Origin of the sequence: Pseudorhodobacter wandonensis (assembly GCF_001202035.1) — a bacterium.
GTDB classification, from domain to species: Bacteria; Pseudomonadota; Alphaproteobacteria; order Rhodobacterales; family Rhodobacteraceae; genus Pseudorhodobacter; species Pseudorhodobacter wandonensis.
The window spans coordinates 1-337,230 of the sequence record NZ_LGHT01000026.1 but is presented as its reverse complement, the minus strand read 5'-3'; the positions used below and the strand labels follow the sequence as shown (position 1 = coordinate 337,230).

The window sequence follows — 337,230 nt, the reverse complement described above, 5'->3', positions numbered from 1 at the left end:
TCCGTGAAGCCTTAGTCAGACAACTCCATCGTTGTGAGTTCATGGACGCGGCCGAGAATGTGGTGCTGATCGGAGGTCCGGGAACAGGGAAATCGCATGTTGCAACCGCCCTTGGCATTCAGGCCATCGAGCATCACCGTAAGCGCGTCCGCTTCTTCTCGACGGTTGAACTGGTCAACGCACTGGAGCAGGAAAAGGCCCAAGGCAAGGCCGGGAAGATCGCTGAGGCGCTGGTCAAAACCGACTTGGTGATCCTGGATGAGCTGGGATATCTGCCGTTCAGCGCCTCCGGCGGCGCGTTGCTCTTCCATCTTCTGAGCAAGCTGTATGAACGCACCAGCGTCATCATCACCACCAACCTGAGCTTCAGTGAATGGGCCAGCGTCTTTGGCGATGCCAAAATGACCACAGCACTGCTCGATCGTCTCACACATCGCTGCCACATCCTCGAGACCGGCAATGACAGCTACCGCTTCAAGGCCAGCTCCGAAACAGCGAAGAAAAAGCGAAAGGAGGCAACAGCATTGACGCCATCATAACCAGCAGATCATAACGGCTGGGTGGGTCAGATCTCGATGAAAATGCCGGGTCAGTTCTCAATGACAATCAACATTCTGAATACATGAGAGGGATATCTATAAGTTATTGTTAATAGAGCGCCGAAGACAGCTTGGCCTGAATTTGCTCAGGAAGCCTGTAATTGCTGCTCTATCTGGCTGGTTCGGAAACAAGACCCCCGCCAAACCTTCATGTTTCTTACCAGAAATTTATGTAGAATGCTCAAGACTTCAGGACAATTATTTAAGCATACGGGCGAGAAGGGCAACGGCTGCGCGCCCTTCTCAACGGCGTCGTTTTGGCAGCGTTTGGTGGAGCAGACCTGAAACTCAAAACGGATCTATGCGGAGGTCGACAGGCTAACGTCGCAGCGAATGTGCGCAGCTATCCATAGATGAACACGCAGCCGCCCATGTCACCGCGTGGAGAGCTTGCGTACGAACACGGCGAGGCAACCAAACCAGATCGGCGCATCAAGCCTCCACACCTACGTTCGCAGCGCATGCCCGCGCGCAGTCAAGCCATCAATGCCCGCGCACAGTTACCGTCAGCGGCATCAGCGTCGTTCATATCACACCCAGCGACTCTGCCTGACTCACTGGCGTGACCGCCAGAGCACGTTCTCTCTTCAGAATGACCAACGGTAGCTGTCAGGTCGCCGAGCGCGTGCAGAGCGCGCCCCACGCGCTGCTGTCTGATACGAGCAATTTTGCGCAGCCGATGTTGCTATATAGCAAACCTATCAGTGAGATGGACCATCATACGACGGAGGCCGATTGGTATTTCTAAGTCGACTGTTCGACTGATCCGAAAGATATACCGCTGAGGTTACCAGTCGTGCAAAACGAAAAATGTGCGTTGCAACCGATGCCGGTCTTCTCAGATTTCGATCGGCGTTGAGACAATTTCGTTCTTTTGCATTCCGGATATGAAGTCCATTCAAAGGGCAGAGTTTACAAAAAAGGCCTTTACGCGGAAATCTGTCAACCTAGTTTTCGGTGAAAGTGCGTTTCGACCAATGAATTAAGGGGATTTGTGCAGCGGCGCGTTTACAGAGTGTCAACTTTGCAGCTTGAAGCGCAACAAGATTTAGGCGTTTTGCACATTCAACGTTGACAGAAAGGAGGCTGATGTTGACAGAATGAGGCTCCGATGTTGACAAAAGCGATCTGGCGCAACATGCAATCTGCCTTTTACACGAAGGGCGGACTTTCGCTACGACAGCGATGAATGTCCGTTCTGTGGGCACCAGCTGCAAGGCAACTTCCGTCTAACCTTTCGAGCGGTGAAATGGGAGTAACTGACAGGCCGTGCAACGATGAAATCGGCGGTCGCCGTCAGCCCCGGTGTTTAGCGACAGAGCTTCTTCAGCCGTTTAAAGTGGTTTGCATCGACTTTCTCAATCGTGTGAAAGAGCGAGGCCGCCGCTCCTCTCGTTTCCTCCAGCGTCATGGTAGAGAAGGACACCAAGTCGTCAATGTTGTCAGAGTGAGATTCGACTTGGGCGAGCCGTTCTAGGGCGGTCAGATGCTCCCGGTCAAGTTCGGGGTAGTCGGCGCACAGCGTATCGAGCTGTCCGGGCAGCCCGCCGCCGCCTGGACACTTAAAGGCTAGGAACACGTCGAGCACCCGTCGGATCACGTTAGGCATCATGTAACCATGGTCGTCGTAAGCGTCAGGGTGCTCCACGAACCTTAGCACGTGGCTGAAGAGGAAGTGGTATTCGGAATCGTATTCGCGGAGCAACTTCGACATCTCGATGATCGTCGAGGACCGACGGGGCTGCCCTTCCGGGATCGTTACGTCGATGAAGAGGAACGTCGCCGTCGGCTTTTTGCCGTCCGAGGGACGGGCCTTGCCTTTCCAAGCCTTCCTGAACTCATTCATGCATTGGAGGTTGTGGGTGAGGATGAATACCTGCGCAGCCTTTTCGAGGCGGCTCCTCACGAGGGAACACGCGAAATTCAGCGCCTTCGTGTCTAGGCTCGACACTGGATCATCGACGACCACGATAAGGTCCTTCACTTTCCGGTTGTCTGCCTCAATGGACGACAAAAAGTAGCATATCGCTATTGCAGTCTTTTCGCCTTCGCTCGGGATGCCGGTGATCGGCGTTCCGTGCCGTTGGAGTTCGTAGCCGTCATCGATGGGATTGATCGTGAGCTCGGCATGCCCGAGATAAGCCGCGATCAGCTTATTGATTACCCCTGCAGCGGGTCCATGTGTCCTTATCTGCTGGCGGAGCTCGTCCGCCCTCTTCTGCAACACCGTAGCATTCTTGACCGCGACATTCAGCTTGAAGGTGGCCTCATCAAAATCCTTTGCCGACTTCGCGTATTCTTCGCGGCCGTCGACGATGAAGTGTCGTCGTATCGATGTCTCGGCGTTTCCTTTGCGCTTTGTGAAATCTGAGACCGCTTGGTTGTGAGCCGTTATGACCTCGTTGACGGTCGCTATGCCAGCGGCAAGTCGCTCAGCCGTGGCGATCACATCGGCCTCCGCTGCGACGTCCTTCATCTCGGCGGGCGTCGCTGGACTCTCTCGCTTTGCTGAGAGGACGGTCTGCAACGAGCCCAGTTGCAACGCGAGCAGCCGCACGTCCTTCGACACATCTTCCCGAACAGCGCTGAAACCGGCCCGCAGCTCCACTGCCAGTTGGTCTAGGGCGGGTATTTGAGTGCCAACTTGAGTCGACGAAACGATGAGACCACTCAGTCGCTCGGCAGTCTTGTTGAGACGTGTGATGAATTGATCGACTCTTTCGTCAAGGGCGGCGGCGAGTAGCGTGCGGCGCTCGGCCGAGATTGCGTTACCGCAGAAGAGGCAGTCGGTGATCGCGTGAGCCTCGTGGTACTCATGCCCGTGCTTCAGCCAAAGCAGTATGTCGGGATATTGCTGCACCTCGTCGAGCGCCACGGTCGCTAGCGACTGGCCGCAGACGTCGACGATGAAACGATAAGCCCTCTCAATGGCCGCATTGTCGAACGACACCGTCTCGAGGCTCTCCATCGGCTCATCAAGCCTACACATTTCCTCGGCCGCTTTCAGTTCGTTGTCCGTGAGTGCTGGCCGATCATCATCCTTCCAGGCGTCGTAGTCCCTGGCGAGGGCTGGTGCCTCGTACTTGCGGTTGCCAAGGTGGAGGCGGGATGCAACTGATTTCGCGCGCTCTCTCTTGTAGTTGGCGAACGTTTTCTCCGCGGCTTTTTCCGCAACGGATGCAACTTCCTTTTTTGCAGCCGCTTGGATAATGCTCTCCTCAACCTTCGTCAGCTCGTTCGCAGCTTCAGCCTGACCCGCGCCGATGTAGAACACAGGGTTCGCGCGCTTTGCGTCCCATTGCAGGTTCATTTCAATGTAGTCCGAATTGAAGACAAGCAGCCGCCGTTCGAGACCGACGGGTTTGCGCGGGCACCCGAATGCAGAGCCATCGCCCAGCTCTACCTCGAATGACCCGCCTGTCGGAAGCTTGGTGTGCGGCTTGCCTGCCTCCAGGCTCGCAAAAAGGCGCGACAAAGTGCTCTTCCCCGAACCATTGAAACCATATACGAGGTTGTATCGGCGGAACTGGAGATGGGGCGAGCCCGCGCCGCGATCAGCGTATATCCCCATCCCCTCCAGCAATTTGATATTTTTTATGATCTCCATCGCTGCAGATCATGTTACAGCTTGCTCGTTGTCAACTTCAAATTTCGCAGATCCGACGTAGGGATGGCGCATACCTCTCTGATCAAGATTAGAATGTAGTTGCGCGCCCTGGAGGGTTTGTTTCAAAAAACATTTGAGGCAGCCCGAGGCACCCCCATCAGAGACACAACCCCTTCTAGGACTTCGACCTTTTGTCAAAGTCCCTTCGTCCCTCCACGTGCGTCAGTCACTTTGCGATCTATAAGATTGATATAAAGAAACAAAGTGAGAGCACCAATGAAACACCCACACGCAAATACCGCAGCTACACTCTTCATCAACGCGCGCGTTGACGCCATCAGCCATCGCAAATCGCAGCAAGAAATGGCACAAGAGGCCGGCTTCAAGAACTCGAACATGATCACGCAACTCAAGCAGGGCTCTACCAAACTCGCACTGGACCGTGTTCCAGGCTTAGCAAAGGCGCTTGAGGTTGATCCGGCCCTTCTGATGCGGCTTACGCTGGAGCAGTCGGTCGGCACAACAGCAGCAGCGGCGTTGATCACCTGCTTCGGCTCACCAGTGACCGCAAACGAACAAGGCTGGCTCCAAGAGCTGCGTGATGCGTCCGACGGCAGCGACCCTCGATTGACAGGCCGAGCACGAACCACCTTGCGCGGGGTCTTCGGCAAATGACCGACACCCCCTTCACCACGCCGCGGCACATGGTCTCTGACTGGGAGCACCTGACCGAAAATGAGAAAGGCTGGATCGAGTTCATTCGTATCGTCGCAAACGGTCACGATCCACGCATCAACCTTGAGCGCGTACAGGCGTTGAGGGAGGCTCTAGAGTAGCGGTGGAGTTGGTAGACGAGGATGTGTGGCGGCTGGTCCCGCAGGGGCTGTGTACAGGGCGGTACAGCCATTCCCCCTCGGAAGGGCTTGCTGCGCAAATGGCAAAAGGCGATTCAAGCCTCTGACGCCACTTGCAAAGCTTTGTGTGTGTTCGGTGCGCAATCTCGAATAGCTAACAGGCAATCTGGAAGTCGTAGCAATCGACGAAGCAAGCTTGTAGCGTGCTTTCATGCGCTTCGATGTCCGAGAGCCGCCAGCGTGTGGAGCCTTTACTCAATCTATAAGCTTTTGGAAACTTATCGTTTCTGCACCAGCGCCAAATAGTTGCTTCGGACATCCCGAAGCGAAGCGCCACTTGTGCGACGCTTAAGTAGGTGGAAACCGTTTGTACTGTTTGTGTCATGCTACACCATCAAAACTGGCTGTCCGAGAAGTTCGGTAACCTTGTGCTTACTTATAGTGCCTTGAGTGTCGGCTGTCGTACTGAAGACACAGATTTATTTGGCAAACTGCCAAGAACCGAGGAGTAGAATGGAATCGCGGAGGTGCAGTTTCTTGATGATGGTATTGATGATGGGAGCAGGATCTTCTGTCGTTTATCTCTATAAAAAACAACAGCTTAGAGGGTGTATTGGCGGAGGCGGTGGGATTCGAACCCACGGTACGGTTCCCCGTACGCTCAGTTAGCAACCGAGTGCTTTCGGCCTCTCAGCCACGCCTCCAACATCCCCCATTTAGCAACGCTGGCGGATGCGGGCAAGGGTGAAAACACGGGGCGAGCGGGAAAACTCGGTGTGCATTGTGGCTGCAACGCAAGAGCACGCCCAACAGCACATAGCGCTGGCTGTGGGCGGTCCGCTTGGTAGTTTCAGGCTGCGATGGGGTGGCCGCATGTTATTCGGGCCCTGATCTGCGGCCAATGCTCTGAGGGGCGATCAAATTTTGTCAGCGGTCCTTGTCGGCAAGGCTATCGGTTGTCCATTGGCCGAACAGCAAAAAGCAGCCAAGTGCGGCCTTTGGGCTGTGGCCGTAGTGGGCCGATTAGGGGCCGGGTGCACGATTGAAACATTGGCGGTTTCCAACATGAAAGCGACGCAAACCTGCTGTGTTCGCAACGGCGGTCGGTTAAGTTTAGGGGCTATTTAAAAACCTGAAATCATGGCATTAGGCGCTACGGGTTGGGCTGCCTTTGGGGGGATAGGATGACGAATCGTAGAACTGTTCTGGCGGCAATGGGTGGTGCGTTTGCTGCAGTGATGGCTACGGGCGCCCTTGCCCAAGAGGTGACGCTGAGGCTGCACCAGTTTTTGCCTGCGCAAGCCAATGTGCCAAAGCTGATTCTGGATGTATGGGCCGATAATATCGAAAAAGACAGCGGCGGGCGGATCAGGATTGACCGCTTTCCTTCGATGCAGCTGGGCGGCACCCCACCCGAGCTGATTGACCAGGCAATTGACGGTGTGGCCGATGTGATATGGACTGTTGTCGGCTATACGCCGGGGCGCTTTCCATCGACCGAGGTGTTGGAACTGCCGTTTATGGTGACCGATGCCTGCGCCGCGTCCTATGCCTATTGGAAGCTGTTTGACGCGCATATGAAAGACACCGAATTCAAAGACGTGCATGTGCTGGGCACTTGGGTACACGGGCCGGGCGTGATCCACACTGCCGATCCGGTCGAAACACCTGCCGATTTGCAAGGGATGAAAATTCGCGGCGCCTCGCGCATGGTGAACCTGCTGTTGGAAAAGCTCGGGGCCGAGCCGGTGGGCATGCCTGTGCCCGCAATTCCCGAGGCGCTGTCGAAAGGCGTGATCGACGGTGCCACCATCCCTTGGGAGGTGACAGGTTCGTTGAAAGTGCCGGAATTGGTGCATAACCACACCGAGTTTGCAGGTGCTGCGCTTTATAACATCACATTCGTTTTGGCGATGAACAAAGCAGTGTATGATGGGCTGCCGGATGACTTGAAAACGGTAATCGACAGTAATTCAGGGCTGGAATTCTCGGCTTGGGCGGGCGGCGTGCAAGCGGATGCCGACGCACCTGCGCGTCAAGTTGCGGTAGATATGGGCAACCGGATCGTAACCATTTCCAAGGCCGATGCCGAAGCAAATTGGTTGCCGCTTGTCGCGCCGATTTATGCAGATTGGGTGGCGGATATGCAGACCAAAGGCATTGACGGTCAGGCGCTGATTGATGAGGCGCGGGCGTTGATGGCCGAATACGCAGCCGCCCACTAACTTGGTATGTATCGGTTTTTCCTTGTTTTATCTAAGGTGTTTGCCTATTTGGGCGGGCTGATGCTGACAGGTTTGATTGTGATGACCTGCGCTTCGATCCTAGGACGCAAGGCGAATGAACTGATGCATATGATGCAGGCCAAAGGCATTTTGGCCGAACCTGCGCAGTGGTTTTTGGACGCGGGTGTTGGTGTGATCAAAGGCGATTATGAGCTTATAGAAGCCGGTATCGCCTTTGCTATTTTTGCCTTTCTGCCGCTGTGCCAGATGACGGGCGGGCATGCCTCGGTTGGTATTTTCACCGATAGGCTGCCTGCACGGTTCAATCTGGTTTTACGTGCGTTGATTGAGGTGATCTTTGCCGCGGTGTTGGTTGTGATCGCGGTCCAGCTTGCCTCAGGCATGTTCAGCAAGCTGCATACCGGGCAGACGACGTTTTTGCTGCAATTTCCGCTTTGGTGGGCCTATGCATTGTCGTTGACTGCGGCTGCAGTGGCGGCTGTCGTTGGCGTCTTTATGGCGGGGCTGCGGGTGGCCGAGGCAGTTCAGGGCCGCGCAATGATCGGGGCTGAACAGTGAGCGATCTGGCGATCGGCCTGTGGTCCTTTCCCGCATTGCTGGGGCTGATCTTTTTGCGCGTGCCAATTGGGCTGGCGATGTTTCTGGCCGGATTTGTCGGGCTGTCGCTGGTTGGCGGCGGGCCGAGTATGCCGCTCGCGCGGCTGAAATCAGAAAGCTACACCACTTTTTCCAGCTATTCGCTTTCCATTGTGCCGATGTTTCTGTTGATGGGGCAATTGGCCACCCTTGGCGGCATGTCACAGGCACTGTTCAAAGCGGCTGAAAGCTGGCTGGGCCATCGGCGCGGTGGTGTGGCGATGGCGGCAGTTGGCGCTTGCGCGGGGTTTGGTGCGATTTGCGGCTCTTCGCTGGCCACAGCCGCCACGATGGGGCGCGTGGCCTTGCCAGAACTGCGGGCGCATGGCTATGCCGGCGGGTTATCAACGGCTGTTTTGGCGGCAGGTGGGACGTTAGGCATCCTTATTCCGCCTTCGATCGTCTTGGTAATCTTCGCGATTCTGACCGAACAAAACATCGCCAAACTGTTTCTCGCCGCCTTTGTTCCGGGCCTGTTGGCGGCGCTGGGTTATGTGCTGGTCATCTCTATCTACGTCCGGGTTTATCCTGCCGCAGCGGGGGTAGGGCCACGTTTGGGCTATGCCGCGCGGTGGAAGGCTCTGCTGGATGTTTGGCCGGTTTTGCTGGTGTTTACCGCAGTGGTTGGCGGAATATATGGGGGTATCTTTACCCCGACAGAAGGCGCCGCCGTTGGCGCATTTGGCACAGCGTTAATCGCGTGGCGCACAGGTGGGCTGACGCGCGCGACGCTGGCCGAGAGCTTTTTTGCCACTGCGAAATCCACCGCAATGATCTTTTTCATCGTTTTGGGTGCAGCGTTCTACAACGGCTTTCTGGCATTGACCCAAGTGCCGCAAGAAGCCGCGATCTGGGTGGTTGAGCAAGGGTTTAACCCTTGGTTGGTGTTGACCCTGATCTTGGTGTTTTACTTACTGCTCGGCTGTGTGATGGACAGCCTGTCGATGATTCTGCTGACCATCCCGATTTTCTGGCCAGTGGTGCAAGGCCTTGATTTCGCGTTCGTTTCTATGGCTGACTTGCATGCCGCCCGCGCGTTGGAGGCACTGGCCAAGGGCATTGATCTGGCACCAGAAATGTTGAAATCGGTGCAGGCCACGCTGGCGCAGGGCGCCGAGCTGTCGCGCGATCAGGTCTCTGCGCTGGGTTTGCGCGGGGTGAATGCGGGTGCGCTGGCACGGATCAACGCCGAGCAAGTGGCGATCTGGTTTGGTATTTTGGTGCTGATCGTGGTCGAAGTGGGATTGATAACGCCGCCGGTAGGAATGAACCTTTTTATCATCAATACGATGGACCGCGATACACCCGTGGCCGAAACCTATAAGGCAGTGTTGTTTTTTGTGGCATCCGATTTGGTGCGCGTTGCGGTTCTGGTGGCATTTCCGGCGATTACACTGTTTTTGATCGGCTGGTAGGGCCAGTAAAACTGGCTCTAAATCTACACCTAAACTGGCCCTACGCGGGGGCTTGGCAAAGCACGATGATTGGGATCAGAATACTTGATCAATCTCTGCTGGGTGGCAGTAGGCCTGCCCGCTTTTCGCATAAGGTGTAACTATGGAAACCATGACCCGTGGCAATGATATGTCGGGCGTAATCGAGGCCGATCGCGCCCATATGTGGCATCATCTGGTGCAGCATAAGCCATTTGAAACCAACGACCCGCGCATCATCGTCGAGGGTAAGGGCCTGCGGGTTTGGGATGCCAAAGGCAAAGAATATATCGACGCCGTTTCGGGTGGCGTGTGGACGGTGAACGTGGGCTACGGCCGCGAGAGCATCGCCAAAGCGATGTATGAACAAGTGCTCAAGATGAACTTTTATGGCGGTGCGACAGGCACCGTGCCAAGCGCGCTTTTTGCCGAACGGCTGATTGAAAAGATGCCGGGGATGAGCCGCGTCTATTATGCGTCGTCCGGATCCGAGGCGAATGAGAAGGCGTTCAAAATGATCCGCCAAATCTCGGCGCGTCATCATGGTGGTAAGAAATATAAGATCCTGTACCGTAACCGTGATTACCATGGTTCGACCTTGGCAACCATGTCAGCGGGCGGGCAGGTTGAGCGTAACGCCCAGTATGGCCCCTTTGCGCCTGGGTTTGTCGAGGTGCCGCATTGCTTGGAATATCGCAAGCAGTGGGATGTGGAAAACTATGGCGAGCTGGCGGCAAATGCGATTGAAGAGGTAATTTTGCGCGAAGGGCCCGATACGGTGGGGGGGCTGTGCCTTGAGCCGATGACTGCGGGTGGGGGCGTCATTGTCCCACCGGCGGGGTATTGGGAGCGGGTACAAGAGATCTGCAAGAAATACAACATTCTGCTGCATATTGATGAGGTCGTCTGCGGCATGGGGCGTACGGGAACATGGTTTGGCTATCAGAACTTCGGGATCAAGCCGGACTTCGTAACCTTGGCGAAAGGTGTGGCCTCGGGTTATGCGGCGATTTCTTGCATGGTCACGACCGAGGCGGTTTTTGACCAGTTCAAGGACGACCCAAACGATCATATGAGCTATTTCCGCGATATTTCGACCTTTGGCGGCTGTACTGCCGGGCCAGCGGCGGCCTTGGAAAACCTGCGGATTTTGGAAGATGAAGACCTGTTGGGCAACACGCTGCGGATGGAAAAGCGTCTGATGGGCAACCTTCAAAACCTGATGGACAAGCACCGTGTGATTGGTGATGTGCGGGGCAAGGGGCTGTTTTGCGGGGCCGAGCTGGTTGCTGATCGCGACACGAAAGAGCCGGCCGAGGAAAAGCGGATCGCGGCGGTGGTTGCCGATTGTGCCGCGCAGGGGGTCATCATCGGGATGACCGCGCGGAGCCTGCCGGGGCTGAACAATACGCTGTGTATGGCGCCGGCTTTGATTGCGACGGCTGACGATATTGATGCGATCACGGATGCGATTGACAAGGCCCTGACGCGCGAGTTTTCCTAACCCAAAATCTGCCCCGAAAGGGGCGGGCAAACAGAAAGCAAGCCCGAATGTCCGCGTGCGGTCATTCGGGCTTGTTATTGAAATAAAACGGTTTTCTCTTTTCCGTTAACCAAATTTTAACCCGCGTTTGCGCGGGCTTTGCGGCGCCAGTTAAGCGCGCAATTCGGGTGAAAAGGCCGCGATCCGCCGGCTTGAGACACCGCGGCCAGAAATCATGCCCAGCCCCGACATTTTCGCAAGGATGGTCCAGTAATCTTCGACCTTGGCGCGTGTCTGCGCTTCGGGTGCGGTGGCGTTTTGCGGCAATGAGGGCAAGAACAGACTGTCATCGATATGGCCCACGCGCTCGGACACCGAAGGTGGCAGCGTGCTGTCACTGCCAAGACGATCGATAAAGACCATCGCCAGTCGCCCGCGCAGATGGGCGATGCTGGGCAGGGCGGTGATGCGGTCATAGACCTCTTGTACGGCGCTGCTATCACCTGTCACCATCAGGGTCGGCCCAGGGTGCAGGCTGTCTACCATTACGCCGACCGATGAAAACGCATTTGTTCCGTCGATCAGGGTTAGGGGTTGAATGGCTTTGTGCATGCTGTCCTCAGAGTTATCCATGTACTGGTTAGCAAATGCGATGAGGCAAGAAAAACGAATATGAAATGATGATAAGGCAAGAAATATTTATGTATGGCGCGGCGCGGGGGCTTGACGGCCCAGAGGAAAGCTGGCGCTATAGGTCCAGTTTGTCGGTTATATGAGGCCAGAATGGCGATCCCCCCCGAGGCATTCTTTTTACACGGCAATTTGCAGGGCACGTTGCAGCAACGCATCCGGCAATTGGTCGCCGAGGGAATCGTGGCGGGGCGGTTTCGGGCCGGTGACAAGATGCCATCAAGTCGGGGTTTAGCGGCGCATCTGGGGCTCAGCCGGATTACGGTCACGCTGGCCTATGCCGATCTTGTTGCGTCGGACTATCTGACATCGCAGGGCAGGTCGGGCTATTATGTGTCAGAGAACGCGCCGGTGCAGCCCGAGTTTGAAAAGGGGCCGCGCGCACCGGTGGATGCCTTGGATTATGGCGCCCTGACGGGGCGGCGGTTTTCAAAGGCCGAGCACCTGAAGCGGCCCGAAGACTGGGCCAAGTTTCGCTATCCGTTCATTTATGGCCAAGCCGATGCCAGCCTGTTTGACCACCAAAACTGGCGGCAATGTGCCTTGCGGGCGCTGGGCAAGCGCGACTTTGAGGCGCTGACCTCGGATTACTATGACCGCGATGACCCGATGCTGATCGAGTATATCTTGCGCAATATTTTGCCCCGACGCGGCATCGAGGCGAGCGGCAGTGAGGTGTTGCTGACGATGGGGGCGCAGAATGCGCTGTGGTTGGCGGGGCAGGTGCTGACGCGGCCGGGGGTGCGGGTGGTGCTGGAAAACCCCTGTTATCCCAGCATGCGGGGCATTCTGGCGCAAACCGGTGCGGCGATTGACTGGGTGGATGTGGATGCCGATGGCCTGCCGCCCGAGGCGCTGCCGCAAGGGGTTAACGTGGTGTTTACCACGGCCAGCCACCATTGCCCGACCAACGCGACGATGCCGATGGCGCGGCGGCGTGCCTTGCTGGATGCGGCCTCGGCGCAGGACTTTGTGATTGTCGAGGATGATTACGAGTTCGAGATGTCGTTTCTAAAGGCGGTGTCGCCTGCGCTAAAGTCGATGGACCGAGAGGGGCGGGTGATCTATGTCGGCTCGTTTTCCAAGTCGATTTTTCCGGGGTTGCGGTTGGGATATATCGTGGCGCCAGAGGGGTTTATCCGCGAGGCGCGGGCCTTGCGGGCGCTGACCCTGCGCCACCCGCCGGGGCACATTCAGCGCACGGCGGCCTATTTTTTGTCGCTTGGGCATTATGATGCTTTGGTCAACCGCATGAAGCAGGCGTTCAAGCGGCGGCGGCAAGCAATGTCTGAGGCGATTGAGGCGACAGGTTTGCAGGTTGCGGGGCAAGGCGGGGTTGGTGGGTCCAGTTTCTGGATGCGCACGCCCGAGGGGGTGGATACCGAGGTTCTGGCGCAAGAGCTGCACGGGCAAGGCGTGTTGATTGAACCGGGGCGGGTGTTTTTTGACCCCGAGCGCGCGCCGCGCAATTACTATCGTTTGGCCTATTCGACCATTCCGGTGGGGCGGATTGCCGAAGGGGTGGGGTTGATTGCTGCAGAAATTGCCAAATCTGGACTTAAGCAGGTGTAGGAACTGGCCCTATTCCGGTTGTGGCCTGCAAGCGTATTCTTGCGCCAACGCGGCGCATGTGCTGCCCCTGCAACGGAGATTCCATTATGAAGATGACCACCGAAGAAGCGTTTGTCAAAGTTTTGCAAATGCATGGGATCGAAGATGCTTTTGGCATTATCGGATCGGCGATGATGCCGATTTCCGACTTGTTTCCGCAGGCGGGGATTAACTTTTGGGATTGCGCGCATGAATATACCGCCGGCATGATGGCCGACGGTTATGCGCGTGCGACTGGCAAGATGAGCATGATGGTGGCGCAGAATGGCCCCGGCATCACCAACTTTGTGACGCCGGTAAAGACGGCCTATTGGAACCACACGCCGTTGTTGTTGGTTACACCGCAGGCCGCGAACAAGACGATCGGGATGGGCGGCTTTCAGGAAGTCGAGCAGATGGCGCTGTTCAAGGATATGGTTGCCTATCAGGAAGAAGTGCGCGACCCGAGCCGGATTGCCGAGGTGCTGAACCGTGTGATCCTGAAGGCCAAGCGGGCGTCGGCGCCGGCGCAGATCAACATTCCGCGCGATTTCTGGACGCAGGTGATTGATATTGATCTGCCGCGCGTGGTGGAGTTTGAGCGCCCTGCAGGCGGCGAGGATGCGATTGCGCGGGCGGCCGAGCTGTTGTCCAAGGCCAAGTTTCCGGTGATTTTGAACGGCGCGGGTGTGGTGTTGGCGGGCGCAATCCCTGCGTCGATGGCGCTGGCGGAGCGTCTGGATGCGCCGGTGTGCTGTGGCTATCAGCATAACGACGCGTTTCCGGGCAGCCATCCGCTGTTTGCGGGGCCGCTGGGGTATAACGGGTCCAAGGCGGGGATGGAGCTGATCTCGCGCGCGGATGTTGTTTTGGCGCTGGGCACGCGGTTGAACCCGTTTTCGACGCTGCCGGGTTACGGGATTGATTACTGGCCCAAAGGGGCGGCAATTATTCAGGTTGATCTGAACCCCGACCGCATTGGCCTGACCAAGCCGGTGACGGTAGGGATTGTCGGCGATGCCAAGAAGGTTGCCACGGCGATTTTGGGCAAGCTGTCGGCAACTGCCGGTGATGCAGGGCGTGCAGACCGCAAAGCTGCGATTGCCCAGACCAAATCGGCATGGATGCAGCAGCTTTCCAGCATGGACCACGAAGAAGACGATGTGGGCACCACCTGGAATGAGCGTGCGCGGGCGGCAAAACCTGATTGGCTTTCCCCGCGTATGGCGTGGCGGGCGATTCAGTCGGCGCTGCCCAAGGATGCGATTATTTCCAGTGATATTGGCAATAACTGCGCAATCGGCAACGCCTATCCTACCTTTGAGGAAGGCCGGAAATACCTTGCGCCGGGGCTGTTTGGCCCTTGCGGCTATGGCTTTCCGGCGATCATGGGTGCGAAAATCGGGCGGCCGGATGTGCCGGTGGTGGGCTTTGCCGGTGACGGCGCGTTCGGCATTTCGATGAACGATATGACAGCGATCGGGCGCGACGAATGGCCCGCGATGACGATGGTTATCTTCCGCAACTATCAGTGGGGCGCGGAAAAGCGCAACACGACGCTGTGGTATTCCGACAACTTTGTCGGCACCGAGCTGGACCAGAAGGTATCTTATGCTGGCATCGCGCAGGCCTGCGGGTTGCAAGGTGTTGTGGTGCGCACGATGGAGGAATTGACTGCCGCCCTGCACAAGGCAATGGCCGATCAAAAAGCCGGAAAAACCACCTTCATCGAGGCGATGATCAACCAGGAACTGGGCGAGCCCTTCCGCCGCGACGCGATGAAAGCGCCGGTGGCGGTGGCCGGAATTTCCAAGGATGATATGCGCCGGCAGCCGATGGCGTGATAACCCTTCCGTTTGATCTGAGCGGGCCGGGGGCCGCCTATATGGCGGTGGTTCTGTTCGGGGCCGCGTTTGTGCGTGGCTATAGCGGGTTCGGGCTGTCGGCCCTTGTGATAGCGGGGGCGGCCTTGGTGACCGACCCGCTGCATTTCGTGCCGGTGGTGCTGATGGCCGATGTTGTGCTGACCTTGGCGCAGGCGCGGGGCATCTGGCCGCATGTCGATTGGCGGCGGGTGGTGACAATGTTTGCAGGCGCGCTGGTGGGTGTGCCTGCGGGGTTGACGGTGCTGGCCGCTATTGGTGCAGATGGCACGCGACTGGCGATTTCGCTGTTCATTCTGGTGATGTGTGCCTTGCTGTGGTGGGGCTGGGCGCTTCGGCGGCCGGTTGGAACGGGCGGGCATGTTGGCGCGGGGTTGGTTTCGGGCTTTGCCAATGCCGCGGGGGTTGGCGGCTTGCCGGTTGCCGCGTTCTTTGCCGCGCAGAATCTGCCCGCGGCGGCCTTTCGCGCCACGCTGATCGTTTACTTTACAGTGATGGATTTGTGGACATTGCCCCTGATGGGCAGCCACGGGATTATCACCAAAGACAGTTTTATCGCTGTGGCCTATGGTATGCCGTTGTTTTTGCTGGGTATCCATCTGGGTGGACGGCATTTTCTGGCGACCCAACCGCAAGAGTTCCGCCGCTTTGCCATTGTTCTTTTGGCGGTTCTGGCCATTTTGGGGCTGCTGAAGGCTGTGATTTAGGGGGGCGAATGCGCAAGTTTTTGGTGGTGAATGCGGGGTCATCCTCGGTCAAATTTGCGGTTTTTGCGGATGGCGCCGAGCTGGCTGCGGGGGCCGTTTCGGAAATTGGCGGCGCGGCGCAGCTAAGTGTTAATGGGCAAAAGCAGGTGGTTGCAGCCCCTGATCACCGTGCCGCCGTTGCCGCATGCCTGAAGGTTTTGGCGCAGGCGGGGCATGACCTGCCCAGCCTGACCGCCGCCGCGCATCGCGTGGTGCATGGGGGCGCCGCCTTTGTGGCGCCTTGCCGGATTGATGCGGCGGTTCTGGCGGGGATAGAGGGCTGTGTGCCGCTGGCGCCTTTGCACAATCCGGCCAATCTGGCAGCCATTCGGGCCTTGGCAGATCTGGCCCCCGACCTGCCGCAATTTGCCAGTTTCGATACGGCCTTTCACGCAGGCCAGCCAGAGGTTGCCGCCCGCTATGCCGTGCCGGATGCGGTGCAGGCCTTGGGCATCCGGCGATACGGGTTTCACGGGATTTCCTTTGCCAGTCTGACGCGGGCGATTGCGGCCAAGGGCGCTTTGCCGCGCCGCCTGCTAGCGCTGCATCTGGGCAATGGCGCGTCGCTATGTGCCATTCTGGACGGCAAGTCGGTGGCAACCACGATGGGCTATTCGCCCTTGGAAGGGCTGACGATGGGCACGCGGTCGGGCGGGATTGATGGCAATGCCGTGCTGCGCTTGGCCGAGGTGCACGGAATTGAAGGCGCGGGCCGGATTTTGAACAAGCAAAGCGGTTTGCTGGGCCTTGGCGGGGCATCGGATATGCGCGCGCTGCAGTTGGCCGGCACGCCCGAGGCCCGCTTTGCCCGCGCCCATTTTGCCTATTGGGCGGTGCGCCATGCAGGCAGCATGATTGCGGCCATGGGGGGGATTGATGCACTGGCTTTCACCGGCGGCATCGGTGAAAATGACGCAGAGATGCGGGGGGAGATTATGGCGGGTTTGGGCTTTGTCGGGCTGGCTGCAGATGCGGCGGCGAATGCTGCTGGCGCGGAAAAAATACATGATATCAAGTCTTTGGTTTCGGCATGGGTGATACCTGCGGCCGAGGAAGCATGGATTGCAGCCGAGGCGCTGGCTGTTATGGATGGGACTGTTTGATATGGCGCAGCCAAAGATTGATACATCGCCAAAAGTCTCGGATGAGGTGCGCCAGACCACTTGCTATATGTGTGCCTGTCGCTGCGGGATCAATGTGCATCTGAAGTCGGGCAAGGTTTCCTATATTGAGGGCAACCGTGCGCATCCGGTGAATAAGGGCGTGCTATGTGCCAAAGGTGCCAGCGGCATCCGGCAGGTAAATGCGCCATCGCGGTTGCGGGCGCCGTTGCGGCGGGTCGGGCCGCGCGGGTCGGGCGCGTTTGAGGAGATTTCGTGGGACGAGGCGCTGGGGCTGGCCGTTGAGTGGCTGGGGCCATTGCGCGACACGGCGCCCGAGAAGCTGGCGTTTTTCACAGGGCGCGACCAAAGCCAGAGTTTGACCAGCTTTTGGGCGCAGAACTATGGCACGCCGAACTATGCCGCGCATGGCGGCTTTTGTTCGGTGAACATGGCGGCGGGCGGGATTTACACTGTCGGCGGCGCGTTTTGGGAATTTGGCCAGCCCGATTGGGAACGCACAAAGATGTTTGTGCTGTTTGGTGTGGCCGAGGACCATGACAGCAACCCTATCAAGATGGGGTTGGGGCGGCTAAAGGCGCGGGGCGCCAAAGTGGTGGGGGTGAACCCTATCCGCAGCGGATATAACGCCGTTGCCGATGACTGGTTCGGGGTGACGCCCGGTGCGGATGGTTTGCTGATATTGTCGTTGATCCATTGTTTGCTGGCAGCGGGTAAGGTTGATCTCGATTACCTTGCGCGGTTCACCAATGCGCCCTTGTTGGTGCGGTCGGATGAGGGCGCGGAAAAGGGTTTGTTCTTGCGCGATGCTGATGGCAAGGCGCTGGTCATGTCGGGCGGGGCCTTGGTGCCGTTTGATCGGGCCGGTGTGCGGCCTGATTTGGGGGCCGTGTATGAAGGCCACCGCACGGTGTTTCAGCACATGGCGGAACGCTATTTGTCACCCGACTATGCGCCCGAGGCTGTGGCCGCGCGAGTGGGGATTGATGCGTCGCGCATTCGCGCATTGGCGGCCGATCTGGCGCGGGTGGCCTTTGACGAGGCGATTGAGATTGCCCAGCCTTGGGTGGATTTTCGGGGTGATCGCCATGACAAAATGATCGGGCGGCCGGTGTCTTTCCACGCGATGCGGGGGATTTCTGCGCATTCCAACGGGTTTCAGACCGCGCGCGCGCTGCATCTGTTGCAGGTGGTTTTGGGCACGGTGGAAACGCCCGGCGGCTATCGGTTCAAGCCGCCATACCCCAAACCCGCCGAGGCGCATCCCGCGCCGCATTGCAAGGTGACACCGGGCAAGCCGCTGGACGGGCCGCATCTGGGCTATCCGCGCGGGCCCGAGCATTTGTGCCTTGATGCCAGTGGCAACCCTGCGCGGATTGATAAGGCGTTTTCATGGGAAAACCCGCTGTCGGCGCATGGCGTGATGCATATGGTCATCGCCAATGCGCATGCGGGCGACCCGTATAAGATCGACACGTTGTTTTTATATATGGCCAATATGGCGTGGAATTCGTCGATGAATACGGCCCAAGTGATGGAGATGCTGACCGATAAAGGCGAGGATGGCGAATATGTCATTCCGCGTATCATCTATTCCGATGCTTATGCCAGCGAGATGGTGGCCTATGCCGATCTGATCTTGCCCGATACGACCTATCTGGAACGCCATGATTGTATCAGCCTTTTGGACCGGCCTATCAGTGAACCGGATGCGGCGGGGGATAGTATCCGCTGGCCGGTGATTGAGCCGGACCGAGATGTAAGGGGCTTTCAATCGGTGCTGATCGATCTTGGCGCAAGGTTGGGCCTGCCGGGGTTTGTGACACCCGAGGGCGCGCCTTTGTACCGCGATTACGGCGATTACATCACCAACCACCAGCGCCGCCCCGGTGTTGGGCCTTTGATGGGCTTTCGCGGCGATGGCAGTGAGGAGGGGCGGGGCGCGCCGAACCCTGACCAGTTGCAACGCTATATCGACAATGGCGCGTTTTATCAGGCGCATGTGCCTGAGGGGGCTGATTTTTATAAACCGTGGAATAAGGCCTATCAGGATTGGGCGGTGAAAATCGGGCTCTATGATGCGCCGCAACCCTATCTGTTTTCGATTTATTCCGAGCCGATGCGCAAATTCCAGCTGGCCGCCGAAGGGTTCGGCACCCGCCAACCGCCCGAGGCTGCGCGTGCGCGGCTGAAACAGGCGATGGACCCGCTGCCCGTTTGGTACGCGCCCTTTGGCGATGATGCGGCCAGCTATCCGGTGCATGCGCTGACGCAGCGGCCTATGGCGATGTACCATTCCTGGGGGTCGCAAAACGCGTGGTTGCGGCAGATCCACGGCTATAACCCGCTGTATGTGCCGACTAAGATTTGGCAGGCGAACGGGTTTGCCGAGGGCGATTGGGCAAAGGTGACCTCGCCCAACGGCGAAATTGTGGTGCCAGTGGCCCATATGGCTGCGCTGAACGAACACACGGTTTGGACGTGGAATGCGATTGGCAAACGCAAAGGGACGTGGGGGCTGGACCCGGACGCGCCCGAGGCGACCAAGGGGTTTTTGTTGAACCATCTGATTTCAGAGCTGCTGCCCGCCAAAGGCGATGGCATGCGCTGGAGCAATTCGGACCCTGTGACGGGCCAAGCTGCGTGGTTTGACCTGCGCGTGCGGATTGAAAAGGTAGACGCGCCAACGCAGGCGCAGCCGGTCTTTCCGGCGCTGGATTTGAAAGGGGTGCAGGTATGACATGCCTTCCGGGACATACCGAGAAAAAGCTGGGGCTGGCGATTGACCTTGATACCTGCGTCGGCTGCCATGCCTGTGTGACGGCTTGTAAGGGCTGGAACGATCAGGGCTATGGCGTGCCTTTGACCGATCAGGATGCTTACGGCGCGGACCCTTCGGGCGTGTTTTTGAACCGCGTGCATTCCTATCAGGTGCAGCCTGAAACGGGTGCGGCGCAGGTGATAAACTTTCCACGTTCCTGCCTGCATTGCGAGGATGCGCCTTGTGTCACCGTTTGCCCAACGGGGGCGAGCTATAAGCGGGTTGAGGATGGCATCGTTCTGGTGAACGAGAGCGATTGCATCGGCTGCGGGCTGTGCGCCTGGGCCTGCCCCTATGGCGCGCGCGAGATGGATGCCGAGGCGGGCGTGATGAAGAAATGCACGCTGTGTGTTGACCGGATTTACAACGAAAACCTGCCCGAGGAGGACCGCGAGCCTGCCTGTGTGCGCACCTGCCCGACCGGCGCGCGGCATTTTGGTGATTTTGCCGACCCTGACAGCAAGGTCAGCCAGCTGGCAGCCAAGCGTGGCGGGTTTGATTTGATGCCGGATATGGGCACCAAACCGACCAATAAATACCTGGCCCCGCGCCCCAAGGACCGGCGCAATGAGGCGTCCCTGTTGGCGCCGCTTTTGGATATTGAGGCCACGGGCTTTGCCGGCTGGCTTGACCGCGTTTTGGGGAAGATCTGATGCATCCGGCACCGTCTGTTATTATATTCTCGGTCCTGTCGGGCCTCGGGTTTGGCTTTATGGCGTTTATGGCGCTGGGGTTTTTGCCGCTGACAGGTATGTGGGCGTTTTGGGCATGGGGTGTGGGATATGCCTTGGCGGTGGGGGGGCTGATTGCATCGACCACGCATCTGGGCAACCCGCAGCGCGCGCTGAAAGCGTTTAGCCAGTGGCGCAGCAGTTGGCTCTCGCGCGAAGGTTGGGCGGCCGTGCTGGCGTTGTTTGCGCTGGCGCCGATTGCGCTGGGCGATTGGCTGGGCTTTGGCGTGCCGTTTGTCTGGCGCGGGTTGGCGGCGGCTTTGGCGCTGATAACCGTGTTCTGCACAGCGATGATTTACACGCAAATCAAGGCGGTTCCGCGGTGGCACCATTGGTTGACGCCGGTGATGTTTATGGCGTTTGCGCTGGCTGGTGGGGCGCTGCTGGCGATGCAGGCCGCGCTGGCCTTTGTGTTGCTGCTGGCGTTGGCGGTGGTGATGTTGGTGCTGTTTTACACTGGCGACCGGCAGTTCGCGCGGGCGGGACAGACGATGGGCACAGCCACCGGTCTTGGCCTGCGGGGTGAGGTTTCGGTGTTTGAGCAACCGCATACCGGCGGGAACTACCTGCTGCGCGAGATGATCTTTGTCGTCGCGCGCAAACATGCGCAAAAGCTGCGGGTGATTGCGGTGCTGTTTGCGGCTGTGTTGCCTGCGCTGATGGCGGCGGTGGGTGGTCTTGGCCTGATGCTGGCGGCGGTGCCAGTGCATCTGGTTGGCGCGTTCGCCGCGCGCTGGTTGTTTTTTGCCGAGGCCGAGCATGTTGTCGGGCTGTATTACGGCAAACGCCAGGGCGTTTTGCGTTAGATCAAAGCGGGGGTGGGCGCCATATTCTAGTCTATGCATGTAAAGATGTATGGAGGCCGAAATGACCCGCTTGATGATGATTCTGTTTTCGATGATTTCCACCACGCTGATGGGGGTCGGCATGGTTGTGGCGCTTGTGCTGGGCTATGATACGCTGAACCCGCTTCTGGTGGCGATTGCGATCGGTTTTGTCGCCTCGATCCCGGCAAGCTGGTTCGTGGCCAAACAAATTACAGGGTAAAACGACGGAAATGCGCCGCTGCGGCGTTAATGATTTGAACCAACTTGTGAGAGTTTGCGATGCGCCCTTATTCCAAGACCCAGATTATCCTGCATTGGGCTGTGGCCCTGTTAATCGTCGCGCAATTTGTGCTGCATGATGGCATTGCGGCGGCGTGGCGTGCGTTTCGACGCGGGCAAGAGGTGGCGTTTGACCCGCTGGTTGCGGCGCATGTCTTTGGCGGGATTGCGATTTTGGCGCTGGTGGCGTGGCGGTTGGCTATCCGCGCGCGGCAAGGGGCGGTTGCGCCTGTGGCAGGGACAAGCCCGCTGATGGCCAAGGCAATGCATTTGGGGCATTTGGCGCTGTATGCAGCGGTGGCATTGGCCGGTGTTTCGGGGCTGGCGGCGTGGTTTGGCGAGGTAGAGCTTGCGGGCGAGCTGCATGAAACGCTGAAGCCGGTTATTCTGGTGCTGGTTGGCGGCCATGTTGCGGCGGCGCTGTATCACCAGTTTTACCTGAAAGACGGGCTGATGCAGCGGATGTCTTTGCGGCAACGGTGATTGGGCGCCTGGGGGTTAGTTTAGGGCTTTCGCAGGTGGGAATGGTTTAGCGGGCCAGAAATATCCGCATCGTTTCTTCGAACTCGCGCGGCTTTTCGGCGTGGAGCCAGTGGCCTGCGCCCGGTAGTTTGGCAAAGCGGGCGACCGGAAATTGTGCGCGGATCGCGGCGCGGTATTCGGGTTTGACATAGGTGCTTTCGGCCCCCGACAAAAACAGCGTCGGTTTGTCGAATATGCCTTTGGTTCCGGGCCAGCCCACGATTTTCGGCATTTCAGCCTCAAGCACATCAAGGTTCAGGCGCCACTGGGGTGGGTTTGCTTTCAGGTCCAGCGATTGCAGGAAAAAGGCCCGCAATGCCGGGTCATCCATCAGTTTTGCCAGCCGTTTTTCGGCATCGGAGCGCGCGGTCAGGCCGGTTAGATCGAGTGCGCGCATGGCGTGAATATGGCGGCTTTGATCGTGTGAATAGGCGACAGGCGCAATGTCAGCCACGATCAAACGATCGACTTTTTCAGGGTGGGTCAGCGCCAGTTGCATCGCCGCTTTGCCGCCCATCGAATGGCCGACAACATCCATTTGCCCGCCATTGGCCGCGATCACCTCGGCCAGATCTGCGGCCATGTCGGGGTAGGACTGGCTGGCGAATCGCGGGCTTTCGCCGTGGTTACGCATATCGACGGCAAGCACATCGCGGTCGGCCGACATGCGCCGCGCGATTACGCCCCAATTTCGGGCAGAGCCGAACAAACCGTGCACAATCAGCAAAGGCGGCAAGGAAGCGGGGTTTTCGGCGGGATATGAAACACTGTTCAGCATGGCCAAGGCTTATCGCAAGTGGCGCGGCAGTTCCAGAGTGGTTGTGCAGTGGTCACGGCAAGGTTAAGCTGTGGGAAACCAAAAGGATGTGTCGCATGGGTGCGGTTTCAATTCAACAAATGGCTGAACGTGTTTCCATCTTGCTTACCGAAAGAATGCACATCAAGGGCCGCGATCTGGGTGACAAGCTGCGCCGTGGTGGCAGGGTTTTGCCGCGCAATGTGCGCCAAGCCGCGCAAGAGCTGGCAACCGCGATGGAGCATTCGCATAATCCCAAACTGTTGCTGCAGATCAATGAACTGAAAGTTGCCGAAAACTACGACATTTGCGTCAAGCATTTGAACGAGAAGCACAAGAACGAAAAGCTGCGGGTGACGCTTTTGGGGATTTCGGTCTCGATCTTGTTCAGCCTTTTGGTCGTTGTGGCGATGGTTGTAGGTGTGTTGGTCTGGCGCGGATATCTGTAGCCGGTAAGGCCGGGGCAGAGAGCGCGGCCCGGCTGACCACGGTGACGGTGACAAAGGCAACGTAAAGCAGCAAGTACCAAGACCCGAGCTTGGCCAGACTGACAGTCTTGCCGGGCAATTGGCCGGAATAGAGCCATGTTCCTGTGGCCGTGCCGATATTTTCCGCAACCCACAGTGCCACGCTGGATAGCAGCGCCGCCAGAGGCATCGGCATCCAGCGCGGGTGCTCGGTGTTGACAAACCAGACACGGGTGCGGGCGTAAAGGATCAGCGTGGCCGCGAACAGGCCCATCCGGATGTCGGGCAAGAAGTGGTGGGCAAAGAAGTTGACGTAAATCGCAACCGCCAGCAGCAGTGTCATCCAGAACGGTGGGTAAGGGGCAAAGCGCATCGAAAAAATGCGGATGACGCGGGCGATATAGCTGCCAACGCTGGCATACATAAAGCCTGAAAACAGCGGCACCCCCATCAGTTTGAACAGCCCCGGTTCAGGGTAGCCCCAAGACCCCGCATGCACCTTGAACCATTCCATCGCTGTGCCGGTCAGGTGGAACAGCAGGATCACCCGTGCCTCTTCCCATGTTTCCAGTTTAAAGCGCAGGAACAGTGCTTGGGTGGCGATGGCGAATAGAAACAGGAAATCATAGCGTTGCAGCGCCCAGTCGGGGTTCCAGACCAGCTTGGTCGCGATGATCATGGCCAGCAGCAGCCCGCCGAACAGGCAGGCCCATGCTTGTTTAAAGATGAACATGAGGAGTTCACCAAATACCCCCGGCAAACGGGCGCGGACGGCATCGCCTAGGCGGCGTTCAATGGACAGGTTGTGTTTGTGTAGCTGGCGCATGGGGGTGTGGATAGCGGGGCTTGCCGCGATTGGCAACTTGTGGCCATGCTCGGGTCTGGAAAAAGGAGAGTGCGATGGAACTGACCCAGATCACGCCATTTGTGCCCTGCACGTCGCTTGCTGTGCAGATCGGGTTTTACCGTGATGTTTTGGGCTTTGTTCTTGGTTATCAGGCCGAGGGCTATGCGTTTTTGCATCGCGATAAGGTGGCGGTGCGATTGGTGCAGGTGTCTGACAGTGTCGATCTGCAAAACCCGGAACGGCAGGGATCATTTTATATCGATGTGAAAGCGCTGGATGCGCTGTATGACAGCCTGAAACCCGCGCTGGACGCATTGCCAAGTGGCCGCGTGCGTGCGCCGTTTGACCAGCCATACGGACAGCGGGAATTTCATGTTGCCGACGAGGATTGCACGCTGGTGTTTTTTGGCGAGACGGTTCGGGCATGAAAAAACCGCGCCAAGCGGGGCTGGCGCGGTTTGGTATGTGTGAGCGCGTGGTTTACAGGCCCGGATAGATCGGGAATTGTTTGCACAGCGCCTCGACCTTGGCTTTTACGGCCTCTTCAACGGCTGCGTTGCCGTCTTCGCCTTTGGCGGCGAGGCCATCAACCACTTCGACAATCCAGTCACCAATCTGGCGGAACTCGGTCTCGGTAAAGCCGCGGGTGGTGCCTGCGGGTGTGCCAAGGCGGATGCCGGAGGTGATGGTTGGCTTTTCGGTATCAAAGGGGATGCCGTTTTTGTTGCAAGTGATATGGGCGCGGCCCAGTGCCTTTTCGGTCGCATTGCCTTTGACGCCTTTGGGGCGCAGATCGACCAGCATCAGGTGCGTATCGGTGCCGCCGGTCACGGTGCCAAGGCCGCCTTTCATCAACTGATCCGCCAAAGCTTGGGCGTTTTTGATGACTTGGGCTTGGTAGGTTTTGAACTCGGGGCGCAGGGCCTCGCCAAAAGCCACTGCTTTGGCGGCGATCACATGCATCAATGGGCCGCCCTGGATGCCGGGGAAAATGGCCGAGTTGACCTTTTTGCTGATCGCTTCGTCATTGGTCAGGATCATGCCGCCGCGTGGGCCGCGCAGGGTTTTATGCGTGGTCGTGGTGGCAACATGGGCGTGCGGGAAGGGCGAAGGGTACAGACCCGCTGCAACAAGGCCTGCAAAATGCGCCATATCAACGAGGAAATAGGCGCCAACCTTATCGGCAATCGCGCGGAAACGGGCAAGATCGAGGATGCGCGGTATAGCCGAGCCGCCGGCGATGATAAGGGCGGGTTTATGCTCTAGCGCCAGCGCCTCGATCTGGTCGTAATCGGGCAGCAGGGTGTCTTTGACAACGCCGTATTGCACAGCGTTGAACCATTTGCCCGACTGGTTTGGCGCAGCGCCGTGGGTCAGGTGGCCGCCTGCATCCAAAGACATGCCCAAAATGGTGTCACCGGGTTTTACCAGCGCCTGAAACACGCCTTGGTTGGCTTGGGAACCCGAGTTCGGCTGAACGTTGGCGAAATCGCAGCCAAACAGTTCCTTGGCGCGGTCAATCGCCAGATTTTCAGCGATGTCGACATATTGGCAACCGCCGTAATAGCGGCGGCCCGGATAGCCCTCGGCGTATTTGTTGGTCATGACCGAGCCTTGCGCCTCCATCACAGCGCGCGACACGATGTTTTCAGAGGCGATCAGCTCGATCTCATCGCGCTGACGGCCGAGTTCGAGCGTCATCGCGCCAAAGACTTCGGCGTCACGAGAAGCGAGGCTTTCGGAAAAGAAACCGGCGTCGCGATGGGTGGTCTTGGGGGCGTTCATGGGCGTCTCCTTGGTCAGATCAGAGGGCGATGGTTTGGGGCTATTTAGTCTAGCTTGGCGGATTGAGAAAGGTAAGAATCCGCCACGATGCCCCGTTTGGGCGACATTGCTGTTTCGCATGGGAAACTTTTAACGCGATTGGGCTGCAAAGCGCCCACGAGGGGTTGAGTTTGGCAGGGGCGATGGCCAAGACTGTGCGAGAGGCAGCGGGGGGAACGTAGTGACGCAACGGATCGCATTTTTGGCAAGCGGGGCAGATGCAGCGCAAAACGCGCTGGTCACGCTGACGGCGCGCTATGGCAACCATACGCCCGAGACTGCGAGCCATATTGTGGCACTGGGGGGGGATGGGTTCATGTTGCAAACGCTGCACCAGACCCAGAGTTTGAACATCCCCGTTTATGGCATGAATTGCGGCACCATCGGGTTTTTGATGAATGCCTATAGCGACGAGGATTTGCCCAAGCGGTTGACCGAGGCCGGCGAAGAGGTGTTGAACCCCTTGGCCATGCGGGCGGGAAGGACCAAGGGGCCAGTGGCGAAGGGGCTGGCGATCAACGAGGTAAGCCTGCTGCGGGCCGGACCGCAGGCGGCCAAGTTGCGGATAACGGTGGACGGGCGGGTGCGGATGGACGAGCTGGTGTGTGACGGGGCGCTGGTCGCAACGCCTGCGGGGTCAACCGCCTATAACTATTCGGCGCATGGGCCGATTGTACCGATCGGGGCCGAGGTGCTGGCGCTGACCGCGATTGCGGCGTTCCGGCCAAGGCGGTGGCGCGGGGCGCTGTTGCCCAAGGGCGCTGTGGTGCGGTTTGATGTGTTGGAGCCGGACAAGCGGCCGGTGCGTGCGGATGCGGACAGTATGTCGGTGCCGGATGTGCTGTGGGTTGAGATCCGGAGCGAGCCGGGCATTCGCCACAGGATTTTGTTTGATGAGGGTCACGGGCTGGAAGAGCGCCTGCTGCGCGAGCAGTTTGCATGATTGAGCAGGCCTGAGGGGGCGTTGCCCCCGCCTTGATTGGGGGCCAATCAAGGCCCCCCAGGATATTTCGGGATAGATGATGGGGAAGCTGTCGGGCGCACGGGGCCGGTTTCGGGCGGCAGGGAGGCGCCTTAGAGTTTAGGGATTTTGGCCCAGGTTTCGAGTTTGCGGTAAATCGTTGACGGGGAAACATCGAGCACCCTTGCCGCGCGCGGTACCGAACCTTCGTACATTTCGATCGTTGCCTCGATGATTTCACGTTCGACTTCGGCCAGAGGGCGGCCGAGCAGGCCGTCGAGCGTTGAGGCGACATGCCCCAGGTTTGCGCTGGGTTGGGGCGGCTGATCGATCGGGGTATGTGTGGCCAGATCTTCGGGCAGCATGTGGCGTTGGACTTTGTCGCCATCATATAGCACCGCGACGTTGCGGATGACGTTCAGCAACTGGCGCACATTTCCCGGCCATGGCAGATCTTGAAACAGGTGGCGGACCTCATCGGACAAGGCGGTAAAGCGGCGGCCCTCTTCCTGTGCAAAGCGGTGGAGCGCGGCCTCGGCGATTTCGATCACATCATCACCGCGGTCGCGCAGAGGCGGCATATGGATCGGGATGACGTAGAGCCGGTAATACAGGTCTTCGCGGAACTGGCCAAGGCGGACGGCTTCGGCCGGATCGCGATTGGTGGCGCAGATGATGCGCACGTTCACCTTGTGCGGGCGGTTTGCGCCGACAGGTTGGACGCTGGAGGTTTGCAGGAAGCGCAGCAGTTTGGTTTGCAAAGCGGGCAGCATTTCGCAGACTTCATCCAGAAACAAGGTGCCGCCATCGGCCGCCGCCGCTGCGCCGATTTTATCAGAGATTGCGCCGGTGAACGAGCCTTTCATATGGCCGAACACCTCGGATTCCAGCAACTCGGCCGGGATCGCGCCGCAGTTCAGCGCGATGAACGGGCCGTTGTTGCGTGGGGATTGTTTATGTACGGCGAGGGCGCAAAGCTCTTTGCCGGTGCCGCTTTCGCCGGTGATAAAGACGGTTGCCATGCTTTGTGCGACCGAGGCAATTTTCTCTTGCACGCGGTTCATTGCCTGAGACGAGCCGATGAACGCGCCTTCGGGTGGGGGGGGCGTTTGGCGTGCGATGCTGCGGGGGCGGGGGGCCTGGGCCTTGGGCGCGTTCAGGGCGTTGTCGATAGACGACAGGAAGCGCAGCTCATCAAAGGGTTTTACCAGAAATTCATGGGCGCCGGCGCGCATCGCCTCGACCGCCTTGTTGATCGAGCCGTTGGCCGTAATGACGATAACATGGGTTGCAGGATCATGGGCCAGAATATCTTGCATCAGGTCAAGACCGTCACGATCAGGCAAAGTGAGATCAAGCAAGACGATACCCGGCGCGCCTTGGAGGAACAGTGCGAAACCTTCGGCGGCGGTGGTTGCAGTGACAACCTTGTGGCCGGCATTTACCAGCGTGGCGCGGTACACCATTTGCAGAGACAGCGTGTCTTCGATCAGCAAAATCGCGGGTGGTCCTGCGGTTTTGGGTTGGCGGCGAGCAGGGGTCATGGCTGGCTGTGTCGTTCCTGTGCAATTCGCGCGATAAACTCTAGCAATTCGGCAAGCCCGCCCAATAGGGCCTTTTGGTGCAAGTCTAAGGTTATACCGTCACGGGCATTCGCCGCAAGGTTGAAGGCGCGGGCACTGGATTCAAGTTTAGGCATCCCGGCGGTGCCTGCCAAAGCGATGAGCACATGCGAAGCCCTGTCGAGCACTGGCCAGTCTAGCACAGGAAGTGCTGCAAGTAATTGGGTTTGCACGGAAATGAGGTCATTTTTGAAATGCATTGCCAGCTCGGTTCCGACAACCGGTCCGGCCATGTCGAGTAGGCGGGAAAATGCTGTCGGGTCAAAGTCTGTTCCGGTTTCGGGCCGAGGGGCGCAAATGGCGCGAAGCAAATCGCTGGCAGAGGTGATGGGTTTGACCAAAACCTGATCTGCGCCGGCAGCTTTTGCGGTTTTCTCGAACTCTGGCAGGTATTGCGCTGCAAGCATGATGACCCGTGCGGGGGAACCCTGTGGGATCGGGTGATCGCGCAGGGCACGGCAGATTTCAAGCCCGCTGCGGCCCGGCAAATCAACGCTGATCAGGGCCAAATCGAAAGCGCCATTCAGCAACGCGGCCCCGGCGGTTGGGCCATCATGCGCAAGTGTGATGTTTGCGCCAGCTTCGCGCAAATAGCGTTGCAGAATGATTAATTGCGGCATGCTTTCATCGGCAATCAATATGCTTTTGCCCAGCAGGAAATTGGTATCGATGGGCCCTGTGGTATCTGCGGAAGGTGTAGAGAGCGGCAAGACCAGCTCGGCCAAGGCGCCGCCGTTTTGCAGGTTTTGCAGATGCAACGTGGCATTCATGCGTTGCGCCAGACTGTGCGCGATGCGCAGGCCCAGCTCGTGGCCCGCAATATCCTGCCATGCGGGCATTGTTGGGGTGTTTGCTTGGGCCGTTGCATGGCGATTGGCATCGGGAAAATCTGGGCCAACATCAGAGATGGTGATGCGTAATTCGCTGGGCGTCGGGCATGTGGCCGTAAGGACGACGGGTTGCCCACCGGAATGGGCCAAGGCATTGCCGAGCAGGTTTGCCAGCAAGCGTTCAACCGCCGTGCGGTTGCACATTACCGTTGCGGGCAGATTGCTGGCCGAAATCTGGACGCAATTCGGGTGCTGCCCCTTTGAGTGCGCCCAGCGACGCTGCAAGTCGCGCAGCAGGTCGGCAAGATTGGTTGGAGCGAAGTCGAGCGTTGGCAGGGCCTGAACGAGGAGCGTGTTGAGCCCTTCGTCCAGCAGACGTGACAGGCTGTCGTTTGCCGCCTTGATGTCATCCAGCTGCGTCAGGTTTTGGGCGGTGAACGTGTTGGCATCAATCCGCGCGAGGCTTGCCGACATATCGGCAATTGCGGAACGCATATCATACGCCAAAAGCGCCAGTTCTTCGTACATTTCGCCTGTCGTCGGGGCTATGGGCGATTTCATTGACAAGGGTGACCCGAGGCAAAGGCGCAGCTTCCGGCGATGGCAAAGATATGGATCAACATAAAAATAAAACCTGCATCCAAGTTACGAATGCAGGTTACGCCTGTGGCGACGGTTGTCTAGCGGGTAAACATGGTTAACTTTCCCCCTAATGACGCAAGTTTGCGTGATAGGTTTTACATTGGGGCCGGTTAACCCTGCGCGAGGCCAAGTGTTTGAAGCGCTGTGCGGATCTCATCGAGGACTGCGGGGTCTTCGATTGTGGCCGGTGCTTTGAAGTCCTGGTTGTCAGCGATTTTGACCATGGTCGAGCGCAAGATTTTGCCGGAACGGGTTTTCGGCAGGCGCGCAACCACCACAGCGCGTTTGAAATCTGCCACGGGGCCGATTTTGTCGCGCATCAGCTTGACGCATTCCTTGATCACATCGGCCTCGTCCCGGTTGCAGCCGGAATTGAGGCAAAGAAACCCGAGCGGCGACTGGCCTTTCAATGCGTCGGCCACACCAATCACGGCGCATTCGGCCACATCGGGGTGGCTTGCCAGCACCTCTTCCATCGCGCCGGTAGACAGGCGATGGCCGGCGACGTTGATCACGTCATCCGTGCGAGCCATGATGTAGAGGTAGCCGTCTTCGTCAATATAGCCGGCATCGCCGGTTTCGTAAAAGCCGGGGAAATGGGTGAGATAGGCCTTTTTGAACCGCTCTTCGGCGTTCCAAAGTGTGGGCAGGGTGCCGGGGGGCAGGGGCAGTTTGACCGCAATCGCGCCGAGGGTGCCAGCGGGCACGGGGTGGCCGCCTTCGTCGAGCACTTGCACGTCATAGCCGGGCATTGGCACCGAAGGCGAGCCGACTTTGATCGGCAGTTCTTCGATACCCAGCGGGCAAGCGGCGATGGCCCAGCCGGTTTCGGTTTGCCACCAGTGGTCGATTACGGGGATGTTCAGCGCGGTCTTGGCCCAGTTGATCGTATCGGGGTCGGCGCGTTCGCCTGCAAGGAACAGGGCCTGCAGGTGTTTGAGGTTATATTCGGACACCAATTTGGCCTGAGGGTCTTCGCGCTTGATCGCGCGCAGGGCGGTGGGGGCGGTAAAGAAGCTTTTTACCTTATGTTCGGCGATGACCCGCCAGAAGGTACCTGCATCAGGGGTGCCAATGGGTTTGCCTTCGAACACCACGGTTGTGCAGCCGGCGATCAGCGGACCATAGCAGATGTAAGAGTGGCCAACGACCCAACCGACATCGGACGCAGCCCAGAACACATCACCCGCCTCGACGTTATAGACGTTTTTCATAGTCCAGTTGAGCGCGACCAAATGGCCGGCGGTGGCACGTACAACGCCTTTGGGTGCGCCGGTGGTGCCGGATGTGTAGAGGATATAGGCGGGGTGGTTGCCCTCGACAGGGACGCAATCGGCGGGGGTGACGCCGTATTGAAAGCCGTGCCAGTTGACATCGCGGCCCTCGACCAGTTTCGCAACCTCTTGTTCGCGCTGAAAGATCACGCAGAAGTCGGGTTTGTGTTTTGCCATATCAATGGCGCCGTCGAGCAGCGGTTTGTAGTGGATAACGCGGGAGGGTTCGATACCGCAAGAGGCTGCGATGATCGCCTTGGGTTTGCAATCGTCGATGCGCACGGCAAGTTCATTGGCGGCAAAGCCACCAAAGACCACAGAGTGGACTGCACCAAGACGGGCGCAGGCCAGCATTGCCTCTAGCGCCTCGGGGACCATCGGCATGTAGATGAGGACGCGGTCGCCCTTTTCGACGCCTTTGGCACGCAATGCGCCGGCGAGGGTGGCGACGCGGTTGCGCAGTTCCTCATAGGTGATGGAATGTTTGGTGCGGGTGACGGGGCTGTCATGGATGATGGCAAGCTGGGCACCGCGGCCGGCCTCGACATGGCGGTCAACGGCGTTCCAACAGGCGTTGACCATGCCATCGGAAAACCAGTCGTAAAGCGGTGCGCGGCTGTCATCCAAAGCGCGGCTTGGGGGTTTGTCCCAGTCGATTTTCCCGGCCGCTTCCATCCAGAATGCTTCGGGGTCGGCTTTCCAGCCAGCGTAAACCTCTGCGTATGCCATCGTATACCTCCTCCAGTTCACCTTTGTTACGCCGCGTCAAATTACATGGCAAGATTGTTGCGCGGGCTTTACTGCGCTTATTGGTCACGTTTAGCGCAAACAGCGCGAGAGGCTGATAAGGGGAGGGGACGCTCGCGCCCCCTCGGGGCGATGCCCCTCACCCCCTGAGGATATTTGGGCCGAACAGAAAGCGGATTTGGTTCGCGTTGCAGGTAGATGTGATCATCATGCCGCGCGGCAGCCTTGGAAGCGGATTTTGGGGTGCGAGAGGGCGAGGGGGGGGCGGGGATGTGCGGCTCGATCCGGATTTTGCCGCTGCGCGGGTGCGGGGCGCATTGAGTTGTCAATCGGGCAGGGCTGCGTTGAGTGTGGTCATATCCCAGCGCAGATCGGCCCAGCGGTTCGGGCATTGGCTCGGGCCGTTGGCATAGCCCCAATAGCCGACGGGGGATAGGCTTTGCCCCGTTTGGTATTGACCCTTTGCCTGCCAGTACAACGCCAGATCTGGCTTTCGCCATCATCATGGCTGAGGTGCGGCAGCAGCGGCATCGTGCCAATTGGAAAGCCCGCATCCGAGGTTTGCGTGTGGTGCCGGGGGGGCCATATTCTGCGCAAGGGGTCATCGCCCCAGCACGGCAAAGCGGTGCGGCCAAAGGCGGGGGCGATGACATGGGGTGCGGCCCAAAGCGCCGTAAAGGCCAGCGCAAGGGTAGGCCCGAACGGCAAGCGGTCTTTGGCAAAGGCCAGCGCGGCAAGCCATGCCGACCGCCGGTTTGGGTGAATATGGTTTCGGGCCGGCAATGGCAGCCCGAAACCAGAGATATTAGCCGTAATGCGCGACCGGCGTGCCTGCCAGTGCCGACATATTCAGCAAGCCCCGCGCGGTGATCGAGGGTGTGACGATATGGGCTTTGTTGCCCATGCCCATCAGAATCGGGCCGACCTCTAGCCCGCCTGCGCGCATTTTCAGGATGTTGCGCACGCCGCCTGCGGCATCGGTATTGGCATAGACCAGCACGTTTGCGGCCCCTTCGTAACGGCCGCCGGGAAAGAGGCGGTCGCGCAGGGATTGGTCGAGCGCCGCATCGGTGTGCATTTCGCCCTCGTACAGAAAATCGCGCGGAGCGGAATCCAGAATTGCCAACGCAGCGCGCATCCGCCGCCCTGTGTCGCTGTCGAGGTTGCCGAACTGCGACCCCGAACAGAGTGCGATTTTCGGCATCATGCCAAAGCGTTTGACGTGCCGCGCCGCGCCGATGATGGTTTCGGCAAGTTGGTCGGGCGTCGGTTCTTGGTGGACATGCGTGTCGGCGATAAACAGAGGGCCGTCCTCGAGGATCATCAGCGACAGGGCGCCGACAGGGTGTAGCCCGTCGGTTGCCAAGATCTGCTGCACATAGTTCAGGTGCCACAGATATTGGCCAAAGGTGCCGCAGATCATGCTGTCAGCCTCATCCCGGTGCACCATGACTGCGGCAATTGCAGTGCTATTGGTGCGCATCACGGCGCGGGCGATATCGGGTGAAACGCCCTTGCGGGCCATCAGGTGGTGGTAGGTTTCCCAATAATCGCGGTAGCGCGGGTCGTTTTCGGGGTTCACGAGGTCGAAATCGCGGCCGGGGCGGATGGGCAGGCCTGCGCGTTCGCAGCGGCTTTCAACCACCTCGGGGCGGCCGATCAGAATCGGCTTATCGGTGGTTTCCTCGATCATCGCGTTGGCGGCGCGCAGCACGCGCTCATCCTCGCCCTCGGCAAAGACGATGCGGCGGGTGACGGTGGCGGCGGCTTGGAATACCGGCCGCATGATCAGGGCGGAACGGAATACCGAACCGTCAAGCTTTTGCTTGTAGGCGTCGAAATCATCGATCTGTTTGGTGGCAACGCCGGTTGCGATGGCGGCTTTGGCCACGGCGCTGGCGACAACGCCAATCAGGCGCGGGTCAAAGGGCTTGGGGATCAGATATTCGGCACCAAAGGTCAGCTGCTCGCCTTTATAGGCGGCGGCAGCCTCGGCGCTGGTGGTGGCGCGGGCGAGGGCGGCGATGCCTTCGATACAGGCCAGCTCCATCTCGTCATTGATCGTGGTGGCGCCGACATCGAGCGCCCCGCGGAAAATGAACGGAAAGCACAGCACGTTGTTAACCTGGTTCGGGAAATCCGAACGACCCGTTGCCATGATCACATCGGGGGCCACGGCGCGGGCCTCATCAGGCGTGATTTCGGGGGTGGGGTTGGCAAGCGCAAACACGATCGGGCGTTTGGACATGCGGGCAACCATTTCGGGTTTCAACACGCCGGGGCCGGACAGGCCGAGGAACAGATCGGCGCCGTCGATCACCTCGCCCAGCGTCCGCTTGTCGGATTTCTGGGCAAATTCGGCCTTTTGCGGGGTCATATCTTCGGTGCGGCCCTCATAGACCAACCCTTTGATGTCGCAGAGCCAGACGTTTTCGCGTTTGACGCCCAGTTTCAAAAGCATGTTCAAACAGGCAATGCCTGCAGCACCGCCGCCGGTTGATACGATCTTGATGTCTTCGAATTTCTTGCCCGCCACATGCAGCGCGTTGGTGGCAGCAGCGCCTACGACGATCGCGGTGCCGTGCTGGTCATCGTGGAACACCGGAATGCCCATACGCTCGCGGCAAATAGATTCGACGATAAAGCAGTCGGGGGCTTTGATATCTTCGAGGTTGATTGCGCCAAAGGTGGGCTCCAGCGCGCAAACGATATCGGCCAGCTTGTAGGGGTCGGGTTCATTCACCTCGATGTCAAAGCAATCGATATTGGCAAATTTCTTGAACAGAACGGCCTTGCCTTCCATCACCGGCTTGGAGGCCAGCGCGCCGATATTGCCAAGGCCCAAAACGGCAGTGCCGTTGGATACCACGGCGACCAGATTGCCCTTGGAGGTATAGCGCGTCGCGGTGGCAGGATCGGCTTTGATTTCAAGGCAGGCTTCGGCCACGCCGGGGCTATAGGCCAGTGACAGGTCGCGGCCGTTTGCAAGCGGCTTGGTGGCCCTGATTTCCAGCTTTCCGGGCTTCGGATGCTCGTGATAATAAAGCGCCGCTTGCCGCGTGGTGTCGTGCCGAGTGTCGTCCATTCTATGCCTCCCGATAGGTGGTTTAACCCTAAACCATTCTGCGCCTGCTGCAAGCCTGCGGCGCGAAAAGGGACAATCAGGATTAACTTGATAATAGGGTCGCGGTTTAGCGATTGAAATTGCGCTGCAGGGTTTGCATGCTGCGCGGGAAAATCGCAAAGCCCGAGGATGATATGGCCGAGATCCGCGCCGAAATACGCCTGCCGACCCAAGAATTGCGCGACGACCTGCCGTTTTTCACCAAAGTGCTGGGGATGCGGTTGGATATGATTTACCCCGCTGACAACCCCGAAGTGGCAGTGTTTTCCGGCCACGGCTTACGAATCCGCATTGAGAAAGGCGCGGCTGAGGCGCCGGGTACGATCCGTCTGCTGACCGATGATCCCGGTGCTTTTCCGGCGCGCCACATGACCGCGCCGAATGGCACCAGGGTTGAGATTGAAGAGCTTGACCCGCCTTTGGTCTTGCCCGCCACCCAGCACGCCTTTGTGGTGCGCCGTTTGGCCGATCAGGCCCCTTGGGTGATCGGCCGAGCAGGTATGCAATACCGCGATCTGGTGCCCAGCCGTCTTGGCGGCGCGATCATCGCCAGCCATATCCGCATCCCCGATGGCGGCCCGGTGCCCGATATGGTGCATTTCCACAAAGTCGGTTTTCAGCTGATCTTTTGCGTCAAGGGTTGGGTTGATGTGGTGTACGAAGACCAAGGCCCCAAAATCCGGCTGACAGCCGGTGATTGTTTTATCCAACCGCCAGAAATCCGGCATCGTGTGCTAGAAGCATCGGACGGGATAGAGGTGATCGAAATCGGCGTTCCGGCAGAGCATGTGACCGAAATTGACCATGACATGCAGCTGCCAACCCCGCATCTGCGCCCAAACCGCGAATGGCAAGGCCAGCGCTTTGTCCATAATATCGGCGCGCAATCCCCCTTCAAACCGTTCCGCATTCCGGGATTTGAGGCGCGCGATACCACCATTAACGCCGGCACAAAAGGCATGGCCAGCGTTATGGTTGCGCGCCCAACTGGCCCAGCGCCCGCCACCAAACACGATACCGATATCCTTTTTACCTATGTGATGTCAGGCGAAATGACGCTGCGAGGGGAAGGCAAAGACCCCTACCGCCTCTGCGCAGGCGATGCCTTTGTCATCCCGCCCGGATTTCAAACACATTATACCGACACAACGGCCGATCTGGAGCTGCTCGAAGTCACGCTGCCGGGGACATTCACCACAACCCTTCTTTAACCCTATCATCTATCCAAAAAATATCCCCGGGGAAGGGGTCTGGGGAGGGGGCAGGCAGCCCCCTCCCCAGCGCTTGCCACCACGTCACTGCTTGCAAGTTGCGCACGGCAGTTCCACAGTTGACCAACCCCAATGACGGAGCCCGAACATGTCCTTGCTCAAAGCTGCTACCAATGTGCGCGAAAATGCCTATGCGCCTTATTCCAAATTCAAGGTCGGCGCGGCCCTGCGCAGCACGGCGGGCAATGTTTATCTTGGCGTGAACGTTGAAAACGTTGCCTATCCCGAAGGCACCTGTGCCGAGGCCGGTGCGATTGCCGCGATGTGTGCGGCCGGCGATTATCAAATAGCCGAGCTTTTGGTCATTTCCGACAGCCCGACCCCTGTTACCCCTTGTGGCGGGTGCCGCCAGAAAATCGCTGAATTTGCCGGGCCAGAGGTTGCTATCACCATGGTTAATCTGCAAGGCGTGACCAGCGTTGTCACCGTGGCGGATTTGCTGCCGGGGTCGTTTAATGCAGGCCATATGGCCAATGTCGATGCCGGCTGAGTCTGCCCCCGCGTTTGAGGCCCGCGCGATAATCGCCGATCTTCGCGCGGGCGTGCCCCCCAAACCGGGCGCGCTGGACTGGTTTGCGCGCGGGCTTGCCTCGGGTGAGGTGTCGGATGCACAGGCCGGCGCCTTTGCCATGGCGATTTGCCTGAACGGTTTGGCCGATACGGGGCGGCTGGCGCTGACCCGCGCCATGCAAAACAGCGGGATGCAGCTGGAATGGGATTTGCCGGGGCCGGTGCTGGACAAACACTCGACCGGCGGTATTGGCGACTGCGTGTCGCTGCTGCTTGCGCCGGCCTTGGCGGCGTGTGGGGCCTATGTGCCGATGATATCGGGGCGGGGCTTGGGCTTTACCGGCGGCACGTTGGATAAGCTGGAATCCATTCCAGGCTTGCGCACGGATGTCACGCCGGGCCAGTTGCGCGATCAGCTTGCCCGGACACGCTGCGCGATTATTGCCGCATCAAAGCAAATAGCCCCGGCCGATCGCCGTCTCTATGCCATTCGTGATGTGACCAGCACTGTCGATAGCATTGACCTTATCACCGCATCTATCCTGTCGAAAAAGCTGGCGGCGGGGCTGGAGGGGTTGGTTCTGGATGTCAAATGCGGCTCTGGCGCCTTTATGAAAACCGAGGCAGAGGCGCGGGTTTTGGCGCAGGCTTTGGTTGCAACTGCGCAAGGTGCGGGGTGCATGACAACCGCACTGATCACCGACATGTCGCAGCCTTTGGCCAATGCGGCGGGCAATGCGCTAGAGGTGATTGCGGTGATGGAAACCCTGACGGGGATGTCGGTTGATCCATCGCTCTGGGATCTGACGGCGGCGCTGGGGGGCGAGGCGCTGGCGCTTGGCGGGCTGGCCTCGGATGCAGCGGATGGCGCGGCGCGGATTGAACAGGCACTGGAAAGTGGCGCTGCGGCAGAATATTTTGGCCGGATGATCGCCGCCCAAGGGGGGCCTGCCGACTTTGTTGACCGCTGGCCTGACCGCTTGCCTGCCGCGCCGGTGATGATTGATTTTCCCAGCCCGCTGAATGGGTTTATTACGGCTATCGATACCGAGGCACTGGGCAATATTGTGGTGCATCTGGGGGGCGGTCGGTTGCGTGAAACTGATCGTATCAACCCCTCGGTCGGTTTGTCCGACCTTGTCGGGCTGGGGCAGGCGGTAGAGCCGGGGCAACCGCTTGCGCGGGTTCATGCCGCCACGCAGGCGCAGGCCGACGCCGCGTTGAAACAACTTGCCGCAGCCTATACGATTGGAGAAAGCGCGGCAGAGGAGCCGCCCCTTATTCTTGGAAAGATCACATGACACAGAACCGCGCCTTTTTGATTGTGATGGATTCGGTGGGGTGTGGTGGCGCCCCGGATGCCGCCGATTTTGGCGATGAGGGTGCGAATACTTTGGGCCATATTGCCGCGGAATGTGCCGCCGGCCGTGCCGATGTGGGCCGTGAAGGGCCGCTCTTGCTGCCAGTATTGGGGCGGTTGGGGGTGGCCAATGCGATGGAACTTTCTGTCCCCGGATCATCCGAGGCGCTGGGCACGGCGCAATCGCTGGCCCGCAGCACCGCGTCTGGCCTTTGGGGGGCCGCGACCGAGGTGTCGCGCGGCAAGGATACGCCTTCAGGGCATTGGGAACTGGCAGGCGTGCCGGTGCCGTGGGATTGGGCCTATTTCCCCGATACGGTTCCTGCCTTTCCCGACGATGTCGTGGCCGAGGTTTGCCGCCTTGCAGGGACCGAGGGTATTTTGGGCAACTGCCATTCGTCTGGTGTGCCGATCATCAACGCGCATTGCGAGGAACATCTGCGCACGGGTTGGCCGATATGCTATACATCTGCCGATAGCGTGTTCCAGATTGCCGCGCATGAAGAGGCGTTTGGATTGGAGCGTTTGCTGAAACTCTGTGCTGACCTTGCGCCGTTTTTGCATGCCCGCAAAATTGGCCGCGTCATTGCACGGCCCTTTACCGGCACGCCTGACAATTTCAAGCGCACGCCAAACCGCCATGACTTTGCGATAGATCCGCCCAGCCCGACCTTGCTGAACTGGGTGCAGGATGCGGGCCGCGCCACCCATGCGGTGGGTAAGATCGGCGATATTTTCTCGCAAAGCGGGGTTGGCAAGTTGCACAAGGGTAAATCCGATGCTGACCTTTTCGAACAACTTTTGGCGTTGCAAGAGGTGGCCGAGCCCGGTTCTTTGACCTTTGCGAACTTTGTCGAATTTGACAGCCTTTATGGCCACCCGCGCGATGTGGCAGGCTATGCCCGCGCGCTGGAATGGTTTGACGCGCGGGTGGGGGCGTTTATGGCCCGTATGCGCCCCGGTGATCTGGCGATTTTCACCGCCGATCATGGCAATGACCCTACGTGGCGCGGCACCGAACATACCCGCGAGCGGGTGCCGGTGTTATGCGCAGGCGTGCCGCGGGGCGAGATTGGAATTTGCGCCTTTGTCGATGTTGCGGCATCGGTCGCGGCGCATTTGGGAATTGAAAATAAAGGGCCGGGGAAGAGTTTTCTATGAATTATGTATCAGCCACCAACCCTGCCAAAATCGAACTTCATTTGCATCTTGAGGGCGGCGCGCCACCTGCGTTTATTCGGGGATTGGCAAAGGAAAAACATATAGATGTCGGCGGTATCTTTGATGAGCACGGCAATTACAAATATACAGATTTCTGGGATTTTCTGCGCGTCTATGAGGCGGCAACCCAGCCTTTGCAAAGCCCGCAGGATTTTCATCGGCTGACCTTGGCGGTGCTAGAGGAAAGCGCCAAATCGGGGGTGATTTATACCGAGGCTTTCTTGTCGCCCGATTTTTGCGGCGGGCGTGATGTCGGCGCATGGCGTGAGTATTTGCATGCCATCCGTGAAGCTGCGGATATTGCCGAGAAAACCATGGGCATCACCCTGCGCGGTATCATTACGCCGATCCGGCATTTCGGGCCGGAAAAGGCGCGTGAAACCGCAGTTTGCGCTGCCGAAACAGCGGGCGATTGGATTGTTGGCTTTGGCATCGGGGGGGATGAAAAATCCGGCCATCTGTCTGATTTTAAATGGTCGTTCGATTGCGCGCGTGAGGCGGGTCTGCGCATCACCGCCCATGCGGGCGAGTGGGGTGGGCCGGAAAGCGTGCGCTCGGCTGTAGCTGACCTGAATGTGGAACGCATTGGCCACGGCGTACGCGCGATTGAAGATCTGGCGCTGGTGGATGAATTGGCCGAAAAAGGTGTGGTGCTAGAGGTTTGCCCCGGGTCGAACGTGGCGCTGGGGCTTTACCCGAGCATTCGAAAGCACCCGATAAACGAGCTGTATAAACGTGGCGTGAAGGTGACGGTTTCCACCGATGACCCGCCATTTTTCCACAGCACCATGCAAAAGGAATACCAAAACCTGCATGAGGCGTTTGACTGGGATGATGCGTTTTTTGACCAATTGGCCAAAGCATCGCTTGACGCGGCCTTTTGTGACGCCGATACAAAAACCCGTCTGCACAAGAAACTGGAGCAAGCCAATGCATGATCATTTGACAATCGTCAGCCACCCGTTGGTGCAGCATAAACTGAGCCTGATGCGCGACAAGGAAACCTCGACCGCCAGTTTCCGGCGGCTGCTGCGCGAGATCAGCCTGCTGCTGGCCTATGAGATCACGCGCAATCTGGACATGACGACCAAGCGGATTGAGACCCCGATCGAGCCGATGGATGCGCCGATTTTGGAAGGCAAGAAACTGGCGCTGATTTCGATTTTGCGGGCTGGCAACGGATTGCTGGACGGTATTCTGGAATTGGTGCCCGCGGCGCGGGTGGGCTTTGTCGGGCTTTACCGCGACCCTGAAACGCTGAAACCGGTGCAGTACTACTGCAAAGTGCCGGATGCATTGGAAAGCCGGATGACGATTGTGGTCGATCCGATGCTGGCCACAGGTAATTCCTCGGTAGCGGCGATTGATTTGCTAAAGGCGCAAGGCGCTGTAAATATTCGGTTTCTATGCCTTTTGGCGGCACCCGAGGGCGTGGCGCGCATGAAAGAGGCACATCCCGATGTGCCCGTTGTGACAGCCGCACTGGACAGCCATCTGAACGATCACGGCTATATCGTTCCCGGGCTAGGGGATGCGGGCGATCGCATGTTTGGCACCAAATAGCGGGTTTTTAGGCTTTACTCGGACAGCATGATGACTCATTATCCCCTAGTGCTACATGGGGGTAGTCATGCTGTTCAAATTTATAGCGGTCGCCGGTTTGGCGGCGGTTTTCGCCGTATCATCTGCGCAGGCCCAATCACTATCCGGGCCAGCCGAAAACCCACCAGCCAGCTTTAAGGGCTCGCAATATGTTGATAGCCGCGGCTGCGTATTTTTGCGCGCGGGTATTGGCGGACGGGTGACCTGGGTTCCAAGAATTTCGCGTGATCGCAAGGCGTTGTGCGGCCAGACGCCCGCCGCCGCCGCCAGAGAGGTGGCCGCTGTTCAGGCGCCGATGCCTGCTGCGCCTGCTGTAGCTGCACCAGTTGTGGCGGCGGCCCCGCAAGCCACGGCCCCAAAACGCACGAGCGGTTCTGTTGGCAAGCCGATGGAAACCGTTGCAAGCAAGTATTATGCGCCAAGAGCTGTTGCCGCCGCGCCAAAGCCGCAGCGCAGCGCAGCGGCCACGGTACAACGGCATAACGCTTGTCCGGCCTCTTCACCCTATGGTGCGAAGGTTACTTTGACCGACGGTCGGCGCTCGGTGCTGTGTTCTTCGGATCCCGGGTTTGACGTGCGCGCTGCCGCAAACCGCGTTCAGACGGCGGGCAATGCCCCGCAACCGCAAATGCAGCCGCGTATCCAAGCGGGCACCCAGCAGGCGGCATTGACGTCTGGCACAGGTTACACGCCGAAAAGGGCCTATCTGCCCGAGGTGAATTATTCGGGCAATGGCTATCAATGCCCCGCTTCGGCGCCTGTTGCACGGCGCTTTGCCGTGCGGGGGGGCGGCACGACGGTGCGGTGTACGGCGCTAGGTGCTGCCGGCTCTGTGCCGGTTTTGGCGGCTGGCACGGATATTGTGGTGCCCGAAGGCTATCGCAAGGCCTGGAAAGACGACCGGTTGAACCCCAATCGCGGGGTAGGAACGGCGCAAGGCCAAGCGCAGCAAGACCAGATTTGGACGCGGGATGTGCCTGCGAAGGCGGTGACCACGACAACCAAGCGCAAGGTTTATGCGACGTCGTCCAGCAATATGCCCCGCCAAAGCACGGGTGGCAAAGCCAAGGGCGTAACAGGCCGCTATTTTGTGCAGGTCGGTACCTTTGGCGAAGCGGCCAATGCCGCGCGGACGGCTTTGCGGTTGCAAGGGCTTGGCCTGCCGGTCGCAAAATCGCGCATCACCAGCAATGGGCGCCAATTGCAAATCGTTATGGCCGGACCTTTTGGGGATGCTAGTGCGGCCAATGCGGCACTGTCTGCAGCCCGCCGCTCGGGGTTTGGTGACGCTTTTATTCGGTAACTACAGGTATCCACGCCCCATTCGGGGGCGCGGCAAGAAGTCGGGCAGAATAAACCTTACCCCCCTTTGGCACCGTCCAAAGGGGGTTTTTCTTTTCGCGGCGCAGGGGGATAGGCGATGAACGCCGGCTTGGTGCGGTTTGCCATGTCTGGCAGGCGCGAAATCTATCGGTTTGGGCGCAACTAACCTCTTTCACAGCTTTATGAGACAGGCTATATGGCCAACATGACCGATCTTGATCTCATCCGCAATTTTTCCATCGTGGCGCATATCGACCACGGCAAATCCACCCTAGCGGATCGCCTGATCCAGCTGACAGGGACGGTGGCCGAACGCGATATGAAGGCACAGATGCTCGACTCAATGGATATTGAGCGCGAGCGTGGCATCACGATCAAGGCCAACTCGGTCCGGATTGAATATCCGGCAAAGGATGGCAAACGCTATATCCTGAACCTGATCGACACCCCCGGCCATGTCGACTTTGCCTATGAAGTGTCGCGGTCGATGCGGGCGGTTGAAGGCTCTTTGCTGGTGGTTGACGCCAGCCAAGGGGTTGAGGCACAGACGCTGGCCAACGTGTATCATGCGCTGGACGCGGGGCATGAAATCGTGCCTGTGCTGAACAAGATCGACTTGCCTGCCGCCGAACCTGCGCGGGTCAAGCAGCAGATCGAGGACGTGATCGGGCTTGATGCCTCGGATGCGGTTGAAATCTCGGCCAAATCCGGCCTCGGTATTCCCGATGTCCTAGAGGCGATTGTGACCCGCTTGCCGGCGCCCAAAGGCGACCGCAACGCACCGCTAAAGGCGATGCTGGTCGATAGTTGGTATGACAGCTACCTTGGCGTGGTCGTTATGATTCGCGTGATTGATGGCGTGATCCGCAAAGGTGACCGCATCAAGATGATGCAGACCAATGCGGTGTATGGCGTTGATAAGCTGGCGGTTTTAAAGCCCCAGATGGTTGATATTGCCGAGCTGGGGCCGGGCGAGATTGGCATTTGGACAGGCTCGATCAAGCAGGTGCGGGATACCCGCGTAGGCGATACGATTACGTCGGAAAAGAAAGGCTGCGAGACGCCGCTGCCGGGCTTTAAGCCTGCGCAACCTGTTGTTTTCTGTGGCCTGTTCCCTGTCGATGCCAATGATTTTGACGCCCTGCGCGATGCGATTGAAAAGCTGCAACTGAATGATGCGTCTTTCAGTTCCGAGATGGAAACCTCGGCCGCGCTTGGCTTTGGCTTTCGTTGTGGCTTCCTTGGGCTACTGCACCTTGAGGTTATCCGCGACCGCTTGGAACGCGAATATGACCTTGATCTGATTACAACCGCGCCATCTGTGGTCTTTCACCTGCATATGCGGGACGGTGAAGTGCGTGATTTGCACAACCCTGCCGACATGCCCGACCTGACGCTGGTGGATCATATTGACGAGCCACGGATCAAGGCGACCATTCTGGTGCCGGATGAGTATCTGGGTGATGTGTTAAAACTTTGCCAAGATCGCCGCGGGATTCAGATGGATTTGTCTTATGCCGGCCCGCGCGCGATGGTGGTCTATGACTTGCCTTTGGCCGAAGTGGTGTTTGATTTCTATGACCGGCTGAAGTCGGTTTCCAAGGGCTATGCCAGCTTTGACTATGTGATCTCGGAATATCGCGAGGATCATCTGGTTAAAATGTCGATTCTGGTGAATGACGAACCGGTCGATGCCTTGTCGATGATGGTTCACCGTGACCGCGCCGAAATGCGCGGCCGCGCGATGGTGGAAAAGCTGAAAGACCTGATTCCGCGCCATATGTTCAAGATCCCGATCCAAGCGGCGATTGGTGGCCGTGTGATTGCCCGTGAAACACTGTCGGCAATGCGCAAAGACGTGACGGCGAAATGCTATGGCGGCGATGCGAGCCGGAAGAAGAAGCTGCTTGAAAAGCAGAAAGCCGGTAAAAAGCGGATGCGCCAGTTCGGTAAAGTGGAAATCCCGCAAGAGGCCTTTATCAGCGCCTTGAAAATGGACAGCTAAGGACAGGCAATACGCCGATGATTTTGCCGCAGCCATTCAACGGCTGCGGCGCTTTGTCGGGTCGCGAAAGCCGCAATCTCGGCTGTGTTGGGGAAACACGGCGGAAAGTGCTGGCCTGCCCAATCACAAGCTCTTTTGTATCTGACGCGAGCTGTCGGTGATGACCTCGCCCGTGGTTTTTACGTCGCGGCCGACGCCTTTCATGGTTTCACAGCCGGTTAGCAGCACCAGCGCGAGCGCGGCAAAAACGAACATTGGATTGCGCATTAGGGTTTCCTTTCAGTTGGTTCCCCATGTCTTACCATGTTCGACAACGTCGGCGCTACGGGATTTCTGCGCGCATTTTCGCGCTGTTTGGTGCATTGGCGGGTGGTCCCAACTGATGGTCACTTTGTCGCTTAATGATCTGTTAACCAAGTGGTGCTAGATCGGTGATATGAGAGCCCTGATTTTAGCCTTTTCACTTGCAGCATGCGGTGCCCAGCCGACGCCCACAATGTGGGGGGCCGTGCGCAGCGATGTTACCCGCGATGGCAGGCATTACGCGGTTTTTCAAAAAGGCAATCAAGTCGAGATTATCCGCCTCGGCTATGCCAAACGCGGCGAGCATCAGGCCATTCGCGCCACGATGATTACGTTGGTTCAAGAGGTTACGGGGTGCCGGCTGGCCGAAACCACCCTGCAAGGCGATAGCGGAGAGATGCGGGGGCGCGTTTCCTGCCCGCGTAAATAGGCCACATGCATTTCCCCGCGCCCTGTGCTACGCTGCGGTGCAGAAAAGGGGGAATCATATGGCCCACATCATCACAATCGCCCAGCAAAAAGGCGGCGCAGGCAAAACCACGCTTGCGGTCAACCTCGCGATTGCATTCGCACGGCAGGATATGCGGGTCGCGATTTTGGATACGGACCCTCAGGGGTCGCTTGGCCGTTGGTTCATGGCCCGCCGCGAGCTGCTAGAGGAACCGGATTTGGAATTTGGCACGTCCTCGGCCTGGGGCGTAAGCTATGAGTGCGAGAAGCTTGGCAAAACCAATGACATCGTGATTATCGACACGCCGCCGAAAGTTGACAGCGACCTGAAACCCGCCTTGCGCGAGGCAGATTTGATCCTCGTTCCGGTTGGGTCATCGCATGTCGATTTGTGGGCGACGGATGGCGTGGTGGATTTGGCGGTCAGGGTTGGGAAACGCTGTGTTATTGTGCTGAACAGGGTAAAGTCCGGGACACGTCTGGCCGATGAGGTTGCCGCTGCGGCGGCCGAGATTTCTGCGGATGTAGCCACCACAAGCCTTGGGCAACGTGTTGTTTATGCAGAAACTTTGGGGCAGGGCCGCGCGGCGCAAGAGGCCGGAAAGTCGGCAGCCTCGGCAGAGGTGACAGCCCTTGCCGCCGAAGTGCTTTCGCTGCTGGCCGCAAAGGAATAAGGCCGCCCGAGGGCGGCCAATTCTGTATTCTATTCGCGCCGCCCTTAGCGGCGACGATCACGACGCGCCGACATCGGCTGAAACGCCACGCCCACATGCGCCTCACAATAGGGTTTGCCAGCCGTTGAAGGCAAGCCGCAGAACCAGAATTCTTCGGTCGCGGGGTCGCCGATTGGCCATTTGCAGGTCCGCTCGGTCAATTCCATCAGGCTGATTTTCTTGGCGTGTTTTTCAACTTCGCGGACCGAGGCAAGCGCCTCCGGGCTGATTTCATTGGCCGAAGGCTGTGGCGGCAAAGGCTGGCCTGCAGGCACGATCGATTTACGCAGTGGCAAAGGGGTGACATTGTTCACGACCTGCGCCACGGTTGGGTTGATCGCTGTCGTCGAAGGACGTGGCGGCGGCGCGGCGGGCTTTGGCTCGGCAGCGCTGGGGGCCTCGGCGGCCCGAGCGGCGGGTTCGACCTTTGGGGCAACGGGTGCCTCGGCTTCTTCTTTGCCCGCTGTGCCACTGGTGCGGTTGGACAATCCAAGGCGATGCACTTTGCCGATCACGGCATTACGGGTAACGCCGCCAAGTTCCTTGGCGATCTGGCTGGCGCTCTGGCCCTCAGCCCACATTTTCTTAAGCGTTTCAACACGCTCATCTGTCCAGGACATGCCGATCTCCGGTGTTATGGGCGGCCCACGGTTGCCCGTAGGGGGCGCTGTATCGCCCGTTTAGCTGTGACAGATGTATTTACTACCCCAAGGCTTTAGATACAAGGGTCTGATAGTGCCTCTGTAAAATCCGGCTTTACAGGCGTGGCGCTTTGGCCTAGCAAAGCCGCATGATCGCACAGGTTCGTCATATCCAGCTGCCCCGACGCCGACGCTAATTCACGCGTTTTCGGCCGATCACCCTTGCCTTTTTGGCACCCGCCCTCTCTCATATATCCGTTGACTTGGTCGTTTGCCTTTGGCACGGCTAGGCCTTGTATAAAAGGACCGTGAAATGATCCCTTCTGTATTGCCGACCTATAATCGCGCCCCGCTGGCCTTTGCAAAGGGCGAAGGCTCTTGGCTGACGACTGTTTCGGGCCAACGCTATCTTGATCTGGGTGCTGGCATTGCGGTGAACGCATTGGGCCATGCCAACCCTGAATTGGTGGCGGCCCTGACCGCGCAGGCAGGGCAGTTGTGGCATGTCTCCAACCTTTATCAAATTCCGCAGCAGCAGGAATTGGCGGATATGCTGGTTGATCAAACCTTTGCCGATACGGTGTTTTTCACCAACTCGGGCACCGAGGCGGCAGAGCTGGCCATTAAAATGGCGCGCAAATACTGGTATGAAAAGAATGAGCCTGACCGGACCGAGATCCTGACCTTTGACGGCGCATTCCACGGCCGGTCCACCGGCGCAATTGCCGCCGCAGGCTCGGAAAAGATGACCAAAGGTTTTGGCCCCTTGATGCCCGGCTTCAAAACCCTGCCTTTTGGTGATCATGAGGCATTGCGCGCGGCGATCACCAATAAGACGGCAGCTGTGATGGTTGAACCGATCCAAGGCGAAGGCGGCATTCGCGTGCTGCCCGATGCCTGCCTGAAAGGGCTGCGGGATCTGTGCGATGAAACCGGCGCGCTGATGATTTTGGATGAGGTCCAGTGCGGCATTGGCCGGTCAGGCAAGCTGTTCGCACATGAATGGGCAGGGGTCACGCCTGACATCATGATGGTTGCCAAAGGTATCGGGGGCGGCTTCCCGCTTGGGGCAGTGCTGGCCACGGAAAATGCGGCCTCGGGTATGGTTGCAGGTACGCATGGTTCCACCTATGGCGGTAACCCTCTGGGCTGTGCGGTTGGCGCAAAGGTTATGCAGATCATCTCGGATCCGGCGTTTCTGGCCGAGGTAAACCGCAAATCAGCCCTGTTCCGCCAAGGGCTCGAAGGCCTTGTCGCCAGCCACCCCGATGTGTTTGAGGGCGTTCGCGGTGCGGGCCTTATTCTGGGCCTGAAATGCAAAGCCACCAATACCGACGTGGTCAAGGCCAACTACGCAGAACACCTGCTCACGGTTCCGGCGGCCGACAATGTGATCCGGCTTTTGCCAGCCCTTAACATCCCAGATGCCGATATCGCCGAGGCCCTGTCGCGCCTTGATAAAGCTGCCACCGCCGTCGAAAGCACAAGTCACTAATCCCTTTCTTTTCGGTCCAAATATCCCGGGGGGTCCGGGGGGCTGGCCCCCCGGCGCCTTGCCAGAAAGCAAAACCATGAAGCATTTTCTTGATATCCACACCACCGACGCCGCCGATTTGCGGGGCATGATCGACCTTGCGCATGCCATGAAATCCGCGCGCGACGGCCGCCCCAAAGGCACCCCTGATGATGATCAGCCGTTGGCCGGCCAAATGGTTGCGCTGATCTTTGAAAAGCCCTCGACCCGGACACGGGTGTCGTTTGACGTGGGCGTGCGCCAGTTGGGCGGCCAGACGATGGTGCTTTCGGGCAAGGAAATGCAGCTGGGGCATGGCGAAACCATTGCCGATACCGCACGCGTTTTGTCACGCTATGTCGATCTGATCATGATCCGCACCTTTGAAGAGGCCACCCTGCAAGAGATGGCCGAGCATGCCACGGTGCCAGTCATCAACGGCCTGACCAACCGCACCCATCCCTGCCAGATCATGGCCGATGTCATGACCTATGAGGAAAAGCGTGGCCCGATTGCGGGTAAAAAGGTGGTCTGGTGTGGCGATGGCAACAATGTTGCCGCCAGCTTTCTGCACGCGGCCGGCCAGTTCGGTTTTGACTTCACCTTTACCGGCCCTGACACGCTGGATCCCGAAGCTGTCTGGCTCGATTTCGCGCGTTCCAAAGGGGTGAATGTGGCGGTCGAGCGTGATCCGGCCAAGGCGGTTGCGGGCGCAGATCTGGTCGTCACAGACACTTGGGTGTCGATGCACGACCCCGAATCTGCCAAAGAGCGCCGCCATAACCAGTTGCGCGGCTATCAGGTGAATGAACGTCTGATGGCGATGGCCAAGCCTGATGCCTTGTTCATGCATTGCTTGCCCGCCCACCGCAATGATGAGGCGACAAGTGCCGTGATGGACGGCCCGCATTCGGTTATTTTTGACGAGGCCGAAAATCGGCTTCACGCGCAAAAGGCGGTGATGCGCTGGTGTCTTGGGGTCTAAGCCTTGACCACCGCGCTGTTGGTGATTGATTGCCAGATGGAGTTTGCCCGTCGGACGGCGGCGGGCATTCCGCGCTCTAACCCCGATGCCGAAACCGCTATTGCCAAGGTGATAGCCGCATTTCGGGCCAGGGGGCTGCCGATATTGCATATCCACCATGATGACCCAAACCCGAAATCGGGTTTTCGGTTGGGCACGCCGGGCGGCGAGGTGATGCCCTGTGCGCAGAATTTGCCGGGCGAAGCGGTCTTTGTAAAACAGGGCTCATCGGCCTTTGCGGGAACCGGGCTTGCGGGGCATTTGCAAGGCGCCGGCCTGACGCGGCTGGTGATCATTGGTGCGGCAGTGAATTACTGTGTGGCAAGCACGGTGCGCATGGCCGCTGACTTGGGGTTTTCTGTCGTCGTGGTGCAAGAGGCCGTGTTCGGGTTTGGCGTGACCGGTCCGGATGGTGCCGTGCATGGGCCGGAAACCGTGCTGTCAGTCACGCTTGGCACCTTGTCCGAATTTGCGACAATTGTTTCTGTAACGGCAATGACGGAGGTTCTGGCGGCTGGTTAGCGTTACCGTGCCGCCACACTGCGTTGCAATAATGCACAGTCTTGCCGGTTTGCGTCCAATTAAGGCAGAATTGTGGCGCTGATTGTTTCCGGCACCATGGAATTGCCACATTTCCCAATCAGTCAGGCCGTAAGGCCCATCAAAAATAGGGCCAGAGCAGTCTAAGACATGTGAGGCCAGAATGGCGACGATCAACACCGGTTTCGGTGGCCCGCAGGGCGTGGGCGAGGCAAGCTTTCTGGCTTTGCAAGACGGAGCCGGAGGCTATGGCGAAGGCGGGTCTTGCAGGCTGGATATAACGTCCGTTTTCGGGCAAGGCGGCATCCGCTATTTTGGCGCGAACTACAAACATCTATACATTCACAACAATGGCTTGGTGAGTTTTACGGCGCCGGCCAGAGGCCATAAACCTGCCGCACTGGACAGGTTGGGTTATCCTGCGATTGCGGTGTTTTATGCGCCACTTGATCTTGGCTCTGGTTCGGCAAGTGGCAATAACAATATCTATTGGGATATTGACCCCGCAAAGGGCCGCGTGACCATTACATGGCTGAATGTGCAGGCCCATTCAGGCAGCGCCAAAAGCAATACGTTTCAATTGGTGCTAGAGCATTCCGGGGGCGGCCATTTCGAGGCCGAATTCATTTATGAAAAAGTGCAGTGGGCCATGGGACATGCAGGCGTTGCCCAGATTGGCATGACCGATGGAGATGCTAAAACCTGCTTCCTCGACGCTTCGGGCGATGTGCCTGCCATTTTGGCGCTGCCCAAGACCCGTTTCAATGCAGATCAGGCAAAAGGGGTTTGGTCTACGCGGTGTTTGAATGACAAGCCGGGTAGCTTTGTCGCGGGTACGATGATTGCCACGCCAGACGGCCCGCGCGCGATTGATGCGCTCTGTGCGGGTGATTGGGTTGATACGCTTGATGACGGCCCGCAGCGCCTGTTGTGGGTTGGGGGCGGGGCGGTTGTCGCGCAAGATCAGGCCTTGCCCCTGTGCATTTCGGCAGGCGTTTTGAACAATGACCGCGACCTCTGGATCTCGGACCAGCATTTGTTGATGCTGTCGGGGCTGGATTGTCAAATTCTGTTCGGTGAGGCCGAGGTTTTGGTTGCGGCCCAGCACTTGCTGGGGTTGCCCGGCGTGTTTCGGGCGGTGGGTGTTGGCAAGGTCAGATATTACCACATGCTGCTGGACCAGCATCAGATTGTCATTGCCGAGGGAACCGAAGCCGAAACCTTGCGCCACCCAGAGGTTGCGAGCGGGCGTTACGGGGCGGCGGTGCAGGGGCTTGGCCCGTTTGGCACCATACCCGCGACGCGGCGGGTGTTGCAGCCGCATGAGGCCAAGACTTGGGTAGGGCGCCGAATTGCGCAGCATCGTATCCTGCGGCCAGCCGATCGATGTGAATTGGGAATTAGAGTAGCCTAAAGCCGTGGTCTATGGGCTTTGCGGGCGGTACTTCAGGTTCCGCGCGGTTTGGCTCGCAGTGTCGGGTCAGCCTCGCGCGGGTCTTCGGGCCAAGGGTGGCGCGGGTATCGGCCGCGCATATCTTTGCGCACATCGGCGTAGGAGTTGGTCCAGAACCCCGGTAAATCCATCGTCACTTGCACCGGTTTGCTGGCTGGCGACAGCAGGGTTATTCGCAGTGGCAGTGCCTTTGGGCCGACGCAGGGGTGGGTGGTGACGCCAAACATTTCTTGCAGGCGCAGTTCTATCCCCGGTGCCTCGCCATCGTAATCAATCGGGATGCGGCGGCCCAAGGGCGTTTCAAAATGCGATGGCGTTAGCCGGTCAAGCAGTTGCATCGCGTCCCAGCCGATATAGGCGCGCAAGGGTTCGGTCAGGTCAAGATTTCGCAGCTGGCCCTCGGTGCGGCAATTGGTCAGATAGGGCAGCAGCCAATCGGCGCTTTGCAGCAAAGCGGCATCTGACAGGTCGGGCAGGTCCGACCCATCGGCGCGGCACAGGTTGACACGGGCGCGCAGGCGTTGGGCGGCGGGTGTCCATGGTAGGCCGATTGCGCGCAGCCCGTCAAAGGCCGCGACGGCCATTGCCTCGGGCGGGGCATCGGGCCAGGCGCGGTCATCCAGCACCAGCGCACCAAAGCGTTCTTGTTTGCGGGCGGTAATTTTGCCGTCGCGGCGCGACCATTCGCAGACATCGACCCAGGCAATCTGCCCCGCGAACAGGGCACGCAGATCGGCATCATGCAGCGGGGCAGCTTGGCGGATTTTGGCCTCACGCGTGTCGCCGTCAAGGTCGGTGGCGACAATCAGGCGGTGGGCAGCAAGGGGGGTGCCTGCCTCCATCACAGCGCCTTTGCCGCCAGATAGGATGTAGCGCGGCGCATCGCCTTTGCGGCGTTGCCCGATACGATCGGGGTAGGCAAGCGCGGCAAGCTGGCCGGGGCTAAGGTCGCTGGGGCTGTTGGATTGCGCAAGTCGTTTGGATTCGGATTTGATACGTTCAATCACGCCGCGATCGGCGGCATAGGGGTGGGTTTCTTCGAACCGGCGCGGGTTGGCGATGGCGGCAAGGCGCAAGGCCAGATCAGGCGGGGCGCCACGAACGGGGTCGCGCTCGGCCAAAAGCGCGGCCAATGTGGCGGCATCGGGTCCGGCCCCTGCGGTTTGCAGCATATGCCCGAGGCGGGGGTGCAAGGGCAGTGCAGTCAAGGCGCGGCCATGGTCGGTGATGCGGCCGTTGTGCAGCGCGCCAAGGGCTGTCAGCAGCGCGTGGGCCTCGGCCATGACGCCCGGATTGGGGGGCGTCAGAAAGGAAAGCCCTTCGGCGCTGCCCCAAAGCGCCAGTTCCAGCGCCAGCGGGGTCAGGTCGGCGGCCTCGATTTCTGCGGGGGGGAAGGGGGCCATGCCGCCTTCTTCGCCGCGTGTCCACAGGCGGTAGCAGGTGCCGGGGGCGACACGGCCAGCGCGGCCTCGGCGTTGTTCGGCCTCGGCCTTTGAGACGCGTTCTGTCACCAGCCGCGACATGCCGGAATTGGGGTCAAACCGAGCGCGACGCGAGCGGCCGGCATCGACGACCACCCGAATGTCGGGCAGCGTTAACGAGGTTTCGGCAATGGCAGTGGCCAGCACGATTTTGCGGCCCGTAGATTGCGGGGCGAGGGCAAGGCGCTGATCGGCAAATGACATATTGCCGAACAGTGGGCGGAGCGTGCAGCCATCAGGCAGGCGACCTTTTAACGCGGCCTCGACGCGGCGAATTTCGCCTTCGCCGGGCAGAAAGGCAAGCAAGCCGCCTTCGGGGCATTCATCCAAAGCCTGCAGGATCAGCGCGGCGGTTTCCGTTTCCAGCCGGGCGCGAGGGGGCAGGGGGTGCGAAAGCCAGCGGGTTTCAACAGGAAAGGCGCGGCCCTCAGACGTGATGAGTGGCGCATCGCCCATCAAGGCGGCGACGGGGGCGGCATCAAGCGTGGCTGACATCACCAACAAGATGAGGTCATCGCGCAAGGCGCCGCGTAGTTCCAACGTCAAGGCAAGGCCAAGATCGGCGTTCAGGCTGCGTTCGTGAAACTCGTCAAAGATCACGGCGCCGATACCGTCGAGGGCGGGATCAGACTGGATCATGCGGGTCAGGATGCCTTCGGTCACGACTTCGATCCGCGTGCTGCGGCTGACTTTGGACTCGCCGCGCACGCGGTAGCCCACGGTTTGGCCCACCGGTTCGCCCAGCGTCTCGGCCATACGTTCAGCCGAGGAGCGCGCGGCAAGACGGCGGGGTTCCAGCATCAAAATCCGGCCATTGCAAAGCCCTGCATCCAGCATCGCCAAAGGCACGCGGGTGGTTTTGCCCGCGCCGGGGGGCGCCTGCAGCACCGCCATGCCGCGCGCAGTCAGGGCGGCGATCAGACGGGGCAATGCCTCGTCAATGGGAAGGGGTTGAGCAGCGGTTTTCACGCGGCCCTTATCGGCGTTTCATCGCGGCTTTACCATAGATAGACTCCATCGCCACCTCGGTTACGCGCATGCGGTCATTGCCAGTGGGGTGGTAGGTGAGGGTAAAGGGAAAGGTGGTGCGTTCGGCCATATCTTCGGGTTTAAAGCCGGCGATGCGGCGGTATTGGCCCGAGCAGACCACTGCTTTGCCCTTGGCCTGGGGTTTTGATGTGGCGATCGAACTGACATAGCGGCCATCATACATTTTCAGGCTGACCTGACATTCCTGCCCTGCGTCTACATCGCGCAAGATGGCGTAAAGTGCGGTCAGCGTATCGACCGTGCCGCCCTGACTGGCGGGGCTGACCTCTTTTTCGCGGGCTTCACGGGCGGGGGTGTATTGCACAGCGCTGGGCACGCCACGCGCATAGGTCATCTTGCTGGTTGATTGTTTCTTGCCATTGTCAGATTTTTCAACATAGCTGAATGGGGTGTAGCGGGTGCCAGAGACTGCGCCTTTGGCGGTGCCGGTATAGCTGATCTTGCGCAACAGTGCCGCAATGCCTGCACTTTTCAGCACGCCGGAAACGGCATAGCGGTCATTCTCTTCGACCCCTGCAAAAGCGAGGGTGGCAGCGCTGAAGCCGTGTATGACGACATCAAAGGTGGCTTTATCCTCGACCCGTTCGGCCATGGCGGGGGCGGACAAGGTGGCAAAAAGCGAAAGGCCCAGAGCGGCAATGTGAAGCGGATTGGTCATGCTTACCTCGGTTCTTTTATTTGTTTTGGCCATTTTGGGCATAATTTTAGCTGTTCCCTCTGGAATATAGCGCATCAGCGGGGCAAAAAACCCCAAAGCGTGTGGGGAAGTGATGACAAAGCTGTCACTTTGCGCCAAATCCCGCACACGTTAAGCGAAACCTTGCCGGAGCCGCCGATGGATATTTCAGTTATTGCAGAAAAAATCACTGCGGGCGACCGGCGGGCACTGGCGCGGGCGATTACGTTGGTCGAATCGACGCGGCCCGAGCATCGGGAACAGGCGCTTGAATTGGCCGAGCGGCTGCGCGGGGGCGGGCGGCAAGCGCTGCGCATCGGGTTGTCGGGGACGCCGGGGGTGGGGAAATCGACGTTTATCGAAAGCTTTGGGCTGATGCTGGTGGCGCAAGGGTTGCGGGTGGCGGTGCTGGCGGTGGACCCGTCTTCGGCGCGGTCAGGTGGGTCTATTCTGGGCGACAAGACGCGGATGGAACGGTTAAGCCGCGAGCCGTTGGCGTTTATCCGGCCTTCGCCAAGCCAAACCCATTTGGGCGGCGTGGCGCGGCGCACGCGTGAAGCGGTTGGCCTTTGCGAGGCGGCGGGTTTTGACGTGGTGCTGATTGAAACCGTAGGGGTTGGCCAATCGGAAACCGTGGTCGCCGAGTTAAGCGACTTGTTCATTCTGTTGTTGGCCCCTGCGGGCGGGGATGAGCTGCAAGGCGTGAAGCGCGGCATCATGGAGATGGCCGATATTATCTTGGTCAACAAAGCCGACGGAGATTTGAAAGCGACGGCGATGCGGACCTGTGCCGATTATGCCGGTGCCCTGCGTCTGCTGCGCCGCCGCCCGCAAGACCCCGAGGGCTTTCCCAAGGCGATGACGGTGTCAGCGTTGGAGCTGGCAGGGTTGGAAACCGCATGGGCAGAAATGAAAGCCCTGCGCGATTGGCGGCAAAACCAAGGGCATTGGGCCACACGCCGCGCCACCCAAGCCCGCCATTGGTTTGAGGATGAAGTGCGACAGGGGTTGTTGCGGGCGCTGACCGAAAAGCCGCAAACCCGCGCCGCAATGGGCGCAATGGGCGAGGCCGTGGCGCGGGGCGAAATGACGCCCGACAGTGCTGCCGCACAGATGTTGCACAGGCTTTCGGCCCAGGCATGACCTGTTGCACGCGGGTTAAGGGCTGCGAACGCTGCTCTTAGCCTGAATTAACCGAACCTTACTAATCCTGTTCGCAGTCACGGTAGGCCGCCAAGGGCTTGTCTTGCGAAATGCGCACAAAACGTGAGGGTTTAGATCAATGAATAAAGTGATTACTGACGGGCTGGTCTTGATGCCCCCGCCGTTTTCGGCAGGGCTCAATCTGTGGTCGCGTGAAAATGGTACGGTTGGATCGGGCAGCTATGCCAGCCAGCCCAATGCGGCCTATGTGCCGGCCGATGCCGATTTCGGCGGCTGCCTTGAACTGCTTAAGATATCATCCACACAAAAGCTGCGGTCTTATGGGGAAACCCCGATTATTCCGGGGATGTATTTGCGGGTAACGGCGCGCGTCAAGGCGATTTCGGGCAGTTTGCCCTCGGTGCGCATTGCGGGCTGGGCGGGTACGTCAACCAATACCAACGCGATCAACATCACACAGGTCGGGCCATCGGTTGCGTTGACCACTTATGGTCAGGTTGTGACGGTTTCAGCGATTGTTGCCACATCAAACCGTTCGGGCGTGAACATGGCATGGGGTACAACCCCAGTTTACGGGCATTTCGGCCTTGATCTGACAGGATCAAACGGCGGCATTGTGCGGATCGATGATATTGAGATTGAAGATATTACCTCGGCCTTTCTGCGCGATTTGATGGATTGGGTGGATGTGCGGGATTTTGGCGCAAGGGGTGATGGCACGACCGATGACTCGGCCGCCTTTGCTGCAGCCGATACCTATGCGCGCGACAATGAGGTTGCGGTTCTGGTGTCAAAGGGCACGTATTTCTTGAACACCAACGTTACACTGACCAGCAAAGTGCGGTTTGAAGGCACGGTGTCAATGCCAGCGCAATACCGCCTTGCCTGCACGCGCGATTACAATCTCGATACCTATGAAGCGGCCTTTGGCGATGAGGAAGAAGGCTTTCGCCGCGGGCTTCAGGTGTTGTTTTACTATACCGATCACGCGGTTTTTGATTTGGGCGGGCGAAGGGTTATCCTGAAATCGCCGGTAGATGTGGGCGCGGTTTCGGGGTTGGATACTTTGGTTCAACGCCGCGTTCTGGCGAATGGGATGATCGAGGCGGGTATCTCGACCGATTGGGATGACCAGGTTGCCACCTCGGTTGCCACCTATACCCCGACGACGAACGCATTTCGCCTGACGGCGGTGGCGAATGTGGCCAATATCATCGTGGGATCGCGGGTGACGGGCACAGGGGTTGGCCGTGAAATCTATGTTTTGTCCAAAGATGTGGGCGCGGGCACGGTTACGCTTAGCCGCCCTTTGTGGGGGGCTGCGGGAACGCGAACCTATACCTTTACGCGCTATAAATACCTGTTGGATTTCAGCAGCTTTGCGAAACTGGGCCGGTTTGAAATCAAGGATATGGAATTTCAGTGCAACGGGCGGGCCAGCGCGATCATGCTGCCGCCAGCGGGCATCGGGTTCATCATTTCCGACAGTACATTCAACAAGCCAAAAGACCGGGGCATTACCTCGATCGGTGAGGGCTGTCAGGGCCTGCATGTCGATCAATGTCAGTTTTTGTCAAACGAGCAGCCGACCCGCGTGCAAGACCGCACAACTATTGCGATGAACGTCAATTCGAATGACCCGAAAATTCGCAACAACCGTATTGTGCGTTTTGCGCATTTCGCGATTTTGGGTGGCTCGGGGAATATGCTGGTCGGCAATCACTTTTTCCAAGGGGATGATGAAACAGCCGGTGTGCGGCGGGCCGGGGTGGTTTTCACCTCGACTAACGTAAAAACGCTGCTGACCGGCAATTATATCGACAACTGCTATATCGAATGGGGGAACGAGCATGACTCGGAACCCGAGTTCAACGCAGAGTATTCCTTTGGCGGGTTAACGATTACGGGCAATATCTTTACCAGCAGCGATACGGCGGCGTCGGCCAGCTTTATCGTAATCAAACCTTACGGGCCCGGCCATTTCATCAACGGGTTTTCGATGAATGACAATGCGTTTCGCACCGTGAACACAAATATCGACAGGGTAGATACGGTTGATACGACTTATGCTGCCTTGGATTATGCGCGGTTTCGCAATGTGATAGTATCAGCGAATGCCTTTAACGGCGTAAACCAGATCACGCAAAGTCCGGTCACGATTCAGCACGATCAGAACACTGAGTCCAACACTTGGGTTGTTGATACGGCTGGCTATCTGCCCTTTGGCGCGCGGGCGCGAAATCTGGCAGGCCTGACGACCGAGAACGCCATCCGAAACGCAGCAAATGCCAATGACTATTCTATGCCGTTTGCAGAAACGGAAAAGGGTACGAATGGGCGCATGATCAATTTGCGTTGGCCGCAGGCGGTGCGAGGGCGTGTGCAAGCCACGATCCGATGTGACAATCCGAACTAAATTTTCGGGGTGAAATAATCATAAGGCGGGCTGGAAACGGCCCGCCTTTGGTGCGGGGTTATTGTGGTTTGACCAGCAAATCCTGCGCCTCAATGATACGGGCCTTGCCAAAGCCGCCGTTCAGCAAAGCGCCAAGCGGGACCAGCCGCACAAAGGCGAAATCAGTGAAATCGACATAGAGTTTGGCTTTGGGGTGGGTTGCCAGCCACAGATCGCGCAATACGGGTCGATCGGCGGCATCGGCAAAACTGGCGCGCGCGCGCAGCATCAGGCGCGGATGGGTAAGCGGGTCGCCTTTTGGCCCCGGCTCGCCCAACATCAAGGCGCAGTTCGGTTGCGCCTTGAGCGCGGCAAAATGCGGGGCAAGCGAAGAGATTAGCGTTAACGGCACACCAGCCGCATCACGCCCGAGCGCTATGCGGCTGATCCCCGGAAACCCGTCCTGCCCGATATAGGCAAGTGCCGCGTGGGGCAGCGCCAGAAATTCCTGCGCTGTGGCGCGCTCCAATGCATCTGCTGGCGGCGTTGGATCTTGTTTCACGCGGGGCCTTTCTGCTGACAACAGCTTGACAGGGTTTTGTGCAAGGGATCAGGCTGCATCTATTCGATATAGGTGTGCCATGCCCAATTCAAGCCAGCCTGAACCACCAGAGTTTTTGCCAAAACTCATCACAGTTCTGCGCGAAGGGTATAGCACGAAGAACCTGCAGGCCGATGCATTGGCCGGGTTAACCGTGGCAATTGTAGCACTGCCTTTGTCTATGGCGATTGCCATCGCCAGCGGCGTTGGCCCCGAGCGCGGACTTTACACGGCGATTGTCGGCGGGTTTCTGGTCTCGGCACTGGGGGGCTCTCGGTTTCAGATTGGCGGGCCTGCGGGGGCGTTTATCGTGTTGGTTTCGGCCTGCGTGGCCGCGACCGGTGTTGAGGGCATGTTGCTGGCGACTTTGCTGTCGGGGGTTATGCTGATTGCAGTGGGTGCGCTGCGGCTTGGCAGCTATATTCGGTTTATTCCTTATCCGGTTACGGTGGGCTTTACGGCAGGCATTGCGGTTATCATCTTTGCCAGCCAGTTGCGTGATTTGGCAGGGCTGCACCTGAACGGGCCAGAGCCGGGCGCGTTTTTGGAAAAGATACCCGCACTTTGGCATGCCCGCGAAACCGCCAGTTTGGCTGCCATTGCCGTGGCGGTGGTGACAATCGCCATAATCGTCGCTGTGAAACGGCTGCGCCCGTCATGGCCGGGGATGCTGATCGCGATTGCCGCGGCTTCGGTTTGTGCCTTGGTGCTGGGGTTGCAGGTGGAAACCATCGGTAACCGTTTTGGTGGTTTGCCAAGGGGTTTGCCTGCACCTTCCTTGCCCGACATAAACCGTGCCACAGTTGCGGCGGCGATGCCTTGGGCTGTCAGTTTTGCCTTGCTGGGGGCGATTGAATCGCTGCTTTCGGCTGTGGTGGCTGATGGAATGACAGGGCGACGGCATCGGTCAAATGCCGAGCTCGTCGCGCAAGGCGTGGCAAATATCGGCGCGGCGCTGTTTGGGGGCATGTGTGTTACCGGTACGATTGCGCGCACGGCAACCAATGTTCGCGCAGGTTCGCACGGGCCAGTTTCGGGTATGTTGCACGCGCTGTTCGTACTGGCGTTCATGCTGGTTGCCGCGCCGTTGGCTGCCTATATTCCCTTGGCCGCGCTGGCCGGCGTTTTGGCGATTGTCGCCTGGAATATGGCCGAGAAAGAAGAGCTGTGGTCGCTGATCCGTGCCAGCCGTGGCGATGCGATGGTGGTTCTTGTCACCTTGGCGCTGGTCGTTTTCCGCGATTTGACGACAGGAATTGTGGTTGGGGTGGCCCTTGGGGGCGCGGTGTTTATTCGCCGCATGTCAGACGCGGCCGCCTTGGGCAAGCACGAGGCCGGCCCGCATGCGATGTCAGACTATACAAGCGCCTCCGGGCTGGTGGTGTGCCATTTGCGCGGCCCCTATTTCTTTGGTGCAGCGGCGCGGCTGGGCTCGGTGCTTGACCGTATCGCGGACACACCGCAGGGCTTTGCTGTGGATTTCACGGATGTACCTTTTATCGACAGTTCTGGTGCGCGCTCGCTTGATCTTTTGGCGCATAAGACCGCACGCAAAGGCGGTCAGATGTTTTTTACGGCGACAAACAGGGATGTTCGCGCGATGCTTGAAGGCTATGGCCTTCGTGCGCCACGGGTACAGTACTTGCCCGATATTGCAGCGGTAGCGGCGATTTTTGACGCGCCGCCTGAAGGCGAATCATCCGAATCACTGGCGTGATACGCCGCGCTGCAAAGCTGTGACAAAAAACTGTTGTTAATCTTGGAACGCTGGGTAATCTGACTTGGCAGGCGAATACCGCCGCGGATAGCGTAATTTCTCACCGTTTTGTGAACGGCTATCAGTTTGAAAAACAATGCCAAAAATCTGCCACAATTTTTCAAATTTACAAACACCCCCTCGTTTTCGTAAATAATTTTACAAGAAAATCATTGTTTCAAAAAGGTTTACGCAAAAATTGACTATTATGTTACAGTGCGTTTGAGAGAATAGGTGATCGTCGCAAATTGTGGCGGGGCATCGAAGGGCAAGGCACTGCCCGTTATGAGGAGGAACAATCATGTCGCAACCCGTTCAGGCCGGTAAGGTCTATCCAGCTTCAGAAGAATTTATCGCCAATGCTCATGTCAAAGCCGCCGATTATGAGGCGATGTATGCTGCATCCATGGCCGATCCGACCGCCTTTTGGGCCGAGCAAGGCAAGCGGATAGATTGGATCAAACCTTACACCAAGGTCAAAGATACCAACTTCAATCTGGGTCAGGTTTCGATCAAATGGTACGAGGATGGCAATCTGAACGTGTCCGCCAACTGCGTTGACCGTCACATGACCACCCGCGCCAACCAAACCGCTATCATCTGGGAACCCGATCACCCCGATACGCCTGCGCAGCACATCACCTATACGCAGCTGTTGGAAAACACCTGCCGCATGGCCAATGTGCTAAAAGCACAGGGCGTAAAAAAGGGTGACCGCGTTGTCATCTATCTGCCGATGATCCCCGAGGCGGCCTATGCCATGCTGGCCTGTGCCCGTATCGGCGCGATCCATTCAATCGTTTTTGCAGGCTTTTCGCCCGATGCGCTGGCCAACCGGATCAATGATTCCGAGGCAAAATGCGTGATTACCGCCGATTTCGCGCCCCGTGGTGGCCGCAAAACCGCGCTAAAGGCCAACACCGATGCGGCGCTATTGCATTGCGATGACCGCGTGAAATGCCTTGTGGTCAAACATACCGGCGATCAGACCACGTGGGTTTCCGGCCGTGATGTGGACGTTAAGGCCGAGATGGCCGCCGTTGCGCCGTATTGTTCCTATGTGGAAATGAACGCCGAAGATCCGCTGTTCATTCTTTACACCTCGGGGTCCACGGGCAAGCCAAAGGGTGTTGTTCATACGTCGGGCGGCTATCTGGTTTACGCGGCGATGACGCATCAGATGACGTTCGACTACCATGACGGCGATGTGTTCTGGTGCACCGCCGATGTGGGCTGGGTCACTGGCCACAGCTATATCATCTATGGCCCGCTGGCGAATGGCGCGACGACGATCATGTTTGAAGGCGTGCCAACCTATCCCGATGCTGGCCGTTTCTGGGAAGTCTGCGCCAAGCATAAGGTCAACCAGTTCTACACCGCCCCCACCGCCATTCGTGCACTGATGGGCCAAGGGGCGGAATGGGTTGAAAAGCATGATCTTTCCAGCCTCAAGCTGTTGGGTTCGGTGGGTGAACCGATCAACCCCGAGGCGTGGAACTGGTACAACACCCATGTTGGCAAGGGCAAATGCCCGATCGTTGATACCTTCTGGCAAACCGAAACCGGCGGCCACCTTGTCACCCCGCTGCCGGGGGCTATTCCGCAAAAACCGGGCTCGGCGACCAAGCCGTTCTTTGGCGTCGCGCCAATTGTGTTGGACCCTGCGAATGCTGCGATCCAGTCGGAAACCGTGGCCGAGGGCGTGCTGTGTGTTGCTGACAGCTGGCCGGGCCAGATGCGCACGCTTTGGGGTGATCATGCGCGGTTTGAAGAGGCCTATTTCAGCCAGTATCCCGGCTATTATTTCACCGGTGACGGCTGCCGCCGCGATGCGGATGGTTACTACTGGATCACCGGCCGCGTCGATGACGTGATCAACGTATCGGGCCACCGCATGGGCACGGCCGAGGTTGAATCGGCGCTGGTTGCGCATTCACTGGTCGCTGAGGCTGCGGTGGTTGGGTATCCGCATGAGATCAAGGGCCAGGGCATCTATGCCTATGTCACCTTGATGAACGATGTCGAACCTACGGATGAGCTGCGCAAAGAGCTGGTGAAATGGGTCCGCACCGAGATTGGCCCGATTGCCAGCCCCGACCTTATCCAATGGGCGCCGGGCCTGCCGAAAACCCGCTCGGGCAAGATCATGCGCCGCATTTTGCGCAAGATCGCCGAAAACGATTATGGCGCGCTGGGTGATACCTCGACCCTTGCAGACCCGTCGGTGGTTGAAGAGCTGATCGACAACCGCATGAACCGGAGCTGACGCATGGCTGACGCAACTACCAACCCGGCAGTTCTTATTTTGCTTGGCCCCCCGGGGGCCGGCAAAGGCACCCAAGCCAGAATGCTGGAGGAAACCTTTGGCTTTGTGCAGCTGTCTACGGGCGACCTGCTGCGTGCCGCAGTGGCCGCGGGCACCGAGGCGGGCAAGCAAGCCAAAGCAGTGATGTCGGCGGGCGGTCTTGTTTCGGATGACATCGTGCTGGCGATCCTGAAGGACCGCATGGCCGACCCTGATACCCGTAAAGGTGTGATTTTGGACGGCTTTCCCCGCACCGCAGGGCAGGCCGAGGCGCTTGATGGTTTGCTGAAAAGCACCGGTCAGCGCGTGAATTCGGTGATCTCGATGGAAGTCGAGGACGCACCGATGATTGCCCGCGTTGCGGGCCGCTATACCTGCGCCACCTGTGGCGAAGGCTATCATGATGCATTCAAACAGCCGGCCAAAGCCGGGGTTTGCGACAAATGCGGCGGCACGGATTTCAAACGCCGTGCCGACGACAATGCCGAAACGGCGGGGGCGCGGCTTGCTGCGTATCACGCCCAGACGGCACCGCTTATCACCTATTACAAAGGCCTTGGTGTTTTGGAGACGGTCGATGCGATGGCGAATATCGCAGAGGTCGCAACCGCAATGCAGGCCGCCGTGGCGCGGGTGATGGCGTAAGGGGAAGGGCTGCCTCTCTGTGCTGGAGTGGCGGTTGAGGGAACAAAAAAGGGAGTTACGCAAATGGCGGACAAATCATCGTCCAACGCCTATTGGGCTGCAAACATCCGGATCATCAGCATCAGCTTGGTCATCTGGTTCATGTGCTCATTCGGCTTTGGTATTCTTCTGCGTCCAATGCTTTCGGGTATCGCAATCGGGGGCACGGACCTCGGTTTCTGGTTTGCACAGCAAGGGTCCATTCTGGTCTTTCTCGTGCTGATTTTCTTCTACGCTTGGAAGATGGGTAAAATCGACGCCGAATACGGCGTGGAAGAATAAGGGAAAGCAGAGAACATGGATCAGTTTACTCTTAACCTTATCGTGGTCGGTGCGTCTTTCGCGCTGTACTTCGGTATCGCGATCTGGGCCCGTGCGGGTTCGACCGCTGAATTCTATGCGGCTGGCGGCGGTGTTCACCCCGTTCTGAACGGTATGGCCACAGGCGCTGACTGGATGTCGGCCGCGTCTTTCATCTCGATGGCGGGTCTTATCTCGTTCGGCGGCTACGATTCTTCGGCCTATCTGATGGGCTGGACCGGCGGCTATGTTCTGCTGGCGATGTTGCTGGCACCTTACCTGCGTAAATTCGGCAAGTTCACTGTGCCGGAATTTATCGGCGACCGTTTCTACAGCCCTTCGGCACGTATGGTTGCTGTTATCTGCCTGATCATCGCTTCGGTAACCTATGTTATCGGCCAGATGACCGGCGTTGGCGTTGCCTTCTCGCGCTTTTTGGGCGTGTCAAGCTCGACCGGTTTGCTGATCGGTGCGGCGGTTGTGTTCTTCTACGCTGTTCTTGGCGGCATGAAAGGCATTACCTATACGCAGGTTGCACAATATGTTGTTTTGATCCTGGCCTATACAATTCCGGCCGTTTTCATCTCTCTGCAACTGACTGGGCAGATCTTGCCGCCGGTTGGCCTGTTCTCCGAGCATACTGCTTCGGGCATGCCTTTGTTGCAAAAGCTGAATGAGATCATTCAGGAGTTGGGCTTTGCCAGCTATACCGAAGCGCATGACACAACCCTGAACATGTTCTTGTTCACCGTGTCGCTGATGATCGGTACTGCGGGTCTGCCCCACGTTATCGTTCGCTTCTTTACCGTGCCAAAAGTGGCTGACGCCCGTTCGTCGGCTGGCTGGGCGCTGGTGTTCATTGCGTTGCTTTACACTGTTGCCCCAGCTGTTGGCGCAATGGGCCGTCTGAACCTGACCACAACTATGTGGCCAAACGGGACATCCGGCGAAGCAGTTGCTTTGGAAGACATTGCAAACAAGCCTGAATTGCAGTGGATGGAAAACTGGGAACAAACCGGCCTGTTGAAGTTCGAAGACAAAAACGGCGACGGCAAGATCCAGTACTATAACGATAAGTCCAAAGACGAGGCGTTCAACGCTGCAGCAGCGGCGAAAGGCTGGACCGGCAACGAGTTGACCGTGAACAACGACATCATGGTTCTGGCCAATCCTGAAATCGCCAACTTGCCAGGTTGGGTTATCGCCCTGGTGGCTGCCGGTGGTCTTGCGGCTGCTTTGTCTACCGCTGCGGGCCTGCTGCTTGCGATCTCGTCGGCGATCAGCCATGACTTGATCAAAGGTCAGTTGAACCCGAGCATCTCGGAAAAAGGCGAGCTGTTGGCTGCGCGTATCTCGATGGGCGTCGCCATCTGTGTGGCGACATACCTTGGCCTTAACCCTCCGGGCTTTGCGGCACAAACCGTGGCACTTGCCTTTGGTCTGGCAGCATCGTCGATCTTCCCGGCGCTGATGATGGGCATCTTCTCGAAGCGCATCAACAACACGGGTGCTGTGGCAGGTATGTTGTCTGGTTTGACGATCACCATTGTGTACATCTTCTTGCACAAAGGCTGGTTCTTTATTCCGGATACCAACAGCTTTACTGACGCCAACCCACTGTTGCTGTCGATCAAATCGACATCCTTCGGTGCAATCGGTGCTTTGGTGAACTTTGGGGTGGCTTACCTTGTGTCTGGCGCGACCAAAGCACCGCCGGCACATATCCAGGACTTGGTAGAAAGCATCCGCATCCCTAAAGGTGCAGGCGCTGCAACCGGTCACTAAAACCACTTTGCCCTCCGGTGTTGCACCGGGGGGCATTCCTTTTCTGTGAAGGACGACCGAAAAATGACTTTGCCCAACGCGGCTATCATCAGCTTTCTGGAAACCGTCCACCCTTATGACACGTTGTCAAAGGATGATCTGGCGCAGGTTGCGGGCGTGTTTGAACGCCGCGAATATGCTGCTGGAGATGAGATTTACCACACCGGCCATCCCCTGAACGGCATCTTTCTGGTCAAGCGCGGCTCGGTTGAGGTGCTGGAACCTTCGGGTGGGCTTGTATCGCTGCTCGGTCCTCGGAATTCGTTTGGCGAGCGTGGCCTGTTGCGCGACGGTTTGGCCGTCACCACTGCAAAGGCGACCGAAGAGACCGTTGCGCTGATGCTGCCAACGCCGGATTTCAAACGTCTGATCGCCAATTCCCCAGCCTTTGCCCGCTTTTTTAGCCGTGGCCGCTCGTCAGAGGCGCGTACAGCCGATCTGACCACCCAAAAAGTTGCCGACCTGATGGCGCGCAAGCCGGTTACCATCGGGCCGGATGAGCCGATCCGCACGGCCGCCGCCAAAATGCGCGATGCCCATGTCTCCAGCCTTGGCGTGGTTGAGGATGGGGTTTTTCAAGGCATCGTCACCACCCGCGACATGACCAACAAAGTGCTGGCCATCGGTCTGGACCCTGGCAGCCCTGTGGCGGGCATTATGACGCGCGAACCGGTCACGCTGACCCCCGAAGATCTGGGCTCGGACATCCTGCATATCATGCTGGAACGCCGTATTGGCCATTTGCCGGTCGTCGAGGGCACGCGTTTGGTTGGCATGGTCACGCAGACCGACCTGACCCGCTTTGCCGCCGTTTCTTCGGCCAGCCTTGTGCGCGATGCAGCAACTGCCGAGACCGTGGCCGAAATGGCCGCCGTCACCGCCCGCATTCCGGCGCTTTTGGTGCAGCTGGTCGGCAGCCATAACGCGCATGAGGTGGTGACACGCCTTATCACCGACATCGCCGACACCGTTACCCGCCGCCTGCTAAAACTGGCCGAGGCCGAGCTTGGCGCGCCGCCAGTGCCCTACCTGTGGCTGGCTTGCGGCAGCCAAGGTCGGCAGGAACAAACCGGCGTGTCAGATCAGGACAATTGCCTGATGCTGGATGACAGCGTGACCGGGGCTGATATGCCCTATTTTGCGGCACTGGCCAAATTTGTCAGCGATGGGCTGGATGCGGTCGGTTATTTCTATTGCCCCGGCGATATGATGGCGACCAACCCGACCTGGTGCCAACCTGTGCGGGTCTGGCGCGAATATTTCCGCAAATGGGTGGCGACGCCCGACCCAACGGCACAAATGCTGGCAAGCGTGATGTTTGACTTGCGCCCCATCGGCGGGGCGGCCAGCCTGTTCCGTGATTTGCAGGATGAAACGCTGCAAATGGCGTCGAAAAACTCGATTTTTGTCGCACATATGATTTCGAACAGTCTGACGCATTCGCCGCCGCTTGGCCTGTTGCGCGGCTTTGCCACCATCCGTTCTGGCGAGCATAAGAACCATATCGACCTGAAACACAGTGGTGTGGTGCCCGTAACCGACCTTGGCCGCGTTTATGCGCTGATCGGCAAACTGACCGCCGTCAACACCCGCGCGCGCCTGCTGGCGGCCGAGGATGCGGGCGTGATTTCAGTTTCCGGCGCACGTGATCTGATTGAGGCCTATGATATGATCGCCGAAATCCGGCTGGAAAACCAAGCGCGGTTGGTCCGGTCTGGCCGTAAACCTGATAACTTTATGGCACCCTCTGACTTGTCCGATTTTGAACGCTCGCACCTGCGTGATGCGTTTGTGGTGGTACGCACCATGCAATCGGCTGTTGGCTCGGCACGGGGTGCCCGCTCATGAAAGCAAATGTCTTATGTTGATGGATCTGATCGGAACACTTGGCGCAGGGGCGGGGCTTTTCGGCCTTGTGGTCATCGCGCGGCATCTGTCTGGCGGGCGCTTGCCAAAATGGATGCTTCCGGCGGCAGTTGGCGCAGGCATGCTGCTGTTTTCGATCTGGAACGAGTATACATGGTACGACCGCGCAACAGGTGCGCTGCCGTCGGATGTGGTGATACTGTCCTCGCCGACTGACAAAGTGCTGTATCGTCCGTGGACCTATGTTTTCCCGGTTTCGACCCGTTTTGCGGCGCTAGACCGGACTGGCATGGTCAAAAGCATGGAAAACAGCGCGTTTCGCCGCGCCGATGTGATGCTGGTGCAGCGTTGGGTCGCCACGCAGCGGGTGCCGATAGCATTCGATTGCGCCAATGGCCGCCGCGCCGATCTGGTTGATGGTACAGTCTTTGCACCTGATGGGACGCTGACGGGCGGCACTTGGGCAGAGGCAGGCAAAGAGGACGAATTGCAACGCGCCGCATGTCAGGAAGGGTAAAACCATGCCGACCGATCAAGGACCCAAGCCAAAAATCATGGTGGTCGAAGATGAGGATAACATTGCGCTCGCGCTTGACTATCTGCTGACCCGCGAAGGCTATTCCCATGATCGCGTTGCCAATGGCGGCGAAGCGCTGGCCCGCATTCGTGCAATGCGCCCCGATTTGGTGCTGTTGGATGTGATGCTGCCCGAAATGTCGGGGTATGAGATTTGCCAGGCCATGCAGCTTGATCCCGACTTGGCCAGTATCAAAATCCTGATGATGACCGCCCGAGGCTCGGCGATTGAGCGCAAAAAGGGCCTTGCGCTGGGGGCAGACGGGTTCATTTCAAAACCGTTCGAGCTGGCCGAATTAAGATCGGAAGTGCGCCGCCTGATTGAGGGCTGAAGGCATTGAATAGCGGAGGGGCTGCAGGATGCAAAGAAAACCGCCAGAACCCAAAGCGCAAAGGGGGCTGATATGAGCTTGTCCCTTGAAAGCCTGAGCCTGCGGGTGCGCGTGTTTTTATTCTTTGCCGCCTTGGCCCTTGGTGCGGTCGTGTTGCTGTGTCTTGGGTTGATGATGGGGTATCAGCGTCTTGGCGCGCCTGAAAGCCTGAACGCCTTTGTTCAGGGCGGTGTGATCGGCAGCTTTGGCGTGCTGGGGCTGACGGCGGGTATTTGGTATTTGTTCGATGTGAACGTCTCCAAACCGATTGACCTGTTGGCCGGCGCCTTGCGGGCCCGCGCCCATGCCGATGTCGGCGTCGAGGTCGATCCCAAAATCGCGCGCTATCTGGGTGATCTGGCCCCCGCAGCCCGCGCCACTGCGCACAGCCTGTCAGAAACCCGCAATGCGCTGGCCGAGGCTGTGGCGCGCGAAACCACCCGCCTTTCAGCCGAGAAGAACAAGCTGGCCGCGTTACTGTCGGATGTACCTGTGGGGGTGCTCTTGTGTACGGCAGATCATCAACTGGTGTTTTACAATGGCATGGCGGTTGATCTGATCGGTCAGGCCTCCAAGGGCGTGGCGCCGGGGTTGGACCGCAAGCTGTTCGATTATTTGCGCGAAGGGCCGATCCGCCATGCGCACACCCGCTTGACCGAGGCCAAAGATCCTGATGCCGCCTCGGATCTGCTATGCGCCACCCGCGATGGCGGTCAGATTTTGGCCGCCCGTATGCGGTTGCTGCCCAATGAAACTGGGGTAGCCGGTTATGTGCTAACCTTGCGCGACGTTACCGCCGATTTGGCCGCCCATACCAAGCGCGAGGCACTATTGGCCGAGGTGCTTGACCGTGTGCGACGCCCGGCTGCCAACCTGCGGGCGTTGCTGGCTGTGCTGCCCGAAGGCAGCAGCACACCGCCCGCGATGGATGCGGCCCTGCGCCAAGAAGCAGACGGGCTAAGCAAGGCCATCGCCGAGCTTGCCAAGCGCAAGGATGAAGGGCAGGCCGAACTGGTGCCACGATCGCCCTTGCGCATCACCGACCTGACCGATGGTTTGCGCGCCAGATTTGAGGCAGGCGGGCTGGAACTGGCCGCCCAAGATGTGCCGCTTTTGCTGCGCTGCGACGGGTTCGAAATGGTGTCACTTCTGGCCTTTGTCGGGATGCGCGCTGCCAAGCTGCTGAATATCAACAAATTTGAGTTGACGGTCGAAGAAGACAGTACGGATGCCCTGTTGCGCCTTTGCTGGCAAGGCGCGCCCCTTCGGGTTGGCGATCTTGAACAATGGATGGAGGCGGGGCTGGATGACGATGTGCCGGGGGTGACGGGCCACAGCGTGCTGACCAGCCATGCGACCGACATATGGCCCGAAGATTTGCCTGATGGTCGCCAAGCCATTTGCTTGCCCGTCCGCATAGCGCGGCGAAGTGGTCCAAGGCCGATACCCATCGCCCGTGCTGTGGTTTATGACTTCGATCTGCTGGGCAAGGAGCGCAATGCCGCAGTTGCCGAACAAGCCCTGGCCGATCTGACCTATGTTGTTTTCGATACCGAAACGACAGGGCTGTTGCCCGGTCAGGGGGATGAAATCGTCCAAATTGCAGCTGTGCGCATCGTCAACGGCAAACGTGTCGAGGCCGAAGTGTTTGACAGTTTGGTCAATCCGGGCCGCCCTATTCCGGCTGCGTCCACTGTGGTGCATGGGATTACCGAAGCCATGGTCGCAGACGCCCCCGATATTGCAATCGTTGGCCGTGCTTTCCACAAGTTTGCCGAAGGGGCAGTGCTGATCGCCCATAACGCCCCCTTTGACATGGAATTCCTGCGCCGCCATGAACCCGCGATCGGCGCGCGCTTTGACAATCCAATCCTTGATACCGTCCTGCTCTCGGCTGTGATCTTTGGCCAGCACGAAGAGCACAGCCTCGACGCGCTAACCCACCGTCTGTCGATTACCATCCCCGAAGAGGCGCGCCACACTGCGATTGGCGATAGCGTGGCCACCGCGGACGCATTCTTAAAGCTGTTGCCGATGCTTGAGGGACGTGGGCTACGTAGTTTTGGTGCGGTTTTGACAGAAATCCGCCGCCACGGCCGTTTGCTAAAAGATTTGAATTAGGTTCGGGTAAAAAGCAAAGTAGGGGGCATTCTGCCCCCTCTTGGCCTTAAGGCCAATTCACCCCCTGAGGATATTTTTGCCGAAAAGAAAGCGGTTTAGAAAGATTTAACCAATCCAAGTCATATTGGTAACTGCGGTACAGGCTGGGAAGCCGATGACCGCCCGGAGAGAAAGCGCCCCGTCGCTGGAGAAATCCCCGATGGGGTGCTGGACTCTTTGGCTTTCTTTTCGGCAAAAATATCCTCGGGGGGAATTCGCCGTCAGGCGAAGGGGGGCAGACAGCCCCCGCAACCGTTGCCGCTGGGTGCAAAGCTCACAAGAATGGATCTTGCGGGTAGGATACGCCGCTTAGATATAACCCTTGCGGTGGGCAAACTGGTCCGCAAGCCGCGCGGTCTTTTGCGGCCAAAGCCTCGGCCACTTTCACAGCGGGCCACGCGCCCGCGCCCACGCGCTCAAGCGTTCCGACAAACGATCTGACTTGGTTGTGCAAAAACGACCGTGCGCGCAGATGAAAGCAGTATTCACGGCCTTCCGGGTAATCCTGCTCGGCAATCATAATCTCATCGACAGTTTTGACGGGTGAGGCCGATTGGCACATGCTTGATCGAAAGGTGGTAAAATCATGCAGCCCGATCAAATGGGCGGCCCCTTCACGCATGGCTTGCACATCCAGCGGATGGTTGACTTGCCACACCAACCCGCGGTCATGGGTCACAGGTGCGCGGCGGGTGACCAAACGGAAAAGATAGCGCCGCTCTTGTGCCGAAAACCGTGCGTGAAACGCGTCCGCGACCATCGCGCAAGCCACGACTGAAACGGGCAGAGGGCGCAGGTGGGCGTTCAGCGCGCCGGTCAGCCGGAACGGATCCCAATCTTTGGTCAAGTCGCAATGCGCGACTTGCCCCAGCCCGTGTACGCCTGCATCGGTGCGGCCTGCTGCGGCAATGGTGTGCGGGCCGGGTTCCAGCCGTGCCAGTGCAGCCTCAATCGCGCCCTGAACCGTGAGCTGCCCTTCGGATTGGCGTTGCCAGCCATTGAATGGCCCGCCCTCGTATTCAATTTTCAAAGCATATCTCGGCATCGTTTCCGGTTATCGCGCGCGCTTTGTACTGGCAAGGGGCTGAAAGCAGTGTGATGCAGCTTTGCGCGGCTTTCCCCTTTGATCCTGCAGGTAGAGCGCCTATCTTGAACCGGTAAGGCAAGAAAAAGGGCGATTTGTGCTGGGTGGGATTACAGATGGCCTGAGCCGCGGTATCGATGCCGCGATGTCGGGGGTATCCGAGGCGTTGTTTGAGCCGGTGATCCGGTTGGGCGTGACAGGTTTGTCACGCGCGGGCAAGACGGTGTTCATTACCAGCCTTGTTGCCAACCTTTTGGATCGCGGGCGGATGCCGCAGTTCACTGCCGCGTCGCGCATCGAAACTGCTTTCTTGCAACCCCAGCCCGATGATACTTTGCCGAGGTTTGACTATGAGAGCCATCTTGCCGCACTGACGGGGGCGGCGCCGCATTGGCCTGCCTCGACCCGCGCGATATCCGAGCTGCGGCTGTCGCTGCGGGTGCACCCTTCGGGTTTTTTGGGGGGGATGCTGGGTGGGCTGACGGGGCCGCGTACCATTCATCTGGATATTATCGACTACCCTGGCGAGTGGTTGTTGGATCTGTCACTGATGGGCAAAACCTATGCCGATTGGTCCGAGGCGACGCTGTCGCGCATCGCACATCGCACAGAGGCTACCGATTTCATGGCACGGGCGCGGGCCGAGGATGCCAGCCTGAAGCTGGACGAACCGCGCGCCCAAGCCCTCGCCGCCAGTTTTACCGGTTATTTGCAGGCCGCGCGCAGGGCCGGTTGGTCTGATTGCACGCCGGGGCGGTTTTTGCTGCCCGGTGATTTGGCGGGCAGCCCGGTGCTTACTTTTGCGCCTTTGCCAAAGCCCGGTGATGCCCCGCGCGGTAGTCTTTGGCGCGAAATGGATCGGCGGTTCGAGGCATATAAATCCCGCGTCGTTCGGCCGTTTTTCCGCGATCATTTTGCGCGGATTGACCGGCAGGTTGTGTTGATGGATGTGTTGGGCGCCATTCACGCCGGGCCAATGGCGCTGGAAGATATGCGCCGCACGATGGCCGAGATTCTGGGTGCGTTTCGGCCGGGACAGAATGGGTTTCTGAGCGCGATCTTGCTGGGCAAACGGGTTGACAAGATCTTGTTTGCGGCGACCAAGGCCGATCACTTGCACCACACGCAACACCCGCGCCTGACCGCGATTACCGAGGCGTTGTTGCGTGAGGCGCGGGACCGCGCGGCCTTTAGCGGGGCGGAAACCAGTGCGATGTCACTGGCAGCCCTGCGCGCGACAATCGAGGAAACGCGCAACCACGGCGGGCAACGCCTCGATCTGGTGCGTGGGACATTGCTGGAAACCGGCAAGCAAGCCGCGATGTTTGCGGGCGTGCTGCCTGAGGACCCGAACCACCTGCTTGGCCCCGCGCGCAAGGGCGAGGCGGCGTGGTTGGACAATGATTACTCGGTAATGTCCTTTGCGCCAGCGCGGCTGACATTGCGTCCGGGTGACGGGCCGCCGCATATCCGGTTGGACCGCGCCGCCGAGTTTCTGTTGACGGACCGTTTGGGATAGCCTGCAAGCCTTTGAAAAGGAGCCGATATGGCCAAGCCTGTGCTGATTGATCTTGATGAGGCGCCAAGCCAAACGCCGTCGGATGCGCCGCCGGTGCCTGATTTGGGCTTGCCTGCAGGGCGGGTGATGCAGGCGGCGGCATCAGTGGCAGGTGCGCAACCTTCGGGGCTGATGCGTTTTGCCGTTTGGGTGTTGGGCAGTTTGTTCAGCTTTATGATCTCGGTCGCGGTCTATGATTTCGTAACCGGCTTGCTGGCGCGCAATTCTGTGCTGGGTTGGGTTGCCTTTGGGCTGACGGCTGTGGCGCTTGCGGTATTGCTGGCTTTGGCGCTGCGCGAGGCGTTGGGGTTTTACCGCTTGGGGCGACTGGATCATTTACGGGCCGAGGTCGAGGCCGCGCGGCAGGCAGATCTGCTGAAACCTGCCGCGAAGGTGGTGGATCACTTGCTGTCGCTGTATAAAAACCGCCCCGATCTGCGCTGGGGTGCAGCGCGGCTGGCCGAGCGGCGTGGCGATGTAATGGACGGAGACGGGTTGTTGAATCTGGCTGAAGTTGAGCTGTTGGGGCCAATCGATTTGGCCGCGCGGGCCGAGATTGAGGCCGCGGCGCGGCGCGTGGCCACCGTAACGGCATTGGTGCCATTGGCGCTGGCCGATGTGGTGGTGGCGTTGTTTTCCAACCTGTCGATGATCCGCAAGATCGCGGCACTCTATGGTGGGCGGTCGGGGACGCTGGGCAGCCTAAAGCTGTTGCGGCGGGTGTTTTCGCATCTTTTGGCGACGGGGGCACTGGCATTGGGCGATGATCTGATCGGATCTGTTGCGGGCGGCGGACTATTGGGCAAATTGTCGCGGCGCTTTGGCGAAGGTGTGGTCAATGGCGCGCTGACTGCCCGCGTCGGTGTGGCCGCAATGGAACTGTGCCGCCCTATGCCCTTTGCCGCGCTGCCAAAGCCCAAGGTAACGAACCTAATGAGCCGCGCGCTGACAGGGGCATTTGAGGGGTTTACCAGTTCTGATGCCCAGGGCGAATGACCAGGCCTGAATTTAGGTATTTATGCCAAGATGAAATGAACGGGTCGTGCACGCCAAGCCACGGCTTTGCATGTATCGGCGATAGCGGATAGCAATTCATGCGGCTTTTGCCGCGGGCTGCATTGCATGGCTGGACCACGCGCCAAACCCCGCGTATAACCCGCCCTATGCGACAGATATACGCGAAAACCATACGAATTAGCCGCCCGGCGCTCTGACCCTGTTCAGGTGCCGGGATGAATAGCGCAGCGATTTTGCGCGCGGCCTTGTTTTCTTCTGTCCCCCCCATTTTTGATCCGTAAGGAAATCCGCCCATGTGCGCCGATACCCCCAACACAACGCCCGATTACAAAGACACCGTGTTTCTGCCGGAAACCGATTTTCCGATGCGCGCAGGACTGCCCGCGCGCGAGCCAGAGTGGTTGGCGCGGTGGGAAAGCATTGGCATCTATGACCGCTTGCGCGAGAAAAAGGGCCGGACGCCGTTTACCCTGCATGATGGCCCCCCCTATGCCAACGGCAACCTGCATATCGGCCACGCGCTGAACAAGACCATCAAGGATATCATTGTGCGCAGCCATCAAATGATGGGTTTTGATGCGCGCTATGTGCCGGGTTGGGATTGCCACGGCCTGCCGATCGAATGGAAGATCGAAGAGCAATACCGCAAGAAGGGTCTGGATAAGGACGCGGTAGATATTGTCGATTTCCGTCAGGAATGCCGCAAGTTTGCCGAGGGCTGGGTGGATATCCAGCGCGAGGAATTCAAGCGTTTGGGCGTGACCGGAAACTGGGCCGACCCGTATTTGACGATGGATTTCCACGCCGAAACCGTGATCGCCCGCGATTTCATGGCGTTTTTGATGAATGGCAGCCTGTATCAGGGGTCAAAACCTGTGATGTGGTCGCCGGTTGAGAAAACCGCGCTGGCCGAGGCGGAAGTGGAGTATCACGACCATACAAGCCATACCATTTGGGTGCGGTTCCCAATCGTAGATGTGAAGGAGGATTCATTCCTTCGCGCGATGCAAGTCCAGTTTAATGGCGAAGAACCAATTAGCGGTAACCAGAATGCCTCTCGGTGGGAGGATGTCGATATGGTGAAGTTGCGGGAAGGCTGGAAGGGTGTAAAAGTGGTGATCTGGACCACGACGCCTTGGACCATTCCGCAAAACCGTGGCGTGTGCTTTGGGCCAGAGATTGCCTATGGCCTCTATGAGGTGACAGGCGCGCCGGAAAATTCGCAAGCGGTTGTGGGCGAGAAGATCATTCTTGCCGATGCGCTGGCGGCGCAGATGTTTGCGGCGGCCAAGCTGGAAGACGGCATGACCACGCGTTTGCGCGATGTGTCGGCTGATGAGCTGGCGGGGCTGACGTTGGCCCACCCTTTCCGCGGGGTTGAAGGTGCCGAGGGCGAGTGGGACTTTGACGTGCCGATGTTGCCGGGCGACCATGTGACCGATGAGGCAGGGACAGGCTTTGTGCATACCGCGCCGAGCCACGGGGATGACGACTATCAAGTAGGGCTGAAATTCGGCCTGCCGATGACCTATAACGTCGAACCCGATGGCAGCTATCGCAAGGACTTGCCGATCTTTGGCGGGCAGTCGATCATCAATGCCGATGGCAAGGATGGCCCTGCGAATGTCGAGGTGATCAAGCAGCTTGCCTATGCGGGCGGCTTGTTGGCCAAGGGCAAGATTAAGCACAGCTATCCGCATTCGTGGCGGTCGAAAGCGCCGGTGATCTATCGCAACACGCCGCAGTGGTTTGTGGCGATTGATGCCAAGCTGGATGACGGCAAAGGCGCGCAGGGTGACACAATCCGCACGCGCGCGCTGTCGTCGATTGACCAGTTGGTGAAGTGGTGGCCGCAATCGGGGCGCAACCGTATCCATTCAATGGTCGAAAGCCGGCCTGACTGGGTGCTGTCACGCCAGCGTGCGTGGGGTGTGCCGCTGACCTGCTTTGTGAAAAAGGGCGTGCGGCCGACTGACCCTGATTTCCTGCTGCGCGATGCGGCGGTGAACCAGCGCATCTTGGCTGAATTTGAGGCGCATGGCGCGGATATCTGGTACTCGGCTGGTTTCAAAGAGAAAATGCTGGACGGGCTGCATGACGCCGATGCCTATGACCAGATCTTTGACGTGCTGGATGTGTGGTTCGATTCAGGTTCAACCCATTCCTTCGTGCTGCAAGACCGCGCGGATGGCACGGCCGATGGCATCGCCGATGTCTATATGGAAGGCACCGACCAGCATCGTGGCTGGTTCCAGTCTTCGCTGTTGCAGGCTTGTGGCACCAAGGGCCGCGCGCCCTATCATAACGTGGTGACGCACGGGTTTACGCTGGATGAAAAGGGCATGAAGATGTCTAAATCCATCGGCAACATCATCGCGCCGCAAGCGATCATTGATGAATATGGCGCGGATATTCTGCGGCTGTGGGTGGCGCAAACCGACTATACGGTTGACCAGCGCATCGGTAAGGAAATCCTGAAAGGCGTGGCTGACAGCTATCGCCGCCTGCGCAACACTATGCGGTTTATGTTGGGCAACCTGTCAGGGTTTGACGATGCCGAGCGGGTGGATGTGAAGGACATGCCCGAGCTGGAGCAATGGGTGCTGCACCGTCTGGCCGAGTTGGATATTGAGGTCCGCAAAGGCTATGCCAAGTTCGACTTCCAGGGTGTGTTCCAAAAGCTGTTTACGTTTGCGACCACTGATCTGTCGGCGGTGTTCTTTGACGTGCGCAAAGACGCGCTCTATTGCGATGCGGTCGATAGCCTGCGCCGCCGTGCTGCACGTACCGTTCTGGACCTGCTGTTCCAGCGTCTGACCACATGGCTTGCGCCGATTCTGGTGTTCACGATGGAAGATGTATGGCTGTCGCGCTATCCGGATGATGGGTCTTCGGTTCACCTGCAAGATATGCCGGAAACGCCCGAAGGTTGGCTGAACCCTGCATTGGCCGCGAAATGGGTAGGCATTCGTGCTGCCCGCCGCGCCACTGTGGCCGCATTGGAGGTGCAGCGCAGTTCCAAGGTGATTGGTGCCAGCCTAGAAGCGGCCCCTGTGGTGCATGTTGAAGATGCGGACCTGTTGGCGGCGCTGAAATCGGTGAATTTCGCCGAGCTGACCATCACCTCATCGCTGCAACTGACTGGTGATGCAGCGCCCGCCGAGGCGTTCCGCCTGCCCGAAGTACCGGGCGTGGCGGTGGTGTTTGAAATGGCGCCGGGCGAAAAATGCGTGCGCTGCTGGCAGATTTTGCCCGATGTCGGCACGCATAAACACGCCTGCACCTGCGCGCGCTGTAATGCGGCACTGGGTTAACGCTCCATCGCGCCCTTACCCGCAAGGATGGGGGCGCGATATTTGGCTATGCGCGCGATGCGGGTCTCGGGCTTTTTGGCCGAGGACAGCGCAATCACATAGCTGCGCTGGCGACCCGGCGTCAGGGCCTCAAAGGCCTCGGCAAGTTCGGGGTCGAAATCCAGCGCATCAGTCAATTCCTCGGGCAGTTCCAGTGTCAGCACTGTTTTCGGTGGCATCGTTCCAGTTTCTGCGTGCTGCATTGCCTCGCGCAAATAGGCAAGGATCATGGCTTTTTGCGCAGCAACCTCATGCGCCGCAGCAAAGCGGATTACGCTGGCGGTTTGGCTGTTTGGCCCCGGTTTTTCCAGCAATTTTGCCGTATCGGCCAACAAAGCCGCATTGAAAAAACTTAACCGGAAATCCCCGCGGAATGCCCCGATCAGCGCAATATTGCGCCCTGCATGTTGGTAACACGGGTGGCCCCAACGCAGGGTTTCCTCTAATCCAGCCGCAAGGCACAGCTTTCGCAGCTGGGCCAGACCATCGGCCCATATCCGTGCCGAGCATTCGGCCGTGGCAAACCGGGCGCAGCGTCCGCAGCCATCGCTGAAAAATGGTTCAACCTCGGTGATCATATCGCCGCCTTTTGCTGCGTTGTCGGGCTTTCGCTTTGGACGCTCTGCGCATAGTATCACAGCCGACCTTTCAAGAAAGCCCCCGATGCCCCAAGCCGTTTTCCATTCGCCCTTTGGCCTGTTTTCCGTGGTCGAGGAAAATGGCCTGATCACGCGGCTCGATTGGGCCTCGCGCAGGTCTGACCCGACGGCGTTGTTGCGTGAGGCCTGTCGGCAGTTGGATGAATATTTTGCGGGCGAACGCACGGCGTTTGACCTGCCGCTTGATTTTGGCACGGGGTTTCAGGAACAGATGCGCCGCGCCATGTTTGCGATTCCGTTTGGCCAAACACGCACCTATGGCGAGCTTGCCAAAACGCTTGGCCGCCCCGCGCAGGCGATCGGGCAAGCCTGTGGTGCGAACCCGATCCCGATTTTTATCCCCTGCCACCGCGTCTTGGCGGCCAGCGGCTTGGGCGGGTTTTCGGCGCCGGGCGGGGTTGAAACCAAAATCGCGCTGCTGAAACTGGAAGGTGCGGGCGGGTTTTTGCTTTAGCTGCGTTCGGGGATGATTTGCTGGGCGATACCTGCAAAACAGAGGTAGAGCGAGGTGATGATCAGCCCCCAATGCGCCAAGCTGTGCGGGTGAAAATCAACCCAAGTGGCCCAGCCCGCAAAGACCGTCCACGCCAGTGCCATTGGCAAAGAAACCCAATTCCAGCGCACGGTGCGGGTGGGGTGGATGAATTTCAGGTTGGTAAACATCGCCACAGTCAGCGCCACGACAAAGGCCAGAATGGTCCAATACCCCGGCTGCAAGGCAAACATCACCAGCACAAACATATTCCAGCACGCAGGAAAGCCTGCAAAGGAATTGTCTTTGGTTTTCATGCGGCTATCAACAAAATAGATCACTGACCCATAGGTGATAATGATGATGATAATCCACCCCGTCCAATCAGGCAGCAACCCCGATTTGAACAGCGCAAAGGCAGGGATGAATACATACGTCAGGTAATCGATAATCAAATCCAGCAGCACGCCATCATAGGTGGGAAAATTGGTTTTCACGTCATAGCGGCGGGCAAGCGGGCCGTCGATGCCATCAACCACCAGTGCCACGACCAGCCACCAAAACATCTGGCTCCAGTTGCCCTCAACCGCGGCAAGCATGGCAAGCATAGCCAGAACAGCCCCTGTCGCTGTAAGCAGGTGAACCAAAAGAGCTTTAATTTTCAATGTCATAGTCGGATAAACCTTACGATGGCACTTTCACGCGCGCGGATGTGCCTTTGCGTATACTTCCATTAAGCGGGCAGTATCAACCGCCGTATAGGTTTGCGTCGTGGAAAGCGAGGCATGGCCAAGCAGTTCCTGTATCGCGCGCAAATCGCCGCCCGCATTTAGCAAATGCGTCGCAAAGGAATGGCGCAAGGCATGGGGCGTTGCCGAGGCGGGCAGGCCAAGCTGGGCGCGCACCCGCTCCATCGCGGCGGAAATCAGGCGCGGGTTCAACGCCCCACCACGTGCGCCGAAAAATAGCGGCGTGGTGGCCGAGATGTCATAAGGGCAAAGGCGCAAATAGCGTGCCACCGCATCCTTGGCGGCGGGCAAAACCGGCACCAGACGTTCTTTTCCACCCTTGCCCTTGATCCGCAAAACATCGGGCAGGGGCACGGCTGCACCGGTCAGGCCCAAGGCCTCGGATATCCGCAAGCCGCAGCCGTAGAGCAGGGTCACAACGGCGGTATCCCGCGCCGACACCCATTCCTCACGGGCTTTATCGCCCACAGTATCAAGCACTTGCATGGCGGCTTCTTCAGTCAGCGGTCGTGGTAACTTGCGCCGGAATTTCGGCGCGCGGGTAGATAGGGCCGCCGTGGCATCCACTCCCTCACGGTCTGCCAGCCAAGCGGTAAAGCCTTTGACCGCCGATAAAGCCCGCGCCAATGACCGCGCCCCAACGCCGCGCCCGCGTTCATGTGCCATCCACGCCCGCATATCGGATTGCGGCACGGTGACCAGCCCGCGCAACCCCTCGGTCCCGCCCCGATGCTGGGCAAGAAATGCGAGATAACCTGAAATATCCGTAGAATAGGCTTTCAACGTGTTGTCGGCGGCCCCATCGAGGGCGCGCAAATGGGCCAGCCATTCCGCCAGCGCCGCACGGGCAGCGGGCGAAATGGCCAGGCTCATGACAGCCAGCGGCGCATGGTCCGCTCAAACACACCGGCGAAAAATGCCAAAAGATCTGTGCCTTGGGTTGGTTTGAATTGGTGTGGGTCTTCGGCACCCATGACCAACATGCCCGGCAGACGGCCCTTGCCGAAATCCAACCGCATCAGAGCCTCAGACCGGATCCAGCCAGCGCGCTCGCCGTAAAGGGCGTCCGATTGCGGCACGACCTGGCGCAGCGTCACCGGGCGCAACGACACATTCCGCCCGCCCGCGATATACTCGGCGATAAAGCCCGGCTCGGCGACATAAAGCACCTCGCCCAGTTTACGTAGCGCAGGGTCATCGGCGCTTTGCACCGATTCCAGCACCAAACGCACGCAATCCACACGCAAGGTTTGCATCACATCCGTGCTCAGGCTTCGCAGAAAATCCTCAAAATTCAGCGGGTCAAGCATTTGCAAAATCGCGCGATGCACCTGATTGGTGCCGGCCAAATTCTCATAAGCTGCCGCGATGACCGAGCGATGCGTATCTTCCAGCCGGTCAAGCCGTGTTTCCAGCCGTTCCATCGCAATGCCGCGCAGATCGACGATGTTTGAACCCATCGCGCGTTCATTCGCCGCAATCAGCGCCCGCATCACGTCTTGGTCTCCTAGAATTTTCTCGGGCTCCGAAATCAGCCGGTCCCGCAAGTCCTGTTCAATCATGTAACTGCCTTGTTCTTTTGGGGCAGTGTATAGCAGGGCTCGGGCGCTAATTCCTCAAGTTTCTTGGCAAAGGCGGCATTTCCTGTGGTCATAGGGGCAAATCTGCCATGAAACGCAATGGGCCGGGGAAACCAATCCCCGGCCCAAGACAGTGTTTCACATTAAATTAAAGGATTTTCTGACCGGTTTTCGCCCAGTCTTTCATGAACTGGTCAAGACCTTTGTCGGTCAGTACATGGCCTGCCAAGCCTTTGATAACGCTTGGCGGTGCGGTCATTACGTCTGCACCGATCAGCGCGCATTGCGCCACATGGTTGGCCGTGCGGATGGATGCCGCAAGGATCTGGGTTTCAAAGCCGTAGTTGTCATAGATCGTGCGGATGTCGGCGATCAGGTCAAGGCCATCAAGGTTGATGTCATCCATGCGGCCGATGAACGGGCTGATGAATGTGGCGCCGGCTTTGGCAGCCAGCAGCGCTTGGTTGGCCGAAAAGCACAGGGTCACGTTAACCATATGGCCTTCGCCCGACAGCACTTTGCAGGTTTTCAAACCGTCCCAGGTCAGCGGCACTTTCACCGCGATGTTTGGCGCGATTTTCGCCAGTTTGCGGCCTTCGGCGATCATTTCATCTGCGGTCAGGGCCACCACTTCGGCCGAAACAGGGCCGGAAACGATGTCACAGATTTCTTTGGTCACTTCCAGAATGTCACGGCCCGATTTCAAAATCAGCGAAGGGTTTGTTGTAACCCCGTCAACCATGCCAAGGTCGTTCAATTCGCGGATTGCATCCACATCGGCGGTATCAACAAAGAATTTCATGGCACGGGTCCTTTGGGTGTTGTTGCGGTGTCTGTCGGTGTATTAGCGCAAGTTAAAGGCCAGCGAAAGAGAAGGGTTTCTGGGTGACCAAGGCATTTTGGCAAGCAGGAGAAGTGATCGGCGTGGCCGTAACCGAAAGCTTTGGCCGCAGTCTCGGCCCGCTGTTGGATTACAAAGCGCCCGAGGGCGGCTGTGGTTTGGGCGATTTTCTGGAATTGCCTTTGGGCCCGCGTAAGATTTTGGGCGTGGTATGGGGTGCGGGTGTTGGCGGCGTTGACCCTGCCAAGCTGCGTGCAGCCTACCGCGTGCTGGATGTGCCACCGATGCGCGATGAAATGCGCAGTTTTCTGGCCCGCGCTGCCGATTATACGCTGACCCCCCTGCAAGCGATGCTGCGCCTTGCCACCCGTGCACCTGGGCTGGATAGCCCGCCCTCTACCCGCCGCGTGTACCGGCTGGGCGCGGGCGAACCTGCCCGTTCCACCGATGCCCGCGCCAAGGTGCTAGAGGTGCTGCGCTATTATGGCGGCCTGTCGTTCACCCTGTCGGAACTGGCGGCGCAGGCGGGCGTGACACCCTCGGTTATCAAAGGTTTGGTCAAATCGGGTGTGGTGCTGGAAGAGGATGCGCCGCGTGATCTGCCCTACCCAAGGCTGGACCCCGATGCGATGGTGGTGCGGTTGGCCGGCGATCAGATTGCGGCGGGTGATGCTTTGGTCGCAAGCGTGGCGATGGGTGGCTATTCGGCGACATTGCTGAAAGGCGTGACCGGCTCGGGCAAGACAGAGGTCTACCTTGAGGCCGTGGCCGAATGTCTGCGCCAAGGGCGGCAGGCGTTGGTATTGCTGCCCGAAATCGCGCTTACCTCGGAATTCATCAACCGCGTGGAAACCCGTTTTGGAGCGCGGCCGGCCGAGTGGCACTCGGGCGTGACGATGACCGAGCGCCGCCGTTTATGGCGGATGGCGGCGAATGGCGGCGCGCAATTTGTGGCGGGCGCACGCTCGGCGCTGTTCCTGCCGTTTCAGGATTTGGGTCTGATCGTTGTCGATGAGGAACACGACACCTCCTACAAGCAAGAAGAAGGCGTGCTGTATAACGCCCGCGATATGGCAGTGCTGCGGGCGGCGATTTGCGGTTCGGCGATCGTGCTGGCCTCGGCCACGCCATCGCTGGAAAGCTGGGTAAACGCGGCCTCGGGGAAATACGGGCGGCTGGATTTGGGCGCGCGCTTTGGTGTGGCGGAGATGCCGGATATGCGGGCGATCGACATGCGGGCCGAGAAACTGCCCAGCAATCGCTGGATATCGCCCACGCTGGAAAAGGCCGTGAAGGCGCGGGTGGCAGCGGGTGAGCAATCGTTGATCTTCCTGAACCGGCGGGGCTATGCGCCGGTAACGCTGTGCCGGGCCTGTGGAGAGCAGGTTGGCTGTGATGAATGTGACGCGCGGATGGTCGAGCACCGGTTTTTGAACCGGCTGATGTGCCATCAATGCGGGGCGACGAAACCGATGCCCGAGGTTTGCCCAAGCTGTGGCGTGGCGGGCAAAATGGCCCCCGTCGGGCCGGGTGTGGAACGGCTGGCCGAGGAGGTGGTGGCGTTGTTCCCCGAGGCCCGCGTGGCGGTGCTGTCGTCGGATTTGTTCGGCTCGGCCCGCGCGCTGAAAGAGCAGATCGAGGCCATTGCGGCAGGGGCGGCGGATATTATCATCGGCACGCAAATCGTGGCCAAGGGGCATAACTTTCCGCTGCTGACGCTGGTGGGCGTGATTGATGCCGATCTGGGGCTGACGGGGTCGGATTTGCGGGCGGCCGAGAGGACGTTTCAATTGATGCGGCAGGTGGCGGGGCGGGCGGGGCGTGCCGATAAGCCGGGCGTCGCGATGATGCAGACCTTTCAGCCCGAACACCCCGTTATCCGCGCGATTCTGGGCGGGGATGAGGAAGCGTTTTGGGAGGCCGAGGCAGGCGAGCGCAGGCAGGCAGGTGTGCCGCCCTATGGCCGGATGGCGGGGATAATTCTTTCGGGGCCAGAGGTGGGGCCGGTGTTTGATGTGGGCGCGGAATTGGCCCGCAAGGATGGCCCGTTGCGGCGGATCGGGGCGCAGGTTTTCGGGCCGGCCCCGGCCCCGATTGCCCGCGTGAGGGGGCGGCATCGGGTAAGATTGCTGGTAAAAGCCGACAAAGGGGCGGCGATTCAGGCAGCGATTTCGGATTGGATTTCGCAGGTGAGATTGCCGAATAATGTGAGGCTGGCCGTCGATATTGACCCGCAGAGCTTTTTGTAATGGCAAATGACCGCGCGCGGACATGTTTTTAACGGTTTGATTTGCAACGGTAAAGTTGTTTTTGTTAACTGAATTTTAATGTGGACGCGGGCGGGCGGTGCGCTAAAGCGCACCCTACTTTGTTGCCTCGGGCAGTTCTTTGGATGTGAAGGCGACGGGGCCCAGGTTTGTGTTGAGGCCCAGATTGCGGAATTTCAGATTTCCATCAGCGATATAGAGTTTGCGCAAAAGATAGGTTTTGGTTTTATCCCCGACCATTAACGCCATTGCGTCACCATCATCCGTTGCGACAATGGACACGGCGTCATCATGCTCGGCAATGCTTTCTATGATTTTGCGAACCTCATACGGGTCGGTGATGCGTTTGACCTGCAAGTAGCAGTAGCCCTCAAACGAGCCGACGCCGACGACGGCGATGCCGCCGATCACAAGGGTCGCGGGGGCCATGACGATAGTGCTGACTGTACCCAAAAGGCCGCTGGCACTGCCTGCCAATGATGCCCCGGCAGAGGTGGTGCCCAGAAATGTGAGACCAGACCCCGCATGCGCCAAAGTGTAATACCCCGCCGATTGCAAGGCGGCGCCTGCATTGGTGCCTTTTACAGCGGCCAGAGTTTTTCCGGCCAGCTTTGATATGGTGTAATCGCAGGCCGCGGCTGTTGCCTGCGTGGCGGCCAGAACGGTCATTGCGGCAAGAACAGCCGTTATCCTAAGCGCCATGCGTATTCCCCAATCTTTGAAAGCCGGACGAATGCACCTTATACATGCGCCAAGACGATTGGGCAAAGCCCCCCTTTACGCATACCGCTCTGCGGTTAGCCCATCGAAGGATATTTCCGGCGTCTTGCCCAGTACCACATCGGCGACTGCGCGGCCTGATCCGCAGGCCATTGTCCAGCCCAATGTGCCGTGACCGGTGTTCAGGAACAGGTTGGGATAGCGAGAGCCGCCCAGAACGGGGGTGCCGTCGGGGGTCATGGGGCGCAGGCCGGTCCAGCCCTCGGCCTTTGACAGGTCGCCGCCTTTGGGGAACAGGTCGCTGATGACATGGCGCACCGTGTCGGTGGCATGGGGGCCAAGGCGGTTGGAATAGCCGGCGATTTCGGCAGTGCCGGCCACGCGGATACGGTCGCCAAGGCGGGTAATCGCGACTTTATGGGTTTCGTCCATGATGGTCGATTGCGGGGCAAAGGCATCATCGGTGACAGGCAGCGTGACCGAGTAGCCCTTGACCGGATAAACCGGCAGGCGGATGCCGATGGGGTTAAGGACGCGGGGACCAAAGCTGCCGAGGGCGCAGACATAGGCGTCACCTGTAATGCGCCCCGCGATTTCGGTTTCAATACCCGCGACGCGGCCATTTTCGACGACGATTTCGCGGATGGATTGGCCGTATTGGAATTCGACGCCCATCTCGGCGCATTTCTCGGCCAGTTTGGTGGTAAAGATACGGCAATCGCCGGTGCGGTCGGCTGTAAGGCGCAGACCGCCGACAAATTTGTTGCGAACCTCGGCCAGCGCGGGTTCGACGGCGATGCAGGCGTCGCGGCCCAGCACCTCGTAAGGGCTGTCATATTCGGCCAGAATCTCTTGGTCGGCTTTGGAGCCTTTCATCTGTTTGGCGGTGCGAAACAGTTGCAGGGTGCCTTGGGCGCGGCCATCGTATTCGATGCCGGTTTCTGCGATCAGGTCGGGCATGACATCGCGGGAATAGTTGGAAATGCGCACCATGCGGCCTTTGTTGGTGCGGTAGCTTTCCTCATTACAGTTGCGGATCATGTCATAGCCCCATTTCCACATGGTCGGGCTGATAAGCGGCCAGATGAACAGAGGGCGGCGTTTCATGAACAGCCATTTGACGGCTTTCATCGGGATGCCGGGGGCGGCCCAAGGTGAGGTCATGCCGTAGGAAAGTTCGCCCGCGTTGGCGTAAGAGGTTTCAAGGCCGGGGCCAAGCTGGCGGTCGAGCACGACGACGTCGGCGCCTTGTTTGGCGAGGTAATAGGCGGTGGTGACCCCGATAACGCCCGCGCCCATAACGATAACTTTCATGCCCTGTCCCCCTTTTTTGGTTATGGGCAGCATGCGGTGGGATTAAGGGGGGCGTCAAGCCGGCGCGCGTTGGCCGGCCTGGTCGACAATGAAATCGGTTAGCATTGCGCCGATCCACATGCAAAAGAGCGCGAGCCAAGCCGTGCCTGCAAAGATTGACCCGCCGGTGACGCCTGCGCCGATGGCACAGCCCCCCGCCAGCATTGCGCCAAAGCCCATCAGTACGGCGCCAATCATGGCGCGGCGCATGTTACCGGCGTTGTCGAAGCCTTCGAATCTGAACTCACGCCCCCAGAGCGAGGCGGCGAAGGCCCCGATCACCACGCCGGGAACAAGGCCGATGTCAAATTCCAGCACCGGATTGGGGGTAAGGAAGAACATCAGCGTATTGGCCGAAGGGCCGGAAAAGGTGGCCGAGGTGATCGAGACGGGTTCAAACGCCACTTGGGTGAGGGAATAGGTGAGCACCCAGCCCGTGGCGACTGCAAAGCCGACGCCAGAGGCAAAGACCAGCGTGCGGGCCGAGATTTTGTTCTTATACGAGATGGTAAGGGCGAGGGCGGCAAGCGCGAGGCCAAGCAGGAGGCCCGAGACTTCTGGCAGGTGCAGCATGGCCAAAAGGTCGACGTTACGCCCGTTGGGGGTGACCCAAAGTCGGGCGAGGTAATCGCGCAAAGGCGCAAGCATGCCATGCAGTGACATTTGCGCGACGACGGCAAAGATCAGCCCCGAGACGATAGAGCGCAGGTTGCCCGTGGCGGCAAGTACCAGAAGGCGGCCCGAGCAGCCGCGTGCCAGCACCATGCCCACGCCAAAGACCAGCCCGCCGATAACCGCGCCCGACCAAGAGCCTGCGACGGCCATCATCCGTGCATCATCGCTGTTAAAGAGGCCGAACTGCCGTGCGCCCTGCACCCAGACCAGCGCGGTGGAAAAGGTCAGCAACCACACTGCCACCCGTGGCCCCATCTGCCCGCGGGCAAATTCGACGGTGGCCGCACGCAGGCAAAACTTGCTGCGCTGGGCGGCGATGCCGAAAATCAACCCCGTGATCAGGCCAAAAAGCGCAGCGGTGGGGGATTCGCCGATGCGGTCAATCAGGGGGATCAGGTCCATGCTATGCTCCATCAAGATGGGGTCATATGGCAGGATTTGAATATATACGCCTTGATGCAGATCAGATTGGGGCCAAAGGGCGTGAAGGGCTGCTGTGGGGTGGCAGCCCTTCAGGGCGTTTGGCTATTTGCCTTGCGGTGAAATCACCAGATGCGGCGTTCCGTCCGAGGTTTTGCTGGGCGAACGACCGTCGGGGCCGATAACGCCGCGGATATGCCGGCGCATGTTCGAGAAGCTTTCGAACTGCACGGTATCAACTGGTTCGTTCAACTGAAGCGAGACTTGGGTGTTTTGACCAAGTTTTGCGATGGCCACGATCCGCCCGACAAAGGGTTGCCCCAGATAGTGGCCACGAACCTCGTCATGCAGCTTGAAGGGCTGAGGCTCGGCCAAAGACAGTCTGGCTTGCAGGGTGTTCCAGTCTTTGGCCCCGTTTTGGTGGGCGACGAGTTCCAGCGCCTGCGCATGCGAGATGGCCTTGCCCTGCGCGGCAAGTGCGTGTCGCAAGGCTTTGGCCTGTGTCTTGGCATCTTTTACAAATTGTAGTGTCATGTTGCTTGCCCCCAATGTGACAGCGTTACGTCGTTGGTGTTTTTGCGGATTTTATGGCACCTGAATACGATGCAGAGGGTGATAACCACCACGATTGCATCTGCGATTGGAAAGGCAAACCAGATTGCCTGTGTGCCGTAAACGATGCCCAAATTGGGGATGGCAATCGGGCTGATCACAAAGGGCTTTATCAGGGTAAGGGCGGCGGTGTGTCCGGGCCGGCCAATGGCCTGAAAATACAGGGCCAGCACAAGAACCGGACCTGCAAAAAGATACAGTGATGCCATTGCCCGCAGGATGGTGCCGACCTGTCGGATCACAGCCGGATCGCTAACAAAACCACGGCCAATCCAGCCATTTGCGGCCAGCAAAACCGTTTCCACCAATGCGCAATAGAGTACCGACACAATAAGCGCGAGCCGCAGCACAGCGTTCGAGCGTTGGTAGAGCTTTGCGCCGATGTTGTTGCCGGTGATGCTTTGGGTTGCCAGAGCAATGGCCATGAGCGGCAGGAAGGTGAAACTGAAAATCCGCGTCACGATACCGTAAGCGGCCATGTCAGTGGCATAACCGGTGTCGGCGGTCAGCCGCAGGGTTGTGATGACGGTTGCGCTGACCAGTGCAATCCCGATGAAGCTGAGGCTGAGAGGGGCGCCGAGCGTCACAATCGCCCGCCACGCGCCAACCCAGCGTGCCTTTCGCAGGGCTGCAAGCGGCAGTGCGCCCAAGCCGCGCGCGCGCAACCCGATCAGCAATGCCAGACCCAAACCCTGAGCGATTGCCGTTCCCCAAGCAGACCCCGCAACGCCCATATTAAAGTGCAGGATCAACAGGTAATTCAGCCCGATATTGGCAAGCGTGACGCCGACCGACATCAAGGCCATAAGGCCGGCCCGCCCTTCGTTGCGCCACGCATCGGCATGGACGCCCAACAGCAGTTGAACGGGGGCGGCGCAGATCAGAATGGCAAGATAGGTATAGGCCATGCGCGCAATGCCCGCTTGGCCGTTGGCCAAAGCGTCGATTGCAGACTGTCCGCAGCTTGCAAAGGCCAGCATGACCAAAAGCGCCAGAAAAAGCGCCAAGCCGTGTGCCTGCGCGAATACGGCCGCCGCGTCGCGGTGGTTTCCCGCACCCAGATGACGCGCCAAAAGGCTGGACATACCACCACCAACAAGGGTGGAAAGTGCGATCAGAATCATTGTGGCCGGAAATACCACGCTGACCGCAGCAAGGGCATCGGCCCCGACAAAATGCCCCAGAAACGCGGCGTCGGTTACGGTTAAAAGCCCGCTCATCAGCATGAGCAATAGCATGGGCAGCGCATTGGCAACAAGAAGCCGCCCCGGCGCAGCGGTTAAAAATCGGTTCTCGGATGCGTTTTGAGACGACATCATTCACTCCTCAGATGAGGCATTTCGAGTGGGATGGGCGCCTGCGTTGCCACCTGCGAAATGCATCGAGGGTGGGTGTCGTATTCAAATTGGGCTTCACCGTGACATATGTCTGCAGGCGGCAGGTGCCCAATACCTGTGCGGTTGGTAGGCTTTGCGATCAGGCCTGTCAAGTCTGGTGCGGCGGCCTGTATAGCGGCGGATTGTGGCAAGCCGGGCCTTGATGTCAGGGGTACAATTTCGCGCTGGATCGGTTGCGGGAACAGGATTATGGGAGAGGGATGCGCACCCTTACTCCCCTTTCTGCGACTGTTGACCTGCCGTTTTGGCGGCGGCCGGTGTTTTTGCTATGTCTGATGGCAGCGGCGATGCCGATTTCATTTGCCACATGGTCGGCGCTGTTGAACAATTTTGTCATTGAGGCGGCGGGCTTTACCGGTGTTGAAATTGGCTGGCTGCATACGGTGCGCGAAATTCCGGGGCTGCTGGCCGTTGGGGTGATTGCCGTGCTGCTGGTGCTGCGCGAGCAGATTCTGGCCGTGCTGATGCTGATATTATTGGGCGTGGCGACGGCGATTACGGCCTATTTTCCCAGTTTTGGCGGGTTGTTGGTGGTGACGATGCTGTCATCTATCGGCTTTCACTATTATGAAACGGTGAACCAAAGCCTGCAATTGCAGTGGATTGAGAAAAAAGTTGCGCCGCAAGTGATCGGCAAAATCTCGGCCGTGGGGGCGGGGGCATCGCTGGCGGCTTATGGGCTGATCGTGGTGACATGGCATTGGTTAGAGCTGTCGTATAACACGGTGTTCATGACGGCGGGGTTGGTGACGATTGCGATTGCGCTGTATTGTGCGTTTGCATTTGCGCAATTTGCAGCACCCAATCCGCAAAACCGGACGATGGTGCTGCGGCGGCGCTATTGGCTGTATTACGTGATGCAGTTCATGTCGGGCGCGCGGCGGCAGATTTTCGTGGTATTCGCGGCGTTCATGATGGTTGAACGCTATGGCATGGATGTGCGGGCGCTGACGGCGCTGTTTATGGTGACCTATCTGGTCAATATGTTGATTGCGCCGACGATTGGCCGCTGGATCGCGCGGTTTGGTGAACGGCGGATGCTGATCGTGGAATATGCGGGCCTGACGGTGGTGTTTATCAGCTATGGCATGCTGTATGTGTATGAGTGGGATTGGCATGTGGCGGCGGCGCTTTATGTGCTGAACCATCTGTTTTTCTCGATGGCCTTTGCGATCAAGACCTATTTTCAGAAAATTGCCGACCCTGCCGATATTGCGCCTACGGCGGCGGTGGCCTTTACCATCAACCATATTGCGGCGGTGTTTTTGCCGGCGGGGTTGGGGTATTTGTGGATACTCTCGCCCAAGGCGGTGTTTGCCTTGGCGGCGGCGATGGCTTTGGTGTCGATGCTGCTGGCGCTATTGGTGCCGGATGAGCCGGATGACGGCAATGAGACGATTTTCTCAAAGCGGGACTTGGCCAAAGCGCAGGCTGCCTTGCGCGGGGTCTAAGCCAAGGCTTGACGGGCGGCAGTGGCGGGGCTAGGCCCGTGCGCAAGTTTATATGAGGTTTTACCATGCCCACCTATACCGCCCTGACCACCCTGATTGGCCAAGATGCCGCCGAGGCGCTTGCCGAAGCGATGGAGCGGATGGAGCCCGAGCCAACCGGCGTAGGCGTGTTTGAGATAGAGGATGACAGTGGGCTGTGGGAAGTCGGTGCCTATTTCCTTGAGGCGCCGGATGCGGTGACGCTGGAACTGCTGGCCGTGGCATTCGAGGCCAAGCCTTTTGTCGTATCAGAACTGCCCGAGGTGGATTGGGTTGCGCATGTGCGGCGCGAGTTGGCGCCTGTCGAGGCGGGGCGGTTTTTCGTTTTCGGCAGCCATGATCTGGACAAGGTGCCAACAGATTCAAGCCGCGTGCCTTTGCAGATTGAGGCCACGGTGGCCTTTGGTACGGGCCATCACGGCACGACTTTGGGGTGTTTGCGGGCGTTTGACCGGCTGATCGACCAAGGCTTTGCGCCGGCGCGCGTGGCCGATATCGGGTGCGGAACCGCTGTTTTGGCCTTGGCGGCGGCGCGGGTGCTGCCCGATGCGTTGATCATTGCGTCGGATATTGATCAGGTGGCTGTGGATGTGGCGCGGGCCAATATGGCGATCAACAAGCTGGACGGGCGGGTTGAATGCCTTGAAGCCGCTGGTTTTGAGCACCCCCGCCTGCGCGAGGCGGCGCCCTATGATCTGGTGTTTGCCAATATCTTGAAGGGTCCGTTGGTCGAACTGGCACCGCATATGGCCAAGCATATCGCCGAAGACGGGCTGTGCATTTTGTCAGGCCTGCTGGTGGTGCAGGCCGAGTCGATTGAAGCGGCCTATCATGCCGTGGGGTTCGAGTCTGTTGCGCGCGAAGATCTGGGCGAATGGTCGGCATTGGTTTTGCGCCGCAAGTAGGCGCCCCATCAAGACATCAAAAAGGCCGCTTTCCAATATGGAAGCGGCCTTTTCTTTTGGGCGTCGCAGGGACGCGAGATTGATTGGGCATAGTCGCCAGAAATCAAAAACGGTTCTGCATAGCGATGTCTGCGATGTCGCTGCGCGACAGGCCGATATCGTCCAGTTCACGGTCAGTCAGTTTGCCCAAAGCGTTGCGGGTTACGCGGGCGTCATTCCAAGCGATGATGTTGCTTGCGATATCGCCAAAGAAGCGAACTACGTTGTAAGTTGCGATTGCACCAAATGGTGCGGTGCGGGTTGTTTCAAAAGCGGCCATTGCCGTCATCCTTTTATTAAACTGCCTATTTGTGCAGCAGCATGTGTCGTTGAGTGGCAAATAGGCCTGCTGCGCCTGCAAAGCAATCAGCAGAATTGCATGGCCGAAATGCAGTTTGCGCATGGCTGGAAGACTTAAAAACGCCTTAATTTATTGGCGATTGCTAAAACTGTCGCTTTTTGACGGTAAAGCGTCGAATGTTGTGCGGGTGCAGCATTTTCATCCAACCTAACGGCGGGCTTGACGGGAACGCGGAAACCACTTTGCGGATGTTCCCTATTCGTGCTATTTGCATTTTAACGAATAAGAAGGGGCGAGCATGCGGGTATTGGGCATTGATCCGGGGTTGCGAAACCTTGGTTGGGGGGTGATTGACGTTGCCGGATCACGGTTGACGCATGTTGCCAACGGAATTTGCCACTCTGCGCCCGGTTCCAAGGCAAGCGATTCGGGTGATCTTGCGGCGCGGCTTTTGTCTTTGCATGGCCAGTTGACCGAGGTGTTGCGCGAATTTGCCCCCGACGCGGCGGCGGTGGAAAATACGTTTGTGAACAAGGATGCGGTGGCCACGCTAAAGCTGGGGCAGGCGCGGGGGATTGCGCTGCTCGTGCCGGCGCAATTCGGGATAACCGTAGGGGAATATGCGCCCAATGCGGTGAAAAAGACCGTGGTCGGCGTGGGACATGCGGCCAAAGCGCAGATTGACCATATGGTGCGCATCCATTTGCCCGGTGTGGTGATTGCAGGTGCCGATGCAGCCGATGCCTTGGCGATTGCGATTTGTCATGCGCATCATGTGCAAAGTTCGGGCCGGTTGCAGGCCGCGTTGAAAAGGGCAGCGGGATGATTGGTAAGATTGCGGGGCGGCTGGACTATCGCGGGGCCGACCATGTGTTGGTCGATGTGCGGGGCGTGGGGTATATTGTTTATGTATCCGACCGTACCTTGGCCGCGATGCCGCGCGTGGGCGAGGCGGTGGCGCTGTTTACCGAGCTGCTGGTGCGTGAGGATTTGCTGCAACTGTTCGGTTTTCCGACGATGCTTGAAAAGGAATGGCACAAGCTGTTGGTGACGGTGCAAGGCGTGGGGGCCAAAGCGGCAATGGCGGTTCTGGGCACGTTGGGGCCGGAAGGTGTGGCGCGGGCGATTGCGCTAGGCGATGCCAAAGCCATTCAGGCCGCGCCCGGTGTGGGGCCGAAAATCGCGCAGCGGGTGGTGCTTGAACTGAAATCCAAGGCGCCGGCGGTTATGGCGATGGGGGCAAACCCTGCCAGCATGGCGGGCGCGATTGAGGATGATGTGATAGAGCCGATGGCGGCGCCAAAAAAGGCGGCAAAGCCGGACTCCGCTGCGGGTGCACAGGCGGCGGGGCGGGCTGCGGCCAGTGCCGAGGCGCTTTCGGCGTTGATAAACCTTGGCTATCAGCATGGCGATGCGGCGCAAGCTGTGGCGCAGGCGGCGGGTGAGGATGCGCAGGCGGGAACGGGGGCGTTGATCAAGGCGGCGCTGAAATTGCTGGCACCGAAGGGATAAGAGATGGAACCTGATCCCACGTTGCGCCCTGAAGGGCTGCCCGAAGATGCCGACCGCGCGCTGCGCCCGCAGGTTTTAGAGGAATTTGTTGGCCAAGCCGAGGCGCGGGCCAATTTGCGGGTGTTTATTGAAAGCGCGAAAATCCGTGGCGAGGCGATGGACCACACGCTGTTTCATGGCCCGCCCGGTTTGGGGAAGACCACGCTGGCGCAGATTATGGCGCGGGAATTGGGGGTGGGGTTTCGCATAACCTCGGGGCCGGTTCTGGCCAAGGCGGGCGATTTGGCGGCGATTTTGACCAATCTGGAACCCAATGACGTGCTGTTCATTGACGAGATTCACCGGCTTTCGCCTGTGGTCGAGGAAGTGCTGTACCCCGCGATGGAGGATTTCGCGCTGGATCTGGTGATTGGCGAGGGGCCTGCGGCGCGCACGGTGCGGATTGATTTGCAGCCGTTTACGCTGGTCGGGGCGACGACGCGGCTGGGGCTGCTGACGACGCCTTTGCGCGACCGGTTCGGCATTCCGACGCGTTTGGTGTTTTACACCGAGGATGAGCTGGACCTGATTGTGACCCGTGGTGCGCGGCTGTTGGGCATTCCGTCCGACCCCGACGGCACGCGCGAGATTGCCAAGCGCGCACGCGGCACGCCGCGGATTGCGGGGCGGTTGCTGCGGCGCGTGGTGGATTTTGTGCTGGTCGAAGGCGACGGCCGCCTGACGCGCGAGATTGCCGACCGCGCGCTGACGCGTTTGGGGGTGGATCATCTGGGGCTGGACGGTGCCGACCGCCGCTATATGTTGTTGTTGGCCGAGCATTACGGCGGCGGGCCGGTGGGGGTTGAGACGATTTCGGCCGCGCTGTCGGAGGCGCGGGATGCGCTGGAAGAGGTGATCGAGCCTTATTTGCTGCAACAAGGGCTTATTCAGCGCACGCCGCGTGGGCGGATGTTGGCGGCGCGGGCGTGGCGGCATCTGGGCTTGGATGCGCCGAGGCCGCCGGGGCAATCGGATTTGTTCGAGGCGAAGTGAGGTGCCGTGGCAGCCACCTGCCGTTTTGGTGGGATAGGGCGGAATTAGGTATTTGTGCCAAGATGAAAGCCGAGGGCGCTGCTTGTTTTCAAAGGGTGCTTTGCGCTAGGACGGGCGCAAAGCGATAGGAGGCCCGGATGGATGTGAGCAAGATTGAGGCGCTGTTTACGCGCGGCGACGGGGCCTATTTGTTTGCCCGTTGGGGGCGGCCGATTGTGCCGGTGGTCTTTGGCGTTACGGATGAAACGCTTTCGGTGGTGAAAGGGGCTGTCGAGGCGGTTGTGGCCTTGGCGGGGCATAAGATGGCCGAGACCGACCCCGAGTTGGGCGCGAATCTGATGCTGTTCTTTTTTACCGATTGGGCCGAGTTGCGGGCTGTGCCGCGCCTGGGCGAGATGATCCCTGATCTGGATGCGCTGACGCATCGGTTGGAGGATGCCGGCGCGAACCAGTACCGCAGTTTCCGGTTTGATGCGGAGGGCGCGATAAAGGCGGCGTTTGTGTTTGTGCGGATGGATGCCGAACTGGCCGAGGTGCCTGCCGAGGTTTTGGCGCTGAATCTGGCCGCGCAAGTGATTTTGCTGTGGTCGGATGTTGCGTTTCAGGCGCAATCACCGCTGGCCAAAGCCGGTGAGAAGGTGATTTTGCGGCCCGAAATCAGTGCGGTGATTTGTGCGGGCTATGACAAGACGATGCCTGTGGTGGCGCATGATGCCAGCCATGCTTTGCGTTTATGGGCGCGAATGGGGGGCGCGAATGCGGGCTGAGGTGCATTGTTTTGATCTGCGTGTTTACTATGAGGATACCGACCTTGCGGGCATCGTCTATTACGCGAATTACCTGAAGTTTATTGAACGGGCGCGCAGCGAGTGGGTGCGCGGCCTTGGCGTGGACCAAGCGGCGCTGAAGGCGCGGGAGGGCGTGGTGTTTGCGGTGCGACGGGTTGAGGCGGATTATCTGCAACCAGCTGTTTTTGATGATATTTTGCAGGTGAAAACCCGTTTGATTGAGGTGACTGCTGCGCGGCTGGTGCTGGAACAAAGCGTTTATCGGGGCGCGCTGTGCCTGTTTGCGGCCAAGGTTGTGCTGGTGTGTCTGGCGGCGACGGGGCGGCCTGTGCGGTTGCCGCGCGATTTGCGGGAGAGGCTGAACGAGTCGTGATCGCTATTTTGGCGGGTTTTTGCCCGCCCTTGCGATGATCTATTGGCAATCCCCTTAAAAAACGGGTAGAATCAGCAAATACAAGGGTCGGCAAACGGCCCGCATAATAAAGAGCAGGCGATATGAATACTGAAACCCTTGCGGCGGCGCAGGAGATTGACTTCTCGCTTTTGGCGCTTTTTGCGCGTGCGACTCTGACTGTTAAGATGGTCATGTTGATGCTTTTGGCCATGTCTTTCTGGTCTTGGGCAATCACAATCAAGAAACATATCGCCTTTCGGTTGGCGCGGCGCGAGGCTGCGATTTTTGATCAGGCCTTTTGGTCGGGCGAGCCGCTGGATGAGTTGTTTGAGCGCATCGGGTCTGAACCTGTCGGTGCGTCGGAAAAGATTTTTGCCAGCGGTATGCTGGAGTGGCGGCGCAGCCACCGCGATGATGGTCGGCTGATTGCCGGTGCGCAGGCGCGGATTGATCGCAGCATGGATGTGGCGATTGCCAAGCAGAGCGAGCGGCTGAATGCCGGGTTGTCGTTTTTGGCGACCACGGGGTCTACGGCGCCGTTTATCGGGCTGTTCGGTACGGTTTGGGGTATCAAACACGCGTTTGAACAAATTGCGATCAGCCAGAACACCAACCTTGCAGTTGTGGCCCCCGGTATTGCCGAGGCGCTGTTGGCCACAGGGATTGGCCTGATGGCCGCTATTCCGGCGGTGGTTTTTTACAACAAGCTGAATGCCGATAGCGAGCATATCATCGGCGGCTATGAAGCCTTTGCGGATGAGTTTTCGACGATTCTGTCGCGCCAGTTGGACGCCTAGGCCATGGGCGCAGGTGTCATGCAAAAATCGGGCGGAGGCGGGCGGCGCGGACGGCGGCGCGGCAAATCGGCTGCGATGTCAGAGATCAACGTCACGCCGTTTGTCGACGTTATGTTGGTGCTGATGATTATCTTTATGGTGGCCGCGCCTATGCTGACCGTGGGCGTGCCGATCGAGTTGCCGAAAACCGCTGCGACCGCCTTGCCGACCGAGCAGGAAGAGCCGCTGACGATTACGATGACGGCCGATGGCCAGTTGATGATTCAGACGCAAGAAGTGGCCGAAGGGGATTTGATCCCGAAATTGCAGGCAGTTGCAGCCGAGCGGACCAGCGACAAGATTTTCCTGCGCGCCGATGGTGCGATTTCCTATGGCCGTGTGGCGCAGGTGATGGGCGCGCTGAATGCCGGCGGGTTTCGCAATATCGGACTTGTGACCGACACGGACGGGCCTTCTTTTGGCGCGAGCGGCGGCTAGGCTGACGGGATGGACAAGGGCGTTCTTTATTCAGGTATCGGACATATCGGCCTGATCTTGTGGGTGTTTATTGGCGGGTTTTTTATCCGCCATGATGATGCCCCCGAGATTGCAGTGACCGAAGTGTCTATGATGACCAGCGCCGAATTTGAGGCGATGCTGGCGGCTGCGCCGACTGCGCCCGCACCCGAGGCCGCGCAAACCGATATTGCGACGCCAACCCCGCCAACACCGATTGAAGAGCCGCCGGCGCCTGTCGAAGAAGTGGTGCCGCCCCAGCCCGACCCTGTGCCCGCCAAGGCGCCCGAGCCGGCAGCGTCGCCCGATGTAACCGATGTTGGGCCAACGCCTGTGCCGCAAGCGCCCGATGAGCCTGCGCCGCCTGCGCCTGTCGCAATTGAAGAGCCGCCGGTTTTGGCGCCCAATGTCAGCGAGCGGCCCCGGCCCAAGCCTGCGCAGCGTGTGGCCCCCGTGCCGACCGAGGCACCGGCCCCGGATGCCGTGACCGATGCCGCCCCCACGCCTGCCGTGACGCCCGAAGCCGCGCCCGAAGCCGTTGTGGTGGAAGAGGCCAAGCCCGAAGCTGCGCCGCAAGAGGCGGGAACCGAGCTTGCAACCGAGGCGAATAAGGCCGAGCCTTTGGCGCCATCGGCCTCGTCGCGCCCCAAGCCCAAACCGGCGCGCCGGACCGAGGCCCCTGTAAGTGACAACCCGGCGCCGCCCGAGACGACCGATGCCACGCAGGCCGCGATTGATGCGGCGATTGCTGCCGCTGCCGGTGCCGCATCGGGTGCCGAGGCAACGCCGGCCCCTGCGACGGCGCCAAGTGGCCCGCCGATGACTGCGGGCGAAAAGGATGGTTTGCGTGTGGCCGTGCAGGCGTGCTGGAACGTCGGCTCGCTGTCGTCCGAGGCCTTGTTGGTAACGGTGACTGTCGGGGCCGAGCTGGGCCAGGATGGCAAACCGGACGCGACATCGATAAAAATGCTAAGCTTTGAAGGCGGATCTGAAGGTGCTGCGCGGCAAGCCTATGAGGCTGCGCGGCGTGCGATTATCCGTTGCGGTGCAAATGGTTTCAAACTTCCTGCTGAGAAATATGACCAGTGGCGGAGTTTGGAATTGGTATTCAACCCGGAGAGAATGAGGATCAAATGACCTATCAGAGCCCCTTCGGCCTATTACTTGCTATTGGATTGATGTTTGGCGGCCTGAATGCGGCCCCTGCAGTGGCGCAAAACGGCCCGCTGCGCATTGAAATTACCGAGGGCGTGATTGAGCCGCTGCCCATTGCGGTGCCGAATTTCGTCGCGGAAAACGGTGCGGCGGGCGAATATGCGCAAAACCTGTCGCGGGTGATTGCGGCTGATTTGGCGGGCACAGGCCTGTTCCGCGAAATTCCGTCCAGTGCCTTTGTTGGCCGGGTCGATAGTTTTGACGCACCGATTGCCTATGCCGATTGGAAAGCGATCAACGCACAAGCGCTGGTGACGGGTGCGGTAAGCGCCTCGGGCGACCGCATTGTGGTCAAGTTCCGGCTGTTCGATATTTTCTCGGGTCAGCAGATGGGCGAAGGCCTGCAGTTTGCAGGCACCGCGCAAAGCTGGCGCCGCATGGCGCATAAAGTGGCTGATGCTGTTTACAGCCGGATTACCGGCGAGGGCGGGTATTTTGACAGCCGCGTCGTTTATGTTTCGGAATCCGGGCCAAAGAATGACCGTGCCAAGCGCTTGGCGGTGATGGATTATGATGGTGCGAATGTGCAATATCTGACCGACAGCCGGTCAATCGTGATTGCGCCACGGTTCAGCCCTTCGGGCGACCGGATTTTGTATACATCGTATATTTCGGGCTTTCCCAAAATCTATTTGATGGACGTGGCAAGCGTGCAGGCGCGTGCGCTGGCCGACCAGCCCGGCACGATGACCTTTGCGCCGCGCTTTGCGCCTGACGGGCGGACGGTGGTGTTCAGCCTTGAGCAGGGCGGCAACAGTGATCTGTACCGTGTTGACGTGGCAAGTGGGGCATCTTCGCGCCTGACCAACGCGCCGTCGATTGAAACCGCGCCCGATTTCAGCCCCGATGGCAGCCAGATCGTGTTCGAGTCTGACCGATCGGGTACGCAGCAGATTTATGTGATGTCGGCAGGTGGCGGCGAGCCACGGCGGATTTCGAACGGGGCAGGCCGCTATTCGACCCCTGTGTGGAGCCCGCGCGGCGATTACATTGCCTTTACCAAGCAAAATCAGGGCCGGTTCCATATTGGCGTGATGCGCACGGATGGGTCGGAAGAGCGTTTGCTGACCGCATCTTTCCTTGACGAAGGTCCGACCTGGTCGCCGAATGGCCGTGTCATCATGTTCGCGCGTGAAACGGCCGGGGCTGCGGGGCAATCGTCGCTGTATTCGGTCGATATCTCGGGGCGGAACCTGCGGGCTGTCGGGGCCAATGGCGGTGCGTCTGACCCGTCATGGTCACCCTTGCTGCCATAAAAAAATGTGATAAATGCCCGATTCACAGGGCAGAGAAAACCTGCTAGGCTGGCCTGAACCTGCTGTAAGCCAAAGCTATTAACCAAAGGACGAACGGATGTCATATTTACCAAAGGCGATATTGCTGATCGCTGTGCTGGGCCTTGCGGCCTGTAACAACCCTGACCGCTTTGGCGCGGGTGGCGCAGGCGGTGATGGCATGAATGGTGCCGGTGCTGGCGGCATTGATAGTTCGGGCCTTGGTGATGCAAGCGATCCGCGTTCGGTCGCTTATTTCCAGCAAACGCTGGGCGACCGCGTTTTCTTTGCCGTGGACCAGAACACGCTTTCGGACGAAGCCCGCGCGACACTGACCGGTCAGGCGCAGTGGTTGAACACCAACACCGACTATGCGGTGATTGTTGAAGGCCACGCCGATGAGCAGGGCACACGCCAGTACAACCTTGCACTGGGTGCGCGTCGCGCCTCGGCTGCGCAGAACTTCCTTGTATCGCAAGGGGTTGCAGCAAGCCGCATTCGCACCGTTTCATACGGCAAAGAGCGTCCGGTAGAGGTGTGCTCGACCGAGGATTGTTATAGCCGCAACCGCCGTGCCGTGACTGTATTGTCGCTGGGCGCAGGTAGCTGATCCATGATGCGCGCGGGCTTTATGGCGATCATTCTGGCGGTGGTACCGCTGGCAGGGTTTGCGCAAGACCGCGCGCAATCTTTGGCCGATATTCGGCAGGAATTGACGGTTTTGAACCAGTCGGTGCAGGGTTTGCGCGCAGAGCTGGCGACGACGGGGGCGGCGGGTACTGCGGGCCTTGGCGGGTCGCTGCTGGACCGGGTGGACGCGATCGAGGCGGCCTTGGCGCAGTTGACGGCCAAAACCGAAAACCTTGATTTTCGCATCAATCAGGTGGTTTCCGACGGCACCAACCGGATTGGCGATCTGGAATTTCGTCTGACCGAGCTGGAGGGCGGCGATTTGGGCGCGGTTGGCACAACTCCGCCTTTGGGTGGTGGCTCTACGGGGGCGGCAGCTGTGCCGACCTTGGCGCCAACAGCCCCTACGGGCGGGGCATCGCTTGCAACCAATGAGCAGACAGATTTTGACCGGGCCAAGGAGGTGCTCGGTCAAGGTGACTTTCGCGCCGCCGCGGACCTCTTTGCGACCTTTGCCCAGACCTACACGGGTGGTCCACTAACTGCGCAGGCGCATTATTATCGGGGCGAGGCACTGTCAAACCTTGGCGAGACATCCGATGCCGCGCGTGCCTGGCTTGAGGCGTTTTCGGGCGATATGACCGGGCCGCTTGCGCCAAGTGCTTTGCTGAAAGTGGGGCAGGCGCTGGCGACTTTGGGGCAGGGACCCGAGGCTTGCGTGACCTTGCAAGAGGTCGGTGTGCGCTTTCCGGCCGATCCTGCGGCCGCCGAGGCAACGCTTGCCGCGTCGGGGCTGGGGTGCCAGTAGGCAGCGATTTGGCGCCGGGCTTTGGCGGGGATGCGGATCTGCTGCGCACGGCCCAAGCGGCGTTTCTTACAGAAAAAATTACAGGGATCGCTGTCGCCGTATCGGGCGGCAGCGATTCCATTGCCAGCCTGCACTTGATGGTGCGGGCTGCGGCGCAAGCGGGCTGGTCGGTGCAGGCGGTCACGGTTGACCATGCTTTGCGCCCCGAATCCGCGGATGAGGCGGCGCAGGTCGCAAAGGTTTGCGCTGGCTTGGCGGTGCCGCATACCACCCTGACATGGGCGCATGGCGCGGTGGCGGGCAATTTGATGGATGCCGCGCGGCAGGCCCGCTATGGGCTGATGGCCGAATGGGCGGGGCGTGAGGGAATTTCCCATATTATTCTGGGGCATACAGCCGACGATCAGGCCGAGACCTTTTTGATGGGGCTGGGGCGGAGTGCCGGACTCGACGGGTTGATCGGGATGAACGCAGGGTTCGATCACGGGCAGGTGCGGTTTGTGCGACCGTTTTTAGCCGTCGCGCGGGCGCAATTGCGCGGCTATTTGCAGCGCCACGGGCTGGGCTGGATTGACGATCCGAGCAATGACAATGCGCGATTTACCCGTGTGAAGGCACGGCAGGCGTTAGCAGCTTTGAAACCTTTGGGGATTACTATCGAAACCTTGGCGGCGGTTATGGATAACCTTAGGCAGGCGCAAACTGCGGTTTTGGCGGGAACGGCAGAGGCGGCGCAGCGGGTATGCCGAACGCAAGCAGGAGAAGTGGTGTTTGACGGCACGCTGTGGCGCGGGGAAGGGCGCGAGGTGCAGCGCCGGTTGCTGATTGCGGCTTTGCGCTGGATTTCCGGTGCGGGCTATGCGCCGCGCGGGTCGGGTGTGGCGCGGGTTATGGCCGCGATTGACGCGGGGCAGGATGCGACCTTGGCGGGCTGTCGCATTCGTGTTTCGGATGCGGTGTTTCGTGTGGTGCGCGAACCGCACGCAGTTGGCGGGCCTTGTATGGCGGGTCATCTTTGGGATGGCCGATGGCAGGTTTCGGGGCCGTTTGCGGCGGGGCAAGAGGTGCGGGCCTTGGGCGCGGATGGGCTGCGCCAGTGCAAAGGCTGGAAAAGCACAGGTTTTAGCCGCGACTCACTACTCGTGTCGCCGGCGGTGTGGTATAATGAGGTGTTGATTGCGGCCCCAATGGCGGGATTTGGTACGGAATTTAGCGCGCGCATTGTCGCGCCTTTCAATCAATTTGTACTATCGCATTGAACAGTTGAAACTTATGTCTATTTTAAGCGCAAAGCTGTGGCCCGTTCCGGCCCGGCGTGTGAAGGAGAAGCTTCGTGGGAAATGCACGAAATATCGCATTCTGGGTCGTCCTGCTGGTCTTGATCCTGGCCTTGTTCAACCTGTTCAGCGGTGGGCAAACGTCGATGACATCGCGCGCGGTGTCGTATTCCGATTTTATTGAGCGGGTGAATGCCGGCGATGTGGCCAGCGTGACGCTTGACGGTGAGACGATTACCGCACGTGGCAAAGACGGCAAGGATTTCTCGGTTATCAAGCCGCAAGGCGAGAATGTGACCGACAAGTTGATGGCGGCCGAGGTCGAGGTTGTGGCCAAGCCGCAAGAGCAATCGGGCTTTTTCAGCCTGCTGTCGCTCTGGCTGCCGTTCCTGGTACTGATCGGGATCTGGATTTTCTTTATGAACCGCATGCAAGGCGGCGGCAAAGGCGGGGCGATGGGCTTTGGCAAATCCAAGGCCAAGCTGTTGACCGAAAAGAATGGTCGCGTAACGTTTGATGACGTGGCGGGCATTGATGAGGCCAAGGAAGAGCTGGAAGAAATCGTTGAATTCCTGCGCAATCCGCAGAAATACAGCCGTTTGGGTGGTAAAATTCCGAAAGGCGCGCTGCTGGTTGGCCCGCCCGGTACCGGTAAAACCCTGCTGGCCCGCGCGATTGCGGGCGAGGCGGGCGTGCCGTTCTTTACCATCTCGGGGTCGGATTTCGTGGAAATGTTCGTGGGCGTCGGCGCAAGCCGTGTGCGCGACATGTTTGAACAAGCGAAAAAGAATGCGCCTTGCATCGTGTTCATCGACGAAATTGACGCTGTAGGCCGCGCGCGTGGCGTTGGCATGGGCGGTGGCAATGACGAGCGCGAGCAGACGTTGAACCAGTTGCTGGTGGAAATGGACGGGTTTGAGGCGAATGAAGGCGTTATTATCGTCGCCGCGACCAACCGCAAAGACGTGCTGGACCCAGCGCTGCTGCGCCCCGGCCGTTTTGACCGCCAGATCCATGTTCCAAACCCCGATATCAAGGGCCGTGAGAAAATCTTGACCGTGCATGCGCGCAAGGTGCCTGTTGGTCCGGATGTCGATTTGCGGATTATTGCCCGCGGCACACCCGGTTTCTCGGGTGCCGATTTGGCAAACCTTGTGAATGAAGCCGCGTTGATGGCTGCCCGCGTGGGCCGCCGCTTTGTGACGATGGTGGATTTTGAGCAAGCCAAAGACAAGGTGATGATGGGGGCCGAGCGCCGGAGCATGGTGCTGACCGCCGAGCAAAAAGAGCATACCGCCTATCATGAGGCTGGCCACGCGATTGTGGGCATGGCGCTGCCGAAATGCGACCCGGTGTACAAGGCCACGATCATCCCGCGCGGCGCTGCCTTGGGTATGGTGATGAGCTTGCCCGAAATGGACCAGCTGAGCATGCACAAGGACCAGTGCAAGCAGCGGATCGCCATGACCATGGCCGGCAAAGCCGCCGAAATCATCAAATGGGGTGAAGAAGGCGTGTCGAATGGCCCGTCGGGTGACATCATGCAGGCCAGCAGCCTTGCCCGCGCGATGGTTATGCGCTGGGGCATGTCGGATAAAATCGGGAATATCGATTACGCCGAGGCGCATCAGGGCTATCAGGGGCAAACCGGTGGATTCTCGGTTTCGGCCGAAACCAAAAACCTGATCGAGGAAGAGGTGAAGGCGCTTATCGATCAAGGCTATGATCTTGCGTATAAAATTCTGACCGAAAAATCCGAGGAATTTGAGCGCTTGGCCCAAGGTCTGTTGGAATATGAAACGCTGACCGGAGATGAGATCAAGAAAGTCGTGGCCGGTGAAAAGCTGGGCGGCGATGATGATCAGGACAAGCCCTCGGGCGGGGAAACGGCCTCGGTTGTGGCTATTCCCAAGACCAAGCCAAAGACGCCCAAGGGCGGATTGGAGCCAGAGCCTTCGGCCTAAGCGCTGATGCAAGAATTTGAAATGCCGCGGGGAAGCCTGCGGCATTTTGCTATTCGGCATTGGGGTAGGATAAAGCCCGCGCATTCGGCTGGTGTTTGAGGGAAAGCATTTGCTTTGGCCGCAGGGGCGCGGGATAACGTGAAAGCAGTTTGCAGTGGAGCGCCTTGGATGAGTGGAAACGATTGGAACCCGGAACACTACTCTCGTTTCAGGGGTTTGCGGCTGCGCCCGGCGATGGACTTGCTGGCGCAAGTGCCCGAATTGCCCGATGGCGCGGTGATCGATCTGTGCTGCGGCAATGGCGCTGTCGGGGCGGCGCTTGCCCAGCGGTTCAAAGGGCGGGACGTGATCGGGGTGGATAATTCGCCCGCCATGCTGGATGAGGCGCGCAAAACCGGGGCCTATAGCGGGCTGGTCGAGGCGGATATCAATGATTGGCAACCCGAGGGGAAGCCCGCGCTGATTTTTTCCAATGCGGCGCTGCATTGGCTGGGTGATCATGCGCAGTTGATGCCACGCCTTGCGGCGATGCTGGCGCCCGGCGGGGTTTTGGCGGTGCAGATGCCCCGGCAATGGGGGGCTGCCTCACATCGGTTTATCCGTGATATTGCGGCGTCCTTATTTGCCGACCGTTTTGCGGATTTGCCGGAAACACCGGTATTAAGCGCGGTGAAATATTGGGAAATGCTGGCGCCGCTTGGCAGGGTAAGCGCATGGGAAAGCGAATATGTGCAGCGGTTGGAGCCAAAGGGCGAAGGGCATCCGGTGCGCTTGTTCACGCAAAGCACAGCGTTGCGGCCAGTTTTGGCCAAGCTGGATGGCGCAGAGACCCGCGCGTTTCTGAATGCGTATGATACGGCCTTGGGCTCGGCCTATCCGATTTTGCCCGAAGGGGCCGCATTGCTGCCGTTCCGGCGGGTGTTTTTTACCCTGACAGTGTGACGGTTGCGGGGAATGGCAAGGTGGGCGCCGGCGCGATTCAACCACTTTGACCAGCCCTAATCCGCAACAGGCGTGGTTATGTTACAAAAGCGCAAGCACGCCTGCCGAGAGCAGCATTCCGATGCCGAGCGAGGCATTGAAGAGAATGGCGACATTTGACGTTCGCATAGCGGTCTCCTTGGCTATAGACAGTGTAGTAACGTCCAGAAACACTTATGGTTTCACTAACGTGGCAATTTTCAGGCCCGCGTATGGCGCTAAAACGCGTAAACCTTGAAGGATGCGAAAATTTTTGCGCCAGAAGGCAAGGACTGGCGAATTTGGTGTGGGATACGTCGGAAATGCCTGTTCTTGGTGCTGGGCGACTGGCTAAACCATTCCCTAAGCCCGAAAGGGGCGATTTACCCAGGGAGAGGGATGTCATGGCATTTAAGACCGATATTGAGATTGCACGCGAAGCGAAAAAGCGGCCGATCATGGAGATTGGCGACAAGCTGGGCATCCCGTCGGAGCATCTGCTGCCCTATGGCCATGACAAGGCGAAGGTAAGCCAGGATTTCATCGCATCCCTGAGCAATCGCAAGAACGGCAAGCTTGTGCTGGTGACGGCGATCAACCCGACACCAGCCGGTGAGGGTAAGACGACGACAACGGTCGGCTTGGGCGATGGTCTGAACCGGATCGGCAAAAAAGCAGTGATCTGTATTCGTGAGGCCAGCCTTGGCCCGAACTTTGGCATGAAAGGCGGGGCCGCTGGTGGTGGTTTTGCCCAAGTCGTGCCGATGGAAGAAATGAACCTGCATTTCACCGGCGACTTTCATGCGATTACCTCGGCGCATAACCTGTTGGCGGCGATGATCGATAACCATGTTTATTGGGGCAATGAACTGGATATCGACGCGCGGCGCGTGGTGTGGCGGCGTGTGATGGATATGAACGACCGGGCGCTGCGCGATGTGGTGGTCAACCTGGGCGGCGTGGCAAACGGGTTCCCGCGCCAGACGGGTTTTGACATCACTGTTGCCTCTGAAGTGATGGCGATTTTGTGCCTTGCCAATGACTTGGCCGATTTGGAAAAGCGTTTGGGTGATATTGTTGTGGCGTATCGTCGTGACAAAACGCCAGTGTATTGCCGCGATATCAAGGCCGATGGCGCGATGACCGTGTTGCTGAAGGATGCGATGCAGCCGAACCTGGTGCAGACGCTGGAAAACAACCCGGCCTTTGTGCATGGGGGCCCGTTTGCCAATATCGCGCATGGCTGCAACTCGGTTATCGCGACGAAGACCGCGCTAAAGCTGGGTGACTATGTGGTGACCGAGGCAGGCTTTGGTGCCGATCTTGGCGCGGAAAAGTTTATGAACATCAAGTGCCGCAAAGCAGGGCTTGCGCCTGACGCGGTGGTGCTGGTGGCCACTGTGCGCGCGATGAAGATGAACGGCGGTGTGGCCAAGGCTGATTTGGGCGCGGAAAATGTGGAGGCCGTGAAAAAGGGCTGCCCGAACCTTGGGCGCCATATTGGCAACCTGAAAAGCTTTGGCGTGCCGGTGGTTGTGGCGATCAACCATTTCGTTTCGGATACCGATGCCGAGGTGCAGGCGGTTAAGGATTATGTGAAATCGCAGGGATCCGAGGCGATTTTGTGCAAGCATTGGGCGCAAGGCTCGGCCGGAATTGAGGACTTGGCGCATAAGGTTGTGCAGCTGGCCGAAAGCGGTGCCGCCAATTTCGCACCGTTGTACCCGGACGAGATGCCGTTGATGCAAAAGATCGAAACCATTGCCAAGCGGATTTACCATGCCGATGCCGTGCTGGCCGACAAATCGGTGCGTGCGCAGTTGAAGGCCTGGGAAGAGGCTGGCTATGGCAATTTGCCGGTATGCATGGCGAAAACGCAGTATTCGTTCAGCACCGACCCCAACCTGCGCGGCGCGCCTACGGGCCATTCGGTTCCTGTGCGCGAGGTGCGCCTGAGCGCGGGGGCAGGGTTTATCGTGGCGATTTGCGGTGAGATCATGACGATGCCGGGCCTGCCACGGATTCCAAGCGCCGAGGTGATCCGTTTGAACGCGGATGGGAATGTGGAAGGTTTGTTCTAAGCCCCTTCCCGTACGCAATTGTCTTTTGCAGGCATGGGCTTGACCGCGTAAGCGCATCGGTTCACATCGGGTAGAAAACCAATGTGAGGACGCGATGAAACGCCCTGAAGAGTGTGAAACGATGCAAGATGTCCGGGCCGAGATTGACCGGCTGGATGCGGCATTGGTTGGACTTTTGGTTGAGCGGTCTGCCTATATTGACCGCGCGGCGGCTGTAAAAACGGGCATCGGCTGGCCCGCGCGGATTGAGGCGCGGGTCGAGCAGGTGGTGGCCAATGTGCGGGCGCAGGCGGCGGCGCAGGGGCTTGCGCCGGATTTGGCAGAAGGGCTGTGGCGGCAGTTGATAGACTGGTCGATCGCACGGGAAGAAACAGTGTTGGGGGCTGCTGGCCCGAAGGAGACGAAATGAGCGCAGTGGTGATTGACGGCAAGGCCTTTGCGGCCAAGGTGCGGGGCCAAGTGGCCGGGCATGTGGCGCAGCTGGTGCGTGACCACGGTATCACGCCGGGTCTGGCTGTGGTGCTGGTTGGCAGCGACCCCGCGTCCGAGGTTTATGTGAAATCCAAGGGCAAGATGACGGTCGAGGTTGGCATGCTGTCGGTCGAGCATAAGCTGCCAGTCGATACCGCCGAGGCCGATTTGCTGGCGCTGATTGCCAAGTTGAACGCCGACCCGAAAATTCACGGCATTCTGGTGCAACTGCCGTTGCCGGGGCATTTGAATTCCGAGCTGGTGATCAACAGCATTGATCCGGCCAAGGATGTAGACGGGTTTCATATCTCTAACGTCGGTCTATTGGGGACGGGGCAGAAAAGCATGGTGCCATGCACGCCGCTGGGCTGTTTGATGATGCTGCGCGACCATCACGGCAGTCTGTCGGGGCTGAACGCGGTTGTGGTTGGCCGTAGCAATATCGTTGGCAAGCCGATGGCGCAGTTGTTGCTGGGTGATAGCTGCACGGTGACAATAGCGCACAGCCGGACCAAGGATTTGGCCGCCGTGTGCCGTGGTGCCGATATTCTGGTGGCGGCAGTCGGGCGGCCCGAAATGATTACGGGCGACTATGTAAAGTCGGGTGCGACTGTAATTGACGTGGGTATCAACCGGATTGAGCGCGACGGGAAAACCAAGCTGGTCGGCGATGCCGAATTTGCCAGCTGCGCGGCCGTGGCGGGTGCGATTACGCCTGTACCGGGGGGTGTGGGGCCGATGACGATTGCCTGTTTGCTGGCCAATACCCTGACCGCCTGCTGCCGCGCCAATGGTTTGGCCGAGCCGGAAGGTTTGACGGCCTAATATCTGCGGCCAGTGGTTAGAACCATTGGCCGGGTTCCATCAGGCCCATATCCATAAGCTGTTGGCTGCTCCACTGAAATCTGGTGGAGTTGTGCCATTTGAATTCATGGATGTCATAGCGCGAACCGGGGTTGGTTTTCAGGGCCTTGGCCGTGCGAAATGACACCACTGCCGTGGTGATGTTGTGGTGCCACGGGCAGGCGTAGGTGTTATATTCCTCGTCCGAGAAGGTGAAATTGGGGCGCAGTTGCAGGCCGGGTTTGGCGCGAAACAGCGCAATGCGGTCAATCTTGCGGCGGGCCTCGGGGATATGCTCTTCAAACCGCCAGCGCAGGCCGCCAAAGAAATCAAGCTGGCGTTCGCGCGGGTGGTTGTGGTTTGCAGGGTCGGGGCGGGCCAAGGCGTAATAGCCAGATTTATCCAGCATCGCGTTTTCAAGCGATACAGCGTTGGGGTAAGCGTTCAGATCATCGGCATACAGGTCGATGACATAGGACAGCAGCGCCGCGCCACGCTCTTCGGTGTGAAAGGCCAGCATTTCCCGCACGTTGCGCGTTTCGCAAAATGGAAAGAACAGATATTCGCTGTTATAGCCATAGTAGAACCATGTGCCGGGGGCGGCCTCGATCAATTGGTTCACGGCGGTTTGTAGGGCATTGGGTTGGTAGATATCAAAATCAATGCGCGTAACCTTGGCGGCAAGTGCCTGTTCAAGGGCGATTTCGGGGTTGGTCAGCAGCAAAACCGTGCGAAAGCCGAGTTCAAGGTGGTGGCGCAGCGTGCTTTCCAGTTCCACCTTATCTTCGGCAAGGATGATCGCCACGGGGCCATGGGTTAGGCTGTCGCGCCCTTTGTCCAGAAAACCGGATAAACTTGTATACTGCATACCGCCCCTAGGTGATTGGCCTGCCATACGGGCCAATACGCGCCGCCAATGGTTATGCGCTAGCCTACAAAACTGCGAGGGCGAAAGGCAAGGCCGCAGGTTTTGCGGGGCGTTGCGGGTTTGGGCCGCAGGGTGTAGAGAGGCGGGCGATCTGCAAAGGGTGCTGCCATGACCGAGCCAAAGAAACTGTTTATCAAGACCTACGGTTGCCAGATGAACGTTTACGATAGTGAACGGATGGCGGAAAGCCTTGGGGCGGCGGGCTATGTGCAAACCGACACGGCCGAGGGTGCCGATATGGTGATGATAAACACCTGCCATATTCGCGAAAAGGCATCGGAAAAGCTGTTTTCGGATTTGGGACGACTGCGCCCCGCCAAAGAGGCCAACCCTGATCTGAAGGTTGCTGTTGCAGGCTGTGTCGCGCAGGCCGAAGGGGCCGAGATCATGCGGCGGATGCCCTTGGTCGATTTGGTCGTTGGCCCGCAAAGCTATCACCGCCTGCCCGAGATGGAGGCGAAAATCCAAAAGGGCGAGCGGGCGATCGATACCGATTTTCCGATTGAGGATAAGTTTGACCATTTGCCCGAGCGCAAGGCGATGCGCGGGCCTGCTGCGTTTTTGACCGTGCAGGAAGGTTGCGACAAGTTCTGCGCCTTTTGCGTGGTGCCCTATACGCGCGGCGCCGAGGTAAGCCGCCCGCCGGAACGCCTGTTGGCCGAGGCGCGCAATCTGGCCAGCCGTGGCGTGCGCGAGCTGACGCTGCTGGGGCAGAATGTGAATGCCTATAAAGCGGGGGGGTACGGCCTTGCGCGGCTGATCCGCGAATTGGCGGGGGTCGAGGGGATTGACCGGTTGCGCTATATGACCAGCCACCCGAATGACATGGAAGATGATCTGATCGCGGCGCATGGCGATTGCCCCGAATTGATGCCCTATTTGCATTTGCCGGTACAATCCGGATCGGACCGGATTTTGAAGGCGATGAACCGCAAGCATACGGTTGAGGACTATTTGCGCGTGCTGGACCGCGTGCGCGCGGCGCGGCCCGATATTCTGCTGACCTCGGATTTTATCGTCGGCTTTCCCGGTGAGACGGATGAGGATTTTGAAGGCACGATGAACCTTGTACGCAAGGTTGGCTATGGCATGGCCTATTCGTTCAAATACTCGGCCCGGCCGGGCACGCCAGCGGCGGAAAAGCCTGATGTGGACTCGGCGGTGGCAGATGCGCGCTTGCAGGCGTTGCAGGCGCTGCTCGGCAGTCAGCAGCGCGCGGCGCAAGATGCGATGGTTGGCCGCGAAGTCGATGTTCTGTATGAAAAAGCGGGCAGGCAAGCAGGCCAGATGGTCGGCAAGTCGCAGCATTTGCATGCAGTGCATGTCGATGACCCTACGGGGCGGGTTGGCGAATTGGTGCGGGTGCGGGTGACAGAGTCGAAATCCAATTCGCTTGCCGGTGTGCCGCTGCGCTAGTGCCGTTTGCGGGGGCAGCTGTCGGGCCAGTCATCGGGCCAGGATGCGCCGGTAACGGGCGGTAAACCCAAAACTATTCGTGTGGTGATGGCGGCTTGGGGCCAGTTTTAGCTTTACAATCGGGTGCCTTGACTGCAAATCTTTGTGAATATGGTAAAGTTTGCGTAATGCCCGGGGGGGTTACCACTGTGAAGCGACAAATCAGTTTAGCAATGAAGATGATGATTGGCGGGGCCGCGCTTGCGCTGGGCCTGACCGGGCCTGCCGCCGTTTTGGCGCAGCCAAAGGTGACGGGCCAGATTGAATGGGGCCTATGGGTCGATGATGACGGCTGTATGCACTGGTGGGCCGATGGCGGCCTTGAAGGCTATATGGTGCCGCGCCGCAACCCGCAAACCGGCAAGCCGGTTTGCCTGAAAAAGAACACCTGTCTGGTCGAGAATACCGACACCTTGTTCCAGACCGACAGTGCGAATTTAACCGCCAGCGGCCGTGACCGGTTGCGGCAGTTCTTTCAAAGCACCGATGCCTTCGGCTATGCCATTTACGGCCATACCGATAGCCGCGCGTCGCAATCCTATAACCAGCGCTTGTCCGAACGTCGTGCCGCCTCGGTTGGCGCGGTTGCCCGTTCGGTAGGCGCCGTGGTCGAACGTCAGATCGGCTTTGGTGAAACCCGTCCCGTCGCGTCGAATTCTTCTGCATCTGGTATGCAGCAGAACCGCCGTGTCGAAGTTGTTTGCTACAGGTGGTAACAGATATGATCAATGCAATGAAAATCGGCGCAGGTCTGGTTGCTGCTTTGGTGCTGTCCGGCTGTGTCGGCGGTGAAAGCTTTGAAGGTACCGAAGCCTATCGTGGTGCCGGCTCTGTTATCGCAACGGGCCAAGACCAAGGACATGACACGGGCGTGTTGAACAATGGCCGTGCCGCGATTGCCTATGACCCTGACGGGTGCCAGAATTGGATCATCGATGATGGTTTGGAAGGCTATTCCTCGCCGCGCTATGACCCGGTTTCGGGTTTGCCGATCTGTAACGATGATTACCCGCCGGGCACGGTGATCCGTGATTACCAATCCAGCACCGAAGGTATTCAAGACCGCGTTTCCGGCCATGGCCGCAGAACAGTGGTTATTCGCCGCTAATGCCGGAATTGCCTAAAATAAAGGCCGCAGCGCAAGCTGCGGCCTTTATTGTTTCTGCGCAGTCACATAAAGCTGCATGTTTTCCATCTGTTATAAAAAAGTCACTTGTCAGAAAGCCGGTTACGCCCCACTCTTTAGGTATAACCGTTGCAAAAAGGAGATCTCCTTGGCCACCAGCGCATTGCCCCCCGCCACTGCACAACAAGACCATGAAACCCTGTTGGAATTTCCCGACAACCGTCTGTTGATTGATCTTTGTGGGCAATTTGATCGTAACCTTGCACAGATTGAAAAGCAGGCGGGTGTGAATATTCTGCGACGGGGCAACCGTTTGGCCATTCTCGGGGAAAAGGGTGCACGTGACGCGGCCTCGGCGGTTGTATCGGCGCTTTATGCCCGGCTAGAGGCTGGCAAGGGGATTGAGGCGGGTGATATTGACGGTGCTATCCGTATGGGCCGCCCTATGCCGGACCGCGCGCTGCCAGCGGTGGAGCAGATCGAGATGTTTTCCGGCGAACGGTATGAACTGCGCACCCGCAAAAAGCCGGTAGAGCCACGGACCGAAGCGCAAAAAGCCTATGTCGGCAATTTGTTTGACAATGATCTTGGCTTTGGCATTGGGCCTGCGGGGACGGGCAAAACCTATCTGGCTGTGGCCGTCGGTGTGACAATGCTGCTGGCAGGGGCAGTGGACAAGATTATCCTGTCGCGTCCGGCAGTTGAGGCGGGTGAGCGGCTTGGCTTTCTGCCCGGTGACATGAAGGATAAAATTGATCCCTACATGCAGCCGCTCTATGACGCGTTGAACGATTTTCTGCCACAGAAACAGTTGGCTAAACTGGTCGAGGATAAGCGGATCGAAATTGCGCCATTGGCCTTTATGCGCGGCCGCACATTGTCGAATGCGTTTGTTGTATTGGACGAGGCGCAGAATGCCACGACCATGCAGATGAAAATGTTTCTGACCCGTTTGGGCGAAGGGTCGCGCATGGTGATTACCGGCGACCGCACACAAGTTGACCTGCCGCGCGGCACTGCCAGCGGCTTGGCCGATGCCGAGCGGATCTTGAAAGGTGTCAAAGGCGTCAGCTTTAATTACTTTACGGCCAAAGATGTTGTGCGCCACCCGCTTGTCGCCCGCATCATCGAGGCGTATGAAGCGCATGATGGAGCCATTGGTTGACACAGTAATCGAAGACCCGCGCTGGGAAGGCTTTGGCCTGCCCGATGTGGCCACGCGCGCCTGCACGGCGGCCTTGGTGGAATTGGGGCTGCCGGCGCAAGGGTTTACGCTGTGCCTGATGGGCTGTGATGATGCGCATATCGCCCAGCTGAACGCCGATTTCAGGGGCAAGCCTGTGCCGACCAATGTGCTGTCCTGGCCTTCCGAGGAACGCGCGGCGGAATTTGCGGGCGAGGTGCCAGACTTGCCCGAAGCGGGCCCGGCGGATGACCCGGAGCATCTTGGTGATATTGCGATTGCCTGGGAAACATGTGCGGCCGAGGCCGAAGCGGCGGGCAAGAAAATGGATGCGCATGTGACGCATTTGGTCGTTCACGGTCTGTTACATCTTTTGGGCTATGACCATATTGACGACATGGATGCCACATTGATGGAAACGACCGAGGCGCGCATACTTGAAACTATGGGGGTTTCGGACCCATATAGCTAATGATTGCCCCGTTTCGGGGTATTATTTTTTGGAAAAGGACAGATGGGTAGTACGAACAGCGAGTCAGTTGCCACGCTTGAGGCACAAGGCTCTTCGGAACAAGGCAGTGATGAACCTTTGCAACGCGGGTTCTTTGGCCGCATTTTGGACGCTCTTAGCCCGTCAGATTCCAGCGCGGAAAGTGAAGACAAGCCGGTTCAAGGCCCGCAGCGTTTTGTCTCGGGCACGGTCCGGCATGGCATTGCCAATTTGCGCAAATTGCGGGTTGATGATGTTGCTGTTCCCAAGGTTGAGATAACCGCCGTTCCGATCACGATTGGCAAAGAAGAGCTGGTCGAGGTGTTTCGCGAGAATGGGCTAAGCCGTGTGCCGGTTTATAAAGGCACGCTAGATCACCCCTTGGGCCTTGTTCTGTTGAAAGATCTGGCGCTGCAATACGGGTTTGCCGGCGCGTCGGGCAGGTTTTCACTGCGCAAGCTGTTGCGACCCATCCTTTATGCGCCGCCTTCGATGCCGGTCGGTGTCTTGCTGCAAAAGATGCAGAAAGAGCGGGTTCATATGGCCTTGGTGATTGATGAATACGGCGGTGTTGACGGGCTTGTGACCATCGAAGACCTGATTGAAACGGTTATCGGTGAGATTGAGGACGAGCATGACGAGGTCGAAGGCCTGCTGTGGAAAGAAGACCCGCAAGGTGTGTTTCTGGCCCAAGCCAACGCGCCGATGGATGAATTCGAGCAAGCGCTTGGCCTAAGCCTGCGCAACGGCGAAGAAGACGATGATGTCGATACGCTTGGCGGCTTGGTGTTTCTGCGTTTGGGCCGGATTCCTGCCCGCGGCGAAATTATTCCACATGAAAGCGGGGCCGAGTTTGAAGTGGTCGATGCCGATCCGCGCCGTATCAAACGGTTGCGCGTGCGGTTGCCTGCAGCTGTAGCGCGGCGCGCCGCCGCCGCAGCCGTCAGTGCGGACGCCAAAGCCGCAAAAGCATGATCCGCAGGCAACTGGCGCGGATGTCCGGCAGTTGGCCGGGTTGGGCGCAGGCTGGCGCGGCCTTTGGGCTGGGGGCGGTTATGGCCTCGGGGCAGGCGCCTTTGGGGTTGTGGTTTCTGACGTTGCCGGGGCTGTTTGTGGCAATGGTTCTGGTTGCGCGTGCGCAGTCTGCGGGGGCGGCGGGGTGGCTTGGCCTGTTTTTGGGCGGCGGCTATTTCATGCTGTCCTTGTCCTGGATCGTCGAGCCGTTCTTGATTGAGCCCGAAATCTATGCCTGGATGATACCTTTCGTCCTGGTGTTGCTGCCTTTTGGTTTGGGGCTGTTTTGGGCGTTGGCAGCCTGGGCCAGCCATCGTTTTGGCCGCGGATTTGCCTTGCGCGTGCTGTGGTTCGCTCTGGTGCTTGCTTTGGCAGAAATGGCGCGGGGGTATGTTTTCACCGGATTTCCTTGGGCGTTGATTGGCCATATCTGGATCGATACGCCCATCGCGCAGGCGGCGGCCTTTGTGGGGGCCGACGGGTTGACGGCGCTGACGCTGGCTGTGGTTGCTGTGCCCGCCGCGTTTGGCTGGCGTTGGGCGGGTGTATCGGTGGCGGTTCTGGCCGCGCTTGGTGTTTACGGCCATGGTTTGCCCAGCCCGACTTACGCCGACAAGCCGGCGATCGTGCGGCTGGTCCAACCCAATGCCGAGCAGCATTTGAAATGGGACCCCACGCGCGCGAGGGGGTATTTTGACCGTTTGCTGGCACTGTCTGCGGCACAGGGCCAAGACCGGCCGGATTTGATTGTGTGGCCCGAAACCTCGGTGCCGTATTTGCTGAATGATAGTGATGCTTTGCTGAAAGCGATTTCTGCGAAAGGCCAAGGTGCGCAGGTCGCTGTGGGCATTCAGCGGGTCGAGGATGATCCAGCCACCGGTGCTGTTCGCGGCTATAACACGCTTGCGGTGATCGCGCCGCCGGGGCGGATAGCGCAGACCTATGACAAGCATCATTTGGTGCCGTTTGGCGAGTATATTCCCTTTGGCGATTTGGCTTATCGGCTGTTTGGCCTTGCGGCTTTCGCATCGCAGCAAGGGGCGGGATATTCGGCAGGCGTGGGGGCAGCGGTGCTGGATCTGGGGCCAAAACTTGGCCATGTCTTGCCGCTGATCTGCTATGAGGCGGTGTTTCCGCAAGATTTGCGGGCGGCACCGATGCGGGCGGATTGGATTGTGCAAATCACCAATGATGCATGGTTTGGCAAGCTGACTGGCCCGTGGCAACACCTTGCCCAAGCGCGCCTGCGGGCGATCGAGCAAGGGCTGCCGCTGTTGCGGGCAGCCAATACCGGCGTTTCAGCGGTGATCGACGCGCGCGGTCACGTGGTGGCGGCGCTGCCTTTGGGCGTTGCCGATTATATCGATGCCGCCTTGCCGCCGCCCTTGCCGCCGACGGTTTATGCACGGCTTGGCGATTTGCCGCTGCTGGTGTTGCTGCTGGTGCTAGCTGCGGGTTTGTTGGTCGGGGCGGGGCCGAGAAAGGCTTGACTTGGGTTTCGCGCGGGCATAGGCGCATGGCATAAACCGTCACAACGGCTTCCTGGCGTGACTGGTAAAACCAAACGGAGCACTTCCCCATGTCAAGAAATAACTATGTTTTTACCTCTGAGTCTGTGTCAGAGGGGCACCCCGATAAAGTTTGCGACCGGATTTCCGATGCGATCCTTGATGCGTTTATTGCGGTTGAGCCAAATGCCCGCGTCGCCTGTGAAACATTTGCCACGACCAAGCGCGTTGTCGTCGGGGGCGAGGTAGGGCTGTCTGACCCCAAGAAGTTGAAAGAAATGATGGGCAATGTCGAAAGCATCGTGCGCGATTGCATTCGTGACATCGGCTATGAGCAAAAGAAATTCCACTGGGAAAACGTCAAGATTCACAACTATTTGCACGAGCAATCGGCCCATATCGCGCAAGGCGTTGATAAGGACGGTGCCGGCGATCAGGGGATCATGTTCGGCTATGCCTGCAATGAAACCGACGCCTTGATGCCCGCGCCGATTCAGTACAGCCACGCGATTTTGCGCCGCTTGGCCGAGGTACGTAAATCGGGGCAGGAAAGCACCCTGCGCCCTGACGCCAAAAGCCAGATTTCCCTGCGTTATGAAAATGGCAAGCCGGTTGAGGTAACCTCGATCGTTTTGTCGACGCAGCATGAGCATAAAAAGCAGACCAGCCAAGACATCCGCGCGATTGTCGAGCCCTATATCCGCGAGGTTCTGCCCGAGTCCTGGATTACCCCGAACACCGAATGGTGGGTGAACCCGACGGGAACCTTTGTGATTGGCGGGCCGGATGGTGACGCGGGCCTGACAGGTCGCAAGATTATCGTGGATACCTATGGTGGTGCGGCCCCGCATGGTGGCGGCGCGTTTTCGGGCAAAGATCCGACCAAGGTTGACCGTTCGGCCGCCTATGCCGCGCGGTATCTGGCGAAAAACGTGGTCGCAGCTGGTTTGGCTGATCGCTGCACCATTCAGGTGTCTTATGCGATTGGCGTGGCCAAGCCGATGTCGATCTATGTTGATACCCATGGCACAGGCAATGTTCCGGATGCCGAGTTGGAAAAGGTGATCTGGTCCGCCATGGATCTGACACCGCGCGGTATTCGCACGCATCTGGATCTGAACAAACCGATCTATGCGCGCACCTCGGCCTACGGCCACTTTGGCCGCGCGCCCGAAAGCGATGGCGGCTTTAGCTGGGAAAAGACCGATCTGGTCGATTTGCTGAAAAAACCGTTCTGATCTGATTTCACTCTGTCAAAAGCCCCGCGATTGCGGGGCTTTTTGCATATTGAGCCGCGCGTGCGCTGGTGATTTTGCTTGCTCTTGGCAGCAGCGCCGCCTATGCAAAACCCTATGAAAATACTTTTTCTTGGCGATGTTATGGGGCGTTCAGGCCGGGCCGCGATTACCGAGCGGTTGCCGAAGCTGCGTGACGAATGGAAGCTCGATTTCGTCGTGGTAAACGGCGAAAACGCCAGTGGCGGTATGGGGCTGACCGGAGCCCATGCCAAGGGCATTCTGGATGCTGGCGCCGATTGTGTGACGCTGGGCGACCATGCGTTCGATCAAAAAGACATGCTGCAATATATTGAATCCGAGCCGCGGATTATCCGCCCCTTGAACTATGCCAAAGGCGCGCCGGGCAAGGGCGCACGGGTGTTTGAGGCGCGGGGCGGTCGTAAGGTTTTGGTTGTGCAGGCACTGGGCCAAGTGTTTATGAAACGCCCCTTTGATGACCCGTTCTCGGCGGTGGAGGCGGTGCTAAAGGCACATCCTTTGGGCGGCATGGTCAGTGCGGCTATTGTCGATATGCATTGCGAGGCCACGTCCGAAAAAATGGCGATGGGCCATTGGTGCGACGGCCGCGCCAGCCTTTGTGTCGGTACCCATACCCATGTGCCAACCGGTGACGCGCAAATCTTGCAGCAAGGCTGCGCCTATCTGACCGACGCCGGCATGTGCGGCGATTATGACAGCGTGATCGGCATGGAAAAGCTGGAGCCAATGCGCCGGTTTATCACCGGTATGCCCAAGGCGCGGTTTGAACCGGCAAGCGGCGATGCCACTTTGTCGGGTATTTATGTGGAAACCGATGATAAAACAGGCAAGGCGACACGCGCAGCAATGATCCGCATCGGCGGACGTTTGCAAGAAGCGCGACCATAGGCGCCTGCGGGGTAATAGGGCTGTTTACGCCGCCTTACCCTAGGTTAGAGTTAGCTGGAAATCTCAAAAGGTGAATACGCGATCATGTTTGGCTTGGACCTTTCTGAAACGATGCAAGCTTGGTTGGCGATAGCCATTCTGTTTGGCATGTTGGTGCTGTTTGTCCGCGAGACCTTTCCGGTTGAGGTGACGGCGCTGGCGGGCGCGGCTACGATGTTGGTCTTGGGTATTTTGCCGCAAGACGATGCATTGGCCGTGCTGTCGAACCATGCGCCTTGGACGATTGCTGCGATGTTTGTGCTTGTGGGGGCTTTGGTGCGCACGGGCGGGCTTGATTGGGTGACGCAACTGGCTGTGCGCAATGTCGAGACGCGCCCGGCGGTGACCTTGGCCGCGCTGACCATGGCGATTGTCGCGATGTCGGCGTTTTTGAACAATACGCCGATTGTGGTTGTGATGATCCCTGTCTTTATGCAGCTGGCCAAGCAGCTAAAGATGTCTGCCAGCAAGGTGATGATTCCGCTGTCTTATCTGGCGATTTTTGGCGGTACGATCACGCTGATCGGCACCTCGACCAACCTGTTGGTGGATGGTGTTGCTCGGCAGATGGGCATGGCGCCGTTTGGCATTTTTGATGTGACGCCTTTGGGGATTGTGATGGCGTCGGTCGGGGTTTTGTATCTGTTTTTGTTTGCCCGCAAGCTGCTGCCAACGCGCGAAAGCATGGGGATGCTGTTGGGCGACCGGTCCAAGATGAAGTTTTTTACCGAGGTCGCCTTGCCCGAGGGGTCGGGGTTGATCGGGCAAAAGGTGATGGATGTTGATCTGTTCAAACGCGACTCTATGCGGGTGGTGGATGTGCTGCGGGGCGATGCCAGTTTGCGCCGTGCGCTTGCCGGCGTAGAGCTGGAGGCGGGCGACCGTGTGGTGTTGCGCACACCGATGTCCGAGGTGCTGGCCCTGCAAAGCAGCAAGGATTTGCGGCAGGTTGACAAGCTGTCTTCGGTGCAGACCGAAACGGTTGAGGTGCTGATAACGCCGGGGTGCCAGATGGTTGGGCGCTCGCTCGGGTCATTGCGGTTGCGGCGGCGCTATGGGGTTTATACGCTGGCGGTGCATCGCAGAAACCAGAATATCGGGCGGCAGCTGGATGATCTGGTGGTGCAGGTTGGCGATACCTTGCTGTTGGAAGGGTCCTCGGCCGATATTTCGCGCCTTGCCCAGGATATGGAGTTGGTTGACATCGCACAGCCATCGGTTCGGGCCTATCGCAGGAAACACGCGCCGATTGTGATTGCGGTTTTGATGGCTGTGGTGGGGCTTTCGGCCTTTGACGTGGCGCCGATTGTGATTTTGTCGCTGATCGGGGTAGCGATTGTCTTGGTGACGCGGTGCATTGATGCGGATGAGGCGTTCGGCTTTATCGAAGGACGATTGCTCGCGCTGATCTTTGCGATGCTGGCGGTGGGTCTGGGGTTGGACCATTCGGGGGCGGTCAAGCTGATGGTGGGGGCGGTATCGCCATTCATGCTGGATTTGCCACCTTATATGCTGGTGTTTGCGGTCTATGGCTTGTCTTCGGTGCTGACCGAGATGGTATCAAACAACGCGGTGGCGGTGATTTTGACACCGATCGCAATCGGGCTTGCGGCGTCGCTGGGTGTGGACCCGCGGCCATTGGTGGTGGCGGTGATGTTTGGGGCCTCGGCCAGTTTTGCAACGCCCATCGGGTATCAGACCAACACGTTGGTCTATGGGCCGGGCGGGTATAAGTTTACCGATTTCCTGCGTATTGGTGTTCCGCTGAACCTGCTGATGATGGTGGTGATGAGCGCGACGATCCCGTTGTTCTTTCCGTTCTGATGTAGGGCGGGGTTGCGGATTGGCCCTGCGTTTGTGTATAGGGCGGTAACAGCGAATTAATTTACAAAGCGGAGATCGGGCTAATGGCAGGCCATTCAAAATGGGCGAATATCCAGCACCGTAAGGGCAAGCAGGATAAAATTCGGTCAAAGATGTTTTCCAAGCTGTCCAAGGAAATTACCGTGGCAGCGAAAATGGGTGACGCCGACCCCGACAAAAACCCCCGCTTGCGGCTTGCGGTAAAGGCGGCGAAATCGCTGTCGATGCCAAAGGATGTGATCGACCGCGCGATTAAAAAATCGCAGGCCGGCGATGCGGCGGATTATACCGAAATCCGCTATGAAGGGTATGGCGCCAACGGGATTGCGATTATCGTTGAGGCGATGACCGACAACCTGAACCGTACCGCCAGCAACGTGCGCAGCTATTTCACCAAAAGCGGTGGCAACTTGGGGCAAAGCGGCTCGGTCAGCCACGGGTTTGACCGTGTAGGCGAGATTTCGTATCCGGTTGAGGTTGGCGATGCCGACACGGTGATGATGGCCGCGCTTGATGCGGGCGCGGATGATGTGGTGTCGGATGACGACGGCCATTGGATTTACTGCGCGATGGAGTCGCTGAACGATGTGTCGGATGCGTTGGAAAAAGCATTGGGCGAGTCGACGGAATCCAAGCTGATCTGGAAGCCGCAGGTTCTGACCGAAGTGGATCTGGAAACCGCGCAAAAGCTGATGAAGCTGATCGATTTGCTGGAAGAAGATGATGATGTGCAGGATGTGACGCACAATTTTGACATCCCCGAGGATGTTGCGGCGCAGCTGGACGCGTGATTTTGCTTTAAGGTTAAAGAAAGGCCCCCGGTTTTCCAGCCGGGGGCTTTTGCGTTTGCGGGCGGGATTTGGATATTTGTACCGGAAAGAAAGCGGGGGTCAGGTCTGTGGTTTGCGCAGGTGGGGCGCAAAGGCAATGATCATCAGCGCGAGACCCGCGAGGATGAGCAGCGCCAGCCGCAGTGACGTGAGTTGCGCGACGAAGCCGATGACTGGCGGCCCGAGAAGCAGCCCGCCATAGCCCAAGGTGGCGACCGAAGCGATGGCACGGCCGGGGCTGGTGTTCGGGTCTGCCGCGGCGCGGGAAAAGGCGAGCGGAAAGAGAACTGCATACCCAAGCCCCATCAGGCCAAAGCCGAGTAAGGCCAGCGTCAGGCTTTGCGCGCTTGCGGCCATAAGAACGCCGACAAAGGCGAGAGCGCCCGAGATGCGGGCGATGCGCACAGGGCCAATGCGGCGGATCAGGTAATCGGCGGCAAGGCGCATGCCAAAGATGGCGATGGAAAAGGCCGAGTAGCCCAAGGTGGCTTGGGCCTCGGATGTGCCGATGGTGCGGTTCAGAAAGACGGCGCCCCAATCGGCAACCGCGCCTTCGCCCATTGCCGAGGCAAAGGCGATGAGGCCGACAAGAACCAGCGCGCCCTTTGGAAAGGCAAAGAGGCTGGATTTTTGTGCCGCGCTGCGCGGGGACTGCCACGGGGAGGCGGCGAGCGCCAAGGTGGCGATGCCGAAGGTCAGGCTTGCGGTAATAAAATGCGCGGGCACGCCTGTGCCGGTTTTGATGGCGACGTAGCCCAAGGCGGCGGCGGCCCCTGCGCCAAGGCTGAACATTGCGTGGAACGAGGCCATGATGGGTTTGCCCGCGGCCTTTTCGACTTCGGCGGCCCAAGTGTTCATTGCGACATCCATCGCGCCATGCGCCATGCCGAACAGGAACAGCGCCGCAGCCAGCAGTGGCAGTGAGGGCGCGATGCCGAGGGCGATCAGGGCGGCGCAATAGGCCACAGCAATGGCGCGGGTAACCGGGGCCGCGCCATAGCTATCGACCATGCGCCCGGCCAAAGGAAATGACACAATTGCCCCCGCAGCGAGGCACAAAAGCAAAAGCCCCAAGAGGTTGGGCGTCAGGTTGTGGCTGTCGGCAATGGCGGGGATGCGCGAGGCCCAAAAGCCCAAAAGGGCGCCGTTGAGGATGAACATGGCGATCACGGCTAGTCTGGGCGTGCGGAGCTGCATTTTGGTCCTTTTGAATTTGACTGTTTTGAACTGCCTTGTTTGCGCCGCCCTGTACAGTCACAGTTTGTGACGCATTGAAACGCTATGGCGGGCGAGGGGCGCGGCTAAAGCAGGAATTTATCACCGGCTTTTTTGACGGAATGGGTGAGCGGTGCAATAGCCGCCGCCGTTAGACGCGCAAACTGCCAGTAAAGAGGTACATCAAGCGGTGTGTTCGGGGCAATTTCAACCAATCGGCCAGCCGCGAGATGGTTAGCGATCAGCAACTCGGGGTTCATGCCCCAGCCAAGGCCCAGCAAGGCGGCATCGACAAACCCTTGCGAAGACGCGATGCGATGCGTGGGAAAGGCAAGGCCGTGGCCGATTTGCGTCGCAATCCAATCGCGTTGCAGGCGGTCCTTGTCGGAAAATGTCAGCGCGGGGGCGCGGGTAAGGGCTGTGCGGGATATGCCCTCGGGCAGCCAGCGGGCGACAAATTCGGGCGAGGCCGTGGCGCGGTAGCGCAGCGCCCCCAAGGGCAGGGTATCGCAGCCTTGCAGCGGGCCGGGGTGGCTGGTGATCGCCGCCGAAACCTCACCCCGCCGCAGCCAATCTTGGCTGTGGTCTTGGTCATCAATCACCAGATCGAACAGCATGTTTTGGGTGGCTGCCAAGGCGGTTAAAACCCATGTGGCAAGGCTGTCGGCGTTTACCGCGATGCGAATGGTCATCGGCGCGGGCCCTTGCGGCAGATCGGGGCCGAGGCTGGCCTCGAGCAGCATCACCTCTTCAAAGTGCCGGATCAGGCGTAGGCCGGGCGGGGTGGCTGTGCAAGGTTGCCCCCGGCGGATAAGAAGGCTGCCCATCCGTTCCTCAAGCGCCTTTAGGCGTTGGGAAATTGCCGAAGGGGTGACGGAAAGCGAGGCCGCCGCCAGATCGAACGAGCCGCGGCGATGAATGGCCGCAAGCGCGGCGAGTTGGCTGTAGTCGAACATTAGCAATGCTTACTTTACATCAAAAAGATTAATTTGATTGGAATGGCTTGGGCCGCTTATGTCAATGCGAAAGCAAAGGGGGCATATGTCATGGCAGTCACGGATTTAAGGGAATTGTTGCGCAGCATGGCGCCAGAGCTGCATGACGCGCCTTATGGGTTCGGGTTGATCCAACCAAAGGCGGGGGCTTGGGTGCCCGATGCCTTTGCAATGATGGTTGAGGACGAAGGCGTGACGGTGGTGGCCACCGAGGCCGTCTTGCAGGCGCAAGGGATTGCGCATCAGGCGGGGTGGGCGCGGATCAGCCTGAAGGTGCATTCGGATTTGCAGGCTGTGGGGTTGACTGCGGCGGTCGCAACCGCGCTGACGGCGCAAGGGATCAGCGCCAATGTGATTGCGGGCTATCACCACGACCATTTCTTTGTGCAATGGGCGCGGCGGTTTGATGCGATGCAGGTTCTGGCAGGGTTGGCAGATGTTTGAGGCATTGATTGCAGGTTATCTGGTCGCGATCAGTTTGATTGCGGCGATCGGGGCGCAGAATGCGTTTGTGCTGCGCCAAGGGATCCGGCGCGAGCATGTGGGCTGGGTGGTTCTGGTTTGTGCCACATCGGATGCGGTGCTGATTGCGGCGGGTGTGGCGGGGTTTGGTGCGGCATCGCACAGCGTGCCGTGGCTGGGTGATGCGATGCGTGTGGTGGGGGTGGCATTTCTGCTGGTCTATGGCGCGTTGCGGTTTCGGGCGGCGTGGCTGGGGGGCGAGGCGCTGGTTGCGGCGGCCACAAGCCCTGTGGCGTTGCGGCGGGTGATTATGACCGTGCTGCTGCTGACATGGGCGAACCCGCATGTCTATTTGGATACTGTGGTGCTGATTGGCGCGATTTCGGCGCAATATGCCCCGCATGGGTTGGCATTCGGAATTGGGGCTTCGGCGGCTTCGGCCAGTTTTTTCATGGCTTTGGGCTATGGTGCGCGGCTATTGGCACCGGTGATGGCGCGGCCGCGTTCTTGGGTGGTGCTAGAGGTGATTGTCGGCATAACCATGTGGACGATCGCGGCGGCACTGGCCTTTGGGTAAAGCGGTCTTGTGCTTGGCCTGCAGTTACGGCCAAGTGGCGGGATGAGCGAATCTTCTAAACCTGTTGTCGGAATTGCGTGGATGCTGGCCTCGGGGCTGTCATTCGTCGTGGTGACAGGCGTTGTGCGTTACTTGGGGACAGACCTGCCTGCGGTGCAATCAGCGTTCTTGCGGTTTGCATGGGGGGTGGTGTTTTTGCTGCCGGCGCTGATGAGTTTGGCGCGAACGGGGATTCCGGCGGGATTGGCGCGGGCGATTGTGCTGCGCGGTGCGGTGCATACGGCGGCGGTGACGCTGTGGTTTTTCGCGATGGCGCGGATCACCGTGGCCGAGGTGACGGCGATTGGCTATCTGAACCCCGTTTGTGTAACGCTGGGCGCGGCGCTGTTGTTTGGTGAAAAGCTGGCAGTTCGGCGGCTGATTGCGATTGGCGTGGCGCTGATCGGTGCGCTGATTGTGCTGCGCCCCGGTGTGCGGGTGATCGAGCCGGGGCATTGGGCGCAACTGGGGGCGGCGGTTTGTTTTGCCGGTTCCTATCTGTTTGCCAAAAGCCTGAGTGGCAAGATGCCTGCAGGGGCGATTGTCGGCATTATGTCGGTGACAGTCACGCTGGGTCTGTTGCCCTTTGCGATTTGGGTTTGGGTGCCGGTTAGTATGGTGCAACTGGCGTGGCTGGCCGTAGTGGCGCTGGCCGCGACATCGGGGCATTACTGCATGACGCGGGCCTTTGCTGTGGCGCCGATTTCGGTAACGCAGCCGGTGACGTTCCTGCAACTGGTTTGGGCCAGCATGCTGGGCTATTTCGCCTTTGGCGAGCAGGTAGATCCGTTTGTGCTGCTGGGCGGCGGTGTGATTATCGGCGCGGTCAGCTATATCACCTGGCGCGAGGCGCAGCTAAAGCGCCGCGCGGTAACGCCGGGCGTGGGGGCGGGCAAGCTTTAGGCTTTACCCCTTGGCCAGCACGCTTTCGATGCGTTCCACATCGACAGGGTTGTTCAACTCCCAAAACACGCGGCCTTTGCCGTCAACCTCGACACAGGCCATTTCCATGCCGTTTTCAAGGAAGCGCAGCTGTTCCAGCCCTTCCATCCGCTCCAAAGTGCCCGTTTTCCAGCCTTGATAGGCGGCAAGCGCGGCGGGGCGGTAGGCATAGATGCCGACATGGTGAAACACCGGAATTGGGTCGTGATTGCCTTCGGGGGTGTAGGGGATCACCTCTTTGGAAAAATAGAGTGCGCGCATGTTTACATCAAACACCGCTGTCGTGCCGCCAACGCGCCCGTGGCGGCGGTCTTCGCGGAAATGGCTGACGGTTTCGGCGTCACAGCGGATAACCGGCGTGGCACATTGCGCGGGGCTGGTTTTCATCGCCTCGGCCAGTGCCTCGACAAACCACGGCGGGGTTAGCGGCGCATCGCCTTGCAGGTTGATGACCAGATCGGCGGTAATACCGGCGTTTGCCACCGCCTCGGCGCAACGCATGGTGCCGTTTTCGGCATCGGATGAGGTCATGATAACCTGCGCCCCGAAACCGCGGGCGGCATCGGCAATGCGGGTATCATCGGTGGCAACATACACCTCGGCAATGCCACGGGCGGCCATCGCTGCCTCCCAGCTGCGCTGGATCAGGGGTTTCGATACGCCATCAGGGCCGCGCAGGCCAACCAAAGGCTTGCCGGGATAACGGGTCGAGGCATAGCGGGCGGGGATGATAATGACGGTTTTCATGGAGTGGCCTTTATTGAACGCCTGCGCGCAGGCAATCGTGGATGTGCAAAATGCCCAGCGGTTGCGCATCGGCATCGGTGACAAACAGCATGGTGATTTTGTTCTGGTTCATCAGGGCAACTGCCTCTACCGCCATCATTTCGGGCGGGGCGGTCAGCGGCGTGCGGGTTGCCACGTCAATGGCGGTTTTATCCATCAACCCGCCCATGTTGCGGCGCAAGTCGCCATCGGTGATCACACCGACAAGGCAGCCGTTTTCAACCACGCCTGCGGTGCCAAAGCCCTTTTGTGTCATGACCAACAAGGTGTCGGCCATCGGGTAATCGGTTGGGACCAAAGGCAAATCATCCGCGCCACGCATCAACTGCCCCACACGTGCCAAACGTGCGCCAAGGCGGCCACCGGGGTGGAATGTGCGGAAATGCTCAGGCTCGAACCCGCGCCGCTCCATCAAGGCCACAGCCAGCGCATCGCCCAAAGCCAGTGCCATCGTGGTCGATGTGGTCGGCGCAAGGCCCAAAGGGCAGGCCTCGGGGGCGGGGGGTAAGGTCAGGTTCAGATCGGCGGCCAGCGCCAAGGTGCTGCCCGCACGCGATGAAATCGCGATCAGCGGGATGGTAAAGCGGCGGGTGTGGGCGATCAGGTCGCCCAGCTCGGTCGTCTCGCCCGAATTGGACAGGGCAATGACGACATCCGAAGGGGAAATTGTACCGAGATCGCCATGCGAGGCCTCGGCCGCATGGACGAAATAGGCAGGCGTTCCGGTAGACGAAAATGTCGCGGCAATTTTGCGGGCGATATGGCCGGATTTGCCGATGCCCGACAGGATGACCCGACCCTGGCAAGCCATCAGCTGTTCGACCACCGCCGCGAAATCGTCAGGCAGCGCCTCGGCCAAAGCCAGCAAGGCTTCGCCCTCAATCTTCAAGACATGGGCGGCAGCGGTTAACGAAGATTTCTGGGTTGTGGTCATAAGGTCCTCGGCAGGCAGGTCGCGCAAATTCTGTCGCGTGCCATGCTCTTAGCGTGAAACGCTGTGTCGTGAAAGGTGCAAGCATGTTTGGGGACAAGCGGGAAAACCGGGCGGACTTGACTTTAGGGTGGGGAACAGTCGATTCTGACAGCCAAACATGCCGAGGTATGGCAGACTTGGGCATGTACGTAATAGTGGCGGTGTGAATGCAAAAACATGTGTTGGTGACAGGCGGGGCGGGTTATATCGGGTCGCATGCCTGTAAAGCGTTAAAGGCAGCAGGTTATGTGCCGGTTACCTACGACAGTTTGGAAACCGGTTGGGAAGAAGCGGTCAAATTCGGCCCCTTTGAACGTGGTGATCTGCTGGACCGTGCACGACTGGATGAGGTGTTTGCCAAGTGGAAGCCCGTCGCCGTGATGCATTTTGCCGCCCTTAGCCAAGTGGGCGAGGCCGTTGCCCAACCGGGCCGCTATTGGCGGGTGAATGTAGAGGGATCGCTGAACCTGATTGAGGCGGCTATCGCGGCGGGATGCCTTGATTTTGTGTTTTCATCAACTTGCGCGACCTATGGCGATCAGGATGGCGTGGTTCTGGATGAAAACACCAAGCAGGCCCCAAGCAACCCCTACGGCTCTTCCAAACGCGCGATTGAGGAAATGTTGCGCGATTTTGGCACCACATACGGGTTGCGCCATGTGATCTATCGTTATTTCAACGTGGCGGGCGCCGACCCCGAGGGCGAGGTGGGCGAATTTCACCAGCCCGAAACACACCTTATCCCGCTGATGCTGGATGTCGTCAGCGGTAAACGCCCGGCGCTGACGTTGTTCGGCACTGATTACCCGACGCCAGATGGCACCTGTGTTCGTGACTATGTGCATGTAACCGATCTGGTCGATGCCCATGTGCTTGGTCTGCGCTGGTTAGAGGACGGCAAGGCCAACCGCGTGTTTTGCCTTGGCAGCGGCACAGGCTTTTCCGTGCGCCAGGTGGTGGATGAGGCGCGGGTAGTGACCAACCAAGAGGTGCCGATGACCATCGGCCCGCGCCGCCCCGGCGATGCGGCATGTCTGGTCTCGGGTTCCGACCGCGCGAAACAAGAGCTGGGCTGGACGCCCACACGATCCACAATGCAGCAAATGATAACAGATGCGTGGCGCTGGCACGAAACAGGCCATTATGACAAATGATAGGCGTGCCATGCGGGTTTTGATTACAGGTACGGCGGGCTTCATCGGCTTTCACCTCGCACAACTTTTGCTGCGCGAAGGTATGGTCGTGCATGGCTATGACGGCATGACCGACTATAGCGACCTGCGCCTGAAACAGCGCCGCAATCAGGTTCTGCTGCAAAACCCCGGCTTTACCGCGACCGAAGGCATGCTTGAGGATCAAGCCCTGTTTGACCAAGTGGCAGACGCGTTTATGCCCGATATGATCGTGCATTTGGCCGGGCAGGCGGGCGTGCGCTATAGTATCGAAAACCCGCGCACCTATCTTGATAGCAATGTGATCGGGTCGTTCAATGTGATGGAGGCCGCGCGGCGGCTAAAGGTGCAGCACCTGCTGATGGCATCAACCTCATCCGTATATGGCGCGAACGAAAAGGTGCCCTACGCTGAAACCGATAAGGTCGAAACGCAGATGTCCTTTTACGCGGCGACCAAAAAAGCCAATGAAAACATGTCACACGCCTATGCCCATATTCACGGCTTGCCTGTGACCATGTTCCGGTTTTTCACCGTCTATGGCCCGTGGGGCCGCCCGGATATGGCGCTCTATAAATTCGTCGATGCCACACTCGAAGGGCGTCCGATCGACGTCTACAATCATGGCGAGATGTACCGCGACTTTACCTATGTCGAAGATATCGTGCGCGGTATCCGCCTGCTGATGGATGTAATTCCGCAGCATCCTGCAGATGGCACAGTGCTCGAAGGTGACAGCCTGTCGCCGGTTGCCCCGTGGCGCGTGGTGAATATCGGCAACTCTACCAGCGTAAAACTGACCGACTTTATCGACGCAATCGAAAACGCCTTGGGGATGAAAACCACCCGCAATCTGATGCCGATGCAGGCCGGCGATGTGCCCCGCACTTGGGCCGATGCAAGCCTTTTGCAGCGCCTTACCGGCTACCGCCCCGAAACAGATATGCGCCTTGGCGTGCAGAAATTTGTAGATTGGTACCGCGATTACGCCGGAAAATAACCCCACTCATCTATCTCAAAATATCCTCAGGGGGTGAGCCCGGAACGGGCAAGGGGGCGCGAGCGCCCCCTTGGGTTTTCGTCGAAAAGTTCGGCTACCCCAAAGGCTGACAATCAAGGATGCTTCATTTTTCAGGGCGTATATGGCGGTAAATTGGGCCGTCGCGTTCCATATAAAGTTCCCGAAGGACACAGGTGGCGAATTTTTTGGGCGCAACACCACCTAGGGGTGTGGCGCTTGGGTGCGACACCGACTAGTTTCCCCTCCAGCACGCGTTGCGGTTGATCTTGGAAAGTTGGGGGCTGTCTTGCGCTTGAAAATACTTTGCGCTTTGGCGATTGCGGGTGTCGTTCTTTCCGGATGCAGCCTTCCTCGGGGTGCTGCCCTGACGTCCGAGGTACTGCGCGAGCAAAACGCGAAAGAGCCGACATATTCTGTCGTAGCGGTCAGCCGCAGTAACGTAATGCAAGTGGCCGGCTGGCCCGGCACCGGCTGGAGCGGCGGATACAACTGGATCAGCGCCAAAGACGGGCCAAGCGGTGTCGCAATTCGTCCGGGCGATTTCATCAAGTTGGTGATCTGGGACAGCCAGGACAACTCGTTGCTGACCGCAGCGACCCAGAAACAAGTCACCTTTTCCCCGATGGAGGTATCGCCGCAGGGTACCATTTTCGTGCCCTATCTTGGCGAGATCGTCGTAAACGGCCTGACGCCAAGTGCCGCCCGCGAAACGGTGCAAAAGGCGATGGCGCCGATTGCCGCCACCGCGCAGGTTCAACTGAGTGTCGAGCCGGGCGCGCGCAATTCGGTTGATCTCGTCAGCGGCGCGGGCAAGCCCGGCACCTATCCGATGCCAAGTCGGAACTACACAATCCTTACCCTTTTGGCCGAAGGTGGCGGCATTGACCCAACGCTGAAAAACCCGTTGGTCCGGTTGATCCGCGACACTAAAACCTATGAAATCCGCGCGGATCGTCTGTTCGCCGAGGCGAACAAGAACACGACCCTGCGCGGCGGCGACAAGGTTATCCTGCGCGAGGATGACCGCTATTTCACTTCGCTGGGCGCGACAGGCAGCGAAAACCTGATTTATTTTGAGCGCGAGTCGATTTCGGCGCTGGAAGCGATGTCTTTGGTCGGTGGCCTGAATGACGCGCGTGCGAATCCCAAAGGTGTTTTGATCTTGCGCGAATATCCGCAAAAGGCAGTGCGTGCTGATGGGGTCAAAGGCCCTGCCATGCGCCGGGTCATTTTCACGTTTGATCTGACCACAGCCGACGGCCTGTTTGCCGCGCGGAATTTCAAGGTCAACCCAATGGATACCGTTCTGGCCACTGAATCGCCTTTGGCGGCAGCGAATACGGTTTTTGGGCTGGCGCGCTCGGTTGTGGGGTTGAACAAGTCTCTCTGATAGAACAGCTTGGCAGAACAGGGAAACTGGTTCTTGCAAGATTTGGGTGGCTTGAATGTTCGGGGTCTGGGCCAGATAGTCGGTCATGCGCATGATGTGACAGGGCCGGGTTGACACCGGGCTGTGAACCCCGCCTCGCGGTACGGAACGGTAATTTGGCCGCGTGGCGACTGAGGGTTTGGCGGCAGGGCAGGTTTGTCCCGTCACTCGGGGGATGATTTTCACCTACGTAAACAAAAGGGGAAATACATGGAAAAGCCCACCGAAACCGGCCCCGAGGGCGAGCTGACCCTGCGGACATTGGCCATGCCGCGCGATGTGAACACCAATGGCGATATTTTCGGTGGCTGGGTGCTAAGCCAGATGGACATCGCGGCAGGCATCATCGCAGGCGAGCGCGCTGGCGGGCGGGTGACCACGGTTGCACTGGACGCGATGAAGTTTATTCGCCCCGTGCGGGTGGGCGATGTGCTGTGCATCTATGGCCGTGTGGTGCGGGTTGGCCGCAGTTCGATGGGCATCGAGATCGAGGCCTGGGTGCGCCGCGGCCGCATCGGCGCACGCGAAAAGGTAACCGAGGCAGTGTTTACCTTTGTCGCGATTGACGATGAAGGGCGGCCACGGGCGGTAGAATAGCTGCGGTGGCGCTGTTTGTGTGGCGGCCTAGAAAAAGCCGAACATGTAAAGCAGAATGATCACGACAACGGGAACCCCCATAAACCAAGCGACAATACCTTTCATGACGTTCTCCATTCTCTTTTTGCCAATCTGCAAAGGGAACGCCTGACGCGCAGTTTGGTTCCAACATGCCCCGTAAACCGCGCGTTAACCCAAACCTGACCATGCTGTCGGCATGCCCAATTACATTCGCCCCCAGATAACAGGACCGCAGATCTTTTTCACAGTTGCGCTGGCGCAGCGGGGATCGGATTTGCTTGTCACCAAGATTGACGACCTGCGCCTTGCGGTGCGCGTGACGCTGAACAACCGGCCGTTTCGCATTGATGCGATGGTCGTGTTGCCCGATCACCTGCATGCTGTTTGGACCTTGCCACCGCATGACCGCGATTTCATGACGCGTTGGGGCAGTATCAAGGCACTGTTTTCAATGGGCCAAGGCGCGGGTGCTCAGCGGTCCAGCCATATACGGCGCCGCGAAAAGGCAATCTGGCAGCGCCGCTATTGGGAACATCACATCAGGGATGAGGGAGATTTTAACGCACATTTGCGCTATTGCTGGGGTAATCCGGTTAAACATGGTTTGGTGAAGCGGCCCGTCGAGTGGCCATTCTCTTCTCTCCACCGCGATATACGCAGGGGGCTTGTCGGGCCCGAGTGGCAAGGCACAAGTCCCGACGGCAAATTCGGCGAGTAGGGTGCGCTTTAGCGCACCGCTAGGTTGATGGGGGCAAGGTAAGGTGCGCTGAAGCGCACCCTACGCATAATTACCGCGCAAACCGTTTGTACTTCGCCCGTTTTGGCTCCAACGCATCCGGCCCCAAGCGGCGGACTTTATCCTGCTCATAGGCCTCAAAATTGCCTTCGAACCATTCCACATGGGCATCGCCTTCAAAGGCAAGGATGTGGGTACACAGGCGGTCAAGGAAGAAGCGGTCGTGCGAGATGATGATCGCGCAGCCGGCGAAATCTTCAATCGCCTGTTCCAGCGCCTGCAGGGTTTCCACGTCCAGATCGTTGGTAGGTTCGTCGAGGAGCAGCACGTTCCCGCCCGAGCGCAGCAGTTTCGCCATGTGCACGCGGTTCCGCTCACCACCCGATAGCAGGCCGACCTTTTTCTGCTGGTCGGTGCCTTTAAAGTTGAACGAACCGGCGTAAACGCGGCTGTTCACTTCCATATCGCCAAGGTGAATAACCTCGGCCCCGCCCGAGATTTCTTCCCAAGCGGTGGCGTTCGGGTCCAGCGCGTCGCGCGACTGGTCAACATAGGCCAGCTGCACGGTATCGCCCAAGGTGATCGTGCCTTCGTCCGGCTGTTCCTGACCTGTGATCATGCGGAACAGCGTCGATTTACCGGCACCGTTCGGGCCAATCACGCCCACAATCGCCCCCGGCGGCACGGTAAAGGTCAGATCCTCGATCAACTGCTTGTCGCCCATGTGCTTTTTCAGGCCGACAACCTCGATAACCTTATTCCCCAGACGCTCGCCGTTCGGGATAACGATCTGCGCGGTGGTCGCGCGTTCCATAACCGTTTGGCCGGCCATTTCATTATAGCGCGCAATACGGGCCTTACCCTTGGATTGGCGGGCCTTGGCACCGGAACGGATCCACTCCAGTTCCTTTTCCAGCGCCTTTTGCTTGGTTTTGTCCTCGCGGGCCTCTTGCTGCATGCGCTTGGCTTTTTGGTCCAGCCATGCGGAATAGTTGCCCTCATACGGGATGCCGCGACCGCGATCGAGTTCCAGAATCCAGCTGGTAATATCGTCAAGGAAGTAGCGGTCGTGCGTGACGATCAAGATCGTGCCTTTGTAATTGATCAGGTGCTTTTGCAGCCAGGCAATCGATTCGGCGTCAAGGTGGTTGGTCGGCTCGTCCAGCAGCAGCATGTCAGGCTCTTCAAGCAGCAGCTTGCACAGCGCGATGCGGCGGCGTTCACCGCCCGACAGATCCTCAACATTCGCGTCATCGGGCGGGCAGCGCAGCGCGTCCATTGCCACGCCCACGGATGCCTCCAGCTCCCACAGGTTGCCCGCGTCGATCTGGTCTTGCAGCGCGGCCATCTCATCGGCGGTTTCGTCTGAGTAATTCATGGCGAGTTCGTTGTAACGCTCTAGAATTGCGGTCTTACTTGCCACGCCCAGCATCACGTTTTCTTTGGCGGTCAGCTTGGGGTCAAGGTAAGGTTCCTGCGCCAGATAGCCCACGCGCGCGCCTTTGGCGGCCCAAGCCTCGCCTTTGAAATCCTTGTCCATGCCGGCCATGATTTTCAGCAGGGTCGATTTACCCGCGCCGTTCACGCCGACCACACCGATTTTCACACCGGGAAGGAAGTTCAGTTGAATATTCTCAAAGCACTTTTTGCCACCCGGATAGGTCTTTGACACGCCGTCCATGTGGTAGATGTATTGATAGCTGGCCATCGGATGTTCCCCGCAAAATCTTAGAATTCGGGCTGTAGATAGAGGCTTTGCGCGCTGGGGGCAATGTGCTGCGCGAAATCGCGCTGTGAAAGGCGTTTTGCGGCTTGCCATGGCGCCATTTGGCTGGCACGACATGCCACGAATTTCTTTTGGTTTTTCCGCGACCTATGCGTCACCCACCTAACTCTTTTCTGGCATTGATGCGGCTTTGGGCGGTTGCCCTTGGCCTGTTTGTGCTGGTTGGTGGGGCAAACCCCGCGCCGCCTGCGCCCTTTGCGGGCGAGGGGGCGTATCAGCTGCTACTGGCCCAAGGCGCTATTTGCGGCGGGGGCAGCGGCGATGTGGCAGGTTGTGACCACCAGTGCTGTTTCACCGCTGTGGCCAAGGCGCTGCCGGTTTACGGGCTGGCGCTGCCGGTGTCGCAGCCGCAAAGCCTTGGGCCGTTTGCCGCAATTCACCATCATTTCGCGTCTGTTTTCGGCCAATGGCCACCGGCACGCGGGCCGCCTGTTTTCACTGTCTGACTGTTTCACCAATATAATCTGACAGGTCAGGCTTGGCGCTGCATGCGCAGGCTGGCCATTGAAAACGAGAGACATAAGATGAAAAACGTAATGATGATTGCAGCTTTGGTTGCTGGTTTTGGCGCGACTTCGGCCTTGGCACATGCCACGCTAGAGGTGGCCGAGGCCCCCGCCGGATCGTACTACAAGGCGGTCATCCGCATTGGCCACGGTTGCGAAGGCGAGGCGACGCAAAAGCTGCGGGTTGAGGTGCCAGAGGGCATGGTTTTCGCCAAGCCGATGCCCAAGGCGGGTTGGGAACTAGAGGTGACCGAGGGCGACTATGCCGCGCCGGTTGACAACCATGGCACGGCCGTCACCAAAGGCGTGAAGCAGATCGTTTGGACAGGTTCGCTGCCAGATGCCTATTACGATGAATTTGTGTTCCGCGCCAAGGTTGACGACGCTGTGGCCGTGGACAGCAAGCTGTACGTAAAGGTCGTGCAAGAATGCGCCAGTGGCATGGCCCATTGGGATGAAATCCCGGCCGAGGGGCAAGCCACCAGCGATTTGAAAGCGCCAGCGCCGTTTGTGACCGTAACCCATGGTGAGCATCACCACTAAGTTGGAAAGGGTAAACAATCTGGCGGGCCAACGGTGAAACGTTGGCCCGTTTTTTGCAGCTATATGCCTTGCGGCGGGGATGGTATTCGCCTGCGGCCTTGTGCAAATGTAGGGGCTGGGCAGTAAAAGGTTTGGGCGGCAGTGCAAGGATTTCCAATCGCGACCAAAGGCATGGTGATCGGCCTTTTGGGCGGGTCGTTTGATCCAGCCCATTCAGGCCATGCGCATTTGACGCGTGAGGCGCTAAAGCGCTTTGGTTTGGACCGCGTGTGGTGGCTGGTGTCGCCCGGCAATCCGCTAAAGGCGCGCCAACCTGCGCCGATGGCCGACCGCTTGGCGCAGGCGCAGCTGGTGATGGATGATCCACGCGTCATTGTTACCGATATCGAGGCGCGGCTGGGCACGCGCTATACCGCCGAGACGTTAGAGGCGCTGATTGCGCGCTATCCGAGGGTGCGGTTTGTCTGGCTGATGGGTGCCGATAACCTGCTGCAATTTGATCGGTGGGACCGCTGGCAAGACATCATGCATATGGTGCCCGTGGGGGTGTTGGCGCGCCCCGGCAGCCGTATTCAGGCGCGGCTTTCCAAAACGGCCGAGGTGTTTTGGCGCGCGCGTCTGCCCGATGCAGCAGCGCAATCTTTGGCCCATGGCCCGCGGCCGCGCTGGTGCTTTTTGAACATGCCTTTGCACAAGGCCTCATCCAGCGCGATACGCGCACGCGGGGAATGGGCGGGGTAAGCTGCTAAAACGCGGGCAGAGCCGCTGGACGTTTGCGTCTGGCTTGGGGTAAGTTTGCAGCGGGTGTTGGGAAGGATGCGGGATGTATTCAAGACGTTGGATTTTAACGGCACTATTGGCCAGCGCGGCGGTTCCAAGCTGCGCCGAGGCACCGGCACGCTCGCCGCGCCCTGCATCCAAGCCCGGCTCGGCGATTGCACGGTCGGGTGGCAGCGATGCCATCGTGGCAGCGGCGGGTTTGGGCGGCACGGTCGGCTTTGTCGTGATGGACAGCCGCAGCGGCAAGATTATCGAAGGGATGAACGAAACGGTGGCACAGCCGCCGGCCTCGGTCGCCAAAGCGGTCACCAGCTTTTACGCACTGGACCGGCTTGGCCCCGGCTATCGCTATGCCACGCGGGTGGTGGTGACAGGCCCGGTGCAGAACGGGCGGCTGCAAGGCGATCTGGTTTTGGTGGGCAGTGGCGACCCCAGCCTTGATACCGACCGCTTGGGCGATTTGGCGCAGGCATTGGCCGCCAAAGGGATCAAGGAAATCAGCGGGCGCTACCTCGCCTATGCCGGCGGCATTCCGCATATTGACGAAATCGACCACGAACAGCCTGATTTTGTTGGCTATAATCCGGCGGTGTCGGGGTTGAACCTGAATTATAACCGGGTGAATTTTGAGTGGCGGCGTGGCACCAAAGGCTATGACATCTCTATGGATGCGCGCGGCAAACGCTTTATGCCAGTGGTCAGCATGGCAAGCGTCAGCGCCGTCGCGCGTGAGGCGCCGTTGTTCGCCTATAAGGGCGGCAAAGACCGCGATACCTGGACCGTGGCGCAAGCGGCGCTGGGCAAGGCAGGCAGCCGCTGGTTACCGGTGCGCCACCCCGAGATCTACACCGCCGAGGTGTTTGCCACATTGATGCGCGCGCATGGGCTGCGCCTGCCGCAAGCCGTGCTGATCGGTGCTTTGCCCGCAGGCGCAATTGTGGCCGAGACCCGCAGCGATCCGCTGACCGAGGTGATGCGCGACATGCTGAAATACTCGACCAACATGACAGCCGAAGCGCTGGGTCTGACGGCATCGGGTGCCGACGGGTTAAAGGCGTCGGCGGCGCAAATGCAGGCCTGGGCTGCGGCCAAGCACGGCATCAGCAGCCGCTTTGTTGACCATTCCGGTCTGGGGGGTGATTCTCGGATCTCGGCGGCTGATATGGCCAAGGCGTTTCTTGCAGCACGGCAAGGAATGTTGCCAACCCTGCTGAAACAGCAAGGCGTGCGCGGTGCGGATGGCAAGGAAATCAAAAACCATCCCACGCGGGTCGTGGCCAAAACCGGCACGCTGAACTTTGTGTCGGGATTGGCGGGCTATGTGCAACCAACCTCGGGCAAAGAACTGACCTTTGCGATCTTTAGCGCCGATACGTCGCGGCGCGATGCGCTGTCTATGTCCGAACGTGAACGCCCACCGGGTGGCCCGCAATGGACGCGGCGCGCCCGTGATATGCAGGCCAAACTGATCAGCCATTGGGCGGCGCAATACACCTAAGACGGTTCGCGCGGCGCATCCTGACCGCGCAAACCACTATGGCTCAGGCCGTCATATGCCGCGCGCGTGCCCCACGCTCGATCGCGGCTGCGTGCAGGCGGTCTATTGCCAGCTCATCCCGGATTTCCTGCAAGAATTGCAGCTCTTGTTCATAAAGCGTGCCATCCGCTGCCGCGACATCGCAGGCCAACGCATAGGCTGTTTCAAACAGCTTTTCCGGCAGCGCGTCCTGAACCAGCCCGAAAAACGCATCCAGCCCGTCTTCTTCCTCGAATAGGTCGAACACCACGCTCGACACTTGTGCAAAGCGGTCGGGGTCATAACCCGCAAACACCGGCAGGTGGTTGACGATACGCTGGATCGCCACAAGCTCGGACGTGCGCAGATTTTCGTCAGAGGCGGAAACCGCAACCATAATCGCCAAAAGCGCGTCTTGGGCAGTCATCGAGGCAAGCCTATCGGGCATCGTTTTGTCCTTAATTTGGGGCATTTGGGTGCAGATTATTGACCTATTGGCGGCGGGGCAATAGGAGTGGCCGGTCTATGACAACACGGTGTTGTTATACCCAACATAAGGATGAGGGATATGTCTGCCCTGCGCGAAGCTGCGATGACGTCGAAAGCCTGGCCTTTTGAGGAGGCACGCGCGCTGCTGAAACGCTATGCCAAGAAGGCGCCGGAAAAGGGTTATGTGCTGTTTGAAACCGGCTATGGCCCCAGCGGACTGCCGCATATCGGCACCTTTGGCGAGGTGGCACGCACAACCATGATCCGCCGCGCGTTTGAGGTGATCTCGGACATCCCCACCCGCCTTATCTGCTTTTCCGATGATGTGGACGGCATGCGCAAAGTGCCCAGCAATGTGCCGCAGCAGGACATGCTGCGCGAGCATATGCAAAAGCCTTTGACTAAAGTGCCGGACCCGTATGGCGAGTACGAAAGCTTTGGCCATCATAACAACGCCATGCTGCGCCGTTTTCTGGATACTTTCGGGTTTGAATATGAATTTGTCAGCGCGTCCGAGTTTTATGCCTCGGGCCAGTTTGATGACGTTTTGCGCCTTTGCGTCGAACGCTATGATGCGATCATGGCGATAATGCTGAAATCTTTGCGTGAGGAACGCCAGCAAACCTATTCGGCGTTTTTGCCGATCCACCCCGAAACGGGGCGGGTTTTGTATGTGCCGATGAAATCGGTTGACCCTGTGAACCACACCATCACCTTTGATGATGAGGATGGCCGCGAATGGACGTTGCCCGTCACCGGCGGCAATGTGAAATTGCAGTGGAAGCCCGATTTCGGCGCGCGCTGGGCGGCACTGGATGTCGATTTTGAAATGTATGGCAAAGACCATTCGACCAACACCCCTATCTATGACGGCATTTGCGAAGTGCTGGGCGGGCGCAAGCCGAACCATATGACCTATGAGCTGTTTTTGGATGCCGAAGGTCACAAGATCAGCAAATCCAGCGGCAACGGCCTGACAATCGATGAATGGCTTACCTATGCCAGCACCGAAAGCCTGTCCTATTTCATGTATCAAAAGCCCAAAACCGCCAAGCGGATGCATTTTGACGTGATTCCACGTGCGATGGATGAATATCACCAGCAGCTGCGCGCCTATCCGGGGCAGGATGCGGCGGCACAGCTGAACAACCCAGTGTGGCACATTCACGCGGGCAACCCGCCCGAAAGCAAAATGGTGGTGCCATTCTCGATGCTGCTGAACCTTGCCTCTGTGTCGGCGGCAACGGATGCGGCGGGTCTTTGGGGCTTTATCAAGCGCTACGCCCCCGAGGCATCGCCCGAAACGCACCCAGATCTGGATGCGGCGGCAGGCTATGCGGTGCGCTATTTCGCCGATTTCGTGGCGCCAAAGCGGGTGTTCCGCCTGCCCACCGATCAGGAGCGCGCGGCGATGGCCGATCTGCGCAGCCGTTTGGTCGGATGGGATGGCGGCTTGGATGCCGAGGCGCTGCAAAGCATGGTCTTTGCCGTGGGTAAGGATCACGGCTTTGAAAACCTGCGCGACTGGTTCAAGGCTCTGTATGAGGTGCTGCTCGGGGCGTCCGAGGGCCCTCGATTCGGCGGGTTCATCGCGCTTTACGGCATCAAGGAATCGCTGGCGTTGCTGGATCGCGGTCTTGCGGGTGAATTGGTCGCCTAGGCCCGTTTGCCACCGAAAAAAACAGCGCGGCGCGGGGGCAACCCTGCGCCGTTTGCCTTTGGTCCGCAGCACGCTAGTTTAAGCCTGTGGAACAGCAACCGAAGGGAACGCGCTATGCGTAAGGTTTTTATTGCTTTGCTACTGTCGGCGGTGGTCGCAGCACCGCTTTCGGCGCAAGAGAGCCGCGACCAGGCCATTCAATCCTTGATCAACGATCAGATAGCGGCCCTACAAGCGGATGATTTTACGACGGCTTTCAGCTTTGCCTCGCCCACAATCCAAGGGCTTTTCGGCAATTCTGAAAATTTTGGCGCCATGGTGCGGCAGGGCTATCCGATGGTCTATCGCCCCAAATCGGTACGCATGCTGGGGGTGCGCGAAGACGGTGGGCTGGTCTGGCAACGGGTGATGGTCACCGACAGGGCGGGGGCTACCCATCTACTGGATTACCAGCTTGTCAAAACCCCCGAGGGCTGGCTGATAAATGCCGTGCAGCTTTTGCCTCAATCCGGCGTTGCTGCGTGAAAACCTTGCGATCACAGACTTGCCCGCTTGACGGCGCCTGCGATTCCCCCTAACAGACGCAGATGGAATTTTGGCTTGCTGTTTATGCAGTGGCCTTTGATGTTGATGTGATGCCCCTAGGGCGTTGAATACAAGGATCACGACTATGTCGCGCGTCTGCGAACTAAGCGGTAAAGGCCCAATGACTGGCAACACTGTCAGCCACGCCAAAAACAGAAACCGTCGCCGGTTTCTGCCAAACCTGAATGATGTCACGTTGCTTTCGGACGTGCTCGGTCAATCTTTCTCTCTGCGTATTTCTGCTGCTGCCTTGCGCACAGTCGATCACCGCGGCGGGTTTGACGCGTTCCTGGCAAAAGCCAAGAACGACGAGCTTTCGCCAAAAGCGCTGAAGATCAAGAAAGAAATTGAAAAGGCTCAGGCAGCAGCCTGATTGCTTTGCAATTCTATCGCATGGCCCCGCGGCAAGCGGGGCTTTTTGCGTTTCGGCAGGCTGCGCCAAAATGGCCCTTTCACAGGCGCCTGCGCCCGTATACATACAGCCATATGTTGAAACTGTTTCGCCCTCTCGGTCTTGTCATGCTTTGCCTTGCGCTGGTCGCAGGCAGCGTTTCCATGGCTGTCGCGCGGGGGCAGGCTGCCGCCATGTCAAACGGTGGCACAACGATCGTCATTTGTTCGGGCTATGGCGTTCTAAGCATCACGCTGGATGATCAGGGCAATCCGGTTGGCCCGGTGCATCCTTGCCCGGATTGCCTTGCGGGTTTGGCCGCCTACTTGCCGCCCGAGATTCCGGCGCTGGTCGCCTTGGTAACGCGTAGCGCGCGGGCCGTGGTGATTGGCCAGAGCGCCGCGCCGCGCATGGCGGGGCTGCTGGTCACACGGGCAAGGGGGCCGCCATTGGTGGGGTGAAGCAGATGTTTTCAACCCGTTTTCAATAAGAAAGACCAATGACATGACCTACAAAACCCTCTTCGCGGCGGCTGCTCTGGCAATCGCCTCAACCACAATGGCCTTTGCCGCCGACATCACCGTTTCCGATCCCTACATGCGGGTTTCGGGGGCTATGGCAACCAGCGGCGCGGCCTTTATGGTGATCGACAATCATGGCGACGAGGATCGCCTGATCGGCGTCCGTTCCGACATCGCCCAAAAGGTAGAGCTGCATACACACCTGCAAGACGCCAATGGCGTGATGAAAATGGTGCATGTGGCCGAGGGCTTTCCAATCGCCGCTGGCGAAACCCACGCGCTGCAACGCGGTGGCGATCATGTGATGTTCTTGGGCCTGAATTCCGTTCCGGTGCAAGGCGATGTGGTCGAACTGACCCTGACCTTTGAAAAGGCAGGCGATATCGTTGTCGAAGTGCCTGTCGATAATGACCGCGCGCCCCAGATGGGCAACGGAATGGGCAATGGCAAAATGGATCATAGCAAAATGAACCACGGCGCGATGAAAGCCGGCGCTGGTAACTGAGCGGCAGATAACCAAGCCTAACGCCAAACGGCCCCATTCGGGGCCGTCACCTTACTTGCCAGTGAAACGAAAAACACCGACCAAGCGATGCTGTGGTCGGTGTAAAATATCAAAAAGCAATGGCAGCGCCGCGCCTTAGCCGCCGCAATAAACCGCAGCAGTTTCGCCAAAATTCTTGTAGCGCGCCCAGAATGCGTTGTCGCTGTCGCTCTTGGACATGCGAACCTTTTGCGCTTGTTCCGGATCGGTAAAGAACCGGGCCGCTTTGCGCTGGTCGCCGCCTTTCAGCGTCATGTCTGCGACCTGCTGGATGCAGCCACATAATGAGCGGGTTGCGCCCTTGCGGTCCGAACGGTTGCAGGCGTTTTCGATTGGTCCTGCAAATGCGGTCATTGGCAGGGCAATCGCAAGCAGACTAGCTGCGATCAGGATTTTTGTCATGGCTCGGCCTCATGGTTCACGCGGAGTATGCCCCGCCGCTATTGTTTGTAATGAAGAAACCATACAGATTCCGGCAATTTTTTCAACAAAAATGGGCAAAACCATAGATTTAACGCAGTTCCGCCGGCCCGGCACCAGTGGTTGGGGGAGGGGGCGCCTGCATCACAAGATACCGCCCCGTGATACCGCCCTGTGGCGCCGTCAGTTTGTACAAATATCTTGCAGGCTGACCCAATCGCCATCGGGCAAAAGCGCGGGGGGAATCAGATCGTTGAACGGATCGCCTTCAATCAGGCCCGCTGTGGTCACACCCGAAGGGTCGCGCATATTGGCATAAGGTGTGGTGGCCAGACCTGCCGCCTCAAACCGCGCCAGCAAAACGGCATCAGACGGCGGTGGCGGTTCAGAGGTGATCAGGGTTTCCGCATAGCCACTGACCGCTGACTCAGGTAAATCGCCTGTTGTCAGCAGCCGGAATGTGGCGGTAATCCCCGCATAATGCAGCAAATGCAACATCGGGTCATTCAGCTCGGCCGAGATGCGGGCAGCAAGCGCATAGCCTGCAACAACATCAGGCCCGTCTTGTTCCGCAAGCAGCGATTCGGGAAGCACGATCAACCGCCCCGGCAAGGCTTGGGCCTTGGCCAGACCAGTGCGTACCACGATCAGCTCTACCCCGCCGTCCTGCCCGAACAGCCGCGCCGACAGCTTGGCCAATGCAACCTTGCCGCTTTTTGAGGAACAGGGCTGCCCTGTCAGGCGGGTCAAATCTGCCAGCGCCTCATTCCCGATTTCCTGTCGCGTCGGCCGGGGCAAGAAAGAGGCCGTGTGCTCTTCCAGTGCATTCGGCAGCCAGAATACCCCGATCGCCATGATCGCCACCGCAATGGTACCCAAAAACATATTGCGCAACCGCCCCGGATGCGGGCGCTCTGACTGAATGGCAGCATTTACCGTTTCAAGCGCCGAAATCATCACCTGATCGTCGATCTCCAGCGTTTCGCCCTCGGACATATCGGGCGCATAAAGCGCGGGCATCTCTCCGGGGTTCAGGCGCGTTACGGCAGGCAGCGACCAATGGGCCAATGCCACCTCGCGCTTTGGGTCAGACAAGATCAGCGAGGTCGCCCCCAAATTGGCAATAACTTCCCGCCTCTGGCCCGTGGCATTTTCGCGCCATAGACCAGAGCTTTCCAGCTTTTGATATTTCTTCAGGGCCGTACTTGCCATTTATGGCCTTGCCTGCTGCCTTATTGTTCACAACGATAGCCGACCGTCACCGATTGCACAATCTTGCAGCGTCACTCCAACAGCTTTGCGGCGTTGCGCAGCATGAATTTCTGGATTTTTCCAGTCGATGTTTTTGGCAACTCGCCAAAAACAACATGCTTTGGGGTTTTGAAACCCGCCAGATGCTTGCGGGCAAAGGCGATCAGCTGGGCCTCGGTCACCTCGGTATCGGCCTTTAATTCGACAAAGGCGCAAGGCACCTCGCCCCATGTGCTGTTTGGCCGGGCCACCACGGCACAAAGCGACACGGCAGGGTGATGCATCAGCGCGTTTTCCACCTCTACCGAGCTGATATTCTCGCCACCCGAAATGATGATGTCTTTGGCGCGGTCGGTGATTTTGATATAGCCGTTCGGATGCTGAAAGGCGATGTCGCCGGAATGGAACCAGCCACCTGCAAAGGCCTCGGCAGTGGCCTCGGGGTTCTTGTAATAGCCTTTCATCACCGTATTGCCACGGATCATGATCTCGCCTTGGGTGGCGCCATCACGCGGCACAGGCTGCATATTGGCATCCATCACCACGGCCTGACCGGCCATCGGTTGCACAACGCCGGTGCGCGCCTTGATCGCGGCGCGATCCGCCTGCGGCAGGGCATCCCATTGCGCATCCCACAGGCATTCGGTGATATGGCCATAGGTCTCGGTTAACCCATAGACCTGCTTGACCGAAAAGCCCAAAGGTTCGATTGCTGCAAGTGTGGCCGCAGCCGGCGGGGCGCCAGCGGTAAAAGCATGTACGATATGGCTAAATTCGCGGCGTTGGTCAGGCTTGGCCTGAATCAACATATTCAACACGATCGGCGCGCCGCCAAAGTGCGAAACCCCATGATCGGCAATCGCATCATAAATCGCGCCCGCTGTAACATCGCGGCAAAACACAATCGTGCCGCCCAGAACCGGCATCATCCAAGTATGGCCCCAGCCGTTGCAATGAAACAGCGGCACGATGGTCAGATAGGTCGGGTACATCGTCAGCTCCCAGCTGACCACCGTGCCCATGGTCAGCAGATAGGCGCCGCGATGGTGGCAGACCACGCCTTTGGGCCGCCCCGTTGTCCCGAGGTATAGTTCAGCGCGATGCTTTCCCACTCATCTTCGGGCATATGCCACGCATCATCCGGGTCGCCCTGTTCCAGCAGGCCCTCATAGGTGGGGTAGCGGCCTGTGGCGGTAAAGTCGGCCTCGGTATCAGGCACCTCGATGATATGCGGCGGCGGGCCTGCCTGCAGCTCTATCGCCGCCTCGGCCAGCGGCAGGAACGCAGTGTCGCACAGCAAAACCACCGCGCCACCATGGTCAAAGATATAGCCCACGGTGTCGGCCTCTAACCGCGTGTTGATGGTGTTGATGATGGCACCACAGGCCGGCACGCCAAAATGCGCCTCGGCATGTGCGGGGATGTTGGGCAGCAATGTCGCCACCACATCGCCCGGCCGCACCCCATGCGCCGTCAAAGCCGAGGCAAGGCGGGTCACGCGGTCATGATACTGTGCATAGCTGCGCCGCGTCTGGCCGTAAATCATTGCAGGCCTGTCTGGAAACACATCTGCCGCCCGTGCCAAATGCGACAACGGTGTCAATGCCACATGATTGGCCGCCGAACGCTCCAACCCAGTTTCATCCGCAAGCCAGCCCATAGATCCTCCCGCAAAGCTCTCCGGCGGCCAGCATGGACGATTATGGATGAGTCGGTAAAGTCAAATGCGCGGCCTTTGATGGCGCGCGCAGATTTCCACCCGACCAGAGGTAAAACGGCGCTTGTGTTTCTTAATCACCAACCGCTTGGCGCCAATGCCTGCGACACAGCGAAAGATAGCTTTCATTGCCGCCAATCTGCACTTGCTCGCCGTCTTTAAGCACAGTGCCATCCGGCCCTTTGCGCACCACCATCGTCGCCTTTTTCCCGCAGTGGCAAATCGTGCGCACCTCGCGCATTTCATCCGCCCAGGCCAGCAGGGCGGCAGAGCCGGGGAAAAGATTGCCCTGAAAATCAACGCGCAAACCATAGCACATGATCGGTACGCCCAGATCATCCACCGCCCGCGCCAATTGCCAAACTTGGGCCTTGGTCAGAAACTGTGCCTCATCAATGAACACACAAGCCACCGGCTCTTTGGTCTTGCGCGCGGCGATCTTGGCGTAAATATCATCGCCCGCAGCAAAAGTATCGGCGTCTTGACCAATGCCGATACGGCTGGAAATCCGCGCATGCCCCGCCCGCCGGTCCAACTGGGCCGTGATCAAATAGGTGTTCATTCCGCCTTCGCGATAGTTATGCGAGGCTTGCAACAGCGAGGTCGATTTCCCCGCATTCATTGTAGAGTAGTGAAAGTAAAGCTTGGCCATGCCGTGTGATAGCGTTGCGCGGCCTTGGGGGAAAGCAGAATTTAGATGACAAAATGCCAAATCAACCTGCCGTCTGGGCGTGGTTAAAAAGAGTTGGTAAACGCGGGGTCACAGCGGCAAACACACACCTCTATCAACCCCGCAGAACCTTTTAACACACTACATAAACCATTTACGAATAGGCCGCCGCATCACGACGAACGAGGGCTCGTCGGCCATAACCAAGGCAAAGATGCGACGGGCCCCACTCACCCCGATGCTGGGGGCACCGGTTACTCGGAAACATCCCAGCACATGCTGGAACTGAATTCATAGATGACAAATCCTTAACGGCAGATTAATGGGAAAAGGTAAAACGATTTCCCCCAGATGGTTCCGGGACCAAAGCCGAAAGTGACAGTATGAAATACCACAGTTACCTGAAAAAGCACACCGAAGCCTTGGTAAAGGATGTGGGGATCGAGGCGGCTTGCGAATTGTCGGGTAAATCCAAGGCTACGCTGGGCCGCTATTATTCGGATGCCGAAGAACATGCAGATCGCTTCATGCCGGTCGATGTTGTCGCAGCGCTTGAGGCTGCAGCCAGTTTTCCCCATGTTACCAGCGCCTTGGCCGATTTGCGTGGCATTACGATGGCCTATGATGGCAGCAAACGCAATTCGACCTCGCAGGGCATCAACTCGGATGTGGTGGCATTGTCGCAGCGGTTTGCGCTGCTGATGGGCGAATATAATCTGGCCATTTCAGATGGCAGGATTTCGATCAACGAGGCAAAACGCCTGCTGCGCGAAACCTTGTCCATCCAGCAGGTCTTGCTGGAAATGAAACTGAACCTCGAAGAAGAAGCGCATTAATAGGGCGGCTGGCGCGACAATTCGCACCAGCCTTTTGCGTGATTACGCTACGTTGCTGCGGCCCTGTGGCCGTGGGGCGCGCTTTGGCCCCGATTTTTTCGGCGAACCCAGCCCACCTTCAACACCGCGCATTGGCTTGCCCTGCGGCTTTGGCTTGCCACCTTGTGCCGAGCGCGGCTTGCCCTGACCACCCCCACGCGGCGGGCGTGCGCCGCGCTGCGCTGGTTTCGGCGCGGCCTTGATATCGGCAAGGCCCCAAGGCGCGCCACCGATAATCGGCAAGGTGTTTTTCAACAGCTTTTCAATGTCTTTCAACTCGCCCATTTCGGCAGGCGCACAGAATGCGACGGCACGCCCATCGGCACCCGCGCGCGCCGTCCGGCCAATGCGGTGCACATAGTTTTCCGGCACGTTCGGCAGGTCATAGTTATAGACATGGCGCACGCCCGGAATATCAATGCCACGCGCGGCCACATCGGTCGCCACCAGCACGTCCAGCTCGCCATTGCGGAATTCGGTCAGGGTGCGGTCACGCTGGTTCTGGCTTTTGTTGCCGTGAATCGAACCGGCCTTAAAGCCCCAGGATACCAACAGCTTCATCAGCTTTTCCGAGCCATGCTTGGTGCGGCCAAAGACCAACGCCTGCTCGCCCACATGGTCTTTCAAATAACCTTCCAGCAGCTTGGCCTTATCGCCTTGCGGGGTGAAATGCACCGATTGTTCAATACGTTCCACCGGCTTGCCGGGGGGGGCCACCTGCACCTTGACCGGATCGCGAAGATACGTACCGGCCAGATCTTCGATCAGCTTTGGCATGGTGGCCGAAAACAGCATGGTCTGGCGTTTCAGCGGGATATATTGCGCGATTTTGCGCAGCGCATGGATAAAGCCCATGTCAAGCATCTGGTCGGCTTCGTCCAGCACCAGATAGCCACAAGCCTCAAGCGTCAGGGCCTTGCGGTCCAACAGGTCGATCAGGCGGCCGGGGGTCGCAACCACCACATCGGCGCCACGTGCCAGCTTTTCCGACTGGCGGAAAATCGACGCGCCGCCAGTGATCATCACCACTTTAACAGGCGTGCCTTTGGTGTAATTGGTCAGGTTGTCCGAGATCTGGGACACCAGTTCACGGGTCGGCGCCAAGATCACGCTGCGCACGGTGCGCGGTGCAGGCGGGTGGCCGATATCCAGCAAACGGTGCAGCAAAGGCAGGCCAAAGGCGGCGGTTTTGCCGGTGCCGGTCTGGGCAAGGCCCATGATATCACGGCCCTTCATAATATGCGGAATGGCCTGCACCTGAATAGGGGTGGGGGCAGTGTAGCCGGCTTTGTCCAAACCAGCCATCAGCTTGGGCGAAAGGCCCAAATCAGCAAACGTCGTCATAAATAGTCTTTCCGGCCCGTGAAACCACGCGCCTAGCGCCGCAATCATCGCGGCAAAGAGGAAGCGGCGCGCGCCTCGGATGCCTGCACCTGCAAACACCCCGTCGGCACCGCGGAACCCCTGCGTGACGGTGGGAACCTGTCATCCGGGCCGTTCACATGCTCACGCGGCACGGGCACTCGGATTAGGCGCAGATGGGGGAGTTTGACGGATTTGTCAAGGGGTGGTCGGCGCGCGCGGGGTTTTGCGTCACAAGAACATAGTCAAAAACTGCCCCGACACGGCGCAGCCTCCAGAGTTCTTATTCGCCACGTCAACAACCTTGAACACCCCGGCAAAGCGGCTCTAATCTATCCATAGGCCCTGAGTCGAGGGTTTAGGAGCAAACTAACCAAGGCTGAGAGAGAACGTAATTTTCAGCGCGCCTAGCCTAAGCTAGTTCAAACGCTGGCCTGAATTAAGGCCGTCAACGCTGCCCGATACATACAAAGGAATGCCCAATGCCCATCGAAAAAACGGATACGCTGGTTATTGGCGGCGGGCAGGCGGGGATTGCCGCAAGTGAGCATTTGACCCGTGCCGGCGTGCCGCATCTGGTGCTGGAAAAAAACCGTATTGCCGAGGCGTGGCGCACAGGCCGCTGGGATGGGCTGGTTGCGAATGGGCCTGCGTGGCATGACCGCTTTCCGGGGCTGGAATTCAAAGGCTGCGCGCCGGATGAATTTGTTTCCAAAGACCGCTTTGCGCAATATCTGGTCGATTATGCCGCCAAGATCAACGCCCCAATCCGCGAGGGGGTAGAGGTGATCGAGGCCAAGCGAATGCAGGGGCAAGGTTGTTTCTTGGTGAAAACCAATAAGGGTGACATTCAGGCCCGCCGCATCATTGCTGCTACGGGCGCATTCCAGCACCCCGCTATTCCGCCGATCGTGCCCGAAGCCGCAGGCCTGCATCAACTCCACTCGTTTCACTACAAAAACCCCGCGCAATTGCCCGAAGGGGCTGTGATGGTGGTTGGCGCCGGATCTTCAGGCGCGCAAATCGCAGAAGAGCTGAACCGCGCAGGCCGCAAGGTGTTTCTGTCTGTCGGCCCGCATGGCCGCCCGCCGCGCCGCTATCGGGGGCGGGACAATGTGTGGTGGCTGGGCGTTCTGGGGCTGTGGGATATTGCCGCCCCTAAACCGGGGGCCGAGCATGTGACGATTGCCGTAAGCGGCGCGCGCGGTGGGCACACAATGGATTTTCGCCGCCTTGCCGGCGAGGGCGTAACCTTGGTTGGCCGCACCAAAAGCTTTGCCAACGGCGTGTTGGCGTTTGAAAACGATCTGGTCGCCAATGTTGCGGCAGGCGATGCGGATTACCTGCAAGTTCTGGATATGGCCGACGCCTATGCAGAGCGCATGGGGCTTGACCTGCCGCCAGACCCGGACGCGCGCAAGATGTTCCCCGAACCTGACAGCATGAAGCACCCGATTCATGCCCTCGATCTTGCCAAGGAAGGCGTTTCGACCATCATCTGGGCGACGGGCTTTCGGCAAGATTTCAGCTGGCTAAAGGTTGACGGGTTTGACGAAAAAGGCGCGCCAATCCATCAGCGCGGTGTTTGCGTCGCGCCGGATGTGTATTTCCTCGGCCTGCCATGGCTGTCGCGGCGCGGGTCGTCATTCCTCTGGGGGGTGTGGCATGACGCCAAACACGTCGTCGATCAGATCGCCATCCAGCGGTCCTATCTGCTGTATGACGGCGAGGCCGCCATCATCTCTGACGCAGCAGAATGACCTGAAGTACAGGATAAATCGGCCCGTACGCGTATCTGAAAGCTCAACAGCAAAACTAACCCCGAACCAACCTTGACCGCTGCCAATGACATTGGCAGCGATGCCCCTATGGTGCGTCTGGTCAAAATGGTGGGTTAAATCACCGATCTGCGTTCAAGTGTTGACCATTTCGACATGGCTACACCAGCCGCCCCGCAAAGCAAAGAAAGTCGAGTTGCGGCGCGTTTGTTCTATGAACGAAATGCCCAAGTTTCGCGCCGCTCGACCTTCAAAGGGTATCACCCCTGCAGCGTCCGCACCCCGATACCCTCTTCCCGTGCCTTCATCGCCGATACAGCGGCAATCGAGCCCGCAGCGGTGGTGAAATACGGGATTTTATCCATCAGGGCCACGCGGCGGATATCGCGCGAGTCGGTGATCGATTGCGTGCCTTCGGTCGTGTTCAACACCAGTGCGATGTCACTGTTTTTCAAGCGGTCCACAATGTTCGGGCGGCCTTCATAGACCTTGTTCACCAGCGTCGCAGTAACCCCGACCGAGGCCAGCCAAACCGCCGTGCCCTTGGTCGCCACAATCTCGAACCCCATTTCCACCAAATCGCGCGCAGCGGCGGCCATGGCGTCGGTTTTGTCCATATCCTTGATCGACAGGAACACGCGGCCTTCCTCGGGCAGGTGTGTGCCTGCACCCATTTGCGCCTTAAGGAACGCCAGCGGGAAGGTGCGGTCCCAGCCCATAACCTCGCCGGTCGAGCGCATTTCCGGCCCCAGCAGCGGGTCAACACCGGGAAAGCGGGCAAAGGGCAGAACCGCCTCTTTGACGCTGAACCAAGGTGTGATCGGGTTGGCAAGGGTGTTCGGGTCGGCCAGCGGCAGGTCGGTATCCGGCCCCGCATCGGCGGCATAGGGCGCGCGCATCGGGAAGTTGCTCATCGGCTCACCCGCCATCAGACGCGCGGCAATCGAGGCAATGGCGGAATCGGTCGCCTTGGCCACGAATGGCACCGTGCGCGATGCCCGCGGGTTGACCTCGAGAACATAAATATCATCGCCTTTCAGCGCGAATTGTACGTTCATCAAGCCCACAACATTCAGCGCCCGCGCCATCGCCACGGTCTGCACTTTCAACTGCTCAATTATCGCAGGTGACAGCGAATGCGGCGGCAGTGAACAGGCGCTATCGCCCGAGTGCACACCCGCCTCTTCAATATGCTCCATAATGCCCGCAACATGGACATTCTGGCCATCCGACAGGGCATCGACATCCACCTCAATCGCGCCAGACAGGTAGCTATCCAACAGCACAGGGTTCTTGCCCGAAACCTGCACCGCCTCACGGATATAACGTTCAAGCTGTGCATCATCGCGGATGATCTCCATCGCGCGGCCGCCCAGAACAAAGGACGGGCGGATAACCAGCGGATAGCCCACCTCGGCCGCCACAGCAAAGGCCTCATCACGGCTGCGCGCTGTGCCATTATGCGGTTGCTTCAGGCCAAGCTTGTGCAAAAGCTGTTGGAAACGCTCACGATCTTCGGCAAGGTCAATCGCATCGGGTGTGGTGCCAAGGATCGGAATGCCCTCATCTTGCAGCGCATTCGCCAGCTTTAGCGGCGTCTGCCCGCCGAACTGCACGATCACGCCATGCAGCGTGCCGTTTTCCTGCTCAACCCGCAGAATTTCCAGCACATGTTCCAGCGTCAGCGGTTCAAAATACAACCGGTCCGAGGTGTCATAGTCGGTCGAAACCGTCTCGGGGTTGCAGTTGATCATGATGGTTTCATAGCCCGCTTCGGTCAGCGCATAGCAGGCATGGCAGCAGCAGTAATCAAACTCGATCCCTTGGCCAATCCGGTTCGGGCCACCACCAAGGATAACCACCTTTTTGGCATTCGAAGGCCGTGCCTCGCATTCCACATCACCCATGACGGGGGATTCGTAGGTGGAATACATATAGGGCGTCTGCGCCTCAAATTCGGCAGCACAAGTATCGATGCGCTTGAACACAGCATTGACGCCAAGGTTGCGGCGGGCGCGGCGCACCTGCGCCTCATCCCGGCCGGTCAGCGTGGCAAGGCGTGCATCGGTAAAGCCCAGCATTTTTAGCTTGCGCAGCGCCTCGGGGTTGGTGGGCAGCCCGTCATGGCGAATGGCCTCTTCGGCATCCATAATCTCGCGGATACGCGCCAAAAACCACGGGTCAAAGGCGGTTGCGCCCTGAATGTCGTCATTGCTCAACCCTTCGCGCATCGCTTGGGCAATCACGCGCAACCGGTCGGGGGTTTGCTGGCCAAGCGCCTTGAAAATCGCCGCACGGTCCGGCGCACCGGGGATCTCGATTTCGTCAAAGCCCGACAGGCCGGTTTCAAGGCTAGCCAGTGCTTTTTGCATCGATTCGTGGATGGTACGGCCAATCGCCATCACCTCACCCACCGATTTCATCGCAGTGGTCAGCAAAGGCTCGGACCCTGGGAATTTCTCAAACGCAAAGCGCGGGATTTTGGTGACAACATAATCGATCGACGGCTCGAACGACGCAGGCGTGACCTTGGTGATGTCATTGTCCAACTCGTCCAGCGTATAGCCAACAGCCAGTTTCGCCGCGACCTTGGCAATCGGGAACCCCGTCGCCTTCGATGCCAGCGCGGATGAGCGCGACACACGCGGGTTCATCTCGATCACCACCATCCGGCCATCGGCAGGGTTCACCGCCCATTGCACGTTTGACCCGCCGGTTTCCACGCCAATCTCGCGCAGCACGGCAATCGAGGCCGAGCGCATGATCTGGTATTCTTTATCCGTTAGGGTCAGGGCAGGGGCCACGGTAATCGAATCGCCGGTATGCACGCCCATCGGGTCGATGTTCTCAATCGCGCAGATGATAATGGCGTTGTCGGCAGTGTCGCGCACCACCTCCATCTCATATTCTTTCCAACCCAGCAGCGACTCGTCGACCAGAATCTGCGCCATCGGGCTGGCCTCAAGGCCAGACCGGCAGATCGCCTCATAGTCGTCGCGGTTATAGGCCACACCGCCACCCGTACCGCCCAGTGTAAAGGCAGGGCGAATGATCGCGGGCAGGCCCACATATTCAATCGCTTCCATCGCCTCGGCCACGCCGGCCTTGATGTCATACTTGCCATTGGCCAGTTTCGGCGCGGCGATAATCGTCGCCTTGGGGTTTTCCAACCCGATCCGGTCCATCGCCTCACGGAACAACTTGCGATCTTCTGCCATTTCAATGGCCGCACGCTTGGCGCCGATCAGCTCGACATTGTACTTTTCCAACACGCCCATATCGGCCAGCGCCAGCGCAGTGTTCAACCCCGTCTGCCCGCCCATCGTCGGCAGCAACGCATCGGGGCGCTCTTTCTCGATAATCTTGGCCACAACCTCGGGCGTGATCGGCTCGATATAGGTGGCATCGGCCAACACAGGGTCGGTCATAATCGTCGCCGGGTTCGAGTTGACAAGGATAACACGGTACCCTTCCTCGCGCAGCGCCTTACAGGCTTGGGCGCCCGAATAGTCAAACTCGCAGGCCTGCCCAATGACAATAGGCCCCGCACCAATGATCATAATGGATTTGATGTCGGTTCTTTTCGGCATGGCCAATCTCCTGCTTGTTTGCGCCCCCAATCTGCGCAAAATTTTGTGGGTTATAACTGCCACGCGCGGGGGTGCAAGGGGCATATAGGCTCAGGCGCGGCCCATAGCCCAGATGGTGATCAGGTAAAGCACAATCGTCAGCCCGCAGCCCGCCAATAGGGCAGGCCAAAAGCCAACACCCGCGCGCAACAACACCGGAATCAGCACAAACATCGGCACCGATGGAATCACATACCACAAGGTCGCCGCCGCATGATCCGCCAAGCGCACAGGGTCATGCGTATCGCGCCACAACCAGATCATGCCCAACACCGACACCAAGGGCAAAGACGCAATCAACGCCCCAAACCCCGCATGGCGTCGCGCCACTTCTGACGCCGCAGCAATCAACACACCCGAAATCGCAGCTTTGATAAAAAGATACAGCACGCAAATCCCTCCGCTTGCCCCACCGCCAAACCCTATCCACTTCATCTTGGCAAAAATACCTAAATCCGCCCTTTCCGCCAAAGCGGCCTTCGCCACAGCTCTCCCACCGCCCGCAACCTGCGCCAAAGCCGCCCAAAGGGGCTCGATGCCCCTGCGGGCGGCAGCCGCTTGCCACACCGCCCTCCCGACAAAGACTTGACTTCACCGCCCATGCGATGTGTATCAAGCCCAACGGAATATGAGCCCTCTGAAAGGGGATGATGATGCACGCCTACCGCAGTCACACTTGCGCCCAACTTAACGCCTCGAATGTCGGGCAAGATATCCGCCTCTCCGGCTGGGTGCATCGGGTCCGAGATCACGGCGGCGTGCTGTTCATCGACTTGCGCGACCATTACGGCATCACCCAAGTGCTGGCCGACAGCGACAGCCCGGCGTTCAAAGACCTCGAAAAGGTCCGCGCCGAATGGGTGATCCGCATCGATGGCACGGTAAAGGCCCGCGATGCCAGCCTCGTTAACCCAAAACTGCCAACGGGCGAGATTGAGGTCTACGCCCGCAGCATGGAAGTGCTGGGTGCCTCGGACGAGCTGCCAATGCCGGTGTTCGGCGAGGTTGACTACCCCGAAGAAACCCGCCTGACCTACCGCTTCCTCGACCTGCGCCGCGACAAGCTGCACGCCAATATGATGCTGCGCTCGAATGTGGTGCGCTCTATCCGCAACCGGATGTGGGACCAGGGCTTTAACGAATTCCAAACCCCGATCATCACCGCCAGCAGCCCCGAAGGCGCGCGCGATTTCCTCGTGCCATCCCGCCTGCACCCCGGCAAATTCTACGCCCTGCCACAGGCCCCGCAGCAGTTCAAACAGCTGATCATGGTCTCGGGCTTCGACAAATACTTCCAGATCGCACCTTGCTTCCGCGACGAAGACCCCCGCGCCGACCGCTCGCCCACAGACTTCTATCAGCTTGATATTGAAATGTCTTTCGTCAAACAAGAAGACGTGTTCGCCGCTGTGCAACCCGTTGTTCAGGGTATCTTTGAGGAATTCGGGCGCGGTAAAAAGGTTGATACCGACTGGCCGCTGATCGCCTATAACGACGCGCTGAAATGGTATGGCTCGGATAAACCCGACCTGCGCAACCCGATCAAAATGCAGGACGTGTCCGAGCATTTCCGCGGTTCCGGTTTCGCCATTTTCGCCAAACTGCTGGAGTCTGAGGGCAACGAAGTCCGCGCCATTCCCGCCCCCACCGGTGGCAGCCGCAAATTCTGCGACCGCATGAACGCCTTTGCCCAAGCGCAGGGCCTTCCGGGCATGGGCTATATTTTCTGGCGGAAGCGAGATGAAGCCGCTGCAAAAGACAAGACACGTGAAGCTATCTCTGAGTTGGTCAATGCGGCGGTTAAAGGCCTGCCAACTGACGGGATTCTCGAAAAACATGCTGCTCCGTCGATAGAAGAACTCCAGCTTGTTATGGGACGCATTGTCGAAGCCGTTGGGCAAAATGATATCGAAAAGGCGAAGTTTTTGCAGAACGCTTACTTCGGCGATTTTGAAGCCGCAGGCCCCTTGGCCAAAAACATCGGCCCAGAGCGTACCGAAGCAATCCGTGTGCAGCTGAACTTGGGCGAAGGCGACGCCGCTTTCTTCCTTGGCGGCAAACCCGAAGCCTTCCAAGCCGTTGCTGGCCGCGCCCGTAACGAGATTGGCAATGAGTTGGGCCTGTCCGAAACCGACACGTTCCGCTTTGCGTGGATCGTCGATTTCCCGATGTTCGAAAAAGACGACGAAGGCAAAATCGACTTCAGCCACAACCCCTTCTCGATGCCGCAAGGCGGGATGGAGGCGTTGCAGGGCAACCCGCTCGACGTTTACGCCTATCAATATGACCTTGCCTGCAACGGGTACGAGCTGATCTCGGGCGGTATCCGCAACCATAAACCCGAAATCATGTACAAAGCCTTTGAAATCGCAGGCTACCCGAATGATGAGGTGAACAAGCGCTTCGGCGGCATGGTCAAGGCGTTCAAATACGGCGCCCCGCCCCACGGCGGCTGTGCCGCAGGCATCGACCGTATCGTGATGCTGCTGGCAGATGAGGCCAACATCCGCGAGGTTATCATGTTCCCGATGAACCAACGCGCCGAAGATTTGCTGATGAACGCCCCGTCCGAACCGATGAACGAGCAGCTGCGCGAATTGCATCTGCGCGTGATTCCCAAGGATTAACCGGTTTTGGCCCTATGTTTCACCGCATAGGGCCACCAAACCGCAATTTGCCCTTGAAATTCTGGCCCATTCGGCGCATATGCCCGCAAAAGCCTGCATTTTTGCGGGCTTAAATATATTGGAGTGACCATGGCCAAAGAAGACATTCTCGAATTCCCCGGTGTCGTAAAAGAACTTTTGCCCAATGCGACATTCAGGGTCGAACTTGAGAACGGCCACGAATTGATCGCTGTGATGGCAGGCAAAATGCGCAAAAACCGCATCCGCGTGCTTGCAGGCGATAAGGTTCAGGTTGAAATGACGCCTTATGACCTGTCCAAAGGCCGCATCAACTATCGCTTTAAATAATCCCGTGCGGCTTATCCTTGGCTCTGCCAGCCCGCGCAGGCTTGAACTCTTGGCGCAGATTGGTGTGGTGCCGGATGCTGTTCTGCCGCCCGACATCAACGAAGACCCCCTAAAGGCCGAGCTTCCGCGCCCCTATTGCGCCCGCATCGCGCGGGAAAAGGCATTGGCGGTGCAGGCAGGGCCAGATGACATCGTGCTTTGCGCCGATACCACTGTGGCCCTTGGCCGCCGTATCCTTGGCAAACCCGCCGACGCGGGTGAGGCTGCTGCCTTCCTGCTGGCCTTGGGTGGCCGCAGGCATAGCGTGATCACCTCGGTCGCGCTGCGCCGTGGCGACAGGCTTTGGACCCGTGATTCTGTCTCTGCCGTCAAAATGAAACGCCTGTCGGATGAAGAGCTGAACACCTACCTTGCCAGCAATGACTGGCACGGCAAGGCAGGCGGCTATGGTATCCAAGGGCTTGCAGGCGCGTTCATCCCGTGGATTTCGGGGTCGTTCACGGGCATCATGGGCCTGCCCGTGGCCGAAACTGCTGCCATGCTTGCCACCGCAGGCTATCCCGTTTGGAAGGAAAAGCCATGATTGGCCGCATCGTTGTGCTGGATGAACTCTACGGTCGGCCCGCCGCCGCGCTGATCGTTGATGGCCAGTTGCAAGACCTGTTGGTTGACCCCGAAGGCGATGACGCATTGCCGGGTGCCATTTACCGCTGCGTCGCCGACCGTTTGATGAAAGGCCAAGGCGGCGTTTTTGTGAAACTGCCGCAAGGCAGCGGCTTTTTGCGCCAAACCTCGGGCATCGCGCCCGGTGCACGCCTGTTGGTGCAGGTCACTGGCCCGTCCGAGGCGGGCAAAGCTGTGCCTGTCACCACCCGCCTTTTGTTCAAAAGCCGCTATGCGATTGTCACGCCGGGTGCGCCGGGCCGCAACATCTCGCGCCGGATCAAAGACGAAGATGTGCGCGCCGAGCTTGAGGCTTTGGCCGAAAACGGCATGAAAGGCGCGTCTGAAACGCTTGGCCTTATCCTGCGATCGGCCTGCGAAGGTGTGGATGCGCTTGATATCGCCCAAGATATCGCCGCGATGCGTGATCTGGCCGAGGCCGTGCTGGCCGATACCAACGGCGGGCCGGAACTGCTGGTCGAAGGGGCAGGGGCGCAAGAAACCGCATGGCGCGACTGGGCCGACCCCGCCCCCGATGAGGTGATCACCGGCGGATTCGAAGACCTCGGCGTGCTCGAGATGATCGACGCCGTACTCGACCCGCGGGTAGAGCTGCAGGGCGCCGGCCATATGATGATCGAACCCACCCGCGCGCTGCTGGCGGTGGATGTGAACACCGGCGGCGACACCACGCCCGCCGCAGGCCTAAAGGCCAATATCGCCGCAGCCCGCGACCTGCCGCGCCAGTTGCGTCTGCGCGGGCTTGGCGGCCAGATCGTAGTTGATTTCGCCCCGATGCCAAAGCGTGACCGTGCCGTGCTCGATCAGGTGCTGCGCGCCGCGTTCAAAGGCGAATCGGCTGAAACCAGCCTTGTCGGGTGGACAACGCTTGGCCTGTACGAACTGGTGCGCAAACGCGACCGCCTCGCACTGGCCGATGTTCTGGGGGCCGAAGCGCAGGAGGGCACGGCATGACCTGCTCGATCTGCACCCGCGAGGCTGACCCGAAATACAAACCCTTCTGCTCGCGCCGCTGCGCCGACATCGATCTTGGCAAATGGCTAAGCGGTTCTTACGCCATTCCTGCCGCCGTGACCGAGCAAGAAGACGACTTTGAACCCCCGTCACAAACACCCCGCCAGTAAATCGCGCCTTGTGTGCAGTTTTTTGCGAAATCCCTCTGGACAGCCCCTTTCCTCTGTCCTAATACCGCCCCACGTGCCCGAATAGCTCAGTTGGTAGAGCAACGGATTGAAAATCCGTGTGTCGGCGGTTCAAATCCGTCTTCGGGCACCACTTTTCAATAAAAAATACCAATATATCAAGCTGTTGTGGTGTTTACCTTTTTCCTGTCCCCCTAATTATCCACCTCTGTTGACGCGCTGGTCGCCTTCTCGGCCACACTATACCCGCTCAACTTGCATTTTTTTGGCGGCGCAACTCAACTTGCAACTTCTTTCGAAGTAATCGCGATAGAGCAATGTGAAGTCATCAGCATTTTGTCGGGGCATCGACGGCCACCACTACCTTCGCATCACTTGCGTCAGCCCCTCTCCCGTGAATCCAAGGCGTCTAGGATAGTTGGGGCCTGAGTCCTGTTAAGATGCCCGTTGGCGATAGGATTCCATCGCATCATCAATGCCGATGATGTTGGCAACTTCGCTTAGCATCTGTGCCTTCGGGTCTAGGTGCTTTGTATCCGCAAAAACGGCATTCAGCGCTAACTCCCGGCGGGGCGCTAAATCTGAGAACATCGTAAACTTTGCTGAAACAGAAATAACGTGCATTGAGACAGGTTCAAAAATGGCCTTCCGGTTGTCTCTTAAGTCAACGACATTGTGGACGCCCCACTGCGCTCGACTGCCTGAAACCTCTAACGTCCGGTGAACATGTGCATTTGGGAAGGCTCTGCTAACTTTGTCGAAGATAGCATCGTTGCGTGCCTCTTCACGCCTCTCGCTATCATGTCGGATAGCGGCGTGCGCTGCCGAAACCGAAGCATTCGCAATTGCAACAAGTGCTGCTGGCAACATACCGCGATCCACTTCCCGTACCAAAAATGTGCCATCTTTGAAGATCAAGCCTCGCTTCTTGGCCTCGGCATGAGCAATTTTTCCGAATGCTGTATCTTCACATAGTGTTGAGGATTCTTTATGTCCTGCTGCCATGTCTGATATGTGGGCAACGTCACGGCCCAAATTGATTTCCAAAGTGCAAAGAGCGCCGCTCGGATACTGCACAGGAAGGACTGCATAGTGGCGATCACCATCCTGCCATGCGAATGAAATACCCCGCAGGGCATCATCTAACGCTGCATTCATAGTGCTGGTCACAACAGAGTTCCTTGTTCTGGTGGCTCTTGCAGATGTGGTGGTCTGGCAACGTTCATTCTAGCACAGAAAAATGACAAAGCACTGTGATAGTCAGGCAGTCTCTCAGTAATAGGGACTGCAAAGCCGTCCGGGTTCTCATCTGAAGCACGGTTGGTGAAGTGATGTTCGTGAGTCTCGCCCGGTCCAAACATTTTACCACTAAACTCACTCCCCAGCTTGATCGGGTTCATATGGGGCGAAGTAGGGTTCCAATCTAGGGCATAAATCCGCCAGCGCTGCTTATAGCCAAGCACCCTCATTAATACACAGAAAGATGCCTTATTGTTGGATCCGTTTGAGATATAGATTTTGCTCTCGATGCGGTCTACTGGTTGCATTTCAGAATGCATACCGACAGCCAGCCCATTGCCGCCGGGGCATGGCAGCCATGTTCCGAGCAAAAATGATTTCGGTGCAGCTACCAAAGAGCTTGCGAGTTGGGGGTCAAATTTCATGATGCCTGCACTGAATTAACATTCCAAAGCGTCACATATAGCAATCCGATTCGGCAACCTTGCAAGCGAACATGCCGAAAGCGCTTCCAGTTTTGATTTTCTTAGTTGTTTTTCAACTTTCGCGAAGAAGGCAGCTTCGACAAAAATCAACTCTTCTGCACAGTAGAAAAACTGTATTAACAGTGGCCGCGGGCTAGACCATCGGTACTTAAGCAACGCCTTGCCAGAGTTTCCACAGCCCCCCTCGGATTGATTAAACGTAAGTCGGCGCGGCACTTTTGCATCTTGGAAATGTAAGGTTTTGTCAGGTTTTCCACGCCATGGATTCAACATTTCTCAACACTTGCGTCCCCGCTATTGCCCGTTATCAAACGGCCATTCCTTAACACGCGCCCAGCGCAGTCTTTGCGCCTCAGCTATGCGGTCGCGGCCCTCTTGCGTCTTTGGCCCAGTGGAAAGCCCACCATGAAACTTGCAGCGGCGCTTGCCCGATTCGCTCTTGTTTCGACAGGGCGTCCCTTTGCGTGTCTTGGCCCCGCATGACACACGAAGGCACGCAAGGCGCTGGGCTTCGCGGGCATTGGTAGCAGCGCGCAGGACGGCGAGCTGCGCCTCTATTCTGGCGTCCTCTTGCTCTTGCCAGCTAATACCCCATCCCCGCGCGCGCGCATTATTGCGCGATAAACCCGCAAAACCCAAATCCTCGACCATGCGCTTGCCCGCGCCCCATCGGCATATCACGGGCTTGGCTTCCCAATATTGGACGGTATCGCGCGACACGCCAACCCGCGCGGCCATTGCGGCTTGCGTCAAACCCGCCGCCTTGCGCGCGGCCCGTAATTCGGCCCCGGTCAAACTTCGCTTTTCCATTCGTCCCCTTTCCGCCTACGCCTAATATCAAAACCTCTGAATTGTGAATGCGCGCAAAATGCTTCCCCTTCCGGTCCCCGAAACCTTGCAACCAGCCTTTCAGCTTCCCCCCGCCTTCCTGTGGCGCGCGGCTTTCTTGCGGCAAGCTTCCCGGCAATAGACCGCATCGGCGCGGCGATAGAGCGGAACATGGTCGCCACACTCAAGGCAACACCAGCCACCCCAATTCAGATTGCGCAAAATGCGCTTGGCGCGGGCGCTGCGGTGCCGGGGATTGCCCGCAAATAAACCAGAGGACGGCCAAACCTCTGCCAGCACGCGGGGGCGTCCGTCTGCGGTTTCTTCGTAGGAAATGCCGAAAGGGTCAGGGGCGGGCATCGGGCAAACCTCTTTGATTAAATCTAGGGCCATAGACGGGTTAAGGCGTTGCTTTCGGGCAAGGCGCTGGGCTGACTTGTCGCGCATGGTCATGCCCTTTCTTTGGCCTCAGCCATTGGTAAGGGCTACGGCCTTCCCACTCTTATCAATCGCAGCCTGCCCCGTTGCCCTTAGCCGCGCCTCAGCCTGCCAAGCCCGCGTAGCACCCCATCCCAAAGAAGCCGCCGCTGCGCCATAGGTTGCGGGGCCATTGCTGCGCAGGAATGCCAGATAGGTTTCGGAGTCGGGTTGCTCACCTGTTAGGGGCGGCGCTGGGCGGGGCTTGCGGGTCAGAAAGTCTATGACCTCAGGCTTTGCCGCCGCGATTTGCGCCACTGTTTCCGGCGTCATTCGGCCCTCGGAATTGCGCCACCGAATGCGCTCCCCATCGGTGGCAAACTCTACTCCCTCGGCAATAAGCGCCTGCACCAAATCAACCGCGCCCATTAGGTTTCCCCCTCATAAGCTGTGGCACTTGCGGCTTGGTGGCAGTTCTCTTCACCAGCCTCGGAATAAGTGCCACTACCGCCACAAGTGCCATAGGCGCTGATTTGATTAGTCTTTTCCGTGGCACTTAGTCGGGGCGTGGCACTTGTGGCGCTTGTGGCAGTATTTTGGAGGGGGTTTGAAAGATACCTATCAAAGGCATCTGTAAAATCGGGATAGCGGTAAAAGCTGCCATGACGGTCTTGTGCAGGTGACACACCAAACGGCTTTAACAGTTTCGCGATGCCCCGTGTCGATACAGGCCTGCCACCGCGCCATTCAGCCCAAGGGCTTTCTTCTAACCCGCAAAGGGCTTCTATCAGGTCGCTACTGCCAAGACGTTCGCCCCGCCGCGTCTGGAATATCTCGGCCATATCCCGCAACAGTAACACGCCCGCCGATTGCGGTTCATCATCGGGTTGGGCGGCGATACCTACAAGAGACGCCCTGATAAGCTTGGGCCACTCACCGCCCGCCAAGTCAGCAATCGCGCAAATCGCGCGGGCGTTATCTTGCGCCCGGTCATTCAATTCACTCGGCACAATGGGATCCAAACCAGCCAAGCGCAATGCGCTATCCGCCGCCCAGCGCGCGGCCATGCGGCGCAACGGTAAAAACTCGTTCAGCCTATCGGCCCGAAACCGCTCCACCACCTCGCCCGATTGCTTGCGGCGCAAGGGCACCACCAGCGCCCTATCCTCTAGGGTGTCGGGCAGCTTGCCAATCATGGCAATGCACTTGGGTGCCCAAACCTTGAAGCGGCGCGGCTCATGGTCGTCACCCACGGAACGCCACACATAGGCGCTTAGGCGATTGTGCCCGCCGTTCAAAATGCCGCGCAATTCGTCATTGTCGCCCAGATAAGTATCGGCCTCATCAATCAGCACGGTCGGGGCGTGAATTTCGATCACGCGGAACAAGACTGAGGTGGTGATATTGACGTTGTGCATCGCCTTAGGCACCAGCGCGCCAATGATGGAAAGTGCCGTGGTTTTGCCGCATCGCTTTTCAGGGGATACAAAGGCCAGGACGGGCGATATATCCGCCGCCTCATGCGCCCAAGCGTGCAACACCCAAACCGCCATCAAGGGCGCGCTATGCTCAGGCAACACGCAAAACCGCAAGATTGCCGCGTGAATATCCGAAAGCAATGCCGCGCCGTTCACATCATCGCCCCAAGGCGTCACGGCCTCAAACGGGTCTAGGGCTTCGTCCTCTTGGTCTTTGGGGCGCTGGGCTTGCACTTGCTTATCCAGAACCGAAACCCGAATACCTAGCGCCTTGGCCTCAGCCTCGCGGGCAACTTCATAATCAAGGGGCTTTAGCTTTGCCAGTTCCGAAACCTTGGCCTCTATCTGGGAAAGATTGAACGGCACCTCGGCAGGGCTAAGCGTATCGTTTGCTATATCCGCTACGGCTTCAATCGTTTGGGCAACAGTCATACAGCGCCGCCTTTCATTCTGAGAATATCATTCCAATCTCGGCCATCTGGGGCGGGCAGTAGGGACACTTTCCAGCCCAGCGCCGTTGCACGGGTTGCCAAGACCGTTGCGGCCTCTTTCCCCGGCGCGTCACCATCGGCGGCAATCGTGAGACGCCCGACAGCTTGCGGCAATTCCAGCGCCTTAATCCCTGAGGTAGATAGCGCAGCCCAAACGGTCACGGGGCGGCTTAGAAGGCCACTGAGAAGGCTCAGGCCCGTCTCTATGCCTTCACACACCACAAGCGGCCCTTGCGACTCTGACAAGGCCACCGCGCCGCCCCCGCACGGGCCTTGCATCATCTTGGCGTTACGGCTGAGACGCTCCCCCGCCTTTTCAAAATAGGTGCGATGTATGCCGCCTGTTGAAACGTCACCCACCATTGCGGAAAGATACCGCGCGCTTGGCCCGTGAAAGGCATCTACTGCCCAGCCGAGGGACGGCGGCAACGGGCAGGTAATGCCCCGCCCGCGCAAGTATACCTCGCCCTTGGTGCCCAAAAGGGGCTTGCAGGCGGTCCAGAGACGCCGCGCTTTGGCAAGTTGCGCCTGCGCATAGACATCGCGCTGGGCATCGGCATCCCGTGCCACTACGGGGTCAAGGCGCAAGCCATCGCGGGGCAAGCCCGCAGCCTTCACAATGTCCCGAAAGTCGCACCCGCTCTTGTGGCAAAACGCCAATAGCGTACCGCCCTCGGCCCGAATGGAAAGCCCCCTTTGGTCACGGCGGCGCTCGGCTTGGCAAACCGGGCACGGGGCAAGGCCAGTTTGGCCCCGCCATTGCCCGCCTAGAGTCTGGGTAAGGGTTTGTGCGTCACTCATTTGCGGCCCTCCCCATAGGCGAGCTGGGCAAGCAATGCGGCCATAGGGCCATTAACGCCATAGAGGCGGCGAAGGCGGGCAAGGCGTAGCGCACTCATAGCGCCTCCCCATCGGCAAGCGCCTTGGCTGAGGGTGGATAGGTCAAAGCGGCGATGTCGGTGCCTTGTGCCAATCGGTAATGGGCGGTGTTTTCTGGCCCGCGATATTCTGCGATAATCGGCCAATCGTATTTCCTGCGAAGGTTCTCCACGATTGCGGCCAAGCGCCAGCCCTTAGCTTCTCGGATTTCGGTTTTGTGAGAAATGGTGCGGCCTTCAATAAGTGCCTTACACGCCCAGAAAACCTGTGTCGGGCTGGAAAACCAGCGGTCTTGTTTGCTCATTTCATTACCTCGGCTATTGATGCCTCAGGCAAGGTGGTGCTATCCTTACGGTATCCAAATACCGCAGCCAGAACATGCCGCCGCCTGCACAGGGTGGCGGTTTCGTTATGCGGGGGTGCGTTGGGCTTTAGCCTGCTCGATTACGGCCAAAACTTCAGAGCGGGGCCATCGGCTCATCCCGCCCAGCTTTACGGCTTTAGGCACAATGCCTTGCTTTACCCAGCGCCAGAATGTCGGCTCGCTGATTTGCAGTTCCGCTGCGCCCTCGCGGGCGGTCAATAGAGGGTCGGTGATATTCATTTAGGTGCCTCATATGCGTTTGATATGAGGTAATATTGAGGTTGCCGCATCAATTCGAATAGTTAGACAAGTTAAGAAAACATGACGTTAAGTTGCTACAATTCCAATGCGCCATCACCCCCGAAACGCTAATAAATCGGCTCAAAGCAATGCAATTAGAATGGGAAATCCTCTTCCATTGAGGGATAAGGGGGCGAAAAATTCTTTATAGTTTCAGTGCTTTCCCTTGGCGATGTCTCAGCCTCTGTATAGGTCGCCACTGCCCCACCAGTAGTATTCCAATTCACTACAACGGCAACCTCTTCAATTGCCTTTTTTGTTGGCAATCCGTCCTTGCCTACCATCCCGAAAAGCACCGAATTGGCAGTTACCCATTCTTCAACTGTAGCTTTAACACTCGTATTTGGCTTGGCGGACTTAATCGCTTCCCATGCCGCAACAGCGCAAGCTAGCTTTGCAGAATAGCGGGGATGGTTCTTGTCTCTAAATCCTTCAGGCTTACCCTGAGGAAAAAAGAATGTTGGGGCCAAGCCTTTCGTATTTAACCAAGCTTTTAGGTCCTCAACTTGAATTGTGGTTTCGCTCCAGGCCGGTTCTTTGAGGACATACAAAGTTGCCGCATTTTCAATGGTGGAAAATTGGCGATTGGTAAATATTGACGCTTTGAACCCCATGGTGCGAATAAGTGTATCGAACGGCACGCACACCTCATCACCGTCCGCATCCACGACAGAGCTAACATGCCTTCGCTCTCCATCAATATAGTAGTGGTCAGCGAAAATTAGGGTATCGCGCGCACGCAGGCCGATGGTAGCCTTGAGTTTGTCCGATAGAATGGCAAACCTAAGGGCCTTAAAAACCGCGTCAAAGCCTTCATAATCGCGCCGTTGTACTGTTCGCCAAGCGCCGTTTTCATCGCGCACAGCCGTACCGTTATCGTCATAAATATCTATGCGCTCAGAAGGGTCGTTTCCTGTAATCAGAATTGCGGCGTCGATAACCGACAACTCATCTGCTAAGCGCCAATAATCCATCTTGCTCAAGCCCACACTATTTCCCCTTCACCATCTGCAAAATCTGCCCATTCTGGCCTGTCACATGCTTTGCCCAACGTGCCATCAATGCCCGCCGCTGTTCAAGAAAATCAGTGCGGCGATAAGCGCGCTCTACCGAACCGCCCACCATATGGCCCAGACAGGTTTCTGCGACTTCATGCGGCGTGTCAGTGGTTTCTGCTATCCAATCGCGCAAGCTAGAACGAAAGCCATGCGGGCGAGCTTCCATCTGGGCGCGTTCCATCAACCGCGACATAGTGGCGTCTGAAATTACACCCTTGCGAACGCTTGGGAACATACAGCCATCACGGGCAAGGCGCTGGGCCTGCGCTATCACTTCCTGCGCTTCAACTGACAACGGCACCCGAAAATCTGCCGTAGTATCTTTTCTGCCCTTCATAGCTTCGCCGGGGATAGTCCAAATATCGCCTTCGATCTGTTCCTCGCGCATAAACCGCAAAGGGGCAGAGCGAACGCCCGTTAGAATCAGTAAGCGCAAGGCAAGATGCGTTATCGTGCCCTCGTTCAAGCTGTCATAGAATGCGGGCACCTCTTGCCATGGCAGGGCGGGCACGTTCTGCGCTTTATGCCGTTGCCGCCCAAGCAGTGCCTTTGCCTTTTCGGTCGCCTGTAAATCCACATCCAAGCCCAGCGCAGCGCCATGTTTGAGGCATATGCCCAGACGGTTCATAGCCTTTCGGGCGGTTTCGGCTTTGCTGTGCCAGATTGGCGCAAGGCAGTCGCGAATATCGGTCTGGTCAATTTCAGCAACGGGCACCTTGCCCAGCTTGGGCAGAATGTGCAGCGCAAGCGGGCTAAACCATCGGCCTGCCAGCCCGTCACCCTTCAATTCGGCCTTGCGGCTTTCAAAGGCATCCTCGGCAATGTCTTTGAGCAGGTGCATATTGCGGGCGGCAACACGGCGCAGGCGTTCACGCTCTTTAATCGGGTCCACGCCATTGCGGGCGGTGTTGCGCCATTGCTCGGCTTTGGTGCGCGCATCCTTCAAGCTAATCTCGGAAATACCACCCAAGCCCATTTCCCGCCGCCTGCCGTGGATGGTCACGCGCAACACCCATTGCCCGCCGCCATCCTCGCGCTTGTGCAACCAAAGCCCGCCACCATCGGAATACTTGCCGGGGGCTTTCGATTTCACTTCTACGGCGGTCAGCTTGTTCAATGCACGGGTCATTCTATCCCCCTTTGTATCCACCCCTATATTTAGCATGGCCTGAGGGTGATTAAAAGTGGCTGATAGCGATTAAGGTATGTAAACAAGGGATTTACGGCATTTTCGATATTTCTGCGCTTTGATTGATACCTAGTGGTAGGTAAAAATATGGTGATTCAATGCCGTCTTCGGGCACCACTTTTCAACTAAAATCAATCGGTTGCGGCTTTCCTCAGATTGGCGATTTTTGTCGCTTTCGGACTTCAAGCCAAATATTTTCCCCAACCTTTACGGGCTTTCACTGCATTTTTCGGTTAACGCACTGAAATATAAATAAAATACAGGCTCCATCAAATTTCCCTCGGCTGCGGACTCACAGCCAGCATGCGCAGGTGTGCGGTTTCGTGTTCACTATCCGGGCGTTGAGCTTGAAGGCGCCTAGCCAATTTCGGAACCTATTGAAATCTAAGCTTTTCGGCGGTTCGACAAGGCTGGCCGGTGGCAGGCACTCGGCGGCCAATGTGGTGCTGCTGCGGTTTTACCAAAAGTACTGCATGCGCCGTGCCGCAAGTCCACCTGCCTAAAACTCACAACATGGGCAGGGCCGTCATTGACCCCGCAGGATCAACGGCGGCTTTTGGATGGGCGCCAACAAGGCGACAGGGCAAGAAAAGGAACCAATTTCTTATACCTGACTAAAGTTATAAGGTTTACATTCCCAACAAAAAACATAAGGTATAGCCGATATTTGATTTCTGGAGACCCAAAGAATGCGACCAAGCAATATTTCTATGACATTGGTTCTTGCGATTAGCGCAACCGGCGCCTTTGCACAGGACCGTGGGGCCGTCGTGGCCACCTATGCCGATATCGCCGAAGCCGCATATAGCGACAGCCTGCTCACAGCAAAAGCCCTTCAGTCCGCGGTCAAAACGCTGATCGCAACACCGTCCGAAGAATCTCTGGCAGACGCCCGATTAGCCTGGCTTGCCGCCCGCGTCCCCTATATGCAGACCGAGGTCTATCGCTTTGGCAATCCGATTGTAGACGACTGGGAAGGCAAATTGAACGCCTGGCCGTTGGATGAAGGTTTAATCGACTATGTCGCGCCCGGCTATTTCGGATCACAGGAAAACGATCAGGCCGAATTGAACGTGATCGCCAACCCCGAATTCATGCTATCCGGCAAAAAAATTGATGCCCGCGAAATCACGGCTGACCTTTTGTCGAATGTGCTGCAAGAAGCGGATCAAAACGAAGCCAATGTCGCCACCGGCTATCACGCCATCGAGTTCCTGCTTTGGGGGCAGGATCTAGTCAGCGACGCCCCCACCGCCGGCCAACGGCCCTACACGGATTTTGTTCAAGGTGCCGGTTGTACGGGCGGAAACTGTGACCGCAGGGCGCAATATCTTTCGGTCGCCACCGATCTTCTGGTGACTGACCTTGAATGGATGGTTGGCCAATGGGGAAAAACCGGCCCGGCCCGCCTTGCCGTGACGGATAACCCTGATCTCGGTGTCGCGGCCATCCTGACGGGTATCGGCAACCTGTCTTATGGCGAAATGGCAGGCCAGCGGGTCAAACTGGGCCTCATCTTGCACGACCCAGAGGAAGAGCATGATTGTTTTTCAGACAACACACCCGCAAGCCACCACTTTGACGTTCTGGGCATGCATAACGTTTATACCGGCACCTATCGGCGTATTGACGGGACGGTCGTTTCAGGCCCTTCCTTGCAAAACATAGTCGCCGAAAAAGATCCGGCTCTTGCCAAGGCGCTTGATACGGAACTGAATACCACTCTTGCCTCTACGCAGGCCTTGCGCGATGCAGCGGCGGCGGGCATGAGCTATGACATGATGTTGCAAGTGGGAAATGCCAAAGGCGAAGCCATGATCACGGCTGTTGTCGATAATTTGGTTGCCCAATCGCGATCGGTTGAAAGGATTTCTTCGGTACTGGATTTGTCTGGTGTCGTTTTAGAAGGCGACAGTACGCTTGATGCTGCTGGAGAGGTCTTTAAGTGATACAATCTGCCCGTTCCCTTTGCCCAAGGGTTGCCCGTTTTGGTGCCGTTCTGGCCATTTCATTGCCGGGTGCTGTATATGGTCAAAGCCTGCCTGATTTTCAGCTTCCGCTAATGCCCCGCACGGCCAAAGAAGCAGCCCGAATCGGGGCTGTGACTGCGCCGACCACCGATTTCACACGGCCCGAGCGTTTCGAAGAAAAGCCCGCAGGCGCGGCAACTGTTCGTGCGCGACCGAATGCAGATGCATTCTCGGACCCATCGGCGAACATCGGGCTTGAAGGGCGAATGACGTTCAACCTTGGGAACGGGCTATTTACAAAGACTTGGGTTTCGGCCCCCTCATCCACCACAGCATCGGACGGGTTAGGCCCGATCTTTAACGCACGCGCCTGTCAGGCATGTCACCTAAAGGACGGCCGGGGGCACCCGCCCCAGGCCCGGACGAAACTCCGGTCGCAATCTTTCTGCGGCTGTCTTTGCCTGCAGATCATGCCGCCGAAATGCAAGAAATCTCTGACTGGATAGCAACCCGGAATGACCCGACTTATGGCGGGCAGCTTCAGAACTTCTCGTTGCCCGGCATTCCGGCCGAAGGCCAGATGCACACAGATTGGACCGAAATGCCCGTGGCATTGGCGGGCGGCGAAGTTGTCAACCTGCGGGCACCGATCTATTCGATTTCTAACCCGGCCTACGGCCCTCTGGACCCGGATTTGATGATCTCGCCGCGTGTTGCCCCGCAGATGATCGGACTTGGCTTGATGGAGGCAATTCCGGCCAAGGACATTCTTGCCCTTGCCGACCCCGACGATGCCGATGGGGATGGCATTTCCGGCCGCCCGAATATCGTGATGTCGGCCGAGTTCGGAAAGCCGATGCTCGGGCGGTTCGGACACAAGGCAGGCATGCCCACGATCAAAGAGCAGTCCGCCGCAGCATTCTCGGGGGATATGGGGTTATCCACCCCGCTGCACCCGTCAAGTGCGGGGGATTGCACGCAGGCTGAATCCGCCTGTTCTTCTGCGCCAAACGGTGCCGATCCGACAACCGGCGTCGAGGTAAGCGCCGAGTCTCTGGATCTGGTTACCTTTTACGCGCGCAACCTTGGCGTGCCCGAACGTCGCGGGCCCGAACGCCGCGGATTTGACGCCCCCGAAGTTCTGCGCGGCAAGGAAATCTTTTATACGTCAGGTTGCATCGCGTGCCACACGCCCAAATTTGTAACGGGTCGCATGCAGGGCGACGTCGCGCAAAGCTTTCAGTTGGTCTGGCCTTACAGCGACATGCTGCTCCATGACATGGGGGACGGTCTGGCCGATCACCGCCCCGAGGGGCGCGCAACAGGTAGCGAATGGCGGACCGCACCGCTTTGGGGCATTGGCCTGACGGCTCAGGTCTCGGGGCAAGCAACCTTTTTGCACGACGGTCGGGCGCGGTCCATTCTTGAAGCAGTGCTTTGGCACGGGGGCGAGGCGCAAGCGGCCCGCGACCGGATCGTCAACCTGCCAAAAGCCGACCGCGACGCCATTATTCACTTTCTTGAAAGTCTCTGACATGCGCCAATTTGCTCTCATAGCCCTGCTGCTCATGCCGCTTCAGGCCAAAGCGGACGATCCTGTTGACAGGGTTTTGACAAAGGTGGTTTTACCCGGAGTCGAGGATTTTGCCGAAAAGACCGCGACGCTTGCACAGGCCGCGCAAAAGGATTGCACACCCCAAAACCCCGACCTAATTTCCGCTTGGAACGGTGCGATGGATGCATGGTTCGGCATTCAGGACCTGCGGGTAGGGCCGTTGGAAGAAGCCTCCAGGCGTCAGATTATCGCCTTTTGGCCCGACATAGCGGGACATCGTCAACGTGCCCTTGGCCGCATCCTGTCCGGTCAGGACAAGATTCTGCAAACCCCTGAACAATATCATGATGAACCGGTGTCTGCCCGCGGGCTATATGCCATTGAGACGATGCTATTCGACCCGGATTTCAACGGCTACACCACCGCAGATCCCGGATGCGGTCTGGTCAGGGCAGCCTCGGCCGATCTTGCCAATATCGGTGCCGAGGTGAAAACCACCTGGGAAAGCGATTTTGTGACAGTCATGCGCACCGCCGGTTCTGCGCAAAACACCCGCTTTCTCGATACCTCCGAGGCGCGGCAAGTGCTTTTCACGGCCCTGCTGACCAGTCTGCAGTTTGACGTAAATGAACGGCTGGGGCTTCCGCTGGGAACCTTTGACAAGCCGCGCGCATTGCGTGCCGAAGGGCGCTTGTCGGCACGGTCGCAACGAAATCTGGCGCTGTCGCTCGAAAATCACGAAAAACTGGCCTTGGCCCTTGTCGCGGATGAGAACGCGGCAGTCGGCACCCGCGAGGATTTTCAGCGCCTGCGTTGGATGGTATCTGAACTGGACGATCCGGATTTTTCAGGGGTCGATGATCCGGCATCCCGCTTTAAACTGGAAGCAGTGCAAACCGGCATCACCCTTTTGCGCGGCACGGTTAACAAAGAGTTTAGCACGGCTTTGGGCGTGACAATGGGGCTGAACGCCTTGGACGGAGACTGAGAAAATGACGACACGGCGCGGTTTTCTAGGTGGCCTTCTGGCTGCGGGGACAATTCCAACCTTGTCATGGGCAGACGCTGGCAACCCGACATTTGTCGCCGCCGCGCGCGAACCGGATGGAGGCTATGCCCTGTTCGGCCTGACCAGTCAGGGCGAGGATTGCTTTCGCGTTGCACTGCCGGCACGTGGCCATGCGGCCACCGCCCATCCGACCCGCCCCGAAGCCGTTGCATTTGCCCGGCGCCCCGGCACCTATGCCTTGGTCATCAACTGTGCGACCGGCGCCGCGATCCGCACCCTTGCCACGCCTCCCGGTCACGAATTCAACGGCCACGGGGCGTTCTCTCTGGACGGCGACACGCTTTACACGTCTGAAGTGGTTGCCGAAACCGGCGAAGGCCGGATCGGGCTTTGGTCGCGCCGCGCAGACTATACCCGAATGGGGGAAATCGCTTCTGGCGGAATTGGGCCACATGAAATTCTGCGGCTTCCGGGTGCCGAAACGCTGGCTGTCGCAAATGGCGGCATTCGGACCGGGCCCGGCGATCGGAACAAGCTGAACCTCGATACGATGGCGCCCAACCTGACCTATGTGGAACCGGACGGAACCATTGTGCAACAGGTACGCCTTGCCCCGGATGCGAGCAAAGCCTCGATCCGGCACCTGTCGGTGACAAAGCAAGGGCAGATAGCCTTTGCAATGCAGTGGGAGGGCGATATCGCAACCAGCCCTGCGCTTTTGGGCTTGCACCAGCTTGGGGCGGGCAAGCCAATTCTGGCCATGGCCCCGCAAGCGGAACATGACGCAATGCAGGGATATGCCGGTTCTGTCGCGGTTTTCGACTCCGATCGGTTTGTCGCAATTTCCTCGCCAAAGGGCGGTCAGGTGCAAATCTTTGACACCGAGGGCAATTACATCAAAATGCGCGCGCGGCCGGATGTCTGCGGTTTGTCTGCCGTCGACAGGGCTTTGGTGATGACTGACGGGTTCGGCACTTTTCTGAATATGGTTGATGACATGCCCGTATCCCACAGTCGGTCAAACAGAGCATGGGATAACCATCTGATTAGGATCTAACATCGCGCAACCGCCCAGATTGCCCAGCCAAGGGCTGTTGAAACGCTACTCTGGCTTTGCCACAGAATTGGCGCACCCCATTCCCCGCGCTATCCCCTTCGCGCGCCTCAGCCTTGCTGCGGTGCCAGACGCGCCAGAATCGACGCTTGGGTTATCTGGCCGATCACCTTGCCGTCTTTTACAACTTGCAGCGCACCGTCAGCAATTTGCTGGATAACTTCCTGAACCGGCGTCTCGGCCTCAACCAAGGGGCCATCTGACGTGCCCGCCATCATGACATCCCGCGCGGTCAACACCCCCAGCGGGTTCATATGGGTCACGAATTCGGCCACGTATTCATTGATCGGATTGGTGAAAATATCGCGCGGGGTGCCGCATTGCACGATGCGCCCGCCTTCCATTATGGCAATGCGGTTGCCGATCTTGAAAGCCTCGTCCAGATCATGGCTGACAAAGATGATGGTGCGGTTGCGTTTGCGCTGCAAATCCAGCAACTCGTCCTGCAATTTGCTGCGGATCAGCGGGTCGAGCGCCGAGAACGGCTCATCCATCAGCAAAATCGGCGCATCGGTCGTAAAGGCGCGGGCAAGGCCAACCCGTTGCTGCATCCCGCCCGACAATTCCCCAACCAGCGCATCGGCGCGATCGGCAAGCCCGACCAGCCCCAATTCCTCATCAACGCGCTTGTTGCGCTCGGCTTTGCCCATGCCTGACAGCTCAAGCCCCAAGCCGACATTGTCGCGCACAGTGCGCCACGGCAGCAACCCGAATTGCTGGAAAACCATCGAAACGCATTCACGCCGCACACGCCGCAGCTCGGCCGCGGTGCAGCTGTTGATGGCACAAGACCAATCGTCAACATTGATCTGCACATCACCCCTGATCACCGGATTCAATCCGTTCACGGCCCGCAACAGCGTCGATTTCCCCGACCCTGACAGCCCCATCAAAACCAGAATTTCACCCGGCTCAACACTCAGCGAGCAATTATGCACACCCAGAACCTGCCCGGTTTGCGCGCGGATTTCGGCGCGCTCCATCCCTTGGTCCATCAAGGGCAAGGCCGATTGCGGGTCATCGCCAAAGACGATCGATACGTTGTCAAAGACTACCGCGCTCATTTATTCACCCTCAGCATACGGTCAAGCAAGATCGCCACTGCCACAATCACAAATCCCGATTCAAACCCCAAGCCCGGATCATTGCGCCCCAAGGCCTGCACAACAGGCTTGCCCAATCCATTCGCGCCAACATAGGCCGAGATCACAACCATCGAGAGCGACAGCATGATAACCTGATTAAGCCCCGCCATGATCTGCGGGAAAGCATAGGGCAATTCAACCTTCCACAGCTTTTGCGATGGCGTGGCGCCAAAGGCCTCGGCGGCTTCAAGCAAGCCGGTCGGGGTTTTTGACACGCCCAGATACGTCAGCCTGATCGGGGCGGGCAGCACGAAAATAACCGTGGCGAACAGGCCGGGCACCATGCCCAACCCGAAAAACACAATGGCAGGGATCAGATACACAAAGGCCGGCAGCGTCTGCATCAGATCGAGAATCGGGCTAAGCGATTGATAGGCCCGCGGCCGGTGCGCCAGAAAGATGCCAATCGGCACGCCCAGCCCCATGCAGACCACACAAGACGAAACCACCAGCGCAAGGCTGTCGGTCGTTTCGTCCCAATAGCCCTGATTGATTACGAAAAACAGGCAGGCAAGAACCAGCAGGCAAACCTTCCAAGACCGTTGCAGCACCCAAGTCAGCGCCAGAAACAGGATGACAATGACCCAAGAGGGCGGGGTTTGCAGGCTCCAGACAATTCCGTCGATCATCCAGTTCAGCCCGTCGCTCAGCAGGTCAAATGCGGGCCGTCCGTTGGATTTCAACCAATCGACAATGCTTTCAGACCAATCCCCGACCGGAATCTTGTAATCTGTCAACCAGTTCATCCATATTCCCCTATCGGTAAAAAGGGGGCCAACTGGTGGCCCCCTTTGGTGTTTACTTTGCCAAAGCGGCGGTTACTGCAGCGACGGCGTCGCCACCATCAATGGTCGTCACACCATCCAGCCACGGTGTCCAGGCAGCGGTATTGGCCGCAAGCCATGCCTTTGCGGCAGCGTCAGGCTCGACCTTGTCGTTCAGAATGGCCCCCATGATCTCGTTCTCCATCGACAACGAGAAAGACAGGTTTTGCAACAGCTTGCCGGTGTTCGGGCATTCCGCAACATAGCCCGCGCGGGTGTTGGTGGCGACAATTGCGCCGCCAAGGTCGGCACCGAAATAATCGTCACCGCCGGGCAGATAGGTCAGCTTGAAATTCGCGTTCATCGGATGGGGTTCCCAGCCCAGAAACACAACCGGCTCGTTGCGGTCATCCGCACGCTCAACCTGCGCCAACATGCCCTGTTCGGAACTTTCGACCACGTTAAACCCGTCCAGACCAAAAGCATTGGCGTCGATCATATCCTGAATCAGACGGTTGCCGTCATTGCCGGCCTCGATGCCATAGATATTGCCATCCAGCGCGTCTTTGGCCTGCGCAATCGAGGCAAAATCGGTGATGCCTGCCGCAACACCTGCGGCATTGGTTGCCAGCGTGTATTTCGCGCCTTCCAGATTGGTGCGCACAGTGTCAACGGTGCCCGCCTCGCGGTAACTGGCAATATCGCCTTCCATCGTCGGCATCCAGTTGCCCAGGAATACATCAATATCACCCTGCGCCATCGACGCATAAGTGATTGGCACAGACAGAATATCGGTAGAGGTTTTATAGCCAAGCGCCTGAAGCAGAATGGATGTCGTGGCCGTGGTCGCGGTAATATCGGTCCAGCCGACATCAGAAAAACGAACAGTGCCACAATCGGCCAGCGCGGGGCCTGCAGCACAGATTGCAAGAGCGGATAATGTTGATTTAAGGTTCATCTTGGTCTCCCTAGTCTCGTTTTGTTTTTATTGAGTGGTGAGTCAATAAAGAGTGAATCGGCGGCTCTGACAACCCAGAATCCGTAATAGTCAGGTCAAAGTGACCAATATGATGGAAAACGGCATGCCAGAGCATGGCCTTGCATAGCATAGCACTGCACAGCATAACACAGGCAGGGGCACCCAACGCACAAATGCCAGCGCACGGGTTTTCAGGCAATAGCGCCGCCCCAGACCTTGGCCCTGATTGGCCAAAGGCACAAGAAACGAAAACCGCAAGGCGGCCGAAAGCCGCCAGATGGGGAGTATTCTAGACGGGGCATAGTCAGGACGCGATATAGTCAGGACGCGGCAAAATGAACCTGCAGCCAAAAAGCCGCGCCGACAAATGGCCAGCGCGCCCTGAACTGCCGCCTGCCAGCTTGCACCGCATAGCGGCAACCTGCATGCAGCGCGGCTCGTCAGATCACTTGGGCGTGGCGACAAGGCACCGCGCTTTTGCGCCAAGCCGCATGCTGCCATCAGCCTGACGGAACGGGGCCAGCGCAGCGCTGATTGCTGTGTCGAAAGCGGCTTCACCGACGCGCTCTTTGGCCAGCGTCGCAATGCCTGCGGCCCCAAAGCCACGCAGCGCCGTCGCCTCATCGCGGTAATACCAGGGCGAATCCACGTCGAACACCGTCACCGGCGCCAGCCCCGCCTTTTCGGCAAAGGCCCGCAGCGCTGTCACGTCCGACAGGGCAAAAGGGCCGGGGCTGCCGGGCGGGGCAGGGGGCAGCATCGGCCTCATTGCCATGATCAGCGTCGCCGCATCCATGCCGACTGGGTCGCCCCACGTGGTGACGACGACCATACCGCCAGGGCGGGTGACGCGCCCCGCCTCGCGCAGGGCCTTGGCGGGGTCGCTTGCAAACTGGAACGCGTTGAAACCGGTCACCAGGTCAAAGGCGTCATCATCAAAAGGCAGCGCCTCCAGATCGCCTTGCCGGAAATCACCGCTTGGCGTGCGTTCACGGGCAATCGCCAGCATCCCTTCGGCCGCATCGATCCCCGAAACCTGCGCCCCTAATGAGGCCGAAAGAGACGCCGCCATCCCCGCTCCACAGCCCGCGTCCATATGCCGGGTGCCCTGCCGCACACCGGCATGGGCCAGCACCGCGTGATAGGCGGCGGCGAACTGACCCTCTTGAATATCGGCCCAGTCACGCGCTTGTGCGCCCCACAGACGGCCATTGGTTTCTGATGTTCCCGCCATTTTGCCACTCCAAATCAATAGGTTGTGTCACTATTACCTGTGTTCTTGTTGCCCGCGCAGACGCGTGTGCCAGTTTCGCCACCTGCGTGCGCGCAGGCGCCGTCCATCTGAAACGGCCAGAATTGGCCATCCTGTTCGCCGTACTTCGGCAATGTCGGGTTTCACAGCTCAGGGCAGGCAGCCGATACCCTCGCGCCTACCCTCCCGCCCTGTCAGGGTTCCGCCTAGGCTACGCGGGCAGGGTAAAACGCATCCCCGTCAACCCTGCCTGCTGCGCCCAAACGCCTCTGTTTCCAGATGCCTTCAGCCCTGCGGCGCCTTATATGCGCCCGTCACCTTGCCAGCCAACGCCAACGCCGCCATCGCATCGGCCGCCGTCATCAGCTTGACAGTGTTCGACTTGGAAATGGTACCCGCCGATCCAACCGCCGCCGCGCCCGCCATCATCATCTTGTCATCCGGCCCTTCGATCAGGCAGATCACATCATATTCCCCGAATGCAAAGAACAGATTATGCAGCTTGCCGCCAAGCGCCTCGATCAGCTTGCGGGCCGCCGCCTCGCGGTCGGACGGGCTGGCAACCATCGCCTTGATCGCCTCTTTCGAATAGCTAAGTTGATAGAGATAGAACGCCATGTCGTTTCCTCCCAATTGCTGTTTTGGCCGGGGAATTCTGCTGTCCCCAGCCTTCCAAACCCCAGCCTTGCAAACATACGCTTCTGGGCCTTTGGCGGCTATCAGCGCGGCTAAAATCTTCTAAATCCACAGGTGTATTTCGGGCGGCAACACAGCCGCGCCCCAGCGACGAAAGGCGCGGATACGCAGGCCAAATCCGGCCTAGCGCAAACCGTCAGCCGCTTCGGGCGGGGCAAGTCCACCCGCTATGCGAAAGAACATATGCGCACGCGCAAGGTAATCGGGGTTCGTGGTCAGCCAACGCCCGGCCAGCCGCGCTGCGACCAGTGTCGGGGCTATCGCGCTGACCTGTTCAAAGGCCTCGGCCGCGCGGTCCATCCGCCCAACCCCGACCCAGGCAATGGCGCCAAGGATCAGCGGCGTTGCACTGCCAACAGCCTCGGCAAGGGCGGCATCTGCCGTTTCAGCCGCAGTCTGATAATTGCGGACAGCAAAATGCGCAAACCCCAAAGCGGCCAAAAGCGACCCGCGCGCAGGGTCACGCGGGCTGCGCCGCAAGGCGGCCTCGGTCAGCGGCACAGCTTTGTCCGCATCGCCACTAAACGCCTCGTATAGCCCCAGCCAAGCCAGCGTCACGGCGCAGTTGGGGTTCATCTCATGCGCCTGACGCAATTCCTGCAGGCCAACCTCGGCGTTGCGGTGCATGGAATGCAGCAAACCGCGGATGCGCCGCGCGTGATGATCGGTCGGGTCGGCGGCTATGGCCTGTGTTGCGGCGTCGATCCCTGCGGTCAGGGTATCTGCCACCGAAGGCGTTGTCGCGTGATAGATATGCCACCACGCCACCCACGCCAAAACCCGCCACGCCACCCCCGACATCGGGTCCAGCGCAAGCGCTTGCCGCGCCAGCCCGTCCGCCGCATCGCGCGCGCGGCGGTCATAGGTCATATCGCCCGCCGAAACCACCGACCAGGCACGCAATGCCAAACCCCTTGCCGTAAGGTTTTCCATCGGCGTCACTCTTATCCGCTCGGCCTCTGCGCGGTCAATCTGGGGGGCAAGGCAGGTCACAATCGCCCGCGCCACCTGCGCCTGCGTGTCAAAAGACGCCGAAAAATCCCGGTCAAAATTTTCAGCCCAGACATGACAGCCCGTCGTGGCATCAACCAGTTGTGCTGCCACCCGCGCGCGGTCTGCCGTGGCGCGCACGCTGCCCTCAACCGCATAACGCACCCCCAACTCGCGCGATATCGCACGCAGATCGCGCGGCCTGTCTCGATAAACAAAGGCCGAGTTGCGGGCAACGACGAACAGATCGCGAAAACGCGACAGTTCTGTCGTAATATCCTCGACAAAGCCGTCAGCGAACCAATCCAGATCAGGATCTCCGCCAAAATTGTTGAACGGTAAAACCACCACCGATGGCCGGTCTGGCAAGGCCAGCGCCGCGCTGGGCACAACCTCCAGCCCGAAACGCAACCCCCTGCCGGGCACGGTAAGGATAGCATCCCCGCCCAGAATTTTGCGCAGATTGGCCACCTGCACATTCAGGTTATTCTCGCCCACCACCACATCGGGCCAGACGGCGGCCATAATCTCGTCACGCCCGACCACCCGCTCGCGATGGGTAATCAGCAAATCCAGTAAATCAAAGGCGCGCGCCCCGATCGGAACAATGTCCAAAGCGCGGGTAAGCTGCCGTGTCCGGCGCTGTAATACGAAATCTGAAAAGCAAATGCTGTCCATTGCCTTTTAAGTTCCAGAAACCAAGTCAAAGCATAGCGAGGGCCCCGCAAAATGCGACTGGAAAAAGATCATTCCTAAAACAGGGTTTCTTTGGCGTTGGTCCAAGTTTTTTGCCGGAGTATGGCGCGGCTTGGTGCCCTATATGTCACCCGCCGCTTGCTCTTGGCAGGGCGGGCATCAGATGCCATCAGCCTCATTTCCATCACGGCAAGCATGGCCATACCCGCCAACTCGCGTGCTCTCTCAAGGCCGAGAGCGCCGCTCTGGCCAAAGGTTAATGTCGGGTAAAGACAATTCCCTAAACTGTTTTAATTCAATGGCTTGATGAGGTGTCCGCGCGCGGTCATTGCGCGGACATTGCGCGAAAATTTCGGGCCAAGCCTCAGTTTTTCTTGGCATCATCCACGATATTCAGCTTCGCGACGCCGCTTTCCCCCAGCGGAATCGAGGCAAACGGCCCACCATGGCACATATCTGTCGGGTCCAGCGGGTTCAAAGGCGCCGAGGACGCCATTATTTCAGCGGCAAAAACTTCGGCATTATCCTTGGGCCGGTACCCCAGATAGCTGGCCTTTGAATTATCGAGCGGCGACCGATCATTGTTTGAAACGCCATAAATCACAGTAAAGCCCGTGACCGGCGTATCAATCGCCCGCGTCACCAGATGGATCAGATCATCATAGCTCAGCCAAGACCCCAAAGCCCGCAGATTGCCAACTTTGGCCGCGCTCGCGATCCGCATGCAGACCGCTTCAACCCCACGCTTTTCCCAGTAAAGGCTTGCCAGATCTTCGGCAAAACATTTTGCCAGCCCGTAAAACGTGTCGGGCCGGTGCGCGACATCGGTGCCGATAAACTGGTTTTTCGGATACATCCCCACCGCATGGATAGACGAGGCATAGACCACCCGCCGCACCTTGTTCTGATAGGCCGCTTCCCAGATATTATACGCCCCGATGATGTTGGACGGCAAAATCTGGTCCCACGGCGCCTCATCCCCGATGGCCCCGAAATGCACCACCATATCCGCCCCGGCCAGCAAGTCGACCATCGGCGCCAGCTCGGCCAGATCGGCCTGAACATAACGTTCATTCGGGTAGAGCTTGCCGATATCGGCCACTCGATCGGTCGTTACCAATTTGTCGCACAGCTTGGACAGCGGTTCGCGCAAATAGGATCCAAGCCGCCCTGCGGCCCCCGTCAATACCAGTTTTTTCATCGGTCACGCCTTTTGTGATTGTCGTCGATCTGGCCTGACCCTAGGCCCCATGCCGCGCTTGGGCAAGCATCGGTTGCCTGCTTATTCCGGCATAAACGCCCGCAAAACGCGGCGGGTGGCGGCGACCATCGGATCGTGGGTTTCTTTCAATATCGTTACGCGGTCAAAGCGGCTGGGATCGCTGTTAACCGCCGTACGCAGGGCATCGCCAAAAGCCATGCGCAGCTCGGTTCCGATGTTGAATTTGCAGATGTTCGAGCCCCGCGCCAGTTCTGTACGCTGGGCCACGGGCACGCCGGACCCGCCGTGAATAACCAGCGGCACTGTCGTCACCGCCTCAATCGCGCGGATGCGGGCGATATCCAGCCCGCCCTCTTTATCTTGCTGCAAATGGACATTGCCAACCGAGATGGCCATCCCATCGACGCCTGTTTCCCGCGCAAATTTCGCGGCCTCATCCGGATCGGTGCCGGCCGAGTTTTCGCCTTTGGCATAGCCGACAAAACCGATCTCACCTTCGCAAGAAATGCCTGCCGCATGGGCCATCGCGGCGATCTCTGCCGTCTCGTCGATATTCTGCGCCAAGGGCTTGCGCGACCCATCAAACATCAGCGAGGTAAAGCCGCTGTCCAGCGCCTCGCGGCATTCCTGCATCGTATAGCCGTGGTCCAGATGGGCGACGACCGGCACCGAGGCATGCTCCGCCAGATGCCGGAACATTTTGCCCAAAATTGGCAACGGCGTGTGGGCGCGGCACGAAGGCCCCGCTTGCAAGATCACGGGGCAGCCTTCGGCCTCGGCGGCGGCGACAAAGGCGCGCATATCCTCCCACCCCAATGTCACCAAACCGGCCACGGCATAGCGCCCTGCCAGCGCGGGTTGCAGCACCTGCGATAATGTGGCCAGCGTCATTTGAATTTCGCGATCATGTCTTTGATGCCGGGGATCGTTTCAATCTGATAGGCATGGGTAGGCTGGAAATATTGCACGAGGCTGCGCTGTGACAGCCCGCCCAAAATCGTAAAGTAATACATCTCATACCCCGGCATCACGGCGCAGGGGTGATAGCCGCTTTTCAAAGTGATCGTAGAGCCGTCCATCAGTTGATAGGCATCGCCGGGCTTGCCCTCTTCATGCTGGATGATTTGTACGCCCGAGCCGTGATTGGGACGGAAGCGGAAGTTATAGGTTTCATCATGGCGCGTTTCGATGATGTTGCCTGCGGCATCTTTGCGGTCGGTGTCATGCTTATGCGCCGGAAAGCCGGACCAGCCGCCCTGACCCACGGTGAACAGCTCGCTGACCAGCAGGCGGCCCACTTTGTCATGGTATTTTGTGCCAAGGATGTGCTTGATTTTGCGATGGGTTTTGGTGTCATCCGACCCGTATTGCACCTTGTCGATATCGGCCACACGCACGTCAAATGGCTCCAGAACCTTGTCATAACGCGCCCCGGCGATAAAGGTTTCGGTATCGCGTACAGCGACTATTGTCACCTTGGCGCCCACGGGAATATAGACGCCTTCGGGCTCGCCATCCCACACGTCGGCGGTACGGTTGCCGAGCGATTTATACGCGAGCCCTTCGACCAACACATCAACAGTGCCCGTGGCAGGCACGATGCAGGTTTCATAGCCCGGCACCTGGTACTCAAACGCTTCGCCCGCCTTTAGCTTGACGATGTTGAAATAGTTTAGGGGAACATTGGCATCATCGGCGTCAATGATAGGTTTGTTCTTATTGTCATGGGGGGCGAAATGCATTGGGTGGTCCTTTAGGCTGGGGTGGTCGGGCCGGGATGGGCCGCCAGGAATGTTGCTAGGTCATCAGGAAAAGGCATCGCTGGGGCGCAGCCCGGTTTGGCCACCACAATGGCTGCACAGGCCGAACCGCGCAATACCGCAGCTTGCAAGTCAGCCCCGGCGGCAATGCCGGAAAGCAGACCGGCCATGAAACTATCACCGGCGCCAGTGGGTTTTAGGGCGGTAACGGGGTAGATGCCTGTGCGGATTTCTTGCCCGTCTGCGAAGGTAATCGCGCCATGCTCGCCCATTTTATAGACCACAATCGTGGCGCTCGTCGTGGCCAGATCGCGGGCTTTGGCAAGACCTTTGTCCTTGGCCCCCGCCATAAAGCCGAATTCATCATCATTGCCGATGATCACGTCCGACATGGCGCCAGCGCGCGACAGAACATCGGCCGCAACTTGCGCCGAGGGCCAGCTGTAAGGGCGGTAATCGACGTCAAAGATGATCGGAAGGCCGGCCGCGCGGGCAAGTTCAAATGCGCGAAATGCAGCCGTCCGAGAGGGTTCAGCCGCAAAGACCGTGCCAGCAGTGACCAAGGCCCCGAACTGGCTGTAATCAACAGCCTCAACATCTGCGACCGTCATCTCAAAATCAGCGGCGCCGTTGCGGTAGATCACGGATTGGTGGCCCTGCACTCGGCTTTCGTAAAGCGCGAGCGAATTGCGTGCCTCGCCACCCACTGGGGTCACGTAAGTGGTGTCTATGCCATAGTGATGCAGTTTGTTCACGCAAAACCGCCCCACAGCATCATCCGACACGCGGGTCACAAGGGCAGCCTGGCCACCGAGCTTTACAATCCCCGCTGCAATATTGGCCGACGAGCCGCCCATATCGGCGGTAAACTGGTCGGCGGTTTCCACTGCTGCGCCGGGGGCGGGGAACAGATCCATCCCCACGCGGCCCACGACGACAAAGCGGTTCTTGGCGATGCCTGCGATCACATCCATCACACGCCCTTTCTTTGCTTGGCGCGGGCCGATTCTACCTCGGTATGCTTGGCGGCGACTTTGGGGTTCTGGGTGATATGGGGTGTGCCAACCTCCCACCAAGTGTGGCCTTGGGTCGTCCAGCCATTATAGGCATCGACCTGCATCACGATGACGCTGGTTTTATCGGCTGTTTTGGCACGCTTGAACGCCTCGGCAAATTCGGCGGGGTTTGATACGGTTTCGGCATTGGCCCCCATTGAGGCCGCATGTGCCGCGAAATCGACGGCAAAGGGCGCAGGCACAGTGGGGCAATCGGCGATCAGGTTGTTGAAGCTTTCGTTGCCGGTGTTGTTTTGCAGTTTGTTGATCACGGCAAAGCCACCGTTATCCAGCACGCAGACAATCAGTTTGCGCCCTGTCAACACCGAGGAATAGATGTCCGAGTTCATCAGCAAATAGCTGCCGTCGCCAGTGAAGACGATGGTGTCTTGTTCCGGCTCACGTTCGAATTGTGCAATTCTAGCGCCCCAACCGCCCGCAATCTCGTACCCCATGCAGGAAAATCCAAATTCTACATCGACGGTGCCGATGTCTTTGGTCTGCCAATGCGCGGTGACTTCGGCGGGCAAACCACCTGCGGCGGCGACCACTCGGTCGCGCGGGTCGCAAAGCTCATTCACCACGCGGATCACTTGGGCATAGGAATTCGGGCCATTGCCCGCCTTGGTAATCTCATTGGTGTAACCCACCCATTTCGCGCGCTCGGCCTGCGCAAAACCCACCCAATCGGCGGCGCCTTTGTGCCCGCCCATAGCGGCCGACAATGCCGCAAACCCCAGCTTGGCATCGCCAACAACCGGCAAGGAAAGATGCTTCATCGCATCATGGCGGCCCACGTTCAGGCCAATGATCTGCGCGTCCTTGGCAAAGGCAGTCCACGAACCCGTGGTGAAATCTTGCAATCGCGTGCCGACGGCAAGGATTACATCGGCACGCTCGGCAATCGCGTTGGCGCTGTCGGAGCCTGTCACACCCACCGGCCCGATGTTCAGCGGGTGGTCTTGCAGCATATTCGCGCGGCCGGCGATGGTTTCGACCACGGGGATGTTATGTGCCGTTGCAAACTCTGTCAGTTCAGCCACGGCGCCAGAATATTGAATGCCGCCACCTGCGATAATCATCGGGCGCTTGGCGGATATCAGCAGGGCCACGGCATCTGCGACCTCGGCCACATCTGGGGCTTGGCGGCGGATACGGTGCACCCGCTTGGCAAAGAAACCGGTGGGGTAATCAAAGGTCCAGCCCTGGACATCCTGCGGCAGGCCGATAAAGGCAGGCCCGCAATCGGTAGGGTCGAGCATGGTCGCAAGTGCCGCAGGCAAGGATTGCAAGATCTGCGCCGGGTGGGTGATGCGATCCCAGAACCGCGTCACGGGTTTGAACGCGTCATTCACGCCAAGCGACGGATTGCCGAAATGTTCCAGCTGTTGCAGCACCGGGTCGGGCAGGCGGGTGACATAGGTGTCACCGCAGAGCATCAGCATCGGCAAGCGGTTGGCATGGGCCAGTGCCGCACTTGTCAGCAGGTTGGCGGTGCCGGGCCCTGCGCTGGCGGTACAAAACATAAAGCGCTGGCGCAGCCATTGCTTGGAATAGGCGGCGGCGGCAAAACCCATGCTTTGTTCATTCTGGCCACGGTACAGCGGCAACGTGTCGCGCGCATCATACAGCGCCTCGCCCAGGCAGGTCACATTCCCGTGGCCGAAAATACCAAACCCGCCACCGCAGAGCCGCCATTCGTGACCATCGATCTGAATAAACTGGTTTTCCAGATATTTGATGATGGCTTGTGCCACGGTCAATTTAAGGGTGGTGTCTGGCATGGTTTTTGACTTTCGGTGGTGTGTGGCAACAATGACGCTTGCGCGACTCTTAATCCAAGGATACTAATTTTGCAACCGGTTGCAAATCATATTTGCGATGAAGCTTCAGATCGGCACTTGGGAGGGCAGTATGGCAGATATTGGAATAGGAGTCATTGGCGGTGGCTATATGGGTAAGGCCCATGCCGTCGCAATGTCGGCGGTGGGCGCAGTGTTCAACACAGGCCTGCGCCCAAAGCTGGAAATGGTCTGCGCCAATTCAGATGCCAGTGCAGAACGCTACCGTGTGGCCTTTGGCTTTGCTCGCGCAACAGCCGATTGGCGGGTGCTGGTGAATGACCCAAAGGTTGAGGCGATTGTGATTGCCTCGCCGCAGGAAACCCATCGTGAGATTGCTTTGGCAGCCTTTGCGCTGAACAAACCTGTGTTTTGTGAAAAGCCACTGGGCGCGTCGATTGAGGATAGCCGCGCGATGGTTGCGGCCTCGGCTGGCCAGATTTCTATGGTGGGGTTTAACTATATCCGCACCCCTGCCAGCCAGTTTGCGCGCAAATTGGTGGCCGATGGCGCGATTGGCGATGTGACGTGGTTTCGCGGTGAACATACCGAAGATTTCATGGCCGACCCGAATGCGCCCGCCACATGGCGCACGCTGGATGATGCCAATGGCACGATGGGCGATCTGGCCCCGCATATGATTAACGCCGCCTTGGCGCTGATCGGGCCGGTTGCCAGCCTGATCGCCGAGGTGGAAACCGTCCACGCCACCCGCCCCGGTGGTAAAGTGACCAATGATGACCACGCGCAAATGATGTGTCGCTTTGCCAATGGCGCGATGGGGCAGATGTATTTCAGCCGTATCAGCCATGGCCGGAAAATGGGCTATGCCTATGAAATCACCGGCACAAAAGGCGCGATCAAGTTTGATCAAGAGGATCAGAATGCGATCTGGCTGTATAGCATGGATGAACCCGAAGCCACGCGCGGCTTTCGCAAAATCCTGACCGGCCCTGCGCATCCCGATTACCTGCCGTTTTGCCAAGGCCCCGGCCATGGCACCGGCTATCAAGACCAAATTATCATCGAGGCGCGGGATTTTCTGCGCGCGATTGAAACCAAAACTCCCGTCTGGCCGACGTTTCAAGATGGCCTTGACGTGACCCAAGTTGTGACCGCGGCGCTTGCCTCGTCCCGTGCGAAAGCATGGGTCGATGTTGCCGCCTATTGATTTTGCGAAAGGCACTGAAATGACAATCAAAATCGGAAATGCGCCCTGCTCTTGGGGTATCGAATTTGCCAGCGACCCATCCTATCCGACATGGCAGTCGGTGTTGGACCAATGCGCAGGCGCAGGGTACAAAGGCATCGAGCTTGGCCCTATCGGCTATATGCCCGAAGATCCGGCCATTCTGGCCCCTGCTTTGGCCGAACGTGATCTGGAAATCATCGGCGGCGTGGTGTTTCGCCCGTTCCATGATGCGGCAAAATGGGATGAGGTGATGGACGCATCCGTGCGCACCTGCAAGGCGCTGGTGGCGCATGGCGCGCAGCATCTGGTGCTGATCGACTCTATCTCGCCCCGCCGTGCGCCCACCGCTGGCCGCGCGACCGAGGCCGAGCAGATGGATAAGGTTGAATGGACCGCGTTTCGTGACCGCATTGCCACGATCGCCAAGCTGGGTGCCGAGGAATATGGCCTGACCGTGGGCATTCACGCCCATGCCGCAGGCTTTATGGACTTTGAGCTAGAGCTGGAGCGTTTGCTGGATGAGGTGGACGAAAAGATTCTGAAAATCTGCTTTGATACTGGCCACCACTCCTATGCGGGTTTTGATCCGGTGGCATTTATGGACCACCATATCAACCGCATTTCCTACATGCATTTCAAAGACATCGACCCTGTGGTCAAAGCCGATGTCGTCGCCAACCGCACCGATTTCTACAAGGCTTGCGGGCAGGGGATTTTCTGCAACCTTGGCAAAGGTGACGTTGATTTCCCCGCCGTGCGTCAGCGTTTGCTGGATGCAGGGTTTTCGGGCTGGTGCACGGTTGAACAAGACTGCGACCCGTCCAAGCCCGGCACCCCGATGGAAGACGCCCGCGCGAACCGCGAATACCTGCAATCTATTGGTTTCTAAGGAGATACGATCATGGCAAAACTGAAATGGGGCATGATTGGTGGCGGAGAAGGCAGCCAAATCGGGCCGGCACACCGCCTTGGCGCATTGGCTGACGGGCATTTTGAATTTGCGGCAGGGGCGTTGGATCACCGCGCAGCTGAAGGCCGCGAATATGCCCAGCGTCTGGGCATTGCCGCCGACCGTGCCTATGGCGATTGGCAGGAAATGCTGGCAGGCGAAAAGGGCCGCGCCGACCGCTGCGATCTGGTCACGGTTGCCACGCCAAACGCCACGCATTTTGAAATCACCAAGGCTTTCCTTGAGGCCGGTTTCAACGTGCTGTGCGAAAAGCCGATGACAATGACAGTCGAGCAAGGCGAAGAAATCGTAAAAGTGGCGAAGGCCACGGGCAAGATCTGCGCCGTAAACTACTGCTATTCGGCCTATCCGATGGTGCGGCAAGCCCGTGCCATGGTGCGGGCGGGCGAGTTGGGCAAGATCCGCCTTGTGGTCACCAACTTTAGCCACGGCCACCACGGCGACGCGACCAATGCCGACAACCCGCGCGTGCGCTGGCGCTATGATCCGGCGATGGCAGGTGTGTCGGGACAGTTTGCCGATTGCGGTATCCACGCGCTGCATATGGCCAGCTTTATCTGCGACGATCAGGTTGAAAAACTGTCGGCCGATTTCGCCTCGACCATTTCCAGCCGCGTGTTGGAAGATGACGCGATGGTCAACTTCCGCATGGCAGGCGGCACTGTGGGGCGTCTTTGGACGTCTTCTGTCGCAATCGGGCGGCAGCACGGGTTTGATATTCAGGTCTTTGGCGAAACCGGTGGTTTGCGCTGGGCATCTGAACAGCCAAACCAGCTGATCTATACGCCCGTAAACGGTCGCACGCAGATCATTGAAAAGGGTGAGGGCGGTCTGCATGCCGATGCACAGCGCCTTAGCCGCGTGTCGATTGCCCACCCCGAAGGCTTCCCGCTGGCGGTGGCAAACATCTACTGCGATTTGGCCGATGCCATTCGCGGTGAGGTGCGGGACGGCCTGCCAACTGCGCCGGATGGGCTGCGGTCAATGGTGGCGGTGCATACGGCTGTGGCCTCGGCTAAGAAACATGGCGAGTGGATGGATGCGCGCCCACCGATGTTTCGCTAAACTGTGGGGCGGGGCCGCAATGTGCCCCGCTCGATCACCCGACACGGAAATAGCCGTGCCTCGGGGTAGCGGTCCGGCTCGGCCAACAGCCGGACCATCAATTCAACCGAAGCTTTGACAATCGGCTTGATCGGTTGCTGGATGGTGGTCAGGTTGATGTTCTGCCAGCCCGCCATTTCCATGTCATTCAGGCCAATGATCCCAATATCTTCTGGCACATTTAGCCCCGCATCGGAAACCGCACTAAGTGCACCGATAGAGAGAACGTCATCGCCGCAAAAATACGCCTCGGCAGGGCCAAGTTTTAGCAAGCGCTGCATTTCGGCGCGGCCCGCGTTAAAGGAATATGCCTCGGCAAAGCTGTGGTGAACCTGAATGGTAGGGTGCAGGCTCAGTTCTTCGGCAAAGCCTTTCAGGCGGTCAATCGTTGATGTCGCCGCCTGCGGTCCGCCCAAAAACGCGACCCGGTGATACCCGCGCAGGACCAATTCCCGCGCAGCCATCCGCCCGGCCTCGACGTTATCAATGCCGACCACATGCACATCCGGGTCGCTGGTATAGCGACCAAACGTATGAACAACAGGCAAGCCTTGTTCGCGAAATGCCTTGGAAAACACCGGCGGCAAGGTGGATGAAGCCACGATCGCGCCATCGACAGAATATTGCTGCAACATTTGCAGAGACTTTCCCGGCGCGGTCTCATCGCTCAGGTTCACCAACAAGGGGCGCAGGCCGCTATCTTGCAAGCCGCGAGTGAACAGATCGAACACTTGCAAAAAGATAGGGTTGTGAAAGTTGTTGCTGACCAGCCCGATCAACTGCGTGCGCCGCGTGGTCAGGCTGCGGGCCAGAAAGTTCGGGCTATAGCCCAGCTCGGCCGCCGCTGCCTCGACCTTTTGGCGCATCCTTTTTGAGACTGAGGCCCCATCGGTAAAGGTTCGGGAAACGGCCGAGGTTGAGACACCCGCCTTGATCGCCACATCTTTTAACGTTGCCGCCATTGCCAAGCCCTTTGTGATGCGCCAAGGGCGTCATTTCGACCCTACAAGACCATTTTCGCCAGTGCCTTGCAAGCGGTGGCAAAGCCGATTATGGCGTGGCTTTCCGCAAGCCGGTTCAGTTTTTTGGCCCAATTCTGCAAGGCCTTGGTGCAAATCACTTGAGATCGCGGCGTGCAGGTCATCAATTCTGACTTGTCCACAGAAGAATTGCCAAAAAATCCTTTACAGGGTTTCGTTCTTCCAACACTATATCTAGTAAGAGGCCTGTTGGCGAAACGCTGGTTATTGCCAAACACCCATCTTCTTGTGGCCGCCATTCCTGTCATGGGCACGGCTGCACGGGGTATTAAGAATACGAGGCTGAGCATGGCATTTGCAGAAGATTATATGGCCGAGGATGTCCACCCGATCGACATCGTCGAAACACTGGCCGAGCACCATGCGTGGGAGTTTGATCGCGTAACTGATGACCAGATCGCGATGGCGGTTGAGGGGCAGTGGCGCACCTATTCACTAACGCTGGCATGGTCGGCGCAGGATGAAACCTTGCGCCTGATCTGCACGTTTGAAATGGAGCCCCCCGAAGGCCGCGTCCCCGAGCTGTATGATGTGATGAACCGCTGCAATGACATGGTCTGGACAGGCGCGTTCACATGGTGGGGCGACCAAAAGCTGATGGTCTGGCGCTATGGCTTGTGCCTAGCCGGTGGCCAAGTGGCCGGCCCCGACCAGATCGACCGCCTGATTTCCAGCGCCGTGATGGCCGCCGAACGCTTCTACCCCGCGTTCCAACTGGTTACATGGGCCGACCACACCCCCGAAGCCGCGATGAAAGTCGCAATTGCCGAGGCTTATGGCCGGGCCTAAGGGCATGCAGCGGGCCAAGACATGCCGAAAACATGCAAAAACGGCTTTGGTTTTTGAATGGGGTTATTGGTGACGGAAGGCGGGGCTTTTTGCGCTGCGCCAAAAAAGAGCGTTTTGGGGCGTTTCCGAATGAAGGCCGGACTTTACTGACGTTCAGATCAAGTGCTTTTCGAACGAGTGGGTTGCCAACGGGCTCTCGGTAAATCACCCTGTCTACCAGAAACAGATATTTGGGAAGCGCCGTTGATTTACCATCCTGATCCAACTGGTTTTATCATAAATTCTGGAGAATACGGCGCACTAGGCAAGACATTAATTGCGCTTTCAAATCTTGAGTTCGCTCACGATGATTTCGTATTTAAAATGCACGAAACGGATCGTGATTTATCTTTCAATCTTTCCAAACGGTTTCCAAGACATTTCAAGGAAAAAACGGATTTCCTTATCAACGCTGTGGCTAACGTCCCGAAGCTAAGGCAATTTCCAATTTTCCAGACCGGAGAGCTCAACCTTTTATGGCTTCAGTACCAGTTAGACGAACTTTACGAAGTAAGGTCTATAGTTGCTCATGGATCAATGTGTTTTTCTGAATCCACGCCTGATCGCATCACATGGACTTTTGAACGATTTGTAAAAAAAGAAAAAATGACTTGGACCCGCGAGGCTGTGAAGATTTCAGATGGATATCTTGCCAGTGTTCACTACACCGCTTCAGTCATAAAGCGCTATTTGGTACTTCTGATACAATGTCTCGCAGGTAATTCATGTTGGGAAGGGAACTACCAAGAAGACAAGGAAATCAGGAAAAACCGTAAGTTTATTGCAGAATTAAAAGCCACTGGTATTGTCGTTGAAGGCAATGGGTGGCTCGATGCGTTTCCACCACTAGGGCCTGTAGAGTAATTGCCACCGATGTTGCGGAGAAACAGCCGCTGATATCCCTGATGAGTAACGCCCGACGCATGCCACAAGGACGTCTGCCAAGCGATTTTGCAATCTTTGATACCCGCGCATTGCTGTAGCCATTCTTCGCATCCGCACGACGTTCCAAAAACCACCCCTTTGGGGAACGGATTTGTGCATCCAATCCCGCCCCCTTAAACCCGCACCACCCGCTTGCCAAAGCTTCGCCCCTCCAGCAGGCCGTAAAGCCCTTCGGCGGCGTTTTCCAAGCCGTCGATCACCTCTTCGGTATAGTGCATCTCGCCTGCGTCCAGCCACGCGGTCATGTCGCGCACAAACTCGGCATAGAGGCTGCGGGGAAAGCTGTCGAAGATGATGAAACCTTGGATCTTTACCTTCATCCGCAGAATTGTGCCCATGATTACCGGCCCCATATCGGGGCCTTCGGGCAGGCCGGGCAGGTTGTACCACGACACGACGCCGCAGACGGGCATACGCGCAAAGGCGTTCAGCAAAGGCAGAACAGCATAAAGCACCTTGCCGCCCACGTTTTCAAAATACACATCAATCCCGTCGGGGCAGGCGGCGCGCAGCTGCTCGGCAAAATCGGGGGCTTTGTGGTCGATGCAGGCGTCAAAGCCCAGCACATCCACCACATGCGCGCATTTTTCCGCGCCGCCCGCAATGCCCACCACGCGGCAGCCTTTCAGCCGCGCAATCTGCCCTACGGTCGCACCAACTGGCCCCGAGGCGGCAGCCACAACCACCGTTTCCCCCGGCTTAGGCTCGCCAATTTTCAGCAGGCCCGCATAGGCGGTATAGCCCGGCATCCCCATGATCCCCAGCGACCACGATGGCCGCGCGGGTGAAGGCCCAAGGTTCAGCACCTCGACCCCATCCGACAATGCGTAATCCTGCCAACCACTGCCTGCCAAAACGAAATCACCTGGCGCAAAGGCATCAAGGTTTGACAGCACCACCCCGGCCACCACTTGTCCCGTCATTACGCCGCCGATCGCGACCGGCGCGGCATAGGATTTCGCATCGTTCATCCGTCCGCGCATATAGGGATCAAGCGACAAAAACACGGACCTTAACAGCATTTGCCCCGGCCCGGGTGTCGGAATGGCCGCTTCCTCTAGCCGCAGGGTATTGGCATCCGGCGCGCCCTTTGGGCGTTGGGCAAGTACGACGCGGCGGTTGATCTGGTCATTTTGCGGCATGGGGCGTCCTTTGGCATTATGTATTTGGCCCAGCTTAGGCGGTTTTTGCGGTGGGATACAGGGGGGGCAAGCAATCGCCGCCGTGCAAAAGAAAGTGATTCAGCTTTTTGATTTTACACGCTAACCTCGGACAAAATCGCAGGGGGTCTTATGAATTTGGATGAAATCAACGCGCGCGGGCTGGTGCTGCTGGGCTGCGGCAAAATGGGCTCGGCAATGCTGCAAGGCTGGCTGGAAACGGGAATATCCGCACAAAGTGTTTGGGTGAGTGACCCGTATCCAAGCGACTGGCTAAAGGCGCAGGGGGTTAATCTGAACGTGGCCCTGCCCGCCAGCCCCGCGATTGTTCTGGTCGCGGTTAAGCCGCAAATGATGGCCGAGGCATTGCCCTCGCTAAAGGCATTCGGCAATGGCAGCACGCTGTTTGTATCGGTGGCGGCGGGCACGCCGATCAGCTTTTATGAGCAAGTTTTGGGCGCGCAAACGCCAGTTGTTCGCGCTATGCCCAACACCCCCGCCGCCGTGTCGCGCGGGATCACCGCCACCTGTGGCAACGCGGCCGCGACCGAGGCGCATATGCAACTGGCCGAGGCCTTGCTGGGCGCGGTCGGGCAGGTGGTGCGGCTGGAAGGCGAGCATCAGATGGATGCGGTCACCGGCCTTTCCGGCTCTGGCCCCGCCTATGTGTTCCACATGATTGAGGCAATGGCGCAGGCAGGCGAGACCGTGGGCCTTGCCCCCGATCTGGCGATGAAACTGGCAAGGGCCACCGTCTGCGGCGCGGGTGAGCTGGCCCATCAAGCCCCTGAAACGGCAGCACAATTGCGCGTCAATGTCACCTCGCCGAACGGCACAACCGCGGCAGGGCTGGCCGTGCTGATGGCCGAATTGCCCGACCTGATGACCCGCACAGTCACCGCAGCGTGTGACCGCAGCAAGGAGTTGGGCAAATGATCAGCTATGATGATTTTGCGGCCGTCGATATTCGCGTTGGTATCATTACCCGCGCCGAACCTTTCCCCGAGGCGCGCAAACCCGCCTATAAGCTTTGGGTCGATTTCGGCGGTGATCTTGGCGAAAAACGTTCCTCGGCGCAAATCACCGCGCATTACACCCCCGAAACCTTGGTCGGGCGGCAAGTGTTGGCTGTTGTCAATTTTCCACCGCGCCAGATCGGCAAAGTCATGTCCGAGGTGCTGGTGCTGGGCGTGCCTGATGCGGCCGGCGAAGTTGTCCTGATCGGCCCCGGCCATGATGTCCCGCTAGGAGGAAAACTGTTTTGAAACCCGAAGTCTACATCACGCGCCCATTGCCCGACAAAGTGATTGCCGAGGCGATCCGCCATTTCTCGCTGACCATCCGCGAAGATACCACACCAATGTCACCGCAAGCCTGCATTGACTGCCTGCACCAGTATGACGCCGTGCTGCCCACGCTGGGTGACCCTTTTACGGCTGAGGTCTTTGCCCAAAGCCACGGCGCGCGTTGCCGTTTGCTGGCCAATTTCGGCGTCGGCTATAACCATATCGACGTTGCGGCCGCCAAAACGGCGGGTATCCACGTCACCAATACCCCCGGTGCCGTCACCGATGCCACCGCCGATATCGCCCTGACATTGATGCTGATGACTGCCCGTCGTGCAGGTGAAGGCGAACGGATGGTCCGTGCAGGCGAATGGCAAGGCTGGCACCCGACACAACTGCTCGGCACACATATGACCGGAAAAGCCCTTGGCATCATCGGCATGGGCCGCATCGGCAAGGCAATCGCAAAACGCGCGCATTTCGGTTTTGACATGCCAGTGCGCTTCTTTAACCGCTCACCGGTCCTCAACCCGGGTGTGCCGACCGAGCAGGTTGATTTTACGCAGGCCCTTGATGCCGATTTCGTGGTCATCGCGGTGCCCGGTGGTACAGATACGCACCATCTGATCGATTCTGCAGCTCTGGCAAAAATGCAGCCGCATGCAATCCTGATTAACATTGCGCGCGGCAATATTGTCGATGAAAATGCGCTGGTTGCAGCTTTGCAAAATGGCCAGATCGCGGGCGCTGGCCTCGATGTCTATGAACATGAACCATCAGTCTCCGCCGCTATGATTGCCATGGAAAACGTAACCCTGCTGCCGCATCTCGGCACCGCCGCCCTCGCGGTGCGCGAAGAGATGGGGCTGATGGCCGTCGCCAATCTGCATGCCTTTTTCGAAGGCAAGCCCTTGCCAAATCTCGTCTAACTCAAGTCTTTCTGTTCGGCCCAAATATCCTCGCCGAAGGCACCGACCTTTGGGCCGAACTGTCATGACAGGATATTGCGCCCCCGCCGCGATTGGGGGTTCAATGCCCCCGATCGCGGCGCGCCCCCTGCATGGGGGCCGCCCATCGCTCTGGCGATGCTGCTTTTCAGGCCACCTTCTTCTGCGGCGCAAAGCGGCTGTAAAAGCCGTCGCCCTTGGCCGCCATGTCGCGCAGCAGGGCAGGGGCCTTGAAACGGCTACCAAACTCGGCCGTCAGCGTATCACAAATCTCGACTGCGCGGGGCGCGCCGATCATATCCAACCAAGACAGCGGCCCCCCTGACCAAGGCGCAAAGCCCCAGCCCAGAATGGCCCCAACATCGCCTTCGCGGATGTCCATAAGCACGCCATCCTCCAGCGCGCGCACCGCTTCCAGTACTTGCGCCATCAACAGGCGGTGCTGCACCTGCGCCAACTCTGGCTGGTCCTTCGCCACGGGATAGGCGGTTTCCAAGCCGTCCCAAAGCCCTGTGCGTTTGCCTTTATCATCATAGCTATAGAAACCAGCATTCGATTTCTTGCCCAAACGCCCTTGGTCGGCCATCGCAAACAACACGGCATCCACAGCGCCATCGGGATAGGCATCGCCCATCGCAAGACGTGTTGCTTTGGCAATCTTTACACCCAAATCGATCGAGGTTTCATCAACCAGTTGCAACGGCCCCAACGGCATCCCCACAAGTTTTGCAGCGTTTTCAATCAACACCGGCTCAACCCCTTCGGCAACCATGCGGATGCCTTCGTTGATGTAGGGGATGATGCAACGGTTGGCGTAAAAGAAGCGCGCATCATTAACCACAATCGGCGTCTTGCGAATTGCCCGAATGAAATCAAGCGCTTTGGCAACAGCGCGGTCACCCGTGGCCTTGCCGCGAATAACTTCAACCAGCAGCATTTTATCAACCGGTGAGAAAAAATGGATGCCGATAAACTGCTCGGGCCGCGTGCTGGCATGGGCCAGATCGGTGATCGGCAGGGTCGAGGTATTGGTCGCGAAAATGCAGTCGGGGCCAACGACCGCCTCGACCTTTTTCGTCACCTCGGCTTTGACACCCATATCCTCAAATACCGCCTCGACAATCAGATCACAGCCAGCAAGGGCTGCATAGTCAGTGGTGGCGGTGATACGGGCAAGCACTTCGGCCTTTTTCTCTTCTGTCACCTTTTTGCGGCTGATGCCCTTGTCCAGAATGCCCGCCGAATAGGCCTTGCCGTGGTCAGCAGCCTCTTGCTTTGCGTCAATCAGCACCACTTCAATGCCCGCATTGGCCGAGACATAGGCAATGCCCGCTCCCATCATACCTGCGCCAATAACGCCAAGTTTTTTAACGGTTTGGTCGGGCAGCGCTGGCCGCACAGCGCCTTTTTCCAGCGCCTCTTTGTTGATGAACAGGCTGCGGATCATAGCGCTGGACGACGGGTTCATCAGCACCGAGGTAAACCACCGCGCCTCGATCTTCAGCGCAGTGTCAAACGGCACCATCGCGCCCTCATACACCGCTGAAAGCAACGCCTTGGCGGCAGGGTAGACCCCCATCGTCTTGCTGTGCACCATTGCCGAGGCGCCGACAAAGGTCATGAAACCCGCTGGATGATAGGGCGCGCCACCTGGCATTTTATAGCCTTTGGCATCCCACGGCTTTACAATATCGGCATCCTTGGCGCCCAGCACCCATTCCTTGGCGCGGGCCAGCAGATCTTCGGGGGCGACCACCTCATCGATAATGCCTGCGTTTTGGGCCGCTTTCGGGTCTGACAGCTTGCCTTCCAGCAGGAATGGTGCCGCCATCATCGCGCCCATCTTGCGCACAAGCCGCGTTGTGCCACCAGCCCCTGGAAAAATGCCGACCATGATTTCGGGCAGGCCGATTTTGGCCTTTGGGTTATCGGCGGCAATGATGCGGTGGCAGGCCAAAGGAATTTCCAACCCGATCCCCAGCGCAGTGCCGGGCAGCGCGGCGACAATCGGTTTACCACCTTTCAGGGTTTTCGGGTCCATGCCTGCGCGTTCGATCTTGCGCAAAATGGCATGCATACCCATCACGCCGTCAAATACCGATTTCGCAGGGTTCTCGCCGCCATCTTCTTTCATTTTGGCGATGACGTTCAAATCCATCCCACCTGCAAAATCCTTTTTTGCACTGGTGATGATGATGCCTTTTACAGCGCCATCCGCCAGCGCGTCATCGACAAAGCCGTTCAACAGCAAGAATGCCTCTTGCGACATCACGTTCATTGATTTGCCGACGGTGTCCCAAGTGATGGTCGCCACGCCGTCCGCGTCCAGGGCATAGGTAAAGTCGCTCATGTGATTGGTCCTTTTATTAGTGAATTGTCTGTGGCGCCGGGCACAAAATCGGGGCGGCGCAAATATGCGAGCACATTGGTGATCAAGGCGGCGCGTGGGGCGCTGTCAGGACTGCATTTCCGCCAAACTGCGTTCATCGACGCCTTTGGCATTGCGGGGCTGGCCGGATCACCCAGCGCAGCATGCGCAAAGGGGCCAAGGCCACCACCCAGGATCGGGTGCGCATAGGCAGTCTCAAGGGTTAGGGGCGACACAATCACTTTTGGCATGTGCAAAAACTCTGTGGCCAGATGGGGGTTGGTCGGGTCATTTCGGGCCCGTCCAATCCGTGCCATCCTTGTGGGTAAACCGCGCAGTGCCTTTGTCGAGGTGGACCACCATGTCAACATCGCTATAGGTCGCCACCTCATGCCGTGCCTTGGTGCCGACAACCAAGAACCTTGCCTCGGTGCCGGTGTGGTTGATGAAATGATGCCCATCGGTACTGCCCGCTGGGAATGCCGCGCAATCACCTGCAACCATCACCGTTTCGCCCGCATCCTGCACCAGCGTACAGGCGCCCATAGTGACCATCACGAACTCATCTTCGTGTTGGTGCCAGTGACGCAGGCTTGATTTCGCCCCCGGCGCCAAAATCACCAGATTGGCGCCGAATTGCGTTAAGCCGCCTGCATCGCCCAAACGCAGGCTGGATCGCCCTGCCATTTCACTGGCATAGGGTTCGGGATAGATCGAACCGGTTTTGACCGGCACTTTGGACAGATCAAGTTTTGGCATCTTGATGCCCCCCTCTGGCGTTAAACCCGTTCGATAATCGTGGCCGCGCCCATGCCTGACGCGATGCAAAGGGTGGCAAGGCCGACCTCTTTGTCGCTCCGCTCCAGCTCATCCAGCAGCGTGCCAATGATGATCGCGCCGGTGGCCCCCAGCGGGTGGCCCATGGCAATAGAGCCGCCATTGACGTTGACCAAACCCGGATCGACATTGAACGCCTGTTGGAACCGCAACACGACCGAAGCAAAGGCTTCGTTCACTTCAAACAAATCGATGTCTGAAATGGTCATCCCATGATCGGCAAGAATTTTTTGGGTCACAGGTACGGGGCCGGTTAGCATGATCGTCGGGTCCGTGCCGATTTTTGCCGTGGCCCGAATGCGCGCACGGGGCTTAAGCCCGAAACGCTCGCCGAATTCCTTGTTGCCAATCAACACAGCCGCCGCGCCATCGACGATGCCGCTGGAATTACCCGCGTGGTGGATATGGTTGATCTGTGCCAGATGCGGGTATTTCATCATCGCGATTTTGTCGAAACCAGGCATCACCTCGCCCATATCCTTGAACGCAGGCTTTAGCCCGCCAAGGCTTTGCATATCTGTACCGGGGCGCATGTACTCGTCACGGTCCAGAATGGTCAGGCCGTTCTGGTCCTTGATCTCAATCACCGATTTGGCAAAGCGGTTTTCGGCCCAGGCCTTTGCGGCGCGCCGCTGGCTTTCTACTGCCAGCGCATCGGCCATGTCGCGGGTAAAGCCGTATTCTGTAGCGATAATATCAGCCGAAATACCCTGCGGCACGAAATAAGTTTTCATCGCAAGGCTAGGGTCTACGGCAATCGCAGCCCCATCACTGCCCATTGCCACGCGGCCCATCATTTCTACGCCGCCGGCGATATACCCCATGCCGGCACCCCCGCGAATTTGGTTGGCGGCAAGATTCACCGCCTCCATCCCGCTGGCGCAAAACCGGTTGATCGCAAGGCCGGGGATGCTTTCATCCAGATCCGACGCCAGAACGGCCGACCGCGCCAGGCAGCCGCCCTGTTCGCCCACTTGGGTCACATTGCCCCAGATCACGTCTTCAACCGCGTGGCCATCGAGCCCGTTGCGCATTTTTACTGCGTTCAGAACCTTGGCCGATAGCGCGACCGAGGTCACTTCGTGCAGGCTCCCGTCGGCGCGGCCCTTGCCACGGGGTGAACGGACGGCGTCATAGATATAGGCTTCGGTCATTTGGGTCTCTCCGGGTCGTTGAATATTTGGGCCGAATTTGTTTGGGGGCCGCAGCAGTTTCGGGGTGATCAAGATCAGGCGCGGTCAGACGGATTGCCGGGCATCAAATCATATGGGTGTTTCCAACCGGGCAAATCCGAGATTTGGCCAAGCCAGCGGTCGATATTTGGCCAGTCGGTTCGAATAAATCCAAACGGTTCTTGGTAAAACAGATAGCCACAGCATGACAGGTCAGCGATGGTGACTTGATCGCCGACGATCCAATCGGATTTGGCCAGGTGATCGTTCAGAATGGTATAGGCAGCCTTTAGCCGGCCTTGGTTGAACGCGATCACGGCCTCAGGCCGCTTATCGGCTGGCAGAAAGTTCATCAGAAAACGCGTCGTGCCTGCCACGCCCGAAAGTTTGTGATTGTCCCAAAACATCCAGCGCAATACTTCGCGCCGCTCGGCCGCAGACCGCCCCCCGAGCTTGCCGGTTTTGGAGCTGATGTAATCGAGGATGACCCCAGATTGCGAAAGGGTAACATCGCCATCGACCAAAATGGGCACTTCGCCCATTTCATTGATCGCACGATAAGCCGGGCCGCGCGCTTCGCCATTGAAGAAATCAACGTAAACCGGTTCCCATTCCATATCGGCAAAGGTAAGCGCCAGGGCCGCCTTATAGGCATTACCGCTTTCGCCAAAACAATAGAGTTTCGTAGACATCAGTTCGGTCTCCTTTTGATGGGACGGACGGGGGTTTCACACCCCCTCCCCCCCGTGAGGTATTTGCGCCAAGATGAATAACGATATGTTAACCATGGCAAAGTAGCGTTGTCTTTGCGGTACAGGCTGAGGAGCCGATGACCGCCCAAGGTGAAGTCGCCCCGGTCTTGATGTGAAGATCTCACGAACGCTGGACCGATCCCCTGAACCGGGGCGCATTCCTGGTATTTCATCTTGGTCTAAATACCTGAAAACGGTTGTCGCATTTTAAGCATTATTTTTTTCGCCCCTCCAGTTCCGAATTGAATAAACGCAGGCGGTGGGTCAGCGTGTCATGGTCAATCACCGAGTTGAAGTTTTCAAACAAGAACGACAGTGCCTCGCCTTCATCCAACCCTGCCTCACCAGCGAATTTCTTGAGGCGGCGATAACCGTCTTCGGTCATCGCTACCGGAAAGCGGCGGGTCAGGCGAAAGCGTTTGGGCATAGAAAACTCCAACTTCGGCTAAGGTAGGGTGCGCTTAAGCGCACCACACCGGTTTACCTTAGAACGCCTCGGCGGCCAGTGCCATCACAGGTTCGGCACCGCTTTCGATGCGGGCCAAGTGCATGCCGGTCGCGGGCATTTGCCGCGCCATGTAATAGTGGCCTGTGGCGATCTTGGTCGCCAGGAAATCGGCGTCACCTGTACCTGCATCCTGCGCTGCAAAGGCGGTTTTGGCCATCCGCGCCCACATGAACCCAAGGCAGACATGGCCCATCAGATGCATGAAGTCATAAGAGCCAGACAAGGCATTGTTCGGGTTTTTCACGCCATTCTGCATGAAATACATCGCCGCGGCCTGCAGGTCTTTGGACCCTGCTTTCAGCGCGTCTGTAAACGGTTTCATCCGTTCATCATTCTGATTTTCTTTGATAAAGCCTTTGATCAGTTCAAAGAATGCCATCACGTGCTTGCCGCCATCCTGCGCCAGTTTACGGCCCACAAGGTCAAGCGATTGGATACCGTTTGCACCTTCATAGATTTGTGCAATACGGGCGTCGCGGACAAACTGGCTCATGCCGTTTTCTTCAATATAGCCGTGTCCGCCCCAAACTTGTTGCGCCTGAACGGCCATTTCAAACCCTTTGTCGGTCTGAAAGCCCTTGATCACCGGCGTCAGCAACGAAATAAGGCCTTCGGCTTCGGCGTCACCCATTCGCACCGAGCGGTCGATCAGATGCGCGCCCCAAAAGGTGAATGCCCGCGCGCCTTCAACAAAGCTTTTCTGATCCATCAGATTACGGCGAATATCGGGATGCACGATCAGCGGATCGGCAGGGCCGCCGGGGTTTTCGGCGCCAGTCACCGCGCGGCCTTGGAGGCGGTCATGCGCATAGGCCACAGCGTTTTGATAGGCGGCCTCGGCCACCGCATAGCCTTGCAATCCCACGCCTAGCCGCGCCTCGTTCATCATGGTGAACATGGCCTTCATGCCCTTATGCAGATCACCCAGCAGCAAGCCTTTGGCCCCGTCATAGTTCATCACACAGGTCGCATTGCCGTGGATGCCCATCTTATGTTCAATCGACCCCACCGACACGCCGTTGCGGGCGCCAAGCGAGCCATCGTCATTGACCAAAAATTTGGGCACAATAAACAGCGACACACCTTTAATGCCATCTGGCCCGCCTGCCGCCTTGGCCAGCACCAAGTGGATGATGTTGTCAGCCAAGTCATGCTCACCCGCCGAAATAAAGATCTTTTGGCCGGTGATGGCATAGGAACCGTCATCCTGCGGTTCGGCTTTGGTGCGCATCAGGCCAAGGTCGGTACCGCAATGCGGTTCGGTCAGGTTCATCGTGCCCGTCCATTCGCAAGATACCATTTTGGGCAGATACTTGGCTTTCTGCTCGTCCGTTCCATGCACATGGATTGCAGAATAGGCGCCATGGGTCAGGCCTTGGTACATGTTGAATGCCATATTGGCCGACACGAAAATCTCGCCCACAGCTGTGCCCATCAAATAGGGCAGGCCTTGGCCACCAAACTCGGGGTCGCAATCCAATGCCGTCCAACCGCCGTCCTTCATCGCCTTGAAAGCTGCGTCAAACCCTTTGGGCGTGGTCACAACGCCGTCTTCCAGTTTGCAGCCCTCTTGGTCGCCTGACAGGTTCAACGGGGCCAGCACGTCACGGGCCACCTTGCCTGCCTCTTCCAAGACTGCGCTGGTGAAATCGGCCTCCAGATCGTCATACCCCGGCACGTCAGATGAGGTGACACTCAGCACCTCTTGCAGCAAGAACTGAATGTCTTTGACTGGGGCATTATAGATCGGCATCGGACTCTCCCTTGGTATTACTTGTTGCGGACCGGTCAGGCCGCAGATTTGGTTTGGTTTTGGGGCGTGGCGGTATAGCTTTGGAATTTTTCGGCACCGCTTGCCAATTCGGTTTTCAATTCGGCAATCGCTTCGGTCAGTTCGTCGCGCTGTTGTTCCATCTGGGCCAGCCGTTCCTGGGCCAACGCATAGGTGCGCAGGTATTGCGACCGCTCGGACCCCTCCAGATCATACATGTCCAGCAGCTGCCGGATGTCTTCGAGGCTAAAGCCAAAGCGCTTGCCCCGCAGGATCAGTTTCAGGCGCACACGGTCGCGGCGGTTGAACAGCCGTTTCGTTCCCTCACGTTTCGGGAAAATCAGCTCTTTCGCCTCATAGAACCGCAGCGTGCGGGGGGTTACGTCAAATGCATCACACATTTCGCGAATGGTCATCAACTCAGTTCCAGTCATCGTCTTTCTCACAGTTGCCTAAGGGAAGTAGCCTTCCTTACTCTAGGTCACATGGGAATGTTGAGATGATATTACCAGAACAATTGACGTTAACGTCACTGTAACGTGACGTCAGATTTTGTATGACGCGGTGTCAGCCCCGAAATCAAAGCTCTTTGGCTGCCGTTTCGCGCAAGGCCCGCAAATCGGTCAGCGCTGAATCCAGTTCTTCGCGCTGGCGTTCAAGCGCGGCCAACTGGCGGTCGGCAAGGTCTAACCACGCTTGTAGCTGCGGTTTATTGCCCTTTTGGCGGTAAATCAGCAGCCATTGGCGAATTTCTTCCAGGCTGAACCCGAACCGCCTGCCGCGCAAGATAAGCGTCATACGCGCCACTTCACGCGGTCCGTACCAACGCGAGCGGCCGTCTTTTTCCGGCTCGAGCAGCTCGATATATTCGTAATACCGCAAGGTGCGCGGCGTCACGTCAAACTTTGCGCACATTTCCTTAAAGCTGAGCCGCGTTTCAGTCATCAGTACTTTCCCCCTCGGGCCCAGAATAGGCCTATGCGCAGGTTAGTGCAATTGCCGGGACGTGACGTTTTGGTAAGGGGCTTGCAGCTTTCGGTCCAATCGGGAACAAAGGATCAACAACAGGCGGGTGCCATGACAGATAGTGAAAAATTCGCGCAACAGTTTATTCAGGCGCTACCACATTCGCGTGCTTTGGGGATGGAGCTTGAGTCGTTAAAGGATGGCGTTGCGGTGCTTTCCATGCCCTATGACCGGCGGTTTATCGGTGATCCGGCAACGGGGGTCATTCACGGTGGGGCGGTTTCGGCGCTGATGGATACGGCCTCGGGGGCGGCGGTGATGTGCCATCCGTCGCGGCCCAGTTCAACTGCCACCCTTGATTTGCGCGTCGATTACATGCGCCCCGCCACCCCAAACCAGCGCATCACCGCACGGGCCGAGTGTTACCATGTCACGCGATCTGTTGCCTTTGTACGCGTCACAACCACGGATGAGGATACATCCCGCCCCGTGGCAACTGCCACCGGTGCCTTTACCATCGAGCCCGCCAAAGGAGGCCAGAGATGACCGCGCGCGCGCGCCCCGAACCCGTCCAGGTGGTAAAGCAACGCCGCGACGCTGCCCTGCGCCGTCTTGTGACCGGCGTGCCTTATATCCAATTCCTTGGCATCCAATTCGACCGCCGCGGGGATGAGCTGACAGCCGTGCTGCCCTTTGATGAAAAACTGATCGGCAACCCGATGCTGCCTGCCATTCACGGCGGCGCCACCGCCGCGTTTCTAGAGGTTGCAGCGATTATTGAACTTAGCTGGTCCTCGCTTTGGGAAGATATGGAGCAAGGCCGTCTTGATGTAGCCGCACCCGAAGGCATCGACCAGATGCGTCTGCCGAAAACCATCGATTTTGCCGTTGATTACCTGCGTTCCGGTTTGCCGCGCGATGCCTATGCGCGGGCGCGGATAAACCGGTCGGGCAGGCGCTATGCCTCGGTTCATGTCGAGGCGTGGCAAGACAACCGCAGCCGCCTGTTTGCACAAGCGACTGGTCATTTCCTGATGCCCGACCGGCAGGCCGACGAGGCGCCATCCTCGTTGCTGGCCACCTGACCGCATGACCGAGATCACCCATCGCCGCGTTTTAAAACTGGCCGTCCCGATTGTTTTGGCCAATGTCACCGTGCCGCTGTTGGGCGCGGTTGATACCGCCGTTGTCGGCCAGATCGGCCTGCCTGCACCCATCGGCGCGGTGGGGCTGGGGGCGATTATCCTGTCGTCGGTCTATTGGATTTTCGGCTTTTTGCGCATGGGAACAACGGGCCTTACCTCTCAGGCCTTTGGCGCGGGCAACATCGACGAGGGCACTGCGATTTTGCTGCGCGCGCTCATCATCGGATTGTCGGCAGGCGTGTTTTTCATCATCGCACAGGTGCCGCTGTTTGGGGCCGCGCTTTGGCTGTCTCCGGGCAGCGAGGCGGTTGAAAGCCTGGCGCAAGACTATCTGACCCTGCGCATTTGGGGGGCACCCGCAACGATTGCGCTTTACGCCGTGACGGGCTGGCTGATCGCGACCGAGCGGACCCATTCGGTGCTTGCCCTGCAACTATTGATCAACGGTGCCAATATCGCGTTGGATCTATGGTATGTGCTGGGTCTTGGCTGGGGTGTCGAGGGCGTGGCAATTGCAACGCTGATCGCCGAGTGGGCAGGGCTGGCCTTTGGCCTTTGGCTGTGCCGGGCGGCCTTTGGTGCGGCCTTGGCGCCTGCAATGGCAAAGCTGCGCGATGCCTCTGCACTGGCAGAAATGGCTGCGGTAAACGGTGATATCCTGATCCGTTCGGTATTGCTGCAAATCAGCTTTACCAGCTTTCTGTTTCTTGGCGCGGGGCAGGGCGACGTGACCTTGGCCGCGAACCAGGTGCTGATGCAATTTCTGACTATTGCTGCCTTTTTCCTCGACGGTTTCGCCTTTGCGGCCGAGGCGCTGGTGGGCAAAGCCGTGGGGGCAGGCTCGGTTCTTGGCGCGCGCCGGGCGTCATTGGTTAGCACGCAATGGGGTGTTGCGGCGGTGGCCTGCCTGTCCGTTTGCTTCCTTGTCACAGGCCCCGGCCTGATTGACCTGATGACAACCGCCCCCAATGTGCGCCTTGTCGCGCGTGACTATTTGCCGTGGCTGGTGGCGGCCCCGATGATCGGCGTCTGGGCGTGGATGCTGGATGGCATTTTTATCGGTGCCACGTTAACGCGTGAGATGCGGCAAACCATGCTGGTTTCGGTTATGGCCTATGCTGCGGCCTTGGCGGTTTTGATCCCGCTTTGGGGCAACCACGGGCTTTGGGCGGGTTTGATGGTGCTGAACGTCATGCGAGGCATCGCCATGGCGCGCAAATGGCCCATGGTCGAAGCAAAGGCCAAACAACGCTTAACGCCGCAGTAACCCGAACGCCGCCGAGGCGCCCCAACCTGCTGTAACGGCCAAAAACAGGGCCAAAAGCCCGTAAAGCAAGGAATGTTCATGCGCGAGATTGTAAATCCAGCGTTCCAGCCCATCCTTGTTTACGGTGATGCTTTCCTCATGCTTGTCGATCACAACACCATTGCGGGTGATGAACAGCCGCACCCTGTACTCCCCCTCGGTCAGATTGGCAGGCAAGGCCACGTCTGCCCGAAATAGCGTTGATTCCAACAGCTTGACCGAGCTTTCATCCAAGACATAGTCATGGCTTTCGGTGCGCAGGCGGATCAGGGATTCCAGAAATACCGGTGCATCCGCAGCCTCGGCCGCCGTGCCAATGGCGCGAATGGCGCGCGGGATAGTGACCTGATACCGCAAATTGTCAGTTTCCGACAACGCCTGCGCAAGCGGCGCCGAAGACGCAATAGCGTAAAAGCTGGGGGCGCGGCTGATGGTCACTGCATCCACATTCATCCACACGCCGAACCGCCGCTCTTTGCGGCGTACCGTCAGCGGGCCAGACGGGCCTTGAATGGTTGCAATTACTTCTAGATCCGAGTCATTGGGGATGGGCTGCTCACGCTTGATCGCGCCGTAAATCAAAATCTCAGAGCCGGTAAAATTGGTCGTAATCGACACAAGGTTCTGGCTTAGACCAGCGACAATTGTCTCACCTGTCGGTGATACGGGCTCTTGTGCTTGCAAGGGGATGGCCATGGCGAAAAGGCACAGCAGCGCGCGGATCATGGCAATCTCCCCGGCGCGATGGAGTACAGCTCATCCGGGGTTAGCAACAGGCCCAGCCCGATACGCAAGCACACCGCCAACACCATGAGTGCCAGCAAAATACGCAGCTGTTCCGCCCGCAGCATCAGCCCGATCTTGGACCCGATCTGTGCGCCGATAACGCCGCCAATAATCAACAGCAGCGCCAGAACCATATCAACCGTCTGGCTGGAAACCGCGTGCATCACCGTCGTAAACGCGCTGACAAAAATGATTTGCAGCAACGATGTGCCAACCACAACCTTGGTCGGCATCCCCAAAAGGTAAATCATCACCGGCACCATGATGAACCCGCCACCAACGCCCATGATCGCCGACAAAAAGCCCACCGCAGCCCCGGCCATCATTGGCGGGATTACCGAGATATACAGACCCGAGGCGCGAAACTTCATTTTGAATGGCAGTTTATGCACCGAATAATGCACATGCGACCGCCGGATGGGGCCACCGGGCTTGCGTGCCCGCAGCAAGGCGCCAAGGCTTTCCTTGAACATCATCGCACCGACAACACCCAAGAACAGCACATAAGACAGTTGAACAAACAGGTCGATCTGGCCCAGGGTTGTCAGCCAAGCAAAGACCCAAATCCCTATGCCCGAACCGATCAAGCCGCCCAGCATCAGGGTCATCCCCATCCGGAAATCTACGGCTTTACGCTTTAGCTGTGCCAGAACTCCCGAAACCGAAGAGGCGACAACCAGGTTTGCCCCGGTGGCCACAGCAACCGCCGGCGGAATGCCCATAAAAAACAACAGCGGCGTGATGATAAATCCGCCACCAACCCCGAACATGCCCGATAATACGCCCACAATTCCGCCCAGGCCAAGCAAAGCCAAGGCATTGACGGAAAGTTCGGCTATTGGCAGGTAAAGCTGCATATCAAGGCAATCAAGATGTGAATTCTAGGCAAAGACGCAGAGCAACGGATCACTGTGCAGCTGGCGGGATAGCTTGGTTAGAATTGCGCCGCTTGCTCGGCGATGTCAAACCCTCTTGGGTACAATCTGTCCAAAATAAACAAAAAACTTTTGGTGTTGCATCACGTCATTGACCGCAGCAATGCGCGCAAAGTCAGTTCCAACTTGGCCGCGCCTACGGGGGCCATCGCCTTGGTGTGTTCGTGGCTAATGTTTTCATCTGACAGGCCGGCGGCCATGTTGGTAATCGTCGAAATTGCGGTCACTTTCAGACCCAAAAACCGTGCCAAAATCACCTCGGGTACGGTGCTCATGCCTACGGCATCGCCACCCAAAATCTTGATCGCGCGAATTTCGGCAGGGGTTTCAAAACTGGGGCCGGAATACCAAGCATAAACACCTTCGGGCAGAGGAACACCTTGGGTCGCTGCTGCAGCCTTAAGCGCGGCGCGCAAATCAGGGTCATGCGCGTCTTTCATCGGCACAAACCGCGCATCGGTTTTCTCGCCGATCAGCGGGTTCAGGCCGGAAAAGTTGATGTGATCGGACAGCAGCATCAAATCACCGGGCTGAATATCGGGGCGTAAAGACCCCGCCGCATTGGTTGCAATCAGCGTTTTGGCCCCCAGCGCGCGCAACACCTCCAAAGGCAGGCGCATCGCCGCCGGATTGCCGCTTTCATAGTAATGCGCCCGCCCGCCGAAAACAGCCACCCGCACGCCCTCCAGGTCGCCAATCACCAAATGCGGGTTGTGCCCCGAGACGCCTGCATGCGGGAAACCAGGCAGGTCGCTGTAAGGAATGGCTATGCCGTCCACCGCACCCGCCAAGTGACCAAGGCCCGAGCCAAGGATTAGCCCCATTTGTACAGGCGCATCGCCCGCCCGTACGCGGATCAGCGCGGCAAGATCATCAGCGTTCTTTGACATAAGGTTCCCCGCCTGCGCGTGGTGGCCGCGCCTTGCCGATAAAGCCGGCAAGGATAACTACGGTTATGATATAGGGCAGGGCCTGTACGAATTGTGATGGAATCGCAATCGGCCCCAGCTCGATGGTCGGAAAGCGGTTGCCAACGGCCTCGAGGAAGCCAAACAGCATCGTCGCCCCCAGCGCGTACCACGGCCGCCATTTCGCAAAGATTAGCGCCGCCAGCGCGATAAACCCTCGACCGGCGGTCATTTCCTTGCCAAAGCCCGCCGCCAGTCCCAGCGCCAGATAAGCCCCTGCAAGCCCGCAAAGCACGCCGCAAATCGCAACCGCGCTATAGCGGATGCCGACGACCGAAACACCTGCCGTATCGACTGCTGCCGGGTTTTCACCCACTGCCCGCAGCCGCAGGCCAAACCGGGTGCGATACAGCAACCAAGCAGCCGCCGGTACACAGGCAAAGCCCAAATAGACCAGCGCCGAATGGCCGGAAATCAGCTCGGCATAAATCGGGCCTATGAACGGCAGTGGTGCAATCGCATCGGCAAAGGGCAGGGTAATCGACTCGAACCGGCCTTCACCTGTCAGCGGCGGGGTGCGCCCGCCAAGTCCAAACCACTTTTGCCCCAGCAAAACCGTTAGCCCCGAGGCCAGAAAGTTAATCGCAACGCCCGAAATCAACTGATTTCCGCGGAACGTAATCGCCGCCAGCCCGTGAATGCCCGACAGCAGCAGCGACGCAAATATCCCCGCCAATACGCCCAGCCAAACCGAACCCGTCACCGCAGCGACCGAGGCTGATAGAAACGCCGCCGCGAGCATCTTGCCCTCAAGCCCGATGTCAAACACGCCGGCGCGTTCGGAAAACAAACCAGCAAGACAAGCAAACAGCAGCGGTGTCGCCAGCCGGACAGAACTGTCCAAAATCTGAATAAGGGTCGCGAAATCCATTACGCTTTCCCCTTTTGTAGCATCAGGAACAGGCTTTCGACCGGCTTGCGCACCATGTTATCCATCGCACCCGTGAACAAAATCACCAGCGCCTGAATGACGATAATCAGCTCGCGCGGGATGGTTGTCCATAGTGCCAGCTCCGCGCCGCCTTGGTACAAAAAGCCGAACAAAATCGCGGCCAGCAACACGCCAACCGGATGGCTGCGCCCCATCAGCGCCACGGCGATGCCGATAAACCCGGCGCCTTCAACCGAGTTCAGCAGCAACCGCTGCGCCTCGCCCATGACAGTATTGATTGCCATCATCCCAGACAAACCGCCCGAAATCAGCATTGCATACATTGTGATGCGCACGGGGTTTATCCCTGCGTAAACGCTGGCCTTTTCCGATTTGCCAAAGGCCCGCAACTGGTACCCCAACCGCGTGCGCCACATCAGCAACCACACGCCCGCACAGGCCACCAGCGCAATCAACAGGCTGATATTGGCAGGGTTGCGGTTGTTGAACGGAATGCCGACCAACCCCAAAATATCGCCCAAGCGCGGCAGCTTCAGCGACGGGTCAAACCGCGCCGAAGCCGTATCCATCGCGCCCATTGGCCGCAAAATCGTAACCAAGACATAGATCATCAGGGCCGAGGCAATATAGTTGAACATGATCGTGGTAATCACCACATGGCTGCCGCGCTTGGCCTGCAAATAGGCCGGAATGGCCGCCCAGGCCGCGCCAAACAGCGCCGCCATTCCCGCAGCCCCTATCAGCGCCAGCGACCAATGCGGCCACGGCACAAACAGGCAGGCCACTGCCACACCAAGCCCGCCAAGGCTTGCCTGCCCCTCGCCACCGATATTGAACAGGCCGGCCTGAAACGCGACCGATACCGCCAAACCGGTAAAGATGAAATTGGTCGAATAATACAGCGTATAGCCCCAGCCATAGGTCGACCCCAAGGCCCCTGTGACCATGATTTTCATCGCGGCCACCGGGTCTTCACCAATCGCCAAAATCACAAGGCCCGAAATTACAAAAGCAATCAGCAGGCTGATCAGTGGCACCAAGACCGCATCGGCCCATTTTGGCATTGCGGTCATTTCACTACTCCTGCCATCAATAGGCCCAACTCGCGTTCATCCGTTTTGGCGGGGTCGCGCTCGCCCATGATCTGGCCGTCAAACATCACGGCAATGCGGTCTGACAGGCTCATAATCTCATCCAGCTCGACCGAGACAAGCAGCACCGCTTTGCCCGCATCGCGCAAGGCAATGATCTGTTTGTGAATAAACTCGATCGCACCAATATCAACGCCGCGTGTGGGCTGGCCAACCAGCAGCAGGTCGGGGTTGCGGTCCATTTCGCGGGCCACAACGATTTTTTGTTGGTTGCCGCCAGAAAAGCTTTTGGCCGCCAAAGTCGGAATCGGCGGGCGCACGTCATAGCGCTCCATCTTGGAAACCGTGTCGGCGCGAATGGCGTCATTATCCATCAAAAGCGCCGATTTCTGGTATTCCGGCGCGTGGTGATAGCCAAAGGCCACGTTTTCCCATGCTGAGAAATCCATAATCAGGCCTAGATGCTGGCGATCCTCAGGCACGTGCGCAATGCCACGCGCGCGACGGCTTTGGCCATCGGCAGCGGCGGTCAGCGCAATCTCTTGACCGTTCAACCGCACGGTTCCGGTGCCGCGCGCAATGCCGCCCAACACTTCCAATAGCTCTGACTGGCCATTGCCGGCCACACCCGCAATCCCCAAAATCTCACCGGCGCGGATGGTCAGCGACACGCCTTTCAGGCGCTCTACCCCGACCTCATCGCGCACGCGCAGGTTTTCTACCTCGAGCACCATTTCGCCGGGGGTCGCAGGTTTTTTCTCAACATGCAGCAGAACCTTGCGGCCGACCATCAGCTCTGCCAGTTCCTCGGGGTTGGTGTCTTTGGTTTTCACTGTCGCAGTCATCTGCCCGCGCCGCATAACTGAAACGGTATCAGTGATCTCCATAATCTCGCGCAGCTTGTGGGTGATCAGGATTACGGTCTTGCCCTGATCGCGCAACCCGTTCAAAATGCGGAATAATTGGTCTGCTTCGGCAGGGGTCAGCACGCCCGTCGGCTCATCCAAAATCAGAATATCGGCTTGGCGGTACAGGGCTTTCAAAATCTCAACCCGCTGCTGATGGCCGACCGAAAGGTCTTCAATTACGGCATCAGGGTCTACGTCCAATTCATACTCGCGCGCCAGGTCGGTAAGCGACTTGCGCGCCGATGCCATCGCCCCGCGCAGCAATGCCCCACCTTCGGCGCCCAGGATAACGTTTTCCAACACCGTAAAGTTCTGCACCAGCTTGAAATGCTGGAACACCATCCCGATGCCCGCGCGAATGGCGCTTTGGCTGTCAGGAATCGGGGTCAGATTGCCCGAGATGTAAATCTCACCTGCGTCGGCCTTGTAAAACCCGTAAAGGATCGACATCAACGTCGATTTCCCGGCGCCGTTTTCACCGATGATCCCGTGGATAGACCCTTTAGCCACCTGAATCGAGATGTCTTTATTGGCCTGCACAGGGCCGAATGCTTTGGAAATTCCGCACAGCTCGATTGCCAGCGGGGCGCCTGCTGGGGCGGCAGTTGCCTGCCGCCCCAAAGTATCATTGCCCGTCATTTAGAACGAAAGCGCAGCGCAGGTTTCATCCGACATATAGTCGTGAACTTTCAGCGTGCCCGAAGCGATCAACTTGCCGGCTTTGTCCAGCTGCTCTTGCATAGCGGGGGTGATAAGGTCTTTGTTGTTGTCATCGACCGCATAGCCAACGCCACCTGCAGCAAAATCCATCACCGTAATACCGGGTGTCATATCAGTGCCGGATTTGAAGATGTCATAAACCGCGTTATCAACGCGTTTTGTCATCGAGGTCAGCACTTTGCCCGGGTGCAGGTAGTTCTGGTTGCTGTCTACGCCAATCGACAGGATGCCTTCGTCAGCCGCCGCTTGCAGAACGCCCAGACCGGTGCCGCCGGCTGCCGCGTAAATCACGTCAGCGCCTTGCGCTTTTTGCGCCTTGGCCAACTCGCCACCCTTAACCGGGTCATTCCAGGCTGCTGGCGTGCTGCCGGTCATGTTGGCAATCACTTTGGCATCCGGGTTCACGGCCATAACACCTTGGGCATAGCCGCAAGCGAATTTGCGGATCAGCGGAATGTCCATACCGCCGACAAAACCAACTGTTCCGGTTTTTGATGCCATCGCAGCTGCCATGCCGACCAGATACGAGCCTTGCTCTTCGGTAAAGACCACCGATTTCACGTTCGGCTGGTCAACCACCATGTCGATGATCGCAAATTTGGTGTCAGGGAAATCAGGCGCGACTTGGTTCAAAACGTCACCAAAGGCAAAGCCGGTCATGACAACAGGGTTTGCACCCGATTCAGCCAGACGGCGCAGCGCCTGTTCACGCTGGGCTTCGGATTGCATTTCCAGTTCCTTATAGGAACCGCCGGTTTCTTTGGCCCAACGCTGCGCGCCTTCATAGGCGGCCTCGTTAAAGGATTTGTCGAATTTACCGCCAAGGTCAAAAATCAGCGCAGGGTCTGCGGCAGCCATGCCAGCAGTCAGCGCGATCGTCGCCGTAGCAGCCGCGAGGGTTTTCATGAGGCTCATACTATCGTCTCCCGATTGTTATTTTTGCCACCGCAAGAATCCCCCCTTGGGGGTGGTGGTGCGTATCCAAATTAGGGCGGGTTTGGTCAAAAGGGTCAATAGGTATTTCCGTGTTTCGGCTACCTATTCGGCCAAACGGTCAAGTTTTGGCCGATATTCCCGCGATGCCCTTGCGTTAAGCATTGGGCAAAAGTGTTTTGGTCAGGATCAGCGCGTCAAGCCGTTTGTTGTCTGGCGTTTTGAAATAGCCGCGCCTGCGCCCGGAAATGACGTAACCCAATGAAAGATATAGACCAATCGCCCCCGCGTTATCCTCGGCCACCTCTAGAAACGCGGTTTCGGCGTTGTGCTGCGCGGCTTGCAGCTCAAACTCCAGCATAAGCTGGCGGGCGATCCCTTGCCTGCGGGCGTAGGGCGCTACGGCAAGGGTCAGAACTTCGGCCTCGCCTGCAATCGCGCGGCCCAGAATAAAGCCTGCAGGCTGGCTGATCAGCAACACACCGGCCATATCCAATAGGCCGGAAAATTCAGCGGCGGACCAAGGGCGCGGGGTGGTAAAGGCCTGTCCATGCAGGGTCGCAAGTGCCTCGGGCGTCACGAAATCGGGTCCAGAATGACCGGAGGCGGGTCGCTTGGGGGGGCAGCATCGGCAGCGCGCAGATAGAACGGTGCCGCGGGGCAGGGGTTTTGTGCCGCGCGGGCAGCCCCGATCAGGGCAATCGCGCGTATCCGTGCGATTGCGTCGGGGCGCAGGACCGCCTTGCCGGTTTCAGGCCAGTCGCCAACCAATTGCCGACTGGCATCAGGCCAGAAATCGGCGTCATCAGGATGCGCCTCGCGCACCTCACCGCTGGCAATACCGCCGTCAAACTCTTGCAAATAGAGCGCGCCGCGCGAAGATGGCGTTGCCACACAGACAGCCCCTTCGGTGCCATACGCCAAAGCCTCTAGCCCCGTCACCCCCACCGAAGGCACGCCCAAACCCAGCGCCAGCCCGCGCGCAGCAGCGACAGAAATCCGGATGCCGGTAAAGTTGCCCGGACCAACGCCCACCGCAACGGCGCCCAAATCTTGCCAGTCGAAGCCTGCAGCCGCCAGCATTTCATGAATCAACGGCATCAATCGCTCGGCTTGGCCCTTGGCCATCACCTCACGCGACTCGGCGATGATTTTGCCGTGCAATAGCAAAGCGGCCGCGCAATGCGCGGCCGATGTGTCAAAGGCCAAAACGGGCTTGTCGACCGAAAAAGCTTTAGGCGGCAACGGGCCGCACCTCCAGCACCTCGGGGATATAGTGGCGCAGCAGGTTCTCGATCCCCATTTTCAACGTCAGGGTTGATGATGGGCAACCGGCGCAGGCCCCTTGCATATGCAAGTAAACGATCCCGCGGTCAAAGCCGTGGAACGTGATGTCGCCGCCATCCTGTGCCACCGCCGGGCGGACACGCGTATCCAGCAACTCTTTGATTTGCGCAACAATATCGCCGTCTTCGCCAGTGTGTTCGGCATGGCCCGACGCGGCTTGCTCGCCTTCAATCACGGATGCACCCGATTGGTAGTGCTCCATGATCGCGCCCAGAATTGCGGGTTTGATATGGTCCCACTCGGCGCTGTCGGCTTTGGTGACAGTCACGAAGTCATTGCCAAAGAATACGCCCGTCACATCGCCCACTGCAAAGATGCGCTTGGCCAGCGGCGATTTGCCCGCGGCTTCCGCGTTCGGGAAATCGGCTGTGCCCATTTCCAACACGGTCTGGCCGGGCAAGAATTTCAAAGTGGCGGGGTTTGGCGTAGATTCTGTCTGGATGAACATTTTATATCTCCGACTGTTCTACTCGGATATGCGCCTGCGCGCTGGATAAGTCAAGGTTTGGAATGATTCTAAACCTAACTGCCGCGATAAGTTGAATAGGCAAAAGGCGAAATAAGCAGCGGCACATGGTAATGCGCACCAGCATCCGGCACGCCAAAGCGGATCGGGATGTCATCCAGGAACAGCGTGTCACCCTTTGCCTGCCCGCTGGCCCGCAAATAGGCGCCTGCTGAAAACACCAGTTCATAGTTTCCCACGCTTAGCGCATCACCAACCAACATCGGCGCATCCGTGCGGCCATCTGCATTGGTCACTGTCTCGGCCAGTTTTTCATGCCCTGCGTCCGTTAGCCGAAACAGCGCGATTTTCACACCGGCCGCTGGCTTGCCCAAAGCCGTATCCAGAACATGCGTCGTCAGTTTCCCACCGCTCATTTCTCTCTCCATGTGCAAATCATGGCCAAACCTGCCCGATATTTGCGCAATGTGCGACCATCAAATGGCCCATAAAGTGCTTTCGCTTTTATTTGGTAATCATGCACCACTATTCGTAATAGACAGGGTGTAAAGTGATAAGGGGCTATTCGTGAACAGATATCCGCGCAACATGACCGGCTATGGCCAAAACCCGCCAGATGCGGCTTGGCCCAACGGCGCCAAAATAGCAGTTTCGCTGGTCTTGAACTATGAAGAGGGCGGTGAAAACAACGTGTTGCACGGCGATACGGGGTCCGAGGCCTTTCTGTCCGACATTGCGGGCGCCGCCCCTTGGCCGGGTAAACGCCATTGGAATATGGAATCGCTTTATGATTATGGCGCGCGCGCAGGATTTTGGCGCCTGCACCGCCTGTTCACCTCTCGCAACATCCCAGTCACCATTTACGGCGTGGCCACAGCGCTTGCCCGCAACCCAGAACAGGTCGCCGCGATGAAATCGGCAGGTTGGGAAATCGCCAGTCATGGGTTGAAATGGGTCGAGCACCGCGACATGCCCAAGGATGAAGAGCGCGCCGCAATCGCCGAAGCCGTGCGCCTGCACACCGAAGTGGTGGGTACACGCCCGCGCGGCTGGTACACAGGCCGTTGCTCGGAAAACACTGTGCGTCTGGTCGCCGAAGAGGGTGGCTTCGACTGGATTTCAGATACCTATGATGATGATCTGCCCTATTGGATAGAGGTAGGCGACCGCGATCAGCTCATCATCCCCTACACGCTCGAGGCGAATGACATGCGTTTTGCCACCGCGCCGGGCTATATTGAGGGGCAGCAGTTCTTCCAATACCTGAAAGACAGCTTTGACGTGCTCTATGCCGAAGGTGCTGCGGGTGCTGCCAAGATGTTTTCCATCGGGCTGCACTGCCGCCTGATCGGCCGTCCGGGCAAAATCGCGGGGCTGATGCGGTTTCTGGATTACGCTGCCACCCATGACGGCGTCTGGTTCCCGCGCCGCATGGATATCGCCGCCCATTGGGCCGCACAGCACCCGCATCAACGCCGCACGCGCCCCAGTCAGATGGACGAGGCCAGCTTTACAGCCAAGTTCGGCGGCGTATTCGAACATTCCCCATGGATCGCCAGCCGCGCCCATGCGCTCGAACTCGGCCCCGCACATGACAGCGCCACAGGCTTGCACAACGCGCTGGCCCGTATGTTCCGCTCGGCCAGCGCTACAGAACGCCTCGGCGTGCTCACCGCCCACCCCGACCTTGCCGGAAAACTCGCCGCCGCCAAACGCCTGACGGCTGAAAGCACCGCCGAACAGGCCAGCGCCGCGCTGGATGCGCTAACCGACCCCGAGCGCGCCGAATTTGAACAACTCAACACCGCCTATGTCGCCAAACACGGCTTTCCCTTCATCATCGCTGTGCGTGACAATACCAAGGCCAGCATCCTCTCGGCTTTCAAGGCCCGCCTGAACAACGATACCGCAACCGAATTCGCCACTGCCTGCGCCCAAGTCGAACGGATAGCAGAGCTGCGCCTAAAGGACATGCTGCCATGACCAGCTATTACGCCCCCAAAGGCGGCCTGCCACCGCAAACCCAGTTGATGACAGGCCGCGCGGTGTTCACCGATGCCTATGCCTTCATCCCGCGCGGGGTGTTCTCCGATATCGTCACCAGCTATCTGCCGGGCTGGGATAAAACCCGCCTCTGGCTGATCGCCCGCCCGATGACCGGTTTTTCCGAAACCTTCAGCCAATATGTGATGGAGGTCGCCCCCGGCGGCGGTTCCGACCACCCCGAAACCGATGCCGCCGCGCAATCCGTCCTGTTCCTCACTGAAGGCGAGGTCTGGCTGTCCATCGACGGCACCGAGCATGACCTCGGCCCCGGCGGTTATGCCTATATCCCTGCGGGCACAAAATGGCGCCTGAAAAACGCGCATTCCACGCCCGCCCGCTTCCATTGGATCCGCAAGATTTACGAACCCGCCGCCGGCATCGCCGCGCCAAAACCATTTGTGACCAGCGACGCCGACGTAAAACCAACCCCAATGCCCGATACCAATGGCGCTTGGGCCACCACCCGCTTTGTCGACCCGACAGACCTGTCCCACGACATGCACGTCACCATCGTCACCTTCCAACCCGGTGGCGTTATCCCGTTCGAAGAAACCCATGTCATGGAACACGGCCTCTACGTGCTTGAGGGCAAAGCCGTCTACAAACTCAACCAAGATTGGGTAGAGGTCGAGGCAGGTGATTTCATGTGGCTCCGCGCCTTCTGCCCGCAGGCTTGCTATGCCGCAGGCCCCGGCCCCTTCCGCTATTTGCTTTACAAAGACGTCAACCGCCACGCCAATCTGCGCGGCCCCCTAAATCCGCGCTGATGCTTTCTTTTCGGTAAAAATATCCCACAGGGGGTCCGGGGGATGTGAAATCCCCCGGCGGCCAGCCCAAGAACCAAAGGTCAGAATGACTAGAGCCATCCAGATCGAACCCCTGATCGCCACAGCCTTCGCCCCCTTCGGCGATGTGCTTGATGCATGCGGCCCCCCCGACAAAATCATAAACCAAGGCCTCTGCGGCCGCTTCCATGACCGCGCTAAACTTGATTTTGACGATGCACAGGCTGGTATTTCCATCTTTCAGGCCCAAACCCGCAGCCTGCCCTACATCCTCGATCTGGTAGAACGTCACCCCCAAGGCTCGCAAGCCTTCATTCCGATGTCCCAGCACCCTTTCCTTGTTATCGTTACTGCCGACCCCAAAGCCACACCCCGCGCATTCCTGACCAACGGCGCACAAGGCATCAACCTGCACCGTGGCACCTGGCACGGTGTGCTGACGCCTTTGGATGGGCCCGGTCTTTTTGCCGTGGTTGATCGCATTGGACCTACGCCCAACCTCGAAGAACACCGGTTTTCCCAGCCTTGGACGGTTTACCCCCAAGGCCATTCCCCCGCAAAGGCAGAAAAAGGCAAAAGCCACCCTTTGTGATGACGGACGGGCCGGGCGCGATAGGGGCGCGTCCCGCTTGAAATGATAACCCCGAACAGAGAGGACGAAACGTGACTGATCAAGTAAAACCGGTAGATGAAATTCTACCCACGCCTCAGCTCTTTACGCTGGGGTTATAACATGTGCTGGTAATGTATGCGGGTGCGATTGCCGTACCGCTGATTATTGGCCGTGTGCTGAAACTCGAACCCCAAGATGTGGCTTTTCTGATTTCCGCCGACTTGTTTGTCTGCGGTATCGTGACGATCATTCAATCTTTGGGCGTCACCCGCTATTTCGGTGTGCAAATGCCGGTGATGATGGGCGTTACCTTTGCATCTGTTGGTCCGATGATCGCAATCGGCCTGTCCAACCCGGGCTATGATGGCGCACGCATGATCTTTGGCTCAATCATCGGCGCGGGCATTATTGCCATGCTCATCGCGCCTTTAGTATCCAAAATGCTGCGGTTTTTTCCGCCGGTCGTCACCGGCACAATCATTCTGATCATCGGTGTCACTCTGATGCGGATCGGGATCAACTGGATCTTTGGCTTGCCGCTGGGCCCGACCGCGCCGAAAATCGTTAACCCTGAGCATGCCGAATGGTTGAAACAAGTCACCGACTTGGCTGCCGCCACCGGCTCTACCCTGCCAGCTATCCCCAAAGGCCTCAGCATCGCGCCTTCGGTCAATAACCCGGCCTATGCATCCTTGCCAAATATGGCCGTCTCGGCGATTGTTCTGGCTGCAGTTCTGGCCTTTGCAAAATACGGCAAGGGCTTTGTCGCCAATATCGCGGTGCTTTTGGGCATCGTTGTCGGCGGGGTGCTGGCCGCAGTGCTTGGCATGATGCATTTTGATAAGGTTGCAGGCGCTGAATGGTTCGCACTGATCAAGCCGTTCCATTTTGGCATGCCGATATTTGATCCGGTGATGATCATCACGATGGTTCTGGTGATGATCGTTGTGATGATCGAATCTACCGGCATGTTTCTTGCGCTTGGCGATATGACCGGCCGCAAGATCACCCAGCCCCGCCTTGCCGCAGGTTTGCGGACCGACGGATTGGGCACGCTGATCGGGGGCATCTTTAACACCTTCCCATATACCAGCTTTTCGCAAAACGTCGGGTTGGTGGGTGTGACGGGCATCAAAAGCCGGTACATTGCGGTAGCAGGGGGTCTGATCCTCATCGCGCTCGGGCTTATTCCGAAAATGGCGGCTTTGGTCGAGGCCTTGCCGACGGCTGTGCTTGGCGGTGCGGGTTTGGTGATGTTTGGCATGGTTGCCGCGACGGGCGTCCGTATTCTGGCCAGTGGCGTTGATTTTGCGCAAAACCGGTTCAACCTGTTCATCGTTGCCATATCGCTTGGCTTCGGGATGATCCCTTTGATCGCGCCCGATTTCAAAATGTGGTTGCCCCATGCGATTCATCCCCTGATCGAAAGCGGTATCTTGCTGACGACGATCTCGGCCGTGTTGCTGAACCTGTTTTTCAATGGCGCAAAAGGCACCGAAGAAGAGCTGCGCAAAGCGGCCTCGGTCGCAGATCACTGAGCGCCTTTGATAACCGAACAGGCGGGGGGCATTAGCCCCCCGTTTTGCATTTTGGCGCCGGATTATGAAACAAGGACTGGACGGAACGGCTCAACTGCGCCCAAAGTGCAGGCTCTGCCTGACCCGAAAGCCCCGTTATGCGTCTGCTGATATCTTTTGCCGCCCTGTTCTTTTCAGTTGTGCTTTTGCAACTCGGGTCGGGCGGGGTTGGCCCGTTGGATGCGATTTCCGGGGCCGCCTTGAACTTTACGACAGCGCAAATCGGTATCCTTGGCTCGGCGCATTTCGTGGGGTTTTTCATTGGCTGCTGGTGGGCCCCGCGTTTGATGGGCGAGGTCGGCCATTCCCGCGCTTTTGCGGCCTTTGTTGCGGCGGGCACAATCGGGATATTGGCGCATATGCTGGTTATTGACGCCTATGCTTGGGCGGTGATGCGGATGGCCAGCGGGGTCTGTATTGCGGGTTGTTATACAATTATCGAGGCATGGTTACAGGCCAAGGTGACGAATGAAACGCGGGGGCGGGCGATGGGCACCTACCGCGTGGTAGATATTTGCGGCAGTTTGGGCGCGCAGATGATGATCGCGGTGTTGGAGCCTGCGTCTTATGTGTCGTATAATTTATTGGCCCTGCTGTGCTGTGCGGCGCTGTTTCCGCTGACGCTGACCAAGGCCGAGCCGCCCGAGACGCCCGCCACGCCGCGTTTGCGGCCAAGGCTGGCGTGGGAGCGGTCGCCGCTGGCGGCGGCAGGAGTGATCGTGTCAGGCGTGTCGGGGGCGGCCTTTCGGATGGTAGGGCCGGTTTACGGGCTGGAGGTCGGGCTGCGGGCGGATCAGATCGCGCTTTTCTTGGCAGCCTTTGTGGTGGGCGGCGCGCTGGCGCAATATCCGGTGGGCTGGCTGGCCGATAAATTTGACCGCCGCAGCGTGCTGATCGGGCTGTCGGTGGCAGGGATCGTGGCTTGTGTGGTGACGATCATGTTTGCGGGCGCGGGGACGGTGGCGGTGTTTGTCACGGCGGGGATTTTCGGCTTTGCGACCTTGCCGATTTATTCGGTTTCGACCGCCCATGCCCATGATTTTGCCAGCTCGTCTGAACGGGTCGAATTGTCGGCGGCCTTGATGTTTTTATACGCGGTGGGGGCGATTGCGAGCCCGTTTCTGGCCTCGGTTGTGATTGACGGATTTGGCCCGGCCGCGATGTTCTGGATGATCGCTTTGGCCCATGTTTTCTTGATTGTTTTTGGAATCGCGCGGATGCAGGCGCGGCCCAGCCCGGATGAAAGGACGGCCTATACCTATGAGCCGCGCACGTCGTTTTGGGTGGGGCGGCTGTTGGGGCGAGGGCGGGACAAAGAGCGCAAATAGCCAGAATGACCGTGCGCGGACAATTTGTTAGGGCGTTGTATTTGCTGCCATTTTCATTTTGCGTTCATGCATTCTTAACCTTTTGAGGACGCAATTGTGCCCCGCCGTAGAATGGATATTTGTAGATAGATGATGGGCGAGGGCGGTTTTGGTTACCTGCAATCCCAATAGTAGATCACGCGCGAGAACTCGGCTTTGGCGATGTCTGGTTGCGGGATAAGAAAGCAGGCCTCGCCCGCATCGCCCCAGAGGAATGCGCCACCGGATGACGAGAAAGCAATCAGGTTGACCATGCCGCTATAGGCCGGATCCTGGCGCGGGTCGCTTTGGACAAAATCGGGGGTGCCGCGCAGCATGATGTCATAGGGGCCGCGCGCCTGCATCGTGGCGATGTTCAGGGTTTCGACGGCCGTTTTATCGGCGGGGCTGAGGCCTTGCGGCGGGTATAGCAGGTCAGAGAGGCGGCTGTCGGCAAAGGACGGTGGGCAACTGATGTGCTCCCAAGCGATTTTTTGACCTTGCGGGTATAGGTTCTTGACGGTGATCGGGGTGTCTGCGGTGCTGGAAACCGGGTTTGGGCAGGGGGCGAAACTGGCGTCGGCAGGGTGCAAGACCACGCGCATGCCAGCATTTTGCGCCGAGGGGAATTCGCAGCCGAACATTTCATCGGCGGTTATCAGGATTTGCAGCAGGCCCGAACGCGGCAGATCAAGCGGGGCGGGCAGGGTTGAGAGATTGACCTGCGCCAGCAGGATAAAAGCGCGGCCGGTTTCATCGAGGGGCAGGGTTTCGCCCTTTGGCCAGATCAGCGGGCCGCCGATGCGGCTGTCGGTTGGGCCTGCGGCATAGGGCGTCATGCTGCCGCGCAAGCCCGGTTCGGTTAGGGCTGTTATGGCATCGTGCAAACTGGTGCTGAAGTGAGGGGCCTTATGCTGTTTGGCAGGTGGATCAAGCGGTTTTCGGGCCGCAGCGACAACCTTGGGGCGGCGGCGCAGCGCCCAGAAAATGCCAACCAGTAGCAAAGCCCCCAAGGCAATCAGTTTGATCACGGCGCCGCCTTATCCTGCAATCTTTACCTTTAGAAGGCGCGAAAACGGGGTTTGCGTCAAGTGTTGGTTGGGGATGATCGGGGTTTGGGACAGGGCGGCTGCGGATTGGGCTGCGCGGGGCGAGTATTGCCGCTATGCGGGCGATGGGCTGCATTGGGAACGGGGGTATTGGGTTTGGTGGCCATGGAAAGCCCGCGATTAGTGTACGCTGGTTCTGGCTTTGGGCGCGGGCTTGGGGTAAATGGGCAAAGGTTTATTCGAAAAGGGCGCCCCAATGGCCAGACATCTGATCACCTCTGCAATTCCTTATATCAACGGAATCAAGCATTTGGGCAACCTTGTGGGCAGCCAGTTGCCTGCCGATCTTTATGCCCGTTATTTGCGCGCGCGCGGCCACGAAGTGCTGTTTCTTTGTGCCACGGATGAGCATGGCACCCCCGCCGAGCTGGCTGCGGCCAAGGCGGGCCAACCGGTTGACGCCTATTGCGCGGAAATGCACGCCGTTCAGGCCGAGATTGCGCGCGGCTTTGCCCTGTCGTTTGACCATTTCGGGCGGTCGTCCAGTGCGGAAAACCGCGTGCTGACGCAGGCCTTTGCCAAGCGTTTGGCCGAAGAGGGGCTGATCCGCGAAGTGGTCGAGCAGCAGATGTATTCGGTGGCGGATGGCCGGTTTTTGCCCGACCGCTATATCGAGGGCACTTGCCCGAATTGCGGGTTCGAGTCTGCGCGCGGCGACCAGTGTGACAACTGCACCAAGCAGCTGGACCCTGTTGATCTGATTAACCCGCGTTCGACTGTTTCGGGGTCAACCGATCTGGAGCTGCGCGAAACCAAGCATCTGTATCTGCGCCAGTCGGAAATGAAGGGCAAGCTGTCGGAGTGGATTGAGAGCAAGTCCGATTGGCCGGTTCTGACCACCTCGATTGCCAAGAAATGGCTGAATGACGGGGACGGGTTGCAAGACCGTGGCATCACCCGCGATTTGAAATGGGGCGTGCCTGCGCAGTTTGACGGCGCACCTTGGGCGGGGATGGACGGCAAGGTGTTCTATGTCTGGTTCGATGCGCCGATCGAATATATCGCCTGCGCGCAGGAGTGGGCGGCGGCCACGGGCAATGATTGGGAACGCTGGTGGCGCACCGACAAAGGCGCGGATGACGTGACCTATACCCAGTTCATGGGCAAGGATAACGTGCCGTTTCATACGCTTAGCTTTCCGGCCACGATTTTGGGCTCGAATGAGCCGTGGAAGCTGGTCGATTACATCAAGTCGTTCAACTATCTGAACTATGACGGCGGTCAGTTTTCCACCTCGCGCGGGCGGGGGGTGTTTATGGATCAGGCGTTGTCGCTGTTGCCTGCCGATTACTGGCGCTGGTGGTTGCTGTCGCACGCCCCTGAATCGTCGGATTCCGAGTTTACGTGGGAGAATTTCCAGCAATCGGCCAATAAGGATTTGGCGGATGTGTTGGGCAACCTCGTGTCCCGCGTCACCAAGTTCTGCCGGTCGAAATTTGGTGAGGTTGTGCCGGAGGGCGGCACCTGGGGCGCGGCCGAGGATGCGCTGATTGCCGATATTGAAACCCGCCTGCGCGCCTATGAGGGCTATATGCAAGCGATGGACGTGCGCAAAGCGGCGATTGAGTTGCGCAGCATTTGGGTTGCGGGCAATGAGTATCTGCAAGCCAGTGCGCCGTGGACCGTGGTAAAAACCGACCCCGCGCAGGCCGCCGCCCAGATTCGTTTGGCGCTGAACCTGATCCGCGTTTACGCTGTGATTTCGCAGCCGTTTATCCCGGCAGCGGCAGAGTCGATGATGGCGGGTATGAAAACCGATGATTGGTCCTGGCCAACCGATCTGCGTGCGGCGCTGAATGCGCTGCCCGTGGGCCATGCGTTTGAGGTGCCCGAGGTGCTGTTCCGCAAAATCACCGATGACGAGCGGGTGGAATGGCAAGAACGCTTTGCAGGTGTGCGGGGCTGACGGTCTGCCCTGCAAGGTTGTGATATCAGATGCGATAATCGCGCGCTGTAGCTTTGCAGCGCGCGTTTGTTTTGTAAGCGCCGGTTTGCAGATCAAACACTGGTTGCCCTATGATAGGTTCAGCCGCGCCACAAGATTGTCGAGCGCAAGGGTGTAGCCTTCAAGATGCCCTGCAACCCCGCCTTTACCGACGAAAGACGTGATCTGATCGGTCAGCTTTAGCCGCGACCCGGCCTTGCCGTGTTGCTCAATCTCAAAGGTGATAAGGGCAATCGTCAGGATCGCATCGCCTTCCCACAGCTCCTCGGTAAAGGTGATCAATTCGTCTTGATTTACAAGGTGGTAAGCCACTTTCACCGTCCAGCTTAGGTCCTTTGCGCTGCCGCAGCGCCCCAGTTCCTGACCACCGGTTCGTACGTCGGTTTGATCGATGATGATCACCGTTTCAGGCGAGGACGCCGACCAGATTTCGCGCTCTCTTGGGTCTGTATAGGATTGAAACAGGCGCGCGGGCGGAACGTTGAAATTGCGCTCAAAAACAAGGGTTTCGTGATGCATATCCATGGTCTAGTCCTTTCGAGAGGAGGCGAGGTGGGAGGCAAGCCGATCAAGCCGCCCTTCCCACATTGCACGTCGATTGGTTAGCCAGTCGTCGATGGCGTGGATGGCCGGCGGATGGATAAAACAGGTGCGCACGCGGCCTTTTTTCGCGCTTCGGATCAGCCCGGCACGCTCTAACACGCCCAAATGTTTGGTGAATGAGGGCAGCGCCATGGCATGTGGTTCTGCCAGGGCGCTTACCGTGGCGGGGCCGTGCATAAGTTGTTCGATGACCGCAAGGCGGGTTGGGTCGCCCAGGGCGTGAAAGCTGCTGTGTAGATGGTTATCCATAGGGCTAAGTTATCACCTGTCGTGGCGGGTGGCAATAAAAACATTTCCATTTGGCTAACTATTGTCGCGGGTCTGGACCTTTTGCCGCGACGTGTTGCGCCATGCAATCTGCCAACGCGTTCAGCGCGGCATCGCCCAAATCATCCACCGAAAAGGTTTCCAGCCCGTGTTCCAGCCCCTGTTCCAGCCCCCGTTCCACCCTTGCACGGTGGCGGGAATAGCGGGGGTCATAATGCGCGGCCATCAGGCTTGCGGCGAGCGGTTCAAACGCGCCGGTTGCAGCTTGCGTTTGCCAGAGGTCTATTTGTTCCGCCGAATGGGCATTGCGCAATCTGCCAATTACGCCAGTTAGCCGCGTGGTATCGGCGACCAGATCGGCATAGGCGGTGACCAGATAGCGGGCGCGGGCCGCCACGGGGGCCACCACTTCGAACCGCTCGGCGGCGATCATCGCCTTCCAAAGCATCGGCGGCAGGCGGCAGTTGCCAACTTTGGAGCTCTCGGCCTCAATCACCACAGGGCGCGTGGGGTCAAGGCTGTCAATCGCCGCGGCCAGCGCCGATTCAAATGCCTTTTGGCTGGGTTGCCCACCTGCCATCGCGCCAAACAGGCTGCCGCGATGATGCGCCAGCCCTTCCAGATCAAGTACTTGTATGCCGCGCGCCGCCAAACGGTGCAGCAGGGCGGTTTTGGCCGATCCGGTATTGCCATCCAGCAAGATCACAGGGCAGGGGAACGGCTGGTCATAAAGCGCCTGCACCACCAGGCTGCGATAGGCCTTATAGCCCCCCGAAACCAGCTCTACCCGCCAGCCGATCTGGCTGAGGATGGACGCAAAAGACCCCGATCGCTGCCCCCCGCGCCAGCAATAGACCAGCGGCTGCCAGCCCCCCGGTTTGTCGGCCAGCGGCCCTTGCAGATGCGCGGCAGCATTGGCGGCCACCAAGGCCGCGCCGATCTTGCGGGCGCGAAACGGGCTGTCTTGCTTGTAAATCGTGCCCACCTCGGCGCGCTCGGCATCATCCAGAACGGCCAGGTTGATAGCACCGGGGATATGATCTTCGGCAAATTCGGCAGGGCTGCGCACATCGATGATGTCGTCAAACCCAAGCTGGGCCAGTTGCGCAAGAGAGGTGAGAGTTATTGCCATGTCGGCCCTTCTTACGCGATAGGCTGCCGCAGGAAAAGCCGCGATCTATGGCTCCCCGCACGCCGTCTGATTTCATCTTGGTCCAAATACCTGCTGCCCTTTGGCCAAGGGGGCCAACCTAACAGGCCTAGAACCCGGCCTCGCACCGCGCCAGCAATGCGGCCATCATCGCCTCGCAGCGCTGCAATTGCGCCAGTTCGACATATTCATCCGGCATATGGCCCTGCGCCATTGCACCCGGCCCGCAGATCACGGTGGGCAGGCCCAGCCGTTGGGCAAACATCCCGCCTTCGGTGCCATAGGCCACTTTCAGGTGCGTATTGCCACCGGTCAGGCCTTTGACAAAGCTGACAACATCCGCGTCGGCCTCGGTTCCCAATCCCGGATAATCCCACAGCCGCTCAACGGTGATGGCGGCTTCGGGGAAGTCATTGCGCAGGGGGGCCACAACCGCCTCGGCCACGGCCTCGACCCGCGCGATCAGCGCTTGTGGGTCATCTTGCGCCAAAGAGCGGATTTCCATGTCGATCACACATTGATGCGCCACCACATTCACCTGCACGCCGCCGGTGATCTTGCCCATATGCAGCGTGGTATAGGGCACGTCATAATCGGCATCAGACGGGCCTGTCGCCGCCACCTCGGCCTGCAAGGCCCGCACGCCCATGCCAAAATCCATCGCCATATGGATTGCATTCAGCGCCTGGGGCGCCAGCGACGAATGGCCCGCGCGGCCCTGACAGGTCACGCGCAGCGCCACTTTGCCTTTGTGGCCGATCGCGGCCTCCATGCTAGTGGGTTCGCCCACGATGCACAGGCGCGGCGGCACAGACCACTCGGCCATCGCGTCGATCATCGACCCCACGCCGCGGCAGCCGATTTCTTCGTCATGGGACAGCGCCAAAATCAGCGGCACTTTCAGGTCGCGTTTGGCTGCCTCTAACATGCAGGCAATGGCGCAGGCGTCAAAGCCTTTCATATCGGTGGTGCCGCGGCCATAGAGGCGGCTGCCCTCTTGCGTCACCTCAAAGGCCGGTCGCGTCCAGGCCTGGCCTTCGACCGGCACCACATCGACATGGCCTGACAAGATCACCCCCGGCACATCGGCAGGGCCGACACGCGCCCAGAGATTGGCCTTTTCGCCGGTCTCGTCAAAAATCAGCGTGCTGGGAATGCCTGCTTCGGCCAGCAGCCCCTCGACAAAGCGCAGCAAGGGCAGGTTGGTCATATGGCTGACGGTTTCAAAACCGATCAGACGGTCAAGTATGGCACGCATGTCCATGGGGAAACTCCGGTTCATTCCCGCCTGTCATAGCCTAAGGGGGCGCGTTGCGGCACCCCCAAAACGCCTATTCCTGCGCCCGCAACACTTGGGCGGGCCGTGCCGCAAGGGGGCGCCAGACAAAGGCCAGACCTGCCAGCAAGGTTGCCAAGACCCCGCCGATGACAATGGCCAGCGCCGACAGCGGTTCAAAGATAAAGGTGGTTTCCATAACGAAATGCATGACACCCCAAGCCGCCAGACCGCCTGCAAGAATCGCCACCACGCCTGCTGCAGCCCCTGTCAACGCCGCCCGCAGCGCGAAACTGCCCATGATCTGCGCACGGCTGGCGCCAAGGGTTTTCAGAACCGCTGCCTCATAGATGCGCAGACGCTCGCCCGCTGCTGCAGCCCCGATGAGGACGACAAAGCCGGTCAGCAAAGTGGCCCCCGCAGCCCAAGCCGTGGCCGTGGCAATGGCCGACAGGGCATCGGACACGCGGTTGATCGCATCGCGCACCCGCACGGCCGTGATGTTGGGGTAAGCCCCTGCCACATCGCGCAGCAGCCGCGCCTCGGATGCAGCATCGGAATAGACCGTCGCGATGAAGGTATGCGGCGCGCCCGCCACCGCAGCAGGGTTAAGCATCATCACAAAACCCATTCCGCCGGTTGAGAAGTCAACCTTGCGAAAGCTGGTGATCTTGGCCTCGATATCGCGGCCAAGGATGTTGACGGTGACTGTGTCGCCCAGTTTCAACCCGATCTCATCGGCCTCTTCCTGCGCAAAGGACAGTTGCGGTGGGCCTGTGTAATCAGAGGGCCAGAAGGTGCCGCCGGTCAGTTCGGTGCCCTCGGGCAGGGTGGCGGCATAGGTCACGCCACGGTCGCCGCGCACAACCCAATGCTCGCCCGCGACCTGACGCGCGTCGACGCCGTTGATCTTGGTCACTACCCCGCGCAGCATGGCCGCAGATTCGACGCGCGTTACGCCGGGGTCGGCCTTGGTGCGGGTTAGAAAACCGTCGATCTGGTCATTCTGGATATCGACAAAGAAATAGCTGGGGGCAACGCTTGGCAGATCGCGGCTGATCGCGGCCCGCAGGTTCGCATCAATTTGCCCGACCGAGGCCAGCACTGTAAGCCCGAGACCAAGCGAGAGGATGACCGAGGCCGCCTCATCCCGCGGCCCGCCGATGGCGGCCAGTGCCGCGCGCAGACCGACATGGCCCCGCGCCAGCCCCGACCGCGCCAAGGCCCGCGCGGCAAGGCGTAATCCGTAAGCAGTGGCCCATAAGATACCCAGCGCCGCCACGACACCAGCCGCCGCCCACAGCGCCAGAAACGCAAGGCCCGACAGCCAGGCCGCGCCGCCGATCAGCAAGGCAACCAGCGCCACCAGCGCCAGCCAATGCACCCAGTTTGGCCAAGCCACACGTCCGTCGCCACCACGGTACAGCACAGCCGCCCGCACATTTTGCACCCGCGCCAGCGGCCAAAGCGTGAACAGCAAAGCGGTGACACTGCCGTAAAACGCGGCCTCGGCCAGTGGTGCGGGATAGAGGGCGAAATCCACCGGAAACGGCAATGACGCCTTGATCAGCGGCGACAGCGCCAGCGGCACGCCTGCGCCCAAGATCAGGCCCAGTGTCACGCCCAGAACCGTCAGCGCCCCGATTTGCATCAGATAGGTTTGAAAAATCATCCGCCCGCTGGCGCCGAGGGTTTTCAGCGTGGCAATTGTTGCGATTTTGCCGTCGAGATAGGCGCGTACTGCGGCTGAAACGCCGACACCGCCGACCGCCAGACCAGCAAGCCCCACCAGCACAAGAAAAGACCCGATGCGTTCGACAAAACGCGCCACGCCGGGGGTTGCGCGGCGGCTATCGGACCAACGCAAGCCTTTGTCACGGAACGCGTCTTCGGCGCTGGCTTTGGCTGCATCAAGATCGGTTTCGGGGGGCAGGAGAAGCCGGTATTGCGATTCAAACAGGCTGCCCGCGCTGATGAGCCCCGAGTTTGCCAAGGCGCTGGTTAGCACAATCGTGCGCGGGCCAAGGCCAAAGCCGCCGGTCGCACTGTCGGGTTCCTTGACCAGCACTGCCGACAGGCGAAAGCTTTGCGTGCCCATTTTGAACGGGTCGCCAAGGGCAAGGCCCAAGCGATCAACCAAAACACGGTCCATCACCGCACCGGGCAGATCATTTTCTACGGCCAAGGCCTGCGCCAGCGGAATTGCGGGATCGAGTTCGACCGCGCCAACCAAAGGATAGGCGCTGTCTACGGCTTTTACTTGTGTCAGGGCGCGGTCTTCGCCGACCACAGCCATCGAGCGGAAATCAATCACCTCGGAGGTCGCCATGGACATGGCGTCCATAAAGGCGCGCTCTTCATCGGTGGCGGTGCGATAGGTGAATTCCATCTGCGCATCACCGCCCAAAAGGGCAGCGCCTTGTGTCGCCAAGCCGCCCTCAATCGCGGAACGCACCATGCCGACGGCGGCAATCGCGGCGACACCCAGCGCCAGACAGGCCAGAAACACCCGAAACCCCTGCAAGCCACCGCGCAATTCGCGCCGTGCCAGTTTGGCCGCCAACATCAGGCTCATGCTGCGTCCTCGACCGCGTCGGTGTCGATCATTCCGTCCTTAAGCCGGATGATGCGCGAGCAACGCTCGGCCAGTTCGGGGGCGTGGGTGACCATGATCAGGGTGGCGTCATGCCGGTCGCGCAGGCCAAACAGCAGGTCCATAATGGCCGCGCCGTTTTTGCCATCAAGATTGCCGGTGGGCTCATCGGCCAGCAAGATCGCGGGGCGAGGGGCGGCGGCGCGGGCAAGGGCGACGCGCTGTTGCTCGCCCCCCGACATCTGGCTGGGGTAATGATCCATGCGGCTGCCCAGACCGACGGCGTTCAATTCGGCGGCGGCACGGCCAAAGGCGTCTTGCACCCCGCCCAGTTCCAGCGGCAGGGCCACGTTTTCCAGCGCGGTCATTGTCGGAATAAGGTGGAAAGATTGGAACACCACCCCCATATGATCTCTACGAAAGCGCGCGAGCTTGTCTTCATCCATAGCGGTCAGATCATGCCCCAAGGCGTTGATCGCGCCGGATGTGGCGCGTTCCAGCCCGCCCATGACCATAAGGAGAGACGATTTGCCCGACCCCGAAGGCCCGATCAGCCCCAAACTTTCGCCGCGCTGGACGTTCAGCGTAATGCCGCGCAAAATGGAAACCGGGCCTGCATTGCCCGCAAGCGTCAGCGCTATGTTGTTTAGCGCCAGAATGGGTGTCGTCATGAAATCTGCCCTTCGGTCCTGCCTTACCCTTCCATATGGGGCGGCGCGCGCTGTTCGCAACATTGTTTATACGATGATTTTAGGCTTTTCCGTCGCGGGCGGCGCAATGGCGGCCGATTTGCCGAAAGTATTGGCACTGGGTGACAGTTTGACGGCGGGCTATGGTTTGCCGCCCGAGGACGGGTTTGTGCCGCGGTTATCGGGCTGGCTGGCGGCGCAGGGTGCGCAGGCCGTTGTCGTCAATGCGGGGGTGTCGGGCGATACCACGGCGGGCGGTGCGGCGCGGCTGGAATGGTCGCTGTCGGAAGGTGCGGATGCGATGATCGTGAACCTTGGTGGCAATGACATGCTGCGCGGTTTGCCCCCTGCCGAGGCGCGGGCCAATCTGACGAAGATTCTGGAGGTGGCCAAGGCCAAAGGTTTGCCGGTTTTGCTGGTGCGGCTGCTTGCGCCTGGAAACTATGGCCCTGACTACAAAGCCGAGTTTGACGCGATTTACCCTGATCTGGCGGCGCAATTCGGGGTGCTATTGTCGCCGGTTTATTTCGCGCCGATTGCGACGGCTGATGGCGGGCTTGACCCTGCCTTTATGCAGGCAGACGGTATTCACCCCAACCGTGAAGGCGTGGCGCGGATAGTCGAGGCGTTGGGGCCAGAGGTGATCGCGCTATTGGCGCAGATTAAACGCTGACCGCGCTTGCGCTTGCGGATGGGTTGCGCAACAAAAAGGCCACGCAAACCGCAGGGACGTTATATGACTTTGATCGCCGAACTAACACAGGCTTTGGGCGCGGCGCATGTGCTGACGGGGGCAGACCGTGCGGGCCATACGGGCGATTGGACGGGCAGCTATACCGCCGATCCGGTGGCGGTTGTGCGCCCTGCCAACACGGCTGAGGTGGCAGCGTGTGTGCGTATTGCCGCCAAATACGCGGTGCCGGTGGTGCCGGTTTCGGGCCGCACCGGGCTGGTGGGTGGGGCGATGACGCAGGGCGGGCTGATGATCTCGGTCGAGCGGATGAACCGTATCCGTGAAATCCGCCCGCAGGCCCGCATCGCTGTGGTTGAGGCGGGGGTTATTCTTGACAGTTTGCACGCCGCTGCCGAGGCCGAGGGGTTGTACTTTCCGCTGTGGTTTGGCGCGCGAGGTTCGGCCATGATCGGGGGGGTGCTTTCCACCAATGCGGGTGGGTCGAACGTGCTGCGCTATGGGTCAACCCGCGCTTTGTGTCTGGGGCTAGAGGTGGTTTTGGCTGACGGGCAGGTGCTGAACCTGATGTCGGAACTGCATAAGGACAACTCGGGCTATGATCTGCGCAATCTGTTCATCGGGGCCGAGGGCACGTTGGGCATTATTACGGCGGCAGTGATGAAGCTGGTGCCACGGCCGCGCGCCTATGCCACGGCGACGCTGGCCGCGCGGTCGCTGCCCGATGCGTTGGTTTTGCTGAACCGTTTGCGCAACGAGACTGGCGGCGCGGTGGAAGCGTTTGAATATATGCCTGAAAGCTATATGCGCAGGTTGGCAGAGGCGCGCCCCGATATTCGCCAGCCGTTCACCCCGCGCCAACAGGTCAATATTCTGGTCGAGGTTGGCGCTGTTGCCCCGCGTGATGCCACCCCGAATGACGCGGGCGATGTGCCGGTGGTGGCGCTGTTGACGCAGGTTCTGGCCGATATGCTGGAGGAGGGCACCGTGCTTGAGGCCGAAATCGCGCAGAATGAGGCGCAGCGCCGTGCGATGTGGGAACGCCGCGAGCTGGCCGCCGAAATCACCTTTGCCCGCAAACCGGCGATTGATACCGACATTGCGGTGCCGGTCGATCAGGTCGATACATTCTTGCAGCGCATGGCGGCCCGCCTGCCATCGCTTGACGCGGGGGCCGAGGATATTTGCGTCGCGCATTTGGGGGATGGGAACGTGCATTATACCGTGTTCCCGACCCGAGATGACGCAGCCCTTTATGATGCAGTGGTTGAGGCGGTCGAGGATGAGGTGCAGGCGCTGCACGGCAGTTTCTCGGCCGAGCATGGCGTGGGATTGTCAAAACGTGCGTCGATGGCGCGGCGCAAAGACCCGGTGGCGCTGGCGGTGATGCGGTCGGTCAAAGCGGCGCTTGACCCCGAAAACCGTATGAATCCCGGCAAGATTATCCCCGATCTTGCCTGAACAGTGCCAATGTGGGGGCCATCGATTGCCATTCACGGCTGTGGGGCTTTAGCCGCGCCACAAGGGGCAACCAACGCAGCCAACCTGCCGTAACGCCGGCTTGTGCCCAAATGCCGGGCGCTTGGGCGCGGTAGGCCGCGAATGCCGCATTTTGCAGTGTCTGGGCCGTGCCTGCGGGGGCGTTCAGCCCATCGGCCAAAAGGCTGTGGACAAAGATCATCAGATCGATAGCCAAACCGCGCGGGTCGGATTTTACATCGGAAAATCGTTCAAGATCAATGAAGTGAACCGCCTTCCCATCCCAGCACATATCGCGGATTGCGGGGCGGCCGTGGCGGTAGCTGGCCAGATGCAGGCGGGCCAAAGCCGTACCTGCGGCAGCAAAGATGGGGGTGCCATCGCCCGAAGGGTGCCACATCAAATGGCGCAGTGTTGGCCCCAGATCGGGGGTGACAAACCAATCTTGCCCCTCGGCCAGAACAGGGGCTACGGCGTGGCCCAAGCGGCCCAAAAGGTGCAAGCCGGCCCATTCGCGCGCAAAGCCTTTCATGCCGCTGCCCTTTTGCAGCCGCATCCGCCCCGTCAACCGCTCGGCCTGTTTTAGCCAGACCCTGCGGCCATCGGGCAGCGCAAGCGGCATCACGCGGGCATAGGGCCCGGCCAAGGCCGCTGCGACAGCTGCATCCACCGCCTCATCGACTGCGGGGGTATTAACGCCAGTCAAAGAAGCCTGCCGGTGCGCGGGCCAACAGGCGTTGGGCCAAGGCCTGCCCAAGTGCTGTGCCATCGGTCGCAGGCCCGCGAATATCATCGGCCAAAGATTCCGATCCGTCGGGGCGCAGAATTTCACCGCGCAGCCAGATCTGGTCGCCTTCCAGGATTGCCAGTGCTGCAATCGGCGTTTCGCAAGAGCCGTCCATTTCGCGCAAGAACGCGCGTTCGGTATTCACGCGCAGGCCGGTGGGCGTGCAGTGAATGGCATCCAGCAAGTTGCGCACCCGTGCGTCATCCGAGCGTTGCTCAATCCCGATTGCGCCTTGGGCGACGGCGGGCAGCATTTCCTCGGGTTCAATCGCACAGCGGGCCATATCGGCCATGCCGAGGCGGTTCAGCCCTGCCATGGCAAGGAATGTGGCCGAGGCGACGCCATCCTGAAGCTTTTGCATCCGCGTTTGCACGTTGCCGCGAAATTCGACCAGCTTTAGGTCGGGCCGGCGCAGGGCCAGTTGTGCCCGACGCCGCAGGCTGGACGACCCGACCACAGCGCCTTGCGGCAGATCGGCCAGACTGGCCGCTGTTGGCGACAAAAACCCGTCGCGCACGTCTTGGCGCGGCAAATAGCATTGCAGCACCAAACCCGCAGGCTGCTCGGTCGGCATGTCTTTCATCGAATGCACGGCGATGTCGATGCTGCCATCCAGCAGGGCATCCTCAATCTCGCGGGTGAACAGGCCTTTGTTGCCGATTTCTTTCAGCGGGCGGTCGGCGTCGATTAGCAGGCGGTTGTCGCCGCTGACCTTGATGATGACCACCTCAAAGGCGGATTCGGGCAAGGAATGTGCCTGCATCAGACAGCGCCGCGCCTCATGCGCCTGCCACAGGGCAAGCGGCGAGCCACGGGTACCAATGCGCAAGGGCTGGGCGGGGGAGGGGCGTGCGTTTTTCATGGCCCCTTCCTAGCGTTCCACTGCGGCGCTTTCAACTGGCGATGATGTGTCATATTGACAAGCGCGCCACATCTTGGAAGTCAGGGGTGCAAGTTGAATTGGAGAGCCTGATGACCGAGAAAACCATCCTGCGTGCGCTGCGCGGCGAAACCCTGCCCACGCCCCCGATCTGGATGATGCGTCAGGCGGGGCGCTATTTGCCGGAATACCGTGCCACCCGCGAACAGGCGGGGGATTTTCTGAAGCTGTGCTATAACCCCGATCTGGCGGCCGAGGTAACGTTGCAGCCGATCCGGCGCTATGGCTTTGATGCGGCCATTCTGTTTGCCGATATTTTGCTGTTGCCGCAGGCGCTTGGCGCGGATTTGTGGTTTGTGACGGGCGAGGGGCCGCGGCTTTCGACCATTACCGATATGGCAGGGGTTCAGGCATTGCGCCCCACCGCCGATATTCACGAAACGCTGTCACCGATCTATGAGACGGTGAAGATTTTGGCGCGCGAATTGCCGCGCGAGACCACGCTGATCGGCTTTGCCGGTGCGCCGTGGACGGTGGCGACCTATATGATCGCAGGCCGTGGCACGCCCGACCAAGCCCCTGCGCATAAGTTGAAAGACACTGACCGCGCGGCCTTTGTGGCGCTGATTGACCGGATTACAGATGGCACGATTGAGTATCTGGATGCCCAAGTGCAAGCGGGGGCCGAGGTGGTCAAGCTGTTTGATTCCTGGGCCGGCAGCCTGAAAGGCGCGGATTTCCATGATTTCGCGCTATTGCCTGCCAAGCGGATTATTTCCGAGCTGAAGCGGCGCCACCCTAACCTGCCCGTGATTGCCTTTCCGCGTGAGGGTGGTGACGGCTATATCGGCTTTGCCCGTGCGACGGGCGCTGATTGTGTGGCGCTAGACAATTCGGTGACGCCGGAGTGGGCTGCGGCTAATGTGCAGGTGGATGGTTGTGTGCAAGGCAATCTTGCATCGCATCACATGGTTACGGGCGGGCAGGCGCTGATTGACGAGACGCGGCATATTGTAAAAGCGTTTTCCAAGGGGCCGCATATCTTTAACCTTGGCCACGGGATTACCCCTGATGCCGACCCTGACAATGTAAGCCGGATGATCGAGGCCGTGCGCGGCGGCTGAGGGCAGAATAGGTATTTGAGCCAAGATGAAATGGGGGGGGCGGGTGTGACCTGACCCCCTGTTTTTTTGCGATTTCTTTGGGGCGCGGAGAGGCCGATCCTTTTTTTGGCGTTGGCGATTGGCTGCTGGTTTTGGTGGCAATTTTGGCGGTTTGGGTGGGTTTGGCCGAGCGGGGGCGCCCATCGCGGCGCGGTGGTCGCCAAAATACCTGCTTGCGCAAGGCGCGGCTTTGGGGTCGTCTGAGAGAACCGGAACAAGGGGGCAAGCATGCAGGACTGGTGGCGCAATTCGGTAACCTATCAAATCTATCCCCGCTCGTTTCAGGACAGTGACGGTGATGGTATTGGCGATATTGCAGGCATTACGGCGCGGCTGGACTATGTGGCCAGCCTTGGGGTCGATGCGATCTGGCTGTCGCCGATCTTTACCTCGCCTATGGCTGATATGGGGTATGACGTATCGGATTACACCGGCATTGACCCGCTGTTCGGCACGATGGCGGATTTTGACGCGATGGTCGCAAAGGCGCATGACCGGGGGCTGAAAGTGATTATCGATCAGGTGATCAGCCATTCATCCGACAAGCACCCGTTTTTCGAGGAAAGCCGTTCCAGTCGCGATAACCCGCGTGCCGATTGGTATGTTTGGGTTGACCCGATGCCTGACGGCACGCCGCCCAACAATTGGGTTTCGGTCTTTGGTGGATCGGCATGGGAGTGGGATTCGCGCAGGCGGCAGTATTATTTGCACAATTTCCTGACCTCGCAGCCGGATTTCAATTTTCACAATCCGGATGTGCAGGATTGGTTGCTGTCTACCATGCGGTTCTGGCTGGAGCGGGGGGTGGACGGCTTCCGGCTGGATACGGTGAATTTTTATTTCCATGATCAGGATTTGCGGTCCAACCCGCCCGACCCGCGCAATACGGCCGTGCCCAAGGTTAACCCCTATGACATGCAAGATCATCTTTATTCCAAGAACCGGCCGGAAAACCTGAGCTTTCTGGAACGTTTGCGTGCCCTGACGGATGAATTCGACGGCCGCGCCATGGTGGGCGAGGTGGGCGAGTCGCGGCGCGCGGGCGAGATTATGGCGCAATACACTGCGGGCGAGACGCGCCTGCATATGGCCTATTCATTCGATATGCTTGGCCCTGAATTTACCGCCGAGCATTTCCGCCAGAAGATCGAGGCCTTTTACGCGGCGGCCCCGAATGGTTGCCCGTGTTGGGCCTTTTCCAACCATGATGTTGTGCGCCATGTCACGCGCTGGACCGCGTTCGGCAGCCAAGACGCGCTGGCGAAACAGGCGATTGCGATGCTGGCGGGGTTTCAAGGCTCTTTATGTCTGTATCAGGGCGAAGAATTGGGCCAGACGGAAACCGACATCCTGTATTCCGAGTTGACCGACCCGCCGGGGTTCAAGTTCTGGCCCGATTATAAAGGCCGCGATGGGTGCCGCACGCCGATGGTTTGGGATGACAGCGATCAGGCGGGTTTTACCTCTGGTACGCCGTGGCTGCCGATCAAACCGCCGCAAAAGGCGCGCAATGTGGCAGGGATGGGCGCGGGGTCGGTTCTGGAAAGCTATCGCGAGACGCTGGCGTTTCGCAAGAACACACCCGCGCTGCGCCATGGCCGCACCGTTTTTCTGGATTTGCCCGACCCGATTTTGGGCTTTTTGCGCGATGATCTGATGTGCCTTTACAACCTGTCGCCAAACAACGCGATGCTGACGCTGAGCGCGGTGCCAAGCCTTGTTGGGCCGTGGCAAAACGCCGAGATAGAGGGCAATACCCTGACGCTGGGCGCCAATGGCTTTGCCTTTCTGACCACAGCCTAGGGTTTGCGCAGCTTTGGTGGGGGCGGGTTTGGCGGCGCCAGATCGGCCAAAATCGGGCAATCTGGCCGGTCATCACCGTGGCAGCAGGCGACCAGATGCGACAACGTGTCCTGCATCGTCTGCAGGGCTGCGATTTTGTCGGAAATCTGGGCAAGGTGCTTTTGCGCCACCTCTTTGACATCGGCACTCGCGCGGCTTTGGTCTTCATAGAGTGAGAGCAGCACGCGGCAATCCTCAATCGTAAAGCCCAAGGCGCGTGCGCGGCCCAAAAAGCCCAGTTTGTGCACGTCGCTTTCGCGAAAGGCGCGGTAGCCGTTGCTGTCGCGCAAGGGGCGGATAAGGCCGACTTCTTCATAATAGCGGATGGTTTTGGCGGGCAGGCCTGCCCGTTGCCCTGCCTCTTTGATATTCATGCCCGCGCCCCCGCGACCCACCGCAGGCGCAGCGCGTTTGTCAGGACAAAGATGGATGACATTGCCATCGCCCCGGCGGCCAGAACCGGTGACAGTTGCACACCCCAAACGGGGTACAAAAGCCCCGCCGCGACGGGGATCAGCGCGGCGTTATAGCCAAAGGCCCAGAACAGGTTTTGCTTGATGTTGCGCATCGTCGCGCGGCTGACCTCAAGCGCCGAAACCACGCCGCGCAAATCGCCAGACATCAGCACCACATCGGCTGCCTCTATCGCGACATCGGTGCCGGTGCCAATCGCGATGCCCACATCGGCCAGCGCCAGAGCGGGGGCGTCATTGATACCGTCGCCGACAAAGGCCAGCCGCAAACCCTTGTCACGCAGGGCTTGCAATGCGGCAACCTTACCATCGGGCAGAACCTCGGCGATGACCTCTTTGATGCCCAGCTCGCCCGCGATCACGCGCGCGGTTTCGGTTGTATCGCCCGAGATCATCACCACCCGCAGGCCCATCGCTTTGAAGGCCGCAATCGCCTCGGGGGTGCCGGTTTTGACCGGGTCTGCAACGCCGATAGCGGCCGCAATCTGGCCATGCAAGGCGGCAAAAAGCGGGGTTTTGCCGTTTGTGGCCAGCGTGTTACCTGCTTTGGCCAAATGGCCCAATTCTACGCCTTCTTGTGCCATGAACCGGGCCGAGCCGATCAGCACGCGTTGCCCGGCCACTTGCCCCGAAATCCCGAAACCGGTGTGCGAGGCAAAGTCAAATGCGGGGGGCAATTCCAGCCCGCGTTCCCGGGCCGCGCGCAGGATTGCCTGCGCGATCGGGTGTTCGGATTTGGCCTCGATCGCGGCGATGCGGGCCAGCACGACATGGCTGTTAAAGCCCTGAGCGAGGACCAGATCTGTCATCTCGGGGCGGCCGGCTGTCAGGGTTCCGGTTTTATCCAGAGCCACCACGTCAATCGATTGCAAAGCCTGCAACGCGGCCCCTTTGCGAAACAGGACCCCAAGCTCGGCGGCGCGGCCTGTGCCGACCATGATCGACACTGGCACCGCCAAGCCCATTGCGCAGGGGCAAGCGATAATCAGCACAGCCACACCGGCCACAAGCGCATGGGTCAGTGCGGGTGAAGGCCCAAAGACCAGCCAGATCAGCACTGTAACCGCCGCCGCCAACAGCACCATTGGCACGAACCAGCCAGTGATTTTGTTTACCAGATCCTGCACCGGCAGCCGCGCGCCCTGCGCCTGCGCCACCATGCGGATTATCTGCGCCAGCATCGTATCGGCCCCCACGCGCAAGGCGCGGTATTGCAAGGCCCCTGTGCCATTCACCGTGCCACCTGTGACCATCGCGCCGGGGGCTTTTTCAACGGGGGCAGGCTCGCCCGTGATCATGCTTTCATCGACATAGCTGCGCCCGTCGATCACCTCGCCATCTACGGCGATTTTCTCGCCGGGGCGCAGGTGCAAGATGTCACCAACGACCACCGCATCCAGCGGCAGTTCCTGCACGGTGCCGTCGCGTTCGACCTGCGCGGTTTGTGGCGCAAGGCCAACCAGCCGCGCAATCGCGGCACCAGTGCGACCTTTGGCACGGGCCTCGAGCCAGCGGCCCAGCAGGATCAGCGTGACGATTACCGAAGCGGCCTCATAATACACGGCCTGCGCGGTGCTGGGCAAAAGCGCGGGTGCAAAAGTTGCCACGAGAGAAAAGCCGTAAGCCGCGGCTGTGCCGATCATCACCAATGCGTTCATATCGGGGGCAAGATGGCGCAAGGCTGCCCAGCCGCGTGTGTAAAACACCCGCCCCGGCCCGAGTAGCACCAGAGAGGTCAGCGCGAATTGGACCAGCCAGCTGTTTTGCGTGCCGATTGTCTGCGCAATCCAATGGTGAAAAGCTGGGACCAAATGCCCCCCCATTTCCAATGAAAACACCGGCAGCGTTAGCACCAAAGCTGTGATCAACTGCCGTTGCAAGGTCAGGATTTCTTCGGCCTTGTGGTCGGGGGTGGCTGCCACCTCTTGCACTTTTGCTACATAACCAAGATCGGATACGGCGGAAATCAGGGCGTCTTTCGCCAGCGCACCCGCCAAAAATCGAACATCGGCGGTTTCGGTCGCCAGATTTACCTGTGCCGAAACGACCCCGTCCAAAGCTGCCAATCCGCGCTCGACCCGCCCGACACAAGACGCGCAGGTCATGCCCTCAATCGCCAGGGTGATATGCGATTGCCTTGCGCCAAAGCCTGCACTTTCCAAGGCCGCCGCAAGGGCGGGTGCGGCGCCACCCTGCACACGTGCCGTGCCATTCGCGAGGTTCGCTTCGGCCTGGCCAACACCGTCTACTGCAGCCAAGACCCGCTCTACCCGGCCTACACAGGCCCCGCAGGTCATGCCCTCGACTTCAAATATCATTTCGGCCATTGCGTCCTCACTTTTGGTACCTACATAGGGGTTCTAGTCACTGGAAGGTCAAGGGCCTGTGGTGCAAATATTTGGCTTGACCTTCCCCCAACGGGAACCTCACAGATTCCCCCGACATATGAGGAGCCATTATGACAACGCTTTCTATTCCTGACATGAACTGCGGCCATTGCAAAACGGCGGTCGAAACTGCGATCCACAAGCTTGACCCTGCGGCCGCTGTGCTGGTTGATCTGGTCGCGCGTCGCGCCGAAATCACCTCGGCCAAGACCGAATCCGCGTTGATCGCAGCGCTTGCTGCCGTAGGGTTTCCGGCGCAAACGGTCTAAGCGCCCTTGCCCCTGCCGCGCGACAGCGGCACAAAGAGGTAGGGCGGAGGACCAACGCGGCACAGGTTGTGGCGCGCAAAACCGGAGTGTGCCATGATCCTTGAGAACCGCTTGTTCGAGACGCTGAAGCTGGGTGATACCGCAAGCGCCACGCGGCTGTGTACGGCCGATGATCTGTTCATCTTTGCGTCGGCCACGGGCAACCATAACCCGCTGCACCTGCCGGGGCTGGATGGCGATGGTGACGGGCAGGCCGAGGCGATGGTGCCTTCGGCCTTTGCGGCATCTTTGGTCGCGGCTTTGCTGGGGTCGCATTTGCCGGGGCCGGGCATTACGACGCTGTCGCAAGACTATACTTTTCATACCCGCGCCAAAGCCGATGACGAGCTGGTGACAACGGTTACCGTGACGGGGCTGGATAACGGAGTGGTGACGCTTGCGGCGCAAGTGATCCGCGAAATCGACGACATGCTTATCTTGTCCGGCTCGGTGCGGGTGCAGGCGCCTGCCAAATCCTACCGCGTTGATGGCTCTACGCTGCCGGGGCTGACCGTGCGCCGTCACCGGCATTTTGAGGCGATTCTGGCCCGCGCCGAGCCTTTGCCACCTTTGCGCACCGCTGTGATTTGCCCCGAGAATGCCGCCTCGTTAGGGGGTGCTATTCTGGCGATGAAGCATACGATCATCACGCCGATCCTGATTGGTCATTTGGGTAAAATCCATGCCGCAGCGACCGAGCTTGGCGCCGATTTGTCGGGGGTCGAGATTATCGAAGAGGCCCATCACGCCGCAGCCGCCGCCCGTGCTGTGGCACTGGTCCGGGAGGGGCGCGTCGATGCGGTGATGAAGGGCAACCTGCACACCGATGAAATGCTGCGTCCGATGGTCGTGCGGGAAACCGGCCTGCGCATTGGCCGCCGCTTGACGCATATTTTTGTGATGGATGTGCCGGGGCTTGCCCATCCGTTGCTGGTGTCGGATGCGGCGATCAATATTGCACCCGATCTGGCGACCAAGGTTGATATTGTGCAAAACGCGATTGATCTGGCGATTTCTATTGGCATTGCCCAGCCGCGCGTGGGTGTTTTGTCGGCGGTGGAAACGGTTAACCCCGATATTCCTTCGTCGCTGGATGCGGCGCTGCTGTCTAAAATGGCGGAACGTGGCCAGATTACTGGCGGTTTTGTCGATGGCCCTTTGGCGATGGACAATGCGGTATCAATGGCGGCGGCGCGTATTAAAGGTATCAAATCCGAGGTGGCAGGCCGCGCCGAAGTGCTGGTTGTGCCGGGGATCGATGCGGGGAATATGCTGGCCAAACAGCTTGCCTATATCAGCCATGCCGAGGCGGCGGGGCTGGTAATGGGTGCGCGCGTGCCGGTTATCCTGAACTCGCGGTCCGACAGCTCTATGGCGCGGCTGGCGTCTTGCGCGGTTGCGGCGATCCACCATGCCCGCATGCAAGAAAAGGCCGAGTGAAACCCGTTTTGGGTGCCGCACTGATCCAGGGGCGGGGCGCGTGGGCTGAGGGTGCCGCAAGGGGTAGGGGTTTTGCGGCACTTTATGCTATTGTGACTGGTACAAAATTCCGGCCCTGCACGCCTTGAAAAGCGGACACTGTCGTGGTCAGACTTGCCAAAATGAAAGGCAGGAAGATGCGGATCTTTATCAACGGATTTGGCCGGATCGGGCGGTCGGTGTTGCGGGCCTTTTTGCAATCGCCTGACCGTTGGCCTGGTTTGCAGGTGGTCGGCGTGAACGATATTGCCGCCCCCGATATGTGCGCCTATTTGTTCGAATATGACAGTATTTTTGGCCCATGGCGCGGCACTGTTGGCCAAGAAGGTTCGGATTTGATAATTGACGGGCATCGCATTCCGATGCACCGCGTGTCGGATATTTCAACGCTGGATCTGCGCGGCGTTGATTTGGTTCTGGAATGCACAGGCCGCGCTGACGGGCGTGAAATGGCGGCCCGTGGTTTGCGGGCCGGTGCCGCGCGGGTTCTGGTTTCGGGCCCGTCCAAGGCTGCGGACTATACTGTGGTATTGGGCGCGAATGAGGCGGGGTTAAATCTGCGCGACCACCGCATCTTGTCGAACGCGTCTTGCACGACCAACGCGCTGGCGCCGCTTGTGGCGTTGATCGAGGCCGAGTGGGGGGTGGAAACCGGTTCCATGACCACGATCCACTGTTACACGGGCAGCCAGCCCACGGTTGACGCCCCCGCCGCCGATTTTGCCCGCAGCCGTGCGGCCGCCGTTTCTATGGTACCGACGACCACCTCGGCGCAGCGCTTGCTGGATGAGGTTTTGCCCGCGCTGGCCGGCCGGATAGAGGGGTCGGCCGTGCGGGTGCCGGTGGTTAGTGTGTCAGCGGTTGATCTGGCGGTGATGACCAAACGGCCCGCCAGCGTGCAGGCGGTGAATGCGGCGTTTCGCGCGGCTGGCGGGGTGATCGGGGCGACGGACCGCGCCTTGGTTTCCACCGATATGCGGGCGCGGCGGGAAAGCATTGTCATGGCCTGCCCCGAAACCCGTATCACGGCCGGTGGTATGCTGCGGGTGTTTGGTTGGTATGATAACGAATGGGGCTTTTCCAACCGGATGTTGGACGTGGCCCGCCTGATTGGGCAAGGCGAATGAAGGCCGCGCTGGATGCGATTGCCGCGGCCAGCCGCGCCACCGATGGCCGCGTGCTGATTGCGATTGCGGGGCCGCCGGGGGCGGGTAAATCCACGCTGGCCGAGGCTTTGGCCGACCGGATTGCCGGGGCCGCCGTGGTGCCGATGGACGGGTTTCATCTGGACAATACGGTGCTTGAACAGCGCGGCCTGCTGGCCCGCAAAGGTGCGCCGGAAAGCTTTGATGCGGCAGGTTTTTTGAACATGGTCACCCGTCTGAAACGCGGTGAAGAGGTGGTGATCCCTGTGTTTGACCGTGCCCGCGATATTGCTATTGCGGGGGCGCGGGTAATCGGGCCAGAGCAGCGCGTGTTGCTGATCGAGGGCAATTATCTGCTGCTGGACAGGGCGCCTTGGAACCGACTGGCAGGGTGCTGGGATCTGACAATCGGCATCGAGGTGCCGTTGCCGGTGTTAGAGGCGCGGTTGGTGCAGCGCTGGCGCGACCACGGGCTGATGCAGGCGGCGGCGGTGGCACGGGCCATGGGCAATGACATTCCCAACGCGCAGCAGGTTGTGGCGGGTTCGGTTTCTGCCGATGTGGTGATCCGGCAGGGCTAGGGCGCGCCGCGCCGGCGCTTGCGTCACGGCAAAAACAATGCGACTTTGCAAATAGAATTCATTGGTGGCCACGGGCCGCCAAGACGCATTTTGAAAGGCAGGCATATGAAGCAAATCCCCCTTGGGTCAACGGGCCTTATGGTATCAGAATTCTGCCTTGGCACGATGACATGGGGCCGCCAGAACTCCGAGCGCGAAGGGCATGACCAAATCGCTATGGCCTTGGATCATGGGGTAAATTTCTGGGATACAGCCGAGATGTACCCGACAAACCCCGTGCGCAAGGAAACCATCGGCGGCACGGAAAAGATTATCGGCAACTGGTTCGGCCGCAATGGCGGGCGCGAAAAAGTGGTGCTTGCGACCAAGATTGTCGGCGAGGGCACCAGCTATGTTCGCGATGGCGCGCCGATCACCGGGGCCAGCCTGCGTGACGCGGTCGAGGCATCGCTGCGCCGTTTGCAAACCGACTATATCGATCTGTTTCAGCTGCATTGGCCGAACCGTGGGTCCTACCACTTTCGCAAGATCTGGAACTACACCCCGCCAGCCACGCCCGCAGCCGAGGTTTTCGCCGATATGACGGATGTTTTGCAATCGGCGGCAAAGCTGATTGCCGAGGGTAAAATTCGTGCGATCGGGCTGTCGAATGAAAGCGTTTGGGGGGCTGCCAATTTTATCCGCTTGGCGCAGGCCTTGGGGCTGCCACGAATGGCGAGTGTGCAGAACGAATATTCACTGCTGTGCCGCCAGTTTGATAGTGACTGGGCCGAGTTTTCGGTGATGGAAAACATGCCCTTGCTGGCGTTTTCGCCCCTTGCTGCGGGGTTGCTGAGCGGGAAATATGCGGGCGGCGTGGTGCCTGATGGCACGCGGCGGGTGAACAGCCCCGAACTGGGTGGGCGCGTTACGCCGCAAGTGTTTGAGGCGATTGCCGCCTATTTGGGCATCGCGGCGCGGCATGGGCTGAACCCGAACATGATGGCGCTGTCTTTTGTGCGCAACCGTCCGTTTCCGGTGATCCCGATTATCGGGGCGTCAAACCTTGATCAGTTGCGGATGAATATTGATGCCGCCGATCTGGTGCTGTCTGATGAGGTTATGGCCGAAATCGATGAGGCGCATCGTGCCTTTCCGCAGCCGTACTGACATGCAGCAGTTTTGGGGTTTTGGCCGTGTTGCGGTATTGGCGTTTGCTTTGGCGGGGTGCCAGTTTGGCGGGTTTGGCGGCGCCGAGGTGCCTGCAACCGATGTGGCGGCGCCATCGGCCCTGCAAGGGCCTGCGGTTGAGGTGACGACGCTTGCCCCGATCGGTCAGGAGTCTGTTGCGCCTGCCGCACCCGCAACGGATGCCGAAGCAAAGCCGCCGACCCCATTGGTGAAAACCCCCGGACAGTTGGCCTGTGAGGCAAAGGGCGGGCGCTTTGTTGCCTTGCCCGGCTCGGGCGCGATGACCTGTCAGTTTGTGACCCGCGATGGTGGCAAACAATGCCGCCGTGAAAGCGATTGTGATGGTGTTTGCCTTGCCAGATCAAACAGTTGTGCGCCGGTAAAGCCCCTTTTGGGCTGTCAGGATATTTTGCAGAATGACGGGCGGCGGGTTGAATTATGTATAGACTGATCGCGCTGCTTTTGCTTGCTGGCTGTGTTGGCAAAACGTCTGCGCCCGCCACGGGCTATCGCAAGCCTGCGACGCAGATCTATTCGAACGCCGTGCTGGAAAATGACAAGCTGGTTGGCAAATGGGTGCAGGTGGCCGAGTTTGCGCCGCAGGGGGCGCCGGGCTGTGCCAAAGGCGGGGCGGATATTTCGCGTGGTGCCAAAGGCTTGACGATTGCGGCGCGGTTGTGCCTTGGTGGGGTTTCCACACCGTTTTCGGGGCCTTTGGTGGCAGCCGGGCCGGGCCGGTTTACCCCGCCCAAAGGCGAGGCGTGGTGGGTGATTTGGTCGGATGTCGGCTATCGCACGCTGGTTATTGGCACGCCGTCGGGGCGGTTTGGGTTTATTTTGAACCGTGGCGGCGCTTTGCCTGACGACCGGATGCGCGCCGCGCGTGAAGTGTTGGATTGGAACGGCTATGATCTGGCGCGGTTGCGCTGATGGCGGTTTGGTGAAAGGGCGAGGAATGTCAAAGATCGCGCGGGTTGAGTGGCCAACCCTGTTGTTGCTGATAGCAACCTATGCGGTTTGGGGGCTTGGCACATCGGCACTATATGCGTGGTCTCCGGTTTTGGGTGTGGTGGCCACGGGCGTGGCGGTAACGCAGTTCGCATCGCTTCAGCATGAGGCCATGCATGGCCACCCGTTCCGGAACCGCGTGTTGAATGAGGCGTTGGTTTTTCCGGCGCTGACGCTGACGGTGCCATATGGCCGCTTTCGCAATACCCACATGGCGCATCACTTTGACCCGATTTTGACCGACCCTTATGACGACCCTGAAAGCAATTATTTTGACCCTGCGGTTTGGGGGCGGTTGCCACGTCTGATGCAGCTGGTGTTTCGTGCGAACAATAGTTTGTTGGGGCGGATGTTGCTTGGCCCCTTGATCGGGAATGTGATGTGGCTGGTGGGAGAGGCACGCCTGTTTGGCCGCAATGCGCCGGGCGTGCGGCGCGACTGGGGGCTGCATGTGCTGGGGCTAGTGCCGCTTGCGATCTGGCTGTGGTGGGCGGCGATGCCGTTCTGGGCCTATCTGTTGGCAGTATTCATCGCCCATAGCCTATTGAAGATACGCACTTTTCTGGAACATCGCGCCCATGAGGACGTATTTTCGCGCACCGCGATTGTCGAAGATCGGGGGCTGCTGGCGCTGTTGTTCTTGAACAATAATTTTCACGCGGTACACCACCGCCACCCCGGTGTGCCATGGTATCGTTTGCGCCAGATTTATGATGCCAACCGCGCCGGCTTTCTGGCCGGTAACGGTGGCTATGCCTATCGAAGCTATGCCGAGGTGTTTCGCAAATATCTGTTTTGCACCAAGGAACCGGTGCCGCATCCGCATTATCCCAAGGCGCCGCTCGACAGTCTGTGACAGGCGTGTCATGAGGCGGCATGGAACTTTGGGTCATCGCCACAATCGCCGCTGCCGCTGTGCAGACCGTCCGTTTTATGCTGCAAAAGCGGCTAAAGGGGATTGGCCTTTCGACGGGCGGCGCCACGTTTTCACGGTTTTTATTTGCCGTGCCGCTGGCCTGTCTTGGCGTGGCGGTACTGGTTGGGCTGAACGGCTATAGCATCCCGCCGCTTGGCTTGCGCTTTTGGGCCTTTGCCGTGGCGGGGGGGATTGGCCAGATCATCGCGACATTCTGCACGGTCGCGCTGTTTTCCGAGCGTAGTTTTGCCGTGGGCATCGCCTTTACCAAGACCGAAACCGTACAAGTGGCGCTGTTTTCGGCGGTGTTTCTGGCCGAGGCAGTATCAGGCCTTGGGGTGGTGGCAATTCTGATCGGGCTGGCAGGGGTTTTGCTGCTGTCGCGGCCGCCGCAAGGCTGGATCGCAGGCAAGATATTGAACCGTGCCACGGTTTTGGGCCTGCTTGCAGGCGCGTTTTTCGGGATTTCGGCGATTGGCTATCGCGGGGCAACGTTGGAAATTGCCAATGACGACCCGCTGTTTCGGGCCATGCTTGCCTTGGCCTGCGTCACGGCGTTTCAATCGGTTGCCATGGCGCTGTGGCTGCGCTGGCGCGAGGCAGGCGAGGTGACGCGCGTGTTGGGGGCGTGGCGCGCGACTTTGCCTGTTGGTGTGACGGGCGTCTTGGGGTCGCTGGGGTGGTTCACCGCATTTGCACTGCAAAACGCGGCCTATGTGCGGTCGGTCGGGCAGGTTGAGCTGATCTTTTCGCTGCTCGTGTCTATGCTGGTCTTTGGCGAAAGGCCCAAGCGGCGTGAAGTGGCGGGGATGGGCCTGCTTGCTGTGTCGATCATTATGATCGTCGTGTTGGCGGCTTAAACCAGCCTGCGAAACAGCGGGCGAGGGCCGGAATTATCAAAGAACGGCACGCCGGCAGGGGCGGGGCCGGTTTTCAACACACTGGCAACCTCGGCCAGCACAACCTCGGTGATGAAGGGCAAATCAAGGCTGCGGGTGGCGGCAAGGTCGATCCAATGCAGATGCGACAGCTCATCCGAGGCGGCGCTGAAATCATCGATATCGCCTGCGATATGCGCGGCGGGCACCAAAAAGAACCGCGCGTCAAAGCGGCGCGGGCGGCCGGGGGGGGTGATGGCGCGAAAGATAAATTCCATCCCTTGGGCCGAGGGCGCCAAACCCCGCGCGGCAAAGCCGGCCCAATCATGCCCCTCATCCGCGGGGGGGCTGGCCCAAGTGCCGGTGATGCCAAGGGCAAGGCCGGTTTCTTCCCACAGCTCGCGGATTGCGGCGGCGGCTAGGGTATCGGGCCGCACATCGGTGCCATTGGCCAGCCGCAGTTTGCAGGCCTCTGGCAAGCCTTTGGCCAGTGCCACATCGGCATCGGCCGCATCAACCGCGCCACCGGGAAATACATATTTTGACGGCATAAAGGCGGCTTGCGCCCCGCGCTGCCCCATCAAGACCTGCGCTGCGCCGTTTGGCCCGTTGCGCCACAAAACCACCGTTGCAGCGTTGCGGATGGCGGCTTTATCGACCGATGGGTTAGGCATTTCTGCCAAAACCATGCATCTTTTTGGCCCATTGTATCGCAACCACTGCGCCTTTTAGCCGTGGCAGCAAGAACAATGACAGCGCAACTGTGCCAACCGAAAACACCGAGGCCAGAACCCAAGGATCGGGGCGGTAATGGGTGAATACCCACAAGATCATCGGCGCCATCAAATGCCCGACAATCAGAATTGTCAGATAGGCCGGCCCGTCATCGGCGCGGTGATGCAGCAGTTCCTCGTTGCAGACAGGGCAACTGTCACGCACGGTCAGATAACCGCGCAGCATCGGGCCAGAGCCGCAATTAGGGCAACGGCAACGCCAGCCACGACGCAAGGCTTGGCCTACGGGGCGATCTTCTTCCATCGGCAGGGCTTGGTCGGTCATGGATTGGTCCTGAAATCTGGTACCCCGTTTGGGGCGTTGTGCGGCAAGCCCATCTCATAGCCTGTCTGGCCGGGAAAGTAGAGTATTAGATTCATGTTGCGGCGTGATGTCGCAAAAAAGATTCTCGGACCGGCGACGGAAACCCTGATTGGTGGCGTTTGACTATACATGAAGGCGGGCGAAACAGCCTGTCAGAGCAGACCGGAGATTGAACATGAGAACGAAATCAATTCTGAGCGCCGTAACCTTGGCAGCTTTGGTAGCAGCCAGCTTTTCCACTGTTTCGAATGCCCAAAGCGGCAACGAAGGTGGCAACGGCCCACGGATGTTTGTCTTTGAAGAGATGGACGCAAACGGTGATGGCAAAGTGACCAAGGATGAGGTCGCCGCTTTCCACGCAGCCCAGTTGGCGGCTATGGACACCGACAAAGATGGCAACCTGTCGGCGGCCGAGTTGATTGCGGCGCAGCAAAAGCGTCAGGCCGAACGCGAAGCTGACCGCGAGACCAGGATGGCCGAGCGTATGATCGAGCAGCGCGATGCCAACAAGGACGGCGTTTTGTCGCTGGAAGAAATGGCGCCAAAGGGCGACCGTGGTGACAAGATGTTTGACCGCGCAGATACCGACGGTGACGGCGCTATTTCCAAGGCTGAAGCCGATGCGATGAAGGCCAAGATGGAAAAACGTGGCGATCGTGGGCGTGGCGACGATGATCACGGCCACAAAGGCAAAAAGGGCAAGCACGGCGACGATGATCACGGCCATAAGGGCAAAAAAGGCAAGCATCACCCGATGCCTGGTGATGACGACCCCCAAGACGACCAAGACAACGGCTAACTAAAAAAGGCTTGCTCCCCATCCCGTTTGGGGGTGGGGGGCAGGATTGAGTTTACGACGACAGACGCGTATTGCCGTTAGGATGACAATGGCCTTTGACCAAGCCTCTGATGTGCCCGATGAGGCCCTGTTGGTGCTATATGCCAACGGGGACTCTGCGGCCGCGCGCGAACTGGCGTCGCGGCATTTGCCAAGGGTGATGGGATTTGCCGCCCGGATGTTGGGCGGTGATAGGGCCGAGGCCGAAGATGTGGCGCAAGAAGCGATGCTGCGGCTGTGGCGGATTGCACCCGAGTGGCGGCAAGGCGAAGCCAAGGTGTCTACATGGTTGTACCGGGTTGTCACCAACCTGTGTACTGACAGATTGCGTGGGCAAAAGCGGCGCCGTGCCGTAGGGTTGGATGATGCGCCCGATGTCGAAGACGGCGCGCGCAGTGTTGAGGCCTCGTTGGTTGAAAATGACCGGATCAATGCTTTGCATGCCGCGTTGGAAACCTTGCCAGACCGCCAGCGCCAGGCCGTGGTGCTGCGGCATATCGAAGGGCTGACAAACCCCGAGATCGCCGAGGTGATGGAGATTGGCATTGAAGCCGTTGAAAGCCTGACGGCGCGGGGCAAGCGGTCACTGACCGCGGCGATGGCCGGGCGGCGGGCCGAATTGGGATATGAGGAAGGAAGCTGAAATGACTAACAGCGATCTGGACGATCTTTTTGCAGCTGTGCGGCAGCAACCCGTGGCAGTGTCAGATGACCTTATGGCGCGGGTATTGCAAGATGCCCAAGCCGAACAGCCCGTGGCCGTTGGCTTGGCAAGGCCAAAACGCCGCCAGGGGTTTTGGACGGGCCTGTTTGCCGCGCTTGGCGGGGCGGGGGGGCTTGCGGGGCTATCGACGGCGGCGATTGCCGGCGTTTGGTTCGGCTTTGCGCAGCCCACAGCCTTGACAACAGTGACCGATAGCATCTGGCAAACCGAAGTGGCGGTCGAGACCGTCGACATTCTGCCCGGCTTTGACGACTATCTAAGCGAAGGATAAATGATGAACGACCCGAAAACCACTTCGTTGCAACCGCAAAAGCCGGCCTTTCGCTGGGGGCGATTGGTGCTGATTGTGTCGTTGGCACTGAACCTTGCCGTGGCGGGCGTGGTTGGCGGGGCGATTTTGGGCCGAGGCGGGCCTGACCGGAATGGATTGGCCGCGCGTGACGTGGGCTTTGGGATGTTCAATGAGGCATTTTCCGAACGCGATCGCAAAGAGCTGCGCAAAACCTATGCCAAGGCCAACCCCAATATCCGTGCCGAGCGCCAGCAGATGCGCGATGACTTGCGCGCCGTGCTAACCGCTTTGCGGGCCGAGCCTTTCGATGTCGAAGCCTTGCGCGGCGCGCTGAAAGCCGGTGCCGCCCGGATTGAAGCGCGTCAAGCCCAAGGGCAGGCGATTGTACTGGATTACCTGACGAAAATGTCGGGGGCAGAGCGGGCCGAGGTAGCCAACCAATTGGAAAAGGCGCTAAAACGGCACCCGCGCGAAGCCAACCCCCCGCCACCAGCACCCGAGTAAGGGCGGGTTAGGCTGCGGTCTGGCTGATGGTGACTTGGTTGCGACCACCCGACTTGGCAACCATCAAGGCCTGATCGGCGCGATCAATCACTTCAGCCACCGGTTCTGGCACATGGCAAACGCGCCCGTCGCACACCGCAAGCCCGATTGAGGCGGTCAAGGACAGCGGGGCAAAACCCGGTATGGCAAACGGCGCGTCATGCACAGCTTTGCACAGCCGCTCGGCGATCGGTTTGGCGTCTTTCAGATCGGCACAGGGCAGGGCAATCAGGAATTCTTCGCCGCCAATGCGGGCCAGCAGGTCATTGTGACGGATATTTGCCGCCAAACGGCGGGCGACCTCGGTCAGAACGGCATCACCAGCGGCATGGCCAAAGTGGTCGTTCACCTCTTTGAACCGGTCCAGATCGATGACCATCACGGCAAAAGGTTGCGACGCCCCCTTTGCCTGGGCCGCGATAATGGCCAGTTGGCTGACGGCATAGCGGCGGTTGAACAGACCGGTCAGCGGGTCAATCACCGCCATCCGCAACCCGTCGCGCACTGAAAGGCGCAGCTTATCGGCTGCGCGTTTGCGTTGTAGCAGCCGCGCGACACGCAAGCTGAATTCGCCGGGATCGACGCTGACCGGCACAACATCATTCGCGCCAAGATCAAAGGCAATCGCGCTTTCCCCGCCGATCCGGTCGTTCTTGACGACACAAATCGCGGCATGGCGGGTTTGCGGCCGGCTGCGCAACTCGGACATCAGGCGCAGCCCGCCTATCGGGTCGGCCAGATCATATTCGATCACAAACACATCGGGAACCGGTGACAGCGCCGCACCCGACAGCGCCGCCTCGCGCGAGATCATCATCATCTTGTCGGGCATATTTGCCCCCAGCTCCCTACGCCAGCGGAGCGCGGTTTCAGGCAGATGCGTGACCAGCGCAATCGTGCCGGGCATTTCAAAGCCCGCACCCGCCTCGGCAAAACCAAGGGCGCGGATCGGGGCACCACCATTTTCCAGATCGGTGATTTCGTCGCGTTCACGCAGCAGGTTACGTAGTCGCGCCAGCAAGGTTTGGTCATCAATGGTTTTGGCCAGATAGTCGTCGGCCCCTGCCGAAAACACCGCCAGCCGTGACGCGCGGTCCTCTTCTGCAGAAAACACGACAACGGGTATGGATGCAGTTTCAGGGTCGGCGCGCAAACGGCGTAGAACCTCGGCCCCCGAAATATCGGGCAGCACCAAGTCTAACAAAATCAGGTCGGGCTTGGCCTGTTTTGCCAGCGTAAGGCAGCTTTCGCCACTCGCCGCCAAAATGGGGGTATAGCAGGCCGCGCCAAGTTTGACCTTGAAGACGATGCGATTGGTCGCGACATCATCAACAATCAGAATTTTGCCAGACATTTTGGTAACACCTAAAGACGTTCGGTTACGGTGGATTCATCTTTCGGGGGATTTGGTTAAGAAACTCTTTCCAATTTGAAGACAATCCGCACAAACCTGTAAGGAACTGGAAAAATATGCCGAAAAGAGAGAGCTGTTCGATGAAAAAGCAAGAAAATGCCGAAACGATAGCGTTGCAGGCCTTGGGTTGGCTGGTTGGGAACGAAGATTTGCTGCCGGTTTTCCTGAATGCGACAGGGGCTTCGGTTAATGAATTGGCCAAGAATGCCAAGCAGCCGGCGTTTCTCGGCTCGGTTCTGGATTTTCTGGTTATGGATGATGCGTGGGTGATCGGGTTCTGCGACAGCGTGAACTTGCCCTATACCGCCCCGATGCAGGCCCGCGCGGCGCTGCCCGGCGGCGAGCAGATGAACTGGACATAAGATTGCAATTCGCAGATGTTGCCGTCATCGTGCAGAAAAATCGGGGGGCGCAATGATCGAAGGTGTGGTGTTTGACAAGGACGGGACGCTGTTCGACTTTCGGCAAAGCTGGGGGGTGTGGACGGCGCAGCTTTTGCAGCAGCTTGCCCAAGATCAGGCCCATGCCGATGCGCTTGCCGCAGCCATTGGCTATTACCCCGCGCAGCAGGATTTTCACCCTGACAGCCCGGTGATTGCCGCCACGGCCGAGGAAATCTCGGCAGCGTTGTTGCCGCATTTGCCGGGCCATACCCAGCCCGAGCTGGCCGCGCGCCTGAACGCCTTGGCCCAACATGCCGTGATGGCGCCTGCCGTGCCGTTGCGCCCCGTTCTGGGTGCGCTGCGGGATCGGGGCTTGAAAATCGGGCTTGCGACCAATGATACCGAGGCCCCCGCGCGGGCGCATCTGACGGCGCATGGGATATTGGATTTGTTCGATTTCGTGGCGGGGTACGATTCCGGTCACGGGCCAAAGCCCGGGCCGGGCATGTGCCTAGCTTTTGCGCGGGCGACCGGAATTGACCCTGCGCGCGCGGTGATGGTCGGCGACAGTGCGCATGACCTGATCGCAGGCCGTGCGGCTGGAATGCGCTGCGTGGCCGTGCTGACCGGCATTGCCAAAGCCGAGGAATTGCGGCCCCATGCCGATGTGGTTTTGGCAGATATTGGTGCGCTGGGTGCCTGGATTGACAGGCTGGCGGACGATTCCTAGGGCGGGAAGCCTAAAAACGACCTGACTATGTCGTGGGTGAAGTGTTCAAAGGCTTGATGGCTGGGCCATGTTTGGCTGAACAAGGTCTATCCACGGAGGGTTGCCATGACCGACGAAGCAGGACGGCCGCGCAGGGCGGGGGGGCGTGCGGGCAACAAAATACGTGCGGGCTCGGCCGCGGTGGACCAGATGCCGTGGCGGCTGCCGGTGAACCCTGATCGGCCGGTAGAGCCTTTGGATGTCGAGGGCGTGCAGGCGATCCATCGCACCGCCATGCGGATTTTATCGGATATCGGGATAGAGTTTCTGAACCCTGATGCCGTGGCGATTTTAGAGCGTGCCGGCTGCAAGGTCTCGGGCGAGAATGTCCGGATGGGTGAAGATTTCGTGATGGAGATGCTGGGCCATGCGCCGGAAAGCTTTACCATCACCCCGCGCAACCCTGACCGAGAGCTGATTATCGGCGGCAAGCATATGGTGTTTGTCAACGTCTCCAGCCCGCCGAACTCATGGGATATGGAGCGCGGAAAACGATCGGGCGACTTTGAGACTTTTAAAGAGTTCATGAAGCTGACGCAGTATTTCAACTGCATCCATATCGCGGGCGGATATCCGGTGGAGCCGATCGATATTCACCCCTCGGTTCGTCATCTGGACTGCTTGTATGAAAAGCTGACGCTGACCGATAAGGTGGTGCATGCCTATTCCTTGGGCGCCGAACGGGTTGAGGATGTGATGGAGATGACCCGCCTTGCGGGCGGGCTGTCGCAGGCGGAATTCGATGCCAAGCCGCGGATGTATACCAATATCAACTCGGTCAGCCCGTTAAAGCATGATTATCCGATGCTGGACGGGGCGATGCGGTTGGCGAAACGGGGGCAGCCGGTGGTGGTGACGCCCTTTACGCTGGCAGGGGCAATGGCGCCGGTGACGATGGCGGGGGCGGTGGCGCTAAGTATTGCCGAAGCTTTGGCAGCGATTGCCCTGCTGCAGTATATCAACCCCGGCTGCCCGGTGGTGATCGGGACCTTTACTAGCAATGTGGATATGAAATCCGGCGCGCCTGCGTTCGGGACGCCCGAATATATGCGGGCCACGCAGATGACGGGGCAGATGGCGCGGTTTTATAAGCTGCCGCTGCGATCATCCGGCGTCTGTGCGGCGAATGTGCCGGACGGGCAGGCGATGTGGGAGACCTCGAACAGCCTGTGGGCGGCGGTGCAGAGCGGGACGAATATGGTCTATCACGCGGCGGGCTGGTTGGAAGGCGGGCTGATAGCCAGCCCTGAAAAGTTCATCATGGATTGCGAAGTTTTGCAGATGATCCAGCGTTATTTTGAAGAGGCCACCTTTGCGACGCGAGAGGAAGATCTGGCGTTTGAGGCGATAAAAGAGGTTGGCGCGGGCGGGCATTATTTCGGCTGCCAGCACACCCAAGAACGCTATCAAACGGCCTTTTATGCGCCGATGGCTTCGGATTGGCGGAATTATGAGGCCTGGGAACAGGATGGCGCGGTTTGGACGCATGAACGGGCGCATAGAATTTACAAGCAGATCATGGCAGAGTTTGAGCCGCCGGCGATGAATGGGGACCATCGCGAGGAATTGGCGCGGTTCGTGGCGAAACGAAAACAAGAGGGCGGCGCGCCCACTGATTTTTGAGTGGGGCGCGGGTGGATGTGGCGTGTTTTGGGCTGGTGACCACGCGCGGACATTCTTGTAATTTGTTGATTTTATGTAGTATTTACTGTGGCGTTTACTAAATATTAACCTGAGGTCAGCGGGTTTTGGGGATGTGCGGTGTTAACCGAGGCCGGTCGTGTGGTTGGTGGGGCGCTATGGATATTTGTAGATAGATGATGCCGGGGGTGGGCTTTTGCGGTCAGGGGCGGACTTTGAGCTGCGATTGATGTTTGACTGGGGTGGTGGCTGCCTGTGGTGCGGCAATGATGCAGCGCGGGCGCGGTTTGGCGTGGGGCCGGTGGAAGATGTTTTGCCGCTGTCTGATGAGGTAAGGCAGCATTTGGCGCGTCTTTCGGTTTGGCATGACGGGGCGTTGGATTGGGCCGATCCGGCGGGGGCGAGCCCTTGGGGCAGTGATGAGTTTGCGCGGTTTGAGGCGGCAGCGCTGGCGGCATTGGTGCGTGTAAGGGCGGAGTTGGGCGCGCGGTTTCATGTTTGTTATGAACCGCTTGGTTAGGTGTTGCGTTTTGCGGGGTGCATTGGCCCCACGGGGTTGATAGCCTGCGCAGGTTGGAAACCGAGAGGCGGCTGCGCTGTGTCTAAAACCTCATTAACCAAAAAGAACCTTGTGCCTTTGGGGGCCGAGCGGCTGGCAGATTTGTTGCTGGAGGTGACAAAGGGCAGCGCGGCCCTGCAGCGCCGTGTGCGGCTGGAGTTGAGCGCCAGCCAAGGTGTGGCTGAGGTGATGCAGGATGTGCGCAAGCGCTATGGGTCGTTGCGCCGCGCCACGGGGCGGGTTTCGTGGCGCAAGCGGCGGGTGCTGGCCAAGGAGCTGGGCGATATTCTGGGCCTGATCGAGGCGCATGTGGCGCCCGAGGCAGCGGATGATGCCTTTGAATTGCTTTGGGAATTTCTGCATTTGGCGCCGGGGATACATGAGCGCACCGATGACAGCAGCGGCCATATTACCGAAGTGATGCGCAGCGCTATGGCGGCGGTCAAGGCGATTGCCCCACGTTTGGGGATGGGTGCTACGGCGCTGGCAGAGCGGGTGTTCGAGGCGCTGCAAGACAATGGCTATGCAGCGTTTGACGGGGCGATTGTTGCGCTGGCCGAGGCGTTGGGGCCGAAAGGGTTGGAGCATCTGAAAGGGTTGGCGCAAGCGGCGGAGGCGGCGCCGCTGACGGCTGCAGAGCTGGCACGCTATGATTTTGTGCGTGATGCAACGCGGCAGGCGAAAATGGCACAAGAGGCGCGGGGCCTGACCTATGGCATCATGTTGCAAGACATTGCCGATCTGCAAAATGATGTGGATGCCTACATGGCGCGGTATTCGGCCGAGCAGCTGACTTATAGCACCATTGCACCTGATATTGCGGCGCGGTTGCTGGCGGCGGGGCGGGCCGAGGAGGCCTTGCAAGTGATCGAGCGCGCGCGGGCGCGGCGGCAGGGCAAAGAGGCCTTTTTTGACCACGAGGCGCTGGATGCGGGCTATCTGGCCTGTCTTGGTGCCTTGGGGCGCGGGGACGCGGCGCAGGCGTTTCTATGGGACAGCTTTTGTCAGGGTTTGAACGCCGATCATCTGCGCAAGCATCTGAAAGCCTTGCCGGATTTTGACGATATCGAGGCCGAGGATCGCGCGATGGCGGTTGCGGCGGCGCATTCCGATTTTGCGGCGGCGCTGGCGTTTTTTATCAATTGGCCGGCGTTGGGCCATGCCGCGCGCTTGGTTTTGGCAAGGGCCGATGCGCTGGATGGCGGGCGGTATGAGTTGCTGACACCTGCGGCAGAGGCTTTGGACACAAGTGCAGACCCGGCGGCGCCGCTGGCGGCAAGCCTGCTGCGGCGGGCGATGATTGGCTGGACCTTGGCGCAGGGGCGTAGCAAGCGCTATGGCTATGCGGCCGAGCATCTGGCCCAGTGTTTTGAAGCCGATGCGCGGATAGAGGATTACGCGGGCCATCCCAGCCACACCGACTTTCTGCGCGGGCTGGAGGCAGCCTATCCCCGCAAAGCGGGGTTTTGGTCATTGGTGCGAAACGGCGCCTAGGGCGGCTTGCGGTTGGTTTTCGCTGTGTCAGTGATGCGGCTTTGGCTGGGACGTGACGTTGGTGAGCAAAACCGCGATCATCTCTTCGATTTTATCAAGTGGCACGCCGGAAATTCGCTTTTGCAGGCCCAAGAGCACGATGCCATGAACCGAGGAAAACAGCGCGCGGGTCATCAGTTCGAGCGCATGGCGGTTGTAATCGGGGAAAATCCGCGCCAAGGGGGCGGCGATCAGCGCGAAGAGTTTGCCGAGTTCGGCCAGATACCATTGCGGGACATCCATTTCGGTGGACATCTCCAGATCAAACAGCGCGCGCCAGAGGTTGGTATTTTCAGCGGCAAAGCGCAGGTAGGCGTGGGACATTGTGATCAGTTCGGTTTGCGGCTGATCGGCGGGGCAGCTGGCCACCGACGCGGCGACGGTTTTGCCCAAGGTTTGAAAGGTGCGGCCGTTGACCGCCATGGTCAGGCCGTTGAGATCGGAAAAGACGTTGTAGATGGCCCCCACCGCGCAGTCAGCTTGGCGCGCGAGATCGCGGGCTTTGATGGCGGACAGGCCTTCGGCGCGGATGCAGGCCTCCGCGATGTCGATCAGGCGGGCGCGAAGATCCTGGCGGCGCAGATCGGCTTTGCTGAGTTTGGGGCCGCGTTCCGGGCTGGGTGTGGGCATGGGGTGAACCTTGTTGAACGGGGTTCAGCCTAGCCTGCGGGCGCGCCAATGGAAAGCGGGCCCGCAGGGTATATGGCAGTTATTGTGAGGTTTTTTGTGAAGGTGCGCCGCCTTCAAAGCGGTTGCCGTTGGTATAGTCGCAAGGGGCCTCTTGCATTTCCAGATGCAGGCCGGTGCCGGTATAGGGGTGGGCGCGGGCGACATCTTCGTCAAACTCGATGCCGAGGCCGGGGGCTTCGGGGGGGAGGACATAGCCATTTTCCCATTTGATCGAGTTTTTGATCAGCTTTTGGTGAAAGCTGCCGCCGGTTTCAATGGTTTCCACCATGAGGAGGTTGGGGATAGAGGCGGCAAGATGCAGGTTGGCAGCCCATTCTACGGGGCCTGCATAAAGATGGGGGGCCATTTCGGCGTTGAACACTTCGGCCATGGCGGCGATTTTCTTGGCCTCCCAGATGCCACCGACGCGGCCCAAGGCGGGTTGCAGGATTTTGACGCCGCCGTGGCGGAGGAGGGCGCCGAACTCGGCCTTGGTGGACATGCGCTCGCCTGTGGCCAGCGGGATGCGGACGCTATTCGCGACATTGGCAAATTCGGCAAGGTTGTCTGGCGGGATGGGTTCTTCGTACCAGAGCGGCAGGTAGGGTTCGATCGCTTGGCCAAGCCGGATGGCGCCGGGGGTGGAAAACTGGCCATGGGTGCCGAAAAGAAGATCGGCGCGGTCGCCCACAGCCTCGCGGATGGCTTTGCAGAAGGCGACCGAGCGGGTGATGTCGGTCATGGCGGGCATATGGCCGCCGCGGATGGTATAGGGACCGGCGGGGTCGAATTTGACGGCTGTAAAGCCCATGTTGACAAAGCGAAGCGCGGCCTCGGCTGCGGCCTCGGGTGAGACCCAGAAATCGGGGGTTTCTTGACCGGGTGCGGGATAGAGATAGGTGTAAGAGCGCAGCCGTGCGTTCATTTTTCCGCCCAAGAGTGCCCAGACCGGACGGTTGCGGGCCTTGCCGAGGATATCCCAGCAAGCCATTTCCAGCCCCGAGAAGGCGCCGATGACGGTGGGGTCGGGGCGTTGGGTGAAGCCCGAGGAATAGGCGCGGCGGAACATCAGCTCGATGTTTTCTGGGTTTTCGCCTTGCATGTGGCGGGCAAAGACATCCTCGATCACGGCCTGCATCGCCTTGGGGCCGACGGTGGAGGCATAAGCCTCGCCATAGCCGATGATGCCGCAGGCGGTGGTGAGCTTGGTAAAGATCCAGTAGCGGCCGCCCCAGCCGGGGGCAGGGGGGGCTACGGTGAAGATTTCGAGGGATTCTAGGCGCATGCTTGGGCTTTCGGATTTTTGTGGCAGGCGCCGGGGGGGCTTCACGCCCCCCCGGACCCCCCCGTGGGATATTTTTCGATAGATGATGTTAGGGGCGGGTTTCGGGGTGGTCTAGGGGGTTTTTGACGTGGAGGGCGATTGCGGCGAACATGAGGATTGCCGCAAGCAGGAAAGGCGCGCCGGGGGCGAAGATAGAGGCGTTGGGGGCGGTGAAATGGGCGAAGGTGGCGGTCATGGCCAAGGGGGCCGTGATCATCGCGATGGCGTTGAGCGAGGCGAGCACGCCTTGGAGTTCGCCTTGGGCGTTGTCGGGGGTATCGCGCGACAAGATAGCCTGCAAGGCGGGGGTGACGACGCCGCCGAGGGCGGTGATCGGGGTGAGCATGAGTGCGACGGTGCCAGAGGTGACAAGGCCGAGCGCGGTGAGGCAGATCACATCGACCCACATGCCGTAGGTTGCGGCACGGTGTTCGCCGAAGCGTTTGATAAGGGGGCCGACCAGCAGCGCCTGACCAATGCCGTAGCTGAGGCCATAAACGCCGAGCGAGAGGCCGATCATTTTTGTATCCCAGTCAAAGCGGGCTTTGCCGAAGAAAGCCCAGATTGACGGGTAGACGTTCATCGCAATGGCGATGATGAGAAAGGTAATGAGCGGGCGTTTGAGGCCGGGGAGTTGCGCGAGGCTGCGCAACGCGCCGATCGGGTTGCCACGCGCCCAAGTAAAGGGGCGGCGGGTGCGGTCGGTCACGGTTTCGGGCAGCACGATCAGGCCGAGGGCTAGGTTGGCCAGCGCCATGAGGGCGGCGGCAAAGAACGGCGCGCGGGTATCCAGCCCCGCGATGAGCCCGCCGAGCATAGGCCCAAGCACAAAGCCGACGCCAAAGCAGGCGCCGAGCAGGCCGAAGCGGCGGCCTCGGTCGGCTGGTGGCGTGATGTCAGCAATATAGGCCGAGGCGGTGGATTGCGTGGCCGAGGTGATACCCGCGAGCAGGCGTGCGGCGAGCAAGAGCCAGATGGTCGGGGCCAGCGCCATGCCAAGATAGGCCAGCGCCATGGCCGCAAGAGATACAAGCAGGATGGGGCGGCGGCCGAAATGGTCGGACAGCGAGCCGATGACGGGGCCAAAGATGAATTGCATGACCGCGAAAGAGGTCGCGAGGACGCCGGCCCAGAGGGCCTCGGTCGCGATGGTGCCGGATGTGACCGAGGCGATAAGGTCGGGCATGACCGGAAAGATCAGGCCGATGCCGATGGCATCGAGTGTGACCGTGATCAGGATAAAGCCGAGCGCGAGGCGGGGTGCGGGCGTCATGCGCAGTGGCCGATAGCGGTAAGGAAGCTGCCAAGCGCGCTGGCGAAGGCGGCGGGGTGTTCGATCATCGGAAAATGGCCGGATTTGGTGATGAGGTGAAAGCTGGCGCCGGGGATGAGGTTTGCCAGTTCACGCGCCATATCGGCAGGGGTGATGGCATCATTGGCGCTGCCGATGACAAGGGTGGCAAGGCGCAGGCTGGCGGTGGTGGTGTAGAAATCGGTGCCTGCGATGGCGGCGGCGCAACCAAGGATGGTTTGCGGGTTTTGCGCGAGGTGGCGGGTTTGCCAAAGCCGCGCCTCCGGGGTTTTGCGGAAGCTGGCCGAAAAGCTTTGGGCAAAATCTGTGGTGAGATAGGCTAGTGCCCCGTTGGTTTCGATATTTGCGATCAGGCGGGCCCAGATGTCTTTGGTGCCGCGTTTGGTGGCGGTATTTGTCAGCACCAATGCGCGGATTTGGTCAAGCCGTTTGACAGCGAGCCCTTGGGCCACCATGCCGCCAAGCGAAGAGCCCACAAACACGCAATCGCGGATGTTCAAATGGTCGAGCAGGGTTTCGGCGTCGCGGATCAGCGCGCCCATACTATAGGGGGCGGGGGGCGCAGACGAATTGCCGTGGCCGCGCAGATCATAACGCAAGACACGCAAAGAGGGCGGTAAAAGCGGCAGGATGGCATCCCACTGGCGGCTGTCCATCGCCATGGCATGGGCCAGAACGAGAGTGGGGCCGTCGCTTGGGCCTTGGGTGTAATAGGCGATGCGGTCATCGCCGCAGGGGGCGTAGTGGGGCATGGGGCGTCCATCGTTTGATGGCGTGTTTGTCGGCCAATGGCGGGCAGGCTGCAAGGGGGTATCGGGCCGGTGTGGCTATTGGTTCACCAGTATCAGCCCGGCGACGACCATGCCTGCACCGCCAATCTGTCGCGTGCTGAGCGGCTCGCCGATGAACCACGCGTACAGCATGACGATCAGGGATTCGGTGCCGATAATGGCAATGTAGATCGGGCCAAGGTTGGCGCTGCGCAGGGCGGTCAATTCGCCGACAACGGCTGCCCCAAGCCCGAGGGCGATGACCAGAACCGCCGCACCGTTCAGCGCCGTGGCCCCCATTTTCAGGCCGATTGTTGCAACGCTATAGCCCAAAGCTGCCATTAGAATCAGGCCGATAGTGGCCGGCTGTAAAAACGAAATCGTAACCGTAGGAGGGGGTTCCATCGGGTTGCCTATGCGAATGGGGCCGGTTTGGTGCCAATGCCGCGGCAAACCGGCGATGAGAAGGACGTTGTTAACAAATATCTGTCAACACTGCGCTTATACCCGGCACTCAACTGCAACGATCGGAGAGGCTGAATGCCTTATGACCCAAGTCTAGCACAAAATTTGGTTGCAGTAGACTGTCATTCGGCAAGGGTGGCGAGGGCGCGGATAAAGATATCAGGGTCGACATTGCCGCCCGAGACCACGCAGATCACGTCGCGCGAAGTGATTTGTTCCCCATGGAACAGCGCCGCCGCAAGCGAGACGGCGCCCCCCGGTTCCAACACGATTTTCAGGCGTAGCCATGCAAGGGCAATGGCGCGCAGGGCCTCTTCATCCGTGACCACGATGCCTGCGCCGCAATGGTGCTGCATGATCGGCAGGGTTATCTGGCCCGGTGTGGGGGTAATTATGGCGTCGCAGAGCGAGCCGGAAAGGCTGGTGTTTCTTTCGGCTTTTCCGCTGAGAAGGCTGCGGGTGACATCGTCAAAGCCTGCAGGCTCGACCGGGCGGGCGCGCAGGTTCGGGCTGCGCGCATCAAGGGCAAGCGCGATGCCCGAGGTCAGGCCACCGCCACCGCAACAGACCAGCACATCGGCATCGGTTACGCCGTTTTCTGCGGCTTGTTCACTGATTTCTAGGCCGGCGGTCGCCTGGCCCGCGATTACCATTTCATTGTCAAAAGGTTTGATCAGGGTCAGGCCGCGTTCCGAGGCAAGGTGCGCGCCGATGGCGTCACGGTCTTCGGTTGCGCGGTCATACAGCACGACTTCGGCGCCAAAGGCGTGGGTGTTGGCGATTTTAAGGCGCGGCGCATCGGCGGGCATGACGATGACAGCCGGGATGCCGTGCTGTTTGGCCGCCAAGGCCACACCTTGGGCGTGATTGCCCGAGGAGAAGGCGATGACGCCTTTGGCCCGCAGCGCGGGGTCAAGCGCCGAAACCGCCGACCATGCGCCGCGAAATTTGAACGAGCCGGTGTGTTGCAGACATTCGGCCTTAACAAAGACCCGCCGACCCGCGATCTCATCCAGAAAGGGCGAGGATAAAAGTGGCGTGCGGCGGACATGCCCTTGGAGGCGGAGTGCGGCTGCGTCAATATCGGCGATGGTGGGCATGGGGCTTCCTTGGCTGTGCTGCCTATAGCTGGCGGTTTGGGCGAGAACAGTCAATCTTTAGCGATCGCCTTTACGCCCTGTTAACCCATTTCGCGGCATCGTCAGCCAAAGGGGGGCGCCATGATGCGTTGGGCTTTGGCAGTTTTGATCTGTTGGGTTTCGGGCTTTGCGGCCGAGATGGCGCAGGCCGGTGCCTGGCCGCGCGACAAGGGGCAGTTTTTCATAGCGCTTTCGGGCGATCAGTTGCGGAGCCAGATCTATGCCGAATACGGGGTGGGCAAAGACTGGACCTTGGGGACCGAGGTCACGATGCCGCGCGGGCGGCGCCTGCCTGATGTCAGCCAGTTTATCCAGCACCCGCTGTGGCGCGGCAAAGGCGGGGCGATTCTGTCGGCGGGGCTGGCGGCCGAGCTGCGCGAAACTACCGCTGTTTTTGCCTTTCCGCATCTGAAAGGCGTGTCTGAAATTGCCGTGCGCGCGGGTCTGTTTTGGGGCAAAGGGTTTGAAACCCCGATTGGTGCGGGCTGGGCCACGGTTGATGCGCAGGCCGAACATATCGTGACGACCGATTGGTTGAACGACGGTCTGGCCTACAAGCTGGATATGGGGGTTGGCGTGCAGCCGCGAAAATGGCTGAAACTGATGGCACAGGCGCAATATTGGCGGCGTGGAACGGCGCAGAGCATGCGGCTGGAAACCACCGCTGCGCTGGCCATGGGGCCAACTCATCTGGCGGTTTCGCCGTCAATCGGGGTGATCGGCGCCAAAGACCGGCGGATCAAACTGAGCTTGTGGGTGGAATTTTAACCGAATCAAGATAGGCCTTAAGGATCGCGACAGCCTGCGGTTCATCAAGAAAGGGGATATGCGCACGGTCAGGAACATTGGCAAAGCCCATATCGGGGCGGCGGCGGCACATTTCATCGGCGCAGCTTTGGGTTAACAGATCGGAATTGCCGCCGCGGATCAGGGCAAGTGGCAGGCCCGCGCAGGCGTCAAACAGCGGCCAAAGGTCAACCTCGGGGCCTTTGAACGCGTTTAGAAAGCTCTCGCGCAAGGCCGGATCATAGGTGATGCGCAGGCCTTGGGGCGTTTCGGTGTAATGCAGGCGGGCCTCGGCCAGCCAACGGGTTGCGGGCACATTGGCAAAGCCGGGCATGTTGGCGGGCAGCGCCTCGGCCAGTTCTGCATGGGTTTTGACGCGGGGATTGCGGCCAACGTAATCCATGATGCGCGCCAAGCCCGGTTTGTGGATTTCGGGGCCGATGTCATTAAAGCAGATGCCAAGCAGGCGGTCGTGGGCAGTTGCGGCCAGAACCATCGCGATGAGCCCGCCGCGCGACGTGCCAAGCAGGGCGGCTTGCCTGATATTCAGGTGGTCGAGCAATTCGAGCGCGTCTTTGGCCTCTTGCGGGACGGTGTAAGTGGCGGCGCCGGTCCACTGGCTGGCACCGCGCCCACGATAATCCATGCGGATCAGGCGACAGGGCGGCAGGTGGGGGAGCATATAGTCAAAATCCTGAATCGTGCGCGTCAGGCCAGACAGGCACAGCAAGGGGGTGCCACTGCCCTGATCCGTATAGGCGATGCGGGTGCCATCGGTTGTTGTGAAAAACTGGGTCATGCGGCACCTGCGATTTGGGGGATTTTGTTAAGGTCGGAAAGGATATGCGCGGGTTGGGCGGGAAGCCGGTCGAGCGGCAGGCCCGCGCGGTTTACCCAAGCCGTGGTAAAGCCAAAGCCGGCGGCCGAGCAGACATCCCAACCGTTGGAGGAAACGAAAAGCACCTGATCGGGCGCGGTGCCGAAATGTTGGCCGACCAGTTCGTAGACGCGGGCGGACGGTTTGAAAATGCCAACGGATTCGACCGATAGCACGGCGTCCAACTGATCGGTTATACCCGCAGAGGTGGTGGCCGAGGCCAGCATGTCGGGGCTGCCGTTTGACAAAATCGCCGTGGCAAAGCCTTGGGATTTCAGGGTTTTCAGTATCGCCGGCACTTCGGGGTAGGCGGGAAGCGTGTCATACAACGCCATCAGGCGGGCGCGCAAATCGGGGTTTGCAATGCCTTGCGCCTCCATCGCCCAATCCAGCCCGTCGGCGGTGACCTGACGAAAATCGCAATGCTGGCCGGTGATGGCGCGCAGCCAAGTGTATTCAAGCTGCTTGCGCCGCCAATCCTCGGCCAGTTGCGGCCATATGGCGGCAAGGGCCTGCTGCCCTGGCTCGGCAGCGGCAAAGCGGGCGGCGCCGGCCACGTCAAACAGCGTGCCATAAGCATCAAAAACGCAGGTTGTTATCGCCATTTGTTTTGCCCCCTTTTGCGGCGAAGGTGGCACAGGCAGGCGGCTTAGGAAAGGGGGCGCGGCAATTGGGGTGCTTGCGAGGTGCGGGCGCAAGGCCTAAAGGGAAGTGGTGTAATTAAAGGCAGAATAAGCATGGCGCGAAATACGACAGTGCTGGAAGAGCGCGAAAAATCGAAAAGGATGGGGGCATTGCGCGGGTTGATCCCGTTCTTGATGCCATATCGCAGATTGGTGATCGGAGCGGTTCTGGCGCTGATTACAACGGCCTGTGTCTCGCTTGCGCTGCCGCTTGCGGTGCGGCGGGTGGTGGACGGGTTTTCATCGGAAAACGCGGGCCTGTTGGACCAGTATTTCGGCGCGGCCTTGGCGATTGCGGTGCTGTTGGCGCTGGGCACCGGCGCGCGGTATTATTTGGTGACACGTTTGGGTGAACGCGTGGTAGCCGATATTCGCAAAGCGCTGTTTGACAAGGTGATGGGGATGAGCCCCGCATTTTTCGAACGCCTGATGACGGGTGAGGTGCTGAGCCGCCTGACCACGGATACCACGCTGATTTTGTCGGTGATCGGGTCTTCGGTGTCGATTGCGTTGCGCAATTTGCTGCTGTTCCTTGGGGGGATGGTGGCGCTGCTGCTGACCTCGGCCAAGCTGACCGGGTTGGTTTTGTTGATCGTGCCGGGGGTGGTTATACCGATTATCGTGCTGGGGCGGCGTTTGCGCACCCTGAGCCGCGAAAACCAGGATTTGATCGCGAGCAGTTCGGGCAATGCATCCGAGGCGCTGCTGTCGGTGCAAACCGTGCAGGCCTTTACGCATGAGGCGCCGACGCGGGCGCGTTTTGCCGACTTGACCGAGCAATCCTATGCCTCGGCGCAAACGCGGATTGGCACACGGGCTGTTATGACCGTGATCGTGATTTTCCTGATTTTCACCGGCGTGGTTGGTGTTTTATGGATTGGCGCGCGCGATGTGCGGGCGGATGTGATGAGCGCGGGCGAGTTGATCCAGTTCCTGATTTATTCAGTCATGGTGGCGGGGGCGGTAGGGGCGCTGTCGGAAATATGGGGCGAATTGCAGCGGGCAGCGGGTGCGACCGAGCGGCTGGTCGAGCTGTTGGTCGCCGAAGATAGCGTGACGGACCCGGCCAAGCCGCTGGCGCTGCCCAGCCCTGTTCGCGGCGAAATCACGTTTGAGGATGTGCATTTCCAATACCCTGCACGGCCCGAGATTTCTGCCTTGGATGGGGTGGATTTGACAATATCTGCGGGCGAGACAGTGGCGCTTGTCGGGCCGTCTGGCGCAGGTAAGACCACGATTTTGCAGCTTATTTTGCGGTTCTATGACCCACAGAGTGGCCGCGTGTTGCTGGACGGTGTGAACTTGCAAGATATGGCGCGGGCCGAGTATCGCCAAGCGATCGCGCTTGTGCCGCAAGACCCGGTTATCTTTGGCGCAAGCGCGCGGGAAAACATCCGTTTCGGCCGGCCAGAGGCTAGCGATGCCGAGATTGAAGCCGCCGCCAAAGCCGCCGCCGCGCATGAGTTTCTGACCGCGCTGCCGCAAGGCTATGACACCTTTGTTGGTGAACGTGGGGTGATGCTGTCGGGCGGGCAAAAGCAGCGGATTGCGATTGCGCGGGCAATTTTGCGCGATGCGCCGGTGTTGTTGCTGGACGAGGCGACCAGTGCTTTGGACGCGGAATCGGAGCGCGCGGTGCAAGCGGCAGTGGACGAGCTGGCCAAAACCCGCACGACCATTGTGGTGGCGCACCGTTTGGCCACTGTGAAAAAGGCCGACCGGATTGTGGTGTTTGACGAAGGGCGGATTGTGGCCATGGGCACGCATGATGAACTGGTGGCCCAAGAGGGGCTGTATGCGCGGCTGGCACGGTTGCAATTTACCGACGGGCAGGCCTAGTGCCGGGGTTAGGGGGAAAGTTTCGGTATTTTCCCCCTGAATTGCACAAAATGCGTCATTGCGCCGTTAGCGTCATGCGCCATACTTGGCGGGGCTTGGGGCAAACCTGCCCCGCGAAAAAATGGAGTGTAAGATGGGTGTGTGGAGCTTTGTAAAAGACGCAGGCAAGTCGCTATTTGGAAGCAAGGCCGAAGCGGCCGAGGCACCGAAAGAGGACGTGCTGAAACAAGAGGTCAAGGACCTTGGTTTGGATGCGACCGGGCTGGACATCAAGGTTGACGAAGGTGGCAAGGTTGTCGTTTCGGGCAATGCTGTCAGCCAGGAAATGAAAGAAAAAGTCATTCTGGCCGTTGGCAACGTGGCCGGTGTTGGCGAAGTGCAAGATGATGTGCCCGATGCGGGGGCTGCGCCTGTATTTCACGAAGTTGCCAAAGGCGACACGCTGTCGGCGATTGCCAAGAAAACTTTGGGCAATGCCAACCGTTACCCGGAAATCTTTGAGGCAAACCGCCCGATGCTGACCCATCCGGACAAGATTTACCCCGGTCAAAAGCTGCGTATTCCTGCGAAGTAAAGCCTGCGGCAATGTTGGGAAAAGAGGCGCCTTGGGGTGCCTCTTTTGCATTTCAGGCTATGACGTTGCGTTTCCTATGGCCGTCTTTGCTTGCGACGCTGCCTGAAAAACAGCATTCTTTAACGAAAATGCCCCAAGCTGGAATTTGCGGGCGCAAGGGGAGGACTATGGATGAAAGCGTTTGTATCGATTGCAGACCGCGATACGATTGAGGCGGAAAAACGGTGGGAAGAACGCGATGTCGCGCGCTCGATCTATCAGTTTCTAAGCCAAACACGTGAGAAGCATGGCGATAAGAACGCGATCAGCTTTCAGCTGCAGTCGGGGCCTGCTGACAGTGCCGAAACGCTGACTTGGGCGCAGTATCATGGCTTGGTGACGCAGGCCGCAAACCTGTTTCGCAGCCTTGGCATCGGGCCAAGTGATGTGGTGGCCTTTGTGCTGCCCAATTGCATCGAGACTGCGGTAACGGTGCTGGGCGGGTCTGTCGCGGGGATTGTGAATCCGATCAACCCGCTGCTGGATGCCGATCAGATCAGCTCGATCTTGCGCGAGACCAAGGCCAAGGTTGTGGTGACGCTGAAGTCCTTTCCAAAGACCGAGGTGGCGCAGCGCGTGGCCGAAGCGGTGCGCCATGCGCCCGAGGTAAAGACGGTTCTGGAGATTGATCTAAAGCGCTATCTAAGTCCGCCGAAAAGCTGGATCGTGCCACTGGTGCGGCCGAAAAACCCTGTGGCGCATAATGCCAGAGTATTGAATTTCAACGCGGAACTGGCGCGTCAACCGGCGGACCGGCTGGTGTTTGAGGATGTGTTGGATGACCGCGTTGCTGCCTATTTCCACACCGGCGGGACAACGGGAATGCCCAAGGTTGCCCAGCACAAGGTGTCGGGGATGGTGTATAACGGCTGGTTGGGGTCACAGCTGATTTTTGACAAATCGGATGTGGTGATTTGCCCGCTGCCGATGTTTCATGTCTTTGCGATCTATCCGATTTTGATGTCGATGATCGGTAGCGGCGCGCATGTGGTGTTTCCAACCCCCGCCGGCTATCGCGGCGAGGGCGTGTTCGACAATTTCTGGAAATTGGTCGAGCGCTGGAAAATTACCTATATGATCACCGTGCCGACTGCGCTGTCGGCGCTGATGCAGCGGCCGATAGATGCCAATGTAAGCAGCCTGCGCGGGGCGTTTTCAGGCTCGGCGCCTTTGCCGCTGGAGCTGTACAAACGGTTTGAAAAGGCGACAGGGGTGCAGATTATCGAAGGCTACGGGCTGACGGAATGCACCTGCCTTGTGTCGTGTAACCCGCCGCAAGGGCAAAAGAAAATCGGCTCGGTCGGAATTCCGTTGCCCTATACCCATGTGCGGATTTTGCATCATGCCGACGGGGTGGCAACGGATTGTGGCGTAGACCAGGTGGGCGAGATTTGCGTATCTAACCCCGGTGTCTTTCCGGGATCGACCTATACGGAAACCGATAAAAACCACGATCTGTTTGCCGAAGGGATCTATCTGCGCACCGGCGATTTGGGGCGGATGGATGCGGATGGGTATTTGTTTATAACCGGCCGGGCAAAGGATCTGATTATCCGTGGTGGTCACAACATTGACCCTGCCGAAATTGAAGAGGCACTGGCGGGGCATGAGGCTGTGGCGATGGTGGGTGCGATTGGCCAGCCGGACGCGCATGCGGGTGAGATTCCTTGTGCCTATGTTGAGCTGGTGAAGGGGGCCGAGGTAACACAAGAGGAGCTGATGGCCTTTGCCCGCGCGCATATTCATGAGCGGGCGGCGGTGCCAAAGGTGATCGAGATTTTGCCTGAAATGCCGAAAACCGCTGTCGGCAAGGTGTTCAAACCCGATTTGCGGCGGCTTGCCATTACCCGCGTCTATAATGAGGCGCTGGCGGCGGCGGGGGTTCCGGTGCAGGTTGTCTCGGTCGTTGAGGACAAAAAACGCGGTTTGGTGGCGCATGTTTCGCGCGCCGAGGGCGTTGGAGAGATGGCTGTGATGGCGGTGCTGGGCCAGTTTGTCCGGCCTTGGGAATGGGCCGAAGAGGCGTAAGGGGCAGGGGGCATTCTGCCCCCTCTTTTCCTGACGGAAAATTCACCCCCTGAGGATATTTTTACCGAAAAGAAAGCACTAGCCGGCAGTGTCGAGCCAGATTGTCACGGGGCCAGCATTGGTGAGGCTTACATCCATATCGGCACCGAACTGGCCGTTGGCTGTTGTGATGCCGAGGTTTCGCATTTGCTCGGTGAAGTATTCGTAGAGGTGGCGACCTGTATCCGGGGCGGCGGCGGTGGAGAACCCGGGGCGGTTGCCGCGCGAGGTATCGGCCGCAAGGGTGAATTGGCTGACGATTAGGGCTGCACCATTGGTGTCTTTTAACGATAGATTCATTTTGCCGGCGCTATCCTTGAAGATGCGCAGTTTGGAGATTTTGGCGGCGAGGCTATCGGCCTCGGCCTCGGTATCGCCTTGCATTGCGCAAAGCAGGATAAGGAGGCCGGGGCCGATTTGGCCGATGGTTTCGCCATCTACCGAAACGGAGGCAGAGTGGACGCGTTGGAGCAGTGCTCTCACAGCTCATGCGTCCAGGGTGGGTTTGCGCCCGGGCGCGAAACGGTGATCGCAGCCGCGCGGTTGCCAAGCGAAAGTGCCGCATCAAGGGTGGCATCGGGCAAGGATTGCAGGGCAGTTTTGGTCAGGGCGTTTGCTGTGTTCAGGGCGGCGAGTGCGCCGGCGTTGAACGTGTCACCCGCGCCGACGGTATCGGCCACAGTGACCTTTTGACCTGCGACAAAGCGGTTTTGCGTGGCGGTGATAGCGCGCGCGCCCGAGGCGCCTTCGGTCAGAAAAACCAGTTTCGGGCCGCGTGCCAACAGGCCCCGCGCAAGGGCGGTCAGATCGCCCGCACCTTCGAGCCAGTGCAGATCTTCGTCGCTGATCTTGATGATATCGGCATTGGCGACCATCGCGTTGATGCGGGCGCGATAGGCGGCCTGATCGGTGATAAAGCCGGGGCGGATGTTGGGGTCGATCATGGTGACGCGGGTCGGGGCCTCGCGTGCCTGAAGGGCTGCATAGGCCGAGGCGGCGGGGTCGTTGACCAGAGAGATGCCGCCGAAGAACAGGGTCGAAATTTCGGCAGGCAGGGCTGGCAGATCGTCAATCGAGAGCAAGCGGCCGGCGGTGTTTTCATCATAGAATGCGTAGGTTGCCTGACCGTTGACAAGCTTTACAAACGCCAGAGTTGTCGGGCGGCCCGAGCGTGCGGCATAGGTTGTATCGACATTCGAAGCCGCGAGCGTATTGGTCAAGATCTCGCCAAAGAGATCGGTAGAAAGGCCCGAGAAAAAGCCGGTTTTCACCCCGAGGCGACCGGCGGCGATGGCTGTGTTGAACACTGCGCCGCCTGCATAGGGGGCGAAAGCCGCCTCGTCCGCAGTGGTTTGACGGGGTAGCATGTCGATCAGGGCTTCGCCGCAACAAAGGAGCATCACATCATTCCTGTATGAAAAGTTGTGGTAGTTTAGCAAACTGTCGATGTTAGCGCAAACATCTTTGTGGTTCAGGTGAAATAAGGTGCCAGATTCTTGCGCACACGGTCCAGCGGGGTGGCGCCAGAGGTGTCGGGGACAAAGGGCTGACCGGTAATCGCCTGATAGGCATCGATATAGACTTGGGCGGTGGCGACGATCATTTCGGGTGGGATTTCGGGGATGGGATCGGAATAGGGGTCGCAGCGGGCGGCAACCCAGGACCGGATGACATCCTTGTCGAACGAAGGCGGCCGGGTGCCATTTTCAAAGGCGGTCGCATAGCCATCGGCAAGCCAGTAGCGCGAGCTGTCGGGCGTGTGGATTTCATCGGCGAGAATGATCTGGCCTTTGGCATCCGTGCCGAATTCATATTTCGTATCAACAAGGATCAAGCCGCGCTTGGCCGCCATTTCCTGACCGCGCGCGAAAAGCGCAAGGGCGACGGCCGAGATGCGGTCCCATTGGGCCTGAGTCAGCAGCCCTTGTGACAGGATGTCGGCTGTGGTCAGCGGCTCATCATGGCCGCCGTCAAAGGCCTTGGATGTGGGGGTGATAATAGGGGTTGGCAAGGCCTGATTGTCGCGCAAACCATCGGGGAGCGTGTGGCCGTACATTTCGCGCTGGCCCTTTTTGTAAAGGGTCAGGATAGAGGTGCCCGTGGTGCCCGCAAGATAGCCGCGCACGACAATTTCGACCGGAAGGATGGTCAGCTTTTTGCCAATCACGACGTTTGGATCGGGATAGGCCAGCACATGGTTGGGGCAAATATCGGCGGTGTGATCAAACCAGAAACGGGCTGTCTGGGTCAGCACCTGGCCTTTGAACGGAATCGCCGCAAGGATACGGTCGAAGGCCGACACCCGGTCAGAGGAAATAAGGATGCGGCGGTCATCGGGCAGATCGTAACAATCGCGGACCTTGCCGAAATAGGGGTTCGGAAGCTCTGGGATATGGGCTTGATCGAGGATGCGGGTCAAATCGGTCATCAGGGCCTCCTATCGGTTGAGGCCCTTTTATGCGGGGTTGGGCGAGAGTCAATCTTTGCTGTGGCCAAGTGCGGTGCATTTTTTGTGGGGGTTTGGCGTGGGGGAAAGGATTGAGTGGATATTTGAACCGGAAAGAAAGCCGAAAGGCGGTTTTGGGTGTGGGGCGTTTTGCGCGTGATGTGAGGTTGGGTTCATGTATGCGCGCTTTGAAGCACGTCACTGGCCTGTCGTGATTGGCGTGTCAATTTTTGCGGCAAAGTCAAGAAGATGCTGGTTGATACTGCTGTGGCAGTGTGGCCGAGGGCCAAACCGGCCGAAGGGGGGCTCAATGCCGCCCTAGGCCGGTGCTGGGTTATTGATGTTGGTTGAGATAGACGATTGCGCCGACGACGATGGCGGCGACCACCACCGCAAAGGCGATTTTCCATGCGGAATAGGGGCGCTCGCCTTGGACCTTGCCAGTTTGGCCATTCACCACGAAACGGTAGGTTTTGCTGTTGTATTTATAGGCCGCCATCCAGATAGGCAGCAGGATATGTTTAAAGGTTTCCTGGCTGTGATCCGTGTCTATGTGGCTGATCCGTTGCTCATCGCCGCCAATGTCGCGGCGGACGTCCTGCGCGATCACTTGGGCCATTTTGTCATGTGCAATGCTGTTGCCGTCGCCAAGGCCAATCGTATAGCCCTCGGCGATAAAGCCTGCCAGGTAATCGGGGCGGTAGGGTTGTAGGGCGGTCAGATCCCATGGCTCTAGCCCTTCGGTATAGCCGCGCGGCAGGCTTTGCGAGGCCAGCACAAGGACGTCATCAAACTGGCGTGCCACTTGCCCCGAGGCGGGGTACCAGCGGGTTTTGCGCACCTGTTCCTGTCGGCGTTCGGTTTTGCCGTTGACCTGTACGTTAACGGTGCGGGTTTCATAATAATAGACCCCGCGCTGGCCGGAATAGGCCGATCGGGTGGCGGCATCAAAGGTCCAATAGGGCACGTAGATGCCCGAAAGTGCCCGGCCTTTGCGGGCATATTCGACCAGCCCGTTGGGCGCAAACCACAGCGCGCCCAGCCATTTGCCCATCGCATCGCGTGCCTTGCGTTCATCCAGCTGAAACGGGACCAGTGCCTGCGGTTTGATCTGGCGGTTGGTGCCGGTGCCGATGACCACAGGTGTTGCACAAAACGGACATTGAGCGGCATGTTGTGCGCCTGAAAACGCGACCAATGCACCACAATTCGGACATGGGGTGGTTTGTGGCGTTTCCATTGATGCTTGCGGCAGGTCATCACGCAGCCCACGCGCGAGGTCGAGTTCACCCAGTGCTGTGGTCATACCGCTTTGCGCCGCTTGCGGAATCTGTTGCACATTGCCGCAATGGTCGCAGACAAGCTCGGTCTGGCCCGGCGCAAAGCGCAGGTCGGCCCCGCAACTGTCGCAGGGCCAGCGGTGTTCTTGGTCGGCGCTCACGGTTTACGCCCCGGGTGGGGGTGGCGGCGGCGCCACGGTGAAAAGCTGGGCCAGTTCGGCAATCTCGCCCGCTGGTTTCCAGCCGTCCTGACCTGCCGTCCAGACCATCGTGTCACGGGCAAAGCTGCCTTCGGTGATCATGCGGCCAAGGTGGCTGCGCGAAAACGGGCCTGCTGTGGTGCCATTCTGGGCGGTGTGCCACAGTCTTTCCGGCGCTGGTGGTGGCGGTGGCGGAGGGGTTTGTGCGGCTGCGGCGGCAGGCATGGCGCCCCATGGCCCCATATTCTGCGGCGCCATTTGCTGGGCCAAGCCCATCCCCATGCCGGCGCCCATACCAGCCCCCATCGCGGCCCCCATGGCCGATCCGGGTTGCGCCAGTGCCTCGGCGGCGCTGAACTGGGTATAGCGGTTCAAGTCACCGACGATACCCATCGAGGTGCGTTTATCCAGTGCTTTTTCAACCTCTTGGGGCAACGAGATGTTTTCAATATAGAGCTCAGGCAGTGACAGCCCGTATTCGGCAATTTGCGGGTTGATCGCTGTGGCGACCAGCTTGCCCAGATCGGCGGTATTGGCCGCCATATCCAGCACCGGAATTTTTGAGGCCGCCAAAGCGCGGCTCATTTCCTGCAAAATCACGTTGCGGATTTGAAAGCTGATTTCATCTGCCGTGAATTCGCCATCGGTGCCAACGATTTCCTGCATGAATTTTGCAGGGTCGGTGACGCGCATCGAATAGGTGCCAAAGGCGCGGATGCGCACGGGGCCAAATTCGGGGTCGCGCGTCATGATCGGGTTTTTGGTGCCCCATTTCAGATCGTTAAAGCGGGTCGTATTGATGAAATAGATCTCGGATTTGAACGGGCTTTGAAAGCCGTGGTCCCAATGTTGCAGCGCTGTCATGATCGGCATGTTGTTGGTTTCCAACATGTACAAGCCGGGGCCAAAGACATCGGCCATCTGGCCTTCGTGAACAAAAACAGCGGCTTGGCCTTCGCGCACTGTCAGCTTGGCACCGTATTTGATTTCATTGCCTTGGCGTTCAAACCGCCAGACCATGGTATCGCGGGTGTCATCTGTCCAAGCGATGACGTCGATGAACTGGCCTTTGAGAAAGTCGAATACCATTTTCTGGACTCCTAGCTGTCGCCGCCGATAAGCTCTTGGGCGAGTTGGTCAATGATGGGGCGGGCCTGCGTGATCGACATGCCGGGTGACAGGCGTTTGTCATAAAGCATGCGCAGCATCAGCTCATCCATCGGGGTGAGTAGGGCAAATTCCTGATCGTCATTGTAAATCGAGGGCCGGGCCTGCGGGCTGTCATTGGGCAGGCCAAGGCCTTGGGTAATTTCTTCGTGCAGGCAAGATAAATGCAGTAAATCAGGGTGTTCGGCGCGGATTACGGCAAAGGCGCGCTCAATCAGGTTGGTGGAATCATCAATCGAATAGGTGACCTGGCAATAGGTCGATTCTGGCATGTTGATGATCGACTCCAGCTCTGGCCTGCCAATACTCGGGTCTGTGCTGCGAACGGTGGGGCCAATCGCCCGAAGCTCGTCAACGTTCAGAATCTGCAGGTGAAAGTTGATGCCGCTATCGGCCAGTTGAATCGAATGGCCGGTCAGCCGTGTTAACCGCGCCAGAAAAGATGCCACCCGCGCCCTTTCAATCGAGCGCAAATCCTGCGGCACTGAATCGCCAAAGGCGAGGCCCACGCGCACCGGTTTGTCCCAGCGGCGCAGGCGTTTTTCGGTCGCACGCGCCACCAGCGTTCCGGAAGAGCTGTCAAATTCATCAAAGAACGCGATGCGCACGAAGTTATTTGCCAACATGCGGGCATTAAAGGGCGCGTCTTTGGCCCCCGTATCGGTGCGCATCAAACCTTGCGACAACAGCTCGGCCTGCACACCCGCGTAGTATTTGCGCAGGTTTTCGCTTGCGGCCGAGGGTTTGGCCGCTGCTTGACCATCGGCCCCGCGTGGGGGCGGCGGCAAGGCGGCCCGCCCGGTGACGGGTGGGGTGTTTAAAACGCAGCCCGCCAAAAGCACGGCCGAGGCAGCAATCAGTAGTTTATGGGCAGTCCGGTGCTGAGTGTTTGGCGCGTGTGCCACCACGGAGGGCATAGCTGTGCTTTCTGTTGTCGACTTACGCTTTGACACCGATCGTATCGCCCAAACCATCCTTGCGGGCCTTGGCCGAGGCAAGGGTATCGCGCAGATCATGCTCCATCTTGACCAGATCCGCCTCGGCGGCGGCGCGTTTGGCTTTGCCCGCATCGGCAATGGCAAGGCTTTCGTTGATCGTGGCGATCAGCGTTGCGTTGGCCTTTTTCACCGCTTCGATATCAAACACGCCGCGTTCCATTTCGGTGCGCACGATACGGTTGGTTTGTTGCAAGTTTTCGGCGTTTGAGGTCAGCAGTTCATTGGTCAGATCATTGGCCGCGCGAATGCTCTCGGCAGCTTCGCGCGAGCGTTGAATGGTCACAGCCTGCGCCAGCTGCGTTTCCCACAATGGCACGGTGTTCACCAAGGTCGAGTTGATCTTGGTCACCAAGGATTTGTCGTTTTCCTGCACCAAACGGATTGAAGGCAAGGATTGCATCGTCACCTGACGGGTCAGTTTCAAGTCATGCACGCGGCGTTCAAGGTCATCACGTGCGGCGCGCAGATCGCGCAATTCCTGCGCTTTCATCACCTGTTTTTCTTCGGCAACGGCAGAAACCTCGGCCTCTTTTGCAGGGATGTCATTGGCATCAAGATCTTTGATCTTGGCCTCGCCTGCCGCAATGTAAAGTGCCAGTTCATCATAGAAAGTCAGGGTTTTATCATAAAGCACATCCAGCGATTTGATGTCTTTTAGCAGGGTATGCTCATGGCCCAGCAAGGTTTCGGTGATGTTGTCAATCTGGCCTTGGACGTTTTCGAATTTCGCCACGAAATTGGCAAAGGGGGCGGCGCGGCCCAGCAATCTTTCCCACCAAGTGCGTTTGCGGCGCACGTCAAGTTCGGAAACCGAAAAGCCGCGAATGGTGCTGACCATGTTGCGCAGGCTGTCACCCGCGGGGCCGACATCCTTGTTTTTAACATCGGCCAGCATCGCCTGCGAAATCACCTGCAATTCGGTTTGCGCGCTGGAACCGAATGAGATGATCGACTGGGTGTTGGTCATATCGATTTCCGCCATCCGCTTTTGGATTTCGGCGGCATGGGCCGGGGCGGCTGCGTCGAGCGTCACCAAATCGCGGCCCGGTTCGGGCAGCACAACTGCGGTAACGGCTTCGACCTCTGCCAAGGCGGCGGTGGCTTTTTGTTGGATGGTTTCGGCCATGGATACTCTCACTCTATTGCGCACAGGGTGCGATTAACGGTTTTCAAAGGCCAGACGTTCCCGCAAGACCTCTATTTCGACGTTCAGATCAGTGTGATTGTCAGACAAAAGTGCCGTCGTGCGGCTGGCGAAATTGGTTTCCAGATCGGTTAGCAAAGCGTCATAATCGGCACGCATCTTGGCATCGCGGTTCTGGGCATAGAGATCGACAAACTTGATGGTCGCCTCACGCGCGCCTTGCAGGTAGATGCCCAGATATTTTCGGGCCGCAGTCAGATCGCGCGGGTCGTTTTCAACGGTGCGAAACAGGGCGCGCGCGGTATCGGCAAAGTGATCGACGCGCCCTTCAAGCTGGCGGTCACGGGCGCGCAAGATCGCGTCTTTCATCGCTTTCAGATGGGCCTCGCCGGTATCAACGGCTTTGGCCACACGGTCGGTTTGAAAATCATCCAGCCCTTCGACGCCTTTGTTGGCCAGCGGGTCAAAGCCGAACGTGCCAAGGTGCAAAAAGGCGCCAAGCGTTGCCAAAGCAATGGCAATAAGGCTGCTTTGGCCCGACATAAGCGCGCCGCAGCCCAAGCCGAGGCCGATCAGCACAGCGCCGATGATTTTGCGCGGCAAAGCGGGGCGGCGGGCGATACTGCGGGCCTCATACGCCTCTTGGGCGAACAGGCCTTCGCGGGTAAGCCACGCCCCGAGCAGCATCAAGGCAGTGGTGACAAGACCCATTATCAGGGTGATCGGATCCTCGAAAAACGCTTTCCACAAGAACGGGACAGGAAGGAAAAACAGCAAGTTAGAGCGAAACCCCGCCTTGGTCGGGCGTTTGGTTTGAAAACCCTTATTGTCGGGGGTGGGGCCCGAGGGGCCACCAGTAGGGCTGAATTTGCCGCCAAAACGTTGTGCCATCAGATCGACCCCAAGCTGGCTACGTAAAACGTCAGCGCGACAAGCAGCAAAAAGGATAGCGTTTTCAACCCGTTTGAAGACATGTACAACCCCTTGTTGCAGGTTATCGCTGCGGCCCGCCAGTTGGCAAGCCGCTATGCGATCGACCCGTTTCACGCCTTAACTATATGGATAGCCAGTCGTTCATACCAGCCGCATATGCGGGGAATTGCAGAGTTTATTCCCCGCTAACACGTTTCATGGGCGACGATTCGCTGGTTTGCCGCTTTTGGTGGCAGGCTGGGCGGCATTGCGGGACGGGGCGGTGCGTTTGGCTACCGGTTTGGCGCGTATGGGCTTTTCGATGGTTTGCGCCTCTGCGACTGGTGTGCGGGGCTTGGTAAACCGTGCTTTGGCTGGGGCCGTGGTTTTGGCCGTGTCACCGGTTTTGGGGCCGCGATTTGTGCTGGGGGCCGCCATGGGTTTTGCGGCGGGTTTCGGGCCGGGTTTGGAAATGCGCGGACCTTTGGCGCGGGGCGCACGTGGCACAGGGGCGACGGCATCTTCGGGCAATTCGCGCTGGCCAAGCTGGTCGCGCAGCACGCGGCCTTTGACCTCGGTCACTTCGCCGGGGGTCAGCTCGCCCAGACGGAACGGGCCATAGCTGACGCGGATCAAACGGTTCACGGTCAAGTTGATCGCCATCATGGCGCGGCGGATTTCGCGGTTTTTACCTTCGCGCAGGCCCACGGTCAGCCAGGCATTGGCGCCTTGGATACGGTCGAGGACAACGATCATCGGCTGGAATTTTTCGCCCTCGACAGTGATGCCACGGCGCAGCGGTTCGAGATCGACATCGGTGGGGTTGCCATTCACGCGGACGCGGTATTTGCGCAGCCAACCGGTTGAGGGCAGTTCCAGCTTGCGTTTCAGCCCGCCGTCATTGGTCAGCAAAAGCAGCCCTTCGGAGTTGAGATCGAGGCGGCCGACGGACATGACGCGGGGCAGATCTTCGGGAAGGTGATCGAATATCGTGTCGCGGCCCTTTTCATCGCTGTTTGATGTGACGAGGCCGTCGGGTTTGTAATAGAGCCAGAGCCGCGCGGGTTCGGGCTGGCCGATGGGTTGGCCATCAACCGTGATGCGGTCGCTGGGCGTGACGTTGAGCGCGGGGCTGTCGATGATTTTGCCGTTCACGGCGACTTGGCCGAGTTCGATCATCCGCTCTGCTTCGCGGCGCGAGGCTACGCCGACGCGGGATAGAACTTTGGCGATGCGGTCGCCTGCTGGGGTGGTGGGTGTAGTCATTGGATCGGCCTTATATGGCGACGTCATCGCGACGTGGCAAAGCGCCGGGGGCTGTTAGCCCCCGGACCCCCAAAGGTATTTGGTCCAAGATGAAGGGGCAAGGGAGGGATTGAAATTAATTGAGGGGTGAGGCAAGGCTGGGCGATGGTTGGATTCACCTCATATATGGAGATCGCGCTGGAGGAGGCGCGGGCGGCGGGGCTGCGCGGCGAGGTGCCGGTCGGCGCCGTTCTGGTTGGGCCGCAAGGTGTGGTTGCGCGGGCCGGAAACAGGGTGCGGGAATTATGTGATCCGACCGCCCATGCCGAGGTTTTGGTGATCCGTGAGGCGTGCCGGTTTTTGGGTGCCGAGAGGTTGGGCGGGCATGATCTTTATGTGACGTTGGAGCCATGCCCGATGTGTGCCGCCGCGATTTCGGGGGCGCGGATCAGGCGGCTATATTATGGGGCGTCTGACCCGAAATCAGGGGGCGTTGAAGTGGGGGCGCGGGTGTTTTCGCACCCCCAGTGCCATCATGTGCCAGAGGTTTATGAAGGGATTTCGGCAGAGGAGTCGGGCGCGATGTTGCGGGCATTTTTTGCCGCGCGGCGGGATGTGTGAGGGCGATTTAGGCAGATGACCGCGCGCGGACGTCTTGGTAACTTTTTGAATTTAAATTGTTTTCATATTTTTGTTTACCAATTGTTAAGAGGTGTCATGCGCCGCGTTTGGGCTGTGTGGCAATCGGGCTAAGGTTGCGTTTGTTGGCAGTGTCGCTTGTGAAAATGTGCGACATGCCCAGATCTGTAGGGGCCGCAGCACGGCCTATAGCATGAGCGCAAATCGGGGGCTTGGCGCGCGCGGGGTAAAGCCGTGCCGCAGGTAATAGGCTTGTGCGTCTGTATTATCGGGGTGGGTGCCGACTGTCATATAGGTGCAGCCGAGGTCGCGGGCATAGGCTTGGGCCGCCAACAACAGCGCGCGGCCGGTACCGGTTTTGCGGTGCTCTGGCCATGTGAACAGGTGGTGCAAATCCATGCCCCGCTTACCAAATTGCAGTTGCGCAAGTGGCAGCAGGATGGCGTAGCCCGTTACGCTTTGGCCGGTTTCAGCCATAAGTGCGTGCATCCAAGGCAGGGGGCCAAAGAGGTCGCGGGCCAGCGTTTCGGCTGTGGCGGTGGCTGTGTCGCCGTGATGGGTGGCAAGTTGGGTGATGCCAACGAGCAATGCAGGAATATCGGAGGGCGCGGCGGGACGGGTTGTTATCATGTTTCGGCCTTACTCGGGTGCTAGGGGGGGGGCGGACCAGCAAGGCCGAATTTGTTGCCGCCCGGAGGGGTGCGGCATAGAAATCCTGCCGCGCTTTAGGGGGCGGCGCAGGCGGTCGCTTGTTGGTTAATGCGATGTTTCATGCGGTATTTGGTGCGGAGGCCACTGGAACTTGTCAAGAGCGGTCGCAGCCGAGAGGTGTTTAGCCTCTCGGCTGCGTGGTCACGTGGTCAGTGTTTCTACAGTGTGATCGGCTGCATCACTTGTGGTTCAATCACGTGCACGCCCGGCAGGCCGTCGATCAGCGCCTGTGCCGACTGTTCCAGAATCGGGAAGGTGCGGTAGTGGCAGGGGATGACGGTTTTGAAATTGAAATAGCGCTTGGCGGCATAGGCTGCGCGTTTCATATCCATCGTGTAATGCCCGCCTGCGCAGAGAATGCCGATATCGGGTTTGTGGTAATCGCCCATCCAATCCATATCGGCCATGATGTCGGTATCGCCTGACACATAGATTGTGTGGCCTTCGCCAGCGATCATGAAGCCTGCCTCGGCGCCTGCGGCGGCGGGGGCACCGCCTTTGAAATCGATGGTTGAGGAATGCGAGGCGTTGACCATGGTCACCTTGGCCCCGCCCAGATCAATGGTGCCGCCTTTGCCAAAGCCGATGGTTTGCGCGCCCTCAGCGCTGAGGATTTCGGACAGCTCGTGGATGCAAGCAATTGGGATACTTTGCTTTTTGGCGATGCCGAGTGCGTTGGCTGCGTGGTCGCCGTGGCCATGTGTCAGCAGGATATGGGTGGCGCCTGTGGTGGCGGCATCGTGTTGGGTGTCGGCAAGCATCGGGTTGCCGCTCAGCCAGGGGTCGATCAGCAGGGTGGCGTCTTCGATTTCCAGACGAAAGCTGGAGTGGCCGAGCCATGTGAGTTGCATGATGGTCTCCTTGGCGTTAGGTCGGGAGAGTTTGCGGCCTGCCGGTCAAGAGAGCAAGCCGCGTTTAGGTGTTAATGCGCGGGTTTGATAAAGGTGTCGTTGCGCAGATCGGCAAGGGCCTGACGAATTTCGTCTTTGGTGTTCATCACGATCGGGCCGTGCCACGCCACCGGTTCGCGGATCGGCGCACCCGAGATCAGCAGAAAGCGGACGCCCTGGTCGCCTGCCTGCACAGTCACCTCATCGCCCGAGCCGAACTGGACCAGCGTGCGATTGCCCGACATATCGCGGATATTGACCTCTTGGCCGCGGACCTCTTTTTCCAAGAGCACGCCGCGCGGGCGGCTGGCGTCACGGAAATTGCCTTTGCCATCAAAGATATAGGCGAAGGCAGAGTTGCGGGTGTCGATCTTGAAGGATTTTTTGAGACCCGCTGGCACGGAGATATCCAGATATTGCGGATCGGCGGCGATGCCATCGACGGGGCCGGTTTTGCCCCAGAAACTGCCCACAATCACGCGCACGGTGGTGCCGTCATCGTCGATGATTTCAGGGATGTCGGTGCTGCTGACATCCTGATAGCGCGGCTGGGTCATTTTCAGATGGGCCGGCAGATTGGCCCAGAGCTGAAAGCCGTGCATTTGCCCGGAGGTGTTACCATGCGGCATTTCCTGATGCAGGATGCCCGAGCCTGCGGTCATCCATTGCACGTCGCCTGCGCCCAAGCTGCCGCTGTTGCCGAGGCTGTCGGCGTGATCGACCGTGCCTGCCAGCACATAGGTGATGGTTTCAATGCCGCGATGCGGGTGCCACGGAAAGCCGCGCATATAGGCGTTCGGGTGTTCATTGCGAAAATCGTCGAACAACAGGAAGGGATCCATCTGATCAGGGTTATGAAAGCCAAAGGCGCGATGCAGGTGGACGCCTGCGCCTTCCATCGTTGCTTGGGCGAGGGTTTCGGATATGACGGGGCGAATGGACATTCTGGCCTCCTTTTTTTGGCGCTGTGTTGGATGGAAGGTAGGGCGCGGGCGGCGTTTCGGCAATTGCGCAGTGGTGCAGGTGGGATGTGCGCTTTGGCACTCTTTTGCCGTGGGGTGGCTGGTTATGGCCGTGCAACCTGCTATAGCGGGTATGAAAAATGCGGAGGACGAGCGGATGACAGAGCAAGTGGGTGAGGCCGAGCAGGTATTGGCGCGGCTGGATCCGTCGCAGCCCCGCCGGGTGATGGGCGTTGTGGTGCAGGTTGCGCTGGGCTGTGTGTTTGTCAGCCTTGCACTGGGTTTTCCGCGCGAGCAGATGTTGTTGCGGCTGATGTTGATGGCGCTGGGCGGTGCGGTGTTTTTAGGCACGTTTCTGACCTGGCGCGCCACGGCCACCGGTTTGGTTTTGACCACAAGCGGATTGCGTGAGGATGGCGGGCGGTTGCTGGCCGAGATTTCGAATGTCCGCGAGGTTTCGCGCGGGGCCTTTGCGCTGAAGCCGTCACACGGGTTTTCGCTGGTGTTGTATCAAGGCATGGGGTTTGCCTGGGTGCCGGGCCTGTGGTGGCGGATTGGCAAGCGTGTGGGTATCGGAGGTGTGACGCCATCGCAACCGGCGCGCTATATGGCCGAGGTGGTTTCGGCGTTGATCGCCATGCGCGGGCAACAAGGGGAATAGACTGAAACGCCTGCCGGTTCGGCAGGCGTTTCAGTTTTGCCTGCTGTCGAGCAGATCAGCAGGCAAAACTGACGTGGCAGAGCTTTGCCACAAAGCGTGGCCGCGTCACGATGAACTGTTCAAGTGTTGTCGGGTCAAGCCCGAAAGCGGCGGGGGGGGTGTAGCTGACCTCGACCTCTAGCAAAACGGCGCTGTCACCATCAGACATCAGAGGCAGGCGGTCGGTGATGGCTGCGAGGTTGGCGTTCGTCAGTGCGGTCATTTCATTGTTTGGTGAACGCGAGAAGATCACCTCATAACGGTTGTTCGGCTCGCTCCATTTATAGGATGTGACGCGGATTTTGCTGGATTGATCGGCATCGATCATGGTGTTCAGGGTTGTGCGCATACCGGCGAGATAGGCGTCATTGATGCCTGCCACATCTTGGTTGCGCGACAGCAAATCGGAAATCGTGTAGCTTGCTTTTTGGACAGTGTTAATGGCGCGATAGGCGTCCCAATAGACAAACAAACCTGTATAGGCCCAGACGAAAGCGGGAAGCAGCAAAAGCGCGTCGACAAGAAACGCGCCGTCTTCGTTGTGCAAGAAACGTCGAAAGGCCCGGGACAGGAATGACATTGCCGAATTCCTCATGGTTCGTTCACAAAGGCCGAGGTGGCGATCAGGCCATATCCACCTGACGGGTCTTTGGGCAGATTAAGGCCGATGCCGGTGGTCGGGAACATGGCATCCTGGGTCACGCAGACACGCACCATCATGATTTCATGCGCCGCCCCTGGGTTGTAGGTAACCGATGGGCTAAGTTTGTTTTCGCGATCAACGCAGCCTGCGTTGCGTGGTGGAAACGCCCATGTGGTTGTCGAGATCGGTTCAAGTGCAATGGTGATGTTATCTTCGCAATGCTGCAAAACGACGGCGCGCTCGCAAATCCGGGCTTTTAGAAACGCCGGAGTCGGGTCGGGGTATTCGCCCAGCCGCAAGTTGCGCATCACCATGTCAACAGACCGTTCCAGCATGATATAACGCGTCATCAACACGCCGGATTCAATCGAGGCAATAAAGATCGTCATAATCACCGGAATGCAGATCACGAATTCAATTGCGGCGGTGCCCTCTTCGCGTTTCAGCACCCGGAAAATATGGGTTTTGAACCGCGCCAGCAGCTTTAGCCTTATCAGCCTTGGACCCCGTGCTGGCAAAAGACCAACCCTTTTCAAGTTGAGTTGGGTCATTGCGTCAACCTCAACTGGCTAATGTTGTTGGCGATGGCACGAAAGGCACTGGAAATTTCCAAGCCGCTTGCATCAAAGTAATGGGCCGAAGAGGACGCGCAGTTGCGCACCTGCGTCCGGCCATTGGAAGGTGCCTCAAACCCGATGCCGTAAATCACGATGTTCTGGGACTTGGCGGCGGTACAGATTTGCTGCAGGCGCGTGTCTTTGTTGCTGTACACCGACGTCATGAACGTGTTGCGCCAGTTGTTATAGTTTTCATTCAATGCCAACGCATAGAAGTGGTAGGCAACGTAGGTAACCGAATACTCTTTCCAAACCTCTGGCCAGGTTAGGTTATTGTATTTGTTATCTTTGCCGCCACCATCGCGGTCAGTGTTCCATGAATTTGTGCGCGGCCACCACCAGTCCGAAGTGGTGTTCGGGCGGTCAAAGTAAACCGACACTCGGTCATTGGTTTTATGTACGAAAATGTTGGAATTGCCCGAGTTGTAGGGGTCGTTAATTTTATACTCGGTGGTGTTCTCGCCATCGGTCATTACAACCAGCACTTTTAACACGTCTTCTGTAACCGGATCCAGCGGGCGGTTGTTGAATTTGCTGGGAACTTTGCCGGCGGTTACAAGGTTCTTTATAACCGAATTGGCGTTGTGGTTCAGCAGATAGGCACCCCATTTAACCCCAACATCAATGGACGTGTTGCCGCCAACAACCAAATTTGTGATCGCAGCATGCAGATCGCTTTCACTATCTGTCGGCGGCGTTACGATGTTGCCGCTTTGCGGAGGGCAGTTGTACAGCATGTTGCTTGAACCCGAGGTGTAATTATACGGGTCGAAGTGGGCGTTTTGAACATACGCAGTTGTGGTAGACAGGTCATTTGTGGTGAAGGCTGAATCAGGCAGTTCGACACAAGCCGAGTAGGCGTGGTTATCGTTGACGTTAAACGAGTCCATCATCGATTTGCCAATATCGACCTGCGCGTTATAGGGCACGATAGAAATGGACACATGCCCCGCTTCGGCGGCAGCAAGAACAGTGGTTACGAATTCTTTTGCGGCCGGGCGCAGCTTGTTGATACGCGAACCGCCCATCGAACCGGAGATGTCGAGCACCATTGATACTTCGATGTTGGACACGCGTTGTTCCGCAACGGCGGCGGTATCTGCCTCAAGCTCGTCAACACCCATCATGTGCATGAAATAGGTATCCATCTTGGAACTGGCTGTGGCAGTTACGATGCGGTAGTTGTCGCCTTTGTCTACAAGCACGGAATCGAGTTTGTCGGCCATGCCGGCCTTGGCGAAATAATCGGTCACAACAGATTCGCCGGTCAGTTTCTGGTTCATTGCGGCAGCCGCCAGAACCGAACGATCAAGCGTTTGCTGCAACTGGGTGCGGCGCTGTTCATAGCGCATAAGGTCGATCGCCAGACCGCCCATCATCGCCATAATCAGAAACATCATCAAGCCGAGCACCAGCAGAGACCCGTCTTCGCCTTTGGCAAAGCAAAGGACGGACGGCCTGCGCGTAGACGCCAGGCAGTCTTTGCCGCGCGACGGACGATTGTTTTTCGCCTGCCGCTTGAACTCGGTTGTCATTGTTGTACCCTTTATACCAATTACCCAGTCTGCCTTGGCAAAACGCGCCACAAGGAGATTGTCCGGGCATTACACACCTTTTTCCCATCCCCCAATTGACCAGCCATATCTGGCAAAAATGTGGCTTTTTTGGCGCGAAAAGTGGAACATTTGACAGCGATGGAAACGCTGAACCGCGTTTAGGGGGATTGTTCGCAAGGCCGCGACAAATGCTGATTGTCGCAATGCGTCTGCGGTCGAAATCTGTGCGGATGGTGAACAGAATGGGCCAAAATCAAGGCAACCGAATCGGGGAAACTGGCAGAAAAGCCTGCGGATAGGCGATTTTGTTGCGTTCGGAATTGGCCTAGGGGCGGGCTTGCGTCGAATTTCCTTTTCTGCAGAAAAAGTTTTTATTCTGGTGAAATTTTAGGCGCAGCAGGCTAGCGTAGCAAAAGCAAACCACCCAATGCTTGGGGGTAAGAGGGAGATTTATATGCACATTACTGGTGAGCCGAGCTTTCGCGACTCTGTTGATCTTATGTTCAATCGGGCGACTTCGCTGATGGATCTGAGCCCCGGTCTGGAGCAAAAGATCAAGGTGTGCAACTCTACCTATACGGTACGGTTTGGTGTGCGACTTCGTGGCAAAATTGAGACGTTCACGGGTTACCGTTCCGTGCATTCCGAGCATATGGAACCGGTCAAGGGCGGCATACGTTATGCGCTGTCGGTGAACCAGAACGAGGTCGAGGCGCTGGCGGCGTTGATGACCTATAAATGCGCACTTGTTGAGACGCCGTTTGGCGGGTCAAAGGGCGGGCTGTGCATCGACCCCCGCGCGTGGGAGCCGCATGAGCTGGAATCGATCACGCGCCGGTTTGCCTATGAGCTGATTAAACGCGATCTGATCAACCCTGCGCAAAACGTACCGGCCCCCGATATGGGCACAGGCGAGCGTGAGATGGCATGGATTGCCGATCAATACGCGCGGATGAACACGGCCGATATTAACGCCAAGGCCTGTGTGACCGGCAAACCGCCCCATGCGGGCGGTATTCAGGGCCGGGTTGAGGCGACAGGCCGCGGGGTGCAATACGCGCTGCACGAGTTTTTCCGCTATGAGGAAGACAAGAAGATGGCCGGCCTTTCGGGCGGTTTGGATGGTAAAAAGGTGATCGTGCAGGGGCTTGGCAATGTGGGTTATCATGCCGCCAAGTTCCTGACCGAAGAGGACGGCGCGATTGTAACCGCCGTAATCGAATGGGACGGCGCGATTGTGAATGATGACGGCATCAATATCGAAGATCTGCGCCAGTGGATCACCAAACACGGGTCAATCAAAGGCTATCCGCAGGGGGCATATGTGGCCGAAGGCGCCGTGGTGCTGGAAAAGGAATGCGACATTCTGATTCCGGCGGCATTGGAAGGGGTTATCAACCTGAACAACGCCGACCGGATCAAGGCGAACCTGATCATCGAGGCGGCCAATGGCCCGATCACCTTTGGCGCGGATGAGATTTTGCGCAAGAAAGGCGTGGTGATTATTCCCGATATGTATGCCAACGCAGGCGGTGTGACGGTTTCGTATTTCGAATGGGTCAAGAACCTGTCGCATATCCGCTTTGGCCGGATGCAGCGCCGGGCCGAGGAAGCGCGGCATATCCTGCTGGTGAACGAGCTGGAAAAACTGTCGGCGGACAAAGGGCTTGGCTGGACGATGTCGCCCAATTTCAAGGAGAAATACCTGAGGGGCGCGGGCGAGTTGGAGCTGGTGCGCTCGGGGTTGGATGACACGATGCGCACGGCCTATCAGGCGATGCGTGAGGTGTGGCACGGGCGCGGGGATGTCGAAGATCTGCGCGTTGCGGCCTATATTGTGTCGATCAGCCGTGTGGCGGCGACCTATCAATCAAAAGGTCTGTAAAGGTTTGATAATGACAAAAGGGGCCGGTAGTCGCGGCCCCTTTTGCGTGGTTTTGGTTCGATTGCTTCAAGCGGCGGTAAAGTTCAACGCCAACCCGTTGAGGCAGTGGCGCTTGCCCGTGGGTTTTGGCCCGTCGTTGAACACATGGCCCAAATGCCCGCCACAGCGGCGGCAATGCACCTCGGTACGTTTGGAAAACAATGTGTTGTCTTCTTTGGTGCCAACATTGCCCTTGATGGCATCATAAAAGCTGGGCCAACCGGTGCCGCTGTCGTATTTCGTTTCCGAACTGTACACCGGCAAGTCACAACCCGCACAGGTATAGGTGCCGCTGCGCGCCTCTTTCAGCAGGGGCGAGGATTCGCCTTTCAGGCTGTTGGAAAACGGTTTTTCAGTTGCCTCTTGCCGCAGAACGGCGAAACGTGCGGGTGACAGCCGCTTTTTCCATTCGGCATCCGAAAGGGTTATTTCAAACTCGGCGGCCAAGGCGGGTAGGGCGGTTGCGCCTGCGGCGGCAAGTGTTGTTGTGATGAAGATACGGCGTGTCAGCATGGGGTTCTCCTTTATTCCTGCTGAATATACGGCAGAATGGGGCCAAGAGTTTCATCACAATGCTGATAGGGCGGCGTGATGGATGGCTGCGACATCTACTGTCGCGGATGTGCTTGTCTTTGTGGCGAAAGGCGGGTTCTCTGGGTGGGACACGAAGGGGCAAGCAGATGCGGTATTCTGGGCTTAAGGTCATAACCCAAGGGCTTTTCGGTAATAAGGGCTGGGGCCCGGTTTGGCGCGACCCTGCCCCCAAGGGCGAATATGACGCGATCATTATCGGCGGCGGCGGGCATGGGCTTTCAACCGCGTATTATCTGGCCAAGAACCACGGGCTGACCAATATTGCGGTTTTGGAAAAGGGTTATATCGGGTCGGGGAATGTGGGGCGCAACACGACGATTGTGCGGGCGAACTATTTTTTGCCGGGCAATTCCGAGTTTTACAGTCATTCGCTAAAGCTGTGGGAGGGGCTGGAGGCCGAGCTGAACTATAACGTGATGCACAGCCAGCGCGGGTTGATTAACCTGTTCCATAGCGACGGGCAGCGCGATGCCTTTGTGCGGCGCGGCAATGCGATGATTAACCAAGGCGATGATGCGATTTTGCTGGACCGCGAAGGGGTGCGGCAGCATCTGCCGTATCTGGATTTCGAGCAGACGCGTTTTCCGATTTACGGCGGGTTGCTGCATCCGCGGGGTGGCACGGCGCGGCATGATGCGGTGGCCTGGGGCTATGCGCGTGGTGCCGACCAGCGCGGGGTGGATTTGATTCAAAACTGCGAGGTGACGGGGATTGATATAGAGGGCGGCCGCGTTGTTGGCGTGCAGACCACGCGCGGCAGCATCCGCGCCCGCAAGGTTGGCATGGTGGTGGCGGGGCGCTCGGGGCAGGTGGCGGCTATGGCGGGGATGCGCCTGCCGATTGAAAGCCATGTGTTGCAAGCCTTTGTGACCGAGGGGTTGAAGCCGTGCATTGACCATGTTGTCAGCTTTGGCATGGGGCATTTTTATATCAGCCAGTCGGATAAGGGCGGGTTGGTCTTTGGCGGCGATATTGATTTTTACGCCTCATACGCCAGCCGTGGGAACCTGCCGATGGTCGAGCATGTGATGGAGGCGGGGATGACCCTGATGCCGATGATCGGGCGGGCCAAGGTATTGCGATCTTGGGGCGGGATTATGGATATGACGCCGGATGGCAGCCCCATCATCGATAAGACGCCGGTTGACGGGCTGTTTATCGATGCGGGTTGGAACTATGGGGGCTTTAAAGCGGTGCCTGCAAGCGGCTGGTGCATGGCACATTTGATGGCGACGGGTGAGAGCCATGCCGTTGCCCGCCGTTTCCGTTTGGACCGTTTCAAGACCGGGCACCTTTTGGATGAAGAAGGCACCGGATCGCAGCACAATTTGCACTAAGGGAACATCATGCGTATTACCTGCCCGCTTTGTGGCCCGCGCGACCGGAGAGAGTTTTATTATTATGGGTCAGAGGATTATCTGACGCAGCCGGCACTTGGGGATTTCGATGCGATCGACGCACATTTGCATTTGCGCGACAATTTGGCGGGTGAGGTGCGGGACCTTTGGTACCATGAAATGGGCTGCGCTGCGTGGTTGCTGGTGACGCGAAACACGGTCACGCACAAGATTTCTGACGTGGTGCAGGTGGCCGGTGGTGGCGTAGGTATTTTGGCCAAGATGAAGCCTGAAGAGGGTGCGCTATGAGGATCGAGGGCAAAGGGCGTGTTGACCGTTTGGCGCCGGTCCGCTTTCGGTTTGACGGGGTCGAGTATCGCGGGTTTGAAGGCGACACGCTGGCCTCGGCTTTGTTGGCGAATGGGGTGCGGCTGGTTGGGCGCAGTTTCAAATATCACCGCCCGCGCGGGGTGATGACGGCGGGATCGGAGGAACCGAACGCGCTGGTAGAGGTGATCGACGGTCGCCAGCAGACGCCGAATGTGCGGGCCACGGTGCAAGAGATTTATGAGGGGTTGGAGGCCAAGAGCCAGAACCGCTGGCCGAGCCTGAAGTATGATGTGTTGGCCGTGAACGACCTTGCGTCGCGGTTTTTGACGGCGGGGTTTTACTACAAGACGTTCATGTGGCCGCGCAAGTTTTGGGAGCGGATTTATGAGCCGCTGATCCGGCGCGCGGCGGGGCTGGGCAGTTTGTCTGGGCGCCATGACGAGGCGGAGTATGAAAAGGCTTTTGCCTTTTGTGACCTGCTGGTTATTGGCGCGGGGCCTGCGGGCCTTATGGCGGCTTTGCAGGCGGCGCGGGCGGGGGCCGATGTGATTTTGGCCGATGAGGCAGCGCAGATGGGCGGGCGGTTGCTGGCGGATAGTGCCGAGATTGACGGCAAGCCTGCACAGGACTGGGTGGCAGAGGTTTTGGCCGAGTTGGAGGCGGCGCCGAATGTGCGGCTGATGCGGCGGACCACTGTGACAGGGGCCTATGACGGCGGGACCTTTGGTGCGTTGGAGCGGGTGGGGCTGCATCTGGCGGCGCGGCCGGATTTGCCGCGCGAATGCTTTTGGCGGATTGTGGCGGGGCAGGCGGTTTTGGCGGCAGGCGCGCAGGAGCGCATGATCGCATTTGAGGGGAATGACCGGCCCGGGATTATGACGGCATCGAGCCTGCGGACCTATTTGAACCAATATGGCGTGGCGGCGGGCAAGCGGGTCACGATTTTTGCCAATAACGATGACGCCCGCCAAACCGCGCGCGACCTGATGGCGGCTGGCGTGACAGTTGTGGCGATTATTGACGCGCGGCCTGATGCCTCGGTCGCAGAGGATTGCCCGGTTTACACGGGGGCCGAGGTGATCGGCACCACAGGGCGGCATGGGCTGACGGGTATTACCTTTCGCTATCATGGTGGCGAGGTTCAGCTTGCGACGGATTGTCTTGGGGTTTCAGGGGGTTGGAACCCGTTGGTGCATTTGACCTGCCACATGAACGGGCGGCCGCAATGGGATGGGGCCTTGGCGGCGTTTGTGCCGCAGGCGGGGGCTGTGCCGGGGTTGCATGTGGCGGGGGCGGCGGCAGGGGTGTTTTCCTTGGGCCATTGCCTTGCCCATGGGGCCGAGGTGGCCGCCGCCGCGCTGGCGGTCTTGGGGCATAAAGTGGCACCGATCGCCGTGCCGCAGGCCGATGAGGCAGGCTATGACATCATGCCTGTTTGGGAGGTGAAGGGCAGCCGCCGTGCCTGGCTGGATTTTGCCAATGATGTGACGACCAAGGATGTGCGGCAGGCGGCGCAGGAAGGCTTTGCCAGTGTCGAGCATATGAAGCGCTATACCACGCAGGGCATGGCGCCGGATCAGGGCAAAAATTCGAACATCGGGGCCTTGGCCGTATTGGCCGATGCCACGGGACGGGGGATTGCGCAGACGGGGGTGACGACCTATCGCCCGCCGTTCAGTCCGGTTTCTATTGCTGCAATCGGGGCTGGCGGGCGGGCGGAGGGGTTTGCGCCGCAACGGTTCATGACCTCGCATTCGGCCAGCGTGGAACGCGGCGCGCCGATGATCGAGGCAGGGCTGTGGTACCGGCCCAGCTATTTCCCGCGCCCGGGTGAGGTGACATGGCGGCAGGCCTGTGACCGCGAAGTGGCAATGGTGCGCAGCGCGGTTGGCGTTTGTGATGTGTCTACTTTGGGTAAAATTGATATTCAGGGCCGTGATGCCGCGCGGTTTTTGGATTTGGTCTATACGAATGTATTTTCAACATTGCCTATCGGGCGCGTGCGCTATGGGTTGATGTTGCGGGCTGACGGGCATGTGCTGGATGATGGCACCACGGCGCGGCTGGCCGAGAACCACTATGTGATGACCACGACCACGGCGGCGGCGGGCCTTGTGATGCGGCATCTGGAGTTTGTGGCGCAGGCCTATTGCGCGGGCTGGGAGGTGCGGTTCATTTCCGTGACCGAACAATGGGCGCAATTTGCCGTGGCAGGGCCAATGGCCAAGACGTTGATAGATACGCTGACGCAGGCGGATTTACCGTTTATGGGCTGTGCTTTGGTGCAGCTTGGCGATGTGACCGCGCGGCTGTTCCGGATCTCGTTTTCGGGCGAGCAGGGGTATGAAATTGCCGTGCCCGCGCGCTATGGCGAGGCGCTGTTTCGCGACCTGTTGGCACGGGCCGAGACGCTGGGTGGTGGGCCCTATGGCATGGAGGCGCTGAACGTTTTGCGGATTGAGAAAGGGTTTATCACCCATTCCGAGATTCACGGGCGGATAACGGCGTTTGATATTGGCATGGCCAAGATGATTTCGGCCAAGAAAGACTGCATCGGCAAAGGGGCAGCGTTGCGGCCGGGGCTGCTGGAGGGGCGCGAACAATTGGTGGGCTTGCGGCCGGTGAATGACGCAATGATTTCGGCGGGGGCGCATTTGTTTGCGCCGGGCGCCGAGGTGAAGCGCGAGAACGATCAGGGTTACGTGACAAGTGTGTGCTACTCGCCCACGCTGGGGGGCTATCTGGGGTTGGCGTTTTTGCAAGACGGGCGGGCGCGGCACGGCGAAATGGTGCGGCTGGTCGATCACTTGCGCGGGATTGACCTGCTGTGTGAGGTAAGCGACCCTGTGTTTTATGACAAAGAGGGGGGGCTTTTGCGTGGTTAACCTTATCGCGAAAAGCCCGCTTTGGGGGCAGGCGCCTTTGGTTTCGGCAGGGGTAACGCTGGCCGAGGTGGATTTGGGGCAGGTGACATCGATCGCGCCGTTTGACATGGCGGTGCCCGGCTTTCCGGCGCCGAATACAGTGGTGGCCGATGGGGCCGCGCGTCTGGTCTGGACAGGGCGGGGGCAGGCATTTCTGATCGGCGGTCCGGTTGGTGATTGGGCAGAGGTTGCGGCTGTAACCGACCAAAGCGATGGCTGGGCCGGATTGTCGCTGTTGGGCGCGGGTGCGGTCGATGTGCTGGCGCGGCTGGTGCCGGTTGATCTGCGCAGATTGGCGGTTGGGGACTGCGCGCGTACCCAGTTGGGCCATATGGCGGTGATAGTGATTGCCGTGGCAGGCGGGTTTGAGCTGCTGGTGTTCCGCTCGATGGCGCAGACGGCCTGGCACGAACTGGCAACGGTGATTAAAATGCGGGGGGCGCGACTGGCATGTTGACCAATGCGGATATTGCCGAACTGATCGCCTTGCGCCACGACCTGCACCGCCACCCCGAGCTATCGGGGCAAGAGGTGGAAACGGCGGCGCGGGTTGTGCATGCGCTTGGGCGTGCGCCGGATAAGGTGGTTACGGGCCTTGGCGGCCACGGCGTCGCGGCGGTGTTTGACAGCGGTGTGGCAGGCCCCTCGGTGCTGTTTCGCTGCGAATTGGACGCGCTGCCGATACATGAGCTTTCAGACGCGCCGCATCGGTCGGCGATTGATGGCAAGGGCCATCTTTGTGGCCATGATGGGCATATGACGGTGCTTTTGGGGCTTGGGCGGGTTTTGGCGCGCAAACGGCCCGCAACAGGCCGCGTGATCTTGATGTTCCAGCCGGCCGAGGAAGACGGGTCAGGCGCTGCGGCAGTGATTGCAGACCCGCGCTATGAAGCCTTGCGCCCTGATTGGGCTTTCTCGCTGCACAATTGGCCGGGTTGCAAACTGGGTGAATGCTGGCTGGCCGAAGGGGCGGTGAATTGTGCCTCGGTCGGTCTGAAAATCATCCTTGAAGGCAAGACCAGCCATGCTGCACAGCCGGAACGCGGCGTGTCGCCGGGGCTGGCGCTGGCGCAGCTTATCCCCGGTTTGGCTGCCTTGGGGCCGGGCGGCGCATTGGGCCCCGATTACCGGCTGGCCACCGTAACACATGCGGTGATGGGCGAGCCGAGCTTTGGTGTCTCGCCCGCGCGGGCCGAGATCTGGGTAACCTTGCGCACCCTGCTGGACGCACCAATGGCCGCATTGCGGGCAGAGGCCGAGGCATTGGCACAATCGCAGGCGCAGGCGCATGGGTTGCGTTTGTCCATCAGCTATCACGATGATTTCGCGGCCAGCGTCAACAACCCCGAGGCCACGCGCCGAATGGCCGATGCTTTGGATGCGCTGGGCATTGCGCATTCAGCGGGCCCCTTGCCCGAACGCGCCTCAGAGGATTTTGGCCGCTTTGGCGCGCAAACGGGCACCAAAGGCGCAATGGTGTTTCTGGGCGCAGGTTTGGCGCATCCTGCCTTGCATAACCCCGATTACGATTTCCCGGATGACCTTATTCCTATCGGCACCAGACTCTTTGCCTGGCTGGTGCGTGATATCTTGGGCTAACCAAAGGCTTGCGTCTTTCTGTTCGGCACAAATATCCTCGGGGGGATTGTTGCATTGCAGGGCAATGCAATCTGGCCGCAAGGCCAAGAGGGGGGGCAGACAGCCCCCCCCGCCGCCGTTTCGTGCATTCGCACCGCTTGCCTATCGCGCCCATCAGGCCGATATATAGAACATGAGTCTACCAGCCGGTTTCCTTGATGAATTGCGCAATCGCGTCTCCTTGTCCCAAGTGGTTGGGCGCAAGGTGGTTTGGGATATGCGCAAATCAAATCAGGGCAAAGGCGACATGTGGGCGCCTTGCCCGTTTCACCAGGAAAAATCCGCCAGCTTTCATGTCGATGATCGCAAAGGGTTTTATTATTGTTTTGGCTGCCACGCCAAAGGCGATGCGCTGGGCTTTATCATGGAATCCGAAAACCTCGGCTTCATGGAGGCGGTCGAGTTGTTGGCGCGCGAGGCAGGGATGCCAATGCCCGCCCGCGACCCGCAAGCCGCCCAAAAGGCCGATCGGCGCAGCCAACTGGCCGAGGTGATGGAAGAGGCGGTCAAGTTTTGCCGCCTTCAGTTGAAAACCAGCGCGGGCCAGGTCGCGCGCGACTATCTGGAACGGCGGGGGTTAAAGGCAGACGCGCAGGACCGCTGGGATATCGGTTGGTCGCCCGAGGGGCGGCAAGCGGTGTTTGCCGCGATGAAAGCCAAAGGGTTCGCGCCGGATCTTATCCTCGCCAGCGGTGTTTGTGCGGTGTCCGACCATAATGACGCGCCCTATGACCGGTTTCGCGCGCGCATCATCTTTCCTATCCGCGATGCACGGGGCCGCGCGATCAGCCTTGGCGGCCGGTCCCTCGACCCGAATGCGCGGGCGAAATATCTGAACGGGCCGGAAACCGAGCTGTTCGACAAAGGCCGCAACCTGTTCAACCTTGCCCCCGCACGTGAGGCGGCAGGCAAAGGCGCGCCTTTGATCGTGGCCGAGGGCTATATGGATGTGATCGCGCTGTCTGAGGCGGGGTTCAAGGCCACGGTGGCGCCTTTGGGAACTGCGGTGACCGAGGATCAGCTGCGCCTGATGTGGCGTGTTAGCCCTGAGCCGGTGATCGCGTTGGATGGCGATGCGGCGGGTTTGCGGGCGGCGCTGCGGGTAATTGACTTGGCGTTGCCGTTGCTAGAGGCGGGGCAGGGGTTGCGCTTTGCGGTGCTGCCTGCGGGCCTCGACCCAGATGATTTGCTAAAGGCGCAAGGCGCAGGCGCGATGCAAAAGGTGTTGGACGCCGCCCAGCCTATGGTCAACCTGCTGTGGCAGCGTGAAACCGAAGGGCGGGTATTTGACAGCCCGGAACGCAAGGCCGCGCTGGATAAAACCCTGCGCACGGCGTTGATGCGGATCAAGGATGCGTCAATCCGCGGCCATTATGGCGAGGAAATCAAACGTCTGCGGATGGAGCTGTTTGGCCAGTCGCGCGGCTTTGGGCCGAAAAAGGAATGGACGCCCCGCAAAGAGTGGGCGCCGGGGGGCAAAGGCGCGTGGAAGCCCAAGCTGCCGCCGATCGCCACGACCAAATCTTCGGCCCTAGTGCTGGGCAATAGCGACGAGCGGCTGCTGGAGCAGATCATCCTTGCGGCGATGCTGACCCACCCCGGCCTGATTGCCGAGTTTGAACCGGTGCTGGACCGGATGGAGTTTTCGGACCCCGACGAAGACCGGCTGCGCGTCGCCTTGCTGCATCTGGGCGCAGGCGACGAGGCGATGGAAAAACTGCGCAACAGTCACCGCGCGGTGGTTGAAAGCTTGCTTCACCAAAACCATGTCATCACAGCGCCACCCATTCTGAAAACCGAAGACCCCGAGTTTGCCAAGATCTGCGTCGGGGATATGTTGCGCAAACTGCGCTCGGTTCGTGGTGGGCGTCGTGAAGTGAATGAGGCGATTGAGGATTTGGACGGCCTGGTCGATGAAGGCCTGACATGGCGGCTGGCGCAGGCCAACGAGGCCCGTTTTCTGGCCGCCAAAGGGCCAGAAGCCGTGAAAGGCGAAGGGTTTGTTGCCGAAAACGGGGTGGAAATGGACCGCGAGGAACTGGAAGAAGCGCGCAGCCTGTGGGACCGAATCGATTTTGGCCGCAATGGTCGTTCCAAGACATAGGGGGTAAGCTGGGCGTTAGGGCCACCAAGATGACAAATCCGCAGCACAGGCCTTTTAACTTCCCCAAGAAAGCTGATAAACGAGCTAATCATGGGAAAATAAGGGCGAAAGCCTTTCTAATCCCCTGATTCGCGCTAATGATTCGTACATTCGACCGAGTGATTCGGTTTTGCACACCGACCATCCGGCCTAAGGAGCATCCATGGCAGCCAAAGATACCGACGACAGCAAGCAAAACGACTCCGAGACCGATGGCTCGTTGGATTTAAGCCAAGCTGCTATCAAAAAGATGATCGCGGATGCGCGCGAGCGTGGCTATATCACCTATGACCAGCTGAACGCGGTACTGCCGCCCGAGCAGGTTTCTTCGGACCAGATCGAAGACGTGATGTCCATGCTGTCCGAAATGGGCATTCAGGTCACCGAAGAAGACGAGATGGAAGACAGCTCTACCGGTGGTGAGCTGGTGGCAGCCAGTGGTGGCCCGCGCGAGATGGCGTTGGCAGGGGCCGCGGCCGAGACGTTGGACCGCACAGACGACCCTGTGCGGATGTACCTGCGCGAAATGGGCTCGGTTGAGCTGCTGTCGCGTGAAGGCGAGATCGCGATTGCCAAGCGCATCGAGGCCGGCCGCAACACGATGATTGCGGGCCTTTGTGAAAGCCCGCTGACCTTTCAGGCGATCACCATCTGGCGCGACGAACTTTTGTCCGAAGATATTTTGCTGCGCGATGTGATCGACCTTGAATCGACATTCGACCGTGGCATGGACGGCGAAGGCGAAGACGGTCTGGTAGGCGGTCTTGGCGAAGGCAGCGAAAGCGCACCCAAGCGCGAGGCCGATACCGGCCCCGAGCTGGACGCCGACGGCAACCCGTTGTCGCGCAGTGATGATGATGACGAGGATGATGAAGCCTCGAACATGTCACTGGCCGCGATGGAAGCCGCGCTGAAGCCGCGCGTGCTGGAAACGCTGGAAGTGATTGCGCATGACTATGCCGAGCTTGCTGAAATGCAAGAGCTGCGGATGTCGGCGACGATGAACAAGAAAGACCGTTTCAGCACCAATGAAGAAGACGCGTATCAAAAGCTGCGTTCGGAAATTGTCTTGTTGGTCAATGAATTGCACCTGCACAACAACCGTATCGAAGCGCTGATTGACCAGCTTTACGGCATCAACCGCCGGATTATGGCGATCAACTCGGGTATGGTAAAGCTGGCCGATCAGGCCCGCATCAACCGCCGTGAGTTTATCGAAGAATATCAGGGCTATGAGCTGGACCCGACCTGGGTGGACCGTATGGCCGCCAAAGACGGGCGCGGCTGGCAGGCCCTGATGGAGAAAAGCCGCGATAAGGTAGAAGAACTGCGCGAAGAGATGGCGCAGGTTGGCTCTTACGTCGGGGTTGATATTTCCGAATTCCGCCGCATTGTGAACCAGGTGCAAAAGGGCGAAAAAGAGGCGCGTCAGGCCAAGAAGGAAATGGTCGAAGCGAACCTTCGTCTGGTTATCTCGATTGCCAAAAAATACACCAACCGCGGCCTGCAATTTCTTGATCTTATTCAAGAAGGTAACATCGGCCTGATGAAGGCCGTGGATAAGTTCGAATACCGTCGCGGTTACAAGTTCAGCACCTATGCAACATGGTGGATCCGTCAGGCAATTACGCGCTCGATCGCCGATCAGGCCCGCACGATCCGTATTCCAGTGCATATGATCGAAACGATCAACAAGCTGGTTCGTACCGGTCGCCAGATGCTGCATGAAATCGGCCGCGAGCCGACGCCCGAGGAATTGGCAGAAAAGCTGCAAATGCCGTTGGAAAAAGTGCGCAAGGTGATGAAAATCGCCAAAGAGCCGATTTCCTTGGAAACCCCGATTGGCGACGAAGAAGACAGCCAGCTTGGCGATTTCATCGAAGACAAGAACGCCGTGTTGCCGCTGGACAGTGCGATTCAGGAGAACCTGAAAGAAACCACGACCCGCGTGCTGGCATCGCTGACACCGCGTGAGGAACGTGTTTTGCGGATGCGCTTTGGCATCGGTATGAACACCGACCACACGTTGGAAGAGGTGGGGCAGCAGTTCAGCGTTACCCGCGAACGTATCCGCCAGATCGAGGCGAAAGCGCTGCGGAAGTTGAAGCACCCAAGCCGCAGCCGGAAACTGCGGTCGTTCCTGGATCAATAAAAGAAAGCGCCCTTCGGGGCGCTTTTTTATGGGCTGAGTATTTGCTGCACACGTGGTGCCAGTTACGCCCCCGGCACCCGTTTGCGCCATTTGCGCACGGCGAACACCGTTAGGACCAGCACAATCGCCACCGGAATTCCGATCTCGACCCATTCCGGCAGGTCAAAACCTTTGAACAGGCGGGCGATGACATGGCCGGTTTGTCGGCCCACATGCACCAGAATGAACGACCATATGAATGCGGCAATACCTGTCAGGATGGTATAGCGCAGCGGCGTGATCGGGGTGGCGGTCGCAAGGGCCACGGGGCCTGCAGTGCGCACACCGGGCATAAAGCGGATGGCGAGCGCAAGCAGCATCGGGTAGGCGACGAACATGTTGAAAAACCGCCACTTACGCGCTGCCTCGACCCCGCGAATGGTGCGGGGATGGTGGCGATAACGGCGCGCAAGGTGATAGATCAGCAAGTCGGAAAACCAGCCTCCGGCCATGCCGGCGAAAATTACCGGCCAAAGCGGCAGGAGGCCGCGTTGTGCCAAGACCCCAGCGGTGACGACCGCCGCGTCGCCCTCGACTGCGGCTGTACCGAACACGGCCAGCAAGCCGAATTGAGAGATTAGGTCAGAGGGGGCGAACATTTAGGCCTTTACCTGTGTTATGCGTTTCAAATAGGGCCTTGGGCGAAAGCTGCAAGATGCAATTTGGTCGCGGACGCGAAAGAGTGCCGATGAATACCCGTTTTTCCATCACCACAAACGGCCCCGGCCTGTATGAGTTTACACCGCAGGTGGCTGCTTGGGTAAAGACCTATACGGGGGCGGAGGGCGTGTTGACGCTGTTCATCCGCCATACCTCGGCCAGCTTGCTGATACAGGAAAACGCCGACCCCGAAGTGCAGACAGATTTGCAGGCCTATTTTCACCGCTTGGTGCCGCCGACCACCGACCCGCTGATGCGGTATTTAACCCATACCTATGAAGGGCCGGATGATATGCCGGGGCATATCAAGGCGGCGCTGCTGCCTGTCAGCTTGCAGATTCCTGTCATTTCTGGGCGGATGACGCTTGGAACATGGCAAGGGATTTACCTTTTCGAACATCGCGACCAGCCGCACCGGCGTGAGGTGGTCGCGATGCTGCGTTAGGCCAGGTTCTTTTCAAAGAACGCGATTGTGCGGTCCCACGCCAGATTTGCCATCGCTTCGTCATAGCGCGGCGTGCTGTCATTGTGGAAGCCGTGGTTGGCGCCTTCATAGATATAGGCCTCATAGGTGGTGCCAGCGGCCTTGAGTGCGGCCTCATAGGCGGGCCAGCCTGCGTTGACGCGTTCATCCAGTTCGCCGTAGTGGATCAGCAGCGGCGCCTTGATTTTGGGCACATCGGCATCGGCAGGTTGGCGGCCATAGAACGGCACGGCGCCGCCCAGTTCGGGATAGGCCACAGCGGCGGCATTGGCGACACCGCCACCATAGCAAAAGCCGGTGATGCCGACCTTGCCTGTCGAAGCCTCATGCGCCATCAGCCATTCGACGGCGGCAAAAAAGTCGTTCATCAGCTTGGTGCCATCAACGGTTTGTTGCAGCTCGCGGCCTTTTTCATCATTGCCGGGATAACCGCCGACCGAGGTAAGGCCATCGGGGGCCAGCGCCATGAAACCGGCCTTGGCCAAGCGGCGGGCGACATCTTCGATATACGGGTTCAGCCCACGGTTTTCATGCACGACGACGACCGAGGGAAGGGGCCCGGCAGCGGCCGCTGGGCGAACCAGATAGCCCCGCACCTGACCATGGCCATTCGGCGAGGGGTACATCACATACTCGCCCGTAATTTCAGGATCATTAAAGGAAATCTGCTCGGCCAATGCGTAATCGGGGCTCATCATTCCCAGCACGACGGCGGCGGTAAGGCCGCCCACGGTAAAGCGGCCGGCGCGGTCCAAAAACTCGCGTTTGGTGATTTTCCCATGGGCGTAGAAATCATAGAGTTCCAACAGTTCGGGGGCGAAATCCTTGGCGGTCAAGCGTGTCATGGTTGCTCCTCTTTTTGCGATTTGTAAGGGTAAGAAGGTAGCATGAATTTGCGTGAGACAAGCTGACATGCCCGTGAACTGCGCCAAAAGTTGAGTCTAACGCGCCACACCTTGGCACCAAATGTGGGATAGGCCAATATCCGCTACCCAAGACCTGTGCGTCTGCCTATAGTCCTATGCATAAGCAGGGGGGTAAACCCCCGCATCTGAGGCAGGAAAAACAAGAAACGAGGGGGACAAGCCTATGCGCTGCCCATTTTGCGGGAATATCGACACCCAGGTCAAAGACAGCCGCCCGGCTGAGGACCATGTATCCATCCGGCGCAGGCGGTTTTGTCCGGCCTGTGGTGGGCGGTTTACCACCTATGAACGTGTGCAGTTGCGTGACCTTGTGGTGATTAAATCCAACGGAAAACGCGAAGATTTTGACCGCACCAAGCTGGAACGCTCGATGCGGATGGCGATGCAAAAGCGCCCCATCGACCCCGAGCGGATTGACCAGATGATTTCTGGCATTGTGCGGCGGCTGGAAAGTCTGGGCGAGACGGATATTTCATCAAAGGTGATCGGCGAGATCGTGATGGAAAGCCTCGCGCGGATCGACACGGTGGCATATGTACGTTTTGCCAGTGTTTACAAGAACTTCCAAGCGGCGGATGACTTTGATAAGTTCGTGTCCGAGCTGCGGCCGGGCGCAACATCCGAGGAATGACCGACCATCACGCCCATATGCGCCACGCGTTGCAGCTTGCAATGCGTGGTCTTGGCCGTGTTTGGCCCAACCCGGCGGTGGGTTGCGTTTTGGTGCGGGATGGCCGGATTGTCGGGCGCGGTTGGACGCAAACTGGCGGGCGCCCACATGCCGAGCGGATGGCGCTGGACCAAGCGGGCGCGCTTGCGCGCGGGGCCACGGCCTATGTGACGCTGGAACCTTGCGCCCATCACGGCAAAACCCCGCCCTGTGCCGAAGGGCTGATCGCGGCGGGTGTCGCCCATGTTTTCAGCGCTTTGACCGACCCCGATCCGCGTGTTGCGGGCAAGGGCCATGCCATGCTGCGGGCGGCGGGTATAACGGTGAATGAGGGGCTGTGCGCCGAGGAAGCGCGGGTTTTGAACCGCGGTTTTTTCAAGCGCGTGACGCAAGGCTTGCCTTTGGTGACGTTGAAGCTGGCGACAACCTTGGACGGCAAGATCGCCACTGGCAGAGGTGAAAGCCGTTGGATTACAGGGGCTTCGGCGCGCAGGGCCGTGCATTTGATGCGGATGACGCATGATGCGGTGATGGTGGGTTCTGGCACAGTTCTGGCCGATGACCCCGATTTGACGGTGCGCGACATGGGGCCAGTGCATCAGCCGGTGCGGGTGGTGGTGGACAGCGGGCTGCGCAGTTGCCCCAAAGGGCGGCTGGGGCAGACGGCGCGGGCGGTGCCGGTGTGGATGCTGCATGCTGCGGGGGCTGATGGCCATGATTGGGCGGCGACGGGGGCAGAGCTGCTGGCGGTGCCGATGCATCTGGGGCATCTGGACCTGCGCGCGGGGCTTGCGGCGTTGGCGGCCAAGGGCGTGACGCGGGTGTTTTGCGAAGGCGGCGCAGGGCTGGCGGGGGCGCTGATTGGCGCGGGGCTGGTGGATGATCTGGTGACCTTTACAGCGGGGGCAGTGATCGGGGCCGAAGGGCTGCCCGCTGTAGGGCCGATGCGGCTGGCCGCTTTGGCCGATGCGCCGCGCTTGCGGCTGGTATCGCAAAGGGCGGTGGGCGGCGATGTGCAGAGCATTTGGCGGTTTGACTGATGGATGATTTAAGGTAAATTCGACCTGCCTGCGCGAGTCCTTTTTCCCCCTTCTGTCGCGCAATTTGGGCCTGTTTCACCGAAGGGGGGTGAAAATGGGCCTGTAAAATGAACGAAATTTTAGTCAAAAACGCCGAAGTTTTGGTGACGATGGATAATGCGCGGCGCGAGCTGGCGGGCGCTGATGTTTTGCTGCGCGACGGGGTTATCGCTGCCGTGGGAGTTGGGTTGGCAACAGTTGGCCGGGTGATTGATGCGCGGGGCTGTGTGGTGACGCCGGGTTTGGTGAACACCCATCATCATTTGTACCAAACCCTGACGCGGGCGGTGCCGGGGGGGCAGGATGCGCTGCTGTTTGGCTGGCTGAAAACGCTTTATCCGATTTGGGCGCGGTTCGGGCCGGAAGAGATTTTTACCTCGGCGCAGGTGGGTTTGGCGGAACTGGCGCTGACGGGGTGCAGTATGACCTCGGACCATTTGTATATGTATCCCAATGGCGCGCGGCTGGATGATACGATTGCGGCGGCGGGTGAGGTTGGCTTGCGCTTTCACCCCACACGTGGCGCGATGAGCATTGGCGAGAGCGATGGCGGGCTGCCCCCTGACGCGCTGGTGGAACGTGAGGCCGCGATTTTGGAAGATTGCATTCGGGTGGTGGACCGGTTCCATGACAGGGCTGAGGGCGCGATGGTGCGGGTGGGCATTGCGCCATGTTCGCCGTTTTCGGTCAGCCGCGATCTGATGCGTGATGCGGCGTTGTTGGCGCGCGATAAAGGCGTGATGCTGCACACGCATTTGGCCGAGAATGATGAGGATATTGCCTATTCCCTGGAAAAATTAGGCTGCCGACCGGGGCAATATGCCGAGGATCTGGGCTGGGTGGGCGATGATGTCTGGCATGCGCATTGTGTGAAGCTGGACGGGCAAGAGATTGATTTGTTTGCACGAACTGGCACGGGCGTGGCGCATTGCCCCTGTTCCAATTGCAGGCTTGGGTCGGGGATTGCACCGGTGCGGGCGATGCGCGACGCTGGTGTAAAGGTGGGGCTGGGGGTTGATGGCTCGGCCAGCAATGATGCGGGTAATCTGGTGGCCGAGGCGCGGCAGGCGATGCTGTTGCAGCGGGTGACGCGGGGCGCCGATGCGATGAGCGCGCGTGAGGCGTTGGAGATAGCCACACTGGGCGGGGCGCGGGTGCTGGGGCGCAAGGATTGTGGTTCGATTGCGGTGGGCAAGCGCGCCGATATTGCGATTTGGGATGTGTCGGGGATTGAGGCGGCAGGGTCTTGGGACCCCGTGGCATTTTTGCTGGCGGGGCCGATGCGGGTGCGGGATTTGATTGTGGAAGGGCGCGAGGTGGTGCGGGGCGGCGCGATGGTGACGATTGATCTGGGCAGGGTGGTGGCACGGCAAAACCAGCTGGCACGGCGCTTGATGGAATAGGGCTTGCGATGGGGGCCGGCTTTGGGCAGGAAAGGGGAAAGCTGAACAAAGGATGCCGCCATGAGCCATGATTACAAAGCCCAGCAAGCCGAGACGTTTGAAACCTTTGTCGAGATTGGCAAGATTGAAAGCCTGCCCAAACGCGCCGTGGTGAACTTTTTGTTCTTGGCCGATGAGGTGGATGCACCCTTTGCAGCGGCCGAGAAGGCGTTGAAAGCGCTGGGATTTGTAACGCGGCAGGATGAGGACGGCGAGACGCTGGAAGCGCGGACGGGCGAGATGGAGATTTCGGCCGCCGCGATTTGGGCCGAAGAAAAGCGCGCGACCGAGGTGGCGTTGAAGTTCGGCTTTGAGCCGGATGGTTGGGAATTGGTGGAGTAACTGGGGCGGGGGCGCTGCCCCCCTGCGCCTGAAGGCGAGGTTGCATTGCCCTGCAATGCAACGATCCCCCGGGATATTTTTGCCGAAAAGAAAGCGGGTTAGCGTAGTTTGCCTGCGATGTAGACGGCTTTGACTGCGCGGTCATCGCCCATCATGATGGTGGGGAAAACCGATTGCCAGATGGTTTCGGCGCGGCGGGTGGCCTGTTCGATGGCGGCGGTAGAGGCGAGGTCGATGACGACCAGATCGGCCTCGAGCCCTTTGGCGATATTTCCGATTTTCTTTTCGGCATGCAGGGCGCGGGCCGAGCCCTGGGTGGCCAGCCACCAAAGTTGGGCGGGGTGCAGCGAGGTGCCGCGCAGTTGTGCCACCTCATAAGCCGCAGCCATTGTGCGCAGCATCGAGAAGGACGAGCCGCCGCCGGTATCGGTGGCGAGGCCGACGCGCAACCCGCGCGCGACCATCGATTCCATATCAAACAGGCCAGAGCCGATGAACGTGTTTGAGGTGGGGCAGTGGATCAGGCTGGCGCCGACCTCGGTCAGGCGGTCAACCTCGCGCGGTTCAAGGTGGATTGCGTGGCCGTAAAGGCCGCCCATGCCCAAAAGGCCGTGCTGTTCGTAAGTATCAAGGTAGTCGCAGGCGGTGGGGAACAGGGTTTTGACCCAAGCGATTTCGTCGGTTTGTTCAGACAAATGGGTTTGCATCAGGCAGGATTGGTTCTCGTGCCAGAGTGCGCCGAGGGCTGAGAGTTGGTCAGGCGTCGAGGTGGGCGAAAAGCGGGGGGTGATGACGTAGGACAGCCGATCAACCCCGTGCCATTTTTCCAGCAGGTTCTTGCTGTCATCATAGGCGGATTTTGCAGTGTCTTGCAGGCCATTGGGTGCATTGCGGTCCATACAGGTTTTGCCTGCATAGGCCCGTAGACCGCGGGTTTTGGCGGCGTCGAAAAACGCATCGACGCTGGCGGGGTGGATGGTGGCATAAGAGCAAACGGTGGTGGTGCCATTGGCCAGAGTAAGGTCGAAATACCGCGCGGCGACCTCGGCCGCATAGGCGGGGTCGGCAAAGCGCATTTCCTCGGGGAAGGTGTAGGTGTTGAGCCAGTCGATCAGCCGTTTGCCCCAGCTGGCGATAATAGCGGTTTGCGGGTAATGGACATGCGGGTCAATAAAACCCGGTGAAATCAAGCAGTTGCCGTGATCTGTAATGGCGGCTTGCGGGTAGGCCTTGCGCATTGCATCGGCTGTGCCGGTGTCGATGATCTCGCCCCCCAACAGCACGACGGCGCCTTGGCGTTCAACCCGCACGGATTCCGGCCCCAGAACAAAGGGGTCGCCGTGAAAGGAGAGGGTTTGGCCGAGGAGGATTTCCGTCATTTTACGCGCCTGTAACTGTGTTTTGCGTCATAGTAAGCCGTTTTGCGGGCGTAGTAAATTTGCCTGTCACCCCTGTTTCTTTGAAGCACTTTATCGTAGGGTCGCGGTAATCAGGCCTAAGGGGGATTTATGTCCGACGACATCGAAGAATTGGACGAAGATGTGCTGGATGCCCGCCGGGTCGAGGCCATTCAGGATGCGGTCGAGGCGCAGGATGCAACGCGGCTGGATGAGTTGCTGGACCCGCTGCACGCGGCGGATATTGCCGACCTTTTGGAGCAGATCAGCCCGAGCGACCGTCGCGATCTGATTGCGTTGTGGCCAGATGGGATTGACGGCGAGATTCTGTCGGAACTGGATGAAAACATCCGCGAAGAGGTGATCGACCAGCTGTCGCCGGATGTTCTGGCTGAGGCTGTGCGCGAGCTGGATACCGACGACGTTGTCGACATTCTGGAAGACCTTGAGGAAGAAGACCACGACCGCATTCTGGGCGCGCTTGAGGCGGCGGACAGGGTGGCGGTTGAACAGGCGCTTTCCTATCCCGATTATTCGGCCGGCCGTTTGATGCAGCGCGAGGTGGTTGTGGCGCCCGAGCATTGGAATGTTGGGCAAGCCATTGATTACATGCGATCAAATGAAGGATTGCCGGACCAGTTCTACCATGTGATTCTGGTTGACCCCGCGATGAAGCCCAAGGGCTATGTGACGCTGGGGCGGGTGCTTTCGTCGCGCCGCGAAGTGCCGTTGAAAGAGATTGAGGAAGACAGCTTTCGCACGATCGAGGCGACCGAGCCCGAGGCCGATGTGGCCTATATCTTTAACCAGTATCACCTGATTTCCTGCCCTGTGGTCGATGAAAACGACCGGTTGGTTGGCGTCATTACCATCGATGACGCGATGAACGTGCTGGACGAAGAGCATGAGGAAGACATGCTGCGTATGGCTGGTGTTGGCGATGAAGCCAGCCTGTCGGATACGATTTTCGAGGCCGCAAAGGGCCGGGCGGTTTGGCTGTTGGTGAACCTGTTTACTGCGATTTTGGCGTCAATGGTGATCTCGGAATTTACGGATTCGATTAACCAACTGGTGGCCTTGGCGGTGCTGATGCCGATTGTCGCCTCGATGGGCGGCAATGCGGGGACGCAGACGATGACGGTGGCGGTGCGCGCACTGGCCACGCGCGATTTGACGGCGCAGAACGCCTTTCGGGTTATTCGGCGTGAGGCGGCAGTGGGCGCGATTAACGGCTGTGTGTTCGGGTTGCTGATGGCGCTGATTGCGGGGTTTTGGTTCGGGTTGCCGATGCTGGCGCTGGTGATCGGGGTGGCGATGATTTTGACGCTGATCGCGGCGGCAGCGGGGGGCATTCTGATTCCGATGACCTTGCAGCGGTTAGGCATTGACCCGGCGCTTGCTTCGGGGCCGTTTGTGACAACGGTGACAGATGTCGTTGGTTTCTTTGCGTTCTTGGAGCTGGCATCGTGGATATTGCTGTAAAGAAAGCTGCACGGGCGCAGGCATTTGCGGCGCGCAAACGGGCGTTTGACGCGGGGCAGGGCCAAGCGGCCGAGATTTTGGCGGATTTTCTGGCCGATCAGCGCGGCCGCGTTTTGGCCGGTTATATGCCGATGCGGACCGAGATTGACCCGCTGCCCGCGATGGCCGCGCATCAGGGTGTGGTCTGTGTGCCGGTGATCATGGGGGCGGGGCAGGCGTTGCGGTTTCGCGAATGGTCGCCAGGATGTGCACTGGTGGCGGGCGAATTCGGCGCGATGATTCCGGCCGAAGGGGCCTGGGTCGAGCCGGAGGTGCTGATTGTGCCGCTGGTGGGGTTTGATGCCCGCGGCTATCGGCTGGGCTATGGCGGCGGGTTTTATGACCGGACGCTAGAGGGTTTGCGCGCGCGGGGGTCTGTTCTGGCCGTCGGATTTGCCTTTGCAGGGCAGGAAATGGCAGCCGTCCCGATAGAGCCGACAGATCAAAGGCTGGACGCGATGGTGACGGAAAACGGGGTGCGCCTGTTCTAAAGCGTTTCGACTTAAACCTGAATCACATAACGCTGCCTGAAATCAAAGATTTCAACGCGTTATGCGATGTGATCTGGGTCAAGTTAAAGTCGAAACGCTATAGGCCTTGCGCGGGCGCAGGGTTTTGAGCGCGTTCTGCACGGTTTGCGGCAGGGTCAGGTCTGCGTCTTTGGGGGCGGCATCCAATGCGGCGGCGACATCCTTGACCAAAATGCCGATGGTGTTTTCGGGGTCATGGCCATCGCGCGCGAATTCAATCGTGTCAAAGCCCGAAGCAAGCCAGTTTTGGCCCGACGAGGTTTGGATGAGGGCGAGAAGCCGTTTTTCATCAATGCCTTGGGCATCGGCCCAATCCAGCACCATGCGCGTCATGGCGGTATTGGTTGCCGCAAGCAGGTTGTTCAGCACCTTGGCGGCCATGCCGTCGCCAAAGCCGCCCATGCGGTGGAAATGCTGGCCCATTGCGGCAAACAGCGGCTGAAGCCGGTTCAGATCATCCTCGGCCCCGCCGAGCATAAACGACAGCCGCGCCTCTTGGGCGGCGATTGCGGCGCCGGACATCGGGGCATCAACCAAGGCGATTTGGGCTGGGATACGGGCGCGCAAGCCCCGCACATAGCGCGGGGACAGGGTGGAGGAGATAACGATGGTTTCCAGCAATGGCGCCTGCGCAAAGCCGGTGGCCCCAAACAAGACATCATCGGTTTGATCGGCATCCCGCACGACCGTGATCAGGGTTTTCAGCGGCTTGGCAAAGGTTGCGGCGTCATTGGTGACAGGCAGGCCCGGAAAATCGGCCGCAGGGCGGACATCAAACCCCTGCGCATCAAACCCCGCGCGGCGCAAAGCGGCAAGCATTGGCCCGCCCATACGCCCGCAACCTGCGACGCCAATCCCTTGCATCAATGTGCGATCTTTTCTTCGCGTACGAACATGTTGCCCCAAGCGCGGTCAATCAGGGCCGGAGTCATCTGATAGGGGATGTTTTCAAAATCACAAATTGCGATGATCTGTTCGATCAGGAATTTGGGCATGTAATTGGCATAGACGTTCTGGATGGTCGGGAATTTCACCTTCATCAGATGCACCAAGGCGCGTTCATCCAGTGGCATTTTTTTCGCCCGCGCAACCATAGCGAAAATTTTAAGGAAGTTTTCCTGGTTTGGCCCGTCGATCTTGATTTTAAAGAAGATACGCCGCAGGGCCGCGCCGTCAAAGATTTCATTCGGGTGGAAGTTGGTCGAGAAAATGACCAGCGTATCAAAAGGTACGGTGAACTTTTCGCCCGATTGCAGCGACAGAATATCGCGCGCCTCTTCCAATGGCACGATCCAGCGGTTGACCAGCTTTTGCGGCGGTTCGGCTTGGCGGCCAAGGTCGTCAACGATGAAGATGCCGCCGGTGGATTTCAGCTGCAACGGTGCCTGATAGGTGCGGGCAGTCGGATTATAGGTCAAATCCAGCATATCGAGCGACAGCTCGCCCCCTGTGATAACGGTTGGGCGCTCGCAACAGACATAGCGATTGTCAAAGCGGTTCGAGGTGCGGCGCAGCGATGTAGGGTCGTCGACAGCCTCTTCTGCTGCCGAATGGACGATCGGGTCATAGACGGTGATGACCTGACCTGCATATTCCAGCGCGCGGGGGACGTAGATCTTATCACCCATCGCATCACGAATACCGTTTGAGATAGAGGACTTACCGTTGCCCGGCGGGCCATACATCAGGATCGACCGGCCCGAGGTGATTGCCGGCCCAAGGTTGTCGAGCAGGTCTGGCGGCAAAATCAGATTTCCCATCGCCCCCAAAAGCTGGTCACGCGACAGGCGGATATTGCGCACGGATTGGCGTTCGACCTGAATGCGGTAATCATCCAAAGGGATTGGAATCGCACCGTAATATTCCGACTGTGACAGCGCATCCAGCGCGCGTGCCTTGCCGGCATCGGTCAGCTGATACCCCATTTCGCGGCCAGAGGTGGCGTGCATGGTGCCCGTTGCCTCAAGCAGGCGTTGGGTGCGGGCGATGTCGATCAGTTCCTGCGTCAGGGGGACAGGCAGGCAAATCGCGCGGGCGAGCGCCGAAACCAGATCAAGGTTGGTGCGAAACATGGTTTTGAGCAAGATGTCCCGCATCATCACCATGGAAATACCCACATCGGCCAGAGTTCTGCAAGCAGGGGGGGCAAGTACATTTGGCAATTGAGGCTGTGGGTTCATCTGACGCACCTGTGGTTTGGGAATATGTCTACTATTGGCCTAAGGGCGTTTCAAAAGCGTGAAGCCGCATTAGCCGAGTGAAACGGCCAGCAACGGGTAAAACAGCAACGTACCTGCAAGGGCGAGGCCCATCGGAAAGTCTTTGTGCGTCCAGCTTTCCCAATCGGCAGATGCGGCACGGTAGGGGGGCACGAATTTCAGTACCCGATGGCTGGCAAACGCGCCCAGAAGGCAGGCCGCAAACAGGGCAAGGACCAAACGCATATCGGCCGTGGCAAAAAACGGGGCCATGGCGGCGGCAAATTTGGCATCACCCGCGCCCGTAAGCCCCGCCGTCGTCGTAATAAAGCCGATCAGCAGCAAAATGGCGGCCAGCGCCCAACCCCAGCCGTATAGTTTCAGCGGGAATACGAACAGCCCGACCAGCAAATAGACCAGCAACAGCGCCAGCACGGCTTTGTTCGGGATCTTCATGAATTTCATGTCCGACCATGCGACCCAGATCGCGATGGGCAGGGTGAAGGGTAAGAACCACAAGAGCGCATGTTCTGCCATCAGTTTGTCACCTTGGCATCAAGTGCGGCCAATGACCGTTCGGCGGCCTCAAAATACTGCGGATGCGTGTTGATCGCCTCTTGCAGCAGGCCTTTGCCGATCTGCACGTCGCCTTGTTTGATCGCGGTCAGCGCCATGGTGTGCAGCAGTTGCGCCCGTTCGATCTGGGTCATCTTGATAACCGGCAGGTCGTAGTTGCGCTGTGCGCCGCGGGCCAGAACGATGTTGTTCTTGGCGGTAAACAATTGCGGGTCATAGGTCAGCGCGTCATAGAACAGCTTTTCCGCGCCGGGATAATCGCCGCGCGACAGTTTGGAATAGCCCCAGTTGTTATAAACCCCGGCGGGTGACGTGGTCAGACCTGCTGCGATTTCATAAAAGCTGTCGGCCTTTTTCCAGTTCTTTTTGCTGTCGGCCACCATGGCCTCGAGCTTGTAACGTTCAAATGTTTCGTGGGTTGGGGGAACCTTGTTCAGTTCCGCCTCGGCGCGCGCCCATTCGTTGGAACGGATCAGGGCATCGGCATAGGCCACGCGGTCATCATTTGTGCTTTCGGGGTGGGCGACGACATCGGCCCAAACGCTGGCTGCCTCTTGCGCTTTTTGGGCGCGGATAAGCGACAAGGCAAGCCCGCGTTTCACATCGATGCGGTCGGGATTTTCGGCCGAGGTTTTGCGGAAATAATTGACCGCCTCATTCGGGTCGCCAACCGTCAACATGATGTCGTTCAAATTGGATTCGTCGATCACATTCACCGACTTCAAAGCCTGGTTTACTTCCTGATCTGACGATTTTTGGCAGCCCATAAGGGCAACTGCGCCGAGGCACAGGACAAGTAAGACTGGGCGGCGCATTTTGCGTCCTTTTTTTACTGCTCGGAATGCCCCACCCTAGAGCTGCGACAGCAATACATATTGCCCTTCGTCGCGGCGCACCAAGGAGAAGTCATGGCTTTGTGCCTCGTCATCATACACGGCTGCATCGGTTCGCGCGATAGCCAAGCGCAGATTTTCGCGGATTGAGTCTGAACTGCCACTATCCAAAGCAAAGGCTTTCTGGAAAACGCCGCGGGCCTCGCCCAGTTTGTCGCGTTCCATCAGCACCACGCCAAGGTTGTTCAATGCCGGAACCGAGGTGGGATCGGCCTTGACCGCCTGACGCAGCAGGGTTTCGGCCTGTCCCAACCGGCCAAGCCGCAGATTGGCTGACCCAAGCGCCGAGAGGACATCGGGTGTCATGCCTTGTTCACCGGCGGCCCGCAAATAGGCGCGCAATGCCAGCTCGAACTCGCCCGCCTCCATCAGGCGATGACCGACCAGCAAACCGTCGACGCCTTTTTCGCTGCCATCGGCGGCGAAGGGTGCGTTGCGCGCTTTATCGGCAGCCGAAAGGCCGCCCGTCGATTGACAGGCGGCCATCAAAGCCAAAGTCACGATCAAAACCGGTGATCGTTTTATCATCTGCGTTGTTAGCCCCCGTTAAGCGTTTTCGAAATTCCATGTACCGACGGGCCAATGAGGATGATCATCAAAGGCGGAACGGTAAACAGCATCGTGCCTAGGGTTAGCTTGGTCGGCAAGGTATTTGCCTTTTCTTCGGCCCGCAGCACGCGTTTGTCGCGCATTTCGGCAGAATAGACACGCAAAGCCTCGGAAATCGAGGTCCCGAAGGTGGCCGATTGCACCAGAGTGGTGACAAAAGACGACACATCGGCAATCCCCACGCGTTCTGACATGTCTTTCAACACGGCAATACGCTCTTTCCCGGCCTTTACTTCATGGGCAACGGTGTCAAATTCGTCGGCCAGCGCCGGATAGCCCGCGCGGCTTTCCTTGGCGACGCGCATAAGCGATTGATCCAGCGATTGTCCGGCCTCGACGCAGACGAGCATCATATCCAGCGCATCGGGAAAGCCCGAGATGATCTGATCCTGACGCTCTTGTATCCGGCGTTGCACCCAGTACTGGGGCAAGTAATAGCCCGCAGCACCCGGCCCAATGGTGCAGATAACCATCATTTGCGTGGTCACATCGTGCTGCGTCTGAACATAGAGCGTGTAAATCACGCCGACAATCAGCAAGCCGATGCCCAAAATCAATTGGGAAAAGTGAAACAGCTGCACCGCGTTTTTCGCGCGATACCCTGCGCGCTGCATCTTTAGGCGCGAGGCCGTCATTTCCTCGGCATTTTGTGGCTCGAGAAAGGTTGAGAATTTTTGCAGCTTGTCAACGGCGCCACCTTTTTTGTCGTTGCGCAGCCCGATAAGCGCGGGGGTGTTGTTTGCGACACGCTGGTTTTTAAGCTTGTCAAAAGGCTCGGGCCCCTTTTTCAGAATGGTTGGCAAGGTCAGCAAGACAAGAAAGACCCCGAGCCCGCCAATCACCATGAGCGGCCCCATCGGACCAAGCGCATTGACAAGCAACTGATTGATATGAGCGATCATTTTGCTTTCCCTTAAACCTTGATATTTACCATGACCTTCATAAAGATCACGTTGATTACGAGCAGCACACCGACAACCAAGGCGGCAGGAATGAACTCTGGTGTGTTTTTGACATCGTCATAATAGTCCGGCTTGATCATCTGGATCATGATGACCGCGCCAATCGGAAAGGCCGACAGGAACATGCCCGACCATTTCGCCTCGGCGGTGATGGCGCGGACGCGGCGGAACAGTTTGAACCGCGCGCGAATAACCTGCGCAAGCCCGTGCAAGATCTCGGCCAGGTTGCCGCCCGATGTTTGCTGAATGGTCACGGCAACGGCCAAAAAGCGCAAATCCTGGCTGTCCATCCGTTCGGCAAATTCTTTCAAAGCCTCGGACACGTCGCGGCCATAGGCGGCCTCATCCGCGATTACGCCAAATTCGGTTCCCAAAGGGTCGGCCACTTCTTTGGCGACGATGGCAATCGCGGATGAGAAGGGGTGCCCGACACGCAAAGACCGTACCATCAGTTCGACAGCGTCAGGCAGCTGCTCTTCCATCAGGTCCATGCGTTTTTTGGCCTTGTTCGATACCCAGACATAAACGCCGCCAACCCCCATCGCGATGGCAATCAAGACCCGCACGGCGGGTTCGGCGTTGGTGCCAAGTGTCAGGCCGACAAAGGAAAACGCGGTGAGGGCGGCCATAATCATAACCAGCTGTTGCGGCGTAAAGGCGATATTGGCCTTTTGCGCCTTGGTCGCCAGAATGGAATAGAGCGGAATGCCGCGGGCCTTGAGGTGCTGGCTCATTTCCTTGCGCAGCTGTTCCAGCACTTGTTCGCGGCTGCCCGATTTTTCAAGCAAGGCAAGGCGGCGGCTGACGCGGTTGTTCAGGCTGATCGATTTGCCGAAAACCGTCAGGTAGATCCCTTCGACCAGTACAAGCACCGCGACGAAGATCAGTATATAAATTAGGGGCGCTGCCGAGAGTTGCATGGAATATCCTTAGGCGATTGGTTCATAGATCGAGGCAGGCAAGTCATAGCCCCATTGGCGGAAGCGCTCGGAAAAGTGCGACCGCACGCCTGTTGCGTTGAAACGCCCGATAATCTTGCCATCGGGGGCAAGGCCAAGCCGCTCATAACGGAAAATTTCCTGCATCGAGATGACCTCGCCTTCCATCCCGGTGATCTCGGTGATCGAGGTCATCCGGCGCGAGCCGTCTTGCAAACGGCTGGCCTGCACAACAAGGTTCACAGCCGAGGCGACCTGACTGCGCACGGCTTTCAGCGGCATTTCAATACCGGCCATCGCGATCATGTTTTCAAGACGCGATACGGCATCGCGCGCCGAGTTGGCGTGGATCGTGGTCATAGACCCGTCGTGGCCGGTGTTCATGGCCTGCAACATGTCGATAACCTCTTCGCCGCGGGTTTCGCCCACGATGATCCGGTCAGGACGCATCCGCAGCGCGTTGCGCAAACAGTCGCGCTGGGTGACGGCGCCTTTGCCCTCGACGTTGGGCGGGCGGCTTTCCATCCGGCCCACGTGGATTTGCTGCAGCTGAAGTTCGGCGGTATCTTCGATCGTCAAAACCCGTTCGGTGTTGTCGATAAAGGACGAAAGCGCGTTTAGCGTGGTGGTTTTACCCGAACCGGTACCGCCCGATACAATGATGTTCAGACGGGTGGAAACGGCGGCTTGCAGATAGGCGGCCATTTCTTCGGTAAAGGCACCGAAATTCACCAGATCAGGGATGCTCAGCTTGTCTTTTTTGAATTTACGGATCGATACGAGGCTGCCATCTACGGCAACCGGCGGCACCATGCAGTTGAAGCGGCTGCCATCGGCCAGACGCGCATCGCAATAGGGGTTCGATTCGTCGACGCGGCGGCCCACGGCCGAAACGATCTTGTCGATAATCCGCAGCAGGTGACGCTCATCCTTGAAGGTGATGTCGGTCAGGGTCAGCTTGCCATTGCGTTCGATAAAGATGCGCTTGGGGCCGTTCACCAGAATATCGTTGACCGACTCATCCTTTAGCAGGGTTTCCAGCGGGCCTAGGCCCATCACCTCATCATAAAGTTCCTGGTTCAGGGCAACGCGGTCATCCTTGTTCAGGGCGACCGACATTTCATCCAGGGTTTCCGAAACGATGGCAGCGATTTCGGCTTTCAGATTGGCTTCGGAGGCGGTTTCCAACGCAGCCAGGTTCAGGTTTTCCAGCAGTTTTTTATGCAGCTCGACTTTCAGCTCCATCAACCTGTTTTTGCGCTTTTGTTCCTTGTCGGCCATCACCGTTTCGGCTGTGCTACGCTCGGCTGTGGCGATGGCAGGGCGCATTTGCACAATCGGCTTTTTTTCCGGTTGTGCCATACGCTGGGGCGCAACGGCATTGGGCCCAACGGCTGCTGAAGCAGCAGGTTTTGGCGTGCCAGCGTTTGTTTTCTTATAGCGCGAGAACATAGGAAATTACCTTTTAAACATAGTCGAATACGGACTTACTTTGACGCAGCGGCATCAGCATTATTTAGTTCATGCAAAGACTTGGCGAGTTTTTGCAATTCTTTGCGGATCGGGTTTTTTGCATTCGATTCTGCCAAAGGCAGGCCGTGGTCATTGGCTTGTGTTACTTGCGGGCCGCCATCGGGCAACTGCACCTCGATAGAGATGTCCAGACTTTCGGCCATCCGCTTTACCCGACTTTTGGCCGATAGATCGGTAAATTTCGGTGCGCGGTTCAGCACAAAACGCAGCTTGTCGGCGGGTAGGCCCTCGGCTTTCAATGCCCGCACCAGACGCAGAACGTTTTGTGCCGAACGCAGGTCAAGCTGCATCAGCGCAAAATACACATGCGCGCGGTTGAGGACGGTTTCTGTCCAGCTGACGATGGTTGTCGGCATATCGATGATAACAAAGTCGAAATTCTGCTGCGCCATGTCGATCAAACGCTCGATGTCTTCGCCGTTCACGATGTCCAGCGGCAGCATATCCGGCGGTGCGGTGAACACATGCAGCTTGTCGTTGAAGGTCAGCATGGATTTCAGGAAGGATTCGCTGTCGGCGCTTGCCGTATCATGCAAAATTTCAAACACGGCATCGCGGCGCGGCAGGTCCAGATTGGTGGAGATCGCACCGAACTGGAAATCAAAATCCAACAGGCAGACGCGCGGGGCGTCGGTTTTAGAGATGGTTGCAAGTTCCCACGCCAGATTGCAGGCAAAGGTAGACGCGCCAACGCCGCCCGACATGCCGTGCACCGGCAGAACCACGCCTTCATGGTTGGGGTTGTCCTTGAGAGCTGTCGAGCGTTGCTGACCGTGGTCAAGCGAAACCGCCGCGCTGATTGCAAGGGCTGGGACCGGCGCCATCAGGGCAGGCGGCGCGCGCATCCGGTCAATGGCGTCATGCAGGGCGCCTTCGGGCAAGGGGTAGGGAACAAAGTCATCCGCGCCAAGCCGCAAAAGCTGATGCAGGGCGACCGGGCTGACATCATGGGCGATCAGCACGACTTTGATTTGCTTTAGCTTGGCCTGCTTGATCAGATCCGTGATTGGCGTCAAATCCACGGTATCTTCGCTGTCCACAGCGATTGCGACAAATTCCAGCGTAGAGGATTCGGGCTGATCCAGAAAGACCAGTGCGTCTTCGAACGACAGGTCACCCCAATTCTCGCCCAGCTCAATTTCCATATCGTCGATCAGCAGATCAAAATTCTGGACGTCACGAGAAATCGTGCAGGCCAGAATTGGCGCAGGTTCTGGGTGGAGATTCGCAACACTCGTCATCAATTCATGCCCTTCAATAGCGGGGAGTCCCTGTGCCGCCGAGGCATTTTTACCCAAGCATCCGGCAAGAAATCAAAACCCCTGCGCAAACCTAAGCCGCGCAACTGTTCCCGATAGGTTTGAAGATGGTGGAGAATGTTGGCGAGATTGGGGCTGAATAGCCACTATTCTTGGGTCTTTTGCTGTCTTGCATACAAAGCTTGGTCAAAATGCTTAATGTAGCGTCGGTGGAAATAAAAAAGGCCGGACAACCGGCCCTTTTTTGTGCCTTATTCAGGGGTTAATTCCCGCTGGTCTGGGTTTTGATAACCCGGTTCGACGGGTGCGCGCGCTGGGCTAACTCTATGTATTCACGGTGAATTACGGCGGCATATTTGCCGTTCAGCACGCTCGGGTGGTTTTGTACGAAACCCGACACTTCGGTCACGGTGCGGCGGTTGCGTTCTTCGGGGCCGGGCGTTTGCACCACAGGGCGGGTTTCGCCGTATGAGGCCATCGCCTCAAGCCGGCTGCGGCTGATACCCTGGCTGGCAAAATAGGCCACAACGGCCTTGGCGCGGCGCAGGCCCAAGGCCTGGTTGGCGGCATTCGACCCTACCAAATCGGTGTGCCCATAGACGCGGAAGCGCACCTCGGGGAAGGTTTTTATCCAATCGGCCTGCTGGCGCAAGGTGGCGATGGCGCTGCCATCCAGTTGCGAGGAGTTGAAGGCAAAGGTGATGGTTGACGGCACTTCATTGGCAAAGCGGCCGGCCAATTGTATGGCATAATCTTTCTGACCCGATTGGATCAGCACGTTATTCATCGTTGCATTGCCGAACTGCTCTGTGTTGTCGGCGCCGGTTTCGCGATTAAATTCTGACCCGCAACCTGCAACGGCAAGCAAGGAAACACCTAACAATAAAGTCGAAATCCGCATTTGCCTACTCCATCACATAGCCGTAAGAGCCGCTGAAATCCTGGCGCGCAACTTCACCGGCGGCCCCTTTGGGCGCGTTTTTGCCGGTGATTTTGCCAAACAGGAATTGCTCACGCTCGGTCGGCAGCTTCACGCGATCGGTGGGCAGGGCCAAAGCCTCGCCGCGGGTTGGTGTGACCAGATGCGGGGTAACGATAATCACCAGTTCAGATTGAGCGCGGGCATATTCGGCACTGCGGAACAAGGCGCCCAACACCGGAATATCGCCGAGCCACGGCACCTGACCGTTGAGGTTGCGGAAATCATCTTGCAACAGGCCGGCAATCGCAAAGCTTTCGCCATCGCGCATTTCCACCGTGGTCGAGGTTTCGCGGCGTTTGAACGCGTTGATGGTGAAACCGCCTGATTGCAATGAGACAGTACTGTCGATCGACGACACGCTGGCATTGATTGTCAGGTTGATAAGATCGCCATCAACCACCACCGGCGTAAAGTTCATTTCAACGCCAAAGGGTTTATATTCGATGGTCACAGTGTCGTTGCCGCCTGCAACGGGAATTGGGTATTCGCCGCCCGCCAGAAACTTGGCCTCTTGCCCTGACAGGGCGGTCAGGTTTGGCTCGGCCAGCGTGCGCACAACGCCTTTGGATTCGAGGGCTTCGAGCAGCACTGCGAATTGTACTGATCCGGCCGAAAAGCCGATCCCCATCGCGCCATTGGCCGTGGTGGAAATAGTGTTTCCAGATAAGTAGTTGTTGATCCCTGTGATGTTGCCTGTAGCAGCGCCGACATTGCTTGAGTTGATGCCCAATGAGGCCGACAGGCTTTTGGAAACCGAGCGCTGCATTTCGGCAAAGCGCACCTTGAGCATAACCTGCTGGGTGCCGCCCACGCTCATCAAATTTGAAATGCGTTCAGGGGCATAGCGGTTTGCCAGATCTAGCGCACGGTCCAGCTTGGCGGTGCTGGAGACAGTGCCGGACAGTACGATACCATCATTGGCGGTGCGTACTTCGATTTGTTCGCCCGGCAAAATCTGGCGCAGGCGTTCTTTGAATTCGGCGATGTCAGGGGTGACGTGTACCTCGACGTTCGAAATCAGGCGGCCATCAGCGCCGAGCAAGGTCATCGTTGTGCGGCCCGGAGCTTTGCCCAGCACATAGATCGACTTGTCCGACAGGGTGGAAATATCGGCAATGCCGGGGTTGGCAATCGACAGCTCGGCAAAGGGCACATCACTTTCAACAACCACGGCGCGGTTCATCGGTACTTGAAGCGCATTTGCAGGTGCGCCAGTCATGACACGCAGGCTCTGCGCCTCAACCTTGCTGGCGACAGGCTGTATCAGGGCCAGGCCAAGCGCCGTCGCCCCGAGGAGGGTCCGCATTCTCATATCACTGCCTTTCGATGGCGCCTCAGAAATGGGTCTCTTTCGCCCATATTAGCCGATACTTTGCAGGGTTTTCGCTTTTATTGCAAGAATCAAAACCTTGAAGGCCGTTCTTGATGTGGGCAAGTTGCAACAAAAACGGATATTGTCGCAACTTGTCGTGTTTTTCCAGTTGCCCGACGCTAGGTTATGTGTGCGGGGCCTTGCGCTTAGTTGGTGCAAGGGATCGGAATATCCACCACTTCGGCGCCGCGGCGGGTTTTGACGCTGCATTGGCGGGCCTGTTCGACAACAGCAGGGGCCACGGGGGCCTGAATACCCAGCAGGGCGGCGCTGTCTACCTCAACCGCATCGACAACTGTTTCATCGCCGGTTCCGACCAGCGACAACGCGAGTCGCCCTGTCGCCTGAGCCTGAGCCAGACGTGCGACTTGTTGCGGTGTTGCCTCTACGGTGACGGTGCGGGCGATGGTTGCGGTTGTGCCGCGGTCACTGTTTGCGGCCTGGTCAATCGCGACCACATTGACGGCAGTTTCGATCAGCTGGGTGAAATCGCCTGTGTTGCTTTGGGTGGAACCGGTCCAATAAACATCAACCTTGTCGCCGGGCTGTACAAAGCCGGAAACACCAGAGGCCACGTCTACCTTGATGGCAAAGGCGCGTTTGCCCTTGGTCAGGCGCGAGGTCAGGCCGATATCGGCACCGGGTTCTGTTACTTTGAAGCCCAGAATCGGTTCCATCTTTTCCATTTGCACCGTCACATAGCGCGGCTGGGCATAGTCGCCCGGAAACAGGGCCGCCTCATCGACATAGGCACCCGGCGCGAGCGATTTCACGGGGAAGGTTGCCAGTTCGACATCTTCTTTCGTAATCGGCGTGCCATAGGCCATGGGTTTGTTGACAACATAAACGTCAACCAACTCGCCAAGCTTTAGCCGCATCGCCTGTTCGCGGGCCACGTTCAGCTGGGCCTGTTTGACATAGCCCTGAACCATCCAAACAGCCGCACCGGCGAGCGCCACCCCGACGATCAAGACAAGTCCAAATACCATACGCATTACAATCACCTCAAATAGAAGGGTCTTTTGACCCTTTGATCAGTTTTTCCCGTAGCCGGAATTAATCTCTCGGAGCGTCACACCAACCTTTTGCGCACCTTCATCGGCTGTAAAACCGATTGGGATAAGAACCGACATCCCCAACCCAATGATCACGGCTGTTAAAACGACCCAATCAACAGTTACAGCGCCAGATTCAGAGGTTAGAAATAGGCGAAGTTTCTGTAACACTTTGGGAATCCTTTGTTCGTTCGCATAGCAGTTTGGGCACGGGCGTTCGTTTCAGGTTAAGTGTTACGTGCAGATTGTGGCCAAAATCGGGTTTCAACCGCGCATTGTCGGGCCAATAACTGGGAGGTCGAAAAGATTTTACAAAAGCCAACCCGCCTGGCCAATGGCCTATACTCGCAAAAAGGCCGCACGCCTTTGGGTGCGACCTTATTAATTTTGCGCTATAGTAAGGCATGGCCTTTAGCCAAGATTACTTGGTGGCCGAAACATAGCCCGGAGTGGTGCCGGCCAGGTTGGTCACAACTTTGCCGCCGAGCGTTTCGATGCCACCGCCGACGGTCGACATAACAACCATGCCCAAGCCAACGATAGCTGCGGTCAAAACAACCCAGTCAACAGTTACTGCGCCGGATTCTTCGTTAAGGAATTTGTTGATGATGTTCTTAAGTTTCATGGTCAGTACCCTTTCAAGGAAGATTTACATACAGGTTTCATCACCGTTCTGGGTTAGTTCGGGTTGGCCTCTGTTCCGCCCCAATAACCATTCCGGTATGCCCCAATAAGCACCCTTAAAAGTGGCATGAATGAGGCAAGGATGTGGAAAATTCGCGATTGGATTAACACATTGGAAACAGTGTGATTTCGTATTTGAAACAGTAACCGGCGTATGTTTGCTGTCTCGCGGTGTCTTGATCGGGTGCTATCCGGTTTGGGCTTTGGGCGCGGCGGGATGGCGAAACGGGCAGTGGATTGCGGCGGGGTAACAGTTGGTCGCGCGGGTGTTTTGGGCAGAGCCGAACCTGTTAAGTAGGAAAGGCCGTATTCTTTGGAGTACGGACTTTTCAACTTTGTGATATTGTGAAGCGCAACCTGTAGCCGGGATTAGTGGAGCGAAACGCAACCCTAAGCGGTAGTGGAGAGGTCGGTCACAACAGTGTTGCCCAGCGTTTAGATGCCGTTGCCAACAATCGACATGACAACCATGCCCAAGCCGGCGATGGCTGTGGTCAATACACCTCAGTCTACAGTTGCGGCGCCAGCTTCGTCGGTGAAATTTTTTTGAAGAGGTTCTTGAGTTTCATGGTGTATTCCCTTTCTGGGGAAGTTTTCATTTAGATTTCAGCACCGTTTGGGGTTGTCTGGGCCCGGACGCAGTTCTTTCCCGATTTCCATCGCGGTATGACCAATTTAGACTCCGCAAATGTTGCCAGCGATGGGAGCGAATTGGACATTTTTAGGTAATTTGCATATTTCCGCTTAAAATCAACCAGCGCGTGGAAAAATGCTGTGTTTCTTGCCTGTTTGGGGTGGAGATTCCCTGATGTTGGCGCATATGGGCTGTTGCATTCCAGCCAACTTGGGCAATTTGGCCACAATTCAACGCTAAAACAGTGGCCAGACAGGCCGAGACCTGCAATGATTTTGGAAAGAAGAACAAAGAGCAGTATTTAAAATGCCTAGAATGGCACTTTCAGGCGCAGTTGCGGTTGCCGCGATTGGTGCATGTTTGGGCGCACCGGAGTGGTGCGGGCCTGCGTTTGCGCAAACGCCGCCATTTCAGGGCGATTTTTCGGCGCGCCGCGTGGTTGTGCCAAAACAGCAGGTCGGTCCGCGTATTACGGTACAGATTGACCCTGCCGAACAGGCCAAGCGTCTGGCCACGGCCCCTAAACCGGTTGTGCAGAACACGCCAGAGCAAACCGATGTTGCTGCAAATGCCCCCATCACCGCCGCCGCACCAGCGGCCTATGGCTGGTTTTGGGATAAGGTGCCCTATGCGCAGGGGGCGAAGGATGGCCGCTATGCCTTGGCCATGGCAAGTCTGACGCAGGGGCCCGCAGGGGCCTCGGTGCGTGCGCCGCGTTTGCAGGATATGCAAGAGGTGGCCGCGAAATACGGAACCGAGATTTTGAAAGCGACGATTGGGACCAATGTGTCGCCGGCCTTTGTTCTGGCGGTGATTGGTATTGAAAGCGCAGGCAAGCCAGAGGCGGTCAGCTCGGCCGGGGCGCAGGGTTTGATGCAGCTTATCCCCGCCACTGCCGAGCGTTTTGGAGTGACCGATGCCGCGGATCCGGTGCAGAACATCAAGGGGGGGGTGGCCTATCTGGACTGGCTGATGGGGCAGTTCGACCGTGACCCGCTGATGGTGCTTGCCGCCTATAACGCGGGGGAGGGCGCGGTGCGGGCCAATGATGGCGTGCCGCCCTATTCCGAGACGCGGGATTATGTGCCAAAGGTGCTGGCCGCATGGCAGGTGGCGCAGGGGTTGTGTTTGACCCCGCCGGAGTTGGTGAGCGACCCTTGTGTGTTCAAGGTGATTTCGGCGGGTGGGTAGTGGTTTTGCTGGGCGCGAAATGGCCAGCGCCGGGGGGCCAGCCCCCCGGACCCCCCGGGATATTTGAGCCGAACAGAAAGAGGCGCGGCGGGGAGGGCCCTGCCGCGCCTTTATTGTATTCTTAGGTTTTCAGCCGACAATCGTTGCTTCGGTCGCGGCGCGCAACTCGGCTTCGGAAACGCCTTCGGCGCATTCGACGATTTTCAGGCCGCCTTCAACCACATCGAGCACGCCGAGATTGGTGATGATGCGGTCAACCACGGCTTTGCCTGTTAGCGGCAGGGTGCAGGATTTCAGCACTTTGGAATCGCCGTGTTTGCTGGTGTGATCCATTACCACAACAACGCGGCCCACGCCTGCGACCAAGTCCATCGCGCCGCCCATGCCCTTGACCAGCTTGCCGGGAATCATCCAGTTTGCCAGATCGCCATTTTCGGCGACCTCCATTGCGCCCAAGATTGCCATCGCGATTTTGCCGCCTCGGATCATCGCGAAAGATTGCGCAGAATCGAAATAGGCGGTTTGCGGCAGTTCGGTGATGGTTTGCTTGCCTGCGTTGATCAGGTCGGCGTCTTCGGTGCCTTCAATCGGGAAGGGGCCCATGCCGAGCATGCCGTTTTCTGATTGCAGCGTGACCTCGATCCCATCAGGGATATAGTTGGATACCAGCGTCGGAATGCCGATGCCGAGGTTTACATACCAGCCGTCTTGCAGCTCTTGTGCCGCGCGTGCGGCCATTTGGTTCCGGTCCCAAGCCATGATCAAGACGCCTTTCTGACGGTGCGCTGTTCGATACGTTTTTCATGCTCGCCCTGAATGAGGCGGTGCACATAGATGCCGGGCAGGTGGATTGTATCGGGATCGAGCGAGCCCAGCGGCACGATTTCTTCGACCTCGGCCACGCAGATTTTGCCGCAGGTGGCGGCGGGCGGGTTGAAGTTACGGGCGGTTTTGCGGAAAACGAGGTTGCCCGACGGGTCGGCCTTCCACGCCTTGACGATCGACAGGTCGGCGACGATGCCGCGTTCCATGATGTATTCCTGACCGTCAAAGACCTTGACGTCTTTGCCCTCGGCAATCACCGTTCCAACGCCGGTTTTGGTGTAAAAGCCGGGGATGCCCGCGCCGCCGGCCCGCATCCGCTCGGCCAAGGTGCCTTGGGGGTTGAATTCCAGCTCCAACTCGCCCGACAGATACTGGCGCATGAATTCAGCGTTTTCACCGACATAGGATGAGATCATCTTTTTCACCTGCCGGGTTTCCAACAAGACACCAAGGCCAAAGCCATCAACGCCCGCATTATTGGAGGCAACCGTCAGCCCTTTGGTGCCTGCATCACGAATGGCCGCGATCAGCAGTTCCGGAATTCCACACAGGCCAAAGCCGCCTGCCGCAATCATCATGCCGTCAAACAGCACGCCATCCAGCGCCGCCGATGCATCTTTGTAGATCTTCTTCACGCAAGTTCCCCCCTGCAATGTGATGACGTCGTTTTTGGCCGACCGCGTTGCGCAAGTCAATCGCCGCAGCGCGGCGAAGCAGAATTTGCTGCCAAAAAGTGGGGCGGGCCAAGAAAACCGCTTGATGACGGGGCTGCGCCAAGCCTATCAGGGCGCCAAAGCGGGTCTGGTTGACCAAGCGGATTTGAAATCGCGGTGTGTTTTCAAGAGGTGTATTGTTTACAGAGCGTTGAGGCGCTAGAGACGTTTGTGGGCTGAAATGAGACCCAACGGAGAGTTCGAAGACACGCTGCCCGCGTGGTGGAATGGTAGACACATGAGACTTAAAATCTCCCGGCCGTATGGCCGTGCCGGTTCGAGTCCGGCCGCGGGCACCAACTTACAGACTTTGCTGGATTACCTATCGGATGATCCTGCCCTTTGTTACCTTTGGTGACCAGCCATCTGTCGATTGCGATGCTGCACGAAGGTGGTCCGCGAGGCCGCGGGCGGGCGTATCCTGGCGGCCTCTCGGTTCGTTGATGTCATTGGGAAAGGACTTTAAGCTCGTTCCGGCCTGGGCTGGGTCGATAGTGATTTGATCGCGATGGAGAAGTCTATCAACTTCAATGTTAGGGTATAGAAATCCTCAGTTGTTCAAACCCTCAATTCTGCCCCATGAGTGGCGACGCCAGACATGCACTGATTGCATGCAAGCCATTTCAGGCGGGCGGCAGTCCCTGCGTCGGGCAGCACAATTGGCAGGGCGCCTTAGATCCGCTTGCCGTTCTGGTCAAAGGCGAATGCATGGTTGTCGTCGAAATCCAATGCGATTTTTGCTTCGGCTTCGATGTCATACTGGCCGAAAAGTCGCAGGGTCAGATTGTCTTCGGTGCCAATATCAACCAGTACGTTGGTATCGCCGCCCAGCTTTTCGACATGGACTACGGTTCCGGCCAAACGTCCGGTCTGGCTGATCCGCAGATGCTCGGGGCGCACGCCTGCAACAGTGCCTTTTCGGCCGCCGACCATTTCAGCCGGAAAAAAATTCATCGCGGGCGAGCCAAGGAACCCTGCGACAAAGCGGTTTGCGGGATTGTTGTACAGCTCCATCGGGGCGCCGACTTGCTCAACACGCCCATCCCGCAGCACCACGATTTTGCTGGCCAATGTCATGGCCTCTGTCTGATCATGCGTCACATAGATCATGCTGGCCTTCAAGGTGCGGTGCAGTTTGGCGATTTCGATCCTTGTGTTCATCCGCAGGGCGGCGTCGAGGTTCGATAACGGTTCATCAAACAGAAAGAGCTTTGGCTCGCGGACGATGGCGCGGCCGATGGCCACGCGTTGCCGCTGCCCGCCCGAAAGCTCGGACGGACGGCGTTGCAGATAATCCCCGAGCGAAAGAATGCGGCTGGCTTCGTCGACACGCTCTGCTATTTCGGTCTTGGGTTGCTTTTCCTGTTTCAGGGCCAACGCCATGTTGTCGTGCACGGTCAAATGCGGATAAAGCGCGTAGGATTGGAAGACCATGGCAATGCCGCGCCGTGCAGGTGGGATATCGTTCACCAGCGAGCCGGCGATTTCAATGCTGCCCGAAGTGGCATCCTCCAGACCGGCAATGACCCGCAGCAAAGTGGATTTACCGCAACCCGAAGGGCCAACGAACACCACGAACTCGCCTTCCTCTACGGTAAGATCGATGTTTTTCAACACGCTTACAGCGCCAAAGGATTTACAGATATTTTTCAGGGATAGTGCGGTCATAATAGGGCTCCTTCAAGCGAGACAGCTTGGCCGCTGCGGATGCTGGCATCGGCGGCGAGACAGATTTTCAGGGATTGAACCGCATCATCCATATGGCGGCTTAGGTCGATATCTTGGGTGATCGCCCGCAGCACGAAATCTTGTTCGGCATTGCAAAGCGCTTGGTGGCCCGGCTCATCTTCAAGCTGTATTAGCTGGTCCGGCCCTGCGACCGGGTGCAGGCGCAGCTGGCCTACTTTGGTGTGTCGGTCAATATCGGCGCTGTTCCACGATTCATTTGCTACGATGGAAACGGCACCATTGGGGGATATGATATCTTTTACGAAATAGGCGGTTTCAGATATCATCGGGCCCCAACCTGCCTCATACCAACCAACGGAGCCATCGGAAAATACCACCTGAAACTGCCCGTAATTGTACATATCCGGCGCGATTTCATCGCTAAGGCGCAGCCCCATCGCGTGGACGCGCAGAGGTTTGGCATCAGTGATCTGGCACATGACATCGACATAATGCACGCCGCAATCAACGATAGGCGAGGTGGTTTGCATAAGCGCTTTGTGGGTTTCCCATTCCGCGCCCTGACTTTGCTGGTTCAGGTTCAGGCGAAATACATATGGCCCCCCCAACGCACGCGCCTCGGCAATCAGCCGTTGCCAACTGGGGTGATGGCGCAGGATATAGCCGACCACCAATTTTCGCCCCGTTTGCTTGGCAGATGCAACCACCCGCTCGGCCTCGGCCGCGGACATCGCCAGCGGCTTTTCAACGAATACATGCGCGCCTGCTTGCATTGCGGCCACGGCGAAATCGGCATGGGTATCGGTATAGGTTGCGATGACCACCAGATCGGGCTTGGTCTGGTCCAAGGCCTGAGTGAAATCGTCAAAGCAGGGGTAGCTTTGCAATTCACCAGACGGGGCCTTGCCGGTGCGGTTCACCAAACCAACCACCTCGGCCATGGGGTGGGCATGTAGGGCCAGCGCATGGCTCATCCCCATATTGCCCAGACCGGTAATCAGTGTGCGGATCATTTTACTGCCCCCGATGTGATGCCGCGGATAAGCTGGCGAGAGAAGATCACATAAAGCGCCATGACCGGCAGAATAGCCAAGGACAGGGCCGACAGAACGGCATTCCAATCGGTGACAAACTGGCCGATGAATACTTGGCTGCCCAGGGTCAGTGTTTTGGTTTCTTCTGCTGGTGCAAGGATCAACGGGAACCACAGGTCATTCCAGATCGGGATCATGTTGAAAACTGCAACGGTTGCCATCGCGGGCCGCACCAAGGGCAGAACAAGCCGAAAGAAGATGGTGTATTCCGACAAGCCATCAATCCGGCCCGCGTTTTTCAAATCATCCGAGACCTGCCGCATGAATTCGGACAAAATGAACACTGCCAAGGGAAGGCCCTGCGCTGTATAGACCAAGATCAACGCCCAGAGCGTGTTTACCAAGCCGGTTTGCACCATCAGATCCAAAATCGCGACCGTACCAATGCGGATCGGGATCATAATCCCGAGTGCCAGATACAGGCCCATCAGCGTGTTGCCTTTGAAACGGTATTCCGACAGCGCGAAAGCGGCCATTGCACCAAAAAGCAGGACCAGAAACAGGGAAACGACCGTGACGATCAACGAGTTCTGGAAGTAGAGAAAGAAGTCGCCTTGTTTCAACACTGTCTCATAGCCGATCAGCGAAAAACTATCAGCATTGGGCAGCGATAGGGGCTCGCGGAAAATGGCTTTGCGGGTTTTGAAGCTATTGATCAGGATCACGAAAACCGGAAACAGCGCAATCAGGGTATAGGTAATCAAAACCGCATGGGCCGCAAAGGAATTCAGAAGGTTTGAGCGGGCCTTGTTCATGGTATTCTCCTTAGAACTGATAGCGCCGCATCCGCGACTGGATGGCGAAAAGGTAAATACAAACCCCCAACAGGATGATCGCAAACATGCCGGTCGCAATGGCCGAGCCCATATGGGGGTCGCCCAGTTGCAACTGGAAGCCAAAGAAGGTGCGATACATGAAGGTGCCCAGAATATCGGTCGAGAAATTAGGCCCTGCCAATGCGCCTTGGGCAGCATAGATCAGGTCGAAGGCGTTGAAGTTGCCAACAAAAGTCAGGATGGAAATGATGCCGATCGAGGGCAGAATAAGCGGAAGCTTGATTTTCCAGAAGGCAGCCGCGCCGGTGATGCCGTCGATTTCGCCCGCTTCCAGAACCTCTTCGGGGATCGACAGCAAGGCGGCATAGATCAGCATCATCGGAATGCCGACAAACTGCCAGACCGAGATCAGCGCCAAGGTGGTCAGTGCGTATTCTTCTTTGCCAAGCCAGGGCGCCATCAGGCTTTTTAACCCGACCATGTCCAACATTGACGGGGCGATGCCCCAGATCGGTGACAAGATCAGTTTCCACGCAAAGCCAACGATGACGAATGAAAGGATCGTCGGCACAAAAATGGCGGAGCGGTAGAGGCTGGCAAAGCGCAGGCGCGGATGGCTCAGAATCGCCGCCAACAAAATCCCGATGGGATTTTGCACGATCATGTGCACAAAGAAGAACCAGAAGTTGTTGCCGAGTGCATTCCAAAAGGCATCTGCCCAATGCGCTTCACCAAACAATGTGCGAAAGTTGGCGAGCCCGACAAACACCGTTGCATTGTCAACTTCGGAATACAGCGCAAGCCGCAAGGTATTGAACAGCGGCATAATCATGATGGCAGTATAGACCAACACCGCAGGCGCAAGAAAAACAAGGATATGCCACCGAAATTTGGGGCCCTTTTTCGAAGAAATCATCTTTGCCTCCCACAGGCTGGCTGACGGCAATTGGGTCCGGGCAAATACCTTGCCCGGACCCTTTGGCAGTTACTGCTGCGGTGCGTACCAAGACGCCAGACCTGCCTGCAAACGCGCGCCTGCAGCTTCCGGTGTCTCGGTGCCTTTGATCGCGGCGACAGACGCGCCCCAGGTTTCATTCTCTAGGTTCGGAGTGCCGCGTGACAGGATTTGATAGGTGGAACGAATTGTGGATTCGCATTCACCGCGCCAGCTGACGAACTCTTGGGCCAGCGGGTCTTCCATTTTCACGTCATGGTTCGACAAAGAGAAGAAGCCAGGCAAAGCGTTGGCGTAAAGCGAGGCAAATTCTGACGTGCCAACCCAGTTCAGGAAGGTACGTGCAGCCTCGGCATTCGGGCTGGCAGCATTCAGGCCGATTGCAATGTCGGTGTGATCCGAAATGAAGCACTTGTCGCCTTTGGCTTTGACTGGTGGCTTGAAAGCGCCCATCTCAAAATCGACCAAGCTGTTGAAGCCAGAGATTTCCCAGCTGCCTGCAGGGTAGATTGCAGCCCGGCCCAAGGTGAACAGGTTTTGGCTGTCGGGATAGGTTTGTGCCTCAAAGCCGTCACCCAGATACTGGCCCCATTTTGCCAAAGTACGATATGGGGCGATCCAGTCTTCGTCGGTCAGTTTTTGCGTGCCAGCAATCAGTGCCAGACGGCCTTCTTCGCCCTTCCAGTAGTTCGGGCCGATGTTGTTGTAACCCATGGTCGCGGCTTCCCACTGGTCATTGGTGCCCATCGCCATCGGGATGTAAGTGCCGTCTGCCTTGATCGCATCAAGCACTGCGAAAAATTCGTCTTCAGTTTCTGGAACGGTAAGATTCAGGGCGGCAAAGGCGTCTTTATTATAGATAAAGCCGTGGATCACCGAGGCCATCGGCACGCAAAATGTCGCCTTGGCGTCATCGGTCTGCCATGCCGATTTCGCAACAGCCGAGAAGGAACCCATCGCCGGCAGGTCCGAAAGGTCAGCCAGTTTCCCGCCTTCATAGAGCGCCAAGGACGCGTCAAAGGGGCGGCAGGTGATCAGATCGCCGGCCGAACCTGCATCCAGCTTGGAATTCAGAACTGCGTTATATTCGGCAGGGGCTGACGGGGTGAATTTTACTTTGATGCCGGGGTTGGCAGCCTCAAAAGCCGGAATGATTTTGTCTTGCCAAAGCACGAGGTCGTCATTGCGCCAGCTTTCGATGCTGATGGTGGTTTCGGCTGTGGCCATGCCGGCCAGTACCGTTGACGCCAAAAGCGCCATTCCGAGTGTTGTCTGTTTCATGTCTCTCTCCCTTGGTTTGGTTGTCTTTTCGTGGTGTTTCGGGCCGTCAAGCCCGCGCTGCAGGGCCTTAAATCTGCGCCAAAGCGGCCCGCAGGTTTCCGTGTGTTGTGGCCAATAGCGCTGTGGCTGCCTCTAGGTTTGGCATGCCTGCGGCCAGCAAAATTGCGGGCTTTACAGCGCCACCTGCCGCCGCAATCGACCTTGTTGCGCGTTCCGGGGTGCAGCCGGTGATCTGGCAGACAATGCCCATCGCCCGCGCCTTTAGTTTTTCATTGTCGGCGTTCACATTGACCATCAGCCCATCATGCACATGACCTAGCCGCACGCCCATCAAGGTTGACATCAAATTCAGCGCCGCTTTTTGCGCTGTGCCAGCACCAAGGCGCGTAGAGCCTGCGATCACCTCGGGTGGGGTTTTCAGGCAAATCGCAATGTTGGCATGGGCAAAAATCTTGGCGCCGGGGTTGTTGGCGATCGCTATCACTTGGGCCCCGTTTTGGGCAGCGTGGCGCGCCAACTCGACTGGGTAGGGGGTGCTGCCCGAGGCTGTCAGAGCTATCAGCAAATCACCCCGACCAATTCCATTTGCGGCCACGGTCGCGGCCTCGGCGTCATCTTCGGTATCACCCGGCATTTGGGCATCTACGGGCACCCCACCTGCCATAAGTATGCGTATCTGCGTGGCAGGAATGCCAAAAGTTCCACCCAATTCAGCTGCATCAGCTAAGGCCATCAGGGCCGAAGACCCGGCAGCGGCGTATATCAAGCGTCCACCATCAGTGATGACCTGTGCCATCAAAGCGCCCGCCCGTGCGATATCCGGGCCCGACGCTTCCAGGCAGGCAAGGGCCGCTTGCTGGCCATTGGCCAGAACGCGCACAATCTCGGCATCTGGCAGCAAGTCCAGCCCTTTGGCGGCGCTGCCCGACTGCTCGGTATTTGGTGGTTGCATTTGATTCGTCTCCTCACTCCAGATAAGATACCTTTTAAATACCTCTTGTCCAGAGTTTTCTGAAATCAGCGGTTTTCATGGCCGCTGGGTCAAAAAGGTCTTTTATTTGCGTCAAAGGTGTTCTATAGGTATTGTTATGGATCACATGGCAGCAGACACCCTTATTGGCATTGATGGCGGCGGAACCTCTTGTCGTGCCGCGCTTTTGTGGCGCGGAAAGCGGTATGAGGCGCGCAGCGGTAGTGCCAACGTCACTAGCGACCTTCAGGGCGCCGTCGCCGCTATTTCCGAGGCTTTGCGGGATGTGGCGGCGCAGGCCTGCCTGACCTTGCCGGATTTAATGGATATTCCTGCGCATCTGGGGTTGGCGGGTGCGACGACACCGGAAATCTGCGCCAAGGTAATAGCGGCGCTGCCATTGACCCGCGTCGCTGTTTCAGATGATCAAATGACAACGCTTGTCGGGGCTTTGGTCGCCGAGGATGGCGCATTGGTTAGCGTAGGGACGGGCTCTTTCCTGGCCAGTCAAAGGGCAGGCCAAAGGCGGTTTCTGGGCGGTCATGGTTTGGCATTGGGGGATGAGGCCTCGGGGGCGTGGTTGGGGCGGGCGCTTTTGGCGCGCGTGCTGCATAGTCTTGACGGGTTGGCGCCGCACAGTGCGTTGACAGAAGAAGTTTACTCCGCCTTCAACCGAGAGGCGGGCGCTATTTCCCTTTTTGCAGCAGGCGCGTCGCCGGGCCGTTACGGGCAGTATGCGCCGATGGTGGTTTCCGCGGCCAAGGCGGGGGATGCAGCCGCAGTGACCTTGATGCAAGCGGGCGCGGATTACATTTTGGCGGGTTTGAAAGCACTGGACTGGCGGCAGGATGAGGCGCTTTGCCTGATGGGCAGCCTTGGCCCTTACTATTTGCCGTATCTTCCGCAATCAGTGCAGGACAGCGTGCGCCCTGCCAAAACCAGCGCTTTGGATGGAGCTTTGACTTTGGCGTCGTCAATTGTCGCCACGACTTCTGCCGCAACAAGGACGTAAACATGTCAATCACCGCCTTTTTGAACCCCGAGCATTGGATGCAGGATAGCTCTGGCTTGTTGTATGTCCAGTTGCGCAAACGTATCGAGGAAGGTATCGCCACCGGGGTGTTAACGCCAGACAGCCCGCTTCCACCGGAACGCGAAATCGCTGCGCTGGCAGGGTTGTCGCGTGTCACTGTGCGCAAGGCGATGCAGGAATTGGTTGATAAGGGCGTGATCGTCCAGCGCCAAGGGGCGGGCAGTTTCGTGGCCGCAGCCAAGCCGCGCGTAGAGCAATCCCTGTCGCGGCTGACCTCTTTTACCGAAGATATGGAGCGGCGGGGCCTGACGACCACCGCCCGCTGGCTGCATCGTGGCATCTTCATGCCGTCGCCCGAAGAGGGCGTCGCTTTGGCCCTTTCGATGAGCGATTCTGTTGCGCGGATTGCGCGGCTGCGTCTGGCAGAAGGCCGCCCGATGGCGATTGAGCGCGCGTCCTTGCCAACCGATATTTTGCCCAATCCGTTGGCTGTTGAAACCTCGCTGTATGAGGTGATGGAGGCCAGCGGCAACCGCCCGGTGCGGGCATTGCAGAAAATTTCGGCGGTGAATTTGAACGAGAAAGATGCCGGACTTCTGGGCGTCGAGCCTGGCGCGGCAGGGTTGAGGATTGAACGCACCTCGTATCTGACCAGCGGGCGCGCCGTTGAATTCACCCGATCCATTTATCGCGGCGATGCATATGACTTTGTCGCCGAACTTCGACTTGCCTCCAGTTAGGAAACCCCATGTCCGACAATACCAGCAAAATGCGCCAAGAGATTCTTGAAATTCCACAGGCAGCCGCGCGGCTTTTGGCCGATGGTGCCATTGAAATCCGGAGAATAGCTGACGAATTGCGCACCAAAGACCCTGCTTTTGCCATAAGTATCGCGCGGGGGTCGTCTGACCATGCCTGTAGCTATTTCAAATACGCCAGCGAGATTCTGCTTGGGGTTCCGGTTTGTTCGGTCGGGCCGTCTGTGGCGTCGATCTATAAAGCACCGTTGAAGTTGAAAAACAGTGTCAGCCTTGCCGTGTCACAATCGGGCAAAAGCCCGGATATCGTTGAAATGGCCCGCGCAGCCCGCCGCGATGGTGCGTTTTCGATTGCGTTGACCAATAATCCCTCTTCGGATTTGGCCCGCGTTTGCCAAGAGACAATCGACATTCACGCAGGCCCGGAATTGAGTGTCGCCGCCACCAAAACCTTTGTGAATTCGGTTGTGGCGGGGCTGATGCTGCTGGCGGAATGGTCGGAAGATGCGAAACTGCAAGCCGCACTTGTCGCGCTGCCCGAACACCTTGCCAAAGCGGCGGCGTTGGACTGGCCGGAGGTGCGGGCCGCGATTGGTGCGCATAAATCGCTTTTCACCCTTGGACGCGGCCCCGGATGGGCAATTTCCAACGAGGCCGCGCTGAAATTTAAGGAAACATGCCAGATACATGCTGAAAGCTACTCATCCGCAGAGGTGTTGCATGGCCCCGTTTCGATCGTAGGTGAGGGTTTCCCGGTGCTTTGCTTTGCCTCTGGTGATGCCGCAGAAAGCGCGGTTGTCAGCATCGCGGATGAAATTGCTGCAAAAGGTGCTGTGGTTTTTGTCACTTCGGATAAGGCCCATACCGCCACCCAGATTTCCAGTATTCGCACCGGCCATCCGCTGACCGACCCGCTTTGCCTTATGGTTTCCTTTTATGCGATGGTAGAGCGCTTTGCCTTGGCGCAAGGCAATGACCCTGACGCGCCGCGCCATCTTCGCAAAGTGACGGAAACGATATGAGCAGCCAACTGACGAGTTTTGTCGGCGCGAAAGTGTTTGATGGCAAAAGCTTGCTGGATGACCATGGGCTATTGACAGAGGCGGGGCGCGTTGTGGCGGTGTTGCCGCGGGCGAACCTGCCGCAAACGCCGTGCCAACAGGTGCTGACAGGCGGCATTTTGATGCCGGGCTATGTGGATTTGCAGGTGAATGGCGGCGGCGGTGTCATGTTCAATGATGACCCCAGTCCCGAGGCGCTGAACATTATTGCGAAGGCGCATAGCCAGATTGGCGCAACCTCTATTTTGCCGACTTTGATCACCGATAGTGCCAAACACACGGCTGCCGCTATCAATGCGGTAGAGCGCGCACTGGCGAACGGCACGCGCGGCATCTTGGGTTTGCATCTGGAAGGGCCTCATCTGTCGCTTGCGCGCAAAGGCGCGCATGACCCCGATTTGATCCGCGCGATGTCTGACGAAGATATGGCAGTGCTTTTGGATGCGGCCAAACGCCTGCCTTTGTTAAAAATCACAGTGGCGCCAGAAACCGTCACGCCCGCGCAAATCAAAACCTTGGCGACTGCCGGTGTGTTGATCTCGTTGGGGCATAGCGATGCCGGTTTTGATCTGTGCCAAGAGGCGGCAAAAGCTGGCGCGCGATGTGTCACGCATCTTTTCAACGCGATGAGCCCATTGGGCAACCGGGAACCCGGTCTTGTTGGTGCCGCGCTGGCGACAGGAGGGCTGTCTGCCGGACTGATCGCCGACACGATCCATGTGCATCCACAAAGCATGGCGCTTGCGCTGCGTGCCAAACAAGGCCCGGGGCGCATTTTCCTTGTCTCGGATGCGATGGCGACTGCAGGATCGGCGATTGACGGCTTTGCCTTGAATGGCCGCTGGATAACGCGGAGCGGCAATAAATTGACATTGGAAGATGGCACTTTGGCGGGGGCGCATCTCGACCTGACCACGGCGATCCGCAATGTATTAAGCCTGCCCGGACAAACCTTGCCCGAGGTGCTGGCCATGGCCACTGCTTATCCGGCACAACTGATCGCCCGGCAAGGCCATGTTGGCACCTTTGCCAAAGGCGCGCGCGCAGACATTCTGCATCTTTCAGATGACTTGATGCTTCGCCAAGTTTGGCAAGGCGATTAGGCGCGGCGAACCAAAAGATCGCTGATCTGCCGCCCGCGCCAGCCGGCGGCCGCAAAACGCAAACTCGTTGTCCCGATTTTGTAGAATAAGAGTTGGGGGAGAACGCCAGTTTCTTTTAATTGGGTTTTTCCCCGCACAGCAGCTGGTCGAGCGCGATAATTGTTGCAGGGATTGGCATGTCGGCTGCCTTTTCGCCTAGCAGTTCCACGATTGCAGTTCTGGTCCGTTTTCCGGGAAAGCCGTCAATCGGGCCCGGATCTGCGCCGCCAAGCAAGAGAAGGCGTTGCACTGTAATACCCTCTGCACCTTCAGGAATTGCATTTAGGCCGCAAGGCACTGGCGGAGCGGGCGGCTCGGTTGTGGGCGCAGACGTAGCTTCAGCCGTAGGGGTGGGTTCTGCTGCAGTGGTGGGTTCTGATACGGGGGCAGGTTCAGCCACGGGGGTGGCTTCTGATACAGGGGCAGGTTCTGATACAGGCTCAACTATTGGTTCAGGGCTGGTAACAACGGTTGGCTGCACGATGTCTTGCGCAGTTTCAGGGGCGATGAAGCATCGCTCAAGCAGGTCAATAATCGCGAGCGCATCGGCTGGTGCAGGAAGGCCCTCTGGCATTCGTTCGCAAGTCTTGGCGGTCTCGTTGCAGATAATGTTGATGGCCCAAGCCGGTTCGTCCGGGGTTGCTTGTAAAACGCCTTCGCCATTCGCGAATAGGGTATAGAAGTAACCGCCAACAATACCTTCTTGCCAAAGGCCAGGGAACTGTGGCGAAGGGATATCCACACGTCGTGTAACCACATTCGTCGCCCTGGGTAAGGGGCGGTCGAATGTGTCGGAAACGCAAGGTTCGGCGGCGGCAAAGCCGGCCTGCGCAAGGCCTGCGCAAACCGTAAGAAAGGCCCAGCCCCTTACCGCAGCCGTGCTCAAGGCTCTGCCCGAATAAGCGGGCCATGCGCTTTGAACGCAAGCGACGCAAGAACTACCGCGTTGGTATTGGTTGTTACTGACGAATTCGTGGTGCCGTCAGCTTCATATATGCCTTCGGGCCAGCCGCGATCCGGGTCGCCCAATGGGGCAAGTGCGGTGACCAGTTCGCGGGTGTAATCGGTGCCAAACAAGGCATCCCATGCAAAGGCGGTTTTCGTTGTGGTCGTGCGCTTGCTGTCAAGCCGTTCGCCCTTGAAGGTCATCACAGCCCAAGGCGCACCGCCGCCCCAGATTGATGCATACACAAAATAGGGGGCTTCATCGAGGTGTGACTCGCTGACCGCGGTAAGGATGCCGGTTTCGCGAAAGCGGGCCTCTTGTGCTTTGTAAATCGCGGTCGCAAAGCGGATCGATCGCGCGTCAAAACCAAACTCTAGCCCATCAAAAATATAGGGTTCGCTGACGGTAAAAGCCGGTGTGATGTTGCGGTGCAGGCGGGTATCAACGGGAATTGGCAGGCCTTGCACCTCTTGAACCATCATCATTTCTTCGGTGTGATAGGCGCGGTACATATCATAGCCGAACAGCATCATTGCCTTGGCCGCGTATTGTTCATAGCCCAACCGCCCCTCTTGATCGCGGCGCAGTTTGCCATCGGCGAGGTTGCCGCCGATCAGTTGGCCATCTTCGACCATCTCGCCTAGGTGCCATTTATCCATAACGGCAGCAACTTGTCCGGCTAGATCGGGGTAACGGTGTTTAACTTGCCCCAAGGCGCCAACCATCCGCGCAATATCCAGTGCCGACCAGCCCAACCCACGTTCCGAGGGTTTGTTGCCGTAATCGACCAACTCGGCGGTTTGCACGTTATAGGCTTTGTTTGGCAAAATATCGTCAAACAGCCGGATTGTGCCCAGCGTGTTGATTGTCATTGAGAACTGACCCGGCATTTTCATCGAGATCTGACCCACCCAGCCGTTATGATCTGCTGGTTATGATGGCGTCAATGCTGTTGCCTCCTTTCGCTTTTTCTTCGCTGTTTCGGAGCTGGCCTTGAAGCGGTAGCTGTCATTGCCGGTCTCGAGGATGTGGCAGCGATGTGTGAGACGATCGAGCAGTGCTGTGGTCATTTTGGCATCGCCAAAGACGCTGGCCCATTCACTGAAGCTCAGGTTGGTGGTGATGATGACGCTGGTGCGTTCATACAGCTTGCTCAGAAGATGGAAGAGCAACGCGCCGCCGGAGGCGCTGAACGGCAGATATCCCAGCTCATCCAGGATCACCAAGTCGGTTTTGACCAGCGCCTCAGCGATCTTCCCGGCCTTGCCTTGGGCCTTTTCCTGCTCCAGTGCGTTGACCAGTTCAACCGTCGAGAAGAAGCGGACGCGCTTACGGTGATGCTCGATGGCCTGAATGCCAAGGGCGGTTGCAACATGCGATTTCCCTGTTCCCGGACCTCCGATCAGCACCACATTCTCGGCCGCGTCCATGAACTCACAACGATGGAGTTGTC

Annotated in this window: 323 protein-coding genes, 3 tRNA genes, 2 pseudogenes and 1 riboswitch; of the genes and pseudogenes, 176 read left to right on the top strand and 152 right to left on the bottom strand. The window is 58.8% G+C overall.

The genetic code is table 11. The features are described from left to right. Both istB (AKU79_RS08120) and AKU79_RS19480 read left to right on the top strand, forming a co-directional pair. Positions 1-539 (top strand): IS21-like element helper ATPase IstB (gene istB, locus AKU79_RS08120; RefSeq protein ID WP_050523104.1); only part of this gene is annotated, 539 nt, incomplete at its 5' end. A gap of 652 nt (positions 540-1,191) precedes the next feature. Then, entirely contained in the window at positions 1,192-1,347 is a 156-nt protein-coding gene (locus AKU79_RS19480; RefSeq protein WP_197087253.1) for a hypothetical protein, read from the top strand. 561 nt (positions 1,348-1,908) lie between these two features. Here the strand turns inward: AKU79_RS19480 and AKU79_RS08115 are convergent. Beyond that, the gene (locus AKU79_RS08115; protein ID WP_050523066.1) at positions 1,909-4,206 is read right to left on the bottom strand and encodes an AAA family ATPase; all 2,298 of its coding nucleotides are present in this window, start codon (positions 4,204-4,206) and stop codon (positions 1,909-1,911) included. A 276-nt stretch (positions 4,207-4,482) separates the two neighbouring features. Here AKU79_RS08115 and AKU79_RS08110 point away from each other — a divergent pair, with 276 nt between their 5' ends. Then, positions 4,483-4,881: a transcriptional regulator gene (locus AKU79_RS08110; RefSeq protein ID WP_050523065.1), complete on the top strand. Its 399-nt coding sequence runs from the start codon at positions 4,483-4,485 to the stop codon at positions 4,879-4,881. Then, complete coding sequence (locus tag AKU79_RS19230) at positions 4,878-5,042, top strand: hypothetical protein (protein ID WP_156209571.1); 165 nt, start codon at positions 4,878-4,880, stop codon at positions 5,040-5,042. The genes AKU79_RS08110 and AKU79_RS19230 overlap by 4 nt, the downstream gene beginning before the upstream one ends. A gap of 172 nt (positions 5,043-5,214) precedes the next feature. On the opposite strand, the gene AKU79_RS18920 is transcribed toward AKU79_RS19230, so the two are convergent. Together AKU79_RS18920 and AKU79_RS08105 are read right to left on the bottom strand one after the other, a co-directional pair. Then, entirely contained in the window at positions 5,215-5,445 is a 231-nt protein-coding gene (locus AKU79_RS18920; RefSeq protein ID WP_082223964.1) for a helix-turn-helix transcriptional regulator, read from the bottom strand. Positions 5,446-5,674: 229 nt separating this feature from the next. Then, positions 5,675-5,764: transfer RNA gene (locus AKU79_RS08105), tRNA-Ser, on the bottom strand. Between the two features lie 480 nt (positions 5,765-6,244). Here AKU79_RS08105 and AKU79_RS08100 point away from each other — a divergent pair. The 4 genes from AKU79_RS08100 to AKU79_RS08085 all read left to right on the top strand — a co-directional run bounded on the left by AKU79_RS08100 (position 6,245) and on the right by AKU79_RS08085 (position 10,879). Beyond that, positions 6,245-7,285, top strand: a complete 1,041-nt coding sequence (locus AKU79_RS08100) for a TRAP transporter substrate-binding protein (RefSeq protein ID WP_050523064.1) — start codon at positions 6,245-6,247, stop codon at positions 7,283-7,285. A gap of 6 nt (positions 7,286-7,291) precedes the next feature. Next, the gene (locus AKU79_RS08095) at positions 7,292-7,864 is read left to right on the top strand and encodes a TRAP transporter small permease (protein WP_050523063.1); all 573 of its coding nucleotides are present in this window, start codon (positions 7,292-7,294) and stop codon (positions 7,862-7,864) included. Further along, positions 7,861-9,357 carry a TRAP transporter large permease gene (locus AKU79_RS08090; RefSeq protein WP_050523062.1) on the top strand — a complete coding sequence of 499 codons (1,497 nt, stop codon included), beginning with the start codon at positions 7,861-7,863 and terminating at the stop codon, positions 9,355-9,357. The genes AKU79_RS08095 and AKU79_RS08090 overlap by 4 nt, the downstream gene beginning before the upstream one ends. Positions 9,358-9,499: 142 nt before the next feature. Next, positions 9,500-10,879: an aminotransferase family protein gene (locus AKU79_RS08085; protein ID WP_050523061.1), complete on the top strand. Its 1,380-nt coding sequence runs from the start codon at positions 9,500-9,502 to the stop codon at positions 10,877-10,879. Positions 10,880-11,029: 150 nt separating this feature from the next. On the opposite strand, the gene AKU79_RS08080 is transcribed toward AKU79_RS08085, so the two are convergent. After that, a complete protein-coding gene (locus AKU79_RS08080; protein ID WP_156209569.1) occupies positions 11,030-11,491 on the bottom strand; it encodes a hypothetical protein in 462 nt (153 codons plus the stop codon). 150 nt (positions 11,492-11,641) lie between these two features. Between AKU79_RS08080 and pdxR the strand changes: the two genes are divergently transcribed. From pdxR to AKU79_RS08035, 9 genes are all read left to right on the top strand, one after another. Then, the gene (gene pdxR, locus AKU79_RS08075) at positions 11,642-13,120 is read left to right on the top strand and encodes a MocR-like pyridoxine biosynthesis transcription factor PdxR (RefSeq protein ID WP_050523059.1); all 1,479 of its coding nucleotides are present in this window, start codon (positions 11,642-11,644) and stop codon (positions 13,118-13,120) included. 86 nt (positions 13,121-13,206) lie between these two features. Next, a complete protein-coding gene (xsc, locus tag AKU79_RS08070; protein WP_050523058.1) occupies positions 13,207-14,982 on the top strand; it encodes a sulfoacetaldehyde acetyltransferase in 1,776 nt (591 codons plus the stop codon). After that, a complete protein-coding gene (locus tag AKU79_RS08065) occupies positions 14,979-15,728 on the top strand; it encodes a sulfite exporter TauE/SafE family protein (protein WP_231580123.1) in 750 nt (249 codons plus the stop codon). The genes xsc and AKU79_RS08065 overlap by 4 nt, the downstream gene beginning before the upstream one ends. An 8-nt stretch (positions 15,729-15,736) precedes the next feature. Beyond that, positions 15,737-16,870, top strand: coding sequence for an acetate/propionate family kinase (locus tag AKU79_RS08060; RefSeq protein ID WP_050523057.1), 1,134 nt, complete (start codon positions 15,737-15,739; stop codon positions 16,868-16,870). Further along, positions 16,857-19,628: a molybdopterin oxidoreductase family protein gene (locus tag AKU79_RS08055; protein WP_231580122.1), complete on the top strand. Its 2,772-nt coding sequence runs from the start codon at positions 16,857-16,859 to the stop codon at positions 19,626-19,628. Before AKU79_RS08060 ends, AKU79_RS08055 begins: the two co-directional genes overlap by 14 nt. Next, the gene (locus AKU79_RS08050; RefSeq protein WP_050523056.1) at positions 19,625-20,362 is read left to right on the top strand and encodes a 4Fe-4S dicluster domain-containing protein; all 738 of its coding nucleotides are present in this window, start codon (positions 19,625-19,627) and stop codon (positions 20,360-20,362) included. Before AKU79_RS08055 ends, AKU79_RS08050 begins: the two co-directional genes overlap by 4 nt. Then, positions 20,362-21,246: a dimethyl sulfoxide reductase anchor subunit family protein gene (locus tag AKU79_RS08045; protein ID WP_050523055.1), complete on the top strand. Its 885-nt coding sequence runs from the start codon at positions 20,362-20,364 to the stop codon at positions 21,244-21,246. Before AKU79_RS08050 ends, AKU79_RS08045 begins: the two co-directional genes overlap by 1 nt. A 61-nt stretch (positions 21,247-21,307) precedes the next feature. After that, on the top strand, positions 21,308-21,487 hold the full coding sequence (locus AKU79_RS08040) for a hypothetical protein (RefSeq protein WP_050523101.1): 180 nt from the start codon (positions 21,308-21,310) through the stop codon (positions 21,485-21,487). A 59-nt stretch (positions 21,488-21,546) separates the two neighbouring features. After that, positions 21,547-22,029 carry a cytochrome b gene (locus AKU79_RS08035; protein ID WP_050523054.1) on the top strand — a complete coding sequence of 161 codons (483 nt, stop codon included), beginning with the start codon at positions 21,547-21,549 and terminating at the stop codon, positions 22,027-22,029. A gap of 46 nt (positions 22,030-22,075) precedes the next feature. Here AKU79_RS08035 and AKU79_RS08030 read toward each other — a convergent pair whose 3' ends face one another. Continuing rightward, positions 22,076-22,846 (bottom strand): alpha/beta fold hydrolase, encoded by a 771-nt coding sequence (locus tag AKU79_RS08030; RefSeq protein ID WP_050523053.1) that lies wholly within the window; start codon positions 22,844-22,846, stop codon positions 22,076-22,078. A 95-nt stretch (positions 22,847-22,941) separates the two neighbouring features. Between AKU79_RS08030 and AKU79_RS08025 the strand changes: the two genes are divergently transcribed. Next, positions 22,942-23,313 carry a hypothetical protein gene (locus AKU79_RS08025; RefSeq protein ID WP_050523052.1) on the top strand — a complete coding sequence of 124 codons (372 nt, stop codon included), beginning with the start codon at positions 22,942-22,944 and terminating at the stop codon, positions 23,311-23,313. Here the strand turns inward: AKU79_RS08025 and AKU79_RS08020 are convergent. Further along, entirely contained in the window at positions 23,252-24,157 is a 906-nt protein-coding gene (locus tag AKU79_RS08020) for a DUF817 domain-containing protein (protein WP_050523051.1), read from the bottom strand. The two genes, AKU79_RS08025 and AKU79_RS08020, sit on opposite strands and share 62 nt — an antisense overlap. A gap of 74 nt (positions 24,158-24,231) precedes the next feature. Between AKU79_RS08020 and AKU79_RS08015 the strand changes: the two genes are divergently transcribed. Next, positions 24,232-24,606, top strand: a complete 375-nt coding sequence (locus tag AKU79_RS08015) for a bleomycin resistance protein (RefSeq protein ID WP_050523050.1) — start codon at positions 24,232-24,234, stop codon at positions 24,604-24,606. Between the two features lie 52 nt (positions 24,607-24,658). On the opposite strand, the gene glyA is transcribed toward AKU79_RS08015, so the two are convergent. After that, positions 24,659-25,963, bottom strand: coding sequence for a serine hydroxymethyltransferase (glyA, locus tag AKU79_RS08010; RefSeq protein ID WP_050523049.1), 1,305 nt, complete (start codon positions 25,961-25,963; stop codon positions 24,659-24,661). Positions 25,964-26,183: 220 nt separating this feature from the next. Between glyA and AKU79_RS08005 the strand changes: the two genes are divergently transcribed. Next, on the top strand, positions 26,184-26,945 hold the full coding sequence (locus AKU79_RS08005; protein ID WP_050523048.1) for an NAD kinase: 762 nt from the start codon (positions 26,184-26,186) through the stop codon (positions 26,943-26,945). A gap of 131 nt (positions 26,946-27,076) precedes the next feature. Here AKU79_RS08005 and AKU79_RS08000 read toward each other — a convergent pair whose 3' ends face one another. From AKU79_RS08000 to AKU79_RS07980, 5 genes are all read right to left on the bottom strand, one after another. Then, complete coding sequence (locus AKU79_RS08000) at positions 27,077-28,507, bottom strand: sigma-54-dependent transcriptional regulator (protein WP_156209567.1); 1,431 nt, start codon at positions 28,505-28,507, stop codon at positions 27,077-27,079. Next, the gene (locus AKU79_RS07995; protein ID WP_082223963.1) at positions 28,504-29,976 is read right to left on the bottom strand and encodes a response regulator; all 1,473 of its coding nucleotides are present in this window, start codon (positions 29,974-29,976) and stop codon (positions 28,504-28,506) included. Before AKU79_RS07995 ends, AKU79_RS08000 begins: the two co-directional genes overlap by 4 nt. Before the next feature lie 191 nt (positions 29,977-30,167). Then, the gene (gene prpE / locus AKU79_RS07990) at positions 30,168-32,060 is read right to left on the bottom strand and encodes a propionate-CoA ligase PrpE (RefSeq protein ID WP_050523045.1); all 1,893 of its coding nucleotides are present in this window, start codon (positions 32,058-32,060) and stop codon (positions 30,168-30,170) included. A gap of 372 nt (positions 32,061-32,432) precedes the next feature. After that, positions 32,433-32,861, bottom strand: a complete 429-nt coding sequence (locus AKU79_RS07985; RefSeq protein ID WP_050523044.1) for a hypothetical protein — start codon at positions 32,859-32,861, stop codon at positions 32,433-32,435. Between the two features lie 22 nt (positions 32,862-32,883). Then, positions 32,884-35,163: an NADP-dependent malic enzyme gene (locus AKU79_RS07980; protein WP_050523043.1), complete on the bottom strand. Its 2,280-nt coding sequence runs from the start codon at positions 35,161-35,163 to the stop codon at positions 32,884-32,886. A gap of 173 nt (positions 35,164-35,336) precedes the next feature. Between AKU79_RS07980 and AKU79_RS07975 the strand changes: the two genes are divergently transcribed. From AKU79_RS07975 to lepA, 8 genes are all read left to right on the top strand, one after another. After that, positions 35,337-36,413 carry a cupin domain-containing protein gene (locus tag AKU79_RS07975; RefSeq protein WP_050523100.1) on the top strand — a complete coding sequence of 359 codons (1,077 nt, stop codon included), beginning with the start codon at positions 35,337-35,339 and terminating at the stop codon, positions 36,411-36,413. Positions 36,414-36,561: 148 nt separating this feature from the next. Further along, the gene (gene cdd, locus AKU79_RS07970; protein WP_050523042.1) at positions 36,562-36,963 is read left to right on the top strand and encodes a cytidine deaminase; all 402 of its coding nucleotides are present in this window, start codon (positions 36,562-36,564) and stop codon (positions 36,961-36,963) included. Beyond that, positions 36,953-38,284 (top strand): thymidine phosphorylase, encoded by a 1,332-nt coding sequence (locus AKU79_RS07965; protein WP_050523041.1) that lies wholly within the window; start codon positions 36,953-36,955, stop codon positions 38,282-38,284. The genes cdd and AKU79_RS07965 overlap by 11 nt, the downstream gene beginning before the upstream one ends. Further along, positions 38,281-39,504, top strand: coding sequence for a phosphopentomutase (locus AKU79_RS07960; protein ID WP_050523040.1), 1,224 nt, complete (start codon positions 38,281-38,283; stop codon positions 39,502-39,504). Before AKU79_RS07965 ends, AKU79_RS07960 begins: the two co-directional genes overlap by 4 nt. Beyond that, the gene (locus tag AKU79_RS07955; RefSeq protein ID WP_050523039.1) at positions 39,501-40,502 is read left to right on the top strand and encodes an adenosine deaminase; all 1,002 of its coding nucleotides are present in this window, start codon (positions 39,501-39,503) and stop codon (positions 40,500-40,502) included. The genes AKU79_RS07960 and AKU79_RS07955 overlap by 4 nt, the downstream gene beginning before the upstream one ends. Then, a complete protein-coding gene (gene upp / locus AKU79_RS07950; RefSeq protein ID WP_050523038.1) occupies positions 40,495-41,127 on the top strand; it encodes a uracil phosphoribosyltransferase in 633 nt (210 codons plus the stop codon). Before AKU79_RS07955 ends, upp begins: the two co-directional genes overlap by 8 nt. A gap of 67 nt (positions 41,128-41,194) precedes the next feature. Beyond that, the gene (locus tag AKU79_RS07945; protein WP_156209564.1) at positions 41,195-42,469 is read left to right on the top strand and encodes an SPOR domain-containing protein; all 1,275 of its coding nucleotides are present in this window, start codon (positions 41,195-41,197) and stop codon (positions 42,467-42,469) included. Between the two features lie 225 nt (positions 42,470-42,694). Beyond that, a complete protein-coding gene (gene lepA / locus AKU79_RS07940) occupies positions 42,695-44,494 on the top strand; it encodes a translation elongation factor 4 (RefSeq protein ID WP_050523099.1) in 1,800 nt (599 codons plus the stop codon). A gap of 123 nt (positions 44,495-44,617) precedes the next feature. Here lepA and AKU79_RS19225 read toward each other — a convergent pair whose 3' ends face one another. Beyond that, complete coding sequence (locus AKU79_RS19225) at positions 44,618-44,761, bottom strand: hypothetical protein (protein ID WP_231580121.1); 144 nt, start codon at positions 44,759-44,761, stop codon at positions 44,618-44,620. A gap of 241 nt (positions 44,762-45,002) precedes the next feature. On the opposite strand from AKU79_RS19225, the gene AKU79_RS07935 reads away from it, so the two are divergent. Together AKU79_RS07935 and parA are read left to right on the top strand one after the other, a co-directional pair. Continuing rightward, positions 45,003-45,227, top strand: coding sequence for a hypothetical protein (locus tag AKU79_RS07935; RefSeq protein ID WP_156209560.1), 225 nt, complete (start codon positions 45,003-45,005; stop codon positions 45,225-45,227). 58 nt (positions 45,228-45,285) lie between these two features. After that, on the top strand, positions 45,286-45,921 hold the full coding sequence (parA, locus tag AKU79_RS07930; protein ID WP_050523035.1) for a ParA family partition ATPase: 636 nt from the start codon (positions 45,286-45,288) through the stop codon (positions 45,919-45,921). A gap of 44 nt (positions 45,922-45,965) precedes the next feature. On the opposite strand, the gene AKU79_RS07925 is transcribed toward parA, so the two are convergent. Beyond that, positions 45,966-46,580, bottom strand: a complete 615-nt coding sequence (locus tag AKU79_RS07925) for a GcrA family cell cycle regulator (RefSeq protein ID WP_050523034.1) — start codon at positions 46,578-46,580, stop codon at positions 45,966-45,968. A gap of 334 nt (positions 46,581-46,914) precedes the next feature. Between AKU79_RS07925 and AKU79_RS07920 the strand changes: the two genes are divergently transcribed. The 4 genes from AKU79_RS07920 to AKU79_RS07905 all read left to right on the top strand — a co-directional run bounded on the left by AKU79_RS07920 (position 46,915) and on the right by AKU79_RS07905 (position 51,092). After that, positions 46,915-48,096 (top strand): aspartate aminotransferase family protein, encoded by a 1,182-nt coding sequence (locus AKU79_RS07920; protein ID WP_050523033.1) that lies wholly within the window; start codon positions 46,915-46,917, stop codon positions 48,094-48,096. 76 nt (positions 48,097-48,172) lie between these two features. Next, on the top strand, positions 48,173-49,099 hold the full coding sequence (gene argF / locus AKU79_RS07915; RefSeq protein ID WP_050523032.1) for an ornithine carbamoyltransferase: 927 nt from the start codon (positions 48,173-48,175) through the stop codon (positions 49,097-49,099). A 3-nt stretch (positions 49,100-49,102) separates the two neighbouring features. Continuing rightward, positions 49,103-49,660, top strand: coding sequence for an isochorismatase family protein (locus tag AKU79_RS07910; protein WP_050523031.1), 558 nt, complete (start codon positions 49,103-49,105; stop codon positions 49,658-49,660). Positions 49,661-49,841: 181 nt separating this feature from the next. Next, complete coding sequence (locus AKU79_RS07905) at positions 49,842-51,092, top strand: Hint domain-containing protein (RefSeq protein ID WP_050523030.1); 1,251 nt, start codon at positions 49,842-49,844, stop codon at positions 51,090-51,092. Positions 51,093-51,124: 32 nt separating this feature from the next. On the opposite strand, the gene hrpB is transcribed toward AKU79_RS07905, so the two are convergent. Further along, on the bottom strand, positions 51,125-53,581 hold the full coding sequence (gene hrpB, locus AKU79_RS07900) for an ATP-dependent helicase HrpB (protein WP_050523029.1): 2,457 nt from the start codon (positions 53,579-53,581) through the stop codon (positions 51,125-51,127). A 7-nt stretch (positions 53,582-53,588) separates the two neighbouring features. After that, the gene (locus tag AKU79_RS07895) at positions 53,589-54,320 is read right to left on the bottom strand and encodes a DUF3108 domain-containing protein (RefSeq protein WP_050523098.1); all 732 of its coding nucleotides are present in this window, start codon (positions 54,318-54,320) and stop codon (positions 53,589-53,591) included. A gap of 177 nt (positions 54,321-54,497) precedes the next feature. Here AKU79_RS07895 and meaB point away from each other — a divergent pair, with 177 nt between their 5' ends. Continuing rightward, entirely contained in the window at positions 54,498-55,481 is a 984-nt protein-coding gene (meaB, locus tag AKU79_RS07890; protein ID WP_050523097.1) for a methylmalonyl Co-A mutase-associated GTPase MeaB, read from the top strand. A 139-nt stretch (positions 55,482-55,620) separates the two neighbouring features. Continuing rightward, the gene (locus AKU79_RS07885; protein WP_050523028.1) at positions 55,621-57,918 is read left to right on the top strand and encodes a glycosyl hydrolase family 28-related protein; all 2,298 of its coding nucleotides are present in this window, start codon (positions 55,621-55,623) and stop codon (positions 57,916-57,918) included. 58 nt (positions 57,919-57,976) lie between these two features. Here the strand turns inward: AKU79_RS07885 and AKU79_RS07880 are convergent, their stop codons facing one another. Next, positions 57,977-58,459, bottom strand: coding sequence for a HugZ family pyridoxamine 5'-phosphate oxidase (locus AKU79_RS07880; protein WP_050523027.1), 483 nt, complete (start codon positions 58,457-58,459; stop codon positions 57,977-57,979). A gap of 79 nt (positions 58,460-58,538) precedes the next feature. On the opposite strand from AKU79_RS07880, the gene AKU79_RS07875 reads away from it, so the two are divergent. The 9 genes from AKU79_RS07875 (at position 58,539) to AKU79_RS07835 (ending at position 70,301) form a co-directional block, all read left to right on the top strand. Then, positions 58,539-60,215 carry a SulP family inorganic anion transporter gene (locus AKU79_RS07875; protein WP_050523026.1) on the top strand — a complete coding sequence of 559 codons (1,677 nt, stop codon included), beginning with the start codon at positions 58,539-58,541 and terminating at the stop codon, positions 60,213-60,215. A 340-nt stretch (positions 60,216-60,555) separates the two neighbouring features. Then, positions 60,556-62,520, top strand: coding sequence for an acetate--CoA ligase (gene acs, locus AKU79_RS07870; RefSeq protein WP_050523025.1), 1,965 nt, complete (start codon positions 60,556-60,558; stop codon positions 62,518-62,520). A 3-nt stretch (positions 62,521-62,523) separates the two neighbouring features. Further along, positions 62,524-63,204, top strand: a complete 681-nt coding sequence (locus AKU79_RS07865; protein ID WP_050523024.1) for an adenylate kinase — start codon at positions 62,524-62,526, stop codon at positions 63,202-63,204. A gap of 63 nt (positions 63,205-63,267) precedes the next feature. After that, complete coding sequence (locus AKU79_RS07860; RefSeq protein WP_050523023.1) at positions 63,268-63,525, top strand: DUF4212 domain-containing protein; 258 nt, start codon at positions 63,268-63,270, stop codon at positions 63,523-63,525. Positions 63,526-63,540: 15 nt separating this feature from the next. Continuing rightward, complete coding sequence (locus AKU79_RS07855) at positions 63,541-65,328, top strand: sodium:solute symporter family protein (protein WP_050523022.1); 1,788 nt, start codon at positions 63,541-63,543, stop codon at positions 65,326-65,328. A gap of 63 nt (positions 65,329-65,391) precedes the next feature. After that, entirely contained in the window at positions 65,392-67,215 is a 1,824-nt protein-coding gene (locus AKU79_RS07850) for a DUF294 nucleotidyltransferase-like domain-containing protein (protein WP_050523021.1), read from the top strand. Between the two features lie 19 nt (positions 67,216-67,234). After that, a complete protein-coding gene (locus tag AKU79_RS07845; RefSeq protein WP_231580120.1) occupies positions 67,235-67,750 on the top strand; it encodes a hypothetical protein in 516 nt (171 codons plus the stop codon). 4 nt (positions 67,751-67,754) lie between these two features. Next, positions 67,755-68,141: a response regulator transcription factor gene (locus tag AKU79_RS07840; RefSeq protein ID WP_050523019.1), complete on the top strand. Its 387-nt coding sequence runs from the start codon at positions 67,755-67,757 to the stop codon at positions 68,139-68,141. Between the two features lie 72 nt (positions 68,142-68,213). Next, complete coding sequence (locus tag AKU79_RS07835; protein WP_050523018.1) at positions 68,214-70,301, top strand: 3'-5' exonuclease; 2,088 nt, start codon at positions 68,214-68,216, stop codon at positions 70,299-70,301. Between the two features lie 313 nt (positions 70,302-70,614). Here AKU79_RS07835 and truA read toward each other — a convergent pair whose 3' ends face one another. Next, positions 70,615-71,385, bottom strand: coding sequence for a tRNA pseudouridine(38-40) synthase TruA (gene truA, locus AKU79_RS07830; protein ID WP_050523017.1), 771 nt, complete (start codon positions 71,383-71,385; stop codon positions 70,615-70,617). A gap of 184 nt (positions 71,386-71,569) precedes the next feature. On the opposite strand from truA, the gene AKU79_RS07825 reads away from it, so the two are divergent. The 3 genes from AKU79_RS07825 to ileS all read left to right on the top strand — a co-directional run bounded on the left by AKU79_RS07825 (position 71,570) and on the right by ileS (position 77,313). Continuing rightward, complete coding sequence (locus tag AKU79_RS07825) at positions 71,570-72,943, top strand: YcjX family GTP-binding protein (RefSeq protein WP_050523096.1); 1,374 nt, start codon at positions 71,570-71,572, stop codon at positions 72,941-72,943. Between the two features lie 27 nt (positions 72,944-72,970). Next, entirely contained in the window at positions 72,971-73,978 is a 1,008-nt protein-coding gene (locus tag AKU79_RS07820) for a YcjF family protein (protein WP_050523016.1), read from the top strand. Between the two features lie 314 nt (positions 73,979-74,292). Beyond that, a complete protein-coding gene (gene ileS, locus AKU79_RS07810) occupies positions 74,293-77,313 on the top strand; it encodes an isoleucine--tRNA ligase (RefSeq protein WP_050523014.1) in 3,021 nt (1,006 codons plus the stop codon). Here ileS and AKU79_RS07805 read toward each other — a convergent pair. After that, on the bottom strand, positions 77,310-77,930 hold the full coding sequence (locus AKU79_RS07805) for a YdeI/OmpD-associated family protein (RefSeq protein ID WP_050523013.1): 621 nt from the start codon (positions 77,928-77,930) through the stop codon (positions 77,310-77,312). The two genes, ileS and AKU79_RS07805, sit on opposite strands and share 4 nt — an antisense overlap. An 85-nt stretch (positions 77,931-78,015) precedes the next feature. Here AKU79_RS07805 and AKU79_RS07800 point away from each other — a divergent pair, with 85 nt between their 5' ends. Then, the gene (locus AKU79_RS07800) at positions 78,016-78,465 is read left to right on the top strand and encodes a methylated-DNA--[protein]-cysteine S-methyltransferase (protein ID WP_050523095.1); all 450 of its coding nucleotides are present in this window, start codon (positions 78,016-78,018) and stop codon (positions 78,463-78,465) included. On the opposite strand, the gene AKU79_RS07795 is transcribed toward AKU79_RS07800, so the two are convergent. The 4 genes from AKU79_RS07795 to fsa form a co-directional block, all read right to left on the bottom strand. After that, positions 78,462-79,154, bottom strand: a complete 693-nt coding sequence (locus AKU79_RS07795) for a CDP-alcohol phosphatidyltransferase family protein (protein ID WP_050523012.1) — start codon at positions 79,152-79,154, stop codon at positions 78,462-78,464. The two genes, AKU79_RS07800 and AKU79_RS07795, sit on opposite strands and share 4 nt — an antisense overlap. A gap of 27 nt (positions 79,155-79,181) precedes the next feature. Next, the gene (locus AKU79_RS07790) at positions 79,182-80,105 is read right to left on the bottom strand and encodes a tyrosine recombinase XerC (RefSeq protein ID WP_050523011.1); all 924 of its coding nucleotides are present in this window, start codon (positions 80,103-80,105) and stop codon (positions 79,182-79,184) included. Further along, positions 80,102-80,794, bottom strand: a complete 693-nt coding sequence (locus AKU79_RS07785) for a DUF484 family protein (RefSeq protein ID WP_050523010.1) — start codon at positions 80,792-80,794, stop codon at positions 80,102-80,104. Before AKU79_RS07785 ends, AKU79_RS07790 begins: the two co-directional genes overlap by 4 nt. Before the next feature lie 166 nt (positions 80,795-80,960). Further along, positions 80,961-81,614, bottom strand: a complete 654-nt coding sequence (gene fsa / locus AKU79_RS07780) for a fructose-6-phosphate aldolase (RefSeq protein WP_050523009.1) — start codon at positions 81,612-81,614, stop codon at positions 80,961-80,963. 116 nt (positions 81,615-81,730) lie between these two features. Here fsa and AKU79_RS07775 point away from each other — a divergent pair, with 116 nt between their 5' ends. Further along, entirely contained in the window at positions 81,731-83,902 is a 2,172-nt protein-coding gene (locus AKU79_RS07775) for a primosomal protein N' (protein ID WP_082223973.1), read from the top strand. Between the two features lie 114 nt (positions 83,903-84,016). Here AKU79_RS07775 and AKU79_RS07770 read toward each other — a convergent pair whose 3' ends face one another. The 5 genes from AKU79_RS07770 to AKU79_RS07750 form a co-directional block, all read right to left on the bottom strand. Then, positions 84,017-84,622: a hypothetical protein gene (locus AKU79_RS07770; protein WP_156209558.1), complete on the bottom strand. Its 606-nt coding sequence runs from the start codon at positions 84,620-84,622 to the stop codon at positions 84,017-84,019. A 75-nt stretch (positions 84,623-84,697) separates the two neighbouring features. Continuing rightward, positions 84,698-85,954: a D-amino acid dehydrogenase gene (locus AKU79_RS07765; RefSeq protein ID WP_050523006.1), complete on the bottom strand. Its 1,257-nt coding sequence runs from the start codon at positions 85,952-85,954 to the stop codon at positions 84,698-84,700. A gap of 54 nt (positions 85,955-86,008) precedes the next feature. Further along, positions 86,009-87,070, bottom strand: a complete 1,062-nt coding sequence (locus AKU79_RS07760; RefSeq protein WP_050523005.1) for a YeeE/YedE family protein — start codon at positions 87,068-87,070, stop codon at positions 86,009-86,011. Positions 87,071-87,193: 123 nt separating this feature from the next. Beyond that, the gene (locus tag AKU79_RS07755; protein ID WP_050523004.1) at positions 87,194-87,622 is read right to left on the bottom strand and encodes a glyoxalase superfamily protein; all 429 of its coding nucleotides are present in this window, start codon (positions 87,620-87,622) and stop codon (positions 87,194-87,196) included. Further along, a complete protein-coding gene (locus AKU79_RS07750; protein ID WP_050523094.1) occupies positions 87,619-89,016 on the bottom strand; it encodes an MATE family efflux transporter in 1,398 nt (465 codons plus the stop codon). The genes AKU79_RS07755 and AKU79_RS07750 overlap by 4 nt, the downstream gene beginning before the upstream one ends. A gap of 281 nt (positions 89,017-89,297) precedes the next feature. Here AKU79_RS07750 and AKU79_RS07745 point away from each other — a divergent pair, with 281 nt between their 5' ends. Both AKU79_RS07745 and AKU79_RS07740 read left to right on the top strand, forming a co-directional pair. Next, entirely contained in the window at positions 89,298-90,548 is a 1,251-nt protein-coding gene (locus AKU79_RS07745; RefSeq protein WP_050523003.1) for an MFS transporter, read from the top strand. A 65-nt stretch (positions 90,549-90,613) separates the two neighbouring features. Further along, a complete protein-coding gene (locus tag AKU79_RS07740; RefSeq protein ID WP_050523002.1) occupies positions 90,614-91,492 on the top strand; it encodes a 50S ribosomal protein L11 methyltransferase in 879 nt (292 codons plus the stop codon). A gap of 103 nt (positions 91,493-91,595) precedes the next feature. On the opposite strand, the gene AKU79_RS07735 is transcribed toward AKU79_RS07740, so the two are convergent. Continuing rightward, positions 91,596-91,811, bottom strand: coding sequence for a DUF1127 domain-containing protein (locus tag AKU79_RS07735; RefSeq protein ID WP_050523093.1), 216 nt, complete (start codon positions 91,809-91,811; stop codon positions 91,596-91,598). 319 nt (positions 91,812-92,130) lie between these two features. On the opposite strand from AKU79_RS07735, the gene ruvC reads away from it, so the two are divergent. The 17 genes from ruvC to AKU79_RS07650 all read left to right on the top strand — a co-directional run bounded on the left by ruvC (position 92,131) and on the right by AKU79_RS07650 (position 108,355). Next, positions 92,131-92,658, top strand: a complete 528-nt coding sequence (gene ruvC / locus AKU79_RS07730; protein WP_050523001.1) for a crossover junction endodeoxyribonuclease RuvC — start codon at positions 92,131-92,133, stop codon at positions 92,656-92,658. After that, a complete protein-coding gene (ruvA, locus tag AKU79_RS07725; protein WP_050523000.1) occupies positions 92,655-93,344 on the top strand; it encodes a Holliday junction branch migration protein RuvA in 690 nt (229 codons plus the stop codon). Before ruvC ends, ruvA begins: the two co-directional genes overlap by 4 nt. Positions 93,345-93,347: 3 nt before the next feature. Continuing rightward, on the top strand, positions 93,348-94,376 hold the full coding sequence (gene ruvB, locus AKU79_RS07720) for a Holliday junction branch migration DNA helicase RuvB (RefSeq protein ID WP_050522999.1): 1,029 nt from the start codon (positions 93,348-93,350) through the stop codon (positions 94,374-94,376). Between the two features lie 137 nt (positions 94,377-94,513). Next, positions 94,514-95,143, top strand: coding sequence for a hypothetical protein (locus AKU79_RS07715; RefSeq protein ID WP_050522998.1), 630 nt, complete (start codon positions 94,514-94,516; stop codon positions 95,141-95,143). Further along, positions 95,133-95,537, top strand: coding sequence for a tol-pal system-associated acyl-CoA thioesterase (ybgC, locus tag AKU79_RS07710; protein ID WP_050522997.1), 405 nt, complete (start codon positions 95,133-95,135; stop codon positions 95,535-95,537). Before AKU79_RS07715 ends, ybgC begins: the two co-directional genes overlap by 11 nt. A 122-nt stretch (positions 95,538-95,659) precedes the next feature. Continuing rightward, positions 95,660-96,355: a protein TolQ gene (gene tolQ / locus AKU79_RS07705; RefSeq protein WP_050522996.1), complete on the top strand. Its 696-nt coding sequence runs from the start codon at positions 95,660-95,662 to the stop codon at positions 96,353-96,355. Positions 96,356-96,358: 3 nt separating this feature from the next. After that, positions 96,359-96,832 (top strand): protein TolR, encoded by a 474-nt coding sequence (gene tolR / locus AKU79_RS07700; protein WP_050522995.1) that lies wholly within the window; start codon positions 96,359-96,361, stop codon positions 96,830-96,832. Between the two features lie 9 nt (positions 96,833-96,841). Next, positions 96,842-97,987: a hypothetical protein gene (locus AKU79_RS07695; protein ID WP_050522994.1), complete on the top strand. Its 1,146-nt coding sequence runs from the start codon at positions 96,842-96,844 to the stop codon at positions 97,985-97,987. Continuing rightward, positions 97,984-99,321, top strand: coding sequence for a Tol-Pal system beta propeller repeat protein TolB (gene tolB, locus AKU79_RS07690; RefSeq protein ID WP_050522993.1), 1,338 nt, complete (start codon positions 97,984-97,986; stop codon positions 99,319-99,321). Before AKU79_RS07695 ends, tolB begins: the two co-directional genes overlap by 4 nt. 97 nt (positions 99,322-99,418) lie before the next feature. Then, on the top strand, positions 99,419-99,949 hold the full coding sequence (pal, locus tag AKU79_RS07685) for a peptidoglycan-associated lipoprotein Pal (protein ID WP_050522992.1): 531 nt from the start codon (positions 99,419-99,421) through the stop codon (positions 99,947-99,949). Positions 99,950-99,955: 6 nt separating this feature from the next. Next, on the top strand, positions 99,956-100,777 hold the full coding sequence (gene ybgF / locus AKU79_RS07680; RefSeq protein WP_156209581.1) for a tol-pal system protein YbgF: 822 nt from the start codon (positions 99,956-99,958) through the stop codon (positions 100,775-100,777). Continuing rightward, positions 100,768-102,036 (top strand): tRNA lysidine(34) synthetase TilS, encoded by a 1,269-nt coding sequence (tilS, locus tag AKU79_RS07675; RefSeq protein WP_050522990.1) that lies wholly within the window; start codon positions 100,768-100,770, stop codon positions 102,034-102,036. The genes ybgF and tilS overlap by 10 nt, the downstream gene beginning before the upstream one ends. Before the next feature lie 74 nt (positions 102,037-102,110). Further along, complete coding sequence (ftsH, locus tag AKU79_RS07670) at positions 102,111-104,018, top strand: ATP-dependent zinc metalloprotease FtsH (RefSeq protein ID WP_050522989.1); 1,908 nt, start codon at positions 102,111-102,113, stop codon at positions 104,016-104,018. 168 nt (positions 104,019-104,186) lie between these two features. Next, positions 104,187-104,960, top strand: coding sequence for a methyltransferase domain-containing protein (locus AKU79_RS07665; protein WP_050522988.1), 774 nt, complete (start codon positions 104,187-104,189; stop codon positions 104,958-104,960). A 422-nt stretch (positions 104,961-105,382) separates the two neighbouring features. Further along, positions 105,383-107,059 (top strand): formate--tetrahydrofolate ligase, encoded by a 1,677-nt coding sequence (locus AKU79_RS07660; protein ID WP_050522987.1) that lies wholly within the window; start codon positions 105,383-105,385, stop codon positions 107,057-107,059. Between the two features lie 94 nt (positions 107,060-107,153). Further along, the gene (locus tag AKU79_RS07655) at positions 107,154-107,468 is read left to right on the top strand and encodes a chorismate mutase (RefSeq protein WP_050522986.1); all 315 of its coding nucleotides are present in this window, start codon (positions 107,154-107,156) and stop codon (positions 107,466-107,468) included. Then, complete coding sequence (locus AKU79_RS07650; protein WP_050522985.1) at positions 107,465-108,355, top strand: bifunctional methylenetetrahydrofolate dehydrogenase/methenyltetrahydrofolate cyclohydrolase; 891 nt, start codon at positions 107,465-107,467, stop codon at positions 108,353-108,355. The genes AKU79_RS07655 and AKU79_RS07650 overlap by 4 nt, the downstream gene beginning before the upstream one ends. 16 nt (positions 108,356-108,371) lie before the next feature. Here AKU79_RS07650 and AKU79_RS07645 read toward each other — a convergent pair whose 3' ends face one another. Continuing rightward, positions 108,372-109,241, bottom strand: a complete 870-nt coding sequence (locus tag AKU79_RS07645; protein WP_050522984.1) for a glycosyltransferase family 2 protein — start codon at positions 109,239-109,241, stop codon at positions 108,372-108,374. Positions 109,242-109,409: 168 nt separating this feature from the next. Here AKU79_RS07645 and miaB point away from each other — a divergent pair, with 168 nt between their 5' ends. The 11 genes from miaB to AKU79_RS07590 all read left to right on the top strand — a co-directional run bounded on the left by miaB (position 109,410) and on the right by AKU79_RS07590 (position 120,935). Beyond that, positions 109,410-110,717 carry a tRNA (N6-isopentenyl adenosine(37)-C2)-methylthiotransferase MiaB gene (gene miaB, locus AKU79_RS07640; RefSeq protein ID WP_050522983.1) on the top strand — a complete coding sequence of 436 codons (1,308 nt, stop codon included), beginning with the start codon at positions 109,410-109,412 and terminating at the stop codon, positions 110,715-110,717. Between the two features lie 212 nt (positions 110,718-110,929). Further along, positions 110,930-111,472, top strand: coding sequence for an OmpA family protein (locus AKU79_RS07635; protein ID WP_331458376.1), 543 nt, complete (start codon positions 110,930-110,932; stop codon positions 111,470-111,472). Positions 111,473-111,477: 5 nt separating this feature from the next. Further along, positions 111,478-111,864, top strand: coding sequence for a hypothetical protein (locus AKU79_RS07630; protein ID WP_050522982.1), 387 nt, complete (start codon positions 111,478-111,480; stop codon positions 111,862-111,864). A gap of 166 nt (positions 111,865-112,030) precedes the next feature. Continuing rightward, positions 112,031-113,047 carry a PhoH family protein gene (locus AKU79_RS07625; RefSeq protein ID WP_050522981.1) on the top strand — a complete coding sequence of 339 codons (1,017 nt, stop codon included), beginning with the start codon at positions 112,031-112,033 and terminating at the stop codon, positions 113,045-113,047. Then, positions 113,031-113,537: an rRNA maturation RNase YbeY gene (gene ybeY, locus AKU79_RS07620; protein ID WP_050522980.1), complete on the top strand. Its 507-nt coding sequence runs from the start codon at positions 113,031-113,033 to the stop codon at positions 113,535-113,537. The genes AKU79_RS07625 and ybeY overlap by 17 nt, the downstream gene beginning before the upstream one ends. A 42-nt stretch (positions 113,538-113,579) precedes the next feature. Then, positions 113,580-114,530 (top strand): hemolysin family protein, encoded by a 951-nt coding sequence (locus AKU79_RS07615; RefSeq protein WP_050522979.1) that lies wholly within the window; start codon positions 113,580-113,582, stop codon positions 114,528-114,530. Beyond that, positions 114,527-116,059: an apolipoprotein N-acyltransferase gene (gene lnt, locus AKU79_RS07610; protein ID WP_408002836.1), complete on the top strand. Its 1,533-nt coding sequence runs from the start codon at positions 114,527-114,529 to the stop codon at positions 116,057-116,059. The genes AKU79_RS07615 and lnt overlap by 4 nt, the downstream gene beginning before the upstream one ends. Before the next feature lie 33 nt (positions 116,060-116,092). Further along, a riboswitch (SAM-SAH riboswitch) is annotated at positions 116,093-116,141 on the top strand. A 7-nt stretch (positions 116,142-116,148) separates the two neighbouring features. Next, a complete protein-coding gene (gene metK / locus AKU79_RS07605; RefSeq protein WP_050522978.1) occupies positions 116,149-117,315 on the top strand; it encodes a methionine adenosyltransferase in 1,167 nt (388 codons plus the stop codon). Between the two features lie 114 nt (positions 117,316-117,429). Next, positions 117,430-118,242 (top strand): TIGR00282 family metallophosphoesterase, encoded by an 813-nt coding sequence (locus AKU79_RS07600; protein WP_050522977.1) that lies wholly within the window; start codon positions 117,430-117,432, stop codon positions 118,240-118,242. Between the two features lie 84 nt (positions 118,243-118,326). After that, positions 118,327-120,105: an SLC13 family permease gene (locus tag AKU79_RS07595; RefSeq protein ID WP_050522976.1), complete on the top strand. Its 1,779-nt coding sequence runs from the start codon at positions 118,327-118,329 to the stop codon at positions 120,103-120,105. 83 nt (positions 120,106-120,188) lie between these two features. Further along, positions 120,189-120,935, top strand: a complete 747-nt coding sequence (locus tag AKU79_RS07590) for a YebC/PmpR family DNA-binding transcriptional regulator (RefSeq protein WP_050522975.1) — start codon at positions 120,189-120,191, stop codon at positions 120,933-120,935. A 99-nt stretch (positions 120,936-121,034) separates the two neighbouring features. Here AKU79_RS07590 and AKU79_RS07585 read toward each other — a convergent pair whose 3' ends face one another. Together AKU79_RS07585 and AKU79_RS07580 are read right to left on the bottom strand one after the other, a co-directional pair. After that, on the bottom strand, positions 121,035-122,171 hold the full coding sequence (locus AKU79_RS07585; protein WP_050522974.1) for an MFS transporter: 1,137 nt from the start codon (positions 122,169-122,171) through the stop codon (positions 121,035-121,037). Positions 122,172-122,275: 104 nt separating this feature from the next. Further along, the gene (locus AKU79_RS07580; protein ID WP_050522973.1) at positions 122,276-123,145 is read right to left on the bottom strand and encodes a LysR family transcriptional regulator ArgP; all 870 of its coding nucleotides are present in this window, start codon (positions 123,143-123,145) and stop codon (positions 122,276-122,278) included. A gap of 90 nt (positions 123,146-123,235) precedes the next feature. On the opposite strand from AKU79_RS07580, the gene AKU79_RS07575 reads away from it, so the two are divergent. Genes AKU79_RS07575 through AKU79_RS07565 form a run of 3 tightly spaced genes read left to right on the top strand, consistent with a single transcriptional unit; the run spans position 123,236 to position 125,165 of the window. Next, positions 123,236-123,628: an ACT domain-containing protein gene (locus AKU79_RS07575; protein ID WP_050523090.1), complete on the top strand. Its 393-nt coding sequence runs from the start codon at positions 123,236-123,238 to the stop codon at positions 123,626-123,628. After that, entirely contained in the window at positions 123,621-124,223 is a 603-nt protein-coding gene (locus tag AKU79_RS07570; protein WP_050522972.1) for a LysE/ArgO family amino acid transporter, read from the top strand. The genes AKU79_RS07575 and AKU79_RS07570 overlap by 8 nt, the downstream gene beginning before the upstream one ends. A 42-nt stretch (positions 124,224-124,265) precedes the next feature. Continuing rightward, positions 124,266-125,165: a DMT family transporter gene (locus tag AKU79_RS07565; protein WP_231580118.1), complete on the top strand. Its 900-nt coding sequence runs from the start codon at positions 124,266-124,268 to the stop codon at positions 125,163-125,165. Between the two features lie 3 nt (positions 125,166-125,168). On the opposite strand, the gene AKU79_RS07560 is transcribed toward AKU79_RS07565, so the two are convergent. Together AKU79_RS07560 and AKU79_RS07555 are read right to left on the bottom strand one after the other, a co-directional pair. Beyond that, positions 125,169-125,951, bottom strand: a complete 783-nt coding sequence (locus AKU79_RS07560; RefSeq protein ID WP_050522971.1) for a 3-deoxy-manno-octulosonate cytidylyltransferase — start codon at positions 125,949-125,951, stop codon at positions 125,169-125,171. Positions 125,952-125,961: 10 nt separating this feature from the next. After that, positions 125,962-126,924, bottom strand: a complete 963-nt coding sequence (locus tag AKU79_RS07555) for a KpsF/GutQ family sugar-phosphate isomerase (RefSeq protein WP_050523088.1) — start codon at positions 126,922-126,924, stop codon at positions 125,962-125,964. A 206-nt stretch (positions 126,925-127,130) separates the two neighbouring features. On the opposite strand from AKU79_RS07555, the gene galE reads away from it, so the two are divergent. The 5 genes from galE to AKU79_RS07525 all read left to right on the top strand — a co-directional run bounded on the left by galE (position 127,131) and on the right by AKU79_RS07525 (position 131,921). Continuing rightward, entirely contained in the window at positions 127,131-128,117 is a 987-nt protein-coding gene (gene galE, locus AKU79_RS07550) for a UDP-glucose 4-epimerase GalE (protein ID WP_050522970.1), read from the top strand. Next, positions 128,107-129,135: an NAD-dependent epimerase/dehydratase family protein gene (locus AKU79_RS07545; RefSeq protein WP_231580117.1), complete on the top strand. Its 1,029-nt coding sequence runs from the start codon at positions 128,107-128,109 to the stop codon at positions 129,133-129,135. The genes galE and AKU79_RS07545 overlap by 11 nt, the downstream gene beginning before the upstream one ends. Before the next feature lie 313 nt (positions 129,136-129,448). Then, the gene (locus AKU79_RS07540; RefSeq protein ID WP_050523086.1) at positions 129,449-130,546 is read left to right on the top strand and encodes a polysaccharide biosynthesis/export family protein; all 1,098 of its coding nucleotides are present in this window, start codon (positions 129,449-129,451) and stop codon (positions 130,544-130,546) included. A 249-nt stretch (positions 130,547-130,795) separates the two neighbouring features. After that, positions 130,796-131,182: an acyl-CoA thioesterase gene (locus AKU79_RS07535; RefSeq protein ID WP_050522969.1), complete on the top strand. Its 387-nt coding sequence runs from the start codon at positions 130,796-130,798 to the stop codon at positions 131,180-131,182. A 217-nt stretch (positions 131,183-131,399) separates the two neighbouring features. After that, complete coding sequence (locus tag AKU79_RS07525) at positions 131,400-131,921, top strand: REP-associated tyrosine transposase (RefSeq protein ID WP_050522967.1); 522 nt, start codon at positions 131,400-131,402, stop codon at positions 131,919-131,921. A 70-nt stretch (positions 131,922-131,991) separates the two neighbouring features. Here AKU79_RS07525 and ettA read toward each other — a convergent pair whose 3' ends face one another. Further along, positions 131,992-133,647 carry an energy-dependent translational throttle protein EttA gene (ettA, locus tag AKU79_RS07520; protein WP_050522966.1) on the bottom strand — a complete coding sequence of 552 codons (1,656 nt, stop codon included), beginning with the start codon at positions 133,645-133,647 and terminating at the stop codon, positions 131,992-131,994. A 167-nt stretch (positions 133,648-133,814) separates the two neighbouring features. On the opposite strand from ettA, the gene AKU79_RS07515 reads away from it, so the two are divergent. The 4 genes from AKU79_RS07515 to dacB all read left to right on the top strand — a co-directional run bounded on the left by AKU79_RS07515 (position 133,815) and on the right by dacB (position 137,052). Further along, on the top strand, positions 133,815-134,171 hold the full coding sequence (locus tag AKU79_RS07515) for a hypothetical protein (RefSeq protein ID WP_156209554.1): 357 nt from the start codon (positions 133,815-133,817) through the stop codon (positions 134,169-134,171). A 78-nt stretch (positions 134,172-134,249) separates the two neighbouring features. Further along, positions 134,250-134,774, top strand: a complete 525-nt coding sequence (locus AKU79_RS07510; protein WP_231580116.1) for a YcnI family copper-binding membrane protein — start codon at positions 134,250-134,252, stop codon at positions 134,772-134,774. A gap of 141 nt (positions 134,775-134,915) precedes the next feature. After that, complete coding sequence (locus AKU79_RS07505) at positions 134,916-135,515, top strand: nicotinate-nucleotide adenylyltransferase (RefSeq protein ID WP_269430758.1); 600 nt, start codon at positions 134,916-134,918, stop codon at positions 135,513-135,515. Positions 135,516-135,597: 82 nt separating this feature from the next. Next, a complete protein-coding gene (dacB, locus tag AKU79_RS07500) occupies positions 135,598-137,052 on the top strand; it encodes a D-alanyl-D-alanine carboxypeptidase/D-alanyl-D-alanine endopeptidase (RefSeq protein WP_050522963.1) in 1,455 nt (484 codons plus the stop codon). Between the two features lie 43 nt (positions 137,053-137,095). Here the strand turns inward: dacB and AKU79_RS07495 are convergent, their stop codons facing one another. Then, positions 137,096-137,518 carry a tellurite resistance TerB family protein gene (locus tag AKU79_RS07495; RefSeq protein WP_050523084.1) on the bottom strand — a complete coding sequence of 141 codons (423 nt, stop codon included), beginning with the start codon at positions 137,516-137,518 and terminating at the stop codon, positions 137,096-137,098. Positions 137,519-137,638: 120 nt separating this feature from the next. Here AKU79_RS07495 and AKU79_RS07490 point away from each other — a divergent pair, with 120 nt between their 5' ends. From AKU79_RS07490 to AKU79_RS07470, 5 genes are all read left to right on the top strand, one after another. Beyond that, complete coding sequence (locus tag AKU79_RS07490; RefSeq protein ID WP_050522962.1) at positions 137,639-139,219, top strand: lysine--tRNA ligase; 1,581 nt, start codon at positions 137,639-137,641, stop codon at positions 139,217-139,219. Positions 139,220-139,333: 114 nt separating this feature from the next. Next, complete coding sequence (locus tag AKU79_RS07485) at positions 139,334-139,744, top strand: DUF4864 domain-containing protein (protein ID WP_050522961.1); 411 nt, start codon at positions 139,334-139,336, stop codon at positions 139,742-139,744. A gap of 145 nt (positions 139,745-139,889) precedes the next feature. Then, entirely contained in the window at positions 139,890-140,177 is a 288-nt protein-coding gene (gene rpmB, locus AKU79_RS07480) for a 50S ribosomal protein L28 (protein WP_050522960.1), read from the top strand. A gap of 113 nt (positions 140,178-140,290) precedes the next feature. After that, a complete protein-coding gene (locus tag AKU79_RS07475; RefSeq protein ID WP_156209551.1) occupies positions 140,291-140,656 on the top strand; it encodes a hypothetical protein in 366 nt (121 codons plus the stop codon). 43 nt (positions 140,657-140,699) lie between these two features. Continuing rightward, on the top strand, positions 140,700-141,221 hold the full coding sequence (locus tag AKU79_RS07470; protein ID WP_050522958.1) for a copper chaperone PCu(A)C: 522 nt from the start codon (positions 140,700-140,702) through the stop codon (positions 141,219-141,221). Between the two features lie 135 nt (positions 141,222-141,356). Here AKU79_RS07470 and AKU79_RS07465 read toward each other — a convergent pair whose 3' ends face one another. The 4 genes and pseudogenes from AKU79_RS07465 to AKU79_RS07450 form a co-directional block, all read right to left on the bottom strand. Next, positions 141,357-141,662 (bottom strand): hypothetical protein, encoded by a 306-nt coding sequence (locus AKU79_RS07465; RefSeq protein WP_050522957.1) that lies wholly within the window; start codon positions 141,660-141,662, stop codon positions 141,357-141,359. 201 nt (positions 141,663-141,863) lie between these two features. After that, positions 141,864-142,892 (bottom strand): hypothetical protein, encoded by a 1,029-nt coding sequence (locus tag AKU79_RS07460; protein ID WP_050522956.1) that lies wholly within the window; start codon positions 142,890-142,892, stop codon positions 141,864-141,866. Positions 142,893-142,963: 71 nt separating this feature from the next. Next, positions 142,964-144,591 (bottom strand): annotated as a pseudogene (locus AKU79_RS07455) (AMP-binding protein). 130 nt (positions 144,592-144,721) lie between these two features. After that, positions 144,722-145,300, bottom strand: coding sequence for a thymidine kinase (locus AKU79_RS07450; protein WP_050522955.1), 579 nt, complete (start codon positions 145,298-145,300; stop codon positions 144,722-144,724). A gap of 401 nt (positions 145,301-145,701) precedes the next feature. On the opposite strand from AKU79_RS07450, the gene AKU79_RS07445 reads away from it, so the two are divergent. Continuing rightward, complete coding sequence (locus AKU79_RS07445; RefSeq protein ID WP_050522954.1) at positions 145,702-146,154, top strand: hypothetical protein; 453 nt, start codon at positions 145,702-145,704, stop codon at positions 146,152-146,154. A 42-nt stretch (positions 146,155-146,196) separates the two neighbouring features. Here the strand turns inward: AKU79_RS07445 and AKU79_RS07440 are convergent, their stop codons facing one another. Then, positions 146,197-147,537, bottom strand: a complete 1,341-nt coding sequence (locus AKU79_RS07440) for a DEAD/DEAH box helicase (protein WP_050522953.1) — start codon at positions 147,535-147,537, stop codon at positions 146,197-146,199. Between the two features lie 500 nt (positions 147,538-148,037). Between AKU79_RS07440 and AKU79_RS07435 the strand changes: the two genes are divergently transcribed. Then, positions 148,038-149,315: a flavin-containing monooxygenase gene (locus tag AKU79_RS07435; RefSeq protein WP_050522952.1), complete on the top strand. Its 1,278-nt coding sequence runs from the start codon at positions 148,038-148,040 to the stop codon at positions 149,313-149,315. Between the two features lie 278 nt (positions 149,316-149,593). Here the strand turns inward: AKU79_RS07435 and carB are convergent, their stop codons facing one another. Together carB and AKU79_RS07425 are read right to left on the bottom strand one after the other, a co-directional pair. Then, on the bottom strand, positions 149,594-152,923 hold the full coding sequence (gene carB / locus AKU79_RS07430; protein WP_050522951.1) for a carbamoyl-phosphate synthase large subunit: 3,330 nt from the start codon (positions 152,921-152,923) through the stop codon (positions 149,594-149,596). Positions 152,924-153,013: 90 nt separating this feature from the next. Next, positions 153,014-153,397, bottom strand: coding sequence for a DUF3147 family protein (locus AKU79_RS07425; RefSeq protein WP_082223970.1), 384 nt, complete (start codon positions 153,395-153,397; stop codon positions 153,014-153,016). 218 nt (positions 153,398-153,615) lie between these two features. Here AKU79_RS07425 and aspS point away from each other — a divergent pair, with 218 nt between their 5' ends. From aspS to AKU79_RS07395, 6 genes are all read left to right on the top strand, one after another. Further along, positions 153,616-155,589, top strand: coding sequence for an aspartate--tRNA ligase (aspS, locus tag AKU79_RS07420; protein WP_050523082.1), 1,974 nt, complete (start codon positions 153,616-153,618; stop codon positions 155,587-155,589). 129 nt (positions 155,590-155,718) lie between these two features. Then, entirely contained in the window at positions 155,719-155,937 is a 219-nt protein-coding gene (gene infA / locus AKU79_RS07415) for a translation initiation factor IF-1 (RefSeq protein WP_050523081.1), read from the top strand. A 4-nt stretch (positions 155,938-155,941) separates the two neighbouring features. After that, positions 155,942-156,520 (top strand): Maf family protein, encoded by a 579-nt coding sequence (locus tag AKU79_RS07410; RefSeq protein WP_050522950.1) that lies wholly within the window; start codon positions 155,942-155,944, stop codon positions 156,518-156,520. After that, positions 156,517-157,575, top strand: coding sequence for a ribonuclease E/G (locus tag AKU79_RS07405; RefSeq protein ID WP_050522949.1), 1,059 nt, complete (start codon positions 156,517-156,519; stop codon positions 157,573-157,575). The genes AKU79_RS07410 and AKU79_RS07405 overlap by 4 nt, the downstream gene beginning before the upstream one ends. Beyond that, complete coding sequence (locus AKU79_RS07400) at positions 157,572-157,745, top strand: DNA gyrase inhibitor YacG (RefSeq protein WP_050522948.1); 174 nt, start codon at positions 157,572-157,574, stop codon at positions 157,743-157,745. Before AKU79_RS07405 ends, AKU79_RS07400 begins: the two co-directional genes overlap by 4 nt. 75 nt (positions 157,746-157,820) lie before the next feature. Continuing rightward, a tRNA-Phe gene (locus tag AKU79_RS07395) sits at positions 157,821-157,896 on the top strand. A 302-nt stretch (positions 157,897-158,198) separates the two neighbouring features. Here the strand turns inward: AKU79_RS07395 and AKU79_RS07390 are convergent. The 3 genes from AKU79_RS07390 to AKU79_RS18915 form a co-directional block, all read right to left on the bottom strand. Continuing rightward, entirely contained in the window at positions 158,199-158,933 is a 735-nt protein-coding gene (locus AKU79_RS07390) for a hypothetical protein (protein ID WP_050522947.1), read from the bottom strand. Continuing rightward, complete coding sequence (locus AKU79_RS07385; protein ID WP_156209549.1) at positions 158,930-159,427, bottom strand: hypothetical protein; 498 nt, start codon at positions 159,425-159,427, stop codon at positions 158,930-158,932. The genes AKU79_RS07390 and AKU79_RS07385 overlap by 4 nt, the downstream gene beginning before the upstream one ends. 354 nt (positions 159,428-159,781) lie before the next feature. Next, the gene (locus tag AKU79_RS18915; RefSeq protein ID WP_082223960.1) at positions 159,782-160,297 is read right to left on the bottom strand and encodes a helix-turn-helix domain-containing protein; all 516 of its coding nucleotides are present in this window, start codon (positions 160,295-160,297) and stop codon (positions 159,782-159,784) included. A gap of 120 nt (positions 160,298-160,417) precedes the next feature. Here AKU79_RS18915 and AKU79_RS19220 point away from each other — a divergent pair, with 120 nt between their 5' ends. Next, positions 160,418-160,585, top strand: coding sequence for a hypothetical protein (locus AKU79_RS19220; protein WP_156209547.1), 168 nt, complete (start codon positions 160,418-160,420; stop codon positions 160,583-160,585). A 198-nt stretch (positions 160,586-160,783) separates the two neighbouring features. Here AKU79_RS19220 and AKU79_RS07370 read toward each other — a convergent pair whose 3' ends face one another. The 7 genes from AKU79_RS07370 to AKU79_RS07340 form a co-directional block, all read right to left on the bottom strand. Next, entirely contained in the window at positions 160,784-161,161 is a 378-nt protein-coding gene (locus AKU79_RS07370) for a TubC N-terminal docking domain-related protein (RefSeq protein WP_050522944.1), read from the bottom strand. After that, entirely contained in the window at positions 161,161-162,642 is a 1,482-nt protein-coding gene (locus tag AKU79_RS07365; RefSeq protein ID WP_050522943.1) for a DUF3631 domain-containing protein, read from the bottom strand. Before AKU79_RS07365 ends, AKU79_RS07370 begins: the two co-directional genes overlap by 1 nt. Next, a complete protein-coding gene (locus tag AKU79_RS07360) occupies positions 162,639-163,502 on the bottom strand; it encodes a toprim domain-containing protein (protein ID WP_050522942.1) in 864 nt (287 codons plus the stop codon). The genes AKU79_RS07365 and AKU79_RS07360 overlap by 4 nt, the downstream gene beginning before the upstream one ends. Before the next feature lie 94 nt (positions 163,503-163,596). Next, the gene (locus tag AKU79_RS07355) at positions 163,597-163,884 is read right to left on the bottom strand and encodes a hypothetical protein (protein WP_050522941.1); all 288 of its coding nucleotides are present in this window, start codon (positions 163,882-163,884) and stop codon (positions 163,597-163,599) included. Positions 163,885-163,989: 105 nt separating this feature from the next. Continuing rightward, positions 163,990-164,184 (bottom strand): helix-turn-helix transcriptional regulator, encoded by a 195-nt coding sequence (locus tag AKU79_RS07350; RefSeq protein WP_050522940.1) that lies wholly within the window; start codon positions 164,182-164,184, stop codon positions 163,990-163,992. A 155-nt stretch (positions 164,185-164,339) separates the two neighbouring features. After that, positions 164,340-165,227: a hypothetical protein gene (locus AKU79_RS07345; RefSeq protein WP_156209545.1), complete on the bottom strand. Its 888-nt coding sequence runs from the start codon at positions 165,225-165,227 to the stop codon at positions 164,340-164,342. 7 nt (positions 165,228-165,234) lie between these two features. Next, positions 165,235-166,431: a tyrosine-type recombinase/integrase gene (locus AKU79_RS07340; RefSeq protein ID WP_050522938.1), complete on the bottom strand. Its 1,197-nt coding sequence runs from the start codon at positions 166,429-166,431 to the stop codon at positions 165,235-165,237. A gap of 770 nt (positions 166,432-167,201) precedes the next feature. Between AKU79_RS07340 and AKU79_RS07335 the strand changes: the two genes are divergently transcribed. The 4 genes and pseudogenes from AKU79_RS07335 to AKU79_RS07320 all read left to right on the top strand — a co-directional run bounded on the left by AKU79_RS07335 (position 167,202) and on the right by AKU79_RS07320 (position 172,082). Then, positions 167,202-168,440: an imelysin family protein gene (locus AKU79_RS07335; protein WP_231580115.1), complete on the top strand. Its 1,239-nt coding sequence runs from the start codon at positions 167,202-167,204 to the stop codon at positions 168,438-168,440. 113 nt (positions 168,441-168,553) lie between these two features. Further along, positions 168,554-169,995, top strand: a pseudogene (locus tag AKU79_RS07330) (di-heme oxidoreductase family protein). 1 nt (position 169,996) lies between these two features. Beyond that, on the top strand, positions 169,997-171,004 hold the full coding sequence (locus AKU79_RS07325; RefSeq protein ID WP_050522936.1) for an imelysin family protein: 1,008 nt from the start codon (positions 169,997-169,999) through the stop codon (positions 171,002-171,004). Between the two features lie 4 nt (positions 171,005-171,008). Next, on the top strand, positions 171,009-172,082 hold the full coding sequence (locus AKU79_RS07320) for a DUF1513 domain-containing protein (RefSeq protein ID WP_050522935.1): 1,074 nt from the start codon (positions 171,009-171,011) through the stop codon (positions 172,080-172,082). A 107-nt stretch (positions 172,083-172,189) separates the two neighbouring features. On the opposite strand, the gene choV is transcribed toward AKU79_RS07320, so the two are convergent. The 11 genes from choV to iolD form a co-directional block, all read right to left on the bottom strand. After that, on the bottom strand, positions 172,190-173,203 hold the full coding sequence (choV, locus tag AKU79_RS07315; RefSeq protein WP_050522934.1) for a choline ABC transporter ATP-binding protein: 1,014 nt from the start codon (positions 173,201-173,203) through the stop codon (positions 172,190-172,192). Then, positions 173,200-174,030 carry a choline ABC transporter permease subunit gene (choW, locus tag AKU79_RS07310; RefSeq protein ID WP_050522933.1) on the bottom strand — a complete coding sequence of 277 codons (831 nt, stop codon included), beginning with the start codon at positions 174,028-174,030 and terminating at the stop codon, positions 173,200-173,202. The genes choV and choW overlap by 4 nt, the downstream gene beginning before the upstream one ends. Positions 174,031-174,082: 52 nt before the next feature. Next, a complete protein-coding gene (choX, locus tag AKU79_RS07305) occupies positions 174,083-175,006 on the bottom strand; it encodes a choline ABC transporter substrate-binding protein (protein ID WP_050522932.1) in 924 nt (307 codons plus the stop codon). A 466-nt stretch (positions 175,007-175,472) separates the two neighbouring features. Continuing rightward, on the bottom strand, positions 175,473-176,261 hold the full coding sequence (locus tag AKU79_RS07295) for a class I SAM-dependent methyltransferase (RefSeq protein ID WP_050522930.1): 789 nt from the start codon (positions 176,259-176,261) through the stop codon (positions 175,473-175,475). Positions 176,262-176,564: 303 nt separating this feature from the next. Continuing rightward, positions 176,565-176,897 carry a GYD domain-containing protein gene (locus AKU79_RS07290; RefSeq protein ID WP_050522929.1) on the bottom strand — a complete coding sequence of 111 codons (333 nt, stop codon included), beginning with the start codon at positions 176,895-176,897 and terminating at the stop codon, positions 176,565-176,567. A gap of 201 nt (positions 176,898-177,098) precedes the next feature. Then, positions 177,099-178,643, bottom strand: coding sequence for a winged helix-turn-helix domain-containing tetratricopeptide repeat protein (locus AKU79_RS07285; RefSeq protein ID WP_050522928.1), 1,545 nt, complete (start codon positions 178,641-178,643; stop codon positions 177,099-177,101). A 382-nt stretch (positions 178,644-179,025) separates the two neighbouring features. Further along, positions 179,026-179,862: an NAD-dependent epimerase/dehydratase family protein gene (locus AKU79_RS07280; RefSeq protein ID WP_050522927.1), complete on the bottom strand. Its 837-nt coding sequence runs from the start codon at positions 179,860-179,862 to the stop codon at positions 179,026-179,028. An 81-nt stretch (positions 179,863-179,943) separates the two neighbouring features. Further along, positions 179,944-180,774, bottom strand: a complete 831-nt coding sequence (locus tag AKU79_RS07275) for a class II fructose-bisphosphate aldolase (RefSeq protein WP_050522926.1) — start codon at positions 180,772-180,774, stop codon at positions 179,944-179,946. Beyond that, positions 180,771-181,625, bottom strand: a complete 855-nt coding sequence (locus AKU79_RS07270) for a 5-deoxy-glucuronate isomerase (RefSeq protein WP_050522925.1) — start codon at positions 181,623-181,625, stop codon at positions 180,771-180,773. Before AKU79_RS07270 ends, AKU79_RS07275 begins: the two co-directional genes overlap by 4 nt. Positions 181,626-181,636: 11 nt before the next feature. Further along, positions 181,637-182,617 carry a 5-dehydro-2-deoxygluconokinase gene (iolC, locus tag AKU79_RS07265; protein ID WP_050522924.1) on the bottom strand — a complete coding sequence of 327 codons (981 nt, stop codon included), beginning with the start codon at positions 182,615-182,617 and terminating at the stop codon, positions 181,637-181,639. Then, positions 182,617-184,482, bottom strand: coding sequence for a 3D-(3,5/4)-trihydroxycyclohexane-1,2-dione acylhydrolase (decyclizing) (gene iolD / locus AKU79_RS07260; protein ID WP_050522923.1), 1,866 nt, complete (start codon positions 184,480-184,482; stop codon positions 182,617-182,619). Before iolD ends, iolC begins: the two co-directional genes overlap by 1 nt. Before the next feature lie 130 nt (positions 184,483-184,612). Here iolD and AKU79_RS07255 point away from each other — a divergent pair, with 130 nt between their 5' ends. The 3 genes from AKU79_RS07255 to AKU79_RS07245 are packed head-to-tail and all read left to right on the top strand — an operon-like array spanning position 184,613 to position 187,766. Then, positions 184,613-185,710: a Gfo/Idh/MocA family protein gene (locus AKU79_RS07255; protein ID WP_050523079.1), complete on the top strand. Its 1,098-nt coding sequence runs from the start codon at positions 184,613-184,615 to the stop codon at positions 185,708-185,710. Between the two features lie 19 nt (positions 185,711-185,729). Next, positions 185,730-186,620 (top strand): sugar phosphate isomerase/epimerase family protein, encoded by an 891-nt coding sequence (locus AKU79_RS07250; protein WP_050523078.1) that lies wholly within the window; start codon positions 185,730-185,732, stop codon positions 186,618-186,620. A 12-nt stretch (positions 186,621-186,632) separates the two neighbouring features. Beyond that, positions 186,633-187,766, top strand: a complete 1,134-nt coding sequence (locus AKU79_RS07245; protein WP_050522922.1) for a Gfo/Idh/MocA family protein — start codon at positions 186,633-186,635, stop codon at positions 187,764-187,766. On the opposite strand, the gene AKU79_RS07240 is transcribed toward AKU79_RS07245, so the two are convergent. Then, entirely contained in the window at positions 187,763-188,767 is a 1,005-nt protein-coding gene (locus AKU79_RS07240) for a LacI family DNA-binding transcriptional regulator (protein WP_050522921.1), read from the bottom strand. The genes AKU79_RS07245 and AKU79_RS07240 overlap by 4 nt on opposite strands. 366 nt (positions 188,768-189,133) lie before the next feature. Between AKU79_RS07240 and AKU79_RS07235 the strand changes: the two genes are divergently transcribed. Together AKU79_RS07235 and AKU79_RS07230 are read left to right on the top strand one after the other, a co-directional pair. Next, the gene (locus AKU79_RS07235) at positions 189,134-189,634 is read left to right on the top strand and encodes a type III secretion system chaperone family protein (protein WP_050522920.1); all 501 of its coding nucleotides are present in this window, start codon (positions 189,134-189,136) and stop codon (positions 189,632-189,634) included. 177 nt (positions 189,635-189,811) lie between these two features. Next, the gene (locus tag AKU79_RS07230; RefSeq protein WP_156209543.1) at positions 189,812-190,537 is read left to right on the top strand and encodes a hypothetical protein; all 726 of its coding nucleotides are present in this window, start codon (positions 189,812-189,814) and stop codon (positions 190,535-190,537) included. A 194-nt stretch (positions 190,538-190,731) separates the two neighbouring features. Here AKU79_RS07230 and AKU79_RS07225 read toward each other — a convergent pair whose 3' ends face one another. Next, positions 190,732-191,760 (bottom strand): NADP-dependent oxidoreductase, encoded by a 1,029-nt coding sequence (locus tag AKU79_RS07225; protein ID WP_050522918.1) that lies wholly within the window; start codon positions 191,758-191,760, stop codon positions 190,732-190,734. Between the two features lie 150 nt (positions 191,761-191,910). Between AKU79_RS07225 and proC the strand changes: the two genes are divergently transcribed. The 3 genes from proC to AKU79_RS07210 are packed head-to-tail and all read left to right on the top strand — an operon-like array spanning position 191,911 to position 193,993. Further along, positions 191,911-192,714, top strand: a complete 804-nt coding sequence (gene proC / locus AKU79_RS07220; RefSeq protein ID WP_050522917.1) for a pyrroline-5-carboxylate reductase — start codon at positions 191,911-191,913, stop codon at positions 192,712-192,714. Beyond that, positions 192,711-193,043 (top strand): tRNA-binding protein, encoded by a 333-nt coding sequence (locus tag AKU79_RS07215; protein ID WP_050522916.1) that lies wholly within the window; start codon positions 192,711-192,713, stop codon positions 193,041-193,043. Before proC ends, AKU79_RS07215 begins: the two co-directional genes overlap by 4 nt. Then, positions 193,040-193,993 carry a 2-hydroxyacid dehydrogenase gene (locus AKU79_RS07210; RefSeq protein WP_050522915.1) on the top strand — a complete coding sequence of 318 codons (954 nt, stop codon included), beginning with the start codon at positions 193,040-193,042 and terminating at the stop codon, positions 193,991-193,993. Before AKU79_RS07215 ends, AKU79_RS07210 begins: the two co-directional genes overlap by 4 nt. Positions 193,994-194,159: 166 nt before the next feature. Here the strand turns inward: AKU79_RS07210 and AKU79_RS07205 are convergent, their stop codons facing one another. From AKU79_RS07205 to AKU79_RS07165, 9 genes are all read right to left on the bottom strand, one after another. Beyond that, positions 194,160-196,361 carry an FAD-dependent oxidoreductase gene (locus AKU79_RS07205; protein WP_050522914.1) on the bottom strand — a complete coding sequence of 734 codons (2,202 nt, stop codon included), beginning with the start codon at positions 196,359-196,361 and terminating at the stop codon, positions 194,160-194,162. Then, positions 196,358-196,630, bottom strand: coding sequence for a hypothetical protein (locus tag AKU79_RS07200; protein ID WP_156209541.1), 273 nt, complete (start codon positions 196,628-196,630; stop codon positions 196,358-196,360). Before AKU79_RS07200 ends, AKU79_RS07205 begins: the two co-directional genes overlap by 4 nt. Positions 196,631-196,667: 37 nt before the next feature. Continuing rightward, the gene (locus AKU79_RS07195; RefSeq protein WP_050522912.1) at positions 196,668-197,138 is read right to left on the bottom strand and encodes a cupin domain-containing protein; all 471 of its coding nucleotides are present in this window, start codon (positions 197,136-197,138) and stop codon (positions 196,668-196,670) included. A gap of 20 nt (positions 197,139-197,158) precedes the next feature. After that, positions 197,159-198,370, bottom strand: a complete 1,212-nt coding sequence (locus tag AKU79_RS07190; protein WP_050523077.1) for an acetyl-CoA C-acetyltransferase — start codon at positions 198,368-198,370, stop codon at positions 197,159-197,161. Between the two features lie 74 nt (positions 198,371-198,444). Next, positions 198,445-199,080 (bottom strand): glutathione S-transferase family protein, encoded by a 636-nt coding sequence (locus AKU79_RS07185; protein WP_050522911.1) that lies wholly within the window; start codon positions 199,078-199,080, stop codon positions 198,445-198,447. Between the two features lie 274 nt (positions 199,081-199,354). Next, on the bottom strand, positions 199,355-199,567 hold the full coding sequence (locus AKU79_RS07180; RefSeq protein WP_050522910.1) for a hypothetical protein: 213 nt from the start codon (positions 199,565-199,567) through the stop codon (positions 199,355-199,357). A 58-nt stretch (positions 199,568-199,625) separates the two neighbouring features. After that, positions 199,626-201,401 carry an acyl-CoA dehydrogenase C-terminal domain-containing protein gene (locus tag AKU79_RS07175; protein ID WP_050522909.1) on the bottom strand — a complete coding sequence of 592 codons (1,776 nt, stop codon included), beginning with the start codon at positions 201,399-201,401 and terminating at the stop codon, positions 199,626-199,628. Between the two features lie 35 nt (positions 201,402-201,436). After that, on the bottom strand, positions 201,437-201,853 hold the full coding sequence (locus AKU79_RS07170) for a MerR family transcriptional regulator (RefSeq protein ID WP_050522908.1): 417 nt from the start codon (positions 201,851-201,853) through the stop codon (positions 201,437-201,439). Positions 201,854-201,998: 145 nt separating this feature from the next. Then, positions 201,999-202,364, bottom strand: coding sequence for a MerR family transcriptional regulator (locus tag AKU79_RS07165; protein WP_050522907.1), 366 nt, complete (start codon positions 202,362-202,364; stop codon positions 201,999-202,001). Positions 202,365-202,496: 132 nt separating this feature from the next. On the opposite strand from AKU79_RS07165, the gene AKU79_RS07160 reads away from it, so the two are divergent. Genes AKU79_RS07160 through AKU79_RS07150 form a run of 3 tightly spaced genes read left to right on the top strand, consistent with a single transcriptional unit; the run spans position 202,497 to position 204,797 of the window. After that, positions 202,497-202,931 carry a PaaI family thioesterase gene (locus AKU79_RS07160; protein WP_050523076.1) on the top strand — a complete coding sequence of 145 codons (435 nt, stop codon included), beginning with the start codon at positions 202,497-202,499 and terminating at the stop codon, positions 202,929-202,931. Further along, positions 202,928-203,470 carry a PaaI family thioesterase gene (locus AKU79_RS07155; RefSeq protein WP_050522906.1) on the top strand — a complete coding sequence of 181 codons (543 nt, stop codon included), beginning with the start codon at positions 202,928-202,930 and terminating at the stop codon, positions 203,468-203,470. Before AKU79_RS07160 ends, AKU79_RS07155 begins: the two co-directional genes overlap by 4 nt. A gap of 4 nt (positions 203,471-203,474) precedes the next feature. Further along, positions 203,475-204,797 (top strand): MATE family efflux transporter, encoded by a 1,323-nt coding sequence (locus AKU79_RS07150; RefSeq protein ID WP_050522905.1) that lies wholly within the window; start codon positions 203,475-203,477, stop codon positions 204,795-204,797. On the opposite strand, the gene AKU79_RS07145 is transcribed toward AKU79_RS07150, so the two are convergent. The 11 genes from AKU79_RS07145 to uraH all read right to left on the bottom strand — a co-directional run bounded on the left by AKU79_RS07145 (position 204,783) and on the right by uraH (position 214,298). Next, positions 204,783-205,562: a TIGR02186 family protein gene (locus tag AKU79_RS07145; protein WP_050522904.1), complete on the bottom strand. Its 780-nt coding sequence runs from the start codon at positions 205,560-205,562 to the stop codon at positions 204,783-204,785. The genes AKU79_RS07150 and AKU79_RS07145 overlap by 15 nt on opposite strands. Beyond that, positions 205,559-206,479 carry a sulfite exporter TauE/SafE family protein gene (locus tag AKU79_RS07140; protein ID WP_050522903.1) on the bottom strand — a complete coding sequence of 307 codons (921 nt, stop codon included), beginning with the start codon at positions 206,477-206,479 and terminating at the stop codon, positions 205,559-205,561. The genes AKU79_RS07145 and AKU79_RS07140 overlap by 4 nt, the downstream gene beginning before the upstream one ends. A 161-nt stretch (positions 206,480-206,640) precedes the next feature. Then, positions 206,641-207,447, bottom strand: coding sequence for a purine-nucleoside phosphorylase (locus AKU79_RS07135; protein ID WP_050522902.1), 807 nt, complete (start codon positions 207,445-207,447; stop codon positions 206,641-206,643). Next, a complete protein-coding gene (locus tag AKU79_RS07130) occupies positions 207,431-208,396 on the bottom strand; it encodes an ABC transporter permease (protein ID WP_050522901.1) in 966 nt (321 codons plus the stop codon). The genes AKU79_RS07135 and AKU79_RS07130 overlap by 17 nt, the downstream gene beginning before the upstream one ends. Continuing rightward, positions 208,396-209,490 (bottom strand): ABC transporter permease, encoded by a 1,095-nt coding sequence (locus AKU79_RS07125; protein ID WP_050522900.1) that lies wholly within the window; start codon positions 209,488-209,490, stop codon positions 208,396-208,398. The genes AKU79_RS07130 and AKU79_RS07125 overlap by 1 nt, the downstream gene beginning before the upstream one ends. Next, positions 209,487-211,055 (bottom strand): ABC transporter ATP-binding protein, encoded by a 1,569-nt coding sequence (locus AKU79_RS07120; protein WP_050522899.1) that lies wholly within the window; start codon positions 211,053-211,055, stop codon positions 209,487-209,489. The genes AKU79_RS07125 and AKU79_RS07120 overlap by 4 nt, the downstream gene beginning before the upstream one ends. Further along, a complete protein-coding gene (locus AKU79_RS07115) occupies positions 211,056-212,051 on the bottom strand; it encodes a BMP family lipoprotein (protein ID WP_050522898.1) in 996 nt (331 codons plus the stop codon). It abuts the gene before it with no gap. Positions 212,052-212,226: 175 nt separating this feature from the next. Then, complete coding sequence (locus tag AKU79_RS07110) at positions 212,227-212,649, bottom strand: GNAT family N-acetyltransferase (protein ID WP_050522897.1); 423 nt, start codon at positions 212,647-212,649, stop codon at positions 212,227-212,229. Further along, the gene (gene tsaB / locus AKU79_RS07105) at positions 212,646-213,314 is read right to left on the bottom strand and encodes a tRNA (adenosine(37)-N6)-threonylcarbamoyltransferase complex dimerization subunit type 1 TsaB (RefSeq protein WP_050522896.1); all 669 of its coding nucleotides are present in this window, start codon (positions 213,312-213,314) and stop codon (positions 212,646-212,648) included. Before tsaB ends, AKU79_RS07110 begins: the two co-directional genes overlap by 4 nt. Beyond that, positions 213,304-213,864 carry a NifU family protein gene (locus AKU79_RS07100; RefSeq protein WP_050522895.1) on the bottom strand — a complete coding sequence of 187 codons (561 nt, stop codon included), beginning with the start codon at positions 213,862-213,864 and terminating at the stop codon, positions 213,304-213,306. Before AKU79_RS07100 ends, tsaB begins: the two co-directional genes overlap by 11 nt. Positions 213,865-213,938: 74 nt before the next feature. Then, positions 213,939-214,298, bottom strand: coding sequence for a hydroxyisourate hydrolase (uraH, locus tag AKU79_RS07095; RefSeq protein WP_050522894.1), 360 nt, complete (start codon positions 214,296-214,298; stop codon positions 213,939-213,941). A gap of 151 nt (positions 214,299-214,449) precedes the next feature. Between uraH and puuE the strand changes: the two genes are divergently transcribed. The 5 genes from puuE to AKU79_RS07070 all read left to right on the top strand — a co-directional run bounded on the left by puuE (position 214,450) and on the right by AKU79_RS07070 (position 220,231). Further along, on the top strand, positions 214,450-215,865 hold the full coding sequence (gene puuE / locus AKU79_RS07090; RefSeq protein ID WP_050522893.1) for an allantoinase PuuE: 1,416 nt from the start codon (positions 214,450-214,452) through the stop codon (positions 215,863-215,865). Continuing rightward, the gene (locus AKU79_RS07085) at positions 215,862-216,695 is read left to right on the top strand and encodes a bifunctional allantoicase/(S)-ureidoglycine aminohydrolase (protein ID WP_050522892.1); all 834 of its coding nucleotides are present in this window, start codon (positions 215,862-215,864) and stop codon (positions 216,693-216,695) included. Before puuE ends, AKU79_RS07085 begins: the two co-directional genes overlap by 4 nt. An 85-nt stretch (positions 216,696-216,780) precedes the next feature. Continuing rightward, positions 216,781-217,305 carry an ureidoglycolate lyase gene (locus AKU79_RS07080; protein WP_050522891.1) on the top strand — a complete coding sequence of 175 codons (525 nt, stop codon included), beginning with the start codon at positions 216,781-216,783 and terminating at the stop codon, positions 217,303-217,305. 152 nt (positions 217,306-217,457) lie between these two features. After that, positions 217,458-218,864, top strand: a complete 1,407-nt coding sequence (locus AKU79_RS07075) for a nucleobase:cation symporter-2 family protein (protein ID WP_050522890.1) — start codon at positions 217,458-217,460, stop codon at positions 218,862-218,864. Positions 218,865-219,001: 137 nt separating this feature from the next. Beyond that, positions 219,002-220,231 (top strand): MFS transporter, encoded by a 1,230-nt coding sequence (locus tag AKU79_RS07070; RefSeq protein ID WP_050522889.1) that lies wholly within the window; start codon positions 219,002-219,004, stop codon positions 220,229-220,231. 152 nt (positions 220,232-220,383) lie between these two features. Here AKU79_RS07070 and AKU79_RS07065 read toward each other — a convergent pair whose 3' ends face one another. Further along, the gene (locus AKU79_RS07065) at positions 220,384-221,280 is read right to left on the bottom strand and encodes a DUF1963 domain-containing protein (protein ID WP_050522888.1); all 897 of its coding nucleotides are present in this window, start codon (positions 221,278-221,280) and stop codon (positions 220,384-220,386) included. Positions 221,281-221,554: 274 nt separating this feature from the next. Between AKU79_RS07065 and metG the strand changes: the two genes are divergently transcribed. Beyond that, complete coding sequence (gene metG / locus AKU79_RS07060) at positions 221,555-223,264, top strand: methionine--tRNA ligase (RefSeq protein WP_050522887.1); 1,710 nt, start codon at positions 221,555-221,557, stop codon at positions 223,262-223,264. 108 nt (positions 223,265-223,372) lie between these two features. Here the strand turns inward: metG and AKU79_RS07055 are convergent, their stop codons facing one another. The 6 genes from AKU79_RS07055 to AKU79_RS07030 form a co-directional block, all read right to left on the bottom strand. After that, positions 223,373-223,828, bottom strand: a complete 456-nt coding sequence (locus AKU79_RS07055; RefSeq protein WP_050522886.1) for an SRPBCC domain-containing protein — start codon at positions 223,826-223,828, stop codon at positions 223,373-223,375. 3 nt (positions 223,829-223,831) lie between these two features. After that, entirely contained in the window at positions 223,832-224,155 is a 324-nt protein-coding gene (locus AKU79_RS07050; RefSeq protein ID WP_050522885.1) for an ArsR/SmtB family transcription factor, read from the bottom strand. Between the two features lie 58 nt (positions 224,156-224,213). Next, a complete protein-coding gene (gene mnmH, locus AKU79_RS07045) occupies positions 224,214-225,305 on the bottom strand; it encodes a tRNA 2-selenouridine(34) synthase MnmH (protein ID WP_050522884.1) in 1,092 nt (363 codons plus the stop codon). A gap of 127 nt (positions 225,306-225,432) precedes the next feature. Next, positions 225,433-226,587, bottom strand: coding sequence for an acetylornithine deacetylase (argE, locus tag AKU79_RS07040; RefSeq protein ID WP_050522883.1), 1,155 nt, complete (start codon positions 226,585-226,587; stop codon positions 225,433-225,435). 67 nt (positions 226,588-226,654) lie between these two features. Then, positions 226,655-229,174 (bottom strand): ABC transporter permease, encoded by a 2,520-nt coding sequence (locus tag AKU79_RS07035; RefSeq protein ID WP_050522882.1) that lies wholly within the window; start codon positions 229,172-229,174, stop codon positions 226,655-226,657. Beyond that, positions 229,171-229,863: an ABC transporter ATP-binding protein gene (locus AKU79_RS07030; protein WP_050522881.1), complete on the bottom strand. Its 693-nt coding sequence runs from the start codon at positions 229,861-229,863 to the stop codon at positions 229,171-229,173. Before AKU79_RS07030 ends, AKU79_RS07035 begins: the two co-directional genes overlap by 4 nt. On the opposite strand from AKU79_RS07030, the gene AKU79_RS07025 reads away from it, so the two are divergent. Together AKU79_RS07025 and AKU79_RS07020 are read left to right on the top strand one after the other, a co-directional pair. Then, positions 229,862-230,554 carry an arylesterase gene (locus AKU79_RS07025; protein ID WP_050523075.1) on the top strand — a complete coding sequence of 231 codons (693 nt, stop codon included), beginning with the start codon at positions 229,862-229,864 and terminating at the stop codon, positions 230,552-230,554. The two genes, AKU79_RS07030 and AKU79_RS07025, sit on opposite strands and share 2 nt — an antisense overlap. Before the next feature lie 63 nt (positions 230,555-230,617). Then, positions 230,618-232,033, top strand: a complete 1,416-nt coding sequence (locus tag AKU79_RS07020; protein WP_050522880.1) for an FAD-binding oxidoreductase — start codon at positions 230,618-230,620, stop codon at positions 232,031-232,033. On the opposite strand, the gene AKU79_RS07015 is transcribed toward AKU79_RS07020, so the two are convergent. Both AKU79_RS07015 and hemC read right to left on the bottom strand, forming a co-directional pair. Next, positions 232,014-232,757, bottom strand: a complete 744-nt coding sequence (locus tag AKU79_RS07015) for a BUD32 family EKC/KEOPS complex subunit (protein WP_050522879.1) — start codon at positions 232,755-232,757, stop codon at positions 232,014-232,016. The genes AKU79_RS07020 and AKU79_RS07015 overlap by 20 nt on opposite strands. Further along, a complete protein-coding gene (hemC, locus tag AKU79_RS07010; RefSeq protein WP_050522878.1) occupies positions 232,744-233,700 on the bottom strand; it encodes a hydroxymethylbilane synthase in 957 nt (318 codons plus the stop codon). The genes AKU79_RS07015 and hemC overlap by 14 nt, the downstream gene beginning before the upstream one ends. Before the next feature lie 110 nt (positions 233,701-233,810). Between hemC and hemE the strand changes: the two genes are divergently transcribed. Beyond that, complete coding sequence (gene hemE, locus AKU79_RS07005) at positions 233,811-234,842, top strand: uroporphyrinogen decarboxylase (protein ID WP_050522877.1); 1,032 nt, start codon at positions 233,811-233,813, stop codon at positions 234,840-234,842. A 267-nt stretch (positions 234,843-235,109) separates the two neighbouring features. Then, on the top strand, positions 235,110-236,684 hold the full coding sequence (locus tag AKU79_RS07000; RefSeq protein ID WP_050522876.1) for an alpha-amylase family glycosyl hydrolase: 1,575 nt from the start codon (positions 235,110-235,112) through the stop codon (positions 236,682-236,684). Here the strand turns inward: AKU79_RS07000 and cueR are convergent. Both cueR and AKU79_RS06990 read right to left on the bottom strand, forming a co-directional pair. After that, positions 236,681-237,097 (bottom strand): Cu(I)-responsive transcriptional regulator, encoded by a 417-nt coding sequence (gene cueR, locus AKU79_RS06995; RefSeq protein WP_050523074.1) that lies wholly within the window; start codon positions 237,095-237,097, stop codon positions 236,681-236,683. The two genes, AKU79_RS07000 and cueR, sit on opposite strands and share 4 nt — an antisense overlap. Beyond that, complete coding sequence (locus tag AKU79_RS06990) at positions 237,094-239,523, bottom strand: heavy metal translocating P-type ATPase (protein WP_050522875.1); 2,430 nt, start codon at positions 239,521-239,523, stop codon at positions 237,094-237,096. The genes cueR and AKU79_RS06990 overlap by 4 nt, the downstream gene beginning before the upstream one ends. A 131-nt stretch (positions 239,524-239,654) precedes the next feature. Between AKU79_RS06990 and AKU79_RS06985 the strand changes: the two genes are divergently transcribed. From AKU79_RS06985 to AKU79_RS06945, 9 genes are all read left to right on the top strand, one after another. Then, positions 239,655-239,852, top strand: a complete 198-nt coding sequence (locus AKU79_RS06985) for a heavy-metal-associated domain-containing protein (RefSeq protein ID WP_050522874.1) — start codon at positions 239,655-239,657, stop codon at positions 239,850-239,852. A 93-nt stretch (positions 239,853-239,945) separates the two neighbouring features. Beyond that, the gene (locus AKU79_RS06980; RefSeq protein ID WP_050522873.1) at positions 239,946-241,331 is read left to right on the top strand and encodes a bifunctional enoyl-CoA hydratase/phosphate acetyltransferase; all 1,386 of its coding nucleotides are present in this window, start codon (positions 239,946-239,948) and stop codon (positions 241,329-241,331) included. Positions 241,332-241,507: 176 nt separating this feature from the next. Beyond that, positions 241,508-242,497 (top strand): type I glyceraldehyde-3-phosphate dehydrogenase, encoded by a 990-nt coding sequence (locus AKU79_RS06975; protein ID WP_231580114.1) that lies wholly within the window; start codon positions 241,508-241,510, stop codon positions 242,495-242,497. Further along, positions 242,494-243,096 carry a nucleoside triphosphate hydrolase gene (locus tag AKU79_RS06970; RefSeq protein ID WP_050522871.1) on the top strand — a complete coding sequence of 201 codons (603 nt, stop codon included), beginning with the start codon at positions 242,494-242,496 and terminating at the stop codon, positions 243,094-243,096. The genes AKU79_RS06975 and AKU79_RS06970 overlap by 4 nt, the downstream gene beginning before the upstream one ends. A gap of 105 nt (positions 243,097-243,201) precedes the next feature. Then, a complete protein-coding gene (locus tag AKU79_RS06965; RefSeq protein WP_050522870.1) occupies positions 243,202-244,245 on the top strand; it encodes an aldo/keto reductase in 1,044 nt (347 codons plus the stop codon). Position 244,246: 1 nt separating this feature from the next. Continuing rightward, positions 244,247-244,717 carry a hypothetical protein gene (locus AKU79_RS06960; protein ID WP_156209539.1) on the top strand — a complete coding sequence of 157 codons (471 nt, stop codon included), beginning with the start codon at positions 244,247-244,249 and terminating at the stop codon, positions 244,715-244,717. Continuing rightward, positions 244,705-245,196, top strand: a complete 492-nt coding sequence (locus tag AKU79_RS06955; protein ID WP_050522868.1) for a lipocalin family protein — start codon at positions 244,705-244,707, stop codon at positions 245,194-245,196. Before AKU79_RS06960 ends, AKU79_RS06955 begins: the two co-directional genes overlap by 13 nt. Positions 245,197-245,221: 25 nt before the next feature. Then, the gene (locus tag AKU79_RS06950; protein WP_050522867.1) at positions 245,222-246,130 is read left to right on the top strand and encodes a fatty acid desaturase; all 909 of its coding nucleotides are present in this window, start codon (positions 245,222-245,224) and stop codon (positions 246,128-246,130) included. Positions 246,131-246,150: 20 nt separating this feature from the next. Further along, positions 246,151-247,050 carry a DMT family transporter gene (locus AKU79_RS06945; RefSeq protein WP_050522866.1) on the top strand — a complete coding sequence of 300 codons (900 nt, stop codon included), beginning with the start codon at positions 246,151-246,153 and terminating at the stop codon, positions 247,048-247,050. Here the strand turns inward: AKU79_RS06945 and AKU79_RS06940 are convergent. Both AKU79_RS06940 and AKU79_RS06935 read right to left on the bottom strand, forming a co-directional pair. Continuing rightward, the gene (locus AKU79_RS06940) at positions 247,047-247,742 is read right to left on the bottom strand and encodes an NUDIX domain-containing protein (RefSeq protein WP_156209537.1); all 696 of its coding nucleotides are present in this window, start codon (positions 247,740-247,742) and stop codon (positions 247,047-247,049) included. The two genes, AKU79_RS06945 and AKU79_RS06940, sit on opposite strands and share 4 nt — an antisense overlap. Then, positions 247,735-248,127, bottom strand: a complete 393-nt coding sequence (locus AKU79_RS06935) for a DUF983 domain-containing protein (RefSeq protein ID WP_050522864.1) — start codon at positions 248,125-248,127, stop codon at positions 247,735-247,737. Before AKU79_RS06935 ends, AKU79_RS06940 begins: the two co-directional genes overlap by 8 nt. Before the next feature lie 214 nt (positions 248,128-248,341). On the opposite strand from AKU79_RS06935, the gene AKU79_RS06930 reads away from it, so the two are divergent. The 4 genes from AKU79_RS06930 to AKU79_RS06915 all read left to right on the top strand — a co-directional run bounded on the left by AKU79_RS06930 (position 248,342) and on the right by AKU79_RS06915 (position 250,524). Then, the gene (locus AKU79_RS06930; protein WP_050522863.1) at positions 248,342-248,965 is read left to right on the top strand and encodes an EF-hand domain-containing protein; all 624 of its coding nucleotides are present in this window, start codon (positions 248,342-248,344) and stop codon (positions 248,963-248,965) included. Between the two features lie 82 nt (positions 248,966-249,047). Beyond that, positions 249,048-249,647 carry an RNA polymerase sigma factor gene (locus AKU79_RS06925; protein ID WP_050522862.1) on the top strand — a complete coding sequence of 200 codons (600 nt, stop codon included), beginning with the start codon at positions 249,048-249,050 and terminating at the stop codon, positions 249,645-249,647. A gap of 1 nt (position 249,648) precedes the next feature. Further along, positions 249,649-249,999, top strand: a complete 351-nt coding sequence (locus AKU79_RS06920; protein ID WP_050522861.1) for a hypothetical protein — start codon at positions 249,649-249,651, stop codon at positions 249,997-249,999. Next, entirely contained in the window at positions 250,000-250,524 is a 525-nt protein-coding gene (locus tag AKU79_RS06915) for a periplasmic heavy metal sensor (protein ID WP_050522860.1), read from the top strand. It abuts the gene before it with no gap. Positions 250,525-250,531: 7 nt separating this feature from the next. Here AKU79_RS06915 and AKU79_RS06910 read toward each other — a convergent pair whose 3' ends face one another. Further along, positions 250,532-251,917, bottom strand: coding sequence for a diguanylate cyclase (locus AKU79_RS06910; protein WP_050522859.1), 1,386 nt, complete (start codon positions 251,915-251,917; stop codon positions 250,532-250,534). A 140-nt stretch (positions 251,918-252,057) separates the two neighbouring features. Between AKU79_RS06910 and AKU79_RS06905 the strand changes: the two genes are divergently transcribed. The 5 genes from AKU79_RS06905 (at position 252,058) to AKU79_RS06885 (ending at position 256,823) form a co-directional block, all read left to right on the top strand. Then, positions 252,058-252,339, top strand: coding sequence for a DUF3572 domain-containing protein (locus AKU79_RS06905; RefSeq protein ID WP_050522858.1), 282 nt, complete (start codon positions 252,058-252,060; stop codon positions 252,337-252,339). A 52-nt stretch (positions 252,340-252,391) separates the two neighbouring features. After that, positions 252,392-253,090: an HAD family hydrolase gene (locus AKU79_RS06900; protein WP_050522857.1), complete on the top strand. Its 699-nt coding sequence runs from the start codon at positions 252,392-252,394 to the stop codon at positions 253,088-253,090. Positions 253,091-253,195: 105 nt separating this feature from the next. After that, entirely contained in the window at positions 253,196-254,752 is a 1,557-nt protein-coding gene (locus AKU79_RS06895) for a trimethylamine methyltransferase family protein (protein ID WP_050522856.1), read from the top strand. 247 nt (positions 254,753-254,999) lie between these two features. After that, a complete protein-coding gene (locus AKU79_RS06890; RefSeq protein ID WP_050523073.1) occupies positions 255,000-255,290 on the top strand; it encodes a hypothetical protein in 291 nt (96 codons plus the stop codon). 78 nt (positions 255,291-255,368) lie between these two features. Continuing rightward, positions 255,369-256,823: a DUF6880 family protein gene (locus tag AKU79_RS06885; RefSeq protein WP_050522855.1), complete on the top strand. Its 1,455-nt coding sequence runs from the start codon at positions 255,369-255,371 to the stop codon at positions 256,821-256,823. Positions 256,824-256,850: 27 nt separating this feature from the next. Here AKU79_RS06885 and AKU79_RS06880 read toward each other — a convergent pair whose 3' ends face one another. From AKU79_RS06880 to AKU79_RS06855, 6 genes are all read right to left on the bottom strand, one after another. Beyond that, positions 256,851-257,492 (bottom strand): TetR/AcrR family transcriptional regulator, encoded by a 642-nt coding sequence (locus AKU79_RS06880; protein WP_050522854.1) that lies wholly within the window; start codon positions 257,490-257,492, stop codon positions 256,851-256,853. A 79-nt stretch (positions 257,493-257,571) separates the two neighbouring features. Next, positions 257,572-258,816 (bottom strand): mandelate racemase/muconate lactonizing enzyme family protein, encoded by a 1,245-nt coding sequence (locus AKU79_RS06875; protein WP_050522853.1) that lies wholly within the window; start codon positions 258,814-258,816, stop codon positions 257,572-257,574. A gap of 88 nt (positions 258,817-258,904) precedes the next feature. Next, positions 258,905-260,128, bottom strand: coding sequence for a TCR/Tet family MFS transporter (locus tag AKU79_RS06870; RefSeq protein WP_050522852.1), 1,224 nt, complete (start codon positions 260,126-260,128; stop codon positions 258,905-258,907). Further along, positions 260,125-260,919, bottom strand: a complete 795-nt coding sequence (locus AKU79_RS06865) for an alpha/beta fold hydrolase (protein ID WP_050522851.1) — start codon at positions 260,917-260,919, stop codon at positions 260,125-260,127. The genes AKU79_RS06870 and AKU79_RS06865 overlap by 4 nt, the downstream gene beginning before the upstream one ends. Positions 260,920-260,994: 75 nt before the next feature. After that, positions 260,995-261,342: a hypothetical protein gene (locus AKU79_RS06860; RefSeq protein WP_050522850.1), complete on the bottom strand. Its 348-nt coding sequence runs from the start codon at positions 261,340-261,342 to the stop codon at positions 260,995-260,997. A 182-nt stretch (positions 261,343-261,524) separates the two neighbouring features. Beyond that, positions 261,525-262,502 (bottom strand): threonine ammonia-lyase, encoded by a 978-nt coding sequence (locus AKU79_RS06855; RefSeq protein WP_050522849.1) that lies wholly within the window; start codon positions 262,500-262,502, stop codon positions 261,525-261,527. 120 nt (positions 262,503-262,622) lie between these two features. Here AKU79_RS06855 and AKU79_RS06850 point away from each other — a divergent pair, with 120 nt between their 5' ends. Beyond that, positions 262,623-263,309: a hypothetical protein gene (locus AKU79_RS06850; RefSeq protein ID WP_050522848.1), complete on the top strand. Its 687-nt coding sequence runs from the start codon at positions 262,623-262,625 to the stop codon at positions 263,307-263,309. Here the strand turns inward: AKU79_RS06850 and AKU79_RS06845 are convergent. Continuing rightward, positions 263,281-264,126, bottom strand: coding sequence for an alpha/beta fold hydrolase (locus tag AKU79_RS06845; RefSeq protein ID WP_050522847.1), 846 nt, complete (start codon positions 264,124-264,126; stop codon positions 263,281-263,283). The genes AKU79_RS06850 and AKU79_RS06845 overlap by 29 nt on opposite strands. Further along, entirely contained in the window at positions 264,123-264,809 is a 687-nt protein-coding gene (locus tag AKU79_RS06840) for a haloacid dehalogenase type II (RefSeq protein ID WP_050522846.1), read from the bottom strand. The genes AKU79_RS06845 and AKU79_RS06840 overlap by 4 nt, the downstream gene beginning before the upstream one ends. A 132-nt stretch (positions 264,810-264,941) precedes the next feature. Here AKU79_RS06840 and AKU79_RS06835 point away from each other — a divergent pair, with 132 nt between their 5' ends. The 3 genes from AKU79_RS06835 to AKU79_RS06825 all read left to right on the top strand — a co-directional run bounded on the left by AKU79_RS06835 (position 264,942) and on the right by AKU79_RS06825 (position 269,367). Next, on the top strand, positions 264,942-266,726 hold the full coding sequence (locus AKU79_RS06835) for an ABC transporter transmembrane domain-containing protein (RefSeq protein WP_050522845.1): 1,785 nt from the start codon (positions 264,942-264,944) through the stop codon (positions 266,724-266,726). Between the two features lie 133 nt (positions 266,727-266,859). Next, a complete protein-coding gene (gene lysM / locus AKU79_RS06830; RefSeq protein ID WP_050522844.1) occupies positions 266,860-267,300 on the top strand; it encodes a peptidoglycan-binding protein LysM in 441 nt (146 codons plus the stop codon). A gap of 171 nt (positions 267,301-267,471) precedes the next feature. Then, positions 267,472-269,367 carry an acyl-CoA synthetase gene (locus AKU79_RS06825; protein WP_050522843.1) on the top strand — a complete coding sequence of 632 codons (1,896 nt, stop codon included), beginning with the start codon at positions 267,472-267,474 and terminating at the stop codon, positions 269,365-269,367. A gap of 78 nt (positions 269,368-269,445) precedes the next feature. Here the strand turns inward: AKU79_RS06825 and dtd are convergent, their stop codons facing one another. The 9 genes from dtd to AKU79_RS06780 form a co-directional block, all read right to left on the bottom strand. Next, a complete protein-coding gene (gene dtd, locus AKU79_RS06820; protein WP_050522842.1) occupies positions 269,446-269,889 on the bottom strand; it encodes a D-aminoacyl-tRNA deacylase in 444 nt (147 codons plus the stop codon). Continuing rightward, positions 269,886-270,806 (bottom strand): carbohydrate kinase family protein, encoded by a 921-nt coding sequence (locus AKU79_RS06815; protein ID WP_050522841.1) that lies wholly within the window; start codon positions 270,804-270,806, stop codon positions 269,886-269,888. Before AKU79_RS06815 ends, dtd begins: the two co-directional genes overlap by 4 nt. 71 nt (positions 270,807-270,877) lie before the next feature. Next, on the bottom strand, positions 270,878-271,834 hold the full coding sequence (locus tag AKU79_RS06810) for a phosphoribosylaminoimidazolesuccinocarboxamide synthase (protein WP_050522840.1): 957 nt from the start codon (positions 271,832-271,834) through the stop codon (positions 270,878-270,880). Positions 271,835-272,186: 352 nt separating this feature from the next. After that, positions 272,187-273,293: a primosomal protein N' (replication factor Y) - superfamily II helicase gene (locus tag AKU79_RS06805; RefSeq protein WP_050522839.1), complete on the bottom strand. Its 1,107-nt coding sequence runs from the start codon at positions 273,291-273,293 to the stop codon at positions 272,187-272,189. Between the two features lie 3 nt (positions 273,294-273,296). Beyond that, entirely contained in the window at positions 273,297-274,421 is a 1,125-nt protein-coding gene (locus tag AKU79_RS06800) for an SPFH domain-containing protein (protein ID WP_050522838.1), read from the bottom strand. An 11-nt stretch (positions 274,422-274,432) separates the two neighbouring features. Further along, positions 274,433-275,404 carry a DUF2927 domain-containing protein gene (locus AKU79_RS06795; protein ID WP_231580113.1) on the bottom strand — a complete coding sequence of 324 codons (972 nt, stop codon included), beginning with the start codon at positions 275,402-275,404 and terminating at the stop codon, positions 274,433-274,435. Positions 275,405-275,438: 34 nt separating this feature from the next. Next, entirely contained in the window at positions 275,439-276,623 is a 1,185-nt protein-coding gene (locus AKU79_RS06790) for a toxic anion resistance protein (RefSeq protein ID WP_050522836.1), read from the bottom strand. 33 nt (positions 276,624-276,656) lie between these two features. Continuing rightward, positions 276,657-277,532 (bottom strand): 5-bromo-4-chloroindolyl phosphate hydrolysis family protein, encoded by an 876-nt coding sequence (locus tag AKU79_RS06785; RefSeq protein WP_050523072.1) that lies wholly within the window; start codon positions 277,530-277,532, stop codon positions 276,657-276,659. Positions 277,533-277,769: 237 nt separating this feature from the next. After that, on the bottom strand, positions 277,770-278,846 hold the full coding sequence (locus AKU79_RS06780; protein ID WP_082223959.1) for a pseudouridine synthase: 1,077 nt from the start codon (positions 278,844-278,846) through the stop codon (positions 277,770-277,772). A 117-nt stretch (positions 278,847-278,963) separates the two neighbouring features. Here AKU79_RS06780 and AKU79_RS06775 point away from each other — a divergent pair, with 117 nt between their 5' ends. Next, a complete protein-coding gene (locus tag AKU79_RS06775) occupies positions 278,964-279,419 on the top strand; it encodes a nucleoside deaminase (protein ID WP_050522835.1) in 456 nt (151 codons plus the stop codon). A 204-nt stretch (positions 279,420-279,623) separates the two neighbouring features. On the opposite strand, the gene AKU79_RS06770 is transcribed toward AKU79_RS06775, so the two are convergent. The 3 genes from AKU79_RS06770 to AKU79_RS06760 all read right to left on the bottom strand — a co-directional run bounded on the left by AKU79_RS06770 (position 279,624) and on the right by AKU79_RS06760 (position 281,982). Beyond that, positions 279,624-280,067: a GNAT family N-acetyltransferase gene (locus AKU79_RS06770; RefSeq protein ID WP_050522834.1), complete on the bottom strand. Its 444-nt coding sequence runs from the start codon at positions 280,065-280,067 to the stop codon at positions 279,624-279,626. Positions 280,068-280,306: 239 nt separating this feature from the next. Then, positions 280,307-280,999 carry a metal-dependent hydrolase gene (locus AKU79_RS06765; RefSeq protein ID WP_050522833.1) on the bottom strand — a complete coding sequence of 231 codons (693 nt, stop codon included), beginning with the start codon at positions 280,997-280,999 and terminating at the stop codon, positions 280,307-280,309. A gap of 71 nt (positions 281,000-281,070) precedes the next feature. Beyond that, positions 281,071-281,982 (bottom strand): pirin family protein, encoded by a 912-nt coding sequence (locus tag AKU79_RS06760; protein WP_050522832.1) that lies wholly within the window; start codon positions 281,980-281,982, stop codon positions 281,071-281,073. Between the two features lie 175 nt (positions 281,983-282,157). Here AKU79_RS06760 and AKU79_RS06755 point away from each other — a divergent pair, with 175 nt between their 5' ends. Continuing rightward, the gene (locus AKU79_RS06755; RefSeq protein ID WP_156209535.1) at positions 282,158-282,661 is read left to right on the top strand and encodes a hypothetical protein; all 504 of its coding nucleotides are present in this window, start codon (positions 282,158-282,160) and stop codon (positions 282,659-282,661) included. A gap of 55 nt (positions 282,662-282,716) precedes the next feature. Here AKU79_RS06755 and AKU79_RS06750 read toward each other — a convergent pair whose 3' ends face one another. From AKU79_RS06750 to AKU79_RS06740, 3 genes are read right to left on the bottom strand one after another with little or no spacing between them, the layout of a single operon-like run. Continuing rightward, entirely contained in the window at positions 282,717-283,280 is a 564-nt protein-coding gene (locus AKU79_RS06750; RefSeq protein ID WP_156209533.1) for a TadE/TadG family type IV pilus assembly protein, read from the bottom strand. Positions 283,281-283,291: 11 nt separating this feature from the next. After that, complete coding sequence (locus tag AKU79_RS06745) at positions 283,292-283,894, bottom strand: TadE/TadG family type IV pilus assembly protein (protein ID WP_156209530.1); 603 nt, start codon at positions 283,892-283,894, stop codon at positions 283,292-283,294. Further along, positions 283,891-285,495, bottom strand: a complete 1,605-nt coding sequence (locus AKU79_RS06740) for a VWA domain-containing protein (protein ID WP_156209528.1) — start codon at positions 285,493-285,495, stop codon at positions 283,891-283,893. Before AKU79_RS06740 ends, AKU79_RS06745 begins: the two co-directional genes overlap by 4 nt. Before the next feature lie 475 nt (positions 285,496-285,970). On the opposite strand from AKU79_RS06740, the gene AKU79_RS06735 reads away from it, so the two are divergent. Continuing rightward, positions 285,971-287,401 carry a Glu/Leu/Phe/Val family dehydrogenase gene (locus tag AKU79_RS06735; protein ID WP_050522828.1) on the top strand — a complete coding sequence of 477 codons (1,431 nt, stop codon included), beginning with the start codon at positions 285,971-285,973 and terminating at the stop codon, positions 287,399-287,401. Positions 287,402-287,467: 66 nt separating this feature from the next. Here AKU79_RS06735 and msrB read toward each other — a convergent pair whose 3' ends face one another. Then, positions 287,468-287,950: a peptide-methionine (R)-S-oxide reductase MsrB gene (gene msrB / locus AKU79_RS06730; RefSeq protein WP_408002838.1), complete on the bottom strand. Its 483-nt coding sequence runs from the start codon at positions 287,948-287,950 to the stop codon at positions 287,468-287,470. Positions 287,951-288,120: 170 nt separating this feature from the next. Here msrB and AKU79_RS06725 point away from each other — a divergent pair, with 170 nt between their 5' ends. The 7 genes from AKU79_RS06725 to rpoD all read left to right on the top strand — a co-directional run bounded on the left by AKU79_RS06725 (position 288,121) and on the right by rpoD (position 298,558). Continuing rightward, on the top strand, positions 288,121-289,371 hold the full coding sequence (locus AKU79_RS06725; protein ID WP_050522826.1) for a sarcosine oxidase subunit beta family protein: 1,251 nt from the start codon (positions 288,121-288,123) through the stop codon (positions 289,369-289,371). Between the two features lie 9 nt (positions 289,372-289,380). Next, the gene (locus AKU79_RS06720; protein ID WP_050522825.1) at positions 289,381-289,680 is read left to right on the top strand and encodes a sarcosine oxidase subunit delta; all 300 of its coding nucleotides are present in this window, start codon (positions 289,381-289,383) and stop codon (positions 289,678-289,680) included. Further along, on the top strand, positions 289,677-292,586 hold the full coding sequence (locus AKU79_RS06715) for a sarcosine oxidase subunit alpha family protein (RefSeq protein ID WP_050522824.1): 2,910 nt from the start codon (positions 289,677-289,679) through the stop codon (positions 292,584-292,586). The genes AKU79_RS06720 and AKU79_RS06715 overlap by 4 nt, the downstream gene beginning before the upstream one ends. Beyond that, positions 292,579-293,082, top strand: coding sequence for a sarcosine oxidase subunit gamma (locus tag AKU79_RS06710; protein WP_050522823.1), 504 nt, complete (start codon positions 292,579-292,581; stop codon positions 293,080-293,082). Before AKU79_RS06715 ends, AKU79_RS06710 begins: the two co-directional genes overlap by 8 nt. After that, positions 293,076-294,224 carry an amidohydrolase gene (locus tag AKU79_RS06705; RefSeq protein WP_050522822.1) on the top strand — a complete coding sequence of 383 codons (1,149 nt, stop codon included), beginning with the start codon at positions 293,076-293,078 and terminating at the stop codon, positions 294,222-294,224. Before AKU79_RS06710 ends, AKU79_RS06705 begins: the two co-directional genes overlap by 7 nt. A gap of 172 nt (positions 294,225-294,396) precedes the next feature. After that, positions 294,397-296,367, top strand: coding sequence for a DNA primase (dnaG, locus tag AKU79_RS06700; protein WP_050522821.1), 1,971 nt, complete (start codon positions 294,397-294,399; stop codon positions 296,365-296,367). A 202-nt stretch (positions 296,368-296,569) separates the two neighbouring features. Continuing rightward, the gene (rpoD, locus tag AKU79_RS06695) at positions 296,570-298,558 is read left to right on the top strand and encodes an RNA polymerase sigma factor RpoD (protein WP_050522820.1); all 1,989 of its coding nucleotides are present in this window, start codon (positions 296,570-296,572) and stop codon (positions 298,556-298,558) included. Between the two features lie 62 nt (positions 298,559-298,620). Here rpoD and AKU79_RS06690 read toward each other — a convergent pair whose 3' ends face one another. Further along, complete coding sequence (locus AKU79_RS06690; RefSeq protein ID WP_050522819.1) at positions 298,621-299,196, bottom strand: DedA family protein; 576 nt, start codon at positions 299,194-299,196, stop codon at positions 298,621-298,623. 89 nt (positions 299,197-299,285) lie between these two features. Between AKU79_RS06690 and AKU79_RS06685 the strand changes: the two genes are divergently transcribed. Beyond that, positions 299,286-299,702, top strand: coding sequence for a secondary thiamine-phosphate synthase enzyme YjbQ (locus AKU79_RS06685; protein WP_050522818.1), 417 nt, complete (start codon positions 299,286-299,288; stop codon positions 299,700-299,702). Here the strand turns inward: AKU79_RS06685 and yghX are convergent. Continuing rightward, positions 299,699-300,586 (bottom strand): YghX family hydrolase, encoded by an 888-nt coding sequence (gene yghX, locus AKU79_RS06680; RefSeq protein WP_050522817.1) that lies wholly within the window; start codon positions 300,584-300,586, stop codon positions 299,699-299,701. The genes AKU79_RS06685 and yghX overlap by 4 nt on opposite strands. Before the next feature lie 244 nt (positions 300,587-300,830). On the opposite strand from yghX, the gene nrdR reads away from it, so the two are divergent. The 4 genes from nrdR (at position 300,831) to AKU79_RS06660 (ending at position 304,200) form a co-directional block, all read left to right on the top strand. After that, positions 300,831-301,298: a transcriptional regulator NrdR gene (nrdR, locus tag AKU79_RS06675; protein ID WP_050522816.1), complete on the top strand. Its 468-nt coding sequence runs from the start codon at positions 300,831-300,833 to the stop codon at positions 301,296-301,298. Next, on the top strand, positions 301,295-302,377 hold the full coding sequence (gene ribD, locus AKU79_RS06670; RefSeq protein WP_050522815.1) for a bifunctional diaminohydroxyphosphoribosylaminopyrimidine deaminase/5-amino-6-(5-phosphoribosylamino)uracil reductase RibD: 1,083 nt from the start codon (positions 301,295-301,297) through the stop codon (positions 302,375-302,377). Before nrdR ends, ribD begins: the two co-directional genes overlap by 4 nt. Positions 302,378-302,484: 107 nt before the next feature. Then, a complete protein-coding gene (locus AKU79_RS06665) occupies positions 302,485-303,819 on the top strand; it encodes an 8-oxoguanine deaminase (RefSeq protein WP_050522814.1) in 1,335 nt (444 codons plus the stop codon). Between the two features lie 60 nt (positions 303,820-303,879). Then, a complete protein-coding gene (locus AKU79_RS06660) occupies positions 303,880-304,200 on the top strand; it encodes a ribonuclease E inhibitor RraB (protein ID WP_050522813.1) in 321 nt (106 codons plus the stop codon). A 98-nt stretch (positions 304,201-304,298) separates the two neighbouring features. On the opposite strand, the gene guaD is transcribed toward AKU79_RS06660, so the two are convergent. Further along, positions 304,299-305,579 carry a guanine deaminase gene (gene guaD / locus AKU79_RS06655; protein WP_050522812.1) on the bottom strand — a complete coding sequence of 427 codons (1,281 nt, stop codon included), beginning with the start codon at positions 305,577-305,579 and terminating at the stop codon, positions 304,299-304,301. A gap of 129 nt (positions 305,580-305,708) precedes the next feature. Between guaD and mgtE the strand changes: the two genes are divergently transcribed. Next, complete coding sequence (gene mgtE / locus AKU79_RS06650; RefSeq protein WP_050522811.1) at positions 305,709-307,079, top strand: magnesium transporter; 1,371 nt, start codon at positions 305,709-305,711, stop codon at positions 307,077-307,079. After that, positions 307,061-307,609, top strand: coding sequence for a 5-formyltetrahydrofolate cyclo-ligase (locus tag AKU79_RS06645; RefSeq protein WP_050522810.1), 549 nt, complete (start codon positions 307,061-307,063; stop codon positions 307,607-307,609). The genes mgtE and AKU79_RS06645 overlap by 19 nt, the downstream gene beginning before the upstream one ends. Positions 307,610-307,687: 78 nt before the next feature. Here AKU79_RS06645 and AKU79_RS06640 read toward each other — a convergent pair whose 3' ends face one another. The 14 genes from AKU79_RS06640 to AKU79_RS06580 all read right to left on the bottom strand — a co-directional run bounded on the left by AKU79_RS06640 (position 307,688) and on the right by AKU79_RS06580 (position 320,650). Beyond that, complete coding sequence (locus tag AKU79_RS06640) at positions 307,688-308,512, bottom strand: NAD(P)-dependent oxidoreductase (protein ID WP_050522809.1); 825 nt, start codon at positions 308,510-308,512, stop codon at positions 307,688-307,690. Next, positions 308,512-309,828 (bottom strand): ATPase, encoded by a 1,317-nt coding sequence (locus tag AKU79_RS06635; protein WP_050522808.1) that lies wholly within the window; start codon positions 309,826-309,828, stop codon positions 308,512-308,514. The genes AKU79_RS06640 and AKU79_RS06635 overlap by 1 nt, the downstream gene beginning before the upstream one ends. Before the next feature lie 69 nt (positions 309,829-309,897). Further along, positions 309,898-310,383: a prepilin peptidase gene (locus AKU79_RS06630; RefSeq protein ID WP_050522807.1), complete on the bottom strand. Its 486-nt coding sequence runs from the start codon at positions 310,381-310,383 to the stop codon at positions 309,898-309,900. After that, positions 310,383-311,237: a tetratricopeptide repeat protein gene (locus AKU79_RS06625; protein ID WP_050522806.1), complete on the bottom strand. Its 855-nt coding sequence runs from the start codon at positions 311,235-311,237 to the stop codon at positions 310,383-310,385. The genes AKU79_RS06630 and AKU79_RS06625 overlap by 1 nt, the downstream gene beginning before the upstream one ends. Before the next feature lie 36 nt (positions 311,238-311,273). Further along, positions 311,274-311,840, bottom strand: coding sequence for a tetratricopeptide repeat protein (locus tag AKU79_RS06620; protein WP_050523069.1), 567 nt, complete (start codon positions 311,838-311,840; stop codon positions 311,274-311,276). 11 nt (positions 311,841-311,851) lie between these two features. Beyond that, positions 311,852-312,826 (bottom strand): type II secretion system F family protein, encoded by a 975-nt coding sequence (locus tag AKU79_RS06615; RefSeq protein ID WP_050522805.1) that lies wholly within the window; start codon positions 312,824-312,826, stop codon positions 311,852-311,854. A gap of 11 nt (positions 312,827-312,837) precedes the next feature. Next, positions 312,838-313,806 carry a type II secretion system F family protein gene (locus AKU79_RS06610; RefSeq protein WP_050522804.1) on the bottom strand — a complete coding sequence of 323 codons (969 nt, stop codon included), beginning with the start codon at positions 313,804-313,806 and terminating at the stop codon, positions 312,838-312,840. 9 nt (positions 313,807-313,815) lie between these two features. Further along, positions 313,816-315,153 (bottom strand): CpaF family protein, encoded by a 1,338-nt coding sequence (locus tag AKU79_RS06605; protein WP_408002837.1) that lies wholly within the window; start codon positions 315,151-315,153, stop codon positions 313,816-313,818. Positions 315,154-315,311: 158 nt separating this feature from the next. After that, positions 315,312-316,598, bottom strand: coding sequence for an AAA family ATPase (locus AKU79_RS06600; RefSeq protein ID WP_050522802.1), 1,287 nt, complete (start codon positions 316,596-316,598; stop codon positions 315,312-315,314). A gap of 280 nt (positions 316,599-316,878) precedes the next feature. Continuing rightward, complete coding sequence (locus tag AKU79_RS06595; protein ID WP_050522801.1) at positions 316,879-317,517, bottom strand: OmpA family protein; 639 nt, start codon at positions 317,515-317,517, stop codon at positions 316,879-316,881. A gap of 4 nt (positions 317,518-317,521) precedes the next feature. Then, the gene (locus AKU79_RS06590; protein WP_050522800.1) at positions 317,522-318,910 is read right to left on the bottom strand and encodes a type II and III secretion system protein family protein; all 1,389 of its coding nucleotides are present in this window, start codon (positions 318,908-318,910) and stop codon (positions 317,522-317,524) included. A gap of 206 nt (positions 318,911-319,116) precedes the next feature. Continuing rightward, the gene (cpaB, locus tag AKU79_RS06585; RefSeq protein ID WP_050522799.1) at positions 319,117-319,965 is read right to left on the bottom strand and encodes a Flp pilus assembly protein CpaB; all 849 of its coding nucleotides are present in this window, start codon (positions 319,963-319,965) and stop codon (positions 319,117-319,119) included. 39 nt (positions 319,966-320,004) lie between these two features. Next, complete coding sequence (locus AKU79_RS18910; RefSeq protein ID WP_082223956.1) at positions 320,005-320,196, bottom strand: hypothetical protein; 192 nt, start codon at positions 320,194-320,196, stop codon at positions 320,005-320,007. A 250-nt stretch (positions 320,197-320,446) separates the two neighbouring features. Continuing rightward, entirely contained in the window at positions 320,447-320,650 is a 204-nt protein-coding gene (locus AKU79_RS06580) for a hypothetical protein (RefSeq protein ID WP_050522798.1), read from the bottom strand. A 999-nt stretch (positions 320,651-321,649) separates the two neighbouring features. Here AKU79_RS06580 and AKU79_RS06575 point away from each other — a divergent pair. After that, positions 321,650-322,534 (top strand): lytic transglycosylase domain-containing protein, encoded by an 885-nt coding sequence (locus AKU79_RS06575; RefSeq protein WP_231580112.1) that lies wholly within the window; start codon positions 321,650-321,652, stop codon positions 322,532-322,534. 129 nt (positions 322,535-322,663) lie between these two features. Here the strand turns inward: AKU79_RS06575 and AKU79_RS06570 are convergent, their stop codons facing one another. After that, entirely contained in the window at positions 322,664-323,293 is a 630-nt protein-coding gene (locus tag AKU79_RS06570) for a 3-oxoacid CoA-transferase subunit B (protein ID WP_050522796.1), read from the bottom strand. Between the two features lie 2 nt (positions 323,294-323,295). Then, entirely contained in the window at positions 323,296-323,994 is a 699-nt protein-coding gene (locus tag AKU79_RS06565) for a CoA transferase subunit A (RefSeq protein ID WP_050522795.1), read from the bottom strand. A 291-nt stretch (positions 323,995-324,285) separates the two neighbouring features. Here AKU79_RS06565 and AKU79_RS06555 point away from each other — a divergent pair. Next, positions 324,286-324,371 (top strand) — tRNA-Leu (locus tag AKU79_RS06555). A gap of 373 nt (positions 324,372-324,744) precedes the next feature. Here the strand turns inward: AKU79_RS06555 and AKU79_RS06550 are convergent. From AKU79_RS06550 to AKU79_RS06525, 6 genes are all read right to left on the bottom strand, one after another. Then, positions 324,745-325,740 (bottom strand): ABC transporter ATP-binding protein, encoded by a 996-nt coding sequence (locus AKU79_RS06550; RefSeq protein WP_050522793.1) that lies wholly within the window; start codon positions 325,738-325,740, stop codon positions 324,745-324,747. Further along, positions 325,737-326,774 carry a Gfo/Idh/MocA family protein gene (locus tag AKU79_RS06545; RefSeq protein WP_197087252.1) on the bottom strand — a complete coding sequence of 346 codons (1,038 nt, stop codon included), beginning with the start codon at positions 326,772-326,774 and terminating at the stop codon, positions 325,737-325,739. Before AKU79_RS06545 ends, AKU79_RS06550 begins: the two co-directional genes overlap by 4 nt. Beyond that, a complete protein-coding gene (locus tag AKU79_RS06540; protein ID WP_050522792.1) occupies positions 326,771-327,610 on the bottom strand; it encodes a carbohydrate ABC transporter permease in 840 nt (279 codons plus the stop codon). The genes AKU79_RS06545 and AKU79_RS06540 overlap by 4 nt, the downstream gene beginning before the upstream one ends. A gap of 10 nt (positions 327,611-327,620) precedes the next feature. After that, positions 327,621-328,547: a carbohydrate ABC transporter permease gene (locus tag AKU79_RS06535; protein WP_050522791.1), complete on the bottom strand. Its 927-nt coding sequence runs from the start codon at positions 328,545-328,547 to the stop codon at positions 327,621-327,623. Between the two features lie 69 nt (positions 328,548-328,616). Next, entirely contained in the window at positions 328,617-329,867 is a 1,251-nt protein-coding gene (locus AKU79_RS06530; RefSeq protein WP_050522790.1) for an ABC transporter substrate-binding protein, read from the bottom strand. A 67-nt stretch (positions 329,868-329,934) separates the two neighbouring features. Beyond that, positions 329,935-330,819 (bottom strand): N-acetylmuramic acid 6-phosphate etherase, encoded by an 885-nt coding sequence (locus tag AKU79_RS06525; protein WP_050522789.1) that lies wholly within the window; start codon positions 330,817-330,819, stop codon positions 329,935-329,937. Between the two features lie 145 nt (positions 330,820-330,964). Here AKU79_RS06525 and AKU79_RS06520 point away from each other — a divergent pair, with 145 nt between their 5' ends. Genes AKU79_RS06520 through nagA form a run of 4 tightly spaced genes read left to right on the top strand, consistent with a single transcriptional unit; the run spans position 330,965 to position 334,792 of the window. Further along, complete coding sequence (locus AKU79_RS06520) at positions 330,965-331,849, top strand: BadF/BadG/BcrA/BcrD ATPase family protein (RefSeq protein WP_197087251.1); 885 nt, start codon at positions 330,965-330,967, stop codon at positions 331,847-331,849. A 2-nt stretch (positions 331,850-331,851) separates the two neighbouring features. Continuing rightward, positions 331,852-332,610 (top strand): GntR family transcriptional regulator, encoded by a 759-nt coding sequence (locus tag AKU79_RS06515; RefSeq protein ID WP_050522787.1) that lies wholly within the window; start codon positions 331,852-331,854, stop codon positions 332,608-332,610. A gap of 8 nt (positions 332,611-332,618) precedes the next feature. After that, the gene (locus tag AKU79_RS06510) at positions 332,619-333,650 is read left to right on the top strand and encodes an SIS domain-containing protein (RefSeq protein ID WP_050522786.1); all 1,032 of its coding nucleotides are present in this window, start codon (positions 332,619-332,621) and stop codon (positions 333,648-333,650) included. After that, positions 333,647-334,792: an N-acetylglucosamine-6-phosphate deacetylase gene (gene nagA, locus AKU79_RS06505; RefSeq protein ID WP_050522785.1), complete on the top strand. Its 1,146-nt coding sequence runs from the start codon at positions 333,647-333,649 to the stop codon at positions 334,790-334,792. The genes AKU79_RS06510 and nagA overlap by 4 nt, the downstream gene beginning before the upstream one ends. Before the next feature lie 115 nt (positions 334,793-334,907). Here nagA and AKU79_RS19475 read toward each other — a convergent pair whose 3' ends face one another. The 3 genes from AKU79_RS19475 to istB (AKU79_RS06490) all read right to left on the bottom strand — a co-directional run. Next, positions 334,908-335,405 carry a hypothetical protein gene (locus tag AKU79_RS19475; RefSeq protein WP_197087250.1) on the bottom strand — a complete coding sequence of 166 codons (498 nt, stop codon included), beginning with the start codon at positions 335,403-335,405 and terminating at the stop codon, positions 334,908-334,910. 308 nt (positions 335,406-335,713) lie between these two features. Beyond that, entirely contained in the window at positions 335,714-336,649 is a 936-nt protein-coding gene (locus AKU79_RS06495; RefSeq protein WP_231580111.1) for a DUF3131 domain-containing protein, read from the bottom strand. Positions 336,650-336,709: 60 nt separating this feature from the next. After that, positions 336,710-337,230: IS21-like element helper ATPase IstB (gene istB, locus AKU79_RS06490; RefSeq protein WP_050523067.1), on the bottom strand; the 521-nt coding region annotated here is incomplete at its 5' end.

What these genes read in the sequence shown, in the direction of transcription:
- AKU79_RS06800 (WP_050522838.1), bottom strand. Translation starts at nt 274,421, where the DNA reads ATGGTATTCGACTTTCTCAAAGGCCAGTTCATCGACGTCATCGCTTGG.
- choW (WP_050522933.1), bottom strand. Translation starts at nt 174,030, where the DNA reads ATGAACTGGTTGACAGATTACAAGATTCCGGTCGGGGATTGGTCTGAA.
- tolB (WP_050522993.1), top strand. Translation starts at nt 97,984, where the DNA reads ATGACCTATCAGAGCCCCTTCGGCCTATTACTTGCTATTGGATTGATG.
- AKU79_RS07080 (WP_050522891.1), top strand. Translation starts at nt 216,781, where the DNA reads ATGACTAGAGCCATCCAGATCGAACCCCTGATCGCCACAGCCTTCGCC.
- AKU79_RS06975 (WP_231580114.1), top strand. Translation starts at nt 241,508, where the DNA reads ATGCGGATCTTTATCAACGGATTTGGCCGGATCGGGCGGTCGGTGTTG.
- AKU79_RS07535 (WP_050522969.1), top strand. Translation starts at nt 130,796, where the DNA reads ATGGAAAAGCCCACCGAAACCGGCCCCGAGGGCGAGCTGACCCTGCGG.
- AKU79_RS06970 (WP_050522871.1), top strand. Translation starts at nt 242,494, where the DNA reads ATGAAGGCCGCGCTGGATGCGATTGCCGCGGCCAGCCGCGCCACCGAT.
- AKU79_RS07565 (WP_231580118.1), top strand. Translation starts at nt 124,266, where the DNA reads ATGAGCGAATCTTCTAAACCTGTTGTCGGAATTGCGTGGATGCTGGCC.
- lnt (WP_408002836.1), top strand. Translation starts at nt 114,527, where the DNA reads ATGATCCGCAGGCAACTGGCGCGGATGTCCGGCAGTTGGCCGGGTTGG.
- AKU79_RS06865 (WP_050522851.1), bottom strand. Translation starts at nt 260,919, where the DNA reads ATGCCCCACTACGCCCCCTGCGGCGATGACCGCATCGCCTATTACACC.
- AKU79_RS08045 (WP_050523055.1), top strand. Translation starts at nt 20,362, where the DNA reads ATGCATCCGGCACCGTCTGTTATTATATTCTCGGTCCTGTCGGGCCTC.
- AKU79_RS07120 (WP_050522899.1), bottom strand. Translation starts at nt 211,055, where the DNA reads ATGACGGGCAATGATACTTTGGGGCGGCAGGCAACTGCCGCCCCAGCA.
- AKU79_RS07855 (WP_050523022.1), top strand. Translation starts at nt 63,541, where the DNA reads ATGGATCAGTTTACTCTTAACCTTATCGTGGTCGGTGCGTCTTTCGCG.
- AKU79_RS06575 (WP_231580112.1), top strand. Translation starts at nt 321,650, where the DNA reads ATGCCTAGAATGGCACTTTCAGGCGCAGTTGCGGTTGCCGCGATTGGT.
- AKU79_RS07195 (WP_050522912.1), bottom strand. Translation starts at nt 197,138, where the DNA reads ATGCCAAAACTTGATCTGTCCAAAGTGCCGGTCAAAACCGGTTCGATC.
- AKU79_RS07035 (WP_050522882.1), bottom strand. Translation starts at nt 229,174, where the DNA reads ATGAGCCTGATGTTGGCGGCCAAACTGGCACGGCGCGAATTGCGCGGT.
- AKU79_RS08050 (WP_050523056.1), top strand. Translation starts at nt 19,625, where the DNA reads ATGACATGCCTTCCGGGACATACCGAGAAAAAGCTGGGGCTGGCGATT.
- AKU79_RS07000 (WP_050522876.1), top strand. Translation starts at nt 235,110, where the DNA reads ATGCAGGACTGGTGGCGCAATTCGGTAACCTATCAAATCTATCCCCGC.
- AKU79_RS07370 (WP_050522944.1), bottom strand. Translation starts at nt 161,161, where the DNA reads ATGGGCGCGGTTGATTTGGTGCAGGCGCTTATTGCCGAGGGAGTAGAG.
- AKU79_RS18920 (WP_082223964.1), bottom strand. Translation starts at nt 5,445, where the DNA reads ATGACACAAACAGTACAAACGGTTTCCACCTACTTAAGCGTCGCACAA.
- AKU79_RS08020 (WP_050523051.1), bottom strand. Translation starts at nt 24,157, where the DNA reads ATGCGCCAGCTACACAAACACAACCTGTCCATTGAACGCCGCCTAGGC.
- AKU79_RS07290 (WP_050522929.1), bottom strand. Translation starts at nt 176,897, where the DNA reads ATGGCGTTCTATCTCTATCAACTTAGCTATTCGAAAGAGGCGATCAAG.
- AKU79_RS06960 (WP_156209539.1), top strand. Translation starts at nt 244,247, where the DNA reads ATGCAGCAGTTTTGGGGTTTTGGCCGTGTTGCGGTATTGGCGTTTGCT.
- tolQ (WP_050522996.1), top strand. Translation starts at nt 95,660, where the DNA reads ATGAATACTGAAACCCTTGCGGCGGCGCAGGAGATTGACTTCTCGCTT.
- AKU79_RS06715 (WP_050522824.1), top strand. Translation starts at nt 289,677, where the DNA reads ATGAGGATCGAGGGCAAAGGGCGTGTTGACCGTTTGGCGCCGGTCCGC.
- AKU79_RS06630 (WP_050522807.1), bottom strand. Translation starts at nt 310,383, where the DNA reads ATGGCAGAACATGCGCTCTTGTGGTTCTTACCCTTCACCCTGCCCATC.
- AKU79_RS06780 (WP_082223959.1), bottom strand. Translation starts at nt 278,846, where the DNA reads ATGACGTCGCCATATAAGGCCGATCCAATGACTACACCCACCACCCCA.
- AKU79_RS07770 (WP_156209558.1), bottom strand. Translation starts at nt 84,622, where the DNA reads ATGGCGCTTAGGATAACGGCTGTTCTTGCCGCAATGACCGTTCTGGCC.
- AKU79_RS06510 (WP_050522786.1), top strand. Translation starts at nt 332,619, where the DNA reads ATGTCCGACAATACCAGCAAAATGCGCCAAGAGATTCTTGAAATTCCA.
- iolC (WP_050522924.1), bottom strand. Translation starts at nt 182,617, where the DNA reads ATGGATGTGATCGCAGGCATCGCCAAGAACCGCTTTGTCGTCGTGGGC.
- AKU79_RS07645 (WP_050522984.1), bottom strand. Translation starts at nt 109,241, where the DNA reads ATGCAGTATACAAGTTTATCCGGTTTTCTGGACAAAGGGCGCGACAGC.
- AKU79_RS06955 (WP_050522868.1), top strand. Translation starts at nt 244,705, where the DNA reads ATGTATAGACTGATCGCGCTGCTTTTGCTTGCTGGCTGTGTTGGCAAA.
- AKU79_RS06745 (WP_156209530.1), bottom strand. Translation starts at nt 283,894, where the DNA reads ATGACCCAACTCAACTTGAAAAGGGTTGGTCTTTTGCCAGCACGGGGT.
- AKU79_RS07825 (WP_050523096.1), top strand. Translation starts at nt 71,570, where the DNA reads ATGTCGGGGGTATCCGAGGCGTTGTTTGAGCCGGTGATCCGGTTGGGC.
- AKU79_RS07615 (WP_050522979.1), top strand. Translation starts at nt 113,580, where the DNA reads ATGGGTAGTACGAACAGCGAGTCAGTTGCCACGCTTGAGGCACAAGGC.
- AKU79_RS07355 (WP_050522941.1), bottom strand. Translation starts at nt 163,884, where the DNA reads ATGAGCAAACAAGACCGCTGGTTTTCCAGCCCGACACAGGTTTTCTGG.
- AKU79_RS06860 (WP_050522850.1), bottom strand. Translation starts at nt 261,342, where the DNA reads ATGGAACCCCCTCCTACGGTTACGATTTCGTTTTTACAGCCGGCCACT.
- prpE (WP_050523045.1), bottom strand. Translation starts at nt 32,060, where the DNA reads ATGGCATACGCAGAGGTTTACGCTGGCTGGAAAGCCGACCCCGAAGCA.
- AKU79_RS07580 (WP_050522973.1), bottom strand. Translation starts at nt 123,145, where the DNA reads ATGTTCGACTACAGCCAACTCGCCGCGCTTGCGGCCATTCATCGCCGC.
- AKU79_RS06535 (WP_050522791.1), bottom strand. Translation starts at nt 328,547, where the DNA reads ATGATTTCTTCGAAAAAGGGCCCCAAATTTCGGTGGCATATCCTTGTT.
- AKU79_RS07805 (WP_050523013.1), bottom strand. Translation starts at nt 77,930, where the DNA reads ATGATCACCGAGGTTGAACCATTTTTCAGCGATGGCTGCGGACGCTGC.
- AKU79_RS06965 (WP_050522870.1), top strand. Translation starts at nt 243,202, where the DNA reads ATGAAGCAAATCCCCCTTGGGTCAACGGGCCTTATGGTATCAGAATTC.
- AKU79_RS07905 (WP_050523030.1), top strand. Translation starts at nt 49,842, where the DNA reads ATGGCGACGATCAACACCGGTTTCGGTGGCCCGCAGGGCGTGGGCGAG.
- pal (WP_050522992.1), top strand. Translation starts at nt 99,419, where the DNA reads ATGTCATATTTACCAAAGGCGATATTGCTGATCGCTGTGCTGGGCCTT.
- AKU79_RS07360 (WP_050522942.1), bottom strand. Translation starts at nt 163,502, where the DNA reads ATGAGTGACGCACAAACCCTTACCCAGACTCTAGGCGGGCAATGGCGG.
- AKU79_RS06595 (WP_050522801.1), bottom strand. Translation starts at nt 317,517, where the DNA reads ATGCGGATTTCGACTTTATTGTTAGGTGTTTCCTTGCTTGCCGTTGCA.
- AKU79_RS07125 (WP_050522900.1), bottom strand. Translation starts at nt 209,490, where the DNA reads ATGACCGCAATGCCAAAATGGGCCGATGCGGTCTTGGTGCCACTGATC.
- AKU79_RS07475 (WP_156209551.1), top strand. Translation starts at nt 140,291, where the DNA reads ATGTTGAAACTGTTTCGCCCTCTCGGTCTTGTCATGCTTTGCCTTGCG.
- AKU79_RS07665 (WP_050522988.1), top strand. Translation starts at nt 104,187, where the DNA reads ATGAGTGGAAACGATTGGAACCCGGAACACTACTCTCGTTTCAGGGGT.
- AKU79_RS06725 (WP_050522826.1), top strand. Translation starts at nt 288,121, where the DNA reads ATGCGGTATTCTGGGCTTAAGGTCATAACCCAAGGGCTTTTCGGTAAT.
- metG (WP_050522887.1), top strand. Translation starts at nt 221,555, where the DNA reads ATGGCCAGACATCTGATCACCTCTGCAATTCCTTATATCAACGGAATC.
- parA (WP_050523035.1), top strand. Translation starts at nt 45,286, where the DNA reads ATGGCCCACATCATCACAATCGCCCAGCAAAAAGGCGGCGCAGGCAAA.
- AKU79_RS07320 (WP_050522935.1), top strand. Translation starts at nt 171,009, where the DNA reads ATGACGACACGGCGCGGTTTTCTAGGTGGCCTTCTGGCTGCGGGGACA.
- AKU79_RS06735 (WP_050522828.1), top strand. Translation starts at nt 285,971, where the DNA reads ATGCACATTACTGGTGAGCCGAGCTTTCGCGACTCTGTTGATCTTATG.
- AKU79_RS07845 (WP_231580120.1), top strand. Translation starts at nt 67,235, where the DNA reads ATGGATCTGATCGGAACACTTGGCGCAGGGGCGGGGCTTTTCGGCCTT.
- AKU79_RS06550 (WP_050522793.1), bottom strand. Translation starts at nt 325,740, where the DNA reads ATGACCGCACTATCCCTGAAAAATATCTGTAAATCCTTTGGCGCTGTA.
- cdd (WP_050523042.1), top strand. Translation starts at nt 36,562, where the DNA reads ATGTCCTTGCTCAAAGCTGCTACCAATGTGCGCGAAAATGCCTATGCG.
- AKU79_RS07560 (WP_050522971.1), bottom strand. Translation starts at nt 125,951, where the DNA reads ATGAAAACCGTCATTATCATCCCCGCCCGCTATGCCTCGACCCGTTAT.
- AKU79_RS08115 (WP_050523066.1), bottom strand. Translation starts at nt 4,206, where the DNA reads ATGGAGATCATAAAAAATATCAAATTGCTGGAGGGGATGGGGATATAC.
- AKU79_RS07865 (WP_050523024.1), top strand. Translation starts at nt 62,524, where the DNA reads ATGGCTGACGCAACTACCAACCCGGCAGTTCTTATTTTGCTTGGCCCC.
- AKU79_RS07275 (WP_050522926.1), bottom strand. Translation starts at nt 180,774, where the DNA reads ATGACGCTGGCCACATTATCGCAGGTGCTGCAACCCGCGCTGGCAGGG.
- AKU79_RS07975 (WP_050523100.1), top strand. Translation starts at nt 35,337, where the DNA reads ATGGCCGAGATCCGCGCCGAAATACGCCTGCCGACCCAAGAATTGCGC.
- dacB (WP_050522963.1), top strand. Translation starts at nt 135,598, where the DNA reads ATGTATTCAAGACGTTGGATTTTAACGGCACTATTGGCCAGCGCGGCG.
- AKU79_RS07755 (WP_050523004.1), bottom strand. Translation starts at nt 87,622, where the DNA reads ATGACACTACAATTTGTAAAAGATGCCAAGACACAGGCCAAAGCCTTG.
- AKU79_RS07715 (WP_050522998.1), top strand. Translation starts at nt 94,514, where the DNA reads ATGGATGTGAGCAAGATTGAGGCGCTGTTTACGCGCGGCGACGGGGCC.
- AKU79_RS07570 (WP_050522972.1), top strand. Translation starts at nt 123,621, where the DNA reads ATGTTTGAGGCATTGATTGCAGGTTATCTGGTCGCGATCAGTTTGATT.
- hemE (WP_050522877.1), top strand. Translation starts at nt 233,811, where the DNA reads ATGACCGAGAAAACCATCCTGCGTGCGCTGCGCGGCGAAACCCTGCCC.
- AKU79_RS19480 (WP_197087253.1), top strand. Translation starts at nt 1,192, where the DNA reads ATGACCAACGGTAGCTGTCAGGTCGCCGAGCGCGTGCAGAGCGCGCCC.
- ybgF (WP_156209581.1), top strand. Translation starts at nt 99,956, where the DNA reads ATGCGCGCGGGCTTTATGGCGATCATTCTGGCGGTGGTACCGCTGGCA.
- ybgC (WP_050522997.1), top strand. Translation starts at nt 95,133, where the DNA reads ATGCGGGCTGAGGTGCATTGTTTTGATCTGCGTGTTTACTATGAGGAT.
- AKU79_RS06870 (WP_050522852.1), bottom strand. Translation starts at nt 260,128, where the DNA reads ATGACGCCCGCACCCCGCCTCGCGCTCGGCTTTATCCTGATCACGGTC.
- ribD (WP_050522815.1), top strand. Translation starts at nt 301,295, where the DNA reads ATGACCGACCATCACGCCCATATGCGCCACGCGTTGCAGCTTGCAATG.
- AKU79_RS06750 (WP_156209533.1), bottom strand. Translation starts at nt 283,280, where the DNA reads ATGTCATTCCTGTCCCGGGCCTTTCGACGTTTCTTGCACAACGAAGAC.
- AKU79_RS07085 (WP_050522892.1), top strand. Translation starts at nt 215,862, where the DNA reads ATGACCAGCTATTACGCCCCCAAAGGCGGCCTGCCACCGCAAACCCAG.
- AKU79_RS07790 (WP_050523011.1), bottom strand. Translation starts at nt 80,105, where the DNA reads ATGAGCCTGGCCATTTCGCCCGCTGCCCGTGCGGCGCTGGCGGAATGG.
- AKU79_RS07180 (WP_050522910.1), bottom strand. Translation starts at nt 199,567, where the DNA reads ATGCCCAAACGCTTTCGCCTGACCCGCCGCTTTCCGGTAGCGATGACC.
- lysM (WP_050522844.1), top strand. Translation starts at nt 266,860, where the DNA reads ATGGGTGTGTGGAGCTTTGTAAAAGACGCAGGCAAGTCGCTATTTGGA.
- AKU79_RS08030 (WP_050523053.1), bottom strand. Translation starts at nt 22,846, where the DNA reads ATGCTGAACAGTGTTTCATATCCCGCCGAAAACCCCGCTTCCTTGCCG.
- AKU79_RS07495 (WP_050523084.1), bottom strand. Translation starts at nt 137,518, where the DNA reads ATGCCCGATAGGCTTGCCTCGATGACTGCCCAAGACGCGCTTTTGGCG.
- AKU79_RS06890 (WP_050523073.1), top strand. Translation starts at nt 255,000, where the DNA reads ATGTTTGACTGGGGTGGTGGCTGCCTGTGGTGCGGCAATGATGCAGCG.
- AKU79_RS06775 (WP_050522835.1), top strand. Translation starts at nt 278,964, where the DNA reads ATGGTTGGATTCACCTCATATATGGAGATCGCGCTGGAGGAGGCGCGG.
- mnmH (WP_050522884.1), bottom strand. Translation starts at nt 225,305, where the DNA reads ATGGCAATAACTCTCACCTCTCTTGCGCAACTGGCCCAGCTTGGGTTT.
- AKU79_RS07245 (WP_050522922.1), top strand. Translation starts at nt 186,633, where the DNA reads ATGGCAAAACTGAAATGGGGCATGATTGGTGGCGGAGAAGGCAGCCAA.
- AKU79_RS07655 (WP_050522986.1), top strand. Translation starts at nt 107,154, where the DNA reads ATGAAACGCCCTGAAGAGTGTGAAACGATGCAAGATGTCCGGGCCGAG.
- AKU79_RS06945 (WP_050522866.1), top strand. Translation starts at nt 246,151, where the DNA reads ATGGAACTTTGGGTCATCGCCACAATCGCCGCTGCCGCTGTGCAGACC.
- truA (WP_050523017.1), bottom strand. Translation starts at nt 71,385, where the DNA reads ATGCCGAGATATGCTTTGAAAATTGAATACGAGGGCGGGCCATTCAAT.
- rpmB (WP_050522960.1), top strand. Translation starts at nt 139,890, where the DNA reads ATGTCGCGCGTCTGCGAACTAAGCGGTAAAGGCCCAATGACTGGCAAC.
- fsa (WP_050523009.1), bottom strand. Translation starts at nt 81,614, where the DNA reads ATGAAATTCTTTGTTGATACCGCCGATGTGGATGCAATCCGCGAATTG.
- AKU79_RS07050 (WP_050522885.1), bottom strand. Translation starts at nt 224,155, where the DNA reads ATGGATAACCATCTACACAGCAGCTTTCACGCCCTGGGCGACCCAACC.
- AKU79_RS07875 (WP_050523026.1), top strand. Translation starts at nt 58,539, where the DNA reads ATGCCCAATTCAAGCCAGCCTGAACCACCAGAGTTTTTGCCAAAACTC.
- AKU79_RS06640 (WP_050522809.1), bottom strand. Translation starts at nt 308,512, where the DNA reads ATGCAAGGGATTGGCGTCGCAGGTTGCGGGCGTATGGGCGGGCCAATG.
- AKU79_RS07740 (WP_050523002.1), top strand. Translation starts at nt 90,614, where the DNA reads ATGCCCACCTATACCGCCCTGACCACCCTGATTGGCCAAGATGCCGCC.
- choX (WP_050522932.1), bottom strand. Translation starts at nt 175,006, where the DNA reads ATGAACCTTAAATCAACATTATCCGCTCTTGCAATCTGTGCTGCAGGC.
- AKU79_RS06515 (WP_050522787.1), top strand. Translation starts at nt 331,852, where the DNA reads ATGTCAATCACCGCCTTTTTGAACCCCGAGCATTGGATGCAGGATAGC.
- AKU79_RS07340 (WP_050522938.1), bottom strand. Translation starts at nt 166,431, where the DNA reads ATGACCCGTGCATTGAACAAGCTGACCGCCGTAGAAGTGAAATCGAAA.
- choV (WP_050522934.1), bottom strand. Translation starts at nt 173,203, where the DNA reads ATGAGCGCGGTAGTCTTTGACAACGTATCGATCGTCTTTGGCGATGAC.
- AKU79_RS06855 (WP_050522849.1), bottom strand. Translation starts at nt 262,502, where the DNA reads ATGCCCACCATCGCCGATATTGACGCAGCCGCACTCCGCCTCCAAGGG.
- AKU79_RS07835 (WP_050523018.1), top strand. Translation starts at nt 68,214, where the DNA reads ATGAGCTTGTCCCTTGAAAGCCTGAGCCTGCGGGTGCGCGTGTTTTTA.
- AKU79_RS07470 (WP_050522958.1), top strand. Translation starts at nt 140,700, where the DNA reads ATGACCTACAAAACCCTCTTCGCGGCGGCTGCTCTGGCAATCGCCTCA.
- AKU79_RS07185 (WP_050522911.1), bottom strand. Translation starts at nt 199,080, where the DNA reads ATGTCTACGAAACTCTATTGTTTTGGCGAAAGCGGTAATGCCTATAAG.
- AKU79_RS06625 (WP_050522806.1), bottom strand. Translation starts at nt 311,237, where the DNA reads ATGCGCCGCCCAGTCTTACTTGTCCTGTGCCTCGGCGCAGTTGCCCTT.
- AKU79_RS08085 (WP_050523061.1), top strand. Translation starts at nt 9,500, where the DNA reads ATGGAAACCATGACCCGTGGCAATGATATGTCGGGCGTAATCGAGGCC.
- AKU79_RS07350 (WP_050522940.1), bottom strand. Translation starts at nt 164,184, where the DNA reads ATGAATATCACCGACCCTCTATTGACCGCCCGCGAGGGCGCAGCGGAA.
- AKU79_RS06720 (WP_050522825.1), top strand. Translation starts at nt 289,381, where the DNA reads ATGCGTATTACCTGCCCGCTTTGTGGCCCGCGCGACCGGAGAGAGTTT.
- acs (WP_050523025.1), top strand. Translation starts at nt 60,556, where the DNA reads ATGTCGCAACCCGTTCAGGCCGGTAAGGTCTATCCAGCTTCAGAAGAA.
- AKU79_RS07490 (WP_050522962.1), top strand. Translation starts at nt 137,639, where the DNA reads ATGTCTGCCCTGCGCGAAGCTGCGATGACGTCGAAAGCCTGGCCTTTT.
- ruvC (WP_050523001.1), top strand. Translation starts at nt 92,131, where the DNA reads ATGCGGGTATTGGGCATTGATCCGGGGTTGCGAAACCTTGGTTGGGGG.
- AKU79_RS07405 (WP_050522949.1), top strand. Translation starts at nt 156,517, where the DNA reads ATGATTGGCCGCATCGTTGTGCTGGATGAACTCTACGGTCGGCCCGCC.
- ruvB (WP_050522999.1), top strand. Translation starts at nt 93,348, where the DNA reads ATGGAACCTGATCCCACGTTGCGCCCTGAAGGGCTGCCCGAAGATGCC.
- AKU79_RS06915 (WP_050522860.1), top strand. Translation starts at nt 250,000, where the DNA reads ATGATGAACGACCCGAAAACCACTTCGTTGCAACCGCAAAAGCCGGCC.
- AKU79_RS08080 (WP_156209569.1), bottom strand. Translation starts at nt 11,491, where the DNA reads ATGGATAACTCTGAGGACAGCATGCACAAAGCCATTCAACCCCTAACC.
- AKU79_RS07600 (WP_050522977.1), top strand. Translation starts at nt 117,430, where the DNA reads ATGAAAATACTTTTTCTTGGCGATGTTATGGGGCGTTCAGGCCGGGCC.
- AKU79_RS06835 (WP_050522845.1), top strand. Translation starts at nt 264,942, where the DNA reads ATGGCGCGAAATACGACAGTGCTGGAAGAGCGCGAAAAATCGAAAAGG.
- mgtE (WP_050522811.1), top strand. Translation starts at nt 305,709, where the DNA reads ATGTCCGACGACATCGAAGAATTGGACGAAGATGTGCTGGATGCCCGC.
- proC (WP_050522917.1), top strand. Translation starts at nt 191,911, where the DNA reads ATGAATTTGGATGAAATCAACGCGCGCGGGCTGGTGCTGCTGGGCTGC.
- ruvA (WP_050523000.1), top strand. Translation starts at nt 92,655, where the DNA reads ATGATTGGTAAGATTGCGGGGCGGCTGGACTATCGCGGGGCCGACCAT.
- AKU79_RS06635 (WP_050522808.1), bottom strand. Translation starts at nt 309,828, where the DNA reads ATGAACCCACAGCCTCAATTGCCAAATGTACTTGCCCCCCCTGCTTGC.
- AKU79_RS07055 (WP_050522886.1), bottom strand. Translation starts at nt 223,828, where the DNA reads ATGGATATGCATCACGAAACCCTTGTTTTTGAGCGCAATTTCAACGTT.
- AKU79_RS07575 (WP_050523090.1), top strand. Translation starts at nt 123,236, where the DNA reads ATGGCAGTCACGGATTTAAGGGAATTGTTGCGCAGCATGGCGCCAGAG.
- AKU79_RS07960 (WP_050523040.1), top strand. Translation starts at nt 38,281, where the DNA reads ATGACACAGAACCGCGCCTTTTTGATTGTGATGGATTCGGTGGGGTGT.
- meaB (WP_050523097.1), top strand. Translation starts at nt 54,498, where the DNA reads ATGGATATTTCAGTTATTGCAGAAAAAATCACTGCGGGCGACCGGCGG.
- AKU79_RS07795 (WP_050523012.1), bottom strand. Translation starts at nt 79,154, where the DNA reads ATGACATTGAAAATTAAAGCTCTTTTGGTTCACCTGCTTACAGCGACA.
- AKU79_RS06935 (WP_050522864.1), bottom strand. Translation starts at nt 248,127, where the DNA reads ATGACCGACCAAGCCCTGCCGATGGAAGAAGATCGCCCCGTAGGCCAA.
- AKU79_RS06985 (WP_050522874.1), top strand. Translation starts at nt 239,655, where the DNA reads ATGACAACGCTTTCTATTCCTGACATGAACTGCGGCCATTGCAAAACG.
- AKU79_RS07840 (WP_050523019.1), top strand. Translation starts at nt 67,755, where the DNA reads ATGCCGACCGATCAAGGACCCAAGCCAAAAATCATGGTGGTCGAAGAT.
- argF (WP_050523032.1), top strand. Translation starts at nt 48,173, where the DNA reads ATGAAGCATTTTCTTGATATCCACACCACCGACGCCGCCGATTTGCGG.
- AKU79_RS07205 (WP_050522914.1), bottom strand. Translation starts at nt 196,361, where the DNA reads ATGAGCGACTTTACCTATGCCCTGGACGCGGACGGCGTGGCGACCATC.
- AKU79_RS06690 (WP_050522819.1), bottom strand. Translation starts at nt 299,196, where the DNA reads ATGTTCGCCCCCTCTGACCTAATCTCTCAATTCGGCTTGCTGGCCGTG.
- AKU79_RS07325 (WP_050522936.1), top strand. Translation starts at nt 169,997, where the DNA reads ATGCGCCAATTTGCTCTCATAGCCCTGCTGCTCATGCCGCTTCAGGCC.
- AKU79_RS06825 (WP_050522843.1), top strand. Translation starts at nt 267,472, where the DNA reads ATGAAAGCGTTTGTATCGATTGCAGACCGCGATACGATTGAGGCGGAA.
- AKU79_RS07335 (WP_231580115.1), top strand. Translation starts at nt 167,202, where the DNA reads ATGACATTGGTTCTTGCGATTAGCGCAACCGGCGCCTTTGCACAGGAC.
- AKU79_RS07160 (WP_050523076.1), top strand. Translation starts at nt 202,497, where the DNA reads ATGACAGATAGTGAAAAATTCGCGCAACAGTTTATTCAGGCGCTACCA.
- AKU79_RS19230 (WP_156209571.1), top strand. Translation starts at nt 4,878, where the DNA reads ATGACCGACACCCCCTTCACCACGCCGCGGCACATGGTCTCTGACTGG.
- AKU79_RS06930 (WP_050522863.1), top strand. Translation starts at nt 248,342, where the DNA reads ATGAGAACGAAATCAATTCTGAGCGCCGTAACCTTGGCAGCTTTGGTA.
- AKU79_RS06910 (WP_050522859.1), bottom strand. Translation starts at nt 251,917, where the DNA reads ATGTCTGGCAAAATTCTGATTGTTGATGATGTCGCGACCAATCGCATC.
- AKU79_RS07850 (WP_050523021.1), top strand. Translation starts at nt 65,392, where the DNA reads ATGACTTTGCCCAACGCGGCTATCATCAGCTTTCTGGAAACCGTCCAC.
- AKU79_RS06875 (WP_050522853.1), bottom strand. Translation starts at nt 258,816, where the DNA reads ATGCGCCTAGAATCCCTCGAAATCTTCACCGTAGCCCCCCCTGCCCCC.
- AKU79_RS07150 (WP_050522905.1), top strand. Translation starts at nt 203,475, where the DNA reads ATGACCGAGATCACCCATCGCCGCGTTTTAAAACTGGCCGTCCCGATT.
- AKU79_RS07135 (WP_050522902.1), bottom strand. Translation starts at nt 207,447, where the DNA reads ATGTCAAAGAACGCTGATGATCTTGCCGCGCTGATCCGCGTACGGGCG.
- AKU79_RS06615 (WP_050522805.1), bottom strand. Translation starts at nt 312,826, where the DNA reads ATGATCGCTCATATCAATCAGTTGCTTGTCAATGCGCTTGGTCCGATG.
- AKU79_RS08095 (WP_050523063.1), top strand. Translation starts at nt 7,292, where the DNA reads ATGTATCGGTTTTTCCTTGTTTTATCTAAGGTGTTTGCCTATTTGGGC.
- AKU79_RS07555 (WP_050523088.1), bottom strand. Translation starts at nt 126,924, where the DNA reads ATGACCACAACCCAGAAATCTTCGTTAACCGCTGCCGCCCATGTCTTG.
- AKU79_RS07925 (WP_050523034.1), bottom strand. Translation starts at nt 46,580, where the DNA reads ATGTCCTGGACAGATGAGCGTGTTGAAACGCTTAAGAAAATGTGGGCT.
- AKU79_RS07170 (WP_050522908.1), bottom strand. Translation starts at nt 201,853, where the DNA reads ATGACTGGAACTGAGTTGATGACCATTCGCGAAATGTGTGATGCATTT.
- AKU79_RS07785 (WP_050523010.1), bottom strand. Translation starts at nt 80,794, where the DNA reads ATGATTGAACAGGACTTGCGGGACCGGCTGATTTCGGAGCCCGAGAAA.
- rpoD (WP_050522820.1), top strand. Translation starts at nt 296,570, where the DNA reads ATGGCAGCCAAAGATACCGACGACAGCAAGCAAAACGACTCCGAGACC.
- AKU79_RS06990 (WP_050522875.1), bottom strand. Translation starts at nt 239,523, where the DNA reads ATGGCCGAAATGATATTTGAAGTCGAGGGCATGACCTGCGGGGCCTGT.
- AKU79_RS07445 (WP_050522954.1), top strand. Translation starts at nt 145,702, where the DNA reads ATGAAATACCACAGTTACCTGAAAAAGCACACCGAAGCCTTGGTAAAG.
- AKU79_RS07750 (WP_050523094.1), bottom strand. Translation starts at nt 89,016, where the DNA reads ATGTCGTCTCAAAACGCATCCGAGAACCGATTTTTAACCGCTGCGCCG.
- AKU79_RS06840 (WP_050522846.1), bottom strand. Translation starts at nt 264,809, where the DNA reads ATGGCGATAACAACCTGCGTTTTTGATGCTTATGGCACGCTGTTTGAC.
- AKU79_RS06905 (WP_050522858.1), top strand. Translation starts at nt 252,058, where the DNA reads ATGAAAAAGCAAGAAAATGCCGAAACGATAGCGTTGCAGGCCTTGGGT.
- upp (WP_050523038.1), top strand. Translation starts at nt 40,495, where the DNA reads ATGCATGATCATTTGACAATCGTCAGCCACCCGTTGGTGCAGCATAAA.
- ybeY (WP_050522980.1), top strand. Translation starts at nt 113,031, where the DNA reads ATGGAGCCATTGGTTGACACAGTAATCGAAGACCCGCGCTGGGAAGGC.
- AKU79_RS07025 (WP_050523075.1), top strand. Translation starts at nt 229,862, where the DNA reads ATGAAATCTGCCCTTCGGTCCTGCCTTACCCTTCCATATGGGGCGGCG.
- AKU79_RS07075 (WP_050522890.1), top strand. Translation starts at nt 217,458, where the DNA reads ATGTATGCGGGTGCGATTGCCGTACCGCTGATTATTGGCCGTGTGCTG.
- AKU79_RS08025 (WP_050523052.1), top strand. Translation starts at nt 22,942, where the DNA reads ATGGGTGCGGTTTCAATTCAACAAATGGCTGAACGTGTTTCCATCTTG.
- AKU79_RS07945 (WP_156209564.1), top strand. Translation starts at nt 41,195, where the DNA reads ATGCTGTTCAAATTTATAGCGGTCGCCGGTTTGGCGGCGGTTTTCGCC.
- AKU79_RS08035 (WP_050523054.1), top strand. Translation starts at nt 21,547, where the DNA reads ATGCGCCCTTATTCCAAGACCCAGATTATCCTGCATTGGGCTGTGGCC.
- AKU79_RS07270 (WP_050522925.1), bottom strand. Translation starts at nt 181,625, where the DNA reads ATGCATTTCGCCCCCCATGACAATAAGAACAAACCTATCATTGACGCC.
- AKU79_RS06765 (WP_050522833.1), bottom strand. Translation starts at nt 280,999, where the DNA reads ATGCAACTCACATGGCTCGGCCACTCCAGCTTTCGTCTGGAAATCGAA.
- AKU79_RS07510 (WP_231580116.1), top strand. Translation starts at nt 134,250, where the DNA reads ATGAAAAACGTAATGATGATTGCAGCTTTGGTTGCTGGTTTTGGCGCG.
- AKU79_RS08110 (WP_050523065.1), top strand. Translation starts at nt 4,483, where the DNA reads ATGAAACACCCACACGCAAATACCGCAGCTACACTCTTCATCAACGCG.
- AKU79_RS07280 (WP_050522927.1), bottom strand. Translation starts at nt 179,862, where the DNA reads ATGAAAAAACTGGTATTGACGGGGGCCGCAGGGCGGCTTGGATCCTAT.
- argE (WP_050522883.1), bottom strand. Translation starts at nt 226,587, where the DNA reads ATGGACATGCGTGCCATACTTGACCGTCTGATCGGTTTTGAAACCGTC.
- AKU79_RS07385 (WP_156209549.1), bottom strand. Translation starts at nt 159,427, where the DNA reads ATGAAATTTGACCCCCAACTCGCAAGCTCTTTGGTAGCTGCACCGAAA.
- AKU79_RS06920 (WP_050522861.1), top strand. Translation starts at nt 249,649, where the DNA reads ATGACTAACAGCGATCTGGACGATCTTTTTGCAGCTGTGCGGCAGCAA.
- AKU79_RS07995 (WP_082223963.1), bottom strand. Translation starts at nt 29,976, where the DNA reads ATGAAATCGCCCATAGCCCCGACGACAGGCGAAATGTACGAAGAACTG.
- AKU79_RS07695 (WP_050522994.1), top strand. Translation starts at nt 96,842, where the DNA reads ATGGACAAGGGCGTTCTTTATTCAGGTATCGGACATATCGGCCTGATC.
- lepA (WP_050523099.1), top strand. Translation starts at nt 42,695, where the DNA reads ATGACCGATCTTGATCTCATCCGCAATTTTTCCATCGTGGCGCATATC.
- glyA (WP_050523049.1), bottom strand. Translation starts at nt 25,963, where the DNA reads ATGAACGCCCCCAAGACCACCCATCGCGACGCCGGTTTCTTTTCCGAA.
- hemC (WP_050522878.1), bottom strand. Translation starts at nt 233,700, where the DNA reads ATGAAAAACGCACGCCCCTCCCCCGCCCAGCCCTTGCGCATTGGTACC.
- AKU79_RS07585 (WP_050522974.1), bottom strand. Translation starts at nt 122,171, where the DNA reads ATGCAGCTCCGCACGCCCAGACTAGCCGTGATCGCCATGTTCATCCTC.
- AKU79_RS06740 (WP_156209528.1), bottom strand. Translation starts at nt 285,495, where the DNA reads ATGACAACCGAGTTCAAGCGGCAGGCGAAAAACAATCGTCCGTCGCGC.
- AKU79_RS06940 (WP_156209537.1), bottom strand. Translation starts at nt 247,742, where the DNA reads ATGCCTAACCCATCGGTCGATAAAGCCGCCATCCGCAACGCTGCAACG.
- AKU79_RS07130 (WP_050522901.1), bottom strand. Translation starts at nt 208,396, where the DNA reads ATGGATTTCGCGACCCTTATTCAGATTTTGGACAGTTCTGTCCGGCTG.
- AKU79_RS06760 (WP_050522832.1), bottom strand. Translation starts at nt 281,982, where the DNA reads ATGTCCATTCGCCCCGTCATATCCGAAACCCTCGCCCAAGCAACGATG.
- AKU79_RS08040 (WP_050523101.1), top strand. Translation starts at nt 21,308, where the DNA reads ATGACCCGCTTGATGATGATTCTGTTTTCGATGATTTCCACCACGCTG.
- AKU79_RS06815 (WP_050522841.1), bottom strand. Translation starts at nt 270,806, where the DNA reads ATGCTCCTTTGTTGCGGCGAAGCCCTGATCGACATGCTACCCCGTCAA.
- infA (WP_050523081.1), top strand. Translation starts at nt 155,719, where the DNA reads ATGGCCAAAGAAGACATTCTCGAATTCCCCGGTGTCGTAAAAGAACTT.
- AKU79_RS06950 (WP_050522867.1), top strand. Translation starts at nt 245,222, where the DNA reads ATGTCAAAGATCGCGCGGGTTGAGTGGCCAACCCTGTTGTTGCTGATA.
- AKU79_RS07215 (WP_050522916.1), top strand. Translation starts at nt 192,711, where the DNA reads ATGATCAGCTATGATGATTTTGCGGCCGTCGATATTCGCGTTGGTATC.
- AKU79_RS08015 (WP_050523050.1), top strand. Translation starts at nt 24,232, where the DNA reads ATGGAACTGACCCAGATCACGCCATTTGTGCCCTGCACGTCGCTTGCT.
- AKU79_RS07920 (WP_050523033.1), top strand. Translation starts at nt 46,915, where the DNA reads ATGATCCCTTCTGTATTGCCGACCTATAATCGCGCCCCGCTGGCCTTT.
- AKU79_RS07070 (WP_050522889.1), top strand. Translation starts at nt 219,002, where the DNA reads ATGCGTCTGCTGATATCTTTTGCCGCCCTGTTCTTTTCAGTTGTGCTT.
- AKU79_RS07200 (WP_156209541.1), bottom strand. Translation starts at nt 196,630, where the DNA reads ATGCCAAAAGTGATTGTGTCGCCCCTAACCCTTGAGACTGCCTATGCG.
- AKU79_RS19225 (WP_231580121.1), bottom strand. Translation starts at nt 44,761, where the DNA reads ATGCGCAATCCAATGTTCGTTTTTGCCGCGCTCGCGCTGGTGCTGCTA.
- AKU79_RS07525 (WP_050522967.1), top strand. Translation starts at nt 131,400, where the DNA reads ATGCCCAATTACATTCGCCCCCAGATAACAGGACCGCAGATCTTTTTC.
- AKU79_RS08060 (WP_050523057.1), top strand. Translation starts at nt 15,737, where the DNA reads ATGCGCAAGTTTTTGGTGGTGAATGCGGGGTCATCCTCGGTCAAATTT.
- AKU79_RS07485 (WP_050522961.1), top strand. Translation starts at nt 139,334, where the DNA reads ATGCGTAAGGTTTTTATTGCTTTGCTACTGTCGGCGGTGGTCGCAGCA.
- AKU79_RS07190 (WP_050523077.1), bottom strand. Translation starts at nt 198,370, where the DNA reads ATGACCGAAGCCTATATCTATGACGCCGTCCGTTCACCCCGTGGCAAG.
- AKU79_RS07595 (WP_050522976.1), top strand. Translation starts at nt 118,327, where the DNA reads ATGTTTGGCTTGGACCTTTCTGAAACGATGCAAGCTTGGTTGGCGATA.
- ileS (WP_050523014.1), top strand. Translation starts at nt 74,293, where the DNA reads ATGTGCGCCGATACCCCCAACACAACGCCCGATTACAAAGACACCGTG.
- AKU79_RS07020 (WP_050522880.1), top strand. Translation starts at nt 230,618, where the DNA reads ATGACTTTGATCGCCGAACTAACACAGGCTTTGGGCGCGGCGCATGTG.
- AKU79_RS06790 (WP_050522836.1), bottom strand. Translation starts at nt 276,623, where the DNA reads ATGGCCGAAACCATCCAACAAAAAGCCACCGCCGCCTTGGCAGAGGTC.
- AKU79_RS06580 (WP_050522798.1), bottom strand. Translation starts at nt 320,650, where the DNA reads ATGAAACTTAAGAACATCATCAACAAATTCCTTAACGAAGAATCCGGC.
- AKU79_RS07255 (WP_050523079.1), top strand. Translation starts at nt 184,613, where the DNA reads ATGGCAGATATTGGAATAGGAGTCATTGGCGGTGGCTATATGGGTAAG.
- AKU79_RS07425 (WP_082223970.1), bottom strand. Translation starts at nt 153,397, where the DNA reads ATGAAGTGGATAGGGTTTGGCGGTGGGGCAAGCGGAGGGATTTGCGTG.
- pdxR (WP_050523059.1), top strand. Translation starts at nt 11,642, where the DNA reads ATGGCGATCCCCCCCGAGGCATTCTTTTTACACGGCAATTTGCAGGGC.
- AKU79_RS06660 (WP_050522813.1), top strand. Translation starts at nt 303,880, where the DNA reads ATGAGCCATGATTACAAAGCCCAGCAAGCCGAGACGTTTGAAACCTTT.
- AKU79_RS06570 (WP_050522796.1), bottom strand. Translation starts at nt 323,293, where the DNA reads ATGGCTTGGGACCGGAACCAAATGGCCGCACGCGCGGCACAAGAGCTG.
- AKU79_RS06845 (WP_050522847.1), bottom strand. Translation starts at nt 264,126, where the DNA reads ATGACCCAGTTTTTCACAACAACCGATGGCACCCGCATCGCCTATACG.
- AKU79_RS07545 (WP_231580117.1), top strand. Translation starts at nt 128,107, where the DNA reads ATGACAAATGATAGGCGTGCCATGCGGGTTTTGATTACAGGTACGGCG.
- AKU79_RS08000 (WP_156209567.1), bottom strand. Translation starts at nt 28,507, where the DNA reads ATGACCCCTGCTCGCCGCCAACCCAAAACCGCAGGACCACCCGCGATT.
- AKU79_RS06525 (WP_050522789.1), bottom strand. Translation starts at nt 330,819, where the DNA reads ATGCAACCACCAAATACCGAGCAGTCGGGCAGCGCCGCCAAAGGGCTG.
- miaB (WP_050522983.1), top strand. Translation starts at nt 109,410, where the DNA reads ATGACCGAGCCAAAGAAACTGTTTATCAAGACCTACGGTTGCCAGATG.
- AKU79_RS07735 (WP_050523093.1), bottom strand. Translation starts at nt 91,811, where the DNA reads ATGGCCGCTTTTGAAACAACCCGCACCGCACCATTTGGTGCAATCGCA.
- AKU79_RS07145 (WP_050522904.1), bottom strand. Translation starts at nt 205,562, where the DNA reads ATGATCCGCGCGCTGCTGTGCCTTTTCGCCATGGCCATCCCCTTGCAA.
- AKU79_RS07965 (WP_050523041.1), top strand. Translation starts at nt 36,953, where the DNA reads ATGCCGGCTGAGTCTGCCCCCGCGTTTGAGGCCCGCGCGATAATCGCC.
- galE (WP_050522970.1), top strand. Translation starts at nt 127,131, where the DNA reads ATGCAAAAACATGTGTTGGTGACAGGCGGGGCGGGTTATATCGGGTCG.
- AKU79_RS07820 (WP_050523016.1), top strand. Translation starts at nt 72,971, where the DNA reads ATGGCCAAGCCTGTGCTGATTGATCTTGATGAGGCGCCAAGCCAAACG.
- AKU79_RS19475 (WP_197087250.1), bottom strand. Translation starts at nt 335,405, where the DNA reads ATGCCAGAGGGCCTTCCTGCACCAGCCGATGCGCTCGCGATTATTGAC.
- AKU79_RS07240 (WP_050522921.1), bottom strand. Translation starts at nt 188,767, where the DNA reads ATGGCGGCAACGTTAAAAGATGTGGCGATCAAGGCGGGTGTCTCAACC.
- AKU79_RS06520 (WP_197087251.1), top strand. Translation starts at nt 330,965, where the DNA reads ATGGCAGCAGACACCCTTATTGGCATTGATGGCGGCGGAACCTCTTGT.
- yghX (WP_050522817.1), bottom strand. Translation starts at nt 300,586, where the DNA reads ATGACACGCTTGACCGCCAAGGATTTCGCCCCCGAACTGTTGGAACTC.
- AKU79_RS08055 (WP_231580122.1), top strand. Translation starts at nt 16,857, where the DNA reads ATGGGACTGTTTGATATGGCGCAGCCAAAGATTGATACATCGCCAAAA.
- AKU79_RS07980 (WP_050523043.1), bottom strand. Translation starts at nt 35,163, where the DNA reads ATGGACGACACTCGGCACGACACCACGCGGCAAGCGGCGCTTTATTAT.
- AKU79_RS07100 (WP_050522895.1), bottom strand. Translation starts at nt 213,864, where the DNA reads ATGTTCATCCAGACAGAATCTACGCCAAACCCCGCCACTTTGAAATTC.
- AKU79_RS06495 (WP_231580111.1), bottom strand. Translation starts at nt 336,649, where the DNA reads ATGACAATCAACACGCTGGGCACAATCCGGCTGTTTGACGATATTTTG.
- AKU79_RS07885 (WP_050523028.1), top strand. Translation starts at nt 55,621, where the DNA reads ATGAATAAAGTGATTACTGACGGGCTGGTCTTGATGCCCCCGCCGTTT.
- AKU79_RS07165 (WP_050522907.1), bottom strand. Translation starts at nt 202,364, where the DNA reads ATGACTGAAACGCGGCTCAGCTTTAAGGAAATGTGCGCAAAGTTTGAC.
- AKU79_RS06785 (WP_050523072.1), bottom strand. Translation starts at nt 277,532, where the DNA reads ATGGCACAACGTTTTGGCGGCAAATTCAGCCCTACTGGTGGCCCCTCG.
- AKU79_RS06900 (WP_050522857.1), top strand. Translation starts at nt 252,392, where the DNA reads ATGATCGAAGGTGTGGTGTTTGACAAGGACGGGACGCTGTTCGACTTT.
- AKU79_RS06895 (WP_050522856.1), top strand. Translation starts at nt 253,196, where the DNA reads ATGACCGACGAAGCAGGACGGCCGCGCAGGGCGGGGGGGCGTGCGGGC.
- dnaG (WP_050522821.1), top strand. Translation starts at nt 294,397, where the DNA reads ATGAGTCTACCAGCCGGTTTCCTTGATGAATTGCGCAATCGCGTCTCC.
- AKU79_RS07295 (WP_050522930.1), bottom strand. Translation starts at nt 176,261, where the DNA reads ATGGCGGGAACATCAGAAACCAATGGCCGTCTGTGGGGCGCACAAGCG.
- AKU79_RS07630 (WP_050522982.1), top strand. Translation starts at nt 111,478, where the DNA reads ATGATCAATGCAATGAAAATCGGCGCAGGTCTGGTTGCTGCTTTGGTG.
- AKU79_RS07450 (WP_050522955.1), bottom strand. Translation starts at nt 145,300, where the DNA reads ATGGCCAAGCTTTACTTTCACTACTCTACAATGAATGCGGGGAAATCG.
- AKU79_RS07635 (WP_331458376.1), top strand. Translation starts at nt 110,930, where the DNA reads ATGAAGATGATGATTGGCGGGGCCGCGCTTGCGCTGGGCCTGACCGGG.
- AKU79_RS07650 (WP_050522985.1), top strand. Translation starts at nt 107,465, where the DNA reads ATGAGCGCAGTGGTGATTGACGGCAAGGCCTTTGCGGCCAAGGTGCGG.
- AKU79_RS06610 (WP_050522804.1), bottom strand. Translation starts at nt 313,806, where the DNA reads ATGCAACTCTCGGCAGCGCCCCTAATTTATATACTGATCTTCGTCGCG.
- AKU79_RS07660 (WP_050522987.1), top strand. Translation starts at nt 105,383, where the DNA reads ATGGCATTTAAGACCGATATTGAGATTGCACGCGAAGCGAAAAAGCGG.
- AKU79_RS18915 (WP_082223960.1), bottom strand. Translation starts at nt 160,297, where the DNA reads ATGGAAAAGCGAAGTTTGACCGGGGCCGAATTACGGGCCGCGCGCAAG.
- AKU79_RS07140 (WP_050522903.1), bottom strand. Translation starts at nt 206,479, where the DNA reads ATGCAGCTTTACCTGCCAATAGCCGAACTTTCCGTCAATGCCTTGGCT.
- AKU79_RS06770 (WP_050522834.1), bottom strand. Translation starts at nt 280,067, where the DNA reads ATGATAACAACCCGTCCCGCCGCGCCCTCCGATATTCCTGCATTGCTC.
- AKU79_RS06545 (WP_197087252.1), bottom strand. Translation starts at nt 326,774, where the DNA reads ATGATCCGCACACTGATTACCGGTCTGGGCAATATGGGGATGAGCCAT.
- AKU79_RS07745 (WP_050523003.1), top strand. Translation starts at nt 89,298, where the DNA reads ATGCGCACCCTTACTCCCCTTTCTGCGACTGTTGACCTGCCGTTTTGG.
- AKU79_RS07115 (WP_050522898.1), bottom strand. Translation starts at nt 212,051, where the DNA reads ATGAGCCTCATGAAAACCCTCGCGGCTGCTACGGCGACGATCGCGCTG.
- carB (WP_050522951.1), bottom strand. Translation starts at nt 152,923, where the DNA reads ATGCCGAAAAGAACCGACATCAAATCCATTATGATCATTGGTGCGGGG.
- AKU79_RS07155 (WP_050522906.1), top strand. Translation starts at nt 202,928, where the DNA reads ATGACCGCGCGCGCGCGCCCCGAACCCGTCCAGGTGGTAAAGCAACGC.
- cueR (WP_050523074.1), bottom strand. Translation starts at nt 237,097, where the DNA reads ATGAATATCAAAGAGGCAGGGCAACGGGCAGGCCTGCCCGCCAAAACC.
- AKU79_RS07225 (WP_050522918.1), bottom strand. Translation starts at nt 191,760, where the DNA reads ATGCCGCAAAATGACCAGATCAACCGCCGCGTCGTACTTGCCCAACGC.
- nagA (WP_050522785.1), top strand. Translation starts at nt 333,647, where the DNA reads ATGAGCAGCCAACTGACGAGTTTTGTCGGCGCGAAAGTGTTTGATGGC.
- AKU79_RS07955 (WP_050523039.1), top strand. Translation starts at nt 39,501, where the DNA reads ATGAATTATGTATCAGCCACCAACCCTGCCAAAATCGAACTTCATTTG.
- AKU79_RS06600 (WP_050522802.1), bottom strand. Translation starts at nt 316,598, where the DNA reads ATGACGAGTGTTGCGAATCTCCACCCAGAACCTGCGCCAATTCTGGCC.
- AKU79_RS07465 (WP_050522957.1), bottom strand. Translation starts at nt 141,662, where the DNA reads ATGACAAAAATCCTGATCGCAGCTAGTCTGCTTGCGATTGCCCTGCCA.
- iolD (WP_050522923.1), bottom strand. Translation starts at nt 184,482, where the DNA reads ATGCCAGACACCACCCTTAAATTGACCGTGGCACAAGCCATCATCAAA.
- AKU79_RS06605 (WP_408002837.1), bottom strand. Translation starts at nt 315,153, where the DNA reads ATGCGCCCTGCCATCGCCACAGCCGAGCGTAGCACAGCCGAAACGGTG.
- AKU79_RS06590 (WP_050522800.1), bottom strand. Translation starts at nt 318,910, where the DNA reads ATGAGAATGCGGACCCTCCTCGGGGCGACGGCGCTTGGCCTGGCCCTG.
- AKU79_RS07400 (WP_050522948.1), top strand. Translation starts at nt 157,572, where the DNA reads ATGACCTGCTCGATCTGCACCCGCGAGGCTGACCCGAAATACAAACCC.
- cpaB (WP_050522799.1), bottom strand. Translation starts at nt 319,965, where the DNA reads ATGCGTATGGTATTTGGACTTGTCTTGATCGTCGGGGTGGCGCTCGCC.
- uraH (WP_050522894.1), bottom strand. Translation starts at nt 214,298, where the DNA reads ATGAGCGGTGGGAAACTGACGACGCATGTTCTGGATACGGCTTTGGGC.
- aspS (WP_050523082.1), top strand. Translation starts at nt 153,616, where the DNA reads ATGCACGCCTACCGCAGTCACACTTGCGCCCAACTTAACGCCTCGAAT.
- metK (WP_050522978.1), top strand. Translation starts at nt 116,149, where the DNA reads ATGTCAAGAAATAACTATGTTTTTACCTCTGAGTCTGTGTCAGAGGGG.
- AKU79_RS06755 (WP_156209535.1), top strand. Translation starts at nt 282,158, where the DNA reads ATGACAGAGCAAGTGGGTGAGGCCGAGCAGGTATTGGCGCGGCTGGAT.
- AKU79_RS07435 (WP_050522952.1), top strand. Translation starts at nt 148,038, where the DNA reads ATGCCCATCGAAAAAACGGATACGCTGGTTATTGGCGGCGGGCAGGCG.
- AKU79_RS06880 (WP_050522854.1), bottom strand. Translation starts at nt 257,492, where the DNA reads ATGCCCACACCCAGCCCGGAACGCGGCCCCAAACTCAGCAAAGCCGAT.
- tolR (WP_050522995.1), top strand. Translation starts at nt 96,359, where the DNA reads ATGGGCGCAGGTGTCATGCAAAAATCGGGCGGAGGCGGGCGGCGCGGA.
- AKU79_RS06810 (WP_050522840.1), bottom strand. Translation starts at nt 271,834, where the DNA reads ATGACCGATTTGACCCGCATCCTCGATCAAGCCCATATCCCAGAGCTT.
- AKU79_RS07590 (WP_050522975.1), top strand. Translation starts at nt 120,189, where the DNA reads ATGGCAGGCCATTCAAAATGGGCGAATATCCAGCACCGTAAGGGCAAG.
- AKU79_RS08100 (WP_050523064.1), top strand. Translation starts at nt 6,245, where the DNA reads ATGACGAATCGTAGAACTGTTCTGGCGGCAATGGGTGGTGCGTTTGCT.
- AKU79_RS07440 (WP_050522953.1), bottom strand. Translation starts at nt 147,537, where the DNA reads ATGACGACGTTTGCTGATTTGGGCCTTTCGCCCAAGCTGATGGCTGGT.
- nrdR (WP_050522816.1), top strand. Translation starts at nt 300,831, where the DNA reads ATGCGCTGCCCATTTTGCGGGAATATCGACACCCAGGTCAAAGACAGC.
- AKU79_RS06540 (WP_050522792.1), bottom strand. Translation starts at nt 327,610, where the DNA reads ATGAACAAGGCCCGCTCAAACCTTCTGAATTCCTTTGCGGCCCATGCG.
- AKU79_RS07800 (WP_050523095.1), top strand. Translation starts at nt 78,016, where the DNA reads ATGCCCCAAGCCGTTTTCCATTCGCCCTTTGGCCTGTTTTCCGTGGTC.
- ettA (WP_050522966.1), bottom strand. Translation starts at nt 133,647, where the DNA reads ATGGCCAGCTATCAATACATCTACCACATGGACGGCGTGTCAAAGACC.
- AKU79_RS06980 (WP_050522873.1), top strand. Translation starts at nt 239,946, where the DNA reads ATGATCCTTGAGAACCGCTTGTTCGAGACGCTGAAGCTGGGTGATACC.
- AKU79_RS06685 (WP_050522818.1), top strand. Translation starts at nt 299,286, where the DNA reads ATGAATACCCGTTTTTCCATCACCACAAACGGCCCCGGCCTGTATGAG.
- AKU79_RS07515 (WP_156209554.1), top strand. Translation starts at nt 133,815, where the DNA reads ATGCGTCACCCACCTAACTCTTTTCTGGCATTGATGCGGCTTTGGGCG.
- AKU79_RS07235 (WP_050522920.1), top strand. Translation starts at nt 189,134, where the DNA reads ATGGCATTTGCAGAAGATTATATGGCCGAGGATGTCCACCCGATCGAC.
- AKU79_RS06925 (WP_050522862.1), top strand. Translation starts at nt 249,048, where the DNA reads ATGACAATGGCCTTTGACCAAGCCTCTGATGTGCCCGATGAGGCCCTG.
- AKU79_RS06665 (WP_050522814.1), top strand. Translation starts at nt 302,485, where the DNA reads ATGAACGAAATTTTAGTCAAAAACGCCGAAGTTTTGGTGACGATGGAT.
- AKU79_RS07365 (WP_050522943.1), bottom strand. Translation starts at nt 162,642, where the DNA reads ATGACTGTTGCCCAAACGATTGAAGCCGTAGCGGATATAGCAAACGAT.
- AKU79_RS07895 (WP_050523098.1), bottom strand. Translation starts at nt 54,320, where the DNA reads ATGACCAATCCGCTTCACATTGCCGCTCTGGGCCTTTCGCTTTTTGCC.
- AKU79_RS06530 (WP_050522790.1), bottom strand. Translation starts at nt 329,867, where the DNA reads ATGAAACAGACAACACTCGGAATGGCGCTTTTGGCGTCAACGGTACTG.
- guaD (WP_050522812.1), bottom strand. Translation starts at nt 305,579, where the DNA reads ATGACGGAAATCCTCCTCGGCCAAACCCTCTCCTTTCACGGCGACCCC.
- AKU79_RS07175 (WP_050522909.1), bottom strand. Translation starts at nt 201,401, where the DNA reads ATGCCGATCTATAATGCCCCAGTCAAAGACATTCAGTTCTTGCTGCAA.
- AKU79_RS07760 (WP_050523005.1), bottom strand. Translation starts at nt 87,070, where the DNA reads ATGGACCTGATCCCCCTGATTGACCGCATCGGCGAATCCCCCACCGCT.
- AKU79_RS07030 (WP_050522881.1), bottom strand. Translation starts at nt 229,863, where the DNA reads ATGACGACACCCATTCTGGCGCTAAACAACATAGCGCTGACGCTTGCG.
- AKU79_RS07860 (WP_050523023.1), top strand. Translation starts at nt 63,268, where the DNA reads ATGGCGGACAAATCATCGTCCAACGCCTATTGGGCTGCAAACATCCGG.
- AKU79_RS06705 (WP_050522822.1), top strand. Translation starts at nt 293,076, where the DNA reads ATGTTGACCAATGCGGATATTGCCGAACTGATCGCCTTGCGCCACGAC.
- AKU79_RS07285 (WP_050522928.1), bottom strand. Translation starts at nt 178,643, where the DNA reads ATGGACAGCATTTGCTTTTCAGATTTCGTATTACAGCGCCGGACACGG.
- AKU79_RS07765 (WP_050523006.1), bottom strand. Translation starts at nt 85,954, where the DNA reads ATGAAAGTTATCGTTATGGGCGCGGGCGTTATCGGGGTCACCACCGCC.
- AKU79_RS07460 (WP_050522956.1), bottom strand. Translation starts at nt 142,892, where the DNA reads ATGGCAAGTACGGCCCTGAAGAAATATCAAAAGCTGGAAAGCTCTGGT.
- xsc (WP_050523058.1), top strand. Translation starts at nt 13,207, where the DNA reads ATGAAGATGACCACCGAAGAAGCGTTTGTCAAAGTTTTGCAAATGCAT.
- AKU79_RS07250 (WP_050523078.1), top strand. Translation starts at nt 185,730, where the DNA reads ATGACAATCAAAATCGGAAATGCGCCCTGCTCTTGGGGTATCGAATTT.
- AKU79_RS06850 (WP_050522848.1), top strand. Translation starts at nt 262,623, where the DNA reads ATGATGCGTTGGGCTTTGGCAGTTTTGATCTGTTGGGTTTCGGGCTTT.